Source organism: Candidatus Accumulibacter similis, from assembly GCA_013347225.1.
Taxonomy (GTDB): domain Bacteria; phylum Pseudomonadota; class Gammaproteobacteria; order Burkholderiales; family Rhodocyclaceae; genus Accumulibacter; species Accumulibacter similis.
Genome location: CP054595.1, coordinates 691,315 through 1,152,687, shown reverse-complemented (window position 1 = coordinate 1,152,687; position 461,373 = coordinate 691,315). Strand labels below are relative to the sequence as shown.

The 461,373-nt window shown below is 64.2% G+C and carries 427 protein-coding genes, 3 tRNA genes, 1 other RNA gene and 18 pseudogenes (2 of these 449 cut by a window edge); 252 read left to right on the top strand and 197 right to left on the bottom strand.

Going from position 1 to position 461,373, the window contains the following annotated elements; genetic code table 11:
- The 3 genes from HT579_05285 to HT579_05275 form a co-directional block, all read left to right on the top strand.
- Nucleotides 1-1,438, top strand: partial view of a cation-transporting P-type ATPase gene (locus HT579_05285; GenBank protein ID QKS28395.1) — the 3' portion only. 1,241 nt of this gene lie to the left of the window's left edge; 1,438 of the gene's 2,679 nt are visible here — the last part of the coding sequence; its start codon lies off the left edge, out of view; it ends in the stop codon at nt 1,436-1,438.
- 3 nt (nt 1,439-1,441) lie between these two features.
- Nucleotides 1,442-2,998, top strand: a complete 1,557-nt coding sequence (locus tag HT579_05280; GenBank protein QKS28394.1) for an AAA family ATPase — start codon at nt 1,442-1,444, stop codon at nt 2,996-2,998.
- 449 nt (nt 2,999-3,447) lie between these two features.
- Entirely contained in the window at nt 3,448-3,879 is a 432-nt protein-coding gene (locus HT579_05275) for a hypothetical protein (protein QKS28393.1), read from the top strand.
- 238 nt (nt 3,880-4,117) lie between these two features.
- Here HT579_05275 and ssrA read toward each other — a convergent pair.
- The 4 genes from ssrA to HT579_05255 form a co-directional block, all read right to left on the bottom strand.
- Nucleotides 4,118-4,423: a transfer-messenger RNA gene (gene ssrA, locus HT579_05270) on the bottom strand.
- Nucleotides 4,424-4,564: 141 nt separating this feature from the next.
- Nucleotides 4,565-4,894: a flagellar hook-basal body complex protein FliE gene (gene fliE / locus HT579_05265; protein QKS31512.1), complete on the bottom strand. Its 330-nt coding sequence runs from the start codon at nt 4,892-4,894 to the stop codon at nt 4,565-4,567.
- Nucleotides 4,895-4,982: 88 nt separating this feature from the next.
- The gene (locus tag HT579_05260; GenBank protein ID QKS31511.1) at nt 4,983-6,329 is read right to left on the bottom strand and encodes a sigma-54-dependent Fis family transcriptional regulator; all 1,347 of its coding nucleotides are present in this window, start codon (nt 6,327-6,329) and stop codon (nt 4,983-4,985) included.
- Nucleotides 6,330-6,343: 14 nt separating this feature from the next.
- The gene (locus HT579_05255; GenBank protein QKS28392.1) at nt 6,344-7,522 is read right to left on the bottom strand and encodes a PAS domain-containing protein; all 1,179 of its coding nucleotides are present in this window, start codon (nt 7,520-7,522) and stop codon (nt 6,344-6,346) included.
- 105 nt (nt 7,523-7,627) lie between these two features.
- Here HT579_05255 and fliF point away from each other — a divergent pair, with 105 nt between their 5' ends.
- The 13 genes from fliF (at nt 7,628) to fliR (ending at nt 18,603) form a co-directional block, all read left to right on the top strand.
- Nucleotides 7,628-9,358, top strand: a complete 1,731-nt coding sequence (gene fliF, locus HT579_05250) for a flagellar M-ring protein FliF (GenBank protein QKS28391.1) — start codon at nt 7,628-7,630, stop codon at nt 9,356-9,358.
- Nucleotides 9,348-10,346: a flagellar motor switch protein FliG gene (fliG, locus tag HT579_05245; GenBank protein QKS28390.1), complete on the top strand. Its 999-nt coding sequence runs from the start codon at nt 9,348-9,350 to the stop codon at nt 10,344-10,346. The genes fliF and fliG overlap by 11 nt, the downstream gene beginning before the upstream one ends.
- 13 nt (nt 10,347-10,359) lie before the next feature.
- Entirely contained in the window at nt 10,360-11,085 is a 726-nt protein-coding gene (locus HT579_05240; protein QKS28389.1) for a flagellar assembly protein FliH, read from the top strand.
- A gap of 15 nt (nt 11,086-11,100) precedes the next feature.
- Nucleotides 11,101-12,534, top strand: coding sequence for a flagellar protein export ATPase FliI (fliI, locus tag HT579_05235; protein ID QKS28388.1), 1,434 nt, complete (start codon nt 11,101-11,103; stop codon nt 12,532-12,534).
- Between the two features lie 49 nt (nt 12,535-12,583).
- Entirely contained in the window at nt 12,584-13,030 is a 447-nt protein-coding gene (gene fliJ, locus HT579_05230; GenBank protein ID QKS28387.1) for a flagellar export protein FliJ, read from the top strand.
- 59 nt (nt 13,031-13,089) lie between these two features.
- Nucleotides 13,090-14,148 (top strand): flagellar hook-length control protein FliK, encoded by a 1,059-nt coding sequence (locus tag HT579_05225; GenBank protein ID QKS28386.1) that lies wholly within the window; start codon nt 13,090-13,092, stop codon nt 14,146-14,148.
- 66 nt (nt 14,149-14,214) lie between these two features.
- The gene (locus HT579_05220) at nt 14,215-14,766 is read left to right on the top strand and encodes a flagellar basal body-associated FliL family protein (GenBank protein ID QKS28385.1); all 552 of its coding nucleotides are present in this window, start codon (nt 14,215-14,217) and stop codon (nt 14,764-14,766) included.
- A gap of 6 nt (nt 14,767-14,772) precedes the next feature.
- Entirely contained in the window at nt 14,773-15,777 is a 1,005-nt protein-coding gene (fliM, locus tag HT579_05215) for a flagellar motor switch protein FliM (GenBank protein ID QKS28384.1), read from the top strand.
- Nucleotides 15,770-16,207: a flagellar motor switch protein FliN gene (gene fliN / locus HT579_05210; protein QKS28383.1), complete on the top strand. Its 438-nt coding sequence runs from the start codon at nt 15,770-15,772 to the stop codon at nt 16,205-16,207. Before fliM ends, fliN begins: the two co-directional genes overlap by 8 nt.
- A 208-nt stretch (nt 16,208-16,415) precedes the next feature.
- Nucleotides 16,416-16,802 (top strand): flagellar biosynthetic protein FliO, encoded by a 387-nt coding sequence (gene fliO / locus HT579_05205; GenBank protein QKS28382.1) that lies wholly within the window; start codon nt 16,416-16,418, stop codon nt 16,800-16,802.
- Nucleotides 16,789-17,544 carry a flagellar type III secretion system pore protein FliP gene (gene fliP, locus HT579_05200; GenBank protein QKS28381.1) on the top strand — a complete coding sequence of 252 codons (756 nt, stop codon included), beginning with the start codon at nt 16,789-16,791 and terminating at the stop codon, nt 17,542-17,544. The genes fliO and fliP overlap by 14 nt, the downstream gene beginning before the upstream one ends.
- A complete protein-coding gene (fliQ, locus tag HT579_05195) occupies nt 17,541-17,810 on the top strand; it encodes a flagellar biosynthesis protein FliQ (GenBank protein QKS28380.1) in 270 nt (89 codons plus the stop codon). The genes fliP and fliQ overlap by 4 nt, the downstream gene beginning before the upstream one ends.
- Before the next feature lie 7 nt (nt 17,811-17,817).
- The gene (gene fliR, locus HT579_05190; GenBank protein QKS28379.1) at nt 17,818-18,603 is read left to right on the top strand and encodes a flagellar biosynthetic protein FliR; all 786 of its coding nucleotides are present in this window, start codon (nt 17,818-17,820) and stop codon (nt 18,601-18,603) included.
- Between the two features lie 30 nt (nt 18,604-18,633).
- Here the strand turns inward: fliR and HT579_05185 are convergent, their stop codons facing one another.
- The 8 genes from HT579_05185 to HT579_05150 form a co-directional block, all read right to left on the bottom strand.
- Nucleotides 18,634-18,786 (bottom strand): hypothetical protein, encoded by a 153-nt coding sequence (locus tag HT579_05185; GenBank protein ID QKS28378.1) that lies wholly within the window; start codon nt 18,784-18,786, stop codon nt 18,634-18,636.
- Between the two features lie 63 nt (nt 18,787-18,849).
- Nucleotides 18,850-19,758: a DMT family transporter gene (locus tag HT579_05180; GenBank protein QKS28377.1), complete on the bottom strand. Its 909-nt coding sequence runs from the start codon at nt 19,756-19,758 to the stop codon at nt 18,850-18,852.
- A 38-nt stretch (nt 19,759-19,796) separates the two neighbouring features.
- Nucleotides 19,797-20,621, bottom strand: coding sequence for a transporter substrate-binding domain-containing protein (locus tag HT579_05175; GenBank protein QKS28376.1), 825 nt, complete (start codon nt 20,619-20,621; stop codon nt 19,797-19,799).
- A gap of 11 nt (nt 20,622-20,632) precedes the next feature.
- On the bottom strand, nt 20,633-22,033 hold the full coding sequence (locus HT579_05170) for a GntP family permease (protein QKS28375.1): 1,401 nt from the start codon (nt 22,031-22,033) through the stop codon (nt 20,633-20,635).
- Nucleotides 22,034-22,174: 141 nt separating this feature from the next.
- Entirely contained in the window at nt 22,175-23,077 is a 903-nt protein-coding gene (locus tag HT579_05165; protein ID QKS28374.1) for a M23 family metallopeptidase, read from the bottom strand.
- A gap of 89 nt (nt 23,078-23,166) precedes the next feature.
- The gene (locus tag HT579_05160) at nt 23,167-23,556 is read right to left on the bottom strand and encodes a hypothetical protein (protein ID QKS28373.1); all 390 of its coding nucleotides are present in this window, start codon (nt 23,554-23,556) and stop codon (nt 23,167-23,169) included.
- A 127-nt stretch (nt 23,557-23,683) separates the two neighbouring features.
- Nucleotides 23,684-24,139 (bottom strand): Dyp-type peroxidase, encoded by a 456-nt coding sequence (locus HT579_05155; GenBank protein ID QKS28372.1) that lies wholly within the window; start codon nt 24,137-24,139, stop codon nt 23,684-23,686.
- A 111-nt stretch (nt 24,140-24,250) separates the two neighbouring features.
- On the bottom strand, nt 24,251-24,544 hold the full coding sequence (locus HT579_05150; GenBank protein ID QKS28371.1) for an acylphosphatase: 294 nt from the start codon (nt 24,542-24,544) through the stop codon (nt 24,251-24,253).
- Between the two features lie 233 nt (nt 24,545-24,777).
- On the opposite strand from HT579_05150, the gene HT579_05145 reads away from it, so the two are divergent.
- The 10 genes from HT579_05145 (at nt 24,778) to HT579_05100 (ending at nt 38,259) form a co-directional block, all read left to right on the top strand.
- Entirely contained in the window at nt 24,778-26,250 is a 1,473-nt protein-coding gene (locus HT579_05145) for an NADH-quinone oxidoreductase subunit M (protein ID QKS28370.1), read from the top strand.
- Between the two features lie 87 nt (nt 26,251-26,337).
- Nucleotides 26,338-29,433 carry a DUF2309 domain-containing protein gene (locus HT579_05140; GenBank protein ID QKS31510.1) on the top strand — a complete coding sequence of 1,032 codons (3,096 nt, stop codon included), beginning with the start codon at nt 26,338-26,340 and terminating at the stop codon, nt 29,431-29,433.
- Nucleotides 29,430-30,980: a hypothetical protein gene (locus tag HT579_05135; protein QKS28369.1), complete on the top strand. Its 1,551-nt coding sequence runs from the start codon at nt 29,430-29,432 to the stop codon at nt 30,978-30,980. The genes HT579_05140 and HT579_05135 overlap by 4 nt, the downstream gene beginning before the upstream one ends.
- Nucleotides 30,977-32,479 carry an NADH-quinone oxidoreductase subunit M gene (locus tag HT579_05130; GenBank protein QKS28368.1) on the top strand — a complete coding sequence of 501 codons (1,503 nt, stop codon included), beginning with the start codon at nt 30,977-30,979 and terminating at the stop codon, nt 32,477-32,479. Before HT579_05135 ends, HT579_05130 begins: the two co-directional genes overlap by 4 nt.
- Nucleotides 32,472-33,968, top strand: a complete 1,497-nt coding sequence (locus HT579_05125; protein QKS28367.1) for an NADH-quinone oxidoreductase subunit M — start codon at nt 32,472-32,474, stop codon at nt 33,966-33,968. Before HT579_05130 ends, HT579_05125 begins: the two co-directional genes overlap by 8 nt.
- A 54-nt stretch (nt 33,969-34,022) precedes the next feature.
- Nucleotides 34,023-34,724 carry an aldehyde dehydrogenase family protein gene (locus HT579_05120; GenBank protein ID QKS28366.1) on the top strand — a complete coding sequence of 234 codons (702 nt, stop codon included), beginning with the start codon at nt 34,023-34,025 and terminating at the stop codon, nt 34,722-34,724.
- Nucleotides 34,725-34,727: 3 nt separating this feature from the next.
- Nucleotides 34,728-35,684, top strand: coding sequence for a D-2-hydroxyacid dehydrogenase (locus HT579_05115; GenBank protein QKS28365.1), 957 nt, complete (start codon nt 34,728-34,730; stop codon nt 35,682-35,684).
- An 8-nt stretch (nt 35,685-35,692) separates the two neighbouring features.
- Entirely contained in the window at nt 35,693-36,457 is a 765-nt protein-coding gene (modA, locus tag HT579_05110; protein QKS31509.1) for a molybdate ABC transporter substrate-binding protein, read from the top strand.
- A 6-nt stretch (nt 36,458-36,463) separates the two neighbouring features.
- The gene (gene modB, locus HT579_05105) at nt 36,464-37,126 is read left to right on the top strand and encodes a molybdate ABC transporter permease subunit (protein ID QKS28364.1); all 663 of its coding nucleotides are present in this window, start codon (nt 36,464-36,466) and stop codon (nt 37,124-37,126) included.
- Nucleotides 37,123-38,259 (top strand): ABC transporter ATP-binding protein, encoded by a 1,137-nt coding sequence (locus tag HT579_05100; GenBank protein QKS28363.1) that lies wholly within the window; start codon nt 37,123-37,125, stop codon nt 38,257-38,259. The genes modB and HT579_05100 overlap by 4 nt, the downstream gene beginning before the upstream one ends.
- A 184-nt stretch (nt 38,260-38,443) precedes the next feature.
- Here the strand turns inward: HT579_05100 and HT579_05095 are convergent, their stop codons facing one another.
- From HT579_05095 to HT579_05085, 3 genes and pseudogenes are all read right to left on the bottom strand, one after another.
- Nucleotides 38,444-39,721: a glycerate kinase gene (locus HT579_05095; GenBank protein ID QKS28362.1), complete on the bottom strand. Its 1,278-nt coding sequence runs from the start codon at nt 39,719-39,721 to the stop codon at nt 38,444-38,446.
- Between the two features lie 14 nt (nt 39,722-39,735).
- A pseudogene (locus HT579_05090) lies at nt 39,736-40,431 on the bottom strand (cation:dicarboxylase symporter family transporter).
- Nucleotides 40,432-40,461: 30 nt separating this feature from the next.
- Nucleotides 40,462-40,863, bottom strand: a pseudogene (locus HT579_05085) (tartrate dehydrogenase).
- A 73-nt stretch (nt 40,864-40,936) separates the two neighbouring features.
- Here HT579_05085 and HT579_05080 point away from each other — a divergent pair.
- Nucleotides 40,937-41,819 (top strand): annotated as a pseudogene (locus HT579_05080) (LysR family transcriptional regulator).
- A gap of 255 nt (nt 41,820-42,074) precedes the next feature.
- Here HT579_05080 and HT579_05075 read toward each other — a convergent pair.
- The 4 genes and pseudogenes from HT579_05075 to HT579_05060 form a co-directional block, all read right to left on the bottom strand.
- Nucleotides 42,075-42,782, bottom strand: a complete 708-nt coding sequence (locus tag HT579_05075) for an SDR family oxidoreductase (GenBank protein QKS28361.1) — start codon at nt 42,780-42,782, stop codon at nt 42,075-42,077.
- Between the two features lie 34 nt (nt 42,783-42,816).
- A complete protein-coding gene (locus HT579_05070) occupies nt 42,817-43,254 on the bottom strand; it encodes an acyl-CoA thioesterase (GenBank protein ID QKS28360.1) in 438 nt (145 codons plus the stop codon).
- 241 nt (nt 43,255-43,495) lie between these two features.
- A pseudogene (locus HT579_05065) lies at nt 43,496-43,926 on the bottom strand (VapC toxin family PIN domain ribonuclease).
- Nucleotides 43,923-44,156, bottom strand: a complete 234-nt coding sequence (locus HT579_05060) for a type II toxin-antitoxin system prevent-host-death family antitoxin (protein ID QKS28359.1) — start codon at nt 44,154-44,156, stop codon at nt 43,923-43,925. The pseudogene HT579_05065 and the gene HT579_05060 overlap by 4 nt, the downstream one beginning before the upstream one ends.
- A 677-nt stretch (nt 44,157-44,833) precedes the next feature.
- Here HT579_05060 and HT579_05055 point away from each other — a divergent pair.
- From HT579_05055 to HT579_05025, 7 genes are all read left to right on the top strand, one after another.
- Nucleotides 44,834-45,232 carry a hypothetical protein gene (locus HT579_05055; protein ID QKS28358.1) on the top strand — a complete coding sequence of 133 codons (399 nt, stop codon included), beginning with the start codon at nt 44,834-44,836 and terminating at the stop codon, nt 45,230-45,232.
- The gene (locus tag HT579_05050) at nt 45,183-46,319 is read left to right on the top strand and encodes a hybrid sensor histidine kinase/response regulator (protein QKS28357.1); all 1,137 of its coding nucleotides are present in this window, start codon (nt 45,183-45,185) and stop codon (nt 46,317-46,319) included. Before HT579_05055 ends, HT579_05050 begins: the two co-directional genes overlap by 50 nt.
- Nucleotides 46,320-47,317: 998 nt before the next feature.
- Nucleotides 47,318-47,626: a hypothetical protein gene (locus tag HT579_05045; GenBank protein QKS28356.1), complete on the top strand. Its 309-nt coding sequence runs from the start codon at nt 47,318-47,320 to the stop codon at nt 47,624-47,626.
- Between the two features lie 267 nt (nt 47,627-47,893).
- On the top strand, nt 47,894-48,379 hold the full coding sequence (gene bfr, locus HT579_05040) for a bacterioferritin (GenBank protein ID QKS28355.1): 486 nt from the start codon (nt 47,894-47,896) through the stop codon (nt 48,377-48,379).
- 12 nt (nt 48,380-48,391) lie between these two features.
- A complete protein-coding gene (bfr, locus tag HT579_05035; protein ID QKS28354.1) occupies nt 48,392-48,874 on the top strand; it encodes a bacterioferritin in 483 nt (160 codons plus the stop codon).
- 70 nt (nt 48,875-48,944) lie between these two features.
- The gene (locus tag HT579_05030; GenBank protein ID QKS28353.1) at nt 48,945-49,148 is read left to right on the top strand and encodes a (2Fe-2S)-binding protein; all 204 of its coding nucleotides are present in this window, start codon (nt 48,945-48,947) and stop codon (nt 49,146-49,148) included.
- Nucleotides 49,149-49,449: 301 nt separating this feature from the next.
- The gene (locus HT579_05025) at nt 49,450-50,739 is read left to right on the top strand and encodes a DUF3391 domain-containing protein (protein ID QKS28352.1); all 1,290 of its coding nucleotides are present in this window, start codon (nt 49,450-49,452) and stop codon (nt 50,737-50,739) included.
- 306 nt (nt 50,740-51,045) lie between these two features.
- On the opposite strand, the gene HT579_05020 is transcribed toward HT579_05025, so the two are convergent.
- From HT579_05020 to HT579_05010, 3 genes are all read right to left on the bottom strand, one after another.
- Nucleotides 51,046-51,249, bottom strand: coding sequence for an HDOD domain-containing protein (locus HT579_05020; protein QKS28351.1), 204 nt, complete (start codon nt 51,247-51,249; stop codon nt 51,046-51,048).
- Between the two features lie 224 nt (nt 51,250-51,473).
- Nucleotides 51,474-54,359 (bottom strand): adenosylcobalamin-dependent ribonucleoside-diphosphate reductase, encoded by a 2,886-nt coding sequence (locus tag HT579_05015; GenBank protein QKS28350.1) that lies wholly within the window; start codon nt 54,357-54,359, stop codon nt 51,474-51,476.
- A gap of 338 nt (nt 54,360-54,697) precedes the next feature.
- Nucleotides 54,698-56,116, bottom strand: coding sequence for a bifunctional enoyl-CoA hydratase/phosphate acetyltransferase (locus HT579_05010; protein QKS28349.1), 1,419 nt, complete (start codon nt 56,114-56,116; stop codon nt 54,698-54,700).
- 289 nt (nt 56,117-56,405) lie between these two features.
- On the opposite strand from HT579_05010, the gene HT579_05005 reads away from it, so the two are divergent.
- Nucleotides 56,406-58,502 carry a molybdopterin oxidoreductase family protein gene (locus HT579_05005; GenBank protein ID QKS28348.1) on the top strand — a complete coding sequence of 699 codons (2,097 nt, stop codon included), beginning with the start codon at nt 56,406-56,408 and terminating at the stop codon, nt 58,500-58,502.
- On the opposite strand, the gene rsmI is transcribed toward HT579_05005, so the two are convergent.
- Nucleotides 58,451-59,314 (bottom strand): 16S rRNA (cytidine(1402)-2'-O)-methyltransferase, encoded by an 864-nt coding sequence (gene rsmI, locus HT579_05000; protein ID QKS28347.1) that lies wholly within the window; start codon nt 59,312-59,314, stop codon nt 58,451-58,453. The genes HT579_05005 and rsmI overlap by 52 nt on opposite strands.
- Here rsmI and HT579_04995 point away from each other — a divergent pair.
- From HT579_04995 to gstA, 5 genes are all read left to right on the top strand, one after another.
- Nucleotides 59,253-59,720: a YraN family protein gene (locus tag HT579_04995; protein QKS28346.1), complete on the top strand. Its 468-nt coding sequence runs from the start codon at nt 59,253-59,255 to the stop codon at nt 59,718-59,720. The two genes, rsmI and HT579_04995, sit on opposite strands and share 62 nt — an antisense overlap.
- A complete protein-coding gene (locus HT579_04990; GenBank protein QKS28345.1) occupies nt 59,701-60,090 on the top strand; it encodes an HIRAN protein in 390 nt (129 codons plus the stop codon). Before HT579_04995 ends, HT579_04990 begins: the two co-directional genes overlap by 20 nt.
- A 40-nt stretch (nt 60,091-60,130) precedes the next feature.
- Nucleotides 60,131-60,724 carry a phosphoheptose isomerase gene (locus HT579_04985; protein ID QKS28344.1) on the top strand — a complete coding sequence of 198 codons (594 nt, stop codon included), beginning with the start codon at nt 60,131-60,133 and terminating at the stop codon, nt 60,722-60,724.
- Nucleotides 60,721-61,371, top strand: coding sequence for a BON domain-containing protein (locus tag HT579_04980; GenBank protein ID QKS28343.1), 651 nt, complete (start codon nt 60,721-60,723; stop codon nt 61,369-61,371). Before HT579_04985 ends, HT579_04980 begins: the two co-directional genes overlap by 4 nt.
- Nucleotides 61,372-61,464: 93 nt before the next feature.
- The gene (gene gstA / locus HT579_04975) at nt 61,465-63,702 is read left to right on the top strand and encodes a glutathione transferase GstA (GenBank protein ID QKS28342.1); all 2,238 of its coding nucleotides are present in this window, start codon (nt 61,465-61,467) and stop codon (nt 63,700-63,702) included.
- Between the two features lie 146 nt (nt 63,703-63,848).
- Here the strand turns inward: gstA and HT579_04970 are convergent, their stop codons facing one another.
- From HT579_04970 to HT579_04955, 4 genes are all read right to left on the bottom strand, one after another.
- Nucleotides 63,849-64,199: a hypothetical protein gene (locus tag HT579_04970; GenBank protein ID QKS28341.1), complete on the bottom strand. Its 351-nt coding sequence runs from the start codon at nt 64,197-64,199 to the stop codon at nt 63,849-63,851.
- Nucleotides 64,200-64,338: 139 nt separating this feature from the next.
- Complete coding sequence (locus HT579_04965; GenBank protein QKS28340.1) at nt 64,339-66,144, bottom strand: cation acetate symporter; 1,806 nt, start codon at nt 66,142-66,144, stop codon at nt 64,339-64,341.
- A 10-nt stretch (nt 66,145-66,154) separates the two neighbouring features.
- Nucleotides 66,155-66,409 (bottom strand): DUF4212 domain-containing protein, encoded by a 255-nt coding sequence (locus HT579_04960; GenBank protein ID QKS28339.1) that lies wholly within the window; start codon nt 66,407-66,409, stop codon nt 66,155-66,157.
- A 206-nt stretch (nt 66,410-66,615) separates the two neighbouring features.
- Nucleotides 66,616-66,972 carry a dihydroneopterin aldolase gene (locus HT579_04955; protein ID QKS28338.1) on the bottom strand — a complete coding sequence of 119 codons (357 nt, stop codon included), beginning with the start codon at nt 66,970-66,972 and terminating at the stop codon, nt 66,616-66,618.
- 135 nt (nt 66,973-67,107) lie between these two features.
- Here HT579_04955 and plsY point away from each other — a divergent pair, with 135 nt between their 5' ends.
- Nucleotides 67,108-67,725 carry a glycerol-3-phosphate 1-O-acyltransferase PlsY gene (plsY, locus tag HT579_04950; protein QKS28337.1) on the top strand — a complete coding sequence of 206 codons (618 nt, stop codon included), beginning with the start codon at nt 67,108-67,110 and terminating at the stop codon, nt 67,723-67,725.
- A gap of 128 nt (nt 67,726-67,853) precedes the next feature.
- On the opposite strand, the gene tsaD is transcribed toward plsY, so the two are convergent.
- The 7 genes from tsaD to HT579_04915 all read right to left on the bottom strand — a co-directional run bounded on the left by tsaD (nt 67,854) and on the right by HT579_04915 (nt 74,473).
- Nucleotides 67,854-68,876, bottom strand: a complete 1,023-nt coding sequence (gene tsaD / locus HT579_04945; GenBank protein ID QKS31508.1) for a tRNA (adenosine(37)-N6)-threonylcarbamoyltransferase complex transferase subunit TsaD — start codon at nt 68,874-68,876, stop codon at nt 67,854-67,856.
- 138 nt (nt 68,877-69,014) lie between these two features.
- Complete coding sequence (locus HT579_04940; GenBank protein QKS28336.1) at nt 69,015-70,034, bottom strand: NAD(P)-dependent alcohol dehydrogenase; 1,020 nt, start codon at nt 70,032-70,034, stop codon at nt 69,015-69,017.
- A gap of 168 nt (nt 70,035-70,202) precedes the next feature.
- Nucleotides 70,203-71,150 carry a DMT family transporter gene (locus tag HT579_04935; protein QKS28335.1) on the bottom strand — a complete coding sequence of 316 codons (948 nt, stop codon included), beginning with the start codon at nt 71,148-71,150 and terminating at the stop codon, nt 70,203-70,205.
- Nucleotides 71,151-71,195: 45 nt separating this feature from the next.
- Nucleotides 71,196-71,648 carry an SCP2 sterol-binding domain-containing protein gene (locus HT579_04930; protein ID QKS28334.1) on the bottom strand — a complete coding sequence of 151 codons (453 nt, stop codon included), beginning with the start codon at nt 71,646-71,648 and terminating at the stop codon, nt 71,196-71,198.
- The gene (locus HT579_04925; GenBank protein QKS28333.1) at nt 71,645-72,568 is read right to left on the bottom strand and encodes a U32 family peptidase; all 924 of its coding nucleotides are present in this window, start codon (nt 72,566-72,568) and stop codon (nt 71,645-71,647) included. The genes HT579_04930 and HT579_04925 overlap by 4 nt, the downstream gene beginning before the upstream one ends.
- Before the next feature lie 14 nt (nt 72,569-72,582).
- Nucleotides 72,583-73,596: a U32 family peptidase gene (locus HT579_04920; protein QKS28332.1), complete on the bottom strand. Its 1,014-nt coding sequence runs from the start codon at nt 73,594-73,596 to the stop codon at nt 72,583-72,585.
- A 67-nt stretch (nt 73,597-73,663) separates the two neighbouring features.
- Complete coding sequence (locus HT579_04915; GenBank protein ID QKS31507.1) at nt 73,664-74,473, bottom strand: ABC transporter substrate-binding protein; 810 nt, start codon at nt 74,471-74,473, stop codon at nt 73,664-73,666.
- 32 nt (nt 74,474-74,505) lie between these two features.
- Between HT579_04915 and HT579_04910 the strand changes: the two genes are divergently transcribed.
- Nucleotides 74,506-75,234, top strand: a complete 729-nt coding sequence (locus HT579_04910) for an SDR family NAD(P)-dependent oxidoreductase (protein ID QKS28331.1) — start codon at nt 74,506-74,508, stop codon at nt 75,232-75,234.
- Between the two features lie 34 nt (nt 75,235-75,268).
- Here HT579_04910 and HT579_04905 read toward each other — a convergent pair whose 3' ends face one another.
- The 4 genes from HT579_04905 to HT579_04890 form a co-directional block, all read right to left on the bottom strand.
- Complete coding sequence (locus tag HT579_04905) at nt 75,269-76,021, bottom strand: SDR family oxidoreductase (GenBank protein QKS31506.1); 753 nt, start codon at nt 76,019-76,021, stop codon at nt 75,269-75,271.
- Nucleotides 76,022-76,119: 98 nt separating this feature from the next.
- On the bottom strand, nt 76,120-76,770 hold the full coding sequence (locus HT579_04900; protein QKS28330.1) for a thiol:disulfide interchange protein DsbA/DsbL: 651 nt from the start codon (nt 76,768-76,770) through the stop codon (nt 76,120-76,122).
- A 133-nt stretch (nt 76,771-76,903) separates the two neighbouring features.
- On the bottom strand, nt 76,904-77,701 hold the full coding sequence (locus HT579_04895; protein QKS28329.1) for an SPOR domain-containing protein: 798 nt from the start codon (nt 77,699-77,701) through the stop codon (nt 76,904-76,906).
- A gap of 20 nt (nt 77,702-77,721) precedes the next feature.
- Complete coding sequence (locus HT579_04890; protein QKS28328.1) at nt 77,722-79,494, bottom strand: arginine--tRNA ligase; 1,773 nt, start codon at nt 79,492-79,494, stop codon at nt 77,722-77,724.
- Between the two features lie 273 nt (nt 79,495-79,767).
- On the opposite strand from HT579_04890, the gene ubiB reads away from it, so the two are divergent.
- The 3 genes and pseudogenes from ubiB to HT579_04875 all read left to right on the top strand — a co-directional run bounded on the left by ubiB (nt 79,768) and on the right by HT579_04875 (nt 82,951).
- Nucleotides 79,768-81,300: a ubiquinone biosynthesis regulatory protein kinase UbiB gene (gene ubiB, locus HT579_04885; GenBank protein QKS28327.1), complete on the top strand. Its 1,533-nt coding sequence runs from the start codon at nt 79,768-79,770 to the stop codon at nt 81,298-81,300.
- A 37-nt stretch (nt 81,301-81,337) separates the two neighbouring features.
- Nucleotides 81,338-82,462, top strand: coding sequence for a beta-ketoacyl-ACP synthase III (locus tag HT579_04880; protein ID QKS28326.1), 1,125 nt, complete (start codon nt 81,338-81,340; stop codon nt 82,460-82,462).
- Nucleotides 82,463-82,744: 282 nt separating this feature from the next.
- Nucleotides 82,745-82,951, top strand: a pseudogene (locus HT579_04875) (hypothetical protein).
- Between the two features lie 69 nt (nt 82,952-83,020).
- Here HT579_04875 and HT579_04870 read toward each other — a convergent pair.
- From HT579_04870 to HT579_04845, 6 genes are all read right to left on the bottom strand, one after another.
- Nucleotides 83,021-84,220 carry a tyrosine--tRNA ligase gene (locus HT579_04870; protein QKS28325.1) on the bottom strand — a complete coding sequence of 400 codons (1,200 nt, stop codon included), beginning with the start codon at nt 84,218-84,220 and terminating at the stop codon, nt 83,021-83,023.
- 409 nt (nt 84,221-84,629) lie between these two features.
- Nucleotides 84,630-84,890: a YfhL family 4Fe-4S dicluster ferredoxin gene (locus tag HT579_04865; GenBank protein ID QKS28324.1), complete on the bottom strand. Its 261-nt coding sequence runs from the start codon at nt 84,888-84,890 to the stop codon at nt 84,630-84,632.
- Nucleotides 84,891-84,903: 13 nt separating this feature from the next.
- A complete protein-coding gene (coaD, locus tag HT579_04860) occupies nt 84,904-85,401 on the bottom strand; it encodes a pantetheine-phosphate adenylyltransferase (GenBank protein ID QKS31505.1) in 498 nt (165 codons plus the stop codon).
- Entirely contained in the window at nt 85,394-85,948 is a 555-nt protein-coding gene (gene rsmD / locus HT579_04855; GenBank protein QKS31504.1) for a 16S rRNA (guanine(966)-N(2))-methyltransferase RsmD, read from the bottom strand. Before rsmD ends, coaD begins: the two co-directional genes overlap by 8 nt.
- A 4-nt stretch (nt 85,949-85,952) precedes the next feature.
- Entirely contained in the window at nt 85,953-87,248 is a 1,296-nt protein-coding gene (locus tag HT579_04850; protein QKS28323.1) for an insulinase family protein, read from the bottom strand.
- 14 nt (nt 87,249-87,262) lie between these two features.
- Entirely contained in the window at nt 87,263-88,630 is a 1,368-nt protein-coding gene (locus tag HT579_04845) for an insulinase family protein (GenBank protein QKS28322.1), read from the bottom strand.
- A gap of 94 nt (nt 88,631-88,724) precedes the next feature.
- On the opposite strand from HT579_04845, the gene ftsY reads away from it, so the two are divergent.
- From ftsY to HT579_04830, 3 genes are read left to right on the top strand one after another with little or no spacing between them, the layout of a single operon-like run.
- The gene (gene ftsY / locus HT579_04840; GenBank protein ID QKS28321.1) at nt 88,725-89,717 is read left to right on the top strand and encodes a signal recognition particle-docking protein FtsY; all 993 of its coding nucleotides are present in this window, start codon (nt 88,725-88,727) and stop codon (nt 89,715-89,717) included.
- Nucleotides 89,714-90,409, top strand: coding sequence for an ATP-binding cassette domain-containing protein (locus HT579_04835; protein ID QKS28320.1), 696 nt, complete (start codon nt 89,714-89,716; stop codon nt 90,407-90,409). Before ftsY ends, HT579_04835 begins: the two co-directional genes overlap by 4 nt.
- Nucleotides 90,406-91,305 (top strand): ABC transporter permease, encoded by a 900-nt coding sequence (locus HT579_04830; GenBank protein ID QKS28319.1) that lies wholly within the window; start codon nt 90,406-90,408, stop codon nt 91,303-91,305. The genes HT579_04835 and HT579_04830 overlap by 4 nt, the downstream gene beginning before the upstream one ends.
- Nucleotides 91,306-91,442: 137 nt before the next feature.
- Here the strand turns inward: HT579_04830 and HT579_04825 are convergent, their stop codons facing one another.
- The gene (locus HT579_04825) at nt 91,443-91,817 is read right to left on the bottom strand and encodes a diacylglycerol kinase (GenBank protein QKS28318.1); all 375 of its coding nucleotides are present in this window, start codon (nt 91,815-91,817) and stop codon (nt 91,443-91,445) included.
- 178 nt (nt 91,818-91,995) lie between these two features.
- Between HT579_04825 and rpiA the strand changes: the two genes are divergently transcribed.
- Nucleotides 91,996-92,658 (top strand): ribose-5-phosphate isomerase RpiA, encoded by a 663-nt coding sequence (rpiA, locus tag HT579_04820; GenBank protein ID QKS28317.1) that lies wholly within the window; start codon nt 91,996-91,998, stop codon nt 92,656-92,658.
- Between the two features lie 51 nt (nt 92,659-92,709).
- Here the strand turns inward: rpiA and HT579_04815 are convergent, their stop codons facing one another.
- The 4 genes from HT579_04815 to HT579_04800 form a co-directional block, all read right to left on the bottom strand.
- Nucleotides 92,710-92,982, bottom strand: a complete 273-nt coding sequence (locus HT579_04815) for an oxidative damage protection protein (GenBank protein ID QKS28316.1) — start codon at nt 92,980-92,982, stop codon at nt 92,710-92,712.
- 84 nt (nt 92,983-93,066) lie between these two features.
- Nucleotides 93,067-94,386 (bottom strand): amino-acid N-acetyltransferase, encoded by a 1,320-nt coding sequence (gene argA, locus HT579_04810; GenBank protein ID QKS28315.1) that lies wholly within the window; start codon nt 94,384-94,386, stop codon nt 93,067-93,069.
- A gap of 1 nt (nt 94,387) precedes the next feature.
- Complete coding sequence (gene pap / locus HT579_04805) at nt 94,388-96,175, bottom strand: polyphosphate:AMP phosphotransferase (GenBank protein ID QKS28314.1); 1,788 nt, start codon at nt 96,173-96,175, stop codon at nt 94,388-94,390.
- The gene (locus HT579_04800) at nt 96,168-96,980 is read right to left on the bottom strand and encodes a 16S rRNA (uracil(1498)-N(3))-methyltransferase (protein QKS28313.1); all 813 of its coding nucleotides are present in this window, start codon (nt 96,978-96,980) and stop codon (nt 96,168-96,170) included. Before HT579_04800 ends, pap begins: the two co-directional genes overlap by 8 nt.
- Between HT579_04800 and HT579_04795 the strand changes: the two genes are divergently transcribed.
- Both HT579_04795 and HT579_04790 read left to right on the top strand, forming a co-directional pair.
- On the top strand, nt 96,979-97,530 hold the full coding sequence (locus tag HT579_04795) for a thioredoxin family protein (GenBank protein ID QKS28312.1): 552 nt from the start codon (nt 96,979-96,981) through the stop codon (nt 97,528-97,530). The genes HT579_04800 and HT579_04795 overlap by 2 nt on opposite strands.
- Nucleotides 97,531-97,590: 60 nt before the next feature.
- Nucleotides 97,591-98,421, top strand: a complete 831-nt coding sequence (locus HT579_04790) for an inositol monophosphatase family protein (GenBank protein QKS31503.1) — start codon at nt 97,591-97,593, stop codon at nt 98,419-98,421.
- A gap of 26 nt (nt 98,422-98,447) precedes the next feature.
- Here the strand turns inward: HT579_04790 and HT579_04785 are convergent, their stop codons facing one another.
- Nucleotides 98,448-99,587: a PLP-dependent cysteine synthase family protein gene (locus HT579_04785; protein ID QKS28311.1), complete on the bottom strand. Its 1,140-nt coding sequence runs from the start codon at nt 99,585-99,587 to the stop codon at nt 98,448-98,450.
- 127 nt (nt 99,588-99,714) lie between these two features.
- Between HT579_04785 and apbC the strand changes: the two genes are divergently transcribed.
- The 3 genes from apbC (at nt 99,715) to HT579_04770 (ending at nt 103,832) form a co-directional block, all read left to right on the top strand.
- Nucleotides 99,715-100,806 carry an iron-sulfur cluster carrier protein ApbC gene (gene apbC / locus HT579_04780; protein ID QKS28310.1) on the top strand — a complete coding sequence of 364 codons (1,092 nt, stop codon included), beginning with the start codon at nt 99,715-99,717 and terminating at the stop codon, nt 100,804-100,806.
- 111 nt (nt 100,807-100,917) lie between these two features.
- On the top strand, nt 100,918-101,484 hold the full coding sequence (locus HT579_04775) for a dCTP deaminase (GenBank protein ID QKS28309.1): 567 nt from the start codon (nt 100,918-100,920) through the stop codon (nt 101,482-101,484).
- A gap of 110 nt (nt 101,485-101,594) precedes the next feature.
- Nucleotides 101,595-103,832, top strand: coding sequence for an arginine/lysine/ornithine decarboxylase (locus HT579_04770; GenBank protein QKS28308.1), 2,238 nt, complete (start codon nt 101,595-101,597; stop codon nt 103,830-103,832).
- Nucleotides 103,833-103,896: 64 nt separating this feature from the next.
- Here HT579_04770 and HT579_04765 read toward each other — a convergent pair whose 3' ends face one another.
- Nucleotides 103,897-105,408, bottom strand: a complete 1,512-nt coding sequence (locus HT579_04765) for an HlyC/CorC family transporter (protein QKS28307.1) — start codon at nt 105,406-105,408, stop codon at nt 103,897-103,899.
- A 531-nt stretch (nt 105,409-105,939) separates the two neighbouring features.
- Between HT579_04765 and HT579_04760 the strand changes: the two genes are divergently transcribed.
- Together HT579_04760 and hisD are read left to right on the top strand one after the other, a co-directional pair.
- On the top strand, nt 105,940-106,614 hold the full coding sequence (locus HT579_04760; protein QKS28306.1) for an ATP phosphoribosyltransferase: 675 nt from the start codon (nt 105,940-105,942) through the stop codon (nt 106,612-106,614).
- The gene (hisD, locus tag HT579_04755; GenBank protein QKS28305.1) at nt 106,611-107,927 is read left to right on the top strand and encodes a histidinol dehydrogenase; all 1,317 of its coding nucleotides are present in this window, start codon (nt 106,611-106,613) and stop codon (nt 107,925-107,927) included. The genes HT579_04760 and hisD overlap by 4 nt, the downstream gene beginning before the upstream one ends.
- A gap of 94 nt (nt 107,928-108,021) precedes the next feature.
- Here the strand turns inward: hisD and HT579_04750 are convergent, their stop codons facing one another.
- On the bottom strand, nt 108,022-108,384 hold the full coding sequence (locus HT579_04750; protein QKS28304.1) for a response regulator: 363 nt from the start codon (nt 108,382-108,384) through the stop codon (nt 108,022-108,024).
- Nucleotides 108,385-108,468: 84 nt separating this feature from the next.
- On the opposite strand from HT579_04750, the gene HT579_04745 reads away from it, so the two are divergent.
- The 16 genes from HT579_04745 to HT579_04670 all read left to right on the top strand — a co-directional run bounded on the left by HT579_04745 (nt 108,469) and on the right by HT579_04670 (nt 121,824).
- Complete coding sequence (locus tag HT579_04745) at nt 108,469-109,335, top strand: hypothetical protein (GenBank protein ID QKS28303.1); 867 nt, start codon at nt 108,469-108,471, stop codon at nt 109,333-109,335.
- Between the two features lie 350 nt (nt 109,336-109,685).
- On the top strand, nt 109,686-110,819 hold the full coding sequence (ribB, locus tag HT579_04740; protein ID QKS28302.1) for a 3,4-dihydroxy-2-butanone-4-phosphate synthase: 1,134 nt from the start codon (nt 109,686-109,688) through the stop codon (nt 110,817-110,819).
- Complete coding sequence (locus HT579_04735; protein ID QKS28301.1) at nt 110,819-111,337, top strand: 6,7-dimethyl-8-ribityllumazine synthase; 519 nt, start codon at nt 110,819-110,821, stop codon at nt 111,335-111,337. Before ribB ends, HT579_04735 begins: the two co-directional genes overlap by 1 nt.
- Nucleotides 111,334-111,825: a transcription antitermination factor NusB gene (gene nusB / locus HT579_04730; GenBank protein QKS28300.1), complete on the top strand. Its 492-nt coding sequence runs from the start codon at nt 111,334-111,336 to the stop codon at nt 111,823-111,825. Before HT579_04735 ends, nusB begins: the two co-directional genes overlap by 4 nt.
- Before the next feature lie 43 nt (nt 111,826-111,868).
- Nucleotides 111,869-112,822, top strand: coding sequence for a thiamine-phosphate kinase (gene thiL, locus HT579_04725; protein QKS28299.1), 954 nt, complete (start codon nt 111,869-111,871; stop codon nt 112,820-112,822).
- Nucleotides 112,767-113,300 (top strand): phosphatidylglycerophosphatase A, encoded by a 534-nt coding sequence (locus tag HT579_04720; protein ID QKS28298.1) that lies wholly within the window; start codon nt 112,767-112,769, stop codon nt 113,298-113,300. The genes thiL and HT579_04720 overlap by 56 nt, the downstream gene beginning before the upstream one ends.
- Nucleotides 113,297-113,806, top strand: coding sequence for a nicotinamide-nucleotide amidohydrolase family protein (locus tag HT579_04715; protein ID QKS28297.1), 510 nt, complete (start codon nt 113,297-113,299; stop codon nt 113,804-113,806). The genes HT579_04720 and HT579_04715 overlap by 4 nt, the downstream gene beginning before the upstream one ends.
- Nucleotides 113,807-113,947: 141 nt before the next feature.
- The gene (locus HT579_04710) at nt 113,948-115,753 is read left to right on the top strand and encodes a hypothetical protein (GenBank protein QKS28296.1); all 1,806 of its coding nucleotides are present in this window, start codon (nt 113,948-113,950) and stop codon (nt 115,751-115,753) included.
- A gap of 153 nt (nt 115,754-115,906) precedes the next feature.
- Nucleotides 115,907-116,926: a recombinase RecA gene (gene recA / locus HT579_04705; protein QKS28295.1), complete on the top strand. Its 1,020-nt coding sequence runs from the start codon at nt 115,907-115,909 to the stop codon at nt 116,924-116,926.
- A 10-nt stretch (nt 116,927-116,936) separates the two neighbouring features.
- A complete protein-coding gene (recX, locus tag HT579_04700; GenBank protein ID QKS28294.1) occupies nt 116,937-117,386 on the top strand; it encodes a recombination regulator RecX in 450 nt (149 codons plus the stop codon).
- Nucleotides 117,387-117,388: 2 nt separating this feature from the next.
- A complete protein-coding gene (gene lptB, locus HT579_04695; protein QKS28293.1) occupies nt 117,389-118,123 on the top strand; it encodes an LPS export ABC transporter ATP-binding protein in 735 nt (244 codons plus the stop codon).
- Nucleotides 118,124-118,204: 81 nt separating this feature from the next.
- Nucleotides 118,205-119,632, top strand: coding sequence for an RNA polymerase factor sigma-54 (locus HT579_04690; GenBank protein ID QKS28292.1), 1,428 nt, complete (start codon nt 118,205-118,207; stop codon nt 119,630-119,632).
- Between the two features lie 16 nt (nt 119,633-119,648).
- Nucleotides 119,649-119,975: a ribosome-associated translation inhibitor RaiA gene (raiA, locus tag HT579_04685; GenBank protein QKS28291.1), complete on the top strand. Its 327-nt coding sequence runs from the start codon at nt 119,649-119,651 to the stop codon at nt 119,973-119,975.
- A 93-nt stretch (nt 119,976-120,068) separates the two neighbouring features.
- Nucleotides 120,069-120,521, top strand: a complete 453-nt coding sequence (gene ptsN, locus HT579_04680; protein ID QKS28290.1) for a PTS IIA-like nitrogen regulatory protein PtsN — start codon at nt 120,069-120,071, stop codon at nt 120,519-120,521.
- Entirely contained in the window at nt 120,518-121,462 is a 945-nt protein-coding gene (locus HT579_04675) for an HPr kinase/phosphorylase (protein QKS28289.1), read from the top strand. The genes ptsN and HT579_04675 overlap by 4 nt, the downstream gene beginning before the upstream one ends.
- 44 nt (nt 121,463-121,506) lie before the next feature.
- Nucleotides 121,507-121,824 (top strand): phosphate-starvation-inducible protein PsiF, encoded by a 318-nt coding sequence (locus HT579_04670; protein QKS28288.1) that lies wholly within the window; start codon nt 121,507-121,509, stop codon nt 121,822-121,824.
- Between the two features lie 119 nt (nt 121,825-121,943).
- Here the strand turns inward: HT579_04670 and HT579_04665 are convergent, their stop codons facing one another.
- A complete protein-coding gene (locus tag HT579_04665) occupies nt 121,944-122,324 on the bottom strand; it encodes a hypothetical protein (protein ID QKS28287.1) in 381 nt (126 codons plus the stop codon).
- 83 nt (nt 122,325-122,407) lie between these two features.
- Between HT579_04665 and HT579_04660 the strand changes: the two genes are divergently transcribed.
- Both HT579_04660 and HT579_04655 read left to right on the top strand, forming a co-directional pair.
- Nucleotides 122,408-123,577, top strand: coding sequence for a UbiH/UbiF family hydroxylase (locus tag HT579_04660; protein ID QKS28286.1), 1,170 nt, complete (start codon nt 122,408-122,410; stop codon nt 123,575-123,577).
- A 31-nt stretch (nt 123,578-123,608) separates the two neighbouring features.
- Entirely contained in the window at nt 123,609-124,316 is a 708-nt protein-coding gene (locus HT579_04655; protein ID QKS31502.1) for a DsbC family protein, read from the top strand.
- A 138-nt stretch (nt 124,317-124,454) separates the two neighbouring features.
- On the opposite strand, the gene HT579_04650 is transcribed toward HT579_04655, so the two are convergent.
- The 13 genes from HT579_04650 to HT579_04590 form a co-directional block, all read right to left on the bottom strand.
- Nucleotides 124,455-125,369, bottom strand: coding sequence for an MBL fold metallo-hydrolase (locus HT579_04650; GenBank protein ID QKS28285.1), 915 nt, complete (start codon nt 125,367-125,369; stop codon nt 124,455-124,457).
- Complete coding sequence (locus tag HT579_04645) at nt 125,369-125,572, bottom strand: DUF1289 domain-containing protein (protein QKS28284.1); 204 nt, start codon at nt 125,570-125,572, stop codon at nt 125,369-125,371. Before HT579_04645 ends, HT579_04650 begins: the two co-directional genes overlap by 1 nt.
- Nucleotides 125,566-125,787: a DUF1289 domain-containing protein gene (locus HT579_04640; GenBank protein ID QKS28283.1), complete on the bottom strand. Its 222-nt coding sequence runs from the start codon at nt 125,785-125,787 to the stop codon at nt 125,566-125,568. The genes HT579_04645 and HT579_04640 overlap by 7 nt, the downstream gene beginning before the upstream one ends.
- A 32-nt stretch (nt 125,788-125,819) precedes the next feature.
- Nucleotides 125,820-126,746, bottom strand: coding sequence for a hydroxymethylglutaryl-CoA lyase (locus tag HT579_04635; protein ID QKS28282.1), 927 nt, complete (start codon nt 126,744-126,746; stop codon nt 125,820-125,822).
- Between the two features lies 1 nt (nt 126,747).
- On the bottom strand, nt 126,748-128,784 hold the full coding sequence (locus tag HT579_04630; GenBank protein QKS28281.1) for an acetyl/propionyl/methylcrotonyl-CoA carboxylase subunit alpha: 2,037 nt from the start codon (nt 128,782-128,784) through the stop codon (nt 126,748-126,750).
- 82 nt (nt 128,785-128,866) lie between these two features.
- Nucleotides 128,867-129,661: an enoyl-CoA hydratase/isomerase family protein gene (locus tag HT579_04625; protein QKS28280.1), complete on the bottom strand. Its 795-nt coding sequence runs from the start codon at nt 129,659-129,661 to the stop codon at nt 128,867-128,869.
- A gap of 8 nt (nt 129,662-129,669) precedes the next feature.
- Complete coding sequence (locus HT579_04620) at nt 129,670-131,289, bottom strand: methylcrotonoyl-CoA carboxylase (protein QKS28279.1); 1,620 nt, start codon at nt 131,287-131,289, stop codon at nt 129,670-129,672.
- Nucleotides 131,289-131,891, bottom strand: coding sequence for a 2-hydroxychromene-2-carboxylate isomerase (locus HT579_04615; GenBank protein ID QKS28278.1), 603 nt, complete (start codon nt 131,889-131,891; stop codon nt 131,289-131,291). Before HT579_04615 ends, HT579_04620 begins: the two co-directional genes overlap by 1 nt.
- A 231-nt stretch (nt 131,892-132,122) precedes the next feature.
- Nucleotides 132,123-133,259 (bottom strand): acyl-CoA dehydrogenase, encoded by a 1,137-nt coding sequence (locus tag HT579_04610; GenBank protein QKS28277.1) that lies wholly within the window; start codon nt 133,257-133,259, stop codon nt 132,123-132,125.
- Nucleotides 133,256-134,200, bottom strand: a complete 945-nt coding sequence (locus HT579_04605) for an EamA family transporter (GenBank protein QKS28276.1) — start codon at nt 134,198-134,200, stop codon at nt 133,256-133,258. Before HT579_04605 ends, HT579_04610 begins: the two co-directional genes overlap by 4 nt.
- A gap of 10 nt (nt 134,201-134,210) precedes the next feature.
- Nucleotides 134,211-135,353 carry a carbonate dehydratase gene (gene can, locus HT579_04600; protein QKS28275.1) on the bottom strand — a complete coding sequence of 381 codons (1,143 nt, stop codon included), beginning with the start codon at nt 135,351-135,353 and terminating at the stop codon, nt 134,211-134,213.
- 114 nt (nt 135,354-135,467) lie between these two features.
- Nucleotides 135,468-136,631 (bottom strand): isovaleryl-CoA dehydrogenase, encoded by a 1,164-nt coding sequence (locus HT579_04595; protein QKS28274.1) that lies wholly within the window; start codon nt 136,629-136,631, stop codon nt 135,468-135,470.
- Between the two features lie 135 nt (nt 136,632-136,766).
- Nucleotides 136,767-137,240 carry a PaaI family thioesterase gene (locus HT579_04590; protein QKS28273.1) on the bottom strand — a complete coding sequence of 158 codons (474 nt, stop codon included), beginning with the start codon at nt 137,238-137,240 and terminating at the stop codon, nt 136,767-136,769.
- A 196-nt stretch (nt 137,241-137,436) separates the two neighbouring features.
- Here HT579_04590 and HT579_04585 point away from each other — a divergent pair, with 196 nt between their 5' ends.
- The 4 genes from HT579_04585 (at nt 137,437) to HT579_04570 (ending at nt 141,236) form a co-directional block, all read left to right on the top strand.
- Nucleotides 137,437-138,510 carry an MBL fold metallo-hydrolase gene (locus HT579_04585; protein ID QKS28272.1) on the top strand — a complete coding sequence of 358 codons (1,074 nt, stop codon included), beginning with the start codon at nt 137,437-137,439 and terminating at the stop codon, nt 138,508-138,510.
- A 113-nt stretch (nt 138,511-138,623) separates the two neighbouring features.
- Nucleotides 138,624-139,790, top strand: a complete 1,167-nt coding sequence (locus tag HT579_04580; GenBank protein ID QKS28271.1) for an alkaline phosphatase family protein — start codon at nt 138,624-138,626, stop codon at nt 139,788-139,790.
- Nucleotides 139,791-139,851: 61 nt separating this feature from the next.
- Complete coding sequence (locus tag HT579_04575) at nt 139,852-140,229, top strand: HNH nuclease family protein (GenBank protein ID QKS28270.1); 378 nt, start codon at nt 139,852-139,854, stop codon at nt 140,227-140,229.
- Between the two features lie 158 nt (nt 140,230-140,387).
- The gene (locus HT579_04570) at nt 140,388-141,236 is read left to right on the top strand and encodes an HDOD domain-containing protein (protein QKS28269.1); all 849 of its coding nucleotides are present in this window, start codon (nt 140,388-140,390) and stop codon (nt 141,234-141,236) included.
- Between the two features lie 159 nt (nt 141,237-141,395).
- Here HT579_04570 and HT579_04565 read toward each other — a convergent pair whose 3' ends face one another.
- On the bottom strand, nt 141,396-141,905 hold the full coding sequence (locus HT579_04565) for a bifunctional heptose 7-phosphate kinase/heptose 1-phosphate adenyltransferase (GenBank protein QKS28268.1): 510 nt from the start codon (nt 141,903-141,905) through the stop codon (nt 141,396-141,398).
- Between the two features lie 168 nt (nt 141,906-142,073).
- On the opposite strand from HT579_04565, the gene HT579_04560 reads away from it, so the two are divergent.
- Nucleotides 142,074-145,010 carry an HD domain-containing protein gene (locus tag HT579_04560; protein QKS31501.1) on the top strand — a complete coding sequence of 979 codons (2,937 nt, stop codon included), beginning with the start codon at nt 142,074-142,076 and terminating at the stop codon, nt 145,008-145,010.
- A 645-nt stretch (nt 145,011-145,655) separates the two neighbouring features.
- Entirely contained in the window at nt 145,656-145,910 is a 255-nt protein-coding gene (locus HT579_04555) for a hypothetical protein (protein QKS28267.1), read from the top strand.
- Nucleotides 145,911-145,987: 77 nt separating this feature from the next.
- On the opposite strand, the gene HT579_04550 is transcribed toward HT579_04555, so the two are convergent.
- Nucleotides 145,988-146,887: a LysR family transcriptional regulator gene (locus HT579_04550; protein ID QKS28266.1), complete on the bottom strand. Its 900-nt coding sequence runs from the start codon at nt 146,885-146,887 to the stop codon at nt 145,988-145,990.
- Nucleotides 146,888-147,003: 116 nt separating this feature from the next.
- Between HT579_04550 and HT579_04545 the strand changes: the two genes are divergently transcribed.
- Nucleotides 147,004-148,602, top strand: coding sequence for a malate synthase A (locus HT579_04545; GenBank protein QKS28265.1), 1,599 nt, complete (start codon nt 147,004-147,006; stop codon nt 148,600-148,602).
- A gap of 154 nt (nt 148,603-148,756) precedes the next feature.
- Here HT579_04545 and HT579_04540 read toward each other — a convergent pair whose 3' ends face one another.
- On the bottom strand, nt 148,757-149,860 hold the full coding sequence (locus HT579_04540; protein QKS28264.1) for a ferrochelatase: 1,104 nt from the start codon (nt 149,858-149,860) through the stop codon (nt 148,757-148,759).
- Nucleotides 149,860-150,888, bottom strand: a complete 1,029-nt coding sequence (gene hrcA / locus HT579_04535) for a heat-inducible transcriptional repressor HrcA (GenBank protein QKS31500.1) — start codon at nt 150,886-150,888, stop codon at nt 149,860-149,862. Before hrcA ends, HT579_04540 begins: the two co-directional genes overlap by 1 nt.
- A 77-nt stretch (nt 150,889-150,965) precedes the next feature.
- Here hrcA and HT579_04530 point away from each other — a divergent pair, with 77 nt between their 5' ends.
- Both HT579_04530 and recN read left to right on the top strand, forming a co-directional pair.
- The gene (locus tag HT579_04530; GenBank protein QKS28263.1) at nt 150,966-151,892 is read left to right on the top strand and encodes an NAD kinase; all 927 of its coding nucleotides are present in this window, start codon (nt 150,966-150,968) and stop codon (nt 151,890-151,892) included.
- Nucleotides 151,893-151,915: 23 nt separating this feature from the next.
- Nucleotides 151,916-153,583 (top strand): DNA repair protein RecN, encoded by a 1,668-nt coding sequence (gene recN / locus HT579_04525; protein ID QKS28262.1) that lies wholly within the window; start codon nt 151,916-151,918, stop codon nt 153,581-153,583.
- Between the two features lie 4 nt (nt 153,584-153,587).
- On the opposite strand, the gene HT579_04520 is transcribed toward recN, so the two are convergent.
- Nucleotides 153,588-153,926, bottom strand: a complete 339-nt coding sequence (locus HT579_04520; GenBank protein QKS28261.1) for a helix-turn-helix transcriptional regulator — start codon at nt 153,924-153,926, stop codon at nt 153,588-153,590.
- 245 nt (nt 153,927-154,171) lie between these two features.
- Between HT579_04520 and HT579_04515 the strand changes: the two genes are divergently transcribed.
- From HT579_04515 to HT579_04480, 8 genes and pseudogenes are all read left to right on the top strand, one after another.
- Entirely contained in the window at nt 154,172-155,452 is a 1,281-nt protein-coding gene (locus tag HT579_04515) for an aspartate kinase (protein QKS28260.1), read from the top strand.
- Nucleotides 155,452-155,545, top strand: a tRNA-Ser gene (locus HT579_04510). Before HT579_04515 ends, HT579_04510 begins: the two co-directional genes overlap by 1 nt.
- A 333-nt stretch (nt 155,546-155,878) precedes the next feature.
- Nucleotides 155,879-157,378 carry an SAM-dependent DNA methyltransferase gene (locus tag HT579_04505; GenBank protein QKS28259.1) on the top strand — a complete coding sequence of 500 codons (1,500 nt, stop codon included), beginning with the start codon at nt 155,879-155,881 and terminating at the stop codon, nt 157,376-157,378.
- Complete coding sequence (locus HT579_04500) at nt 157,366-158,901, top strand: SAM-dependent DNA methyltransferase (protein ID QKS28258.1); 1,536 nt, start codon at nt 157,366-157,368, stop codon at nt 158,899-158,901. Before HT579_04505 ends, HT579_04500 begins: the two co-directional genes overlap by 13 nt.
- Nucleotides 158,902-158,947: 46 nt before the next feature.
- Nucleotides 158,948-159,436, top strand: a pseudogene (locus tag HT579_04495) (restriction endonuclease subunit S).
- Nucleotides 159,437-160,074: 638 nt separating this feature from the next.
- Nucleotides 160,075-163,068 carry an HsdR family type I site-specific deoxyribonuclease gene (locus HT579_04490; protein ID QKS28257.1) on the top strand — a complete coding sequence of 998 codons (2,994 nt, stop codon included), beginning with the start codon at nt 160,075-160,077 and terminating at the stop codon, nt 163,066-163,068.
- A gap of 70 nt (nt 163,069-163,138) precedes the next feature.
- The gene (locus tag HT579_04485; protein QKS28256.1) at nt 163,139-164,125 is read left to right on the top strand and encodes a UPF0149 family protein; all 987 of its coding nucleotides are present in this window, start codon (nt 163,139-163,141) and stop codon (nt 164,123-164,125) included.
- Nucleotides 164,126-164,277: 152 nt separating this feature from the next.
- Nucleotides 164,278-166,464 carry an ATP-dependent RecD-like DNA helicase gene (locus HT579_04480; protein ID QKS28255.1) on the top strand — a complete coding sequence of 729 codons (2,187 nt, stop codon included), beginning with the start codon at nt 164,278-164,280 and terminating at the stop codon, nt 166,462-166,464.
- A gap of 76 nt (nt 166,465-166,540) precedes the next feature.
- Here HT579_04480 and HT579_04475 read toward each other — a convergent pair whose 3' ends face one another.
- The 6 genes from HT579_04475 to HT579_04450 form a co-directional block, all read right to left on the bottom strand.
- The gene (locus HT579_04475; GenBank protein QKS28254.1) at nt 166,541-166,810 is read right to left on the bottom strand and encodes a hypothetical protein; all 270 of its coding nucleotides are present in this window, start codon (nt 166,808-166,810) and stop codon (nt 166,541-166,543) included.
- Nucleotides 166,807-167,112: an integration host factor subunit beta gene (locus HT579_04470; protein QKS28253.1), complete on the bottom strand. Its 306-nt coding sequence runs from the start codon at nt 167,110-167,112 to the stop codon at nt 166,807-166,809. Before HT579_04470 ends, HT579_04475 begins: the two co-directional genes overlap by 4 nt.
- 68 nt (nt 167,113-167,180) lie before the next feature.
- The gene (locus HT579_04465) at nt 167,181-168,092 is read right to left on the bottom strand and encodes a nucleotide-binding protein (protein QKS28252.1); all 912 of its coding nucleotides are present in this window, start codon (nt 168,090-168,092) and stop codon (nt 167,181-167,183) included.
- A gap of 174 nt (nt 168,093-168,266) precedes the next feature.
- Nucleotides 168,267-168,662 (bottom strand): hypothetical protein, encoded by a 396-nt coding sequence (locus HT579_04460; GenBank protein QKS28251.1) that lies wholly within the window; start codon nt 168,660-168,662, stop codon nt 168,267-168,269.
- Complete coding sequence (locus HT579_04455) at nt 168,662-169,999, bottom strand: recombinase family protein (protein QKS28250.1); 1,338 nt, start codon at nt 169,997-169,999, stop codon at nt 168,662-168,664. Before HT579_04455 ends, HT579_04460 begins: the two co-directional genes overlap by 1 nt.
- Nucleotides 169,996-170,436, bottom strand: a complete 441-nt coding sequence (locus HT579_04450) for a DUF2924 domain-containing protein (protein QKS28249.1) — start codon at nt 170,434-170,436, stop codon at nt 169,996-169,998. Before HT579_04450 ends, HT579_04455 begins: the two co-directional genes overlap by 4 nt.
- A 32-nt stretch (nt 170,437-170,468) precedes the next feature.
- Between HT579_04450 and HT579_04445 the strand changes: the two genes are divergently transcribed.
- The 23 genes and pseudogenes from HT579_04445 to HT579_04335 all read left to right on the top strand — a co-directional run bounded on the left by HT579_04445 (nt 170,469) and on the right by HT579_04335 (nt 192,718).
- Entirely contained in the window at nt 170,469-170,705 is a 237-nt protein-coding gene (locus HT579_04445) for a hypothetical protein (GenBank protein ID QKS28248.1), read from the top strand.
- A gap of 304 nt (nt 170,706-171,009) precedes the next feature.
- Nucleotides 171,010-171,450, top strand: a complete 441-nt coding sequence (locus HT579_04440) for a hypothetical protein (protein ID QKS28247.1) — start codon at nt 171,010-171,012, stop codon at nt 171,448-171,450.
- 238 nt (nt 171,451-171,688) lie between these two features.
- Nucleotides 171,689-172,426 carry a hypothetical protein gene (locus HT579_04435; GenBank protein QKS28246.1) on the top strand — a complete coding sequence of 246 codons (738 nt, stop codon included), beginning with the start codon at nt 171,689-171,691 and terminating at the stop codon, nt 172,424-172,426.
- Nucleotides 172,427-172,930: 504 nt separating this feature from the next.
- Nucleotides 172,931-173,368, top strand: a complete 438-nt coding sequence (locus HT579_04430) for a hypothetical protein (protein ID QKS28245.1) — start codon at nt 172,931-172,933, stop codon at nt 173,366-173,368.
- Nucleotides 173,369-173,442: 74 nt separating this feature from the next.
- The gene (locus tag HT579_04425) at nt 173,443-174,441 is read left to right on the top strand and encodes a ParB N-terminal domain-containing protein (GenBank protein ID QKS28244.1); all 999 of its coding nucleotides are present in this window, start codon (nt 173,443-173,445) and stop codon (nt 174,439-174,441) included.
- A gap of 16 nt (nt 174,442-174,457) precedes the next feature.
- Nucleotides 174,458-175,738, top strand: coding sequence for a DDE-type integrase/transposase/recombinase (locus tag HT579_04420; protein ID QKS31499.1), 1,281 nt, complete (start codon nt 174,458-174,460; stop codon nt 175,736-175,738).
- On the top strand, nt 175,731-176,546 hold the full coding sequence (locus tag HT579_04415; protein QKS28243.1) for an ATP-binding protein: 816 nt from the start codon (nt 175,731-175,733) through the stop codon (nt 176,544-176,546). Before HT579_04420 ends, HT579_04415 begins: the two co-directional genes overlap by 8 nt.
- 553 nt (nt 176,547-177,099) lie before the next feature.
- Nucleotides 177,100-177,756 (top strand): sigma-70 family RNA polymerase sigma factor, encoded by a 657-nt coding sequence (locus HT579_04410; protein ID QKS28242.1) that lies wholly within the window; start codon nt 177,100-177,102, stop codon nt 177,754-177,756.
- A gap of 97 nt (nt 177,757-177,853) precedes the next feature.
- Nucleotides 177,854-178,246, top strand: a complete 393-nt coding sequence (locus HT579_04405; protein QKS28241.1) for a hypothetical protein — start codon at nt 177,854-177,856, stop codon at nt 178,244-178,246.
- 32 nt (nt 178,247-178,278) lie between these two features.
- The gene (locus HT579_04400) at nt 178,279-178,758 is read left to right on the top strand and encodes a hypothetical protein (protein QKS28240.1); all 480 of its coding nucleotides are present in this window, start codon (nt 178,279-178,281) and stop codon (nt 178,756-178,758) included.
- Nucleotides 178,755-179,786: a ParB N-terminal domain-containing protein gene (locus HT579_04395; protein ID QKS28239.1), complete on the top strand. Its 1,032-nt coding sequence runs from the start codon at nt 178,755-178,757 to the stop codon at nt 179,784-179,786. Before HT579_04400 ends, HT579_04395 begins: the two co-directional genes overlap by 4 nt.
- The gene (locus HT579_04390; protein QKS28238.1) at nt 179,749-180,309 is read left to right on the top strand and encodes a hypothetical protein; all 561 of its coding nucleotides are present in this window, start codon (nt 179,749-179,751) and stop codon (nt 180,307-180,309) included. Before HT579_04395 ends, HT579_04390 begins: the two co-directional genes overlap by 38 nt.
- Nucleotides 180,310-181,173 (top strand): ATP-binding protein, encoded by an 864-nt coding sequence (locus HT579_04385; GenBank protein QKS28237.1) that lies wholly within the window; start codon nt 180,310-180,312, stop codon nt 181,171-181,173.
- A 2-nt stretch (nt 181,174-181,175) separates the two neighbouring features.
- Nucleotides 181,176-181,802, top strand: coding sequence for a hypothetical protein (locus HT579_04380; protein QKS28236.1), 627 nt, complete (start codon nt 181,176-181,178; stop codon nt 181,800-181,802).
- Between the two features lie 6 nt (nt 181,803-181,808).
- Nucleotides 181,809-184,514, top strand: coding sequence for a DEAD/DEAH box helicase family protein (locus HT579_04375; GenBank protein ID QKS28235.1), 2,706 nt, complete (start codon nt 181,809-181,811; stop codon nt 184,512-184,514).
- A complete protein-coding gene (locus tag HT579_04370; GenBank protein ID QKS28234.1) occupies nt 184,511-184,939 on the top strand; it encodes a hypothetical protein in 429 nt (142 codons plus the stop codon). Before HT579_04375 ends, HT579_04370 begins: the two co-directional genes overlap by 4 nt.
- On the top strand, nt 184,939-185,703 hold the full coding sequence (locus HT579_04365) for a hypothetical protein (protein ID QKS28233.1): 765 nt from the start codon (nt 184,939-184,941) through the stop codon (nt 185,701-185,703). Before HT579_04370 ends, HT579_04365 begins: the two co-directional genes overlap by 1 nt.
- Nucleotides 185,704-185,742: 39 nt before the next feature.
- Nucleotides 185,743-187,899 carry an AAA family ATPase gene (locus HT579_04360; protein ID QKS28232.1) on the top strand — a complete coding sequence of 719 codons (2,157 nt, stop codon included), beginning with the start codon at nt 185,743-185,745 and terminating at the stop codon, nt 187,897-187,899.
- A 448-nt stretch (nt 187,900-188,347) separates the two neighbouring features.
- Entirely contained in the window at nt 188,348-188,827 is a 480-nt protein-coding gene (locus HT579_04355) for a hypothetical protein (GenBank protein ID QKS31498.1), read from the top strand.
- Nucleotides 188,824-189,051 (top strand): hypothetical protein, encoded by a 228-nt coding sequence (locus tag HT579_04350; GenBank protein ID QKS28231.1) that lies wholly within the window; start codon nt 188,824-188,826, stop codon nt 189,049-189,051. Before HT579_04355 ends, HT579_04350 begins: the two co-directional genes overlap by 4 nt.
- Entirely contained in the window at nt 189,041-189,586 is a 546-nt protein-coding gene (locus HT579_04345; GenBank protein ID QKS28230.1) for a hypothetical protein, read from the top strand. Before HT579_04350 ends, HT579_04345 begins: the two co-directional genes overlap by 11 nt.
- A gap of 554 nt (nt 189,587-190,140) precedes the next feature.
- Nucleotides 190,141-191,483, top strand: a pseudogene (locus tag HT579_04340) (DNA modification methylase).
- Nucleotides 191,480-192,718 carry a site-specific DNA-methyltransferase gene (locus tag HT579_04335; GenBank protein QKS28229.1) on the top strand — a complete coding sequence of 413 codons (1,239 nt, stop codon included), beginning with the start codon at nt 191,480-191,482 and terminating at the stop codon, nt 192,716-192,718. The pseudogene HT579_04340 and the gene HT579_04335 overlap by 4 nt, the downstream one beginning before the upstream one ends.
- 345 nt (nt 192,719-193,063) lie before the next feature.
- Here HT579_04335 and HT579_04330 read toward each other — a convergent pair whose 3' ends face one another.
- The 8 genes from HT579_04330 to HT579_04295 all read right to left on the bottom strand — a co-directional run bounded on the left by HT579_04330 (nt 193,064) and on the right by HT579_04295 (nt 197,514).
- On the bottom strand, nt 193,064-193,804 hold the full coding sequence (locus HT579_04330) for a hypothetical protein (GenBank protein ID QKS28228.1): 741 nt from the start codon (nt 193,802-193,804) through the stop codon (nt 193,064-193,066).
- A 226-nt stretch (nt 193,805-194,030) separates the two neighbouring features.
- Complete coding sequence (locus tag HT579_04325; GenBank protein QKS28227.1) at nt 194,031-194,393, bottom strand: hypothetical protein; 363 nt, start codon at nt 194,391-194,393, stop codon at nt 194,031-194,033.
- Between the two features lie 94 nt (nt 194,394-194,487).
- A complete protein-coding gene (locus HT579_04320; protein QKS28226.1) occupies nt 194,488-194,751 on the bottom strand; it encodes a hypothetical protein in 264 nt (87 codons plus the stop codon).
- 185 nt (nt 194,752-194,936) lie between these two features.
- Nucleotides 194,937-195,209, bottom strand: coding sequence for a hypothetical protein (locus HT579_04315; GenBank protein QKS28225.1), 273 nt, complete (start codon nt 195,207-195,209; stop codon nt 194,937-194,939).
- A 49-nt stretch (nt 195,210-195,258) separates the two neighbouring features.
- A complete protein-coding gene (locus HT579_04310; protein ID QKS28224.1) occupies nt 195,259-195,471 on the bottom strand; it encodes a hypothetical protein in 213 nt (70 codons plus the stop codon).
- 96 nt (nt 195,472-195,567) lie between these two features.
- Nucleotides 195,568-195,870, bottom strand: a complete 303-nt coding sequence (locus HT579_04305) for a hypothetical protein (GenBank protein QKS28223.1) — start codon at nt 195,868-195,870, stop codon at nt 195,568-195,570.
- Complete coding sequence (locus tag HT579_04300; GenBank protein ID QKS28222.1) at nt 195,867-196,427, bottom strand: DUF3489 domain-containing protein; 561 nt, start codon at nt 196,425-196,427, stop codon at nt 195,867-195,869. The genes HT579_04305 and HT579_04300 overlap by 4 nt, the downstream gene beginning before the upstream one ends.
- 97 nt (nt 196,428-196,524) lie before the next feature.
- Nucleotides 196,525-197,514: a DUF932 domain-containing protein gene (locus HT579_04295; GenBank protein QKS28221.1), complete on the bottom strand. Its 990-nt coding sequence runs from the start codon at nt 197,512-197,514 to the stop codon at nt 196,525-196,527.
- A gap of 494 nt (nt 197,515-198,008) precedes the next feature.
- On the opposite strand from HT579_04295, the gene HT579_04290 reads away from it, so the two are divergent.
- Genes HT579_04290 through HT579_04260 form a run of 7 tightly spaced genes read left to right on the top strand, consistent with a single transcriptional unit; the run spans nt 198,009 to nt 205,235 of the window.
- Nucleotides 198,009-200,582 carry a phage terminase large subunit family protein gene (locus tag HT579_04290; protein QKS31497.1) on the top strand — a complete coding sequence of 858 codons (2,574 nt, stop codon included), beginning with the start codon at nt 198,009-198,011 and terminating at the stop codon, nt 200,580-200,582.
- An 11-nt stretch (nt 200,583-200,593) separates the two neighbouring features.
- Nucleotides 200,594-200,800 (top strand): hypothetical protein, encoded by a 207-nt coding sequence (locus tag HT579_04285; protein QKS28220.1) that lies wholly within the window; start codon nt 200,594-200,596, stop codon nt 200,798-200,800.
- Entirely contained in the window at nt 200,800-202,278 is a 1,479-nt protein-coding gene (locus HT579_04280) for a phage portal protein (GenBank protein ID QKS28219.1), read from the top strand. Before HT579_04285 ends, HT579_04280 begins: the two co-directional genes overlap by 1 nt.
- Before the next feature lies 1 nt (nt 202,279).
- Nucleotides 202,280-203,539, top strand: a complete 1,260-nt coding sequence (locus HT579_04275; protein QKS28218.1) for a S49 family peptidase — start codon at nt 202,280-202,282, stop codon at nt 203,537-203,539.
- 3 nt (nt 203,540-203,542) lie between these two features.
- On the top strand, nt 203,543-203,920 hold the full coding sequence (locus HT579_04270) for a head decoration protein (GenBank protein ID QKS28217.1): 378 nt from the start codon (nt 203,543-203,545) through the stop codon (nt 203,918-203,920).
- A 17-nt stretch (nt 203,921-203,937) separates the two neighbouring features.
- Entirely contained in the window at nt 203,938-204,942 is a 1,005-nt protein-coding gene (locus tag HT579_04265; protein QKS31496.1) for a major capsid protein, read from the top strand.
- An 8-nt stretch (nt 204,943-204,950) separates the two neighbouring features.
- Nucleotides 204,951-205,235 carry a hypothetical protein gene (locus HT579_04260; GenBank protein QKS28216.1) on the top strand — a complete coding sequence of 95 codons (285 nt, stop codon included), beginning with the start codon at nt 204,951-204,953 and terminating at the stop codon, nt 205,233-205,235.
- On the opposite strand, the gene HT579_04255 is transcribed toward HT579_04260, so the two are convergent.
- Nucleotides 205,228-205,833, bottom strand: coding sequence for a plasmid pRiA4b ORF-3 family protein (locus HT579_04255; protein ID QKS28215.1), 606 nt, complete (start codon nt 205,831-205,833; stop codon nt 205,228-205,230). The genes HT579_04260 and HT579_04255 overlap by 8 nt on opposite strands.
- Nucleotides 205,834-205,880: 47 nt before the next feature.
- On the opposite strand from HT579_04255, the gene HT579_04250 reads away from it, so the two are divergent.
- The 16 genes from HT579_04250 (at nt 205,881) to HT579_04175 (ending at nt 219,684) form a co-directional block, all read left to right on the top strand.
- Nucleotides 205,881-206,324 carry a hypothetical protein gene (locus HT579_04250; protein ID QKS28214.1) on the top strand — a complete coding sequence of 148 codons (444 nt, stop codon included), beginning with the start codon at nt 205,881-205,883 and terminating at the stop codon, nt 206,322-206,324.
- A gap of 3 nt (nt 206,325-206,327) precedes the next feature.
- Nucleotides 206,328-206,501 carry a hypothetical protein gene (locus tag HT579_04245; GenBank protein QKS28213.1) on the top strand — a complete coding sequence of 58 codons (174 nt, stop codon included), beginning with the start codon at nt 206,328-206,330 and terminating at the stop codon, nt 206,499-206,501.
- The gene (locus HT579_04240) at nt 206,498-207,244 is read left to right on the top strand and encodes a hypothetical protein (protein QKS28212.1); all 747 of its coding nucleotides are present in this window, start codon (nt 206,498-206,500) and stop codon (nt 207,242-207,244) included. The genes HT579_04245 and HT579_04240 overlap by 4 nt, the downstream gene beginning before the upstream one ends.
- Before the next feature lie 44 nt (nt 207,245-207,288).
- Complete coding sequence (locus tag HT579_04235) at nt 207,289-207,696, top strand: hypothetical protein (GenBank protein ID QKS31495.1); 408 nt, start codon at nt 207,289-207,291, stop codon at nt 207,694-207,696.
- 144 nt (nt 207,697-207,840) lie between these two features.
- A complete protein-coding gene (locus HT579_04230) occupies nt 207,841-208,488 on the top strand; it encodes a hypothetical protein (protein ID QKS28211.1) in 648 nt (215 codons plus the stop codon).
- Between the two features lie 34 nt (nt 208,489-208,522).
- Nucleotides 208,523-211,036, top strand: coding sequence for a phage tail tape measure protein (locus HT579_04225; protein ID QKS28210.1), 2,514 nt, complete (start codon nt 208,523-208,525; stop codon nt 211,034-211,036).
- Nucleotides 211,036-211,842, top strand: coding sequence for a hypothetical protein (locus HT579_04220; GenBank protein QKS28209.1), 807 nt, complete (start codon nt 211,036-211,038; stop codon nt 211,840-211,842). Before HT579_04225 ends, HT579_04220 begins: the two co-directional genes overlap by 1 nt.
- A gap of 31 nt (nt 211,843-211,873) precedes the next feature.
- Nucleotides 211,874-212,674 (top strand): hypothetical protein, encoded by an 801-nt coding sequence (locus HT579_04215; GenBank protein QKS28208.1) that lies wholly within the window; start codon nt 211,874-211,876, stop codon nt 212,672-212,674.
- A 3-nt stretch (nt 212,675-212,677) separates the two neighbouring features.
- Nucleotides 212,678-214,363 (top strand): hypothetical protein, encoded by a 1,686-nt coding sequence (locus tag HT579_04210; protein ID QKS28207.1) that lies wholly within the window; start codon nt 212,678-212,680, stop codon nt 214,361-214,363.
- A gap of 4 nt (nt 214,364-214,367) precedes the next feature.
- Nucleotides 214,368-215,165 (top strand): phage BR0599 family protein, encoded by a 798-nt coding sequence (locus HT579_04205; GenBank protein QKS28206.1) that lies wholly within the window; start codon nt 214,368-214,370, stop codon nt 215,163-215,165.
- 14 nt (nt 215,166-215,179) lie between these two features.
- Nucleotides 215,180-215,422, top strand: coding sequence for a hypothetical protein (locus HT579_04200; protein QKS28205.1), 243 nt, complete (start codon nt 215,180-215,182; stop codon nt 215,420-215,422).
- On the top strand, nt 215,419-215,628 hold the full coding sequence (locus tag HT579_04195) for a hypothetical protein (protein ID QKS28204.1): 210 nt from the start codon (nt 215,419-215,421) through the stop codon (nt 215,626-215,628). The genes HT579_04200 and HT579_04195 overlap by 4 nt, the downstream gene beginning before the upstream one ends.
- The gene (locus tag HT579_04190) at nt 215,625-217,829 is read left to right on the top strand and encodes a hypothetical protein (protein QKS28203.1); all 2,205 of its coding nucleotides are present in this window, start codon (nt 215,625-215,627) and stop codon (nt 217,827-217,829) included. Before HT579_04195 ends, HT579_04190 begins: the two co-directional genes overlap by 4 nt.
- A complete protein-coding gene (locus HT579_04185; GenBank protein ID QKS28202.1) occupies nt 217,829-218,179 on the top strand; it encodes a DUF2793 domain-containing protein in 351 nt (116 codons plus the stop codon). Before HT579_04190 ends, HT579_04185 begins: the two co-directional genes overlap by 1 nt.
- A 67-nt stretch (nt 218,180-218,246) precedes the next feature.
- Entirely contained in the window at nt 218,247-218,504 is a 258-nt protein-coding gene (locus HT579_04180) for a hypothetical protein (GenBank protein QKS27480.1), read from the top strand.
- A 361-nt stretch (nt 218,505-218,865) separates the two neighbouring features.
- Complete coding sequence (locus HT579_04175) at nt 218,866-219,684, top strand: hypothetical protein (protein ID QKS28201.1); 819 nt, start codon at nt 218,866-218,868, stop codon at nt 219,682-219,684.
- A gap of 139 nt (nt 219,685-219,823) precedes the next feature.
- Here HT579_04175 and HT579_04170 read toward each other — a convergent pair.
- Nucleotides 219,824-220,977: pseudogene (locus tag HT579_04170) on the bottom strand (IS3 family transposase).
- 13 nt (nt 220,978-220,990) lie between these two features.
- Here HT579_04170 and HT579_04165 point away from each other — a divergent pair.
- The 6 genes from HT579_04165 to HT579_04140 all read left to right on the top strand — a co-directional run bounded on the left by HT579_04165 (nt 220,991) and on the right by HT579_04140 (nt 227,969).
- Nucleotides 220,991-221,608 carry a hypothetical protein gene (locus HT579_04165; protein ID QKS28200.1) on the top strand — a complete coding sequence of 206 codons (618 nt, stop codon included), beginning with the start codon at nt 220,991-220,993 and terminating at the stop codon, nt 221,606-221,608.
- Between the two features lie 262 nt (nt 221,609-221,870).
- Nucleotides 221,871-223,517, top strand: coding sequence for a transposase (locus HT579_04160; protein ID QKS28199.1), 1,647 nt, complete (start codon nt 221,871-221,873; stop codon nt 223,515-223,517).
- 558 nt (nt 223,518-224,075) lie between these two features.
- Nucleotides 224,076-224,543 (top strand): hypothetical protein, encoded by a 468-nt coding sequence (locus HT579_04155; GenBank protein ID QKS28198.1) that lies wholly within the window; start codon nt 224,076-224,078, stop codon nt 224,541-224,543.
- Nucleotides 224,497-225,045 (top strand): hypothetical protein, encoded by a 549-nt coding sequence (locus HT579_04150; GenBank protein QKS28197.1) that lies wholly within the window; start codon nt 224,497-224,499, stop codon nt 225,043-225,045. The genes HT579_04155 and HT579_04150 overlap by 47 nt, the downstream gene beginning before the upstream one ends.
- A 681-nt stretch (nt 225,046-225,726) precedes the next feature.
- The gene (locus tag HT579_04145; protein QKS28196.1) at nt 225,727-226,713 is read left to right on the top strand and encodes an IS5 family transposase; all 987 of its coding nucleotides are present in this window, start codon (nt 225,727-225,729) and stop codon (nt 226,711-226,713) included.
- A gap of 179 nt (nt 226,714-226,892) precedes the next feature.
- Nucleotides 226,893-227,969: a hypothetical protein gene (locus HT579_04140; protein ID QKS28195.1), complete on the top strand. Its 1,077-nt coding sequence runs from the start codon at nt 226,893-226,895 to the stop codon at nt 227,967-227,969.
- Nucleotides 227,970-228,095: 126 nt separating this feature from the next.
- Here HT579_04140 and HT579_04135 read toward each other — a convergent pair whose 3' ends face one another.
- Complete coding sequence (locus tag HT579_04135) at nt 228,096-229,193, bottom strand: ISAs1 family transposase (GenBank protein QKS31494.1); 1,098 nt, start codon at nt 229,191-229,193, stop codon at nt 228,096-228,098.
- 457 nt (nt 229,194-229,650) lie between these two features.
- Nucleotides 229,651-230,673, bottom strand: a complete 1,023-nt coding sequence (locus HT579_04130) for an IS630 family transposase (protein QKS31493.1) — start codon at nt 230,671-230,673, stop codon at nt 229,651-229,653.
- 266 nt (nt 230,674-230,939) lie between these two features.
- Here HT579_04130 and HT579_04125 point away from each other — a divergent pair, with 266 nt between their 5' ends.
- On the top strand, nt 230,940-231,596 hold the full coding sequence (locus tag HT579_04125) for a hypothetical protein (GenBank protein ID QKS28194.1): 657 nt from the start codon (nt 230,940-230,942) through the stop codon (nt 231,594-231,596).
- A 162-nt stretch (nt 231,597-231,758) separates the two neighbouring features.
- The gene (locus HT579_04120) at nt 231,759-232,193 is read left to right on the top strand and encodes a hypothetical protein (GenBank protein ID QKS28193.1); all 435 of its coding nucleotides are present in this window, start codon (nt 231,759-231,761) and stop codon (nt 232,191-232,193) included.
- A gap of 5 nt (nt 232,194-232,198) precedes the next feature.
- Here the strand turns inward: HT579_04120 and HT579_04115 are convergent, their stop codons facing one another.
- Complete coding sequence (locus HT579_04115) at nt 232,199-233,227, bottom strand: IS1595 family transposase (GenBank protein QKS28192.1); 1,029 nt, start codon at nt 233,225-233,227, stop codon at nt 232,199-232,201.
- Nucleotides 233,228-233,699: 472 nt separating this feature from the next.
- Here HT579_04115 and HT579_04110 point away from each other — a divergent pair, with 472 nt between their 5' ends.
- From HT579_04110 to HT579_04090, 5 genes are all read left to right on the top strand, one after another.
- Complete coding sequence (locus HT579_04110; protein ID QKS31492.1) at nt 233,700-234,236, top strand: thermonuclease family protein; 537 nt, start codon at nt 233,700-233,702, stop codon at nt 234,234-234,236.
- Nucleotides 234,233-234,526, top strand: a complete 294-nt coding sequence (locus HT579_04105) for a hypothetical protein (GenBank protein ID QKS28191.1) — start codon at nt 234,233-234,235, stop codon at nt 234,524-234,526. Before HT579_04110 ends, HT579_04105 begins: the two co-directional genes overlap by 4 nt.
- Before the next feature lie 626 nt (nt 234,527-235,152).
- Entirely contained in the window at nt 235,153-235,932 is a 780-nt protein-coding gene (locus tag HT579_04100) for an SGNH/GDSL hydrolase family protein (protein ID QKS28190.1), read from the top strand.
- Nucleotides 235,933-236,795: 863 nt separating this feature from the next.
- Entirely contained in the window at nt 236,796-238,238 is a 1,443-nt protein-coding gene (locus tag HT579_04095) for a metallophosphoesterase (protein ID QKS28189.1), read from the top strand.
- The gene (locus HT579_04090; GenBank protein QKS28188.1) at nt 238,228-242,526 is read left to right on the top strand and encodes a trypsin-like peptidase domain-containing protein; all 4,299 of its coding nucleotides are present in this window, start codon (nt 238,228-238,230) and stop codon (nt 242,524-242,526) included. The genes HT579_04095 and HT579_04090 overlap by 11 nt, the downstream gene beginning before the upstream one ends.
- Before the next feature lie 103 nt (nt 242,527-242,629).
- On the opposite strand, the gene HT579_04085 is transcribed toward HT579_04090, so the two are convergent.
- Entirely contained in the window at nt 242,630-243,625 is a 996-nt protein-coding gene (locus HT579_04085) for an IS1595 family transposase (protein ID QKS28187.1), read from the bottom strand.
- A gap of 98 nt (nt 243,626-243,723) precedes the next feature.
- Between HT579_04085 and HT579_04080 the strand changes: the two genes are divergently transcribed.
- The 4 genes and pseudogenes from HT579_04080 (at nt 243,724) to HT579_04065 (ending at nt 246,868) form a co-directional block, all read left to right on the top strand.
- Entirely contained in the window at nt 243,724-244,071 is a 348-nt protein-coding gene (locus tag HT579_04080) for a transposase (protein ID QKS28186.1), read from the top strand.
- A 520-nt stretch (nt 244,072-244,591) separates the two neighbouring features.
- Nucleotides 244,592-244,774: pseudogene (locus tag HT579_04075) on the top strand (ATP-binding domain-containing protein).
- 324 nt (nt 244,775-245,098) lie between these two features.
- A complete protein-coding gene (locus HT579_04070; protein ID QKS28185.1) occupies nt 245,099-245,425 on the top strand; it encodes a DUF1311 domain-containing protein in 327 nt (108 codons plus the stop codon).
- Nucleotides 245,426-246,676: 1,251 nt separating this feature from the next.
- Nucleotides 246,677-246,868 carry a transposase gene (locus HT579_04065; GenBank protein ID QKS31491.1) on the top strand — a complete coding sequence of 64 codons (192 nt, stop codon included), beginning with the start codon at nt 246,677-246,679 and terminating at the stop codon, nt 246,866-246,868.
- 103 nt (nt 246,869-246,971) lie between these two features.
- Here HT579_04065 and HT579_04060 read toward each other — a convergent pair whose 3' ends face one another.
- Nucleotides 246,972-248,564 (bottom strand): diguanylate cyclase, encoded by a 1,593-nt coding sequence (locus HT579_04060; protein ID QKS28184.1) that lies wholly within the window; start codon nt 248,562-248,564, stop codon nt 246,972-246,974.
- Nucleotides 248,565-248,839: 275 nt separating this feature from the next.
- Here HT579_04060 and HT579_04055 point away from each other — a divergent pair, with 275 nt between their 5' ends.
- From HT579_04055 to HT579_04045, 3 genes are all read left to right on the top strand, one after another.
- Entirely contained in the window at nt 248,840-249,253 is a 414-nt protein-coding gene (locus tag HT579_04055; GenBank protein ID QKS28183.1) for a hypothetical protein, read from the top strand.
- A complete protein-coding gene (gene tnpB / locus HT579_04050) occupies nt 249,250-249,609 on the top strand; it encodes an IS66 family insertion sequence element accessory protein TnpB (protein QKS28182.1) in 360 nt (119 codons plus the stop codon). Before HT579_04055 ends, tnpB (HT579_04050) begins: the two co-directional genes overlap by 4 nt.
- A 983-nt stretch (nt 249,610-250,592) precedes the next feature.
- A tRNA-Phe gene (locus HT579_04045) sits at nt 250,593-250,668 on the top strand.
- Between the two features lie 267 nt (nt 250,669-250,935).
- On the opposite strand, the gene HT579_04040 is transcribed toward HT579_04045, so the two are convergent.
- The gene (locus tag HT579_04040) at nt 250,936-251,271 is read right to left on the bottom strand and encodes a YnfA family protein (GenBank protein QKS28181.1); all 336 of its coding nucleotides are present in this window, start codon (nt 251,269-251,271) and stop codon (nt 250,936-250,938) included.
- Complete coding sequence (cadR, locus tag HT579_04035; protein QKS28180.1) at nt 251,271-251,714, bottom strand: Cd(II)/Pb(II)-responsive transcriptional regulator; 444 nt, start codon at nt 251,712-251,714, stop codon at nt 251,271-251,273. The genes HT579_04040 and cadR overlap by 1 nt, the downstream gene beginning before the upstream one ends.
- A 95-nt stretch (nt 251,715-251,809) precedes the next feature.
- On the opposite strand from cadR, the gene HT579_04030 reads away from it, so the two are divergent.
- Nucleotides 251,810-252,448, top strand: coding sequence for a cation transporter (locus tag HT579_04030; protein ID QKS28179.1), 639 nt, complete (start codon nt 251,810-251,812; stop codon nt 252,446-252,448).
- An 89-nt stretch (nt 252,449-252,537) separates the two neighbouring features.
- Here the strand turns inward: HT579_04030 and HT579_04025 are convergent, their stop codons facing one another.
- Genes HT579_04025 through HT579_04005 form a run of 5 tightly spaced genes read right to left on the bottom strand, consistent with a single transcriptional unit; the run spans nt 252,538 to nt 255,393 of the window.
- Nucleotides 252,538-253,008: a hypothetical protein gene (locus HT579_04025; protein QKS28178.1), complete on the bottom strand. Its 471-nt coding sequence runs from the start codon at nt 253,006-253,008 to the stop codon at nt 252,538-252,540.
- Nucleotides 253,009-253,017: 9 nt separating this feature from the next.
- Nucleotides 253,018-253,380 (bottom strand): site-specific recombinase resolvase, encoded by a 363-nt coding sequence (locus HT579_04020; protein QKS28177.1) that lies wholly within the window; start codon nt 253,378-253,380, stop codon nt 253,018-253,020.
- Nucleotides 253,380-254,759, bottom strand: a complete 1,380-nt coding sequence (locus HT579_04015; protein QKS28176.1) for a recombinase family protein — start codon at nt 254,757-254,759, stop codon at nt 253,380-253,382. Before HT579_04015 ends, HT579_04020 begins: the two co-directional genes overlap by 1 nt.
- Nucleotides 254,756-255,205 carry a DUF2924 domain-containing protein gene (locus HT579_04010; protein QKS28175.1) on the bottom strand — a complete coding sequence of 150 codons (450 nt, stop codon included), beginning with the start codon at nt 255,203-255,205 and terminating at the stop codon, nt 254,756-254,758. Before HT579_04010 ends, HT579_04015 begins: the two co-directional genes overlap by 4 nt.
- Nucleotides 255,205-255,393 carry a hypothetical protein gene (locus tag HT579_04005; GenBank protein QKS28174.1) on the bottom strand — a complete coding sequence of 63 codons (189 nt, stop codon included), beginning with the start codon at nt 255,391-255,393 and terminating at the stop codon, nt 255,205-255,207. The genes HT579_04010 and HT579_04005 overlap by 1 nt, the downstream gene beginning before the upstream one ends.
- Before the next feature lie 82 nt (nt 255,394-255,475).
- On the opposite strand from HT579_04005, the gene HT579_04000 reads away from it, so the two are divergent.
- From HT579_04000 to HT579_03970, 7 genes are all read left to right on the top strand, one after another.
- Nucleotides 255,476-255,772: a hypothetical protein gene (locus HT579_04000; GenBank protein QKS28173.1), complete on the top strand. Its 297-nt coding sequence runs from the start codon at nt 255,476-255,478 to the stop codon at nt 255,770-255,772.
- Between the two features lie 702 nt (nt 255,773-256,474).
- Nucleotides 256,475-257,344, top strand: a complete 870-nt coding sequence (locus HT579_03995) for a lipase family protein (GenBank protein QKS28172.1) — start codon at nt 256,475-256,477, stop codon at nt 257,342-257,344.
- A gap of 206 nt (nt 257,345-257,550) precedes the next feature.
- Entirely contained in the window at nt 257,551-258,519 is a 969-nt protein-coding gene (locus HT579_03990) for an IS5 family transposase (protein ID QKS28171.1), read from the top strand.
- Between the two features lie 254 nt (nt 258,520-258,773).
- A complete protein-coding gene (locus HT579_03985; GenBank protein QKS28170.1) occupies nt 258,774-259,979 on the top strand; it encodes a hypothetical protein in 1,206 nt (401 codons plus the stop codon).
- Nucleotides 259,980-260,854: 875 nt separating this feature from the next.
- Nucleotides 260,855-261,421: a cell wall hydrolase gene (locus tag HT579_03980; GenBank protein QKS31490.1), complete on the top strand. Its 567-nt coding sequence runs from the start codon at nt 260,855-260,857 to the stop codon at nt 261,419-261,421.
- Nucleotides 261,422-261,438: 17 nt separating this feature from the next.
- Complete coding sequence (locus tag HT579_03975) at nt 261,439-264,225, top strand: hypothetical protein (protein QKS28169.1); 2,787 nt, start codon at nt 261,439-261,441, stop codon at nt 264,223-264,225.
- A gap of 810 nt (nt 264,226-265,035) precedes the next feature.
- Nucleotides 265,036-265,533 carry a hypothetical protein gene (locus HT579_03970; protein QKS28168.1) on the top strand — a complete coding sequence of 166 codons (498 nt, stop codon included), beginning with the start codon at nt 265,036-265,038 and terminating at the stop codon, nt 265,531-265,533.
- Nucleotides 265,534-266,106: 573 nt separating this feature from the next.
- Here HT579_03970 and HT579_03965 read toward each other — a convergent pair.
- Entirely contained in the window at nt 266,107-266,295 is a 189-nt protein-coding gene (locus tag HT579_03965; protein QKS28167.1) for a hypothetical protein, read from the bottom strand.
- Between the two features lie 511 nt (nt 266,296-266,806).
- On the opposite strand from HT579_03965, the gene HT579_03960 reads away from it, so the two are divergent.
- From HT579_03960 to HT579_03900, 13 genes are all read left to right on the top strand, one after another.
- A complete protein-coding gene (locus tag HT579_03960) occupies nt 266,807-267,646 on the top strand; it encodes a hypothetical protein (protein QKS28166.1) in 840 nt (279 codons plus the stop codon).
- Nucleotides 267,647-267,754: 108 nt separating this feature from the next.
- A complete protein-coding gene (locus HT579_03955) occupies nt 267,755-268,126 on the top strand; it encodes a hypothetical protein (protein ID QKS28165.1) in 372 nt (123 codons plus the stop codon).
- The gene (locus HT579_03950; protein QKS28164.1) at nt 268,123-269,112 is read left to right on the top strand and encodes a hypothetical protein; all 990 of its coding nucleotides are present in this window, start codon (nt 268,123-268,125) and stop codon (nt 269,110-269,112) included. Before HT579_03955 ends, HT579_03950 begins: the two co-directional genes overlap by 4 nt.
- 39 nt (nt 269,113-269,151) lie before the next feature.
- Nucleotides 269,152-269,919, top strand: coding sequence for an ATP-binding protein (locus tag HT579_03945; protein ID QKS28163.1), 768 nt, complete (start codon nt 269,152-269,154; stop codon nt 269,917-269,919).
- Nucleotides 269,920-269,951: 32 nt separating this feature from the next.
- A complete protein-coding gene (locus HT579_03940; GenBank protein ID QKS28162.1) occupies nt 269,952-270,440 on the top strand; it encodes a DUF669 domain-containing protein in 489 nt (162 codons plus the stop codon).
- 4 nt (nt 270,441-270,444) lie between these two features.
- On the top strand, nt 270,445-270,810 hold the full coding sequence (locus tag HT579_03935; GenBank protein ID QKS28161.1) for a hypothetical protein: 366 nt from the start codon (nt 270,445-270,447) through the stop codon (nt 270,808-270,810).
- Complete coding sequence (locus tag HT579_03930; GenBank protein QKS28160.1) at nt 270,803-271,750, top strand: oxidoreductase; 948 nt, start codon at nt 270,803-270,805, stop codon at nt 271,748-271,750. The genes HT579_03935 and HT579_03930 overlap by 8 nt, the downstream gene beginning before the upstream one ends.
- A complete protein-coding gene (locus HT579_03925) occupies nt 271,747-273,321 on the top strand; it encodes a DEAD/DEAH box helicase (protein ID QKS28159.1) in 1,575 nt (524 codons plus the stop codon). Before HT579_03930 ends, HT579_03925 begins: the two co-directional genes overlap by 4 nt.
- Nucleotides 273,322-273,449: 128 nt before the next feature.
- Entirely contained in the window at nt 273,450-273,644 is a 195-nt protein-coding gene (locus tag HT579_03920; GenBank protein ID QKS28158.1) for a hypothetical protein, read from the top strand.
- 9 nt (nt 273,645-273,653) lie between these two features.
- A complete protein-coding gene (locus tag HT579_03915; GenBank protein ID QKS28157.1) occupies nt 273,654-275,963 on the top strand; it encodes a DUF3987 domain-containing protein in 2,310 nt (769 codons plus the stop codon).
- 399 nt (nt 275,964-276,362) lie between these two features.
- Complete coding sequence (locus HT579_03910) at nt 276,363-276,815, top strand: hypothetical protein (protein ID QKS28156.1); 453 nt, start codon at nt 276,363-276,365, stop codon at nt 276,813-276,815.
- Complete coding sequence (locus HT579_03905; GenBank protein QKS28155.1) at nt 276,812-277,039, top strand: hypothetical protein; 228 nt, start codon at nt 276,812-276,814, stop codon at nt 277,037-277,039. The genes HT579_03910 and HT579_03905 overlap by 4 nt, the downstream gene beginning before the upstream one ends.
- Complete coding sequence (locus tag HT579_03900) at nt 277,029-277,574, top strand: hypothetical protein (protein ID QKS28154.1); 546 nt, start codon at nt 277,029-277,031, stop codon at nt 277,572-277,574. The genes HT579_03905 and HT579_03900 overlap by 11 nt, the downstream gene beginning before the upstream one ends.
- Nucleotides 277,575-277,864: 290 nt before the next feature.
- On the opposite strand, the pseudogene HT579_03895 reads toward HT579_03900, so the two are convergent.
- Nucleotides 277,865-278,045: pseudogene (locus HT579_03895) on the bottom strand (hypothetical protein).
- Between the two features lie 429 nt (nt 278,046-278,474).
- Between HT579_03895 and ltrA the strand changes: the two are divergent.
- Nucleotides 278,475-279,713 (top strand): group II intron reverse transcriptase/maturase, encoded by a 1,239-nt coding sequence (gene ltrA, locus HT579_03890; protein QKS28153.1) that lies wholly within the window; start codon nt 278,475-278,477, stop codon nt 279,711-279,713.
- Nucleotides 279,714-279,906: 193 nt separating this feature from the next.
- Here ltrA and HT579_03885 read toward each other — a convergent pair whose 3' ends face one another.
- Nucleotides 279,907-280,305, bottom strand: a complete 399-nt coding sequence (locus tag HT579_03885; protein ID QKS31489.1) for an HNH endonuclease — start codon at nt 280,303-280,305, stop codon at nt 279,907-279,909.
- A 404-nt stretch (nt 280,306-280,709) separates the two neighbouring features.
- Here HT579_03885 and HT579_03880 point away from each other — a divergent pair, with 404 nt between their 5' ends.
- Nucleotides 280,710-282,116: a DNA modification methylase gene (locus HT579_03880; GenBank protein ID QKS31488.1), complete on the top strand. Its 1,407-nt coding sequence runs from the start codon at nt 280,710-280,712 to the stop codon at nt 282,114-282,116.
- Nucleotides 282,113-283,351, top strand: coding sequence for a site-specific DNA-methyltransferase (locus HT579_03875; protein ID QKS28152.1), 1,239 nt, complete (start codon nt 282,113-282,115; stop codon nt 283,349-283,351). The genes HT579_03880 and HT579_03875 overlap by 4 nt, the downstream gene beginning before the upstream one ends.
- 288 nt (nt 283,352-283,639) lie before the next feature.
- On the opposite strand, the gene HT579_03870 is transcribed toward HT579_03875, so the two are convergent.
- The 10 genes from HT579_03870 to HT579_03825 form a co-directional block, all read right to left on the bottom strand.
- The gene (locus HT579_03870; protein ID QKS28151.1) at nt 283,640-284,884 is read right to left on the bottom strand and encodes a hypothetical protein; all 1,245 of its coding nucleotides are present in this window, start codon (nt 284,882-284,884) and stop codon (nt 283,640-283,642) included.
- Nucleotides 284,885-284,933: 49 nt separating this feature from the next.
- On the bottom strand, nt 284,934-285,749 hold the full coding sequence (locus tag HT579_03865) for an abortive infection family protein (GenBank protein QKS28150.1): 816 nt from the start codon (nt 285,747-285,749) through the stop codon (nt 284,934-284,936).
- A gap of 20 nt (nt 285,750-285,769) precedes the next feature.
- A complete protein-coding gene (locus HT579_03860) occupies nt 285,770-286,471 on the bottom strand; it encodes a hypothetical protein (GenBank protein ID QKS28149.1) in 702 nt (233 codons plus the stop codon).
- 959 nt (nt 286,472-287,430) lie between these two features.
- A complete protein-coding gene (locus HT579_03855) occupies nt 287,431-287,793 on the bottom strand; it encodes a hypothetical protein (GenBank protein QKS31487.1) in 363 nt (120 codons plus the stop codon).
- Nucleotides 287,794-287,888: 95 nt separating this feature from the next.
- The gene (locus tag HT579_03850; protein ID QKS28148.1) at nt 287,889-288,152 is read right to left on the bottom strand and encodes a hypothetical protein; all 264 of its coding nucleotides are present in this window, start codon (nt 288,150-288,152) and stop codon (nt 287,889-287,891) included.
- A gap of 202 nt (nt 288,153-288,354) precedes the next feature.
- The gene (locus tag HT579_03845; protein QKS28147.1) at nt 288,355-288,732 is read right to left on the bottom strand and encodes a hypothetical protein; all 378 of its coding nucleotides are present in this window, start codon (nt 288,730-288,732) and stop codon (nt 288,355-288,357) included.
- A 22-nt stretch (nt 288,733-288,754) separates the two neighbouring features.
- The gene (locus HT579_03840; protein ID QKS28146.1) at nt 288,755-289,027 is read right to left on the bottom strand and encodes a hypothetical protein; all 273 of its coding nucleotides are present in this window, start codon (nt 289,025-289,027) and stop codon (nt 288,755-288,757) included.
- A gap of 49 nt (nt 289,028-289,076) precedes the next feature.
- On the bottom strand, nt 289,077-289,289 hold the full coding sequence (locus HT579_03835; GenBank protein QKS28145.1) for a hypothetical protein: 213 nt from the start codon (nt 289,287-289,289) through the stop codon (nt 289,077-289,079).
- A gap of 117 nt (nt 289,290-289,406) precedes the next feature.
- Nucleotides 289,407-289,955 carry a DUF3489 domain-containing protein gene (locus HT579_03830; protein QKS31486.1) on the bottom strand — a complete coding sequence of 183 codons (549 nt, stop codon included), beginning with the start codon at nt 289,953-289,955 and terminating at the stop codon, nt 289,407-289,409.
- Between the two features lie 94 nt (nt 289,956-290,049).
- Nucleotides 290,050-291,039 (bottom strand): DUF932 domain-containing protein, encoded by a 990-nt coding sequence (locus tag HT579_03825; GenBank protein ID QKS28144.1) that lies wholly within the window; start codon nt 291,037-291,039, stop codon nt 290,050-290,052.
- Nucleotides 291,040-291,144: 105 nt separating this feature from the next.
- Here HT579_03825 and HT579_03820 point away from each other — a divergent pair, with 105 nt between their 5' ends.
- Genes HT579_03820 through HT579_03785 form a run of 8 tightly spaced genes read left to right on the top strand, consistent with a single transcriptional unit; the run spans nt 291,145 to nt 298,292 of the window.
- Nucleotides 291,145-291,675 (top strand): elements of external origin, encoded by a 531-nt coding sequence (locus HT579_03820; protein ID QKS28143.1) that lies wholly within the window; start codon nt 291,145-291,147, stop codon nt 291,673-291,675.
- Complete coding sequence (locus tag HT579_03815) at nt 291,675-293,639, top strand: phage terminase large subunit family protein (GenBank protein ID QKS28142.1); 1,965 nt, start codon at nt 291,675-291,677, stop codon at nt 293,637-293,639. Before HT579_03820 ends, HT579_03815 begins: the two co-directional genes overlap by 1 nt.
- 11 nt (nt 293,640-293,650) lie before the next feature.
- Nucleotides 293,651-293,857 carry a hypothetical protein gene (locus HT579_03810; protein QKS28141.1) on the top strand — a complete coding sequence of 69 codons (207 nt, stop codon included), beginning with the start codon at nt 293,651-293,653 and terminating at the stop codon, nt 293,855-293,857.
- A complete protein-coding gene (locus HT579_03805; protein QKS28140.1) occupies nt 293,857-295,335 on the top strand; it encodes a phage portal protein in 1,479 nt (492 codons plus the stop codon). The genes HT579_03810 and HT579_03805 overlap by 1 nt, the downstream gene beginning before the upstream one ends.
- Before the next feature lies 1 nt (nt 295,336).
- The gene (locus HT579_03800) at nt 295,337-296,596 is read left to right on the top strand and encodes a S49 family peptidase (GenBank protein QKS28139.1); all 1,260 of its coding nucleotides are present in this window, start codon (nt 295,337-295,339) and stop codon (nt 296,594-296,596) included.
- Nucleotides 296,597-296,599: 3 nt separating this feature from the next.
- Complete coding sequence (locus HT579_03795; GenBank protein ID QKS28138.1) at nt 296,600-296,977, top strand: head decoration protein; 378 nt, start codon at nt 296,600-296,602, stop codon at nt 296,975-296,977.
- A 17-nt stretch (nt 296,978-296,994) separates the two neighbouring features.
- Nucleotides 296,995-297,999, top strand: a complete 1,005-nt coding sequence (locus HT579_03790) for a major capsid protein (GenBank protein QKS31485.1) — start codon at nt 296,995-296,997, stop codon at nt 297,997-297,999.
- Between the two features lie 8 nt (nt 298,000-298,007).
- Nucleotides 298,008-298,292: a hypothetical protein gene (locus HT579_03785; protein ID QKS28137.1), complete on the top strand. Its 285-nt coding sequence runs from the start codon at nt 298,008-298,010 to the stop codon at nt 298,290-298,292.
- Here the strand turns inward: HT579_03785 and HT579_03780 are convergent.
- Entirely contained in the window at nt 298,285-298,890 is a 606-nt protein-coding gene (locus HT579_03780) for a plasmid pRiA4b ORF-3 family protein (GenBank protein QKS28136.1), read from the bottom strand. The two genes, HT579_03785 and HT579_03780, sit on opposite strands and share 8 nt — an antisense overlap.
- 47 nt (nt 298,891-298,937) lie before the next feature.
- Here HT579_03780 and HT579_03775 point away from each other — a divergent pair, with 47 nt between their 5' ends.
- From HT579_03775 to HT579_03685, 19 genes and pseudogenes are all read left to right on the top strand, one after another.
- Nucleotides 298,938-299,381 (top strand): hypothetical protein, encoded by a 444-nt coding sequence (locus tag HT579_03775; GenBank protein ID QKS28135.1) that lies wholly within the window; start codon nt 298,938-298,940, stop codon nt 299,379-299,381.
- A gap of 3 nt (nt 299,382-299,384) precedes the next feature.
- The gene (locus HT579_03770) at nt 299,385-299,558 is read left to right on the top strand and encodes a hypothetical protein (protein QKS28134.1); all 174 of its coding nucleotides are present in this window, start codon (nt 299,385-299,387) and stop codon (nt 299,556-299,558) included.
- On the top strand, nt 299,555-300,301 hold the full coding sequence (locus HT579_03765) for a hypothetical protein (protein ID QKS28133.1): 747 nt from the start codon (nt 299,555-299,557) through the stop codon (nt 300,299-300,301). Before HT579_03770 ends, HT579_03765 begins: the two co-directional genes overlap by 4 nt.
- Nucleotides 300,302-300,345: 44 nt before the next feature.
- On the top strand, nt 300,346-300,753 hold the full coding sequence (locus tag HT579_03760; GenBank protein ID QKS31484.1) for a hypothetical protein: 408 nt from the start codon (nt 300,346-300,348) through the stop codon (nt 300,751-300,753).
- Nucleotides 300,754-300,897: 144 nt separating this feature from the next.
- On the top strand, nt 300,898-301,545 hold the full coding sequence (locus HT579_03755) for a hypothetical protein (protein QKS28132.1): 648 nt from the start codon (nt 300,898-300,900) through the stop codon (nt 301,543-301,545).
- Between the two features lie 35 nt (nt 301,546-301,580).
- A complete protein-coding gene (locus HT579_03750) occupies nt 301,581-304,094 on the top strand; it encodes a phage tail protein (GenBank protein ID QKS28131.1) in 2,514 nt (837 codons plus the stop codon).
- A complete protein-coding gene (locus tag HT579_03745; protein QKS28130.1) occupies nt 304,094-304,900 on the top strand; it encodes a hypothetical protein in 807 nt (268 codons plus the stop codon). The genes HT579_03750 and HT579_03745 overlap by 1 nt, the downstream gene beginning before the upstream one ends.
- A 31-nt stretch (nt 304,901-304,931) precedes the next feature.
- Nucleotides 304,932-305,732, top strand: coding sequence for a hypothetical protein (locus HT579_03740; protein ID QKS28129.1), 801 nt, complete (start codon nt 304,932-304,934; stop codon nt 305,730-305,732).
- A gap of 3 nt (nt 305,733-305,735) precedes the next feature.
- Complete coding sequence (locus HT579_03735; protein ID QKS28128.1) at nt 305,736-307,418, top strand: hypothetical protein; 1,683 nt, start codon at nt 305,736-305,738, stop codon at nt 307,416-307,418.
- 4 nt (nt 307,419-307,422) lie between these two features.
- Nucleotides 307,423-308,220 carry a phage BR0599 family protein gene (locus HT579_03730; protein QKS28127.1) on the top strand — a complete coding sequence of 266 codons (798 nt, stop codon included), beginning with the start codon at nt 307,423-307,425 and terminating at the stop codon, nt 308,218-308,220.
- 12 nt (nt 308,221-308,232) lie between these two features.
- Nucleotides 308,233-308,475 (top strand): hypothetical protein, encoded by a 243-nt coding sequence (locus HT579_03725; protein QKS28126.1) that lies wholly within the window; start codon nt 308,233-308,235, stop codon nt 308,473-308,475.
- Entirely contained in the window at nt 308,472-308,681 is a 210-nt protein-coding gene (locus HT579_03720; GenBank protein ID QKS28125.1) for a hypothetical protein, read from the top strand. The genes HT579_03725 and HT579_03720 overlap by 4 nt, the downstream gene beginning before the upstream one ends.
- Complete coding sequence (locus HT579_03715; protein ID QKS28124.1) at nt 308,678-310,882, top strand: hypothetical protein; 2,205 nt, start codon at nt 308,678-308,680, stop codon at nt 310,880-310,882. Before HT579_03720 ends, HT579_03715 begins: the two co-directional genes overlap by 4 nt.
- Entirely contained in the window at nt 310,882-311,232 is a 351-nt protein-coding gene (locus tag HT579_03710) for a DUF2793 domain-containing protein (GenBank protein ID QKS28123.1), read from the top strand. The genes HT579_03715 and HT579_03710 overlap by 1 nt, the downstream gene beginning before the upstream one ends.
- Nucleotides 311,233-311,299: 67 nt before the next feature.
- Nucleotides 311,300-311,590 carry a hypothetical protein gene (locus tag HT579_03705; GenBank protein QKS28122.1) on the top strand — a complete coding sequence of 97 codons (291 nt, stop codon included), beginning with the start codon at nt 311,300-311,302 and terminating at the stop codon, nt 311,588-311,590.
- Between the two features lie 248 nt (nt 311,591-311,838).
- Nucleotides 311,839-312,798 (top strand): NYN domain-containing protein, encoded by a 960-nt coding sequence (locus tag HT579_03700; protein QKS28121.1) that lies wholly within the window; start codon nt 311,839-311,841, stop codon nt 312,796-312,798.
- 217 nt (nt 312,799-313,015) lie between these two features.
- Nucleotides 313,016-313,278, top strand: a pseudogene (locus tag HT579_03695) (hypothetical protein).
- A gap of 117 nt (nt 313,279-313,395) precedes the next feature.
- Nucleotides 313,396-314,079 (top strand): hypothetical protein, encoded by a 684-nt coding sequence (locus HT579_03690; GenBank protein QKS28120.1) that lies wholly within the window; start codon nt 313,396-313,398, stop codon nt 314,077-314,079.
- Between the two features lie 206 nt (nt 314,080-314,285).
- Nucleotides 314,286-314,525: pseudogene (locus HT579_03685) on the top strand (lysozyme).
- On the opposite strand, the gene HT579_03680 reads toward HT579_03685, so the two are convergent.
- The 8 genes and pseudogenes from HT579_03680 to HT579_03645 all read right to left on the bottom strand — a co-directional run bounded on the left by HT579_03680 (nt 314,520) and on the right by HT579_03645 (nt 323,502).
- Nucleotides 314,520-314,774: a hypothetical protein gene (locus HT579_03680; GenBank protein ID QKS28119.1), complete on the bottom strand. Its 255-nt coding sequence runs from the start codon at nt 314,772-314,774 to the stop codon at nt 314,520-314,522. The pseudogene HT579_03685 and the gene HT579_03680 sit on opposite strands and share 6 nt — an antisense overlap.
- A gap of 27 nt (nt 314,775-314,801) precedes the next feature.
- Nucleotides 314,802-315,998: an IS4 family transposase gene (locus HT579_03675; protein QKS31483.1), complete on the bottom strand. Its 1,197-nt coding sequence runs from the start codon at nt 315,996-315,998 to the stop codon at nt 314,802-314,804.
- A gap of 136 nt (nt 315,999-316,134) precedes the next feature.
- Nucleotides 316,135-317,247 (bottom strand): nucleotidyltransferase, encoded by a 1,113-nt coding sequence (locus HT579_03670; GenBank protein QKS28118.1) that lies wholly within the window; start codon nt 317,245-317,247, stop codon nt 316,135-316,137.
- Complete coding sequence (locus HT579_03665) at nt 317,244-318,152, bottom strand: patatin-like phospholipase family protein (GenBank protein QKS31482.1); 909 nt, start codon at nt 318,150-318,152, stop codon at nt 317,244-317,246. The genes HT579_03670 and HT579_03665 overlap by 4 nt, the downstream gene beginning before the upstream one ends.
- Before the next feature lie 14 nt (nt 318,153-318,166).
- Nucleotides 318,167-321,310: a type I restriction endonuclease subunit R gene (locus tag HT579_03660; GenBank protein QKS28117.1), complete on the bottom strand. Its 3,144-nt coding sequence runs from the start codon at nt 321,308-321,310 to the stop codon at nt 318,167-318,169.
- Nucleotides 321,310-322,056 carry an abortive infection family protein gene (locus HT579_03655; GenBank protein QKS28116.1) on the bottom strand — a complete coding sequence of 249 codons (747 nt, stop codon included), beginning with the start codon at nt 322,054-322,056 and terminating at the stop codon, nt 321,310-321,312. Before HT579_03655 ends, HT579_03660 begins: the two co-directional genes overlap by 1 nt.
- The gene (locus tag HT579_03650) at nt 322,053-323,285 is read right to left on the bottom strand and encodes a restriction endonuclease subunit S (protein ID QKS28115.1); all 1,233 of its coding nucleotides are present in this window, start codon (nt 323,283-323,285) and stop codon (nt 322,053-322,055) included. Before HT579_03650 ends, HT579_03655 begins: the two co-directional genes overlap by 4 nt.
- Nucleotides 323,275-323,502, bottom strand: a pseudogene (locus tag HT579_03645) (SAM-dependent DNA methyltransferase). The gene HT579_03650 and the pseudogene HT579_03645 overlap by 11 nt, the downstream one beginning before the upstream one ends.
- Nucleotides 323,503-323,586: 84 nt before the next feature.
- Between HT579_03645 and HT579_03640 the strand changes: the two are divergent.
- Entirely contained in the window at nt 323,587-324,021 is a 435-nt protein-coding gene (locus HT579_03640; protein ID QKS28114.1) for a hypothetical protein, read from the top strand.
- 5 nt (nt 324,022-324,026) lie between these two features.
- Here HT579_03640 and HT579_03635 read toward each other — a convergent pair whose 3' ends face one another.
- The 3 genes and pseudogenes from HT579_03635 to HT579_03625 form a co-directional block, all read right to left on the bottom strand.
- Complete coding sequence (locus tag HT579_03635; protein ID QKS28113.1) at nt 324,027-325,055, bottom strand: IS1595 family transposase; 1,029 nt, start codon at nt 325,053-325,055, stop codon at nt 324,027-324,029.
- A 127-nt stretch (nt 325,056-325,182) separates the two neighbouring features.
- A pseudogene (locus HT579_03630) lies at nt 325,183-326,523 on the bottom strand (SAM-dependent DNA methyltransferase).
- Between the two features lie 11 nt (nt 326,524-326,534).
- Nucleotides 326,535-327,413: a WYL domain-containing protein gene (locus tag HT579_03625; protein ID QKS31481.1), complete on the bottom strand. Its 879-nt coding sequence runs from the start codon at nt 327,411-327,413 to the stop codon at nt 326,535-326,537.
- Between the two features lie 161 nt (nt 327,414-327,574).
- Between HT579_03625 and HT579_03620 the strand changes: the two genes are divergently transcribed.
- The 3 genes and pseudogenes from HT579_03620 (at nt 327,575) to HT579_03610 (ending at nt 331,498) form a co-directional block, all read left to right on the top strand.
- Entirely contained in the window at nt 327,575-328,741 is a 1,167-nt protein-coding gene (locus HT579_03620; GenBank protein QKS28112.1) for a hypothetical protein, read from the top strand.
- 2 nt (nt 328,742-328,743) lie between these two features.
- Nucleotides 328,744-329,211: a hypothetical protein gene (locus tag HT579_03615; protein ID QKS28111.1), complete on the top strand. Its 468-nt coding sequence runs from the start codon at nt 328,744-328,746 to the stop codon at nt 329,209-329,211.
- Between the two features lie 1,133 nt (nt 329,212-330,344).
- Nucleotides 330,345-331,498, top strand: a pseudogene (locus tag HT579_03610) (IS3 family transposase).
- 245 nt (nt 331,499-331,743) lie between these two features.
- Here the strand turns inward: HT579_03610 and HT579_03605 are convergent.
- The 4 genes from HT579_03605 to HT579_03590 all read right to left on the bottom strand — a co-directional run bounded on the left by HT579_03605 (nt 331,744) and on the right by HT579_03590 (nt 334,729).
- Nucleotides 331,744-332,241: a hypothetical protein gene (locus HT579_03605; protein QKS28110.1), complete on the bottom strand. Its 498-nt coding sequence runs from the start codon at nt 332,239-332,241 to the stop codon at nt 331,744-331,746.
- A 285-nt stretch (nt 332,242-332,526) separates the two neighbouring features.
- Nucleotides 332,527-332,952: a hypothetical protein gene (locus tag HT579_03600; protein QKS28109.1), complete on the bottom strand. Its 426-nt coding sequence runs from the start codon at nt 332,950-332,952 to the stop codon at nt 332,527-332,529.
- Nucleotides 332,949-334,295 (bottom strand): recombinase family protein, encoded by a 1,347-nt coding sequence (locus tag HT579_03595; GenBank protein QKS28108.1) that lies wholly within the window; start codon nt 334,293-334,295, stop codon nt 332,949-332,951. The genes HT579_03600 and HT579_03595 overlap by 4 nt, the downstream gene beginning before the upstream one ends.
- Nucleotides 334,292-334,729: a DUF2924 domain-containing protein gene (locus HT579_03590; GenBank protein ID QKS28107.1), complete on the bottom strand. Its 438-nt coding sequence runs from the start codon at nt 334,727-334,729 to the stop codon at nt 334,292-334,294. Before HT579_03590 ends, HT579_03595 begins: the two co-directional genes overlap by 4 nt.
- Nucleotides 334,730-335,051: 322 nt before the next feature.
- On the opposite strand from HT579_03590, the gene HT579_03585 reads away from it, so the two are divergent.
- Nucleotides 335,052-335,732 carry an SOS response-associated peptidase gene (locus tag HT579_03585; GenBank protein QKS31480.1) on the top strand — a complete coding sequence of 227 codons (681 nt, stop codon included), beginning with the start codon at nt 335,052-335,054 and terminating at the stop codon, nt 335,730-335,732.
- A 664-nt stretch (nt 335,733-336,396) separates the two neighbouring features.
- On the opposite strand, the pseudogene HT579_03580 reads toward HT579_03585, so the two are convergent.
- A pseudogene (locus HT579_03580) lies at nt 336,397-337,490 on the bottom strand (IS4 family transposase).
- A gap of 167 nt (nt 337,491-337,657) precedes the next feature.
- On the opposite strand from HT579_03580, the pseudogene tnpB (HT579_03575) reads away from it, so the two are divergent.
- The 3 genes and pseudogenes from tnpB (HT579_03575) (at nt 337,658) to HT579_03565 (ending at nt 340,033) form a co-directional block, all read left to right on the top strand.
- Nucleotides 337,658-338,005 (top strand): annotated as a pseudogene (tnpB, locus tag HT579_03575) (IS66 family insertion sequence element accessory protein TnpB).
- Between the two features lie 86 nt (nt 338,006-338,091).
- A complete protein-coding gene (locus tag HT579_03570; protein QKS28106.1) occupies nt 338,092-339,660 on the top strand; it encodes an IS66 family transposase in 1,569 nt (522 codons plus the stop codon).
- 22 nt (nt 339,661-339,682) lie between these two features.
- Nucleotides 339,683-340,033, top strand: coding sequence for a hypothetical protein (locus tag HT579_03565; protein QKS31479.1), 351 nt, complete (start codon nt 339,683-339,685; stop codon nt 340,031-340,033).
- A gap of 756 nt (nt 340,034-340,789) precedes the next feature.
- Here HT579_03565 and HT579_03560 read toward each other — a convergent pair.
- Nucleotides 340,790-341,425: a lipid-binding SYLF domain-containing protein gene (locus HT579_03560; protein ID QKS28105.1), complete on the bottom strand. Its 636-nt coding sequence runs from the start codon at nt 341,423-341,425 to the stop codon at nt 340,790-340,792.
- 201 nt (nt 341,426-341,626) lie between these two features.
- Here HT579_03560 and HT579_03555 point away from each other — a divergent pair, with 201 nt between their 5' ends.
- On the top strand, nt 341,627-343,072 hold the full coding sequence (locus HT579_03555; protein ID QKS31478.1) for a DUF1254 domain-containing protein: 1,446 nt from the start codon (nt 341,627-341,629) through the stop codon (nt 343,070-343,072).
- A 353-nt stretch (nt 343,073-343,425) separates the two neighbouring features.
- Nucleotides 343,426-343,986: a hypothetical protein gene (locus HT579_03550; protein QKS28104.1), complete on the top strand. Its 561-nt coding sequence runs from the start codon at nt 343,426-343,428 to the stop codon at nt 343,984-343,986.
- 210 nt (nt 343,987-344,196) lie between these two features.
- Here the strand turns inward: HT579_03550 and HT579_03545 are convergent, their stop codons facing one another.
- Nucleotides 344,197-344,493 carry an antibiotic biosynthesis monooxygenase gene (locus tag HT579_03545; protein ID QKS28103.1) on the bottom strand — a complete coding sequence of 99 codons (297 nt, stop codon included), beginning with the start codon at nt 344,491-344,493 and terminating at the stop codon, nt 344,197-344,199.
- A gap of 185 nt (nt 344,494-344,678) precedes the next feature.
- Nucleotides 344,679-346,250, bottom strand: coding sequence for an IS66 family transposase (locus HT579_03540; GenBank protein ID QKS28102.1), 1,572 nt, complete (start codon nt 346,248-346,250; stop codon nt 344,679-344,681).
- 276 nt (nt 346,251-346,526) lie between these two features.
- On the opposite strand from HT579_03540, the gene HT579_03535 reads away from it, so the two are divergent.
- From HT579_03535 to HT579_03525, 3 genes are all read left to right on the top strand, one after another.
- Nucleotides 346,527-346,835 (top strand): NAD(P)H-dependent oxidoreductase subunit E, encoded by a 309-nt coding sequence (locus tag HT579_03535; GenBank protein ID QKS28101.1) that lies wholly within the window; start codon nt 346,527-346,529, stop codon nt 346,833-346,835.
- Nucleotides 346,836-347,030: 195 nt separating this feature from the next.
- The gene (locus HT579_03530; GenBank protein ID QKS28100.1) at nt 347,031-348,218 is read left to right on the top strand and encodes a dienelactone hydrolase; all 1,188 of its coding nucleotides are present in this window, start codon (nt 347,031-347,033) and stop codon (nt 348,216-348,218) included.
- 105 nt (nt 348,219-348,323) lie between these two features.
- On the top strand, nt 348,324-348,962 hold the full coding sequence (locus HT579_03525) for an alpha/beta hydrolase (protein QKS28099.1): 639 nt from the start codon (nt 348,324-348,326) through the stop codon (nt 348,960-348,962).
- An 831-nt stretch (nt 348,963-349,793) separates the two neighbouring features.
- Here HT579_03525 and HT579_03520 read toward each other — a convergent pair.
- Nucleotides 349,794-350,168, bottom strand: a complete 375-nt coding sequence (locus tag HT579_03520) for a transposase (GenBank protein ID QKS31477.1) — start codon at nt 350,166-350,168, stop codon at nt 349,794-349,796.
- A 266-nt stretch (nt 350,169-350,434) separates the two neighbouring features.
- Between HT579_03520 and dusB the strand changes: the two genes are divergently transcribed.
- The 5 genes from dusB (at nt 350,435) to hemF (ending at nt 355,702) form a co-directional block, all read left to right on the top strand.
- Complete coding sequence (dusB, locus tag HT579_03515) at nt 350,435-351,481, top strand: tRNA dihydrouridine synthase DusB (protein ID QKS28098.1); 1,047 nt, start codon at nt 350,435-350,437, stop codon at nt 351,479-351,481.
- Entirely contained in the window at nt 351,478-351,729 is a 252-nt protein-coding gene (locus tag HT579_03510; protein ID QKS28097.1) for a Fis family transcriptional regulator, read from the top strand. Before dusB ends, HT579_03510 begins: the two co-directional genes overlap by 4 nt.
- Before the next feature lie 62 nt (nt 351,730-351,791).
- Nucleotides 351,792-353,360, top strand: coding sequence for a bifunctional phosphoribosylaminoimidazolecarboxamide formyltransferase/IMP cyclohydrolase (purH, locus tag HT579_03505; protein QKS28096.1), 1,569 nt, complete (start codon nt 351,792-351,794; stop codon nt 353,358-353,360).
- Between the two features lie 91 nt (nt 353,361-353,451).
- A complete protein-coding gene (purD, locus tag HT579_03500) occupies nt 353,452-354,735 on the top strand; it encodes a phosphoribosylamine--glycine ligase (GenBank protein QKS28095.1) in 1,284 nt (427 codons plus the stop codon).
- 49 nt (nt 354,736-354,784) lie between these two features.
- Nucleotides 354,785-355,702 carry an oxygen-dependent coproporphyrinogen oxidase gene (gene hemF / locus HT579_03495; GenBank protein ID QKS28094.1) on the top strand — a complete coding sequence of 306 codons (918 nt, stop codon included), beginning with the start codon at nt 354,785-354,787 and terminating at the stop codon, nt 355,700-355,702.
- A 93-nt stretch (nt 355,703-355,795) separates the two neighbouring features.
- On the opposite strand, the gene HT579_03490 is transcribed toward hemF, so the two are convergent.
- Together HT579_03490 and hemC are read right to left on the bottom strand one after the other, a co-directional pair.
- Nucleotides 355,796-356,572 (bottom strand): uroporphyrinogen-III synthase, encoded by a 777-nt coding sequence (locus HT579_03490; protein QKS28093.1) that lies wholly within the window; start codon nt 356,570-356,572, stop codon nt 355,796-355,798.
- The gene (gene hemC, locus HT579_03485; protein ID QKS28092.1) at nt 356,572-357,513 is read right to left on the bottom strand and encodes a hydroxymethylbilane synthase; all 942 of its coding nucleotides are present in this window, start codon (nt 357,511-357,513) and stop codon (nt 356,572-356,574) included. Before hemC ends, HT579_03490 begins: the two co-directional genes overlap by 1 nt.
- A 110-nt stretch (nt 357,514-357,623) precedes the next feature.
- On the opposite strand from hemC, the gene HT579_03480 reads away from it, so the two are divergent.
- Nucleotides 357,624-358,262, top strand: a complete 639-nt coding sequence (locus HT579_03480) for a methyltransferase domain-containing protein (protein QKS28091.1) — start codon at nt 357,624-357,626, stop codon at nt 358,260-358,262.
- 3 nt (nt 358,263-358,265) lie between these two features.
- On the opposite strand, the gene HT579_03475 is transcribed toward HT579_03480, so the two are convergent.
- The 3 genes from HT579_03475 to HT579_03465 form a co-directional block, all read right to left on the bottom strand.
- Nucleotides 358,266-358,940 carry a c-type cytochrome gene (locus HT579_03475; GenBank protein QKS28090.1) on the bottom strand — a complete coding sequence of 225 codons (675 nt, stop codon included), beginning with the start codon at nt 358,938-358,940 and terminating at the stop codon, nt 358,266-358,268.
- A gap of 91 nt (nt 358,941-359,031) precedes the next feature.
- Nucleotides 359,032-359,820, bottom strand: coding sequence for a response regulator transcription factor (locus HT579_03470; GenBank protein QKS28089.1), 789 nt, complete (start codon nt 359,818-359,820; stop codon nt 359,032-359,034).
- Nucleotides 359,817-360,848: a histidine kinase gene (locus HT579_03465; protein QKS31476.1), complete on the bottom strand. Its 1,032-nt coding sequence runs from the start codon at nt 360,846-360,848 to the stop codon at nt 359,817-359,819. Before HT579_03465 ends, HT579_03470 begins: the two co-directional genes overlap by 4 nt.
- A gap of 61 nt (nt 360,849-360,909) precedes the next feature.
- Here HT579_03465 and argH point away from each other — a divergent pair, with 61 nt between their 5' ends.
- Nucleotides 360,910-362,298: an argininosuccinate lyase gene (argH, locus tag HT579_03460; GenBank protein QKS28088.1), complete on the top strand. Its 1,389-nt coding sequence runs from the start codon at nt 360,910-360,912 to the stop codon at nt 362,296-362,298.
- Nucleotides 362,299-362,313: 15 nt separating this feature from the next.
- Nucleotides 362,314-363,600, top strand: coding sequence for a protein kinase (locus HT579_03455; protein QKS28087.1), 1,287 nt, complete (start codon nt 362,314-362,316; stop codon nt 363,598-363,600).
- A gap of 55 nt (nt 363,601-363,655) precedes the next feature.
- Here the strand turns inward: HT579_03455 and HT579_03450 are convergent, their stop codons facing one another.
- From HT579_03450 to HT579_03430, 5 genes are all read right to left on the bottom strand, one after another.
- Nucleotides 363,656-364,189 (bottom strand): hypothetical protein, encoded by a 534-nt coding sequence (locus HT579_03450; protein ID QKS28086.1) that lies wholly within the window; start codon nt 364,187-364,189, stop codon nt 363,656-363,658.
- 182 nt (nt 364,190-364,371) lie between these two features.
- Entirely contained in the window at nt 364,372-364,689 is a 318-nt protein-coding gene (grxD, locus tag HT579_03445; protein ID QKS28085.1) for a Grx4 family monothiol glutaredoxin, read from the bottom strand.
- Nucleotides 364,690-364,744: 55 nt separating this feature from the next.
- On the bottom strand, nt 364,745-365,758 hold the full coding sequence (gene prmC / locus HT579_03440) for a peptide chain release factor N(5)-glutamine methyltransferase (protein ID QKS28084.1): 1,014 nt from the start codon (nt 365,756-365,758) through the stop codon (nt 364,745-364,747).
- Nucleotides 365,676-366,758: a peptide chain release factor 1 gene (gene prfA, locus HT579_03435; protein ID QKS28083.1), complete on the bottom strand. Its 1,083-nt coding sequence runs from the start codon at nt 366,756-366,758 to the stop codon at nt 365,676-365,678. Before prfA ends, prmC begins: the two co-directional genes overlap by 83 nt.
- A gap of 72 nt (nt 366,759-366,830) precedes the next feature.
- The gene (locus HT579_03430; protein QKS28082.1) at nt 366,831-368,093 is read right to left on the bottom strand and encodes a glutamyl-tRNA reductase; all 1,263 of its coding nucleotides are present in this window, start codon (nt 368,091-368,093) and stop codon (nt 366,831-366,833) included.
- Between the two features lie 218 nt (nt 368,094-368,311).
- Between HT579_03430 and HT579_03425 the strand changes: the two genes are divergently transcribed.
- Nucleotides 368,312-369,439 (top strand): ISAs1 family transposase, encoded by a 1,128-nt coding sequence (locus tag HT579_03425; GenBank protein QKS31475.1) that lies wholly within the window; start codon nt 368,312-368,314, stop codon nt 369,437-369,439.
- Nucleotides 369,440-369,477: 38 nt separating this feature from the next.
- On the opposite strand, the gene HT579_03420 is transcribed toward HT579_03425, so the two are convergent.
- The 9 genes from HT579_03420 to HT579_03380 form a co-directional block, all read right to left on the bottom strand.
- Complete coding sequence (locus HT579_03420; GenBank protein QKS28081.1) at nt 369,478-372,339, bottom strand: EAL domain-containing protein; 2,862 nt, start codon at nt 372,337-372,339, stop codon at nt 369,478-369,480.
- Nucleotides 372,340-372,348: 9 nt separating this feature from the next.
- Nucleotides 372,349-373,518: a hypothetical protein gene (locus HT579_03415; GenBank protein ID QKS28080.1), complete on the bottom strand. Its 1,170-nt coding sequence runs from the start codon at nt 373,516-373,518 to the stop codon at nt 372,349-372,351.
- A 16-nt stretch (nt 373,519-373,534) separates the two neighbouring features.
- Complete coding sequence (locus tag HT579_03410; GenBank protein QKS31474.1) at nt 373,535-373,888, bottom strand: hypothetical protein; 354 nt, start codon at nt 373,886-373,888, stop codon at nt 373,535-373,537.
- A gap of 218 nt (nt 373,889-374,106) precedes the next feature.
- Complete coding sequence (locus HT579_03405; GenBank protein ID QKS28079.1) at nt 374,107-375,177, bottom strand: sulfate ABC transporter ATP-binding protein; 1,071 nt, start codon at nt 375,175-375,177, stop codon at nt 374,107-374,109.
- 94 nt (nt 375,178-375,271) lie between these two features.
- Complete coding sequence (gene cysW, locus HT579_03400; protein ID QKS28078.1) at nt 375,272-376,144, bottom strand: sulfate ABC transporter permease subunit CysW; 873 nt, start codon at nt 376,142-376,144, stop codon at nt 375,272-375,274.
- Nucleotides 376,141-376,998, bottom strand: a complete 858-nt coding sequence (gene cysT / locus HT579_03395) for a sulfate ABC transporter permease subunit CysT (GenBank protein QKS28077.1) — start codon at nt 376,996-376,998, stop codon at nt 376,141-376,143. The genes cysW and cysT overlap by 4 nt, the downstream gene beginning before the upstream one ends.
- A 49-nt stretch (nt 376,999-377,047) precedes the next feature.
- Nucleotides 377,048-378,049 carry a sulfate ABC transporter substrate-binding protein gene (locus HT579_03390; GenBank protein ID QKS28076.1) on the bottom strand — a complete coding sequence of 334 codons (1,002 nt, stop codon included), beginning with the start codon at nt 378,047-378,049 and terminating at the stop codon, nt 377,048-377,050.
- 234 nt (nt 378,050-378,283) lie between these two features.
- Nucleotides 378,284-379,615 (bottom strand): D-alanyl-D-alanine endopeptidase, encoded by a 1,332-nt coding sequence (pbpG, locus tag HT579_03385; protein QKS28075.1) that lies wholly within the window; start codon nt 379,613-379,615, stop codon nt 378,284-378,286.
- A gap of 203 nt (nt 379,616-379,818) precedes the next feature.
- Nucleotides 379,819-382,119 (bottom strand): NADP-dependent malic enzyme, encoded by a 2,301-nt coding sequence (locus tag HT579_03380; GenBank protein ID QKS28074.1) that lies wholly within the window; start codon nt 382,117-382,119, stop codon nt 379,819-379,821.
- A gap of 360 nt (nt 382,120-382,479) precedes the next feature.
- Here HT579_03380 and HT579_03375 point away from each other — a divergent pair, with 360 nt between their 5' ends.
- On the top strand, nt 382,480-384,318 hold the full coding sequence (locus HT579_03375; GenBank protein QKS28073.1) for a phosphoenolpyruvate carboxykinase (GTP): 1,839 nt from the start codon (nt 382,480-382,482) through the stop codon (nt 384,316-384,318).
- A 115-nt stretch (nt 384,319-384,433) separates the two neighbouring features.
- Nucleotides 384,434-385,600: a pyridoxal phosphate-dependent aminotransferase gene (locus tag HT579_03370; protein ID QKS28072.1), complete on the top strand. Its 1,167-nt coding sequence runs from the start codon at nt 384,434-384,436 to the stop codon at nt 385,598-385,600.
- A 16-nt stretch (nt 385,601-385,616) separates the two neighbouring features.
- Here the strand turns inward: HT579_03370 and ampD are convergent, their stop codons facing one another.
- From ampD to HT579_03345, 5 genes are all read right to left on the bottom strand, one after another.
- Nucleotides 385,617-386,198: a 1,6-anhydro-N-acetylmuramyl-L-alanine amidase AmpD gene (gene ampD, locus HT579_03365; GenBank protein ID QKS28071.1), complete on the bottom strand. Its 582-nt coding sequence runs from the start codon at nt 386,196-386,198 to the stop codon at nt 385,617-385,619.
- Entirely contained in the window at nt 386,195-387,562 is a 1,368-nt protein-coding gene (locus HT579_03360) for a sigma-54-dependent Fis family transcriptional regulator (GenBank protein QKS28070.1), read from the bottom strand. Before HT579_03360 ends, ampD begins: the two co-directional genes overlap by 4 nt.
- Nucleotides 387,556-389,133 (bottom strand): histidine kinase, encoded by a 1,578-nt coding sequence (locus HT579_03355; GenBank protein ID QKS31473.1) that lies wholly within the window; start codon nt 389,131-389,133, stop codon nt 387,556-387,558. Before HT579_03355 ends, HT579_03360 begins: the two co-directional genes overlap by 7 nt.
- A 416-nt stretch (nt 389,134-389,549) precedes the next feature.
- Nucleotides 389,550-389,626: transfer RNA gene (locus HT579_03350), tRNA-Pro, on the bottom strand.
- An 18-nt stretch (nt 389,627-389,644) separates the two neighbouring features.
- Nucleotides 389,645-390,613, bottom strand: coding sequence for a polyprenyl synthetase family protein (locus HT579_03345; protein ID QKS28069.1), 969 nt, complete (start codon nt 390,611-390,613; stop codon nt 389,645-389,647).
- 166 nt (nt 390,614-390,779) lie between these two features.
- On the opposite strand from HT579_03345, the gene rplU reads away from it, so the two are divergent.
- From rplU to HT579_03315, 6 genes are all read left to right on the top strand, one after another.
- Nucleotides 390,780-391,115, top strand: coding sequence for a 50S ribosomal protein L21 (rplU, locus tag HT579_03340; protein QKS28068.1), 336 nt, complete (start codon nt 390,780-390,782; stop codon nt 391,113-391,115).
- A 19-nt stretch (nt 391,116-391,134) separates the two neighbouring features.
- Complete coding sequence (gene rpmA, locus HT579_03335; protein QKS28067.1) at nt 391,135-391,401, top strand: 50S ribosomal protein L27; 267 nt, start codon at nt 391,135-391,137, stop codon at nt 391,399-391,401.
- Between the two features lie 105 nt (nt 391,402-391,506).
- Nucleotides 391,507-392,613, top strand: a complete 1,107-nt coding sequence (obgE, locus tag HT579_03330) for a GTPase ObgE (protein QKS28066.1) — start codon at nt 391,507-391,509, stop codon at nt 392,611-392,613.
- On the top strand, nt 392,610-393,746 hold the full coding sequence (locus tag HT579_03325; protein QKS28065.1) for a glutamate 5-kinase: 1,137 nt from the start codon (nt 392,610-392,612) through the stop codon (nt 393,744-393,746). Before obgE ends, HT579_03325 begins: the two co-directional genes overlap by 4 nt.
- A gap of 169 nt (nt 393,747-393,915) precedes the next feature.
- Nucleotides 393,916-394,599: a class I SAM-dependent methyltransferase gene (locus HT579_03320; protein QKS31472.1), complete on the top strand. Its 684-nt coding sequence runs from the start codon at nt 393,916-393,918 to the stop codon at nt 394,597-394,599.
- A 37-nt stretch (nt 394,600-394,636) separates the two neighbouring features.
- Complete coding sequence (locus HT579_03315) at nt 394,637-395,368, top strand: inaA protein (protein ID QKS28064.1); 732 nt, start codon at nt 394,637-394,639, stop codon at nt 395,366-395,368.
- Here HT579_03315 and HT579_03310 read toward each other — a convergent pair.
- Nucleotides 395,365-395,718 carry a DUF190 domain-containing protein gene (locus HT579_03310; protein ID QKS28063.1) on the bottom strand — a complete coding sequence of 118 codons (354 nt, stop codon included), beginning with the start codon at nt 395,716-395,718 and terminating at the stop codon, nt 395,365-395,367. The genes HT579_03315 and HT579_03310 overlap by 4 nt on opposite strands.
- A gap of 13 nt (nt 395,719-395,731) precedes the next feature.
- Complete coding sequence (crcB, locus tag HT579_03305; GenBank protein QKS28062.1) at nt 395,732-396,118, bottom strand: fluoride efflux transporter CrcB; 387 nt, start codon at nt 396,116-396,118, stop codon at nt 395,732-395,734.
- Nucleotides 396,119-396,479: 361 nt separating this feature from the next.
- Between crcB and HT579_03300 the strand changes: the two genes are divergently transcribed.
- Nucleotides 396,480-396,680: a hypothetical protein gene (locus HT579_03300; GenBank protein ID QKS28061.1), complete on the top strand. Its 201-nt coding sequence runs from the start codon at nt 396,480-396,482 to the stop codon at nt 396,678-396,680.
- Between the two features lie 232 nt (nt 396,681-396,912).
- The gene (gene msbA / locus HT579_03295) at nt 396,913-398,733 is read left to right on the top strand and encodes a lipid A export permease/ATP-binding protein MsbA (protein ID QKS31471.1); all 1,821 of its coding nucleotides are present in this window, start codon (nt 396,913-396,915) and stop codon (nt 398,731-398,733) included.
- Between the two features lie 74 nt (nt 398,734-398,807).
- On the opposite strand, the gene HT579_03290 is transcribed toward msbA, so the two are convergent.
- The 5 genes from HT579_03290 to HT579_03270 are packed head-to-tail and all read right to left on the bottom strand — an operon-like array spanning nt 398,808 to nt 403,925.
- Nucleotides 398,808-400,244 (bottom strand): hypothetical protein, encoded by a 1,437-nt coding sequence (locus tag HT579_03290; GenBank protein ID QKS31470.1) that lies wholly within the window; start codon nt 400,242-400,244, stop codon nt 398,808-398,810.
- A 22-nt stretch (nt 400,245-400,266) separates the two neighbouring features.
- Complete coding sequence (locus HT579_03285) at nt 400,267-401,040, bottom strand: heptose kinase (protein ID QKS28060.1); 774 nt, start codon at nt 401,038-401,040, stop codon at nt 400,267-400,269.
- Nucleotides 401,037-401,861, bottom strand: coding sequence for a lipopolysaccharide core heptose(I) kinase RfaP (rfaP, locus tag HT579_03280; GenBank protein QKS28059.1), 825 nt, complete (start codon nt 401,859-401,861; stop codon nt 401,037-401,039). The genes HT579_03285 and rfaP overlap by 4 nt, the downstream gene beginning before the upstream one ends.
- Entirely contained in the window at nt 401,858-402,970 is a 1,113-nt protein-coding gene (locus tag HT579_03275; GenBank protein QKS28058.1) for a glycosyltransferase family 4 protein, read from the bottom strand. The genes rfaP and HT579_03275 overlap by 4 nt, the downstream gene beginning before the upstream one ends.
- Before the next feature lie 52 nt (nt 402,971-403,022).
- A complete protein-coding gene (locus tag HT579_03270; GenBank protein ID QKS28057.1) occupies nt 403,023-403,925 on the bottom strand; it encodes a lysophospholipid acyltransferase family protein in 903 nt (300 codons plus the stop codon).
- Nucleotides 403,926-404,130: 205 nt separating this feature from the next.
- Between HT579_03270 and HT579_03265 the strand changes: the two genes are divergently transcribed.
- Together HT579_03265 and HT579_03260 are read left to right on the top strand one after the other, a co-directional pair.
- Complete coding sequence (locus HT579_03265; protein ID QKS28056.1) at nt 404,131-405,300, top strand: methionine adenosyltransferase; 1,170 nt, start codon at nt 404,131-404,133, stop codon at nt 405,298-405,300.
- Nucleotides 405,301-405,419: 119 nt separating this feature from the next.
- Entirely contained in the window at nt 405,420-406,649 is a 1,230-nt protein-coding gene (locus tag HT579_03260; GenBank protein QKS28055.1) for an HD-GYP domain-containing protein, read from the top strand.
- Nucleotides 406,650-406,675: 26 nt separating this feature from the next.
- Here HT579_03260 and HT579_03255 read toward each other — a convergent pair whose 3' ends face one another.
- The 10 genes from HT579_03255 to glnA all read right to left on the bottom strand — a co-directional run bounded on the left by HT579_03255 (nt 406,676) and on the right by glnA (nt 416,616).
- On the bottom strand, nt 406,676-406,816 hold the full coding sequence (locus HT579_03255) for a hypothetical protein (GenBank protein ID QKS28054.1): 141 nt from the start codon (nt 406,814-406,816) through the stop codon (nt 406,676-406,678).
- A gap of 1 nt (nt 406,817) precedes the next feature.
- Nucleotides 406,818-408,740, bottom strand: coding sequence for a DUF4178 domain-containing protein (locus tag HT579_03250; protein ID QKS28053.1), 1,923 nt, complete (start codon nt 408,738-408,740; stop codon nt 406,818-406,820).
- A 41-nt stretch (nt 408,741-408,781) separates the two neighbouring features.
- Nucleotides 408,782-409,798: an SPFH domain-containing protein gene (locus HT579_03245; GenBank protein QKS28052.1), complete on the bottom strand. Its 1,017-nt coding sequence runs from the start codon at nt 409,796-409,798 to the stop codon at nt 408,782-408,784.
- A 54-nt stretch (nt 409,799-409,852) separates the two neighbouring features.
- On the bottom strand, nt 409,853-410,257 hold the full coding sequence (locus tag HT579_03240; protein QKS28051.1) for a DUF350 domain-containing protein: 405 nt from the start codon (nt 410,255-410,257) through the stop codon (nt 409,853-409,855).
- 45 nt (nt 410,258-410,302) lie between these two features.
- Nucleotides 410,303-411,025 carry a type III pantothenate kinase gene (locus tag HT579_03235; protein ID QKS28050.1) on the bottom strand — a complete coding sequence of 241 codons (723 nt, stop codon included), beginning with the start codon at nt 411,023-411,025 and terminating at the stop codon, nt 410,303-410,305.
- Nucleotides 411,022-411,828, bottom strand: a complete 807-nt coding sequence (locus HT579_03230; GenBank protein QKS28049.1) for a biotin--[acetyl-CoA-carboxylase] ligase — start codon at nt 411,826-411,828, stop codon at nt 411,022-411,024. Before HT579_03230 ends, HT579_03235 begins: the two co-directional genes overlap by 4 nt.
- Nucleotides 411,829-411,877: 49 nt before the next feature.
- Entirely contained in the window at nt 411,878-413,296 is a 1,419-nt protein-coding gene (gene ntrC / locus HT579_03225) for a nitrogen regulation protein NR(I) (protein QKS31469.1), read from the bottom strand.
- A gap of 71 nt (nt 413,297-413,367) precedes the next feature.
- Nucleotides 413,368-414,444 (bottom strand): PAS domain-containing sensor histidine kinase, encoded by a 1,077-nt coding sequence (locus HT579_03220; protein ID QKS28048.1) that lies wholly within the window; start codon nt 414,442-414,444, stop codon nt 413,368-413,370.
- Nucleotides 414,445-414,524: 80 nt separating this feature from the next.
- Complete coding sequence (locus tag HT579_03215; protein QKS28047.1) at nt 414,525-415,013, bottom strand: DUF4124 domain-containing protein; 489 nt, start codon at nt 415,011-415,013, stop codon at nt 414,525-414,527.
- A 187-nt stretch (nt 415,014-415,200) separates the two neighbouring features.
- Nucleotides 415,201-416,616, bottom strand: coding sequence for a type I glutamate--ammonia ligase (glnA, locus tag HT579_03210; protein ID QKS28046.1), 1,416 nt, complete (start codon nt 416,614-416,616; stop codon nt 415,201-415,203).
- A gap of 292 nt (nt 416,617-416,908) precedes the next feature.
- On the opposite strand from glnA, the gene HT579_03205 reads away from it, so the two are divergent.
- The 3 genes from HT579_03205 to HT579_03195 all read left to right on the top strand — a co-directional run bounded on the left by HT579_03205 (nt 416,909) and on the right by HT579_03195 (nt 419,639).
- Nucleotides 416,909-417,358 (top strand): rhodanese-like domain-containing protein, encoded by a 450-nt coding sequence (locus HT579_03205; GenBank protein ID QKS28045.1) that lies wholly within the window; start codon nt 416,909-416,911, stop codon nt 417,356-417,358.
- A 156-nt stretch (nt 417,359-417,514) separates the two neighbouring features.
- Nucleotides 417,515-418,612 carry a quinolinate synthase NadA gene (gene nadA, locus HT579_03200; GenBank protein QKS28044.1) on the top strand — a complete coding sequence of 366 codons (1,098 nt, stop codon included), beginning with the start codon at nt 417,515-417,517 and terminating at the stop codon, nt 418,610-418,612.
- 157 nt (nt 418,613-418,769) lie between these two features.
- On the top strand, nt 418,770-419,639 hold the full coding sequence (locus HT579_03195) for an Hsp33 family molecular chaperone HslO (protein QKS28043.1): 870 nt from the start codon (nt 418,770-418,772) through the stop codon (nt 419,637-419,639).
- A gap of 21 nt (nt 419,640-419,660) precedes the next feature.
- Here HT579_03195 and HT579_03190 read toward each other — a convergent pair whose 3' ends face one another.
- A complete protein-coding gene (locus tag HT579_03190) occupies nt 419,661-421,172 on the bottom strand; it encodes an FAD-binding oxidoreductase (GenBank protein ID QKS31468.1) in 1,512 nt (503 codons plus the stop codon).
- A gap of 231 nt (nt 421,173-421,403) precedes the next feature.
- Here HT579_03190 and glk point away from each other — a divergent pair, with 231 nt between their 5' ends.
- From glk to glgX, 4 genes are read left to right on the top strand one after another with little or no spacing between them, the layout of a single operon-like run.
- On the top strand, nt 421,404-422,369 hold the full coding sequence (gene glk, locus HT579_03185; protein ID QKS28042.1) for a glucokinase: 966 nt from the start codon (nt 421,404-421,406) through the stop codon (nt 422,367-422,369).
- A 22-nt stretch (nt 422,370-422,391) separates the two neighbouring features.
- Entirely contained in the window at nt 422,392-424,839 is a 2,448-nt protein-coding gene (locus HT579_03180) for a glycogen/starch/alpha-glucan phosphorylase (GenBank protein ID QKS28041.1), read from the top strand.
- Between the two features lie 15 nt (nt 424,840-424,854).
- Nucleotides 424,855-427,038 (top strand): 1,4-alpha-glucan branching protein GlgB, encoded by a 2,184-nt coding sequence (glgB, locus tag HT579_03175; GenBank protein ID QKS28040.1) that lies wholly within the window; start codon nt 424,855-424,857, stop codon nt 427,036-427,038.
- Nucleotides 427,026-429,047 carry a glycogen debranching protein GlgX gene (gene glgX / locus HT579_03170; GenBank protein ID QKS28039.1) on the top strand — a complete coding sequence of 674 codons (2,022 nt, stop codon included), beginning with the start codon at nt 427,026-427,028 and terminating at the stop codon, nt 429,045-429,047. Before glgB ends, glgX begins: the two co-directional genes overlap by 13 nt.
- Nucleotides 429,048-429,395: 348 nt before the next feature.
- On the opposite strand, the pseudogene HT579_03165 reads toward glgX, so the two are convergent.
- Nucleotides 429,396-429,665 (bottom strand): annotated as a pseudogene (locus tag HT579_03165) (IS1634 family transposase).
- Between the two features lie 153 nt (nt 429,666-429,818).
- On the opposite strand from HT579_03165, the gene HT579_03160 reads away from it, so the two are divergent.
- Nucleotides 429,819-431,015: an IS4 family transposase gene (locus HT579_03160; protein QKS31467.1), complete on the top strand. Its 1,197-nt coding sequence runs from the start codon at nt 429,819-429,821 to the stop codon at nt 431,013-431,015.
- Nucleotides 431,016-431,028: 13 nt separating this feature from the next.
- Here HT579_03160 and HT579_03155 read toward each other — a convergent pair whose 3' ends face one another.
- Genes HT579_03155 through HT579_03145 form a run of 3 tightly spaced genes read right to left on the bottom strand, consistent with a single transcriptional unit; the run spans nt 431,029 to nt 433,588 of the window.
- Nucleotides 431,029-431,811, bottom strand: a complete 783-nt coding sequence (locus tag HT579_03155) for an IS1634 family transposase (GenBank protein QKS28038.1) — start codon at nt 431,809-431,811, stop codon at nt 431,029-431,031.
- 34 nt (nt 431,812-431,845) lie between these two features.
- Entirely contained in the window at nt 431,846-433,042 is a 1,197-nt protein-coding gene (locus HT579_03150; protein QKS31466.1) for an IS4 family transposase, read from the bottom strand.
- 57 nt (nt 433,043-433,099) lie between these two features.
- Complete coding sequence (locus HT579_03145; GenBank protein QKS28037.1) at nt 433,100-433,588, bottom strand: hypothetical protein; 489 nt, start codon at nt 433,586-433,588, stop codon at nt 433,100-433,102.
- 628 nt (nt 433,589-434,216) lie between these two features.
- Here HT579_03145 and tnpB (HT579_03140) point away from each other — a divergent pair.
- Nucleotides 434,217-434,735, top strand: a complete 519-nt coding sequence (gene tnpB / locus HT579_03140) for an IS66 family insertion sequence element accessory protein TnpB (protein QKS28036.1) — start codon at nt 434,217-434,219, stop codon at nt 434,733-434,735.
- A complete protein-coding gene (locus HT579_03135; GenBank protein QKS28035.1) occupies nt 434,650-436,218 on the top strand; it encodes an IS66 family transposase in 1,569 nt (522 codons plus the stop codon). Before tnpB (HT579_03140) ends, HT579_03135 begins: the two co-directional genes overlap by 86 nt.
- A gap of 191 nt (nt 436,219-436,409) precedes the next feature.
- On the opposite strand, the gene HT579_03130 is transcribed toward HT579_03135, so the two are convergent.
- The 18 genes from HT579_03130 to HT579_03045 all read right to left on the bottom strand — a co-directional run.
- Nucleotides 436,410-437,384 carry an aldo/keto reductase gene (locus tag HT579_03130; protein ID QKS28034.1) on the bottom strand — a complete coding sequence of 325 codons (975 nt, stop codon included), beginning with the start codon at nt 437,382-437,384 and terminating at the stop codon, nt 436,410-436,412.
- 111 nt (nt 437,385-437,495) lie between these two features.
- The gene (locus tag HT579_03125; protein ID QKS28033.1) at nt 437,496-438,761 is read right to left on the bottom strand and encodes a glycosyltransferase family 4 protein; all 1,266 of its coding nucleotides are present in this window, start codon (nt 438,759-438,761) and stop codon (nt 437,496-437,498) included.
- A complete protein-coding gene (locus tag HT579_03120) occupies nt 438,758-439,957 on the bottom strand; it encodes a glycosyltransferase family 4 protein (GenBank protein ID QKS28032.1) in 1,200 nt (399 codons plus the stop codon). The genes HT579_03125 and HT579_03120 overlap by 4 nt, the downstream gene beginning before the upstream one ends.
- Before the next feature lie 52 nt (nt 439,958-440,009).
- Nucleotides 440,010-441,305, bottom strand: a complete 1,296-nt coding sequence (locus tag HT579_03115; protein QKS28031.1) for a hypothetical protein — start codon at nt 441,303-441,305, stop codon at nt 440,010-440,012.
- 6 nt (nt 441,306-441,311) lie between these two features.
- Complete coding sequence (gene asnB, locus HT579_03110; protein QKS28030.1) at nt 441,312-443,204, bottom strand: asparagine synthase (glutamine-hydrolyzing); 1,893 nt, start codon at nt 443,202-443,204, stop codon at nt 441,312-441,314.
- 22 nt (nt 443,205-443,226) lie between these two features.
- Complete coding sequence (gene asnB, locus HT579_03105; GenBank protein ID QKS28029.1) at nt 443,227-445,131, bottom strand: asparagine synthase (glutamine-hydrolyzing); 1,905 nt, start codon at nt 445,129-445,131, stop codon at nt 443,227-443,229.
- Between the two features lies 1 nt (nt 445,132).
- Entirely contained in the window at nt 445,133-447,838 is a 2,706-nt protein-coding gene (locus HT579_03100; GenBank protein ID QKS28028.1) for a glycosyltransferase, read from the bottom strand.
- 109 nt (nt 447,839-447,947) lie between these two features.
- A complete protein-coding gene (locus HT579_03095) occupies nt 447,948-450,614 on the bottom strand; it encodes a glycosyltransferase (protein QKS28027.1) in 2,667 nt (888 codons plus the stop codon).
- 2 nt (nt 450,615-450,616) lie between these two features.
- A complete protein-coding gene (locus tag HT579_03090) occupies nt 450,617-451,351 on the bottom strand; it encodes an ABC transporter permease (protein ID QKS31465.1) in 735 nt (244 codons plus the stop codon).
- A gap of 69 nt (nt 451,352-451,420) precedes the next feature.
- Complete coding sequence (locus HT579_03085) at nt 451,421-452,623, bottom strand: ABC transporter ATP-binding protein (protein ID QKS28026.1); 1,203 nt, start codon at nt 452,621-452,623, stop codon at nt 451,421-451,423.
- Between the two features lie 8 nt (nt 452,624-452,631).
- The gene (locus HT579_03080) at nt 452,632-453,807 is read right to left on the bottom strand and encodes an ABC transporter ATP-binding protein (protein QKS28025.1); all 1,176 of its coding nucleotides are present in this window, start codon (nt 453,805-453,807) and stop codon (nt 452,632-452,634) included.
- A 7-nt stretch (nt 453,808-453,814) separates the two neighbouring features.
- Nucleotides 453,815-455,488, bottom strand: a complete 1,674-nt coding sequence (locus HT579_03075) for a hypothetical protein (protein QKS28024.1) — start codon at nt 455,486-455,488, stop codon at nt 453,815-453,817.
- 24 nt (nt 455,489-455,512) lie between these two features.
- Nucleotides 455,513-456,217 carry a WbqC family protein gene (locus HT579_03070; protein QKS28023.1) on the bottom strand — a complete coding sequence of 235 codons (705 nt, stop codon included), beginning with the start codon at nt 456,215-456,217 and terminating at the stop codon, nt 455,513-455,515.
- Entirely contained in the window at nt 456,210-456,728 is a 519-nt protein-coding gene (locus tag HT579_03065; GenBank protein QKS28022.1) for a GNAT family N-acetyltransferase, read from the bottom strand. Before HT579_03065 ends, HT579_03070 begins: the two co-directional genes overlap by 8 nt.
- A gap of 491 nt (nt 456,729-457,219) precedes the next feature.
- Entirely contained in the window at nt 457,220-458,683 is a 1,464-nt protein-coding gene (locus HT579_03060; GenBank protein ID QKS28021.1) for a hypothetical protein, read from the bottom strand.
- Nucleotides 458,684-458,861: 178 nt separating this feature from the next.
- Entirely contained in the window at nt 458,862-459,971 is a 1,110-nt protein-coding gene (locus HT579_03055; GenBank protein QKS28020.1) for a class I SAM-dependent methyltransferase, read from the bottom strand.
- Between the two features lie 55 nt (nt 459,972-460,026).
- Complete coding sequence (locus HT579_03050; GenBank protein ID QKS28019.1) at nt 460,027-461,079, bottom strand: ATP-grasp domain-containing protein; 1,053 nt, start codon at nt 461,077-461,079, stop codon at nt 460,027-460,029.
- Nucleotides 461,076-461,373, bottom strand: partial view of a metallophosphoesterase family protein gene (locus HT579_03045; GenBank protein ID QKS28018.1) — the final stretch only. Its footprint extends 443 nt past the window's final position; 298 of the gene's 741 nt are visible here — the last part of the coding sequence; the start codon falls outside the window, past its right edge — the gene reads right to left on this strand; its stop codon occupies nt 461,076-461,078. The genes HT579_03050 and HT579_03045 overlap by 4 nt, the downstream gene beginning before the upstream one ends.

The window sequence follows — 461,373 nt, the reverse complement described above, 5'->3', positions numbered from 1 at the left end:
CAGTCGCATCGCCGAGATCGCCTTCGATACCGATCGCAAGCGCATGTCGGTAATCTGCGACACGCCGCAGGGCCGCATGCTCTACTGCAAGGGAGCGCTCGAGACGGTGCTCGCCGGCTGCAGTTGCGTGCGACTCGATGCCGGCATCGTGCCACTCGATCCCACCGCGCGCACCCGCCTGCTGGCGGCGCAGGACGAGATGGCGAGCCAGGGGCTGCGCGTGCTCGCCTTTGCCCATCGTGCCGTAGACCAGCCGGGTCTGCCCGAAGAAGAGCAGGGGATGGTTCTCGCCGGCCTGATCGGCCTCGAGGATCCACCGCGGCGCGAGGTGCCGGAAGCGATCGCCCGCTGCAAGGAAGCCGGCATCCGGACGATCATGGTGACCGGCGACCACCCGCGTACCGGGCTGGCGATTGCCCGCCAGATCGGCCTCATCAGCGGCGAAGCACCGCTGGTGATCAGCGGCGAGCAACTGCGGCTGATGTCGCCGACGCAACTGCAACTGGCGCTGGATGCGCCGGAGGTCCTGTTCGCCCGCGTCGCCGCCGAGCAGAAGATGCGCATCGTCGAAGCGCTGAAGAACAAGGGCGAGATAGTCGCCGTCACCGGCGATGGCGTCAACGACGCGCCGGCGCTGAAGTCGGCAGACATCGGCATCGCCATGGGCATCAGCGGCACCGACGTCGCCAAGGAGGCTGCCGACCTGATCCTGCTCGATGACAACTTCGCCAGCATCGTCGCGGCGATCGAGGAAGGGCGCGCGGTGTTCGAGAACATCCGCAAGTTCCTGACCTACATCCTCAGCTCGAACATCCCCGAGCTGGTACCCTACCTGGCCTTCGTCCTCTTCCGCATTCCGCTGCCATTGACCATCATCCAGATCCTGGCCGTCGACCTCGGTACCGACATGCTGCCGGCGCTGGCGCTCGGCGCCGAAAAGCCCGACCCCGCGGTGATGCAACGCCCCCCGCGCCAGCACGGCGAACGGCTGTTGTCGTGGAGCCTGCTCGCCCGTGCCTACCTCTTTCTCGGTGTCCTCGAGGCGACGGCTGCGATGCTGACCTTCTTCTTCGTCCTCGATGCCGCCGGTTGGCAGCACGGACAGACGCTCGACCGCCTCGACCCGCTCTACCTGCAGGCAACCTCCGCCTGCCTGGCGACGATCGTCGTCATGCAGATGATGAACCTGTACCTCTGCCGCCACCCGCGGCAGTCGATCCTGAGCTACGGCCTGGGCGGCAATCGCTACCTGCTGCTGGGCATCGCCGCCGAGCTGGCGGTGATCCTGTTCATCCTCTACACGCCGGCTGGCAACTGGCTCTTCGGTACGGCGGCGATCGGCAGGGACAGCTGGCTCCTCGCTGCCGGCTGTGCCATCCTGATGGGCGCGCTCGAGGAGCTGCGCAAGGCCTGGCTGCGCCGCGGCCGGCGGAGCTGAGGCATGTCGTCGTCGCCACTGCCGCCGCTGATCAAGGCTCTGCTCGACCCGGCGCGCTATCCACACCCGGCGGCGAATGTCGAGCTGATCGAAACGCATGCGTCGTGGCTGCTTCTGGCAGGCGACTTCGCCTACAAGATCAAGAAGCCGGTCGTCCTGCCCTTCCTCGACTACGGTACGCTCGAGCGGCGCCGTGCGTGCTGCGAGGCCGAACTGCGACTGAACCGCCGCTTTGCGCCGCAGCTCTACCTGGCGGTCCTGCCGATCGTTGGCGAGCCGGCCGATCCGCGGATCGGCGGTGCCGGCGAGGCCATCGAGTACGCGGTGAGGATGCGCCGCTTCGCCGAGGACGGCCGCCTCGACCGACTGTGCGCCCGCGGTCAGCTCGGACGACAGCGGGTCACCGATCTCGCAGAAACGCTCGCCGCCTTCCACGCCAGCGCGGCAACCGCCCCGCCCGACACGCCTTTCGGCGAACCCGAACAAGTACTTGCGCCGGCATTGGCCAACTTCGACGAACTGCGGGAGCTTCTGCCCGGCAACGCGGCAGGGGCGCGCCTGGCGCGTCTGCGTGACTGGACGCAAGCCGGGTTCGCCCGCCTGCAGGCACACTTCGCTGCGCGCAAGGCAGACGGCCGGATTCGTGAGTGCCACGGAGACCTGCACCTCGGCAATCTGGTCGTCATCGATGATCGGGTGACCCTCTTCGACTGCATCGAGTTCAGCGAGGAACTGCGCTGCATCGACGTGGCCAGTGAGCTCGCCTTCACCTACGTCGACCTCCTCGATCACGGCCAGCCCGGTCTCGCCTGCTGGTTGCTCAACGAGTGGCTGACATGCAACGGCGACTACGACGCGGCTCAGGTGCTGCGTTTCTACGCCGTCTATCGCGCGCTCGTGCGGGCCAAGGTCGCCGCCATCCGCAGCCGCCAGGATGGCGGCGATGACGGTCAGACAGCCGGCTACCTTGAGCTCGCGGAGCGCCTCATGGAACCGCCACCGCTCCGCCTGACCATCACCCATGGCGTCGCTGGCTGCGGCAAGACGAGCGCCTCGCGCGACCTGCTGCTGGCAGATGGCGCGGCGGCCACCCTGCGCTTGCGCTCGGACGTCGAGCGCAAGCGGCTGTTCGGGCTCGCCGCCAGTGCCAGCAGCGGCTCGCCGGTGGACGGCGGCATCTATTCCAGCGACGCCAGCGAGCGCACCTATGAGCGGCTGCGCGAGCTGGCGTCGGGTCTGCTCGCCGCCGGCTGGTCGGTCATCGTAGACGCCGCCTTCCTCGAACGTCGCCGGCGCGACAGCTTCCACCGCCTGGCAAACGAGGCCGGCGCCGCCTTCTTCATCGTCGCGCCATCGGCAACGCCAGGCCAGCTTGCCACACGCATCCGCGGCCGCCTCGCCAAGGGGCAAGAAGCCTCCGAAGCAGCCTCCGAAGCCGACCTGAGCGTCCTCGCACGCCAGCTTGGCCGGATCGAAGCACTCGGCGACGACGAATGCGCGCACCTGCTGCCCGGTCGGCGCCCACGTCCGAGCCGGCCGCATGGCCGTCGGCGTGGTTGACAGGGGCCGCCGCGCGGATGGCAGTCAGACGGCTGGCAGAACCGAGGGCCATGCGCCGCCTGTCGATAAACTTTACACCCGATTCCTGTCAGTTGCCATCCACTGCGGCCAGGTCGCTGCTTTAATGGGCCATTCGGCATCAGCATCACGGCTAGCACAGTTCTTGCTGTCTGTTGGTACAGTACGGCGCGCGGCAGCGAGCCCTGCTCGCTGCCATTGCTCTTGGCGCCGCACTGGGGTCCGCGGAGCGCGGCCCGGGCAGGTGGCACGCGTGCGGAAGCTCCGCTTGGCGCTCGCTGACGGCCTGCGCAAGCCGGCTGCAACCACTCCACATATCAAAAATTTGCAGTGTCCTGCGAGAAGATGATGGCCGTTTTTTCATATGCCCGTCGGCGCCGAGAATGCACCTCTGGGGTTCCGGACCGCGAAACGGTCCACGGAAACCAGAGATGGCGTACAATCGCACCTGCCTTCGGCTCTTCTCGTCTCGCCTGGATTGGGGCAACGCCATGAATATCCTGAACAATTGGAAGATGCTCGATCTCGTCACCCGCGGTGGCGAAGAACTGGTGTGCATCGAGGGACGCGTCTACGGGAGCAACCCGCGCTTTCCATCGTCCTCACACATCCGGACCTCGCCGATCACCGCTTACAGCCTCGACAGCAATTCGATGGTCGTGACCACCCGGCGCGGGTCCGAGTATGTGCTCGGCAAGCCGGACCCGACCGAAACCTTTGCCCAGCAGCGCCTGCTGCGACGGTTGTCGCGCCTGAAACCGGCCACCGCCAGCAGTTTCGACGGAATCGAGTCGCAGCTCACTGGCTTCGACGACAACGCTCAGCCGCGTCGGCAACAGGCGGCCACCGCCAAAGAGGCTTGAACGGCCAGCTGACCAGCACCATCCGGCCGGAGGCGAGCGCGGGCGCCGCTTCGCCGACGCGGCAACGGCCGCGTGCACGCGGGCGCTGCCGCAGCGGCTCCGCCAGGACACCGTAGCCACACCGCCACACTCGGCCAGCCACGCGCTGCGCCTTCCCGACTGCCTGCCTGCGGCAATTCCGGCCCTGCCGTCGTCTGCCGGTGCCTCGTCTGCCGGTGCCTCCAACCGTCCCGACCAATGACGGCGGGGGCCGAAGCCCCCGCCGATAGCCATTCTGTTTATTGGACGGCTACGCCCTCAGCAGGCCTCAAGCGGCCAGTGCGAAACGCTCATCGTTGGCGTTTATGGATTTGCTCGGATTACGTCCGTCGCCTTTCGGGTCGCCTGCTCGCCATCACTCGCCCTGTCGAAACCAGTACACCCCCGCAGTGGTGGAGGTGGCGGGAATCGAACCCGCGTCCAGAACGCATCCGGTTTGCCGGAATTACGACCATGCGGGACATTATGGGTGCCAGCATGCGAAAACTCAAGCCCTCTGGCATCGAGGAGCGCACGTGCGCCGCCTGGGTATCCGCCGCCCGGCCCAGCACGTGCGCTTGTGCCCACGCGCATCGGCTAGCGACTTCGGTCCGCGGGCTCGCCGCCCGGTCCCGTCGGCTGCTGCCGACGATCCCTTGCCCGGCTCTCAGACCTGCATGTTCATCACATCCTGATACGCAGAGACGAGTTTGTTGCGCACCTGGACCATTTCCTGAAACGATATGCTGGCTTTCTGCAGTTCGATCATCACGTCGTGCAGATCGGCGCCCCCATTGCCAGCGGCAAAACTTGCCGCCATCGCGTCGGCGCGCTGCTGCGTCTGGCTTACCTGCGCCAGCGATGCCTGCAGAACCTGCGCAAAGTCCGTCGGCGCCCCGGCGGCAGCCGTGGCGGGCGCCGGGGCGCCGCGCCCGGAAGCCGCAACCGAGCCTGCTCGCAACGCGCTCAGTACCTGATCGATACCCTTGTGATCCATTGTTTCCTCCAACGACTGCCTGATCCATAAAAGCAAGAACTGCGCCACTGGTGACGCCACTTGTCGCCCAAGGGGCGGTGAAGGATCCTCAGGGCTTGAGGAAGCCTTCGTCGCGGTACTGCTTCAGCTTGTGGCGCAGCGTCCTTTCGGGCATCCCGAGGCGCTGCCCGGCCAGCTTTCTCGACCCACCGGCAGCCGCCAGGGTATCGAGGATGTGCTGCCGCTCGACGTCGCGCAGCTCGGCGGTCTGCCGGCTGGCGGCCGCCGGCGCCGGCATCACCGCTGCCGCTGCCGGGTCGGCTGGGCGCGGCGTGCCCAGCAGCAACGCATCGACCTCGACGACTTCTGCCGCGGCCAGAATCACCGCGCGCTGCATGACATTCTCCAGCTCGCGCACGTTCCCAGGCCAGGAGTGGTGCAGCAGGACTCTCTCGGCCGCCGCCGCGAGACGCAGCCCGGACCGACCGGCGCGGCTGCCGTGCGCCGCCAGGAAGTGCCGCGCCAGCGGCACGATGTCGCCGGCGCGCTGACGCAGTGCGGGAATGAGCAGCGGAAAGACGTTCAGCCGGTAGAACAGATCCTCGCGAAAGAGGCCACCGGCTACGGCAGCGGCAATGTCGCGATTGGAGGTGGCGATGATGCGGATGTCGAGGGCGATCGCCTTCTTGCCGCCGACCCGCTCGACCTCGCGCTCCTGCAGAACCCGCAGCAGCTTGGCCTGCAGCCCCAGCGGCATCTCCGTGATCTCGTCGAGCAGGAGCGTACCATTCTGCGCCTGCTCGAACTTCCCGGCCTGGGCACTCTGTGCGCCGCTGAAGGCGCCCTTTTCATGTCCGAAGAGCGTCGCTTCGAGCAGGCTGTCGGGAATCGCCGCACAGTTGATGGCGACGAAAGGACCCGCACAGCGTGCCGAGCACTGATGGATATGGCGCGCCACCACTTCCTTGCCAACGCCACTCTCGCCGCTCAGCAGCACCGTCGTGTCGGTCTGCGCCACACGCCTGGCGAGCGCGAAAAGGTTCTTCGTCACCGCGTCGACAGCAATCACCCCCTGCTCATCGAGCCTCTCCGGCAGACGGTAACGCAGTACGTGGGCGAGCAGTGCCTGCGGTTCGAAGGGCTTGAGGAGGAAATCACAGGCGCCGGCCCGCATCGCTTCGACCGCCCGGTCGACGTCGGCGAACGCCGTCATCAGGACGACCGGCAACGGTGGCAAGCGACTGCGGATCTCCTTCAGCAGGGTGATGCCATCCATCGGCAGCATGCGCACGTCGCTGACGACGAGAGACACCTCGCTGCCGACGAGGATCTGCAGCGCCTCCTCGCCGCCGCCGGCGGCGAGCACGGGCTGCCCGGCGAGTTCGAGGGTGTCGCACACCGCCTCGCGCAGCGCCGCGTCATCCTCGACGACGAGGATCGGCAACCCCCTGCGCATCACGTCCATCCGCCTCAACCCTCCTGCCGCATTGTCGTTTCGATCGGCAGCACGAGCACGAACTCCGACCCCTGATCAAGGGCCGAGCTGAGCCTGATGCTGCCGCCGTGGGCGCGCGCAACGCCGAGCGCGATCGCCAGTCCGAGCCCGGTTCCCTGCGCGCGAGTGGTGAAGAAGGGTTCGAACACCCGTGCCTGTACCTCGGGAGCGATCCCCTGCCCGGTATCGCGCACACCGATGCGCAACTGCCCATCGGCAGCGCACGCCGTGAGCGTCACCTCGCCACCCGCAGAGCAGGCCTGCAGGGCATTTTCCAGCAGATTCACCAGCGCCCCCGCGAGCGCCTTGCGGCTGCCGCAGAGCTGCTCCTGCGCGGCTTGGCAGTCTACCCGATAGGCGACGTTCTTCTCGCGGAACAGTGGCTGCACCGTTTGCGCGACGTCCGCCAGCAGTTGACCGACCAGCAGCCGGTCACTGCCCGCTCGCTCGCCACGGGCGAAGAGCAGGACCTCCCGGATCAGACGCTCGAGACGCCTGAGCTGCGCGGTCGTCTTCTCCGCGAAACGGATGCGGGCCGCATCCGCCAGTTCGGGCTGACACAGGTTCGCACTGTACAGCAGCGCAGTCGCCAGCGGCGTGCGCAGCTGATGCGCCAGCGACGCAGCCATCTCGCCCATCGCCACCAGGCGCTGGTTACGTTCCAGTTCGGCCTTCAGGCTGTGCGCGGCGGTGACATCGTGCACCAGGATGATCCGTCCGCCCATCGAATCGATCGGGCTCTCGACGATCGCCACCCGGCAGCCGCCGGACTGCCACTCCGCCGGGGTTTCGGTCGGCACCAGCAAACCGCCCAGCAGCGTCGGCCAGAGTTCGCCGACGAGATCGTCCCCGAGGATGCGGCGCGCCGCCGGATTGGCTTCAGTGACGCGCGCGTCGCCGTCGAGAACAATGACTCCGGCCGGCAAGGCGTTGAGCAGCAACCGCAGACGTTCTGCCAGAGCCTCCTTGGCGTCGTGCTGCCGGCGCAGCTCGCCATTGGCCGTCGCGAGTTCGATCGTCAACGACTCGACGCGGCCCTGCAGTCCCTGATAGGCCATCGTCAGCGCCTGCGACACCTGGTTGAAGGCGTCGAATGCGCGCTGCAGTTCCTGCGCTCTGCCCTCCTGAGCTGACGGTTGCCCGGCTTCGATCATCGAATTGAAGGTCCAAATCCAGAAACGGCTACAATAGCAGAGTAATTATCAGCCCTTTTTCGCTTTTTGCCTGCCTTCGGGCAGGTTCTTGACTCGAACGCTGGCATGGCGGCAGCCGGAACCGAAACCACCGAAGCAACAGTCGCGAGCGCTCCGCTGGAACGTGCACGCGCCGCCTTGGCACGCCTGGACAACCGGCAGAAGGTCGTGCTGATGGTTGCCATCGCCGCGCTCATCGCCCTGCTCGTGGCGGCGGCGACGCTGTTCCGGCAAAGCGAGTTCCGCATCCTCTTCTCCAACGTCGGCGAACGCGACGGCGGCGCGATCATTGCCGCGCTCGAGCAGATGAACGTGCCGTTCCGCTTCAACGACGCGGGCAGCGCGATCCTTGTCCCCGCCGCCCGCGTCCACGACGTCCGCCTGCGACTCGCGTCGCAGGGACTGCCGCGCGGCGGAGCAGTCGGCTTCGAGCTGATGGAAAGCCAGAAGTTCGGCATCAGCCAGTTTGCCGAACAGCTCAACTATCAGCGCGGACTCGAGGGCGAACTGTCGCGCACCGTGCAATCGATTGCCGCGGTCGAAGCGGCGCGCGTGCATCTGGCCATCCCGAAGCCGAGCGTATTCATGCGCGAGGAACTCAAGCCGTCGGCCTCGGTGATGCTCAGGCTCTACCCCGGCCGCTCGCTCGACGCAGCGCAGATCGCCGGCATCCAGAACCTGGTTGCGGCCAGCGTGCCGCAACTGTCACCCGCGAGCGTGACGCTGCTCGACCAGAGCGGCACGCTGCTGTCACAGATGAAGAGCAAGCTGCTCGAAGCCGGTCTCGACCCAACGCAGGTGAAGTATGTCAACGAGATCGAAGCCAGCATCATCAGGCGCGTCGAGGACATCCTGACGCCGATCGTCGGCGCTGGAAACGCACGCGTGCAGGTCGCCGCCGACATCGACTTCTCGCAGAGCGAGCACACAGCCGAGACGCATCGCCCGAACACGACGCCGCCGGAGATCAGCATCCGCAGCCAACAGACGAACGAAAGCGCCAGCACCAGCCCGACGGCGCAGGGAGTTCCCGGCGCGCTCAGCAACCAGCCGCCGGTACCGGCAACCGCACCATTGACGCAACCGGCGGTACCGCCAGCCGCCGGGGCCGCACCGACGCCGCTGCCGGGACAGATCAATGCCGCCGGCGTGCAGGCGCCGATCGCCAGCGTCGGCCAGCCGCTGACCACGAGCAAGAGTTCGACGACCAACTACGAGGTCGACAAGACGATCCGCCACGTCAGACAGTCGATCGGCAGCATCAAGCGCCTGTCGGCAGCGGTGGTGGTCAATCAGCGCAAGGAAACCGCCAAGGACGGCAAGTCCGTCAGCAAACCGCTGCCCGACGCCGAGCTAAAGCAGATCAGCGATCTCGTCAAGGAGGCGATGGGTTTCAACAAGGACCGGGGCGACACGATCTCGGTGGCCAATGCGCCGTTCACCGCCATCGAGAAGGACGATGGCGTTCCGCTCTGGCGCGACCCGGAAACCCTGTCGCTGGCAAAGGAACTCGTCAAGTACGGGGTCATCGCCGCCATCATCGCCTACCTCCTGCTGGGTGTCGTGCGACCGCTGATGCGGACGATGGTCGGACCGCCAGCCACGGAGAAGACCATCGGCAGCCAGATCGACATCCGTGCCGAAGAAGAAGGCGAAGAGGAAGGCAGCGGCGAACATGTCCCGACGGCAAGCGAGTTGCTCGAAAGACAACTCGCTGCGGTGCGCGCGATCGCGCAGCAGGACCCGCAGGCGGTAGCCAACATCATCAAGCAATGGACGGGCGCCAATGCCGGCTGAAGACGGCGTCGAGAAGAGCGCCATCCTGCTGATCGCCCTTGGCGAGGACTACGCCGCCGAAGTGCTCAGGCACCTGGGTCCGAAGGAGGTGCACAAACTTGGCCAAGCCATGTCGACGCTGAAGTCGGTTCCGCGCGCGCGCGTCGAAGAGGTACTGAGCGAGTTCCAGAAATCGGCCGAGGAATCGGCTGCGGTAAACGTAGACACTGACGCCTACGTGCGCTCGGTGCTGACCAAGGCGCTCGGTGACGACAAGGCGTCGAACCTGATCGCGCGCATCCTGCAACCCGGCGACACCAATGGCATCGAAGGACTGAAATGGATGGATGCGCCGACCGTCGCCGACCTGATCCGCAACGAGCACCCGCAGATCATCGCGACGATTCTGGTGCATCTCGCGCATGACCACGCCAGCGACATCCTCAACCAGTTCTCCGAACGCCTGCGCAACGACGTGGTGCTACGTGTCGCGACACTCGAGGGAATCCAGCCGGAGGCCCTGCGGGAACTCAACGACGTCATGCTGCGCCTGCTCTCCGGTTCCGCCAGCATGACGAAGGCCGCCAAGGGCGGCGTGCGGACGGTTGCCGAGATGCTCAATTTCATGGGCACCGCCAACGAAACTGCCGTGCTCGACTCGATCCGCGAGTACGATCCGGACCTGGCGCAGCAAATCCTCGACGAAATGTTCGTTTTCGAGAACCTGCTGGATCTGGATGATCGGGCCATCCAACTGCTGCTGCGCGAGATTCAGTCCGAGTCGCTGATCTTGGCGATGAAAGGTGCGAACGAAGCGCTGCGCGAGAAGATCTTCCGCAACATGTCGCAGCGCGCCTCGGAAATGTTGCGCGAAGATCTGGAGTCGCGCGGCCCAGTGCGGCTTTCCGAGGTCGAAGCCGAACAGAAGGAGATTCTCAAGGTCGTCCGCCGGCTGGCCGACGAAGGCCAGATCGTCCTCGGCGCCTCGGGCGGCGGCGAAATGATCTGAGAATGGGCTGCCAGTGAGCGACGTGATGCCAGACGGGAAGGTCTCCGCCTATCGGCGCTGGCAGGTCACGGCCTTCGATCGCCCGGCCACCGCCGAATCCGCTGCCGGGCCAGCGGTCGAAGCGGCAGCGCACGCTGGCGAACAGCCAGCGACCGACAGGACGACAACGGCCGCCGAGGTACCGCCGGCCGCCCTGCCTGCCGAGCCTGCAGCAGTCCAGCCGACGGCCGAGGAAATCGAGCGCGTCCTCGCCGCGGCACAGGCGGCCGGCTACGCCGCCGGCCATGCCGAAGGGCACGGCGTGGCGCAGGCAACCGCGGCGAGGCTGGCAACCGTGCTGGACAATCTGACACAGGCCATCGCCGGCATCGAGCAGCATATCGCCGACCAGTTGCTGACACTGGCGATCGAGATTGCCAATCAGGTGATGCGGCAGAGCCTGCGCCTGCAACCGCAGCTCATCCTGCCGCTGGTCCGGGAGGCCGTGACGGCGTTGCATCCGCATCATGGTCAGCCGCAACTCTTCCTGCACCCCGACGATGCCGTGCTGGTACGCGAACGGCTGGGCGAACAACTCGCGCACGGCAACTGGCGGATCATCGACGACGCGACGCTGACTGCCGGCGGCTGTCGCGTCGAACTCGGTGCCAGCGAAGTCGATGCGACCGTCGAGACGCGCTGGCGACGAATCATCGAAGCCATCGGCGTCAGCCCCGAGTGGCTCAAGGCGCAACCGTGACGCCGACCGCAGGCGATGACTGAAGCCACCGGCAATCCGCACCTCGACGCCTGGCGGGCCTTCATCGCCGGCTGCCGCCAGGCAGCGACGCAGGTCAGCCCGCTGCTGCCCAGCGGCCACCTGACACGCATCAACGGCCTCGTCATGGAGGCCTCGGGACTGAAGCTGCCGCTGGGAAGCTCATGCCGGGTCATGCCGTCCGGCGGCTCGCCGATCGAAGCGGAAGTGGTCGGCTTTCATGGTGAGCGCCTGTTCCTGATGCCGACCGAAGACGTCTACGGGCTTTCGCCGGGCGCCCGGGTGGTGGCTCTCGAAACCCCCAACGGACCACCACGAGTCGGCCAGCCACCGCCGGCACGACGACGTTCGATCGACCGTGCGAAGCTCGTCCCGGTCGGCGAATCGCTGCTCGGGCGCGTCCTGGACGGGGCTGGGCGCCCGCTCGACCAACTCGGGCCGCTCAATGCCCGATCGTTGCGCCCGCTGCAGAGCCGGCCGGTAAACCCGATGTCGCGGGCACCGATCGAACAGGCACTCGACGTCGGCGTCCGCGCCATCAACGCGCTCCTCAGCGTCGGTCGCGGCCAGCGCATGGGGCTCTTCGCCGGCTCCGGCGTCGGCAAGAGCGTCCTCCTCGGGATGATGGCCCGCTATACGGCCGCCGAAGTGATCGTCGTCGGCCTCATCGGCGAGCGGGGCCGCGAAGTCAAGGAGTTCATCGAACAGATTCTCGGCGAAGAAGGGCTGCAGCGCGCCGTCGTCGTCGCCGCCCCAGCCGACGTCAGCCCGCTGATGCGCCTGCAGGGAGCCGCCTACGCCACCAGCATCGCCGAGTATTTCCGCGACCGCGGCCGACACGTGCTGCTGATCATGGACTCCCTCACCCGCTACGCGATGGCACAGCGCGAGATTGCGCTTGCCATCGGCGAGCCGCCGGTGACCCGCGGCTACCCGCCGTCGGTCTTTGCCCGCCTGCCGCAACTGGTCGAACGAGCGGGCAACGGCCGCGATGGTGGTGGCTCGATCACCGGTTTCTACACCGTACTGGCCGAGGGCGACGACCAGCAGGATCCGATCGCCGATGCCGCCCGCGCCATCCTCGATGGCCACATCGTCCTCTCGCGCACGCTCGCCGACGCCGGACATTATCCGGCGATCGACATCGAGCAGTCGATCTCGCGCGCCATGACCAACCTCGTCAGCCCCTCGCACCTCGACCAGATCAGGCGCTTCAAGAGCCTTTTCTCGCGCTATCAGCGCTCGCGCGACCTGCTCAGTGTCGGCGCCTATGCCGCCGGCTCGGACCCGCAGCTCGACCAGGCGATCGCCATCTACCCGCGCTTCGAAGGGCTCCTGCAGCAGAGCCTGGGGCAGCGTGCCGACCTGGCCAGCAGTATCGCCCAGTTGCACGACCTGTTCGGCCCGGCACAGGCCGCGCCAACGGGCTAGAATGCCCTTGCCTCCTCTTTGGTTGTGAGGACCGGTCAACGGAGCCAGCGTGTCCAGACCCTTTCCCCTGCAATCCGTCCTCGACCTCATGCGCAACCGCAACGATGCGGCGACGCAGCGCCTGGCCGCGCTGATCGCTGCCGAAAGGGACGCCCGCAAGACACTGGCGATGTTGCTTCAGTATCGCGACGAATACACCGCTCGCTTCCGCCAGGCGGTACAGGACGGCCTGGGCCAGCCGGAATGGCGCAACTACCAGGAATTCCTTGACCGCCTCGACGAGGCTGTGCGACAGCAGGAGCAGGCAGCAGCCCTGAAGGCGGCGCATACCGCCGCCGGGCAGGCCGAGTGGCAGAACCAGCGAAGCCGCCTCAACGCCTTCGACACGCTCTCCGACCGTCACCGTGCCGGCGAGGCCCGGCGGGAACTGCGAAACGAGCAGAAGCTGCAGGACGAGTTTGCCGCGCGCGGCAGCGACGGCCGGCACGAGCAGTAACCAGAGCTTGGCACGGCACTTGCTTCAAGTACGGCGAAAGCTCGCGAAAGGGAAACGTCATGGCCATCAGCATCGTCAGCGCGGCACTCGTCGCACAGCCGGGCCGCCCCGCTGCCGCCGACGAGGCCGAAGTGCGCAGCACGCGCGCCGATGAAGCGGCTCTCGGCAACGACTTCTTCAGCATACTCCTCGCCGTGCCGGCGATGACCGCCAGCGCAGCAGCGCCGGCAACAGACATCGCCGACGCTCCGCAGCCTGCAGCCGAAACCGTCGCGCCGACCGCTGCCGTCGACATCCTCGTGTTGAGCCAGCAGCTGCCACAGACGTCATACCGCCCGCCCGCCGCCGGCAACGGCGGCGGCGATGGCCAAAGGATCGCCGGCCAGGGTGCCGCCGCTGGCGAAACCCTGGCCGCCTTGCTGCCTGCCCAGAGCGGAACAGGCGCAACGGAACCGCTGCGGCCGACCGCCGACAGCAGGCAGCTACCGGCAGCGGCAACCGACGCCCGCCTCAAGGCGGCAACTTTTGCCGTCCCCGACCTCGCCGCCATGCCGCGCGCGCCGGCTGCGGCAGCAGAGAGCGAGCCGCTGGAGCCAGCGCTGCCCGTACAGTCCACAGCACCGCCGACCACCGCCGGCAATGCGGCGGCCGGCGCTGCCGCCACACCCGCAGCCGCACACAGCCTGCAGACGCCGCTGCGTGACCCGTCCTGGGCAAGCGAGTTCGGTCAGAAACTGCTCTGGTTTGCCAACAACGCGCAACAGGGCGCACAGATCACTGTCCACCCAGCGCAACTGGGCGTCATCGAGATCAGCCTGCACCTCGACCGCGACGGCGCCACGGCGCACTTCGTGTCGCCGAATGCCGAGGTGCGCAACGCCATCGAGGCGGCCATGCCGCGCCTGCGCGAGATGTTCGCCAGCGCCGGCATCGACATCGGACAGCTCAGCGTCGGCAGCCAGTCCCTCGGGCAGCAGTCGCAGGGACAGGGGGATTCGTCGCCCGCCACCCACCGGCTGCCCGATGCGGCTATACTTGGCGCCGGTCCGCCTGCCGGCGTGCCCGTGGCGCCGGTTGCCACAAGCCGCGGCCGGGCGATGATCGACGTCTTCGCCTGAGCCTGCAGCACGATGGCGGGGCGTCTGCCCAAGGATGGCTGAAGTAATCAGGGAGAGAAACGCCGCATGGCCAAGGACGCCAAACCTGCGACTGAAATCGGTGATGCTGCGCCGGCGAAGAGCAGCAAGAAGCTTCTGATCATCATTCTGCTCGTGGTTCTGGTCGTCGGCCTCGGCGGGCTGAGCGCCTTCCTCCTTTTGCGGGGCAGCGCCGCGCACGAGGACGATGGCGAAGAGGCGGTGGTCGAGAAGGCCAAACCGGCGAAGAAGAAGAAGGTGGACCTGAACGCGCCACCGGTCTACGTCGCCCTCGACGCATTCACCGTCAACCTCGTTCCGGAGAACGGTGACCAGTTCCTGCAGCTGATCGTCTCGGTCGAGGTCGACGACTCGCAGGTCGGCGATCACATCAAGCTCTACACACCGAAGCTGCGCAACGACATCACCCTGCTCCTGTCGAGCAAGAAGGCCTCGCAATTGATCACCAAGGAAGGCAAGGAGACCCTGGCGCAGGAAATCAGGGAACAGATGAACGGCGTCCTCGACCCGGCCGGCAAGGGCAAGAAACGGGACTGGCCGATCAAGGAAGTACTCTTCACCTCGTTCATCATCCAGTAGGCCCGCATGAGCGCCGACTTCCTCTCCCAGGATGAGGTTGACGCCCTGCTGAAAGGCGTCACCGGCGAAGCCGACACCAACGAGGAGGTTGACGAGGGAACTGCGGGGCCTCGCCCCTACAATCTGGGAACCCAGGAGCGCATCGTCCGCGGACGCATGCCGACGCTCGAGTTGGTCAACGAGCGCTTTGCCCGTTACCTGCGAATCGGCCTCTTCAACTACCTTCATCGCAGTGCGGAAATTTCGGTCGGTTCGATCCGCGTCCAGAAGTACAGCGAGTTCACCCGCAACCTGGTGGTGCCGACCAACCTCAATCTCGTCACCGCAAGACCGCTGCGCGGCACGGCGTTGTTCGTCCTCGATCCCAGCCTGGTCTTCCTCGTCGTGGACAACATGTTCGGCGGCGACGGCCGTTTCCACACTCGTGTCGAAGGCCGCGACTTCACCGCCACCGAACAACGCATCATCCAGGGGCTGCTGCGCGTCATCTTCACCGAGTACACGCGCTCGTGGAAACCGGTCTACGACCTCGGCTTCGAATACATCCGTTCCGAGATGAACTCGCAGTTCGCCAACATTGCGACACCCTCCGAGATTGTCGTGTCCACGACCTTTTCGCTGGAGTTCGGTGGTTCAAGCGCCGACATGCACATCTGCTTCCCGTACTCGATGCTCGAACCGATCAGGGACCTGCTCTACAGCGCCATGCAGAGCGATCAACTGACAACCGACCGGCGCTGGATCAATACCTTGCGCAAGCAGTTGAAGAATGCCGAGGTCGAGCTGACGGTGACGCTGGCAACCGCGAGCGTCAGTCTACGCCGGATCCTGGAGATGAAGGCCGGCGACATCATCCCGCTGGAGATTCCGGAGACCGTCGTCGCCCTGGTCGACGGGGTACCCCTGATGGAATGCCGCTATGGGCAGCAGGGCGGACAGTACGCGCTCAAGGTCGAGCGCTTCCTGGCGGCAGAACGCGCGGAAAGCTCCGCGGGAGAAAACAATGGCTAGCGAAATGGACGAACCCGGAACGCCCGCAACCGACGACGCCGGGCTTGACGACGACTGGGCAGCGGCAATGGCCGAGCAGGCGATGGCCGCAGCCGCGCCGGCGGGCAAGGCGCAGACTGCCAGCATCTTCCCCAGTTTTGACGAAGCGGGAAGCAAGGGATCGTTGATGAACGAGCTCGACATGATCCTGGACATCCCGGTCCAGATCGCCGTCGAGCTCGGCCGCACCAAGATGACGATCCGCAACCTGCTGCTGCTGGCTCATGGCTCGGTCGTCGAGCTCGATGCGATGGCGGGCGAACCGCTGAATGTCTTCGTCAACGGCACGCTGATCGCCCAGGGCGAAGTCGTCGTCGTCAATGACAAGTTCGGCATTCGCCTGACCGATATCGTCACCCCGTCGGAACGCGCACGCCGACTCGGCCACTGAGGGGTCTGCAGCAGCCGTCCCGTCGGGCGCGGGATGCGAGGCGCGCGATGCAGCGAACGAACCGCTGCCGATCGCAGTCGTGCAGAATGTTCACCCGGACTGCACTTGCATTATGATGTGTACCAGCATCCTCACCGGGCCAACCCTCTTGCCTCGACGCTCGTCCGTCTACCCTGGTCGCCGTGGCCGTGCCGCGACCCTGCTGACAATGCTGCCGCCGACCGTGCTGGCGCAGCCAGCCGGCAGCGAAGTGCCGACATTCGGCACCGGCATGCTGCTGCAGGGTACGCTCGCCCTGGCGCTGGTGGTGGCGCTCCTGTTCCTTGGCGCCTGGCTGTTGCGCCGGCTGAATGGTGGCCGCGGATTCGGCGGCAGCGGACCGCTGCGCCTCGTCGGCGGGCTGATGATCGGCCCGCGCGAGCGCATCGTCCTGGTCGAGGTCGATGAAACCTGGATCGTCGTCGGCATCGTACCGGGACAGATTCGCGCCCTGCATACCCTGCCAAAGGGTGACCCGCACGCCGGGGGCGAAGGTGAGAGGCACTTTGCCCAGTGGCTGAAACGCATCTCCGAGCGCAAGAATGAAGACGGCTGACCTTAGCCGCCGCCTCGGCTTCCTCCTGCTCCTCGTTGCGCCGCTTGCCACCTGGGCACAGGCCGGCGGGCTGCCGATGGTCACCAGCACGCCCGGTGCCGACGGCAGCCAGACTTACACGCTGTCGGTACAGACGCTGCTGACGTTGACCGCGCTCACCTTCATTCCGGCAGCGCTGCTGATGATGACCAGCTTCACGCGCATCATCATCGTCCTCTCGCTGCTGCGGCACGCGCTCGGCACCCAGACCTCGCCGCCGAACCAGGTGCTGATCGGCCTGGCGCTGTTCCTGAGCTTCTTCATCATGTCGCCGGTTCTCGACCGCATCCACAGCGAGGCCTACGTGCCACTGTCGGAGGACAGGATCAGCTTCAGTGCGGCCGTCGAGCGCAGTGCCGTGCCGCTGCGGGAGTTCATGCTCAAGCAGACACGCGAATCCGATATCGCGCTCTTCGTCCGCATGAGCCGAAGCCCGGGCTTCGCGTCCACTGCCGAGATCCCGATGCGCCTGCTGATTCCAGCTTTTGTCACCAGTGAACTGAAAACCGCGTTCCAGATCGGCTTCGTCATCTTCATTCCCTTCCTGATCGTCGACATGGTGGTCGCCAGCGTGCTGATGTCGATGGGCATGATGATGATGTCGCCGGTGATGGTGGCGCTGCCGTTCAAGCTGATGCTGTTCGTGCTGGTCGATGGCTGGCATCTTCTCCTCGGGTCGCTGGTCGCCAGCTTCGCCGCATGACCCCCTCGACGGTGATGGAAATCGGACGGCAGGCGGTCGAGATGACCTTGCTCCTGTCCGCGCCACTGCTTCTCGCAGCCCTGCTCATCGGCCTCGTCGTCAGCATCTTTCAGGCGGCGACGCAGATCAACGAGCAGACCCTGTCGTTCATCCCGAAGCTCGTTGGCGTCTTCCTGGTTCTTCTCGCCGCCGGACCCTGGATGCTGCAGCTCATGGTCGACTACGTGCGACGACTGTTCGAGAGCATTCCCCAAATGATCGGCTGAACCCCGGATGATCAGCCTCAGCAGCGCCGAGATCAACGCCTGGGTGGTCGCCTTCTTCTTCCCGCTGGCACGCGTCCTGGCGCTGATGGCGACGGCACCACCGTTCAACAATCCGGCCCTGCCGGTACGCGTGCGGCTGGCCGCCGGCCTCGCCGTGACCCTGGGCGTCGCGCCGCTGCTGCCGCCGATGCCGGTACTCGACCCGGGGTCGGGAATCGGACTGCTGCTGCTCGCGCAGCAGTTGCTGATCGGCTTCGCGATGGGCTTTGCGATGCGCCTGGTCTTCAGCGCCGTCGACATGGCCGGCAGCCTGATCAGCCTGCAGATGGGGATCGGCTTTGCCAGCTCCTATGACCCGCAGACGGCCGGTCAGACCGTGGTCGTCTCCGAGTTTCTCGGTCTCCTCGCCTTGCTGGTGTTCATGGCGATCAACGGCCACCTGATGGTCATCGCCACCCTGACGCACAGCTTCAGCGTCATGCCGATCGGCGCCACCCGCCTCTGGCCGGACACCTGGTGGCAGCTCGCCGCCAGCGGCGGCATCATGTTTTCATACGGACTGTTGCTGGCGCTGCCGATCGTCGTCGCGCTGCTGATCACCAACCTGGCGCTGGCCATTCTCGGCCGCGCCGCGCCGCAACTCAACCTGATGGCGATCGGCTTTCCGCTGACCATCGCCCTCGGCTTCGCCGCCCTGATGTTCGGCCTGGCGCATCTGGCACAGCCGCTGCAGGAACTGTTCGAGCATGGCCTGCAGTCGATGCTCGGCCCCTTTGCCCTGCAGCGCCCGTAGCCGATGGCGTGACGATCCCGGCACCGGGCCTCAGGCTGCGGCCACCTGCCCCTGCGCATCCGCCAGGCCGGCAAGAGCCGGCGAACAGACCATTTGCAGGTCGCCCGAGCGCAACCACTCGGGCAGCGGCCGGCGGGACCAGTGTCTGAACTGGTCGATGTCGAACACGATCATGCCGGCCAAGAGGCTGGTATCGGCTCGTCGATCCGGCCGCTGCAGCAACCGGCGACAGGCACCTGCTGGCCATCAACCGACCCTGTCGCGCTGCCGTTGGCCCGGCAGGTTGACCAGCACGATGCCCGTGCTGACGCAGACCGCGGCGGCGACGAAGCCGGGCGTCAGGCTGTCTCCCAGCAGGAGAACGCCGAAAGCGACACCGAACAGCGGTGTCAGGAAGGAGAACACCGACAGACGCGCGGTCAGGTAACGGGTGAGCAACCAGAACCACGCCAAGTAGCTGGCAAAAGCGACGATCACGCCCTGATAGGCCAGCGCCAGCAGCACCGGGACGCTCAGGTTGCCGAATCCGCTCTCGCCGAGCAGTGGCGAGAGCGGCAGCATGAGCAGTGCGGATACCGCAAGCTGGTAGAAGAGGACCTTGGTCGCGCTGATCGTCGCCAGTTGCGTCGCACGGATCAGGACGGTCGTCGCCGCCCAGCCGAGCGCCGCCAGCAGTCCCAGGAGGTCGCCGATCCAGGCATCCGGCCGACTGCCGCTCCTGCCGGCGAAGGCGAGGACGATGCCGGCGAACGCCAGCGCGACGCCAAGGAAATGTCGCCAGCGCATCCGTTCGCCGGCGACGAAGAGGTGCAGCCCGAGAACCGTGAAGCACGGCGCGGTGTAGAGAACGACGATCATCCGCGACGCCGTCGTGTACGACAGGCCGAGATAGATGAAGACGAACTCGAGTGCGAACAACAGTCCGGCCAGCAGGCCGCAGCGCAGCGTGCCGTCCGCTTCGTGCAGCGGCAGGCGACGCCAGAGTGCCCAGCCGAGCAGCAGCACGAGGGCGATCGCCGAGCGCAGCCCCGCCTGCAGGACCGGGCTGATGCCCTCGCTGGCGATCTTGATCGTGACCTGCTGGAAGCCCCAGGTCGCGCAGAGCAGCACCATCAACGCGAAAGCGGCGACGCCCGGGGCGGTCCGCTGCGCCATCGCCACCGCCAGCCGCCGCGACTCGCTGCCGCCGGAGCCTACCGGCCCTCCCAGACGGGCTGCGCGAAGCGGCGCCGGAGTTCATCGGGGATCGGCGCGATCTGCAGGCGACTGTACTCGTCGACGATCCGCTGGTAGCTGCCATCGGCTTTCATCGTCGCCAGGGCCCTCTCCCATTTCAGCGCCTCGGCGTCCGGCAAATCCCTTGATGCCGCGAGATAGATCTCGCTCGGGCGAACGATCTCGCCGAAGTTGAGCGCCGCCAGGTTGCCGCCGACCTCGCGCATGGCATGGATGACCATCAGCCGTGGTGCCAGCCAGGCATCGATCCGCCGCTGCTGCATCAGGCGTGCGTTCATCCACTCCTCCGGCTGCGCCTTGATGCGGTGGAAGCCGCGCTCCCTGAGCAGCGCCTCGGCGCCCGAACGGCTGAGAACGCCGACCGGGCGTTCGCGCACCCTGTCGAGACTGGAAACGTCGATTCCCTGGCCACCGACCAGGATGAGGTCATCGGTCAAGATGCGTGCCAGCCAGCGGTAGCGTTCCTCGCGTTCGGGAGTTCGCGTCAGCGCCAGGATGCCGATGTTCGGCTGCGTCTGCGCCAGACGCTGCGCTTCGCCCCAGGGCATGAACTCGATCAGGCCACTGTGGCCGGCGCGCCTCGCCATCTCGCTGACGACCTCGAGGACCAGACCATGAGCGGCACCGGGTGTCTCGCTGACACTGGCTGGCGGAATCTGGAAAGTGTAGGGCGGCAGTTCGGCTGCCAGCAGGCGCAGTTCCTTCGCCCGCGCCTGCCCCTGTGCGAGAGCATGCGGCGCACAGACGACGAGCGCGGCCAGGACGAGCGTGAGAAGGCGCACGGTTCCCTCCCTCAGAAGGTGCCGAAGAGGCCGTTGAGAATGATCACCAGAACCATCGCCAGCAGCGGAAAGGCGACGGCCACCATGAAGATGTCGAAGTACGACTGCCTGTGATTCAGCCCACAAATGGCCAGCAGGGTGATCACGGCGCCGTTGTGCGGCAACGCATCGAGACCCCCCGACGCCAGCGCCGCAACCCGGTGCAGGATTTGCGGACTGAGGCCAGCAGCCTGCGCCAGATCAAGGTACTGCTGCCCGACCGCCTGCAGGGCAATGCTCATGCCACCCGACGCCGATCCGGTGATGCCGGCGAGGACGTTGACGATGATCGCCAGCCCGACGACCGGATTGTCCGTGAGGCCCATCAGCCAGTCCTTGATTATCGCAAAGGCGGCGAGACTGGCGATGACGCCACCGTAGGCGACCTCAGAACCGACATTGAGGATCGGCAGCATCGAACCCAGAGTACCATCGGTCAGCGACTGGCGGACGCTCTGGAACCGTTTCCACGTGAGGGCTATCAGCACGACGCAGGCGGTCAGCATGGCGACGATGATTGCCCAGGTGCCGCCGACGGCGGCAACGGTCGTCTTGCCGTACTTCGGCGTCGCCAGATACGCGGTGTCGAGCTCGGGGATGACATACTTGCTGAAGACGAAGTTGATCGCCAGCACGAGGATCACCGGTGTGATGGCCACGGCAAAGGACGGCATCTCGCCCAGCGGCGTCGCCGCGGGCGCGCCAGCGGCAGCCGGCGACGCGTCGTCGCCGAAGCCTTCGCCCGCAGCGCGGGCGCGGCGGGCCCGCAGCATCAACCAGAGGCTGCCGCAGACGAACATGACGATGCCGGCGACGAGGCCGAGGCCCGGAGCGGCGAAGGCGTCGGTATGGAAGTAGGGCATCGGGATGGCGTTCTGGATCGCCGGCGAGCCCGGCAGCGCCGACATCGTGAAGGTGAAGGAGCCGAGGGCGATGGTGGCGGGAATCAGCCGCTTCGGCAGGCCGCCCTCGCGAAACATCTGGATGGCGACCGGGAAAACGGCAAAGGCGACGACGAACAGCGACACGCCGCCATAGGTGAGCACGCCGCAGGCCAGGATGATGGCGATGATCGCTCGCTCCTTGCCCGTCCATTCGACGATCTGGTGGGCGATCGTCCGCGCGCAGCCGGAATCGTCCATCAGTTTGCCGAACACCGCGCCGAGCAGGAACAGCGGGAAGAACTTGATCAGGTAATTGCCCAGCGCGGGCATGAACACCTGCGTGTAGGTGGCGAGAATCGGCGCATCGAAATCGCCCAGCAGCAGACCGACGAGCGCACAGATCGGCGCAACGAGGATGACGTTCCAGCCGCGATAGGCGAGAACGATCAACAGCAGAAGCGACACCAGGATCCCGAGAATGCCAAGCATGGCTACCTCCTCCCATGAAGCGTGCAGAACACGAGCTACCTCAACCCCCCGCCGAGTATGGGACCTGCGTGCACCGGCCGTCAACCCGCCATCCGTCGCCCGTCGGCAACCATCACGGCATGCCGGTACGCCCGTTTCCCCTCAACGATCCCGATCCGCTGCTCTGCCGGCAATGGTCGTCGGCAGCTCGCCGGCCCGCAACCGCTGGCGATACGCCACACTGCCGGGGCGTGGCGGATTCCCGAGCAGAAAGCGGACGGGCAGCGAGACGGTGGCGAAGCCGGTGGCGTTGCCGACCACTTTCTGCACCACGAAGTGCAGGTGCGGACCGCCACTGTAGCCGGTCGCCCCGACGCCGCCGATGACCGTCCCGGCCTTCACCTTCTGGCCGACGGCAACTGGCGCAACGGCGTGTGCCAGGTGGGCGTAGCTGGCGATGCTGCCGTCGGCATGCAGGATGCGAACGACGTTGGCCCTGGCGAGCAGCCGGCGATCCCTGCCGCCGACGCGATTGGCAAACACGGCCTCGATGACGACACCGTCGCGCGCAGCGACGACCGGGGTTCCCGCCGCCGTGGCAAAATCGATCGCGTACTCGCTGTCGGCCGCGTCGTGCGTCAGCCGCGGGCCATCGTGGCTCTGGCTGACGACGGCGCTCTGGCCTCGGGCGAAGGGCAGTCGATAGGCGAAGTTCTCGTCGGGCTGCGCCCGGTAGCTGCCGATGACATGGACCGCCTCACTGCTGAAGCGAAGCGGGCGTCCGGCCACGGCGGCACGCACCTGCAACAGGACCGCCAGGCTGCCAGGCGCGACTACCGCATACACCGGCAGCAACGCGTCAGCGCGGACATTGTCGACGTCGGCCAGCAACAAACGCACCGATACCGGCGCCGCCCCACGATTGAGCCCGACCAGACGGTGACCGCCGCCCGCCGCCTCGACCACGACGCTGAAGGGATAGGCCGCCGGGCCCGCGACAACCGGGCGCGCCAAGGCGCCCGTCAACACCAGGCAGCAGAGCAGCCGGAAAACGACTGAAGCCATCGCGCCGTCCTCAGCGGACGGGCGACCGCTGCGCTGCCCGCTGCAACGGAATCAGCTCAGCCAGCAGCCGCCACCGGCGGTGACTCGGCTCAGTAGCCCCAGTAGCGGGCCGGCGGCGGGGGATAGGGCAATGGCGCAGGGACGACGTAGACCGGGCGCGGCGGCGGTACGTAAACCGGCGGTGGTGTGACAATGACCGGCGGTGGCGCATAGTAGGTCGAGGCAGCCACGCCGACCGCGACACCGGCAATCGCCAGCGCCGCTGCCGGCCCAACCCAGGACTGCCTGTACGGCCGGTCATGGCGGTACGCGGGATAAGTCCGCGGGCCGTAGTGGCCACCCCGGTAATCAGCCCGGTAGTCACCGCGGTAGTCACCGCGGTAGTCACCGCGATGGTGGCGATGATCGGCGAAGGCAGTGGAAGAGAAGCCGAGCGTCAGGCCCAGCGCCAGTGAGATGCAGGTAATGGTCGTTTTCATGAAGCGAATAACGCTGCACTGCGGACACGGATGACCGGTGACGGGGAGTCATTCGTGCACCCTTTTGTAACCGCCCGCAAGCGCAGCGCGCGCCGAACCGCTGCTGGGCACCGACCGACGACGGCCGCTAGAGGCGCAGCGGCGACAGGTCGAGCCGGCCGGCGCGCATTGCCGGACACCAGAAATAGGCCCCGGACTGCGGTCGGGTGAAGCGGAACAGGGCGTCGGCGATCTCCTCGTTGTCGCGCCGGCGGCGGCCGATGCACAGGTCGCGATCGTCGGGCGGCATCTGCTCGAAAAGGGCGAGATCGTGCAGCCAGCGCTGCAAGGCAACGAAGCTCGACCCCGTCAGCAGTGGCCGATCGGCGCCGATGATCGCGGCGGTCGTCGCCGCATCGCCGGCCGGGTTTTCGGTGCCATCCTCGTAGCCGCTCAGATCCCGGCCACCGTCGTGCACGAAGGCATCGAGCGTTTCCGCAAGACGGAACGTCGGTGCAAGGAACTGTTCGATGCGCCGCGCACGCTGCAGGAGTTCGCCTCGGTCGTCACCGCGCAGCCAGATCCAGATTGCCGCGGGCGTCACCGGCCGTTTTCATCGCGGCAGCAGTTCCATTTGGCAAGCGCTCCCAGCAGAGCAGTGCGGACGTCTCCCGGGTGGTTTCGCCGAGTTCGTGCGCTTGCTCGTCACGCCGGCTCAGCGGGTGGCAATCTGCGCGAAACCCGTCCGCGTGCCGATCTCTGCAGCATTGCCCTCGCTGCAGACGACGCTGTCGACGCGCGCCATCGACGGCCCGCGGTGCGCCCACAGCAGCAGCGCTTCGACCGCTTCGACCGGACCGCTGACGAGTGCTTCGACGCTGCCGTCGCGGCGATTGCGAACCCACCCGGAAAGACCGAGGCGATCCGCTTCGGCACAAAGCGACCAGCGGTAGCCGACGCCCTGGACACGGCCCCGGATGGACAACTGGCGGCAGATCGTTCGACTCATCTGAAACCCTCGGTGACACGGCGGGTCCCTGACGGCAGCCCGTGCCGGCACAATCGTCGTCGAAGGAAGCGAGAAAATCAAGCGCCAGGCGGTGCAGCAGCCACACGGGCGCCTGCGCTGGGGCCACGGGATGCGGCCACAGGCTGCAGCGGCGACCAATGCTGGCATAATCACCGCATGCGGAGAAGACTATCGAGGGGGGCGGACGCGCTGCGTCCAGCCGTGGCCCGGCCATGCTGAAGGCACTGTTGCTGCTGCCGCTGCTCGGTGCCGCCCTGGTGGCCCTGCTGCCGAATCGCAGCTTCGACCTGATGCGACACCTGGCGAGCGCCGTCGCAGCTGCGACGATGCTGTGCGCCGGTCTGCTGCTGGCGAGCTTCGACGCGACGACGGCCGACATCCAGTTCTTCGAGACGCGGCCATGGAATCCGCGCGTCGGCTCGCATCTGGCGCTCGGGGTCGACGGCATCTCGCTGCCGATGATCCTGCTGGCGACGCTGCTCTGCTTCGTCGCCATCTTTTCCTCGACCAGCATCCGCAGTGGCGCCAAGCTGTATTTCTCGCTCCTCCTGATCCTCGAGACGGCGCTGCTGATCGTCTTCAGCGCCCGTGACTGGTCACTGTTCTACGTCTGCTGGGAACTGACGCTGATCCCCCTCTTCTTCCTCATCGACCGCCTCGGTGGCGCGAATCGTCATCGAGCAGCGCTCAACTTCGTCCTCTACACGCTGGGCGGATCGGTGTTCATGCTGATCGCCCTGCTCCTGCTCTATGACGTCGCACCCGGCCACAGCTTCGCCATGGCCGACATGGCGGCCGGCGGCGCACAGTTGCCGGTGCGCACGCAGGTGCTGGTGTTTCTCGGCCTGCTTCTCGGCTTCGGCGTCAAGATGCCGATCGTTCCACTGCACGGCTGGCTGCCGCTGGCGCACGTCGAGGCGCCCAGTCCGATTTCCATCCTGCTCTCGGGAATCCTGCTCAAGATGGGCGCCTATGGACTGATCCGCGCCGTCGCCACGCTGCCGGCGGCGGCGCTCGCGCTGCAGGACTGGCTGGCTTTCCTGGCACTCCTGAGCCTGGTCTATGGCGCCGTCCTCGCCTGGCGGCAGACCGACCTGAAGGCGATGATCGCCTACTCGTCGATCTCGCACATGGGCGTCGTGCTGCTCGGCATTGCTGCCCTCAACCCGGCCGGCCTCAGCGGCGCGCTGACGCAGATGGTCGCCCATGGCCTGACCGCCGGCCTGCTGTTCCTGCTCATCGGTCTGCTCTACGAGCGGACGCACAGCCGTGACCTGGCGACCTACGGCTCGCTGAACCGGATCGCGCCCCGCTTCGCCACCTTCATCGTCTTCGCCCTGCTGGCTGCGGTCGGCTTGCCGGGGAGCGCGGGCTTCGTCGCCGAGTTGCAGGTCCTGATCGGCGCCTACGGCCGCTGGGGCGGCTGGCTGCTGCTGCTTTCGGCAGCGATGGTGGTCGCCGCCGCCTGTGCGCTGCGGGCGGTCCGCTGCCTGTCCACCGGCCCCGAGCGGGCGATGGCCGCCACACTAGCCGGCGTGGCCTGGTTCGCCGACCTCGGTCGGGTCGAGTGCGCGGCTGCGTGGCTGCTGACGGCGGGCGTCGTCGGCATCGGTGTCCATCCGCAACCGCTGCTGCAGCTGATGGCGTCTTCGCTCGCCAGGCTGGCAGCGGGCTTTGGCGCCTGAGTGACAATGAGCGAAGCGGCTCATGACGCCATCGCCGAAGCCGCGTCGACCGACCCGGCGCAGCGGGTCCTGGCATGCCTGCAGCACATTGCCCACCGCTTGCCGGCGCAGGCGCCGTTGCGTGATTTCGTCCATCACAACACCCTGCACGCCTTCCAGCACCTGCCGTTCATCGACGCGCTGGCGGCGGCGGCGCGCCTCACCGGCGCCCGCCCGTGGCTCCCCGAGGAGCGTTGTCGCGAACTCTTCCGGCAGGGGCGGATCGACGCCGGCGATCTGGCCGCCGCGCTGCGGCAACTGCCGACGGCGCGCGCCGACGAGACGCTGTTCGTTGCCGGCGGCCGTGCGTGGCGGCGCGGCGAGGTGCTGCAGGTGGCGTTGCGCCACCCGGCAACGACGCTCCCGCCTGCCGCGCTGCGCTGGCAGTTCGACGAGCGATCGGCCGGCGAACGGCTGCAGCCGGACCTCGAGCCGCAGGCGCGGCAGCACCTCCTCGCCGCCGCGGCTGACGGTGGCGAAGGGGCGCTGGTCGCCGATCTCTGGGCCGCCGCCTGCGCACTGAGCAGCGACGCGCCGGCCACGGCGCCAGCAAAGCCGGCGCCGGTCCTCTGGCACGAGTTGCAGGACCGGCTCGGCAATGGCTGGACGCTGGGCAACCTCCTGGCCCACCTCAGCGGCGAGGATGGCGCCGAGATCCTGCAGCCGACGCTGATCCGCCATCTCGCCGCGCACCTCGACCACGGTCTCGCCGCCTGGAAGAATCCGCTGCACATGCGCGGCTTCTACGCTGCGTGGCGAGCCAGCGCCGGCAGCGACTGGGCCTGGGAACTGGAAGAGTTCGCCGGCGCCCGGCTGCAGATCCTGCAGTTGCCCGCCGACCCGCTGCAGGCGATCATCGACGAACTGCAGAGCCTTGGCGTCGCGACCGGGCGCTGGTGCGGCTATCTGCAGCGACTGGCCATGGAATTGCCAGGCTGGGCGGGCATGTTCCACTGGCGCGAAAGCCGGCCGCAAGCGGGCGAGCCACCGGTCAGCCTGATCGACCTGCTGGCCGTGCGGCTCGTCCTCGATCGCCTCTACGGCGCGCAGCTGCTGCGCCGGGTCTGGGGATTGCCGATGCAGATCGAGGCCCTCGGCAAGCATCTTCTCGCGCACCCGCAGGAACTGCAGCTGCGGCACGCCTACGGCAGCCGCAGCCTGCCCGAAGAGGTGCTGGCAAGCATCCGACCGCTCCTGCTGGCGCCGATGGCGAGCAGCAACCGCGGCTGGATGCAGCTCGCCGCCGCCATGCCCGCGTCGACCGCCGCCGTCGCCGCGGGTGAACAGGCCGCCAGCGCGGCCTGGCCGCTGTTCGTCCTCGCGCAGCGGCTCGGCATCAGCGGCCGCGAACTGCGCGAACTGACGGCTGACGGCGCGCACGCCCTGCTCGCCTGTGCCACCTCGCTGAGCGACGCAGAACGCGGCCAGGTCTGGCTGCTGGCCTACGAACGCCACTATCGGGAACAGATCCTCGCTGCCCTGGCGGCCAACCGCGGTCGCTCGCCGGCACGGCTGCCGCAGGCGGCAGCGCAGTTCGTCTTCTGCATGGACGATCGCGAGGAGGGCACCCGCCGCCACCTCGAAGAGGTCAATCCGGCATACGAAACCTTCGGCGCGGCCGGCTTCTTCGGCGTGCCGATGCTCTGGCAGGGACTCGACGACGAGAAGCCGACCGCTCTCTGCCCGGTCGTCGTCCGGCCGAACAACGCCGTGCGCGAGACGGTGCCGGCAGGAGCCGAAGTCGCGCACCGGCAACACCTGCGGCGCCGCCGGCTGCGCCTGCGCTGGCAGGAGCGACTGCACCAGAAGAGCCGTCGCGGCAGCGTCCTGGCGGCACTGCTGACTGCCGTCGCAGCGCCGGCGGCACTGCTGGCACTGCTCGCGCGCAGCCTTGCTCCCGGCCGTCTCGGCGAGCTTCTCGCGCGGTGTCGCGAGGCCTTCGACAAGCCCCTGCCGGGGAACCTGCAACTGACCGCCGACGGCGACGAAGCCCGCCGCGCCGCCAGCGCCGAAAGCCCGCGGCAGGGTTTCAGCGAGGACGAACAGGTAATGCGTGTCGCCGGCTTCCTGCGCAGCATCGGCCTCACCGAGGGCTTTGCGCCGCTGCTGGTGATCGTCGGCCACGGCTCTGACAGCCGCAACAACCCGCATCTCGCCGCCTACGACTGTGGCGCCTGCTCCGGCCGGCACGGCGGCCCGAATGCGCGCGTTCTCGCCGCCCTCGCCAACCGGCCGCAGGTGCGGCGCCGGCTGGCGGAGCAGGGAATCGTCATTGCCGACAGCTGCCGGTTCATCGCCGCCGAACACAACACCTGCGACGAGAGTTTCCTGTGGTACGAAGACGAGCCGCTCCCGGCCGGGCAGCAGGTCGCCTTCGCCCACCTGCGCCGCGACTGCGAGGAAGCCGCCCGGCTGCACGCGGTCGAACGCTGCCGCCGCTTCGCCTCGTCCCCGGACAACCCGACGCCGCGGCAAGCGAGACAACATCTGGCGGACCGCCGCCAGGATCTGGCGCAGGCCCGCCCGGAGCTGGGTCACGCGACGGTCGCGACGGCCTTCGTCGGCCGCCGCAGCATGAGCCGCGGAGCGTTCTTCGATCGCCGCGTCTTCCTGATTTCCTATGATCCACTGGCCGACGGCGATGGCCGCATACTCGAGGCGACCCTGCTCGCCGCCGCGCCGGTCGGCGCCGGCATCAACCTCGAGTACTACTTCTCGACGGTCAACAACGAGGGCTACGGCTGCGGCAGCAAGGTGATGCACAATCTCGCCGGGCTGTTCGGTGTCATGCAGGGCAGCAGTTCGGATCTGCGTACCGGCCTGCCGCTGCAGATGGTCGAGATCCACGAAGCGATGCGCCTGCTGGTGATCGTCGAGCAGAAGCGCGAAATCGTCGGCGCCATCTATCAGCGGCAACCGCCGCTGCAGGAACTGATCGGCAACGGCTGGGTCATCCTCGCCGCGCTCGACCCGCTGAGCGGTGCCATCGACCTCTTCGACCCGGCGACTGGCTGGCAGCCGTGGAGCACCGACGACGCCCGTCTGCAGCCGCTGCCCGAACGCGAGCGCTCGGGCGACTGGTTTGGCGGCCACCGCGAGCCGCTGCCGCCGGCACTCCTGCGACGCCCGCTGACCCGGCAATGAGTCCATTCGACACCCTTTTCGCGCCCCTCGCCGCGGTCAGTACCGTCCTCTGGCTGGTGCCGCTGCTGCCCCTGCTGGCGGCGCTGCTGCTCAGCCTGCGGCTGTTGCTGCGCCGCGGCGGTGGCGATGCCGGCGAGCCGTTCACCGCCGGCATCGCCGGCGGCGCCACACTGGCCGCGCTGCTGCTGCTCGTGCTGCTCGATCTCGCCGCCCTTGGCGGCGAGTTGCCGACGCATCTCGCCTTCGGCGACTGGCTGCGCATCGGCGCGGTGCCGGTTCGCCTGTCCTTCGTCCTCGACGCCTACAGCCTGCCGGCGGCGACGCTGGTGACGCTGATCAGCTGGATCACGATCCGCTTCTCGGCCACCTACCTGCACCGGGAAAGCGGCTTCCAGCGCTTCTTCCTCGGCCTCTGCCTGTTCCTCGCCGGCATGCTGCTGATCGTCCTCGCCGGCAATGCGGTCCTCTGCTTCGTCGGCTGGGAACTCGCCGGTTTCAGCTCGTGGCTGCTCATCGGCTACGCCTGGGAACGCCCGCCGGCGACCCGCAACGCCCTCTATGCCTTCATCACCAACCGCATCGGCGACGCCGGGTTCATGCTCGGCATCGGTCTCGCGGTGTGGTCGGTGGGCACCCTCGAGTGGACCTGGCTGGCCGGTGACGGCAGCATGGGAAAGGTGACGATACGCCTGTTGGCAGCCGGTTTCGTCGTCGCGGCGCTGGTCAAGTCGGCGCAGTTGCCGTTCACGCCGTGGATCGGCCGCGCCCTCGAAGGCCCGACACCGTCATCGGCGCTGTTCTACGGCTCGCTGCTGGTACATGCCGGGGTCTACCTCCTGTGCCGACTGCAGGGCCTGTTGCTGCAGGTGCCCGACCTGATGGCGCTGCTGGCTGTGATCGGACTGCTGACCGCAGCCTACGGCAGCCTCTGCGGGCTGGTGCAGAGCGACGTCAAGTCGGCGCTGGTATTCGCAACCGTGACCCAGGTCGGTCTGATGGTCCTCTGCTGTGGTCTCGGACTGTTCTCGCTCGCAGCCTGCCACGCCGGGCTGCATGCCAGCTGGCGCGCCTACCAGTTCCTGCTCGCTCCGGCCTACATGCACCTCGTGCGGCAACCGGCACGACCGCTGCCGCGCTGGCTGGCGAACTGGCGCTGGGCTTACACGGCGGCCCTGCAGCGCTTCTGGATCGAGCCGCTGGCCAACAGCCTGCTGACGCGCCCGACCCTCGCGCTCGGCAGGGACGTGCGCGCACTCGACGAGCGGTTCATCGATCCACTGCTCGGCGCGCCGCGCGACGACGAGCGTGCGGGAAGTGGCATCGCCGGCGACGACCTGATTCGCGGCCACGGTCTGGCCGGCCGTGCACTGTTCGCATTCGCCAATCGCCTGCAGGCGCTCGAGGACCGTCTGCTGCTCGGTGACGGCGGCACGCTGGGCAGGCATCTGCGGCAGATCGGGCATTACGCCGATGCCATCGAAGCACTGCTCGAACAGCCGCGCTACCTGATGCTGATGGTCATGGCGACCTTCGTGGTGATCCTGTGAGCGAGATCTTCTGGGCAACGCAGGCCGGCTACCCGCCGCTGGCGACGCTGCAATGGCTGCCACTGGCCAGCGGCCTGCTGCTGCTGGTGATGCGCGAGCAGGATCTGGCGCTGATCCTCGGTCGCCTGTTCGCAATCGGCGAACTGGTCGTCGCCATCGACCTGCATGCCCGCATCGATGTTTCAAGCAACGCCATGCAGTTCGCCGAACGCTTCGACCTGCTGGCCTATCACGCCGCCGCCGACGGCATCAGCGTGCTGTTCATCCTGCTCACCGCCCTGCTCGGCGTCCTGCTCTCGTTCTACGGCATGGCGCGGCAGCAGATCTCGCCGGTGCACCTGCTCAGCGTACTGCTGCTCATCGAAAGCGCGCAGATGACGATGCTGACGACGATGAACCTGTTGTGGTTTGCCGCCGCCTCGGCGGTCCAACTGGCGCTGGTCGCCTACCTGCTCTGGCGCTGGGCCTCGGCCAGCGAGGAGAACCTCGCCCTGTCGCGCTTCCTGCAGTATCAGTTCTTCGGCTGCGGCCTGTTCGTCGCCGGTGCGGTCGTTCTCGTCTGGAGCCACGTCGACGTGCTTGGCGGACACTGGAGTTTCGACCTCTTCGACCTGCTGCAGACACCGCAGATCGGCAAGTACCAGTCGGTGGCCTTCTACCTGCTGTTCTACGGCCTCGCCATCCGCACGCCACTGTTCCCGCTGCACGGCTGGCTCCCCAACTCGGCGGGCTACGGCCTGATCGCCGTCGGCCCGGTGCTGCTCCTCGGCGTCAAGGTCGGCATTTACGGCATGGCCCGCTTCCTGCTGCCGCTGACCGCCGAGGCGGTGATGATCTGGCAGACCTACGTCGTCGCCTTCGCCATGGTCGGCGTCTTCTTCGCCGCCATCCTCGCCTTTCGCCAGATCAATCTGCGCCGGCTGATGGCCTTTGCCGTCGTCAGCCACACCAGCCTGATCATCATCGGCCTGTTCACGCTGCACCCCGCGGGATTGCAGGGCGCACTGCTGCTGGCGGTCAACTTCGGCCTGGCGGTGACGCTGATGCTGCTGATGATCGGCTACGTGTACCGCCGCACCGGCACGACCGAGTTGGCCCGGCTCGGCGGCCTCTTCGACCGCATCCCCTTCATCACCATCGCTTTCCTGATCGGTGGCCTGGCGATCCTCGGCATGCCGGGAACACCGGGCTTCGATGCCGTGCATCTGGTACTCGAGGCTTCGATCGAGACCTTCGGCGCCCTGCCGACGATCGCCACAGCGCTCGGCAACGTCGCCGCCGCCGGCTTCCTGCTCTGGGCTTTCCAGCGCGCCTTCCTCGCGCCGCGGCCGCGCGACCTGCCGGCGTCGCGCATCGCCCGCACCAGCCGCATGGAGTACTTCGTTGGCGGCGCCACGCTGCTCGTGCTGCTCGCCGCCGGCTTCTACCCGCAACCCTGGCTCGAACTGACCGACAGTGCGACCGCGGCACTGGCAGAGTACTTCGTCCGGCATGAATGAGATCGTCCACTGGCCGCTGTTGAGCGCCCTGCTGGCGCTGCCGCTGCTCGGCGCGCTGGGCTGCGCGCTGCTGCGGCGGGCGCCGCTGGCGCAGCACATCGCTCTCGGCAGCGGCCTGCTGACGCTGTTCTGCTCGCTGCTGATCGTCGGCGTCTTCGATGGCGCCGATCCCGGCTTCCAGTTGTGCGAATCTGTCGACTGGATCGTCGACCTCGGCATCGCCTACCGGGTCGGCGTCGACGGGCTGTCGCTGCTCTTCCTGCCGGCAACGGCGTTGCTCTTCTGTGGCGCCATCGTCGCCGGGTGGCGCGTGACGGCCGCCGCGTCACCTCTCTCGCCGGGCTTCCACTTCGCCCTGCTGCTGCTCCTCGAAGCGGCAACACTTGGCGTCTTCTGTGCCCTCGACACGATCCTGTTCTTCTTCTGCTGGGAATTCACCCTGCCGCCGCTCTACTTCCTCGTCAGCCAGTGGGGCATCGGGACGGGCCGTCAGGGCGCTGCCGTCCGCTATTTCCTCGTCATGCTGGCGGGTGGGGTGCCGCTGCTCTTCGGCTTCCTGGCACTCGCCTTGCCGCCCGCCGGCGGCGCTGCCCCGGTGTTCGACCTGCCGACGCTGCTCGCCAGGCCACTGCCGGAGCAACGACAGTACCTCGTCTTCCTGCTCCTGCTGCTCGGCCTTGGCGCCAAGGTGCCACTGGTGCCGCTGCACACCTGGCTGCCGCCGCTGGCGATCAGCGCGCCGGTGGCGGTGACCGGCGTCCTCGTCGGACTGAAACTCGGCGCCTACGGCCTGATCCGCCTGGCGATCCCGCTGGCGCCGATCGCCGCCCGCGAGCTGCACTGGCTGCTCGCCGGATTCGGCACCGTGGCGATCCTCTATGGCGGTGTCGCCGCGCTGGTGCACAGCAATCTGCGCGGCATGCTCGCCTACTCGAGTCTGGCGCACGTCGGTCTGGTGCTGCTCGGCCTGGCGTCGTTCTCGGTGTACGGACTGCAGGGAGTCCTCCTGCAGTTGCTCAACTTCAGCCTCGCCGGTGGCGGCGCCTTCCTGGTCCTGTCGTTCCTGCAGCGGCGCACCGGATCGACCGACGTCGCGCAACTCGGCGGCGCCCTGCGCAGCATGCCCCGACTCGGCGCCTTCTTCCTGCTCTTCGGCCTCGCCGGCATCGGCCTGCCTGGCACCAGCGGCTTTCCGGGCGAGCTGCTGATCATCGTCGCTGCGCTGCATGACCATACCGGCGCCGGCCTCGCAGCGCTGTTCGGCATGGTGCTCGCCGCCGCCGCTTTCCTGTCGCCGTTCCGGCAGGCTTTCTTCGGGCCAGCGAAAGGAGCGGAAGTGGCTGCCGCCGACGATCTGCTGCCGCGAGAAATGGCGCTGCTGCTCGTGCCGGCGGCGCTGGTGCTCGGCATCGGTGTGTACCCGATGCCGCTCCTCGAGCTGTTGCGACCAGCCGCGGAGGCCTGGGTGACGGCACTTGCCGGTCTCTGAGCCGCAGTTTCCCGACGCGCGACAGCCACCCCACCGATCTTTGCGAGGAACCTGATGAAAGACACCGACGACATCCTGGCCGTACCCTTGTGGATCAACGGCCATGCCTTCCTGACCATGGCGCCCGCGTTCTTCGACGTCCGCGACCCGCGCAGCGGCCTGATCCGGCGGCGGACGCCGCTGTGCGGCGCCGGCCAGGCGGCGACGGCCGTCGACGCCGCCACCGCGGCGCTGCCGGCATGGCGGTCGCTGGCCGTCGGTGAGCGCGCGCGCCTGCTGGCGACACTCGCCGATGCGCTGGCCGGATACGGCAGCCATTTTGCCGGCCTGATCGCCGAAGAAAGCGGCCAGGAAGAAGCTGCCGCTGCGGCCGAGGTGGAGGCGGCGCTGCGCCTGCTGCGCGCCGCCGACGCAGCGACGCTGGCCAGCGACGGGGGTGTCGTCGCCATCGTCTGCGACGACCGGGCGCCGCTGGCGGGCCTGCTGCAGCGCGCCGTCCCGACACTGCTGGCCGGCTCGACCGTGGTCGCCAAACCAAGTCCGAAAGCCCCGTCGGCCGCCGTCGCGCTGGCCGAACTGATGGCGCAGAGCGGCTTTCCGGCTGGCGCCTTCAACGTCCTGCATGGCGACCTGGAGGCGATCGAAGGTCTTTGTGCGGCGCCTGCGCTCGGCCGGCTGCTGTTTGCCGGCGAACCGGAGCTGGCAAAGCGAGTCGCCGAGATCGCCGGCCGCCACGGCCGGCAGCTCGCGGACTGAGCCATGCACCGCATCGTCTATCTCGAGCGCGAGTCGATCGTCGCCGATGTCCGCCGGCCGGCGTTCCCGCATCACTGGCTGGAGCATCCCTGCACGCGGCAGGCGGAGGTCGCCGAACGACTGGCGGACGCCACCATCGCCATCATCAACAAGCTGCAGCTCGACGCCGGACTGATCGCCACGCTGCCGGCGCTGCAGATGGTCGCCGTCGCCGCCACCGGCACCAACAACGTGGACCTCGACGCCTGCCGGGCGCGCGGCATCGTCGTCACGAACATCCGCGGCTATGCCGTGCATACGGTTCCCGAGCACGTCTTCGCACTGCTGCTGGCGCTGTCGCGCAACCTCGTCGCGTACCGGCAGTCCGTCGCCGCCGGCAGATGGCAGCAGGCCGAGCAGTTCTGCTTCTTCGACCATCCGATTCGCGACCTCTTCGGCGCGACGCTGGCGATCATCGGCAGCGGCAGCCTGGGCAGCGGCGTTGCCCGCCTCGCCGAGGCTTTCGGCATGCGCGTACTGCGCAGCGAGCGCAAGGGCGCGGCGACGCTGCGGCCGGGCTACACGCCGTTCGCGCAGATCCTGCGCGAGGCGGACGTGATCTCGCTGCACTGCCCGCTGACCACCGCGACGCGCAACCTGATCGGCGCCGACGAACTGCAGGCGATGAAGCACTCGGCGCTGCTGCTCAACACTGCCCGCGGCGGCCTCGTCGACGAGGCCGCGCTGCTCGCCGCCCTGCGGCAGGGCCGCATCGCCGGCGCCGGCTTCGATGTTCTCAGCGTCGAGCCGCCCACCGCCGGCAACCCCCTGCTGACGACGGAACTGCTGGCGCTGCCGAACTTCCTGCTGACGCCGCATGTCGCCTGGGCCAGCCAGCCGGCGATGCAGGCGCTCGCCGACCAGCTTACCGCCAACCTCGAGGCGTTCGCCCGCGGCGAGCCGCAGAACCGGGTGGCCTGAAGCCGATGATGGTTGGCAATTGGCAGCGCCTGCTGCTGCTCTGTCTGCTGCTGCTTTCCGGCAGCGCGACGGCGGCCAGCGTCGCCGCCGCCGCCGACCTCAAGTTCGCCCTGAGCGAGATTGCCGGCAACTTCGAGCGCGAGCGCGGCGGCCGCGTCGTCCTCGCCTTCGGTTCGTCGGGCCACTTCGCGCGGCAGATTCCGCAGGGCGCGCCCTATGAACTCTTCCTCTCGGCCGACGAGGAATACATCCTGCAGCTCGCCCGGCAGGGGCTGCTGCGCGACGAGGGCAGGCTGTACGCGATCGGCCGCCTGGCGCTGCTGGTACCGCTGGGATCGCCGGTGGTGGCCGATGGCGAGCTGCGCGGGCTTGCCAGCGCGCTCGCAGCCGGCAAACTGCAGCGGCTGGCGATCGCCAACCCGGAACATGCCCCCTACGGCCGCGCCGCCCGCGCCGCGCTCGAACGGGCGGCTCTCTGGGAACGGTTGCAGGGCAGGTTGGTGTTCGGCGAGAACGTCGCCCAGGCGGCGCAGTTCGCACTCAGCGGCTCGGCACAGGGCGGCATCGTCGCCTGGTCGCTGGCGCGGTCGCCCGAGCTGGCCCGGCGCAGCGTGGCGGCACTCATCCCGGCCGCCTGGCATCCGCCGCTGCGGCAGCGGATGGCGCTGACGGCGCGCGCCGGTGCCGAGGCGCAGCGTTTCTACGACTACCTGCAGCAACCGCCGGCGCGCGCCGTCTTCGAGCGCCACGGTTTCGCGCTGCCAGACGACTGACCGGCAGTGGACTGGCTGGCGCTCTCGCTGTCCTTGCAGCTCGCCGCGTCCACCGCGCTGCTGCTGCTGCCGCCGGCCGTCTGGCTGGCGCGCCTGCTGGCGTGGTCGGCCTGGCGCGGCCGCGCGGTGCTCGAAGCGGCGATCCTCCTGCCGCTGGTGCTGCCACCGACGGTCCTCGGCTACTACCTGCTGCTCGGCCTCGGCGGCGCCTCGCCGCTCGGCCAGGCCTACCACGCGCTGACTGGCCGCATGCTGGTCTTCAGCTTCGACGGCCTGCTCATCGCCTCGTTGATCGTCAACCTGCCGTTCGCGGTGCAGCCGATGCAGCGCAGCTTCGCCGCGATTCCGCGCGACCTGCGCGAGGCGGCGTGGGTTTCCGGCCTGTCGCGCTGGCAGACCTTCCTGCGCATCGAACTGCCGCTCGCCTGGCCAGGAATGGCCGCCGCGCTGGCGCTGAGCTTCGCGCACACCCTCGGCGAGTTCGGCGTCGTGCTGATGGTCGGCGGCAGCCTGCCGGGCGAAACGAGGACGATCGCCATCGCCATCTACGATCAGGCGCAGGCGTTCAACGATGCGGCGGCGGCGGGCATGTCGGCACTGCTGCTGGCACTTTCCTTCGTCGCCGTGATCGTCGTCAGCCGGCTGGGCCGCCCGGTGCTGCGGCGATGACGCTCAGCGCCCGCCTCGAGCAGACGGCGCCGATCCCGCTCGCCGCCGACATCAGCTGCGCGAGCAGTGAACTGCTGGCGCTCGTCGGTCCCTCCGGCAGCGGCAAATCGACGATCCTGCGCTGCCTCGCCGGCCTGCACAGGCCGACAGCCGGCCATGTCCGCTGCGGCGACGAGAGCTGGTTCGACGCCGCCCGCTGCATCGACGTCCCACCACAGCAGCGCCGCGTCGGTTTCGTCTTCCAGCATTACGCTCTCTTCCCGCACCTGAGCGCGCTCGCCAATGTCGTGCAGGCGCTCGGCCATCTGCCGGCGGCAGAGCGTCCGGCACGCGCACGCTACTGGCTGGCGCGCTGCAATCTCGACGGCTTCGACGACCGCCGCCCGGCCGAACTCTCCGGCGGCCAGCAGCAGCGCGTCGCCCTCGCCCGGGCGCTGGCGCGCGAGCCGCAGGTGTTGCTGCTCGACGAACCCTTCTCGGCGGTCGACCAGGTGACGCGGCGCAAGCTGCTGCGCCAGCTCATCGACCTGCGACGCTCGCTGGCGATCCCGATCGTCCTCGTGACGCACGACCTCGAGGAGGCCAGCCTGCTCGCCGATCGCATGACCGTCCTGCATCGTGGCCGCACGCTGCAGACCGCCACCCCGGAGGCGATGCTGGCGCAACCGGCAAGCGCCCTCGTCGCCCGCCTCACCGACCAGCCGAACCTGTTCGAGGGCAAGGTGCTGCAGCATCTTCCGGCGGCCGACACGACGCTCATCGAGTGGCTGGGGAGACCGCTGCTGGCCTCGCACCAGCCGGCTTTCGCAGTCGGCAAGACGGTCTGCTGGCTGGTCCCCGAGGCGGCAGTGGTCCTCGTCCGCGAGCACCAGAGCGAACGCGAGAACACCGTCACCGCGGTCGTCAGCGAACGCCTCGCCTGGCGCGGACACGCCACCGTCCGCGCCCGCGTCGACGGCCGCCGCGAAGCGACGCTGAACTTCGCCATCGGCGCCGCGGTCGCGGAACGACGGGGAATCATCCCCGGCGCCAGCGTGCCGCTGCAACTGCAGAAGTCGGCGATCCGGCTGCTGGCCGCCGATGCGGCGGTCGCCGGGCAGGAGGGGACATCCGCCACGGGACAATCCTCATGAGGGGTGCCATACGCGGGCAAAGCACTCCGTTGCCGCGTCGAGCTGTCCGGGATCCGTGACGGCGCGCCCGATGAGCAGTTGCTGACGTCCTCCGACGCAGTTGCGTGGCACGAGACGCCCGTGCCCCCGTGTATGCCCCGGTGACCTGCCAACCGGCGAGTTGCTGAGCATTCGGCGCACTGTATCAGGATGGCTCGTTGGTAACCAGGATCGCCCGGAAGTCGTTGACGTTGGTCAACGTCGGCCCGGTGATCACGGAATCGCCCAAGGCGTCAAAGAAGCCGTGGCCGTCGTTGTTGTCCAGGCTGGCGACCGGTCTCATACCCTTCGCCCAAGCGCGGGCCAGACTGTCTGGCGCGAGCGAGGCACCAGCTATCTCCTCAACTCCGTCCACTCCGTCGGTGTCGCCGGCGATCGCGTAGATGCCGCGGTGCCCATTCAAGGCCACGCCGAGGGCGAGCAGAAACTCGACGTTGCGCCCGCCGCGCCCGCTGCCCCGCACCGTCACCGTCGTCTCGCCGCCGGAGAGCAGGACGCAGGGCGCCGTGAAGGGCTGGCCACGGCCAGCAACCTGCAAGGCGATGCCGGCCATGACCTTGCCCACGTCGCGCGCCTCGCCTTCGATGGCGTCGCCCAGGATGTGCGCTGCCACTCCGGCCTGGCGCGCCAGCGCGGCGGCAGCGTCGAGCGCCATCTGTGGTGTCGCGATCAGGCGCGTCTCCACTCTCCCCAGGCGCGGGTCGCCCCGTTTGATCGACTCACCGCGGCCGCTCACGAGAACCTGGATCACGGCCGGCGCGACGTCGATACCGTAGCGGCGGATGATCGCCAGGGCGTCGGCGCAAGTGGTGGGGTCGGCAACTGTCGGACCGGAGGCAATGTCGATCGGGTTGTCGCCGGGTACGTCGGAAATCATGAGGTTCAGCACGCGCGCAGGATGGCACGCCGCGGCCAGGCGCCCGCCCTTGATCGCCGAGAGGTGGCGACGGACGCAGTTCATCTCCGAGATCGAGGCACCGGACTTGAGCAGGGCCTTGTTCAAGTCCTGCTTGTCGACCAGTCTCAGCCCTTCGAGCGGCAGAGTGAGAAGCGAGGAGCCGCCGCCCGATAGCAGACACAGCACGGTATCATCGGCACTGAGACCCTGCACCAGAGCGTGGATGCGCTCCGCGGCGGCAATTCCGGCGGCGTCCGGCACCGGGTGAGCCGCTTCGACGATCTCGATACGCTGGCAGGGGACGGCGTAGCCGTAGCGGGTCACTACCAGTCCGGAGAGGTCGCCCGACCAGCTCTCCTCCAGCGCTCTGGCCATCGCCGCCGACGCCTTGCCGGCACCAATCACGATCAGTCGGCCGCGAGGTGGCTCCGGCAGGTGCAGCGGGACGCAGTGTGCCGGCTGGGCGGCGGTGATTGCCGCCTCGAACATGCTGCGCAGCAGGCTGCGGGCGTCATTGGGCTTCATCGGTCTTCTCCTCTTCAGGCTGCCAGCTGTGGGCGCTGCGTGAGCAAATCGGTTTCTTCCAGGTTGCTGGCCGCGTCGGCACCCTCGTACAAGCCGTGCAGGTCGTCGGGATCGCTGTTGCCGTCGAGCACCATGTTGAGGCGCTCCCGGTCGACCGAGCCGACCCAGCGGGCGATCGCCACCGTGCCGACCGCGTTGCCGATGGTATCGGTGATCGCACGCGCTTCGGACATGAAGCGCTCGACGCCGGGCAGCAGCACGCCCAGCACCAGCAACTGGTCGGTCAGCGTCAGTGGCGTGTCGGTTGCCTGGGCGATGAAGATCGCCGCCATAGTGTAATGGATGCACTGTCCATCCGGGTTGAAGGTCAATCCCGAGGATACGACCAGGCGGACCACGGGCTTCGAGACGCCAGCAAATTCCAGCTTGCGCATGAGCTGCGGCACGACCGATTCGGACGAACTGGTGCCGAGGAAGCTGAAGATCTCGTCCTTGATGCACCTCAGAAACGTCCAGAGGCTGCAGCCGGAGATTCGGGAAATGCCTCCCAGCACGAGCACAACGAACAGAAGGCAGGTCAGATAGATCGTGGCCATGAGCTTGCCCAGAAAGACGATCGACCCGAGGCCGTACTTGCCCACGGTGAAGGCCATCGCCTCGAAAGCGGCGACCGGCGCGAGGCGCATGATCATTCCGACGACGGAGAAGACGGTTGACCATGCGCGCGGTGGCCGCATCGACGAGTTCTCGCGCACGATCACCCAGTCGAGATCCTCTGCCTTGCAGCGCTTGAGCGGGGTGTCGATGCCGGGCAGGATGCGGGTCGGGCGCACGTTGGCGTACTGGCCTAAGCCCTGGCAGATCTTCAGACACAGTCCCCAGAGCGTGATGTGATCAGAAATGTCGGGGTCGCCGGCCGAGCCGAAGAGAATGTCATCCTTGTTGCGCAGCGCGTCCAGCCCATTCTCCGGCATCATCACGCCATGCTCGCGAAAGTGGTCGCCGCCCCAGTCGAAGTTCTCGAACTCGAAGCGGAACGTGCAGTTCGCGGCGACCAGCGCTCCGAGAACCTGCTGAGCCGCGGGAACAACTTCCTTGCCGATGCCGTCGCCGGGAACTGTGGCAATACGATAGGTCTTCATCATTTGTCTCCTGTCCGTGAGGTGGTGGGGGGGTGACACGGTCCGTACCATAGGAAGTCCACGGGCTTCTCGAATGGGCGTAAGCTCAATCCATCATCAACTGCAACTCAACAATCATCGCGCCTTGACCGCCGGCATCCAGCGTGCAGAACTGGGCTTCTTCGTTGCTCTGGCTTCCTGTGGCGGTCCGAGCGCGGCGGCGCGCGACGTCGGTATCACCACGGCAGCCGTGAGCAAGCATCTGGCCCAGTTGGAGGCGCGTATCGGTCTGACACTGATCAACCGCACGACCCCGCCGAATGAGCCTGACGCCTGAAGGAGAGGTATTCCTGGAACATGCGAGGCGCATCCTGAGCGACATCGATGACCTCAACCAACTGCTGACGAAGTCCAACGGGACGCCCAAAGGTCTGCTGCGCGTGAACGCCACGCTGGGGTTCGGTCGCGCGCACGTCGCGCCGGTGATTTCGCGCTATGTGTTGCAGTATCCGGAAGTCGAGGTGCAGTTGCAGTTGTCGGTCAATCCACCGGCGTGGAGCGACGACCTGTGCGACGTTTGCATCCGCTTTGGCGAACCTCCCGAGGCGCGCGTCATCGCGAGGCGACTGGCGCCGAATCGTCGCCTCCTGTGCGCTTCACCCAAGTACCTGGCGGCGCATGGTGAGCCCAGGGTGCCCAACGACCTGAAGCACCACAATTGCATCGGCATTCGGCAGGGCGACGAGGCGTACGGTGTCTGGCGGCTGTCGTCCGGCAAGGGCACCCTGTGCGAGACAGTCAAGACCCGAGGCAACCTGGCGACCAACGACGGTGAGATCGCCGTTGGCTGGGCTCTCGACGGCCACGGCATTCTGATCCGCGCAGAGTGGGACATCGAGTGCCACTTGGAGAGCGGCCGGCTGGTTCAGGTGCTGCCCCAATACCAGACGCCTGATGCGGACATCGACGCCGTCTAGTCACAGCGGCGCCAGTTGTCGACGCGTATCCGGAAGTTCGTCGACTTTCTGTCGGAAGCGTTTGCAAAGCTCAGGAATCGCTCGGAATGAAATCTGAAATGGCCCTGCAGGCGAATCGACCGGGATCGCTCAGGTTTCCCGATAAGGGCTGCATCGTTGCGCCCAATGCCAGCTGCTGTCGACAACCCAGCACTTGCCCTCCCTGGCCTGCAGCGCGACGGCCTGTCTCCTATGGCCATCCACCGGTGAAGTTGACTACTTGACTACTTGGCCGGTGGTGAACGCAGAGCGCCCGGACACCAGGAATTCGATCAGTTCGCCCACCTCCCGCGGCTCGCCGAGACGCCCCATCGGCACCTTGCTGGCGATTTCGCGGCGTCCTGCAGGGTCATCGATGAAGCGGGCACGGGGGTAATAGGCTTCGCTGTACAGGTAGTTCGGCGCCACGACATTCACCTGGATGCCGAAAGGCGCCGCCTCCTTCGCCAGCGCCAGGGCGAAGGCCTTCGTCCCGGCGCGCACCGCGGTGGCTACGGAAAACCCCGGTTCGGGCTGCATTTGGCGCGCCGAGGTGATGAAGACGAAAGTGCCGCGGCGCGCCAGTTTCATCGGTGGCAACAGCAATTGCGTCAAGCGGTATGGAAAGATCAGCAGGGCCTCGAGGCTGCGGCGCAGTGTTTCGAGCGCGACCTCCTCGATCGGCAACGGCGCATTGGGAAAGACATCGTTGGCAATCACGGCGCCGATCGCGATTCCGCGTTCCTGCAACTCGGCGGCAATGGCATCGGGCGTTTGGCCGCGCAGCGCCACGGCGCCGGCATGCGCGATCTCGAAATCCCGGGCGACAGCCGCGTCGACAAAGCCGGTATCGTGACAGACCAGCCGGTGCTTTTCCCGGAGCAACACCGGCACCGCCCCGGGGCCAACGTACTGGCATGCATGGGTCAGCAGCAAGGCATCCATTTTCGGCTTCCTTCCTTCTTCCGTGAAAGCATCGTCAAAGCAGCGATGCGAACGCCTGCCGGGCGATCACCGAAAAGGGCTGCGAGCGACGCGTCGTGTCGTTGACATGGACGATCACGGTGCTGGCCGTTGCCGCACGCTGGACGTTCTGGAACAACCCCTGTTCGAGGGTGATCGAAGTGCGACCGATCCGGGCGGCACGCGTGCCGATATCGACACGACCGGGCCAGGTGATTTCGGCGTGCAGATCAAGGGTCAGGCGGGCTATCACGAACGAGCACTGCTCATCGGCCAGTGGTCGGTCGGGATTGTAGAGCAGTTCCACGCGTCCGGTCTCGAGCATGCTGGCAAAGACGGCATTGTTGACATGGCCCTGACGGTCGGTGTCGGCGTAGCGCAGTTTCTCGTAGGTGCGCAGCGGGAAGTCATCGATGCGCGCCTCTGCGAGCGGTATCGTTTCAACATCCTGCATGATCGGCTTCCCCCGGATCGGTGGGCGGTTCAGTGCCGGGCACCGCCAGGCGCTCGACCGCCTGCCGGCAAACGGCGAGGATTCGTTCGGAAAGGTCCGGGTCGTCGACCGCACGGGCCGGCGCGATGCCGGCCGCCAGGAGTTTCGCGTGGAGTTCGGGCGAGGTCGCCAGGAAAGACAGAGATTCTCACACGTCATCGCCCGTGTCGTCCTCGGTTTTCTCACCGTCGATGACGGGCTTTCAGTGGAAGCCATGTACGGTCAAGCCGAGAGCCTCGGCCGCGACGGCCGGGACGTGGTCGGCGTTGGCCAGCGCGGTAGCGCCGCTTGCGCGTGCGGCGGCGAGGTACAGGGCATCGACCGCACGCAGGGAAAGTGCCGGAATGATGTCGATCAGGTGGCGCGCCGCGGCATGCTCCTTCAGGGCAACCGACTGAATCTGCCAGGCGCCACCGCGCACATGCCCGTCGAATTCGGCCAGTGCGCACCGTTCGAGCGCGGCGTCGATCGGTCCGGCACGCCAGCGCCGTGCCAGCAGGCGGCGGAACTCGACCAGCGTCAGGGCCGCCGTCGCCGGTGCCCGCTGACGATCGGCCCAGTCGAGAACGTGAAGCGACCAGTACGGCGCACATGGCATTTCGCCAGGGCACCGGTATCGATATGGGCGGTCAAGAGCGATCTTCTTGGTCTTCGGCGAGCAGAACTTCACTGGGTATCGTCTGCAACGGCTGCTTGGCCAGAAGGTCGCGCAGCGAACGCAGACCCGGTCTGGTCGGGTCTATTGGCAAAATGCGCGCCACCGGTTCACCGCGCCGCGTGACGATCACGTCGTCGCCGTCGGCGAACAGTTGCTCGAGGTGGGAAAGCCCTTCGCGAGCCTCACGGATGGTGACGGTGCGCATTGCGAACCTCCTTGTGGCACAAGAGCATTTCTGGTGTCACAACAGCTGCCATCCTGCCAGCCTGGAAGAAGGGTGCGCCGCCGCGATTCTTCCGGCTCCTGCTCCACCCGTCGAGGCCCGGGTGGTTCCCCATCGGCCTGTCCAACACCGTCGCGGAGGCCAACGGCTTCCCTCGCCTGGATGGCTCCAACGCGCTTCACTACCCCCTGATCGCAGCGCCTGCACCCATGCAGCCGGGCGTTCCAATGGTCAAACCGGGCCGTGCTATCCCGTTTCGCCCGCTGAGCCGTGGCTGGCAGACGACACGGTGACCGACAGGGACCCTTGCGAACGGCCCACATCATCAGTTTCGTCTGCAATCCGGCAGGCCTGACGGGCTGCCGGAGCCAGCACGATGGCACGACGAGGCTGGCGAGCAGGAGAGGGAGCGACTCGGGACAAGTCGCCGCGGCACCTTTCCGCCGGCCCCAGCCAAGCACTCGGCCCGGAGGACTGCGGTGGGTTCCCGAGGCCCGGTCCGCCATTGACGCCGCTGCTCGGGAGTTCATATACTCGAGAGCGATTTCGATGGTACCGCTGCATCTGATCCTTCCAGGTGGCGGCCGCGTGCTTCACGTTTCGGGGAGACATGGTGTTGACGATGCTGCCACGGATCCCGCCAACCGCTGCAGCCGAAGTTGGCCGGACTGCGCTGGCCAGGCCGTGCCGCCAATCCGCGCTGCGCGCGGGATGCCGCGCGCCGGAGCGCGGATCGCGCAGGGGAGCGGGCGGGCTTGTCTGCGACCCCTTCCACTGGCACACGCCAACGTGCGTTTGTCCGTCTCGGCTGGCAGTCCTCGGCCGGCGGCAAGCCGCACGGCAGCGATGGTCGAGGGAGTGCCGCTGCCGCATTGCAGCCGGCCGACCAAAGCGGCGGCGCGATCACGCGGCTGCTCGCAGCCGCCAGCCATGATCTGCGTCAGCCACTGCAGGCAATAGGCCTGTGGGTCGCACTCCTGCGCGAGCAGGCGCAAGACCCAAAGGTGCGTGACATTCTGGGCAAGGTTCAGACCACGGCGCAGGGCGCTGAACGCTGAACGCGTACTGGACACGCTGCTGGACGTCACCCGGCTCGAACTGGGAGTGGTGCGTGTGCATCTCGCCGATTTCGCCATCGCAAGTCTTCTGGAGCACGTGGCAAGTACTCTTGCTCCTCTGGCGCGTGACCGGCAGATCGAGTTGCCCGTACACCACTCCTCGGCTGTCGGGCGCTCTGACCCGGATCTCCTCGAGCGCATCCTGTTCAATTTTGTCGCCAATGCCATTCGATACTCGACGCGCGGCGCGGTGCTGGTCGGCTGCCGACGTCAGCGCGGTTTCCTTGCCATCGAAGTCTGGGGCACCGGACCCGGAATCCAGCAGGAGCGGCTGGAGGCCCTCTTCCAGGAATTCGTCCAACTGGGCACAGCGGCAAGCGACCACAATCACGGCAGCGTCGGCCTTGGCCTGTCGATCGCACAACGTACCGCCGCCCTGCTCGGGCATACGATCCAGGTAATGTCCTGCAGCGGAAAGGGCACTTGCTTTCGCGTCGAGATCCCGCTCGCAGAATCTCGGCCAGATCGATTGACAAGGTACGCGCCAACCACGACTGGCGCCGATGACTGCGCGACCGCTCTGTTCGTGTCCTTCGTCGTCGTCGAAGACGAAAGGGACCAGCGCGAGGCCATCGGGCTGCTGCTGCGCGACTGGGGTTGCCATGTCGTCTCTGCGGCATCGGCGGCAGAAGCCCTCGAGCTGCTCCAGGATCATCTGCGCCTGCCGAACCTGCTGCTTGCCGACTACCGGCTCACTGGTGACGAAAACGGTTTGGCGGCGATTCGAGCGATTCGCTCTGCATTGGGCGAGAACATACCAGCGGCGATCATTTCCGGCGACTGCCCGAGCGTCGTCGATGGCTCGAACGACACAGCGGACCTGGCTCTGTTGCGCAAACCCGTGTCACCAGAGAGGCTTCACCACTGTCTCGTCAGTTTGCTGTTCAGCGCGAGTTCGCATCCTGTTGGGTCGGCGCAGCGGCAGCAGGTGCATCGAAGAGGAGGCCCAACCGGTGCGCGGCCACAATGGCCTGCGTACGCGTCGTCACGTCGAGGGCGCGCAGCACGGCTGATACATGTCCCTTGATCGTTCCTTCGCCAGGATTCAACTCGCGGCAGATGAGCTTGATTGGCTTTCCTTGGAGAACCAGATACAGGACATCCGCCTGACGGGGGGTGAGCCCGAGTTCGACTGGCGTGATCGGGCCGACGCCAGTCTGCCCTGCGTTCGCTGTCACCGGCCGGTGCAGCGGCGTAAGCGGCCCCGGGGCGGCTGGTACCCCCCTTGACGAGTACCAGCCGCAGCGCATTGAGCATGATCTCCGATGAGGAATTCTTGGGAATGAAACCCATGGCGCCGGCGTCGATGGCCCGGCGAATGGTCGGTGCGTCATCGACGCCCGGCAACACCACGACGGGCATGCCCGAATGGCGCTCCCGCAGCAGCGCGAGACCATCAAGGCCGCGCATGCCGGCAAGGTTGAAATCCAGCAGGATCAGATGGATGTCCGGATTCGCTTCGCACCAGGCGAAGGCTTCGTCGCAAGTGGCCGCCTGCAGCAGTTCCAGTGTCCCGTTCAGCCGCTGCAGCAGCAACTCGACACCTTCGCGAAACAACTGGTGATCATCCACGAGAAGAATCTTCATGTCGCTGGCTCCGCCGAACGCGGTGCACTTGCTGCTTCATTTTCTGCTGTCGGTCCAGCCCACTGGCTGCGTCCGACCGTTGCGGACATTATCGCAGCCTCGCGACCGTGATGCCGCTCCTTCGGCTGCGGTCTGCGCGGGCATTTGCCGCCGTGGGACGTCGACAGTCTGCGCGAAGCAGCCGCGCCGGACATCCACCAAAGGGCCGTCCCCCATGGCTGCCCCGGATGGATCACGCGAACGGCCCGGCCGTCTGGTGGCAGACCGCCGGCCGCCAATCCGATACCTTCGTGCTTGGCGAAGCGTTCACGGGGCAGATCTGGCGACCGGCAGCCTGCGGTTGGAGGGCTCACCCGGCCAGCATGGCAATCTGCCGCCGCTTCGCCAGGAGGACAGCGCAGCCATCCGGCGGTCGTGTATCAGGACACGTCGAGGACAGTGTCGATCACGGCCGTCGCACGGCACGACCAGACGGCCATTCCTGATGCTGTTGATCGGCATGCACCTTTCCCGGAGTCCTCACATGACAACGAAACGAATGCTGTGACTCTCATCGGCGCCGCGGGCCTCTTGCTGCCGAATGTGAACGACCTCGATTTCCAGATGTTCAACGGTCTCGGACCCACTGGCTTGCGCGTCGTATTCACCGAGGTTACCGCGCAGCGCCTGGTCGCCGAGCCGTTGTCGCTGGCCTTGGTCGGCATGGCGCTCACCGGTCTCGGTACGTTCCGGCGTCGGCAGGTCTGAGACCGCGCAGCCACAGGACGGCGGCTTTGCCGTCGTCCGTGCGGCTCCCGGAGAGCCCGCCAAAGCCTTGCTGCCTGGCCCTGCGTCGACCGCCTGCGGGCACTCACTTGCGCGGCAGCTCGCCGAAGATACTGAACCGGCAGGGAAGAACGCTGTCCACTACGGCCGGAGCAGGAGACGAAGCGACATGACGCCGGTCGCCGCAACACCTTTCCGCTTGCCCCAGCCAAACACTTGAACCGGCACCGCCGGCTCCCGGAGGGTTTCATGAAAGGCGACGCAAAGATCATCAAGCTGCTGAACGACCTCCTCGCCGGCGAACTGTCCGCCGTCGACCAGTACCTCATCCACGGTGAAATGTATTCCGACATGGGCTTCCAGCGGTTGGCCGAAAGGGCGTTGCACGAGTCCGAGCACGAGCGCCAGCACGCACAGGCGATCATGCAGCGGATCCTGTTTCTCGAAGGAACTCCCGACATGAGCAGGCGCAGTGCGCTGACCATCGGCAAGACGGTCCCGGAAATGCTGCAGGCGGATCTGGACTACGAATTCCACGTCGTCGCCGAGTTGAAGAAAGCCATCGCCATCTGCGAGAAGGCGCAGGACTACGTAACGCGCGACATGCTCGCCGTGCAGCTCGACGACACCGAGATGGACCACGCCTACTACCTCGAAAAACAACTGCGGCTGATCGAACTGGTCAGCCTGCAGAACTATCAACAGAGCCAGATCGACTCTGGCAGGACGGCCTGACGAGGGGCTGCGATGAAAATGGACAGGAGAATCGTCGCTGCCCTGAACAAGGTGCTGAAGAACGAACTGACGGCGATCAACCAGTACTTCCTGCACGCCCGCGTTTTCCGCCACTGGGGCCTCGAGAAGCTCAACGACTACCGCTACCGGCAGTCGCTGCGCGTCATGAAGGAAGCGGACCGGGTGATCGACCGCATCCTGTTCCTCGAGGGGTTGCCCAACCTGCAGAACCTGGGCAAGCTGCTGATCGGTGAAAACGTCGTCGAGTGCCTGCAGGGCGACCTGCGGCACGAACGCGAAATCCACCGTCCGCTCCTGGTCGAGAGCATCGCCCTGTGCGAAGAACTGCAGGACTTCGTCAGCCGCGACCTGCTCGAAGAACTGCTGCAACATTGCGAGGAAGCCATCGACTGGCTCGAGACGCAGCACGCGCTGATTGACCGGGTCACCCTGCAGAACTACCTGCAGGTTTTCATGGACCCCGGCGACGACTGAGCGGTCGGCAGGCGAACGCAGCCGCGGCGGCCGGCCTTGCCGCCCGCTCGGTCATTCCTGGAGAGAGATCGTGTACGTCTGCGTCTGCATGGCGGTCACCGAGGAGCAGATTCACGAGGCCGCCCGGCGTGGAGCACGGACGTTGAACGACCTGCGACGTGATCTCGGAGTCGCCAGCGAATGTGGCAGCTGCGCAACGGTTGCGCGCCACTGCCTGAAGGATGCCCAGGAGATGCGCCAGAAAGCCGCCAAGGCGAAGCGACCAACGGCCTGAGTCGCCTCAGTGGCCCGAGCGGCACGGCGACCGGCAAGACCAGCATCGCCGGAACGATGCGCCATCTCGATCGCAACCTCCGCCAGGTCATCGACCATCTGCGCAGTGCAAGCACGCCGTGGGCCCTTGCCCAGGCTCGACTCACGGTGCGTGATGGGGTTTGCCCGGGCGCCGGCAGGGCGATTGCCTTGCGGCATGCTATTACCGGTGCTACGCTCGCCTTACCCCTTCTGGCGACAGCAAGATGTCGAACAATTCCGAAAGACCCGTTGCCATCCACCCATCCCAGGTCGTCGTCGGCTTGTATGTCTGGCTCGATCTGCCCTGGAGCGAACATCCATTTCTCTGCAACCGATTCAAGGTCAGCAACGTCCAGCAGATTGCCGCCATTCATGCCAGTCCCGTTCAAGGAAAGCTGTATTACCTCCCGGAGAAAAGCACCGCCGTTCCCTTGCCGCTGACGGCTTGCGATGTGCCGACCGGCATGTCAGGGGAACCGGACGTTGCAGCAGAAGGACTCCGTTCAGAAGCTGCTCCAGGCGCAGGCAAGGTGTCCGACGATCCGTCCGACGACCTTTCCGGCAAGGACTGGTGTGCGGAAATCGCCCGCGAGAAACAGCGGAAGGAGGATCGCAGGCGCACGCAGCAGGAGGTCGCCGCCCGTGCCGAGCGGGCCTGGGAAAGCGCAGCCCGTGTGACGCGTGAAGCGATGATTCAGATGACGCACTCCCCGAAGCAGGCCGGTGCGAAGCTGCTTGATCTGTCGGAAGACATCGCCAAACGGATTGCCCACGGTCAGGAAGTTGTGCTTCGTCTGATTGGTGACAAGGGAGACGAAGGACCACAGTTCCACGCGCTCAACGTCATGACCCTGTCGGTGTTGCTGGGAAGGGTTGCGGGGCTCGATGAGGGCCAACTCGCCGAATTGGCGCTGGGAACACTGGCCCACGACATTGGCAAGGCAAGAATCCCGACGCACATCCTCAGAGCCAAGAACCGCACCAAGTACGAGGAGGAGTTCTGTCGACGACATGGCGCCTATGGTGTCGAAGTCGCGGAAGTGTCCGGTGCGTTTGGCCAGTCTGCCCTGTCAATCATCGCCGACCATCATGAATACCTGGATGGCAGTGGCTGGCCGACGGGGAAGCGCAACCCCGGCTTGGCCGCACGCATCGGGGCACTCGTCAATCGCTATGACCGCCTGTGTGCGCCGGAGTCACCCGAACGGGATGCGTTGATGCCAACAGCGGCTTTGGCCCGCCTGTTCCGGGTCGAGTCGGCCAAGTTCGATCAACGCCTGCTGAGCATGCTCATCAAGTTGCTCGGTGTGTACCCCCCGGGCACCATTGTCCGTCTCAGCGACGAATCGCACGGGTTGGTCGTCGCCCCGGGGAAGGAAAGCCTGCGCCCAACCATCCTCATCTACAACCCGGAATTCGAGAAGCAGGACGCGCCAACTGTCAACCTCGCCGAAGTTCCCGAACTCAGGGTCGAAGCGGCGCTGCCACCGGCAAGCGTTCCGGCAGACATATTGCACTGGTTGAAACCCAGGGAGCGTCTCTCGTACTTCTTCTCCAGTGACACGAACTGAAGATGTGGCGTTGCGTGTCAGGGCCTACCGACAGGCCGTCAAGGAACCGTTGCTGACAGACAGCGCATCACGCTGATGGGGAATGCCGGCGGCCGGCTTGCTGTGGCCGGCAGACGGACTCGGTGCTGTAACCGCGACATCCGGCAACCGGTGCCTTCAACCCGGGCAGCGTCTGCCGACAATCCGGGAACTTCTCCATCAGGATCGCAATACCGACATCGTGAAACAGCCCGCAACGGTAGGCGTCGCCCCGTGGGTCCGTGGCGGATCGCCGAGGCGATGTGCCGGGACATGCGGGCCGCCTTTTCAACTGTCGCAGAAGCGCTCCAGCGAAGCCGCCCTGTCACCGAAAACGGCCTTCAGCGCCAGACTGGTAACGATCTGCACCGTGGCCGCCAGTCCCAGCTGGTTGACCGCCTGTGCGGTGGAGCCGATCCTTCCGCTCAGACCGAAGAAGGGCGAATTCACCTTCTTCAGGACCGTGGCACAGAGACCCAGGTCGCCAGCCATCAAGCGCGACCACCTGCGCATCAGGGTCGTTGTTCTTCAGTTCGCTGTGGATCTGTACCAGAACCGGCGGCCCGGTGGGGATCGTGATTCCCTTCAGCGTTCTCGCGACGACTTCCAGGGTGATCGACCTGCCCATTCGCCTTCTCCTGCTCACACCGCACTCCGCTCGACCTCTTGGTTCAAGAGGGTGGAGGGATTCTTCCGGGACCGGGTGCATCACGCCATTAGCCGCAACTGCCGACCGCGCCGCAGGCGGTGCAGAAGTCGCAGCCATCCTTGCGGATCATCGTCATGTTGCCGCACTCGCTGCAGAGCTTGCCGGCAGTGGGCTGTGCGTTGCTGCTGCCAGCCGGGTTCTGCAGGATGCCCATCTGCTGCAGCGGCAAACCGTTCTCGTCGAGGATGCCGAGCATCGCATAGCGGTGGATGATCAACTGCGCGAGGTAGGCCACCGTCGACGGGTAGTTCGTCTGGCGACGGGTCCCGGGGATGAAGGCCATGAAGTCGCCGAGCGGCTCGGGATAGTCGAGCAGCTTGCGCAGCTTCATGCCGATCCATGCCGGGTCGATGACGCGCATGTCGAAGGACAGGAGTTTCGTCAGCCCGTCGAGGGCGCGCGGATAGTTGCCCGACAGCCACACCGAGTAGGGCCGCGTGACGCCGTCCGGCAGGGTGATTTCCTTCAGGCCGAGGACGAAATCCTCGCCAGTCGCCGGGTTGAAGACATCGACGGTCCATGACAGCGTGCCGTCGGTGCCGGTCTTCGGTTCCTTGCGGCTGAACATGGCGTCGAGCACCGGCGTCGGCCCTTCGTGCCTGAACGAGTCGAGCCGGTCGACGCGGAACTGGATCAACTGGGCCATCGCGGCGACCACCGAGGGCATGCGCTTCCTTTCGCCATGCGGCGGAAACGGCATCTCGAAGCCCTCGTCGCCGGCGGTCCTGGCCAGCGATTCGAGCTTCAGCGCCAGCCAGCCATGATCATTGGCGCGCATGTCCATCGACAGGGTCTTGGCGACGGCGCCAAGACCGCGCGGCTGCTCGGGCCCGTTGACCCAGGCTTCGAATGGCCAATGGCGGCCATCCTGCTCGATCTGGCCGACAAAGAGGGCGAACTTGCCGTGCGTGTGCTCGATCATGTAGGTCCAGGCCATGTTGCCCTCCAGCATGTTCGGGCGGTTCGGCCAGCGCAGGCTGGCGAGCACCGGTGCCGGCAATGTCTTGATCGTCAGCCGGCGGTTGGCATCGCCAATCTCGAAGTCCTGCGGCTGCTTGCGGTCTTCGACCTGCTTCTGCGACTCGACCGAGAGCACCGAGCCAAGGACGGCGTTCGGGCGATAGGTGGCGAGCCCCTTGAGGCCCGATTTCCAGGCGGCGAAATAGAGATCCTGGAACTCTTCGTAGGGATAGTCGGCCGGCACGTTGACGGTCTTCGAGATCGAGGTGTCGATGTACGGTGCCACCGCCGCAACCATGTCCTTGTGTGCCTTGGCCGAGATTTCGAGCGCGGTGACGAAGTAATCGGGCAGCTTCTCGACATCGCCACCGAGATGCCTGTAGAGCCGCCAGGCGTAGTCCTCGACGGCGTATTCCTTGAGGGTGCCATCGGCCATACGCTTCTTGCGGCTGTAGGTCCAGGAGAACGGTGGTTCGATGCCGTTCGAGGCATTGTCGGCAAAAGCCAGCGAGATGGTGCCGGTCGGCGCGATCGACAGCAGGTGCGAGTTGCGCAGTCCGTGCCTGCGGATTTCGCTCTTGATGTCGGCCGGCAGGTGCGAGGCAAAGTTGCCACCAGAGAGGTAGAGTTCGGCATTGAAGAGCGGGAAGGCGCCGCGCTCCTTGGCCAGTTCGACCGAAGCCAGGTAGGCGGTATCGCGCATGAACTCCGAAATGCGGGCGCCCATGGCCATTGCTTCCGGACGATCGTAGCGCAGGCGCAGCATGCACAGCGTGTCGCCGAGGCCGGTGAAGCCGAGGCCGACGCGACGCTTGTTGGCCGCTTCCTCACGCTGCCGCTCGAGCGGCCAGGCGGTGACGTCGAGCACATTGTCGAGCATGCGCGTGGACAGCTTGACGACCTCGCCGAAGGCTTCGAAGTCGAACTCGGCGTCGATCGTGAAAGGCGACCTGACGAACAGCGTCAGGTTGATCGAGCCGAGGCAGCAGCAGCCGTAGGGCGGCAGCGGCTGCTCGGCGCAGGGGTTGGTGGCCTCGATGACTTCGCAGTAGTAGAGGTTGTTGTCCTTGTTCATGCGGTCGAGAAAGAGGATTCCCGGCTCGGCATGATCGTAGGTGGATTTCATCACCTGGTCCCACAGGTCGCGTGCGCGCACGCGCCGGTAAACCCAGATGCCGTCTTCGCGCTGGAAGGCGCCGGCGCGCTTCATGTCCGGACTCGGTTCGGCGCGATGCGTCAGCTCGACCTCCGTGTCGGCTTCGACGGCCTGCATGAAAGCGTCGGTGACGGCGATCGAGACGTTGAAGTTGCTCAGGTCACCATGATCCTTGGCGTGGATGAAGACCTCGATGTCCGGGTGGTCGCAGCGCAGCACGCCCATCTGCGCACCGCGCCGGGCGCCGGCCGATTCGACGGTCTCGCACGAGCGGTCGAAGACGCGCATGTACGACACCGGCCCCGAGGCGCGCGACTGCGTTCCCTTGACCAGGGCACCGATCGGCCGGATCGACGAGAAGTCGTAGCCGACACCGCCGCCGCGGCGCATGGTCTCGGCGGCTTCGGCAAGGGCGCTGTAGATGCCCGGCCTGCCGTCGACGATCTCGACCACCGAGTCACCGATCGGCTGCACGAAGCAGTTGATCAGCGTCGCCGCGAGCGTCGTGCCGGCGGCCGAGTTGATCCGCCCGGCGGGGACGAAACCGTTCTCCTGCGCCCACAGGAAGCGCGCCTCCCAGTGCGCGCGCTGTTTCTCCTCCTCGTTGGCTGCGAGCGCGCAGGCGACCCGCCGGCGCACGTCGTGCACGCTGGTCTCGCTGCCCTTGGCGTACTTTTCGACCAGCACCTCGCCCGAAATCTCCTGCTCGGCGAGCGGCACGATCGCCGGCGCCTCGGCGATCGCCGACAGGGGTAACTGGTAGGTAAGCTGGCTCATGGTTTCTGTCCCTTGGTTGTGTGGTTGGCGATGGATCCTGCAGATGCTGCTGTTCCCATTGACTCTTGCGATACGGTGTCGTTGCATCGAACGCCGCCCCCGGCTCATCATCAGGGGGCACGGCCGTGCTTCCCAGACCGCGGCGTCACGGATGCAAAGCTACTACATCTAGTGTCATTCAGCAAGAAAATTACTAAATGTAGTTATCCACAACCGCACAGGCCGCGCGCAGGAAAGTTCGTGGAATCACCGTCTTGGAACCACGGGCAGGCACCAGGAATCCTTTCTGCCGCCGGCCCCGCGCCGGATGGGGTGCGCGAAGCCGACGGCAGGCGTGCTCAGGCCGGCTTCTGGCGCTCGCGATTGGCATGCGCGATCAGCGAGGCAATGACGCAGGAGGCAATGCGGGTCTCGGCTGTATCGGCACGACTGGTGAGGACGATTGGCACGCGCGCACCGAGGACGATGCCGGAGCTGAGCGCGTTGGCCAGATACTCGAGCTGTTTGGCGATCATGTTGCCCGATTCGAGGTCGGGCACGACGAGGATGTCGGCGCGGCCGGCGACCGCCGAGGTGATTCCCTTGGTCTTGGCAGCGACCAGCGAGATGGCGTTGTCGAAGGCCAGTGGCCCATCCAGCACGCCGCCCCTGATCTGCCCGCGGTCGGCCATCTTGCACAGCGCGGCAGCATCGAGCGTCGACTGGATCTTCGGGCTGACGGTTTCCACTGCCGACAGGATCGCCACCTTGGGCTCGGGCGTGCCGATGATGTGCGCCAACTCGATCGCGTTCTGGATGATGTCGACCTTGTCCTGCAGCGTCGGCGCGATGTTGATTGCCGCATCGGTGATCATGATCGGCCGCGGATAGGTCGGCACGTCCATCAGGAAGACATGGCTGATGCGGCGCTCGGTGCGCAGGCCGGCGCTGCGCGAGATCACCTCGGCCATCAGCTCGTCGGTGTGCAGGCTGCCCTTCATCAGTGCCTCGGCGTCGCCGCTGCGGATCAGCGTCACCGCCATCGCCGCTGCTTCGTGGCTGTGCTTGACGTTGACGATCCGGTGCTGCGCCAGATCGAAGCCGTTCTCCTCGGCCACCGCCCGAATCTTCTGCTCCGGTCCGACCAGGATCGGCTCGATCAGTCGCGCCTCGGCGGCCAGCAGGGCGCCCTTGAGCGACTCGCGGTCGCAGGGATGCACCACCGCCATGTCGATCGCCGCCAGGCCCTCGGCACGCTGGACCAGTGCCTGCAGGCGTGCGTACTTGTCGGAGATGGTGATTTCCGGCATCGCCACGCGCTTCGTCCGGATCTTCTCGGCCGGCGCCAGCACCTCGGCGCTGCCCGAGACGACGAGCATGTTGTCCTGGTTGAAACAGGCGCAATCGAGAATGATGTGATGGTTGTGATCGAATTTCTGTCGCACCGTCACCGTCACCGTCAGCGTGTCGCCGATCGTCACCGGGCGGGCGAAACGCAGCGTCGATTCGATGAGGATCGTTCCGGGCCCCGGGAACTGCGTGCCGATCGTCGTCGACAGCAGCGAGGCGCTCCACATGCCGTGCGCGATGAAATCGCGGAACAGGCCGCTGTGACGGAACTCGGCCGTCGCCAGCGCCGGGTTCATGTCACCAGACATCAGGCTGAACAGCTTGACGTCCTCGGGGCGCAAGGTGCGGATCAGCGAGGAAGTGTCACCGATGTTGATCTCGTCGTAGGTTCGACTTTCGAGGTACTCCAGAGGTGTTTCGAAATGCATGATCGTCCTCCGCATGATGCGCGCAATGATGTTCGGCGGCGGTGCCGGACGATGCCGCGCAATCCGCACAGCCGCCCGCCAGGGACTCGCCCACAGGCCATATTATGCTGCAATGCAGCACGCAATGGTATGCCCGTCCTGCCCGCTGCCGGCATCCTCGGTCGGCCACTGAGCGGCGCACCGAACAACTGCACTGCAAGCGGCCGCTGCCTTGCGAACGGTGCCCACGCGGCCGGCAAACTGCTATCGTGTCGGCGTTGCCGTTCTCTCCTTTGCCGGAAACCTGACCATGGCCCAACCCGCTGCCGAAGACGCCGTCAGCCACACCATTCGTGGCGCCTGCCCGCATGATTGCCCGGACACCTGCGCACTCGAAGTCACCGTCGGCGAGGGCCGGGTGCTGAAGGTCGCCGGTGCGACCGATCACCCGCCGACCGCCGGCGTGCTGTGTACCAAGGTGGCGTACTACCCCGAGCGCATCCACCACCCGCAACGTCTGCTCTACCCGCTGCGCCGCGTGGGTGCGAAGGGGCCTGGGGCACGCTTCGAACGGATCGGTTGGGACGAGGCACTGAAGACCATCGCCGACCGTTTCCGCAGCATCGTTGCCAGCCATGGCCCGGAGGCGATCGTCCCCTACAGTTATGCCGGCAACTCGGGGCTGCTCGGCTATGGTTCGCTCGACCGCCGTTTCTTCCACCGTCTCGGCGCCGCACAGCTCGACCGGACGATCTGCGCCAGTGCCGGTGCCATGGGCTACCGCGCGACGATCGGTGCGAGCATCGGCTTCGACGCCGAGAACGTCGTCGATTCGCGGCTGATCCTTCTCTGGGGAAGCAACAGCGTCGTCTCCAACCTGCATTTCTGGCGCCTGGCACAGGAAGCCAGGCGGCGCGGTGCCTGCCTGATCGCCATCGACCCCTGCCGGACGATCACTGCCGACCGCTGCGACCAGCACATCGCGCTGCTGCCTGGCACCGACAGCGCGCTGGCGCTCGGCCTGATGCACGTGCTGATCCGCGACGATCTTCTCGACCACGAATACATCGCCCGCCACACGCTCGGTTTCGCGGCGCTCGCCGAGCGTGTGCGCGCCTATCCGCCGGCGCACGTGGCGGCGATCTGCGGCATCGACGAGCGCATCGTCGAGGAACTCGCGCACGCCTACGGCAGCACGCGGCCGACGGCAATCCGCACCAACTACGGCATCAACCGTACCGCCGGCGGCGGCATGGCGCTGCGCACGATCGCCTGCCTGCCGGCGCTCACCGGTGCCTGGCGCGACCCCGCCGGCGGTGTGCTGCTGTCCACCTCGGGCAATTACCCGGTGAACACGGCGGCGCTCGAACGACCCGACCTGATGCCACAACCGACACCACGCGTCATCAACATGAGCACCATCGGCCACGACCTGCTGCACGCACGGCCGCCAATCCAGGCGATCTTCGTCTACAACAGCAACCCGCTGGCAGTCGCCCCGCAGTCGGGCGAGGTGGTGCGCGGGTTTTCCCGCAGCGACCTGTTCACCGTCGTGCACGACCTCTTTCAGACCGACACCGCCGACTACGCCGACATCCTGCTGCCGGCCACCAGCCACATGGAACAGCTCGACATCCACAAGTCCTACGGCCACCTGTACATCCAGGTCAACCAACCGGCGATCGCCCCGCTCGGCGAGGCGCTGCCGAACACCGAACTCTTCCGTCGCCTGGCATCGCGGATGGGGTTCACCGAGCCGTGCTTCGCCGACAGCGACGAGGAACTCTGCCGCCAGGCTTTCGACTGGAACGATCCACGCCTCGCCGGCCTGTCGTGGGAGAAGCTCGCACACGACGGGCACGCTCGCCTCAACCTGCCGCAGCGCTACGCGCCGTTCGCCGACGGCGGTTTCCCGACGCCGTCGGGCAAGTGCGAGTTTTACAGCCAGATGCTCGCAGACCAGGGACTCGACCCCCTGCCCGCCTTCATCGCACCCCGCGAATGGCGGCACAGCCCTCTCGCAGAGGAATTCCCGCTGGCCCTGCTGACGCCGCCGGCACGCAACTTCCTCAACACCAGCTTTGCCAACTCGCAGCGCTTCCTCGAGCAGGAGAAGTCGCCGGCCATCCTCATCAATCCCGGCGACGCCGCGCAGAGGGCGATTGCCCACGGCGACCCGGTACGCATCTTCAACCATCGCGGCGAGTTCGCCGCCCGAGCCGTCGTCAGCGACCGCGCGCGAGCGGGCGTCGTCGTCGCCACCTCGATCTGGTGGCGGAAGCTGTCACCCGACGGGCGCAACTGCAACGAGGTGACCAGCCAGGCGCTGACCGACATGGGAGGAGGCGCGACCTTCTATGACTGCCTGGTGGAAGTGGCCGCCTCGTGCCAGCGCAAAGCTTCCTGATAGAGGGCTTTCCTGCCGGCGCCCGTGATCGCGTGCGCCAGCCGTGCCGCCTGGCTCGGCGGCAGCCCGTCGTCGAGCAGCAGTCGCAGCACCCGCCCGCCTTCGGCGCTCGCGACCACCGCCGGCGCACCCGAAACGATCAGCACGAACTCGCCGCGCTGGCGATTGGCGTCCGCCAGCAGCCACTCCTGCGCCTCGCCCAGACTGCAGGCATGGATGCTCTCGAACAGCTTCGTCAGCTCGCGCGCGAGCAACAGCGTGCGCTGCGGGCCGAAGGCCTCGAGCAGCGCGGCGACCGCTTCGACAATGCGGTGCGGCGCTTCGTAGAAGACCAGTGCGTACGGCAGCCCGGCGAGTTCGCGCAGCGCTTCGGCTCGCTGCCCGGATTTGCTCGGCAGGAAGCCGTAGAAGAGGAAATGCGCTTCGCTCAGACCAGCGGCCGAGAGCGCGACGATCGCGGCGCAGGGTCCCGGCAGCGGTACGATTCGCTGGCCGGCGGCGCGCACGCGCGCCACCAGCCGGGCTCCCGGGTCGGAGATGCCGGGTGTCCCGGCATCGACCACGAGCGCCACCGATTCGCCGGCAGCGAGCAGCGCGACGACCCGTTGTGCCGCAGCCTCCTCGTTGTGCTGATGCGCCGCGAGCAGGCGCGCGCTGCAGCCGTAGTGGCGCAGCAGTGGCGCCGTGTGCCGCGTGTCCTCGGCGGCCACCCACGGTACCTGGCGCAGGACGTCGAGCGCGCGCTGCGTCATGTCGCCGAGATGGCCCAGTGGCGTCGGTACCAAATATAATGCGGCTGATTCGTTCGTCATCGGGGTCGGCTGGCAGGTGAACGGCAAAGATAACACGCCCGGGCCCGCCGGGAACCCGGCCAAGGCCGGCCAAGTGGCCGAAGAACTGGCGGCACGCTTCCTCGCGGCACGCGGACTGAGCGTTCTGCAGCGCAACTTCCGCTGCCGTGGTGGCGAGGTCGACCTGATCTGCGGCGATGGGCAGGCACTGGTCTTCGTCGAAGTGCGGCTGCGCCGCAACGCCAGCTACGGCGGAGCCGGTGCCAGCATCACCCGCGCCAAGCAGCGGCGAATCGTCCTCGCTGCCGAGCAGTATCTGGCCACGCGCAGCGGCGGCGAATGCGACTGCCGCTTCGACTGCATCCTGCTCGACGGGCTGTCGACCACCGCCATCGAGTGGATCCGCGATGCCTTTTCGGCGCCTTGAGCGGGTCCTTCGGCTCACCCTCGCCCTGCTTCTGCTCGCACCGCCGGCGCACGGCCGTGAAGCAGTCCGCGTCCTGGTGCAGAGTTCGCCGCTGGCCGGCAGCCAGTACTACGCTGCCAGCGCGCTGTGGTCGCAGATCCGGATCGGTGACCGGCTGACGCTGGTGCGCGAAGCCGACAACCGGCACGACCGCAACGCGGTGCGCGTGGGCTGGAACGGTCACCAGCTCGGTTACGTTCCACGCGCCGAGAACCGCGCCGTCGCCCGCGCCCTCGACGCCGGCGAGCGGCTCGACGCGCGCGTGTCAAGATTGCGGCAGGACCCCAATCCCTGGCGCCGGGTCGAGTTCGAGGTCTTCCTGCTGCTCTGATGTTAGAATCGGCCCCTTTACGCGATGCGAAACGCCGCCGATGGATCTGAACCACCGTATCCGCCAGCAGTTCAGCGACAGCGCCCAGACCAAGCTCGACGCCAGCGAAGCGCTGGCGGAACCGGTCGCACGGGCGATCGAGACGATGGTCGGCTGCCTGCTGAACAACGGCAAGATCCTCGCCTGCGGCAACGGCGGCTCGGCTGCCGACGCTCAGCATCTGGCCGCCGAACTGGTGGGGCGCTTCGAAGTCGAGCGCCACGAACTGGCAGCGATCGCCCTGACGACCGACACCTCGATCCTCTCGGCGATCGCCAACGACTACGGTTTCCAGGCCGTCTTCGCGAAGCAGGTGCGCGCACTGGGCCAGCCCGGTGACGTTCTCGTCGCCATCTCGACCTCGGGCAACTCGGCCAACGTCATCGCGGCGATCGATGTCGCGCACGAGAACGAGTTGCGGGTCGTCGCGCTGACCGGCAAGGGCGGCGGTGCGATCGGCGAGATGCTGCACGAGGACGATGTGCACATCTGCGTTCCTGCCGAGCGCACGGCGCGGATCCAGGAAACGCACCTGCTGGTCATCCATTGTCTCTGCGACGGCATCGATTGCCTGCTGATGGGAGTTGAAGAATGAAACGACTGCTTGCCGCGGGGGCGCTCCTCGGCACTGCCCTGCTGCCCATCCTGCTGCAGGGGTGCGTGCCGATGGTCGCTGCCGGCGCCAGCGGTGGCGCGCTGGCAGCCTTTGATCGCCGCTCGCTCGGCACGCAGACCGACGACGAATCGATCGAGTGGAAGGCGAGTGCCCGCGTCGGCGAAAAGCCCTGGGAGAACGTCCACGCCAATTTCACCAGCTACAACCGGAAGGTGCTGATCACCGGCGAGGTTCCCTCGGAACAGGTGCGGATCGAGGTCGAGAGCATCGTCAGTGCCGTGCCGCAGGTGCAGGGGCTGTACAACGAGCTGACGGTCGGCCCGGTGACGTCGTTCTCCGCACGCAGCAACGACGCCTACATCACCACCCGCGTCAAGAGCCGCTTCGTCGACGCCGGCAAGTTCAACCCTGTCCATGTCAAGGTCGTCACCGAAGCCGCGGTGGTCTACCTGATGGGAATGGTGACACAGCGTGAAGCCGACGCCGCCATCCAGGTGGCGCGCACGACGAGCGAGGTGAAGAAGGTGGTGACGCTGTTCGAAATCATCTCCGACAGCAAGGCGAAGGAACTCGATCTGTCGCTGCCCAGGTCGAACCCGCCGGCGACCCCGCCGACCGGCGGCTGATTTCCGTCGCACGCGGCTGACGGCCGACGGCTGCCTGGCGTCGAGTCGGTCGCCGGCAGGCCGTGGGCAACACGCACACAAGGAGGACAGGCGATGAGCAAGCAGATAGTCGTTTGCCTGGACGGAAGCTGGAACGACCCCGTCGAGCGAACCAACGCATACCGGTTGTTCCAGATGCTGCCCGGCGAGGAGCGCCAGGTCGAGGAGAGTGGACCGATCCGGTCGCATCTCGTCAGGACCGGCGAGCAACTCGCCGCCTTCCATCTCGAGAGCGTCGGCAGCGGCGGGCGCTCCCAGGGCATCCTGCGTGGTACGCAGGGAATCGGCCTGCACGACAGCATGATCGACGCCTACCTGCTGATCTCGCAGGTGTATGAGCGCGGCGACAAGATCTGGCTCTTCGGCTTCTCGCGCGGTGCCTGGGCGGCCCGCAGTCTCGGCGAGTTCATCGCCTACACGGGTCTGCTCGCCGCCGGCGAGGCCGACGATGACGATGCCGCCGACGAGGCGGAGCGGATCTGGCTGATCTACAAGGACGACCGCGGCAAGAAGCGTGGCGCCCGCTTCTGGAAGCACAACGACGAAACACCGATCCGCATGATCGGCGTCTGGGACACCGTTGGCGAACTCGGCGTGCCGCTCTTCAACGGGCTGCGGCTGATTGACCGCGATGAGCTCCGCTTCCTGAAATTCCGCAACCGAGAGCTGAGTCCGCGCGTCGAATACGGTCGCCAGGCACTGGCCATCGATGAACAGCGCGCCGACTTCGTCCCGACGCTATGGGCCGAGCGCGAGGGGATCAGGCAGGTCTGGTTTGCCGGCTCGCATGCCGATGTCGGCGGTGGCTACGACAGCCATGGGCTGGCCGACATCGCCCTCGAATGGATGGTGCAGGAGGTCAACGAGCTCGACGCCGGCCTGCGGCTCCTGCCCGGCCAACTGCTGCCGGCGCTGGCGCCCGACTGCCTGCAGGATCGGCACGACGAGACCCGCGGCCCGGTCTGGCGGACACGGCCGACGAGGGAGCGCAGGATTCCGGACGACGCCGAGATCCATCCGAGCGTGCTGCAGCGGCTGCAGGGACGACTTGACTATCGACCGAAGGCCCTCGAGGACATCCCGATCTGCGCCCCCTTCTATCGTGGTGAAGAGCCTGTGCCGGAGGAGCAACTGCAGGCCGAACGTGAAGCCCCACCGTTCCGCAAGCTGCCGATAGATGGATCGACACGCTTCCCGGTCTATGCCCACAAATGGTGGAACGCTTCCGGCGTCGAGGTCGACGTCGGCGAGCGCTACCGCATCGAGGCCAGCGGCGCCTGGCTGGACAAGGATGTGTCGGCGGACGCCGACGGCTATGAGTCGAAAGCGTGGTTCCGGCAACTCGCTGAAGGCAGCCGCCGAATGGAACGGCGGCCGTGGTTCTCACTCGTTGCCGCCATCCATCCGCGGCCCGACCTCGAAGCCAGCAATGCCGATACGGAGAACATGCTGACCGGGTTGATCGAGAGCGCCGTCGGTGGCGTCGCCCGCGTCGACGACGAAAGCAGCCTGATCGCCACGCCGAATGGCTGCGAGATCGAGATCAGCGAGCCCGGTTTCCTCTACTTCTTCGCCAACGACTCGGCCTTTGCCTATGGCAACAACAGCGGCTTCCTCAGCGTCGAACTCAGCCGCCTTCCCGGCATCGAGGAGACGGAAGAATCGACGCCGCGCGTGCCGGGCAGCCTCGAGATGAAGCTCTACTTCGCTCCCGGCACCTCATCGCTGGCGCCGCACATCGCGCTGCGCGAGGCTGGACTCGATTTCGATCTCGTCCGCGTCGATCTCCGCCGGCACCAGCTTGCCGACGGCAGCGACTTCACGGCGATCAACGCCAAAGGCTGCGTTCCGGTGCTCGAACTCGACGATGGCGAGCGGCTGACCGAGACCGCCGCGATCCTGCAGTACATCGCCGACCGCGTCCCGGAGAGCGGCATCGCCCCACGCGCCCACACGCTCGCACACTACCGCCTGCAGGAATGGCTGGCGTTCATCGCATCCGAACTGCACAAGAGCTTTGTGCCGCTGTTCAGATCCGACACGCCCGAGGACTACCGGCGCCACCTGCAGGAAGGCATCGCCAGCCGGCTGGGCTACGTCGCCGCCCGCCTCGAAGGCAGGAAATACCTGCTCGGCGAGCACTTCACGGTCGCCGACACCTACCTGTTTGCCGTACTCGCCTGGAGCAGCGAGGTCGCCATCGACATCGGCCGCTGGCCGCCGCTGGCGGCCTTCCAGCAGCGCGTCGGTCGCCGGGCGAGCGTTCTCGAGGCGATCGCGGCGGAAGACTGACACGCGGCGGCTCACTGCCGGCGGTGGCTGGCTGGCCGATCGCCGCGCCAGCGCACCCACTGCGGCCTGCCACGGACTCGCTCCGTCGCGCTGGCGAGCGAAGCCCGGCAGCGACCCCGTTGGACGGCCTACCCCCCTCGGACGGCCTACCCCTTGTCCGCGTTGCCCCAGTTGGCGCGCGCCTGCCGGCTGACGATGAAGTCGCCGAAGAACTTCAGCCAGATCGTCGAGCCGGCGATCGCCGTCCACGTCTCATAGGGAATGCCGCTGATCACCACCAGCAGGATGACGCTCACCGCTACGCCGCCGGCGACGAGGTTGATCGCTGCGGTGTAGGGTGCGTAGCGCTCCGCGTTCGGTGGCGGTTCGCCACGCTTCAGCGCCACTTCCGAGTAGTCACGCCGAAAGAGGATTCGCCATGCCCGCCGCAGCCAGAAGAACGCCAGCGGAAAGAGGCCGAGAAACATGATCCAGGTCAGGGCGAGGCTGAGATCCATCGCTCACTCCGGTCGTTCGGCTGCTGCTGCCCAATCGACAATACCAAACAATGAAAAACCCCGCCGGTTGTGCCGGCGGGGACGGCCTGCCGCTGTCGCCGGCGTGCCGGCGGCAGCGGTGACGACGACTCAGCGAGGCTCAGTGCGCGCCATCGACTGCCTTGGCACCACGCGGCACACGGACACTCTCGACCAGATGCTGGATGTGCTCCGGCGGCTCCTTCGTCACCTTGTCGACCAGGAAGGCGACGATGAAGTTGACCAGCGCGCCGACCGCACCGAAGGCCTCCGGGGTGATGCCGAAGAAGCTGTTGGCCCCACCGATCAGGTCGAGGTACTCGGTCCCCTTGATGAAGAAGATTCCCTTGTGCGCGAAGACGTAGAACAAGGTGATGAACAGGCCCGCAAGCATGCCGCACATCGCGCCTTCCTTGTTCATCTTCTTCGAGAAGATGCCCATCATGATCGCCGGGAAGAGCGAACTCGCGGCGATACCGAAGGCCAGCGCCACCGTTCCGGCAGCAAAGCCGGGCGGATTGAGTCCAAGCCAGCCGGCGATGACGATCGCCACCGCCATCGAGATCTTGCCGGCGAGCAGTTCGCCTTTCTCGCTGATGTTCGGCGCGAAGACGCCTTTCACGAGATCATGCGAGATCGCCGCCGAAATCGCCATCAGCAGGCCGGCAGCCGTCGACAGCGCCGCGGCCAGACCGCCGGCCGCGACCAGCGCGATCACCCAGTTCGGCAGCAGCGCGATTTCCGGGTTGGCCAGGACGATGATGTCGGCGTTGACCGTCAGCTCGTTGCCCTTCCAGCCGGCAGCCTCGGCCTTGGCCTTGGCCTCTGGGTTCTTGGTCTTGTCGTCGTAATACTGGATGCGACCGTCGCCATTCTTGTCCTGCCACTTCAGCAGGCCAGTCTTCTCCCAGCGCTTCATCCAGTCCGGACGATCCTCGGCCTTGAGGTTCGATTCCGGCAGGTAGAGGTCGGCGTTGGTCTTGATCCCCGGCGTCACCGTCGCGTTGAGGTTGTAGCGTGCCATCGCCGCCACGGCAGGCGCCGTGGTGTACAGCAGCGCGATGAAGACCAGCGCCCAACCGGCGGAAAGGCGCGCAGCATGGACCGTCGGCACGGTGAAGAAGCGCATGATGACGTGCGGCAGGCCGGCGGTACCGATCATCAGCGACACCGTATACACGAACATGTTCAGCGTGCTGCCGGCGGTCGTCGTCGTGTACTTGCCGAAGCCGAGTTCGGTGACCACCTGGTCGAGACGCACGAGCAGCGAGACGTCGGTGCCGCTCATCGTCGAACCGAGACCGAGTTGTGGAATCGGCATGCCGGTGAGCTGCACCGAGATGAACACCGCCGGGATGATGTAGGCGAAGATCAGCACGATGTACTGCGCGACCTGCGTGTAGGTGATCCCCTTCATGCCACCGAATACGGCGTAGACGAAGACGATCGCCTGTCCGACGTAGATGCCGGTGTCGCTCGAGACGCCGAGGAAACGCGAAAAGGCGACGCCGACACCGGTCATCTGGCCGATGATGTAGGTCAGCGACGCGGTCAGCAGGCAGACAACCGCCACCGTCGCCGCCGATTTCGAATAGAAGCGGTCGCCGATGAACTGCGGCACGGTGAACTTGCCGAACTTGCGCAGGTAGGGCGCCAGCAGGACAGCCAGCAGGACGTAGCCACCGGTCCAGCCCATCAGGAAGAGGCCGCCGCCATAACCCATGTTCGAGATGAGGCCGGCCATCGAGATGAACGAAGCCGCCGACATCCAGTCGGCGGCCGTCGCCATGCCGTTCATCACCGGCGGCACGCCGCCGCCGGCGACGTAGAACTCACTGGTGCTGCCGGCGCGTGCCCACAGGGCGATGCCGATGTAGAGCGCGAAGGTCACGCCGACAACGAGCCAGATGGTGGTTTGCAGATCCATGACTCGCCTCCTATTGTTCGTGAACGTCGAAACGACGGTCGATGCTGTCCATCAGCTTCGCGTAGATGAAGATCAACGCGATGAAGATGTACATCGAACCCTGCTGGGCGAACCAGAAGCCCATCGGATAGCCGCCCAGCTTGATACTGTCCAGTTGCGGCGCGAGCAGGATTCCTGCGACGAACGATACCAGGAACCAGACGATAAGGATGCCCCAGATCAGCTTGAGCGTCGCCGACCAGTAGGCCTTGCCTCGGTCTTCCATGAGTTGTCTCCTCCAATATTGTGGGATTGCAAGAAGCACTGCCGTAAGCAGGGCCTTCCGGGGACATTTCTACGCGACAAGGCTTACGCCAAGCTGACAGACAGGAAAACAATCAATAATGTCGAGCGCATTGCTCAGGCAATGTACGAGCCAGCGGCAGACAGCAATGAAATAGGGCCGCCGGCCGGCCCGCAGCGGGCTCCAAGTCAGGCGGCAGCGCCGCGCTCGATGACCACGCCGACCCGCGCAACGCCGCGCATCATGCCCAGTTTGGCGATCGAGACGCGCACCCAGGTGGCGCCGAAGTCCTCGAGCAGCAGCGTCGCCACATACTCGGCGAGCCGCTCGAGCAGGTTGAAATGGCGGGCTGCGAGTTCGCCGCGCAGGCGGTCGACGACGCGCGCATAGTCGATCGTGTCGCCGATGTCGTCGCTGGCGCCGGCGCTGGCCGTGGAGGTGCCGATCTGCAGCGAGATCTCGACCGTCTGTGGCATGGCTCGCTCGCGCGGGTAGATGCCGATCAGCGTCGTCGCGCGCAGTTCGTTGATGAAGATGATGTCCATGCGGCCAAGGCTCGGGTGGGTGTGCCGGCGGCGTGGTGTATGATGACGCCGCGCTGCCGGAAAGGTGGCGACAGAGCGCGCATTCTATAGCCTTCCGCGCAGGCCGTACGCCGGAACCCCGGGATCACCCAGCCGATGTCATCGATACTGCTCACCCTGCTCGCCGTCCTCGCCGCCTATCTGCTCGGGTCGGTGCCTTTCGCGCTCATCGCCAGCCACGTCTTCGGCCTCGCCGACCCGCGCAGCTACGGATCGAAGAACCCCGGCGCGACCAACGTCCTGCGCAGTGGCCACAAGGGCGCCGCCCTGCTGACGCTGATCGGTGACGCGACGAAGGGCTGGCTGGCGGTCTTTCTCGCCGCCCACTACGCACCGCCGTACGGTCTGGGACCGCTGACGGTCGGCCTCGTTGCGCTGGCCGTCTTCTTCGGCCACCTCTACCCGGTCTTCCTCGCCTTCAAGGGCGGCAAGGGTGTCGCCACCGCCGCCGGCGTCCTGCTGGCGATCAACCCATGGCTCGGCCTGGCAACGCTCGCCACCTGGCTGTTCGTCGCCCTCACCATGCGCTATTCGTCGCTGGCGGCACTCGTCGCAGCCGCCGCGGCGCCGCTCTACGCCATCCTGCTCTGGGGTAACGACGGCATGGTGCTGGTGATCGGCATCATCGCCATGGCGTTGATCGGCAAGCACTGGCAGAACCTGCAACGACTGCTGGCCGGCAGCGAACCGCGGATTGGCAGCAAGCGCAAGTAGTCCGTTGCGTCGGGCCGGAGACGCACAATCGCCCCTTGCCGGGGGGAACCACGAGAGCGAATGGGGCCAGATCCTGGCTTTCGCCGAGTCGGCAGCCCTTCGATCCACGGCAGCGGTCCACAGCCGCACTAGCCCGCGCCGGTCAGCGGCCAGCGCGGGCGCACCGCGAACGCGCCGGGTGCCTTGCCGACAAGCCCCGCCTGCAGCCGCAGCGCGCCAGCCAGCGCAATCATCGCGCCGTTGTCGGTACAGAACTCAAACTCCGGATAGAAGACGTCGATGCGCGACCGCGCCGCGCGCACATCGAGCTGCCGGCGCAATTCGCGGTTGGCTCCGACACCGCCGGCAACGACCAGTTGCCGCAGGCCGCTTGCGCGGACTGCGCGCAGTGCCTTGCTCACCAGCACCTCGACGATCGCTTCCTGAAATCCGCAGGCGATGTCCGCCCGCTGCTCGTCGTCGAGCGGGCCCAACTCGCGCACGCGGGTCAAGACGGCGGTTTTCAGGCCGCTGAAGCTGAAATCGAGATCACCGGAGCGCAGCATCGGCCGCGGCAGCTTCACCCGTCCTGGCCGGCCGCTGTCGGCGAGTGCCGCCAGCGCCGGGCCGCCCGGGTAGTCAAGGCCCAGCAGTTTGGCTGTCTTGTCGAAGGCTTCGCCGGCCGCGTCATCGAGCGTCTCGCCCAGCAACTCGTACTCGCCGACGCCGCTGACGCGCATCAGCTGGCTGTGCCCGCCCGATACGAGGAGTGCGACGAAGGGAAAACGCGGCGGCCGCGCCGACAGAAGCGGCGACAGCAGGTGGCCCTCGAGGTGGTGTACCGGCAGCGTTGGCACGGCCAGGGCCGTCGCCAGGGCCTCGGCAAAGGCGGCGCCGACGAGCAGGGCACCGGCGAGGCCGGGCCCCTGCGTGTAGGCAATGGCATCGACCCGCGCCAACGAACAGCCGCTGGCGGCAAGAACCTGCCGCAGCAGCGGTACGAGGCGGCCGATGTGATCACGTGACGCGAGCTCGGGAACCACTCCACCGTATTCGGCATGCATGCGGACCTGGGAATGCAGGGCGTGCGCCAGCAAGCCGCCGTCGCCAACGCTGCCATACAGCGCCACGCCCGTTTCGTCGCAGGAGGATTCGATTCCGAGAACCAGCATCGACGGCATTCTAGCACCCTGCCCGACGCCCGCCGCCGGCCTCGCCAACCGCAGGCGGGGAAGGAAGGGCAACGCACTGGGAGTGGCGCGGCGGCGCTGGCTGGTCAACGGGGTCCCGAGACCGCCGCATGCCGGCCGCTAGTCGGGGTGGCGAATGCAGATCTTGCCGAACTGCGCGCCACTCCTGAGATAGGCCAATGCCTCCCCGAGCGCCGTGAACTCGAAGACCCGGTCCACCGTGATCGCCGGCCGGTGTTGCTCGAGCGCCCGCAGCATGGCCTCGAAGCCGTCGCGATGGCCGACCGTGATCCCCTGCAGCCGCACCTGCCGCGTGACGATCAGGCCCAGGGGTATCGCCGGCGACGAACCCGACAGGACGCCGATGATCGACAGCGTTCCCCCGGCACGAATGCAGCGCAACGACTGCGGCAGCGTCTTCTCGCCGCCCAACTCGACGATGTGATCGAAACCACGCCCGCCGGTGATCTCGCGTGCGGCCTTCGACCACTCGGGTGTCCGCGTGTAGTTGATCGTCGCGTCGGCGCCGAGCGCCCGCAGGCGCTCGATCCTTTCGTCACTCGAGGAAATGACGGTGACGTGGGCACCAGCGATCCTGGCAAAGGCAAGGGCAAACAGTGCCACGCCACCCGAGCCCTGGATCAGCACCCGCTCGCCGGGGCCGACCCGGCCATGCGTGACGAGCGCGCTCCAGGCAGTCAACGCCGCGCATGGCAGCGTCGCCGCCTCGAGGTCACCGAGACAGCCCGGGACCTTCACCACGCCCTGCTCGGAGAGGCACATGAACTCGGCCATCACGCCATCGAGCGGACCGCCGAGCGACCCCGTCATGCGACGCAGGTCCGGGTCACCGCTGATCCAGCCCTGGAAGAAGCACGGGCAGACCCGGTCACCCGGTGCAACACGGCTGACGCCGGGACCGACCTCGACCACCTCGCCGACGCCGTCCGACACGGGAATCAGCGGCAACGTCCCGGTGAAGCTGCCATAGCCGCGCTCCGGAACGACCAGGTCACGATGGTTGAGCGAAGCGGCGCGCATGCGCAGCAGCACCTGCCCCGGCCCGGGTTGCGGTCGCCCTCTCTCGGCCAGGCGCAGATTGCCCAGCCCCCAGTCGTCCTGAATCTGAAAGACTCGCATCGCTCACCCCCGCTGATCGGCGCCCTTGGCGCCCCCGTGACGCTTGTGCGCCACTGGCGGGCGCGACCAGGCAATGATCGCACAAGCGCGACCACGCGCGACGCCACAGTACGATCGATCGCGCCGGCGGACGATACGGACGGCCGCCGTCGGCGACCGACGGACCGCTCAGCCGGCGCGGAAGGCGCGCACGCCGAGAACGACGCCGGCCAGCAGCAGGCCGATGCCGAGCAGCGCCGAGCCGCCGGGCAGCGCGCCGCGCCAGATGAAGGCGTAGGCAAAGGCGGCGAGGGTCTCGAAGACGATCAACTGGCCGCTGAGAGCCGTCGGCAGCAACTGGCTGGCACGATTCCAGAGCAGGGTGCCGAGCCATGAGGCACAGAAACCGAGCGTCAGCATCAGCCCTACGTAGCGCACTGGCTGCGGTCCCAGCGGGTAGTCGAAGCTGCCGTCCGACCAGAACCCGGCAGCGGCCATGCCGATCGCTGCCAGTGGCAGCGTCGCCAGCCCCTGCGCCAGCGCCCAGGTTCCGGAACCGATCTGCGGCCGCTGCCGCAGCCAGCGTGAGTTGCGCACCGGATACCAGGTCCAGGTGGCGACCGCCGCCAGCGCCAGCAGCGCTCCGCGCAGGTAGTCGTCGGCGCTGCGCTGCCCGCCGAGCAAAGCCATCTCATGGCGGTTCACGAGGGCGATGCCGATCGCGATCACCGTCAGGGACGGCAGCAGACGACGCCATGGCAACGCTTCGCTGCCGAAATTGGCGACGATGGCGATGACGATCGGCAGGGTCCCGATGAGCATCGTCGGCAACGGCGCGTCGGCGAGCTGGATTGCCGCCGCCAGGAAAAGGTAGTAGAGGATGTTGCCGACCAGCGCCAGCTCGAAAGCCACGCGCCAATCCTGGCGCTGCAGCCGCAGCAGACGCCTGCGGCCGCTCCAGGCGAGCAGCAGCGCGATCAGCCCGAAACCGAGGTAGCGGCCGAAGGACAGTATCGCCGGCGGATACTCGGGCAGCAGCAGCGGAACGACGAAAACCAGTCCCCAAAGCATGCCGGCACCGAGAGCGCAGGCGACACCGGCGATCAGTGGCGCGCTAGCCGGTGACGCTGACGACATGCTTCGCCGCGACGCCGGCGCCAGTCGTCCGGGCGACCCGCGGGCTCAACGCTGGAAGAGCGACAGTCGCGGCAAGGGCGGCCACTCGATGGCGTCGAGCATGTTCTTGACCAGCAGCCCCAGCTCGGTGTCGCCGACGATCGACAGTTCGCGCTTGAAGAAGAGGGTATCCGGGTCTTCCTGCCGTGCCAGCAGCTGCAGGAAAGCCGACAGGTTGGCCTGGAAACACAGATCAGGCGCCTGCGGGGCGGTCAGCAGTGGGCGGAAGAGCCCGTCGCGATAGATGAACGAAGCGACGCCGCCGGTATCGAGCACGTCGACGACGAAACTGCGGTCCGCGAGCTGCGCCAGGCTGTCGGCCGGCAGCAGGCCGACCCTGGCGGCGACGTTGAGCGCCGTCGCCAAAGCCAGCGAGTGCGGCCACTGCGGCAGATGGGCACCGATCGTCGAGAGGACGCCCGGCAACTTGAAGCTCGGAATCGTGAAACCCTGACTCATGAATGAATTCCTTCCCGATTGACAGGCGCGGCAGCCTGGTGGCTGGCAATCCCGGCAGCGCCGAACCAGTAGCCGTCCACCAACCCGTCGCTGGCCCAGCCCGCGGTATCCGGAGCCAGCGCTTCGCCACGCCGAGCAGCGTCGAAGGCGGCGACGACCGCCGCCATCGCCTGCCGCTGCGGACTGATGCGGATCACCTCGACGCCCATCGCCAGCAGATCGGGAACCTGCGGCAGCAGGCTATAGGTCTGCGCCGACATCGTCTGGATGCCGTTGATGGTCAGGAACGGCTGCCCCTCGCGGGTGCGCAGGGTCATCCCCTGCGGGTGGTCGAGACAGCGGAACTGGCAGTCGTCCTTGCCGAGATTGTAATGGCGGGCGGTGAAGCAACGGGCGGAGAAGGCCAGTGGCAGCTTGCCGAAAACGAAGACCTCGGTCTCGACGCCGGCTGGACGCGCGCCGTGCAGCGTCCCGATCAGCCGCCGGTCGGCCTCGAGTGGCGGCAGCCAGCGCCGCATGCCGCGGCGGGCGAACGACGAGAGCGTGACCTCGTTGTAGATGTTGAGATGGGGCCCGGCAACGAACGGCCGACCGGCGGCAATGCCGACCGCGCCGAGATCGTTGGCCTCGAGCAGGCAGCCGGGGATCTCGCACAGCGCATCGGCCAGGCGTCGCAGCGCCTTCAGGTCACTCTCCGATTCGAGCAGCGCCTGCGCGGCAATGACGACCTCCTTGCCGGCCGCGGCGAGATCGCGCGCCAGGCCCAGCCAGTCGGCGGTGCGAATCTGCTGCCGGCGCGAGCAGACGACTTCGCCGAGGCAGACGATGTCGATCGCCGGGTTCTGCGCCATTTCGGCGTAGAACTCGTAGACCTCGTGCTTCGGCCAGAAGTAGAGCAACGGTCCAAGCGAGAGCTTCATCGTTCGTCGCCCAGCTAGCGCCACGGCCGGCTGTAGGCACCGAGCGTCACCTGGCTGCCTTCGGCCAGTCGGGCGAGTTCGGCCTGCCACGCCGGGCGGACGCTGAAGCCCTGCTCGGCGCTCGCGAGCCCGTCGAGCGCCGCACGCAGCGTGCGCGTCACCTGCGCGACGTAGGTCGGGCTGCGCTGGCGGCCTTCGACCTTGATCGCGGCGACACCGATGCGGGCGATCTCGGGCAGGATTTCGAGCACGTTGAGACTCGTCGGTTCTTCGAGCGCGTAATAGGTTTCCCCCTGCACTTCGAAACGCCCCTTGCACAGCGTCGGGTAGCCGGCCGGTTCGGCATCGGCGAAGCAGTCGATCAGAATGCCGTTCAGCCGCGTTGCCATGCCGTCCGGCGATCTCTGCCACTGCACGAACTTCGCCGGCGAGCAGGCGCCGACGGTGTTCGGCGACTCACCGGTGGCGTACGAGGAGAGCCAGCAACGCCCCTCGTTCATCACGCACAGACTGCCGAAGCCGAAGACCTCGATCTCGACCGTAGTGTTGCGGATCACCGTCTCGACCTGTGCCAGGGTCAGGACGCGCGGCAGGACGGCGCGCTTCACGCCGAACTCGCGCTGCGCGAAGTTGATCGCCTCGTAGTTCGTTGCCGAGCCCTGCACCGAAAGGTGGAGACGCAGCTCCGGATGGCGGCGACTGCTGTCGTCGAGGAGGCCGACATCGGCAAGGATGACGGCGTCGACGCCAAGATCTGCCGCCCCGTCGACCGCTCGCTGCCAGTCGGCGAAGCGCCCCGGCTGGGCAAAGGTGTTGATCGCCATCAGGACCTGACAGTGGCGTGCCTGGGCGTAGCGGATCCCTTCGACCATTGCCTTGTGGTCGAAATTGAGTCCGGCGAAATTGCGCGCGTTGGTATCGTTGCGATAACCGAGATAGACGGCGTCTGCCCCGTGGTCTACCGCGGCCTTGAGCGCCGGCAGGCTGCCCGCCGGGCAAATGAGCTGGGGTATCTTGCGAGCTGCCATGGCGAAAGACCCTGTTGCACGAAGCACGCCAGTATAGTGACCCCGCCTGACCGGAGCTTGATGCTCGTCAAGTTCCAGCCGATTGACAGAGGCGAAGCCGCAGCCGGCGCAGATAGGCGAGGCCCATGACCGCCCTGCTGCCGTACCAGGAGACCATCTCGCCGTCGATCAGCTGCCAGCAGCGGTTGGCCATCTCGCCTTGCAGTCGCCGCCGGTCACGCTCGCGAAACGGGTAGGGTTCGCTGGCGAGGAAGACGATCTCGGCGTCGCGGATCGCCTCCGCCAGCTCGATCTGCGGGTAGCGCTGCGCACTGACGGACGGCAGCGTGTCCCAACCGGCTGCCGCCAGCATGCGCGAGATGTAGGTGTCGCGGGCAACGCTGAACCACGGCTCGCGCCAGATCAGGTACAGCACCTGCTGCCGCGGCAGCGCGGCGGCGACTTCGGCAAGCGCCCCCCATTCGCGCTCGAAGGCGGCGGACAGCTCTGCTGCCTCCGCCTCGCGATTGAAGATGCCCCCGAGCAGGCGGTAGAGATCGAGGTTGTCGCGCGCCGCCAGCGGATGGGTGACGATCAGGTGCGGTACGAAGTCAGCCAGCGCAGCGACTTCGTCGCGCCGGTTCTCGTCGATATTGACCAGCACGTGTGTCGGCTGCAGCGCACGCAGTCGCTCGCGGTCGAAGCCCTTGGTCCCACCGAGCTTCGGAATGCGGCGAACGGCCTCGCGCGGGTGGACGCAGAAACCCGTGCGACCTACCAGGTGCTCGGCGAGCCCGAGGGCGATCAGCAGCTCGGTCAGACTCGGCACCAGCGAGACGATCCGAGGCAACCCCGGATGGCGAGCGTGGAGCTTGCCGAGCGCGTCAGACCACTGCATCATGCACCATCTTCGGACAGGAGGAGAGACACATGCTAGCTCACAAACTTGCCGTGGTGACCGGAGCGGCACGTGGCATCGGACTGGCGGTGGCGCGGGATCTGGCGACTGCCGGCTGCAAGGTCCTGATGGTCGGGCGCAACGCCGAGGCGATCGAGGCCGCCGCCGCGCGCCTGCAAGACGAGGGCCTCGACGTCCTGCCGCACCTCGCCGACGTCACCGACGGCAGCGCCATCGCCGCCCTCGCCGCCCGTCTGCGACGCGAGTTCGGCCGCGTCGACATCCTGGTCAACAACGCCGGCATCTTTCCGGAAGCACGCGACTTTGCCCGTCCCCCGCCGGCGGCGAGCGTCTTCGCCGTCGATCCGGAAACCGTCGCGGCGACGATCGACTGCAACGCGCTGGCGGCGTTGCGCCTGTTGCAGGCCTGCGTGCCGCTGATGCGCGAAAATGGCTACGGGCGCATTGTCAATGTCTCTTCGGGAATGGGGCAACTGAGCGAAATGGGCGGTTTCTGGCCGGGCTACCGGATGTCGAAGGCGGCGCTGAACGCGCTGACCCGTCTGGCGGCGAGCGAACTCGCAGGCAGCCCGATCAAGATCAACTCGGTCTGCCCCGGCTGGTGCCGCACCGGAATGGGCGGCGACAACGCAACCCGCAGTGCCGAAGAGGGCGCCAGCGGCATCGTCTGGGCCGCCCTGCTGCCGGACGATGGCCCCAGCGGGGGCTTCTTCCGCGACCGCAGGGCGATCGACTGGTGACGCGCCGACGCTCCCCCGGCACGACCACGACGCGCTAGCTCGGTGGTTGCCGGCGGGGCTTGCGGGGGGCGGCAGCGAACAGGCGGTCATAGACGGCGTTCGGCAGCAGCCGCAACAGCTTGCCGACGACCGCCATCTGCCACGGCACGACGCTGTAACTGCTGCCCCGTTCGATCACGCGGGCGAAGCGCGCCGCCGCCTCGTCGGCGGCAAGCAGAAAGGGCATCGGGAACCGATTCACCTCGGTCATCGGTGTCCTGACGTAGCCCGGGCAGATGGTGACCACGCGGATACCCGAATCGCGCAGTTCGAGGCGCAGGCTTTCGAGATAGCTGATCGCTGCCGCCTTCGACGCGCAATAGGCTGCCGCACCCGCGAGACCACGGACACCTGCGAGCGAGGCGATGCCGACCAGGCGGCCGCGAGCGGCCTGGCGCATGCCGGCAATGAAGGGTGAGAAGGTCGCCACCATGCCGAAATGGTTGACGTCGATCACCCGCCGGATCGCCTCGAGATCCTCGGCGTGCTCGGTCAGCGTGCCGACCGAGACACCGGCGTTGGCGATCACGACATCGGGGACGCCGACAGCGGCGATGAAGTCCGTGGCCGCCGCGCGCAGGGCGGCGGCGTCGGTGACGTCGAGCGGGTAGGCCCTGACCTGTCCTGGCCAGCGCGTCGACAGCTCATGCAGCAACTGGGGCCGCCGGGCGACAAGCCCGAGTTGCGCCCCGCGCGCGGCATAGTGCTCCGCCAGCGCGCGGCCGATGCCGGAGGAAGCGCCGGTGATGAAGACGCGATGCACGGCCGACGACTCAGCGGCGCGCCGGCGATGTCCGCTGCCCGGCGCGACGCACGTCAGTTGCCGAGGTCAGGTGCGCGCTGGTCCTACTTCTTGCCGCGCTCGCGCCGGACCTTGTCGATCACCTGGTCGGTCAGCGCCAGCAAGGCGTTGAAGTCCTTGAGGTCCTTGCCGGTGACCAGGTACTTGCCATCGACGGCGAGCGCCGGGACGCCTTGAATCGCGTACGCCTTTGCCATCTGGTCGGCCTGCTTGACCTTGCTGACGACACCGAAGGAATTGTAGGCATCGGTGAACTTCTGGCGGTCGATGCCGCGTGCCGTTGCCCACTCGATGACGCTCTTGTCGTCGAAGAGCTTGCCGCCCTGGCGGTGCAGGGTCTCGAAAACGGCGTTGTCGAGCCGCGCGAGGTCGCCCGTGGCCTCGAGCGCGTAGAACAGGCGGGCCAGCGGCGCCCACTGCTGGCGGCCGAAGGTGATCGGCACACGCTTCAGGACGACGTCGGCCGGCAGCGCCGACGACCACTTGCTCAGGGTCGGGTGCAGTTCGCTGCAATGCGGACAGGCGTACGAGAAGAACTCGACGACCTCGATCTTTGCCGGGTTGTCGGTCGTTTGCTGGGGAACGATTACGACGTAATCGCGTCCGGCAACGAGCTCGGCCCGGACCGGCAGCGCTGCCGCCAGCAGGGCGATGACGACGGCCAGCAGCCATCCGGGGGAACGTGAATGCCTCAATGTCTTCTCCTTCAAGGTTGCCAATGAATCTGCTGCGCGACCGATCGGCGCCGTTGCCTGCCCACTCCTCAGCGATCGGTCTGAGCTGCTTCCTTCCCGCGCGGTCGCCTCGCGACGATCACCGCACCGGCTTTCACTCCCGGCGAACGACGTTGGCGTCAATCCCCTGCTTGGCGAGGTCGGCGCGCATGTGGTTCACCTCGTCCATCTTGTGGTACGGCCCGAGGCGAACACGGTACCAGACCTTGTCCTGCAGCATCACCTGCTGGATGCGGGCCTCTGCTCCAAGCAACGCCAGTCGGGCCTTCTGGTTGTCGGCATCGCTGGCGCTCAGGAACGAACCCGCCTGCAGATAGATCGGCTCCTTGAGGGTGTTCTCACCCTTCGCCTCGGCCGGCTTGCCGGCGGGTGCCTTGCCCTCTGCAGTCTTGCCGTCTGCAGTCTTGCTCTCTGCCGGCTTCGCTTCCGTCGGCTTCGCTTCCACCACCCGGGTCTCGGCTGGCTTGGTCTCGATCGGCTTCGTTTCGGTGGGCTTGCCGATCGTCGGCACCGGCTGCGCCGGTCTGGCTTCATCGGGCTTGGGGTCGGGAACCGCTTCCGCATTGCCCGGCAGGATCTTGTAGAAATCGAAACGCGGCTTCTCGGGAATCGGGTCGCCTGGTTTGCCCGGCAGCGCCACCGGCGCCGCCGGCGCCGCCGCGACCGGCGGCACTTCGCTCGCCGGCTGGCCGGCCGGCTTGCTGCCAACCGGCGGCGGCGGCTTGGGCTGCTGGCCGGTAGTCGTAAAGGGCAGCGGCGCCTTGCTGACATACCAGACGACAGCGGCAACCGCGATGACACCAATGACGAGGCCGATGAACAGGCCGAACAGCGTGCCGCCAGCCGACTTCCTGCCGGGCGGCGCCTTGCGGGGTCTCATGTCACGACTCATGGAAATCCTCTGTACTCTGACTACATCGATTCCGGACAACTGACGCCGAGAATCGACATGCCGTTGCGGATCACCTGCCGCACGGCTGTGGCCAGCGCCACGCGCGCCTCGCGTACCGCCGGCGCAGCGACCAGGATGCGTTCGGCATTGTAGTAGCTGTGGAACTCGGCTGCCAGTTCCTTGAGGTAGAAGGCGACGAGATGCGGTGCGAGCTCGGCAGCGGCCTGCTCGACGACCTCGGGAAACTCGCCCAGCCTGGCGGCCAGGGCCAACTCGCGCGGACCATCGAGGCTGTCGAGGTCGGTCGCAGCGAGACACTCGACATCGCCGCCCCAGAGCCCGAGCAGCGAACAGACCCGCGCGTGCGCATACTGGATGTAGTAGACCGGATTGTCGTTCGACTGGCTCTTGGCGAGATCGAGGTCAAAATCGAGGTGCTGATCGGACTTGCGCAGCACGTAGAAGAAGCGACAGGCGTCGCGACCGACGTCTTCGCGCAGCGTCCGCAGGGTGACGAAATCGCCCGCGCGCGTCGACATCTGCGCCTTCCAGCCGGACCGATAGAGGACGGCAAACTGCACCAGCGCGACCTCGAGGATCGATGCGTCGATGCCGAGGGCGGCGAGCGCTCCGCGGACGCGCGGAATGTAACCGTGATGATCGGCACCCCAGACGTTGATCAGCCGCTCGAATCCCCTTTCGCACTTGTTCAGGTGGTAGGCGATGTCGGACGCGAAATAGGTGTAGAGGCCGTTCTCGCGCTGCAGGACACGGTCCTTCTCGTCGCCGAAGCTGGTTGAACGGAACCAGCGGGCACCGTCCTGCAGGTAGACATGGCCGGCCTTCTGCAGTCGCTCGACGCAGCGCGCGACGAGCCCGGTGGCAAACAGCGACTGTTCCGAAAACCAGACGTCGAAGTGCACCCCGGTTTCCTCGAGATCGCTGCGGCAGTCGGCGAGCTGCTCGGCCAGGACGAAGTCGTGCACGTACTTCCAGTCCTCGGCGAGCAGCCGGCGCGCGTTGGCGATCAGGGCATCGAGGTGGGTCTCCCGCTGCCGGGCAGCTTCGGCGTCGGTGCGCAGCGCGTCCGGCAAGCCAGGGGTGCCGGCGGCGAGCTGTTCCAGAGGTCGCTGATAGCGCTCGCCATGCGCTGCCCGCATCTGCCGCGCCATGTCGCGCACGTAGTCGCCCTGATAGGCATTCGGCGGGAAGGCCACGTGCTCTGCCGCCAGCCCGCCGAGTTCGAGATAGCGCAACCAGGTCGACAGCGCCAGGATGTCCATCTGCCGACCCGCGTCGTTGACGTAATACTCGCTGGTGACCCTCCAGCCGGCGAAGGCAAGCAGCTTGGCGAGACTGTCGCCGTAGGCGGCTCCGCGACCATGACCGACATGCAGCGGACCGGTCGGATTCGCGGAGACGAACTCGACGAGAACCGTCCTGCCACCGCCGATAGTCGCCCGGCCGAAGCTCGCTCCCTGCTGCAGGATGCCGCGCAGCACCTGGCGACGCGCAGCCGGCGCCAGATGGAAGTTGATGAAACCGGCGCCGGCGACTTCGGTCCTGTCGACCAACGCCGAGTACGGCAGCTCCGAAACCAGGAGCTGCGCCAGCTGGCGCGGGTTGCGCTTCAGGGAACGCGCCAGCTGCAGCGCCAGATTGCTGGAAAAATCGCCATGCGATGCCTGCTTCGGGCGCTCGATGTGGATCTCGCTGCCGCCCTCGCCGGGCGCCACACTCAGCAACGCGGAGCGCATCAGCTCGGCAAGCTGCAATTTCAGGTCGGAACTCATCGCGGTGTATCGTTTCGGGAATCGGATCAAGCGACTGATTATACGACGCCGACCTTGCCAGCGGGCCACCGCAGCACGGTGATGAGGCCTGACGCTGCCGCTTGCCGGTCAACAGCGGCGCGGATCCCCGTTCGCAGGTCCGACGCCAGCGACCGCCACCGGCCAGGAGCGCAGCGCGATGCGCCGCGTCCAGGGGGAAGTGTTGGCGAATCCACAGCCGCGACCGTTTGTGTGTAAACTCCCCGTTTGCCGACCGACCAGTTCCCGCCCGCCGTGCGACTCCTTCGCCTCGCCAAAATCCTCAGCATTGCGAGCCGCTACGGCCTCGACGAGATGATCCTCGAGCACGAGCCGAGCGGGCGGCTGGCCGCGCTGTCGCGGACCCTGCACTTCTGGCGCCGCTTCGATGCGCCGTCGGCTGTCCGCCTGCGGCTGGCACTCGAATCGCTCGGCCCGATCTTCGTCAAGTTCGGCCAGGTGCTGTCGACCCGGCGCGATCTGCTGCGGACGGACATCGCCGACGAACTGGCGAAGCTGCAGGACAGGGTGCCGCCGTTCTCTTCCGAGCTCGCCCTGGCCGAGATCGAGAAAGCCTATGGCCGACCAGCCAGCGAGGTCTTTGCCGAGTTCGACGCGACACCCGTCGCCAGTGCGTCGATCGCGCAGGTGCACTTCGCCCGCCTGCGACCGGAGGACGGTGGACACGAGGTCGCCGTCAAGGTGCTGCGACCGGGAATGCACGCGGTCATCGCCAATGATCTGGCGCTGCTCGAAACGCTCGCCGCCGCACTCGAGAAGGCATGGCCCGACGGCAAGCGGCTGAAGCCGCGCGAAGTGGTCGGCGAATTCGCCAAGTATCTGTACGACGAACTCGACCTGATGCGTGAGGCCGCCAACTGCTCGCAATTGCGGCGAAACTTCAGCGGCTCGCGGTTGCTGCAGGTGCCCGAGGTCTACTGGGACCAATGCACGACAACGGTGATGGTCATGGAGCGGATGCGCGGCATCCCGATCAGTCAGACCGAGGCACTGGTCGCCGCCGGCGTCGATCTCGCCGCGCTGTCACGCGCCGGCGTCGAGATCTTCTTCACGCAGGTTTTCCGCGACGGCTTCTTCCACGCCGACATGCACCCGGGCAACATCTTCATCGCCACCGACGCGGCCCATCACGGCAGCTACATCGCTCTCGACTTCGGCATCGTCGGCACCCTGACCGACAACGACAAGAACTATCTGGCGCAGAACTTCCTCGCCTTCTTCCAGCGCGACTACAAGCGCGTCGCGACGGCGCACATCGAGGCCGGCTGGGCACCGCCCGAGACACGGGCGGACGAGTTCGAGGCGGCGATCCGCGCCGTCTGCGAACCAATCTTCGACCGGCCGCTGCACGAGATCTCGTTCGGCCGCGTCCTCTTGCGCCTGTTCCAGACCTCGCGCCGCTTCAACGTCGAGATCCAGCCGCAACTGGTGATGCTGCAGAAGACCCTGCTCAACATCGAGGGTCTCGGCCGCCAGCTCGATCCCAACCTCGACCTGTGGAAGACTGCCAAACCCTTCCTCGAACGCTGGATGAGCGAGCAGCTCGGGCGACGCGCCTTTCACCGCGGCGTGCAGCAGGAGGCTCCGTACTGGGCGCGGACCCTGCCGCAACTGCCACGCCTGATCCATCAGGCACTGGCCGTGCGCCGCGAGCCCGACCTGACGCCGCTGCTGGCCGAACTAGCGCGGGCACAGCGCCAGCAGCGGCGCCTGCTGGCGCTGATCACCGTCCTCCTGACGGCGCTGCTGATCGGCCAGCACCTTTGAGTTCAACGCCTACCGTGACAACCGCGGGAGAATCTTCATGCAGCGCGTCGCCATCAGTGGCAGCGGCCTTCATACCGCACCACACACCATCAGCAACGAGGAACTGGTCAGCTCCTACAACGCCCATGCCAGGCGCTTCAACGAAACCAACGCGCAGCGCATAGCGGCCGGCGAGATCGCCGCGCGCGAGGAGTCGAGCGTCGACTTCATCGAGAAGGCGTCCGGCATCAGCCATCGCTATGTCATGGACAAGGAGGGGGTGCTCGATCCGCAGCGCCTGCGCCCACGCTTCGCTCCGCGGCGCAACGACGAGCTTTCGCTGCAAGCGGAGATTGCCGTCGGCGCCGGCCGGCAGGCCCTGGCGGCGGCCGGCCGCGATCCGACCGACATCGATGCCGTGATCTGCGCCGCCTCCAACATGCAGCGCCCATACCCGGCGATGGCGGTCGAGATCCAGCACGCGCTCGGCATCCGCCAGGGCTACGCGTTCGACATGAACGTCGCCTGCTCGTCGGCGACCTTCGCCCTCGACATCGCGCTCAACGCCGTGCGCGGCGGCAGCGCGCACCGCGTGCTGATCGTCGATCCGGAGATCTGCTCGGCGCATCTCGCCTGGCAGGATCGCGACTGCCACTTCATCTTCGGCGACGTCTGCACGGCGATCGTCGTCGAGGGGTTGCCGCCCGAGCCAGCGGCGAATGCGTGGGAAATCCTCGGCAGCAGGCTGGCGACCAGCTTTTCCAACAACATCCGCAACAACGCCGGCTTTATGTCGCGCTGCGAGGACCGGGACCCGGGCGACCGCGATCAACTCTTCGTCCAGGAAGGCCGCAAGGTGTTCAAGGAGGTCTGCCCGATGGCCGCCGAACACATCACGCGCCATCTCGCGACGCTCGACCTGAAGCCGGCGCAGGTGCGCCGCTTCTGGCTGCACCAGGCAAATCTGGCGATGAACCAGTTGATCGGCCGCCGCCTGCTCGGCCGTGAGGCGACTGCCGACGAAGCGCCGGTGATCCTCGACGAGTTCGCCAACACTGCCTCAGCCGGCTCGATCATCAGCTTTCACCGCCACAGCGCCGACCTTGCCCACGGTGATCTCGGCGTCATCTGCTCTTTTGGCGCCGGCTACTCGATCGGCAGCCTGATCGTCCGCAAGTGCTGACCGCGCAGCGAATTCGTCGCCAGCGACTCTATTGATCTGAGTCAACAAGGCCATCCTGCGGGCGAATATATTCGCGCCGAGCTGACTCGTGCCAGTCCTCCTCGCGATGACGCGGGACAGCGACGTCACCTTTCCGCCATCCTCACTCAAGCGGGAGCCCGCGTCATGAAAGTACGCGTAGTGGTCGCCTGTCGGGCGATGCTCGGCAGCACCGGCAGCTGGAGTGCAGCCAACGAACCGATCCAGCCGATCCCGCCGATCAAGGTCAGCAACCCCGCGCTCGTCGAGCTCGGCAAGAAGTTCAGCCCCGAGGAAAACGCCAAGATCGTCGCCTTCCTGAAGACGCTGACCGACAACCAGCCGAGCTTCAAGTTGCCACAGCTGCCGCCATCCGCCGACAACACGCCACGGCCGACGCCCTTCGAGAAGCAAAGTCGAGCCTCGCGCGCGCAGCACCCCGGCCTACGCCCGGGCGCTGCGCCCCCTTGATCTGATCTGTCTCTTCGCTCGCTCTCGCCTTGCGCCTCGGGCCGCTCGCGCCGCTTTCTCCACCGCCGCTCAGCCGACCCGCACCCGCGCGTAGCGGCGTTTGCCGACCTGCAGGACGAAGGTGCCGGCGACGGGGAAGACGAAATGCTTGTCGTCGACGCGGTTGCCGTCCATCCGTACCCCGCCCTGGTCGACCATCCGCATCGCTTCCGAGGTGCTGGCGGTGAGCCCTGCCTGCTTGAGAACCTGGACGATGGTCAGCGGCTCGGCGCCGTGCCGCAGACTCACTTCCGCAATGTCGTCGGGAATGGCGCCGTGCCGGAAACGAGCATCGAAGTCGGCCAGCGCGCGGGCAGCAGCGGCCGCGCCGTGGAAGCGCTCGACGATCTCGCCCGCCAGCAGGACCTTGGCATCACGCGGGTTGCGCCCGCCTGCGACTTCCTGCTGCAGGGCGGCGATGGCCTCGCTGCTGCGGAACGACAGCAGCTCGAAGTAGCGCCACATGAGCTCGTCCGAGATCGACATCAGTTTGCCGAACATCTCGCCGGGCGCCTCGTTGATGCCAACGTAGTTGCCCAGCGACTTCGACATCTTGTTGACGCCATCGAGTCCTTCCAACAGCGGCATGGTCAGGATGCACTGCGGGGCCTGCCCGTAGTGCTTCTGCAGTTCGCGCCCGACGAGGAGGTTGAACCTCTGGTCGGTACCACCGAGTTCGACATCGGCGTTCATCGCCACCGAGTCATAACCCTGGCAGAGCGGGTAGAGCAGTTCGTGAATCGCGATCGGCTGGCCGCTGCGATAACGCTTGGCGAAGTCGTCGCGCTCGAGCATGCGGGCGACGGTGTGCAGTGCCGCCAGGCGAATCATCCCCGATGCACCGAACGGTTCGAACCAGACCGAGTTGAAACAGATTTCGGTCTTCTGCGGGTCGAGGATCCGGAATACCTGTTCCTGGTAGGTCTTCGCGTTGTCCACGATCTGCTCTCGCGACAGTGGGGGCCGGGTAACGTTCTTGCCGGTCGGGTCGCCGATCATGCCGGTGAAGTCGCCGATCAGGAACATGACGTGATGGCCAAGATCCTGAAAATGCCGCAGTTTGTTGATCAGTACGGTGTGCCCGAGGTGCAGGTCGGGTGCCGTCGGGTCAAAGCCGGCCTTGATGCGCAACGGGCGTCCGCTAGTGAGCTTCGCCAGCAGTTCCGCTTCGATCAGCAGTTCTTCTGAGCCGCGCCTGATCTGCCTGAGTTGCTCTTGCACTGCGCGCATGCGGTCCTCGCGTGTCTGGATTGCTTCTGGTGAGAGGGAATTTCAGCTGGACCGCCCGGCCCCTCTTTCCGAGAGCCCGTGGATCAGGAGCAGCGGCGGATTCTAACGCATTCCCATCCAGCCATCGACCGACCGCGACGCCACCGGTTGACGGCGCGCGCCCTCGGGCCCGCCTGCTCAAGCGGCTCGGCGTCCGCTTCCCGCTGACCCCTGGAATACCGACCCCGCGTGGCCGGGCGATGGCCAGCGGCGGCAGCCTGGCAGCCAGCGTGACGATGCGGCAGAAGAGCCGGCAGGCGGGCCCGTTCAGCCTGGCGAAGAGCGAGTGGCGCGGCGCGGTTCGCGCAGCAAGAGGAAGCCGCCTCGCAGGGCGGCTTCCGTGCGCATCCTGGTGCAGTTCTTGCGGCGCTCAGCCGCGCGCCGGATTGCCGGTGAGCTTCTCGTACTTGACCCACAACTGCTCCTCGCTTTCCTGATGTGCCGGATCCTTCGGGATGCAATCGACCGGACAAACCTCGACACATTGCGGGGTATCGTAATGACCGACACACTCGGTGCACTTGTTGGGGTCGATCTCGTAGATTTCGGCACCCTGGTAGATCGCTTCGTTCGGGCACTCCGGCTCGCACACGTCGCAGTTGATGCATTCGTCGGTAATGATCAGGGCCATGCTTGCTGTTCCTTCAGGTCATTGAAATTTCTCGGACACGCTTGGCCAGTCGTTCACGGACCACCGGCTGGACAAACTTGCTGACATCGCCGCCGAGAACGGCGATCTCGCGCACCATCGTCGCCGAGATGAACAGGTACTGCTCGCTCGGCGTCAGGAATACGGTTTCGACTTCCGGATACAGGTTGCGGTTCATTCCCGCCAGTTGGAACTCGTAGTCGAAGTCGGATACCGCCCGCAGGCCGCGGATGATCACTTTGGCGCCCTTGGCGTGCAGAAAGTCCATCAGCAGCCCGTCGAAACCGCACACCTCCGCATTCGGATAGGGCGCCAGTACATCCAGCGCCATATCAACCCGCTCGGCGAGCGAGAAGAAGGGCCTCTTTGGCTGGTTCGCGGCGATGGCGACGATCACGCGATCGAAAAGGCAGGACGCCCGTCGCACCAGATCCTCATGACCGCGCGTCATTGGATCGAAGGTCCCGGCATAGATTGCCACGCGATTATTCAGCGCCATCTGTTTCGCCTCGCTGCATCAGGTGATAGAAGACCCGTCCTGCGCGCCCATGGCGCAACGTTCGCCATTCGCCGCAGCCGGCCAGGAACCGCTCCGCCTCGACATAGATTGCCGCATCATCGTTGAGGACGCGAGCGAGCATCGGCGCCAGCCGTTCGATCCACCCCTGGTGGAAGGGCGCGTCGAGGAACAGGAGGTCAAAGCGCCCGCCAGCGCCCGCGAGGAAGCGCTGCGCGTCGGCGCGAACGATCTGCAGGCGCTCGCCGATTCCCAGGAGCCGTGCATTGCTCTCGAGCGCCTGCAGGGCATGCAGCGACTGCTCGACCATCACCACCCGGCTGGCGCCACGCGAAGCAGCCTCGAAGCCGAGGGCGCCGCTGCCGGCGAAGAGGTCGAGGCACACCGCCCCAGAAAGATCCTGCCCGAGCCAGTTGAAGAGCGTTTCCCGGACACGATCCGGCGTCGGACGCAAACCCGCTGCCGCAGGAAAGCGCAGGATGCGCCGCCGCCACTCGCCGCCAATGATGCGTACCGAGTTCAGTGGGCTAGTCTCCGGCAACGACGACGGTAACCAGATGTGCCGCTTGCAGCCGGCGTGCAAAAGCAGCCTGGATCTCGGCTGCCGTCACGCGCTCGACGTTCTCCGGATAGCGGTCGAGGTAATCGAGCGGCAGGTCGTAGAAGGCGATCATCGCCACATTCTCCAGAATCTTGCGATTGCTGTCGAGGCGCAGGGGAAAGCTGCCGACGAGATTCTGCTTCGCCGCCAGCAGTTCGGCTTCGCTCGGCCCACGGTCAAGGAATTCGGCAAGGACGGCACGCGTCACTTGCAGGGCCTCGGCGACCTGTCCCTTGCGCGTCTGCAGACCGATCTGAAAGGGTCCGAGTTGCTGCAGCGGCAGAAAGTAGCTGTGCACGCTGTAGGCAAGCCCGCGCTTGTCACGTACTTCCTTCACCAGTCGCGAAACGAAACCGCCACCACCGAGCGAGTAGTTGCCGACCGCCAGCGGAAAGAAATCCGGATCGCCCCGTCGGAGTGCCGGCATGCCGATCAGCAGGTGCGACTGCGCCGCCGGATGGGCGATCCGCTCCTCGCCACCGGCCGGCAGTTGCGGCGGCGGCAACCCGGCGACGGCGGCGGCCGCCGGCAGACCGCTGCTCAAGCGTTCTGTGAGCGCCTCCGCCTCGGCACGCGAAAGGTCGCCGACGATGGCGATGGTGGCCGAGCGCGCGCCGTAGTGGGCGGCATGAAAGGCGAGAACGTCGTCGCGCAGCAGTGCCGTCAGCGATTCCGGCGTCGCCTGTCGCCCGTACGGATGCGCCGGGTACATCGCTGCCCAGAAAGCCTTGCTGGCGATCACGTCGGGACGCGTCAGCGCCTCCCTGAGGGCGGCGAGCGAGCGCGCCTTCTCGCGCTCGAAGGCGGCGGCGGGAAAGGTCGGCGCAGCGACGATGGCGCGCAACAGCTCGAAGGCGGGCGCCCGCTTGTCCGCCATCGAGAGGGTGCGCAGCGTCAGCGAGGTGCGGTCGAGATCGACGCCTCCGGACAGTCGCGCGCCGATGTCGGCCAGCCGGCTGGCGATCTCGGTCTCGTCCATGCCGTCGGCGCCGAGGTCGATCAACGCGCGCGTCAGTCCGGCCACGCCTTCCCTGCCCACCGGTTCGCGCGCCGTGCCGGCAGCGAAATCGAGCTGCAGGTCAATGATCGGCAAGCTGTGGTCCGCGACGAACAGGACCCGTGTTCCGGCGGTGGTCTGCCAGCGTTCGATCTTCGGTCCCGCGTACACGAACTGCACGCAGAGAAGCAGACAACAGGCGAGCAGCAACTGGCGTGGGGTCATGGACGGGCGCTCACTCAGTGGCGGGAAACGAACGGCGACCGCGGCCGCGGGTTCGCTGGCAATGGCTGCGGATCGAGTTCGGCGACCGTCAGTGCGTCGTCGCCGAAGTACTTCCTGGCAACCGCCTGCACCTGTTCGCGGCTGACTTCCTGCAGCTTGTCGATCAGTCGCCGATTCAGGGTATGCGGGATGCCCGCGGATTCCAGTTGCCCGATCTCCATCGCCTGCGCGAAGATCGAATCGAGCTTGTAGATCTGGCCGGCGATCAGTTGCGCCTTGGCTCGCGCCAGTTCCGCGGCGCTCACGCCCTCTTCCTGCACGCGTGCCAGTTCGGCGCGCAGGCCGGCTTCGAGTTCGCCGCGGCTGCGGCCAGCGCTCGGTGCACCGTGCAGATGAAAGATCCCCGGGCCGCGTGCGGTCGCATCGTAGCTGGCACCGGCACTCACCGCCAGCTGCTGCTCGCGCACCAGATGTCGATTCAGGCGGGCGGCATCGTGGCCGGCGAGCACCGCCGCCAGCATCTCGAGCGCATAGGGATCGACGTCCTGCTCGACATGACGTATCACCGGCACCTTGTACGCCATCATCAGCACCGGCAGGTCGGCGGGCGCCTTCACCGTCAGGCGACGGATGCCGACCTGCGGCGGTTCGTCCTGCGGTTTCCTGACCGGCAGCGCGCGCGCCGGCAGGACGCCGTAATGCTGTTCGGCGAGGCGGAAGACTTCCTGATGATCCACGTCGCCGACGACGACGATGTAGGCGTTGTTGGGCGCGTACCAGTCGTCGTACCAGGCGCGGGCATCGCTCACCGTCATGCTCTGCAGATCGGTCATCCAGCCGATGATCGGCACGCGATACGGATGCACCTGAAAGGCTACGGCATTGAGCTTCTCGTACAGCAGCGCCTGCGGCTGGTCCTCGGTTCGCAGCCGGCGCTCTTCCATGACGACCCTGATCTCCTGCGCGAACTCCTTCTCGTCGAGACTCAGGTGGCGCATGCGGTCCGCCTCGAGCTGCATCATTTCCGGCAGCTTCGGTTTCGGCACCTGCTGGAAGTATGCCGTGTAGTCGCGACTCGTGAACGCGTTGTCGCGCCCACCGGCGGCGGCGACGCGGCGATTGAACTCGCCCGGACCGGCAGTCGGCGTTCCCTTGAACATCATGTGTTCGAGGACATGCGCGACGCCGGTTCGGCCGCTGATCTCGTCCATGCTGCCGGCGCGATACCAGACCATGTGCGCCACCGTCGGCGCCCGGCGATCCTCCTTGACGATGACCCGCAGGCCATTGGCCAACTGCCGCTCGTGCGGGTTTGCCTGTGCCGCGACGGCCGTCGTCAGGGCAAGCAGCAGGGCAATCAGGGGTGTGCAGCGCATGGGCATGGTTCGCTTCTGTTAGAATTTCGGCGTGTCGGTGAATCGGCCGGCATCTTACCACCGCCTGTGCTTCCGGGCGCCCCTGAGACAGCCACGCTCCATGTTTGGTTTCCGCAAGAAATCCCCTGGTCAGGCCAGCGGCACGACGCCGGACGTCGCCGGCGAGAACACCGACGCTGCCAGCCCGGCACCGTGGCGAGTGCGGCTCAAGGCCGGACTGGCGCGGACGCGGGCGCAATTCGGCGGCAAGCTGAAGCAGCTCTTCGCGCGCGGCAGGGTCGACGACGAACTGCTCGAAGAGCTCGAGACCCTCCTCTTGGGCAGCGATGTCGGCCTCGATGCCACACAGCATCTGCTCTACCACCTGCGGCAGCGCGCGCGACGCGACCGCCTCGACAACCCGGAAGCGATCCAGCGCGCACTGTCGGAGATCCTCTGCGAGTTGCTGCAGCCGCTCGAGGAAGCGCTCGATGCGCGCCGTCAGCGGCCGTTCATCATCATGCTGGCGGGGGTCAACGGGGCCGGCAAGACGACCTCGATCGGCAAGCTGGCGAAGCATTTCCAGGCGCAGGGGCTGTCGGTCCTGCTTGCTGCCGGTGATACCTTTCGCGCCGCCGCCCGCGAGCAACTGCAGACGTGGGGCGAACGCAACAATGTGACGGTCATTGCACAGCACTCCGGCGATCCGGCGGCGGTCATCTTCGACGCCATCGCCGCCGCCAGGGCACGCGGCATCGACATCGTCCTCGCCGACACCGCGGGTCGCCTGCCGACACAACTGCACCTGATGGACGAGATCGCCAAGGTCCGGCGGGTCATCCAGAAGGCGGACCCGACCGGGCCGCACGAAACGCTGCTGGTGCTCGACGCCACGTTCGGCCAGAACGCCGTGCAACAGGTGATGGCTTTCGACAAGGCGATCCGGGTCACCGGACTGATCCTGACCAAACTCGACGGTTCGGCCAAGGGCGGCGTGGTCGCAGCAATCGCCCGCCAGTGTCCGAAGCCCGTCCGCTTCATCGGCGTTGGCGAGGGGATCGATGATCTGCGGCCCTTCGTGGCGCGCGAGTTCGTGGACGCGCTGTTCGAGTGATCACCGCCAGCGGTGTGACGAAACGCTACGCCGAAGGCCGTGAGGCGCTGCGCGACGTCAGCTTCGAGATCACTGCCGGCGAGATGGTCTTCCTGACGGGCCACTCCGGGGCCGGGAAATCGACGCTGTTCAAGCTGTTGGCAGCGATCGAACGACCGACCGCGGGCAGCATCGTCATCAACGGCCAGAACCTCGCGGTCCTGGGACGCAGCACCATTCCCTACCTGCGGCGCAAGCTCGGCCTGCTGTTTCAGGATCGCAAGCTGCTTTTCGATCGCACGGTCCTGGACAACGTCCTGCTGCCGCTGGCGATCGTCGGCCATCCGCCACGTGATGCGCGGCGGCGAGCGCAGGCAGCGTTGGCCAAGGTGGGCCTGCCGGATCGCGAGAACACGATGCCGATCGCCCTGTCCGGTGGCGAGCAGCAGCGCCTGGCGATTGCGCGCGCGGTGGTCAACCGGCCGGCGGTCATTCTCGCCGACGAGCCGACGGCCAACCTCGACGCCGCCGCCGCTCGCGAGATCCTGGAGATCTTCCGCGCTTTCCAGCAGGTTGGCGTGACGGTGCTGATCGCCACCCATGATCCGGCCAGTCTCCCTGCCGTGCGGCCGCGTGTCCTGCTCCTCGACCATGGCCGGATGTCCGAGCTGCCCGCCGTGCCCGACGCCGCGATCGCCGGCGCTGCGGCATGAGCATCTGGCTGGCGCAACACCTGGCGGCGCTTCGTGACGCCTGCCGTCGGCTGGCGGCGGCGCCACTCAATTCGCTCCTGTCGCTGCTCGTCATCGGCATTGCCCTGACCCTGCCGACAGCGGGCTGGCTGATGCTCGACAACCTGCGCGCGCTGAGCGGCGACCTGCCTGGAGTACAACAGATCAGCATCTTCCTAAGCCTCGATGCCGGCAAGCGGGAGATTGGCGAGATCGAGAGCCGACTGCAGGCAGGGCAGGTCGGCAGGTGGCGCTTCGTTGCGCGCGAGGAGGCGCTGAGGCGGCTGCAGGCCGCCGAGGGAATGGCCGACATCATCGCCAGCCTGCCGCGGAACCCGTTACCGGATGCCTTCGTCGTCACTCCGGCCGATTCGCGGCCAGCAGAACTCGAGCGGCTGGCGAAAGCGTTCTCTGGCTGGCCCAAAGTGGCGCACGTGCAGCTCGACTCGGCCTGGGTCAAGCGCTTCGATGCACTGCTTCGTCTCGGCCGCCTGATCGTCGTGCTGCTGGGCGTCCTGTTTGCCGGCGCGTTGGTCACCATCACCTTCAACACCATCCGTCTGCAAATCCTCGCCCAAGCGGCGGAAATCGAGGTGGCGCGGTTGATCGGCGCCACCGACAGCTACATCCAGCGGCCACTGCACTACTTCGGCATCCTGCAGGGCGCCCTCGGCGGGCTCTGCGCGGCCGTGCTGGTGGCAGTCGGTTTCCATCTGCTGACCCCCCTGGTCACCGAACTGGCGCAGCTCTACGGTGCCAACTTCGCGTTGCAGGGTCTCGGGGCACTGCACCTTGCCAGTCTCGCGGCGATCGGTGCCGTCCTCGGCTGGCTGGGCGCGAAGATCTCGGCGCTGATGCATTTGCGGCGCTTCGCATGAGCGCCGTTGCCGCGGGCGGACGGCGTGTCCGGGCGCAACCCGACCCCGCCCGTCCCCTTGCCGGGCGACATGATCGGTCTCGTGCCTGGCTTCCTCCCTCCTTCCTGGCCGGCTCGCGGGGGCTCGTTCCCCACCCCTCAGCTCAACAGGACGCTGACCCAGACAACGAGCACGTTGAGCAGGGCAATGAGAACCGCCGCGCTGCCGACGTCCTTGGCACGCCCAGCCAGGGGGTGGTGCTCGAGCGAGACGCGGTCGACGGCCGCTTCGATGGCGGAGTTGATCAGCTCGACGACCAATACCAGCAGCACGCTGCCGATGAGCAGCGCACGCTCGATCCCGCCCGTTGCCAGAACACAGGCGAGCGGGATCAGCACCAGCGCCAGCCAAACCTCCTGGCGAAACGCATCCTCTGCCTCGTAGGCGGCGCGCAGGCCGGCACGCGAGTAGCCAAGCGCGTTCCACAACCGCCGTAGCCCCGTCTGTCCCTTGAACGGACTCTCTTCAGCCATTTGCCTCCCCTTGCGGTAGCCGCCGCGGGCGAGTATACCGGGTTGCAGTGCGCCGTCGCAGACAGTCTGCAGCGGCGGCGGGCGATGACGGGAACCGGGGCCGGGCTGTCATCGCAGCGGCCCCGTCGCTACAATGGCGACCCCCACACTCTCAGCCGACAGGAGCCGGAAGCAGGCCATGACCCAGGACGAATTGAAGCAGGCGGTGGCGCGGGCCGCCCTCGCACACGTTGTCGAAGGAGAGATCGTCGGTGTCGGTACCGGTTCGACGGCCAACTTCTTCATCGCCGAACTGGCCGCGCTCGGACAGCGGATTCGCGGCGCCGTGGCGAGTTCCGAAGCGACGAGACAGCGCCTCGAAGAACACGGGATCAGCGTGGTCGATCTCAACCACGTCGACCGCCTGCCGGTCTATGTCGACGGCGCCGACGAGATCGATCACGCGCTGCAGATGATCAAGGGCGGTGGCGGCGCCCTCACCCGGGAAAAGATCGTCGCCGCGGTGGCCGCAAAGTTCGTCTGCATCGCCGACCAGTCGAAGCTGGTGCCGGTGCTCGGTCGCTTTCCGCTGCCGGTCGAAGTGATCCCGATGGCCTTGAACCATGTTAGCCGACAGCTGGCCAGACTCGGCGGCGAGCCGCGGCTGCGCGAGGGCTGCATCACCGACAACGGCAATCTGATCGTCGATCTCCACGGACTCGAGATTGCCGACGCCGTTGACCTCGAACGCCGGATCAACCAGATCGTCGGCGTCGTCACCAATGGCCTCTTTGCCTGCCGCCCGGCGGACATCTGTCTGCTGGCAACCCCCGGCGGCGTGAAGACACTGGTCGCGGCATGAAGCACGCCACGGCTGCCTCCGTCGACCAGCGCGCCGCTGGTCGACGGCCGCTCAGCGTGCCGGCGGGACGTAGCCCTGTACCCGGTCGGCCCCGCCGCCGAAGAAATGGCGCTCCATCTGCTCGGCGAGGTATTTCCGGTGGGCCGCATCGGCAAGATTGAGGCGATTTTCGTTGATGATCATCGTCTGCATGCGAATCCACTGCTGCCATGCCTCCTTCGACACGGCCTCATAGATCCGCTTTCCCAGCTCGCCGGGATAGGGTGGAAAATCGAGACCCTCGGCCTCGCGGCCGAGTTTGACACACTGGACCATTCTCGTCATCTGATCAGCTCCTTGCCTGTTCTCGTGGGCCCTGCGCTGGCGAGCGCTGGCGGGCTGCGATCGAGCCGCTGCGCGGCGTGCCGCTCACAGCTCCTTCATCAGCACGCTCGAACGACGCTGCAGGTTGTAAACCAGCCTCTTCTCGGCCGGCAAATCATCGATCTGGCGGGCCGTGAAGCCACGCTCCTTGAACCAATGGGCGGTGACCGTCGTCAGCACGAACAGACGAGCGACGCCGCTGGCCCGCGCCCGGGCTTCGATCCGCTTCATCAGCAGGGCGCCATATCCCCAGCGCCGATAGTGCGGATGCACTGCCAGGCAGGCCAGTTCCGCCTGCCCATCACCATAGGGATAGAGTGCCGCGCAGCCGACGATGACGCCGTCGTGCTCAACGATGGAGAAGCGAGTGATCTCGCGTTCGAGCATTTCACGCGCGCGCCGCACGAGCGTGCCATCCTCCTCGAGCGGTTCGATCAGCGCCACCAGGCCACCAATGTCGTCAGCGCGCGCATCGCGCAGCTGCTCGAGCGATTCGCGCGTGATCACCGTGCCGACGCCATCATGGGTAAACAGCTCGCGCAGGAGGGTGCCGTCCTCGTCGTAACCGATCAGATGCACGCGACCGACGCCAGCCCGACTGCTGCGCACCGCGCACGGCAAGTAACGCCGCATGTCGGCCGACAGCCAGTCACCGAGACTGATCAGTCGCTCGGCCGCTTCGACCGTCAGCTCGTCGAGCAGGGCGCCATCGATGTCGGTCGCGCCGGGGCTGTCGGTGAGAAAGATCAGCTTGTCTGCCAGCAGCGCTATGGCGACCGCCTCCGCCACTTCTTCCATGGCCAGGTTGAAGATTTCGCCGGTCGGACTGGATCCGATGCAGGACAGGAGGACGATGTTCCCCAGACCGAGTTGGGCGCGGATGCCCTCGGCGTCGATCTTGCGTACCTGCCCCGAGTACTGCAGGTCGACGCCGTCGACGACGCCGACCGGGCGGGCCGTGATGAAGTTGCCGCCAACGACGCGAATCGTGCTGTTCGCCATCGGCGTATCGGCAAGTCCCTGCGAGAGCAGCGCCTCGATCTCGACGTAGATGCGACCAACCGCATCGATGACGCAGCCGATCGCCTGCGCGTCAGTGACGCGATAGTTGCCGTGATAGACCGAAGGGAGCCCACGCTGACGCAGCAGCTTCTCGATCTGCGGCCGCGCCCCGTGGACCAGAACCAGCCGTACGCCGAGGGCAGCCAGCAGGTTCACATCGTAAGCCAGGGTCCGTGCGAGCTGCCCGGCGATCGCCTTGCCACCAAAGGCAACGAGAAAGGTCTTGCCGCGAAAAAGGTTGACGTAGGGCGCGACCGATCTGAACCAGGTAACGAAGGGCGCAGAACTCAAGTCGTCGGACATCTCACGCCGTGGGACTCGCCTTCGCACTGGCCGCTGCGGTCTTGCGCTCCTTCGCTTCTCTCGACTTCTCCGCGCGCACTTCCTTGGCATGCTGGGCTCTGGAGCGCTTCGCCGTATCGGCCTGGGGCTGCTTGGCTTCCTTGGCGGTCGCTTTCTGCGCCTCCTTGGCGGTCGACTGCTCAGCTTCCTTGGCGGTCGCTTTCTGCGCCTCCCTGACGGTCGACCGCTCCGCTTCCTTGGCAGTAGGCTGGGTGGCGGCCTCAGCCGTGGACTCTCGCGCGATCACCACCCTCGGCTGCTTCGCCAGATCGATCTTGAGTTCCTTCTCCAAGCGTTCGCAAATCGTTCGCAGGACCTTCACCCGGGCAAAATACTTGTCATTGGACTCGACGATCGTCCATGGTGCGGTGCCGGTACTGGTACGGTCAACCATGTCGCAGACGGCTTCATGATAAGCGGCGGCCTTTTCGCGGTTGCGCCAGTCTTCCTCGGTGATCTTGTAACGCTTGTGCTCGACTTGAGCCCGATTCTCGAAGCGCTTGAGTTGCTCCTCGTCGCTGATCTGCAGCCAGAACTTGACTACGATGCCGCCAGCCCGCCACAGGTCGTGCTCGAAGTCGTTGATCTCGGAGTATGCACGCAACCAGTCGGCTTGGCTGCAGAATCCCTCGATCCGCTCGACGAGCACGCGACCGTACCAAGTCCGGTCGAAAATGACTACTCGGCCAAGGCGCGGCATGTGCCGCCAGAATCGCCACAGATAGGGTCGCGCGCGCTCCTCCTCGTTCGGCGCGGCGACGGGAATGATCTGATATTGCCGCGCATCCATCGCCGTCATTACCCGTCGGATGGCGCCGCCCTTGCCTGCCGCGTCCGAACCTTCGAAAGCCAGGATCAACGCCCGCTTCTTGAAGTCGGGGTGGCGCATCAGTTCCGCTAGCCGTCCCTGCCACGTCGCCAGCTCGATCTCGTAGTCCTTCTTCGCCAGACTTTGCGTCATGTCCAGCGCACTCAGAACATCGAGACTGTCGAACCGCGGCGCGAAGGGCGGCGCTACCGGCGCACTCTGTTCTCGCTTGTCGGCCAACCGCTTCTGGAGTGACTCAAGAATCGTCTTGCCAACGGTCAGCGAACGGTAGCGGTCATCGGTTCCCTCGACGATGATCCACGGCGCCCACGGCGTATTGGTTGTGCGCAACAGGTGGCCCGCAACCTCCTGCAGCTTGTCGTAGGTCTTCAGTCGTTCCCAGCTGGCCTTGGTCACTCGCCAGCGAGTCAGGGGGTTGGCCTCGATCGACTTGAGGCGCTCGCGTTGCGCATCCTTGGAAAGGTGAATCCAGAACTTGAGTATCAGTGCGCCCTCGTTGACCAGCATCGCCTCGAACCGGTTGAGTTCGTCCATGCGCTGGTCGAAATCGGCCCGCGAAAGGTCACCGGCAATCCGCTCTGCGATCGGCCACGAATACCACGAACCGGCGGCAATCCCTATTCGCCCCTTTTTCGGAAGCGCCCGCCAGAAACGCCACATCGAGGGTCGCTCCCGCTCTTCCGGAGTCGGTGCCGAAAAGGTGCGCGTCGACATGTAGCGGGGGTCCATCCACTCGTAGAGGGTGTTGATGGTGTCACCCTTGCCCGAGCCGTCGACGCCGCTGATCAGAATGATCACCGGGAAGCTGCCATTCTCACGCAACTGGTCTTGGGCGTCGAGAAGTGCAGCCCGCAACTTCGGCTCCTCGACCTTGAAGGTTTCCTTGTCGATCTTGTGTCCCAGCTCTGCCGATTCAAACATCAGTCGTCTCCTCCTTGAAATCACCCCATAAGACCTGCATGGCCGCCAGGGCTGCGAGGCCAGCCGTCTCGGTACGCAAGACGCGCGGCCCAAGACGTACTGACAGAAAACCAGACAACGCCGCCAGCTGCACTTCCTCCGCAGCCAGCCCCCCTTCGGCACCGACCAGCAGCTCGACAGGCTGGCCCGCGAGCGGTGGCGGAACGCGCGCCAGCGAGCATGCGGCGCCTGCTGCCAGCATCAGACGCCGTGCCCCAGCCGGCTGCGGGCGCGCCAGCCAGCTCGCGAGTGGCTCGACGGGCAACAGCTCCGGCAACCGGTTACGGCCGCATTGCTCACAGGCCGCCGAAATCACCGCCCGCCAGTGCTCCAGCCGGCGCCCTGCCCGCTCGCCGGCCAGACGCGGAACGCTGCGCCGTGACAGTACGGGTACGATTCGCGCGACACCGAGTTCGACGGCCTTCTGCACCGTCAGGTCCATCTTCTCGCCAGCCTGCAGCGCCTGGACCAGCGTGACCGGCAGCAGCGACTCACGTTCCACCGCCGACCAGTGGGTCAACTCGACGCTCACGCGCCGGCGATCGCTGGCGACGATCTGTGCACGATACTCCCCGCCGGTGCCGTCGAACAGCGTCATTTCATCGGCAGGGCGCAGTCGCAACACCGTGCTCGCATGGTGCGCCACGCGGTCCGGCAGGTCTAAACGGGCACCTGCCACGAGCGGCGGCGGGCAATGAAAGCGGGGATGGTTCACCGTGCTATTATAAGTTTTTCCGCAATCGATGTTCGCTGTTTGGAGGCGCATGGCGCTCAATACCCCGGTGTGCGAGTTCGGCTGGCGAGCCGCAGACTTCGAGCTGACCGATACCAGCGGTTCGCGCCAGACCCTGTCCACCCTGCGCGGCGCGAACGGTCTGCTGTTGATGTTCATCTGCAACCATTGCCCCTATGTCAAGGCGATCATCGACCGCATCTGTCGCGACGCGCGCGAACTGCAGGCGCTGGGCATCGGCGTGGCGGCGATCATGAGCAACGATCCGGCCGAGTACCCGGAGGATTCGTTCGACAACATGGTGCGCGTGGCGAGAGAGCTCGCTTTCCCCTTTCCCTATCTGTACGACCCGACGCAGGAAGTGGCTCGTGGCTATGGCGCCGTCTGTACGCCGGACTTCTTCGGTTTCAATCGCGAGCTTGAACTGCAGTACCGCGGACGCCTCGATGCCAGTGGCCGCATGCCGGCGCCGCCGGATGCCCGCCGCGAACTGGTCGAGGCAATGCGGCTCGTCGCCGCGACCGGCCAGGGTCCGCTGCAGCAGACGCCCAGCATCGGTTGCTCGATCAAGTGGCGTCACTGAGCGGGCATGCAGGAAGAGAACAACGCGGTCGCGCCGCTCGCTGACGGCGAACTCAAGCGGATGCTCGATGCCAGCATTGCGCTGGTACGTGAAGTGGCACAACGGGAAATCATTCCCCGCTTCCTGCGCGTCAGTCACGGTCAGCGCAAGGATGACGGGTCGCTGTGCTCGGAAGCCGATGTCGCCGCGCAGCGTTTCCTTGTCGACCGCCTGAGCGCGATTCGCGGCTGCCCGATCATTGGCGAAGAGATGTCGCCGGCAGCGCAGCGCGCCATCTGGGAGGCCAGCGGTGACGACCCGCATGGCCTCTGGTCCATCGACCCGATCGACGGCACCACCAATTTCATCAACGGATTGCCCTGCTTCGCCGTTTCGATTGCCTGGCTGACTGCTCGCCGCACTCGCCTGGCGGTCACTTACAACCCGATCACCGACGAGATGTTCTACGCCCGGCAAGGCAATGGCGCCTACCTCAACGGCCGCCGCCTGCCACTGCGTCAGGTGACGGCCGACATCGCGCGCGCCGTCGGCGGCGTCGACTTCAAGAGGATCCCCAAGCCGCTGGCCGATCGCATCGCCGTCCGCCCGCCGTTCTACTCGCAGCGCAATTTCGGCAGTTCGACGCTCGACTGGTGCAACCTGGCTGCCGGCCGGCTCGATCTCTATCTGCACGGCGGCCAGATGCTTTGGGATTACGCGGCCGGCAGCCTGATCCTGCGCGAGGCTGGCGGCCGGATGTGTTCATTGGCGCATGACGATTATGACGCCGAAGACGTCTGGCGCCGACCGGTGATCGCCGCCCTGCATCCTGCAGTCTTCGCCGCCTGGCGGGACTGGGTTCGCCAGGACACGCCACCCATGGCCCGCGCAGACGCCGACAGCACCGGCTGAAGAGCGGGCTGTGCGGTGACTGCCCGCTACTCGGGCGCCAGCTCGCCGGCCCGCCGCCAAGCGGCTGACAGTTCGTCGGCAACCTGCCCGGTGTCGAGCGTGACGGCGAGAGCGGCACGCTCGCGTTGGCAACCAAGACCGGCTTGTTGCAACCAGCTCTCGCTGTAGTAGGTGTTCCGGTAGCGATCGCCCGAATCGCAGAGCAGGGTGACGACCGAACCCCGCACGCCGCGTTCCCGCATCCACGCCATGCACGCCAGCGTGGCGATCAGGTTGGTGCCGGTCGACGCGCCGACACTGCGTCCGAGGCGGGCCGTGAGTTCGTGCATGGCCGCCAGGGACCAGACGTCCGGGACCGCGACCATGGCATCGATGACCTGCGGCAAGAAGGAAGACTCGACGCGTGGGCGGCCAATGCCTTCGATGCGCGAGCCAACGTGCAGGCAGAGGTCGGGCTGGCGGGTGAGGTAGTGATCGAAGAATACCGAGTTTTCCGGATCCGCCGCACAGACGCGGGTCGTGCGCGCGCAGTAGCGGACGTAACGACCAATGGTGGCGACGGTGCCACCGGTACCTGCCCCGGAAACGATCCACTCCGGCACTGGGTAGCGCTCGAGACGCATCTGCTGAAAGATTGACTCGGCAATGTTGTTGTTCGCCCGCCAGTCGGTAGCGCGCTCGGCATAGGTGAACTGGTCGAGGAAATGGCCACCGCGTTCGGCTGCCAGTCGCCTCGATTCGCTGCCGATGGTCGACGGATCGTCGACCAGATGGCAGCGCCCGCCCTGAAACTCGATCGCCGCGATCTTCTCGGTGGAGGTCACCGCCGGCATCACGGCGACAAACGGCAACGAGAGGAGGCGGGCAAAGTAGGCTTCGGAAATCGCCGTCGAACCGCTCGACGCTTCTACCACGGTCGTTCCCTGGCGCAGCCAGCCGTTGCAGAGCGCGTAGAGGAACAGCGAGCGTGCCAGACGATGCTTGAGGCTGCCCGTCGGATGGCTCGATTCGTCCTTGAGATACAGGTCCACCTCGGGAAAGCCGGGCAACGACAGCGGAATCAGGTGCGTGTCGCTGGAGCGCTGGAAATCGGCCTCGATGCGCCGCACGGCGGCGAGTTCCCAGGCCCTGTCGCTGCCTGCGGCAGCCGCATTGCTCGTCTCCATGGGCAAAGCTTAACAGCCCGTGCGAATGGCGGCAAAACCCCGTGCGCAGACAGCAGCGCGCGTCGTGCGCGAATCTGGGTTAAACTGTAGCAAATTGCTCAAGTATCAATCACGGGAACGCGAACAGATGTCCATCACGACGGAAGCGGTGCACGCAGCACTGAGGCAAATCATCGACCCCAATACGCGCAAGGATTACCTGTCCACGAGGTCGGCAAGAAACATCCGTATAGACGGCGCGGATGTCTCGCTCGACATCGAGCTCGGCTATCCCGCGAGAAGCCAGATCGACGAGATCCGGCGATCCGTGATCGACGGACTGCGGACGATCCCGGGCATCGGCAACGTCAGTGCCAACGTCAGCTCGGGCATCGTTGCGCATACGGTGCAGCGTGGACTGAAGCCGCTGCCCGGCGTGAAGAACATCATTGCCATCGCCTCCGGCAAGGGTGGCGTCGGCAAGAGCACGACCGCCGTCAATCTGGCGCTGGCGCTGGCGCAGGAAGGAGCGACCGTGGGTCTGCTCGATGCCGACATCTATGGCCCGTCACAGCCGCAGATGCTTGGCCTCGCGGGCAGGAGACCAGAGTCGAGCGACGGCGTCTCGATGGATCCCCTGCGCGCACACGGGCTGCAGGCGATGTCGATCGGTTTCATGATCGACATCGATTCGCCGATGGTCTGGCGTGGTCCGATGGTGACGCAGGCCCTCGAGCAGCTGCTGAAGCAGACCAACTGGCAGGATGTCGATTACCTGCTGGTCGACATGCCTCCGGGGACGGGTGACACGCAGCTCACCCTGTCGCAGAAGGTTCCGGTCACCGGCGCCGTGATCGTCACGACCCCGCAGGACATCGCCCTCATCGATGCGCGCAAGGGGTTGAAGATGTTCGAGAAGGTCGGCATCCCGATTCTCGGCCTGGTCGAGAACATGAGCATCCACATCTGTTCGCGGTGCGGGCACGAGGAGCACATCTTCGGTCACGGTGGCGGCGAGCAGATGTGCCGCGACTACGATACCGAGTATCTCGGCGCGCTGCCGCTCGAGCTGGCGATCCGTGAACTGACCGATGCCGGTACGCCGACGGTCGTCGGCGCAGCGGATTCGCGGGCAGCCGGCATCTACCGCGCGATCGCCCGCCGCCTGGCGGTGAAGGTCGCCGAGCGGGCACGCGACATCAGCTCGCGCTTTCCGAACATCGTCGTCCAGAACACCTGAAGTGCCGCTGGCGCCTTGGCGCGCGATCGCTCGCCAAGGCGGTTTCATCCGCTGCCCGGACACCGTAGAATGAGCAGAATTTCTCTCTCCGTGGTGTGCGGGTGACGGCCAATGTCAATCAAATCGGATAGGTGGATCCGCCGCATGGCGGAGCAGCACGGCATGATCGACCCCTTCGAACCGACGCAGGTACGCGAGGTCGACGGGCGCCGCATCGTCTCCTACGGCACATCCAGCTACGGCTACGACATCCGCTGTTCGGATGAGTTCAAGCTGTTCACCAATCTCAACTCGACGATCGTGGACCCGAAGAACTTCGACCCGAACTCCTTCGTCGAGGTGAAGAGCGACTTCTGCATCATCCCACCCAACTCGTTTGCCCTTGCCCGGACCGTCGAGTACTTCCGCATTCCGCGCAGTGTCCTCACCGTCTGCCTGGGCAAGAGTACCTACGCCCGCTGTGGCATCATCGTCAACGTGACGCCCTTCGAACCCGAATGGGAAGGACACGTCACCCTCGAGTTCTCCAACACGACACCACTGCCGGCGAAGATCTACGCCAACGAGGGGATCGCGCAGGTATTGTTCTTCGAATCCGACGAGGAATGCGAAATATCCTACAAGGATCGCGGTGGCAAGTATCAGGGTCAGGTGGGTGTGACCCTGCCCAAGATCTGAGCTGCCAGCGAGCCCACGAACACGGCGACGGGCAGCACGGTGTCTCTGCCGCCGTCGACTGACGCCGGTGCTGCCGAAACCTCACCCCGACCAGAGACTGGATTCCGCACATGCATTTCAATTTCCCGGTAATCGTCATCGACAAGGACTACCGCTCGGAAAACACCGGCGGAATCGGCATTCGCGCGCTCGCCAAGGCAATCGAGAAGAAGGGCTTCGAGGTCTTCGGCGTCACCAGCTACGGCGACCTGACCTCCTTTGCGCAGCAGCAGAGCCGTGCTTCGGCGTTCATCCTGTCGATCGACGACGAGGAGTTCAAGCATGGCCGATCGGACCAGACGATCGCCAGCCTGCGCGCCTTCGTCAAGGAAATCCGCTGCCGCAACGAGGACATCCCGATCTTCCTCTATGGCGAGACCCGCACTTCACGCCACATACCGAACGACGTCCTGCGCGAACTGCACGGATTCATCCACATGTTCGAGGACACCGCCGAGTTCATCAGCCGCTACGTCGTCCGCGAGGCCAGGGCCTACCTCGAGAGCCTGGCGCCGCCGTTCTTCCGTGCGCTGACGCACTACGCCGAGGACGGCTCCTACTCCTGGCACTGCCCCGGTCATTCGGGTGGTGTCGCCTTCCTGAAGAGCCCGGTCGGGCGCATGTTCCACCAGTTCTTCGGGGAGAACATGCTGCGTGCCGATGTCTGCAATGCGGTCGAGGAACTCGGCCAGTTGCTCGACCACACCGGCCCGGTGGCGGCCTCGGAGCGCAACGCGGCGCGCATCTTCAACGCCGATCACCTGTTCTTCGTCACCAACGGGACCTCGACCTCGAACAAGATCGTCTGGCATTCGACCGTCGCCCCGGGCGACATCGTCATCGTCGACCGCAACTGCCACAAGTCGATTCTTCACTCGATCATCATGACCGGCGCCATCCCGGTCTTCCTGATGCCGACCCGCAACCATTACGGAATCATCGGACCGATTCCGAAGGAGGAGTTTCTCTGGCAGAACATCCGCGCCAAGATCGAGGCACACCCCTTTGCGCGCGATGTCCGGAGCAAGCCGCGCGTGCTGACGATCACCCAGAGCACCTACGACGGCATCCTGTACAACGTCGAGGAGATCAAGCAGATGCTCGATGGCGTCATCGATACCCTGCATTTCGACGAGGCGTGGTTGCCGCACGCGGCCTTCCATGACTTCTACGGCGACTACCATGCCATCGGCGCCGACCGGCCGCGCTGCCAGGATTCGATGATCTTCTCGACACAGTCGACGCACAAGCTGCTCGCCGGCCTGTCGCAGGCATCGCAGATCCTGGTGCAGGAGTCGGCAGGTCGCAGGCTCGACCGTGATGTCTTCAACGAAGCCTATCTGATGCACACCTCGACCTCGCCGCAATACGCGATCATCGCCTCCTGCGACGTCGCCGCGGCGATGATGGAGGCGCCGGAGGGAACCGCACTGGTCGAGGAGTCGATTGCCGAGGCGCTGAATTTTCGCAGCACGATGCGCAAGGTGGAAAGCGAGTGGGGCGCGGACTGGTGGTTCAAGGTGTGGGGGCCGGAGGATCTGAGCGGCGAGGGCCTGGCCGAACGGGCGGCCTGGATCCTCAGGCCGGGCGAGCGCTGGCACGGTTTCGGCCAGCTCGCCGAGGGCTTCAACATGCTCGACCCGATCAAGGCCACGATCATCACGCCAGGGCTCGACGTGGACGGGGCATTCGCCGAGTGGGGCATCCCGGCGGCGATCGTCACCAAGTACCTTGCCGAACACGGAATCATCGTCGAGAAGTGCGGCCTCTACTCCTTCTTCATCATGTTCACCATCGGCATCACCAAGGGACGCTGGAACACGATGTTGACCGAGCTGCAGCAGTTCAAGGATGGCTACGACCAGAACCTGCCGCTATGGAAGGTCATGCCGGAGTTCCTGATAAAGAACGCCCGCTACGACAGCTACGGGCTGAAGGATCTCTGCCGGCAGATCCACGGCGTCTATGCGGCGAACGACGTCGCCCACCTGACCACCCGCATGTACCTCTCGGACATGGAGCCGGCGATGAAACCGACCGACGCCTTCGCCAAGATGGCGCATCGGGAAATTGACCGCGTGCCGATCGACGAACTCGAGGGGCGCATCACCAGCACCCTGCTGACGCCCTACCCGCCCGGAATTCCGTTGCTGATCCCCGGCGAACGTTTCAATGCGACGATCGTTCGCTACCTGCAGTTCGCACGCGATTTCAACGAACGCTTCCCGGGTTTCGAAACCGACGTGCATGGCCTGGTCAAGGCGCTGGTCGGTGGCAAGCCGGTGTATTCGGTGGACTGCGTCCGCTGAGCCTCTGGCTCGGCGACAGACCGGCCGAGGGCAAGTCATGACCTGCCCTCGGCCGCCTCCGGCCTCAGCGCTCGGCCGTTGGCGCGGACGGCGCGTCGGCCGCATCGCTGGCCGGCTCGCTCTGCGCATCGCTGGTGCGGACCGTTTCTTCCTCGTCTTCCGGGACCACCGGGTCGCCGGCTGAAGTATCCTCGACCAAGCGCTGCACGCCATCCTCGCCCACCGCCGTGTCCTCGAAGCGAAGCAGCGTGATGCGGTGGTTGTCCATCTCGAGCACGGTCAACCGGGCCCCCTCCAGCTGGACGGTATCGCCAACCATCGGTACGCTGCCGAGTCGTTTGTAGAACAGGCCGGCCAGTGTCACGTAGTCGTCGTCCCTCGGGAACGGGAAGTCGACCAGGCCCTCGAGGTCCGAGACGCGCATCGAGGCATCGATCTCGTACTGGCTGCCGACCAGCTTCTTCACCCGTCTCGCCTGGCGGGTGAACTCGTCCTCATACTCGCCGACGATTTCCTCGAGAATGTCCTCGAGCGTGATGATCCCCTCCGTACCACCATACTCGTCGATCACCACCGCCATTTGCTGCCGCGTCCGCTTGAAGTCCTTGAGCAGATCGCTCAGCAGCTTGCTGTTCGGCACGATGTACGGCGCCTGCGCGAACTCGCCGACCGGTCTCCGGCTGACGTCGTCGAGCTTGTCGCCACTGCTCTCGGCCATGACGCTGAGCAGTTCCTTGATCGCCACGACGCCGGTGATGCGGTCGAGGCTCTTGTCGTAAACCGGGAAACGCGCGTGCGGCATGTCGCGAAACAGCCGCAGCGCCTCGGCCAGGGTCTCTTCGCGGGCGAGCGCGCGAATCTGGGTACGCGGGATCATCGCCTCACGAACGGTGTGCTCGTCGAGCTTGAAGACGCCGCGGATCATCTCCGTCTCCTCGCGCGCGAGGGTCCCATCCTTCTCGCTCGCTGAGAGGATCATGCGGATCTCCTCGACCGACATCGTGAAGTGGCTTTCGCCGTGGCCTTCGAGGTTGCGCTGGCCGAACACCCGCAGCAGCGCATTCGAAGACATCTTCATGACGTAGATCAGCGGCCTGAAGGTGAGATACATCAGGTTGATCGCCCCGCCAACGGCCATGCTGAGCTGCTCCGCCTTGTGGAAGGCGAGCACCTTCGGAGCCAGTTCGCCGGCAACCACGTGCAGGAACGAGATGACGATGAACGCAAAGACGTAGGAGACGGTGTGCGCGGCCTTTACCAGCGCCTCGCTGTCACCGAAGAGTGTCAGGGCGGCAACGAACCAAGGATCGGTGAGGATGCTGATCGTCTCCATGCCGACGGCGCCGAGACCGAGCGAGACGAGGGTGATGCCGACCTGGGTCACCGAGTAGAACCGTTCCGGTTCGTTGTGCAGCATCTCGACGCGCGCGGCGCGCTTGTCGCCGTCCTCCGCCAGTTGCCGGATGCGGCTGCGCCGTGCCGAAGAGATGGCGATCTCCGAGCCGACGAAGAACGCGTTGCCGGCCACGAACACCAGGATCAACAGCAGATTCATGTAAAGCGTCATCTGTTCCATACAGCACCCCTCCTTTGTTGTCTCTGCCGCCGTCAGAACACCGGCAGCGGCACGGCGGGCGCCTGCCCACCATTCATGATTGTTCGGCTAACGGGGGATTTCTCAGGTATCCGCCTCGCGCAGGCCGAATAATACTCCATTGATGCCCCAATCCTGCCCGTTCGCCGCCCGCCACTGCCGCCACCGCCGGTCACCGTGAGGCAGGGCGATCGCATGAATGCCATTGTCGTGAACCCTCGAAAATAATCGTTTACGCGCAATGACTTACGAAGGGGCTGTTCACAGCTCTTGGATTTGTGTAGTTTTCTGTCTTTTTGGAGTTTTCCATGGAGGCCGGAAGCAGGGTTCGGTTGATGGACGTGTGGGTTGGTGTGCGTGATCCCCGGCAAGCGAAGAAGGTCGATGCATGCGCCGGAACGATGGCAACTTCCGACAGCTTCCGGGCTCAACTCCTGGGTCTTGTATAAGATTCATGCGATCGCCCTGCACCGTGAGGTGCGCCAGCGGGCGGCAGCGCGGCAATGCGCTAGAATGCGCCATTTCTCCCGCGCAAGGAAAGCAGTGGACGGCATCACCATCGCCCTCTCGAAGGGCCGCATCTTTGACGAGACGCTGCCGCTCCTGGCCGCAGCCGGAATTGAACCGCTCGACAACCCGGAAACCTCCCGCCGCCTGATTCTTCCGACCAACCGGGACAATGTCCGCGTGCTGATCGTTCGCGCCACCGACACGCCGACCTACGTCCAGTACGGCGCGGCCGATCTCGGCGTGGCAGGCAAGGATGTCCTGCTGGAACACGGCAGCGACGGTCTGTATCAGCCGATCGACCTTGGCATTGCCCGCTGCCGGATGATGGTCGCGGTGCCAGCCGGTTTCGACTACCAGCGAGCGGTACGCCAGGGTGCCCGCCTGAAGGTGGCGAGCAAGTACCTCAACATCGCCCGCGAACATTTTGCCGCCAAGGGCGTGCACGTCGACCTGATCAAGCTCTACGGATCAATGGAGCTTGCCCCACTGGCCGGCCTTGCCGACGCCATCGTCGACCTGGTCTCGACCGGCAGCACGCTGCAAGCGAACAATCTCGTCGCCTGTGAGCACATCATGGACATCTCGTCGCGACTGATCGTCAACCAGGCGGCGCTGAAGCTCAAACGGGCAGCCCTGGCGCCGATTCTCGATGCGATCAGCCGGGTGGTGCAGCGATGATCGCCATCAAGCGCCTGACCAGCAGCGACAGCGATTTCCGCGCGCGTCTCGACGCCCTGCTCGCCTTCGAGGCGGCGCAGGACCAGTCGATCGACCAGCGCGTCGCGGCCATTCTTGCCGACGTCCGGGCGCGCGGTGACGCGGCAGTGGTCGAGTACACGCGTCGCTTCGATGGCCTGAGCGTCAACTCGATGAGCGAACTCGAGTTGTCGCAGGACGAGCTGCGACGGGCGCTGGCCGGTTTGCCGGCCGAACAGCGCGGCGCGCTGGCGGCGGCGGCCGAGCGCGTGCGCCGCTATCACGAGCGGCAGCCACTGCAGGGCTGGCAATACGACGACCCGGAAGAAACAATGCGCGGCACCATGCTCGGGCAGAAAGTGACGCCAATCGATCGCGTCGGACTGTACGTTCCCGGCGGCAAGGCGTCGTACCCTTCGTCAGTCCTGATGAACGCGATCCCAGCCCACGTTGCCGGCGTCGGCGAACTGATCATGGTCGTGCCGACGCCGGCGGGCGAGCACAACCCGCTCGTCCTTGCCGCGGCTGCACTCGCCGGCGTGGACCGTGTCTTCACCATTGGCGGTGCACAGGCGGTGGCGGCTCTCGCGTACGGTACGGAAACGGTGCCGCCGGTCGACAAGATCGTCGGCCCGGGCAATGCCTACGTCGCGGCGGCGAAGCGGCGGGTGTTTGGTGTCGTCGGCATCGACATGGTGGCGGGGCCATCCGAAATCCTCGTCATCTGCGATGGTCACACCGACCCCGACTGGGTGGCGATGGACCTTTTCTCGCAGGCCGAGCACGATGAGCTGGCGCAGTCGATCCTCGTCTGCCCAGACGCCGCGTTCATCGACCGGGTTGCCGCGGCCATCGAGCGGCTGTTGCCGACGATGCCGCGCCAGCGGGTGATCCGCGCCGCGCTCGAGAATCGGGGCGCCCTGATCCTCGTGCGCGATCTCGACGAGGCCTGTGAAATAGCCAACCGCATCGCGCCGGAGCACCTCGAACTGTCGCTGGCCGATGCCGACGCGTGGGTGGACCGGATCCGCCACGCCGGCGCGATCTTCATCGGCCGCCACGCCTCGGAGTCGCTCGGCGACTACTGCGCCGGCCCGAACCATGTCCTGCCGACTTCCGGCAGTGCCCGCTTCTCTTCGCCACTCGGCGTCTATGATTTCCAGAAACGCAGCAGCCTGATCCGGATTTCTCCTGCTGGGGCCAGGGCGCTGGGGCGAATCGCCGCAACGCTGGCTTACGGCGAAGGCCTGCCGGCACACGCGCGCTCCGCCGAATATCGCCTCGAGGAGAGCTGAAGGGGAGCGAACGAAGTGGCGGGCGTGCTGGCGACGTCCGCTGGCCGGCCTCGCTGACCCGCGGCGGCAGCGCCCCTCCTCGCTGCAGCGGTGCTCACACGCCGGCCTTGACGCGGGCAAGCTGCTGCACGTGTTCGATCAACAGGGCCTCCGGGTAAGGCTTGCCGAGAACCACATTGACACCGGCGGCCGCCGCTTCGTCCTGCAGTTGATCGCTGTCCGAGGTGACGATGATGATCGGCAAGGCGGCCGTGCGTGGATCGCCCCGCACCTGCCGGGCCAGTTGCAGACCGGTCATCCCGGGCATGTCGACATCGGTGACCAGCACATCGGGCAGCGCGGTCTTGATCTGCCGTGCTGCGTCCTCGCCGTCCTCGGCCAGAACCACCTGGAAGCGGTGTGCGGCAAGCAGCCGGCCGGTCTTGATCCGCACCACCTTCGAATCGTCAGCGACCATGACGACCGTCTGCTCGGCCGTCCTCGGCGCAGGCGCCGGCGGCGGAACGGCAGCCAGCTCACGGCGCCTCGCCTCCTCGACCGCTTGCCGCGCTGCCTCTCGTTCGATGGCGGCTTCGACCGCCAGGCGCTCCTCCTCCTCCAGTCGAAGCGCTTCCTCCACTGCCAGGCGATCTGCCTCGAGGCGAGCGGCTTCCTCGGCAGCCAGGCGCTCGGCTTCACGGCGCGCGGCTTCCTCGGCAGCCAGGCGCTCGGCTTCACGACGTGCGGCTTCCTCGGCAGCCAGGCGCTCGGCTTCACGACGTGCGGCTTCCTCGGCAGCCAGGCGCTCGGCTTCACGACGCGCGGCTTCCTCGGCAACCAGGCGCTCGGCTTCACGACGCGCGGCTTCCTCGGCAGCCAGGCGCTCGGCTTCACGGCGCGCGGCTTCCTCGGCAGCCAGGCGCTCGGCTTCACGACGCGCGGCTTCCTCGGCAACCAGGCGCTCGGCTTCACGACGCGCGGCTTCCTCGGCAGCCAGGCGCTCGGCTTCACGACGTGCGGCTTCCTCGGCAGCCAGGCGCTCGGTTTCACGGCGCGCGGCTTCCTCGGCAGCCAGGCGCTCGGCTTCACGACGCGCGGCTTCCTCGGCAGCCAGGCGCTCGGCTTCACGACGCGCGGCTTCCTCGGCAGCCAGGCGCTCGGCTTCACGACGCGCGGCTTCCTCGGCAGCCAGGCGCTCGGCTTCACGGCGCGCGGCTTCCTCGGCAGCAAGGCGCTCGGCTTCACGGCGGGCGGCTTCCTTGGCGGCAACGCGCTCGGCCGCATGGCGCGCGACCTCCCCGGCAGTGTCCTCGGCATCGGCCCCTGCAGCAGACGACTTCGTCCCGGCGCGTCCGGCAACCACCATTCGCCAGGCGACGAACGCAACGACCACTCCGCCCAGGATCAACAGCCACAGCTCATTCATTGACATTGCATGCCCTCCGCATCGACCATCAGCGTCAGATACCGGAACCCTTCGGCGCTCGCCCGTGCCGGCGCTGGCAGATCGGCCCCCCCACAGTATCCGCATGATAAAACGAATGACCGCCGCCTTGCGCAGTGCGCGCGAAGAAGGTCATCCGCTGCCGCCGGCACACCAGGACGGTCGGCCGGCTGACGGCAGCATGGCGGTAGCCTGCGGAAACTGAGAGAATCGCGTCCTCGAAGGTGATCGGCAAGGCGTCATGCGCGGCGCGTGCAGGGTCCCGTCCCGAGAAGCCTGCTGCTGGAGCGTCGTCATGGCGCAGGTGTTGCCGATTCGACGTCAAGGAGTTACTGATGGCACCACAAAGCCCTTCGGCAGATGTATCGCCGATCGAGGAGGTTATCGTCGAGATGCGCAGCGGGCGCATGGTTGTTCTGGTCGACGAGGAGGATCGCGAGAACGAGGGAGATCTGATTCTGGCTGCCGAACACGTCACGCCGGAGGCGATCAACTTCATGGCGCGCTTTGGCCGCGGACTGATCTGCCTGACGCTCACCGAGGCACGCTGCCGCCAACTCGGGCTGACGCAGATGACGCGCGAAAACAAGAGCCCGTACAGTACGGCGTTCACGGTGTCGATCGAAGCGGCGGCCGGAGTGACCACCGGCATCTCGGCGCAGGACCGCGCGCTGACCATCAAGGCGGCGGTGGCGAGAAACGCTTGTCCGGACGACATCGTCCAGCCCGGCCATGTCTTCCCCATCATGGCCAGGACTGGTGGCGTGCTGGTGCGAGCCGGCCATACCGAGGCCGGATGCGACCTCGCCCTGCTGGCGGGCCTCGAGCCGGCAGCAGTGATCTGCGAGATCCTCAAGGAAGACGGCAGCATGGCGAGGTTCGGTGACCTCGTCGGCTTTGCCCGTGAGCACAGCCTCAGGATCGGCACCATCGCCGACCTCATCCACTACCGCAGCCGGCATGAGACACTGGTCGAGCGGGCGCTGTCGAAGACGGTGCAATCGGCACATGGCGAATTCACCCTGCATGCCTACACCGACTGCACGTCAGACGAGGTACACCTCGTGTTGAGCAAGGGCGAGATCCGTCCGGACAGGGAGACCCTGGTGCGGGTGCACGAGCCGCTTTCGGTGGTCGACTTCCTCGACCCCGGTGGCGGTCGCCACAGCTTCCCCCTGAGCGTCGCGCAGGCGGCGCTGGCGCGCGTCGAGGCGGGAGTCATCGTCCTCCTGCATCGCCCCGAGAGCGGCCAGGATCTGTTGTCGATCCTGCGCGAACCGGCCGCCACCCGCCGACCCGCCACCCGCTGGGATCCGCGCATCTACGGCATTGGCGCACAGATCCTGCGCGACCTGGGAGTGGGCAAGATGAAGCTCCTCTCGAGCCCGCGCCGCATGCCGAGCATGACCGGTTTCGGTCTCGAAGTCACTGGACACGTGGCCACGCAGCACGACCTCGAAAGGCTCTGATGGGAACCCCGAACCGACCAAGCAGCATTCGCCCGCTGACCAACGGCAGCCGCATTCGCGAGTACCAGCCGACGCTCGACGGCACCGGGCTGACCGTCGCCGTCGTCATGAGCCGCTTCAACCAGGACATTGGCGAGGGTCTGCTCAGTGCCTGTACCAGCGAACTTGTGCGTCTCGGTGTTGCCGAGGCGGCGATCACCGTTGCCACCGTTCCCGGGGCCCTCGAGCTCCCCCTCGCCCTGCAGACGATGGCGCGCAGCGCGCGTTACGAAGCCCTGATCGCGCTCGGCGCTGTCATCCGCGGCGAGACGTACCACTTCGAGATCGTCGCCAACGATTCCTGCCGGGCGTTGATGGAGGTTCAGCTGGCCAGTGGCGTGCCGGTCGCGAATGGCATCCTGACCTGTGAGGATGACGATCAGGCGGTAGCCCGAATGCATCTGAAGGGCATCGACTGCGCCCGGGCAGCGGTCGAGATGGCCAATCTGCTGCGGCTGGTCCGGGAGCACACGCAATGACTGCAGCACCATCGCCAAGGGCAGGCGGCAAGGCAAGACCCGTCACGCCAAGGAGGCGCGCACGCGAGTTCGTCCTGCAGGGCCTCTACCAGTGGCAGGTCAGCGGCAGCGACGAAGCGGCGATCGAAGCGAACCTGCGTGACAGCGAGGGCTTCGAGAAGGCCGACCACGACTTCTTGGTCGGCCTGCTGCGTGGCGTCCTCGCTCAGCACCAGGCCCTGCAGGAACAACTGCAGCCCTGCCTCGACCGTCCCTTTGGCGATCTGTCGCCAGTGGAGGGCTGTGTGCTTCTTGCCGGTGCATTCGAGTTGAGGAACCATCCGCAGACACCCTATCGGGTGGTGATCAACGAATCCATCGAACTGGCGAAAAGCTTTGGTGGAACCGACGGCCACAAATACGTCAACGGCGTGCTGGACAAGCTGGCCGTCCGCCTGCGTCCGACCGAGGTCGCGGCCGGCCGTCCAGCCGCGCGCACGAGCCGATGAACCGCCACTCCGGTTGCCCTGCAAGGCGCGATGCGGGAGCAGGATGCCCAGCGAGTTCGAGCTGATCCGGCGTCATTTCACCCGGCCGACGCCGCAGGCATTGCTTGGACCCGGTGACGATTGCGCGCTGCTCGTCCCGAGCGAGGGTATGCTGCTGGCGGTTACTACGGACATGCTGGTCGAGGGCACGCATTTCCTGCCCGACACCGACCCCGGCGCGCTCGGCTGGAAGACACTGGCGGTCAGTCTGTCGGACCTTGCGGCGATGGGGGCGCGCCCACGCTGGGCTCTCCTCGCCGGCAGCCTGCCGACGGACGACGAGTCATGGGTCGCGCGCTTCGCTGCCGGCCTGTTCGCCTGCGCCGGCCGCCATGCGGTCGACGTGGTCGGCGGCGATACGACACGGGGGCCACGCAACCTCTGTCTGACGGCGATTGGCGAACTCCCGCCGACCAAGGCGCTGCGGCGTGACCGCGCCTTGCCGGGTGACGATCTCTGGCTCTCGGGCCAGACCGGACTGGCTGCGCTCGGCCTCGCTCACCTGCAAGGGCGGGCACACCTCGGCGAGGCGCTGCGCGAAACCTGCGTCACCGCGTTGCAGCAGCCTTTGCCACGCGTGGAACTTGGCATTCGCCTGCGCGACCTGGCGCACGCCGCGATCGACGTCTCGGATGGCCTGCTCGCCGACCTGTGCCATGTCGTCAAGCAGTCGCAGGTCGGCGCCGAGATCTCGCTCGCTCGCTTGCCACCGTTACCGAGAGGGATTGAGCCGCTACTGGCTCGCCACTGCCAACTGGCGGGCGGTGACGACTACGAAATTCTCTTCACGGCCGCAGTCGACAGACGCGACGAGCTGGCGGCCCTCGCTGGCGAGCTGGAGTTGCCGCTCTGGCGATGTGGCAGCATCCTTGCCGCTCCGGTCGGCGAAGTGAGAGTGGTGGATGCAGGCGGACAACCGGTTGATTTTGCGGCCAGGGGATTCGATCACTTTGCCTAGCCCGCCGTCGATCCGTTTCCTGTTCGCGCATCCGGCACATCTGGTTGCGTGTGGCTTCGGCAGCGGGCTGTCGCCGCGTGCCCCCGGAACCGTCGGCACCCTGTTCGCGTGGCTTTCGTACCCGCTCCTCGGCCAGTCGATGAACGAACTGCAGATTCTGCTCTTCCTGTCGTTCGCTTTCGTCGGCGGCGCGTTGGCCGTACATCGGACCGGCGTCGATCTTGGCGTCGTCGACCATGGCAGCATTGTCTGGGACGAGATCGTTCCCTTCTGGCTCGTGCTGCTGTTCTGCCCGGGACACTGGCTGTGGCAGACCACCGCCTTCTGCCTGTTCCGCTTCTTCGACATCGTCAAGCCGCAGCCAGCGCGTTATTTCGACCAGCAGGTCAAGAACGGCTTCGGCGTGATGTGCGACGACCTGGTGGCGGCGGGCTACACGCTGCTGGTCCTGGCCATCCTGCGCTTCGCGCTGCCGTGAGGGACCCCGAGCAGGTGGCACTGGAGGCAGTGGCGGCAGAGGTCGGCCGCCTGCTGCTGCAGGCTGGCGAGCGCCTGACGACCGCTGAATCGTGCACCGGTGGCTGGCTGGGTCAGTGCATCACGGCGGTCGCTGGCAGCTCGCGCTGGTTCGACCGGGGCTTCATCAGCTACTCGAACGAGGCGAAGACCGAGTTGCTCGGCGTCGGCGGCGACACGCTCGCCAGCCACGGCGCGGTCAGCGAGGCGACCGCCGCGGCCATGGCTCTCGGTGCCCTGGCGCGCAGCCCGGCGGACTGGGCAATCGCGGTCACCGGCATTGCCGGCCCCGACGGCGGTACGGCGGAGAAGCCGGTCGGCACCGTCTGTTTCGCCTGGGCCCGCGCCGATGCGCAGCTGTTCACCGCAACGCGCCATTTTGCGGGCGATCGCCGCGCCGTGCGTGCGCAATCGGTCGAACATGCGCTGTGCGGGCTCCTGCCACGGATCGGCGCGCGCAGCGTCTGAGCGCCGGCGACGAAATCGTCACCAGCAGGCGACGAATCCGGCCGCTGGTTGCACGCGTTGCCCGGCGCGTCGGCAGCAGTCCGCCTCGCCGCCGTGCGTGGGCCGACAGATTCTCGGCACAGCTCTCCGCCGTGTAATAGAATGAGCCACTTAAAAGCGCCCGACCTGTCACCGATGCTGCCCAGAATCGCCAATCTTCGTGCTGCTGTGGTGGCTGTGGTACTCCTGCCGCTGCCCGTCTGGTCCGCTGGCGCCGCACAGGCCGCCACTTTGGGCAAGATGACGGTGCTGTCGACGCTCGGTTCGCGCTTCGAGGCGGTCGTCCAGATTGCGGGCGGAGCCAGCGACGGGAGAAGGATGCTGGCGGAGTGTTTCCGCCTCGCTCCAACTGGCGAAGGCGACCTGCCGACCCTGCGCAACGCTCGCCTGACGGTCGAGGAAAACGAAGGCCGCTTGCAGCTGCGAATCTCCTCCGAGCAGACGATCAATGATCCGCTTCTGCAGGTCCATGTGCGGATCGGTTGTGGCGCCGAAGGCGGCCGCAACTACGTACTGCTCATCGACCCACCGAATCGCCGGGCACAGCCGCCGACCCTCGTCCGGCCACCGACCGGTGATCGGCAACTGCCTGCATCGCCCCTGGCAACAACACCGCCGCCGACACGTGCCGCTGCCGAGGGGTCGCCCGGCCGCCCGGCAACAGCAGCCGCCGCGGCAGTTGCGCCGCCGTCAGCGCTGCCACGCGAGCCGTCTCGCCGGACGACCGCCACCGGCAGGACCGCAGACCGCCTCCTGCTGTCGGGCGAGGACGAAGTTGCGAAAGCCCTTCCGGGCGACGAGCATCCCTTGCGTCTGAGCACCCGGCTGTCGACCGAACTGCTCGGCAAGAGCAGCGAGAGCCAGCGCGCCATGTTGCGCATCGAATATCAGCTGCTGTCGGCCCTGCATACGCAGGCGGCGCAGCAGTTGGCGATCGCACTGCAGATACGGCAGCTCGAAAGCACCCTCGAGGCATTGCACAGAAAAAGTGCAGAGGCACCGCTGCCGTTGCCGGCCGCCGCGCCGCCTGCGGCAGCGGCGGCCGACAGCGACAGTCCGGCGCGAGCGGTTGCGGCTCCGGCAGCGGTAAGTCCACCGGCATCGCACGCAGCGGCAGCGAGCGAGCCCGACTGGTGGTTCGAGGCGAGCGTGCTCCTGGGGTCGATAGCCGCTCTCGCCTGGTTCCTGCGACGGCGCTCGGTGATGCCATCGTCGACCGCGGCGCTTGCAACCGCCGCCGCGCTGCCTGAGGTGCCCGCCGACGAGTCCCGCTGGGAATTGCAGGTCGCCGATGATGGCAGCCGAACGAAGCCCGGCGGTGCGACCGCCACCCCCGCCGACAGCCTGCTGTCCCGCGACGACGGCAGTAGCCACGCGGCCGCGTTACCGCTTCGCGAAGCCGGCGATGAGGTGACGGCAGTCGTCGAACTCGCCGAGATCATGCTCTCCTTCGGCCGCACCAAGGGAGCTCAGCGCGCCCTCGAGGAGTTCATCGCACAGCAACCGGAGGCGGCAGTCACACCCTGGCTCAAACTGCTCGAGGTCTATCGGCAGGGCAACGAACAGACGGCCTTCGAGTCACTGGCCCTGAAGCTCACGGGCCTTTTCAACGTCGCCGCGCCCAGCTGGCAGGCAGCCGAAGGATTGGCAGTGCCCATACCGGCGAGCAGTGAGTTGGCACGGATGCCGATCGAACACATCCTGTCGCGTCTGCCGACCATTGGCGGGATGACGCACATCAGGCGCGAGCTGCTTCGTCTCTGGGACTCGCCGGAGTGCCTGTCCTACCTGGACAAGCTTCTGCGCGACAATCGCAAGGGCGAACGCAGGGGCTTCGACATCACCGCCGTGCGCGAGTTGCTGGTTCTGACCGACATGCAGCAGGACCGCCGGCGGCCGGCGCACTGACCGGCACAATGCCGGCGCCACCCCCGGCGACGATCCGTCCAGATACTTTCATACTGTATGTAAATGCAGTATATTGAACGGGTCGGCGGCGGCATCTGCAGCGCCGCCGAACGTGGGATAATTCCCGTCAATCAAGATCAAGGACAGGCGACAATGGACGACAACAAGTCGAAGGCTCTGGCTGTGGCGCTGGCGCAGATCGAAAAGCAGTTTGGCAAGGGTTCGATCATGCGCATGGGTGAGGGGAGCGTGGTCACCGACATCCCGGTGGTGTCGACCGGTTCTCTCGGGCTGGACATCGCGCTGGGCATTGGCGGCCTGCCGCGTGGCCGTGTGGTAGAAATCTATGGACCGGAATCATCGGGCAAGACGACGCTGACGCTGCAGGTGATCGCCGAGATGCAGAAGATGGGTGGCACGGCGGCCTTCGTCGATGCCGAGCATGCGCTCGATCCCGGTTACGCGCAGAAACTCGGCGTCAAGCTCGACGAGTTGCTGATCTCGCAGCCTGACACCGGGGAACAGGCACTCGAAATCGCCGACATGCTGGTGCGGTCGGCCAGCGTGGACGTGGTGGTGATCGATTCAGTCGCGGCGCTGGTTCCCAAGGCCGAAATCGAAGGCGACATGGGCGACTCGCTGCCCGGGCTGCAGGCGAGGCTGATGAGCCAGGCGCTGCGCAAGCTGACGGCCAACATCAACCGCACCAATACCCTGGTGATCTTCATCAACCAGATCCGGATGAAGATCGGCGTCATGTTCGGCAGCCCGGAAACGACTACCGGTGGCAACGCCCTCAAGTTCTACGCTTCGGTGCGACTCGACATCCGGCGCATTGGCAGCATCAAGAAGGGCGATGAGGTGATCGGCAACGAGACCCGGGTCAAGGTGGTGAAGAACAAGGTCGCGCCACCATTCCGGGAAGCCATCTTCGACATCCTCTATGGCGAGGGGACTTCGCGCGAAGGTGAAATCGTCGAGCTCGGAGTGCTGCACAAGCTGGTCGAGAAGTCCGGCTCGTGGTATTCCTACAATGGCGAGAAGATCGGCCAGGGCAAGGACAACGCCCGCGAATACCTCAAGAGCAAGCCCGACGTGGCGCAGGAGATCGAGAGCCGCATTCGCGCCGCGGTGAAGGTACCGTCGCCGGGAACCAGTGTCGCCACCGCCTGAGCGCCGGTTGATGGCAGACGCGCTGCGCGACCGGGCGCTGCGCCTGCTGGCGCGTCGTGAGCACACGCGCCGGGAGTTGATCGACAAGCTCGCCCCGCAGGCGGAGGGTCCGCAGGAGCTCGCGGCAGTGCTCGACGATCTGGGCAGCAGCGGCCTGCAATCCGATTGCCGTTACGCCAGCAGCCGACTCAGGGCGCGTGCCCAGCGCTTCGGCGACGATCGACTGGCGCATGAACTCCGGGCGAAGGGAATTGCCGAAGAACTCGTCCGTGCCGCACTGACGGGCACCGAGGATGAGCTGACACGAGCACGGCGCGTCTGGGCGCGACGCTTCGGACAGCAGCCAGCCGCTCCCGGCGATGCGGCAGAGCGGGCGCGGCAGATGCGCTTTCTCGCGGGCCGGGGATTCTCCGCCGAGACCATTCGGCGCGTACTGCGTGCCGCCCCTGACGACGAGTGAACATGTCAGCAAAACAGAGCACCCTGTCCACGATCATGCTCAACAAGCGCTACAAGGCGCGCACCGTTGTGCATGACGTTTCGTTCGAGGTGACGAGCGGCGAGGTCGTCGGCCTCCTCGGCCCGAATGGCGCAGGCAAGACCACCTGCTTCTACATGGTGGTCGGTCTCGTCGCCTGCGATGGCGGCGAGGTGCGTCTCGATGACGTCGAGCTGACGCACCTGCCGATCCACAAGCGTGCCCGACTCGGTGTCTCGTATCTGCCGCAGGAAGCCTCGGTCTTCCGCAAACTGACGGTCAGCGAGAACATCCGTGCCGTCCTCGAACTGCAGCGGCTGCCCGCCATCCAGATTGAGGAACGCAGCGAACTCCTGCTCGAGGAACTGCACATCGGCCACCTGCGCGCGAACCCGGCGACGTCGCTCTCCGGTGGCGAGCGGCGACGGGTTGAAATCGCTCGCGCGCTGGCCACCGAACCACGTTTCATCCTCCTCGACGAACCCTTCGCCGGGGTCGATCCGATCGCGGTACTGGACATCCAGCGCATCATCCGCTTCCTGAAGGAGCGCGGCATCGGCGTCCTCATCACCGACCACAACGTTCGCGAGACGCTGGGCATTTGCGACCACGCCTACATCATCAACGAGGGAAGCGTCCTCGCCGCCGGTCGTCCGGACGAAATCATTTATAATGAAAACGTCCGCAAGGTGTACCTGGGCGAGAACTTCCGCCTCTAATCGCGACAGCCCTTCGGTGATGATCAGAGAACCAGACGGGCAGTCTACCGTGCCGGTACGGTGGCTCACCCGGTTCCGCACATGAAACCATCCCTAACGCTCAAGCTAACCCAGCATCTTGCGTTGACCCCACAACTGCAGCAGTCGATTCGGCTCCTGCAGTTGTCGACGGTCGAACTCGAGCATGAGCTGGAGAAGTTTCTGCAGGAGAACCCGCTGCTCGAGCGGGCAGAGGAGTACGTGCAGCCGCCGGCGCTGCCGGATGACCGCGCCGACGGTGATTTCCAGGAGAGCGAGCCGAGCGCCGAGCCGTCGTCGGGACCGGTCGCCGGCGACGACGACGGCTGGCCCGACGAGCACTTCGGCAGCGGCGGCTCTGCCGGCTCGTTCGACGGTGACGATGACGGAGACAACGACTATCAGGACGTGCAGGCAGCGACCGTCTCGCTGCGCGACCATCTCCTGTGGCAGCTTGCCCTCACCTCGATCTCCGAGCGAGACCGCGCTCTGGTGGGCTATCTGATCGACGCCCTTGACGACGACGGCTACCTGTCGCAACCGCTCGAGGAGATTGCGCAGGCCATGCCCGACGAACTCGATGTCGGCCTCGAGGACCTGCAGATCGCGCTCCGGTACCTGCAGAACCTCGACCCGACAGGCGTCGGTGCACGCAGTGCCCAGGAGTGTCTGGCTCTGCAGCTGATGGCCATGCCGCCGACCGGGACCAGCAGTCTGGCACAGGAAATCGTCCTGCAGCACCTCGACCTGCTGGCCAGCCATGACTTCGCACGCCTGAAGAAGCAGACCGGCGCCGACGACGAAGCCCTGCGCGCGGCCCACCTGCTGATCTGCAGTCTCAACCCGCGCCCCGGCGCCGCCTATGCCAGCACGGAGACGCGCTACATCGTGCCGGATGTCGTCGTGCGCAAGGTGCGGGGACAATGGTCGGCCAGCGTCAATGCCGACGCCTTTCCACGCCTGCGGATCAACAGCCTGTACGCCCAGATTCTTTCCCGCCAGCGCGGTTCGGGCCTGTCCGTTCAGTTGCAGGAAGCGCGCTGGCTGATCCGAAATGTACAGCAACGGTTTGACACCATCCTGCGAGTGGCGCAGGCTATTGTCGAACGGCAGCGCCAATTCCTCGAACATGGCGAAGTCGCCATGCGGCCTCTCGTGCTGCGCGAGATCGCCGAAACGCTGGGGTTGCATGAGTCGACCATTTCGCGAGTCACGACACAGAAGTACATGGCAACGCCGCGCGGGATCTTCGAGTTGAAGTATTTCTTTGGCAGTCACGTCGGTACCGAAACCGGCGGAGCCTGCTCGGCAACGGCGATCCGGGCCCTCATCAAGCAGATGATTGCCACGGAAGAGCCGACGAAGCCTCTCTCGGATGGCCAGATATCCGAGGTTCTTGGTCAGCAGGGCATTGTTGTCGCACGGCGAACAATTGCAAAATACCGTGAGTCGCTCAATATCCCGCCGGTCAGTTTACGCAAGTCCATTTAGAAGAAGGAGCCACACCATGAACCTGCAAGTCAGTGGACACCACCTCGAGGTCACCCCGGCGCTGCACGACTACGTCACCGGCAAGCTCGAACGAATCACCCGCCACTTCGACAACGTGATCGACGTCAACGTGATTCTTTCGGTGGACAAGCTGAAGCAGAAGGCAGAAGTGACCGTACACCTGGCCGGCAAGGATGTCTATGTCGAATCGGTGGACGAAGACCTCTACGCCGCGGTCGATGGCCTGGTGGACAAGCTCGAACGTCAGGTGCAGAGGTACAAGCAGAAACTCCAGGACCATCATCGCGGCAACAAGATCACCGACCACATCGTTGCCGAGTGACCTTCAGCGCGTCGACAGCCGGACGATCGCTAGCCGGATCGTCCGGGTGTACCCTTTTCCGCTAGCACACGTTCGTCATTCAGGTCTTGTCGCATGAGCCATATCACCCAACTACTTCCCCTCGAGAACATCATTCTCGACCTCGACGTCAGCAGCAAGAAACGCGCTTTCGAACACGTCGGGCTGCTGTTCGAGAACTATATCGGCATTGCGCGCAGCACGGTGTTCGACAGCCTCTTTGCACGCGAAAAGCTCGGTTCGACCGGGCTTGGGCAGGGCGTTGCAATCCCGCACGGGCGAATCAAGGGCCTGAAGGACGCCACGGGAGCCTTCCTCCGGCTGGCCGCTCCGGTCCCCTTCGACTCTCCCGATGGGAAGCCGGTGGCGCTGCTGTTCATCCTGCTCGTTCCCGAGGTGGCCACCGAGCAGCACCTGCAGATACTCTCCGAACTGGCACAGCACTTCTCGGACCGCAGCTGTCGCGAAGCGCTGAGCAAGGCTCCCGACGCGCAAACCATCCGCCAGATCTTCGCTGCCGGGCCATGAACGCCCAGCGTCAGTTCAGTGTCGTCCAGCTCTACGAGGACCATCGGGAGAAACTGAAACTGACCTGGGTGGTGGCCGTCGGCGTGGACCGACAGATCGAGCTCAGGGATCAGGGCTATTTTGGTGCCGAGGTCGTTGGCCACCTCAACCTCATCCATCCGGAGCGCCTGCAGGTCATCGGCCGTGCCGAGAACGACTGGGGCAATCGCGTCAGCACAGAACGTCTGCGCAATCAGGTACGGGAATTGATGGCTGCGCGACCGCCGGCGCTGATCGTCGCCGACGATGTCGAGGTGCTGCCGGCGATCAGCGAGGCCTGCCAGTCGACTTCGACACCGTTGTTCGTCAGTCCGAAACCCTGTTCGGCAGTGATCGACCTGTTGCGCATCTATCTTTCGCGTCGGCTCGCCGGCTCGACGTCGGTGCATGGCGTACTGATGGACGTCTTCGGCATGGGTGTTCTGATCACCGGCGACTCGGGCGTCGGCAAGAGCGAACTCGCGCTCGAGCTGATCACCCGCGGTCACGGGCTGGTAGCCGACGATGTCGTCGAACTCGCATGCATCGCACCGACGACCATTGAGGGGCGATGTCCGAGCATGTTGCGTGACTACCTAGAAGTGCGTGGGCTCGGGCTGCTCAACATTCGCACCATTTTCGGCGAGACCGCCTCACGTCGCCGCATGAAACTGAAGCTGATCGTGCATCTGCAGCGCCCGCTCAGTCGGGCCGACGGGCCTCGCCTGCCGCTGGACGCGCAAACGCAGGACATTCTGGGGGTTGCCATACGCAAGGTGGTGATTCCGGTCGCCGCCGGGCGGAACATCGCCGTCCTCCTCGAGGCTGCGGTACGCAACAGCATCCTGCAACTACGCGGCATCGACAGCATGAGTGATTTCATCAACCGCCAGCAGCAGGCCCTGCTTGACGGCGAACTCTAGCAATGGCCTAATCAGCACTCCCCATCAATACGAGGAGAAGTGCCGTGAAAGCAGCCGTCGCCCTTGTTGCACTCGCCATTGCCGCCAGCAGCGCGGTCGCTGTCGAAGAGAAGAAGGAAGCCTCGCCCGCGCAGAAGGCGCAGCAGGAGAAAATGAAGGCGTGCAACGCCGAGGCTGGGGAAAAGGGCCTCAAGGGTGACGAGCGGAAGGGCTTCATGAGCACCTGCCTTGGCGCCAAGCCGGCGCCGGCAACGCAACAGGACAAGATGAAGAGCTGCAACGCCGAAGCCGGCAGCAAGCAACTGAAAGGCGACGAGCGCAAGAAATTCATGAGCGAGTGCCTGAAGGGAAGCCCGGGCTAGGTCCGGTCGACCGGCGGCCGCGGCCGTCGCCGGCGACGGCCGCGGGATCGAACGTCGAGCGTGCCAGAGTTGCCGCGCCTCGGCAGCGCCGGCGCGGATCGTTGGCGCCGCGGCGCCGGTCAGTCGGTGGCGCGAGTCGTCTCGCGGGCGAGCGTGACCACAGCCGCCGGCAGGCAGGCGACACAGCCGCGCTGCTGGCGTCGCAGCAATCGGCGCAAGCGACGTTCGGCATCCGCGTGGCTGCTGCAGGAATGGTGGAGAAAGGCGTTGCACGCGGCCCAGCGTCCGTCCGCGGTGCGCAGCACGACGACCGGGCGGCCACCGTCGATGGTGGTCAGCAGACATCCCGGCTCCGCTGTCAGCCAGGACGCGACCAGCAGATCCATGGCTTCGCCTCGCGGTATCGTCAGCGCCAGCAGGGCGTCGAGCGCCGAGTCGAACTCGGCACGAACGATTGCCGGAAGGTAGGCTGGATCAGTGAGCTTGGCAGCGGGAGTCATCCGCCATATTGTCCATCATACTGGCCGGCTGCTGCGTTCGGCGATGGCGCAGTTGCGGCCCGTCCCTTTTCCGGATCAACCCGATGCCAGTCAGTGACTTCGACGTCCTCATCGTAGGTGGTGGCCTGGCAGGCCTTTCCCTCGCGTGTGCGCTGCGCGACAGTCGCCTGCGGCTGGCACTCGTCGAGCAACAGCCGCCGCGGGCAGTTCAGGGCTGGGACGCTCGCGTCTATGCGATTTCCCCGGCAAACCGCCGCTTCCTGCAGGAGATCGGCGTCTGGAAACACCTGCCCGGCGAACGGCTGCGCGCGATTTCGGCCATGAAGATCCGTGGCGACCGCGGCGCCGAGCTGGATTTCTCTGCTTACGAAACAGGGCTTGACGAGCTCGGCTGGATTCTCGAGTCGTCATTGATGACCTGCGAGCTATGGGAGACGGTCAAGCGGCAGGGCAACCTGAGCCTGTTCTGCCCGGCGCTTCCGGCTGCCATCGAGATCGGCGATAGCGCCGCCTCCCTCACCCTTGGTGACGATCGCCGCATCAGCGCACGACTGCTGGTCGCTGCCGACGGACGTGACTCGTGGGTGCGCGGCAAGGTGGGTCTGCGGGCCAGCGACACCCATTATGGCGAGCTCGGGCTGGTCGCCAATTTCGACTGCCAGACCCCACACCGCGGCGTGGCACGGCAGTGGTTTCGGCACGACGGGGTCCTCGCCTGGCTGCCACTGGCCGGCGATCGCATCTCGATCGTCTGGTCTGCGCCGGAAGCACATGCGCGCCAGCTGCTCGACCTGCCGGCCGACGCGCTGGCCGCGCGCGTTGCCGCCGCCGGCGACTGCGAACTGGGTGAATTGCGGCCACTGACGCCGGCGGCAGCCTTTCCCTTGCGCCTGCTGCACGTACCGCAGATCATCGCGCCACGGGTCGCCCTCGTTGGCGACGCAGCGCACGGAATTCATCCGCTGTCGGGTCACGGCATCAACCTCGGCTTCCAGGATGCACGCGCCCTGGCCAGCGTGCTGGCTGCGGTGCCGGAATGGCAGGATGTCGGCAACCCGCGTCTCCTGCGGCGCTACCAGCGGCAACGGCGCGAGGAGACGCTGCTGATGCAGACGACGACACATGCCCTGCACGAGCTCTTCCGGACCGCACTGCCGGGGCTCGGGATGCTCCGCAACGCCGGAATGAACCTGACCAATGCTTTGCCGGTCGTAAAGAACCTGCTCGTACGCTACGCCATCGGCGCATTCTGAACCACTGACCATCACCGGAGAAAGACCATTGATCACCAAGAGACTCGTGCCGCTCGTGCTCGCCGCGACCCTCAGCCTGCCCGCACTGGCCGACGAGGCTGCGGTCAGGAAGTCGCTCGAAAGCAAGCTCGGGCGCCCCCTGACCAGCCTCACGAGGACGCCCTATCTCGGGCTCTATGAAGCCTATGCCGACGGCCAGATCTTCTACACCGACGACAAGGTCTCGGTGATCATTGCCGGCGCGCTGATCGACGGCAAGAGCATGAAGAACATCACCGACGAGCGACTGCAAAAGCTCACCGCCATCAAGTTCTCCGAACTGCCACTGACACTCGCCGTGAAGCAGGTCCGCGGCGACGGCAAGCGCGTCTTTGCCACCTTCGAAGACCCCAACTGCGGCTACTGCAAGAAGCTGGCGAAGGATCTCGCGAAGCTCGACAACGTCACCATCTACACCTTCCTCTACCCGATCCTCTCGCCGGACTCACTCGACAAGTCGAACCGGATATGGTGCGCAGCGGACAAGGCAAAAGCATGGAACGACTGGATGGTCGACGGCAAGGCGCCCGGCGGCAAGGGCGACTGCGATACGACGGCGGTCAAGAAGACCATCGAGATCGGCCGCAAGCTGGCGATCAATGGTACGCCGACGATCTTCTTCACCGATGGCGAGCGCATCCCGGGCGCGGTTCCGGTGGCCAGGATCGAGGAGAAGCTGGCGCAGACCGCTAGCCGCTGAGACGCTCCCGGGAAGTCTTCACGACCCGGCGACGGGGTGACGCGAGCAAGCACCGGCGCGGCTTGGCTGCGCAGGGGATGTTTCACGACCGTGGGGCGCGCTCTGGTGCCGCGCGCGCGCCCACTACGACCCAGAAGTTCAGATGGCCAGCAGCATTCCCTCGACCTCCCGCACTGCCCCGGCGCGCACGAGATCCCTGACCAGCCAGTGCGCCAGCGCTTCATCGCTGTGCTGCAGGTAACGTGCGTTCACACTCTGGCAGAAGCTCAGCCGGGCAAGAAAGGCGGGTAGTTCGGCACGCTCCAGACGCCGCCTTTCCAGCAGGGCGAAGGCAAGGATCACCTTGAGCGCGTGTCTCGCCAAGAGCTCGACGTCCGCTTCGAAGGCCGCCAGCCGCTGATAGGCGCGCTCGAAGGCGTCGCCGACCTCGACGAACGGGGCGCCGTGACCCGGAATCACGACATCGATCGGCAGGCGTGCCAGTTCGTCGAGAGTCTCGCGCGCTGCCCGCAGGCCGCCGGCGCCCTCGGGATGCCGCAGCAGCTCCGAAAAGATGACGCCGAAGCCATTGCGCCACAGCGCATCACCAGAGATCAGCAGGCGCTGCTCCGGGTTGTGGAAGGCGAGCGCGTCCATGTCGTGGCCAGGAACGGCGATCGCCCGCCAGCACAGCCCGCCCAGTTCGACCTCATCGCCGGCGGCGATCGTCGCATCATGGCGAAACCTCGCCGCCGACTGGCCCAGCGGCGACAGCAGGAGCGCTTCCTCGTCCCATTCGGCGATCGTCGCATCGATCCCCTGCGGGACGATCACCCGACAACCGAAAGCGGCAGTCAGCGCTGCATTGCCACCGATGTGATCGGAGTGCGAGTGCGTGTTGAGCAATCGGCAGAGACGACGACCGGCGAGGGCGTTGTCGACCAGGGCAACGGTCTGTGCCGCGTGCGTGACGTAGCCGCTGTCGATCACGGCCGCCCGGTCGCCCTCGAGGAAGAGAATGCTGTTCGACGAGAGCCAGCCACGCTCGATGACCAGCAGGCTGGCGGGAAGCATCAGCGCCGGCGCACGCTGTCGCTGTCGGGCAGTTCGTCGGGGATGCGCGCACTGCGCCGTTCCTCGATCACGACGATGCCCTGGGTGACCGGCGAGACCGGTAGCGGCGGCCTGCCGCAACCCAGGCAATAGCCGGAATCCGGATCCGGCATGCAGATGCCGACGCAAAGATAGTCATCTGCCGGCTCGCTCACGATCAGCACTCGCAATCGCCACGGAACTCGCCACCGGCGGCACAGCCCTGCGGGTCGTGCTCGGCACGGCGCCTCTCGACGGCGACCAGGACCTGCAGGCGCTCAGCCGTCGAAGCGCGACTCCACAAGCTGATCTCCGCGATCGTGCGAAAGCAACCGAGGCAGAAGCCGCTGTCGCTGTCGATGCGGCAGACGTTGATGCACGGGGAGGCAACGCTTTGCATCAGCGGCCACCGTGCCTCGCCAGGCCGGTTGCTCATTCGTCACCGCCGCGTCTGCTGAGAAGCGCGCGCGCCGCCTTGGCTGCCGGCTGACGGCCGAGGTGCTGCGCGATGTACTCACTGGCGATCAGCAGAGCATCCATGTCCATCCCCGAGTCGATCCCCAGTCCCTGCAGCAGGAAAAGCACATCCTCGGTCGCCACGTTGCCGCTGGCACCGGGCGCGTACGGGCAGCCGCCAAGGCCGCCGATCGAGCTGTCGAACACCGCCATGCCGACTTCGAGCGAGGCATAGACGTTGGCGATCGCCATCCCGTAGGTATCGTGGTAGTGCCCCGCCAGCCTGTCCAGCGGTACCACCGCCGCGCAAGCCTCGATCATCTGCTGCACCCGCACCGGCGTACCGGCACCAATCGTATCGCCAAGCGAGATCTCGTGGCAACCCATCTCGAACAGTCGCTGTGCCACCGCGGCCACCTTCTGCGGCGCGATGCGGCCTTCGTAGGGGCAGGCGATGACGCAGGAAACGTAGCCGCGGACCGGGATATCGAGCGCGCTGGCGGAATCGACGACGGCAGCGAAGCGCTTCAGGCTCTCGCTGACGCTGCAGTTGATGTTCTTCTGCGAGAAGGATTCCGAGACCGCAGCGAAGATGGCGACCTGCCGCGCGCCGGCTTCGACCGCCGCATCGAAACCTCTGAGATTCGGTGTCAGGACCGGAAACGACACGCCGCGCCGCCGCCGCGGGCTTGCCAGCACCGCCCGCAGGACCTCGCCACTGTCCGCCATCTGCGGCACCCACTGCGGCGAGACGAAGGAACCGGCTTCGATGACCGGCAGGCCGGCGTCGCAGAGGCGCTCGATCATTCCGACCTTGACCGCCGTCGGGACGATCTGCCTCTCGTTCTGCAGCCCATCACGCGGGCCGACCTCGACCAGTTTCACCGATTCCGGCAACCGCATCTCAGGCCTCCGCTGCAAAGTCCACGAGCGTCGCGCCATCGGCCACCTGGTCGCCGGCGACGTAGCAGAAAGCGCGGACCCTGCCGTTCATCGGCGCGGTGATCGTGTGCTCCATCTTCATCGCTTCGAGGATCAGCAGCGGCACTCCCTTCTCGACCCGCTGTCCCGGCGCAGCCAGCAAGGCGACGATCCTGCCCGGCATCGGCGCGGTCAGACCACCGCCGTGGGCACCACCGGCGGCGACGAGATGCAGCGGATCGTCGCGCAGGATGACGTAGTTCGTGCCGTCGAGGAAGACGTGACGTCTCTGCTCCTGCTTCTCGTTGACGGCGATGACGCTCGCGATCAGTCGGCGATCATCGAGTTCGACTGCCAACTGACCAGCGAACTGCCCGCTGTCGAGAAAGCGGCCGCGTGCGAGGACCGACTCGCCACCCAGTGTCAGCCGCCAGCCATCGGTTTCATAGGCGACCAGCACCTCGTAGCGGACCCCGGCAAAACGGTAGCTCAAGGTGCGTCGCGGGTGCAGATTGAGTCGCCAGCCATCGTGCAGACTCCATGGCGACCACGGGTCGCCGGAGTGGCCCGACCTGGCAAGCGCAGCAGCGTGCTCGCGCAGCAGACCGGCAACGGCAGCGACGAAAAAGACGCTGCTGGGCGGTTCGCCGCGAGCGGGGAAGAGGAAACTGCGGCTGCGTTCGATGAGGCCGGTATCGAGATCGGCATTGGCGAACGCCGGGCAGGCGACAAGGCGCGAGAGGAAATCGACGTTGGTGCTGACGCCAACGATGCGGTAATCGGCCAGGGCCTGCCGCATGCGTGCCAGTGCCGCGTGCCGGTCGACGTCCCAGACGATCAGCTTGGCGATCATCGGGTCGTAGAACGGGCTGATCTCGTCGCCCTGCTCGATTCCCGTGTCCACCCGCACGTTGAGGCTTTCGGCCGGGCGTGCGAGGTGCAGCAGGCGACCGGTCGACGGCAGGAACTCCTGCTCGGGATTCTCGGCGTAGATCCGCGCCTCGAGTGCATGGCCGCGAATGTCGAGCTGATCCTGGCGCAGTGGCAGGCGCTCGCCGCTGGCGACTCGCAACTGCCACTCCACGAGGTCCTGTCCGGTGATCATCTCGGTCACCGGATGCTCGACCTGCAGGCGCGTGTTCATCTCCATGAAGTAGAAGCTGCCGGCTTGCGGAAAGGCATCGCTGGCAATGAACTCGACGGTTCCGGCTCCGACGTAACCGACGGCCAGTGCCGCATCGACTGCCGCCCGCCCCATTGCCGCCCGCCGCTCGGCCGTCATGCCCGGCGCAGGCGCCTCTTCGACGACCTTCTGGTGCCGGCGCTGCACCGAACAGTCGCGCTCGAAGAGATGGACGCAGTTGCCGTGCGAGTCGGCGAAGACCTGGATCTCGATGTGTCGCGAATGACGCAGGTACTTCTCGATCAGCACCTGCCCATTGCCGAAGGCGGCGCTCGCCTCACGCTGGCACGAGGCGAGGGCGGCAGTGAAATCCGCACGCTGTTCGACCAGCCGCATTCCCTTGCCGCCACCACCCGCGGTGGCCTTGATCAGTACCGGATAGCCGATCGCATCCGCCTGTTGCCGCAGGATGTCCGCATCCTGCTCGTCGCCGTGGTAGCCGGGGGTCAGCGGCACGCCGGCTGCCGCCAGCAGGTTCTTCGCCGCCGATTTCGACCCCATGGCGCGGATCGCTGCCGCTGGCGGACCGATGAAGCTGATGCCGGCGGTCACGCAGGCCTCGGCGAAGGCGTCGTTCTCCGACAGGAAGCCATAGCCGGGGTGGATCGCCTGCGCGGCGCTGCGTGCCGCCGCTTCGAGCATCCGCTCGCCGAGGAGATAGGACTCGCGTGCCGCCGCCGGGCCGATGCACACCGCCTCGTCGGCGAGACGGACATGGCGTGCGTTGGCGTCGGCTTCGGAATAGACGGCAACTGTACGCACCCCCATGCGACGGGCCGTTCGGATCACGCGGCAGGCGATCTCTCCGCGGTTGGCGATCAGAATCTTGCTGAACATTCAGCCACCTCGTTCGCCTGTCCGGCAAGCAGCGCCGGACAGGCTGTTGACACGGCACGCTGCCGCGCGGATCCTCGTCATCTCAGTCGGCCAGCCAGTCGGGCGGCCGCTTCTCAAGGAAGGCGGCCAGGCCTTCCCTTCCCTCGTCGCTGGCACGAACGCGTGTGATCCGCTGTGTCGTCTCGGCGATCGTCTCGGCATCGATCGGCTGCCCGGCGACGACACGGATCAGCGACTTGCATTCCGCCTGCGCATTCGGTCCGTTGGCCAGCAGGGCTTCGACGATCTCGGCGATCGCGTCATCGAGTTCCTCCTCGCCCGGGACGAGTTCATGCAACAACCCGATGCGGTAGGCTTCGGCGGCGGAAAAGCGCTCCGCGGTCAGCATGTAGCGCCGGCTGTAGCGCTCGCCGATCGCCGCCAGCACGTACGGGCTGATCACCGCCGGCACGATGCCCAGCTTGACCTCACTGAGGGCGAAGATCGCGTCGTAGGTACCGACTGCCAGATCGCAGGCGGCGATCAGCCCGACACCGCCGCCGTACGCCGCGCCCTGGACGCGGGCGATCGTCGGCTTCGGCAGTTCGTTCAGCGTCGCCAGCAGATCGGCGAGCCGGTTGGCATCGAGCAGGTTCTCCTCCGGCGTGTAGCCGGCGGCCCGCTTCATCCAGTTGAGGTCGGCACCGGCGCAGAAGCTCCTGCCGGTCGACGAGAGGACGACGACGCGCACCCGCGAATCCGCCGCGAGTTGCCGCAGGCCCGCGGTGAGCTCGGTGATCAGTTCGTCGTCGAAGGCGTTGTGGCGCTGTGCACGGTTCAGCGTCAGGATGCCGACGGCGCCATCGACCTCGGTGATGATCGATCGATACTCGCTCATGCCTGGCCCTACATGCGGAAAATGCCGAACCGGGTCGGCTCGGGGTGGGCGTTCAACGCCGCCGACAGGCCGAGACCGAGCACCCGCCGGGTATCGGCAGGGTCGATCACGCCGTCGTCCCAAAGGCGGGCGCTGGCATAGTAGGGGTGGCCCTGCCGCTCGTACTGCTCGCGGATCGGCGCCTTGAAGGCCTCCTCATCGTCTGCGCTCCACGTCTTGCCGGCAGCCTCGAGGCCATCGCGACGAACCGTTGCCAGGACGTTCGCCGCCTGCTCGCCGCCCATCACCGAGATGCGGGCGTTCGGCCACATCCACAGCAGGCGTGGCGAGTAGGCACGTCCACACATGCCATAATTGCCGGCGCCGAAGGAGCCACCGATGACCACCGTGAACTTCGGCACATTGGCGCAGGCGACGGCGGTGACCATCTTCGCCCCGTCGCGCGCGATGCCGCCGTTCTCGTACTTGCGGCCGACCATGAAGCCGGTGATGTTCTGCAGGAAGAGCAGCGGCACCCCGCGTTGCGCGCACAGTTCGACGAAGTGCGCGGCTTTCAGTGACGACTCGGAGAACAGGATGCCGTTGTTGGCGACGATTCCCAGGGGATAGCCCCACAGGCGCGCAAGGCCGCAAACGATGGTCATCCCGTAACGCGCCTTGAACTCGTCGAAGTCGGAGCCGTCGACGATGCGGGCAATGATCTCGCGCACGTCGAAGGGCTTCCGGGCATCGGTCGGAATCACCCCGTACAGCTCGTCGGCGGGATGCAGCGGTGGCCGTGGTTCGCCGAGGCTGACTGCCGGCCGCTTCTGCCAGTTGAGATTGCCAACGATGCGACGGGCAATGGCCAGCGCGTGTGCGTCGTTCTCGGCATAGTGGTCGGCGACTCCCGAGACGCGGGTATGGACGTCTGCGCCACCGAGATCCTCGGCGCTGACCACCTCCCCGGTCGCCGCCTTGACCAGCGGCGGGCCGCCGAGGAAGATCGTCCCCTGCTCCTTGACGATGATCGATTCATCGCACATCGCCGGCACGTAGGCGCCGCCCGCCGTGCACGAGCCCAGGACCGCCGCGATCTGCGGAATGCCGGCCGCCGAGAGGCGGGCCTGGTTGTAGAAGATGCGGCCGAAATGCTCCCGGTCGGGAAAGACTTCATCCTGCATCGGCAGGAAGGCGCCACCCGAATCGACCAGGTAGATGCACGGCAGGCGGTTCTCGCCGGCGATCTCCTGCGCCCGCAGGTGCTTCTTGACCGTCAGCGGGTAGTAGGTGCCCCCCTTCACCGTCGCATCGTTGGCAATGATCATGCACTCGACACCATTGACGCGCCCGATGCCGGTGATCAGCGACGCCGCTGGCACCTCGAAGGAGTGCGCGTCACCGTACATGCCGTAGGCGGCGAGCTGCGACAATTCGAGGAATGCGGAACCGGGGTCGATCAGTGCATCGACCCGCTCGCGTGGCAGCAGCTTGCCGCGCGCCAGATGCTTCTGCCTGGCAGCCTCGGGACCTCCCAGCGCGATCCGCTCGACCGTCGCCCGCAGATCGGCGACGATCCTGGCCATCGCCGCCACACTGGCCTTGAAGTCGGCGCTGCGGACATCGAGCCGGCTGTCGAGAACGGGCATCAGAAGCCTCCGCTGGCCAGCCAGCGCTCGATTTGCGGCAGGCGATCGGCGCCAAAGAACGGTTCGCCATCGACAACGATGTATGGCGAACCAAAGACGCCGCGGGCGATCGCCGCCTCACACTCGGCCTTCAGGCGATCCTTCAGCGCCTGGCCCGCGAGCGCGGCGGCCAGTGCGGTGCGATCGACCTTCTGTTCGGCGGCGATGGCGAGAACCACGTCGATCTCCGAGACGTCGCGCCCCTCGGTGTACAGGCTGCGGAAGACGGCGTGCGCAAAGGCGCGTGCCGCCTCGCAATCCTGGTCGTGCAGCCAGTAGTAGGCGCGCGCGGCCTGCTGCGTGCTCAGCGGGAAGTTCTCCGGATGGGCGTAGGGGATGCCAAGGAAGCGCGCGGAGCGCGCGAAGTCGTGCAGCGAGTACTCGCCCTTCAGCGGAATGCGGGTCAGCGGCGCACCACCGGTCTGCCGGAAGACGACGCCGAGCAGGATCGGTCGCCACCGCACCTTGCGCCCGAAGCGGGCGGCAAGCCCATCGATCTTCTCCGAGGCGAGGTAGCCATAAGGCGAGGAGAAGTCGAAGTAGAAGTCGATCGGTTGTGACATGGTGAATCCTCGAGAGCTGTCAGGCTGTGGTGCGGTACTGGTACTGCCGCCGTCGCGGCATGCAGGAATCCGTTCTGCGGAACCATCTTGGGGCGGATCGGCAGGGGCGCCGACAGGCTGCCGGGTTCGCCACGAATGGCCTCGATGCCAAACCCGCCGGACAGGTACCCAGTGGCCAGTTCGTCCATTGCGGCGCCATTGGTGCCAGGACGCAGGCGGCAGCCGCTCGTCTCATTCGCCGGCGACGGCGCGGCCGATCACCAGACGCTGGATGTCGTTCGCGCCCTCGTAAATCTGGCAGACACGCACGTCCCGATAGATCCGCTCGACCGGAAAATCGCTGACGTAGCCATAACCGCCAAGAATCTGGATCGCGTCCGAGCAGACCCGTTCCGCCATCTCCGAAGCGAACATCTTGGCCATCGACGCCTCCTTCAGGCACGGCCTGCCGGCGTCCTTGTAGGTCGCGGCGCGCCAGACGAGCAGCCGGGCGGCATCGATCTGCGTCGCCATGTCGGCGAGGCGGAAGCTGACTGCCTGGTGCTCGATGATCGGCTTGCCGAAGGTCTCGCGCTCGCGCGCGTACTGCACCGCCGCCTCGAACGCGGCGCGCGCCATGCCGACCGACTGGGCAGCGATGCCGATGCGGCCCGCCTCGAGGTTGGACAGCGCGATGCGGTAGCCGTCGCCCTCCCGGCCGAGCAGGCAGGAGGCCGGGATGCGGCAGTTCTCGAAGAGGATCTGCGCCGTGTCCGAAGCGCGCTGGCCCATCTTCTCCTCGATGCGGGCGACGATGTATCCCGGCGTTTCGGTCGGCACCAGGAAGCACGAGATGCCCTTCTTGCCTGCGGACCGGTCGGTGACCGCAAAGACGATGGCGACCTGCGCGTACTTGCCGGTGGTGATGAACTGCTTGACGCCGTTGAGGACGAAGTCGTCGCCGTCGCGGTCGGCGCGGGTGGTGATGGCGGCCGCATCCGAGCCGGTATGCGGCTCGGTGAGACAGAAGCACCCGAGCATCTCGCCACGCGCCAGCGGCTTCAGCCAGTTTTCCTTCTGTTCGTCGCTGCCGTACTTCATCGTGATGCCGCAGGCGAGCGAGTTCTGCACACTGACGATCGTCGACGTGGCGCCGTCGCCGGCAGCGATCTCCTCGAGGACGAGGACCAGCGACATGTAGTCCATGCCGGCGCCGCCCCATTCCTCGGGGACGACCATGCCGAGCGCTCCGAGTTCGCCCAGTTCGCGCAGCGCTTCGGCAGGGAAGGTGTGGTGGCGGTCCCACTCGGCAGCAAAGGGCGCCAGCCGCTCCTGCGCGAAGTCGCGCAGCGAGTCGCGGATCATTTCCTGTTCCTGGGTCAAGATCATGCGGTCTTCTCCTTGCTGTGGGCGCCAGTCGCGAGGTGCGCACCGGCGTGATTGGTCATCAGGACGCCGACGATCACCAACGAACCGCCAGCGAGAACGGCGATCCCGAGCCGCTCGTGCAGCAGCAGCGCACCGAGCAGGACGGCGCTGACCGGGACCAGGTTGATGAACGCCGCCGAGCGCGTGGCACCGAGCTCCCGCACCGCCGCGGCGTACCAGGTAAAGGCCAGCGCCACACCGAAAATGCCGAGAAAGGCGATCGAGGTCCAGGCGCGCCAGGTCGTGCCGGCCAGGCTGAACAGCGAGCCCTGCAGGAGGGCGGCGCTGGTCAGCATCGCACAGCCGGTGAGGCTGGCACCGAAGGTCATCGCCAGTGGCGACAACGAGCGCGTGGCGCGGCGGCCGATGAAAGTATAGACCGCCCACAGCACGCTGCAGCCGATGATCAGCCATTCGCCGGCGCCGATCTGTCCGCTTACGAGAAGCTGCAGATGGCCGTTGCTGACTACCAGCAGGCAGCCGAACATCGCGACGATGATTCCCGCGGCCTTGAGCGGGGACATCGGCGCGCCGAAGAACAGCCAGTCGCTGGCGGCGACCAGGGCCGGCGTCAGAGCGACGACCAGCGCGCCCCGGCCAGCCTCGATCACTTGCAGCCCGTAGAGGAAGCACAGGTTGTAGAGGAAGATGCCGCTGGCGCCGAGCGCCGTCAGGGTCAGCCAGTCGCTGCGCGACCAGCGCGGCCAGCCTTCTCTCTGGACGACCAGAGCGCCGAGCAACAGCGCGGCGAGGAGGAAGCGCCAGCTGGCCACAGCCAGCGGTGCCGCCTCGCTGACGGCAACCCGACCGGCGATCCAGGTGGCACCCCAGAGCACGGCGGTGGCGACGAGCTTGAGGTAGGTCGCCGACGGTGCCGCCGCGCGCTCTGCCAGACTGCTCACGACGCGCTCCTCACTTGGGCAGTGCCTCGAGCGCCAGGGTGTAGTTGGTCAGCACGTCTTCGCGGCGATGTATGGTCACCCCGAGATCGCGCAGCAGACCATCGTGCAGGCCATAGATCCAGCCGTGCACGGTCACCGGCTGACCGCGTTGCCAGGCATCCTGGACAACGAAGGTGTGGCAGACGTTGGCAACCTGTTCCAGCACGTTGAGTTCGCACAGGCGGTCGTGCTGCCGTTCCGCTGGCAGTTCGTCCACCAGCGCCAAGTGCTTGTCGTGCACGTCACGCACATGTCGCAGCCAGATGTCGACCAGGCCGGCACGATCACGTCGCAGTGCCGCCTTGACGCCACCGCAGCCATAGTGGCCGACGACCATGATGTGCCGTACCTTGAGCACATCGACCGCGAACTGGACGACCGACAGGCAGTTTAGGTCGGTGTGCACGACTACGTTGGCGACGTTGCGATGAACGAACAGCTCGCCCGGCAGCAGGCCGCAGATCTCGTTCGCCGGAACCCGCGAATCGGAGCAGCCAATCCAGAGGTACTGTGGCGTCTGCAGGCGCGACAGCTTGAGAAAGTACTCCGGGTCGATCTGCTGCATGCGATCTGCCCAGGCACGATTGAAGTCGAAGAGGTGAAAGAGGTTCTCGGTCGCAACCTCCTCTGCCGACCAGTTTTCCAGGTCAAGGGCGAGAAACATCGTCCCTTCGAGAGGCGTCTGGTAGTAGGCCGGCGTCTCCTTGAAGCCGAGTTCGCGGTAGAGCTTGACGGCGACGCGCATCGCCGGCAGCGTATCGAGCAACAGCTTGCGGTAACCGATCTCCTTCGCTGCCTTGATGGCAGCCAGCGTCAGATCGCGACCGACACCGTAGCTGCGGTGGCGTGGTTCGACGTAGAGCCGCTTCAGCTCGCACAGTCCTGCCGAGAATGGGCGGATCGCCACGCAGCCGGCCGGCTCGCCGTCGCGTTCGGCGTAGAACAGCCGCCCTGCCGGTGGCGCGTACGCCCCCGGCAGCGCAGACATCTCCTGGTCGAAGTCCTGGAACGAAAGGTCGACGCCCAGCCAGGCAGCGTAGGTGCGGATGAACTGGCGTACGTGCTCGAGTTGCACGCCGTCGGCGGCGGTCAGGATGCTCAGCTTGGTGCTCATCGCTTTCCGGATTCCTTCGGATCATGTGTCATGCGGACAGAGGTACGTGGCGGGCGGCCCGGGCGTCGCGGCAGGCGATCGCCACGGCGCCGGCCCGTCAGGCAGGATGATGCCCTACAGCGTCTCGGCGAACAACTCCCGGCCGATCAGCATGCGGCGAATCTCCGAGGTGCCGGCGCCGATCTCGTACAGTTTGGCATCACGCCACAGGCGGCCCGCCGGGTAGTCATTGATGTAGCCGTTGCCCCCCAGCACCTGGATCGCCTCGCCGGCCATCCAGGTCGCCTTCTCGGCCGCGTAGAGGATGGCGCCGGCGGCGTCCTTGCGCGTCGTCTCGCCACGGTCGCAGGCCTCGCCCACCGCGTAGACGTAGGCGCGGCAGACGTTGAAGGTGGTGTACATGTCGGCGATCTTGCCCTGCATCAGCTGGAACTCGCCGATCGGCTGGCCAAACTGCCTGCGATCGTGCACGTAGGGCAGGACGAGGTCCATTGCAGCCGCCATGATTCCCAGCGGACCACCGGCGAGCACCGCGCGTTCGTAGTCGAGACCGCTCATCAGCACGCGGACGCCGCCATCCGGCTGGCCGAGGACGTTTTCCTCGGGCACTTCGCAGTCGTCGAAGAACAGCGGGTAGGTATTCGACCCGCGCATGCCGAGCTTGTCCAGCTTGGCACCGCAGGAGAAGCCCTTCATTCCCTTCTCGACCAGGAAAGCGGTAATGCCGCGCGCACCGGCATTGACGTCGGTCTTGGCGTAGACCACCAGCGTGTCGGCATCGCCGCCGTTGGTGATCCACATCTTGCCGCCGTTGAGAACGAAGCGGTCCCCGCGGCGATCGGCACGCAGCTGCATGCTGACGACGTCGGAGCCGGCGTTCGCCTCGGACATCGCCAGGGCGCCGACGTGTTCGCCCGAGATCAGCTTCGGCAGGAAGCGGGCCTTCTGTGCCGGCGTGCCGTTGCGGCAGATCTGGTTTACGCAGAGATTGGAATGTGCCCCATAGGACAGCGCGACGCTCGCCGATGCGCGCGAAAGCTCCTCCATGGCGATGATGTGCGCCAGGTAACCGAGGCCGCTACCGCCATACTCCTCGTCGGCGGTGATGCCCAGCAGGCCCATGTCGCCCAGCTGTCGCCAGAGGGCGGCTGGGAAGAGGTTGTCGCGGTCGATGGCCTCGGCACGTGGCGCGATCTCGCCAGCGGCAAAGCTGCGCACGCTGCGGCGCAGCAGGTCGATCGTTTCACCGTGGGCAAAACTGAGGCTCGGGTATTCCATTTCTCTGGCTCCTTGATCGGGGTTCGCGCGAACGCCGCTGCCGCAGCGCCCACGCTCCGCCGCCGTCCGGCCGGCGCGGAACGGCGGCGGGGGTGATGGACGAACTCGTCGCGGCTGTGCTCCGGCCTTCGCGCATCAGCTTGCCGGACGCTGCCCAGGCTGTTCCTTGCGGCCATGGACGGCGATGATCGTCTGCTGCATCAGCGCGCAAAGGTTCTTCCGGCCATGATTGACGGCCAGGACCTCGGCGCGGGTGACGATCAGGGTCCGCCCGTAGCGGACCACCGATCCTTCGGCGATCAGCAACTGCCCGTCGGCGGGTGCCAGCAGATTGAGCTTGTACTCGACGGTCAACACCTCGGTGTCGGCCCCGGTCAGCGTACTGGCCGCGTAGCCGGCAGCCGAATCGGCGATCATCCCAACCACGCCGCCATGAATGTAACCATGCTGCTGCGTGATGTCCGGGCTCTGCGGCAGATGGATCTCGGTGTAACCGGGCTCGATCACCGGCATGCTGGCACCGATCAGGGCCATCGCCTGCTGGCGCGCGAAACTGGCCCGCACGCGCTCGGCGAAATGCGGATCCAGCGGCTTGTGGATGCGCGTCATTCAGCCGGCTGGCAGCGGCTTGTCGGAGGCCGGAGCCAACTCGGCGGTGTTGCCTGTTGCGCGCTGTTCCAACGCTGGTCCGCTCCCGGGGGGATCAAGTGTACAATTCGGCGCAAACGAAGTCGCGCAGCCTCTGGCATCACGCCCAGACCTGGGCAGTTTATAGATTTCAGAGCTTTTTACAATCCGCCTGCCGATGCTGCCCGACTACCCCTTTCCTGCTCCGCCCGCCGCCTGCGAGATCTTCCCCGTCGCAACGGGAGTTCACTGGCTGCGGATGCCACTGCCCTTCGCGCTCAACCACATCAATCTCTGGCTGCTCGAGGATGGCGCCGGCTGGACGATCGTCGATACCGGCTTCGCGCTCGATACGGTCAAGGAGTGCTGGCTGGCCATCCTTGAACAGCTCGCCCGCAGCACCCGTGGTGGCCGCGTTTCGCGCATCATCGTCACCCACTTCCATCCCGATCACCTCGGGCTTGCCGCCTGGTTGCAGGAGCGAACCGCTGCACCGGTGTGCATGACGGTCGGCGAGTACCTGACGGCACACGCGGTCTGGCATGAGGTGGGCGGACACGGCAACCCGCCGATGCTGCGCCAGTTTCGTGCGCATGGGCTCGACGAGGAACGCTGCGCGGCGCTCGAGCGCCGCAGCGGTGGCTACAACCGCGGTGTGCCAACCCTGCCGAACAGCTGCCGGCGCGTGTTCGATGGTGACGAACTGATCATCGGCGGGCAGCGCTGGCAAGTGCGGGTCGGCTACGGCCACTCGCCCGAGCACGCCGCGCTGTACAGTCCGGATCTCGGTGTCCTCATTTCCGGAGACATGCTGCTGCCGACGATCTCCACCAACATCAGCGTCTTCGCCGTCACGCCTGAGGCCGATTCGCTGACCGACTACCTGCAATCGATCGACCGCTACCGTGAACTGCCCGCAGCGACCCTGGTGCTTCCCTCGCACGGCATGCCATTCCACGGTATCGCCGGCCGGGTCGATGCCCTGCACGCACATCACGAGGACCGCCTGCAGCTGCTCGAGGAGCACTGCCATGTCCCGCGCAGCGCTGCCGACCTGTTGCCGACGCTGTTCGCACGCGAGCTCGACACGCACCAGACGATGTTTGCCATGGGCGAGGCGATCGCCCACCTCAACCGACTCGAGCACGCGGGACGGGTGATTCGCAGCGAGACAGGCGATGGCCGCATCCGTTTCGTCGCCAGTGGCAGGGCGGCGGCAACAAACGGGAGCGCGGAGGACGGAAACGGCTAGCCGATCAGCGAGCCGCCACCCGGTCGCCGTTGGCTGGCGAACCCGGCCGCGCCGCGGGCCTGACCGGGTGGATTGCGGTCGGCGAGCGACCGCTTGGCGTAGAATGACGCCTCATGGGGTCGACGCTACTTCCCGACTACGCAGGCGGCGGCCTGGTCAATCTGATGCAGAGCATCGCGACCGCCTGTGGCAGCAACGACCGGCGCTATCCACCGCTGGCGGCACTCGGTGCTGGCACCCTTGGCGGGGCCCGCAACATCCTGCTGCTGCTGGTCGATGGGCTGGGACTGAGAACGCTGACCCGCCAGCGTGCCAGCCAGCACCTGCAGCGCCACCTGCTCGGCAGCCTGACGTCGGTCTTTCCCTCGACGACCGCCAGCGCAATCACGACAGTAATGAGCGGCCTCGCTCCCGCACAGCACGGTCTCACCGGCTGGCACATGCACCTCGAGGAGGTGGACCAGACGCTGGCCATCCTGCCGTTGACCCCACGCCAGGGAGCATCACGCGTGCCGCCGGAGCAGCTGCCGCCGCAGCTCTTCTCGCACGCCTCGCTGTTCGCGAAGCTGACACGCGAGTGCTGGGTCGTCGCGCCGCGCAGCATCGCCGGCAGCCCGTTCAACGCCTGGCACTCGCGCGGAGCACAGGTGGCTGCCTACGCCACCTTGCCCGAGATGTATTCCTGCCTTGCCGAGTTGCTGCTCGAGACCGCTTCGCCGCGCTACATTTACGCCTATTACCCCGAGCTCGACGGCCTGTCGCATCACTACGGCAGCGACAGCCGGCAGGCGCAGCGTGCGCTGGCAGAACTCGATACCGGTTTCGCCGAACTCCTGCACAACGTGCGCGGCAGCAACAGCTGGCTGGTGGTGACCGCTGACCACGGCTTCATCGATTCGCCCCCCAGGAGGGTCATCACGCTCGACGATCATCCGCAGCTCGCCGCTCTCCTGCAACGCCCCCTGTGCGGCGAGCGCCGGGTTGCCTACTGCTATGTCGCCGGCAGGGACCGACCGGCGTTTGAGGCCTACGTTCGCCGCCACCTGGCGCGAGCCGTTCACCTCCATGTCAGCGAACAGCTGGTCGCTGCCGGCTGGTTCGGGCCGCCGCCCTGGCATCCGCGCCTGCGCTCGCGAATCGGCGACTACACCTTGTTGATGAAGGACAACTGGACGATCAAGGACTGGCTTCCGGGTGAGCGGCACTTTGCCATGCTCGGCGTGCATGGGGGCATCAGCGCCAGCGAGATGCGCATCCCGCTGATCGCGGCGCATGCCTGAGCACCGGCAACACGCTGTGCCGGCAACCCGGAGCGACGAGCAACGACAAGGAGAATGCAGCATGAGCAATGACAAGACGGCAAGGACCGATCGCCTGATCGCCGATGCGCTGCGTGCCCGCCTGGCACGTGAAGCGGGCTATCGCGAGCAGGCACTGAAGATCTATCCCTGGATATGTGGACGATGTGCCCGCGAGTTCACGCACCGGAACCTGCGCGAGCTGACCGTTCACCACCGCAACCACAACCACGACGACAATCCGGCCGATGGCAGCAACTGGGAGCTGCTCTGCCTCTACTGCCACGACAACGAGCACGCGCGACAGCTCGATGCCGATGCCGCGCGACAGGCTGGCGTCAGCGCAGCGGGTGGGCCGACGAAGGCACCGGCAACCGGGCAGCCATTCGCCAACCTGAGGGAACTGCTGCAAAAGGGCTGAGGCGCCTCGTCGGCCGCTGCGGCCGGCGATGCGCACTGTGTTGTGCGACAGCTCCGCCGAGGATGGTTTTCAGGCAGCATGGCCGCAGCCCATCGCCAGCGATCGCCCGGCACCTGCCGAGGCTGCGCCGCCCACACGATACCGAGGATCACGCACCGATGAGCAACCAATTGAGCTACAGGATTCTGGAGGACATCGCTCGAGACCTGTCCGGCGAGGTCGTTTCCTTCCCGACCTTTCTCGACATCACCTTCCAGGTCCGCACTGCCCTGAAGAATCCCCGGCTGACCGTAGACGAGCTGGGCCAACTGGTTGCCGCCGAGCCGCTGATGAGCACCAAGGTGATCCGGCTCGCCAACTCGGCGGCGATCAATCGCAGCGGGCGCGCGATAGTCGATATCAGGAGCGCGATTGGCCGCGTCGGCATGGAGGCGGTGCGCACGGTATCGTTCGCCGTTGCCATGGAACAGTTGCTGAATTCCAAGAAGATGGCGGCGTTCCAGACCCTGTCCCGCCAGCTGTGGGAACACACGATGCATGTCGCCGCCCTTTCGCGCGTCCTGGCGCGCCGGTTGACCCGGGTCAATGTCGATGAAGCCTTGTTCGCCGGTCTGGTGCACGACATTGGCGTCTTCTACCTGCTGTCGCGGGCGGTGAATTTTCCGGAACTGGTTGCCAACCCGCGCGACCTGCAGCAGTTGCTGGTGCAGTGGCACGACCACATCGGGCATGCCCTTCTCGCCGCGATGGGAATGCCCGAGGAGCTGGTGCTGGTGGTACAGGAGCACGAGCTCGACCGCCCGGTGAGCAGCATCTCGACGCTGGCAGACGTGGTCTTTGTCGCCAACAGGCTGGCCAACGTCGAGCACGGCTGGCGCGATGCCGCCTTCTGCGAGGTGCCGGACGGCAGCATCGCGCACCAGTTCTTCGAGCCTGACGCGCTGGCGACCCTGCTCGCCGAATCGGCCGAGGATGTCGCCTCGCTCAAGGCTGCCCTGGGTAGCTGAAGCCTCTCCCGGGAAAGCGCCCTAACGGGGTGACGGCCAACCTTCCGCGGGCCGGAACCATCGCCAGAGCATCCCAAGCCCGCCGATCGCGCGCATGATGCTCCAAAAGAAGCGGATACCTGCGATTCTGTTTCTTGAGAGCAGCCTGCTGCGAGCGCATCAGAGGCGTCGGATCTTCTCCAGCAGGCCGGTCGTCGATGTCTGGTGGATGAAGGGCAAGGAGTAGACACGCCCGCCCCAGCCGGTCACCTCGCGATTGCCGACGATTCGATCGATCGGCCAGTCGCCGCCCTTGATCAGGATGTCCGGCCGACAGTCGAGGATCCGTTGCAGCGGCGTATCCTCGTCGAACCAGGTCACCAGAGTCACCGCCTCCAGCGCGGCGATGATCGCCAGGCGGTCCGCCAGCGGGTTGACCGGTCGCCCGTCGCCCTTGCCGAGACGCCGCACCGACGCATCGGAGTTGAGCGCGACGACGAGCGCCGCGCCAAGCGAACGCGCTTCGGCGAGGAGGCTGACATGGCCGCGGTGAAGGACGTCGAAACAGCCGTTGGTGAATGCCAGCGGCCGCGCCAAGCGGGCGACGCGCTCGCTGAACTGTTGCGGTGCGACGATCTTGCGCTCGAAATCCGCTTGCCTGTTGCCGCCTTCGATTGGTTTCCCGGACATGCTTTACTCCTGAAAGGCGGGTATCGTACAGGCTTTGGACAAGCCGGCGAAGCCTCGTCGGGCGCGTCGGCCAACACCGGGACGCGCTGCCGGGGCACGGCAGAGAAGGCAGCCCCTGCCGCGCAGCGCGCTGCGGCTGTCACCCGGATTCGGAACTCTTGCGAGCCCATCGACATGCGTCGCCCCTATCCGTTGCACATTCACATCTCGACCCTGTTCCTGACCCTGATCGTCGCCGTCTGCGCCGTTCTGGCGGGAATTGGCTACCGCTTGAGCAGTTCACTGCTGGAGAGCTCGGCGGCCGGCCTGACCTCACGCATCAGCCGCGAGGCCCTGCTCGAGATGCGCCTGATCATCGACCCGGCGCAGATGGCGACCCGCCTGCTGAGCCAGCAGGGCGTCAGCACGGCCAGATCGCTCGTGCAGCGGCTGGAGAGTCTGCAGTTTCTGCGCCTGGCTCTCGACAGCTCGCCGGCGTTGTCCTCGCTCTACGTCGGCTACGACAACGGCGACTTCTTCCTGCTCGGCCGCATCGGCCACGGCAGCGCCGGCGAAAGCGCGCGCGCACCGGGCGGCGCGCGCTACGTCGTGCAGAGCATCGAGCGGACCACTCCCGTACCACGCGGCGTCTTCATGTACTTCGACGACAGGCTGCGGCTGCTGCGGCAGGACGACCGCCCCGATTACGTCACCGCCTATGACCCGCGCCTGCGGCCATGGTTCACGCAGGCACGGAACGTGGCCAGCCTCGTCGAGACGCCCCCTTACCTGTTCTTCTCCAGCCAGCGGGTGGGCACGACGCTGGCCCACGCGGCCGACGACGGGCGCGCCGTCGTCGCTGCCGACATCCTGCTGCATACTCTGGGTGAGGCGCTGGCGAGGCAGAAGGTGACGCCGGCCACTGCCGTCGCGATGGTCAACGGCGAGGGCCGGGTTCTGGCCTACGAGCAACCTGAGCGAATGGTGCTCGGGCCCGCTGCCGACGATGAGCGCGCGTCGTTGGCGCAGCTCAACGAACTCGGCGTGCCGGCGCTGGTTCCCGTGCTCGATGCGGTCCGCAACATGGAGGGCCGGCAGACGGCAACGCTGGCCGTCACCGCCGCCGGCAAGGAGTGGCGAGCATCGGTCGACCGCCTGTTGCTCGAGGGTGCGGTGCCGCTGTACATCGTCACCGCCATTCCCGAGGACGAACTGCTGGCTGGTGCGCTGCGCCTGGCGCGCCACTCGGCCTTTGCCACGGTGCTCGTCCTCTTGCTGACGGTGCCATTGACCTGGTGGCTGGCGCACGCGGTGTCCCGTTCGCTCGCCAGCCTGGCAGATGAAGCCGAGGCGATCCGGCACTTCGAGTTTGTGCGGCCGATCGTCCTCGATTCATCGATCAAGGAAGTGAGCGAACTGGCGCAGACGATGGACGGCATGAAGCGAACGATCCGTCGGTTCGTCGACATCAGCCAGGCGGTTGCCGCCGAGCAGAACTTCGATCGCCTTTTGCCGCGCCTCCTGTCAGACACCCTGACGACGTCCGGAGCCCATGCCGGCATCCTCTACCTGGCCGAAGGGAACGAGTTGCAGCCGGCTGCTGCGCTGCAGCAATCGGAACAAGCCGGCGGTGCTGGCCTGGCAAACGTCGCCATCGAACGTGGCGGCCCGCTGCTCGGCACCGCACTCGCCGCACGCGAGGCGCGCAGCGGCAGGTTGCGGCCAGAGGACTGTGCAGCCCTTGGCCTGACCGGCCCGGAGTGGATGCAGTCCCGATACGCCATCGCCGTGCCGTTGCTCAACCGCAACTCCGAGCTGGTCGGTGCGATGATGCTTTTCGGCGACAGCGCAACCGATGCCGGCCGCCTGAGCTTCGTCAAGGCCCTTTCGGCGTCGGCCGCGGTATCGCTCGAGAGCAAGGCGCTGATCAAGGCGCAGAAGGACCTCTTCGAAGCCTTCATCCAGCTCATCGCGGCGGCGATCGATGCCAAGAGCCCCTATACCGGAGGCCATTGCGCGCGCGTCCCGGAACTGACGAGAATGCTGGCGGATGCAGCCTGTGCCGCCGATAGCGGGCCGTACAGGGACTTCCGCCTCAGCGAGGATGACCGCGAAGCATTGCACGTTGCCGCCTGGCTGCATGATTGCGGCAAGGTGACCACGCCCGAGTACGTGGTCGACAAGGCAACCAAGCTGGAAACCATTCACGACCGCATCCATGAGGTACGGATGCGTTTCGAAGTCCTCAAGCGTGACGCCGAGATCGACTGCCTGCGGGCCGTCGCTGGCGGTGACGACCCCGCGGCGGCACATCGCCGCCTGCTTGCAGCGTGGCAGCAACTGGACGATGATTTCGCCTTCGTCGCCCGCTGCAACGAAGGCGGCGAGTCCATGGCGCAGCACGACATCGATCGCCTGCGGACGATCGGCGCCCGGACCTGGCTGCGAACGCTCGACGACCGCATCGGCATCGCCCGTGAAGAACGTGTCCGCAAGGTGCCCCAGACCGTGGCGCTGCCGGTTGTCGAGGCGCTGCTGGCGGACAAGCCGGAGCACATCGTACCGCGGCAGGAGCAGGATCAGATGCCCGAGAACAACCGCTGGGGGTTCCGGATGCGCGTACCGCAAGCCCTCTACAACCGCGGCGAACTCTACAACCTGTGCGTTGGCCGTGGCACGTTGACGGACGAGGAACGATACAAGATCAACGAGCACATCGTCCAGACGCTGATCATGCTCTCGCAACTCCCGTTCCCGAAGCATCTGCGGCAGGTGCCGGAGATCGCCGGCGGCCATCACGAGAAGATGGACGGCAGCGGCTACCCGCGGCGGTTGCGGCGCGACGACATGAGTCCGCTGGCCCGGATGATGGCCATCGCCGACATCTTCGAGGCATTGACAGCGGTCGACCGGCCGTACAAGGCAGGCAAGACTTTGTCGGCGGCGCTGGGCATCATGAGTCGGATGCAACAGGAGGAGCATGTCGACGGCGAGTTGTTTGCCCTCTTCCTGCGCGCTGGCGTTCATCTCGAGTACGCCCGCAAGTTCATGCAGCCGGAACAGATCGACGACGTCGACGTCGAAGGGCTGCTGGCGCGCCTGGAGTCACCGCCCGCCGTCGCCTGAGGAGCCGACTTCCAGCGCGCTGCCACACGCTGACTCTGGCCATGCGTGGCAGCGACCGCCACGGCCGCAAGGCGCCACCAGCAGACCGGCACCGGCCAGCGGCTGGCGGCCGATCTACCGCCAGGCGCCGCCGCCTTCACTTCGTGCCGGACTGACAGGTGCCCGACGGCTGTCCGCCGTCGCCTGCCAGCGAGCCGGTCTCCAGCCTGGCGGCCACCTGCCCCTGCCCTTGCCCCGGCATCGCCAGCGACTGTCAGGATTCTTTACAGCGGCCCCTCGGCGGTCACCCCACGGCAGGAGCCCTTCGACCCAAGGCCCTGAAGAATAAGTCAATTCGATTCTATGGCATAAGAATTGCTTATAAATCACCGCCCGAACGCCTGCGCACCGTCGTCAGACGGTGGTCCGCAGCGGCGGGTGGAAGTGAGCGATCGAGCGCCAGGCTCGGGCATCCGACATCAGCGGGCGCGGCCCCGCGAAACCCGCGCCCGACAGTCAAATGCCGATCGCTGGCCGCTGCTGGCGCCTGCCGACGGGAGTCGGCAGCGGCAACGGAGAGAGGTTGTTCAACGTGGTCCCCGCAGCGCGCCTGAAACGGCTTCGTGCAGAAAAAGGCCGAAGGTGGGTGCAGCGCGAAGCTCATTAGTGATCCTGATTATGGAACGCCTTTCTGATCTCGTGATGGAACCCTCGACCGGTCCGATGAAAACCAAGATCTGCGTCAAGTGCAAGCAGGAAAAGTCCGTGGCCGACTTCCACAGGAATGCGCGCAGCTCGGATGGATTGCACTCCTACTGCAAGGAGTGCAACAAGGCGCAAGCGCTGGCGCACATTCGTGCCGAAAAAGCCCGGAAGGCGCTCCTGAGGGCGGCCAAGAAGGCGGCGGAGAGCAGCCGGTGATCGCCACGACGGCGGGCCCGCAGGAACGTGGGCGCCAGCACCCGGGCGGCGCGCGCGTCCTGCCGGCGCTGACCTCTTCACCGCGCCCAGTACTGCGGGTCGCCGAACGTCCTCTTGACATGGTCGATGAACAGGCGGACACGCAAGGGAAGATGTCGCCACTGCGGAAAGACGGCGTAGATGCCCACCGCCGGCGCCGCATAGTCGTCCAGAACGGAAACCAAGTCCCCCCGCCGCAGATCGTCGCCCACCTCCCACATCGAGCGCCATGCCAAGCCCTTGCCGGCCCGCGCCCATTCGTGCAGGACGGCGCCATCGTTGCACTCGAAGCTGCCGGCAACCTTGTGGTTCGTCACCTCGCCAGCGGGCGTCTGCCGCAACGCCCAGCCACGCTGCTGACCCAGTGAAAGACAGTTGTGTCGCGCAAGATCGGCGGGGGTGACCGGAATCCCGTGCCTTGCGAGATATGACGGGCTGGCGACGACCAGCCGCCTCATCTCGCCAAGCTTGCTCACCGCCAGGCTCGAATCGGCCATCTCGCCGATGCGCACGGCACAGTCAACGCCCTCGTTCAGCAGGTCGACGAGCCGATCGGTGAGATCGAGGCGAACGCTGACCTCCGGATTTGCCCGCATGAACGCCGCCACCTGCGGCGCGACGTGGCGCCTCCCGAAGCCGGCTGGCGCCGACACCCGCAGATGGCCGCTGGCCTGAACGCCGCCGAGTGACACCGCCGCCTCGGCGTTCGCCAGATCGTTGAGAATCCGCTGGCAATCTTCGAGAAAGGCCTGCCCTTCGAAGGTCAGCGACAGCCTGCGTGTAGTGCGCAGCAGCAGCTTGACGCCAAGACGGGCTTCAAGGGCATCGAGGCGCCGCCCGATCACCGCCGGCGTCACCGCCTCTATCCGCGCGGCGGCCGACAGGCTGCCGCGCGTCGTCGCATTGACGAAAGCTTCGATTTGCTTGAGATGGTCCATCGGTCAATTCAATACCAGAAGTAAAAAATACTTTGATTTCGTTCGATCTTATCTTTCTTCAGCGCGTCGAATAGAATTCGTGCATTGCATCATAACCCATCGACAGGAGCCGCCAAATGAGCCTCGATCTGCCCGCCGGAATGCAAGTCAACGCCCCGATCAGACCCGGATACGAAACCATCCTCACCCGCGATGCGCTGGCACTGGTGGCCAAGTTGCACCGGACCTTCGAAGGCCGCCGGCAGGAGTTGCTGCAGGCACGGCGTGACCGCCAGGCGCGGATCGATGCGGGCGAGATGCCGGACTTTCTCCCGGAAACGAGGCACATCCGCGAGGGCGACTGGAAGATCGCGCCGCTGCCGGCGGCCCTCGCATGTCGCCGGACCGAGATTACCGGCCCGGTGGAAGCGAAGATGATCATCAACGCCTACAATTCGGGCGCCGATTCGTACATGACCGACTTCGAGGACTCCAACAGTCCGAACTGGGACAATCAGGTGCAGGGACAGCTCAACCTCTTCAAGGCGATCCGCCGCCAACTGTCCTTCACCAACGAGGCCGGCAAGGAGTACGCGCTCAGCGAGAAGATCGCCACCCTGCAGATCCGCCCACGTGGCTGGCACCTCGACGAGAAGCACGTAACCGTCGATGGACAGCGGGTCTCCGGCGGCATCTTCGACTTTGGCCTGGTCTTCTTCCACAACGCCCGCGAGCAGATCGCGCGTGGTGCCGGCCCCTTCTACTACCTGCCGAAGATGGAGTCGCACCTCGAGGCACGTCTGTGGAACGACATCTTCATCCTCGCCCAGGAGCACATCGGTCTGGCGAGGGGAACCATCAAGGCAACGGTTCTCGTCGAGACGATCCTTGCCACCTTCGAAATGGAAGAAATCCTCTACGAACTCCGCGAGCACTCGGCGGGACTCAACGCCGGCCGCTGGGACTACATCTTCTCCTGCATCAAGAAGTTCAAGAAGAACCCGGACTTCTGTCTCGCCAATCGCAGCGCGATCACGATGGAAGTCCCCTTCATGCGCAGCTACGCGCTGCAACTGGTGAAGATCTGCCACAAGCGCGGGGCGCCCGCGATGGGCGGAATGAGTGCGTTGATTCCGATCAAGAATGATCCGGTGGCCAACGAGAAAGCCCTCGCCGGCATCCGCCACGACAAGACGCGCGACGCCAACGACGGCTTCGACGGTGGCTGGGTTGCACACCCCGGACTGGTCTCCATCGCCGCCGAGGAGTTTCGCAAGGTGCTCGGAGACCGACCGAACCAATGGGAAAAGCAGCGCGACGAGAACTTCACGGCCGCCGACTTCCTCGATTTCCAACCCTCGCAACCGATCACCGAAGCCGGTTTGCGCAACAACATCAACGTCGGCATCCATTACCTCGGCAGCTGGCTGGCTGGCAATGGCTGTGTGCCGATCCACAACCTGATGGAAGACGCAGCGACGGCGGAGATCTCACGTTCGCAGGTGTGGCAGTGGGTCGTTTCCCCCAAAGGAGTCCTCGACGACGGGCGCAAGGTAACCGCCGAGATGGTGCGCGGAATGATCGCCGAGGAACTGGTCAAGGTGAAAGCCACCGTCAGCGCCCAGGGAGAGGACACCGCCACCTACGATCAGGCGGCCGTCATCTTCGACCGGATGTCGCTGACCCCCGACTACCCGGAGTTCCTGACACTGCCGCTCTACGAAGCAATGGACTAGTCAGCTGCATGGCCGGGCCGGCGAGCCTGCACCTGCCGGGCCCTAGCCGTTCGCCGCAACTCCGGCCGCGAAGGGTGGGGCCGCATCGCGGCCCCACCCTCCTCCTTCCTGGGTCGGCGCCAAGCGGCGCCTCCAGGCTCGACGCTGGAAGCTCTCAGGATTTGGCGCCCAGGGCACGGGCGCGCAAGGCGCTCAGCTCGAGGGCAGCGGCATCGGTGGCTTCGCGCGTCGGCCAGCCCTGCAGATGGCTGGCTGCCAAGTCGGCCAGCGCGCGGATCCAGTCATCCCGTTCGTTGAGGCATGGAATGTAGTGGTACTCCTTGCCGCCGGCGCGCAGGAACTCGCTCCTGCCTTCGATGGCCATTTCTTCGAGCGTCTCGAGGCAGTCCGCCGTGAACCCGGGACAGATCACATCGACCCGCTGCACGCCCTCCTTGCCCAACGCGCGCAGGCTCGCCGAAGTGTAGGGCTGCAGCCATTCGGTGCGACCGAAGCGCGACTGAAAGCAGACCAGATGCCCGTCCTTGCCGAGACCAAGCGCTTCGGCAAGCAGGCGAGCGGTCTTGTGGCATTCGCAGTGATAGGGATCGCCCCTGTCGAGGCTGTAGCGAGGCAGCCCGTGAAAGCTCATCAGCAGACGATACGAGGCGACCGGATGGCCGTTGGCGGCCCAGTGCTCGCGGACGCTGGCGGCGAGCGCAGCGATGTAGCCCGGGTGGTCAGCGAAACTTCGGATGCTGCGTATTTCCGGCTGGTTGCGCAGCGCGCGCAGCCAGCCGGCAACGGCGTCGACCGCGCTCGCCGTCGTACTGGCCGCGTACTGCGGATACAGCGGCAGCAGGAGTATGCGGCTGCAGCCCTCGGCCTTGAGGCGCGACAGCGTTGCCGGGATCGACGGCTGTCCGTAGCGCATGGCGTAGTCGACCACGACGCGGTGCCCGGCCTGACCGAGAAACCCGCGCAGCAGGGTTGCCTGGCGCGCAACATGGACCTTCAGCGGCGACCCTTCGCCCGTCCACACGGCCGCGTACTTCTCGGCCGAGCGCCCCGGGCGAGTGTTGAGAACGATTCCGTTCAGGATCAGCCACCACAACGGCCGCGGAATCTCCACCACGCGCGGGTCGGCGAGGAATTCCCCGAGATAGCGCCGCACCGCCGCCTTCGTCGGCGCTTCCGGCGTCCCCAGGTTGATCAGCAGGATGGCGGTCAGTGGCGGCGAACCGTGGCGGTACCCAGGTTCGGCGAGATAGCGTGGCATCAGCAGTTGGCCTGGTAGGTGAGCGCCGACGAGAGCAGCTTGGCGGTGATGTCCACGATCGGTATCACACGTTCGTAGGCCATCCGCGTTGGGCCGATGACGCCTACCGAGCCGACCACCTCGCCATCGACCTCATAGGGCGCGGTGACGACGCTGCATTCGTCCAGCGGGGCCAGACCGGACTCGCCGCCTATGAAAATCTGCACACCGTCCGCGCGCTGCGAGAGGTCGAGCAGCTGCATCAGCGCGGTCCGCTGTTCGAAGAGGTCAAACAACTCGCGCAACCGCTTCATGTTCGATGAGAACTCTTCGACTTCGAGCAGGTTGCGCTCGCCGGAGATCACATAACGCTCACCCGGGCCCCGTATCACCTCGTCGCCGGCCGTCAGCGCGGCGGCCATCAGCGCCTGCAGGTCGCCGCGCAATTCCTTCAGTTCATCACGCACGCGTGAATGGATGTGCTCGAAGTCGTGCCCGACGAAATGCTGATTCAGGTAGTTGGTCGCGGTGACCAGCTCCGATGGGGCGTACGCACGGTTGGTGAAAAGCAGGCGATTCTGTACGTCGCCGTCGGCCGTCACCAGAATCAGCAGGACGCGCCGCTCGGACAGGCTGACGAACTCCATCTGGCGAATCCGCAACGTCAGACGACGCGGTGTCATGACGATGCCTGCGAAGTGGGTCAACCCGGAGAGCAGGTGTGAGGCATTGCTGATCAGTTGTCGCGGTTGCATCGGCGCCAACTGCCCCTCGATGGCCTGCAGCTTGTCCCGGTCCAGCGGCTTCACGGTCAACAGGCTATCGACAAAGAAGCGGTAGCCGCGTGCCGTCGGCACCCGGCCCGCTGAAGTGTGCGGGCTGGCGATGAGACCGATGTCTTCGAGATCGGCCATCACGTTACGAACGGTCGCGGCCGACAGCTCAAGGCCGGAATAGCGCGACAGCGCTCGCGACCCGACCGGCTGACCTTCGGCAATGTAACGTTCGATCAGTGTCTTGAGCAGTGTTCGTGCGCGATCATCGAGCATGGTCTGGATTCTACAAAAAAATGCTGCGGACGCGGTGCGCCGCGGAAACAAGTCGAATTGTGGTTTAATTCGGGCCCATGACCAATGCCTTTCCGCAAGCTTCGGCCGACGACGCAGCGCCACCGCGAACGATCGCGCTGGTGGGAAAGTACCACAGTCCGGAGATCGCCGAGTCAATCCGCTTGCTGGCACGCTACCTGCACGAGCGCGGCATCACCGTCCTGATCGAAGAGGAAACCGCCGGCAACGTCGTTTCCCATCTGGCGCTGGGAAGCTGGGCGAGCGGCAACTTTCCCTGGCTCGGAGCGCATTCCGATCTGGCGATTGTCGTTGGTGGGGACGGAACCATGCTCAATGCTGCCAGGCAACTGGCGCGTTATCGCGTGCCGCTGGTCGGCGTCAACCAGGGGCGCCTGGGCTTCATGACCGATATCGCCCGCACCGAGATGCTGTCGTGCATGGACGACCTGCTGGACGGCAGGTTCATCCCCGAGACGCGCATGCTGCTAGATGCCGAAGTCAGTCGCCAAGGGCGCAGCATTGTCTGCAACCTGGCACTGAACGATGTCGTCGTCGACAAGGGCGCGATCGGGCGGATGATCGAGTTCGAGCTCTTCATCGATGGCGAGTTCATCTATCACCTGCGCTCGGACGGACTGATCGTCGCCACTTCGACCGGCTCAACGGCCTATGCCCTGTCGGCCAACGGGCCCATCCTGCATCCGGGAGTGGCGGCGATCGCACTCGTGCCGCTCTGCCCGCACGCACTGACCAACCGGCCAATACTCGTCGGTGACCGCAACGAGATCGAAATCCGCATCGTCTACGCAACCGACTCACGCGCCCACTTCGACGGGCAGGTGACAGCCGACCTGAAGAACGGTGATGCCGTTCGTATTCGACGATCGGAGTACTCGATCACCTTGCTGCACCCACCGGCCTACAGTTATTTCGCGATGCTCCGCCAGAAGCTGCACTGGAGCGAGCGGCCGAAGGAACACTAGGGCGGCAACGGAACGGGAATGCCATGCTCTGTCGTCTGACGATCCGCGACTTCGTACTCGTTGACCGCCTGGAACTCGACCTGCAGCCGGGCTTCGGAACACTGACCGGCGAAACGGGTGCCGGCAAGTCGATTCTGGTCGACGCGCTCGCCTTCGCCCTCGGCGAGCGCGCCGACGCCGGTTTGATTCGTGCCGGCTGCGACCGCGCCGAAGTCACCGCCGAATTCGACCTCGCGGCCGCACCCGAGGCCTCAGCCTGGCTACTGGCACACGATCTCGACACCAAGGGAGGCCTGCTGCTGCGGCGTGTGGTCGACAACAACGGTCGTTCGCGTGCCTACCTGAATGGGTCGCCGGTGACGGTGCAACAACTGCGCGAGGTGGCTGAATCGCTGGTAGACATCCATGGCCAGCACGCGCATCAGTCGCTCCTGCGCAGCGATGCGCAGCGTGCCTTGCTCGACGGGCATTCCCGGCTCGAGTCTCTGCAGGCGGAAGTGTCCGCCGCCTGGCGCAACTGGCGAACGGCACGGGCGACCCTGGCAGCCGCGAGCGAGGATCTCGAGGCGCTGGCGCACGAAAGGGAACAGCTTGAGTGGCAAGTTCGTGAATTGCAGACGCTGGCCTTCTGCAACGACGAATGGACGCTTCTGAACCAGGAACACAAGCGCCTCGCACATGCCGCAAGCCTCGTCGAGGGCGCCCAGTTCGCCTTGCAGGCGCTGGCCGAAGGTGATGCCGCCTGCGACGCACGACTGGCGGCGGTGAGCCATCGACTCGACGACCTTTCAGAGTTTGACGAGGCGATCGCCGAAGTGGCATCTCTGGTGCGGTCCGCCCAGGCCGAACTTGGCGAAGCGATCTCGGCGCTGCGCCGCTACGGCGGCCGCGTGGATCTGGATCCACGACGCCTGGGCGAGGTCGAGCGGCGGCTCGATGCCGTTCTCGGGTGCGCGCGGAAGTTCCGCTGTGCCCCCGAGGACCTGCCCGATCTCCTGAAACGCTGGCTCGACAGGCTGGCAGTGCTGGGCGAGGCCGCCGACATCGATGGCCTGGCGACGCGCGCCGCTGCCGCACGCGCCACTTATGAAGAGCTTGCCGGGCAGCTTTCCGCCGGCCGCCAGGCCGCAGCACGCCAACTCGGCAGCGAAGTCAGCCTGGTGATGCGGCAGCTAGCCCTCGGCGGCGGACGATTCGAAGTGGCTTTGCTGCCGGTCGAGGGAGGCAACGCCAATGGCCTCGAGCAAGTCGAATTTCGCATCGCCGGCCTGGCCGGCAGCGAAGCGCGCGCACTCGCCAAGGTCGCCTCCGGCGGCGAGATTTCGCGCATCAGCCTGGCGATTCAGGTCGTCACCAGCCAAGCGGCAAGCGTACCGACCCTGATCTTCGACGAGGTTGACGTCGGCATCGGTGGTGGCGTCGCCGAAGTGGTCGGCCGCCTGCTGCGCGAACTGGGAAATCAACGGCAGGTGCTGTGCGTGACCCACCTGCCCCAAGTGGCGGCGCGCGCCCACTGGCAGTGGCAAGTCAGCAAGGAAGTGGAGCGGCAACAGTTGCGCAGCCGGGTCGTCGTGCTCGATGGCGAGGCAAGGGTCGAGGAAATCGCCCGCATGCTCGGTGGCATCGAGATCACGCCAGTCACCCGCCAGCATGCCCGCGAGATGCTGGTCATCGGCTCGCCAGATGGCTAGCCGCCTAGGTCGCAGCCTGGTCGTCCGCAGACGACTTGGCAGCCGCTTTCTTGAGTTTGTTTTTTGCCGCCTTCCTGAGGGCCTTGAACTGGTCCGGATCCTCGGCCTTAAGGTACTCGACGACCTCGAAGTCCTCGCGCTTGATGCGCTGGATGTCGATCTGCTCGACATGCACCAGGCGCAAGAGCTCGCGTACCGGCTTGGGCATGTTGCGACCGCTCTCGTAGCGCGACCCGCCGCTCTGTGTAACGCCGATCTTCGACCAGAACTGCTGCTGATTCATCCCCAGCCTGCGACGAATCTCGCGCGGATCGACCCGCTCAACGACCTTGACGGTGCTCATGACAGTCCTTTCTTGCTATTGGTTGACGCCTGGCAACAGGCTCCCCGACCCCCTGCCGTAACTGCATACCATATGGATGGGATGACGCACGCCACACTATAAGGATTTCGTCCGCAATTGCAAGCAGCATTCAGGCAGCAGATCCAGCAGTTGCCCATTGTCGGCATTGACGCCGGCCCTTTTGCTGCCAGGGCTGGCCTTGCCCTAGAATGGAGGCCTTTTGGCACTGTTCAACAGGATTTCGAATGGCATTGATCGTACAGAAATTCGGCGGCACGTCGGTCGGTTCGACGGAACGCATCAAGAATGTCGCCAAGCGTGTGGCACGCTGGCGCGCGCAGGGACACGACATCATTCTGGTTCCATCGGCGATGGCCGGGGAGACCAATCGGCTGCTGGCTCTGGCAAAGGAGGTCTCCCCGTCGCCAGACCCGCGCGAACTCGACGTCATCGCTTCCACCGGAGAACAGGTGACGATCGCCCTGCTGGCCATGGCGATGCACGGGGAAGGAATCAAGGCGAAAAGTTTCACCGGTTCGCAGGTCGGCGTCCTGACCGACAGCACCTTCACCAAGGCGCGCATCCTGAAGATCGACCAGGGCCGGATCCGCAAGGCCTTGGCCGATGGCAACGTCGTCGTCGTCGCCGGTTTTCAGGGTGCCGATGAGGATGGCAACATCACGACGCTGGGTCGCGGCGGATCCGACACCTCGGCGGTCGCTCTGGCGGCGGCGATGAAGGCCGACGAGTGCCAGATCTATACCGACGTGGATGGCGTGTATACGACCGACCCGCGCGTCGTCCCGGAAGCCCGGAAGCTGGACACGATCACCTTCGAGGAAATGCTCGAAATGGCCAGTCTCGGATCGAAGGTGCTGCAAATCCGCTCGGTGGAGTTCGCCGGCAAGTACAAAGTCAAACTTCGTGTCCTTTCCAGCTTTGAAGACGAGGGCGAAGGAACGCTGATCACTGTTGAGGAAAAGGGCCATATGGAACAACCGATCATCTCCGGCATTGCTTTCAACCGCGACGAAGCCAAACTGACCGTCCTCGGCGTTCCGGACCGCCCGGGAATCGCCTACCAGATCCTCGGACCGATCGCCGACGCCAACATTGACGTCGACATGATCATCCAGAACATCGGTCGTGACGGGACCACCGACTTCTCCTTCACCGTCAATCGCAACGACTTCAGCAAGTCACTAAAGATTCTTGAGGGCGTCAAGGAGAAGATTGGGGCACGCGATGTCAACGGCGACGCGACGACATGCAAGGTTTCAGCTGTCGGGGTGGGCATGCGCTCGCACCCCGGAGTCGCCAGCAGGATGTTCGCTGCGCTGGCGAAGGAGAACATCAACCTGCAGATGATTTCGACCTCGGAGATCAAGATTTCGGTGGTGATCGAGGAGAAGTACCTGGAACTTGCCGTGCGCGTACTGCACAAGGCCTTCGGTCTCGAGAAGCCCCCGAAGTCGAAGTTGGGTTTGACCGGTCGCGGTGAAACCGATATCATCACGCCGTCCTAGGAGACGTGGCCGAGAGGTCGAAGGCACTCCCCTGCTAAGGGAGCATGCGGGCATAAACCTGCATCAAGGGTTCGAATCCCTTCGTCTCCGCCAGGACACCGGCCGCAACCTCTCTGCAGCAACCACGAAGACCCCGCTCAACGCCATGTTTTGCGGGGTTTTTCGTTTGAACCTCCTGACTTCGCCTACCCGACAAATGTCATATTCTGGCTCTTAGGGGCCATTTCTCTTGAAAGCTCCTGACTTCGTAAATTTGGTACGGATTTTTCAAGTGATTGTTTTCGCTTGACAATTCATTGGCGGTCGGCGGATTTCGCGATGGCGTGTGCTCTGGTTTTCGTCAGGGATGCCAACGCGAAAGAAGCTCATCCAGTGGGCCCCCGTAATGGGATAATGGCTGCCGCACAAGAACAACAATGGCGAAAAATGGCGCAGAAGCAGACAGTTACCGTCGAGCAACTGGAATCCCACCTCTGGGAGTCCGCCAACATCCTGCGCGGCCCAGTGGATGCGGCGGACTTCAAGACCTACATCTTCCCGCTGCTGTTCTTCAAGCGCATCTGCGATGTCTGGGATGAGGAATACCAAGAGATCGTCGATGAGACGGGCGACGAGCAACTGGCCTGGTTCCCCGAGTCGCACCGGTTTCAGATCCCGCAGGAGTGCCACTGGGTGGATGTCCGCGACAAGCCGACCAACGTCGGCGCAGCCCTGCAGCACGCGATGCGCGAGATCGAGAAGGCCAACCCGGACACACTCTACGGCGTGTTCGGTGACGCGCAGTGGACGAACAAGGAACGGCTGTCCGACGCGCTGCTCAAGGACCTGATCGAGCATTTTTCCGCGCTCCCGCTCGGCAACCACAACGTTGCGTCCGACTTGGTTGGCGACGCCTACGAATACCTGATCAAGAAGTTCGCCGACGCCACCAACAAGAAGGCCGGCGAGTTCTACACCCCGCGCAGCGTCGTGCGGCTGATGATCGACATGCTCGATCCCAAGGAAGCCGAGACCATCTACGACCCCGCCTGTGGCACCGGGGGCATGCTGCTGGCCGCCGTGCAGCACGTGAAGGACAAGCACGGCGACGTCAAGCGGCTGTGGGGCAAGCTGTACGGGCAGGAGAAGAACCTCACCACTTCGTCCATCGCACGGATGAACCTGTTCCTCCACGGCATCGAGGACTTCCAGGTGGTGCGCGGCGACACACTGCGCAACCCGGCCTTCTTCGAGGGCGACCGGCTGGCCACCTTCGACTGCGTGATCGCCAATCCGCCGTTCTCGCTGGAAAAGTGGGGCGAGGATCTGTGGACGAGCGACCCGTTCGGCCGCAACTTTGCCGGTCTGCCGCCCTCGTTCAGCGGTGACTTCGCCTGGGTGCAGCACATGGTCAAGTCCATGGCCGACGTGAGCGGCCGGATGGCCGTGGTGCTGCCCCAGGGCGCCCTGTTCCGCAAAGGCGTGGAAGGCAGCATCCGGCAGAAGCTGCTGGAGATGGACCTGATCGAGGCAGTGATCGGGCTGGCACCCAACCTCTTCTACGGCACCGGCCTGGCCGCGAGCATCCTGGTCCTGCGCAAGCGCAAGCCGGTCAAGCACAAGAAGAATGTGCTGATCGCCGATGCGTCGCGCCTGTTCCGCCGCGGACGCGCGCAGAACTATCTTGAGCCCGAGCACGCCGGCGAGATCCTCGGCTGGTATCGCTGCTTTGCCGATGTGCAGGACGCGGCCCGGGTGGTCAGCCTCGACGAGATCAAGGCCGAGGACTGGACGCTGAACATCTCGCGCTACGTCCTGCCGCCGCTACAGGACGACATCCCGCCTCTGCCGGACGCCATCGCGGCGTTCAAGGAGGCGCTGACCCGCTGCCGCGAAGCCGAAGAGCGCCTCGCGCAGGTCATGACCGAAGGGGGATGGCTGCAGTGAGTCACCCAAGCAAACGCATCACCCAGCAGGAGCTGGAGAGCTATCTGTGGGGCGCCGCCGTGCTGCTGCGCGGCTTGATCGACGCGGGCGACTACAAGCAGTTCATCTTTCCGCTGCTGTTCTACAAGCGCGTCTCAGATGTCTGGGACGAGGAATATCAAGCGGCACTGGCCAACTCAGGCGGCGACTTCTCCTACGCGCAGTTCGCGGAGAACCACCGGTTCCAGATCCCGGAGGGTGCGCACTGGAATGATGTGCGCCAGACCCCGAAGAACGTCGGTGCGGCCATCCAGAAGGCCATGCGCGCCATTGAGACCGCCAACCCGGATCTGCTCGACGGCATCTTCGGCGACGCCCCCTGGACCAACCGCGAACGCCTGCCCGACGAAACGCTGAAGAACCTGATCGAGCACTTCTCGACGCAGACGCTGTCGGTGGCCAACGTGCCCGAGGACGAGCTCGGCAACGCCTACGAGTACCTGATCAAGAAGTTTGCGGACGACTCCGGCCACACGGCGGCCGAGTTCTACACCAACCGCACCGTCGTCCACCTGATGACGCAGCTTCTGGCGCCGCAGGCCGGCGAGTCGATCTACGACCCCACCTGCGGCACCGGCGGCATGTTGATCTCGGCGCTGGACGAAGTGAAGCGCTCGGGCGGTGAGTACCGCACGCTCAAGCTCTACGGGCAGGAGCGCAACCTCATCACCTCGTCGATCGCGCGGATGAACCTGTTCCTGCACGGCGTGGAGGACTTCGAGATCATCCGCGGCGACACCCTGGCCGACCCCAAGCACATCAAGGGCGACCGTCTGCGCCAGTTCGATGTGATCCTGGCCAACCCGCCGTACTCCATCAAGCAATGGAACCGCGAGGCGTGGAGCAGTGACAAGTGGGGGCGCAACTCGCTGGGCACGCCGCCGCAGGGCCGCGCCGACTATGCGTTCCAGCAGCACATCCTGACCAGCCTCACCGCCAAGGGGCGCTGCGCCGTGCTCTGGCCGCATGGCGTGCTGTTCCGCAACGAGGAACTGGCCATGCGCACCAAGATGGTCGAGCAAGACTGGGTGGAGGCCATCATCGGCCTGGGGCCCAACCTGTTCTACAACTCCCCGATGGAGTCGTGCATCGTCATCTGCAACCGCAAGAAGACGGCTGCACGCAAGGGCAAGGTGATCTTCATCGACGCGGTGAACGAGGTCACCCGTGAGCGGGCGCAGAGCTTCCTCACACCCGCGCACCAGCAGCGCATCCTGGCTGCCTACAACGCGTTTGCAGATGTGCCCGGTTTCACCAAGGTCGCCACGCTGGTCGAGATTGGCGCCAACTCGGCCAATCTGTCGATCCCGCTGTACGTGAAGCGTATCGCTGCAGCCGTCGCCACCGACAGCAATGGCGATGCGGTATCGCTGCGCTCGGGCTGGGCGCAGTGGCAGCACGACGGCCGTGCCTTCTGGCAGCAGATGGACGCGTTGGTGGAAACGCTGGACGGTCTGATTGCGGAGGACGTCGAGCGTGTCTGACAACAAGACCTTGAAGCCGGGCTGGAAGATCTGGCGCTTCGATCAGATGACGACCAACGTCAATGTGCGGATCGACAACCCATCCGAGTCCGGGATGGAACACTACGTAGGCCTGGAACATCTCGAATCAGACTCGCTGAAGATTCGCCGCTGGGGCACGCCGGACGATGTGGAAGCCACAAAGCTGGTGTTCAAGAAGGGCGACATCATCTTTGGCCGCCGCCGGGCGTACCAGCGGAAGCTCGGTGTTGCTGAATTCGACGGGATCTGTTCAGCACACGCGATGGTGCTCCGCGCTAAGCCCGACGTCGTGCTGCCCGAGTTTCTTCCGTTCTTCATGCAGAGTGATCTGTTTATGAATCGGGCGGTGGAGATTTCGGTGGGGTCACTTTCGCCGACGATCAACTGGAAAACGATGGCGGTCCAAGAGTTCGCGCTGCCCCACTCAAACGTGCAACGCGAAATCGTTCAGGTCCTGTCAGCCGCGCGCGAGTGCGGCGAGGCATATAGGGCAGCCGAGGATGCGCTGAAAGCGTTCCTGCTCTCCAGGACTGACGAGTTGTTTTCTGGTCCAATAGACGACGCAGCGAAGTTACAGACCATCGGCGACATCGCCGAAGTCCAATATGGGCTAACGATAAACGCCAAGCGTCGAACAATTGAGAAGCAGTTGCCGTACTTGCGTGTGGCAAATGTCCAGCGCTTCCACATCGATCAGTCTGATGTGAAAGAAGTGGGCGTGGATAGCAGGGACGACGGGTGCGCACTTCGGAAGTACGACATCCTTGTAGTCGAGGGGCATGCGGATATTGATGACCTGGGTAGAGCAGCAATCTGGGAAGAGCAGCTCCCAGTCTGCTTACACCAGAATCATCTGATCCGAATTCGCTGTCACCCTGATGTTGATCCGTTTTACGTATTGGAATACGTCAACTCTCCGGCAGGGCGGGCCTACTTTCGGGGAAGGGGCAAGAGCACGAGTGGTCTCAACACACTGAACTCGACAGTTGTGCGTGAGATGCCGATTCGAGTCCCACCGCCCGCTATTCAAATGTCGATCGCGAACGAGCTTAGAGAAACTCGGCGATGCCTGACGGCGATTGCCGAAAGGAGGGCGCAGCACGCCAATGTCTCGGGGCGGCTAAGAGATCAGGTCTTTGAAGGGTCACAAGGATGAGTGCCTTTACGGAGTCGAACACGGTCGAAGCCTACGTGCGCGACCTGCTTGCCGGCCCGATCAATGCGATACCGGCGAACACAGTCCAGGAACCCTTGTCCAGCTACGGTCCTAGCCCCAAGGGCATGGGGTGGCGCTACGCAGCTCCCGCTGACGTACCGCGCCAGATTCAGGAAGTCCTCGTCGTACCCTGGCTGCGCGACGCGCTGATTCGTCTGAACCCGGAGATCGCCGCCGAACCCGATCGGGCCGATGAGGTGCTCTACAAGCTGCGCGCCATCGCGCTGTCGGTGCGCTCGGACGGCCTGATCCGCGCCAACGAGGAGATGACCGCCTGGATGCGGGGCGAGCGCTCCATGCCCTTCGGCGCGAACAACGAGCATGTGCCAGTGCGGCTGATCGACCTGGACGACCCGAAGCAGAACCAGTACGTCGTCACCCAGCAGTTCGTCCACCGCGTAGGGCCCACCGAGCGCCGGGCCGATCTGGTGCTGCTGGTCAACGGTCTGCCGCTGGTTCTGATCGAGGCCAAGACGCCGGTCAAGAAGTGCATCAGTTGGGTCGATGGCGCGGTGCAGGTGCACGACGACTACGAGAAGTTCGTTCCCGAGCTCTTCGTCTGCAACGTGTTCTCGGTGGCCACCGAAGGCAAGGCCTACCACTACGGGTCGATCGGCCTGCCGGTCAAGGACTGGGGGCCGTGGCACCTGGACGGCAATGGCGAAGACGGCCAGCACCACCCGCTGAAGGCCCTCAAGCTCTCAGCCGAGAGCATGTTGCGCCCGCATGTGGTGCTGGACATCCTCGGCAGCTTCACCCTGTTCGCCACGGACAAGAAGAAGCGCCGCATCAAGATCATCTGCCGCTACCAGCAGTACGAGGCGGCCAACAAGATCGTCGAGCGGGTGCTGGCGGGCCAACCGAGGAAGGGCCTGATCTGGCACTTTCAGGGCTCGGGCAAGTCGCTGCTGATGGTGTTTGCCGCGCAGAAGCTGCGCATGCATGCCGGCCTGAAGAACCCCACCGTGCTGATCGTGGTGGACCGGATCGATCTCGACGGCCAGATCACCGGCACCTTCACAGGGGCGGACATACCCAACCTGGAGAAGGCCGACAGCCGCGAGAAGCTGCAGCAGTTGCTGGCGCAGGACGTGCGCAAGATCATCATCACGACGATCTTCAAATTTGGCGAGGCCAGCGGGGCGCTGAACACGCGCAGCAACATCATCGCGCTGGTGGACGAGGCCCACCGAACGCAGGAAGGCGATCTGGGCCGCAAGATGCGCGAGGCTCTGCCCAACGCGTTCTTGTTCGGCCTGACGGGCACGCCGATCAACCGGGCCGACCGCAACACCTTCTACGCCTTCGGCGCCGACGAAGACGAGAAGGGCTACATGAGCCGCTACGGCTTCGAGGAGTCGATCCGCGACGGTGCGACGCTGAAGCTGCACTTCGAGCCCCGGCTGATCGACCTGCACATCGACAAGGCTGCGTTGGACGCCGCCTACAAGGACCTGACCGGCGGCCTGTCGGATCTGGACAAGGACAACCTGGCCAAGACCGCCGCCAAGATGGCCGTGCTGGTCAAGACGCCCGAGCGCATCCGCAAGGTGTGCGAGGACATCGTCGAGCATTTCCAGACCAAGGTGGAGCCCAACGGCTTCAAGGGCCAGATCGTCACCTTCGACCGCGAGTCCTGCCTGCTGTTCAAGGCCGAGCTGGACAAGCTGCTGCCGCCCGAGGCCACGGCCATCGTGATGTCGGTGCAGCCGTCCGACAAGAAGGACCATCCGGAGTACGCGAAGTACGACCGCACCCGTGACGAAGAGGAACGGCTGCTGGACCGCTTCCGCGACCCGGCCGACCCGCTGAAGCTGATCATCGTCACGGCCAAGCTGCTGACGGGCTTCGACGCGCCCATCCTGCAGGCGATGTACCTGGACAAGCCCTTGCGGGACCACACGTTGCTGCAGGCGATCTGCCGTGTGAACCGCACCTACTCCGAGCAGAAGACCCACGGCCTGATCGTGGATTACCTGGGCATCTTCGACGACGTAGCGGCGGCACTGGAGTTCGACGACCAGAGCGTGAAGCAGGTGGTCAGCAACATCCAGGAACTGAAGGACAGGCTGCCCGAAGCGATGCAGAAATGCCTGGCGTTCTTCCAGGGCTGCGACCGCGCGCTGCAGGGCTACGAGGGCCTGATCGCAGCGCAGCAGTGCCTGCCGGACAACGAGGTGCGAGACAACTTCGCCGCCGAGTTCAGCGTGCTCAACAAGATCTGGGAAGCGCTGTCTCCGGACACGGTACTGGGGCCCTTCGAGACAGACTACAAGTGGCTGTCGCAGGTCTACCAGTCGGTGCAGCCTTCCAGCGGGCTCGGCAAGCTTATCTGGCATTCACTGGGCGCCAAGACCATCGAGCTGATCCATCAGAACGTGCATGTCGATGCCGTGCGTGACGATCTGGATACGCTGGTGCTCGACGCTGATCTGCTGGAGGCCGTGCTCTCGAACCCCGACCCGAAGAAGGTCACGGAAATCGAGATCAAGCTGAACCGGCGGCTGCGGAAGCACGCGGGCAACCCGAAGTTCAAGCAGTTGTCGGAACGGCTGGATGCGCTGAAGGATCGCTTCGAGGCCGGCCAGATCAACAGCGTGCAGTTCCTGAAGGAGCTGCTGCAGATCGCCAAGGAAACGTTGCAGGCCGAGAAGGAAACGCCGCCCGAGGAGGACGAGGATCGCGGCAAAGCCGCTCTGACCGAACTCTTCGATGCAGTGAAGACCGCCGAGACTCCGATCATCGTCGAACGCGTGGTCGCCGACATCGACGAAATCGTGCGGCTGGTCCGCTTCCCCGGCTGGCAGGGCACGCTCTCCGGTGAACGGGAAATCAAGAAGGCCCTCCGAAAGGCGCTGTTCAAGTATAAGCTGCACGCCGACGAGGAACTGTTCGACAAGGCATTTGGCTACATCCGGCAGTACTATTGAGGCATCGCGATGCCCTCAAGCATGTTCCCACTCCTTTTATCCCATCGAGACGAGAGCCCCCAGGCAAGAAATGACTGAAACAGAGCAAGCGCCACACCTGTCCCCACTCGCCCAGTCGGTCACGCGAGATGACAAGACGGTTCGAATCGAGATTTACGAAGACGGCGAAGGTGGCTGGATTCTGGAAGTGGTCGATCACCATGGGAACTCCACCGTTTGGGATGACTCGTTTCCAAACGACCGCGAGGCGCTGGACGAAGCGCTGAACACCATCGAGGAGGATGGGATTGATTCGGTGATTGGTCCACCAGCGGGCGCTCAGGAAGCGAAGGATCTTGAACAGCCCCTATCCCGCGCCGAACTCAACGAACTCGACGAGTTTCTGGCCGACGAGTCCATCGCGGACACGGCAATGGACGTCTCGACGCTGGAAGGTTTCCTGACCGCGATTGTGATCGGCCCACGCACCGTACACGCATCGGAGTGGCTACCGTGGTTGTGGGACATGCACGAAGGCCAGGCAGAGGTCCGGTTCGCGAACAGGGAACAAGCCGATCGAATCATATCGCTGGTTGTGCGGCAGTACAACACGGTGGTCCAGACGTTCCTCGATGACCCGGCGTCCTTCGAACCTCTTTTCACTCTCCGCAATCAATGGGGTGCGGCCGAGTGGTGCGAGGGCTTCATTATTGGTTTTCAGTTCAGCGACGAGGCGTGGAGCTTGCTCGCTGTTGGCGAACCGACCTGGTTCACCCCTTTCCTGCGTTTGGGCACCGACGACGGCCTCGATATGACCAGGAAACGCGGTGACGCCGAGAGGTGGATGAACGAAGTCACAGCATCGCTCGTAAACATCCACGCCTACTGGAAAGCCAGGCGTGTCGGCCGGCCTGACGGAGTCGTGCCGCACGAATATCGCCTGGGTGGGCAGAAAGATATTGCGCCGGTAGTCCGCGGCGGGCCAAAGGTCGGCCGCAACGATCCCTGTCCTTGTGGCAGTGGAAAGAAGTTCAAGAAGTGCTGCGGAGCGGTTGACGCTACGGGCACTTTGCATTGAGGTGAAGACGCTACTCCGGTTGGATGTTGTGACGGCCACCCAGCATTCTGGTCACGTCCGCGCTGAAATTTCCGAACAGGTCTGAGAAATGGGAAGGGCAAGCAGAAGGAAAGCGGCCAATCGCTCGCGGGGCGTCGTGACCGCGGTTCGCCATGCCTGACGCGACCCCCGCCGAACTCGACCGCCTCGCTGGCCTCGTTGAACGTGTCACCTTCCACAACGAGCAGAACGGCTTCTGTGTGCTTCGCCTGAAGGTGAAGGGTGAGCGAGAACTGATCACTCTGATCGGCCACACTCCCATCGTTTCCCCCGGTGAATACGCTTCCGCTTCCGGGACCTGGGTCACTGATCGCGAGCATGGCCGCCAGTTTCGCGCCGTGTTCGTCCGGATCTCACCGCCGACCACCCTGGCCGGGATCGAACGCTACCTTGGATCGGGTATGGTCAAGGGAATCGGGCCGATTTACGCCGGCAAACTGGTGAAGTCCTTCGGCGCCGCCGTTTTCGATGTGATCGAGCAATCCCCCGAACGTCTTCGTGAAATTCCGGGTATCGGCGAAGTCCGTGCCAGAAAGATCACGTCCGGCTGGGCCGACCAGAAGATCATTCGCAGCATCATGGTCTTTCTGCACGCGCATGGCGTCTCGACCTCTCGTGCGGTGCGCATCTTCAAGACCTACGGGCAGGGTGCCATTGAGATCGTTCGCGAGAATCCCTACCGCTTGGCCCAGGACATTCGCGGCATCGGCTTCCTGTCGGCCGACACGATTGCCCAGAAGATCGGCATCGCCAAGGATTCTCCGCTACGCGCCCAGGCCGGCATTTCCTATGCCCTCACCGAAGCCTCCGCACAGGGCCACTGCGGTCTACCGTATGCCGAACTGGTCCCCTTGGCGGTGAAACTGCTCGACATTCCGGAATCCATCATCGAAACCGCCATTGCTCAGGAAATCACCGACGAGGTATTGTTCCCCGATACCGTCGAAGGTCAGCCCTGCGTGTTCCTGGCGCCTCTGTACTACGCCGAACAGTCGATTGCCGCCCAAATCCGGCGCCTCAAGACCGGGGCATCGACATTGCCTGGTTTCGATGCCGACAAGGCGATTCCGTGGGTCGAACAGAAACTCTCCATTCAGTTGGCCGACAGCCAGAAGGAAGCCATTCGGCTCGCGCTGTCTTCGAAAATCCTGGTGATCACTGGCGGACCCGGCGTCGGCAAGACCACCCTGGTCAATTCGATTCTGACCATCATGACCGTCAAGGGCGTCAAGCCGCTGCTGTGTGCGCCCACCGGACGGGCGGCCAAGCGCCTAGCCGAATCGACAGGTCTCGAAGCCAAGACCATCCATCGCTTGCTGGAAGTCAATCCGCTCAATGGCCAGTTCAAGCGCAATGCGGACAATCCCCTCGAATGTGATCTCCTGGTTGCCGACGAATGTTCAATGATCGACGTGCCGCTGGCGAACCAGCTTCTCAAGGCGGTCGCTACCTCCACGGCGATGATCCTCGTAGGCGACGTGGATCAACTGCCCTCGGTCGGTCCCGGTCAATTCCTGACCGATCTCATCGACTCGGGCGCCGTGCCCGTCATCCGGCTCACAGAAGTGTTCCGTCAGGCAGCGACCTCCCGCATCGTGCGTAGCGCCCATCAGATCAACCAGGGTGTTTTCCCCAGCCTGCCGAATAGAGGAGAAGCCTCGGATTTCTACCTCGTCGCCGCCGAGGAACCGGACGTGATCGCGCAGACCGTGGTCGATCTGGTAGGAACGCGCCTGCCACGCAAGTTCCACGTCGATCCGGTTCGCGACATTCAGGTGCTTTGCCCGATGAACCGGGGAATCACCGGCGCCCGAGGCATCAATCAGGCACTGCAGCAGGCTCTGAATCCGCCTGGCGAGCAAAGTGTCGATAAGTTCGGCAACCGCTTCAGCGTTGGCGACAAGGTGATGCAGATCGAGAACAACTACGACCGGGATGTCTTCAATGGCGACATCGGCTTCGTGACTGGCATCGATCGCGATGAAGAGGAACTCACCGTAACGTTCGACGGCCGGGTGGTCACCTATCCGTTTGGCGAACTCGACGAGTTGGTTCTCTGCTACGCAACGACGATCCACAAGTCGCAGGGCTCGGAGTACCCGGTAGTGGTCATTCCAATCTCGACCCAGCATTACATGATGCTCAAGCGTAACTTGATCTATACGGGCATCACGCGTGGCAAGCGGCTGGTGGTGCTCGTCGGCCAGAAGAAGGCGTTGGCCATGGCGGTCAAGGGAAAGCAGGTGGAAGGGCGCTGGTCGAAACTGAAAGAACGTCTCTTCCCCGCAGGCAGGCCGTGACGCCGTCCGGGATTTCGCGGGTATCCTGCAGTCCGCCACCGGAAGCCGCCACACCAGGTCGCTTGCGGTCGGCTGGTCAGGACCGTTTCTCCTGGAGAATCGCCACATTTTCCTTCGCAAGCGGGCTGCAGGTCTTCGCGACAATGCTCAGATCAAGCGCGTCATTGACAACCCTGGCGACGAACTCGTCCGCTCTCACGGATCGCCCTCGTAGCGTCAGCCCGAAGAGGATGTCGGCTGCCTCGACTCGCAATCCGTCAGGATCGGCCACACCTTGTGCCGCAGCAGCCAGCGGATTCCACTTGGCCAAAACGCTTGCGACGGCATCTACCCGCTCTTCGTTCATGGCGTCCACTCCTGCCGATCGCGCCCGGCTTCTACCCTCTCTCGTAGTTCCTTCCCCGGCGTGAAGTGCGGCAGCCATTTCGCCGGTACCGACACGGTCTCGCCGGTGCTCGGATTGCGTCCAGTTCGCGCCGGCCTGTGGTTCAGGGCGAAGGTGCCGAACCCGCGAATTTCGATCCGACCTCCCCGCGCCAGCGCCTCGCTCATCCCCTCCAGGATGGCTTTGGCCGAGAGTTCAGCATCTTTGGCGGTGAGTTGCGGAAACTGTGCAGCCAGCCGGGTGATGAGTTCGGAACGGGTCATGCCGCAATTCTACTCAGCGCGTAACCAAGCGGGCCGGTCAGCGCCCCCGGGCTCGTCCGACTGCTGGGTCAAGGAGAGGATTTATGGGGTGGGGCGACTGCCTTTGAGAAGGCTACAAAGTCCGCTAGGCGTGATGCGATGGTTTCAACGGGGTCACCCTTGCGAAGTTGCACGTATATTGCGCCGCCCAAGTCTGCTGGCATCTTTGCAGGTCCCTCGCGAACGATCAAACAGCGCTCGGCCCCCTTTGAACTCACGAAGTACCCGGCCTCAAATACAACGTTGTCTCGAGGGGCTGCACCACCTTCCGATCCCTCAAGTGGATCGTCCTCCGTGAAGAGGAACACGCCGCTGGAACAACGGGAACGCGCCGCTTCAATCTCATTGAGTATCGAAGTTCCTAGCCTGAAGTCGAGCGCCCAGTTGAGCACGGTCGCGCCTGACTTCTCAAGGTGCAATTGAATTTGTGCTGCTGTTGCCTGGCTCTTGCTGCAATATCCAAGAAAGACATCGTAATGGTCTTCCACATCCTGCGTCCATCGGTCAAACGGCTTCAGAAAGTCCGGCGTGTTCAACCAGCCAGGATCTAGGCTCGAAGGTAACTTGACAATTCGCGCACCCAAGGCCGGCCGCAGCGCTCCACGGTCAGACACAGCCTTCTCTTTCAGGACAAGCAGCGGTCGGTCGGTTGCGATGGCGGTTGCGATGTGTAGCTGCGCAAACTCAGTCGGCAGAATTGCCTCATCCCCCTTTTCCTCAGTACGCCTTGCCTTCCACTGCGCAAAGGCGACAACCAACACTCCGTGGAGCTGACGCACGGCGGCCGTGTGCTCGTCCAATCGTCCCAGCTTGTCGATGTCAAAAAGCCGAAGCTGCCTCTGTTGAATGACGCCCTCCAGCCGTCGCAGGAAGTCCGTCTGAGCGCGTGACAGGTGTCGCGGATACGGTGAACTCAACAGGATGGTGTGGATTGAGTGCATGATCCCTCCGTTGAGGGCTGTTCAGAAGTCGCTAACGAATGGCGTTTTCCTGCAGCGCCGAAAGCGCCGAGTCTAACCGCTGGCGCGTCTGCGAGAGCTCAACCTCGATGGACGGGAGGCCGCGGGGTGCTCTCCACCATTGTAAGCGACAACTGCCAGGCGGCAAATCTCCACTCACCGCCTCACATCAACGCCAAACCGCTCCCTCTGCCCCGCCCACTCCACCGGGAACGGCGCCATCAGATCCTGCAAGGTCAGATGCGCCGCCTGCTTCCCCGCCAGGATCGCTTCCACGATATCCGGCGCCAGCAGCGCGAGCCGCACCACTCGACTCACAAACGACGCCCCGATCTTCTCAGCCCTCGCGATCTCGTCCAGACACCCGTACGTTCCGTTCTCGAGCAGCTTCTGCCAGCGAAACGCCCTGGCGATGGCCTTGACCATCGCGTTGTCGATGGTGGCCGCCGGTGCCGGGTTGCCCTGAGTCCCATCCGGCAATACGATCACCTTGCGACCACCCCGCTTCTTGAAGGTCATGGGCAGATCAACCGAAATGACCTCAGCACTCATCACGCCGCCTGCCGCTCGGGCATCACCGACCGGATCAGGTCCCGCATGCCCGCCGTCTTCATGTCAATGCGCAGGCCCGTCGGGCTGACCGTCACCCGCTCCACGAGCAACTGGATGATTCGCGCCTGCTCGGCGGGGAAGAGTTCATCCCACACCGGTTCGATCGACTGCAGCGTCGTGATCACCTGCTGCGCGTCCGCTGTCGGATCGAGCGTCGTCACCTCGCGGATCGTCTGCGACGTCAGCTCGGGCGCCTGCAAGACTTTCCGCACCTGCGCGATCACCGCCGCCTCGATCTCGCCGGCTGGCACGCGCGGCACCGAGCACGCCTCCTTTCCGATCTTCATCGACGCCGTATTCACATAGTAGCGATACACCTTGTCGCCCTTGTAGGTGGCACCCGGCGTCATCGCCCACCCATCGTCGGAGAAGATCAGCCCCTTCAATAGGGCGGGGGCTCGCGATGGCCGATTCTGCCGAGCCCGTTGTTCCGGCTCCCCACGTCCTAGCATCGCCTGCACCTGCTCCCACAGCGCCCGATCCAGAATCGCCTCGTGCTCGCCCACGAAGTGCTGGCCCTTGTATGCGGCAACCCCGATGAAGACCGGATTCTTGAAGAGCTTGTACAGGTAGCCCTTGTCGATCAGTTTGCCCGTACGGGTCTTGTCCTTCAGCGTGGTCCAAGACTTCGTCGTCACGCCTTCGGCGCGCAGTTCCCGGCACAGGGCGGTCATCGATCCGAGCGCGATGTAGCGCGCGAACAACCGCCTGACCAGCGCCGCCTCAGTGGGGTTCGGCACCAGCTTGCGCTCGACGACATCGTAGCCCAGCGGCGGCATCCCGCCCATCCAGATCCCCTTCGCCCGACTGGCAGCGATCTTGTCTCGCACACGCTCCCCGCCGAGTTCCCGTTCAAACTGCGCAAACGACAAAAGGATGTTCAGCGTCAGCCGCCCCATCGAGGTGGTGGTGTTGAAACTCTGGGTTACGCTGACAAAGGTCACCTTCTGCGCGTCGAACAACTCCACCAGTTTCGCGAAATCCGCCAGCGATCGCGACAGGCGGTCGATCTTGTACACCACGATCACGTCGACCAGGCCCTCCCGGACATCCTCCAGCAGGCGCTGCACACCGGGGCGGTTGAGCGTGCCGCCCGAGAAGCCGCCATCGTTGTACGCGTGGTCCAGCGCCACCCAGCCTTCCGATCTTTGCGAGGCGATGAACGCCTCACAGGCATCGCGCTGCGCGTCGAGCGAGTTGTAGTTCTGCTCCAGCCCTTCCTCGGTGGACTTGCGCGTGTAGATCGCGCAGCTCAGTTTGCGGGTCATCACATTCATGCAGACCTCCTTGACCGCAGGCCAAAGAACGCCCAGCCGTTCCAAACCGTGCCGGTGATCGCCTTGGCGATTGCCGACAGCGACTGATAGCGCTGGCCCTGGTATTCGAAATGCCCGGCCTGAACGGTGACCTCGTAAGCCGTGCCCTGCCACTCGCGGATCAGCCGCGTGCCCACCACAGGCCGGTCGTCAACCCGGCGACTGCGAACCCGCGCCCTGCCGCCATCGAGTTGCTCGCCGAGCTGTTCGAGACGTTTCACGGTGCTGGTCTTCAGTCCGCCATAGGCCAGCTCTTGCAGCCGGTAGGCCAAGCGGTTCTCCAGGAAGCGCCGGTTGTAGGCCGGCGGTTCCGTGTTGAACAGGTCGCGCCACAATTGCTTCAATTCGCCAATCGGGGTGGTCTTGAGGGCCACCACCCGGGCCAGTACGTCGGTCATGCCGTGTCTCTCCTGGGGTTCGGAACAGGCAAATGAACGCGCTGTTCGCTCCCGAATTCAAGGGCTTTCTGACGCTGCCGCAGGCGCAGGACGCCGTGCGCCAGGATCATGGCGATGGCGCGCACCGGACTGATGGGCGGGTGGTTGCAGGGATCGTGTTTGGCGGGCATGAAGGTTTATACCGACTGAGCCCGCGCTTCGTCTCAGCTACCCTCGGCGCAAGACGAGACTCTGGTGCTCGACACCGATGGCCGTCGGGCTCTTGGTGACGGAGGCCGACCGAGGCCCGTTCAAGTATCCATCCGCCAGCACCCAGGCTGCGTCCCGAGTGCCGGCACCTCCGGTGTCCATACCCGCGCCGTGAAGATTTGTTCACGGCCGTGAGCAAACGTTCACGCGCCGGAAGAAACACCGCCGGGGTGTGACCAAAGGCACCCCACGGCGGCATTGAATCTTCCGCGGCATCTCCGGCACGATGGGCTCCGTGGGAAAGGGAGGCACCGATCGGCTCTGCGGCTCTCGGCGACGGGAGCGGAGAGCCGCAACGGGCCGAACACGCTCGGGGAGGGAACCATGGCGTCAGATCGGATGGGGAGCAGCGGCGACAGGGCGCGCGCTGAGGTGGAGAGGCCGGCGTGGATCATGGGCATCCGCTCGTTGCTCGAAGGTCAGCTGGAACTGCTGTTCGAGCACGCCAGCGATCTCGGCAATCTCTCGCTGCAGATGGACCACGCCGGCCATCAGGGCGAGTGGCAGGGCGCGAACGGACAGGAGCAGCGGCTACCGCGAGTCTTCCGCCGGCAGGGCAAGGACGAGGACCGGTTCGACGCCGTCCAACGCGAGGCCGACGAGTGCCGTGGGCAAGCCGCATGCTTGGCCGAGATGCTGGTGACGCTCGGTCATCTCGAACGCGCCGTGCAGGCCCATCCGTTGCACCCGCGAGGGCAAGGGGAAACCCGCCCCATCTGGAATCACCGTCTTGTCTGGCCCAACGGTCCAGCGGACGGACTGTGAAACGTAGACCACGAGGAGGAGGTCCATCATGCGTACGTGCCGGAGATTTGCGCATTTCGATCCCCTGACGGGCGAAGTGCCTTACTGGCCCTATCCCGAACTGAGCGATATCGTCGGGCGAGCGCGCCGGCTGCTCAGCGGACGCAGCCGCGAGGAGATCCATCATCTCGCCAGCGTAGCGAACGACGTCATCGCCGAGTATTTTGCTCTGGCCCAGCATCGAGAGGTGTCCCGGCTCTTGGCGCAAGGCCAGGCGGACTTCCTGGAAGTCGACCCGCAAGGCTGGATTCTGGGGATCAAGCCCGAGCGGATTGATGAACTTGATTTCCGGCGACCGGAGAACACGCGCGAAGCGGACGCACTGGAGGCCGGCTCAGTGGCTTGGCCCGATGCCTTCGGAGAACCGGCCTCTCCTCCGGTGCTCAGCCGATGCCTGGCGTCGCTGGCCTTGGCGCACGTAGGCGACGCGGTCCATCGGCTGCACTACCAGTACGACTTCGAGAAGCGTCAGTACGTCCACCAGAAAGCCAAGAGGCTACAGCCCTACGATTACATCTTGGCGGGACAGGCGACCATCGCGGCGACAGCGGCCGTGGATCGCTCCGAGCACTTGATCGAAGCCCGGGGCGTCCTTGAACATGCCGGCGAACATCCCCAACCCGCATCACTGGCGGCCAGCGCTGAGGTGGGGATCGCCGGGGAGCAGACGTCATTGGTGCGGCCCGCGGACGAGGCCGGCCGGAGAGTCGAGCACGCCCGGCATATGGCCGCACGCAGCCTGCGGAACCGCAATGCGTCGCGTGCGGCAGCGCTGGCCGAGTGGGACCGAGACCGCGTCCTGCAGCAACTGAGTCGCGCAAAAGCCGGACAGCGGCTCTCCCAGTGGCTGGCGCGCCAGGACCTCGAGTTATTCGAGCCGCGGACGGTCGCCGCGTGGATCGCCGCGCACGAGAAGAGCCGGGAACAGAGCCGATGAGCGTCTGTTCAACCACGCATGAGCTACAGCTGAGCGTACAGAGCGCTGCAGCGGACCGTACAGAGCGCTGCAGCGGACCGTACAGTGCGCTGCAGCGGACCGTACAGAGCGCTGCATAGCTGAGCGTACAGAGTGCCCTTGGCGCTCACCAGAATTGACCCGTTTCTGCTCACCAAAGCTGACCCACAGCGCGGGCTTGGCGAGAGGTCTGCTCGGGCATGTTGGAGCGTGCGCCGCAAGGGGAGATGTTCTGGCTGCTGAGAATCCGGGAGACGTCTCGCCAGGTTGAGCGGCATCGGTTCCGATGGCGGCTGGTGGCCCGGAGTGATGGAGCGCTGGTCCGAAGACGCTTCTTCGTGAGGGCGCGACCCGGTCCCCCGTCACGGCGCCCGTTACCGGGAACGGCCCCTCCCCGGATTTCCTGGACCGACTGACGGCCAACACACACTCCGGCAGCCCTATCTTGCCGCCCGACATCACCATCTCGTGCGGGGAGCAGCCACCATGGAATTCCGGAGATGCCAGGCGTGCCAAGAGCTCTTTCGGCCACGCCCGCAAGTGGCCGAGCAACGCTTCTGTTCCGCTGCCGCCTGCCAACGCGAACGGCGACGGCGCTGGCAGGCGGCCAAGCGGCAGAACGATCCGGACTATCGCGAGAACCAGAAGCGGGTACAGAAGGCCTGGGCAGAACGCCATCCGGATTATTGGCGGGACTATCGACGCCAGCACCCGGAGTACGCCGAGCGCAACCGTGCCCGGCAGCGGCAAAGGGCGCAGGACAGGGCGACCGGGCAGGTTGCAAAGATGGACGCGTCAAAGGCTGAAATGCCCATTCCTTCAGGCACCTACCGTTTGTCCCGTGTGGTGGACGCCGCGCTTGCAAAGAGTGACGCGTGGATGGTCGAAATCACCGTCATTACAGCGGCTTGCGCCTCACCCTGAGGAATTGCAAAAGACGACGTGCTCGCCCTGGCGGCAGGTGGCCGCTACGCTGGGTCCGACAGGAGGTTTCTCGCATGGATCAGTCGTCGGCTGTGGGGGTTCTGACCCTCGACCTGCACCGTCTCGAATTGCGCTACGCATCGCTTCGCCTGCCGGACCCGCCGGCGATCACGCGTCTGGCCCGATCGATCGCCGCGGATGGGCAGTTGGTTCCCTGCATCGCGGTCGCCGGGGAGGGCCAGGCGTTCATCCTGGTCGACGGTTATCGCCGGATCGCCGCGCTGCGTTCCCTCGGGCGCGACCGGGCAGAGGTCGAGTGCTGGCCGGTGGACCTCGTGCAGGCGCTGTTGGGCGTGTTGGCGCGTACGCACAGCCGATCGTTCGCGCCGATCGAAGAAGCCTTCCTGTTGCGCGAGTTGATTTCCGGCGCGTCGTTGAGCCAACACGAAGTCGCCCGGCGTTGCGGGCGCGATGCGAGTTGGGTCAATCGCCGCCTGCAACTGCTCGGGGGTCTGTCGGATGCCTTGCTCGAGGCCGTACGCCAGGGGCAGGTGTCGACTTGGGCGGCGGTGCGCATCCTCGGACCGTTGGCGCGCGCCAACAGCGCGCACGCCGAACGACTGCTCGCGACCCTGCGCCAAACGCCCCTGTCAACGCGGCAGTTGGCCAACTGGTTCGCGCAGTACCAACGCGCTGCGCGACCCGTGCGTGAGCGCATGGTCGAGTCCCCGAAACTGTTGCTCGAGGCCGTCGCAGCCCGGCAAGAGGAGCAGGTTGCCGAACGTCTGCGTGCTGGGCCGGAAGGCGAGGTGCTCGCCGATGTGCGCATCCTGGAAGCCGTCGGCACCCGCCTGAAGCGGCGTTTGTCCGCATTGAGTTCGTCCGCGACCCCTCTGCCGCCGGTCGTCAGGACGGCCGTGGCTGCTCTGCAACCGGCGCTCGAATCGTTGCAGCGCCATCTGACCCGGATCTGCCCACATGATATCCAAAGAGATTCGTCAATCCGTCCAGACGCTGCATCAGCAAGGCCTGGCGATACGCGAGATCAGTCGGCTCTTGAGTCTCTCGCGTAATACCATTCGCCGCATTCTGCGATCGCCGGTTCTTGCCGAGGCGCGCGAGCCCGCGTGCCCGGCGCCGGTACGCCTCTGGCTCCCTGCCGCTTTCGCGCGCGTGCGCGGCAACGGGGTCCGCCTACAGGAGATGCTGCAGGCGGAACTGGGCGTCGATCCCGGCTACAGCACGCTCACCCGCTGGATCCGGGAAGCCGGCCTGCGCACCCCGCCCAAGCGCTCGGGCGAGTATGTCTTTGCGCCCGGCCAGGAGATGCAGCACGATACCTCGCCGCACCGCGTGACCCTCGCCGGCAAGACGCTGACGGCACAATGCGCGTCCTTGATCCTGGCGTACTCGCGCTGTCTGTTCATCCGGTACTACCCGCGCTTCACGCGCTTTGAGGCCAAGCAGTTCCTGCTCGAGGCGGTGCGCTTCCTGGCCGGCTGCTGCCCGACCTGCGTCATCGACAACACGAGCGTGATCGTCGTCGACGGCGCCGGCGACGACGCGGTGTTCGCGCCCGAGATGGTGGCGTTCGCGCGCACGCTGGGATTCGCCTTCCGTGCCCACCCGGTCAATCAACCCGATCGCAAGGGGCGCGTCGAAAGACCCTTTGCCTGGGTCGAAGGCCATTTCCTGGCCGGCCGGACGTTCGCCGATTTCGCCGACCTGAACGAGCAGGCGCGGGCCTGGTGCGAGACGGTGGCGAATGCCAAGCCGAAGCGTGTCCTCGGGATGGCGCCGAGCGCGGCCTACGCGGTCGAGAGGCCCTGCCTGCAACGGCTGCCGGCTGTCCTGCCACCGGTCTATCAGGTGGCCGAGCGGGTGGTCGATCTGTACGGCTTCGTGTCGGTCGAGACCAATCGCTACTCGGTTCCCGAACGCTGGGTGGGGAAGACGCTGACGGTGTATCTGTATTCCGACGAACTGCGGATCTGTGCGCGCGACGAGGTCGTCGCGGTGCACCCGCGCCTGATCGGTATCCGCGGTGCGAAGCAGAAGCTGCCCGGACACCACCCGACACCGCAGGGCCGACTCCGCACGCCAGCGCCCGAGGCGACGTTGCTGCAGGGGCACCACCCGGTGCTCGACGCGTACGTCGCGGCTCTGGTCAAACAGGCGCATGGCCGCGGGGTGCGGCCGCTGCGCCGCTTGCTGGCATTCCGGCGGACTTATCCGCAAGCACCCTTCCTGGCCGCAGTGGCGCAGGCGCTGCAGTTCGGTCTCTTCGATCTCGGCCGCCTGGAGGCGATGATCCTGCAGCAGGTCGCCGGGGCGTTCTTCCATCTCGACGAGGGGGATGAGGATGCGTGAGCGCCTGCGTGCCCTGATCGAGCAGATGCGTTGCTCCGGCATCGCTCGCGTCCTCGACGAGGAACTCGATGCCGCCGAGCGGCAAGGTTCGCCCGTTGCGGAGGTCGTCTTTCGTCTGCTCAGCGCCGAAGACGCGGCGCGGCGCGAGAAGAGCCTCGCTTATCGTCTGGCGCAGGCGCGTCTGCCCTGGCCGTGGACCTTGCAGTCGTTTCCCTTTGCCCACCAGCCGAGCGTGAACAAGGCGCAGGTCCTGAGCCTTGCGGGACTGGACTTTCTGCGGCGCGGCGAGAACCTGCTGCTGATCGGCCCTCCCGGAACGGGCAAGTCGGGAATCGCCGTCGGGCTCCTGCGCGAAGCCTGTCTGAATGGCTACCGTGCCCGGTTCTATAACGCGCAGGTTCTGCTCGACGAGTTGTATGCCTCGCTCGCCGACCGCTCGACGGTCGGGCTGCTCAATCAGTTGTGCCGCCTGCCGCTGATCGCCATCGACGAACTCGGCTACCTCAACCTGAAACCCGAGCAGGTGAATGCGTTCTTCCGCCTGATGGACCAGCGCTACAGCTTGCGTCTGTCGACGATCGTCACGACGAATCTCGACCTGCCCGACTGGTACGAGCTGTTTCAGAAGAAGGCGCTGGTCGATGCGCTCCTCGACCGCCTGCAGCATCGCTGCACGATCCTGCGCCTGAGTGGTTCGAGTCTGCGCAGCGAACCGGCCGTTTCCCAGGAACGCCAGACGACGGCCCCGCCGGCTGCCCCCACGCGCGCCACGTCGCGCAAGAGGACTTCGCCAGACGCGTCCGCGTAGCGCTTGCCAGTGCCAGCGAACGGCGGCAGTGGGTTCGCCCCGCGTCACGGTCGCTTCTCGCCGACCGCGACGCCGGCCCAACGTCCGAAAACGCCGGTCTGCATGGCAGTCAGCGCGATACTGCCGCTCTGACTGCCACGCCCCAGCGTATCGCCCCTGCGCTGCGTCAAGGGACGCTGCGCCAGGCTGCGAAAAGCCGCAGCCTGCCCTTGACCCAGTTCCGGGGCGCCTCTCCCGCAACGCCACGGCTGCCCTCCCATACGCCAGAAGTCCCCGCGCACCGCTTGCCGAACCCCGCTGCCGCAACCCCTTCACCCTCGCCTGAAGCCGCGCACAGACCACCACCTGTGCCTCCGATGGATCCATTCTCGTGAGCGAAAAAGGGTCAGGTTTCGTGAGCGTCAAGGAGTGCTGCGGAGTGCGCAAATTGAGCTGCATAGCAGACCGTACAGAGAGCTTGTAGCGGAGCGTACAGAGAGCGCAGCTCTCGTATTTCTTTTCTTTTTCGCGATCCCGATGATGACCCTGCCCCAACACCACAGGAGTCATCATCATGGAAGCCCACCCACGAGCCCGGCGATGGCCTGAGCCACCGCACGACGTTGAGCCCGGCGCCGGTCATTCACCGCCGTGCGGTGTCGCTGGCCCGTGCGCCAACCAGGTGTACTTCGAGTCGGCTTGGCAGGCTGCCAAGACCCGTAGCTACCGGGCGGCGGTCCGCTTCGGCCTGTCCCGGGCCGACCGGGAGGATCTCCATCAGTCGCTGCTCCTTGACCTGCTGGAGCGTGCCGGCGAGTTTGATCCGAGCAGAGGCAGTGCCGGGACCTTCACCGGAATCGTCTCCGCGCATCGCGCCTCCGGCTTCCTCGAAGACCTGAAGAAGGATCGTTGGCGTCTGAGCTTTGGCTTCAGCGACGAGACCGACGATCGCGAACTGGATCAGCTCGACGCACTGGCCGCGCCAGACTCCATGGTGCCGCTGTGGGGCGAGGTTTCCAACCCGTATGACGAGATACATGTCCTGCGGGATCTCGAACAGGCCATTCGGCTCATGGACGACGAGCAGCGCTCGCTGCTCCACCTGCTGACGGACGAGGACGATCTTCCCTCTGCCAGCCGGAGCGCCGGTGTGTCGCGGGCCACTTTCTATCGCCGGGTCGCCGACCTGCGGATGCATCTACGCATGTTCGGCCTCCAGGCAGCTGCCTGATCCCCACTCATACCCCCCTGAGACAAATCTCCTGGGCGCTCGGTAAAAACCTTCATCGCCCACGCTCTTGTGCCGCGGCCCACTGACGGAGAACCCCATGAACGCTTTCGACCCTCTCTCTGCGCTGTCCCCAGGCGAGGCCAGCCTCCCGGCGGCAGAGTTCGCAGCGCCGCTGTACGTGCCGGCGATACCGCTCACCGACTCGACCCTCTGCGACTGGATCGCCACCGCCCTCCCCGGCGAGCGCCTCCAGTATCACCAGGGGCTGCTGTTGCTCGATCGCTCTGCCACCACCAGCCCGTACCCGCCGAAAGAGCGCCAACGCATCCACGCCGTCGCCAAACGCGCCTGGCTCGCCTGCGAACTCGGCCTGGTGCATCTGGTGAGCCAGCGCGTCGATCCCTTCGTCTTTCGCTACCTCGCCGTTCGCTCCCGGATGACCCCCAAAGCCTCGGACGTCCGGCTGCAACTGCGCACCCCGGCGCACTGAGCGCCCAACCCCTGACCTGACCGGAGAACGTCATGACCCCTCTCGCTTCAAGCCCCTTCGAACCGCTCGCCATTCCCGATCTGAGACTCCAGTCTTTGCTCCAACTGGTCGCCATCGCCAGTGGGCTATCCCGTTCCAAGCAAGCCATTCAGCACTGCGAGGAGGCGCTGCAGGCGGAGTATCAGCGCCGCTTCGCCGAGTTGGCACAGCAAATGCGCCGGCAGCAGGGCAAGGACACCGGCGTCGTGAGCTTCGACGATGGCGACGTCCGGATCACCGCCGACCTGCCCAAGAAGGTCGACTGGGACCAGAACCAGCTCGCCGACATCGCGCGGCGCATCGCCGCCAGCGGCGACGACCCGACCCAGTACCTCGAGATCAGCTACCGCGTCTCCGAAACCAAGTTCAACGCGTGGCCCGAGTCGCTCAAGAGCGCCTTCGTACCGGCACGCACCGTCAAGACGGGCAAGGCGAAGTTCACGCTCGGTCGCGTTGGAGAGGGCCAGCCATGAGCCACTATCCCCTGCATCCCGCCGCCGAGATCTTCCCGGAGATGGATGCGTCGGCCCTCGCCGGGCTGACGGCGGATATCGCGGCCAACGGCCAGCGCGAACCCATCCTGATCCTAAACGGGCAGGTCATCGACGGCCGCTGCCGCCTCCGGGCCTGCGAGCAACTGGGCATCGAACCACTGGTACGCGATGTCAGTGCCGAAGCGATCGATCCGTTTGTCCTCGTCGTGTCCCTCAACCTGCATCGCCGGCATCTGACCGAGAGCCAGCGAGCCACCGTTGCGGCACGGAAGGCAAATATGGCCAGAGGTGGGGATCGGCCCAGCAGGACCGATTCAACTTTCGATTCTGCAAGGTTGCAGAATCGAACTGAGGTTTCCCAGGCTCAAGCCGCGGGCCTGCTGCAGGTCTCGCCCCGCTCGGTCGCCAGCGCCGCCAAGGTGCTCCAGAACGGAACTCCCGAACTCGTGGCCGCCGTCGATCAAGGCCAGGTCGCCGTGTCCACGGCCGCCGAGCTCGCTCTTCTACCGGCCGAAACCCAGCGCGAAGCCCTCGCCCGCACCCCGGACGAAATCCGCGCCATCGCCCGCGAAGTCAAGGAGCGCATTACCGCGGCCGGCGTCTGCGGCCCGTCCGCCGTGCGCATCTTCGACCGGGTCGCTCAAGAGCAAGACCTCTCGGGCAGCGAACAGTGCTCGGTCGTCGAAGCGATCAAGGCCGACGCGCCAGCGCTGCCCACTCCCTCGGAGGCCAAGCGCATCGCGGCCCAGGGGAAACCCGGTCTCGCGGTCCTCGCCACCGACGGACGCTACCACACCGCACCGGTAGACCCGCAGGAAGCCGCGCGGCTGGAGCGCTGGATGCGCTTGCGCGAGTGCCTCGAATCGCTCGCCACCGTTCCCTTCCCGCCCAGCGAAGCCCTGACCTCGATCCCGCCCTACCAGTACCGCAACGTCACCGAGTGGCTGTCGCGGGCGGTTCCGTTCCTTCATGAACTCCACCAACTTTGGAGCCAACACCATGCGTAATCCCACCATGAGCCATCTGCGCGACGCGGTTCGCGAAGAGATCATCCACGCTTTTGAAGTCACCGGCCATGCCAGACCGCGCGAGATCGCTCGCCTGGTCTGCGCCACCCGCACGGCGGACATCCTCACGCTCGGTACCCGCCTCGCCGAGGACGCACTGACCGAAATCGCGCGCCGCGAACTCAAGAAGAGCACGCAAGACCGCAACCCAGTCAGCCAGATGGAACTGCCGGGCGTGCCCGTCGCCCTGATCAGCCAACTGCCGCAGGCCCTCAGCATTCCGGTGGAGCACGCCGACGGCGACACCGACGAGGGCGTGATCTACAAGCCACTGACGCAGGTCACGCTGGCCGACGTGGACGCCCACCTGGACTTGCTGTCGGCTCAGATCGTCGCCGACACCCGCCGTCACCGCGCCGTAAAGGAACTGCGCGACCTGGCGTGGGCTGCCGGCGCCACCAGCGACAGCCTGATCCTGGCCAGTCTGAGCGGCGCGCCACTCCGGATGAAGGAGGCCGCGTAAATGGCACTCCCCATCATCTCAGCCGATCAGCGCTTGGCCGAACGGCGCGGTGTCAAGGGCGTCCTCGTCGGCAAGAGCGGCATCGGCAAGACGTCCCAACTCTGGGCACTGCAGCCGACAGCCACACTGTTTTTCGATCTCGAGGCCGGCGACCTGGCGGTCGAGGGCTGGCCGGGAGACACGCTGCGCCCGCGGACCTGGCAGGAATGCCGCGACTTCGCGGTGTTCATCGGCGGACCGAATCCGGCATTGCGCGAGGACCAGTCATTCAGTTCAGCGCACTTCGATGCGGTGTGCGCCCGCTTCGGATCGCCATCGGTGCTCGACCGGTACGAGACCATCTTCGTCGACTCGATCACCGTCGCTGGCCGCCTTTGTCTGCAATGGTGCAAGGGCCAGCCGCAGGCCTACTCCGAGAAGACCGGCAAGCCCGACAGTCGGGGCGCCTACGGCCTGATGGGCCAGGAAATGATCGCCTGGCTGACCCACCTGCAGCACACGCGCGGCAAGAACGTCTGGTTCGTCGGCATCCTCGATGAGCGACTCGACGATTTCAATCGCCGGGTCTTCTCGTTGCAGATCGACGGTTCGAAGACGGGCCTCGAACTGCCCGGCATCGTCGATGAGGTGATCACCCTCGCCGAACTCAAGGCTGACGACGGTTCGAGTTACCGCGCCTTCGTCTGCCACACGCTGAACGCGTGGGGCTACCCCGCCAAGGACCGGTCCGGCCGACTCGATGCCGTCGAGGAGCCTCACCTCGGCCGCCTGATGGCCAAGATCGCCGGCCCGACCCGACCCGCACCCGAGCGGCTCGACTTCGCTCGTCGCCTTACCCCCTCCATTCCTACTCAGGAGTCCTGACCATGACCTACTTCGATTTCAACTCGGCGGCCGACCAATCCGCCTTCGACCTCATTCCGAAAGGGACCGTTGTCCGCGTCCGGATGACCGTCCGCCCGGGTGGCTTCAACGACCCCACGCAGGGTTGGACCGGCGGCTACGCGACGCGCAACGCACAGACCGGGTCGGTGTATCTCAACTGCGAGTTCGTCGTGCTCGAAGGCGAATTCGCTCGGCGCAAGATGTGGTCGCTGATCGGCCTCTTCAGTCCCAAAGGCCCGGAGTGGGCGAACATGGGACGCAGCTTCATCAAGGCGATTCTCAACTCGGCGCGCGGCATCCACCCGGACGACAGCAGTTCCGCGGCACAGAACGCCCGGCGGATCAGCGGATTTGCCGACATCGACGGCCTCGAGTTCCTGGCGAAAGTCGATTGGGAGAAGGACCAGCACGGCCAGGACAAGAGCGTCGTCAAGTCAGCCGTGACACCGGACCACAAGGACTACGTGGCGTTGATGGGCGCGAGCACCGGCACAACGCAGCCCCCAAGGGGCTTCGGCGATGCGGCACCGGTAGCGACCGGGGGACCCGTCAAGTCTACGGCGGCTGGTGCTTCCCGCATCCCGGCTCCTCCTCCTTGGGCGCAATAGGGAGGCTTGGCCATGATGCTCCGACCGCGCCAACGCCAATTCGTCACCCGTTCGATTGAGGCCCTGCGCACGCACGGGAACACCCTCGGAGTGGCTCCGACCGGCTGCCACGCACCGGGAACACCCATTCTCATGTATGACGGATCAATTAAGCCCGTTGAACACATCGAAGTTGACGAGCTTCTGATGGGGCCAGATGGGACACCACGCCGCGTCCTGAGCCTACATCGAGGAATCGACGAAATGTTTGAGATTCGCCCGCTGAAGGGCCAGTCTTTCGTGATCAACAGCGGCCATATTTTAACCCTGGCTCGCACCAATGAAGGTGATCTCAAGCGGGGCAGGAATCGGGCAGGCGAGGTGGTGGATATCGCGTTGTCCGACTACCTGAACGCATCGGCGAATTACCGCCACCTTCACAAACTGATGCGTGTGGCAATCGATTTTTCAGAAAAACTGTTGCCACCGATCGATCCCTATTTTCTGGGTGTATTGCTCGGCGATGGTGGCATGCAACATGCCCTCAGCATTACGACGCCCGATGCCGAGATTGCCGAAACAATCTTCGCGCAGGCGCCAAAGTTGGGCGTTCGTGTCCGGGTCGAGCAGATCCCCGGCAATCAGGCAAACTCGTACCACCTGGTGCATTCCCTTGGCGCACCCAATCCGCTGATCACTGCTCTGCGCGAACTCGGCCTGTATGGTAAGGGCGCGCAAGAGAAGTTCATACCCCCATCGTGTCTGCTGGGCAGTCGACAAACACGGTTTGCGATTCTGGCCGGGTTACTTGACACGGATGGCCACTTGGCACGACGGACGGTGTTTGAGTACTCCAGCGCTTCACGGCTGATGGCTTCCCAGGTCGAATTCATGGCTCGCAGCCTTGGCTACCTGGCCACGCTGACGCAAAAACATGTCCTGGGGAAAATCTACTGGCGCGTGCATATCAGCGGCGCAACCGAGTTGATTCCGACACGCGTGCTCCACAAGCAGGCGGTGGCACGCAAACAGAAGAAGGATGTCCTGCGTAGCGGCTTCACCGTTCATGCTCTGGGTCGTGGCAGCTACTTCGGTTTCACGATCGATTCCGACCACCGCTACTTGCTGGGTGACTTTACCGTCACCCACAACTCGGGCAAGACGATATGCCTTTCCGGAACTGCCGGCGAGTTTCTTGCGGATCCCGGCGCCAAGGCCTGCGTTCTGGCCCACCGCGACGAACTCACCAGGCAGAACCAAAGCAAGTTCTCGCGGGTGAATCCGGGTGTCTCGACGTCAGTCTTCGACTCCCGCCAGAAGTCCTGGACGGGCCAGGCGACCTTTGCCATGGTCCAGACACTGGTGCGCAACCTGGATCGGTTGCCGACCCTGGACTTGCTGGTGATCGACGAGGCGCATCACTGTGCCGCGCCGACCTACCGCCAGGTGATCGACACGACACTCGCCCGCAACCCGAGGGCGCTGATCTACGGTGTCACGGCGACTCCGAACCGGGGAGACGGCAAAGGCCTGCGCGAGGTGTTCTCGAACGTCGCCGACCAGATTCGGATCGGGGAACTGATTCGCTCCGGCCACTTGGTACCACCGCGCACCTTCGTCATCGACGTCGGAACGCGCGATGCCCTCGACGGAGTGAAGAAGCTCGCCGAGGACTACGACATGAACGCCGTCGCCTCGATCATGAACAACGCGCCGGTGAACGACGCCGTCGTCCGGCACTGGAAGGAGAAAGCCGCCGGCCGGAAGACGATCGCCTTTGCCGCCACCGTTGGACACGCCGTGGCCGTCCGCGATGCCTTCATCGTCGGTGGCGTTGCCTCGGCGGTGGTGCACGGCGAGATGTCGGATGGTGAGCGCAAGGCCACCCTGGACGCCTTCGAAACCGGCGAAGTCACCGTCCTCGTCAATGTCGCGGTGTTGACCGAGGGTTACGACTACACGCCGACGTCGTGCATCGTCCTGCTGCGTCCGAGTTCGTACAAGTCGACACTGATCCAGATGATCGGACGTGGGCTGCGCGTCGTCGATCCGACCGAATACCCCGGCCTGATCAAGACCGACTGCATCGTCCTCGACTTTGGCACCGCCTCGCTCAAACACGGCAGCCTCGAGCAGGACGTGGACCTGGACGGCTTTGAGACCGATGAGGACAAGGCGCAGACCAAGAGCTGCCCGGAGTGCGACGCGGAGATTCCCCAAGCCTCGCGGGAGTGTCCCTTGTGCGGACACGTCTTCCGACCGCAGGCGCTCGAAGAAACCGGGATCCTCGAGGACTTCGTGATGAGCGAGATCGATCTCCTCGCCCGCTCCAATTTTTCCTGGTGCGATCTGTTTGGCGATGACTGCGCGTTGCTGGCCACGGGATTCTCGGCTTGGGGCGGCGTCTTCTTCCTGGATGGTCGGTGGTACGCAGTCGGCGGACGGGGCGGCATTCCAGCAACGCTGCTCGGTGTCGGCGAGCGGACGGTGTGCCTGGCCCAAGCGGACGACTGGCTCAACGAGCACGAAACGCAGGACGCGGCACACAAGAGCCGGCGGTGGCTGACGGAAGCACCGACCGAGGCCCAGTTGCGCCATCTGCCGCCGGCGCTCCGCGCGGACTACGGATTGACCCGCTATCAGGCTTCGGCGCTGATCACTTTCCAGTTCAACAAGCGTGCGATCCAGCAGCTCGTCTATGCGGAGAACGAGCGCTATCTGGAGGCCGCGTGAGATGCGCCGTCTGCTCTCGCCAAGCGCGCGGCTTCGGCCATTTCCACTCCGCGCTGCCGCGCACGGATCCACGGCGAACTGCGAAGCGCTGGCAGTTCTGCTCGATGCGCTGTCTCGACGCCTTCTCCAGATTGATGACGCGCCTCATCGGACTGCAGGAGGACGCCATGGTTGACCCGACCGAGATGGAAATCGCCGCCATGCATGCCGCCTTGGCACCGCTCGGAGACTTGGTCGTCGCCGCCGGTCTGGAGCGCCCGCTGGCCGAATACCGCAAGGAGGAAGTGCTGCGCTTGATCGAGGTCGTCGTCGACGCCTATCAGGCGCACATGATCGAAGAGCACGAACGCCTGGCGGCCAAGGAGCGCGCGTACTTCGAGGCAAGGCTGAGCCGTGCGCCCAGCTCGTCGGGAGGGTCGCGGTAATGCTCGACTTCAATCATCAACCCAGGCTCCACGAGCGCTTCACGCAGGTGATCGACCAAGCGCTCGACGCCGAGCGTGCCCACCAAATGCCGCGCCAGTACCTCGGGGCCTCACGCCTCGGGGTGAGCTGCGAGCGTGCGCTGCAGTTCGAATACGCCGGCGCTCCGGTCGACCCTGGGAAGGGTTTCTCGGGGCGAACGCTGCGGATCTTCGAAGTCGGACATGCCCTCGAGGATCTGGCGATCCGTTGGCTGCGCCTGTCCGGCTTTGACCTCCACACGCGTCGGCGGGACGGCAGCCAGTTCGGCTTCTCGGTCGCTGGCGCGCGGATTCAGGGCCACGTCGACGGCGTCATCGCGGATGGACCGGCCGATCTCGGTCTCGTGTTCCCCTCCCTCTGGGAGTGCAAGACGATGAACGACAAGAGCTGGCGGGAGACGGTGAAGAAAGGCGTCGCGGTCGCCAAGCCCGTCTATGCGGCGCAGATCGCCGTCTACCAGGCGTACATGGAAGCGGCCATTCCGGGGATCTCCACCCACCCGGCGCTGTTCACCGCGATCAACAAGGATACGCAGGAACTGTGGTTCGAACTCGTCCCGTTCGACGGCGGACTGGCGCAGCGGATGTCCGATCGCGCGGTCCGCGTGATCCAGGCCACCGAAGCGGGAGAACTGCTGCCGCGTGGCTTCGTCGATCCCAACCACTTCGAGTGCAACTGGTGCGACTGGCAGGAGCGCTGCCAGCGAGTGGGAGGCGGTCGATGAGGACGCGCTTCCCGGGAATCATCGCGCAGGAGGTCGCCGATGCTTGACTTCAACGACGCGCCGACCGGCCCCCGGGTCGATCTGGCGGGGCAACGTGACGACTTGCGTGCCGAACTGTTGGCCCGCCTGCCGTCGGTGATGATGGCGCTCTTTCCGGCTGGAAAGGTCCGTGGCAAGACCTTCGTGATCGGTGACATCGACGGCACCCCGGGCGACAGCCTGGAGATCGTGCTCACCGGCGAGAAGACCGGGCTGTGGACCGATCGCGCGACCGGCGAAGGCGGCGACGTGTTCGAGCTCATCGCCCAGCACGACGGACTGGATACCCAGACCGCGTTCCCCGCGGTGATGGAGGCCGCCGCCGGCCTGCTCGGTCGGGCTCTGATCGATCCCGCGCCGGCGAGACATGAGGCGCCGCTCGACGAACTCGGACCACACACCGCCAGGTGGGATTATCTCAGCGCCACCGGCGAGTTGATCGCCTGCGTCTATCGCTACGACCCGGCGCCGGGACGCAAGGAGTTTCGTCCCTGGGACGTGCGCGCGCGGATGTGCCGGGCACCCGACCCGCGGCCGCTCTACAACCTGCCGGCCGTCGCTCGGGCCGACGCGGTCGTGCTGGTCGAGGGCGAGAAGTGTGCCGATGCGCTGATTCGCCAAGGCATCGTCGCCACCACGGCGATGAATGGCGCCAAGGCGCCGGTGGACAAGACCGACTGGACGCCGCTCGCCGGGAAAGACATCGTGATCTGGCCCGATCGCGATGCGCCAGGGTGGGATTACGCCGAAGCCGCCGCGCGGGCTTGCGTCGTTGGCGGCAGCCGATCGGTGGCTATCCTCGTGCCGCCGACCGACAAGCCCGAGAAATGGGACGCAGCTGACGCGGCCGACGAAGGTTTCGATCTCGCTGCTTTCCTCGCAGGAGGTGAACGGCGGACGATCAAGACCGCCGCAGCCTTGCTGCCGACCTATACGCTGGGCGCACTGCTGGACGACGATTCGCCGGCACCTCTCGACCTCATCGCGCCCCGGGTGCTGACGCCGGCGGGCCTGTTGGTCTTCGGTGGCGCACCCAAGGTCGGCAAGAGCGACTTTCTGCTCGCTTGGCTCACCCACATGGCGGCCGGTATCCCGTTCCTGGGGATGGATCCGCCCCGGCCGCTGCGCGTCTTCTACCTGCAGGCCGAAGTGCAGTATCACTACCTGCGCGAACGGGTGAAGGCGATCAAACTGCCGGTCGATCGCCTGCCCGCAGCGCGAGTGAATTTCGTCGCCACCCCGCAGTTGCGTCTGCTTCTCAACGAGGCCGGCCTGGCGCAGGTGATTCCGGCGATTGCTCGGGCCTTCGGGCGGGAAACGGCCGACATCATCGCCGTCGATCCGATCCGAAACGTCTTCGACGGCGGCGAGGGCAGTGCCGGCGAGAACGACAACGCGGCCATGCTGTTCTTCCTGTCGCAACGGGTTGAACGCCTCCGGGATGCGGTCAATCCCGACGCCGGGATCGTACTCGTGCATCACACCAAGAAGCTCGGCAAGCGGCAGTTTGAGGACGAACCATTCCAGGCGCTCTCCGGCGCGAGCAGCCTGCGCGGCTACTACACGACGGGAATGCTGCTGTTTCGTTCCGACGAAACCCAGACCCCACGGCACTTGCTCTTCGAGTTGCGCAACGGACCGGCGATCCCCACCAAGCACGTCGACAAGGTCCAAGGGACCTGGCGCGAAGTGACCGCCGGCGAGCGGCTGGTTCGGCGGGAGTACGGCGCCAAGCTGGATGCCGAGCGCCGCCGCAAGCGGGACGTCATCCTGCAAATCATCTACGACGAAGCGGCCAAGGGGCGCTGCTACGTGGCCACCCAGTTCTCGATGACCTTCGAGAATCAAGGTGGGCTCGGCGCCGACCGGACGATACGCGAACGGATCGCGGTGCTGGCCACGAAGGGCTACATCAAGTTCTTCCGCAATCCCGCGTCGTATGGCCTTCCCCGATGCCAGGGCAGTCGGAAAGGCTATCTCTGCGTCGAGGATATGCGTCTGAGACGGATCACCGGGGAGCCGGATCAGGAAACCGGAGAACTTCCGGAGGAGGAGATTCCCGTCCTGCCGACGCACTACCTGTGTCCGCAGACGGGCATCTATTTACCGGTCGAGAATCCCCAGGAGTGGGTCTACCAGGAGGAGGAAGAGGTATGACGAATGCGAAGAAGAGCCCGACTCGTCTGACCGATACCGCGCGAAAATCGCATGACAAATGGGACAACGGGTCTGCCAACTTCGGAAGTTGGCTGCCAACTTGCCAAGTTCTGCCAACTTCTGAGGCCAGAAATTGCATACCAATCAATCACTTGCCTGAAAAGGAGAAGTTCGCATGTATATGTCATGCCAACCTCCTGCCAACCTCAAAAACGATTTGTAATCATGGGGTTACATCACAGAGAAGTTGGCGCGCGTTCACCTATCTCTACGAGATAGCTTGGCAATGCCCGCTGACGCGGCATTGCCAACCTCGTGCCACACTCACTTGTCATGCCAGGGTCGAGGAGGGCCTGCGATGAAGAAGCAACCGATTTGTTGTAGCGATGCCCTCCCTTGGAGCGGTGCTGACGATCGAGAAGGGAGAGGCGGTATGAACCGAACCGTGATGCTGCAGGCGGAATCGCCCCGCTGTCTTCTAGCCCTGGACCTGGGCACCCACACCGGCTGGGCGCTGCGCCACCGGGATGGCACGACCACCAGCGGCAGCGAGTCCTTCGCGCCCCGGCGTTTCGAGGGCGGCGGCATGCGCTACCTGCGTTTCAAGCGCTGGCTCACGGAAGTCAAACACGCGGCCGACGGCATCGAGGCCGTGCATTTCGAGGAAGTGCGTCGGCACGCCGGTGTCGATGCGGCACACGCCTACGGCGGCTTCCTGGCCCATCTGACTGCGTGGTGCGAGCACCACCAGATCCCGTACCAGGGGGTACCCGTGGGCACGATCAAGAAACACGCCGCCGGCAAGGGCAACGCTGGCAAAGCCGAGGTGATCGCCGCGATGCGCGCCCAGGGATTCGACCCTGCGGACGACAACGAAGCGGACGCCCTCGCGCTGCTGCAGTGGGCGCTGAAAGGCGGTGCGCGATGAGCCGGCTGACCTGTGCCCTCGCGCGGCTGTTGCCGGTCGCGCCCGCGACCGCTGATGAACTGCGGGCGATGCGCGCCGCCGCCTGGCACAAGCAGGGCGTGCTCGCCGTGCCGCTCGATACGGTCACCGACCGTTCGGAGCGGATGCTCCTCGAAGGTATCGGCAACCGGCTCTACGGACGCCGGCAGCGGGCAGCCGTGGGAGGGTCTCGCGATGAGCGCTAAGCGGATTACCCCATCGCTGAAGACCGGCGTCACGGTGCCCGTCACCGGCGGGCGGACCGTCGAGTGGGTGCGCGAGGAGTCCGGCGAGCACGCGGGCAACGCGCACTTCCGGACCGTCGATTCGCTGGGCCTCCTGCTGCGGAACGGCACGATCACCCCGCCGATGCACGACGCCGGCCAGCAGTTCGCCGCCACCTTCGTGTGGGCACAGCTGCACGGACCGCGTGCGCTGGCGCTCGACCGCGTTCGCGGCGGGCAGTGGTCTGACGGCATCAGTGAGCGCGCCGCCTACGCCCGCAAGCGGGTCGGGCAAGCGCTCGACGCGGTCGGCGGCATCGGCAGTCCGGGCGGCACGGCGGTCTGGCACGTCGCCGGCCTCGGGCAGAGCGTGAAGGAGTGGTCGGCGCAGCAGGGCTGGAACGGCCGAGCGCTGTCGCAGCCCGAGGCGCGGGGCATTCTGGTCGCCGCGCTGGGCATGCTGGCTATGCATTATGGATATTTGCGAGCGGTTCCAGCGAAACCCCTTGATCGGTGAACATCGAAGGCGTAGCATTTGGGCATCTTCAAAGTAAAGCGCCTGCCGGGGCTCTCCAGCAGGCGCTTTTGCTTGGGAACGGCGAGGCTCGCCGGGACGGGACGTCCGGTAGGTCTGCCTCCTTAAGGCGCTATGCTCTTGTGCTGATCCCAGAAGCATCTACACATTCAAATGGAATATGCCAATATGATGTAGCGAAAAATTCTGCAGCACGTAACTTATTGATTTTAAATGGGTCCTTCCGGCAAAATATGCCATGTGGGAGGCGTGCTCGCAGAGTAATTTTAGCGTCAAGGCGCAAATCAAGGTTTGCATAGTTTGCAGGTTGCACCCGGAACCCGCCCCAGGTAGTCTGTACCATCCCCCTATCCACCCGCCCCTCTGGCGGGTTTTTTGTTTCAGCGCCCCTCGCGGCCCGCGACCTCCGTCCGGGCCGCTTTCTTTTGCCGAGGTGAGCCTTGGCCGCACCCGAACTGACGCTCCAGCACTGGCCGATCGAGCGATTGATCGACTACGCCCGCAATCCCCGCCAGAACGACCACGCCGTGGAGCAGATGGCCTCGGTGATCACCGAGTTCGGCTTTCGGATTCCGGTGGTGGCCAGGAGCACCGGCGAACTGGTCGATGGGCACCTGCGACTCAAGGCGGCGCGCCGACTTGGGCTGACGACGGTACCGGTCGTCCTGGCCGATGAACTGACCGATGCGCAGATCAAGGCCTTTCGCCTGCTGGCCAACCGATCCGCTTCCTGGGCGCAGTGGGATGAGGCGCTGCTGGCGCTCGAACTCGAGGACCTGAAGCTCGCGGAGTTCGATCTGGCGCTGACGGGGTTCGACGAGGAGGAGATCTCGCGCTTGCTGGGTGACGCCGAACCCTCCGATGACGATGGCCAGAAGCCGACCGAAGACGAGCCCGATGCGGCCGACGATGTTCCCGATGCGCCCGTCCACCCGGTCAGCCGAACCGGCGACGTTTGGGCCTTGGGCTCACACCGTCTGGCCTGCGGCGATGCAGCGGACCCCGCCGTCATCGGCGCGCTGATGGGTGAGGACCGCGCGAACCTCCTGGTCACCAGCCCGCCGTACGCCAACCAGCGCGCTTACACGACCGGCGCGCTTACACGACCGGCGGGATCGCCGACTGGGACCGGCTGATGCAGGGCGTCTTCGCCGTGGCGATGACCGTGATGGCAGCGGCGGCGCAGATGCTGGTGAACCTCGGCCTGGTGCATCGTGAGGGTAGCGTGGTGCGCTACTGGGATGACTGGCTCTCCTGGATGCCGCGCCAGAGCTGGCGCTTCTTCGGCTGGTACGTGTGGGATCAGGGCGTGACCGTTCCCGGTGACTGGGCCGGTCGCCTCGCGCCGCGGCACGAGTTTCTGTTCCACTTCAACCGCGAGGCCAGGAAGCCCAACAAGACGGTGCCGTGCAAGTTCGCCGGTCAGGACAAGCATTTGCAGGCCGACGGCAGCAGTAGCGGTGGACTGCGTACAAGGGAAGGCGAGCGCACCGGCTGGAACCATGCCGGCAAGGTGACGCAAGACTTCCGCATCCCGGACTCGGTCGTGACCTGTACCCGCCAGCGCGGATCGATCGGCGAGGGCATCGACCACCCGGCTGTGTTCCCGGTGGCGCTGCCGGAGTTCGTCATCGAGGCCTACACGAATCCCGGGGAGATCGTCCTTGACCCCTTCGGCGGTTCGGGCACGACGATGCTGGCGGCGCAGCGCACCGGCCGCATCGGCCGAGCGGTCGAGATCGCGCCCGAGTACGTCGATGTGGCGATCGAACGCTTCCGGCAGAACTTTCCCGGAGTGCCGTCGACCTTGCTGGCGACCGGCCAGACCTTCGACGAGGTCGCCGCCGAGCGGCGCTCCCGCGAACAGGAGGCGGCATGAACGTTTCGTGGCTGGCCGACAAGATCGAGCAGTGGCCGACGGCCAAACTGCTGCCCTACGCGCGAAATGCCCGGACGCACAGTGATCAGCAGGTGGCACAGATCGCCGCCTCGATCGCCGAGTTTGGTTTCACCAACCCGATTCTCTCGGGCAGCGATGGCGTGATCGTCGCCGGACATGGGCGCCTCGCTGCTGCTCAGAAGCTGGGTCTGGACATGGTCCCGGTGGTCGTGCTCGACCATCTGACGCCGACCCAGCGTCGCGCCTTGGTGATCGCCGACAACCGCATCGCCGAGAACGCCGGCTGGGACGACGCGATGTTGCGCGTCGAGTTGGCGGATCTCCAGAGCAACGATTTCGACCTGGAGCTGACCGGATTCGATGCCGATGAGTTGCTCGAGATCCTGGCCGGGGAGGAGACCAGAACCGATGGCAACACCGACGATGACGCCTTGCCCGAGGTTCCGGAGACACCGGTCTCGCGACTCGGCGATGTCTGGATCTGCGGCAAGCACCGCGTGCTCTGCGGGGACGCCACGCAGGAGGCGAGCTACGTTGCGCTGCTCGGCACCGAGCATGTGGCGATGCTTTGGCAAGACCCGCCGTACAACGTCGACTACGCCAACAGCGCGAAGGACAAGCTGCGCGGCAAAGACCGCCCGATCCTGAACGACAACCTGGGTGACGGGTTCTACGACTTCCTGGTCGCAGCCCTCACCCCGGGGCTCGCGCGCTGCGACGGTGCGGTCTATATCGCGATGTCCTCGAGCGAACTCGACGTGCTGCAGTCGGCGTTTCGCGCCGCTGGCGGCCACTGGTCCACGTTCATCATCTGGGCCAAGAACACCTTCACGATGGGGCGTGCCGATTATCAGCGCCAGTACGAACCGATGCTCTACGGTTGGCGTGAAGGCAGCAAGCGGCACTGGTGTGGCGACCGCGACCAAGGCGACGTGTGGCAGATCAAGAAGCCGGTCAAGAACGACGTCCATCCGACGATGAAGCCCGTGGAACTCGTTGAGCGCGCGATTCGCAATTCCAGCCAGCCCGGCGATACGGTGCTCGACTGCTTCGCCGGGTCGGGAACAACGCTGATCGCCGCCGAGAAGTCGGGGCGCGTGGCGCGGCTCATGGAACTCGATCCGAGATACGTCGGCACCATCGTTCGCCGCTGGCAGGAGCACAGCGGAAAGAAAGCCATCCGAGAGTCGGATGGCGTGACGTTCGGCGAGTAAAGAGCGAAGGTGATAAACCGCGACCAGGCGAACACTGCCAGACTCCTAGCGAGATGGTGCGCGAACGCTGAAGTTCAACGGGGCACTAGCCCGTGTGACCTCTTGGCACCGGCCTTCATTACCTCGTTGAGTCATCGAGTTCGTGTTTCACGCACCGACCGGTGCTCGAGGCTACGACGTAGCGAGACAGCCGAAGAAAAACAACCTTCGGCGATCCGGCGAACGATACTCTAATCGCACGCCACCCAGAGCCTGTTGTAGGCTGGGCACCGCAAGCGCAGGCAGCCGCAACGGCTCCATCGGCTTAGCGGCATCTGGGGTCAGCAGCGGTAACCTTTCGTACTACTACGGCTTTACGCCGCCATCGTCGGCCGTACCAGTGTCCTTTGACCGGCGCGCGCCTTTGTCACAAAGAAGCGACAATCCCCGCTTGACGAGGATCGTGCTCGCGACTACCGCAATCGGTATCCAGAATGCTCCTGGCGCGAGGATAAGAAGCATAGACTGCGCGACCGCCGCAATCACTTGGCTCTCGCCCATCTTGCCGTCCCTGAGTAGGTCAGCGACACCGCCGGGGGCACAAAAGGCTTTCACTGTTGCCGGACTACTTCGCAGCCGCTCAAGGAATTCCTTGAAGAGGCGAATCCCAGGCTTGATGGTCCATTCGTGCACGAGATCCGGATCGCCAAGGCCGCGTAGGCTTGGCTTCCCCGAGACTGCCTCCACCGCAAGCGATACCAGCGCGGGAGGTAACATCTCGTGTGGAAGTCCTTGGTATTCAGGGAAAGCTGCCCGGCCGTATGTAGGCAGGTCCTTTCGGCAGACCAGCTCAACTAGCTCGTCTAGGTTCGATGCGCCGTCGCAGGGATTCAGCTTCAGACATTCGCTTATTCCCTTGGCAAGAATGGCCAAGGCCGCGTAGTGCTGACAGTAGAGCGCGTCCTCAGCGGTGACGACGAGCCCATTTTCTTCAAAGAAGCCATCCTGTTGAATCCGGCGTAGCAGCATGCCGCCGTGTGGTCGTGTCATGGGGAAGGTGCCGGATTCCTCTACGAGTTCCGCCACGAGCGCTTGAACGTTGTCCACCGGTTGATCTCCCTCGCGAAGCGCTGCTCGTCCCTTCTTGGGACAGAGTCCAGATTGGTGCAAGAACAACGAAATACTAGCAGATGCTCAGAGGGGCGTCCCTTGCACCTCTGGGAGACCTTTCCTGAAGAAGCGATTTCAGTTCGATTGCACCACTTGACATGCTGTCACCGAACGACCGCTGCAAGATGCGCATAGCCTTCGCAGCCTGGCACGTTCGAGCGGGTCAGGCGGCCAGCTCTTCGGCGATCTCGCAGTGCACCACAAACCCGGTCAAGTAGGGCAGGCCGCAGGGGATGCCATAGTCGCGGGAGGTCTGGCGGCCGATGGTCCAGACCATCCACCGCGCGACGGCGGCGTAGATCGCTTGCTCGAGGTCCTTGCCCTTGGCCCGCTCGTTAAGGACGTCGTCGGCAAACTGGCGGCCATGACGGCTGTCGAGGAAGGCCCGCACCGCTTCGAGCGGCTGGCCGGTCGCTGCGGCGATGGTGGTCATGGCGATGGGCCAAGCGGCCTCGGCCTGGTCTTCGAGGGTACCGTTCAGGCCCCAAGTATCGTTGTGGCTGGCGGGGATGCTTTGGGTCGTCATGGTGGTCTCCTTGCGGTGTGTGGTGGCGACGCCCGTATGAACGCGCTGTCCGAGCAGGAAGCCAAGTTTAATCTGGCCTCCTGCCCGTTGGCTTTCATCGTCTGGCGTCGGCCCGTATCAGTTCGGCTTGTGCTCCGGCGATCAGGTCGAGGCGCACGTTGTTCGGGATGTAGGTCGCCAGGTGGTTGAGGGTCCAGTTGAGCACGTCGGCCTTGTGCTTCAGGCCATCGACTTCCTCGTAGCGCGTGATGAAATGGTCGAGTTCGGCCAGCGCGCGCTCGATCGTCGCGCGGGCGTTGGTCAAGGCCTCGCGGCCCTGAGTCTCGGCAAGGTTGGCGATGTAGTCTGCTGGGTTCATGGGGCGTCTCCTGGTGGATGCTGCGTTGATGACGACTGTATGAACGCGCTGTTCGAGCGGTCAGCCAAGAGAATTCTCAATCTTCTTCGGGGCCACCTGGAGCCTGTTTGGTGCCGCCGCGTCAGGGTTGGCCCTGCGGCTTGCACTGTCGCGCTGTGTGGCGTTTTGATGCCGCCGGTCGAGCATCAGTTGCCGCGCAGGATCTTGATGCCGGCGTTGACCAGGGTCATGACCGCGCTGGCGAAGATCGTCTCGGCCATCCAGGGGCAGGCCTGGCCGTCTTCGAGCAACTCGTCGATGGCCTGTCCCGACTTCGCCCGCATCGCGGCGAGGGCGGCCTCGCGTTGCGCGTCACTGGCGGTCCGGATCTCGGACCACAGCCGGATCAGGGTCGTCAGGGCGGCGGTGGCGAGTTGGTTGCCGAGGGTGTCGAGGTTCTTGGCTTGGGTCGGGGTCATGGCGCTGCTCCGGATGGCGTAGTGGATGACGAACACATGAACGCGCTGCTCACTCCGGAAGCCAAGCAGAAGATTGATCTTCTGGATCCTTGCCGGTCAGGATCTCGAGCCAGTCGCGCACGAAGTGCTCGCCGGTGACCCCGTGGTTGCGGACGTAGCGTACGCGCTTCATGGTGAGGTTCCACTCCTGAGCGATGCCCCGAATCGTCTTGCGATTTTGCCGCATCAGGCGGCGGATGGTTTCGGCGCTGAGGGTGTTCATGTCGGGCTCCTGGTGGCGTTGATGACGATCGTATGAACGCGCTGTCTGGTGCCGAAGCCAAGCGGATTCTCAAGCTTTCTTCGGCACCCTGAGATTTCACACTTTCGCCTCAGTCATGCGCAGTCCTTTGAGCTGCACCGGTGGGCGGCACTCGTAGGCGTCGGGGCGCTCTTCGAAGTCGGCGATGACCGCCTTGAGCACGGCCTGGAGGTAGCGTTCCGGCTTGCTGTAGCGCCTGAGGCAGTCGAGTTGCCGGGCGGTCGCCGTGACGTGGAACCACTGGTCTGGCGTCACCGTGTCGCACAGCTCGCACCAGACCGTCACGCCGTGCTGTTCGACAAAGGCTTTCGCGCCGGAGAACACGGTCGGCGTCGCTTGCGGGTAGCGCATGCGGGTCATTGCGCCACCTCTCCGATGCGGTAGACGCGATCGCGGCCAGTTGCCTTCTCGGACGTGATGGTCAGCCCGAGCTTCTTCTTGAGCGCGCCTGCCAGGCAACCTCGGACGGTGTGGCCCAACCATCCGGTGGATGCGCAAATTTGCGCAACCGTCGCGCCCTCGGGGCGGTGCAGCATCGCGATGACCAGCGCTTGCTTGCTGTTCTCCCGGGTTCGCGGCCGGCGCTCGACGACGTCCGGCTGCGGATCCGGCGGCGCCTGGTCTCGTCCCCACTCGGCCTCGATGGCCGCCACCGCCGCATCGATCTCGGCGTCCGGGGTGATGGGCTCCGGCAGCGCGCACTCACGCCCCACGGCGGCGCAGCCGTCGGCGGTCAGCCGATACACGATCTCGTCGCCGACCGCCGTCTCGAAGATCAGGTGACGGCTCAGGAGACTGGCGAGGACCTTCTTCCGGGCGCCGCTGGGCAGCCTTGCCGGCAGGGGTTCGATGCGGCCATCGGGTCGGTCGGCGGCAGCGGTGAGGACTTCGATCTGGGTCGGGGTCAGGGTGCTCATGTCGGGCTCCTCGATGTGGTTGATGACATGCGTATGAACACGCTGTGCGCGGGGAAAGCCAAGCTCTTTCTGCCTGGCCTCCGATCGGTGTCCCTGCCTACGCCACCAGCTTCTCGGCCAGCGCAAAGGCGTGATCCTTGAAGCGGGCGCCCGGGCCAAACCAGGCGGCGTTCAGGCGGTTGTCCTGCATGCGGCCCTTCTCGTGGTCGATGTACTCGGTCGTGGCGTTGAGCAGTCCCCAGAGCGTCTTGTCGGTCGCGTCCTGGGCGCCGCCGATCATCTCGCCGGCGAAGAGGTCGAGGATGCGGCGGTAGCCCTTGGACTTGCGGACCTGCTCCGGCGAGTAGGTCTGGCCATAGGGCATGAAGGGTTGGAAGAGGTCCAGCAGCCAGGCGTCGGTTTCGAGGGTGCTCAGTTTCCGCTGGGCCATCAGCCCGGCCTTGTGCTGGAACTCCTCCCAGGCGTTGAGGGCGATCCCCAGGTCGGCGCGGACTTCCTTGGGATCGAAGATCGCCTGGTGCGAGATGGTCACCTGCCTCTGCGACGAGGCGTTGCGCAGGCAGGCTTGCAGCGTGTTGTTGCAGACCACCCGGACCGTCGTGAAGCGGGCGACGGTGGCCATCGTACCGTCGTAGGAGGTGGCGAGCAGCAGGTAGGGCGCGACCTCGTCGTCGAGGATGCGGGCGTTGTCGCCGACGCGGCCCAGCGCCCAGATGCGCCGGCCCGCCATCAGCGCGCCGACCGTCTCGATGCTGAACTGCCTGGCTGCCGCCAGCTCGCCGAAGAAGTGGAGGATGTCCGCAGGCTGGACCACTCGGTAGTCGGACGAGACCACCGACAAGGGGGCGCCGCAGTCGCTGCGGTACAGCACATGCTTGTCGGTGTAGGTCTCGCGGGCACCGGAGACGCTGCTGTCGAACTGGACTTCGGCGCGCAGCGCCTGCCATTCGAGCTGGGCGGCCTTCTGCCAGACCTCGACCGGGGCATGCGGGTCCACGGTCTGTCCCAGGCCATGCCAGGGGGTTTCGGATCCGGTGGCATAGGCGATGGCGGCCTGGCCGGTGGTGAAGTCGATTTGGTGTGCCATGGTGTTCTCCTCGGCGGTGGTTGATGACGAACACATGAACGCGCTGTTCGAAACAGAAGCCAAGCGTTTTCTGATGGAGCACCGCGGCACGGCTTGAGGACGATCATGGGGCTGTCGATTCGCGCCTACGCCCGGCACCGTGGGGTTTCGGACACGGCCGTCCACAAGGCCATCCGCGCCGGGCGGATCACGCCGGAGGCCGACGGCACCATCGATCCCGACCGCGCCGACCGGGATTGGGCGAGGAATTCGGAGACGCCCCGCGCGGGCACGACGCGCCGGGCCGAGACAGTCGCCGTGCGGGAACCCGCAAGCGAAGCAGCGACGCCGACCTTCGCCGCGGGCGGCACGTCGCTGCTCCAGGCACGAACGGTCAACGAGGTCGTCAAGGCGCAGACCAACAAGGTGCGGCTGGCGCAACTCAAGGGCGACCTGATCGACCGCGCGCAGGCCCTCGCGCAGGTCTTCAAGCTGGCACGGGCCGAGCGCGATGCCTGGCTCAACTGGCCGGCGCGCGTCTCGGCGCAGATGGCCTCGCAGCTCGGGGTCGATCCCCACAGCCTGCACATCGCGCTCGACGGCGCGGTGCGCCAGCACTTGCAGGAGCTGGGCGAGCTTCGCCCGCGGGTGGACTGATGGCTGACTTCGACTACGACGGCGCACTCGACATCGAGCGGGCCTGGCACGAAGGCTTGATGCCCGACCCGCTGCTCACCGTGTCCGAGTGGGCCGACCGCCACCGGATGCTCTCCAGCAAGGCCTCGGCGGAACCGGGCCGCTGGCGGACGAGCCGCACGCCGTATCTGAAGGCGATCATGGACTGCCTGTCGCCGACCTCGCCGGTCGAGCGGATCGTCTTCATGAAGGGCGCACAGCTGGGCGCCCCGCTCGCGCTGACGACACCCGTCCCGACGCCGAGCGGCTGGACGACGATGGGCGACCTGGTTTCCGGTGACGTGGTGTTCGCCGACGACGGCCGGCCGTGTCGCGTCACCGGCATCTCGCCGGTGCTGCTGGACCGGGCGTGCTTCGCGATCGAGTTCGCAGGCGGTGAGGTCATCGTCTGTGATGCGGGCCACCGCTGGCCGATCCTCGAGGAAGGATGTGACGCGCTCGGACCGCGCACCGTCACCACGGCCGAGATGGTCGGTCGTGAGCGACTGGCCGGGCATGCGGTCTGGCGATTCTCGGTGGTCGCCCGTCCGCCGGGTGCGAATGGCCACCCCGGCGAAGGCGAGAAGCGCGCGATCACCGCCATCCGCCCGGTCGATTCGGTTCCGGTCCGCTGTATTGCGGTCGACTCCCCGAGCCACCTGTACCTGTGCGGTCGCGGCGGGATCCCGACCCACAACACGGAGATGGGCAACAACTGGATCGGCTACGTGATCCACCACGCGCCCGGTCCGATGATGGCCGTGTCGCCGACAGTGGACATGGCCAAGCGCAACTCGAAGCAGCGCATCGACCCGCTGATCGAGGAATCGCCGGTCTTGGCCGAGCGGATCGCGCCAGCCCGTAGCCGCGATGCCGGCAACACGATCTTGGCGAAGGAGTTCCGCGGTGGCGTGCTGGTGATGACCGGCGCCAACAGCGCGGTCGGCCTGCGCTCGATGCCGGTCCGCTACCTGTTTCTCGACGAGGTCGATGGCTATCCGACCGACGTCGACGGCGAGGGCGATGCCATCACGTTGGCCGAAGCCCGCACCCGCACCTTTGCGCGCCGAAAGATCTTCATCGTCTCGACGCCGACGATCGCCGGCGCGAGCGCGATCGAACGCGAGTATGAAGCCAGCGACCAGCGGCGCTACTTCCTGCCGTGCCCGCACTGCGCTCATCGCCAATGGTTGCGCTTCGAGCAACTGCGCTGGGAGAAGGGCCGGCCGGAGACCGCGGCCTACGTCTGCGAGTCCTGCGAACAACCCATCGCCGAGCATCACAAGACGCGCATGCTCGAGCAAGGCGAGTGGCGGGCGCTGGCACCCGCGAGCGGCAAGACCGCCGGTTTTCACCTCTCCAGTCTGTACAGCCCGATCGGCTGGCGCAGCTGGCGGGAGATCGCCGCCGCCTGGGAGAGCGCCGTGCGCCAGGAATCCGGTTCCTCGGCCGCGATCAAGACCTTCAAGAACACCGAACTCGGCGAGACCTGGGTCGAGGAAGGCGAAGCGCCCGACTGGCAGCGGTTGCTGGAGCGTCGCGAGGACTACCCGATCGGCCGCATCCCCGCCGGCGGTCTGCTGCTGGTCGGTGGCGCCGACGTCCAGAAGGATCGCATCGAAGCCTCGATCTGGGCCTTCGGCCGCGGCAAGGAGTCGTGGCTCGTCGAGCACCGCGTGCTGATGGGCGACACCGCCCGCGACACCGTCTGGAAGCAACTGGGCGCGCTGCTCAGCGAAACGTGGACGCACGACTCGGGCGCGCAGGTGCCGCTCGCGCGCTTCGCGCTGGACACCGGCTTCGCGACGCAGGAAGCGTATGCCTTCGTCCGCGCCTGCCACGATCCGCGACTGATGGCGGTCAAGGGCATTGCCCGCGGCGCCGCCCTGATCGGCACACCGACGGCGGTCGAAGTGTCGCTGGGTGGCAAACGGCTGCGCCGCGGCATCAAGCTGTTCTCGGTCGTTGGCGGCATCGCCAAGCTGGAGCTGTACAACAACCTGAAGAAGACGCCGGAGGTCGCCGACGACGGGAGCACCCTGCGCTACCCCGCGGGCTACGTCCATCTGCCGAAGGTCGACGCCGAGTACTTGCAGCAGCTCTGTGCCGAGCAGCTGGTCACCCGTCGCGACCGCCGAGGCTTCGCGGTGCGCGAGTGGCAGAAGATGCGCGAGCGGAACGAGGGCGTCGACTGCTACCAATACGCCCGCGCCGCCGCTGCCGCCGCCGGTCTTGACCGCTTCGAGGAACGGCACTGGCGCGAACTCGAACGACAGCTGGGCCTCGCGCTGCCCGACGAACCGCGCAGAACTCTGCCGACCCCGGACCCCGAGGCCACCCCCAGCGCTGGCCTCGTCGCTTCCGGGACCCGACGGACCACCCGACGCGTCATCCGCAGCCGCTGGCTCAATTGAGATCCCACAGCATGTCCTACAGCAACGAACAACTGCTCGCGCTGCAGAAGGCGCTGGCGACTGGCGAGAAACGCGTGAGCTTTGGCGACAAGACCGTCGAGTACCGCACTGTCGACGAGATCCAGGCGGCGATCCGCGAGGTCGAGGCGTCTCTCGCCCGCGCGGCCGGCGCACGGCGCACGCGCCAGATCCGCGTGACCACCGACAAGGGTTTCTGATGAGCTTCTGGACGCGGATCAAGGCCAGCTTCGCGAGCCTGCCGATCTACGACGGCACCGGCAGCGGGCGGCGCACGCTCGCCTGGATGCCCGGCAATCCGGGCGCGATTGCCGCCCTGCTCTCGACGCAGACGGAACTGCGCGCCAAGAGTCGCGACCTCGTGCGTCGCAACCCCTGGGCCGCGGCGGCGCTGGATGCCTTCGTCGCCAACGCCATCGGCACCGGCATCAAGCCGCAGTCGATGGTGGCCGACGTCGCGCTTCGCGAGCGGCTGCAGGCACTCTTCCGGGACTGGACCGAAGAGGCCGACGCCGCCGGACTCACCGATTTCTACGGCTTGCAGGCGCTCGCCTGCCGGGCGATGCTCGAAGGCGGTGAAGCGCTGGTCCGTCTGCGCTACCGCCGCATCGAGGATGGGCTGGTCGTTCCGCTGCAGTTGCAGGTGCTGGAACCCGAGCATCTGCCGGTCACGCTCAACACCGTCGCCGAGAGCGGCAACGTCGTGCGCGCCGGCATCGAGTTCAACCGCCTTGGGCAACGGGTGGCGTACCACCTGTACCGTTCGCACCCCGAAGACGGAGCGCTCTCACCGATGTCGGGTGCCGGTGGACTCGACACCGTGCGCGTGCCGGCGACCGAGATCATCCACCTCTACCGCCCGCTGCGACCCGGCCAGATCCGCGGCGAGCCGTGGCTCGCGCGGGCGCTGGTCAAGCTGCACGAGCTCGACCAGTACGACGACGCCGAACTGGTGCGCAAGAAGACCGCCGCGATGTTCGCTGGTTTCATCACGCGCCAGAGTCCCGAAGACAACCTGATGGGCGAAGGCCTGGCCGACGCTGCCGGCGTGGCGCTCGCCGGGCTCGAACCCGGTACGCTGCAGATCCTCGAGCCCGGCGAAGACATCAAGTTCTCCGACCCGGCCGACCTCGGCGGCAGCTACAGTGAGTTCCTGCGCAATCAGTTCCGCGCGGTGGCCGCCGCGATCGGCATCACTTACGAGCAACTGACCGGCGATCTCACCGGGGTGAACTACTCCAGCATCCGCGCCGGCCTCCTCGAATTCCGCCGGCGCTGCGAGATGCTGCAGCACGGCGTGATCGTGCATCAGCTCTGCCGGCCGGTGTGGCGGGCGTGGCTGGAGCAGGCGGTGTTGGCCGGGCAAATCGATGTGCCCGGCTTCGCGCGCGATCCCCGTGCGACCCTCACGGCGAAATGGATCCCGCAGGGCTGGCAGTGGGTCGATCCGCAGAAAGAGTTCAACGCCCTGAAGCTCGCCATCCGGGCGGGGCTCACCAGCCGCTCGGAAGCGATCTCGTCGTTTGGCTACGACGCCGAGGACATCGACCGCGAGATTGCCGCCGACAACGCCCGAGCGGATGCGCTGGGACTGCGGTTCGACAGCGATCCGCGGTACGACAACCAGAACGAGCCGGCGGCGGCTCCGGCGCCGCCACCCGATCCACAGGAATCCTGACATGCCGCTCGTACACCTGGCGTCCCGTCTCTGTGGGACGCCGCTCCTGCTCGCTCAGGCCAAGCTCGACATCCTGCTCGCCGTGCTTGGAGCGCGCATCGGTTGGCCCGAACCACACGCGGCCGTCGCACGCCCTTCGCCGCGAGTAGCGCCCGATGCACCGCCCGGCATTGCCGTGATTCCGGTCTACGGCACGCTGGTGCGCCGAACACTGGGACTCGAAGCGGCCTCGGGCCTGACGTCCTACGGTGAGATTGGGGCGCTCCTGGACGCCGCGGTGGCCAACCCCGAGGTCACCGGCATCCTGCTCGATGTCGACTCTCCCGGCGGCGAGGCGGGTGGGGTCTTCGAACTCGGGCAACGAATCCGCTCGGCGAATGCCGTCAAGCCCGTTTGGGCGATCGCGGCCGACTCGGCCTTCTCGGGGGCCTACGTCCTCGCCTCGGCTGCCTCGCGGGTGTACGTCACCCATACGGGTGGCGTCGGCTCGATCGGCGTCATCGCGCTGCACGTCGACCAGTCGGCGCGCGATGCGCAGCAGGGCTACCGCTACACGGCGATCACCGCCGGCGAACAGAAGAACGACTTCTCGCCGCACGAACCGCTTCACCCGGCCGCACAGGCCCGCCTGCAGACCGAACTCGACCGGCTGTACGGGATCTTCATCGACCACGTCGCGACCATGCGCGACCTCGATCCGGCCCTCGTGCGCGGCACCCAAGCGGGACTGTACTTCGGTCCCGAAGCGCTGAACGCCGGTCTCGCCGATGCCCAGGGCAGCTTCGACGACGCCGTCATCGACTTCGGTGTGTTTCTGGCTGCGCGGCGTTCGCCGGGGCGCCCGCTCACGGCAGGCCGATCGCTCCTTGCCTCTTCCCTTTGCTCTCAGGAGGTTTCCACCATGACCGAACGCATCACCCCAGACGTCCCGCAGCACACCGCGGCTCCAGCCGAACCCGCCACGTCCCATGGCGCCCTGCCATCGCCCGGCGACGACGCCGTCCAGTCGGCCATCGACGCTACGCGCGCCGAGGCCCTGGCGATCGCCGAACTGTGCCAATTGGCAGGTGATCCGCAGCGCATCGTGACCTTCCTGGCGCAAGGAGCCAGCGCCGCGGAGGTGCGCCGCGCGCTGCTGGCGGCACGCGCCGAGGGTCTCGAAATCGACTCGCGCCTTGGCCCCGATTCCCCGGCGCGCGAAGCGCCGCCCGACCACAACCCGCTGATCCAGGCGGTCAAGAAACTTACCGGAAAGGACTGATCCATGCCCGCCCTCACCGAAGCCAACAACCTCGGCGACCTCCTGAAGTACGAGGCGCCCAATCTCTACTCGCGTGATCGCGTGACCGTCGCCGCGGGCCAGAACCTGGCGCTGGGTGCTGTCGTCGGCTCCGTGACCGCGACCGGCCAGGTCAAGGCACTCGATCCGTCCGCCAGCGACGGGACCGAGATCCCGAGCGGCGTCCTGCTGGGGGCGATCGACGCGCGTCTCCAGGATCGTCCCGATGGCCTGATCGTCGGCCGGCACGCGGTCGTGGCCGATACCGCCCTGGTCTGGCCGGCTGGCATCACGCCTGCGGAGAAGAACGCCGCCCTCGCCACCCTGAAGAGCCTGGGGATCCTGGCTCGTCCCTCCGTCTGAAGGAAACTGCCATGCCGATGAACAATCCCTTTCACACGCCGGCCTTCTCGATGGCCGCGTTGACGGTGGCGATCAACCTGCTGCCGAACCGCTACGGGCGCCTGGAAGCGCTCAAACTGTTCCCGATCAAGCCGGTGCGCCAGCGCCAACTGATCGTCGAGGAACGCAATGGCGTGCTGAACCTGCTGCCGACGCTGCCGCCGGGGTCGCCCGGGACCGTCGGGCGCCGCGGCAAACGCACGCTGCGCCCGTTCGTCGTGCCGCACATCCCGCACGATGATGTGGTGCTGCCGGAGGAAGTCCAGGGCGTGCGGGCCTTCGGCAGCGAGTCCGAGGTCGAGACGATCGCCGGCGTGATGGCCCGGCATCTGGAGACGATGCGCAACAAGCACGCGATCACGCTCGAGCACCTGCGCATGGGGGCGCTCAAGGGCGTGATCCTGGATGCCGATGGGTCGACGCTGGTCGATCTCTTCGATGAGTTCGACATCACGCCGAAGACCGTGAACTTCGCGCTGAACGTCGACACGACGAACGTCAAGGCGAAGTGTGCCGAGGTGCTGCGTCACGTCGAGGACCACCTGCTGGGCGAGTTCATGAGCAGCATCCACTGTCTCGTCTCGCCGGAGTTCTTCGAGAAGCTGACCGGCCATCCGAAGGTCGAGAAGGCGTACGAGAACTGGCAGCAGGGCGCGGTGCTGATCAACGACATGCGCGCGGGATTCACCTTTGGCGGGCTGACCTTCGAGGAGTACCGTGGTCAGGCGACCGACGCCAGCGGCGTGTCCCGTCGCTTCATCGAGGCCGGCGAAGGCCATTGCTTCCCGCAGGGGACGGTGGATACCTTCGGCACCTACGTCGCGCCAGCCGACTTCAACGAGACGGTGAACACGCTGGGCCAGCCGCTGTACGCCAAGCAGGAACCGCGGAAGTTCGACCGCGGCACCGATCTCCACACGCAGTCGAACCCGTTGCCGATGTGTCACCGGCCGGGCGTGCTGGTGAAGCTCGTCATGCAGTGATCCTCGCCATGGCGACCCTCGAGGAACTCTACGACGCCGCGGCCCATGCCGGTCTGCTCACCGCGGCGGAGTGTGCCGGCGTGGTCGTCTGGGTCGACTTCCGGGCGCCCGACGAGGACGTGCTGGACGGGCTCGGCGTCAGCCGCGGCTACACCATCCGCTATCCGGCGCAGCGCTTGGCGCTGGCCACCGGCGACGAACTGACGATCCAGGGCCAGCGCTACCGGGTTCGCGAGGTGCGGCAAGTCGGCGATGGCTCGGAGTGCCGCGCCACACTCACCCGGATCACTTGACCCAGCGGTTCCAGAACATGCGGTCGATGGCCGCATTCGCCGCCAGACGGTCGAAGCGCGCGGGATCGAAGTCGAGCCCGGCCCAAGTGCGCAGGCCTTCGGTCTCTTCGCCGTAGGGGTCGTGCTCCCAGCGTGCCAGAAAGTCCTGGTACGCTTCGATGCCGCCAGCATCTTCCGGTGGGCACGCGCGCTCTCCGCTCTCGACCCGGGCGATCCATCCATCGCCATGACGATCGCCGGCATCCTTCACCTGCTCGACGTTCAGGCGATGCTCCCAGCTATCACCAAAGTCGTAGAGATAGGTGAAGGTACTGCCGGTGCCGAGCAGGCGATTGAGGCGGATGTTCTTCTCGATCGCGGTGGGCCGGTCGGGGTTGTCGTACTCCGGGTCCGGGACGCCGATGCGCTGTTCGCCGACCCGAAACTCGTGCAAGTGCGCGTCGTGCCAGCCCATCGCGGCCTGAATGACGTGGTGGAGCACGGCGAAGCTCGCATGACCACTGATCACGATCCGGCGCCAGATGAGCGGCTGGCTGTCGACGAGTTCGATCTTCAGGGTGAAGACGGTTCGTGCGGGTTTCTTCGATGCGGTGGCCACGGCGGATCCTTGATCAGTGTTTATCTCATTTTACGGAACCCTGGCGCATGCCCCAATCGATCCGCGAACAGATCCTGCAAGCGCTGATGGCCACTCTGGCGCCGGTCGCCACCGCGCAGGGTGCGACCCTGCTGCGTTCGCCGGTGCACGGCGTGCCGCGCGAGGCCTCTCCGGCGCTGCTGCTCTTCCCCGAGTCCGACACCATCGTCGCGCGACCGAACGACCGGGTCGAGCGACAACTCATCGTGCGGCTCGTCGCGCTCGCCCGGGAGGCCCGATCTGTTCCTCCGGAAACACGGGCCGACCAGATCCTCGTCGCCGCACATGCGGCGCTGTTTCACAACGCGAACCTCGGTGGCCTCGCGCTCGGGTTGCGCGAACTGGACTGCGAGTGGGACGTGGACGACGCCGATGCCGGCGCCGCGGCCCTGCCGGCCCGCTACCAGATCACTTACCGCACACAGTTCCACGACCTCACGCGCCAAGGATGACCCATGCACGTTGAACTCCTGAAACCCCACACCCACGCCGGCGTCGCCCACGCACCCGGCACGGTGATCGAACTCGACGACGATCTCGCGCGCTGGCTGATCGCTCTGGAAACCGCTCGCCCGGCGCGTGCCACGCCCACCCCAGCCCTCCATTTCCCTGCGGAGAAATCCCAATGAGCTACTACGCCTCTTTCCAGGGCCGCGTCTATCTCGGCAAGCGCGACGCCAGCGGCAACCCCATCGAACTGCGCACGCCGGGCAACGTTGCCGAGTTGAAGCTCGCCCTCAAGACCGAGGTGATCGAGCACTACGAGTCCCAATCCGGCAGTCGCTCGCTCGACCACCGGATGATCAAGCAGAAGTCCGCGACGGTGACGCTGACCATCGAGGAGTTCACCAAGGAGAACCTAGCGCTCGCCCTGTACGGCCACTTTGTCCAGAGCCCGACCGGGACCGTCACCGACGAGCCCTTACCGACCGGAGTGGTCGTCGGCGACCGCTATGCGCTGGCGCACCCCAAGGTGTCGGCGCTGGTCGTCAAGGACAGCCCGGGCGCGTCGCTCACGCTCGGCACCCACTACACGGCCGATGGCGACTTCGGTGCGATCCAGTTCCTCAATCTGGCGAGCTTCGTGCAACCGTTCAAGGCGAGCTACAGCTACGGCGCGGTGACCGAGATCGGCATCTTCACGCAGCCGGCACCCGAGCGCTTCCTGCGCCTGGAAGGGATCAACACCGCGCAGGGCAACGCCAAGACGCTGGTCGAGCTCTACCGCATCGCCTTCGATCCGCTGAAGGAGATCGCCTTCATCTCGAACGAGTACAACCAGTTCGAACTCGAGGGCTCGCTGCTGGCGGATCCGGGCAAGCCGGTCGATGCGGCGCTCGGTCAGTTTGGCAAGATTGTGCAGCTCCTCTGATGGGAACGGCGCCTGTGTCCCCCGCCCAGAGCGACTTTGCCGCCCTGCCGCCGCTGCCCGTCTCGATCGAGATCCGCGGTGAGACTCTGGATCTGACGCCGCTGCGCGTCGGCGAGCTGCCGGCCTTCGTGCGGGCGATCCGACCGTTCGCCGAGCAACTGACGACGGCGATCGACTGGCTCGGCATCTGCGCCGACCACGGCGAGTCGCTGCTCGAAGCCGTGGCGCTGGCGAGTCGCCGTCCACGCCTGTGGGTCGACGGTCTGGCCCTGGATGAGGCGATCCGCCTGGCCGAAGCCCTGCTGGAGGTCAATGCCGATTTTTTTGTCCGGCGCGTGAGTCCGGAGATCGATCGGGTCGCCCGCAGGCTCGCCGCCCGGACGCACGCGATCGTTGGAGCGATGCCGTCCAGCGCCTCCTCGCCGCCGGCCACCGCTACCCCGAGATCCTGAACTACACGCTGGCGCAGGTCGAGGCCTTCCTGCGCGCCGCCGACCGCGCGGAACGGCAGCGTCTCGCCGATCTCTTGCTCGTCGTCGCCATCGGTGGCCAGGGCGAGTCCGAGGCCATCACCCGCTTGCAGAGAACCCTCAGCCGTGAAGATTAGCCTCACCACCTCGGGTCTCTGCGAGCCGCGGGAGTTCCGCGCGTGGACCGCCCAGCGGCAGCGGGAGATCCAGGCCGCCGTCGCCCGAGGGTTTCGGGAGTCGGGGCGTGAGGTGGCGGCGCAGGCCCGGGCGCAGATGCAGTCGGCGTTACAGATCCGGCGAGCCGGCTTCCTGAAGTCCTTGCGGGCGACGGTGTTCGATCGGCGTCCCGACCGACTGCCGGCGTTGCGGATCGGTAGTCGGGTACCGTGGCTCGGCATCCACGAGAGCGGCGGGACGATCAGCGGCCGGATGCTGATCCCCCTGCTGCCCGAACACCAGCGCATCGGCCGGAAGCGCTTCCGGGCCATCATCGACGGACTGATGCGCTCGGGCAACGCCTTCTTCATCCAGAGAGGCGGCCAGGCGATCCTGATGGCCGAGAACATCCGGGAGAACGATCGCGAGCTCGCCCGCTTCAAGCGTGCCGAGCGGGACCGAACGGGCGTGAAGCGTCTGCAGCGCGGCCAGGAGATTCCGGTCGCCGTGCTCGTGAGGAGCGTGTCGCTGAAGAAGCGCCTCGACCTCGAAGGCACCGTGCGCCGGAACCTGCCCCGCATCGCCCAAGCGATCCGGCGGGAACTCAACCAAGTGTGAAGCCACCTCGAATCTCATCTACACCGAAGCCTCCATGACCAACCGCGCCCAGATCCTCGTCACCGCCATCGACCAGACGCGTTCGGCCTTCGCGTCGATCCAGGGCAACCTGCGGGCACTCACCGACCACGCCCGCTCGGTGAACGGGCTCCTCGGCACCCTCGGCGTCGCCCTGAGCGGCGCCGGCTTCGTTGCGTTCATCAAGGGCAGCATCGACGCCGCCGACGAACTCGATGAACTGTCGCAGAAGGCCGGCATCAGCGTAGAAGCCCTATCGACCCTGAAGCTCGCCGCGCAGCACGAGAACGTCGGCGCCGAGGCCTTCGCCACCTCGCTCAAGAGACTCTCGACGGCGATGTTCGAAGCGGCCGCCGGGTCGAGCGAGAACCAACGCCTCTTTGCCGCGCTCGGCATCACCTTCCGCGAGAGCACCGGGGAACTGCGTGCGACCGACCAGGTGCTGCTCGATCTGGCGACCCGTTTCCAGGCGATGCCGGATGGCCCCGAGAAGTCCGCGCTGGCGGTGAAGCTCTTCGGCAAGGCCGGGACGGACCTGATCCCGTTGCTCAATCGCGGTGCCGACGGCATTCGGGAACTGACGGCGCAGTTTCGCGCACTCGGCGGCGAGATTTCCGGCGAGACGGCGACCCGGGCGGCCGAGTTCAACGACGACCTGAACCTCCTGCGCGCCGCCTTGCAGGGTGTCGCCCACCGCGTCGCCGCGAGTGTCCTGCCCGCGCTGAGCGATCTCGCCCGCGGACTCGTCGAGTCGGCGAAGAACGGTGGCAGCTTGCAGGCGATCCTGGACGGCGTCGTTCTGGCGTTGAAGACCCTGGCGCTGGGTGCGGCGGTGACCGCCAACGGCTTTCTCGCCCTGGGCGAAGCGATCGGGGCGGGTGTGGCTGCCGGCGTCGCGCGACTGAAAGGAAACGTCAGCCAGGCACAGACGATCCTCGGCGAACTGGAGACGAGCCTCGCCGCGCGGCGCGACCGGGTGATCCAGTTCCACGACAGGCTCTTCAATCCGAAGCCGGCCGAAGCGAAGAAGCCGGAAGTCAGACCAACCGGGGAATCGATCGCCGGGCGGCTCGCCCGGTCGGCGGGCAGCCCGGACACCAGCGGCGCGCGTCTGGCTCTGATCAAGGCGAACGCCGAAGCCGAACTGCGCCTCCTGCAGGACCGTCTCAAGCGGGCTCGGGAAGCCTACGACCGGGCCTTCGAAGACCACCTGATCTTGATCCGTGCGTTTCATGCGGCCAAGGCGCAGATCGCCCAAGCGGCGATCGACGCCGAGATCGCCGCCAAACAGCAGGAACTCGCCGAGCAGACGAAGGGGACGACCACCGGCAAGGACGAGAGTGCCCGTCTGCGCGCGAAGGCCGAAGTGAAGAAGCTCGAAGCCGAGCTGATCGTGCTGAACCGCGAGCGTGCCGACGTCGAGATCGAGAACGCCCGCAAGGCGGCCCAGGCCGAAGCCGATCTGGCGAACGAACTCGCCCAGGTCCGGCAACGCCTGGCCGAGATCCGCGGTGGCGCCGGCGGCGAGATCACGCGCGAGAAGCTGACGCGGGAGTACCAGCCGCTGCTGGATCGGTTGAAGGCAGCCGGGGATGAGGCAGGCGAAGCCGAGGTCACTCGCCTGATCGACGTCGAGGCGGATCTCGCCGAACTCGGCCGGCTGGAGTCGCAGTTCCAGTCGGTGATGGAGCGGATGCGCATCGCCGAAGGCGAACTCCAGGTGCAGCGCGAGGCCGGCCTGCTCACCGAATCGCAGATGCGGCAGGGCCTCCTGACCCTGCACCAGCAGACCGCGCAGGAGGTCGAGGGTCTGATTCCCCGGATGGAGGCCCTGGCCCGCGCAACCGGATCCGAGGAGGCGATCAACCGCGTCGCGCGCCTGCGAGTCGAAGTACGGGGACTCGCAACCGAGTCCGACGACGTCGCCCGGCGCATCGACGGCGCAATCGAGGACGGCTTCGTGCAACTGTTCGAGTCCATCGGCTCGGGCGCGAAGTCGGCCAAGGAGGCGTTCGCCGATTTTGCGCGCTCGGTCCTCCTGGCCATTCAGAAGATCGCCGCCCAGAAACTGGTCGAGAGCCTCTTCGGCAGTCTCGGCAAAGGCTCGGGCGGTGCGAGTCTCGGGGGGTTCATCGCATCCCTCTTCGGCGGCCGTGGTCTTGCGGCCGGTGGCTATGTCACCGGTCCGGGTACCTCCACCTCCGACTCGATCCCGGCGCGCCTGTCGGCCGGCGAGTACGTGCTCCAGGCCGCCGCCGTGCGCACGGTCGGCGTGTCGTTCCTCGACGCGCTGAACGGCATCGCTCGTGGGCCCCGGGTGACCGCAGGCCGCCTGGCCTTCGCCGAAGGCGGTCTCGTCGAGAGCCTCAAGCCGTCTCTCCCGGCCGGCGCCGCCCAGCCGAGTGTGCGCATCGTGAACGTCGTCGATCCGTCGCTGGCGCACGATTACCTCAATTCGTCCGCCGGCGAGCGGACGATTCTCAACGTTCTCGCCCGCAATGCCGGGGCGGTGAAACAGGTGCTGGCGTAATGGCGTACGAATCGGGAATCGCGGCCGACCATCGGGATCTGCTGGGCCGCTTCCGGGCTTTCGTCACCGGCCACCCGAGTCTCGTCGCCGCCGGCCAGGCGTGGCAGGAACTGCGTTGGGTGCAGCAGGCGTCGACGCAGGAACTGATCCTGAAGGCGCCGGGTCTCGGCGGCACGGACGCGATCTATGCCGGGCTGTTCTCGCAGGAAACGGCCGCCTCGGATCTCTATCAGTGGCAGGTACTCGGGTACACCGGCTATCTCTCCGGCGCGAACTTCGCGGGCCAGCCGGGTGTGAGCCCGGCGCATTACCTGTCGCTGTGGAACAGCCCGATGAGCTACTGGCTGGTCGCCAACGGCCGGCGGGCGATCCTCGCGGTCAAGGTGAGCAGCCGCTACATGCTGATGCACCTGGGTTTCCTGACGCCCTATGCGACGCCCGGGCAGTTTCCTTACCCGTTCTTCGTCTCCGGCACCGACAACTACTACTTCGGCGGGCGCCGCTGGTCGGAAGTCTCGACCATCTGGAATTGCCAGATGCGCAACCTCGCCGGGGTCTGGGCAACGCCGTCGCGCTACCCCGCGGGGCAGACCTACAAACACTCGCCGGGCAATGTCTATCCGCTGACCGGTCTGGTGCTCTACGACGCGACGGCGATCTATGGCGAGATCGACGGGTTGTATCACGTCTCGGGTTTCAGCAGTGCCTCGGAGAACCTCGTCATCGTGGACGGGGTGAACCACCTGGTGCTGCAGGACGTCGCGTCGACCGGCATCGGCAACTACGTCGCGTTGCGCCTGCAGTAAACAATCACCTCCCCGCTTCCTGGACGACCGCATGACTTACGCCACCGGCGTCGCCTCGACCGCCAATCAATTGCTCGACGCGTTTTACCGCTTCGCCGGGGCGAACGGCTGGACCGTCAACGCCTACGCCGCCGACGGGGCTGACTACCGTCTGCACCTGAACCGGGGTGCCGTCTGGGCGGACTTCTCGACCCACCACGCTCCAGCCAGCTACGCCCTCGCGCTCAAAGGCTCGACCGGATACAGCAGCGCACGCGCCTGGGACAACCAACCCGACGCGATTTCCTCCGCGTTGACCTGCCCCAACCGTGTCGGCACGCAGAGCGCCTCACTCTTTCCGTGTACCTGGCATCTCTTTGCGCAGACGAATCCCGATCTCCTGGCCGGGGTGTTCGTCTCTCCAGCGCAGGCCAATACGCACTTCGCGGTGGGCCAGTTGATCCAGACCGGGATCTACGACAGTGGCGCGTTCTACGGTGGCCACCAGTTCTGGGCGCCAGCGGTCTCCAACTACTACGCGCACCAGCTCGCGCTGCGCGCCGAGGTGGACGGCTACCGATGGCTCGGCGCCGGCGGCTCGGTCCCGCTCTGGCGCGACGGCCCACCCGAGACGACCAACCAGTTCAACGGACTCGCGCCGCTGATGCCGATCCGGGTGATGGTGCAGTCGGGGGGCTACGGCGTGCTGCTCGGATTCCTGCCGCACCTGCGTTGTGTTCACATGCAGCACTTCAACAATGGCGACACGGTGACGATCGGCGCCGACGAGTGGATGGTCTTCTTCCGCAGCGACCGGGCGGCGGGAGGCGTCGGGCTGGCGCTTCGGAAGTGAGCGATGGCGACTCTCATGGGCGTGGCGGGCCTTGCCGTCCTCCATTTGGCCAGGGGTCACTTCACGGTCTCGGCCAACCTGCAGACGCTCAGCCTGGCGGGCGTCCCGTCGATCGTCGGGCTGGATCGTGCCGGGATCCCGAGCTTCATCTTGCCGGGCGTGCTGCCGCGGGCGGGTTTGACGGGAGCGGCTGACCGGAGCTTCCGCGACGACTGGTATCACCGCATCCACGTGCTGCCGGCAGCGATCGACTTCGGCAACCTCGTGAGCCCGATGAGCCATGCCGTCGAGGTCTGGAACGCGTTTCTGTCGCCGGTCAGCCTGACCGCGATCGAGGAGACCGGCGCCGATGGCGTGTCGCTGACCGGACAGCCGCCACCGCCGCTGGTCTATGGCGCGCTGACGTCGCGCGTCCATACCGTCGCGGCGTCGACGCAAGGCAGCCCGGTCCTGTCGGCGCGCTACGTCTTGCGCTTCGGCAACGGGGCGAGCTCGACCCTCACCGTGACCGGCCGCCGCGTGGTGGTCTTCGGCTTCGCCCCGAACTGGGCGGGCGGCATTACCGAGCGGCTGGCGTGGCTGACCGATGTGCTGGAGTCCTACGACGGCAGCGAGCAGCGCATCCGGCTGCGCAGCGTTCCCCGTCGCAGCTTCGAGTTCCAGCTCGATCTCGCGGGGCACGACGTGCGGGTGCTGGAGACGCTGCTGCACGCCTGGGCGGCGCGGGTCTTTGCCGTGCCGGTGTGGACCGATCAAACGGTGCTCACCGCCCCGCTGTCGGCTGGCGCGACGGCGGTGCGCGTAGCCGATGCGGCGAATGCCGACTACCATGCCGGCGGCCTGGTGGCCTTCTGGTCGGACAACCAGCACCACGAGGTCGGCGAGATCCTGTCGCTGGCCGGCAACGCGCTGACCCTGAAGCAGCCGCTGTCGCGCGGTTGGCCAGCGGGAACCCGCGTCTTCCCGGCGCGCTTCGCGCGGATCGATGGCGACGTCCTGGTCGCGCATCCGACCGATGCGCTGGCGAGCGCGCGGGTGCGCTTTGCGGTCGAGGATCCGAGCCCCGTGTCGGCGATCGATGGCCCGAGCACCTACCAGGGTTATCGCGTGCTGGCATGGCGTCCGAACCGGATCGAGGATCTCACCGACACCTGGCGTCGCAAGCTCGCCCTCCTCGACTATGGCACCGGGCCGGTGACCCTCGACGACCTCAGCGGCCACCCGGTGATGGGGAAGCGGCTGCGGTTCACCTTCGGCAATCGCGCGACGATCCAGGCCTTCCGCGCCTGGTTGCACGCGCGTCAGGGGCGCGCCGTGCCGTTCTGGCTGTCGTCGGGGCAGTCGGATGTCGAGGTGACCCGACCGATCCACGCCGCCGACCAGCACCTGGCGGTGAAGAACATCGGCTACGCGCGGTACCTCGCGACTCCGACGATCCGGCGCAACCTGGTGATCCACGCGACCGGCGGCCGGACCGATTACCGGCGCATCACCGGCGGCAGCGAGATCTCGGCGGATGAGGAACTGCTGACGCTCGATTCAACCCTGGGCGTGACGCTAGCCGTGCAGGACGTGCTCAGGATCTCGTTTCTCGACCTCGTGCGGCTGGAAGCCGACGCGCAGGAACTGTTCTGGGAGACGGACGGGATCGTTCAGGCGGTGCTGGAAGTACGGACGGTGAAGGAGTGAGGCGATGAGCTATACAACGGTGGAGCGTTCGGTCGCCGAGGGCAGCCCGATCGAGCTCTACCGCTTCGCCCAGGGAACCCGCCGCTGGTGCTACACCTCGAGCCAGCGGCCGGTGGACCATCTGTCCGAGACCTATGTGCCGCGGACGCTGACCCGCGGGGCAATCGAGCAGGCGAACGAGATCCATCGCACCGGCCTCGAGATCACGCTGCCGCGTGACGACCCGCTGGGGACGCTGTTTCTTGCCGCGCCACCCGAGGGGATCGTCAGCGTCACGATCTACCGCCGGCACCGGGCCGACCCCGAGTTCATCACCTACTGGAAAGGCCGGGTCAGTGCGGCGCGCTTCTCGGGCGCGACGGTGCAACTGAAATGCGAGCCGATCGCCACGTCGTTGAAGCGCGTCGGTCTGCGCGCCCGCTATCAGCTGCTCTGCCGGCACGTGCTCTACTCGGCGAGCTGCGGGGCGCTGCGCGAGCGTTTCCGGGTCGATGGGCTCGTCGCCAGTGTCAGCGGCACGCAGGTGACGGTCGCGGCGGCCGCTACCGTGGCTGACGGGTATTTCACGGCGGGGATGCTCTCGGCGGACGCGGGGCTGCGGCTAATCACGGTGCACAGCGGGTCGAGCCTGACGCTCGCCGCGCCCTTGATCAGCCTCGCAGTCGGCGACGCGGTGTCGCTCTTCGCCGGCTGCGATCACTCGCTGGGGCAGTGCGCGAGTCGTTTCGACAACCTCGACCAGTTCGGCGGTTTCCCGTTCATCCCGGTGAAGAACCCCTTCACCGGCGACGCCATCGTCTGATCGGAGTCCATCTCATGTGGCAACAGATCCTCGTCTGGGTCATCACGACCGTCCTCTCGGCGCTCCTGGCGCCGCGGCCGAAGGCACCGGAGAACGCGCAACCGGGCCAGATTGGTGACAAAGATGTGCCGATCGCCTCGCAGGACGCGCCAATCCCGGTGCTCTTCGGCACGCGCTTGCTGTCCGGGCCGAACGTGGTCTGGTATGGCGACGTACAGGTGCGGACGATTCGCAAGTCGTCGGGAGGGAAGAAATGAGCACGCGGGTGACGATCGCGCACGCGCGTGAGTTGGGTTACTGCGTCAAGGGCGTTCGCCGCTGGTTCGATGGCCGGGAGCGGACTTGGGAGGCGTTCGTCGAGCACGGCGTCGACAGCGACTGGCTGCGTGCGACCGGTGATGCGATGGCGATCCGCCTCGCGGATCGGGCCGAGGGTGGGATTCGGGCGGAGGACGATCGATGAGCCGGGGTGGCGGCAAGGGCAAGCAGAGCTATACGGTCGGCTACTGGTATGGGCTCGGGGCGCATCTCGCGCTCTGTCACGGTCCCGTCGATGCGCTGACCGAGATCCGCGTCGGCGAACGCGTGGCGTGGTCGGGGAACGTCATGGCCAGCACGACGATTCAGATCGACAACCCCACGCTCTTCGGTGGCGAGGAGCGCGAGGGCGGCGTGGTGGGCCCGGTCGACGTGCTGATGGGTGAGGCCACCCAGGCGAAGAACGCTTATCTGCAGGGCGTTCTCGGCAGCACGATTCCGGCCTTCCGCGGCGTCTTCTCGCTGGTCCTGAAACGGGTGTGGGTGGCGGCGATGAACCCGTACATCAAGCCGTGGTCGGTGCGCGCGAAACGCATCCCCTGGGCGTGGTACGGATCCACCGCCGAGATCGACGGCGACGCCAATCCGGCGCACATCATTCGCGAGTGCCTGACGAACGGCGATTGGGGAATGGGGTATCCGGAGAGTGACCTCGACGACGCGAGCTTTACGAGAGCCGCCGCGACGCTCTACGGCGAGGGCTTCGGGCTGTCGCTGCTGTGGAGCCGCGAGGAGACGATCGAATCCTTCGTGCTGGCGATCCTGAAGCACATCGACGGGGTGCTGTACGTCCATCCGCGCAGCGGGCTGTTCACCCTGCGCCTCGCCCGGGCCGATTACACGCTGACCCATCAGCCGCTCTTCGATCCGTCGAACATCCTGCGGCTGGAGGAGTTCTCCCGGCCGTCCTGGGGCGAAGTCACCAACCAGGTGACGGTGATCTACCGCGATCGCGAAACCGACAAGGATACGTCGGTGACGGTGCAGGACCTCTCCGGGGTGCAGATGACCGGCAGCGTGGTCGCCACCAGCGTGAACTTTCCCGGCATCTCGAAGGCAGAGCTCGCCAATCGGGTCGCGATGCGCGAGTTGAAGCAGTTGTCGTCGGGACTCGCGAAAGGCGTCTTCGTCGCCAATCGCCAGGCGTCTCTATTGAACATCGGTGATGTGATCCCCTTTGCGTGGCCGCCCTACGGGATCAGCGAGATCGCGATGCGGGTAGCTCGGCTGTCGTATGGAGAGTTGGCCGACGGGGCGGTGCGAGTGGAGTGCGTGCAGGACGTCTTCGGCTTGCCGCAGTCGGTCTATGCCGTGCCGCCGCCGACCGGCTGGGTCGAGCCGGTCAGCATGCCCAGGGCGTGCCCGGTGCAGATGCTCTACGAGGTGCCGTACTGGTCGGTGATCGCGGATTTCACCGGTGAGTCGCGGAGTTTGATCGCCGACATCGGCGAACTCGACGGGCTGGTGGCGGCCTGTGGTGCGCGGTCGAACTCGGATGCCTACGGATTCGAGGCCCGGGCGTATCAAGCCGCGGCGTTTCAGTCGAAGGGCTTCGGCACCTTCACGCCGACGGCGGTGCTGACCGAGTCCTTGCCGCCGTCGGCGACCAACGGGACGGTGGGTATCGCCGGTGGGATCGACCTCGACGAGGTGGAGGCGGGCACGCCGGCGGTGGTCGACGGCGAGTGGGTGCAGGTGACGGCCATCAACCTCATCGCGCAGGCGGTGACGCTGGAGCGCGGCCTGCTCGACACCGTGCCGGTGGTGCATTCGGTGGGAGCTCGCCTGTGGTTCGTCGACGGCTGGCGGTTCTATCTGACGCCGGAGTATGTACAGAACGAGGTCGCGCGGGTGAAACTCTTGCCGCGGACACCGAAAGGGACCTTGTCGGAAGCGGCTGCGACCGAGTTGAACCTGACGCTGGCCAAGCGCTTCATTCGCCCGTACTGCCCGGGCAACGTGCGGGTCAACGGGCTGCACTATCCGCGCGTGATCAGCGGCGAGCTCTCGATCTCGTGGGCCACCCGCAATCGCCAGAGCCAGACCGCCTACCTGGTGCTTCAGACCGAGGGCTCGATCACGCCCGAGGCGGGGCAGACGACGACCGTGCGCCTGTTCAACGAAAAGGGCGTGCTCGTCAGGACGCTCGTCGGGCTGACCGGCACCGGCGTCATCTGGACGCTCGCGGAGGAAGCTGCGGACTCGGGGCTGTCGCGCATCAACGGTCGCGTTCGCATCGAGATCGAGGCCGAACGGGGTGGGCACGTCTCGTGGCAGAAGCAGATCGTCGAGTTCGACCGGGCGGGCTACGGACTCCACTACGGCAAATACTACGGAGGCATCTGATGGCGAGTGTGGATCCGAATCTGGGGCTCACCTATGGCTGGACGCTCGGCGAGTCGGTCTGGAAGGACGGCATGGACGCCAATCTCCGGCGACTTGGTGCGGTCGTCGGGCTCTCGGTGAAAGATCGGGATCTCGGTACGCCGCCGGCGAGCCCGGGCGATGGTGACCGCTACCTGATCCCGGCAGGAGCGACCGGCGTCTGGTCGGGGCGGTCCAGCCAAATTGCCGTGCGCATCGGCGGGGCCTGGGAGTTCCACGTACCCAAGGTGGGCTGGCTGTGCTTCATCGAGGACGAGGCAGTGCTCTCAGTGTACAAGGCGGCCGGTTGGAGTGCCGGCATCGCGGTCTGAGCGCTCGCGACTTGTAAACCGTGGAAGCCGCCCATGCGGCCGGCTTCTTCTCTCTGGAGGACAAGACATGAACACGCCCAGCGTGACTGACGGCATGGTGTCCATGCCGCGCGATGACTTCGAGGAACTGCTCGAGCGCGCCGCCGAGCGCGGAGCCCGACACGCCCTGCACGGCGTCGGACTCGACGGGCCCGATGCGGCGCACGACATCCGTGAGCTGCGCAGTCTGCTCGATGCCTTCAACCTATTTTCCTGTGCGCCGTGCCAAGGCGCTGTTTTCCAGCGGGTGCGAATCCCGCCCGGCAACTTTCGCTCCGGCCGGTAGCAACTGGAGCAGTCGTGGAGGTAACGAAGCGGCTGAAGCCTCCGGTATAGAGGGTTCTTTAAGGAACCTGGCGAACATGCAGGCCGTAATGTGAATGAACACCGAGCAGGCCTCGAAAAGGTTGATGCGGAAGCCGACCCGCCAGGAATACGGGGAAGGCCGCTGTCACAGACGAATGCGAGCGAAACGCAGTCTGTGGTTCCGCCGGGGTAGTGGTGACGGCATGTGTGGAAGAGGAAGACAGACGAAACACGGGAAGCCCCATCACGTGGTCAAGCGCAAGACCAACCGGACGCCCGCGAGGGACAGGCCGGGCGAGATGGGGTGGCGGAGAGGCCCGTAGTACCGTTGAAGTCGGGTAATGCCGATGGAGGAAAGGGGCCTCAGTTCAAGACCAACGCAAGAAGCGGAAAGGGACAGGAGATTGGGCAACCTGCAAACTCCAATAAGCGTTCAGAAACTGCAGATGGCGTTACATGCCAAAGCGAAGGAAGAACCCGGGTACCGGTTCTACCTCCTATACGACAAGGTTCATCGACCGGACGTACTCAATCATGCCTACCGAAGCTGCAAAGCCAACAAGGGAGCAGCCGGGGTAGACGGAGTGCGTTTTGAAGACATCGAAGCGTATGGAGAAGAACGCTGGCTTGGGGAACTGGCGGAACGGCTGAAGAAGAAAGACTACCGACCGGAAGCGGTCAAGCGGGTCTGGATTCCAAAGCCGAACGGCAAACTGCGCCCCTTGGGGATACCGACGATCACCGACCGAGTCGTACAAACGGCGGCGATGCTTGTGCTGGAACCCATCTTTGAAGCCGACCTGCAACCGGAGCAATACGCGTACCGGGCAGAGCGGGGAGCGCAGGACGCGGTACAAGCGGTTCATCGTTTATTGAACACTGGACACCAGCAAGTGATAGACGCGGATCTATCCGGCTATTTCGATAGTATTCCACACCTTGAGCTTATGACGAGCGTCGCCCGTCGGATCGTTGATCGGCACGTTCTACACCTCATCAAGCAATGGCTGGAAGCACCGGTGGAAGAGGACGACGGACACGGTCACCGGCAACGGACGACGTCCAGCCGGGACACCGGGCGCGGCACTCCGCAAGGGGCTCCAATTTCACCGCTGCTGTCGAATCTGTATGGAGTTGCCCCTATCGGGTGGACAGGTTAGCGCTTGGTTTTCAAGCGGGTTGAGCCTCCTCGGGCGTAGGGTTATCCACGGCGCCGCCGCTGGCCCCTCTCAGGCCAGAGGCGAGCGGCGCGGTGGATAACCCGGGTTCGGGGCTGGCTGACTGCACAGAGTGGTGGTGTTTCTTTTCGTAGTTCATGGGTGACAGATAGCCGAGCGCGGAATGGCGCCGGCGCGGGTTGTACCAGCCTTCGATCCAGGTGAACACGGCCAGGCGAGCCTCGGTTTTGGTGCGGAAGGTGTTGCGGTCCAGCAGTTCGCATTCCAGACTGGCAAAGAAACTCTCCGCCATGGCGTTGTCGTAGGCATCGCCTACGGTGCCCATGGACGGCTGGATGCCCATTTCCCGGGAGCGCTTGCCGAAGGCCAGGGCGGAATACTGGCTGCCTTGGTCGCTGTGGTGGATCACCCCGTGGGGTTTGCGCGTGGCCACGGCCATGTTGAGCGCCGAAAGCACGAGTTCCGTGCGCATATGCTCGCCGATGGACCAACCGACGACCCGCCGGCTGAACACGTCCAGCACCATGGCCAAATAGATGAAGCCCTGCCAGGTCGGCACGTAGGTCATGTCGGCCACCCAAAGGCGATTGGGTGCGTCCGCCACGAACTGGCGCTTTACCAGATCGGGCGCCGGATCACGGTCCGGATCACGCCGGGTGGTGACCACGTAGCCACGGCGGCGGCTCACGCCCTGCAAGCCCGCCAGGCGCATCAGGCGGGCGACGCGCTTCTGGCTGACGGTCTCGCCTTGCTCCAGCAGTTCGGCCCGAACCCGGGGGCGGCCGTAGCTCCCGCCGGATTCCTTGTGGATCAGCCGGATACGCTCGGTCAGCACGGCATTCGCCACGGCGCGCGGGCTGGGCGCCCGCTGTCGCCAAGCATAGAAGCCGCTGACCGAGACACGCAGCACGCGGCACAGGGTACGCACGGGGAAGTCGGCCTGGCGCGCCATCACGAGTTCGAAGAGTTCGAGGTGGAACCTTCGCTCCTTCTGGCGAACCAGGCCGTAGCCTTTGCCAAGATGTCGCGCTCCATCTTCAGCTGCCGGTTCTCCCGGCGCAGCTTGGCCAGTTCAGCCCGCTCGGTACTGCTCAAGCCCTCCTTGCCAGGCAAGGGCTTGCCGGCGTCGCGGGCTGCTTGCGCCAGCCAATTGACAATGGTCTGGCTGGTCGGCCCGAACTCCCGAGACAACTCTTGCGGGCTTCGGCCAGCCTGCGCCAGTTCGATGATCTGTTGGCGAAACTCCGCCGGGTACGGTGGTCTGCTTTGCGGCATCTTGGACTCCTTGTTGCGTAAGCATCAGGTGTCCACCGAAAAGGGTCAACTCCAGTACATGCGGCGCTTCATCCTCGGATGGAAGACGTTGGGGTACGCGCGTCGCTGGTCGGCGCAAATCGTCAATTACGCGGACGACTTCGTGATCTGTTGCAAAGGCCGGGCAGAGGATGCCATGGCCGCGATGCGAGGGATGATGGAGAAACTGAAGCTGACGGTGAACGACGACAAGACACATTTGTGTCAAATACCGCAAGAGCGGTTTGACTTCCTGGGATACACCTTCGGGCGGTGCTACAACCAGCAGACCGGGCGCGCCTACATTGGCACCCGGCCCTCGCAGAAGAGCATCAAACGCATGGTGGAAAGCGTCACCCAGGAAACTGACCGTTGCCGAACCCTCATGGATGCCGAGGTTGTTGTGGGACGTCTGAACCGCAAACTGACTGGCTGGGCGAATTACTTCTGCCTGGGTCCAGTGAGTCCGGCTTATCGGGCGATCAACACCCATGCCAAGCAGCGGCTCCGCCGGTGGTTGTGCAAGAAGCATAAGGTTCGCGGCAATGGGGCGACGCGCTACCCCGATCGGTACCTCTACCAACAGGTGGGGCTGATCCGTTTGCCAGCCTGAACCCATGACCTTTCCGTGGGCGAAAGCGTGACGTCTTGTCCGAGAGCCGGATGCGGGAGAACTGCACGTCCGGTTCGATGAGCGGGATGTGGAAACGAAGCTATGGCCAGGCTACTTGGGCACCGTCAGACGAAAGGGACGGAAACAGACAAGTCGAACCTACGGCTATCGCGCCACATCTCGACTCTACCAGTTGACGCTCGCCAAACCTGCCGAGACCGTGGTGTGATGCGGGTTTCAGCCGAAACGGGGGGATCACCCAATGGGTGAGGAGCGCTTCGATCAAAGAGCGGTGGTGGTGGCGGTTCAGAACGCGCTGAGTGCGACGGAGGCGATCGTAGCAGAGGCCTTGCGGGTGGCGACACCAGGGGGCCGCTTTCAGGTTCGCTGGGACGAGGGTGGCAGCGCCACGGCGCTGGGGCAGCTCGCGTTCTTCGCGGAGTTCCTGGAGTTCTCCGGGTTGTTCGAGCGTTGGCTGGAAGGCTGCCCGATGGCGTACACGAGCCCGAATGCGCCGTCTGTGCGCAATGTACTGGGCACTTGGCTGCTGTCGATTCTGGATGGACAACGCCGGTATGCGCATGTGACGGGACTGCGCAGCGATGGCGTGGCGCCGGAGATCCTCGGCATGAGCGCGATCATCAGCGATGAGAGTCTGCGGCGCGCGCTCGCGCACTTGGCACCCGCACCGAAGCGCTGTTCCGAGGCGGAGCGTCTGAAGCGAGAAGCTCGTTTGGCGCAGACCGGCGCCTGGATGGAAACGGCGTTGAGCGAGAGCATTCGAGAAGCCTTGACGACGCAGTGGATTCTCGACATCGACACGACGGTCAAGGTGCTCTATGGTCATCAGGCCGGGGCGGAGATCGGTTACAACCCCGTAAAGCCCGGTCGGCCAAGCCATGTCGTTCACACGTACTGGATCTCCGGGATGCGTCTGGTACTCGATGCCGAAGTCCAGAATGGCAAGGCCATCGCAGGGTGCCACGGCTTGCCGCGACTGCTCGAAATTCTCGGCCGCCTACCGCCCGAGGCGCGTCCACGCCTGGTACGCGGCGACATCGGCTTCGGGGTCGAGCGGATCATGAAGGAACTGGAAGCGATCGATCAACCCTACCTCTTCAAGCTACGGCAAAGCGCGGGAGTGGTTCGGTTGATCGAGCGTCTTTGGAAGAACGGCGACTGGCGGGATGTCGGAGCTGGCGAGCAAGCCGTGGAGACCAACCTCCAGCTGATGGGTTGGACCTGCGCCCGACGGGTGGTGGTGGTCCGGCGCGCCCGCCAGAAGCCTGAGACGACCGTCAAAGCGCGCGCGCGAAAAGCCGGCAAGGGCCAGCACAGACTCCCGTTCGGCAACAGCGAGGAACTCGCGAAGAACTGGGAGTACGCCGTTCTGGTGACCCACAGCGATTACGATCTCGCGGCGCTCGGACAGTTGTATCGTGATCGGGCCGACTGCGAGAACGGTTTTGACGAGCTGACCAACCAGTGGGGATGGGGTGGCTATACGACGCAGGATCTCGAGCGCTGCAACCTGTCGGCCCGAGCCGTCGCTCTGATCTACAACTGGTGGAGCTGGTACGTTCGCCTCGCCCATCCGAAGACTCGTCGGGAAGCCATCACCTCCCGTCCGCTACTCCTCGCCGGCGTCGCGCGCCTCACTCAGCATGCCGGGCAATCCCGCCTCCTGATCACGCTGACCCATGCCGCCGGCGACCAGATCAAAGCCATGATCGCCAGTGGCCGCAAGGCTTTCGAGACGATCAAGGCAAATGCGCCACAGTTGACCAAACCGGACCGCTGGACCGCTTTGGTACGTTACATCATCGAAAGAATCCTGGCCGCCAGGCCGCGCAAAGGGGCGCTTCTTGCGTTGCCAACCCTGCTCTTACCACTTCCCGACAGCGGCTAACAGAGGAAAATAGGTTCAATGAAGCGAAGAAGACCGCATGGCTGACGATCGTCCGGATGCTGGTGACCGGACTGGTCATGGCAACGCTCGCTGGGGCGTTCGTGAAGTTGAAGGTGTTTGGCGGGGGGCAGTGACGCGTCAGCGGGAGAGCGATTGTCCAACGTTGGCACTGCCGTTGAGAAGCGATCGAGTTGCCCAGGGACTGAAGGATGCGTTGTCATGAAGGCGCATGACTTCATCGTGCTTGAAATTCGGGTTTAGTCCGTTTTGTGTGGAACGGGACTCAGCACGCCAAGCTGAGCGCTGCGGACGCCCCTACGTCCTACCCTGAAGCCGAGAGCGGGAAAGTTTTCGTCGCTGGACAGGTTCGGGATCTGGCGGCGACAAGCCGCAACCACCCCAAGCCCATCAGCGTATTGGCGTCAAGGGCGCTGTTAAGGGTTCGCTTCGCTGGGCTTCTGCCGCCTTGACAGCACACTCAACGCGCGCCACGATGCGGCTCTGGGTAAGCCTGCATCGGTCGCGGCATAGGGCTGCTTAAGGCAGGTTCCAGACAAATTGGCACAGAGCTTTGCGCAGCGGCAGGCAGAGCTCTGTTATCGGACCATCGTCGTGATGCTGATGAAGCCCCCGCGCTCCACGCGAGATTGGGCGGTCGGGGTGATCGGTACCGTCGTTACCGGGATCAGTTGTGATCTGCCGGGTTGGGCAATATTGCGCTGGATCGTAAACTTCATCGACGAACGCCGGGACGCCGGCGTCAATGAGGTCGCGAAGGACGTGAAGGGGTGCTGTGATGAAGATACGATGTCTCAGACATTTCAGCAAGAATGTCGTACGCATTTCCAAAGTGTTGTTCACCACACCGTCGCCCCATCGAAAGAGCCCTCAAGGGGCATGCAGATTGCGGCCGAAGTGTGGGCCATTTCCTTGGCGCGAAAACTGGTTCCAAGAAACGAAGCTTCAAGGGCGCGACCTGATGTCTGTGGTCTTGTTGGCAACCTCTGGGGTGCTTGTTTCGAATAGCGGAGTGGCAGGTGAGCATTCGTCACAAGCCGCCGACAACGCAAGAAGCCTCCAGCTCCTGGAACGACCTGCGCCAACAGAGGTAGTCACGATCGAGGGCGAATCTGGCAGCCGCGGCTACGTTATGGTGCGCTCGGCGGCTTCGGGGACACGCACGCTGCGACTGGCCGCGGGGCAAAGCATGAATCGGGATTTCAGAGTTTCCGGTGGGGGACGATTCGTTTTGACTATTCGCTACTCGAATGACAACTTTGGGCCCAGCGAGGTTCTCAAGGTCAAGCTTGACGGCAGGCCTATTGGCTCCTTTACGGCTACCGATACGGGTGACTATGGACACGGTTGGAATCAGTTCGCCACGAGTCCGCAACTCGGCCCGATTGATATCAATGATGGATCTCATACGCTAACGATCGACGTCGTGGGGGGCAGCAACGGTATCGAAATTGACTTTATACAGATGAAAAGGACGACCGGTTCCAGTCCGACGCATCAATCGAATTAGACGCGTTTTCTGGGCAGATACACGGGATTTTCTTGTTGGTGTCCAAGGAGGGAAGGATGACTCGTGTCGTAATCTGGTACATCGTGGTCTCGGGGCTTGCAGGATGCCTCTTGCTCGTTCTCATAGGATATATTCTCTCCTCGATCTTACCTCCTTGCCCCGACCATCTTCTTAACCGTAGGCGCGATGTCAGAAAAAGGACCGAGGAAGGCGCAGATGGAGATTCCGATATTTATAGTCTTGACTCCGCAGTTGCTGATGCCGAAATGTCGCGACCTGGGTCCACTCTCTGGCTCTATTTGCTCAATAATGCTGGACAGCTCAGACTCTCTTTTCGCACGGGCTGTGTCCTATTTTCGTTTGGCGTTACAGCCAAAGTAATGCAGATGTTCTTCGTTTTTCCGGCCGAAGAGCTGGGAATGCACGAGATGCTCAACTTGGATTGGCTATATTTGGTCGGTGGCGCAATCCTGCTGTTACAGCCCGTTCTTGCGTGGATTGTTTCCAGACCCTTTCGTATACGGTAGAGGGTGTTTTTGTCTTAATCTTTTCTAATTCTCCGCAACTTGCTGCGCACGTGTTTACAGTTGACCTTTGGTGTTAGGGACGCACTGATTTAATCGTCCCGGCGGACGATGCCTCTGGTATAATGTGCACGTTGCCGATGATGGAATTGTGCCAGTGAAGCAGATCAGCTTTTCGGAAGCCGAGTTTGCCGGGAAGAGGCGGCTGACCAGACGCGAGCGCTTTCTTGCCGACATGGAACAGGTGATCCCTTGGCAAGACGTGCTGGCGATCATGGAACCGTACTACCCGAAAGGGAAGCGCGGCCGGCCGCCAATCGGGCTGGAACGTATGCTGCGGGTGTACCTGGTCCAGCAATGGTACGGCCTGTCGGACGAGGGGGTAGAGGATGCGATAACCGACAGCCAAGCGTTGCGGGGATTCGTGCGGATCGATCTGTCGCGAGAGGCGGCGCCGGATGCGACGACGCTGCTGCAGTTTCGCCACTTGCTGGAAGAGAAGGACCTGTCGAAGGCCATCTTCGCGGCGATCAACGCGCAACTGACGGCCAAGGGGCTGATGATGCGTGAGGGAACGATTGCCGACGCGACGATCCTTGCCGCACCGCCGTCGGTGAAGAACGAAGCGAAGGCCCGCGATCCGGAGATGCACCAGACGAAGAAGGGCAACCAGTGGCACTTCGGGATGAAGGCGCACATCGGGGTCGATGCTGAGAGCGGTCTGGTGCATACGGTGGTGGGAACGGCGGCGAACGTCGCCGACGTGACGCAGACCGCCGAAGTGCTGCACGGCGAAGAGAAGACCGTGTATCTGGATGCCGGTTACACCGGCGTCGAGAAGCGCGAAGAGCTGAAAGACCGGGACATCGACTGGCAAGTGGCGACCAAGCGGAGCAAGCTGAAGGCGATCCCGAAGGAGAGCAAGCTTGGCCCACTGCTGCGTCGCCTGGAATCGGTCAAGGCGAGCATCCGCGCGAAGGTCGAGCACCCCTTCCACATCGTGAAGAATCTCTTCAGCCATCGCAAGGTCCGCTACAGGGGGCTGAAGAAGAACACCGCCCAGTTGCACATCCTCTTTGCGCTGGCCAATCTGGTTATCGCAAAGCGACAGCTTCTGGCTCTTCACAGCCAAGGTGCGTCCTGAGCACGGCGAAGGGCCCCGAAAAGGAGCAGCAAAGGCCAAGACGCGGCTTTGAACCCGGGAGAAATCGGCCGAAATGACGCGACGCCTGACCGCGCGCGCTCTGCTTCCCGGCCGAGAGCGGTTTTGGCGCGTGTTCAGGTCCATTGATCAGTGGTTCCCTAACTTGGGAGTTAATTAGCATGTTTACTGGTCGTAGCCGCGATTTTTTTGCACTTAGTGATTGTACCTTTGCTAGCGTCAGATATCGTATTGCGGGTCGTATCCCCGATGGCTGGATCATAAGAGATATTCCCTCCAGTTCGAAGCTAGGCGGCGTACTCACAATAGGTTGTTTTGGACCTCGCGATCTTTCTGACGATCCTCTTGTCATAATTCGGCGCTACATAGGGGCTACCGATTTAGACTCCATAGCAACACTGACGAAAAAAGGTAGGTCGGAAACTCGCCAAACCCGTGATCAGAGCGTAAATGGCGTCCCCATGAAAGAATTGTGTCTTTCCGACGGGCCGATGGATGGGTGGGTGTACCTATGCAAGCAGACCGACTCCGTATATACGGTTGAATTATGGTCAAGAGAAGTAGAAACATACGACAGTCTATTTTCAGGTTTTGTTCGATCCCTTATCTGGGTTCCAGAGTCCCTTTCCGAATATATTTCTAATCAAGGAGCGCGAGATAGAGGAATAGACCGAGATCAGCCGACAGGCAGCGAGGCGGATTGGGAAACAAGAATCTTAAATGGAGCAAGGGCCAATTCTGATTTCTATAACAAGCTCGCTGAAATCGAGGATTTTTCTCGAAAGGCTTTTGTCGAACCTGAATATGCGAGACGGCATTCCCAGCGATGTGATGAAGTTGCAATGCTGATTTGCAAGACAGGGGAGAGTGTGAACGAAATAGCCGCTTGGTTAAGTTATGCCGCGGCTCATATTTTGCGAAAGCTCGAAGATGGCGGTAGGCTTCCTGACACATCTGTCATCCAAAAAAGGGAGTGCTTCATCGCAACCGCGTGTTACGGCTCGGATGCGGCGAGAGAAGTTGTTTTTCTAAGACGCTTTCGGGACGAGCACCTCATTAAGAATGTAATTGGGCGGAAACTGGTTTCTGTATATTACCGGTTTTCGCCCAGACTGGCGCGATTAATCGAAAGGCATCCCAACTTAAGGAAGGCGGTACGGGTGCTTATCGGCCCTATTTCGAGCATGGCACGTAAGGCGGTAGAGAGGGGCCGCCACAGGGCCTCTCCACTCGGATAGCATGGAGTCAAGCCAAGTCAACTATATGATTTGTTAAGACTTATCTTGAACCGGTTCACCTTCCCACAGGTCGCATCGACTTCCGAACCATCAGTGCATGCTATGCAGGGCCTCGGCACTCGGCTGTCATAGTCTGACGAGGCCCATGATCTTCACCCGGAAGTCGTCATCCCAGGCGGCTGCCTTGCGCTTCAGACGCAAGCTGGTTTTCTTTTGCTCGGTCGTATCCAGCCGAATCAGATTGAGAACGATCTTCTTCAGGAGGGAAAGATTCTGTGGGGCATTGTCCTTACGTACGGTGCTGGCATCCTCGCCGAAGCTGACGTCGAGCACCCAGTGAAGCCGATTTTCCACGGCCCAATGGCCGCGCACGGCGACGGCAAGTTGTTCGGCGGTCAACTCGCGAGAGCTGATGTAATAGCGCCGCTCGAAGTTCGACTCTTCGTCGCCGACCTTGCGCAAGGAGTCGACCAGACCGATCGTTTTGCACTCGGGCCAATCGGCCAGGTCAACGGTTCCTTTTGCGGGCAGGACCGAGGCGATTTGGCCGACGACCCGACCACGGGACTTATGAACCTGGCGGTGGCGGTCGACGGCTTCCGATTGGCATTGATCAATGAAATCAGTCTGGATGGCTTCGAGCAGCGCCGGTTGATTGCCTTTGACCGCGAGCAGGTAGTCGCCGCCCTGGTCGGTGATCTGACGGGCGATGTTCCTCTGGCACCCCATGGCGCCAATGGTGACCAGCAAGCCCTTGATCTGCAGTGCCTGGAGCAGTTCCGGGATGGCGGTGATCTCATTACTCTTGGCGGCGACCTTTTCCTGGCCGAGAACGACGCCCAGTTCCGTGGCGAAGGCACTGACCATGTGAATGGCGCTCTCACCGCCGCTGCCCGACCCGCGCACGGTCTTGCCATCGACCGCGATGCCGCCAGCGAGGCCCCCGACCACCTCAGCAACCCAGCGGCGGAAAGCCACCTCGAATTGCTTCGGGTCCAGCGCCCGGAAGATCCTCAGGAACGTCTTCTCGGAAGCGACGCCGTTCTTGAGCGGCAGGAACTGACGCAGCCAATCCTCCTTCTTGTACGCCCAATAGGCGATGTCTTCGACGGTGTCACAATCGGAGAGTACCGCGGCCATGGCAATCACCAGAATCTCAACGAAGTCGTGCAGCGTCCCATTGCTGGGTTTGCGCGGGTCGTCTACTTTCCTCAAGCAGCACATCAGGCTGGCTCCATTCGTCGCACTCATTTCGGTCGCCCAAAAGACGAGAGTAGACCTGATTCGAGAGGGGTTTACAAGCTCTTGTCATAAGTCTATGAATGTTAGAGATTTTTCACTTGCCGAGTATGACGAAGGCAACTATGCTATTCGAGTGCCGAGGCCCTGAGGGGTCCCGGTAGGACTCGACGAGCTTGACGTACTGCCTCGGGCCGGACGTGGTGATCTTCACGAACATGTCGCTACTGTATCCCGATATCGTCATGATCACAATGGCTTCCTAGGCCAAACGTGTCACTACAGGAGATTTTTCGCCGCGCGCTAACCCGTTGCTTTTATTGTGCCCGCAACTCCATTTATGCATTTGGCACGCGAAAGGTGTCGAACTCGGGTTGCCCGTGACTTGACCGGCGGCACGCGACGCTTACAATCCCCATACTAAGCAATAAACATCTACAGTTCATATTGTACGAGCGCAATCCGGATGCCTAAAAAACCCACGCACGATCTCAGGCAGAGTTTGAAGGCGCTCCAACGCACCCTGAATCAGACGCCGCAGGCTGATTTTGTCGAGCGGCTTCTGTTTCGCCACCCGCTCCTTGACGCTCTTCCACACTTGCTCGTCCGGGTTGAGCTGCGGCGAGTAAGGCGGCAGGAAGTGCAGCTCCAGCATGCCGTCGGTAGATGCGACGTATTCGCTCACCAGCTTGGCTTTATGAATCGAATGACCATCGACAACCAGGAAAACGGGCTGCGTCGCACCAAGCATGAGTTGTTCAAGCAAGGTGCGGAATACCGCGGCGTTGACCAGACCCTCGTGCAGCATGAACTGGAGTTGCCCGCCCGTGCCAACCGCCGACAGCATTTGGACGGAGACGCGCTGGCCAGTGGCGCGTACCACCGGCGTCCGGCCGCGAGGCGCCCAAGTCGTGCCCGCGTGGTAGTCCGAGCGCATCCCGGCCTCGTCGGCGAACATGATCAATGCCCCACGAGCCTTCGCGCGTGCCTGCAGCGCCGGGTACTCTTCCGTGTGCCAGCGCTGCACCAGCGCCGCATCCTGTTGATAGGCGCGGTACAGCGGGCGTTGGGCAGTGAATCCGAGTTGCCGCATGACCTTGCCCAGCGTCGGCAGGCTCAGCGTCATCTGAAACTGCCGTTCGATCAGGCTGCCGATCAGGCGCAAGGTCCACAGCCCGAACTCGAACTTCAACTGATCGGGCGTGCGGTCGCGAACCGTATCGGCAATCCAACGCAACTGATCCGGAGTAACCTTCGGCGGCCGACCGGCTCCTTCTCGGGCGAGCAACGCATTCTGACCACCGTCGTAGAATGCTGCGATCCATTTGAAAACCGCGCGCACCGAAACATCGAAATGGTGCGCCACATGACTCGCCGGCATACCAGCCCGCATCATCTTGACGCCTTGCATGCGGACCCATTGCTGTTCCATGCGCTTGGAAGTGAAAACCGGCCTCTGCGGCATCAGTGGAGAGTTCATGCCCCTTATTATACCTTGGAAAACATGGAAGCAAACGCCAAATGCACGGAAATACTTTATCTGTTAGTAAGTACCGCCGTCGAGGCGCTTCAGTCCAACGAGGTTTATCTGCCGCGGATGCACCAGCGGCGAGGCCGGACGCTTTCGGCGCGGCCGATAAACGCTATTAGGCGAACAGCGCACCAAGGGGCTGTGGCATGATCCATCGATCAGCGGTTCCTTAGGCCATGGCACTGCGACGTACATCTACTATGAAACTGAAACTTGTCTTAAAGCTACTCTGCTGGCTTGTTTGTCATTACAGAAAGGCGTTTTCTACTATTTTTGTACTGCTTCTTCCGATCCCGGTTTTTTTGGTTACTTGCTCGGCAACAGCCCCCCTTTTTCGGACTTCCCCCGAGGGGACGCTTGCCCACTTGGTGCTACCTTGGCTTGCCGCCGTTGGCGTCGTGTTCGGGATTGCCTACTTAACAGATTTGGAAGTCGACTGCAGGAATATCTTCGTCGAACTGCCCGCTTACAAACTCGCGAACAAACATATACGCGAACTAGTTCTCCAGAATTTTCCGCTCATACTAGAAAGTTTTCGGGTCAAGATCGTTGTACGCACCACCGTCGTCGATGAGTCTATGGCATATGGAGACCACCCTAGCGGCTCAAGCGGCAAGAGGCGTGCCGAGCTCGTGATGCCATTGGACGTTTTTGCTAAACGAGAAAGCACGGGCGATTTTAAAGACACTTTCCATAGCTGGGATTGCGATTACGGGAGTGGTTCATGTTCTGTCTCGTATTCATTTAAAGATGCAACAGACTGGGATGCGCTAGACACATTTATAGAAGACTTGAAAACCTGTGATACTGCGCAGGCAAGGGAAGTCATCCAGGGCCTCCGCACTCGGTTGTCATAGCGGCGTGAGACCGAGAATCCTGAGCCGAACGTCGTCGTCCCAAGCGGCGCGTTTGCGCTTCAGGCGCAGGCTGATCTTCGGCATTATGGAGCAACCACCCCCGGCACCCGACCGCCTGCTCGACGAGAATCCTCTCGTTTTCACTGAACGGGAGCATTTCTCATGGCAGAGAGCCACGTCGTTGCGGCCCTGATCACCAAGCGCGCGGAACTGGCGGGGCTGATCGAGCATCACCGGAAGGAAATGGGACGTCTGGCGGACGATCTGGCCCACCTCGACGCGACCCTCAAGCTGTTTTCCCCGAAAATCGACCTGCGGACGATCCGGGCCAAGGCCCATCGGGTGCGAAACCGCTTCTTCCGGCCGGGTGAATGCCAGCGCATGGTTCTCGACATCTTCCACGAGGCTCAAGGTGGGGCGCTGAGCAGCCGCCAGATCGGCGAAGCGCTGACGGCCCGCCGGGGACTGGAAGCGACCACCGTCATGATCGAGCAGATGCGGAAGAACGCCATTGGCGTGGTGCGTCGCCTGGAGCGTACCGGAACCCTGGTCCTTGCCGGCCGTGACGGGCACGGTGCCACCTGGGCCGTCGCCTGACCGCTTCACACCGCCAGGCTTTCCCCCTGCCGGTGGTTGCCCTGCCAGTATCCGCACCAGTCCCGGCTCACCAAGGCCCGGGCGCACTTGCCGACGATATCGCGGAAGATGTCGGCGTTGCTCCAGCGCCGGGTGTCTTCGCGGTAGGCCATCTCGTTGGCGTAGTTGTCGAGATACTTCGGCGCCGCCTTGTGGATCTGGCCGATGTGGAAACGGCGGAAGCGCGAGACGTACGATTCTGCCAGGTTGTTGGTCGTACCATCGTCGGCTCGGAATTCCTGACTGTGGTTCACCCGGCGGACCGCGTATCGGGCATGCAGCAGGTCATAGGCGTCCGATTCGTCGGCACAGATCACGGAACCCTTGGCGATGTAGGCCGGCGCCAGTTTTCCGATGTCGGTCTGGTTTTCCTTCTTGACGATGAAGGTCAGCGTCTTCTTGGCGCCGACATGGCCGGCCGCCACTTCCGCCTCGCTGTGCGCCTGACGCATCACCAGGATGCAGCGCTTGTCCGGGTCTTGATTCTCCGCCAGGCGGCGGTCTACCCGGTCTTCCTTCTTGTTCTTCGGCCGGACCTGCCCGCCCACGTACGCCCCGTCCACATGAACCGCACCCGACAGGGCGCATTCGTCCCGGCCCACCAGCAGGCTCTCGCGAATCTTGTGCAGGAGAACGTAGGCCGTCTTGTGCGATACGCCCAGGTCGCGTCCGAGCTGCAGGGCAGAAATGCCCTTAGCGGCGTTGGTGAACAGGATCGCCGCCGCGAGGTACAGCCGCAGGGGCAGCTTGTGGAAGGCGAAGATCGTTCCGGACGTGACCGAGAAATCATCCTGGCAGCCCGCACAGCGCCAGATCTTGCGGGTCGGGCGGAAGTAGTGCCGGTGCGCCATGCCGCAGTGCGGGCAGACCACTTGCTCCCCTTCGCCCCAGCGCAACTGGCGGAACAGGGCCAGGGCTTCATCGTCACTCATGGCCAGCACCTGGACCACGGACAGGCTACGGGCTTCGGCTTTCAGCAGGAAATGTAAACTCATCGCACTGGCTCATGGGGGTGGGTCATGAGGATGAGTGTAGGGCTCGCCGGGCTCACAGAGTGCGCCCGACAAAAAAATCATCGTCGGCGCCGCGTCCGGCTGAGGCTTGGGGTGGTTGCTCCATAATGCCGGAAATACCGGCTCCGGCTATAGCCTCGTCAGCAAACAGGCTAATGAGAGTTGGAAGCTGATCACCAGGGGCACGGGCATCCTCACCGTCCTGACCACCAAGGGGGCTGGCGGCTGGCCAGACATTGAGATCGGCGGACCAGGCTTCTGCTTTCCGATTCAGCGCTGGAACGGCCACGAATATGTCTTGCAACGGCATCAATATGAGGGCAAGCCCTGTCGCCCCAAATAAGCAACTGGTGCAAAGTCCTATGGCCAGGATTTGTCGAACCTGCGGTGCGTCTAACCTCGCTACGCAGAGCCCGACAGCGACAAGAATGGTAACTACCTCTCCATGAGTAGAATGAGAGGACGAATTCACGTCCGACATCTGCGGTTCTTCCTGATGCTGGTCGTCAGCCTCTCGGCACATCCCGAAACCCTCTCCGGTACCGTCGTGGGCGTCGCCGACGGCGATACGATCACGGTGCTCGATGCCAACCGCGCGCAGCACAAGATCCCCCTGGGTGCCATCGATGCCCCCGAGAAAGCGCAACCCTTCGGGCAGCGATCGAAGGAATTTATGTCGGCGATGGTCTTCGGGAAAGATGTCGACGTGCAGTGGCAGAAACACGATCGCTACCAACGCATCGTTGGCAAGGTCATGGTCGCGGACCCGAACTGTCGGACGAGCTACTGCCCGAAGACGCTGGATGCTGGCCTGGCGCAGATCACGGTCGGCCTTGCATGGTGGTACCGGAAGTACGCTAAGGAGCAGTCGCCCGAGGATGCGGGGCGGTACGAGTTCGCCGAACAGGAAGCGCGGGCGAAGCGTGCCGGCCTGTGGGCCGATGGTCAGCCGATACCCCCTTGGGATTGGCGGAAGGAAGCACGCCGATGAAGCAGAAGCAGTGGCCGGCGGCGATTGACGAGGCCGTCGGCGTGGTGATCGCCACCCTGTCGGATAACGACAAGGCGACGATCGCCGCCATGGCCAAAGCGGAACTCATCGGTTTGCAGATGGGCCCCGGCGCCTGGATTCGGAACAACCTGGGGCTGTGGAAGGGCAACGACGCGCTGATGCGGGCCATTCGAGAGCATGACCAGTCGATGCACCCGGACGACGTTTCGATGGTGATCGTTGAGGCGGTGTGGATGCGGTTGCGGGAGTTGGTGCCGAAGGTGCATTGAAGGGGGGTATGGTGGCCATTCGAATACTCTCGCTCGTCGACCAACTAAATAGGGAAGATAGATTATCAACAGTTTCTATTTGCATTCACATGGCGAATGGCCTAGCGTGATGATTTCCCGATCGCGGCAAGGTATATGGGGGTCACTGCAGATTTCTCGGTCGAGAAGGAGAGTCTCGGTTGAGATTTTCATTAGGGAAAAGTTGCGGCACGCGTTTAGAACTGACCTGCGGTGTGCCTTGATTATTGCTCGGAGGCGATGGCGTGGTCGTTCGTTGGCGGTGCTGCCTGTGCGGTGCATTTTGACCGTCAAGGTCTTGGGCATGTTTATTGGATCAATTGTGGTCAGTTTAAGTTTGACAGAGCGGGGCACGGCTATTCATTGACCGACGCGCTCACTGACACGGGCTACTCGGGTTACCAGGTCGCAGGGAATGTCAGGCCCGTTCTACAGCATTTGGTGAGCGCAAAATTGCGACTGACCAAGTGCCAAGCAGACCAGAGTCGGGCGTTCAGACTGAAGCTCGATTGAGAGGGGCGAGAGTTCTACCCTTGGCCGCAGTTCCGTGTGACTTGTACCGATTGGCTTACGGTCAGAGCAAGTCGACTTAGCATGGAGGATTTCAGATGTCTAATGGACCCGTTTGGAATGAAGCTCTGTTACAGGCAGACGGTGTTTTTCCGACCGTTCTGGCGATCGGCGATTCATGGTTCTGGTACCCAAAGAACAATCTAGCTATTCCTCTGCATAAGATTCTCAACCGTCGAAGAACGCACGTGATGCTGGTGCGTGGCCACAACGGCGCTGAGGCAGTCGAGTACCAAACTGGACCAGTTCGTGCCCAGATCGAGTCGGACCTCGATGTGGCGGGTGGCTATGGAAGGACACTGAAAGCAGTATTTATATCCGGGGGTGGCAATGATTTCGCCGGAAAGGACGATCTACAAAGCCTGTTATTGCCGGACTGCTCGGCTAAGAGCTCGGCTGCGAGCTGTCTAAGCCCCGGACAACCCGACCGACTCTTCAAAACGGTCAGGGATGCGTTACAGAGCGTGTACGATCTGGTTCAAGAGAAGATCCCAGGTACGCCCGTATTCGTTCACGGCTACGACTACCCCTGTCCGAATGGCAAGGGGTTCATGGGACTTGGGCAGTGGCTTCAATACCCCATGGACCAATGCAAGGTGCCGCGCGAGCTTCACCAGCAAGTGGTCAATCAGCTCATCGACCGTTTCGGCGAGACGCTTCGCTCAGCGCAGGGAGCAGCCCCTCACCTGAACGTGGTGGACGAGGTAACGACCCTGACTCCCGCCGATTGGGCTAACGAGTTGCATCCGACGCCAGCAGGGTTCAATCGCCTTGCGAAGTGCTGGCGACCCGTCCTAGAAGCTGCGGGAATAGCCTGACCTACGGGCTCGGTGCCTCAGAGGACCGAGGTTGAGCGTCGGGTGAACGACGCTGAATACCCTGGAGAAGTCGGCAGAGGGCATAGTAGGGTAGGGGACGGCGAGGAGCCAAAGAGCCAACCGAAGGCCCGAACGGTGTTCCGAAACGAACGTGAAAGAGAGGAGTAATCGTTGTCCAATGAAGACTATGACTGCATCCGACCGGATGAGCATGGGTTTGGAGCGGACAGAGACGAGGCTTCGGTTAGCGGGTCGCGAACCTTGGGGCTGCTTCAGCACAGGGCCAGTCGACTTGCCGACTTAATATGCCGAACCGCCGGATACGTGACCCGTACGTCCGGTGGTGTGGGAGGGAGGGGCGGCGAGGCCTCGTCCTATCCCGATTGGCTGCCATATGACGACGGCCTCCACTTTGCTCAATAGGGTGCGCAGTTGCACCCTATGCGCTGAGCATCTGCTACTCGGCGCGCGTCCGATCCTTCAGTTGCACCCGCAAGCACGCATCTTGGTTGCGGGCCAAGCACCAAGAAGAAAAGTCCACGATTCCGGGGTTCTGTTCGCCGACGCAAGCGGCGATCGTCTACGCGAGTGGCTGGGCCTATCTGCTGATATGTTCTACGACCCAAAATACGTGGCAATCCTTCCTATAAGGTTCTGCTAACTCCTGTCGCAACTCCGGGAACTAACTCGCTTCGGCTTCATCCCCGCAGCGGCCTGATTCACGACAACCGATCTCCATGACCGCTCGCGGTCAGGTACTCGCGCGCTTGTAGAGGTTCTTTCACATTAAAGTTAACCCTGGTTATCGGTCAATATGCGCTGGCCTGTAGCAATAGTATCTATCCTTTGTAGGAGCCTGTTCGATGCCCACCAAGATGCGCGTTTTCGTCATCTCAGACCTCCACATTGGCGGCGAGTTCTCGGATGATCCTGCCCAACGAGGATTTCGCATCATGTCGAGGCCAGAACGACTCGCAGGATTCATTGAGGAACTCGCCGACAGAGCGCACGAATGCCCGATTGAGCTTGTGATCAACGGGGACTTTATAGACTTTCTTGCCGAGTGCCACGAGGGAAAGCAGCCGTGGGTGCCGTTCGTGGAAGACGCCAATGAAGCCACTGCGACCTTTCGAAGAGTTGCATATCGAGATCGTGACAGTGCCGTCTTCGATGCTCTCGGAAACTTCCTCGCCAAGGGCCATGCGCTCGTAGTCCTCTTGGGAAATCACGATGTCGAGCTCGCTCTGCCAGGGGTCAGAGTCGCCTTCGAGGAGCGACTCGCTCAGCAAACCTCGTCGCGGATCCGCTTCATTTATGATGGAGAGGCCTACCGGGTTGGCGATGCTCTGATCGAACACGGAAACCGTTACGACCCTTTCAATGTCGTTGACCACGATCGGCTCCGGCGCTTGCGATCTTTACAATCGCGAGGTCAGTGTTCTGCCAACAGTGAGCTGCAGTTTGTTGCTCCTGCTGGAAGTCGACTGGTAGCAAAGGTGATCAACCCGATCAAATCTCTGTACAGCTTCATTGACCTGCTAAAGCCCGAATCCGAACCATTGATAGCTCTGCTGCTCGCACTCGAACCCTCCACGAGGCTTCAGATCCGCGAACTATTCAAAATACTTCCTTCCGCGTTCTTCCACGGGCAGCGAGTTTCCGGGTTCCCGCGCCGAGCTGGCGACATCGCATCGATCATGACGGCGGATCCCGTGCGTCGTTATGCCGACGGCAGATTGGACTCAGAAGACCTCTCGCTGCACGAGGTCATGGTACGAACGGTTGGTCATGACGCGGCCCGCGAACTGCTCGACAGCGGTCCACGACCGGGTGACATCGGCAGTCGGTCGGACGCTGCATTCGGCCTCGCTAGGCTCATGGTTATGGATGATCGTTCATCCGTGGAAGCACGCCTTCGTCTTGTCCGGAAGACTCTGGGCGTTCTTGATTGGCGTGAGCGGTTCGCATCCGGCGTGGAGGCCGACCGCTACACATCTGCGGCTCGAGTGCTCGCCAGAAACTATCGGTATGTGATCTTCGGACACACGCACGATGCGAAGCGCGTGTCGCTGGGGAATGGCGCCGAGTATCTGAACAGCGGCACATGGTCAGACAAGATGTACTTTCCTGCTGAACTGAGCAGCGATCACGAAGAAATTGCATTGGCTGCCCTTCGCTACTTCCTCGAAGACCTTCGCGCCAATCGTCTTCAGTCGTATATCCGGTTCGAGCCGACATATGTCCGGTTAGACATAAGCGACGACGATCGTGTCGTCCGCGCAGACGTCGTGAAACATGAACAATAGGTGGATCGATGCAATAGCAAGGGTCACTGTGACGGGCGACGCGACGACGTTCGCTGGAACTGCTTTCCATGTTTCGGGAGGCTATGCACTAACAGCGTTCCATGTCATAGGCGATCGAACCACCGGGAGACTCAACGGGGACTCGATCGTTCTCACATTTCCGTCGCACATGACCAAAGCAAGCGTCCTTAGCTTCAATCAAAACGCAGACTGGGCTCTATTGCATTGCAAAACTGCGCCACCTAAGAAAGGACTGCCACTCGCTGAACACTGCGATAGAGGTACAGGCTGGCGGGCCTATGGGTTCCCGGACGTTCATAGCGCAGGGATGGTCATCGATGGACACGTGGTAGAAGCACAAGGCAGCTATGAAGGTGTCTTGGCGATTCAACTTCATTGCAATCAGGCCGCTGGCGCGGCGATCAGCGGCCTCTCTGGCTCTCCGTGTGTTGTTGAGGGATCGGTCGTTGGACTTCTTCGTTCAGCGATTATGATGGATGGAAAGAACGTAACAGGCACGATATGGGCTTGTCCAGTCGCTGAGATTGCTAGGGCGTGCGAGCGGTGGTTGCCTAACCCGGATCCCTACTATGGCCTCCCTGGAATACGCCCTCGGCCCCTCCCGAAATCGCCCTTTCGCTATCTGGAGCGGTACACTAGCGAGCACGCTGAGATCTTCTTCGGTCGTGGAGACGACATCCGCCGGCTTTACGAACTTCTCACCGACCCCGCAATGCCACCGGTTGTTCTCCTGTACGGTGAGTCGGGAGTGGGAAAGAGTTCGCTTCTGGAAGCAGGTTTGATTCCCCGCCTCGAGTTGGACTTCAACATCTCGGTACGCCGCCGAACCCCAGAGCATTCACTTACCTCCGACCTTCGCGAGCACCTCGCCGCTATCAGCGGCAGGGAGAGCATCCTTATGCTCGACCAAGTAGAAGAGACGTTCCTTTCAGACGCCCGTGCAGGTCATCAAGAAGTATTGGAACTCTTAACCGCAGTAGGCGATGAACTTGGCAGAAGTGGAAGCTCGACGTTAGTCAAGTTGGTCCTGGGATTCCGTAAGGAATGGCTCGCAGAGATCGAACAATGCGCGACGGATGTCGGCACAATATTCAGCAAGATGCATGTCCAGCCACTCGGCAGGCAGAACGTCATTGAGGCCGTGCGAGGCTTAACCTTGTCGGGACGTTTGCGGAACTTCTACGAGCTATCTGTTGAGGACGGGGTACCCGAAGCCATTGCGGACTATGTTTGCTCTGATCCGAAATCGGCTGTCGCACCGACGCTAGCAATCCTCCTAACGGAACTCTGGAATGCAGGTAGCGACACAAAGCGAGATTTCTCACTTGAGACGTTGCAAACGTTGATTAGGAACGGACAACACCTCCAAGATTTCCTCTCGCGCCAGATGGCGTCCGTTGCAAAGGCTCACGAGGATGCTGCCGACTCCGGCTTGTTGTTAGATGTTCTAATCTATCACACGACGGACGTCGGAACCGCTGCGGATCGCGGTCGCACCGAGACGGAAGCTCGTTATCCGAATCGAGAGATCAGCATCCTCCTCACGTCGCTAAGAAGCCACTTTTTGCTCTCAGACGGGGGGCCGGGTACTACCCGCCTAGCCCATGACACACTGGCCCGATTCGTCCGCGCCCAATACGACAAGTCTGCAAAGCCCGGCCAGCGGGCGCGACGCATCCTCGATAGTCGGGCTGATGCGAACCGCGCGCTTGCCGCTGATGATCTCAAGATCGTCGAACGGGGGCTTGAAGGAATGCGAACGCTCAACGATGACGAACGCCAGCTCCTCCTCCGGAGTCGCAAAAAGCGCAGCATCTTGCGGCTCATTGTTTGCGTCGTGGTGCTTTGCCTTGTCGGTCTATCTGTGATGATCGTGGATCAGCATGCGATGATCGTGGCTCAGAACGCCGACCTCGAGAAGAAGAACGAGTCCATCACGGCGCAACTGTTAATTGCGGAAGCGGACAACGGACGATCCATCGACCCGCAGCGATCGCTGCTGCTCGCGGTCGAAGCAATCAAACGGGGCGCTGGGGCACCCGGAGAGGAGGTTCTGCGACGCATCCTTGAACAGAGGATGGGCAACGCGATGGTCCCCTATCCAAGACCCGAGACACTTCCATGGCAGTTGGCTTCTATCGTCCTAGGCGGCACTTATTGGCCATTCGCCGTGGTCAACAACGATGGGAGCACATCGATCTACGACTTGTATTCGCAGCACAAAACACCGCGCGATCTTGCACTCACCGAAAAACCATCGGCCATCCTGATCAGTCCCAACCGGCAAACACTCGCAATCGGTGACCAGCGGCAAGGAGTGACCTTCGTCGATCTCGGTGCCATGAACGGCCAATTGAAGGTAGAAAGGGATGAAACGGGAAACCTGCTACCAGGTGCTATCAACCACCTTTCCTTCGATCGCAATGCAAGGTGGCTCGGAGCCACGAGCGGCAGCATGTTGGGGACTGTTGTCATATGGCACAGAACGAACTCAGTATGGGAAAAGTTTTGCGACCCTGCTCTTGCGTCCTCTCAGGAAACGGTTGTCAACATCTCCGGTAATGGCGATTGGGCGGCCGTATCCTCGTCCGACTCTCCCAAGTTCTTGCTCCTGGGTCTGACCGGCAATCGCTGCAGCCTGAACGTCTCTCCTCGTGAACCCGCCGTGACTGCGTTGGCTACGGACAGTGAGGGTAAGACAGTCTTCACCGGTGGAGCGAGTGGATCGATCCGCGAATGGAAGATCAAAGACGCGACAACTATGGAGCGTGGTCGCCTTCTTGTTGGCGCTACGGGCGAAGTCGATTTACTGATAGTCAGTCCTGACTCTCGCTGGCTCATGGCGAGCGCGAGTCCAAACCTCTCAGAAAAGGGCGGGGGAGCATGGCTGTGGGATCTGACGAGCCGCTCAGGGCCAAGTGCCCAACCAATCGCCATCGGGGTCGATCGATTTGTAGGCGCAGCCTTCAGTGGCAGTTCCCGTTGGCTCGCGACGCAGGGGGATGGCGACCGCCGAGTCCAACTCTGGGATCTCAAGAGCTCCCCGAAGGAACCGTCAATCACTTTCGCGGGGCATGACGATGTCGTGATCGCGTTCGCCTTTACCCCTGACGATAGCGCTCTCGTCGCCGCAGCCCGAGATGGAAGCATCAGACGGCTAAATCTTGAAGAAGGACCGGGGGAGACCTGGAGCAAGCCCCTCGATCCGCCGACTAGGCCCGATGGTTTGGCCCTTAGCTGCGATGGACGCCGCTGGGCTGTCGCCGGCCCAGGCAAGCTCGTAAGAGTTTGGGAACTTAAGCCAGGAAGTGACGCCGTACAACCGCAAGAGATCAAGACCAGGAACGCCGTCGATCGGGTCGCACTCGGTTGTGGTGGCTTGGCTATGGCGGCCTGGTCGTCAAATTCCATGTCCATCGAGTTTTGGGATGAAGGCTTGCATCATGTGCAAGAGATTGCAGCGAAGGGTACAATCAGTTCCATTGCGATTGGTTCTGGGCGGTTGGCCATCTCGACAGATCAATCCTTAGAGTTGATCGAGAACACAACTCAAAGTCAGCGAAGCGTACTTGCGGACGGAGCAAGCCTGTCTGTGATGGCATTCGATCGCGGAGGTGCATGGTTGGTCGGCGCACGCGAAGGTTACAGACCTTCAATAGGCATTGATTACAGCTCAGAAGAGGGCGCCAAACCGCCAGCAAGGGATCCGCCAGTGGTGAGGCTGTGGCAAGTCGCTACCGGGAAAGGGCCTTTTAGCTACTCGGTTGAAAAGCGTGTTCGCTCAGTGGCACTATGGGGTGGAAACATTATCTTCGGTGCAGGTGGCGACAGATTTGGCGGCAACCTCTTCGAACTCGACGCCACGTTGGGTGAAGCTCCGTTGAACCCTGTTTCCCACAAGACCTTGCGATACAAGGAGGAAGCGACTGCCGTCGCCGTAAGCCAGGATGGATCGCTCCATGCAGCCGCTATCGCTGATGGACGCACTTACATCCGTGTGGGGCACGGCAAGTTCGTGGCTCTGCCAAGCGCTCCTGATAGAATTGCGCGACTGGCGTTTACGGACGATGGGAGGTGGCTTGTCGCCGTCACCGAAGATGGTCGATTGAGATTTTGGGTTGTGCGGACTGAGGACCTGCTCGAGCAAGCGAAAGCAAGGGTTGGGCGGAATCTGAGCTGCCAAGAATGGGAGAGGACACTCGGTGAACGTGACTACGAGATGACGTTTTCAGATCTGCCGTCTGGCTGCTCAGGGAGCAAACCGTAATGAATTTCTCTAGGAACACGCTGATTTAATCGTCACATATCTGTATGGTATGATCTGAACCGTGCTTATCCGGTTAGCTCCCAAGCCTACTAAATGTAGTGGGTCATGTGTTCTTGGCATAGAGTTGGGCATACGTCGGCGCGGTGACCTCTCCAGCAATGCCAAGCAAGGAGCGGAAGGCGTTGAAGGGATAGAAGCGACGGTTGAAGCGGAAGGTGAATTCGTTGAGATAGGCTGGCAGGTGCTGCGGGCTGACGCCGTGATGGATGCCGCGCAGCCAGGTTTTGAGATTGGAGAACACGAGGTGAACGATCGGCAGGAAGGTCTCGGCAATTTGCCTGTCGCCCCGCTCTGCGACGGCGGTATGGTAATAGCCGCATTCGCCCAGCTTCGCGTAGCCGCTCCAGTCGTCGGTAATGACGGTGGCGCCGGGCGTAACGGCGCGCTCGATGAATCCACCCAGCGACTTGGCGCTGCGATCTGGTGCCACGGCAAGGCGAACGCGTCCTGCGTAGCGCCCGGTTCTGCGTTTGTTGCGGCTCCCTTGCTGCTTGCGCTGGCGGACTTCGACCGCGCCGGCCACGAGAACCATGTCGTGCACGCCTCGGCCCTTGCCGCGGGTACGTCCGCCGACGTAGGTTTCATCGGCCTCGACGTGTTCGTCGGGCTTGCCGCCGATCCGGTCCTGGTCAGGGCGCACCATGCCGGCGCGCAGCTTGTGGAGAATCTGAAAGGCCGTTTCGTAGCGAGACAGCCCAAGTTGGCGCTGAAACTGCACGGCCGACATACCGGGTGTCTGGCTGGCAACCAGGTACGCCGCCGAGAACCAAACCGAGAGCGGAGTATGCGTACGTTGCATGATGGTGCCAGCGGTAAGACTGATGTCGCGGTTGCAATGACGACACCGCAAGACGCCGGGACGATTGGCAAAGCGGTACGGCTCGCTGGGCGAGCCGCAGTGTTCGCAGATGAACCCATCGCCCCACCGGGCACGCTCAAGGTAAGCCGCGCATGCCGCTTCGTCCGGGAACAGTCGCTGGAACTCTGGCAACGAGCGCGGAAACGACAGATCGCCTCGCTCAAGCACGTCGATAACCATGGTCGCTCTAGGTTGGCGTAGGTGCTCAACACACTACAGCTAGTGGTCCTGGGAGACAACCGGATAAGCACGATCTGAACATCCCCTCAAGTAGCGCGATGAAGCAGATAAGTTTTTTCCAAGGGGAGTTCGCGGGCAAGAATCGGACGGCGCGCCGGGAAGTATTCCTTGCTGAAATGGAGCAGGTGATGCCGTGGGGCGAGGTGCTGGGGGTAATTGCGCCGCACTACCCGAAGGGGAAGCGGGATCGTCTGCCGGTGGGGCTGGAGCGGATGCTGAGGGCGTATCTGGTGCAGCAATGGTACAGCCTGTCGGATGAAGGTGCGGTAGATGAGATCACCGTAAAGCAAGGCGCTGCGCGGGATTGTCGGGATCGCCCTGTCTCAGGAATCGGTACCGGATGCGACGACCTTGCTTTCGTTTCGCCATCTACTGGAGAAGCATGAACTGACGAAGAAGATGTTCGAGGAAATCCAACGAGAGGTGGCAGCATGTGTTCGTCGCCACATCATCCACGACCGAATAAATATCTTCCTAGCATCAACCCAAAACTGCAGAGCGTTTGTGTTGGCATACGTTCTGGCCCGCCAGGATACCGGCTGCAAACGCTCTGCCGCCAACACGACAACCCCGCCCGACGCCATGTCCCGCGGGGTTTTTCGTGTAAGCCTCCTGACCCCCATGCCCAACATATGTCATATCTGGGCTCTTGAAGGCCATTTCCCTCGAAAAATCCTGACTTCGGAAATTTAGTGCGTGATTTTCAAGCGGTTGTTTTTAAGTGACTTTTCGAGTGGCTTGGACGGGTTTTGCGATGGCGTAGGCTTTGGTTGCGTGGGGTACGCCAGATGCCTGATTGGTGTGGGGCACACGGCCACGGAAGCTGGATGATTTCGTCCTGACGCGGTCACATCTGTGCGGCATGCCCTAGGCGTGGAGGTAGGGGACAAGCGTGCGTTTTCCACATATGCGACGACGATCCACAAGTCGCAGAACTCGGAGTACCCCTTGGTGGTGATTCGGATCTCGACCCAGCACTACATGAGGCTCAAGCGCAATCTGATCTATGCGGGGATCACGCGCGGCAAGAGGTTGGTGGTGCTCGTCGGCCAGAAGAGAGCCTTGGCCACGGCCGTCAAGGGCACATAGGTCGACAGGCGCTGGTCGAAGCTGAATGAGCGTCTCTCCGCGACGGGCAAGTATTGATCGCTCCCGGCATTTGGGAAAGGTTCTGCTAATCCCGCGCCGGTCATCTCGTCCTAGCGTGCAGGACCGGACATCCATACAATGGCGCCGAAAGCAAGCGGGAGGATGCCTGAAAGACGATGATGACCGAAACAAAAAGCCACCCGAGATCCCTGATGTCACGCCCGGCTTTCGTAGTGCTGGCCGGGCTCATGATCAGCCTGCTGCCGATTGCAGCCGGCTGCGGACCGCGACGGGCCGGAGCAGGAAGCGATCGAGAAGGAAGCAGTGCGAAACTGCGAGGCCAATCAGAGTAACCTGAACCTGTGCAGCTATAGGCGCTACAAGCAACTCGATGAACGGCTCAATGCGCTCTACCAGATCCAGCTCAAACGGCTTCGCGGCAGCGAACAGGAGAAGCGCTTCATCGAGGCGGAACGGGCGTGGCTCAAGTACATCAACGCGGATTGCCTGTATCAGAACGGCCCGCGCGAGGAATCGGGAACGATCTGGCCGTTGCTGCAGAACAACTGCCTGTCAAACCATCTGCAGCAACGGATCGACCTGCTGCAATCCTTCGTCAATTGCACGCAGGATGGATGTCTCGGCCAGTGAGGTCAGCGTAGGCTGCAACCCGCACCCGCACCGATTTCGGCCATAGCTAGTGTGCTGTCTCTAAAATTGCTGTACATCTAAACTGGGGCGACTGGTTCATCTGGAGATTCTTCACGACGGGAAAGGGGTGCTCGACCAGGGAAGACCTGCCCTGCTTCGTCTACGGCGTGCTTCATCAGCCAGTTGCCCGTCATACCAAACGCATCACGCGGGCGGCCGATCAGATCAGCCGTTCCTGGATCGGCGGCGCCCGCTCGTCAAGCCGCTTGTGATGGAAACCCCAAAGGCCTCCTGCGGTCCCTTCCGCTGCGGTGTTCGGCATTGGTCGGACCAGAACCGAGGCCGCGCTGCACAGCGTGTAGACTGCGGCGGTCATCTGCCCGACGGTCGTCGAAGCGCGAATAGCGGCATTGACATACCACAGCACCACAGTTTGGCAGCGGCAAGTGTGGTGCCTCCCGGGTCAGGAACCGCTGACCCTGAAGACTCTTCGCGCTGGCACAGGAATCCTTCGTGGGTCTTATCGAAACGCTGCGATAGGGCAAGTCAGCCTGGTTACTGGCCCGTTCACTCTGCGATGTGGCGCGTCTGCGAGGCCACGAGAGCCAGACAACAATGCCAACGGCACACAAGAAAACCGCAATAAGCCAACCCGTCATCTCTTCTCCTTCAATGCGATTCGCTCAGTTCTCTGTATAAACACGAACGCCCGACGTCCAGCCTCGGAGGGTGTGGCGTGCACTGCGAGCGAAAATCATCTTGGCTGTGAGCACCAGATAGGTCATCCGTGTTCTTGTTAGCTTCTCGCTAGGATGCTCGCGTGTCGAATCGAATTTCTCTATTTGCGCCGGAAATCAACCGTCCCCGAGCCGCTGTAGCGCTGATCCCAATCATCGAGGCTGGCTTGTTGGCGTCCACGCTCCCTTTGAGCCGGTAGCTGTCGCAGCGGGCCGTGATCACAGGGCGGTGGTGCAACTGGGTCGAAGATTGACATCAGCGGCCACAAACCGCGGAAATTTGCCGCCGCCAAAAGGTCGGGCACGAAGATTGCCGACCGCGAGCCAAGTCAAAGGAGGGGGCCAGCCCGGCGCAGCAAACCCTTGACGCGGCGGAAGAACCGGTACGCTCCGGCATGGCTGGCAGGAAATCCTGTCGGTGATCCAGCCGCATTACCCGAACGGTTAACGGGGTCGGACATCGGTGGGCGTCGCACGGATTCTGCGAATGTACCTGATGCAGCACTGATATCACCTGTCGGACGAGGGGGTCAAGGGTGCGCTGACCGACAGCCCGTCGTTGCGGGACTTCGTCGGCATCGACCTGTCGAGGGAATCTGTCCCGGATGCGACGACCCTGCTGGGGTCCAACAGTGGCAACGCACCTTTGCCGCTTGAAGGGGAGTTGCTCATGTGGTGCGCCGAGCTCATTCGGCCGGTCGGCTAGTGTGGTGTTGCACGCAGTATGGAACTTACGAATTCCAGTCACCGCAAGGGTTTGAGGCCACTTGCACACCTGAGGAAAGTCTCGTCACGAATGCAGCACTACACTAGCTGGAGCGGACCGCGTTGCGGCCATCTTCCTTGGCCTGATAGAGGGCCGCATCTGCACGGCGTACTGCGCTCTCCTCATCCTGGTCCTCGCCATGGGCCATTGCAACACCAATGCTGACGGTGACTTGCCCAACTACGGGGAAGGGCTGGTCGGCAACGGTGCGACGAACGACCTCAGCGATGCGCAATGCGCCTTCGCGAGTCGTCTCCGAGAGGAGAGCCAAGAACTCTTCCCCGCCGCAACGCGCAACGAAGTCTGTCGCTCGCAAGGAACTCGTGAGGACCGTCGCCATGTGCCGCAGCACTTGGTCACCAGCTTCGTGGCCATGGGTGTCGTTGACCCCCTTGAACCAATCGACATCCATGAACAGAACGGCATAAGGATGGCCCGACCGCTTCAAGCGGAGGAACTCCATGCGCAGCCGCTCGTTGGCAGACTTCCGGTTTTGCAGGCCGGTGAGCGTATCTCGCCGGGCGAGTTGCTCCAGTTCCCGATTGGCGGCTACCAAGGCGGCAGAACGTTCCGCCAACAACTCACCGGCCTGACGAAGAGCAGTGGCGACCTCGGCTGCTTCCTGGATGCATACTTCTGGAATGGGCACCAACTGCCCGTTGCCCAAGGCGATGGCCGGCCCGGTCAGCGCACGCACGGAAGCGGCGATGATGCGCCCCGCCATCCACGCCAAACCGAGGCCGACGACGAGCAAAGCGGCCAGACCCAAGGCCAGCCAAGTCATGGTGTGCATCAGATCCCGTTCCAGCAATTGTCGTGGAATGCCAATGCCGACGCTCCAGCCAGTGACCGGCGAGCGGCTCCAGGCCGACAGCGTCGGAATCCCCTCGAGCGTGACCGTCTCCATCACACCCTCCGGAGACTGGCTGATGCGCTGGATGTACTCGGCCGTTCCCTTCTGGCCGATGAACTCTTCAGGCGCGTGGGTCCGCGCGGCAATGGTGCCCGTGTGATCGAAGATTGCTGAAACCCATCCCGCTGGAAAGTTCTGCGCGACGAGAATGGAGTTGAACTCATACGGCGACAAACCGATGCTCAGAACGTAGGTCACCTTCGTGTCGACGATCACCGGCAGGTCGATACTGACCACGGGCTTGCGCAGTACGCCACCGATGTAGACTTCCGAGACCACGGGCTTTGCGGTCTCAAAGACACGGCGAAGCATCGCCGGATGGCCGTGCCGCGGCAAAGGCTCGCCATAGTCCCGCAGCGTATTGATGATCTGTTGGCCGCTCTCGTCGCTGAGGACCACGTTCATGCCGACTTTCGTCGTTGCGATGACCGCTCGGGCTCGTCGGTGGAAGCCCTCCAGATCTTGCCGGTTCCCTACGCCCGAGGCGGCCAATACCTCTCCGATGGTCTGCGCCCTGAGCAACTGGCTATCAACGGCTTGGGCCATGGCACGTGCCGTGGCCATCAAGTCCCGTTCGAGTTGGGCACGTCCGTTCCGGTATTCCCGCGCGAACAGGATCGCGACGCCCAGGATCCCCGGCAAGAGGCAGACCAGAACCAGCCACAGGAGCAGCGCGCCGATGCGCCAGCGGCTAGCAAAGCCGAATGACCGAACGCTGTTCACGTGTCTCGAGCCATTATCTCGGTAAGGTCCAAGGGAACCTGTCCCAGCCACCTTCGAAAGGGGTCTTGGCATTCTGCCGTGGTTTCTGTCCCGAACCTTTGATCCCAATTATAGCCAGCCGCCCGTGCCGATGCGGAAGAGTCTGCTGCTGCACCACGAACCGGGCATCGTCTCGCGTCTTCGCTGCGGCGTGTCCTTTCGGCAACCCTGCGTGAAATCCCTGGCGGCGTCTGGTCGCGTGGGGGCCTCGTCCATTCCGATCCGGAGCCCTGCCGATGGCCTCATCCCTTCCCCTTGCCGACCCGCAACTGGCCGACACCGCGGCCGCCCTCGCCGCGTGGCGGAGCATCCGCGCGCCTGGCGCCCGCATTCCGGGCGACCTGTGGTTGCGAGCAACCGAGCTTGCCGGGCGGTACGGCGTTGCCCAAGTGGCGGTCGCGCTGAAGCTGGATTGCACCAGCCTGAAGCGCCGCCTGGCCGCCACCGCCAGCAGTCGGGCCGAGCGCGCGCAGAGTACGCCGCAGCCCGCGGACTTCGTCGAACTCAACTTCGGCCTGCCGCTCGCCCCACCGGCTTGCGTCCTGATCCTCTCGGACCGACACGGGCACGCGCTGCGCATCGAGTTGGCGCAAGCGGCAAGCAGTGATATCGCCGGGATCGCCCGGAGTCCCTGGCAGACGCGACCGTGATCGCGCTGAGCACGCGCCTGCGCGTCTGGGTGGCCAGCGAACCGGCCGACTTTCGCTGCAGCATCGACGGCCTCGCCCGACGCGTGCGGCAGACGCTCGCCGAAGACCCGTTCAGCGGCGCCCTGTTCGTCTTCCGCAACCGCCGGCGTACCGCTGTCAAACTCCTGGTCTATGATGGCCAGGGCTTCTGGCTGTGCCAAAAGCGCCTGTCGCAGGGTCGCTTCAGTTTCTGGCCCGAGGCATCGCCCGGGCAGGTTCTCGCCCCGCATGCCCTGGCAGTTCTGCTCTCGGGCGGCGACCACGCGGCGGCTGGCGGCCGACGCCAGTGGCCGAGCGGCTCGACGCGCTCGGCGTGATCGAACTGCAACCGGTTCGCCGCACGTCGCGGGAAGGACTGTTCGACCGTGTCCTTTCGGCAGAACTGCAAACCCGCGGCGGCGCTTGAGTCCGGCACCGGACCGGGGACCGGGAACCGGGGCACCCCTTTGGGATGCTCGTCCGACGAAGGCAAGCGGTGAGGGCCGCCTGCCGGGCGCCGGCGTGCTCAGCGAAGGGCTGCGAGCTTGGCCTGCCGCCGGCAGGCGGCCCTCGCCGCTGAAGACGGAGCGCACAAAGCTTGCCTGATCATTGACCGAGGATAACTCTTCTTATCGCAATCTTGCGATAAGATGAAGAGCTGGCTGTTCGCGGGTTCCGGGCCCGCCGGCCAACGTGCTGCCCCGATCCAGTCGCTGGTCGAGACGGCTCGGCCGAACCGGATCGCACCGATGGCCTGACCCACCAAAACGCTCGACAAGATCTCGAGTTGGCCGAACGCCCGCGTCGACGAACTGCTGCCGCTGAAGACGACACGGTGAGCGCGCCGCGCCCGGGGGCCGGCTGCGGCGGACGCTTACCTTCACGCCATAGCTCCGCGAGCGGTACAGCCAGCTTGGCGTGCGCGGTGCCATCGCCTATGTCCGAAATTCCTGCGCCGCCCACTGGCTGGATCCTGCGCAGATGCGCGGCTTTCTCGCCAAACCCTTTCTGCTGCAACTCGAGTGTCCTGCGCTGGACGGCCCAAGAAGCCACCGCAGGCAGCTTTCCCTGTGCCGGGGAAGCCTCGCCCAGCGATCGGATCGCAGCCCTGACACCTATAGAGGCCCTCGTGACGGAGCCCGCACCACCCGCCCATCCAGCGCTCACTTCCCGCCAGTCCCCCCGATCTGACCACCACAGCGGCGAGAGCGGGCGTTTCCGGCGAACGATTCCGATTCGACAGGGTCATGCGTCAGGCATGCGCCGCGCGTTCCTTTTTTTTGACGCCGCGGGAACGATTGGCTATACTGCCGTCCTCGCTGGCCAAGTAGCTCAGTTGGTAGAGCAGCGGACTGAAAATCCGCGTGTCCGTGGTTCGATTCCGCGCTTGGCCACCACATTCAAAAGCCCGAACCCGTTTCGGGCTTTTTCACGTCTGCCCGCCGCGCCAGTGTTGGCGGGCCTTCGCGGACTTGCCTCGCGAGCGTCAGGCCTCGCATCCCCACGTTTTTGGCCCTTCCCGGCCTCTCTGTTCTCCGTTTCTATCTGGTAGTCTCGCGAGCGCGCGCGAGGCCACTTCCTGTATTGGCGGGGGTTTGTAGGCGGTCGGTTGTGGTTGGCAAGTCCTGTAGCGGAGGCGACCGAGCGCGGAGAGTTACGCGGTGTCACGCGCTCGTCGCCGGTTGCAGTGCAATGACCGCCATGCCGGCCAGCGCGATTGTTGCGCCTACCGAATCCCATCGGGTCAGCGGGATGCCATCGACGAAGTGGAGCCACAGCAGCGCCACGGCGATGTACATCCCTCCATAGGCGGCGTAGGTACGCCCCGCCGCCATCGGGTGTAGCGTGAGCAGCCAGGCGAACAGCGCCAGAGAGAGGGCTGCCGGGATGAGCAGCCAAGTGGCGCGCCCCCGTTTAATGACCAGCCACGGAAGGTAACATCCGACGATCTCGGCGACAGCGGTAATCGCGAACAGGCTGGCGACTTTGAGCAGCTCCATCAATGATCTCCCCCTGGTTGTCCAGCGTGACACGCGCAGACTTCGCCCTGAGCGGCAGATACCAGCTCATGCAGAATGCCGCATTCGGCTGCGTGATGGCCGCTTTCACAGCGTGCGCGTAAGGCTGCGAGTTGTTGCTCCAATACCCGCATCGATTTCAGTCGCGCTCGCACGCGAACCAGTTGTTCGTCGATCAGCCGATCGATATCGCCACAGTCCGCTTCCGGCTGGGCAATGAAATCGAGCAGGCGCTTGATCTCCGCAAGGGACATGTCGAGCGCCCGGCAGTGGCGGATGAAGGCAAGCCGCTCTATGTGTGGCGGGCCGTAAATACGGTAGCTGTTGGCTTCCCGGGCGGGCGGCGGCACGAGTCCCGCTTTCTCATAGTAGCGGATGGTTTCGACGTCCACGCCCGTCATCTGTGCGAGATCCCCGATACGCATGTGCGCCTCCTGTGTAAGCCGGAGCATTTTAGCACTTGACCCTGTAGCTACTTCAAGGTTTCCAATAGGCGTATCGAATCATTGAGGGACAAATCATGTCTGCTTGCTGCTCTGGCGGATGCTCTTCGGCAAAGGCCACCGTCGATCCGCGCTTCCGCAAGGCGCTGTGGGTGGCGCTCGTCATCAATGCCTTGATGTTTCTGGTCGAAATCGTTGGCGGACTGCGCTCGGGCTCGGTATCGCTGCTGGCGGACGCAGTCGATTTCGCTGGCGACGCGGCCAACTACGCCCTGTCGCTGGCCGTGCTGTCCATGGGCATGATGTGGCGCGCGCGCGCGGCTGTGGTCAAGGGTTTGAGCATGGGCGCCTATGGGGTGTTCGTGTTTGGGAGGGCTGGCTGGGCAGCAGTTTCAGGCGTGCCTCCGGAACCGATCACGATGGGCGCCGTCGCCCTGCTGGCGCTGGTTGCCAATGTGAGCGTCGCCGTGATGCTTTACGCGTTTCGTGATGGCGACGCCAATATGCGCTCGGTCTGGCTGTGCAGCCGAAACGATGCCATCGTGAATGTGGCGGTGGGGCTGGCGGCGCTGGGCGTCATGGGTAGCGGCACCGCTTGGCCTGATGTGTTGGTGGCAGTGGCAATCGCTGCATTGGCCCTGTCGGCGGCATGGAGCGTGGTGCGGCAGGCGCGCGGAGAAATAGAAGCCCACGCCGCAGTAGCAACGCCCGTGTGAGGCCGTAGCGCACAAACAGCGTGGTAACGGATTTGAGCCTCCCTGACACCAATACAGGAGCGGGCCACCGAGGCTGTTGCAGCAGCTGATCACTCTGGTACAAGCACCCGCATCTGGTCGCCCCAGCCGTTTGGCCACGAGCGGCGCATCACTTGCTCCAACACAATGTCGGGAGCACTCACCATCCGTTCGATGACCTCTGGCGCCAACAGGGTCAGTCGCATGACCCGGCGCACCTGCGTCACATCCATGCCCTCTGCGTTGGCGATGTCGGCCATGGAAGCCGCCCGCTCCTCGTCCAGTATCCGCCGCCAATGGTGCGCCAATCCGAGCGCCCGCATCAGCGCGCTATCCTGCCCAGCCGCCCGCGCTTCCCGCTCCCGAGCGGCCTCAGACAGGAATTCCTGCGACGAGTCCAATGGCGTGATGATCTGTTTCCTGGACCCCCGCTGCACCAGCCGCCAGGGTATAAAGGTTTCCAGTCGCACGCCGCCGGCGGGTGTCGGGATCTCGTGGGTGACAGGGCGGCCTGTCTGCTGGCCGTAGTGTCTCTTGGACATCTCGCCTCCTTACTTGAACTGTTCCAGAATTTGACGCTGCTCCGGCCAGAGTGCGGGGATGTCGCTTCGCATCAACCAACGAAGCGTCAGCCTTCGTGGCTGGCAACCCATGATGAACTGCTCCACGATGTCGGGGGCCAGCCGCGCCAATCGCAGCAGTCTGCCAACCGTCGTCGGCATCAGTCCCTCGGCCCGAGCGATTTCGACCACCCCCTTGAAGGCCCCGGAGTCGAGCAGGGAGTGCCAGTACTGTGCCCGAGCAACGGCTTCGATGATGTGAACGTCGTGGGCAGACGTCCCCGAGTCGGCCAGCCACTGCCCTTTCTTCCGCTTGAACTGCAGGGGCACAAACGTTTCCAGCGAGTTGTCCATCAGGCCTCGACCTCCAGCAGTTCCGCACCAATGCCCCTCGGCGCGAACTCACCGATCAGCTTGTCCCAACCCAACTCCCGCCACTTCACCTTGATGCCCTGCGACTCAGCGACGTCGACGAGGTCGATCCGTTCGATCATCAGGTTGGCGATTCGGTGTCGCTCGACCGGGAACAACTGATCCCACACGTCGTTGAGCCGCGCCATCGCCAGCACCGTACTGGCTTCGTCGATCTGAGCGCCGTTGTGACGGAGGTGACGCACCACCGAGGTGATGGACTCAGGGCTGGTCAGCACGGTCCGGATCTGGGCGACCACCGCCGCTTCGATCTCCGGCGCGGGCAGGCGCTCGTAGCTCTTGCCCGGCGCGCCGAACCGGCTTTCCGACCGCGACACGTAGTAGAGGTACTGGCACCCATTCTTGCGCGTGTAGGTCGGGTACATCCGCTCGCCCGAGGGCGAGTACAGCAGACCGCGCAACAAGGCGTCAGTGCGCGACCGCATCTTGGCCTCGACCGACCTGGCGCGGCCGCCCTGGGCCAGCACCGCGTGAACCTTGTCCCAAAGCTCGCGGGCGATGATCGGCGGGTGCGCGCCGGGATACCAGTTCCCGTTGTGCGACAACTCGCCCAGGTAGATACGGTTGCGTAGCAGCTTGTGCAGGTACTTCTTGTCCATGCGCGCACCGCTACGGGCCTGGCCCTCCTGCGTGGTCCACGCCTTGGTCGTGACGCCCTCCAAGTTGAGGATGGCGGCAATCTGCGTCGGCGAGCCGATGGTCAGCATCTCCGCGAAGATGCGCCGCACCACTGCCGCCTCGGCTTCGTTGATGACCAGCAGGCGGTTTTCGATGTCATACCCCAGCGGCGGCACGCCACCCATCCATATCCCCTTGCGCTTGGCAGCCGCGATCTTGTCGCGGATGCGCTCGCCGGTGACCTCACGTTCGAATTGCGCGAAGGACAGCAGGACGTTCAGCATCAGCCGGCCCATCGAGGTTGTGGTGTTGAACTGCTGGGTGACGGCGACGAAAGACACCTTGTTGCGCTCGAAGACTTCGATCAGCCGGGAGAAGTCGGTCAGGCTCCGCGTCAGGCGGTCAATCTTGTAGACCACGACGATGTCGATCTTGCCGGCCTGGATGTCCGCGAGCAGGCGCTTCAATCCGGGCCGCTCCAGGTTGCCGCCGGAGAAGCCAGGATCGATGTAGTCGTCAGGGACGGCAATCCACCCTTCCGCCCGTTGACTGGCGATCGACGCCAGACCGGCTTCCTTCTGCGCGTCGATGGAGTTGAACTCCTGGTCGAGGCGTTCGTCCGTGGAGACGCGGCAGTAGACCGCGCAGCGCTTGCGGGCCTTGCTGGCTGCGATCTCGCTCATTGCGTCCCTCCCTTCCGCAGACCGAAGAACAGGGGACCACTCCAATGCGTGCCGGTGATATGCCGAGCCACAGCAGTCAGACTCTTGAACGTACGCCCTTCGTACTCGAATAGCCCCTCGGCGGTGACCGTCGCCCTGTGCTCGCGCTCGCCCCATTCGCGCAGCAAGATCGTGCCCGGCGCGAAATGGATATCACGCGGCTTGGCGCGCAGCTTGATCTTGGAGTGCTTCGCGCCGATGGCCTCCAGTCTCTGCTTGGTCTCGGGGGTGAGACCACCGAAGGCTTCCTCCTGCAGTTTGTAGGCGATGCGCGACTCGACGTGCGTCCGGTTGGGGTAGTCCGGACGGCGGGGGAAATATCGATCCCACACCGCCCAGAGTTCGCACATGGGCATGCAGGCCAGTTCGGCAACCCGCGCAGCGACCGATGCTTGTTTTTCGTTCATCACAACCTCTCCTCTTGATAGGGGGTTGTATGAACGCGCTGGTCGTCCAGGAAGCCAAGGTCAGATTCTCGCGGTTTGGCAGCCTGTGCAAGCTGGGTGCGGACGATGGCGGCAGCAAGGATTGTCGTGATCTCCGCCGCGCGCTCGCGTGGCGACATCGATTCGGGTAGAGTGAGTTGAGCGGTCATCTTCGTTCTCCATTCGGGTGGTCCAGACCGTCAAGAATGATATGACCACAGATTTTTCGGCGCTGGGTGTTTTGGAGTAGGCGTGAGTAAGAGAGCGGACATTCACGTCACGAACCTCGCGTTGACGGTCTTGCTAATGGTCAGCATGGGCGCGTCCGCGGAGACCCTGACCGGCACGGTGGTGGGCGTGGCGGACGGCGATACGATCACGGTGCTCGATCCCAACCGCGAGCAGCACAAGATCCGCGTTGCCGGCTTCGATGCGCCCGAGAAGGCGCAATCGTTCGGACAGCGGTCGAAGGAATCCCTGTGGGCGATGGTCTTCGGGAGAGAGGTGGATGTGAGTGGAAGCGCGTCGAGGAAGGCGGCCGGCCCTTGAAGCAACAACCGTACTTCCAGCGGTCGTAAGGCGAAGGCGGTCGGGTCCGATCTGCCTGAGGTTTCACGATAGAAGTTGCGAATGGCAGCACAGATTCCTGTTTTCTGCCCTGCCCTATCAGCCATAAGCATAAGATTTATGTATTGCAGACCTCCCCTCAAATCATTATGCTTTGAGGCATTCACCGTAGAAACGAACTCATGGTTCGTGCGAACATTTGTACGATGCCGATTTCCCGTGGCCAAGATCAAGGTACCCGAACGTACCCCTGGTACCCCCTGGTACCCACACCAAGCTGTTTCTCGAATCGAAAATACACGCCATGTTATTTCTAACGAATCGAGTGCCGGACGGGGGGTTGCGCTGAGCGGTTGGCAGACCCATCACCTTTTCTGATGGAAACTTAGATGCTTCGAATAGCCTGTTCTATTGCGAAAGCGTTCCCAACGATGGCTCGGTCGAGAACGGCTTGGCCGAGATAATGAGCGATCCCTTTCTAGACGGGCTTGCGAATACTGGCAGCGGCAAAGTCAACGCCAACCCCGATCGCACTTTCGCTCTATGAAATAGTTCATCAACAGTCCGTTGCCCAGACAACGGACTGTTGAGAGGCGTAACCCCCAACGCGCTCGCGAAAGCGTCCTAGTCAGAGGGGCCCGTGGGCACCAAAGATTGAGACATCTCCCCGAATAACCACATCAGATGATATTCCGGATAAGGTACGACGCGACGCGCGAGGCGCTTTTTCACCCCGGCAACGCGGACGATTTCTTTCAGATCGGCGCGCCGCGAGACGATACTGCGCTGTGCGCGGAAATGTCACGCTTGGCCTACGTCAAGGAAGAAGGGCGCCTAACGGAGTACCTCGGCCGCGCCGGATTTTGCAAGGGACAGATTTTTGGCTATGGCCGCAGCGGCACGCAAGCATTTATCGCGACCGCGCTCGATAGGGGGGTTACGATCGTGGCGTTTCGCGGGACAGAACCCGATGACCCGTCGGATTTGTTTAACGATGCCGAATTCCTACTGACCGAGTGGTGCGACGCGAAGGGCTGCGGTGCGCTCGGTAAGGTGCACGAGGGCTTCGCGCGAGCAGCACACCAAGAAGGGGTCTTCGGCTGCGTCATGGCGTATCTGGATGCCTTACCGCGCGATCACCGTGTGCTGATCACCGGGCATAGCCTCGGCGCCGCGCTTGCAACGCTGCTGGCAAGCTGGGTGCCGTCGGCGCACTTGTTCACGTTCGGCTCGCCCCGCGTGGGGAACACTGACTTTGCCGAAAGGATGGACAGACGTTTCGTAACGCGCTACGTGAATTGCTGTGATCTGGTGACGCAGATGCCGCCCGAGGGACTGCTGGGCTACTCACATGTGGGCAAGCTCGCCTACATCGATCGCAACGGCACAGTGCTCCTGAACGCACCGAGCGAAGCGGATATGCTGGAAGACGGGGCAAAGGCGCAGGTTGAATTCCTTCGTTACGCACTAGTGCGCGGAACGGTCTACTCCCGCGCACTTGCAGACCACGCGCCGATTAATTATCTGTATGGGGTAATGGGGCTACGCGAGTGATGCCCATTCCCCTGCATGGCAGGCGAACGGCCGACAGTTGTGTCGGGCGGAGGGTGCCCTCCGACAACGCCGTCTTAGCCGAGGATGTCGGGTATGCGATGACTGCTGATCGTGAGGTTGCCAAGGTTTAGGAAGCGTTTGGCTTTGGTGTAGTATATTGGCATCACCCCGGAGGGTCCGGGCTGGGCCGTCGGAGGAGATCGATCATGGCGATGCGCGTGAAACCGGACACTGTCGAGGGAGGGCTGAAGCAACGTTACCGGGTGACGAACTGGTCGGAATATGACCGGGCCTTGGTCAACCGGGGGAACCTGACGATCTGGTTTGACGAGGCGAGTATTCGGGACCAGTGGACTCCTGCACCACCGATTGGCCGTGGCAAGCCTGGGCTGTACTCGGAAACCGCCATCCAGACGTGCCTGACGATCAAGGGGCTGTTCCAGTTGCCGTATCGCGCCACGGAGGGACTGATCAAGTCGCTCATGCGCCTGTGCCAACTTGACTTGCCGGTGCCGGATCACACCCATATGTCGCGAAGGGCCGCACAGCTTTCGGTGAAGATTCCCCGGCGGCCGCGTAGGGGTCCAACGCATGTGGTGGTCGATTCGACGGGACTGAAGATCTTCGGCGAAGGCGAATGGAAAGTGCGTCAGCACGGGGTGGGTAAGCGTCGCACGTGGCGGAAGATCCATCTGGCGGTTGACGAGACCAGCAAGGACATCATCGGCATCGAAGTGACCACCACCGCCTGGGGCGACAGCGAAATCCTGCCCGGCCTGCTCGATCAGGTCGAGGGGGAGGTCTCGCAGGTCTCGGCCGATGGCGCCTACGACAGCCACGGGTGCCACGCGGCGATTACCGAACGGGGCGCGCGGGCCACCATCCCGCCCCGCGATGGAGCGGTTGCGTGGGGAGACGACCACCCCCGCGACGCCATCCTCCAGGAAATCGAAGCCAAGGGACTCGCCGGCTGGAAGAACGACGGCGGCTACCACCGGCGCAGCATCGCCGAGAACATGATGTTCCGGCTGAAGCAACTGGGCGACACCCTGTACTCGCGGACCTTTGAGCGGCAAGTGACAGAAGCTCACGTTCGCGCCGCCATCCTCAACACGTTTACCTACCTGGGCATACCGCGTTCTGACCGGGTAGGGGAAATTGCGTCCGCTGCATGAAGCAGCGCGGGAAACAGGGGGAGTCATGCCGATATTTCGCAACCAAGCCAAATGGTATATTAGTAATTGCTAATAGTGCACCAACGCCGAAGCGTTTTGACTTCGTGATGAGGGGGGCCGTAATGGAATCCGTTGCCTTGCTTTTTCGCCGGAGCGCCGCTCCCCTCGTTTGCGCTTTGCTGGCAGGGTGTACCGTCTTGCAACCGGTCCCCTCTCTACGCAAAGATCTGTATTTTCCGTCAAGAGCGAGCGACTTGGCTCCCGACAGCTGTTCTCAGGCCGGCGCTGACGCCACTGGGTGCCTTGTGCCGGCCGTGCCATTGGCAGGCTATTTTGGCGGCCTTGGTCAAGAGATCTGGAGCGTCGACCTGGACCGACGTAAATACGCCGCCATGGCTGCCGAAAAGACCAATCTCGCCAGCCTATATAATGCAATGCTTTGGCCAACGGGAGCTTATCTCGTCGGGCGCAGCGCGATCACAAGTCTACCGACCAGCGTGCTGATTGGCGTGAGCTCTTTCCTGACAGCTGCCTACGGCGTGCTTGGCTCGGGCATACCCGATCGCGACAAGCTGTATATCGAAGCTTCCATTGCCCTGAACTGCGCTATTGCGCTGGCCACCGTTGACCTATATGCCCTGCCGGACATACTCGACGGATACGAGCAGTATGACAAACTCCGCACATTCCTGCCAGGTACGCCAAGTTTGCAGCATGTTCGCCAAGAACTGACTGAGGCCCATAAGGCATTCGCAGCGCCTTTCACCAGCTTGCTCGCCGAGTTGCAGTCGCGCAAAGCGCCAGCCCCAGCGTATCGGCCAATTGATGTCGAGGTGCGTTTCAACAAACTCATAGGCAACACTGGCGTCGCGGGCAATACAGGTACGAGCGGCACCAACACAATCGAGCGATTCAAGGAGAATGGCCTCAAGCAGCAACAGAGGGCACAAGACCTGTCGCGGGAGCTTGGTCTTCTTTTCAGCAAGCTGAACGGCGAGGTGCGAAATGAGTTGCGCAAACGCGCAATCGGCGTGCAGGAACGGCTGAACCAGGCACTGATTGCCAGGGCACCAGCGCTTTCGGCGCCTGGCATGACGCCCAATCAGATATCGGCGTTGATCTTTAAAGGGATCCAGGAGGCCAGCGTGCCAGCCAAGGGCGACACCGGAACGTCGAAAGGGAAAGCGAAGGCACAGGCCGGTGCTGACACCTGGGTGCTGACCGCACCGATGCTCGCTGGCTTGACCAAGGAATCGGCACGGAATCTGAAAGCATTCAATGATTCTAAGCAAATCAGGCTGAGCCAAGCGATCGAGGAGGCCGAGCAATGGCTCACGCAGCAAAAGGAAATGGTGAGGGATAGAAGAGCGCGGATAGCAGCGGCACCGCACCCCGGCTGTGACGAGTCGATGTTCGAATACAAGGACGCAAAGACTGCTCAATACGGAGACGGGCGATGAGCCGGGGAGTACTCGACACGATTTTCAACTGGTCTAGCGGGGTCATTCAAGCGCGCGCCGCCGGCCACCACCGGGTCGCACCGGACTGGCTCGACCGCGACGCACTTTGCTGGCTGGCTCTGGCACCAGACTTCTGGGAGCTTCGCGTCGGCCTGAGGCACGGCGTGCCGCCGCGAGCGCTCCCCGCTCGTGTGAATCTTGGCGTAGGTCATCCGCCCCTGCCGGTAAAGGCACTGCCGGGCTGCGCGGCGCTAGCGCAATCCGTGCCAGGACTCGCGCGTACTACGTCGCCGTTCGAACATGGCACGGCAACCTGCCTGGTGCGGGATCGCCTGAGTCCCGATCGTCATTATCTGCTGACCTGCGGCCACGTCCTTGCGTCAAGCCGTAAAGCGCGTTGGAACGACCCGGTGGAGATCAACCTGGCAGCCCCGGGTGGCGGCTCATTGCGCCTGGAAGGCCGACTGCGCGAATGGCTGCCCGCTCCCGGCAACGAAATCCAACCGACCAACATCGACGCTGGACTGGTCGAAATCGATTACGCGGCTGTACAGCGCTTGCGCGAGGGGGCTGCAGACTGGATACCTGAGGCGATCGATGACCGCATGTCGATGGACTGTGGCCGCAGCGTCGTACTCAAGCGTTGCACCGGCGACCTTGAGGGAACAATCACGCTGCTGTGGTCCGGTGAAGTCGAACTGCCAGACGACACCGAAGGTGCTACCTATTTCCTGAGCAGCGCAGTCGGCTACACCACGACAGACGAGACAGTGGGCGGCGACAGCGGGGCCCCGGTATGGACCACCAGCGACGCGTTGCTCGGGATGCACATCGGCGCACTCGATCCTGAAGTCAGCTCTGGTGCCAATGCGGTGATGGGGCTTGTCGCGCCAGTACTCGACTGGTACAGCGTCAAGCCCTTCACTCGTGATGATCCGGCGACACTCGACGCCCGCCCGCGCGCTGGCAATTCCCCTCGACTCCCACAGCCGCCCGCCGGCAGCTTACTCCGGACACCGCCTGCTGCACTGTCCGACGAAGAGATCCAGATCGTTGCCAAGACGCTGTGGGGCGAAGCGCGCGGTGAAGGGAAGTTTGGGATGGAAGCCGTGGCCAGCGTGATCGTCAATCGCTTACGCCGCAAGTATCGGCGCTGCGACACGGCAGCTGAAGTATGCCTCGACCCACAGCAGTTCAGTTGCTGGAACTCTGGAGATCCGAACCGAGCAAAGATGAAAGCCCTGAACAACAACAGCATCGACGCCGAATACCGGCTTGCGCTGCAGGTCGCAGCGCAGGCGCTCGGTGGCGGCTTGCCTGACCCGACGCACGGTGCGCTGCATTACGTCGCGCGCACGCTGCGCTCTCGCCCGAATTGGCTGCTTGGAAAAACGCCTTGTCTTGTCATGGGCAATCATGAGTTTTACAACGACGTCGCCTAGCGATTGGGGGCAGCTCTATGGAAAACGTCATCGTCGACATACTAATTGGTCTGGTTCTGATCTACGCTGCGTTCTCTCTGCTTGTGACGTCGGTGCAGGAACTCGTTTCCGGCCAGTGGTTGCGCGGCCGTGTTTCGGTGCTGCATCGGCTCTTAAACGAAGCCACGGGGCAGGACCCGAAGCTGAAGGAAAGGCTGCTCAAGAACCCTCTGGTCTACGCCCTTTCCGAAGGTGAAGTGGCTAGGGAAGGCACCTTGCTGTTGAGGCCTCCACGTGGCCCCTCCGAAGTGCCTGCAGACGTTTTCGCTCGCGCTTTGCTGATGGAGGTAGATGCTGCTGCTGGCGGGAAGCACCCCAGCGAGCGTTTCGCAACACCTCAGCAGTTCATCGATGCACTGACCGCAAAAGGGGGGGATAAGCCTGAAGGATCGGATAAGGGCATCGTCGGCGCACTGCGCGGCCTGATGGTTGGGAACGAGACCAATTGGAGGGGCTTTGAAGCAGCGATCGCAGCCTGGTTTACCTACATCGGCGACCGCTCAAACGGTTGGTTCAAGCGCCGCAGCACCATATTTACGTTCTTCATCGCGCTGATTCTGGCAGTGGCCCTGAACATTGACACGATGTATATTGCGCGGTCGCTCGGCAGCGACGGAGAGCTTCGCGGCAGTCTGGTCAGCATCGCTGAACGTGTCGTGGCGGAGCGTGACGCGGGTACCAGCAACGAGCCTCCAGTCGCAGCGAAGGCGCCCGATAAACCGGCAGTGCTGGTTACGTCTCGCCTGGTGGACGCCTATTCCCGCCTGCGACCGGTTTACGAACGCGACGATGCAATCGCTCGCTTCGAGCATCGGCTGACGAAGGTGGGCGACGCGTGCCCAACTTTCCCTGAGGAAACCAAGACGACAACAAATACCAAGAAGATGTCTGCGGGTGATGAGAGGATGTCTAAGGTTAGCAGCAAGTTCGTCTCCGACCCGCATGCCTGGGTAGAGATCATCCCGCTAGTTAAAAAGGACATTGAATTGGCGGTTGCCGGCGTTCAGGACAACAAGAACAAGACCAACACAAACGAGCGTGTTCCGGAGGACCAGAATCGTTACGAGGAGAAGCTCTACGAGGCTTACCAGTGCCTCGTTTATGTCTCGACGTGGGTTAGTGCTGCGACTACCGTCAGCAAGGACCCAGCAACCCAGCGCGAAATGCAAGAAGCATCGCGGGCACTGGAAGACAGCAAGTCTGCCCTGTTGGAACTGGCGCGGCAACATACGCCTCCACGCGGCTTGCTGCGCCTGTTTCAGATGGCTCCAGACGACTTCAAGAACTGCACGCAGACAGCACGCAGCCTGAGCGAATTGCGGATTTGTACGGAGGAGCAGCAGGGAACCGTGGCGCGCCTGCCTATTGGTTTCTCGCTTAGCAACTTTCGCCAGCAACTGTGCTCCGCCAAATCTGGTCCTCGCCTTGATAAACTGAAGATGGAGATACATCAGGACACCGGTCTAGGAAATCTCTGCGCCGGAGAGGTTAAAGAGAGGCCGGAAATTGGCCTCAGTGCGATGCTACTTACCAGTGCGGGAGTCTATGCATGGCTCGCGTTGCTTGCCGGCGTGCTGGTGACCACCCTGTTCGCGCTCCTCGGCGCGCCGTTCTGGTTCGACCTCCTGGGCAAGTTCGTCCACCTCCGCGCAGCGGGTCGTGCATCCGATCTCGAGGATAACGCGAAAAGGGCGACCGGCACGCTGCCGCTGCTTCCGCCACCGGCTTCACCAAGCGGCGAGGCAAATTCCCCAACCTTGCTGGCCAAACCCGGACCGTCGAACCCCAGTCTCAACCGTTTTGAGGATCAACTCACAACACGCGAGATCATCGCACTGCAGCAGCGGCTGGGCGTTATGCCAGCGAGCGGCACCTTTGATTCCCCGACCCGCGCGGCACTGAAGAACGCCCAGGGTGGCGACGCTACGCTCACCCCAACCTCGTACCTCCAGATCGTTGGCCGCCCGGCGATCGCCAGCGAAACCCTGGTGGTGAGCGCGCTGGGGCGCCCGACGCTGCACCTTCCCCACCCCAACGTTCAGGCCTTGGCGACCAACCTGATGGAGATGCTGGAATTCCCAGGGCGCATCGCGACTACTGAAGGAACCTTCAGTGACGACCTTCGGGCGCTATGTGTGTTGTACCGTTACAAGAATGATCCAGAGCCCATAAAGACCAAGCGCGCCGTTTTCGAGCTCGCGCTCAACAAGCCGGCGGTGCTGGACGAAATCGACAACGCCATGTTGACCGAGATCCTGTCGTCGCGAGCGCGCAAGCCAGAATGGGATCGCGATGCCTTGGCACCGTGGCTTGACTGGGCACTCGGCGAACTGGGGCAGGTTGAGAAGAACGCCAACAACCGAAAAGCCAGCAACCCGCGCATCTGCGAGTACCTGGACGCGGTCGCAGCACATTTCGGTGACCAGGGGGATAAAACGGCGTGGTGTGGCGCCTTCGTGACCTGGGTGGTCACGCAGCACAACAACAGTTTGCCCGCTGGGCATACGGCACTACCCCCGCCACCCAAAGATCCGGGACTGGCGGCTAGCTGGAGCAACTGGGGTAGCGATTTCAAGTCCTCGCCACAGGCAGGCGACGTGATCGTTGTTAACACGTCGGCCAGCAGCAGTGGTCACCACGTCGGCTGGTGTTTCGCCATTGATGCAACACATGTCGTTCTGCTCGGCGGCAATCAGACCAACGGCGGGCGTGTCTGCCTGTCGACGTTCCTCCTCACGAGCTTGCACGCAGCCCGCCGAGGGTGAGGCGGTAGATTTGCAGTGAACAGACACTAATCGCAGTCTGAAAGCTGCTGGTGAGAGCGGTCAGCCATCGTATTCGCTGCCTGACTGATCAAGCCGCGTGATGTTGAGGTGGTGCCCCCTCAGGGAGCTTGAACAAACATGCCTTTCGGGCGGCGGGTCTATCTGGCGCTGATGGTGGGGCTGGCTGGGTTCTGGCCAGCATGCCGGCCAGAACCCAACGCCTGGAAGCCTTTTCACGGCCTTGATCGTCATTCAGGCCACCCCACGGTCGCGGCACTCCTCCGGCGATGTGACGAGAGCATGTGCGGCCATCGGTTCTAACGATCCTCATCCCAGTGCGGCGCTGCGTCACCGACTACCTCAGCATTGCGGGCCCTCGAAGACTACATCGGACAGGGATGCGCTGCTTCCGGGCAAGTGGCCGGAATGATGATCAAGGCCCTTTTCACGACGCTGGTGGTTCCGCTACCCCACCAAAAGCTGACGGCTGGGCGGGGAAATGCACCTACCCAAAGAGGTGTGCGAGGAAGTCGCTGAGGGTATCATCGGCATGTTCCGGAATGCGGCGGTGGAGCGGATCGAGGGGGATGAGTACAAACCATAGTAGACGACGGGACGGCGTGCGCTTATGCTGTCCATCAGCGCTGGCACGCGCAGATTCTCGCAATGTCTGCCTAGGTAGTGCGTAAGGATGGGTGGGGAGCAGTTGCCCGGGATGATGGCGCCGTGCGGGATCGGGCGCTGCGTGAGAAGGCAGACCGTTTCCCCGTAATAGGTTCGGCAACAGGCAAACGTGAACGGAGAAACGTAATGATTAAGGGTTTCCTTCTGACGATCGTATCTGCGCTCGTGATTGGATGTTCCTCCTTTCAAAACGGTGTGACGACGGGGGCAGTATCGCCTCTGCCGTCATTCGACCAGCCCGCACCGCCGTGGGAAAGTGCTGCGAAGTGGGAGCAACTAACCCCGGAACTGCGGATTCGGGGTCGTGAGATCGAGTTGCAAGGTCGTGTTCAGTCATACTTGGCGACGCGTGGTTATCGTTTAGGACCGGGTGCTCAGTTGGACTTCGATAAGGCGATAACACGCGGCGCGCGTGAGATTCAGGATCACCCCGTATCGCGGCAACGCGAAGAGACTGAGAAGGCGATCCGGCACCTGCAGACGGTTGTCGATGCGATGATCGCGGAGTCAAAACGGATCCCCGGCTACGAGGTGCGAAGCTATCGTGCGATCGGGGAGGAGACTCTCATGGCCGCTCTGCGGAAGCTTTGCCCTTTGTGGCCGATATGCGATGGTCCGAGGTAGGGTATATGGACAACGCTGCCTTCACACTAGCTGCCGACTCAGCGAAGGAGATCGTCAAGTATTCGACTGCGATTCTCACGGTGACTATAACGTTCGCCAAAGACACGCTTCTTGCCGATAGAAAGACGGTGCCTTGGTGTCTCGGAACAGCTTGGATGTTCTACCTCTTGTCGATACTCGGGGGACTTTGGACCCTCCTCGCGCTTACCGGCCAGTTGGCTTCGGCGTCGTCGACACCTGGCACGCTGTTTGCCCCGAACATACAAATCCCAGGCTTGCTGATGGTCCTCTCATTCGTCCTTGGGCTCGTGCTAACTGTAGTCGCAGGGTGGCAATCGGTGCGCAGAATTGGTGTCCTTGTCGATGCAGCAGCCGACGCGGCGCCAGTCCCACACCAAACGGAAGGGGCGCCAATTCCCGACGGTCTGCCCACACAGGAGCAAGCACCTCCCGACCGAGGCGTGCAAACCGACGCATGAAAGTCCCGCGCGGCTGATGCCTGAGTCGTTGCGTATCAGCTATCCTCCTCATTCTACGACCGCGATGGGTCGCGCGCTGTCCATTCCCCACCACCTACCGGCAGCCCCCGATGAACCGGTCGTAGGTGTCATCCTCACCCTCTTCTCCATCGCTCGCCCAGCGCGGATAGAACTTGGGAACGATCAGCAGCGACAGCACGCGCTCGAACGTGTCCGAGTTGTGCCTCATTTCCCGCAGCATCTCGCCGTCAGGCGCATTCTTGAGCCACAGATTCGCCGGCACGAGTTGCTCCTCCGGGCGCTAACGCACCGGGATCGGCCACACGAGTGCCGGTGAGCCTTCGCGTGAGCACTATTGTGCTCGCACGCAGGGGTCTGTTAGTGGCTGCGAAGAACCGCGGATATCTGGCGCGCCACTTGGCGGCGAAATAGCGAATCGCTCCGCGCCGATGTGGCCCACGGCGTAGCGCGTCCATCCGACCCGCTGCTCCAGCCCGTGTCCGCGATCGCCAGCCCCTCTCGCGTGAACATTCGTTCACACCCGTGAGCAAACGTTCACAGATCGGAAGAAACGCTCCCGCTCTGTGAACAAACTGCCCCGGCGTCGCCATTGAATCTTCCGGGGCACCTCGACGACCATGGACTCCAACTGAACTGGTGGATCGAAGCAAACCTTGGGGGGACCGATCATGCGTACGTGCCGGAAGTTCAAACATTTTGATCCGCTCACGGGTCAAGTTCCCTACTGGCCCTTTCCCGACCTGGGCAGTGTGGTCTGGCGTGCTCGCCGGATCTTGAGCGGGCGCAGCAGCGACCAGATCCATGATCTTGCCAACCATACCCACGACCTCATCGCGGAGTACTTTGCTGAGGCCCGGCAAATCGAGGTGTGCCGGCTCGCCTCGAAGGGCTTGGAGGAGTTCCTGGAAGTCGGCGCGTTCGGTGGCGGCGTGGGAATCAACCTCGACCGAATCGACGAACTCGATTTCCCGAAACCTGAGAACACCAGCGAGCTCGACGCTCTGGAGGCGTCCATCGGTCGATGGCGGCAGGTCTTCGGAGAAGGCGTCGCTGCTCCGGATCTCTGCGAGTGCCTGGCCACTCTCGCCTTGTGCCAAGTGGGCGATGCGGTCCATCGACTGTATTACCAGTACGACTTCCAGACGCTTGAGTACGTCCGCCGGAAGGCCAAGACGGTGCAGCCCAACGATTTCATCTTGGCGGCACAAGCGGCCCTCTCGGCGTTGGAGGCTGTGGGCCGCGCCGAGCGTCTGCTCGAAGCCAGGGGCGCCATCACTTCAGCGGGTGAGCAGGAGCAAGCTGTCACGCCACCGGTCAGCTCTGGGCTTGGCGTCGCCACAGAGCAGACGTTGGCAGAGCGCGGGGACGACGCGCGGCAGAGGTCTGAGCGAGCCCGACAGCTGGCCACGCTGCGCTTGGCCAACCGCAATGCAACTCGTGCGGCCGTGCTGGCCGAGTGGGATCGCGATCCCCAACTGCAGAAGATGAGCCACGCCAGAGCCGGCGTCCGTCTAGCCGATTGGCTGGCCAGCCAGGATCTGGAGCGTTTCGAGCCGCGAACGATCGCGCAGTGGATTTCGTGTTGTAAAAAAACGACCCTTCAGCGCCGCTGACCGTACAGAGTGCGGGCGCAGACCGTACGGAGTGCGCCGCACTCGTATTTCTTTTCTTTTTCGCGATCCCGATGATGACCCTGCCCCAACACCACAGGAGTCATCATCATGGAAGCCCACCCACGAGCCCGGCGATGGCCTGAGCCACCGCGCCATCCAGGGCCCGCACCGGCACAACCACCGGCCGTCGCGTCGGCTCGCTCGGCGCCGAGAATCGAATCGTCCCAGGCCGCACTCGAACCCGCGCCGCTGACGGCTGCCGAGCCGCACTACCTCAACGAGGGTGAACTCGCCCGTCGCTGGGGCCTCTCGCCGAAGACGCTTCAACGCTGGCGCGGCATCGGTGTCGGACCGGTCTTCGTCAAGTTCTCGCGCCGCGTCGCCTATCCGCTTGAAGGCTCCGGCGGCATTCTGGACCTCGAGCAGCGCAGCCGGTACCGGAGTACCAACGAGCGCGTGATGGAAGGAGACCGGCAATGACCGCCTCCACCCTCCACGAGATCCAGGCGACTCCCGTTGCCGAACTGGCGCAACAGCCGGCCGAGGCCCTGCATCGCCTCCAACTCGATGCCGGCGATCTGCTGGCTGCAGCCAAGGCCGTCGTCGAGCACATCGACCGTGCGGTGGATCTCAGGTATGCCGACCGCGCCCGTCAGTTGCGGCTGACCAAGAGCGAGCGAGCCACCGTGGCCACCAGACTAGAAACGCTGGACCGCGGCCGTCCCAACAATCATGCAAATTTGCATGATTTCCCGGTCACGCGGGATGACGCCTTCGGGCTGGGCTACGACAGAGACCAGCATGCGCAAATTTGCGCACCCTCACTCGCGGCAAGCCCGGAAACGGGAGACCACGGCCATCCCAACAAAGATGCCAATTGGCATGATTTGCCGGTTAGGAAGGCAAATATGGCCAGAGGTGGGGATCGGCCCAGGAGAGCGGATTCAACCTTCGATTCCGCAAGGTTGCAGAATCGAACTGAGGCTTCCCAAGCCCAGGCCGCGGGCCTGCTGCAGGTCTCGCCCTGCTCGGTCGCCAGCGCCCCCAAGGCGCTCCCGCACGGCATTCCCGAACTCGTGGCCGCCGTCGATCCCACCTCGGCACGCTCCGTCGAGCCGTGCCTCCCGGCGGCAGAGCTCGAAGCGCCGCTGTACGTGCCGGCCATACCACTCACCGACTCGACCCTCTGCGACTGGATCGCCACCGCCCTCCCCGGCGAGCGCCTCCAGTATCACCAGGGGCTGTTGCTGCTCGATCGCTCCGCCACCACCAGCCCGTACCCGCCGAAAGAGCGCCAACGCATCCACGCCGTCGCCAAACGCGCCTGGCTCGCCTGCGAACTCGACCTGGTGCATCTGGTGAGCCAGCGCGTCGATCCCTTCGTCTTTCGCTACCTCGCCGTTCGCACCCGGATGACCCCCAAAGCCTCGGACGTCCGCCTGCAACTGCGCACCCCGGCGCACTGAGCGCCAAACCCTCTGACCCACACCGCAAGGAGAACATCGATGGCCATCTCGCTTTCCCAACTCAACCGCACCAGCGCGCCGAAGCCCCCGCGCATCCTGATTCACGGCGTCGCCGGTGTCGGCAAGACCACCTTCGCCGCCGGCGCCAAGCAGCCGGTCTTCATCCAGACCGAAGACGGTCTCGGCACGATCGACGCCCACCACTTCCCGATCGCGCGCTCCTTCGAAGAAGTCATCGAATGCCTGGTGACCCTCTACAGCGAGCCGCACGACTTCCAGACCGCCATCGTCGACAGCGTCGACTGGCTCGAACCGCTGATTTGGGCCAAGACCTGCAAGGAATACGGCTGGAAGGACCTCGAGTCGCCGGGCTACGGCAAAGGCTACCTCGCCACCATGGAGTTCTGGCGGCAGTACCTCGACGGATTGAATGCCCTGCGCGACGAGCGGGGTATGACCATCGTGCAGATCGCCCACACCGACATCAAGCGCTTCGACAGCCCGGAGCACGAGCCCTACGACCGCTACGGCATCAAGCTGCACGCCCGCGCGGCGGCGCTGCTGCAGGAACACGCCGACATCGTGCTCTTCGCCAACTACCTCATCAGCACCGTCAAGGCCGACGTCGGCTTCAACAAGAAGGTCAATCGGGCCCTCGGGTCCGGCGAACGCGTCATCCACACCGCCGAACGCCCGGCCTTCCTCGCCAAGAACCGCTACGGCCTGCCCGACACCTTGCCGCTCGACTGGTCCGCCTTCGCGCAGGCCATGCCGAACAGCCTGAACGCCGCGCTCGTCCATCCCTGAATCACCCATTCCCAACACAAAGGAGAAACACCATGGCTTCCCTCGGTCACACCTTCGACGCTTCGACCGTCGATCCCACCACCCCCTTCGAAGTCCTGCCGCCGGGGTCGTACCGCGTGCAGATCGTGAGCAGCGAAATGCGCGTCACCAAGGACGGTCTGGGCCAGTACCTGTTCCTCGAACTCGACGTGCTGGAAGGTCCGCATGCCGGCCGCAAGCTCTACGACCGGCTGAACCTGGTCAACGCCAACCCCGACGCCGTCGAGATCGCGCAGCGCACCCTGTCGGCGCTGTGCCGTGCCGCCGGGAAGATGCAGGTCAGCAACAGCGAACAACTGCACCTGATCCCGATTCGGGTCGACGTCAAGGTTCGCCCCCCGAAGGGCCAATACGGCGAGAGCAACACGATCCGCTATCTCGTCGAAGCCCCGCCTCCGGCAGCGACCCCGCCGGCTGCTGCTCCGGTTCGTTCGGCTCCGGTCGCGACCCAGAGCACGCTCCCCTGGAAGCGCCAGGTCTGACGCCATGCGCGCTCCCGACCTCATTGTGCTGCCCGACACGGTGTCCGCGTGTCGCGAGCGCCTGGTGGCCCTGCAGGGCGAGATCGCCTCGATCAAGACGCAGATCGCCACCGCCGACATCGCCCGCCAGGCGCGGCGCGGCACGCTCGATGCGCAGGCCTTCCATCGGGCCCGGACGGCGCTCGCGTTCAAGCAGCAGGAGGCCGCCCGGGTGTCGGCGCAACTCGCCACGCTGACGGGCGGCCTCGCTCGCGATCACTTCAAGGACACGCTGCTCGACGTCCTGCGCGAGCAACTGCCCGACGACGCTTGGCAGTCCGCACTGACGGTCGCCCGCTCGCGGCAGGGTCAGGAGGTGCGCCATGGCTGAGCTGCCGACCGTCGTCAGCCCGACTCGCGAGGCGATCTTCGCCGCCTACGAAGCCGACGCCCGCACGGGCTTCCGTGCGCACCTCGGCGCCTCACTGGTCGGCAAGTCCTGTGCGCGCGCGCTGTGGTACGACTTTCGCTGGACGACCGCCACGTTCCATCCGGGTCGCGTCCTGCGCCTCTTCGAGACCGGGCAACTGGAGGAAGCCCGCCTCGTGCGCAACCTGCGGCGCATCGGCGTGACGGTGCTCGACCTCGATCCCGAGACCGGGCGTCAGTGGCGGGTGGAGGCGCACGGTGGCCACTTCGGCGGCTCGCTCGACGCGGTGGCGCTGAACCTGCCTGAGGCGCCCAAGACCTGGCACGTGGTCGAGTTCAAGACGCATGCGAGCAAGAGCTTCGTCGAACTTGTCGCCAAGGGCGTCCGCCCAGCCAAGCCGCAGCACTGCGCGCAGATGCAGACCTACATGCGGCTGACGGGCCTGACGCGCGCCCTGTACCTGGCGGTGAACAAGGACACGGACGACCTCTACGTCGAACGCGTGGAACTCGATGTGGACGATGCCGACCGACTGCTCGCCAAGGCGGGGCGCATCGTCTTCGCGGCGCGGCCGCTCGATCGCGTCAGCGAGGATCCGGCGTGGTACGAGTGCCGGCTGTGCGCCCATGCCGAGATCTGTCGGGGTCAGGCCGCGGCGGCGGTGAACTGCCGCACCTGCCTGTCCTCGACGCCGGTCGAGGGCGGGTGGTGGTGCGAGCGCCAGCAGCGCGCCTTGTCCGACGCCGACCAGCGCGCCGCCTGCGACCAGCATCTCTATCTCCCGGACCTCGTCCCCGGCGAGCAGATCGACGCCGATACCGACTGGGTCCGCTATCAACTTCCCGGTGGCGGCTTCTGGTGCGACCGCGGCCGCGACAAATTCCAGGAGGGTTCACGATGACCCTGACCCTGCGGCCGTACCAACAGGCGGCCATCGACGGCATTTACGAGTACTTCGAGCGCGCGACGGGCAACCCGAACGTCATCATCCCGACCGGTGGCGGCAAGTCCCTGGTGATAGCCCGCTTCATCGAAGGCGTGCTGAAACCCTTTCCCGATCAGCGCATCCTGATCGTCACCCACGTGCGCGAGCTGATCGAGCAGAACCACGCCGAGCTGATGCGGCTCTGGCCCGAGGCGCCGGCCGGCATCTATTCGGCGGGACTGAAGCAGCGCGACCTCACGGCGCGCATCCTGTTCGCCGGCATCCAGTCGATCCATCGGCGCGCGCCCGATGTGGCGCAGTGCGATCTGGTGCTGATCGACGAGGCGCATCTGATTCCGCGCTCGTCGAACACCATGTACCGGCGCTTCCTCGACGGATTGAAGCGCCTGAACCCGCTGCTCAAGGTGATCGGCTTCACCGCCACGCCGTACCGTCTGGACTCCGGGCTGCTGCACGAGGGCGACGGCGCGATCTTCACCGACATCGCCTTTGAGGTCTCGGTGCGCGATCTGATCGATCAGGGCTACCTGTCCCGGCTGGTGTCCAAGCACACGCGCACGCAACTCGAGGTCGCCGGCGTCGGCACGCGCGGCGGTGAATTCATCGCCCGCGAGTTGCATGCCGCCGTCGATCGGCACGACCTCACCGAGCGCGCCGTCGCCGAGATCGTCGACTATGGGCAGACACGCCGCTCCTGGCTGGTCTTCTGCTCCGGCGTCGCGCATGCCGGACATGTTCGCGACGCGATCCGCGCGCACGGCCTCTCCTGCGAGACGATCGTCGGCGAGACGCCGAGCGCCGAGCGAGACGCATTGATCGGTGCCTTCAAGCGCGGCGAGATCCGCTGTCTGAGCAACGCGAACGTGCTCACCACCGGCTTCAACGCCCCCGGCGTCGATCTGATCGCGATGCTGCGACCGACCCAATCGGCCGGACTGTACGTGCAGATCGTCGGTCGCGGCTGTCGGCTGGCGCCGGGCAAGAGCGACTGCCTGGTGCTCGACTTCGCCGGCAACATCGCCCGGCATGGGCCGATCGACGCCATCCGGCCGAAGCGTCCCGGTGGCGGCGGCGGTGCGGCACCGATCAAAGTCTGCCCGGACTGCGCCAGCATCCTGCACGCAGCCGTGCGCGTCTGTCCCGATTGCGGCCACGTCTTTCCGCCACCGGCGCCGAAGATCGCACCCCGGGCCAGTACGCTGGCCGTGCTCTCGGCCGTCGGCAAGCCCGAATGGGTGGCGGTGAGCCGGGTGCACTACGCGCGCCATGAGAAACCGGGCAAGCCCCCCTCGCTGCGCGTCGAGTACTGGTGCGGCCTGTCCGCGCATCACGAGTGGGTCTGCGTCGAGCATGCCGGCTACCCGCGACAGAAGGCCGCGACCTGGTGGGCGGCGCGCGCGCCCGGCACGCCCTTGCCCCGGAGCGTCGACGAAGCGCTGCAGCACGCACCCGCGTTGCGGCGACCGGCCGAGATCGCGGTCCGCGCGAGCGGACGCTACACCGAAGTCGTCGCGGCGAGGTTCTGATGCGCTGCGACATTTGCCGCCGCGAAGCCCGCGGCTTGGGTTACTCCCCCCGTCTGACCCGCCAGAGCGGTCCCGATCTGTGGGCCTGCTCGATGCGGTGTCTCGACATCATCACGAGGTACCAAGGAATGATCGACCCCAACCAACATGAGAAAGCCGCTCTGCATCAGGCCAGTGTCGTCGGCGGCGAATACATCGAATCGCTCGGCCGCACTGATCTGGCGCAGTGGTCGGCGCACGAATGGGCGACGTTGATCGACGTCGTCGTCACGGCTTTCCAGGATCACCTGCGGGAAGCCTACACGCAAGACCCACCGTTCTGAGGAGGAACCATGACTGCCAGCAGTTTCATGGCGCAACTGGGCGCCAAACTCGTCGATGCCGGATTTCCGATCCTGCCGATCCAGCCGGGGAGCAAGAAGCCGGGTGTGTTTCGCCGCGGGGCGTGGCGCGATTACCCGGACTGGAGTCGCCATGGTCGGCGCGAGACCACCGATCATGAGGTCGATGTCTGGGGCAACTGGCCGGAGGCCGGCATCGGCATCGCCACCGGACGGGTAATCGGCATCGACATCGACGTGCTGAGCGACCCGCAGCTCGCCAAGCGCATCGAGGATCTCGCCCGCGAGATGCTGGGTGACACACCAGCGCTGCGCATCGGCCGTGCGCCCAAGCGTCTCCTGGTCTATCGCGCCGATCGGCCGTTCAAGGGGTTCAAGAGGCCACCGATCGATGTGCTCGGTTTGGGCCAGCAGTTCGTCGCCTACGGACTCCACCCGGAGACCGGACAGCCCTACGACTGGCCGCTGGAGAGCCTGGCTGAGATCACCCTCGACGACCTGCCGCGGATCACCGAGGCGCAGGCGCGGGCCTTCGCGGACGCTGCGATCGCGCGGGTGCCGGCAGAGCTGCGGCCAGCGCGGCTGTCCCATGCCCAAGGCGCTGAGGCAGCCGCTGGCGCACTCGGCGAACCGCGCGGCACGCTCGAGGCGATAACCGCGGCGCTCGAGCTCATCCCGAACCCGGATCTCGACTACGACAGCTGGGTGCGCATCGGTCTCGCGATCAAGGGCGCGCTCGGCGACGGCGGCTGGCCGCTGTTCGAGGCCTGGTCGGGACGGGCCGCGAAGAATGTGCCTGCAACGACCGAGCAGGTCTGGCGTGGCCTGAAGCCGGCGCGCATCGGCGCCGGCACGCTGTACAAACTGGCGCTGGAAGCGGGCTGGGAGCCCGCGCCATCGCTGCAACTCAACGGGGCGCTGGCGACGAACGGCGCCCATCCGGCGAAGGAGTTTCTCGACATGCTTGACAGCAGCAGACCGATCATCGGTTCGGTGACCGTACCCCACAAAGTAGCTACGGCGAAGATACCCCAGCCGACCTTGATGCCATCTGGTTGGAATCAGGTCGGCGGAGTCATTGCCGACATGATGCAGCTGATGGAGCGCAGCGCGAAGCGATCGCAGCCCGTCCTGGCGCTCGGAGCGTCCCTGGCCGCCGTCGGCGCGCTGATGGGGCGGAAGTACCGCACGGCGAGCAATATCCGTTCGAATCTTTACGTCGTGGGCGTTGCCGAGAGTGGCGCGGGCAAGAACAACAGTCGGCTGGTGATCAACGAGCTGCTGCACCGAGCCGGGCTGCTGCAGTACCTCGGCGGCAACAAGATCGCCTCCGGTTCGGGACTGCTGACCGCGTTGTCTCGGCATCCCTCGCCGCTGTTTCAGCTCGATGAGTTCGGCATGTTCCTGTCGGCGGCGGTCGACCGCAAGCGCTCGCCACGCTATGTCTGCGAGATCCTGGATCTGCTGACCGAGCTGTATACGGCGTCGGGCACCACCTATTTCGGCATCGAATATGCTCAGAGCCAGGCAGATATCGCGCGTCGCCCGATCCATCAGCCCTGCGTATGCGTCTACGGCACGACGACGCCACTGCACTTCTGGCAGGCGCTGCAGGCGACCAACGTCGCGGATGGCTCGCTGGCGCGCTTCCTGATCCTGCAGACCGAGGAGGACTTTCCGGAGAGCAACAAGGACTTCGGCGCCATCGATCCGCCGCAGGAGTTGATCGATCGCCTGCTGCTGATCCACCACGGCGGCGGCCGGCTCACTGGCAACCTGGCCAACGTGTCGGGCGTCGACGAGGTGGTGCCGATGCCCCGAACGGTCCCCATGAAGGATCAGGCCCGGGCCGTGTTCCGAGCGCTCGACAGCGACCTGCTGAACGACCTGCGCGCTGCGCACGGCAGCGGTTTCGCGTCGATCCTGGCGCGCATCGAGGAGAACGCCTCCAAGCTCGCGCTGATCCGCGCTGTGTCGCGTGATGCGGTGGATCCAGAGATCGAGCAGGACGACGCCGAGTGGGGCATTCTGATCGCACGGCACTGCGCCAATCAGACGATCCGTGAAGCATCGCTGCGCGTTTCGGAGAACTTGATCGAGTCGCACCACAAGCGTGCGCTGCAAATACTTCAAGAGTCAGGGCCCGGCGGGATGCCCAAGCATGAGTTTACGCGCCGGACGCAGTTCATGGATGCCCGTCAGCGCGACAGCGTGCTGAGAACGCTACAGGAAGGGAGACTGATAGATGTGACGATCCATCAGGGCCTCGGGCGTCCCAAGCAGGTGATCAATTTGCTTTGAAACAATGGCTTAGACGACCAGAAGGAGTAACTTCAGCTTTGACTAATTTCAAGCCTTACATACCCTGTGTACACAGGTACACATCGCCGCTCGCGCGAAGCCCGGCGAGAGGGAGAGAGAGAAACAGGGTATATATGAAATATATATATATATTGATATCTCTCTCTCTTCAGGGCAGCCCTTGAAAGATTGACGCTTTGAAGTTATTGCCGTAGTGCCGTTTTTGTTCTGACCCTTACCCGACCCGATCGGGCATGAGGGAGCGCCGAAGACCCTGACCCGGTCGCGTGCAGCTCCTCCAGGCCGCCAATAGCCTCTTGGAGGATGCTCACCATGTCTCACCATTCACCCACGCCGCCAGCGGCCTCTGCGCTCGCCGTAGGAGCCTTCCCAGGTGCCATGCTCGCACTGGATCTCGGCCAGCACACCGGCTGGGCATTGGCCTATCCGCGCGGACCCATCACCTCGGGTACCGAGCTGTTCAAAGCCGGTCGCTTCGAGGGCGGTGGCATGCCACTCCTGCGCTTTGTGAGCTGGCTTGGCGAACTGCACGACCGCGCCGGACCGCTGACCGCCGTCGTGTTCGAGGAAGTGCGCGCGCACCGCGGCACGGCCGCAGCACACACCTACGGCGCCTTCCTCGGGCAGCTCACGGCGTGGTGCGAGCTGCACCACATCCCCTACCACGGCGTACCGGTGGGCACGATCAAGAAGCACGCGACCGGCCGCGGCAACGCCGGCAAGGCCGAAGTGATCGCCGCAATGCGCGCCCAGGGATTCGATCCTGCGGACGACAACGAAGCGGATGCCCTCGCGCTGCTGCAGTGGGCGCTGAAAGGCGGTGCGCGATGAGCCGGCTGACCTGTGCACTCGCGCGGCTGTTGCCGGTCGCGCCCGCGACCGCTGATGAACTGCGGGCGATGCGCGCCGCCGCCTGGCACAAGCAGGGCGTGCTCGCCGTGCCGCTCGATACGGTCACCGACCGTTCGGAGCGGATGCTCCTCGAAGGTATCGGCAACCGGCTCTACGGGCGCCGGCAGCGGGCAGCCGTGGGAGGGTCTCGCGATGAGCGCTAAGCGGATCCCCCCATCGCTGAAGACCGGCGTCACGATGCCCGTCACCGGCGGGCGCCCCGTCGAGTGGGTGCGCGAGGAGTCCGGCGAGCACGCGGGCAACGCGCACTTCCGGACCGTCGATTCGCTGGGCCTCCTGCTCCGGAACGGCACGATCACCCCGCCGATGCACGACGCCGGCCAGCAGTTCGCCGCCACCTTCGTGTGGGCACAGCTGCACGGACCGCGGGCGCTGGCCCTCGACCGCGTTCGCGGCGGGCAGTGGTCTGACGGCATCAGCGAGCGCGCCGCCTACGCCCGCAAGCGGATCGGGGAAGCGCTCGACGCGGTCGGCGGCATCGGCAGTCCGGGCGGCACGGCCGTCTGGCACGTCGCCGGCCTCGGGCAGAGCCTGAAGGAGTGGTCCGCGCAGCAGGGCTGGAACGGACGAGCGCTGTCGCAGCCCGAGGCGCGGGGCATTCTGATCGCGGCGCTGGGCATGCTGGCTATGCATTATGGATATTTGCGAGCGGTTCCAGCGAAACCCCTTGATCGGTGAACATCGAAGGCGTAGCATTTGGGCATCTTCAAAGTAAAGCGCCTGCCGGAGCTCTCCAGCAGGCGCTTTTGCTTGGGGACGGCGAGGCTCGCCGGGACGGGACGTCCGGTGGGTCTGCCTCCTGAAAGCGCTATGCTCTTGTACTGATCCCAGAAGCATCTAGACATTCAAATGGAATATGCCAATATGATGTAGCGAAAAATTCTGCAGCACGTAACTTGTTGATTTGAAATGGGTCCTTCCGGCAAAATATGCCATGTGGGAGGCGTGCGCGCAGAGTAGTTCTAGCGTCAAGGCACAAAACGAGGTTTGCAGGGTTTGGTGTGCCACGAATGCATCCAGTGGCGAGGTTTGTTGGTGGATGCAATGCTGTACGAGAGATGAGGGCCGGCCCCTCGGAAGCGGCGTCCAGACGCGGCTTTCAAACCACCTTGAGCTGCTGCCGTCAAGAGCGGTGGTGGTGAACGTCAAGGAAAAGGCGGTGGTGCAAACCAAGGGTGCAAACCCGGCAGGTTGCACCGCAAACCGTCAGGTGTGTGTGACGAAGATGAACGCAAGTGAACTGCCATTGAAGTGTCGAAAGCAATCAGGCGATGTCGAAACCGTGACCGCAAACCCTCACGCGACAAGTCCAGCGGGTGTCTGGCGACTGGCTGGGCGGCATCCGGCATGTAGGCAGCATGATCGTCACGCAGGCTCTGGTATGGAACGTGGGAACCTGTCGTCCCGATGCCAAGGGAGCGGCGCGAAGCAGCCACACTGCGAGTGCCTGAGTACCGATGCGGGGCACAGGGGCAGATGGCCCCGTAGTAGTGATGAAGCGCCTGTAATGGGCGTGGAGCGAAGGGGGCCAGTCGTTGGGGCGGGTTTGTCGGCCAACCGATTCGTCGGGATGAGCCCATGAGTCAGCCAAAGCCGTTCGCGATTTCCAAACGAGCCGTTTGGGAAGCGTACAAGCGGGTCAAAGCCAACCGGGGTGCGGCAGGCGTCGATGGTCAGTCGATCGAGGAGTTCGAGCAGAACCTTTCGGGGAATCTGTACAAGCTCTGGAACCGGTTGGCCTCGGGCAGCTACATGCCGCCCGCGGTGCGGCGCGTTGAGATACCAAAAGCGTCAGGCGGAACGCGACCGTTGGGCATTCCCACGGTAGCCGACCGCATAGCGCAGATGGTCGTCAAAGACGCGCTGGAGCCAATTCTGGAGCCGTGCTTTCACGCCGACTCCTATGGCTACAGGCCGAACAAATCTGCGCATGACGCCTTGGCGGTGGCCCGGCAGCGATGCTGGCGTGCCGACTGGGTGCTAGACGTGGACATCAAAGGGTTCTTCGATAATATCGACCATACCCTGTTGATGAAGGCGGTGCGCAAGCACACCGATTGCAAGTGGATCATGCTCTACATTGAGCGGTGGCTGACCGCGCCGGTGCTGTTGCCGGACGGGACGCTGCAAGCGCGGGACAAGGGAACGCCGCAAGGTGGGGTCATCAGTCCTCTACTGGCCAACCTGTTCCTGCACTACACGTTCGATACGTGGATGACGAGGCACTTCTCCGTCATCGGCTTTGAGCGCTACGCCGACGATGTGGTGATCCACTGCAAGAGCCTCCAGCAAGCAACCCTGCTGCGCGAGAGGCTCAAGGAACGCCTGGCGGCCTGCAAACTGGAGATGAGTCCAAGCAAGACGAAGATCGTCTACTGCAAGGACGGGGGGCGCACAGGAGATTACCCGGAGTTCAGCTTTGACTTCCTGGGTTACACCTTCCGGCCACGGAAGGCGCAAAACAAGGAAGGGGTGACGTTTCTGAGCTTCCTGCCCGCGATCAGCGGTAGAGCGGCCAAGGCCATCCGGCAGAAGGTGCAAGACTGGAAGTTGCATCTGCGTCCGCAGACCTCCATGCAGGAGATCGCGGGCTGGATCAACCCGGTTTTGCGGGGCTGGTTGACCTACTACGGACGTTTTTATCGCTCGGCGCTCTATCCGGTGTTGGCGTACATTGATCTGAACTTGTTGAAGTGGGCAAAACACAAGCTCAATAGGCTGCGCCGGAGTTTGCGACGCGCCACGAATTGGCTGGAGCGCGTGCGCCACCGCCAACCGGGCCTGTTCGCGCACTGGCGCTTTGCTCACGTGCGATAGACGACTCAACGACAAGAGCCGTATGACGGGAGACTGTCACGTACGGTTCCGTGGGAGCGCAGGGGGGAGGTTCCCCTGCGCCACCCGATCAGGTTGCACCCGGTACCCGCCCTAGGTAGTCTGTACCATCACCACCATCCGCCCGCCCCCCGAATCGGCCGAGCTCGGCGCGCTGGACTGGGATCCATCCGCGTCAGGAAGCAGCCTGAGCTTGGTGATTGTGGCCAGCCAGTAGCGCCTTGAACACCGCCAGCAAGGCGGGAGGATGCCAGCGGCCAGCGCGCAGCCGTTTGTGCACCAGATGCCGATAGACAGTAGGTTCAGGAGCTTCCTTCCTTCTGTGCCGCCCTTGGTTGCATCGGTAACAAGCGGCCACGATGTTGTCTGCCTCATCGCGACCACCGTCCTGCCTTGCAAGCAGGTGCTCAGCGGTGCAGCGAAGGTGCATTGCCTGAGACGGGCTGATATTGTTGTCTCGGCAGAAGGATTCGAGATCGTCTTCCCACATTGGCAGGCCGCAGTAGTAGCAGCGGCCGATCTGGGCGAGGTATGCGTGGTGACGAAGTTGGGCTAGCAGTCCTGGTTTGGCCATGCGGGTTCCTCTGAAAGCAAAAATCAAAGAGAACCGCGCTAGCGAATCGGGAAGCTGGTCCTCTTGGAAGTGAAAATCCTCGAGCATCCCGCCGGCAGTTATGGCTAAACTCACCGAGACGGGCACCAGCTGCGAAACGTCGCCTGCATGGCACTACACGCCCTCCGATCGGAGAATGGCGCACGAGGATTATAGCCCATGCGCTCCAAAGCAGCGAATACGCGTGACTCCCGCCGAGCAGCCGAGGGGATGCCCGAAGCATCCCGATCACCACACTGATCTGGAGCTGAGAAGGAGGGGTTGTCCGCCGCCTTTTCGTTGCTCCTGCGATACGAACCCTCGCGGCCCGCGACCTCCGTCCGGGCCGCTTTCTTTTGCCGAGGTGAGCCTTGGCCGCACCCGAACTGACGCTCCAGCACTGGCCGATCGAGCGATTGATCGACTACGCCCGCAATCCCCGCCAGAACGACCACGCCGTGGAGCAGATGGCCTCGGTGATCACCGAGTTCGGGTTTCGGATTCCGGTGGTGGCCAGGAGCACCGGCGAACTGGTCGATGGGCACCTGCGACTCAAGGCGGCGCGCCGACTTGGGCTGACGACGGTACCGGTCGTCCTGGCCGATGAACTGACCGATGCGCAGATCAAGGCCTTTCGCCTGCTGGCCAACCGATCCGCTTCCTGGGCGCAGTGGGACGAGGCGCTGCTGGCGCTCGAACTCGAGGACCTCAAACTCGCGGACTTCGATCTGTCGCTGACCGGGTTCGAGGAGGGTGAGATCGCTCGCCTGCTGGCCGACGAAGCGGTTTCAAGCGACGGCAACCAAGAGCCGGCCGCGGATGAGCCCGACGCCGCGGATGACGTTCCCGATGCGCCCGTCCACCCGGTCAGCCGAACTGGTGATATCTGGGCGCTGGGCCAGCACCGTCTGATCTGCGGGGACGCCAGTGATGCTGCGGTGGTCGGCGCGCTGATGGGTGAGGACCGCGCGAACCTCTTGGTCACCAGCCCGCCGTACGCCAACCAGCGCGCCTACACGACGGGTGGCATCGCCGACTGGGACCGGTTGATGCAAGGCGTCTTCGCTGTGGCGATGACGGTGATGGCGGCGGCGGCGCAGATGCTGGTGAACCTCGGCCTGGTGCATCGCGAGGGTAGCGTGGTGCGCTACTGGGACGACTGGCTGACCTGGATGCCGCGCCAGGGCTGGCGCTTCTTCGGCTGGTACGTGTGGGATCAGGGCGTGACCGTTCCCGGTGACTGGGCCGGTCGCCTCGCGCCGCGGCACGAGTTTCTGTTCCACTTCAACCGCGAGGCCAGGAAGCCCAACAAGACGGTGCCGTGCAAGTTCGCCGGCGAGAAGTTGCACCTGCGCAGCGATGGCACCGCCGACAACGGGCTGCGCAACCAGGACGGTGGCTTTGGCAAGTGGACGCACTTCAATCAGCCCACGCAGGCATTCCGGATTCCCGATTCGGTCGTGGCCTGCACCCGCCAGCGCGGGTCCATCGGCGAGGGTATCGACCACCCAGCGGTGTTCCCGGTGGCATTGCCGGAGTTCGTGATCGAAGCCTACACGAATCCCGGGGAGATCGTCCTCGACCCCTTCGGCGGTTCGGGCACGACGGTGCTCGCGGCGCAGCGCACCGGCCGCATCGCCCGAGCGGTCGAGATCGCGCCCGAGTACGTCGATGTGGCGATCGAACGCTTCCGGCAGAACTTTCCCGGTGTGAAGGCGACCTTGCTGGCGAGCGGTCAGAGCTTCGACGAGGTCGCCGCCGAGCGGCTCTCCCTCCAACAGGAGGCGGCATGAACGTTTCGTGGCTGGCCGACAAGATCGAGCAGTGGCCGACGGCCAAACTGCTGCCCTACGCGCGAAATGCCCGGACGCACAGCGATCAGCAGGTGGCGCAGATCGCCGCATCGATCGCCGAGTTTGGTTTCACCAACCCGATTCTCTCCGGCAGCGATGGCGTGATCGTCGCCGGACATGGGCGCCTCGCTGCGGCTCAGAAGCTGGGTCTGGACGTGGTCCCGGTGGTCGTGCTCGACCATCTGACGCCGACCCAGCGTCGAGCTTTGGTGATCGCCGACAACCGCATCGCCGAGAACGCCGGCTGGGACGACGCGATGTTGCGCGTCGAGTTGGCGGATCTCCAGAGCAACGACTTCGACCTGGCGCTGACCGGATTCGCTGCCGACGAGTTGCTCGAGATCCTGGCCGGGGAGGAGACCAGCACCGAAGGCAACACGGACGACGACGCCGTGCCCGAGGTTCCGGAGACACCGGTCTCGCGGCTCGGCGATGTCTGGATCTGCGGCAAGCACCGCGTGCTCTGCGGGGACGCCACGCAGGAGGCGAGCTACCAGGCGCTGCTCGGCACCGATCACGTGGCGATGGTGTGGCAAGACCCACCATACAATGTCGACTACGCCAACAGCGCCAAGGACAGACTGCGCGGGAAGAACCGTCCGATTCTCAACGACAACTTGGGCGACGCGTTTGAACCCTTCCTGGTCGCCGCCCTGACGCCGATGCTGGCGCGCTGCGACGGAGCGGTCTACATCGCGATGTCCTCGAGCGAACTCGACACGCTGCAGTCGGCGTTTCGAGCCGCCGGTGGCCACTGGTCGACGTTCATCATCTGGGCCAAGAACACCTTCACGATGGGTCGCGCCGACTACCAGCGGCAGTACGAGCCGATCCTCTACGGCTGGCGCGAAGGCAGCAAACGCCACTGGTGCGGCGATCGAGATCAGGGCGACGTCTGGCAGATCAAGAAGCCGGTCAAGAACGATCTGCACCCGACGACGAAGCCCGTCGAACTCGTCGAACGCGCGATTCGCAATTCCAGCCGGCCGGGCGATACGGTGCTCGACTGCTTCGCCGGGTCAGGCACGACGTTGATCGCGGCCGAGAAGTCGGGGCGCGTGGCGCGGCTGATGGAGCTCGATCCGAAGTACGTCGACACGATCGTGCGCCGGTGGGAGGAGCACAGTGGAAAGAAAGCCACCCGAGAGTCGGATGGCGTGACGTTCGGCGAGTAAGCAGTCATCCAGAGGGAAGTGCGAGCCGGCAGCAAACGACCCTTTGCTGCCTGATGCTATTTTCCTGGGCAATGTCGGCTTCCTGATCGGCAAGTTGACGGACACTGTGACCTGGGCGCCGGCTGCACCTCGGCCAAAGCCGACTTTCGTCCAGCCGCGCGCACGCGTCAGCTCTGTTGCGGACTGCTGCCGTTAGCGATTTCGTGAGCTGAACGGTAGTTTTCCCGCTCGGCGAACTCACTGTCGCAACTGTTGCTGTGGTCAGTGATTCCAGCGCCGTCTTCTCCGCTACTTCGGGACATGGAACACCAGAACGGTCAGGGTCAGCTCCCGGTTCTTGTCGCCGTTGCTGTGGAAGATGTACCTGAAGCCGCTCTCATGCGGCCAGTTCACGGTGCGCTTGAAGTTGCCGTGGCCTTTGGCCACACCGTCGATTCCTGACAGCACGGTTGACGTGTCGACGCCCCGGTTGAACACGAGAATCGCGGTCTTGCTGTCCCGCCAAGTGGCGTAGGCTAGGAGCTGGTCGATGCCTTCGCCGAAGGCTTTCGGCCCCTTCCAGAACTTACATTCCGCGATGAAGACATTGCGGTCGCCCTCGCGTAGCAGAATGTCAGTCTTGCCTCCCATGTTGAAGGTCTCACCAGTGGCCTTACCTTCGAACTGCGCGTTGAGCTGCACGAGGAAGTGCTGACGGAGCGCCTCCTCGTTCATCGACTTGAAGGCTTCGGGACTACGTTCCATAACGAGCGCCATGTCCTGCACAATCTTGAGCGCCTGCTCGTACAGCTCCATCGCCAGCGCCGGTTCCGGTTTGAACTGCGCTGTTGTAGCAGGCGGCAGGGTTGGCATCGCCTTGCGTCGCACTGTTGGCATGGCATAAGTCCTCGGCGCGTCGGCGCGCCGCCGGATCGGGATTCCAAGCGCCTCAGCCCGCTGCGATTGCGCCAGGAGGCGGCTACGCCGCTGGTGAATCGCCTGCTCCGCAGCGCCCGGTAGAGCGAGGTTATGCGCCGCGATCATCGGGCGCTGCCAGCCGAGGTGTTCCTCGATGTCGGCGAGCATCCGATCCACAAGAGGCCGCACGTCGAACGGCTGGTCCGCAGGCGACTCAAACCGCAGCAGCAACTCGTTCTTCTCGATGACGGCGCGCGGCGGGTTCATCGTGAAGGTATTGGCCTTCGCGTAGAACAGCTCAGCCTCGCCCTCGAACGGGACTCGCACGTCAACACGCTCACCCGGAACCGTGGCTGGACGGCTCCGGGCGCTGATCCAACGCATCTGGTCGTGACGGACGGCTACCGGCACATCCTGATAGTCCGCGTACCACTGATCGCGCAGCAGCGTGATCGGCGTAACACTGTACTTCTCGACGAGGTACTTCTTGAGGTCGTCTGGGACTGTATTGAGCAGCCGGTTCTCGTCCAGTAACTCAACCTCGTGCCGCATCTCCTGCATAGTAGAGCGAAGCGAATGATCAAGGTCGTGGGTGACGAACAGGAGCCCTGTGCTCTTGTCGATGCTGCCAAACATGTGCTTCCTCCGGGTCTTCCACTCGATCGGCTCGCGCCTTCGTGATACTTCAGAACGGAATGCCATCCTCACTGGCGGCAGTTGCTTCCTCGCGGTGCTGTTGCCTTTTTAACCTGTCTTCGACCGTGCGGATGAACCGAACTGAGCTAGCGACGTGGCTGAAAATCAGCAAGCTCTCGTCGTAGTTTAGGATTGGGTTGTCGTGCGCGAGGCTTTGGTTGTTCCTCACGTCGTTGAAGGCTTCCAGCACCGAGATCGCTGACTTCAGGATGCGGGCGGTCATCTCGGACTCGAGGTGACCGTCGTCGCGCAGCCGCTTTACGTACTCGCCGAAGAGGGAATGCAGTGGCTTCTCGCGAGTGATGGTGATGCCGCTTCCTTCGCAGAGTGTACGCACGAACTTGATGACGTAGGTATGCAGACGATCTAGGCCCGCTTCTGGCTGGTTCTTTTCGATGACTTCGCGCACGTGTGCGGCTACCGCCTCGAAGTCACGGCCATCCGCCGTCGCATTGAGCGCATCGAGGTCCGCCACGGCGCAAGTCTGCTTGAGGCGGGCAACGATCTTGAGGCACTCTTCCGGAAGTGCGCCGTAATTCTGAAAGGCGTCGATTTCCTTGCCGTACTCGATCAGATCGCCGATGAGCTTGCCGACCAAGTTGTTGCCTTCGACGCCCCAGAAGCCGCGCAGTCGGTTAGCTTTCGATCCGCTGCCATAGTCGTAGCGCCCGTTGTTGATGTCGCGCCTTACGCTCTCCTCGACGAACTCCGCGAAGGTCCGATTGGTGAAGTCGAGGACATAGCCGCTCCCCATACCGAAGAGGCGTTCGAGTTTTCGCTTCTCACTGGAAGTCAGGTTCGACATCTTTTCACGTACTCTCGTGCTCAAGTTTCGGTCAGGTCCGTTGCTCGCACCTCGATCGCGCGCTGGAACAATGCCGTGTACGTATTCTGCTGAATCATCCCCTTGGCGTTCAGCGCCCTGATCACCTGATAGGGGTTGTAGAGCAGGATGTATTGGTACGGCCCCGCAGGCCCGTCCTTGCAGTCGATGAAGCCGAGATCGCGCAGAACAGCCAGGTGTTGCCGCCATGTCGCGACATTGCGCCCCCGGGCGTACCCTGCTTCCATCGCGGCAACCGCCTCGATGTCGATCTTGACGAAGCCTTCATCAAAGACCCGGCACCATAGCACCAGATAGGTTCTGCCCGCAGGGACCGCCTTGCCGTTGGTCACCTGTTTTGAAATGTCGTCAATCAGGTTGATGATCAACGCCATCGTGCGAGGCATGGTGGTGAAGCCCTTGCGTGTCTTGTCAGTGCGTAACCACAAGCGCTTCTCGTCGAGATCGGGCCACAGATGCGCTCGCATCTTCAGATTGCTCTCAATCGCGCCGTTGCGCCGCGCCCGCGCCTGCTTGTCGTTCAGCATCCCAATCCCGACGGGCACATCGGGCCTTCCCGTCGCCGCAGTTGGGGAGGACTTGCCAACTGAATTCAGGGCAGACTTTGCTCGCGTCGCGGCGGCTGCCGCCGTCTTAACCGGAGCCGCTTCTCTTGCGGGTACGGCATTCATCTTGGTGACCATGTCCAACTCCCTTTCTGTCGCAAAGTGCCCTGCGACCGGAGCTAGCCGACTCCGGTCGCAGTACGCACATCCCAGGCTTGGAGGCTGGCTGGCGAGCGTTTTGGAGGCTCTCGGTCAGCGGTGCGTTCGGGCCTAGCCACTGTGCCTTAAAAATGCCAATAATCAAAGCATTACGTTTCAACAACCTGTTTCTGGGTTCGTAGGGGCGCCGCCAATCATATTCTTCACTGCTAAGTTTTGGCGCAACTCGGATACTGAGTCCGCACTATCGCCAACGACGGTAGAACGGAAGTCAAGCGTTCATGCGGGTTGCCGGGCGAGGGCACTGTGATCAATGTGCTCCTAGTACTCCGAGTGCTCCATGTGCTCGCTGTGCTCAGGGGGTTGAGGGGGCGCGCCCACTCGCCTTCACTCGCCAGCAGGCCGGGCTGACCACGCCTATCCCGGCCAATCCGGGTGACGACTCCTCACACTCAGACGGGCACTCGGCAGCGGCGCGCCCTCGGCGGACATCGAGTTTCGACTCTATTGCCCAAGCCCATTCGGCCTTTGACGGACGGTTTGCGGACGCATCGGTGACTGAAATGGACCGCTATCCCCGATGGCAGCAATAGCCGAACAACTGTCAGAGTCCGCAAACAACGGGACGTCCGGTTCAAGATCAGTTACCCTCCGTTCGCGCGGGATCACGTTTCGCCGCCGGCACGTCAGCTTCTGGCCGAATGCAGACGACGCCATCCTACACCCACTGGCCGCTTCTCGCAGTAGCGGTCGATCAGGCGAGAAAATTGTCATCGCCAACCGAATGGCTGCTTACGCCTGGTCGCCCCCGGGTCAACGTCGGCTTTGGAGAGACCTCGCCGCCGCGTGCTCATGGCCGACAGTGATACCTCGCAGGCCCTCACCGAACGACCGCGTAATATGCGCATAGCCTTCGCAGCCTGGCACGTTCGAGCAGGTCAGGCGACCAACTCTTCGGCGATCTCGCAGTGCACCACGAACCCGGTCAAGTACGGCAGGCCGCAGGGGATGCCATAGTCGCGGGAGGTCTGGCGACCGATGGTCCAGACCATCCAGCGCGCTACGGCGGCGTAGATCGCTTGCTCGAGGTCCTTGCCCTTGGCCCGCTCGTTGAGGACGTCGTCGGCAAAATGGCGGCCATGGCGGCTGTCGAGAAACGCGCGGACCGATTCGAGTGACTGGCCGGTCGCTGCGGCGATGGTGGTCATGGCGATGGGCCAGGCGGCTTCGCCCTGGTCTTCCAGGGTGCCGGTGAAGCCCCAAGTATCGTTGTGGCTGGCAGGGATGCTTTGGGTCGTCATGGGGGTCTCCTTGCGGTGGGTGGTGGCGACACCCGTATGAACGCGCTCTTCGAGCAGGAAGCCAAGCTCCATCTTGGCATCCTGCCCGCTGAATGTCATCGCCTGGCGTCGACCCGCATGAGCTCGGCTTGTGCTCCGGCGATCAGGTCGAGGCGCACGTTGCCGGCGACGTAGGTCGCCAGGTGGTTCAGGGTCCAGTTGAGCACGTTGGCTTTGTCCTTCAGGTCCTCGACTTCCTCGTAGCGCGCGATGTAGTGGTCGAGTTCGGCGAGGGCGCGCTCCATCGTGGCGCGGGCGTTGGCCAAGGACTCACGGCCCTGAGTCTTGGCAAGGTTGGCGATGTAGTCTGCTGGGTTCATGGGGCGTCTCCTGGTGGGTACTGCGTTGATGACAACTGTATGAACGCGCTGTTCGAGCGGTAAGCCAAGCGAATTCTCAATCTTCTTCGGGGCCACCTGGAGCCTGTTTGGTGCCGCCGCGTCAGGGTTGGCCCTGCGGCTTGCACCGTCGCGCGGTGTAGCGTTCTCGGCTCGCGGGCGACCGGTGCTTGGCGACGCGTATTCAGCACCACGTGACACCAGAGCGCAACTCGTGTGCAACGGCCAGCAGGTGAAAGACCTCGCGCAGGCGTCGGATGACGCCTTCTTGGTCGATGCCGGGATCGATGACTCGCACGCCCGGCCGGATGGTCGGCCGGCCGTCGATCTCGACGATACGGGTGGGGCCGCGCTCGTCGGTCGGCGCGACCGTCCGGAATGCACCGGCCTGATGCAGGGCCCGCAGCATCCGTTGGCGCAGCCGCGGCAAATCGACGAAGGCGATCTCGCCATAGCCCTCGGAGGTGTCGATGCCCAGCGTACCCAGCACGATTGCTGCATTGCGGTTCGAGTAGTTGAGGCAGGTGTCGGGTTGCGCGTTGATGACGATGCTGATGCTCATGCTGGGCTCCGGGTCGATCGTGTCAGTTGCCGCGCAGGATCTTGATGCCGGCGTTGACCAGGGTCATGACCGCACTGGCGAAGATCGTCTCGGCCATCCAGGGGCAGGCCTGGCCGTCTTCGAGCAACTCGTCGATGGCTGGTTTGGACTTCGCGCGCATCGCCGCGCAGACGGCTTCGCGGATCTCGTCACCGGCGGTCCGGATCTCCGGGCACAGCCGGATCAGGGTCGTCAGGGCAGCGGTGGCGAGCTGGTTGCCGAGGGTGTCGAGGTTCTTGGCTTGGGTCGGGGTCATGGCGCTGCTCCGGATGGCGTGGTGGATGACGAGCACATGAACGCGCTGTTCACTCCGGAAGCCAAGCAGAAGATTGATCTTCTGGACCCTCGCCGGTCAGGATGTCGAGCCAGTCGCGCACGAAGTGCTCGCCGGTGACTCCGTGGTTGCGGACGTCGCGTACGCGCTTCATGGTGAGGTTCCACTCCTGAGCGATACCCCGAATCGTCTTGCGATTTTGCCGCATCAGGCGGCGGATGGTTTCGGCGCTGAGGGTGTTCATGTCGGGCTCCTGGTGGCGTTGATGACGATCTTATGAACGCGCTGTCTGCTGCCGAAGCCAAGCGGATTCTCCATGTTTCTTGGGGTGGCGGGATCCCTCCAACCACCCAGGCGGGCACTACCCGATTCGATAGGTACGGTCGCCACCAGGGACCTTCTCGGACGTGATGGTCAGCCCGAGTTTCTTCTTCAGTGCGCCTGCCAGGCAACCCCGAACGGTGTGACCCAGCCATCCGGTGGATGCGCAAATTTGCGCAACCGTCGCCCCCTCGGGCCGCTGGAGCATGGCGATCACGGCGGCTTGCTTGCTGTTCTCCCGGGTTCGCGGCCGGCGCTCGACGACGTCCGGCTGCGGATCCGGCGGCGCCTGGTCTGGTCCCCACTCGGCCTCGATGGCCGCCACCGCCGCATCGATCTCGGCGTCCGGGGTGATGGACTCCGGCAGCGCGCACTCACGCCCCACGGCGGCGCAGCCGTCGGCGGTCAGCCGATACACGATCTCGTCGCCGACCGCCGTCTCGAAGATCAGGTGACGGCTCAAGAGACTGGCGAGGACCTTCTTTTGGGCGCCGCTGGGCAGCCGCGCCGGCAGGGGATGAACGCGGCCATCGGCTCGGTCGGCGGCAGCGGTGAGGACTTCGATCTGGGTCGGGGTCAGGGTGCTCATGTCGGGCTCCTCGATGTGGTTGATGACATGCGTATGAACACGCTGTGCGCGGGGGAAGCCAAGCGGTTTCTGCTTGGCTTCCATCGGCTGTCGTCTACGCCACCAGCTTCTCGGCCAGGGCAAAGGCATGATCCTTGAACCGGGCGCCCGGGCCAAACCAGGCAGCGTTCAGGCGGTTGTCCTGCATGCGGCCCTTCTCGTGGTCGATGTACTCGGTCGTGGCGTTGAGCAGTCCCCAAAGGGTCCGGTCCGTGGCGTCCTGGGCGCCGCCGATCATCTCGCCGGCGAAGAGGTCGAGGATGCGGCGGTAGCCCTTCGACTTCCGGACCTGTTCGGGCGAGTAGGTCTGGCCGTAGGGCATGAAGGGTTGGAAGAGATCCAGCAACCAGGCGTCGGTCTCGAGGGTGCTCAGTTTCCGCTGGGCCATCAGCCCGGCCTTGTGCTGGAACTCCTCCCAGGCGTTGAGGGCGATCCCCAGGTCGGCGCGGACTTCCTTGGGATCGAAGATCGCCTGGTGCGAGATGGTTACCTGCCTCTGCGACGAGGCGTTGCGCAGGCAGGCCTGCAGCGTGTTGTTGCAGACCACCCGGACCGTCGTGAAGCGGGCGACGGTGGCCATCGTACCGTCGTAGGAGGTGGCGAGCAGCAGGTAGGGCGCGACCTCGTCGTCGAGGATGCGGGCGTTGTCGCCGACGCGGCCCAGCGCCCAGATGCGCCGCCCCGCCATCAGCGCGCCGACCGTCTCGATGCTGAACTGCCTGGCTGCCGCCAGTTCGCCGAAGAAGTGGAGGATGTCCGCGGGCTGGACCACCCGGTAGTCCGACGAGACCACCGACAAGGGTGCGCCGCAGTCGCTGCGGTACAGCACGTGCTTGTCGGTGTAGGTCTCGCGGCCACCGGAGACGCTGCTGTCGAACTGGACTTCGGCGCGCAGCGCCTGCCATTCGAGCTGGGCGGCCTTCTGCCAGACCTCGACCGGGGCATGCGGGTCCACGGTCTGTCCCAGGCCATGCCAGGGGGTTTCGGATCCGGTCGCGTAGGCGATGGCGGCCTGGCCGGTGGTGAAGTCGATTTGGTGTGCCATGGTGTTCTCCTCGGCGGTGGTTGATGACGAACACATGAACGCGCTGTTCGAAACAGAAGCCAAGCGTTTTCTGATGGAGCACCGCGGCACGGCTTGAGGACGATCATGGGGCTGTCGATTCGCGCCTACGCCCGGCACCGTGGGGTTTCGGACACGGCCGTCCACAAGGCCATCCGCGCCGGGCGGATCACGCCGGAGGCCGACGGCACCGTCGATCCCGACCGCGCCGACCGGGATTGGGCGAGGAATTCGGAGACGCCCCGCGCGGGCACGACGCGACGGGCCGAGACGGTCGCCGTGCGGGAACCCGCAAGCGAAGCAGCGACGCCGACGTTCGCCGCGGGCGGCACGTCGCTGCTCCAGGCACGAACCGTCAACGAGGTCGTCAAGGCGCAGACCAACAAGGTGCGGCTGGCGCAACTCAAGGGCGACCTGATCGACCGCGCGCAGGCCCTCGCCCAAGTCTTCAAGCTGGCACGGGCCGAGCGCGATGCCTGGCTCAACTGGCCGGCGCGCGTCTCGGCGCAGATGGCCTCGCAGCTCGGGGTCGATCCCCACGACCTGCACATCGCGCTCGACGGCGCGGTGCGCCAGCACTTGCAGGAGCTGGGCGAACTTCGTCCGCGGGTGGACTGATGGTTGAATGGGACTACGACGGCGCACTCGACATCGAGCGAGTCTGGCGCGAAGGCTTGATGCCCGACCCGCTGCTCACCGTGTCCGAGTGGGCCGACCGCCACCGGATGCTCTCCAGCAAGGCCTCGGCGGAACCAGGCCGCTGGCGCACGAGCCGCACGCCGTATCTGAAGGCGATCATGGACTGCCTGTCGCCGACCTCGCCGGTCGAGCGGATCGTCTTCATGAAGGGCGCACAGCTGGGCGCGACGGAGATGGGCAACAACTGGATCGGCTACGTGATCCACCACGCGCCCGGTCCGATGATGGCCGTCTCGCCGACCGTCGATATGGCGAAGCGCAACTCGAAGCAGCGTATCGACCCGCTGATCGAGGAATCGCCGGTCCTGGCCGAGCGGATCGCGCCAGCCCGCAGCCGCGATGCCGGCAACACGATCCTGGCGAAGGAATTCCGCGGTGGCGTGCTGGTGATGACCGGCGCCAACAGTGCGGTCGGGCTGCGCTCGATGCCGGTCCGCTACCTCTTTCTCGACGAGGTCGATGGCTATCCGACCGACGTCGACGGCGAGGGCGATGCCATCTCGTTGGCCGAAGCCCGTACCCGCACCTTTGCGCGCCGCAAGATCTTCATCGTCTCGACGCCGACGATCGCCGGGGCGAGCGCGATCGAACGCGAGTATGAAGCCAGCGACCAGCGGCGCTACTTCCTGCCGTGCCCGCACTGCGGTCATCGCCAATGGTTGCGCTTCGAGCAACTGCGCTGGGAGAAGGGCCGGCCGGAGACCGCGGCCTACGTCTGCGAGTCCTGCGAACAACCCATCGCCGAGCATCACAAGGCGCGCATGCTGGAGCAAGGCGAGTGGCGGGCGCTGGCACCCGCGAGCGGCAAGACCGCCGGTTTTCACCTCTCCAGTCTGTACAGCCCGATCGGCTGGCGCAGCTGGCGGGAGATCGCCGCCGCCTGGGAGAGTGCGGTGCGCCAGGAGTCCGGTTCCTCGGCAGCGATCAAGACGTTCAAGAACACCGAACTCGGCGAGACCTGGGTCGAGGAAGGCGAAGCGCCGGACTGGCAGCGGTTGCTGGAGCGTCGGGAGGACTACCCGATCGGCCGCATCCCCGCCGGCGGCCTGCTGCTGGTGGGTGGCGCCGACGTGCAGAAGGATCGCATCGAAGCGTCGATCTGGTCCTTCGGCCGCGGCAAGGAGTCGTGGCTCGTCGAGCACCGCGTGCTGATGGGCGACACCGCCCGCGACACCGTCTGGAAACAGCTCGGCGCACTGATCAACGAAACCTGGACGCACGCCTCGGGCGCGCAGGTGCCGCTCGCCCGATTCGCGCTGGACACCGGCTTCGCGACGCAGGAAGCGTATGCCTTCGTCCGCGCCTGCCACGATCCGCGACTGATGGCGGTCAAGGGTATCGCCCGTGGCGCGGCCCTGATCGGCACACCGACGGCGGTGGAAGTGTCGCTGGGTGGCAAGCGGCTGCGTCGCGGCATCAAGCTGTTCTCGGTCGTTGGCGGCATCGCGAAGCTGGAGCTGTACAACAACCTGAAGAAGACGCCGGAGGTCTCCGAAGACGGGAGCACCGTGCGCTACCCCGCGGGCTACGTCCATCTGCCGAAGGTCGACGCCGAGTACTTGCAGCAGCTCTGTGCCGAGCAGCTGGTCACCCGTCGCGACCGCAGAGGCTTTGCGGTGCGCGAGTGGCAGAAGATGCGCGAGCGGAACGATGGTTTGGATGCCCTGGTTTACGCGCGCGCCGCCGCTGCCGCCGCCGGTCTCGACCGCTTCGAAGAACGGCACTGGCGCGAACTCGAACGACAGCTGGGTCTCGCGCCGCCCGACGAACCGCGCAGTACTCTGCCGACCCCGGACCCCGAGGCCACCCCCAGCGGTGGCCTCGCCGCTTCTGGGACCCGACGGACCACCCGGCGCGTCATCCGCAGCCGCTGGCTCAATTGAGATCCCCAAGCATGCCCTACAGCAACGAACAACTGCTCGCGCTGCAGAAGGCGCTGGCGACCGGCGAGAAGCGCGTGAGCTTTGGCGACAAGACCGTCGAGTACCGCAGTGTCGACGAGATCCAGGCGGCGATCCGCGAGGTCGAGGCGTCTCTCGCCCGCGCGGCCGGCGCACGGCGCACGCGCCAGATCCGCGTGACCACCGACAAGGGTTTCTGATGAGCTTCTGGACGCGGATCAAGGCCAGCTTCGCGAGCCTGCCGATCTACGACGGCACCGGCAGCGGGCGGCGCACGCTCGCCTGGATGCCCGGCAACCCGGGGGCGATTGCCGCCCTGCTGTCGACGCAGACGGAACTGCGCGCCAAGAGTCGCGATCTCGTGCGCCGCAATCCCTGGGCCGCGGCGGCGCTGGATGCCTTCGTCGCCAACGCCATCGGCACCGGCATCAAGCCGCAGTCGATGGTCACCGACGTTGTTCTGCGCGAGCGCTTGCAGGCACTCTTCCGGGACTGGACCGAAGAGGCCGACGCCGCCGGACTCACCGATTTCTACGGCCTGCAGGCGCTCGCCTGCCGGGCGATGCTCGAAGGCGGTGAAGCGCTGCTCCGTCTGCGCTACCGCCGCATCGAGGACGGCCTGGTGGTCCCGCTCCAGCTGCAGGTGCTCGAACCGGAGCATCTGCCAGTCACGCTCAACACCGTCGCCGAGAGCGGTAACGTCGTGCGCGCCGGCATCGAGTTCAATCGGCTTGGGCAGCGGGTGGCGTACCACCTGTACCGTTCGCACCCCGAAGACGGAGCGCTGTCGCCGATGTCGGGTGCCGGTGGACTCGACACCGTGCGCGTGCCGGCCGGCGAGATCATCCATCTCTACCGGCCGCTGCGACCCGGCCAGATCCGCGGCGAGCCCTGGCTCGCACGGGCGCTGGTCAAGCTCCACGAACTCGACCAGTACGACGACGCCGAACTGGTGCGCAAGAAGACGGCCGCGATGTTCGCCGGCTTCATCACGCGCCAGAGTCCCGAAGACAACCTGATGGGCGAAGGCCTGGCCGACGCCGCCGGTGTGGCGCTCGCCGGGCTCGAACCCGGCACGCTGCAGATCCTCGAGCCCGGCGAAGACATCAAGTTCTCCGACCCGGCCGACCTCGGCGGCAGCTACAGTGAGTTCCTGCGCAATCAGTTCCGCGCGGTGGCCGCCGCGATCGGCATCACCTACGAGCAACTGACCGGCGATCTCACCGGGGTGAACTACTCCAGCATCCGCGCCGGCCTCCTCGAATTCCGCCGGCGATGCGAGATGCTGCAGCACGGCGTGATCGTGCACCAGCTCTGCCGGCCGGTGTGGCGCGCGTGGCTGGAGCAGGCGGTGTTGGCCGGGCGAATCGACGCGCCGGGGTTTGCCCGGGAGCCGCGCCCCTACCTCACGGCGAAGTGGATCCCGCAAGGCTGGCAGTGGGTCGATCCGCAGAAAGAGTTCAACGCCCTGAAGCTCGCCATCCGGGCGGGGCTCACGAGCCGCTCGGAAGCAATCTCGTCGTTTGGTTACGACGCCGAGGACATCGACCGCGAGATTGCCGCCGACAACGCCCGGGCGGATGCGCTGGGACTGCGGTTCGACAGCGACCCGCGCTACGACAACCAGAACGAGCCGGCGGTGGCTCCGGCGCCGCCACCCGATCCACAGGAATCCTGACATGCCGCTCGTACACCTGGCGTCCCGTCTCTATGGGACGCCGCTCTTGCTCGCTCAGGCCAAGCTCGACGTCCTGCTCGCCGTGCTCGGAGCGCGCATCGGTTGGCCCGAACCGCACGCAGCCGTCGCACTCCCTTCGCCGCGAGTAGCGCCCGACGCGCCGCCCGGCATTGCCGTGATTCCGGTCTATGGCACGCTGGTGCGCCGGACGCTGGGGCTCGAAGCCGCCTCGGGCCTGACGTCCTACGGTGAGATTGGGTCGCTCCTGGACGCCGCGGTGGCCAACCCCGAGGTGACCGGCATCCTGCTCGACGTCGACTCTCCCGGCGGCGAGGCGGGTGGGGTCTTCGAGCTCGGGCAACGAATCTGCTCGGCGAACGCCGTCAAGCCGGTCTGGGCGATCGCCGCCGACTCGGCCTTCTCGGGGGCCTACGTCCTCGCCTCGGCCGCCTCCCGGGTGTACGTCACCCAGACCGGCGGCGTCGGCTCGATCGGCGTCATCGCGCTGCACGTCGACCAATCGGCGCGCGATGCCCAGCAGGGCTACCGCTACACGGCGATCACCGCCGGCGAGCAGAAGAACGACTTCTCGCCGCACGAACCGCTTCACCCGGCCGCGCATGGCCGACTGCAGACCGAAGTCGACCGGCTGTACGGGATCTTCATCGATCACGTCGCGACGATGCGTGACCTCGATGCGGCCGTCGTGCGCGCCACCCAGGCCGGACTGTACTTCGGTCCCGAAGCGCTGAACGCCGGTCTGGCCGACGGCCAGGGCAGCTTCGACGAGGCGGTCACCGACTTCGGCGTGTTTCTGGCTGCTCGTCGTTCGCCGGGGCGCTCGCTCACGGCCGGCCGATCGCTCCTTGCTTCTTCCCTTCTCTCCCAGGAGGTTTCCACCATGACCGACCGCATCACCCCAGACGTCCCGCAGCAGCCCGCGGCACCAGCCGCACCCACCACGTCCCCCGACACGCGAGAGACGCCCGACGCCGCCGCCGTCCAGTCGGCCATCGACGCTACGCGCGCCGAGGCCCTGGCGATCGCCGAACTGTGCCAATTGGCAGGTTATCCGCAGCGCATCGTGACCTTCCTGGCGCAAGGAGCCAGTGCCGCGGAGGTGCGCCGCGCGCTCCTGGCGGCACGCGCCGAGGGTCTCGAAATCGACTCGCGCCTCGCTCCGGATGCCCCGGCTCGCGAAGCCCATCCCGACCACAACCCGCTGATCCAGGCGGTCAAGAAACTCACCGGAAAGGACTGATCCATGCCCGCCCTCACCGAAGCCAACAACCTCGGCGACCTCCTGAAGTACGAGGCGCCCAATCTCTACTCGCGTGATCGCGTGACCGTCTCCGCGGGCCAGAACCTGGCTCTGGGTGCTGTCGTCGGGTCGGTGACCGCGACCGGCCAGGTCAAGGCACTCGATCCGTCCGCCAGCGACGGGACCGAGCTGCCGACCGGCGTCCTGCTGGGGGCGGTCGACGCGCGTCTCGCCGATCGTCCCGACGGCCTGATCGTCGCCCGGCACGCGGTCGTGGCCGACACCGCGCTGGTCTGGCCGTTCGGCATCACACCTGCGGAGAAGAACGCCGCGCTCGCCACCCTGAAGAGCCTGGGGATCCTGGCTCGTCCCTCCGTCTGAAGGAAACTGCCATGCCGATGAACAATCCCTTTCACACGCCGGCCTTCTCGATGGCCGCGTTGACGGTGGCGATCAACCTGCTGCCGAACCGCTACGGGCGCCTGGAAGCGCTCAACCTGTTCCCGATCAAGCCGGTGCGCCAGCGCCAACTCATCGTCGAGGAGCGCAATGGCGTGCTGAACCTGCTGCCGACGCTGCCGCCGGGGTCGCCCGGGACCGTCGGGCGCCGCGGGAAGCGCACGCTGCGCCCGTTCGTCGTGCCGCACATCCCGCACGACGATGTGGTGCTGCCGGAGGAAGTCCAGGGCGTGCGGGCCTTCGGCAGTGAGTCCGAGGTCGAGACGATCGCCGGCGTGATGGCCCGGCATCTGGAGACGATGCGCAACAAGCACGCGATCACGCTGGAGCACCTGCGCATGGGAGCGCTCAAAGGCGTGATCCTGGACGCCGATGGGTCGACGCTGGTCGATCTCTTCGATGAGTTCGCCATCACGCCGAAGACCGTGAACTTCGCGCTGAACGTCGACACGACGAACGTCAAGGCGAAGTGTGCCGAGGTGCTGCGTCACGTCGAGGACCACCTGCTGGGCGAGTTCATGAGCAGCATCCACTGTCTCGTCTCGCCGGAGTTCTTCGAGAAGCTGACCGGCCATCCGAAGGTCGAGAAGGCGTACGAGAACTGGCAGCAGGGCGCGGTGCTGATCAACGACATGCGCGCGGGATTCACCTTTGGTGGGCTGACCTTCGAGGAGTACCGTGGTCAGGCGACCGACGCCAGCGGTGTTTCCCGTCGCTTCATCGAGGCCGGCGAAGGTCATTGCTTCCCGCAGGGCACGGTGGACACCTTCGGCACCTACGTCGCGCCAGCCGACTTCAACGAGACGGTGAACACCCTGGGGCAGCCGCTGTACGCCAAGCAGGAACCGCGGAAGTTCGACCGTGGCACCGACCTGCACACGCAGTCGAACCCGCTGCCAATGTGTCACCGGCCCGGGGTGCTCGTGAAACTCGTCATGCAGTGACCCTCGCCATGGCGACCATCGCGGATCTCTACGACGCCGCGGCGCAAGCTGGTCTCCTCACCGCGGCGGAGTGTGCGGGTATGGTCGTCTGGGTCGACTTCCGCGCGCCCGACGAGGACGTGCTCGACGGTCTCGGCGTCAGCCGCGGCTACACCATCCGCTATCCGGCGCAGCGTTTGGCGCCCGCGAACGGCGATCAACTGACGATCCAGGGCCAGCGTTACCGGGTTCGCGAGGTGCGGCAAGTCGGCGATGGCTCGGAGTGCCGCGCCACACTCACCCGGATCACTTGACCCAGCGGTTCCAGAACATGCGGTCGATGGCCGCATTCGCCGCCAGACGGTCGAAGCGCGCGGGATCGAAGTCGAGCCCGGCCCAAGTGCGCAGGCCTTCGGTCTCTTCGCCGTAGGGGTCGTGCTCCCAGCGTGCCAGAAAGTCCTGGTACGCTTCGATGCCGCCGGCATCTTCCGGTGGGCACGCGCGCTCTCCGCTCTCGACCCGGGCGATCCATCCATCGCCATGACGATCGCCGGCATCCTTCACCTGCTCGACGTTCAGGCGATGCTCCCAGCTATCACCAAAGTCGTAGAGATAGGTGAAGGTACTGCCGGTGCCGAGCAGGCGATTGAGGCGGACGTTCTTCTCGATCGCGGTGGGCCGGTCGGGGTTGTCGTACTCCGGGTCCGGGACGCCGATGCGCTGTTCGCCGACCCGAAACTCGTGCAAGTGCGCGTCGTGCCAGCCCATCGCGGCCTGAATGACGTGGTGGAGCACGGCGAAGCTCGCATGACCACTGATCACGATCCGGCGCCAGATGAGCGGCTGGCTGTCGACGAGTTCGATCTTCAGGGTGAAGACGGTTCGTGCGGGTTTCTTCGATGCGGTGGCCACGTCAGATCCTTGATCAGTGTTTCTCTCATTTTACGGAACCCTGGCGCATGCCCCAATCGATCCGCGAACAGATCCTGCAAGCGCTGATGGCCACTCTGGCGCCGGTCGCCACCGCGCAGGGTGCGACCCTGCTGCGTTCGCCGGTTCATGGCGTGCCGCGCGAGGCCTCTCCGGCGCTGCTGCTCTTCCCCGAGTCCGACACCATCGTCGCGCGACCGAACGACCGGGTCGAGCGACAACTCGTCGTGCGACTCGTCGCGCTCGCCCGGGAGGCCCGATCTGTTCCTCCGGAAACACGGGCTGACGAGATCCTCGTCGCCGCACATGCGGCGCTGTTTCACAACGCGAACCTCGGTGGCCTCGCGCTCGGGTTGCGCGAACTCGACTGCGAGTGGGACGTGGAAGACGCCGATGCCGGCGCCGCGGCCCTGCCGGCCCGCTACCAGATCACTTACCGCACACAGTTCCATGACCTCACGCGCCAAGGATGACCCATGCACGTTGAACTCCTGAAACCCCACACCCACGCCGGCGTCGGCCTGGCTCCCGGTGCGATCCTCGAGCTCGATGACGATCTCGCGCGCTGGCTGATCGCTCTGGAAACCGCTCGCCCGGCGCGTACCACGCCCACCCCAGCCCTCCTTTCCCCTGCGGAGAAATCCCAATGAGCACCTACGCCTCTTTCCAGGGCCGCGTCTATCTCGGCAAGCGCGACGCCAGCGGCAACCCCATTGAACTGCGCACGCCGGGCAACGTCGCCGAGTTGAAGCTCGCCCTCAAGACCGAGGTGATCGAGCACTACGAGTCCCAATCCGGCAGTCGCTCGCTCGACCACCGGATGATCAAGCAGACGTCCGCCACGGTGACGCTGACCATCGAGGAGTTCACCAAGGAGAACCTCGCGCTCGCGCTGTACGGCCACTTTGTCCAGAGCCCGACCGGGACCGTTACCGACGAGCCGTTGCCGGCCGGAGTGGTCATCGGCGATCGTTACGCGCTGGCCCATCCCAAAGTGTCGGCGCTGGTCGTCAAGGACGGGTCTGGCGCGTTGCTCACGCTCGGCACCCACTACACGGCCGATGGCGACTTCGGTGCGATCCAGTTCCTCAATCTGGCGAGCTTCGTGCAGCCGTTCAAGGCGAGCTACAGCTACGGCGCGGTGACCGAGATCGGCATCTTCACGCAGCCGGCGCCGGAGCGCTTCCTGCGCCTGGAAGGAATCAACACCGCGCAGGGCAACGCCAAGACGCTGGTCGAACTCTACCGCATCGCCTTCGACCCGCTGAAGGAGATCGCCTTCATCTCGAACGAGTACAACCAGTTCGAACTCGAGGGCTCGCTGCTGGCGGATCCGGGCAAGCCGGTCGATGCGGCGCTCGGTCAGTTCGGTCGCCTCGTCCAGCTCCTCTGATGGGAACGGCGCCTGTGTCCCCCGCCCAGAGCGACTTTGCCGCCCTGCCGCCGCTGCCCGTCTCGATCGAGATCCGCGGTGAGACTCTGGATCTGACGCCGCTGCGCGTCGGCGAGCTGCCGGCCTTCGTGCGGGCGATCCGACCGTTCGCCGAGCAACTGACGACGGCGATCGACTGGCTCGGCATCTGCGCCGACCACGGCGAGTCGCTGCTCGAAGCCGTGGCGCTGGCGAGTCGCCGTCCACGCCTGTGGGTCGACGGTCTGGCCCTGGATGAGGCGATCCGCCTGGCCGAAGCCCTGCTGGAGGTCAATGCCGATTTTTTTGTCCGGCGCGTGAGTCCGGAGATCGATCGGGTCGCCCGTCGTCTCGCCGCCCGGACGCACGCGACCGTTGGGGGGATGCCGTCCAGCGCCTCCTCGCCGCCGGCCACCGCTACCCCGAGATCCTGAACTACACGCTGGCGCAGGTCGAGGCCTTCCTGCGCGCCGCCCACCGCGCGGAACGGCGGCGTCTCGCCGATCTCTTGCTCGTCGTCGCGATCGGTGGCCAGGGCGAGTCCGAGGCCATCACCCGCTTGCAAAGAACCCTCAACCGTGAAGATTAGCCTGACCACCTCGGGTCTCTTCGACCCGCCGGAGTTCCGCGCCTGGACCGCCCAGCGGCAGCGGGAGATCCATGCCGCCGTCGCCCGAGGGTTTCGGGAGTCGGGGCGTGAGGTGGCGGCGCAGGCCCGGGTGCAGATGCAGTCGGCGTTGCAGATCCGGCGAGCCGGCTTCCTGAAATCCCTGCGGGCGACGGTCTTCGACCGGCGTCCCGACCGACTGCCGGCGTTGCGCATCGGTAGCCGGGTGCCGTGGCTCGGCATCCACGAGAGCGGCGGGACGATCAGCGGCCGGATGCTGATTCCCCTGCTGCCCGAACACCAGCGCATCGGCCGGAAGCGCTTCCGGGCCATCATCGACGGACTGATGCGCTCGGGCAACGCCTTCTTCATCCAGAGAGGCGGCCAGGCGATCCTGATGGCCGAGAACATCCGGGAGAACGATCGCGAGCTCGCTCGCTTCAAGCGCGCCGAGCGGGCCCGCACGGGCGTGAAGCGTCTGCAGCGCGGCCAGGAGATTCCGGTCGCCGTGCTCGTGAGGAGCGTGTCGCTGAAGAAGCGCCTCGACCTCGAGGGCACCGTGCGGCGGAACCTGCCGCGCATCGCCGAAGCGATCCGGCGAGAACTCAAGGACGTGTGAGGCAACCTCGAATCTCCCCTACACCGAAAGCCCCCATGACCAACCGCGCCCAGATCCTCGTCACCGCCATCGACCAGACGCGTTCGGCCTTCGCGTCGATCCAGGGCAACCTGCGTGCACTCACCGACCACGCTCGCTCGGTGAACGGGCTGCTCGGCACCCTCGGCGTCGCCCTGAGCGGCGCCGGCTTCGTTGCGTTCATCAAGGGCAGCATCGACGCCGCCGACGAACTCGATGAACTGTCGCAGAAGGCCGGCATCAGCGTCGAAGCCCTGTCGACCCTGAAGCTCGCCGCGCAGCACGAGAACGTCGGCGCCGAGGCCTTCGCCACCTCGCTCAAGAGACTCTCGACGGCGATGTTCGAAGCGGCCGCCGGATCGGGCGAGAACCAGCGCCTCTTTGCCGCGCTCGGCATCACCTTCCGCGAGAGCACCGGGGAACTGCGTGCGACCGACCAGGTGCTGCTCGATCTGGCGACCCGTTTCCAGGCGATGCCGGATGGTCCCGAGAAGTCCGCGCTGGCGGTGAAGCTCTTCGGCAAGGCCGGGACCGATATGATCCCGTTCCTCAATCGCGGTGCCGACGGCATTCGGGACCTGACGGCGCAGTTTCGCGAACTCGGCGGCGAGATTTCCGGCGAGACGGCGACCCGGGCGGCCGAGTTCAACGATGACCTGAACCTCCTGCGCGCCGCATTGCAGGGTGTGGCCCACGGCATCGCCGCGAGTGTCCTGCCCGCGCTGGGCGATCTCGCCCGCGGACTCGTCGAGTCGGCGAAGAACGGCGGCAGCTTGCAGGCAATCCTCGACGGCGTCGTTCTGGCCTTGAAGACCCTGGCGCTGGGTGCGGCGGTGACCGCCAACGGCTTTCTCGCCCTGGGCGAAGCGATGGGGGCGGGTGTGGCCGCCGGCGTCGCGCGACTGAAGGGGAACGTCAGCCAAGCGCAGACGATCCTCGGCGAACTGGAGACCAGCCTCGCCGCGCGGCGCGACCGGGTGATCCAGTTCCACGACAGGCTCTTCAATCCGAAGCCGGTCGACGCGAAGAAGCCGGAAGTCAGACCAACCGGGGAATCGATCGCCGGGCGGCTCGCCCGGTCGGCCGGCAGCCCGGATACGAGCGGCGCGCGTCTCGCGCTGATCAAGGCGAACGCCGAAGCCGAACTCCGCCTCCTGCAGGACAGCCTCAAGCGGGCGCAGGAAGCCTACGACCGCGCCTTCGAGGACCACCTGGTCTCGATCCGTGCGTTTCATGCAGCCAAGGCGCAGATCGCCCAAGCGGCGATCGATGCCGAGATCGCCGCCAAACAGCAGGAACTCGCCGAGCAGACGAAGGGGACGACCACCGGCAAGGACGAGAGTGCTCGTCTGCGCGCGAAGGCCGAAGTGAAGAAGCTCGAGGCCGAGCTGATCGTCCTGAACCGCGAGCGTGCCGACGTCGAGATCGAGAGCGCCCGCAAGGCGGCCAAGGCCGAAGCCGATCTGGCGAAAGAACTCGCCCAGGTCCGGCAACGCCTGGCCGAGATCCACGGCGGCGCCGGTGGCGAGATCACGCGCGAGAAGCTGACGCAGGAGTACCAGCCGCTGCTGGACAGGCTTCGTGCGGCGGGAGACCAGGCAGGCGAAGCCGAGGTCAACCGCCTGATCGACGTCGAGGCGCATCTCGCCGAACTCGGGCGGCTGGAGTCGCAGTTCCAGTCGGTGATGGAGCGGATGCGCATCGCCGAAGCCGAACTCCAGGTGCAACGCGAGGCCGGCCTGCTCACCGAATCGCAGATGCGGCAGGGCCTCCTGACCCTGCACCAGCAGACCGCGCAGGAGGTCGAGGGTCTGATTCCCCGGATGGAGGCCCTGGCCCGCGCAACCGGATCCGAGGAGGCGATCAACCGCGTCGCGCGCCTGCGAGTCGAAGTACGGGGACTCGCAACCGAGTCCGACGACGTCGCCCGGCGCATCGACGGCGCAATCGAGGACGGCTTCGTGCAACTGTTCGAGTCCATCGGCTCGGGCGCGAAGTCGGCCAAGGAGGCGTTCGCCGATTTTGCGCGCTCGGTCCTCCTGGCCATTCAGAAGATCGCCGCCCAGAAACTGGTCGAGAGCCTCTTCGGCAGTCTCGGCAAAGGCTCGGGCGGTGCGAGTCTCGGGGGGTTCATCGCATCCCTCTTCGGCGGCCGTGGTCTTGCGGCCGGTGGCTATGTCACCGGTCCGGGTACCTCCACCTCCGACTCGATCCCGGCGCGCCTGTCGGCCGGCGAGTATGTGCTCCAGGCCGCCGCTGTGCGAACGATCGGCGTGTCGTTCCTCGACGCGCTGAACGGGATCGCTCGTGGGCCTCGGGTGACCGCAGGCCGCCTGGCCTTCGCCGAAGGCGGTCTCGTCGAGCAGCTCAAGCCGTCTGCGCCGGCCGGCGCCGCCCAGCCGAGCGTGCGCATCGTGAACGTCGTCGATCCGTCGCTCGCCCACGATTACCTCAACTCGTCCGCCGGCGAACGGACGCTCCTCAATATTCTCGCCCGCAATGCCGGAGCGGTGAAACAGGTGCTGGCGTAATGGCGTACGAATCGGGAATCGCGGCCGACCATCGGGATCTGCTGGGCCGCTTCCGGGCTTTCGTCACCGGCCACCCGAGCCTCATCGCCGCCGGCCAGGCGTGGCAGGAACTGCGCTGGGTGCAGCAGGCGTCGACGCAGGAGCTGATCCTGAAGGCGCCGGGTCTCGCCGGCACGGACGCGATCTACGCCGGGCTGTTCTCGCAGGAAACGGCCGCCTCGGATCTCTATCAGTGGCAGGTGCTCGGCTACACCGGCTATCTCTCCGGCGCGAACTTCACCGGCCAGCCGGGGCTGAGCCCGGCGCATTACCTGTCGCTGTGGAACAGCCCGATGAGCTACTGGCTGGTCGCCAACGGCCGGCGGGCGATCCTCGCGGTGAAGGTGAGCAGCCGCTACATGCTGATGCACCTGGGCTTCCTGACGCCCTATGCGACGCCGGGGCAGTTTCCTTACCCGTTCTTCGTCTCCGGCACCGACAACTACTACTTCGGCGGGCGCCGCTGGTCGGAAGTCTCGACCATCTGGAATGGCCAGATGCGCAACCTCGCCGGGGTGTGGGCGACGCCGTCGCGCTACCCGGCGGGGCAGACGTACAAACACTCGCCGGGCGCCATCTATCCGCTGACCAGTCTGGTGCTCTACGACGCCACGGCGATCTATGGCGAGATCGACGGGCTGTTTCACGTCTCGGGTTTCGGCAATGCCTCGGAGAACCTCGTCACCGTCGACGGGGTGAACCATCTGGTGCTGCAGGACGTCGCGTCGACCGGCATCGGCAACTACGTCGCGTTGCGCCTGCAGTAAACAAACACCTCCCCGCTTCCTGGACGACCACATGACTTACGCCACCGGCGTCGCCTCGACCGCCAATCAATTGCTGGATGCGATCCACGGCTTCGCCGGGGCGAACGGCTGGACCGTCAACGCCTACGCCGCCGAAGGGGCCGGCTACCGTCTGCACGTGAACCGGGGTGCCGTCTGGGCGGACTTCTCGACCGCTTACGCGCCAGCCAGCTACGCCCTCGCGCTCAAAGGCTCGACCGGATACAGCAGCGCACGCGCCTGGGACAGCCAAACCGACGCGATTCCCTACCCGCTGACCTGCCCGGTGAACGTCGGCACGCAGAGTGCCTCGCTCTTTCCGTGTACCTGGCATCTCGTTGCGCAGACGAATCCGGACCTCCTGGCCGGGGTGTTCGTCTCTCCGGCGCAGGCCAATACGCACTTCGCGGTGGGCCAGCTGATCCAGACCGGCCTCTACGACAGCGGCGCGTTCTACGGTGGCCACCAGTTCTGGGCGCCAGCGGTTTCCAACTACTACGCGCACCAACTCGCGCTGCGCGCCGAGGTGGATGGCTACCGATGGCTCGGCGCCGGCGGCTCGGTCCCGCTCTGGCGCGATGGCCCACCCGAGACGACGAACCAGTTCAACGGCCTCGCTCCGCTGATGCCGATCCGGGTGATGGTGCAGTCGGGGGGCTATGGCGTGCTGCTCGGATTCCTGCCGCACCTGCGTTGTGTCCACATGCAGCACTTCAACAATGGCGATACGGTGACGATCGGCGCCGACGAGTGGATGGTGTTCTTCCGCAGCGACCGGGCGGCGGGAGGCGTCGGGCTGGCCCTTCGGAAGTGAGCGATGGCGACTCTCATCGGCGTGACGGGCCTTGCCGTCCTCCACTTGGCGGGTCACCACACGGTCTCGGCCAACCTACAGACAGTCGGCTTGGCGGGCGTCCCGTCGATCGTCGGGCTGGATCGTGCCGGGATCCGGAGCTTCACCTGGCCGGGCGTGCTGCCGCGCGCGGGTTTGACGGGAGCGGCTGACCGGAGCTTCCGCGACGACTGGTATCACCGCATCCACGTGCTGCCGGCGGCGATCGACTTCGGCAACCTCGTGAGCCCGGTGAGCCAGGCCGTCGAGGTCTGGAATGCGTTTCTGTCACCGGTCAGCCTGACCGCGATCGAGGAGACCGGCGCCGATGGCGTTTCGCTGAGCGGACAGTCGCCACCGCCGCTGGTCTATGGCGGGCTGGCGTCGCGCGTCCATACCGTGGCGGCGTCGACGCTGGGAAGCCCGGTCCTGTCGGCACACTACGTCTTGCGCTTCAGCAACGGGGCGAGCTCGGCACTCACCGTGACCGGCCGCCGCGTCGTGGTCTTGGGCTTCGCCCCGAACTGGGCGGGCGGCATTACCGAGCGGCTGGCGTGGCTGACCGACGTGCTGGAGTCCTACGACGGCAGCGAGCAGCGCATCCGGTTGCGCAGCGTTCCCCGTCGCAGCTTCGAGTTCCAGCTCGATCTCGCCGGGCAGGGCGTGCGGGTGCTGGAGACGCTCCTGCACGCCTGGGGAGCCCGGGTCTTTGCCGTGCCGGTGTGGACCGACCGCACGGTGCTCACCGCCCCGCTGTCGGCGGGCGCGGCGGCGGTCCGTGTGTCCGATGCGGCGCATGCCGACTACCATGCCGGCGGCCTGGTCGCGTTCTGGTCGGACAACCTGCACCACGAGGTCGCCGAGATTCTGTCGCTGGCTGGCAACGCGCTGACCCTGAAGCAGCCGCTTTCGCGCGGTTGGCCGGCGGGAACCCGCGTCTTCCCGGCGCGCTTCGCCCGCATCGATGGCGACGCCGTCGTCGCGCACCCGACCGATGCGCTAGCCAGCGCGCGGGTGCGCTTGGAGATCGAGGACCCGAGCCCCGTGCCGGCGATCGATGGCCCGAGCGCTTACCGGGGGTATCGCGTGCTGGAGTGGCGTCCGAACCGGATCGAGGACCGCACCGACACCTGGCGTCGCAAGCTCGCCGTCCTCGACTACGGCACCGGGCCGGTGAACATTGACGATCTCAGCGGCCACCCGGTGGTGGGCAAGCGGCTGCGGTTCACATTCGGCAATCGCGCGACGATCCAGGCCTTCCGCGCCTGGTTGCACGCGCGCCAGGGACGGGCGGTGCCGTTCTGGCTGTCTTCGGGGCAGTCGGATGTCGAGGTGACCCGGCCGATCCACGCGGCCGACCAGCACCTGGCGGTGAAGAACATCGGTTACGCGCGCTACCTCGCGAGTCCGACGATCCGGCGCGACGTGGCGATTCGGGTCGCCGGCGGCGCGGTCCATCACCGGCGGATCACCGGCGCAACCGAGATCTCCGAAGACGAGGAACTGCTGATGCTCGATTCGACGCTGGGGGTCACCATTCCGCTGGCCCGGGTGCTGCAGGTATCGTTTCTCGACCTCGTGCGGCTCGAGGCCGACGCGCAGGAATTCTTCTGGGAGACGGACGGGATCGTCCAGGCCGTGCTGGAAGTCCGGACGGTCCAGGAGTGAGGCCATGAGCTATACGACCGTGGAGCAGTCGGTGGCGGATGGGAGCCCGATCGAGCTGTACCGCTTCGCGCAGGGAACCCGCCACTGGTGCTACACCTCGAGCCAGCTGCCGGTGGACCATCTGTCGGAAACCTATGCGCCGCGGACGCTGACCCGCGGGGCGATCGAGCAGGCGAACGAGATCCACCGAAACGGCCTCGAGATCACGCTGCCCCGCGACGATCCGTTGGGAACGCTGTTCCTTGCCGCGCCGCCCGAGGGGATCGTCAGCGTCACGATCTATCGCCGGCATCGGGCCGACCCGGAGTTCATCACCTACTGGAAAGGCCGGGTCAGTGCGGCGCGCTTCTCGGGCGCGACGGTACAGCTGAAATGCGAGCCGATCGCCACGTCGTTGAAGCGGGTCGGTCTGCGCGCGCGCTATCAGCTGCTCTGTCGGCACGTGCTGTACTCGCCGAGCTGCGGGGCGCTGCGCGAGCGGTTTCGGGTCGATGGGATCGTCTCCAGCCTCGGCGGCACGCAGCTGACGGTTGCGGCGGCGGCCACCGCGGCTGACGGGTATTTCACGGCCGGGATGCTTTCGGCAGGCGTGGGGTTGCGCATGATCACGGCGCACAGCGGGTCGAGCTTGACGCTCGCCGCGCCCTTGATCGGCCTCGCGGTCGGTGATGCGGTCTCGCTGTTGGCCGGCTGCGATCACTCGCTGGGGCAGTGCGCGAGTCGCTTCGACAACCTCGACCAGTTCGGCGGTTTCCCGTTCATCCCGGTGAAGAACCCCTTCACCGGCGACGCGATCGTCTGATCGGAGTCGACCATGTGGCAACAGATCCTCGTCTGGGTCGTCACGACCGTCCTCTCGGCGCTCCTGGCGCCGCGGCCGAAAGCGCCGGAGAACGCGCAACCCGGCCAGATTGGTGACAAAGATGTGCCGATCGCTTCGCAGGACGCGCCGATCCCGGTGCTCTTCGGCACCCGTCTGCTGTCCGGGCCGAACGTCGTCTGGTATGGCGACGTCCAGGTGCGGGCGATTCGCAAGTCGTCGGGAGGAAAGAAGTGAGCACTCGGGTGACGGTCGCGCACGCGCGGGAGTTGGGTTACTGCGTCAAGGGCGTTCGCCGCTGGTTCGACGGCCGGGAGCGGAGCTGGGAGGCGTTCGTCGAGCACGGCGTTGACAGCGACTGGCTGCGCGCGACCGGTGATGCGATGGCGATCCGCCTCGCGGATCTGGCCGAGGGTGGGATTGGGGCGGAGGACGATCGATGAGCCGGGGGGGTGGCAAGGGCAAGCAGAGCTATACGGTCGGCTACTGGTATGGGCTCGGGGCGCATCTCGCGCTCTGTCACGGTCCCGTCGACGCGCTGACCGAGATCCGCGTCGGCGAACGGGTGGCGTGGTCGGGGAACGTCACGGCGAGCACGACGATTCAGATCGACAACCCCACGCTCTTCGGTGGCGAGGAGCGCGAGGGCGGCGTGCTGGGCCCCGTCGACGTCCTGATGGGTGAGGCCAGCCAGGAGCGGAACGCTTATCTGAAGGGCGTTCTCGGCAGCACGATTCCGGCCTTCCGCGGCGTCTTCTCGCTGGTTCTGAAACGGGTGTGGGTGGCGGCGATGAACCCGTACATCAAGCCGTGGTCGGTGCGCGCGAAACGGATCCCGCGGGCGTGGAACAGCGGGACTGCCGAGATCGACGGCGACGCCAATCCGGCGCACATCATTCGCGAGTGCCTGACGAATGGCGATTGGGGCATGGGGTATCCCGAGAGCGACCTCGACGACGCGAGTTTTACGCGAGCGGCCGCGACGCTCTACGGCGAGGGCTTCGGTCTGTCGCTGCTGTGGAGCCGCGAGGAGACGATCGAATCCTTCGTGCTGGCGATCCTGAAGCACATCGACGGGGTGCTGTACGTCCATCCGCGCAGCGGGCTGTTCACCCTGCGGCTTGCCCGAGCGGACTACACGCTCGCCAATCAGGCGGGCTTCGATCCGTCCAACATCCTGCGCCTCGAAGAATTCTCGCGGCCGTCGTGGGGCGAAGTGACCAACCAGGTGACGGTGATCTACCGCGATCGCGAAACGGACAAGGACACCTCGGTGACGGTGCAGGATCTCGCCGGGGTGCAGATGACCGGCAGCGTGGTGGCGACCAGCGTGAACTTCCCCGGCATCTCGAAGGCCGAGCTGGCGAACCGGGTCGCGATGCGCGAACTGAAGCAGTTGTCGTCGGGACTCGCGAAGGGCGTCTTCGTCGCCAATCGCCAGGCCTCTCTATTGAACATCGGTGATGTGATCCGCTTTGCGTGGCCGCCCTACGGGATCACCGAGATCGCGATGCGGGTAGCTCGGCTGTCGTATGGAGAGTTGGCCGACGGGGCGGTGCGAGTGGAGTGCGTGCAGGACGTCTTCGGCTTGCCGCAGTCGGTCTATGCCGTGCCGCCGCCGACCGGCTGGGTCGAGCCGGTCAGCATGCCCAGGGCGTGCCCGGTGCAGATGCTCTACGAGGTGCCGTACTGGTCGGTGATCGCGGATTTCACCGGTGAGTCGCAGAGCCTGATCGCCGACATCGGGGAACTCGACGGGCTGGTGGCGGCCTGCGGGGCGCGGTCGAACTCGGACGCCTACGGCTTCGAGGCCCAGGCGTATCAAGCCGGGGCGTTTCAGTCGAAGGGCTTCGGGACCTTCACGCCGACGGCGGTGCTGACCGAGTCCTTGCCGCTATCGGCCACCAACACCACGGTGGGGATCGCCGGCGGGATCGACCTCGATGAGGTGGAGCCGAACACGCTGGCGGTGGTCGACGGCGAGTGGGTGCAGGTGACGGCCGTCAACCTCGTCGCGCAGACGGTGACGCTGGAGCGCGGCCTGCTCGACACCGTGCCGGTGGCGCATGCGGTGGGGGCTCGCCTGTGGTTCGTTGACGGCTGGCGCTTCTATCTGACGCCGGAGTATGTGCAGAACGAGGTCGCGCGGGTGAAACTCCTGCCGCGAACGCCGAAAGGGACCTTGGCGGAGGCCGCAGCGACCGAGTTGAACGTGACGCTGGCCAAGCGCTTCATTCGCCCGTACTGCCCGGGCAACGTGCGGGTGAACGGGCTGCGCTATCCGGGCGTGATCAGCGGCGAACTCTCGATCTCGTGGGCGACACGCAATCGGCAGATTCAGACCGCCTACCTGGTGCTGCAGACCGAGGGGTCGATCACGCCGGAGGCCGGGCAGACGACGACCGTCCGGCTGTTCAACGAAAAGGGCGTGCTCGTCAGGACACGCGCCGGGCTGACCGGCACCGGTGTCGCCTGGACGCTCGCGGAGGAAGCTGCGGAATCGGGGCTGTCGCGCATCAACGGTCGCCTACGAATCGAGATCGAGGCCGAGCGGGGTGGGCACCTGTCGTGGCAGAAGCAGGTGATCGCGTTCGACCGCGCGGGCTATGGACTCCATTACGGCAAATACTACGGAGGCATCTGATGGCGAGTGTGGATCCGAATCTGGGGCTCAGTTATGGCTGGACGGTCGGCGAGTCGGGCTGGAAGGACGGCATGGACGCCAACTTGAAGCGACTCGGTGCAGTGGTGGGGCTCTCGGTGAAAGACCGGGATCTCGGCACGCCGCCGGCGAGCCCGGTCGATGGGGACCGTTACCTGATCCCGGCAGGAGCGACCGGCGTCTGGTCGGGGCGCGCCGGTCTGATTGCGGTGCGCATCGGCGGAGCCTGGGAGTTTTACGCGCCGAGGGTCGGCTGGCTGTGCTTCATCGAGGACGAGGGCGCTCTGTCGGTCTTCAAGGCGGCCGGCTGGAGCGTCGGAATCGCGATCTAAGCGTTCGCGATTGGTGAGCCGTAGAAGCCGCCTATGCGGCGTGCTTCTTCTCTCTGGAGGACAAGACATGAACACGCCCAGCGTGACTGACGGCATGGTCTCCATGCCGCGCGATGACTTCGAGGAACTGCTCGAGCGCGCCGCCGAGCGCGGAGCCCGACACGCCCTGCACGGCGTCGGACTCGACGGGCCCGATGCGGCGCACGACATCCGTGAGCTGCGCAGTCTGCTCGATGCCTTCAATGAAGCGAAGAAGACCGCATGGCTGACGATCGTCCGGATGCTGGTCACCGGGCTGGTGATGGCCACGCTCGCGGGGGCGTTCGTGAAGTGGAAGGTGTTCGGGGGTGGGCAGTGAAGGCGTGCATAGCCTGGGTGCAGGGATTCAGGGGGAGGTCACGGCCCCCTTCGACAATGCAGTCAGGAAAGTGTAGCGTGATGGTTCAGGTTCCGTTGCGCGGCTGGGCGGAGCGTCTGACCGCAGCGATCAGTGGAACTGACCGTCTGCGTGAGCCTGGAAATGACCGCGGACGTCCAGTCGCCAAACGGAAGATGGCACCCCCGTGTTGGACTGGGCAAATGACACATGATATACATTGGTAACTCGTGACATCAGGACTGCCGAGAGTGGAAAACACTGCGGAAACAGTAGCGATCTATTGGGACTTCGAAAATCTCCATGCCAGCCTGGTCGATCAGGAGCACGGTGCCGGTACCTATGAGAGCAACCGATTCCGACCACAAGAGGAGATCCTTCAGATCTCGACCATCATCGAATTTGCGCTATCGGTGGGGCCAATCGCCATCAACAGAGCTTTTGCCAATTGGGTATCGTTCAACCGGTATAAGACACAGCTTCTCGAATCGGCAATAGAGCTGATACAGGTTTTTCCGCCTGGGGCGAACGCCAAGAACGGCGCAGACATCAAGCTGTGCCTTGATGTCATGGATGACATGGTCCGCTTCCCTCACATCTGCACGATCATTGTTGTGGGCGGCGACAGCGATTACATGCCCTTATCATACAAAGTGAAGGCGGCTGGACGGACGCTGATCGGAATTGGTAGCGAGCGGTCGACCAATCGCCACTGGGCGCGCAGTTGCCATGAATTCAAGTTCTATGAATCCCTGCTGAGCTCGACGCCGACGCCGACTACAGCTCGCCCGGCACGGGAATCAGTGACTGCGGCCGAGCCAACGGCCCCTGCCAAGAGTCTGATGGAGTCCTCAACCGGAACAAGTGGGTTGCTCACGCAGGAGGACGAGGAAGAACTCTGCGAACTACTGGTCATGGCCGTAAGCCCAGCGGCGCGGCAACAGGCGGCGCGTGATCTGGTGATCAAGGCAATCACACGGCTGTCCCAAACGCGCGGTGAGACGTGGATCCAAAAGGCACGCTTGCGCCCGTTCATTCAACGCATGGATCCCACGTTCAATGAATCGACTTTCGGGTTCCGCAGCTTCATCGAAATGATGGCGTCGATGAGCGACATCGTTGAGTCCCGCAAGGGCAGGTTTGACCACGAACTTCGCTTGCGTGGCGGCACACCGTGTCCTGAACAGTGAACAGCGGTCCGAAGTCACGGTGAACGTCAAGATAGTTGTCGCCAGAACGGATGCTGCCATTGACATACTTTGGGTGCGGGAAGAATCGCGTTTGGCTGAATTCCCGTCGGGACTGAGAGTGGCAGATCCAACTAGTAGAGGAGTCGCCGGATCTGCCGCACTTGATGCAGCCGGAGCTGCTGCGGCCGGCGAGGCGCTGCTTTCGGCCCTCGTGGTGATGCTGATGACGCCGCCACGAACGCATCGGGAGTGGGCGGTCGGGTGATCAGTACCGAGGTCACCGGGATCTGCGGCGAGGCCATCGCCGTCCAGCACTTCCGGCCGCAGGAGTCGGTGACCGGCCTTGTGGCGCTGGGCGGGTTGATCTTCGGATGCGGCCTGCCGGGTTGGGCGATCGTGCGCTGGGTCTTCAACTTCATCGAGAAAAACCGGGATGCCGGAATCGATGAGGTCGCGAAGGAAGTGAAGGAGGGGGTGTGATAAAACCTCGCTTACAATCCCGACAGTCGTCCCCTTACCGTCCTTCGGTCCAATGACGTTTATCCTCGCCGTCGGGCAGCGGATAAGCGCTTTTCTTTAGCCAGCCTCTATCTCATCATGTCCATGCAACTCGACTGGTCCATCAAGGTAAGCGATCTTCTTACCACTGCGACGATTGTCATTTCCGTCATCGCCCTTCTCCTCTCGCTATCGAAAGACCGCGACGCCAAGGTAACGGAACAGGCCAGCCGCGTTCGCTCTGCTGCGGCCACCGCCATCGCGAAACTGGACCGCTGGCAGGCCTTGCAGATTTCCATGTATCAGGAGTTGCAACCGACTTATGTTGGGCTGAGCGAAAAGCTCGGGGAGAGTTTCAACGTTCAACGCGTGCGCGACGAATTCTGGAAGCAGGTGAACATTGAGCGAACACGAGTCGCACAGAAGGTTCTGGATGAGCAACTGGGCACCGCGTACTCTGACTTGCTGTCCCATTTCCCGGCCGCGCGAGGCAAATTCACGGATGCGTTTGCGAAGCTGTCCTCTATCGAAGCGGCTGTGACTGACAGCTACCTCGGAGAAAGTGAAAGTGCCATCCTCTCCCTTGAGGGCATGCAGAAAAACTACACAACTCCCACTCTTGGGAACGCCCTTCGCAAGGCGGCAGCAAGTCATAGCGCCGAGCTAAAGTCGAGTTCAGAGGCTGTGATCGCCCCTGTTCGCGAGTATCTGTTCAGCGTGATCTCGCTGCCTGACGAGGAACTTGTTGGCTCCATTCGTGCAAGGAAAGGAGAAGGGTCTTGAACGTGGCGTCAGGCATCTAGGCACTGGGCGGCTTGATCTTCGGCTGCGGTCTGCCGGGCTGGGCGATCGCGCGCTGGGTCTTCAACTTCATCGAGAGGAATCGGGATGCCGGGATCGATGAGGTGGCGAGGGAGGTGAAGGAGGTGCTGTGATGGAGGCGGGAGAGTTCATTGCGCTGATCGGGGCAGCGGCACGGGACATTCGGGACGCTGCGCTACTGCCCGGTGCTGGGCACCGAGCCTGAGGGGCGGCTTACGGCTATCGTCGACTTTGCATTCAACCTCGGCGCCGGGCGGCTGCAGACGTCGACTCTGCGGCGGCGGGTTAACCAGCGTGAGTGGGTGGCCACCGTAATGGAACTGCGCCGGTGGGTCTACGGCGGCGGAAAGGTACTGCCGGGTCTGACCATCAGGCGGCACGCAGAAATTGACTTGATATCACTATGAAATATTGACGTAGAAACGCCCGCTACGGCCCAGGCTTACCCCATGTTTCAGGTCAACGGCAAAACATTCAACCCAATGCTTTCCCTTGTACAAGGTGTGCTCCCAAATCTCAGTGCCGCTGTGTTCGAATCCCCCTCGAAGGCATTTGGCAATACGCGCGGCCCACCCTGTGTTGACGACTTGCCACCTGATAGCCACACTGTTTGTGAAAGAGTGTGTGGCCTTGAAATTCAGCCAGGTATGGGCCAATCCTCGAAAGTTAGCCTATTGTCATTGTTACTTGTAAGCGTGGGAGAGGTGCGGTTTCGGCTGCGGTTTTCGAGGTTGGGAGCGATTGGGGACGAACTTCTGGAGGTTCAACGCGATCTCCTGGAGGATGGGCTTGAGGCGGCGAGTGGTGGCGGTTGCAGCCAGGAGCCAACGGCCGATCTGTCGTTTGATCTTGTCGAGTTCCAAGGTGCGGTTGATCTTGTAGGACGAACCGGGATCGAGGAGGGCATCGGTGGCGACATAGGCGGCCAGTGCATTGAGGTTGTCGAAGACCGCCTTGGCGCCGAAATCCTGGCGCGCCGCATGCCAAGACAAGCCGGAAGTATGCTCCAGTTGCAGCCGGTGCTTGATCCGTTTGAACGCCTCTTCGATTCGCCAACGGCCGTGGTACAGCTCGGCAAACGCGGCGGCCGGAAAGGTCACGGGATCGAGGAGCGATGTCATCACCACATGCACCCGTCCGTTCGGTGTCGCTACCCGCACCAAGCGAACCGTGGTCGGCGTGGCCGGGCATTCATAGTCCTTGGCATCACGGGCATTGGGCGCGCGCAAGACGACGACCTGCTCGCTTCGACCGGACTGCAGGAACTCGCGTACCACCTTGAATCCTCGCGACAAATCGCAGCGGATGCAGAAGGGGATGTGACGTGCCGTCAGCGCCGACACCAGCCAACGACAGGGAAAGCCGCGGTCCATCACGAGCACATCGTCGGAGCGCAGACAATCGATCGCCTCGAAGAACATCTGACGCTCATCGGACAAAGGCTCATGCAGGCGGAAGTTCAGAAACAGCTCGATGCCCGGCAGGTAGAGGCCGAAAGCCACGCCCGTGACGATCGACCGGACGTTGTCCTTCATCATCGTCAGGCGAACCGCGCTGCCATCCGCCGCGACCACCCGTAAACCTCTCCAGCGCGGGAGCGGCAAGTGTTCCTCCACCAGTTCCATGAGGTGCTGATTGACCTCGCCGAACACCAGCGCGTTGATCTTGTAACGTGCCTGGTAGAAGGCTTGAGCGGTGACCTCGCGAACCGAGTCGGCGCGATTGCGCAGGTTGGCGAAGAACTGATCGAGTTCCGACTGGACGGCGGCGTGAACGCTGGAGAGCAGAAAACTGAGGACCGTTGGCAGGGTGAGGGTTCGGCAGCGGGTGAAGTGTTTGGCGTCGAGGCGAGCCACTTGCAGTAACTCTTGTGAAAACAGATACTTGGAGAGTCTGCCAAGTATATTGGCATATTCAGGCCGTCATGCGATTCTCCTTTATAAACAATTGGTTACAGAGCTATTTTGCCGCAGGACTACGGCCGACACAAGGCTTCGCGCGAAATATGCGGATATGCTAACTTGTGAGGATTGAGGTATGGGCTGGCAGTGCGGGCCCATCGGACCGATATGTTCCGAGAAAATTGCCTGCTTTCGATGAATGCAGTGTAGCTGTAACCGTGATCCTTCCTGTCTGAAGTACAGGCCAAGGCGGCGGGGCCACATGTGACACGTCTTCAGCCTGTGACTCACTGAAGCTCACTGCCTTGGCAAGAGTAACTGATTTGGCAAAATCGTCACCAAACACCCTGCGCCACTTGACGATGCTTTCATCGCGATCCTTCTCAAGATAGGCATCTTCAATCCACTCGGCATAGCGATTGATGCACGAGCGAAAGTTGGTGTACTTATCCTGGTCCCAGTGCCGGGTGAACGATTCGGACGACAGGCTCGGATTTGCGATTTCCGGCATATCCGGTCGCTCTTGGAGATAAGCATTCAGGCGCTTGATGACTGTGCGAAGTGAACTGGGCACGTCTGAGAACTCGTCTCCAAACTCATCCAACCAGGAAATTCGCTCACCGACCAATGTTGTGATCAAGATGGACTTTGCCGAGAAGGTTAATTTCACATCACGAAGGTACTTCAATATCCGGACGATCTTGATCAACTGATTGCTGCCGACGTAGGTGTTTCGCTGAAGAAACCACTCCGTAAAACCGTCTGGATTGGTTTGCTCTTCAGCATCGTCGGAGCGATTCAGAATCCACTCAGTTGTCTCCAAGAACCCCGAGCGCCGGATGCACGGCACCACGTCAATAGAAAACTCCCCCGCGTATTGAATGGTGACGCAGCGGGTTTTCCGCGAAACCTTATCTGCGTAGGTTCCGTGAGACTTGAACTGGTCGTACAAATGATCGATGTAGTCCGCTGGAGTCCACTCGTCGTGTGGCTCCACAAACGCGACTACGTCAGCATCAAAGGCCCCCGAACTTCCGGTGGGTTTGATAATCGTTCTGTGTGCCCACGACCCTTGCGGAATAGTGTCAATCAGAATGTCGGAATAGACATCGAACCCCTCAAGGGTCGATACGATGGCATCCACCCGGGACTTCAGGGTGTCGATCCGTGTCTGGTTGAGATTGACAACGTCGGCCAGAAACGTGTTGAAATGTTCGGTCAGTTTCATTGCGTTTCTCCAAGCAACTGCCGGATGGCCTTCGAGTTGTGAGTGAAGTCTTTATCAGCCTTGGTGATGAGATCGTCGAGCGTGCTTACGTCGTCCAATGACAAGGGCAAATCGGATTCAAAATTGATTCGCACAGTCTGATGCTTGTCGAGTAGCATCTGAGTAACGTTACTGGCGGTCGCTGCCTGCAAGTTCAAGAGCATAGAGATGAACTTAGGAATTCCCCATCCGGTCAAGAACCCCCACCGTTTTTGAGCACCCCCTATCGGGTAATAGTTCTTGCCAATTCCCGTACCGACAGAAAGTAATCTGATCTCAGAGCGCTGTGCGCCAAGCCGAGTAAGCGCTTCAGTCACAGCAACAAGAGAAGGGTTGTTGGCCCACAAGCCCCCATCGCTCAATTGGTAGGGCCCGACGCGTGCTGGCGCGAAGTAAGAGGGGGCGCTACAGGACGCCACCACCGCATCAACGACCCTCACGTCACGATCACGAACGAAACTCTCGTCATATGCGGATTTGAAGACGTGAACGCCACCGTTACCAATATCCGTGGCCGGAATAATTAGTCTTGCCTTTGCATCCGACAAAGTCGCATCCTGAAAAACATCGCTCAGTGCTGCACGTAGTGGATCGCTTGTGTACCGCGGCAAGAACGCGCCCCCGAAAGACCAACGTCTGGGACAAAAGATCAACGGCCCCTGCTCACGATAGAGCTTTGTCACATCCGAGATTGGAATCTCGAATGCAAGAGCCGCCGCGATGATTGAACCCGTGCTAGTTCCTGCGATGAGATCGAAGTCTCGATGGAACTGGGTGCCAAAGGAATTCTGAATCCGTTCCAGAACGTGACTAGCATAGATACCCCGAATTCCTCCACCGTCGATTGCTAGGACTCTCATCACCAGATGCCTCTCTCAGCTTAATGAGCAGCGCCGCGCGGAAAGGCCCAGCCCGACGACAACGCCTCGGCCTGTTGCAACACCGTTTGTACGGCGGTGTCTTGGAGGTCTGGCGGGTAGCCGTACTTCCGCAGAATGCGCTTCACCAGCACGCGCATCCTGGCGCGGGCCGAATCACGGTGTGCCCAATCCACCGATACATTTTCACGTAGGCTCACGAGCAGCTCGTGTGCAATCAGCCGGAGCTTGTCGTCCCCCATCATCTGCACCGCGCTTTCGTTCTCGGCCAGGGCGTCGTAGAAGGCGATCTCTTCGTCTGAGAGCCCGGACTCTTCGCCACGCTGGCGCGCCGCACGGATGTCCTTGGCCAGCTGGATCAGCTCCTGCAGCACCTCGGCGGTGGTGATGGCGTTGGCGTGGTAGCGCGCTACCGCGTCCTCCAATCGCTCCGAGAACGCTTTGGTTTGCACCACATTGGCCTTGCTGCGCGAGCGAATGCCGTCGTTGATCAGCTTGCGCAAGGCTTCCAGCGCAAGGTTCTTCTTCTCCATCTGCTGAACTTCGGCGAGGAACTCGTCGGAGAGGATGGAAATGTCCGGACTCTTGATGCCCGCAGCGGCCAGGATGTCCACGATCTCGGTCGAGACCACCGCACGGCTGACGATTTGCTGAATCGCCAATTCGCGCTCCTGCTGAGTCACTCCCGAGCCGGTGCTGCTCTTGACCAGGGCTGCACGGATCGCCTGAAAGAAGCCGACTTCCTCCCGAATCTCGCGGGCCTCGTCGGAGGCGGATGCCAGGGCGAACGCCTTGGACAACGCCAGCACGGCGTCCTGGTATCGGCGGTGAGCGTTCTTCTTGCCTTCCTTCGTCTTCTCCTTCGCTGCCAGCTTCTGTTGCAAGTCGAGAATCCACTCGATAGCCCCCGCCATCATCGCTAGGCGTTCCTCTGGCGTGCCGCCCATTGCGGAGGCGTAGTCGTAGCCGTGGTACATGTCCCGCACGACCTCGTACTTCTCCATCATCACCGCGATGGCCTGCGCTTCGTCGACTCCGGTGTTTTCCTGGTCGTTCTTGGAGTACTGCTGCAGAGCAGACTTCAGGCTTTGCGCGATGCCGATGTAGTCCACGATCAGCCCTGCGGGCTTGTCGCGGAACACGCGGTTCACGCGCGCAATCGCCTGCATCAACCCGTGGCCTTGCATCGGCTTGTCCACGTACATCGTGTGCATGCACGGCGCGTCAAAACCGGTGAGCCACATATCGCGAACGATGACCAGCTTGAGCGGGTCTTTGGGATCGCGGGCACGCTTGGCCAGCAGATCGCGTCGGGCCTTGTTGCCGATGTGCTGTTGCCATTCCTGCGGGTCGCTCGCTGCCCCTGTCATCACGATCTTGACCGCGCCTGCGTTGTCATCGGCACTGTGCCAGTCGGGTCGCAGCTTGGTAATCTCGTCGTAGAGCTTCACGCAAATGCGGCGGCTCATACACACCACCATCGCCTTGCCGTCGAGGGCTGCCACGCGATCCTCGAAGTGGGTGACCATGTCCTTGGCCACCAGAGCAAGGCGCTTGTCGCTGCCAACTAGGGCTTCGACCGTTGCCCACTTCTTCTTGAAGCGCTCCTGGTCAGCCTCTGAATCTTCCTTAGTTAGATCGTCGACCTCGGCGTCGATCTTTGGCTTCTCGTCCTCGTCGAGTCCGATGCGTGCCAGCCGGGACTCGTAGTAGATCGGCACTGTCGCGCCATCTTCGACTGCCCGGCTGATGTCGTAGACGTCGATGTAGTTGCCGAACACCGCCGGGGTATTGACGTCATCCGCCTCGATGGGGGTGCCGGTAAAACCGATGAAGGACGCGTTTGGCAGAGCGTCGCGCATGTACTTGGCGAAGCCATAGGAGATTTCGCCGGTCTTCGCGTCCACCTTGGCCTTAAAGCCGTATTGACTGCGGTGCGCTTCATCCGCGATGACGACCACGTTGCGGCGCGTGGTGAGCGGCTCCACGATCTCGCCGAACTTCTGCAAGGTCGTGAAAATCACGCCGCCCGATGCACGACTCAAGACCTTCTGCAGATCTTCGCGGCTCTCGGCTTGCACCGGCGTCTGCCGGATCAGGTCACGACACATCGAGAACGTCGAGAAGAGCTGATCGTCGAGATCGTTGCGGTCAGTCAGCACCACCAGCGTCGGGTTGGCCATTGCTGGGTGTTTGACCAGTAGCCCGGCGTAGAACGCCATCAGCAGGCTTTTGCCGGAGCCCTGGGTGTGCCAGATGACGCCCACCCGCTGATTGCCCTCCGGCGAGGACGCAGTCACCGTGCTGTTGACCGCGTGTCGCACCGCGTGGAACTGGTGGTAGCCCGCGATGATCTTGGCCAACCCTGAACCAGTTTCGCCGAAGACCGTGAAGTGACAGAGCAGATCGAGCAGCCGGCGATGCTCGAACACGCCTTCAATTAGCGTCGAGAGTTCCGGCGCACCTTTCGGGGCAACGTCCGTGCCGTCCGTGGTGCGCCACGGCATAAAGCGCTCAAGGTCTGCCGACAGAGACCCCACCCGGGCGGCAATACCGTCCGATGTCACCAGCAGCGCGTTGGTGTTGAACAATCCAGGAATCTGCTTCTTGTAGGTCTGCAGTTGGTTGAACGCGCCCAGAAGATGCGCACCCGCGCTGCCCGGCGCTTTCAGCTCGATCACGCCCAGCGGCAAGCCGTTCAGGAATACCACCACATCAGGCCGCCGGTTGTTCTGCCCGTTGATCACAACGAACTGGCTTACCGCCAACCAATCGTTCAGGTCTGGATGTTCGAAGTCGATGACCACGACCTTGCCCGCCCTCAGCGTACCGTCGTCCGCGTAGTACTCGACATCCACACCTTCCGTCATCAGCCTATGGAGACGGCGGTTTTCTTCGAGCAGCGATGGCAGTTCGGCCTGCATCACGCGCCGCACAGCATCCAGGCGTGCCTCCAATGGCAAACCAGGGTTCAGGCGCGCAACGGCGTCCTCGAACCGCTTCTTGAGCACGACCTCATCGTGACTCTCACGCTCCGGTCGGTGTCCATCGGGGCCGATGTCCTCCTCATGTTCGATGCTGTAATCGAGCGCGCGCAGCTGATCCAGCAAAGCTTGCTCCACGGCGGCCTCTGACAGAAACGCCATTACTGTTCTCCTTGTTGTTCGATGGGCTCCATGTCCGGAGCCGGTGCCCCGCGCGCAGCGTTCAACGCTTCGACGTAGGCCTCCCGATCTAGTTGATACAGAAGCCGACTCGCTTCCACACGCAACGGCAACACGTCACCGGACGGCAGCGTCACATTTACATTGAGGCTCCCCTCGTCGTCGACGTCAGATCGCAATGAGACCCGTGTGTCAATGAGCCGATGCAAATGGTCAAAGCGCTCGTAGGGTTCCCGCGTCCGCACCAGATCCAGTTCGGCCTCCAGATAGGCCTGATGCAAGAACGTCACGATGGCATCGGCTGACAACACCGCCGCGCGGTGATGGTGAACCGACAGGCGTTGAAGGAAGCCCTCCCGCCCGTGACTCGCGATCCCAGCATCATTGCGCAGCTCGCCCAAGGCATCGGTGAGCTTCTTGTGTTGCGACACGAGCTTCTGAAATCCGGTATGCCTGACGTCCCCCAGCTTCAGCGCTCGAACTGCAGCGCTCATCCAAGCACCGAAGGTCGGCAATGCCTCCGCAGGGCGCACTGGATTCGACGGTAAGTCCAACTCTTGAAGAATGATCTGGCACACCACTTCGACAATGGCCTTTGCGGAGTCGATGCAGGCATCGTTGTTCTCGGCCAGCGCCCGTTCTAACTCCTCAAAGGTCTGCTGCAGCATTGGTGCGTCACGCCAATGCAAGCAAGCATCACGAATGCCGGGGCACCAGTCGATAGTCACGGGCGCACCCCAAGCAGTTCCTTCGTACCATGGATCTTCAGATCACCTGAGATCAATTGGGGAAGCAAGAAATCGCGGAGGCTGATCAGGGCGCGGGACTCCCTCTCATTTCTCTCGACCAATTTCCAAAGTGGGTGAACTGATGCCGTGAATTTATCGACCAAGTCCCTCGGTGGAAGCGAAAACGTCGAGTCTTGCAAACCGCTCAAGGCAAGCATGTTCACGGTTGATCCATTTGTCGCGCCGATAACTTGTTCTCGAACAGCACTTGCCATCAGAAGGTAATAGATGAACTCCCGACTGAGGAATGTTGAGTCAACCGGATTAACCTGATAGATGTGCTGCGAGTAAATTCCAGAATCACCGAAAATTGCTGGAACTCTGGCCGGGAAACCAATCAAGCGGTGTTCGTGCCCTTGCTCTGTGTTGGCTACGATGATGTCTCCGGGTTTCAAGACGTGGCGTTCTTTGAACTCGCCCTTGTAGAACTTGATTCCGGGATATTTGTACCCGCCACCTTCGTAGACCGAATTCAAGTTGTGCATGGGCACACCGTCGTCGGGGCCACAAAGTCCGGAGCCCTTGTAACTAAGCCCTCGCTGCACACTTATGTGCTCGCTGAGTTGTGCCGTTGGCCAGTCGTGGTTAAGTCCATCACCAAACCGTTCCTTGAACAATGTTCGGGCGAATTCGTCGAGTTGCTCGCCGATGCGGCGCAGAATATTTAATCGTTTGTCTATGGAATATAAAAAGGCAGAGGCGCTTTGCTGTGCGTCACGGGGGATAACATTAATCTCGAGGCTGCCAAGCTTCGCTCGTGAGAGTTCAGTCTGTCCTGTACTGCCTTCCCCAAGTTTCTCGATCTCCGGCTCATATGCCTTGAGAACATATCCAAGAAACAGTGGATCGATTTTTTCAGAATCGGGTCGCACAATGGTCAGATGACTATCGGCGGTTGCAGTCTCATCCACTTCGAATAATTGACCCACACGCCCAAGAGTGCCAACGCCAGTTGAGTTAACCAGGATATCGAACTGCCGCAGCTCCTTTTCTATTTGGGTAGCACGCTGGCTGGCCTGAGTTCTACGTGACGGCCCTTCCGATATTCGTTGATCTCGCACGCACTTCTGGTTGTAGACACGAATGCCACCAGCCTCAACGTATTTAGGCGCGATCCCGCGATTGAGGTAAGTGACGAGATCACTCAACAATGCTGTGTCAGCACTCATTGTCGATCTCCGTCAGAACATTCTTGATCGCTCCTTCAAGCTGAGCGTTCTCATAAAATAGTGCGCGGAGCTGTGCTGACAAGCGCGCCAACTTTTCCGCAGGGGGCTCGTCGTCTTCAGCGCCGTCAGCGGCACCGACGTAGCGCCCCGGTGCTAGAACGTGTCCTTGCTTGCGAATGTCGTCTAGCGATGCCGACTTGCAGAAGCCGGAAATGTCCGGCATTATGGAGCAACCACCCCCGGCACCCGACCGCCTGCTCGACGAGAATCCTCTCGTTTTCACTGAACGGGAGCATTTCTCATGGCAGAGAGCCACGTCGTTGCGGCCCTGATCACCAAGCGCGCGGAACTGGCGGGGCTGATCGAGCATCACCGGAAGGAAATGGGACGTCTGGCGGACGATCTGGCCCACCTCGACGCGACCCTCAAGCTGTTTTCCCCGAAAATCGACCTGCGGACGATCCGGGCCAAGGCCCATCGGGTGCGAAACCGCTTCTTCCGGCCGGGTGAATGCCAGCGCATGGTTCTCGACATCTTCCACGAGGCTCAAGGTGGGGCGCTGAGCAGCCGCCAGATCGGCGAAGCGCTGACGGCCCGCCGGGGACTGGAAGCGACCACCGTCATGATCGAGCAGATGCGGAAGAACGCCATTGGCGTGGTGCGTCGCCTGGAGCGTACCGGAACCCTGGTCCTTGCCGGCCGTGACGGGCACGGTGCCACCTGGGCCGTCGCCTGACCGCTTCACACCGCCAGGCTTTCCCCCTGCCGGTGGTTGCCCTGCCAGTATCCGCACCAGTCCCGGCTCACCAAGGCCCGGGCGCACTTGCCGACGATATCGCGGAAGATGTCGGCGTTGCTCCAGCGCCGGGTGTCTTCGCGGTAGGCCATCTCGTTGGCGTAGTTGTCGAGATACTTCGGCGCCGCCTTGTGGATCTGGCCGATGTGGAAACGGCGGAAGCGCGAGACGTACGATTCTGCCAGGTTGTTGGTCGTACCATCGTCGGCTCGGAATTCCTGACTGTGGTTCACCCGGCGGACCGCGTATCGGGCATGCAGCAGGTCATAGGCGTCCGATTCGTCGGCACAGATCACGGAACCCTTGGCGATGTAGGCCGGCGCCAGTTTTCCGATGTCGGTCTGGTTTTCCTTCTTGACGATGAAGGTCAGCGTCTTCTTGGCGCCGACATGGCCGGCCGCCACTTCCGCCTCGCTGTGCGCCTGACGCATCACCAGGATGCAGCGCTTGTCCGGGTCTTGATTCTCCGCCAGGCGGCGGTCTACCCGGTCTTCCTTCTTGTTCTTCGGCCGGACCTGCCCGCCCACGTACGCCCCGTCCACATGAACCGCACCCGACAGGGCGCATTCGTCCCGGCCCACCAGCAGGCTCTCGCGAATCTTGTGCAGGAGAACGTAGGCCGTCTTGTGCGATACGCCCAGGTCGCGTCCGAGCTGCAGGGCAGAAATGCCCTTAGCGGCGTTGGTGAACAGGATCGCCGCCGCGAGGTACAGCCGCAGGGGCAGCTTGTGGAAGGCGAAGATCGTTCCGGACGTGACCGAGAAATCATCCTGGCAGCCCGCACAGCGCCAGATCTTGCGGGTCGGGCGGAAGTAGTGCCGGTGCGCCATGCCGCAGTGCGGGCAGACCACTTGCTCCCCTTCGCCCCAGCGCAACTGGCGGAACAGGGCCAGGGCTTCATCGTCACTCATGGCCAGCACCTGGACCACGGACAGGCTACGGGCTTCGGCTTTCAGCAGGAAATGTAAACTCATCGCACTGGCTCATGGGGGTGGGTCATGAGGATGAGTGTAGGGCTCGCCGGGCTCACAGAGTGCGCCCGACAAAAAAATCATCGTCGGCGCCGCGTCCGGCTGAGGCTTGGGGTGGTTGCTCCATAATGCCGGAAATGTCTTCATAGCTGCCTGCTGCAGGCCCACCGCGCCACGCGTGATACGTATTGGCGATGCGCAGAATGTCTTCTTCGGATAACTCGCGCCGCGTCCGGTCGACCAAGCCACCGAGCTTGCGTGCATCAATAAACAGCACTTCACCTCGACGGTCACGCCATCCGGTCCCAGGGTTCTTGTTTCGAGCCAAGAACCACAAGCACGCTGGAATTTGGGTCGAATAGAAGAGCTGTCCTGGCAGGGCGACCATGCAATCCACCACATCCTTTTCGACCATCTCTCGGCGAATGTCACCCTCGCCAGACTGTGAGGCAGACATCGAGCCGTTGGCCAGCACTACGCCCGCCGTGCCGTTGGGCGCGAGGTGGTGATAGATGTGCTGGAGCCACGCGTAGTTGGCGTTACCCACGGGCGGCGCGCCGAACTTCCAGCGCACGTCTTCACGCAGGCGGTCGCCACCCCAGTCGGAAATATTGAATGGAGGATTGGCGAGGATGTAGTCAGCCTTGAGGTCGCGCAGTTCGTCCTTGTGGAAGCTGCCCTCGTTGTTCCAGCGGATGTCGGAGTCGATGCCCCTCACGGCCAGATTCATCTTGGCCAGCCGCCATGTGGTGTAGTTCGACTCCTGCCCGTAGATCGCGATGTCGCCAATGCGGCCTCCGTGCTCCTGCACGAACCTTTCCGACTGCACGAACATCCCGCCGGAGCCACAGCACGGGTCATAGACGCGGCCGGAGTACGGTTCGAGCATTTCGACCAGCACACGCACCACCGAGCGCGGGGTGTAGAATTCACCGCCGCGCCTGCCTTCAGCGCCAGCGAACTGGCCCAAGAAATATTCGTACACGCGCCCGAGGATGTCCTTGGAGCGGTCGCCTTCCTCGTTCAGCGCAATGCCGGAGATCAGGTCGATCAGCTCGCCCAGCATCACCTTGTTGAGCGCGGGCCGGGCGTAGTCCTTGGGCAGTACGCCCTTGAGCGACTCGTTGTGCTTTTCGATGGCGCGCATCGCGTCATCGATCAAGGTGCCGATGGTGGGCAGCTTGGCGTTGGCCCGCAGGTGCGACCAGCGCGCCTCCTTCGGCACCCAGAACACGTTGTCCGCGAGGTATTCGTCCTTGTCTTCGGCGGCCTGCGCATCTTCGGCCAGCAGTGCCTTGTGCTTGGCCTCGAAGGCGTCGGAGATGTACTTCAGGAAGATGAGCCCGAGCGCGACGTGCTTGTAGTCGCTTGGTTCCATGTTGCCGCGCAGCTTGTCGGCGGCCTTGAAAAGATCAGCCTCGAAGCCGAGGTTGCCTCCGTTGCCGTTCTTGCTGGTGTCGTTCTGTGCCATCGTGCTCCTTCTTATTTGCGTGATGCCTTCGCTGCCGGAGATTGATACCCAGGCGCGAGCTTGGCGTTCTCGACGCCGTACAGCGCCAGAGGATCGTTGAGCCATAGGCGGTACTGTTCGTCTTTGAGGCGGTGATCGGGCGAGCAGTCCACGCTCCAGCGCAGCAGCATGTAGCCCGCGACCGCCGCGCGCACGCGCATCCGGATCGCACCATCCTGCATCCCGTAGTCCATCTTGATGATCTCGGGGCGCTCAAGGCGCGGATGCGGCACGAAGTCGAGCTCGACGATGCGCGTCCACTGGATGTCGTTGTCCGGCCGTTCGTTGGCCTGTGGCTCCTCGTCGAGCAGGGTCGGGGCCTCGATGCGCGTGACGACGAAATCGCGGAACTCGCCGCTCTTGCGATCAAAGGCCCGGACATGCCAGCGCAGGCCGGTATCCACCAGCGCGAAGGGTACGATGACCCGTTCGGATTCACCGCTGCTCATCGAGTGGTAGCGGATGGCGACGGGCCGCTTGGCGTGGATGGCCCGGCAGATCGGAGCCAACACATCCATGCTGGGATTGCTCAGGGCGGTAGGCGACTCGCACGGAAGCAGTGGCTGCATTGCGCCGTTCTCTCCATTACCGAAGCCCAGAGCCAGCGCCGACAGCACGCGCTGCGATGCGTGGTCGAATAGGGGGGAGAACGCCTGCCCGATGCGGTAGATCTTGTTGCTGCCATCAAAGATGATGTTCTGCGGCGCGATTTCCCGGTACAGAGCCAAGTCGCGCGTCGCCCCTGCCGGTGCCACGCCGAATCGGTCGATCAGGTCTGGTCGACCGATCTCACCGAAGAAGTAGAGCCGGAAGTCGATGTAGGCCAGCCGCTCGCGCTGGGCGTGGCTCAGGCTCTCGACACGTTGGGGTTGAGTCACCGAAGGCTCCTCATCCAAGACGGGCGACTAAAAGGCTGTGATTGGTTCAATGTGTGTCCATTGCTAGGCTGTTTATGTCATCAAACTGATGATATCATGCGTCACGAGCTGAAAATTGGCAAGGGGGCAACAACATGAGCGAAGAGGATCGAGCCGCCGACAGCGGCGAGGGGAAGCCGAAGACGTTAAATCTAGACGCGTTACTACCGGCAAAGGCACCAATTGCGACTTCGGTTGGGACGCTCTTCGTACGCCACCCCCACAGTAGCGACTGGAAATATCTGGATCAGGATGACCCCATTGAATCTGCGCGCGTTTCCGTCCAACGACTCTGTAGCAGAGTAGAAGACAAGCGAGACAGCAGCCCCCTTCTTGATGACGATCTGAATGGGCTGACGGACTCTGACTATCAAGCACTCGTGCCAGCAATCGCGAAGCAAGGCGGGTGGCGGAATTTGCCAGATGGGTCTGGGCTCGAAGAGCTCGGGGCTGTCATTAAGGAAGAGAAAAAGATAATGACTGAGCGTCACGAGAAGATGCTCGGAGAAATGAGGAAGTCAATCGAATCCAGCTATTCCTTTTTAGGGAAGGGGGCGCTCGAAAAGCTTCAAGAGCAGATGGCAGGTATTGCGGATATTCGTAAGACGTTAGCAGGCACGGACTCAATTCAAGCCGCGCTGCGAGCGGCAACGTTGCCGGAAGAGTCGTGGCGAAAGTCTCTGGCCGACATTGACACGGTAGGCAAAGTAATGCGCGGCCTAAATGCCGCAAATGTAGCGGCGCCGGTCGAGTTTCGCAGAACCTATGACGCGCCGAAAATCATGATGGCTCCTCGGTTCGAAGAAACCCCAATGGGTCGAGCCACGCTTGAGAGCGTGGAAAACTCTCGCCAGGTGGCGGAAAAGATGGACGCCCTTGTCGTCGTAGTTGCCGGGCTTAACCAAACAATGGTTCAAGATGTATTACCAGCGTGGTTCAAGAAAATTGGTGAAGACCAGCAATCGGCAAAGGAGTCTGCAGGTCAAGCTGCTCGTAGTCTGCAGTGGACAAAATGGGCAGTGATCGCATCGGTATTCGTTACCATCGCTGCCACCTGGTGGGAAGTGGACGTTGCAAGGAGCATTGACCGGGAAAACTCGGAGCAGCAAAAACGCGTTGAAACCCTTTTAAGGGAACAGCTCGAAGCCCAACAAAATCTTATTACACAACAGGCCAAGGATGCTGCGGCAATGCAAGAAGTTGTAATGACGTCAAGACAAACGACACGCGTTGTTAAGGTCAATAATCGCCAAGGAGAGTAGCTATGCACAGGTTTTACAGGGCTCAAATCACCCCATTCGGTCCATCTGCAGTCGTGATCACAACTGCATTTCAGAACGCCGGTGGATACTATAAGGGAGAGTCTTTTTGCATTTTTCCTGAGCCGCACCCTGGACGAGCTTTCACCGAAATCAAGTTTGACCAGAAAACGTTTGCAGAATCACCGATTGCCCTCACAGACGAATTTATGCTGGAAGAGGCATTAGGTCAGGCGAAAATCGATCTCGCACTGCACATCCAGGAGCAGTATTCTGGGAAGGAATTCCTGCTGCCTCCAGGGGAGCTTCGTCTCGAACAGGTTAATGTCCAGTTTTTGGTACATCTGCGGGTTCAAGGGGCTGGCGACTTCCTGTGGGATATCCAAAACAAAACGAAGTGTTATGATTTACAGAAAGTGCTTGAACCCCTTTTCAAGCTACCGACATTGACCCGCAACAGAATGAGTGACTGATTTGGTTGAATCGTAACGGAGTTCGATTCCGCGTTTGGGATTGAACTGGCGTCCGCAAGCCTCGCATTGCACGAGGTGGGATTTGCAGCTTCTGGCGGGATCAGCCTACAATCCTCACTGATTGGTGGGTAAGAAAATTCATTGCTGGCGTGGTCGGCCGCGTGGCGTCGCCTCAGCACCTGTGATTTCCGCGTCTGGAACATTGCTTCGCCCAGCGTCAGACAGGTGGTTCGTCGCCCCGCCGGCCCTCATCACCACACGTCAGCCTCACACGCCCGCAGACGCCCTCACCAGTACTCTCCAGCACCGATAGCGAGTTGTAGCCCAGGGTGCGAATGCACCACCAGACACGAAGCCCCCTCCGTTCTCGGTCGGGGCTTTTTGTCGCCATAACCGCATGTTTTCGCGAGATTTTTCCCGGGATGCTTTGGCTCCTTACCGCGCCGCTGGCCCGTTTTCGCGCCCAAAGCGGCTCCGATTCCTCTCTTTTCTCCATTTATGCTTCGGGTAGCCCAAGGATGGTGTCGTTGTTTTTATTGTGTTTTTTGACCACCAGTTGCGAAATTGCATCGCCACCCCAGCGAAAAAGCGAACTCAATCGGTGCTTTCGAGCTAAGTCGGTATTCCGGAGGGCTTGGGCGGGCTCAGGAGGACGCCAGCGGGGTAGTACCCTGGCTCTTGGCGGTGAGGGCGAATGTCCAACGACAACGTTCGCGCCGACGCCCTCTTTCGCAGCGCCAAGCATCCCCCTGAATTCCGGCTTCGACAGCCTAGCGTAGGCTAGCCTCTAAGCCAGCGACATCGTCGCTGGTCCAACAAAGAGCACCACCATAGCGGCATACTTCACGTGATGGCGGGCAAGGCGCACCAACCCGGGCCCCCGCAACGCGAACCCCGTCGGCTGGAGCGGCCGCACCCGCCACTGGATCCCTGCGAGCGGCGTTACCTCAAGGCATACCGGAAATCAGCCAACCCAAATTCCCCCGGCGCGACTCAAAGTGTGCCAAGGGCAGCATGGCTGCAGACGACAACTGTCTTGACTTTCACAGCCGGCACCAATCGAGAACGGGGAAGCGGGGTGGAGTTGACCCTTTTCGGTGGACACCTGATGCTTACGCAACAAGGAGTCCAAGATGCCGAAAAGCAGACCACCGTACCCGGCGGAATTTCGCCAACAGATCGTCGAACTGGCCGAGGCTGGCCGAAGCCCGCAAGAGTTGTCTCGGGAGTTCGGGCCGACCAGCCAGACCATTGTCAATTGGCTGGCGCAAGCAGCCCGCGACGCCGGCAAGCCCTTGCCTGGCAAGGAGGGCTTGAGCAGTACCGAGCGGGCTGAACTGGCCAAGCTGCGCCGGGAGAACCGGCAGCTGAAGATGGAGCGCGACATCTTGGCAAAGGCTACGGCCTGGTTCGCCAGAAGGAGCGAAGGTTCCACCTCGAACTCTTCGAACTCGTGATGGCGCGCCAGGCCGACTTCCCCGTGCGTACCCTGTGCCGCGTGCTGCGTGTCTCGGTCAGCGGCTTCTATGCTTGGCGACAGCGGGCGCCCAGCCCGCGCGCCGTGGCGAATGCCGTGCTGACCGAGCGTATCCGGCTGATCCACAAGGAATCCGGCGGGAGCTACGGCCGCCCCCGGGTTCGGGCCGAACTGCTGGAGCAAGGCGAGACCGTCAGCCAGAAGCGCGTCGCCCGCCTGATGCGCCTGGCGGGCTTGCAGGGCGTGAGCCGCCGCCGTGGCTACGTGGTCACCACCCGGCGTGATCCGGACCGTGATCCGGCGCCCGATCTGGTAAAGCGCCAGTTCGTGGCGGACGCACCCAATCGCCTTTGGGTGGCCGACATGACCTACGTGCCGACCTGGCAGGGCTTCATCTATTTGGCCATGGTGCTGGACGTGTTCAGCCGGCGGGTCGTCGGTTGGTCCATCGGCGAGCATATGCGCACGGAACTCGTGCTTTCGGCGCTCAACATGGCCGTGGCCACGCGCAAACCCCACGGGGTGATCCACCACAGCGACCAAGGCAGCCAGTATTCCGCCCTGGCCTTCGGCAAGCGCTCCCGGGAAATGGGCATCCAGCCGTCCATGGGCACCGTAGGCGATGCCTACGACAACGCCATGGCGGAGAGTTTCTTTGCCAGTCTGGAATGCGAACTGCTGGACCACAACACCTTCCGCACCAAAACCGAGGCTCGCCTGGCCGTGTTCACCTGGATCGAAGGCTGGTACAACCCGCGCCGGCGCCATTCCGCGCTCGGCTATCTGTCACCCATGAACTACGAAAAGAAACACCACCACTCTGTGCAGTCAGCCAGCCCAGAACCCGGGTTATCCACCGCGCCGCTCGCCTCTGGCCTGAGAGGGGCCAGCGGCGGCGCCGTGGATAACCCTACGCCCGAGGAGGCTCAACCCGCTTGAAAACCAAGCGCTAACCTGTCCACCCGATAGGGGCAACTCCAGGGCGCGAGTTGTGGCCCGGCTGTGCCCATCGGCGGCGAGCAGCATACTGTCCTCGGACCAATCTCTCAGGCGCTTTAAGAACGGCCGTGGCGCCGAAGTATCATCAGTACGGGGATGGCCAACAGAGCTAGTGGCAACGGCTCTGGCACTTCACGGGTCACCTCCTGTAAAGCGAACAAGTTGCCGAAGTTTGGGCCCACCTGTCGGCTGTCGAGTGTCCACCACGCTTCTGGAACGGGCACGACAGGTATCCGGTCGCTGGTGAACTCGAATGCGAAGTCATAGGGGCCGCCGCTGGTCACCAGAGGCCCGGACCAGTCGACGGTGAAACTCGCGCCACTGTGCGTGACGACGCCATCACTTCCCCACGGGCCGTTGCTGAAATCGATCGGGTCGCCAACGGCCGCTGGCTCAGGGATTGCGATCCGGACGTGAAAATCGTTGGCCGAGACAGTCAGCGGTATCGATCCGCTAGCCCGGTAATTGACGGTCGCAGACCACGCGGGAGTGGTAAAGCTCTGGGCCAAGAGCAAGGCGGTTATCACACGGCCCCGCAATCCTTGTCTTCTCATCGTCTCCTCCTCGAACCAAGTGTTGTTGTATAAACTGTAGTCGGGGTGCCCGCACTCGGTCCGCCATACGAGGCGATCAGCCTCGGGTCAGCGGTTGAAAACCAAAAGTGGTGGAATGAAACAGTCCGCCGCCTTGCTCGCGACCATCGCGAAACTCGGTGCCGATCCTCGGGAGGCTCGGCGAGCCTCTAGACTCCAAGCGAGAAACATGCTACTCCCCAGCTTTGCCCGATGCAAGGATGGGCGCTGATCGTCCGATCAGCCTTGTGCAGGAGAAACCAAGGGCTAATGATCAAAGGCCCCAAACACCTCCCGCTGCCCCTCCCAATCCGCCGGCAGCTCGTGGTTTTTCAGCCAGCGCAGCGCCAGGGTCTTGGGTGGCCGGCCGGCGAGGAGCGCCCGGACAATCGCTGGCGACAGCAGCGTCAGGCGAAGCAGTTCGTTGACGGAACTCTGGTTCAGACCATCTTGGCGCGCGATCTCCACTTCGCTGCTCATCCGGCCCTCGTCGAGCAATCGCTGCCAGTGGTAGGCGCGGGCCAGCGCATTGAGGATCGGCTCGTGGTGCTCGGGCGTTTGCGCTTCCGGGGTCCCCCGCGCCGGGATCACCACCTTCCGGCCACCGTGGCGCTTGTTGCGAACCGGGATGACCGTGGTGAGCTTCGGTTTCCGGCGCTGGATGGCGTCGCCAATCTGAGTGATCCGTGTCATGCCAGGGCTTCCTCCGACTCCACGAGTTCGCGCAACTCCGCGCCGATCGTTCCCGGCAGAAGTTCGCCGACGAACTGCGACCAGCCGGACTCGCGCCAGCTGATCTCGATACCATTGTCGAGCAGCGTGACACGTTCGATCAGCAACTGGGCGATGCGCTGGCGCTCGGCCGCGAAGAGTTGCTCCCAGACGGCGCCGAGCTGGCGAAGCGCCAGAACCACCCCCGGCTCGGTCACTTTGAGCTTTTCCGCGGCGACTCGGTTGCACACCGCCTGGACCATCTCCGGTGTCTTCAGCGCCGCATGAACCTGCGCGAGTACCAGTTGCTCGATGGGCTCCGCTGGTAGCCGGCCGGCGCGCGTGGCCCTGGCGCCGAAGCGCACCTTGCGGATCGGCACGTAGTAGCGATACATGGTGCCGTTGGCCTTGCGCATAAAGGCAGGCTGGAAGCCTTCCCCGTCCTGGGTGAAGAAGATGCCCAGGAGCAACGACGGTGGCTGTCGGCGCTGGCGCGTCGCCAAGGCCCGCTGGCGGTTGTTCTCCGCGAGGATCGCGTGGACCGCGTCCCAGAGATCCTGGTCGATGATGGCCTGGTGCTGGCCGGGGTAGTACTGGCCCTTGTGCGGGATCTCGCCCCGATAGACGCGGTTGTGCATCATCTTGTAGAGCGTCTGCTTGGTCAGAGGCCGCCCCGACTTGGTCGTCTGGCCCTCGGCCGCGAGATAGCGAACCATCTCGGTGGTCGATCGACAACGCGTGAAATCCTTGAAGATGCGCCGGACCAGTCTGGCCTCGACTTCATTGACCACGAGCAGCCGGTTCTCCACGTCATACCCCAAGGGCAACGACCCACCCATCCACATCCCCTTGGCCTTGCTGGCGGCGATCTTGTCACGAATGCGCTCGCTCGTGACTTCGCGCTCGAATTGCGCGAAGGACAGCAGGACGTTCAGCATCAGCCGGCCCATCGAGGTCGTGGTGTTGAATTGCTGGGTCACAGCGACGAACGACACCTTGTTGCGCTCGAAGACTTCGATCAGCCGGGAGAAGTCGGTCAGGCTCCGCGTCAGGCGGTCGATCTTGTAGACCACGACGATGTCGATCTTGCCGGTCCCGATGTCCGCGAGCAGGCGCTTCAACCCGGGCCGATCCAGGTTGCCGCCGGAGAAGCCAGGATCGATGTAATCGTCGGGGACGGCAATCCACCCCTCTGCGCGCTGGCTAGCCACGTAGGCGAGGCCAGACTCCCTTTGGGCGTCGATGGAGTTGAACGATTGGTCGAGCCGTTCGTCGGTCGACACGCGACAATAGACCGCGCAGCGTTTCGGGGCCACGGTGTTCATCGCCGCCCCTGCTTCAATCCGAAGAACGCTGGCCCCGACCAGTGGGTGCCGGTGATCGCCTTGGCAGCGGCCGACAGGCTCTTGTAGTGTTGGCCCTCGAGTTCGTACAGGCCGTCGGTGGTGACGGTGACGCGGTACTCGCGCTCGTCCCATTCACGGATCAGGACGGTGCCCGGCATCAGGCGGACCGCGGCGCCGCGCCTGACCTTGATCTTCGACAGGCGCTCGCCGCAGTCGGCGAGTTGCTCCTTGATCACTTTCGGCAGGCAGCCGTAGGCGACGTCCTGGAGGCGATAGGCAAGGCGGCTTTCCAGGTAACGCCGATTGACGCGCTGCGGTCGGCACGCGAAGTGTTGATCCCACAGCGACCACAGCCGGTCGAGCGGCATGTCGGGAAGCGCCGCGAGCTGGGCGGCAACGGAAGGCGATGTCATCGTGGTACTCCCGGCAGTGAGGGAGTCCTATGAACGCGCTTGGGCGCCGAAAAGCCAAGAGAAACTTCGCTCGGCACGGGCCGCTTGGCGTGTAGCCGCGCGACCGCGGTGGCAAGAAGGTGAGCGATCTCGGCGGCGCGCTCGCGTGGCGACATCGATTCGGGTAGAGTGGGTTGGGCGGTCATCTTTGTCCTCCCTTCGGGTGGTCCAGACCGTCAACGATGATATGACCACGGAGTTTTCGGCGCTGGGTGTTTTGGAGTAGGCGTGAGCAAGAGAGCGGAAATTCACAGGAGAAATCTCGTGCGTGCGGGGTGTTGAGATGTGCGGTCGCTATGCCCTCTACGGCCCGGCTTCCCGCATTCGGGAGCAGTTCGATCTCGATGACGGGTTCGATTTCGAGCCGCGCTACAACATCGCGCCGACAATGAAGGTGTTGGTTGTTCACCCCGGACAGCACGGGGAGCGAGTGGCGAGCGCTTATCGCTGGGGTCTGGTCCCGTCATGGGCCAAGGACGTCACGATCGGTGCCAGGCTCATCAACGCGCGTAGTGAAACCGTCGCTGAGAAGCCAGCGTTTCGTGCTGCGTTTCGGCGCTGGCGATGCATCGTTCCGGCAAACGGCTTCTACGAGTGGAAGGCGGTACCCGATGCCGGTCGCACGGTCAAGCAGCCGTACTTCATCCGTCCGAAAGATGCGAGCGATTTGTTCGGGTTTGCCGGACTCACCGAGCGTTGGGTGTCGCCTGCCGGCGACGAGGTTCACACGTGCTGCATCATCACGACCGACGCCAACCCTGTGCTGATGCCGATTCACGACCGAATGCCCGTGATTCTGCGGGCCAGCGATTACGGGGCGTGGCTGGACCCGGACAATGCAGATGTACGCGGCTTGCGCGCGTTGTTGCGACCGGCCGTGGATGACGGCATGATCGCCTACAAGGTGTGCCGGGCGGTCAACTCATCTCGTGGCGATTCGTCGACGTTTGTCGAGGCGGTGTGAGCCTGCGCTTGTGGCAATCAGCCAAGGGCGGCGAGCTTGCCCCGGAGCTCACGTTGACGCGGAGCCATCAGCTGTCAGCGTCAGCGGTCATTTTCGACTCGGAATGTCAATTTTTCCGGCTGGACCGGTCCCTGTGCCGCGGGAAGCAGCCAGTGAGTGTAGGATGGCGTCAGCCTGCGGCAGGCCAGCACCGGCAGCTTGGTGTCTCCCACGGGGACGTTGATTCAAGCCTGGACGGTCGCTGTTCCGGCTATTGAGGCGATTTCATGGTAAGCGTCCAGCTGGCCCACCTACCAATCCCGTGCCAGTTGCCGCACTGTCTCGAGGTTTCCACAGGAGAGTGCGATGGGCAAGGCTGGCGAAGTGGCAGCGTACTGGCGAGGGCAGGCAGCAGGTTGGCGCGGGAGTGGGGAGAGCCAGAAGGCCTATTGTGCGCGGAACGGGCTGAAGGCTGGATCGCTGAGTTACTGGCACCGACGTTTGGCGAAGGAAAGCGGAACGGTCGTTGCCGCCCCGCCGGTGACTCTCGTTCCCGCGACGATAGCGCCCGTTGCAACCCACTCCGGACCAAGCCTGTCGCTGTGCATGCCTGGCGGCCGGCGACTCGAATTCGCGGCGCTGCCGGCAGCCGACTCAATCCTCGAAAGTTAGCCTATTGTCATTACTACTTGTAAGCGTGCGAGAGGTGAGGTTTCGGCTGCGGTTTTCGAGGTTGGGAGCGATTGGGGACGAACTTCTGGAGGTTCAGCGCGATTTCCTCGAGGATGGGCTTGAGGCGGCCGGTGCATTGAGGTTGCAGAAGACCGCCTTGGCGCCGAAATCCTGGCGCGCCGCATGCCAAGACAAGCCGGAGGTATGCTCCAGTTGCAGCCGGTGCTTGATCCGTTTGTACGCCTCTTCGATTCGCCAGCGGCCGTGGTACAGCCCGGCAAACGCAGCGGCCGGAAAGGTCACTGGATCGAGGAGCGATGTCATCACCACATGTACCCGTCCGTTCGGTGTCGCTACCCGTACCAATCGAACCGTGGTCGGCGTGGCCGGGCATTCATAGTCCTTGGCATCACGGGCATTGGGCGCGCGCAAGACGACGACCTGCTCGCTTCGACCGGACTGCAGGAACTCGCGTACCACCTTGAATCCTCGCGACAAATCGCAGCGGATGCAGAAGGGGATGTGACGTGCCGTCAGCGCCGACACCAGCCAACGACAGGGAAAGCCGCGGTCCATCACGAGCACATCGTCGGAGCGCAGACAATCGATCGCCTCGAAGAACATCTGACGCTCATCGGACAAAGGCCCATGCAGGCGGAAGTTCAGAAACAGCTCGATGCCCGGCAGGTAGAGGCCGAAAGCCACGCCCGTGACGATCGACCGGACGTTGTCCTTCATCATCGTCAGGCGAACCGCGCTGCCATCCGCCGCGACCACTCGCAAGCCTCTCCAGCGCGGGATCGACAAGTGTTCCTCCACCAGTTCCATGAGGTGCTGATTGACCTCGCCGAACACCAGCGCACTGATCTTGTAACGCGCCTGGTAGAAGGCTTGGGCGGTCACCTCACGAACCGAGTCGGCGCGATTGCGCAGGTTGGCGAAGAACTGATCGAGTTCCGACTGGACGGCGGCGTGGACGCTGGAGAGCAGAAAACTGAGGACCGTTGGCAGGGTGAGGGTTCGGCAGCGGGTGAAGTGTTTGGCGTCGAGGCGAGCCACTTGCAGTAACTCTTGTGAAAACAGATACTTGGAGAGCCTACCCAGTATATTCGCATATTCAGTCCGTCATGCGCTTCTCCTTTATAAACAATTGGTTACAGAGCTATTTTGGCGCAGGAGCACGGTCGACGCAAGGCCCAACGCGCAATATGCTGATATGCTAACTTGTGAGGATTGGCAGCCGACTGGCTGCGTGCGCTGTGCGGAGAGCGCCGATGACCGTTCCGCCCGGGCCCACGCCGGAGCGCATCTGGCTGGCAGTCGAAGCGGTCGATATGCGCTCGGGTAGCGATGGCCTGTCGGCCCGCATCCAGGCCAGCCTCGGGCGCACGCCCTGTGACGGTACTGCCTATGCCTTCACCAACCGGCGCCGGAACCGGCTCAAGCTCCTGGTCTGGGACGGCACTGGCGTCTGGCTGTCGCAACGCCGGTTGCACCGCGGCGCCTTCATTTGGCCCAGCGCCAGTGACCCCGTTTTTGCCCTTTCGGCAGCGCAATGGCTCTGGCTCGTCGCCGGCGTCGACTGGCAGCGCCGCGACGCCCCGGCGCCCGCCCACTGGCAAGTCCAGAGCACTGAAGTCCCTCAAGAACTTACGCCAAATCAGTGGTTTCGAGATCCCTGGCGCACATCTTCATGGTGTCATCCAGCATGGATTTGGCCAGCGAACTTGCCCCTTTCTCGCCCTCTTCGGAACTGCTCTCCTGGGTCGAGAAGCGGGTCAGTGGCCTGCTTGAGCAGCTCGATACCCGCGCCACGGAGATTCATTGGCGTGACGCCAGGATCGAGAAGCTGACCCTCGAACTGGCCCATCTGCGGCGGATGAAATTCGGCGTCAAGAGCGAATCCCTGACCGCCAGCGAACGCGACCTCTTCGACGAAACCCTGGCTGCCGACGTCGCCGCCTGCGAAGCGCGCCTCGCCGAACAGCGCCAGGCGGCCGCGATGGGGCCGCATCTGCCGCTCCCCGAGAAAGCCAAACGCGAACGCGCCGGCCGTCAGCCCTTGCCCGAGCAACTGCCGCGCGTCGAGCACCTGCACGAGCCCGAAACCTGCACCTGCGGACAATGTGGTCAGGCGCTGGTGCGGATCGGCGAGGACGTGACCGAGAAGCTCAGCATCGTCCCCGCCGAGTTCTTCGTCGAGCGCCACATCTATCCCAAGTACGCCTGCCGGCCCTGCGAGACCGTCATCGCCGCACCGGCCATCGCTTCGGTCATCGATGGCGGTTTGGCGGCACCGGCCTTGCTGGCCGGGGTGATGGTCAGCAAGTACGCCGATCACCTGCCACTGTATCGTCTCGAACGGCAGGCCGCCCGGTCGGGGGTGACCCTCTCGCGTTCGACGCTGGCCGACTGGGTCGGCCGTACCGGTGTCGCCCTGGAACCGCTCTGGCTGCGCCTCGCCGAACTGCTCCGCCAGGGCGCGGTGTTGCATGCCGATGAAACCCCGGTGCAGCAACTCGATCCGGGCAATGGAAAGACCAGGCGGGCCCATCTCTGGGCGTATCGCAGCAATGCCTTGGCAAGCGATCCGCCGATCAGCGTCTTCGACTACCAGCCCGGCCGGGGCGGGAAGTATGTGGTGGAGTTCCTGCGCGACTGGCAAGGCGCGCTGATGGTCGATGAATTCGCGGGCTACCAGGCCCTGTTTCGCGGCGAGGTGATCGAACTCGCCTGCATGGCGCATGCCCGGCGGAAGTTCTTCGACCTCCACCAGGCCAATCAGCATCCGATCGCCGCCGAAGCACTGCGCCGAATCGGCGAACTGTATGCCGTCGAGGCGGCGAACAAGGAAGCGACGGTTGAGGAACGGGCTCGACGGCGACGAGAAACGAGTCAGCCGCTCCTCGAGGCCCTGCATTTGTGGCTGCTGAGTAGCCGTCGGTCGGTCGCCGACGGAGGTGCTCTGGCAAAGGCCATCGACTACAGTCTGCGGCGCTGGCCGGCGCTGGCTCGTTATGCGGGCAACGGGTTCTACCCGATCGACAATAACCCCGTGGAGAATGCGATTCGTCCGATCGCACTCGGGAAGAAGAACTGGCTGTTCGCGGGTTCCGAGACTGCCGGCCAACGCGCTGCCGCGATCCAGTCGCTGCTCGAGACGGCTCGCCTGAACGGGATCGAACCGATGGCCTGGCTCACCGAGACCCTCGAAAAGCTCCCAAACTGGCCGAACAGCCGCATCGACGAACTGTTGCCACTGAAGACGACAGGCTGAGCAAGTCGCCCCGGAGGGGTGGCTGTGTCGGACGCTTACTGCCTACACGGCGAATCCGCAGAGGAATCGCTGGCCACTCAGTAGCGCTGGCAGCAGGGAGTGCTTCTACCAAGCTCGGGGCCATACTCGCAGCAACAACATCATGCTGACATTGGCCATGGTGCGGCATGCCGTGGGTATCGGGCGTGTGATGGACCTGCTGGCCCTTCAACTGATCCGACGGGGCGACTTGGTCCCCATATTGCAGGATCAGATCGACAGTCAACAAGTGCCCCTGCACGCGCTCATGCTGCAGGAACGGCACCGCTTGCCCAAGATGCGCGCCTGCATCGACTATTGGGCTGAGTGGTTCTCGACAGCGCGAGCCGCGTAGGAGACTGGGCGTCCTTGTTGCGTTGTCGTGCACATTGAAATGGCAATGCGCCACTCCCGCGTGTGGTCTACCCCCGGTCCGAATCGAGACGATCGCTTCAGAGACCCTCGCGTTGCGCGAAGATCGAGTCATGCGCAGTGGTCGGCGCGATGTACTTGCCGACGCATTCCGAACATGGGAGGCCATATGATTCGCATTTGCCTGAAGTTCATGCATTTTGACCCCTCAGCGGGTGAAGTTTCCTACTGGCCCTTCCCCGACCTGGTCAGCGTCGCATGGTGGGCCCACCGGGTCCTGACCGGAGGGACCGTCGAGGAGATCCGCGATCTCGCCAAGCACGTCCACGACCGCATCGCCGAGTACTTCGCCTGGGCCCGGCACGATGCTCTTAGCTCCGCAGTGGCTCACCTTGCAGAAAATTGCACGGCGTGTGGTGCGCGGCGTGGATACAGACATGAAGGACTCGAATTCGGTCAAGCGCATGACCTGTGGCCCAATGGGGACTCTCCGGGCAACACGGCGGTCACGACGACGGGTACTCGCGGTCCCTCGTGCGTCGACGCCAGCAGCGGAGCGACCACCGCTGCGACGGAGACGACGAAGATCAGATGCTGGCCAAGCATCGGAGCAGGGCTCGGCGAGTCGTGGCAAAGAGGCCCGGCTCGCCACCTGCCACACCCGCGTTCGACGACTCACCACACTGTGGCCGCTACCGTGTTCGGCATTTCGACGTCAGCGCGCTTCGGCTGTTGCTGATTACTGGCCAAGCTTGGTGATCTTGGTGCCCTCCAGACCGACACCCGCCATCAGTCCTTGCTGACCGAAGACGAAGGCATACGCGTCGCTGGTCAGCATCTCCGATGTAAGTGACTTGGCCTTGCCCTGATCCAGAACGACGACACTCGGGCCGACGCCGACCTGCAAACCGCCCGCGTCATCCAAAGACTGCAAGGCCCGCTCGTTCATGAAGAACAACGCGTAGCCGAAGGTCTGCGCGCCCGCCTGCAGTCCGTACGATACGCCGGCGGTGTTGTAGTGCCCGGCGAAGCGTTCGCCCCGGAACATGATGCCGTTGCCGTATTCACCGCCGATCAGGAACCCCGCCTTCGTTACCTCCGGAAACACCAAGACGGCGACCGCGCGCCTTGCGAGCGCGGCAGCGAGGGGATCTTGCGCCTCGAGGCTGCTCAGGGCCGCGCGCGCGTTGGCTTCCAGTTCGGGATGGCCCTGCGCCGCGGCCGGTGTGGAGGCAAGAACGATCCCCAGCGCTCCGGCGAGTGCACAAATCCACCCCCGAACGACCTCGAGCGACGTTCGCTCACGGGCTGGTGTCAGAAAGCTCGCCACGATCGCGAGGACGGAGAAACATCGATAACTCGGAATCGCTTGCATTGGCGCCTCCCCATTGTCTGGTTGTCACAACTTGCGTGTTGCCATGCATAGCTTAAAATATGATCCAACCGTCGCGCAATGGGCGACCTACTTCTTCGACTCTTGGTGGAGAACACGACAAATGGCCACAGTCCCCGAATTTTCGACATCGCGTCCGCGGAGGCAAGCGCAATGTTGAAACGCGCACTGCTCAGTGGCGCCATGGGCGTCGCCATCGCCACCGGGCTGCTGGCCGGCTGCAACAAACCCGCCGACCCCGTCACGCAAGCGGCGAAGAAGGACGCGGCCGCCGGCGTACCTGCGCCTGGCATCGCGGAGGTCAAGGCCATCGCTGAGGAAGCTTTCATCTACGGCCTGCCGATCGTGATGAACTACGCGGTCATGTATGAGTATGTGATCGACAAGAACTCGGGCCAGTGGAAAGCGCCGTTCAACCAGATCCACAACGAGGCCCGCGTCTTCACCTACCAGGACACGGCAATCGTGACGCCCAACAGTGACACGCCCTACTCCTTGCTGTGGATGGACCTGCGCGCCGAGCCGCTGGTGCTCTCGGTACCGGCGGTGGACAAGAACCGCTACTACTCGGTGATGCTGAACGACGGCAACACCTTCAACTACGGCTACATCGGCAGCCGCGCCACCGGCAATGACGCCGGCGACTACCTGGTCGTCGGGCCGAATTGGAAGGGTGAAACACCGGCGGGCATCAAGAAGGTGTTCCGCTCGACCACCGATTTCTCCCTCGCCGCGTACCGCACGCAACTCATCGACCCCAAAGACATGCCCAACGTCGAGAAGGTGCAGGCAGGCTACACGGTTCAGCCGCTGTCGGCGTATCTCAAGCAACCCGCTCCTCCAGCGGCGCCGGCGATAGATTTCCCGAAGATCGACAAGGAGATGGTCAAGACCAACTTCTTCGATTACCTGGACTTTGCGTTGCAATTCGCGCCGGCCGGGCCCGAGGAAGAAGCGATCCGCGCCAAGCTCGCCAGCATCGGCATCGGCCCCGGCAAGAAGTTCAACTTCAAAGACCTTTCGCTTGAGCACAAGGCCGCCATCCTGCTGGCGATGAAGGAAGGCGACAGCAAGATCGAGAAGTATCTGGAGGCCGGGCAGAAGGACATCAACGGCTGGAAGGTCGGCTCGCTGTTCGGCGACCGCGCGTTCTACAACGGCGACTGGCTGAAGCGCGCCGCGGCCGCCAAGGGCGGCATCTATGGCAACGATGCCGTCGAAGCCATGTATCCTCTCACCAAGACGCTGGCGAACGGCGAAGTGCTCGACGGCAGCAAGCACAAGTACACGCTGACGTTTGCCAAGGACCAGTTCCCGCCCGTCGACGCCTTCTGGTCAGTGACGATGTACGACGGGAAGACCCAGTTCCTGATCAAGAACCCGATCGACCGCTACCTGATCAACTCGCCGATGCTGCCAGCGATGAAGAAGAACGCGGACGGCTCGCTCACTCTCTATGTCCAGAAGGAGTCGCCCGGAAAGGACAGGGAGTCGAACTGGCTGCCCGCGCCGGACGGCCCCATCTACCTGGTGATGCGCCTTTATTGGCCGAAGACCGAGCCGCCATCGATCCTGCCACCTGGCGCGGGCACGTGGAACCCGCCCGAGTTGAAGCGGGTGGGAACATAGGAGCGGCAGCGACCCACCGTCGTTCTGGAAGTTCATGCTGGCGGAACTGTCGGGTGGCGCGCGCCAACGCCAGCCTCAGAGTTGCTACTAGAGGTGGGCCCGCGGTATTCGCCTCGGGCCGCCCGTCCTGGCAAGCCCGCGCAGATGCACCTCCTGTCATCGGAGCAGCAAGGGCAAGGTTGTTGGCGGAACAGATTTCGCGTTTGTCGCCTAACGCCCGCATCCTCGTGGATCAAGCCTTGGAACGGAACGGGTCGGCTCGACCTGCCAAGATGCTGCGCGTATCAGCCGAAAACCGGCCATCACTGTGTAAGTGAAAACAGCACCGCCGGTAAGACATAGGAGTGACTGCAGTGAACAAGGCTGTCGAAAAGCTGAAGGAAGAACTTCTGGCTGTATTGCCACCAACCATCTTCTTCTTGGTCGCTCTGCACATCGTCGGTTTGGTCAGAGTCCTGATGGCAAAGGGCACGGGGCTACCGGTCACCTCGTCGGCCCAAATCGCGCTCGCCGCGCTGATCATTGGCAAGTCGGTCTTGCTCGCCGACCATTGGCCGCCAATCAATCGATTTCCGGAGAAGCCGTTGATCTACAACATCGCCTGGAAGGCGATCATTTACTATGTTGTCGCAAGCTTCATCCATTATCTGGAGCGGCTTTATGACTTCACCAAGGAGGCTGGAGGAATCCTCGCGGGCAACGAAAAGCTACTGTACGAAATCGTGTGGCCGCACTTCTGGGCACTCCAGATCATCCTGCTTGTCGTCATCCTCAACTACTGCGTGATCCGGGAACTGGGCCGAGTGCTGGGCGAAAGACGCATGATTCGAATGTTCTTTCAGCAACCCGCCGCAGCGAGCATGGAAGAGCGTGACGCCTTGCGTGCATCGATCTCCGCGACTCCCAAGAGGTGAGCGATCCGGTGGGAACAGACGGAGAACGCGTTGCCGCCGATGGAGGGAGCGTGCCAGCGTCCGGTTGCTCCGCGTGTGAAAGGCTGCAACGCGTCGTCAGCGGCTACACAACTTCCACTTGCCTCACTTCGGCAACGAGGTCGATTCTCGCCTTTTGTGTGAGGGAGACGGTTCGTTACTAGAGTCGTGCTTGGCACCGATCACGACGTACTATTTCAAGTCCAGCACCACCGGCCCCGAGACCGCATCGGTAACGCCCAGACCGCCGCCCAGATCTTGAAGCGTGTCGCGGAACGAATCTAGGGTGGCGATCATTCTTGGCCGCGCTTTGGCAAGGCTGTCCATGTCGTCCCACTCGGCAATCAGGCAGTAGCTGCTGTCACCCGTCTGCAGCATGTTGACCCGCCTCAGGCCGGGCCAATCGCGCGAGACCATCATATGCGCATCCAGAAATTCTTGCTCGCGCCCCGGCTTCACCCGGAAGCGCACGACATTGAAGGCGGTCATGATGCTTTCTCCTTGTTGTCGATCGGCGGAATGGAGTGACACGCGCAGTCGATCGAAGGGCGAACCGCAGAGAATCCAGAGTTGCCGCTCTGCGTTACGTACGGCGGCCACATTGCATAGACTTCGGTACGGCTGATCAGTTCGGCGATGGGTCCTCGCCAACCGCACCCATTTTCGCCCGCTGCTCATCGCACCGGCGGACTGATCGCCAGCTCATGCACGATGAGGTGGTGCGGCAAGCGGCCATCCAGGATGCCGGGCACTATGTCGGGCGCCAGCGTGGTCAACTGCGGCATTATGGAGCAACCACCCCCGGCACCCGACCGCCTGCTCCACGAGAATGCTTTCGTTTTCACTGAACGGGAGCATTTCTCATGGCAGAGAACCACGTCGTTGTGGCCCTGATCACCAAACGCGCGGAGCTGGCGGAGCTGATCGAGCATCACCGGAAGGAGATGGGACGTGTGGCGGACGATCTGGCCCACCTCGACGCGACCCTCTAGCTGTTTTCCCCGGAATTCGACCTGCGGACGATCCGGGCGAAGGGCCATAGGGTGCGAAACCGCTTCTGCCGGCCGCGTGAATGCCAGCGCATGGTTCTCGACATCTTCCGTGAGGCCCAAGGCGGGGCGCTGACGGCCCGCCGGGGACTGGAAGCGACCACCGTCATGATCGAGCAGATGCGGAAGAACGCCATTGACGTGCTGCGTCGCCTGCCGCGTAGCGGCACCCTGGCCGTAACCCTGCGGCATTCGCCCCGCCCATGGAGCCTGCCGGTGCAAGGGAGAGCGCAGCGGGTTGGCGGCGAAGAGATCTTTCCAGCAGCGGGGCGTGAGCTCGTGGACCCGGTCGGCCGGGTGCTGTCCGACGCGCTGCAGGACATCGACCAGGTAGTCATACGGGTTGATGTCGTGCAGCCGGCAGGTGACGATCAGGCTCTGCAGGATGCCGACGTGGCGGGCACCGAGTTCGGTCCAGCAGAACATCCAGTTGCGGCGACCCATCGGAATCACGCGCAGGGCCCGCTCGAGATGATTCGTATCGATCGGCACGTCCGGGTCGGTGAGAAACACTTCCAGTCCAAAGCGGCGGTCGCGGGCATAGGCCAGCGCCTTGGTCAGCGGATTGCTCGGCAGCAGACCCTGCGCCGCGAACCGTTCATCGATCCAGGCGAAGAAGCGCTCGACGACCGGCCTGGCATGCGCCAGCCGATGATCCTTCTTGCGCTCGCCACTCAGCCCGGCCTGGCGGATGTCTTCCTCGACCTGATACAACTCGCCGATCAGCGCCAGCGCCTCGGCTCCGGCTTCCGGTTCGGCGGCCTGCGCCTCGAAGAAGCCACGACGGGTGTGCGTCCAGCACTGGGCATGCGTGATCCCGGTCTTCGCCGCATAGTGGGCATAGGCGTGGTAGCCATCCGACAGCAGCACCGCTCGCTCGGCAGGCGTCAGCCCCAGCGCTGCCTCGACGTGCTTGATCTCGCGGCTCTCGAAGAAGGGGAAACAGATCTCGTCGCGTTCTCCATGGACGGGCCAGAAATAGCCTCGCTTCAGCTTCCCGGGCCCGCCGTGTCCGGCCTTGATCGGCGTTTCATCCATCGCCTTGACCCTGGACTCGCGAATCGACGCCAACTGCGCCTCGTGGATCGCCTCGAGCAGGGCCGACCCTTGCTGGGCGATCTGCGTCAGCCACGGCCGGCTGACGGTGAAACCCGCATCGCTGAGGCGTTGGTGAACAGGATCGCCGCCGCGAGGCACAGCCGTGGGGGCAGTTCATGGAAGGCGCAGATCGTTCCGGAGGTGACCGAGAAATCATCCTGCCAGCCCGCACAGAGCCGGATCCTGCGGGTCGGGCGGAGATGGTGCCGGTGCGCCATGTCCAGTTCTGGCAGTCCACCTGCTCCCCTTCGCCCCAGCGCAACAGGCGGAACAGGGCCATCCGCCTTTCCTGCGAGATCAGGAAGTCTGAATTTCGGTGCGACTGGGTTAAGATCCAGCAAACTTGCCAGCAATCCAACCGGAGGAACCGCCTTCATGAGCTATTTCAGGCATCACGTCTTTTTTTGCTGCAATCAGCGAGGCGAGGGGGAGACCTGCTGCAACAATTCCGGGGCGGCAGCGGCACAGACCTACGCCAAGGACCGAATCGGCGAACTGCGTCTCAAGGGCGCGGGCAAGGTGCGCATCAACAAGGCTGGCTGCCTCGACCGCTGCGACCACGGCCCGGTCCTGGTGGTCTACCCGGAGGGGGTGTGGTACAGCTATGTTGACAACGAAGACATCGAGGAAATCATTCAGGAGCACCTGCTGCACGGACGGGTGGTCGACCGCTTGCGCATCTGAATGTCCGGGGTCCGTTGGCCCGCCGCTGACCGACATCGGCAGCGTCATCCGCCAACAGGGTCGGATGTGGGTTAGCAAGCGCGCTGCCAACGCCGCGCAGGACGATCGGCGATTGACTACTGTGGCCCTGAGCTCCAACAGCGAGGGCGGTTCGCGCCCAGCCGAGACCACCCCAACCATCCTCCCGGAGAGACGATGAGAAGTCCGCTGCCTCGCCTGCTCCTCGCCGTGCTGACGCACCTGTTTTCTACCGGCGTTCCGGCGGCCGCCGAGGAGATGCCCCAGCTGCCGGCGCGGCTCAACGAAGAGGTACGCATGCTGGCCATAGGCACTGGCTCGTCAAGCGTCGAACTCGAAACAACCTTGTTCGTACCCCCAGGCCCGGGTCCTTTTCCACTGGTGGTCATCAACCATGGCCGGCTGTCCGGCGACCCGCGCTTTGACCCGCGCGCCCGTTATCTCGTCGCCAGTCGCGAATTCCTGCAGCGTGGCTATCTCGTGGCGATACCGATGCGGCCGGGCTTCTCCAAGTCTGGCGGCAGCTACGTCGTCCCCCGCTGCAAGATCGAAAGCAACGCACGGTTGCAGGCTGAAACGATCATCGCCTTTCTGCGCGAGATGCGCCGACGACCAGACGTCGATCCCGACCGCATATTGCTCGTCGGCGAGTCGGAAGGCGGAATGACGGCAATGGCCGCGGCTGCAACCGGCTTTCCGGGCCTGCGTGGCGTCCTGAATCTTGCTGGAGGAGCGCCCCAGAACGGTGCCGGGTGTGCTTGGGAAGAGTCTCTGGTCGAAGCTTTCGCCGCCTTTGGCACGCGCAGCACGGTGCCGTCACTGTGGTTCTACGCAGACGACGACAGCTACTGGGGACGCGAGTTGCCACAGCGCATGTTGCGCGCCTACCGTGACGCGGGTGGTCAGGCCGCGTTGGTCACCCATGTGTCCCTCGCCGCTGGCGACGCACAAGTGATATTCACCAGCCCGCAAGGCATACCGATCTGGTGGCCGGAAAGCGAACGCTTCCTGCGCGAAATCGGACTGCCAACCGAGCTTCGCTTCAGCCCCGGGTCGACACCGAGGCCGCAGCGAAGCAGCTACACCAAGCTCGACGACAGCGAGGCATTGCCGTATGTGGACGACCACCGCAGTGAACTCTACCGACGGTTTCTCGGATTGCCATTCCCGCGTGCCTTCGCCATCGCAACCACCGGCAACGTCGGGTGGGCACAGGGTGGCCCGGACGCGCTGGCAGCGGCGCTCGACAACTGCGAGCGTGCTGCGCGCCGCTCGTGCGCCCTCTACGCTGTCGACGACGAGGTCGTCTGGCAGTTCGCCGGGACGTCGCGATCGGCAGCCACAGATCCGTTTCGCGAACCATGACACAGGTCGACGGGCGGCCGAGCGATGGCGGCGGGACGCCGCGCGCCCGCTGTACCGCCGATACCGCGTGTGGAAGCGACACCTACAGAGAAAGGTAGCTGAGGAATGAGAATAGCCGCTGAACATCTGCTGATCGATGGCCCCCTCGGCAAGATCGACATCACGGTCGAAAACCCCGGCGCACCGCGCGGCATTGCGCTCATTGCCCACCCGCATCCGCTTTTCGGCGGTGGCAACACCAACAAGGTGGTGCAGACACTGGCACGCACCTTCAACCATCTCGACTACGTTGCTCTGCGGCCGAACTTCCGTGGTGTCGGCCTTAGCGAAGGCAAGCATGACGAGGGTCGCGGCGAGACTGAAGATCTGCTCGCCGTACTGGCGGAAGCCAAGTGCCGCTATGGCAACCTGCCGGTCGCGCTGGCAGGCTTTTCCTTCGGCGCCTACGTGCAGACGCGCGTCGCCGAGGCCTTGCTCGAGGCGGGCCATCCCGCCCAGCGACTGGTGCTCGTCGGCACTGCTTCCGGCTTCGTCGAAGGGGCCCGTCGCTACCACACCAAGGCCGTGCCGGCAGACACCATCGTCATCCATGGCTCCGAGGATGCGACCGTCCCGCTGGCCAACGTCATCGAATGGGCCAAGCCGCTTGAACTGCCGGTGGTCGTCGTTCCCGGTGCGGACCACTTCTTCCACCGCCGTCTGCACGTCATTCGCGAGATCGTCAGTCACGCCTGGCGTCACTGAGAGATTGTGCAGCGATGGACCCTAGCACTCGCGGGCAAGCGAACCGGTGGGAGCACCCGCTACGCCGCGGCAGCCAGTGCGCGAAGCCCAACGGTGGTGGTGCCGATCCATTGCTGACCGCCGAGTGGCGGCGCCCCACCACCGGTGGCGACCCTCTGCGAGGGCTGAGGCACTGCGTTCACGACCCTTCGCCACCGTTGCCGGAAGCGCAATCGCGCGCGGCACCCTGGTGCCGCCAGCGCTGCATTCGTTGCCGCGCCCCCGGCGCCGACGTCCCTTCTGGCCCCATGTAGTCTGCCACCAAGTCCACGTTGTCGCCAGTTCGTGGCGATCCCTCATCCTGTTTCCGACAGCGTGTTGCGTCGATAGAGCCTTCCCGATGCGCGTCCCTCTCAACCAGAGTGTGTGCTCCCTGATGTGGTCGATATCATCGTGGCCATCTGCTTCCTCGCCGCCTGCGCGCCGCCGGACCCGATCCGGATCACGTCCGGCGGCGGGACTTCGGGCCGCGTCGCCGATCTGTGAATCGCGGGACACGATGCCGTGCGGTTGGCCGTCAAACTCCGCAACCAGGCCGGTGGCAGAGCCGAGCGGAAGGTTGAACTGCTGGTCCGGGATGAGCAGCAGGAGCCGGAATCCGCCACATGGGCATTGCGCGCCCTGATCACTCTCTCCAGAAACAAGCCAGGCGACGGTAGTGTTCATGCGCTAACCGTCAGCGGGCTGATTTCGAAGCCAAGAGCGGCAGCACGCCGCTTGAGGGCAGAGATAGTGCGTTGGCGCTCCTTTGCTTCGCTAAGCGTTCAGCGCACCCACCCATGGCGCGCACGATCACATTGGCTTTTTGAGCGGCAGCAGGGCGTCGACGCGGCGGTTCGGCCAGGAGGGCAGTTTCTCCAGGGTGTCGGTCAACCAGGCCATGGACTCGAGGCCGTTAAGGCGGGCGGTTTCGAGCAGCGATTGAATCGCCACGGCGCGTTGGCCGGCAGTCTCGGAGCCGGCGAACAGCCAGTTCTTCTTGCCGATGGCGATCGGGCGAATGGCATTCCCAACGGGGTTGTCGTCGATCGGGAAGAAGCCGTTGCTGCCATAATGGGCAAAGGCCGGCCAGCGCCGCAAACTGTCGTCGATCGCCTTGGCGAGAACACCGGCGTCGGCGACCGATCGGCGGGTCTTCTGGAGCCATAGGTGCAGGGCTTCGAGCAGCGGCTGGAAGGTTCCATTTGCGTCGAGAGCTCCCCCTGTGAGGGCACGACTCTCACCCTCAACCTGTCGCTGATCGCTCTCGTCCGGCTGGGCGCGACTTGAAGCAGCGACGGTCGGCCCGCCAACGGGGCGCTTCCGGGGTCATCAGACCGGCGGGCCGGCAACCTGCAGCGGGCTGTGATGCGGCGCGGACGAACAGCCTGTCCGAGGGGCAGAATCGGGGTAGAATTCCGCTCTCCCGACGCACGCTCCCAACGCCAGCCACCATGCAGTTCCTCGGTTTTCCGTTACGCAACCAGCTCTTTGTCGCGCCGATGGCTGGCGTGACGGACCGCCCTTTCCGCCAGTTGTGCAAGCGGCTAGGGGCCGGTCTCGCGGTGTCCGAGATGGTGACGTCGAATTCGCTGCTCTATGGCAGTGCGAAGACGCGCCGCCGCGCCAACCACGAAGGCGAAGTGGCGCCGGTCTCGGTACAGATAGCCGGCGCCAGCCCGTTGATGATGGCCGATGCTGCCCGCTACAACGTCGACCGCGGGGCACAGATCATCGACATCAACATGGGCTGCCCGGCGAAGAAGATCTGCAACGTGATGGCAGGTTCGGCCCTGCTCCGGGACGAGCCGCTGGTCTCACGGATTCTCGAAGCGGTGGTCAACGCCGTGCCGGCGACGCCGGTGACCCTGAAGATCCGTACCGGCTGGGACCGCGAGAACCGCAACGCGCTGCGCATCCTGAAGATCGCCGAGGAGTCGGGAGTCCGCGCGCTGGCGATGCACGGCCGGACGCGTGCCTGCGGCTACAGCGGCGAGGCAGAATACGAGACGATCAGGCAGGTCAAGGAGGCGGCTCACATCCCGGTGATCGCCAACGGTGACATCGACTCGCCGGAAAAGGCAAGATGGGTGCTCGCCAACACCGGCGCCGATGCGGTGATGATCGGTCGTGCAGCGCAGGGGCGACCCTGGCTGTTTCGCGAGGTCGAACACTTCCTGAGCACCGGCAGCCACATGTTGCCGCCGCGGGTCAGCGAGATTCACGAGGTCCTGCTCCGTCATCTGGACGATGTCCATCTGTTCTACGGTCGGCAAACGGGGGTCGGCATCGCCCGCAAGCACATCTCCTGGTACACCCGTGGGCTTCCCGGTTCGGCCCTCTTTCGCCACCAGATGAACCAGTTGCCGACCGTCGAGCAGCAGCGACAGGCGGTTGACGAATTCTTCCTGGCACTCGCTGACGCCAACGAACGGCTGCCTGCCACGTCGCAGCCAGAGCTGGCAACCGGCGACACCCCTTGCGAGGGACTTGCCGCATGAAGCATGTACATGATGACGATGACGCCATCGCGACCTGCGTCCGCAAGGCACTGGAAAACTACTTCCATACACTCGGCGGCGAGCAGCCGGTGCCGGTCTACGAGATGGTGATCCGCAGTGTCGAGCGACCGATGCTCGAAGTGGTTCTGCTCCAGACCGGCGGCAACCAGACCCTGGCTGCCGAGATTCTCGGCATCAATCGCAACACCCTGCGCAAGAAGCTGCTTCACCACCGACTGATCACCTGAGTTCCTGCGCACGCCAGGCGTCGTGTCGGCCTCCCTCCACCCTGTTTGCCCTACCTGCCACCATGAAAATCCGTCAAGCCCTGCTCAGTCTTTCGAACAAGAACGGCGCCCTCGACTTCGCCAGAGGACTGGTCGCCCACGGCGTCAGGCTGCTGTCAACCGGTGGCACCGCCACCATGCTGCGGGACGCTGGACTGGCGGTCACCGAGGTGGGCGACTACACGGGTTTCCCGGAGATGCTTGACGGCCGTGTCAAGACGCTGCACCCGAAGGTGCATGCCGGCATCCTCGCGCGCCGCGATCTCCCCGAGCACATGGCGACACTTGACCAGCATGCGATCCCGATGATCGATCTGGTCTGCGTCAATCTCTACCCTTTCCGCGAAACCGTCGCCAGGGCGGGAGTGACTCTCGCCGAAGCCATCGAGAACATCGACATCGGCGGCCCGGCGATGCTCCGCTCCGCAGCCAAGAACTACACCGGCGTGGCGGTAGTCAGTGACCCCGACGACTACCCGACGCTGCTCGCCGAAATGGCGGCCAACGATGGCGCGCTCAGCCTCGAGACCCGCTTCGCTCTCGCCAGCAAGGCTTTCGTGCATACCGCCCGCTACGACGCGGCGATCGCCAACTGGCTGACTTCGCTCGACCCCGACCAGCAGCCACAGGCTTTCCCGACACACCTGCAGCTCGCCTTCGACCGTGTCGAGACGCTTCGCTATGGCGAGAATCCGCATCAGCAGGCGGCGTTCTACCGCGATCCGACACCGGTCGCGGGAGCGATCGCCAATTATCGCCAATTGCAGGGCAAGGACCTCTCCTACAACAACATCGCCGACGCCGACGCCGCGTGGGAGTGCGTAAAGACTTTCGACGCGCCGGCATGCGTCATCATCAAGCACGCCAATCCGTGTGGCGTTGCCATCGACCCGACCTTGGTCGGGGCATACGAAAAGGCCTTCCAGACCGACTCGACGTCCGCGTTCGGGGGCATCATTGCTTTCAACGCTGCGGTTGACGCCGACGTCGTGGAAGCGATGAACGCGCACAAGCATTTCGTCGAGGTCCTCCTCGCGCCGGCGTTCACCGATGCCGCGCGGGCGCTGCTGGCCGGCAAGCAGAACCTGCGGGTGCTCGAACTGCCTCTGGCGCGCGGCGTCTATCACGCCCACGAGATGAAGCGCGTAGGCGGCGGCTTGCTGCTGCAGACGGCCGACCGCTTCAACGTCCAGGAAGCGGATCTGAAAGTGGTGACGAGAATCGCGCCGACATCGGCACAGATCGAGGACCTCCTCTTCGCCTACCGCGTCGCCAAGTTCGTCAAGTCCAACGCCATCGTCTTCTGCGGTCGCGGCATGACCCTCGGCGTTGGTGCCGGCCAGATGAGCCGCGTCGACTCGACGCGCATCGCCGCCAGCAAGGCAAGCAGTGCCGGCCTCGACCTCGCCGGCTCATGCGTTGCTTCGGACGCCTTCTTCCCCTTCCGCGATGGCCTCGACGTGCTCGCGGCTGCGGGCGCGAAAGCGGTCATCCAGCCCGGGGGCTCAATGCGGGACGAGGAGGTGATTGCAGCGGCCGACGAGCATGGACTGGCAATGGTGTTCACCGGCGCTCGCCATTTCCGGCACTGAAGGCCCGGCGGGCCGGCGTCGGGCACGGTGTGCGGGAAGGGCCGCCACCCAAGCGCCCGGCTGTCGGCAGTGGGAGAGGGAGAGGATGCAGATGAAACTGCTCGTAATCGGTTCCGGCGGTCGCGAACACGCGCTGGCTTGGCGACTGGCGAAAACGCCCGGATTGGTGAAGGTGTTCGTTGCCCCGGGCAACGCCGGCACGGCGCGCGAGAATGGATTGCAGAACGTGCCGCTGAGCAGCCCTCAGGAACTCGCCGATTTCGCTCAACGGGAGAATGTCCGGCTGACCGTCGTCGGTCCGGAAGCGCCCCTCGCCGCCGGCATCGTCAACCTCTTTCGCGCCCGCGGCCTGACCATTTTTGGTCCGACACGCGAAGCCGCTCAACTCGAGAGCTCGAAGGATTTCGCCAAGCGCTTCATGCTCAGGCACAACATCCCGACCGCCCGCTTCGCCAGCTTCAGCGAACGCGCAGCGGCACACGCATACGTAGACGAGCAGGGCGCACCGATCGTCGTCAAGGCTGACGGCCTCGCCGCCGGCAAAGGCGTGGTCGTCGCCAGCAATCTCGCCGAGGCACACGCCGCGATCGACCAGATGCTGCCGCCTGCCGAACGGGAAGCGACGCGGGACGGAAGCGTGGCCAGAGTGGTCATCGAGGAGTTCCTCGATGGCGAGGAAGCCAGTTTCATCGTCATGGTGGATGGCCGCAACGTCCTGCCACTGGCGTCAAGCCAGGACCACAAGCGGATCGGTGACGGCGATACCGGCCCCAACACCGGCGGCATGGGCGCCTACTCGCCGGCACCGGTCGTGACCCCCGAGGTGCACGCACGGGCGATGCGCGAGATCATCCTGCCGACGGTTCGCGGCATGGCTGCCGACGGCATCCCCTACACCGGTTTTCTCTACGCCGGCCTGATGGTCGGCAGGGATGGTTCGGTGAAGACGGTCGAGTTCAACTGCCGCCTCGGAGACCCGGAGACGCAGCCGATCATGATGCGTCTGCAGAGTGATCTGCTCAACCTGCTCGAGCACGCTGTCGCCGGCCGGCTCAACCTCGTCGAGGCCAGTTGGGATCGACGAGTCGCCCTCGGAGTCGTTCTTGCGGCCGCCAACTATCCCGCTGCCCCGCGTACCGGAGACCCCATCAGCGGCCTGCCGGGCAACAGCAACGACAGTCACGTCTTCCATGCCGGCACGAGCGAGAAGACAGACGGCCGGATCATGACCGCCGGTGGCCGCGTGCTCTGTGTGACAACGCTGGCGGAGAACGTCAGACAGGCGCAGAAACGAGCCTACGACCTGATCACCCGCATTCACTTCGATGGCATGCAGTACCGCCGCGACATCGGCCACCGGGCTGCCAGCCGATGAACGGCGGCCCGTCCCGGAGGCGGGTGACAGTCAGGACAACGGACCGCCGATGATCGAAACCCACCGCCTCCGGGACTATTTCTGCGGCCTGCAGACACGCCTCGTGACGGCAGCCGAAGCGATCGAGGGCAGCGGCGGCAGGCGCTTTCGCGTCGATCGCTGGCAGAAGGAGGCGGGCGCGCCGCTCAGCGGCAGCGGCTGTACCTGCATCATCGAAGGCGGGCGCGTCTTCGAACGCGGCGGCATCGCCTTCTCGGAAGTCAGCGGCGCCGCGCTGCCGGCCTCGGCAACAGCCAAACGACCCGAACTCGCCGGACGCGCGTTCGCGGCGATGGGGGTTTCGCTGGTTCTGCATCCGGAGAATCCCTTCTGCCCGACCGCGCACATGAACGTGCGGGCGCTGCTCGCCACGCGCAACGACGCGGCGCCGGTCTGGTGGTTTGGCGGTGGCATGGATCTGACGCCCTACTACCCGTTCGTCGAAGACGTGCGCCACTTCCACACCGCCTGCCGCGACGCCCTGCAGCCCTTTGGCGAAGACTGTCACGCACGCTACAAGAAGTGGTGTGACGAGTACTTCTTCCTCAAGCACCGCAACGAGCCGCGCGGCGTTGGCGGCATCTTCTTCGACGACCTATGCGAAGGTGGCTTCGAGCGCTGTTTCGCTCTCACCCGATCGGTTGGCGATGCGTTTCCCGACGCCTACCTGCCGCTCGTCACCAAGCGACACGAGACGCCCTACGGCGAACGCGAGCGGGATTTCCAGGCCTACCGGCGCGGACGCTACGTCGAGTTCAATCTGGTCTGGGATCGCGGCACCCTCTTTGGCCTGCAATCGGGCGGCCGTACCGAGTCGATCCTGATGTCGCTGCCGCCGATCGTCAAGTGGCGCTACGACTGGCAACCCGAACCCGGAAGCGCTGAGGCAGTCCTCTACGACATGCTGCCGGCACGCGACTGGCTCTAATCGCCCGCGGAGCGAACGGGCCGGCGCGTCATGGCGACTGCACCGCAGCTGCGCGAGGGTGCGGCGGCGACGCCGCAGATGCAGGGGTTTCGATCACTCTCGCCGCCAGTCGTGGGCAACTACCGCCGCCATGATTCCGGCATCGGCGGGACCGCTCTGGATTACCTGCTGCAGACCGAACGCACGCGCGGACTCGGCTATTCGCTGATGCGGCACGAATACCGGAGTGTTGCGCAGGCAGGCAAGACAATGCTCGTCGAGCAGACCGACCAGATGCCGCAAGCCTTCGCTCGAGGAAATGATGATCGCGTCGAGTCGGCCAGCGTGCCAGAGCGCCTGCAGAGGTGCCGCGTCCGCTGGCGCGTGGCGCCGGTAGCAGGCAACCGCGTCGACCTGTGCGCCACGCTCGCGCAAGGTGTCGGCCAGCAGTTCACGCCCTCCGTCCCCACGTAGGATCAGCACCCGACGCTGTCTTACCACTGCGGCCTGCAGGCCGGCAAGGGCGAGCAGGGCTTCGGAATCGAAACGATCCGAGGGCAGCAGCACCTCGCCGATGCCGTATGCGGCCAGCGCCGTCACCGTCCCCGGGCCAATGGCCGCCGGCCGCAGCGCCGGCGGCCATTGGCGGCGGGCCAGTACCGCCGGCAGGCTGTGGTCGACGGCATTCGGGCTGATGAAGATCGCCAGCGAGTAGGTGTCCAGACGATCGATCGCCGCCTGCAACGGGGCCAGGTCGGCCGCGGCAGAGATCTCGAGCAGCGGAAAGACCAGCGCCTCGCCACCCTGCTCGCCGATCCAGGCAGCCAGCTGCGACGCCTGCGGCCGCGGACGCGTGACAACGATCGTCCGGCCATCCAGCGAATGCGCCATCAGGCGGCGGCAAGCTGCTGCAGGATCGCGTCGGCCCCCTGCTGGCGCAGCATCTGTGCCAGCGAGCAACCGATCGCCTCATCGTCGGTCCGGCTGCCGCGCAGCTCTCCGCGAACCATCTGCCCACCGTCCGGCGTCGCCACCCAACCCCGCAACCAGAGGTGGTCGCCCTCGGGCACGGCATGGGCGGCCAGTGGAACCTGGCAACTGCCGCCGAGTGCGCGCGAAAAGGCGCGTTCGGCACGCACGCAGTGCGCCGTCACAGGATCGCTGAGCGGCGCAACGAGCGCTGCGATGTCCGCTCGCGCGCTGCAGACTTCGATGCCAAGGACTCCCTGGCCGGGAGCCGGCAGCGACTGCTCGGGCGTCAGCAGCGACCTGATCCGCTCCGCCAATCCGAGACGGATCAGGCCGGCCGCCGCCAGGATGATCGCGTCGTAGTCTCCGCTATCGAGCTTGCGCAGGCGCGTATCAAGGTTGCCGCGCAGACTCCGGATCAGCAGTCGCGGATGGCAGGCGCGCAGGATGGCCGCCCGCCGCAGGCTCGAAGTGCCGACAACGGCACCCGCCGGCAGCTCGTCGACACCGGCAAAGCGACTGGAGACGAAGGCGTCGCAGGGATTCTCGCGCGCCGAGATCGCCGCCAGCACGAAGCCCTCGGGCATCTCCATCGGCACATCCTTGAGCGAATGAACCGCGAGATCGGCGTGGCCATCCTGCATGGCGACCTCGAGCTCCTTGATGAACAGGCCCTTGCCACCAATCGCCGCCAGCGGCCGATCGATGATCTGGTCGCCACGAGTGCTCATGCCGAGGATATCGACCACCGTCCCTGGATATAATCCGCTCAGGCGGGCGCGAATGTGTTCCGCCTGCCACATGGCGAGGCGCGATTCGCGCGAGGCGATGACGATACGAGACTGGACTGGGAAAGCACTCATCACGGCAGGATTCCGGCAGGGAGCATTGGCCGGACACCCGGCACGCGAAGCCCGCATCGACCCCTTGGCGCGATGCGGGCGGCACTGATTTTAGCAAGGAGAGTACGGAGTTGTCCGAAAAGCCAGCCTGCCAGCGGCCGGAACTTGCCGCCTTCTGGGATCATCGCTTCCGCAGCGGCATCACGCCGTGGGAAGCCGGTGCCGCACCGCTGGAATTGCGCCAGTTTGTCCGCACTTGCGCGCCGACCGCCGGCGCTGCAGCACCGACGCAGCCGCGACGCCGACCACGGGTCCTCGTTCCTGGCTGCGGCAGCGGCTTTGACGCCGCGTACCTCGACCAGCAGGGCTGGCAGGTAACCGCGCTCGACTTCTCGGCCGCCGCCATCGAACTGGCCCGCAGGAGCGTTGGCGACTCGTGGTGCGGAACTCTGCTCGCGGCCGACTTCTTTTCCTTCGTCGCGACAGGGCCTTTCGACCTCATCTACGAGCGTGCCTTCCTCTGTGCGCTGCCGCGCCACCTGTGGCCGCAGTACGGGCGTCGGGTCGCCGAGCTGCTGCCCACCGGCGGCCAACTCGCCGGCTACTTCTTTTTCAGCGAGGAGTTGCGGGGCCCACCGTTCGGCATCCTGCCCGAGCAATTGGCGGCGCTGCTGACGCCAGGCTTCGTCTGCCGTGAGGACCGCGCAGTCAGCGACTCGCTGCCGGTCTTTGCCGGTCGCGAACGCTGGCAGGTCTGGCAACGGCTCTGAGCCTCAGGGTTGCACCTCCTGGATCGCTGTCAGGTAAGCCAGGACATCCTGAATGTCCCGCGCCTGCAAGCTGTACAGCACCCCCTCGCTGGCACTGTCTTCGTCATGCGGGCGGTCCGCCTTCAGGTAGGCATCGATCTGTTTCCTGAGATAGCTGGTGTACTGGCCGACGAGCATCGGAAACATGCCGCGACCCTTGCCGCTCTTGCCATGGCATGCAGCGCAGTTCTCTTCATAGGCGAGCTTGCCATTGTCGATGTTTCCCTCGGCGCGTGGAACGATCATCACTTTTTCCATCGCCAGCAGACGCGTCAGCGCGTCATCGCTCTCCCTGAACAGCGGCGGCCTGGTTGGCAGTTCGATCTGTGCCAGGTAGGCGGAGACGAGCTTCATGTCCTCGTCCGGCAACTCCCGTTCCTTGGTGTAGGGATACATCGGCAGATTGACTCGGCGCTGGCTCTGAAAGGCCTTCAGTTGCTGCTCGAGGTATTTCGGCAATTGCCCCGCGACACGCGGATATTCGCCCTTCTTGCCGCCTGCCCCAAACTCGCCGTGACAGGCCGCGCAGGGACCGTAAATGTCCCTGGCCCGCTCCAGATCAAGCGCTGCCGCTGGCAGAACCGCACCGCCCGCCAACAGCGCGGCAAGAAGTCGAGCCCACAAGCCGAAGTGCATCATTGGATTCTCGTCGCAGGGGAAGGAAAATTATAAGGAGCATGCTTCGCGTCACCTTGATGAGTGTCAAGAAGCGCCTCCCGCGGTCTGCCCCTCAGCCGCCGCTGCGGCGCACGAGCGATTTCACCAGCGGCCACTGCCGGCGGCTCACCGGCAGCCGCTCGGCAACGTCGCGCAGCAGTGCCTGCCACTGCGCCTCGGCATCATCGGCGGCGCTGCGCGAAAAACCGATGATCGCGTCGCGCGCGACCAGTACGCTGCGGTGCAGGCGAATGAACTGATCGCCGAATTCCTGTTCGAGATGGGTCAGCGACTCGTCCACCAGAAACTCGCGCTCGCGTGTACGTACCGTCACGTACTTCAGGTCCGCCTTGAGGTAGATGATGGCGGTGACGGGAATCAGCAACAGGCGACCGCGTTCATGACAGGAAAGATGACTGCGTGCCACCTGCGGCAGCCGTGCCAACTGAGCGGCGCTCAGCGGTCGCTGTCGTGCCAGCTTGCGCAATGCCGCCAGCAGACGTGCCGGGCGCACCGGCTTGAGCAGATAGTCGACGGCGCTGAGCTCGAAGGCCTGTACCGCATAGGCATCGTAGGCGGTGACGAAGATCACTGCTGGCGGCTGCGCGACCTGCGACAGATGACGAGCGAATTCGATTCCGTCCATCCTCGGCATGCGAATGTCTACCAGCGCAACGTCCACCTTGAGTGCGGCGAGCACCCCGAGTGCGACGATTCCGTTCTCCGCCTCGGCGACCACCTGGTTCGGCATTTCGGCAGCAAGATCGGCGAGCAGATCGCGCAGGCGCGCACGCGCCGGCGCCTCATCGTCGACGATCAGCACCGCAACCGGGGGGGCTGGCGGGGCGCAGACGACGCTCACCGCGAGGCAGCTCCAGGCAGGACGATGTGTACACGGTACTCGCGGCTGCCGTCGGCGAGTCGCACTTCGCTGGTGTCGAGCCGGGCTTCGAGATCGTAATACAGCGCCAGCCGCTCGCGAACGTTGTCGAGTCCCATGTGATTGCCGCGCGCATGCCCGGCATGGGGCACGCTCGGGTTGGCCAGATCGATGTGCAGTTCGTCACCACGCAGCAGCAGGCCGACGCGGATCGTGCCGCCATTGGCAGCGGGCTCGATGCCGTGGTAGACCGCGTTCTCCAGCAGCGGCTGCAGCAGCATGGGCGGAACCAGGAGATCGGCGGGCGGGTCGCCGATGCTCCACTCGACCTGCAGGCGCTCGCCCAGTCGCAGCTTCTCCAGATCCAGGTACTGCCGGCACAAAGCAAGCTCATCGCCGATCGGCAACAGCTGACGCGGGTCGCGCAGAAGCGCGCGGAACAGTTCGGCAAGTTCTTCCAGTGCAGTTTCGGCACGCCGTGGATCGAGGCGGATCAACGAGATCACCGCTGTCAGGCTGTTGAACAGGAAATGCGGCCGGATACGGGCGGTCAGCGCTTGCAGGCGGGCTTCGATCAGTGCCGGCGACAGGGCGCTGACCCGCAACGCCAGGTAGGACAGCATGCAGGCCGCCGCCGTGCCGGCAAGCAGGCCGGCCCGCAGCAGCCCCTGCCAGCCCCATTCATCGAAAGTGAGAAGAGACCACAGGAGCGAGAGCAGGGCCGCCGACGTCGCGGCCAGCACGACAACCAGTGCGCGGGCGCTCCACCCCGCGAGGCCCTGCAGCCGATTGCCGAGCAGTGCCAGCACGGCGAGGTTGAACAGCAGCAGTGGCTGCAACCAGGCGGCCATGGCGACGTAGTCCTGCAGGCAGGCAACCAGCCCCTCCTGGCGCACCAGCGCGGCAAGCAAGGCCAGCAAATTGACGCCCAGCAGGATACGAAGCATGACTCCGGCATTGCGAAAGTCGGGCAGCGGCTGGCTCTCGGCGTTTTGCTTTATACTTGCCATCAGTTGCAATGACGCCTGTACAAGGTTCTACGAATGATTTTATCCCAGGAACCTGTTCCCCATGAGCCAATCGGACCTTCACCAATACACGTGGGCCGGCCGCTTCTCCGAACCCACCTCTGAACTCGTCAAGCGCTACACCGCTTCGGTCCGCTTCGACCAGAGGATGTGGCGTCAGGACATCCGGGCCTCGCTGGCACACGCGACGATGCTGGCGCGGCAGGGAATCATCAGTGCCGCCGACCTCGCCGACATCGAACGTGGCATGGCACAGGTGGCGAGCGAGATTGAAAGCGGGGCGTTCCTCTGGTCGGTCGACCTGGAAGATGTACACCTTAACATCGAGAAGCGGCTGACCACATTGATCGGTGATGCCGGCAAGCGGCTGCACACGGGTCGCTCGCGCAACGATCAAGTGGCGACCGACATTCGTCTCTACCTGCGCGATGCGATCGACGACATCGACGTCCTGCTCGGCGAATTCCAGAGCAGGCTCCTGGACCTCGCAGAGCGGGAGGCGGCGACCCCACTGCCCGGCTTCACGCACTTGCAGGTCGCTCAGCCAGTGACGTTCGGACACCACCTGCTCGCTTATGTCGAGATGACGCGACGGGACGCCGAGCGTTTCGCCGATTGCCGGCGGCGCACCAACCGGTTGCCGCTCGGCGCGGCAGCGCTCGCCGGCACCACCTATCCGATCGACCGGCATTGCGTCGCCGCGCTGCTGGGCTTCGACGGGGTCTGCGAGAATTCGCTCGATGCCGTCTCCGACCGCGATTTCGCGATCGAATTCTGCGCTGCCGCCGCCCTGCTGATGATGCACCTGTCGCGTCTGTCTGAGGAACTGGTGTTGTGGATGAATCCGCGTTTCGGCTTCATCACCCTGGCCGACCGCTTCTGTACCGGCAGTTCGATCATGCCGCAGAAAAGGAACCCCGACGTACCGGAATTGGCACGCGGCAAGACCGGCCGCGTCTTCGGCCACCTTGTCGGCCTGTTGACCCTGATGAAGGGCCAGCCACTGGCCTACAACAAGGATAACCAGGAAGACAAGGAGCCGCTTTTCGACGCCATCGACACCGTCACCGACACGCTGCGCATCTTCATCGAAATGATCCCCGGGATCACCGCCAATGCCGAGAACATGCGCAGCGCCCTGCGCCAGGGTTTCGCGACTGCCACCGACCTCGCCGATTACCTGACCCGCAAGGGCCTGCCCTTTCGCGACGCCCATGAAGTGGTGGGCTTGGCGGTTCGCCGCGCGGAAGAGCTGGGCGTCGACTTGGCGCAGCTGTCGCTCGCCGACCTGCGGCACTTCTCGCCGCTGATCGACGACGATGTCTTCGGCGTGCTGACGGTCGAGGGCTCACTTGCAGCACGCAATCACCACGGTGCCACTTCGCCACAGCAGGTCAGGGCAGCGATCGCCCGCGCCCGTTCCCCGACCTAGACGCCTGAAGCGGACATGGACAAGGTGGGCAAGTACGAGCTGGTACGCGAGATCGGTCGCGGAGCGACGTCCACCGTCTATCTCGGAAGCGACCATTTCACCCGGCGAGAGGTGGCGATCAAGATCGCCTTCCCCGGCATCCTCAAGGACCCCAGGCGGGGAAAGTTGTATACCCACCTGTTCCTCAATGAAGCCGCGCTGATCGGCAAGATGTCCCACCCGCACATCGTCCAGACCTACGATGCGGTGGTCGATGACCAGCTTTGCTACATCGTCATGGAGTATGTACCGGGTGGCACACTCGAGAGCGTCTGCTCCCGCGACCACCTGCTGCCCATCGAGCGGGTCGTCGAGATCATCTTCAAGTGCACACGAGCGCTCGATTTCGCTTTCCGGACGGGCATCACCCATCGCGACATCAAGCCGGCGAACATCCTCTTTGCCAGCACCGACCCGAATCAGGGCGACATCAAAGTCTCCGATTTCGGTGCCGCGATCATCGGCTCGCCCGAGCGCACGTTGGTGCTCGGGATCGGCTCGCCAGCCTACATGTCGCCGGAGCAGGTCAAGGACCGGGCGCTCGATCATCAGACCGATATCTACTCGCTCGGCGTCGTCATGTACCAGTTACTGACCGGGCAGCTGCCTTTTCAGGCACGCAACAGTTATGATCTCGTTTACCAGATCATCAACGCCGAGCCACGCCGCCCGTCGTCACTGCGCAGCGAGATTCCCGCAGCCCTCGATGCGATTGTCGCGCGCGCGATGAGCAAGCAGCTTGATGCCCGGTACACCAGTTGGAGCGAGTTCGGACACGACCTGACACTTGCCTTTCGCGGCAGGAGGCCGAGCGCGCCGGCAGAGCGCATGGCCGACTTCGAGAAGTTCGAAAGGCTCCGCTCGTTCAGCTTCTTCGCCGAGTTCTCCGAGGGCGAGATCTGGGAGGTCGTCCGCTTTTCGAAATGGAGCCGGGTTGCTCCCGACGCTGTCATCATTGCCGACGGCGAGGTCGGGGATTGTTTCTACTTCCTCGCCGAAGGCGAACTGAAGGTGCTCAAGAACGGCATGCTTCTCGATCTGCTCACCAGTGGCGAGTGCTTTGGCGAGATGGCGGTGATCGGCAAGGCGACATCCCGACGCGGCGCCGACGTCGTCGCGCTGACGGACGCCAAGCTGGTGATGATCGCCGCGACAGCCCTGCAGGAATCGTCGGCAACTTGCCGGATGCACTTCTACCAGGCATTCCTCGCCGTCCTCAGCGACCGCTTGGCCTCGGCCAACATCCGGCTCGTATCATTCTGAAACCGGCTGCGGATGCCAAGGCTGGTCCCGGGCACCGCGGCACCGGATCTGCTGCTCAGCGGCCGCAGAAGGGCGCAACGCCATCAAAGCCCATCAGGACCTGCCGCTGGTAACTCGTGCGGACAATGCCGCTGCTGGGGTCGAAGAGGACGTCAAAGCGCGCGAGTTGGTTCCATGAATCGCAGAACTGCCACTCCCAGACGAGTTCGTCGCGCGCCTTGAAATAGGCGGTCCATTGCGGTACCGGTGGACCGAGGAGACGCAGCACGGACTCGCGGTCACTCTTGCCAGGCTGGATGCGCGCGAAATGCTCCATGTCCAGTACCTGCTCGATCCGCTGCAATCGTCCGTCCGGCGCCATGAAGACCATGAACGTCTGCGGACCCGACGGCCCCCGGGGAAAGGCCAGTTGTTCGCTACCATCGGCGTCGAGCCAACGCATCGCCGGAACGCCCATCGTCGCGACGACGTCGGACACCGTGGCCACACCGGGCTTCAGGCCGTAGCCACTGTAGCCGGCGCAAGCCGAAAGCAGGAGGACGCAGACGAGCGCCGGAGCAACCCGCCCGATGAAGGATCTCACGCTCATGTGGCCCTCCTTTGCATCGCTTGCCAACCTCGATTGTCGCGCAAACCAGCGCATGAAAGAGGGAACGAACTCCGAAAGCGCCCGCCGGTGCCAAGCGCTGCCGGAAGTGTCTCGGCCAGCACTCGCCTACAGCCGACAACAGGCCTCGGCGACGTCTCTGCCAGCGGGCCGCCCCCTCAACCTCAGCCGGACTGGTGCTGCAGAAGCTTCTGGAGTTCACCCTCCTCGTACATCTCGCGCATGATGTCGCAGCCGCCAATGAACTCGCCGCCGACGTAGAGCTGCGGAATGGTCGGCCAATTGGCAAACTCCTTGATGCCGCTCCGAATCTCCGGATCTTCGAGGACATTGACGCTGAAGAAGCTGGCCACACCACAAGCCTTGAGAATCTGCACCGAAACGGCGGAGAAGCCGCACTGTGGAAACTGTGGGGTTCCCTTCATGTAGAGAACCACCGGGTTGCTTGTTACCTGCTTCTTGATCAGTTGCTGTACATCCATGTTGAAACCTCGTACGTCATGTGGTTGAAGAAAGCAGGACGGTCTGCTGCCACTCTCAGTCGCGGCCGCCAACCAGGCAGGCACCGCTGACACGCTCGCTGCCCGACAGATCGGGCCATGTAGCAACCTCGCTCAGACCGGCCCGGTGCAACAGGTGGCGCACGGCCACCCCGTGCTCGTGCCCATGCTCGATCAGCAGCCAGCCTCCCGGCAGCAGGTGCCTCACGGCACCGCCAACGATCACCCGCGTGCAGCCCAGGCCATCGCCACCGAGCACACCGTCGGTCAAGGCCAAACGTGGTTCGAACGGCAGGCCACCGCGCTCCAGATGCGGGTCAGCCGCTGCCACGTAGGGCGGATTGGCGACAATCAGGTCGAAATGTTCGTCGGTGAGTGGTCCATACCAGTCACCTTCGACAAAGCGCACCGTCGCCCTGTGCAGGCTGGCGTTCAGCCGCGCAACAGCCAGTGCCGCCGGTGACAGATCGACCGCCACGACTCTCGCTTGCGGGCAAAGGCACTTCAGTGTCACCGCCAACGCCCCCGAACCGGTGCCGAGATCCGCGACGACGGGCTCCGCCACGTGCCGCAGACGTTCGAGTGCCAGTTCGACCAGCAGTTCCGTCTCCGGACGCGGAACAAGCACGTCGCCGGTGACCTTGAACTCACGACCGTAGAAGCCAGCGCTTCCCAGCAGGTACGCCAAAGGCTCGCCACTCGCGCGTCGCCGCACGAGCGTGTCGAGCCTCCGGACCTGCAGCTCCGACAGCCGTCTGGTCGGGTGAGCGATGAGATCCGCGTGGCTGCAACCGCTGACGTACTCGATCAGCAGGCGCGCATCGAGCCGATCGATCCGCTGCCGTGCCAGCCGCCACGCATCGCCGATGCTCGTCACCAGACCGCCCCGCCGACCAGGGAGTTCTCTCGCACGCCATGCAGCGAGCCCTTGCCATGGGGCCGACCGCCGCCATCTGCTGCCATGTCGTTCACTCGGCGTCGGCGAGCAACGCCAGCTGGTCAGCCTGATGCTCGGCAGTGAGCGCGGTGATGAGTTCGTCAAGCTCACCATCCATGATGGCGTCGATCTTGTACAGGGTCAGGTTGATGCGGTGGTCGGTCACTCGCCCCTGCGGAAAGTTGTAGGTGCGAATCCGCTCGGAACGGTCTCCGCTGCCGATGAGGTTCCGGCGCGTCGAAGCAATGTTGGCATGCTGCTGTCGTTCCTGCGCATCCTTGATCCGCGCCACGAGTACAGACATGGCCTGCGCCTTGTTCTTGTGCTGCGATCGGTCATCCTGGCACTCGACGACGATCCCCGTTGGCAGGTGCGTGATGCGTACCGCCGAGTCGGTCTTGTTGATGTGCTGCCCGCCCGCACCGGAAGCGCGATAGGTATCGACGCGGATCTCCGCCGGGTTGATCAGCACCTCCTCGAGCGCTTGTGCTTCCGGCATGACGGCTACGGTACAAGCGGACGTATGGATGCGGCCCTGCGCCTCGGTTTCCGGAACGCGCTGCACCCGATGGCCTCCCGACTCGAACTTCAGCCGCGAGTAGGCGCCGCTGCCAATGATGCGGGCGATGATCTCCCGATAGCCGCCGAGGTCGGAAACGCTGGCCGAAATCACCTCGACCTGCCAACGCCGACGTTCCGCATAGCGCGCGTACATGCGAAACAGGCTGCCGGCAAAGAGGGCCGATTCGTCGCCTCCCGTCCCGGCCCGGATCTCGAGAAAGACATTGCGCTCGTCATTGGCGTCGCGGGGCAACAGCAGCTTCTGCAGTTCGGCCTCGATTGCCGGCAGTCGCCCGCGGATGGCCGAGATCTCGGCCTCTGCCAGTTCCCGCATTTCTGGATCGGTGAGCATCTCGAGACCGGCGGCGAGATCCCCGTGGGCCCGCCGCCAGTCGTGGTACAACTGGACCAGCGGACCAAGCTCGGCGTGCTCGCGCGACAACTTGCGGTACTCGTCGATGTCCCGGGTCACTTCGCCGTGCGCCAGCATGCGGTCGAGTTCGTCGAGCCGCCCGGCCAGATGTTCCAGTTTGTCACGAATACTCTCGTTCATCAGATCCTTGCTTTCAGCAGGTGAGGATACGGGAAACAACGGCAGCAGGAGCTGGGCCGTGAGCGCGTCCGCCTAGTCGCCCGGGCGGGGATCCGCGTGCAGGCGGAAGAGCAAGGCGACAACCGAGTGCAGGTCATGGTTTTCACCGGCGGCCTGTGTCAGCGCCTGTGTCGGAGCATGCAGGAACTTGTTGGTCAACCTGTGCGACAGGTGCTCGAGGACCTGCGCCGGATCCTCGCCCCTGGCGAGCAGCTTCAGCGCGTGCTCGACCTCGTGCCGGCGGGCACGGTCGGCAGCGTCCCGGAGCGAGCGGATGACCGGGACGGTCGCCCGCGTCGCGAGCCAGCGCAGGAATCCTTCGACCCGCTCGCTGATGATCGCTTCGGCGTCCACCACCGCTGCTTGGCGCGATTCCATACCGGATTCGACGACCTGCGCCAAGTCATCGACCGTGTAGAGGAAGACGTCGTCCATATCGCCGACCTCGGCTTCGATGTCGCGTGGAACCGCGAGGTCGACCATGAACATGGGGCGATGACGACGCACCCTGATCGCCCGCTCCACCATGCCAAGGCCGATGATCGGCAGTGGACTAGCCGTACACGAAATGACGATATCGAACTGCGGCAGACGGTCGCCAAGCTCCTCCAGGCGGATGGCCGAGCCACCGAAGCGATCGGCAAGAGCAAGCCCGCGCTCGATCGTGCGGTTGGCGATCACCACCTGTCTCGGCTGCTGTGCTGCGAAATGACGGGCGCACAGCTCGACCATCTCGCCGGCACCGATGAACAGGATTCTCTGCTCGGCAATTCGTTCGAAAATTCTGCACGCCAGTCGCACTGCGGCAGCCGCCATCGACACGATGTTGGCACCGATGGCAGTCGTCGAGCGAACTTCCTTGGCGACCGCGAAGGACTGCTGGAACAGCTTGTGCAGGATCGTGCCCAGCGTTCCCGCCTCCTCGGCAGCGCGCGCCGCCTCCTTCATCTGTCCCAGGATCTGCGGCTCGCCAAGGACCATCGAATCGAGTCCGCTGGCCACCCGAAATACATGCCTGACAGCCGCCCGCTCAGGGTAGGCATACAGGTAGGGCTCGATCTGCCACTGCTCCAGCCGGTGGTACTCGGCCAGCCACTGGCGAGCCACCTCCGGTGCCTCCGTCGTCAGATAGACCTCGGTCCGATTGCAGGTCGACAGGATCGCCGCTTCCTGAATCGACTTCCGGCGAGTCAGATCGGCAAGTGCCAGCTGCACCCTTTCCGCGTGAAAAGCCACCTGCTCACGGATCGAAAGTGGCGCCGAATGGTGATTGATGCCAAGGGTATGCAACGGCATGCTGGGGGATGGTGGTCGCGGATCGGATGGGCACAGATTGGCCGGCGATTATATCACCGCCACCCCGGCCATCCCGCCGAGCCGAAGGACTGTCCAGGGCGATCGCATGAATGCCATTGTCGTTGCCCTTCGAAAATAGTCGTTTACGTTCAGGAAGTTACGAAGGGGCTGTTCACAGCTCATTGATTTGTGTAGTTTTCCGTCTTTTTGGAGTTTCCATGGAGACAGGAGGCGGGATTCGGTTGATGGATGTATGGGTGGGTGTGCGGGATCGCCGGCAGGCGAAGAAGGTCGAGCATGACCTCGTGGAGATGCTGGTGGTGGCGGTGTGCGCGGTGCTCTCGGGTACGGATGGCTTCGTCGAAATCGAGGTCTGGGGGAAGGAGAAGCTCGACTGGCTGCGCCAGTATCTCAAACTGGAGCACGGCATTCCCTGCCATGACACGTTCGGGCGGGTGTTCGCGGCGATCGATCCCGAGGAGTTCGGTGCGGCTTTCCTGCGCTGGGTGGGCCAGGTCGTGCCGACGTTGCGCCGCGAGGAAGTCGTCGCGATCGATGGCAAGACGAGTCGTCGTTCGGGTCAAGCGGGTGCGACGCCGCTGCACTTGGTGAGCGCTGTCGCCGCCGAGGCCGGCGTGGTGCTTGGACAGCGTGCGACGGCTGCGAAGTCGAACGAGAAGACGGCCATTCCGGAACTGCTGACCACCCTGGCACTGGAAGGCTGCATCGTCACGCTTGACGCGATGGGTACGCAGCCCAACATCGCGCAGACCATTCGCGATCGCGGAGCCGACTATGTGCTGGCGGTCAAGGACAATCAGCCCACCCTGGCCGAGTCCATCGAAGATTTCGTCAGCGCCTTTGACGCCGCGCCGGAGCGGACCCCGCACCGGTTTCACGAAGTCGTCGAGAAAGACCATGGACGTTTGGAGGTGCGGCGCTGCCACGTCTTCGACCAGCTCGACTGCCTGCATGCGCCGGAACGATGGCCAGACCTGAAGTCCTTCGCGATGATTACCAGCGAACGGACGATCGCTGGCAAGACCTCCGTCGAACGTCGCGTTTATCTCAGCAGCCTCGCTCCGGACGCCGAACGAATGAACTACGCCGTTCGCCAGCATTGGCGTGTCGAGAACAGTCTGCACTGGTGCATCGATGTCGTCCTCCGAGATGACCAGGCGCGCACGCGTACCGATCATGCTGCCCACAACCTTGCCGTCCTGCGCCAGTTCGTCCTCGACCTCCTACGCACCGCCCCGGTCAAACGCAAGGGCGGCCTCAAGGTGCAGCGCCTCATCGCCGCAACTTCCGACAGCTTCCGGGCTCAACTCCTGGGTCTCGTATAAGATTCATGCGATCGCCCTGAAGGACTGTCCCCGGCGGGTCAGGGAATCTCCTCGGCCGGCTTGCCGATGAAGTATCCCTGCGCGTAGTCGACGCCGAAGCTGGCAAGCAGGTTCAGGGCGCGCTCATCCTCGACGAATTCGGCGACGGTCTTCTTGCCAAAACCATGCGCCACTTTCGACAGCGCCTCGACGAAGACCTGGTCATCCTGACTATCGACAAGTGAGCGGACAAACGAGCCGTCGATCTTGACGTAATCCACGGGCAGCTGCTTGACGTAGTTGAACGACGAGAAGCCGACACCGAAGTCATCAAGCGAGAACGCGCAACCGAGTTCGCGGACCTCGCTCATGAACCTGCGAGCGGCAGCGAAATCAGCCACCGCGGCCGTCTCGGTGATCTCGAATACGATGTCGCTGGCCAGGTCGCGACTCCGCGCCAGCTTCTCGCGCAGGAAGGACAACAGGCTGGAGTCATTGATGCTGACACCGGACAGATTGATCGAGAACTTGTAACTCCTCCCTGACCGGCGCGAGACCTTCATCCTGGCGAGAACCATACCGATGACTTGGCGGTCGATCTCGCGGATCAGCCCACTGCTCTCGGCCACTTCCATGAACATGCCCGGCGGCACCACGCCACCATCGGTGCCCCGCATGCGCACCAATGCCTCGAAGTGACTGACCTTGCGCGCGGCAATGTCGAGGATCGGCTGGTAGTGGACGACGAAACCGTCACCCGCCAGAGAGCGGTTGATCATCTCTTCCCAGTGCAGGCGACTCTGCATCCTTTCCTGCACTCCCTCTCCCTCCGAATAGAGGTGCCAGCTCCCACCTCCCTTTGATTTGGCCTGATACATCGCAATGTCGGCGTTGGTCAGGAGGAGTTCGGCGTCCATCTTCGCCGCCGAGAAGACGACGATGCCGATGCTTGCGGAAACACGGTGATTCGCCCCGAGACCGGGAAACTTGATCTCGGCCAGGCAGCGGTTGATCTTTTCCGCCACCTGCACCGCGCCGGCACTGTCGCACTCATGCAGCAGCACACCGAGTTCGTCGCCGCCCAGGCGCCCGATCCGGTCGCTCGTACGGGCCACGTGCGCGACCTCCTCGGCGACGATCTTGAGAAGCGCGTCGCCTGCCTGATGGCCACTGACGTCGCTGACGTACTTGAAGGCATCGAGGTCAAGATAGAGCAGGGCACCATCGTGCCCCGAGCGACGGGCATCAACCAGAGCCTTGCGCAGGATGTCCTGGAAATGGCGCCGATTGACCAAGCCCGTGAGCAGATCACGCTCCGCCAGATACTTGCGTTCCGTATGGTCGACCCCGACCGACAGTACCATCACGGAATCACCAGGCTGCCCGGCCAACCGCGAATGGTTCCAGGTGATCTCGTAGGACTCGCCGCCCTTGCCCTGGAGAATCGATTCCAGCTGTACATGCTGGCGATCGCCGGCAGCGATCTCGTGCACGGCCTGCCTTGCCGCGGCCATCTGCAGCGAGTCCCCACCGATCAGTTCGAAGAAGGAACTGGCCGCCAGATCCTCCTCTCCCCGGCCTGCAAGCTGGCGTCCGTAGCGGTTGAGCGTCAGGATGCGACCGCTTGCCGACTGAGTCAGGATGATGACCTGTGCCGTATCGAGGAGGCTGCGGCTGAAATCGCGTTCGACCGAGATCCGTTGCAGCATCCCCTCGGTCACTGCAGCGTGCGCTGCGACGTCGCGCTCGAGCGTCTCAAGGCGGTACGACAGGTCGATCGCCGCTTCGTCCAGACTGTCGATCTCGTCCTCCACCAAGCGACGGGGCCGTGGAGCGATGCGTCGACGTGCCTCGGCAAAGGCACTGCGCCCGAGCAGTGGAATTGCATTCGCCGTCCGCGTCATTCGCTGCAGCGGTGCGTTGACCAGCAGCGACAAGAGCAGGAGCGATACCAGTGAGACCAGCAGTTCGCCCTGCAAACGGTTCACGACCGACGTGTGGATATCGGCCAGCGGCAGCGTCAAATCGTCGATGACCACCATCGTCGCCGGCACGGCGCCACCACTGGGAAAATCGAGGGCAAGAAACGACAACTCGAAGTGCCTGCCTGCGTAGGGCAACGACAGGTAGGAGTGGGCGGGACCGGGCGGGGTCCGTGGCAGGGCCTCGAGTTGACGCAGCAGCGGCCGGTGACTGCCCATGCTGCTCAAGGGAATGGCCCGCAGGCCAAGCCGCGGCAGAAAGGCTTCGTCGACCGGCTCCGCAGGCAGATGCCTGGGGAGCGGGACGAGGACACCAAGGTCGGCACCGGTGACGCGCTGGAACGAGTTCACCACGTCAGCCAGCGAGCTTCCGAGAACCACGGCCCCGGCCACTTTTCCCGCCGAGAGGATCGGCGCGGCGGCATATTCGGTACACACGTCGCTGCAGTCGGTCCAGCTCGTTGCCCGTTCGCTGTTGATGACCTCGGTCACTTGCACCGTCGATTGCACATCCGGACCACCGCCGCTGTTCCATGCAGCCAGTTGCTCGCTGCTGGTCAGGTAGACCTGCAGCGAGTCGATGCCGTAGCCATACTGCAGGGCGGGCCAGTAGCTGTCGAAGTGTTGGCGCAGCAGGGCATTGCCGGCCGGTGTCCGGAACAGGGTGACGCCCACCGAGTCCAGGGCTGCGAGAACCCCGGCAAGCGCCTGCAACCGCAAACCAACCTCGTTGCGCAGAGCAAAAGCCTGCGCAACGAGGCGCGCACGGGTCTCGGCACGCTGCTCTTCGAAGCGCGTCATCAGATGCTGGTAGTGCAGCCACGAGAGCACGCCGTTCACCGACAGCATGACGGCACCCAGCGTCAGCAACACCTTCCACTTGAGGCTCAGGAAGTGTGCGCGGCGAGGATCTGCGGGCGGCGGCTTTGTTTCCGACATTCGTCGCAACTAGAAGCGGAAAGAGGCTTGCAGCATGAAGTTGTCCCAGTGGCGACGCAGGGCCTGCGGATTCGGGTTATCCTGCGCCGCCAGGAAGCCTGTGCCGTCAACGTGATGTGCCTCGAAGCGCAGCATGAACTGTGGTGTCACATCGAAACGCATGCCGACGGTCCAGTCCTTGGCAAAGCGGGTGAATCCAGGCAGCTTGGTGGCAGCGGCGAAGTCCTTGCCGGCACGGTCGTTCTGATCGGCGTAATAGGCATCGTAGCGCAGCAGTGCTTCCCACTGCGGCGTCAACCGATAGGTTCCCTGCACGTAGTAACTCTGCCCGTTGAAGGTGCCGTTGTAGAAGTAGGGGCCGAAATCGTCGACGGAGGTGCGGCGCAGCGCGTATTCGCTGGTCAGGCTCCAGTTCTCGGCGTTGTACTGGGCAGAAAAGATCAGTGGTGTGAGCCTGAAGCGGCCGGCCCGCAGAATGTCGCCGTAGCCCGGCTGGTACTTCAGGTCGAGACGCAGCGCCGTAAACGCCAGCCGATACCTGTTGCCGGCCCCTTCGTAGAGAAGTTGCAGATCGGGCGCCAGCTTCGAATCGAGGCTGCCGGGGCGATTGAGGCCAACCAGCGGCACCTTCGCCGCCTCTGTATCGGTTTGCGGCTGTCCGTAAGCGAAGCTCGCGGAGAAAGTGCCGCTTTCGCCGTAGCGCTCGATGTAAACCTCGGCACCGTCTGCCGAGACGGTCAGGTTGCGCGTCCGCTCGAAGTAGATCGACTGTGGCAGAATGATGCTTGGCCGTGTAAAGGGAACGTCGCGTGTCGTGTTGTACAGACCATAGGCGGTCTTGATCCGCCCCATGCGGATCCCCGATCGGCCTTCTTCGCTCGACATGGGAGTCCAGTCGAGCAGGCCATAGTCGAGCCGCACGCCCCCGTCGTCGGTGCCGCCAGCGCGTCGCGACAGCAGCCCGGCCGAGAGCTGGAGAGCCGGCGTCAGGCGCCAGGAAGCATTGACGCCGAGTTCGGAAAAGTCCTTGCTGATCTGGTCGTCACTTTGCCCGAAGAAATTGTTGTCGGTCGTGTTCACCAGGGTCAGCGAAGCAAAGCCATGCAACTGGATATCGCCGTTGAGCAGATCCACGGCGTGCACAACCGTTCCCCAGGACAGCGACGAGGCGACCAGCAACAGGCTCGATGCGGTCTTAGCGAATCTTGAGCACACGCACATTCGGAGTCACCTCGCTCGCCTTGACGTAACCAATCGCGCCAGGGGTGGATGCCACTCTGGCCAACATCTCCTGCGGTGAAGCAACCACCTCCGGATACTGTCCCTGGCCCGAAAAAACCTGCCGGTCCCAGGCCATGCGCAGCTGCTGCGGGAACACCTGCAGGACGGACTTGCTGAAAGTGGCGTGCTCGGGCACCTCGTCTGCAAGAACGAAGACCTTGACCGGCGTTTCGCCGGGCCATCGCTGCAGACGCATCCCCAGAATGGCGCGCAGCGAGGCGCGCGGGATACTGTCTTCGGGGGTGGCCGGATGGGCGATCACGGCCATCACCGGTTCCGGTGACTGGGCCCAGGTGATGCCAACGCAGAGACCGCTCGCCAAGATCCAGAACAGGGTCAGCTGGAGCAGGGAAGTCGCGAATTTAATTGCAGGAGTTTTCTCCATCACGGCGCATCGTACCAGACTATTCGCCGGCTTTTCAGCCGCCGCCAGCCGTTTTGGCGACCATTCATGCGGCTGCCTGCCGATGCGCACCCGACCTCCGCCTAGATCCCCGAGCCCCCCTCTTCCAGCGTCGTCGGCGGTGCCGCAAAAACCCTGAGATGGCGCGGTTTCAGCCAAACCTGCTGTCCCTCGGCGAGCAACAGGACATTGGCGCGCTCGCGGGTGAGCTCGACCTCGATCAATTCCGAAGCGTGTGCGAGCTCGACGCGCACCAGAGGCCCAATCGCGTGTACCTCCTGTACCGTCGCCTGCAAGCTGCCGACAACGGGACGGTGCTCGATGTCGATGTCGTGTGGCCGTACATAGGCGGTCGCCTCGGCGGCCGGCACGGCTGCGGTCTGCTCCCTGCCGACATCGGCCCAGGCTCCGTGCATCCGGCTGTGGAACACGTTGACGTTGCCGAGGAACTGATAGACGAAAGGTGACGCGGGGTTCGTATAGACCTCGTCGGGTGAGCCGATCTGCTCGATACGGCCCTGGTTCATGACCACGACGCGGTCGGCGACCTCCAGCGCTTCCTCCTGATCGTGCGTCACGAAAACACTCGTTATGTGCATTTCGTCGTGAAGACGCCGCAACCAGCGCCGCAGTTCCTTGCGCACCTTGGTATCGAGCGCGCCGAAGGGTTCATCGAGCAGCAGCACCCGCGGTTCGACAGCCAGCGCACGCGCCAGGGCTATCCGCTGGCGCTGTCCGCCCGAGAGCTGCGACGGGTAGCGATCGGCCAGCCACTCAAGCTGCACGAGCTGGAGCAGATCGCGCACCCGGCGGCGGATTTCCGCCTCGGCAGGACGCAGCCGACGTGGCTTGACGCGCAGGCCGAAGGCAACGTTCTCGAAGACGGACATGTGACGGAAGAGCGCATAATGCTGGAAGACGAAACCGACATTACGGTCGCGCGCGTGCACATGGGTGGCCTCCTCGCCGCCGAAGAGGACTTGGCCGCCATCGGCGGTTTCCATGCCGGCTATGATCCGCAGCAGGGTGGTCTTGCCACAGCCGGAGGGCCCGAGAAGCGCGACCAGCTCGCCGGTCGGGATCTGCAGGCTGACGTCCTGCAGCGCGACGAAGGCGCCAAAACGCTTGTCGAGTGCACGGATTTCGATACTCATCGGTGTTCGTCCAGTAAGGTCATCGCACTCCCAGTGGCTCGCCGGCGATCCTGATGGGACAAGGCCGCCCCACCGCGTCGGTCGCTGACCATGGTCAGTTGTTCTCCAGCGCCGAAGTGGTCCACAGCATGCGCACTTCACGACGCAGCCGCCACTCGACGACCGTCTTGGCGGCCAGCGTCACCAGGGCCAACAGGGCCAGCACCGACGCCGACGCGAATGCGCCAACCGCGTTGTACTCGTTGTAGAGGATCTCGACGTGCAGGGGCAGGGTATTGGTCTCACCGCGAATGTGCCCGGAGACCACCGATACCGCACCGAACTCGCCCATCGCGCGGGCGTTGGCGAGAATCACCCCGTAGAGCAGCCCCCACCTGATGTTGGGCAGCGTCACCCGGCGGAACATCTGCCAGCCGGTGGCTCCGAGAGATACCGCCGCCTCCTCCTCCTCCCGGCCCTGCGCCTGCATCAGGGGGATCAACTCGCGGGCGACGAACGGCAGGGTGATGAACATCGTCACCAGGACGATAGCCGGCAGCGCGAACACCACCTTGATGTCGTTGGCCGCCAGCCACGGGCCGAAAAGGCCCTGCGCGCCGAAGATCAGCAGAAAGACGAGGCCAACCACGACCGGCGAGACGGCGAACGGGAGGTCGATCAGGGTGATCAGCAGGCTCTTGCCGCGGAAGTCGAATTTGGCGATCGCCCAGGCGGCAGTCACGCCAAAACAGATGTTGAGCGGCAGAACCAGTAAGGCGACGAGCAGCGTCAGCGCGATCGCCGACCGTGCGTCATGATCCTTGAGTGCTTCCAGGTAGGCACGCCCGCCGGCGGCAAGGGCCTCGGCAAACACCGCCAGCAACGGCAGCAGCAGGAAGATGAACAGGAATCCGAGGCCGACGGCAAGCAGCAGGCGACTCAACCAGGATGGCTCGTCGGTCGCCCGCCTCCGGGCGGCAGTGCTCACCGCGGCGCTCCGTCGGCCGCCCGAACGCCGTGACGGGTGGCTGCCCACCACTGCAGGCCGTTCACCACAAAGAGCATGACAAAGGAGATGAGCAGCATGACCACGGCCAGCGCCGTCGCGCCGACAACGTCGTACTGCTCAAGCTTCGAGATGATCAGCAGCGGAGTGATCTCCGAGATGAGCGGCATATTGCCGGCGATGAAGATGACCGACCCGTACTCGCCGATCGACCTCGAGAAGGCCAGGGTGAAGCCGGTCAACAGCGCCGGCAGGAGCGCCGGCCAGAGGACGCGGACGAAGGTCTGCAGACGAGAAGCGCCGAGCGACGCGGCTGCTTCCTCGACCTCCGGCTCGATGTCCTCGATCACCGGCTGCAGCGTCCGGACGACGAAGGGCAGTCCGATGAAAGTCAGAGCCACGACGATTCCTGGCGGGGCAAAGGCGATCTTGAAACCGAGCGGTTCGAGGTGCCGACCGATCCAGCCGTTGCCGGCATAGAGGGTCGCCAGAGTGATCCCGGCAACGGCCGTCGGCAGGGCAAAGGGCAGATCAACGAGGGCATCGATCAACCGCTTGCCGGGAAACGAGTAGCGGACGAGAACCCACGCCACGATCAACCCGAATACGGTGTTGATCGACGCTGCCAGCAGCGAAGCGCCAAAGGTCACGCGATACGAAGCCAGCGCGCGCTCACCGCTGGCAATGTCCCAGAACGCAGCGAGGCTGAGCTGGCTCGCCTTGAAGACCAGCCCCGACAGCGGCAACAGGACGAGCAGCGACAGGTACAGGACTGCACAACCCAGTGACAGCCGAAAGCCGGGCAACAGCGTCCTCGGGCCGAACCGCGAGCGCATCAGAAGGCCCGCCCAGACCGCGGCGGCCACATCACATTGCTTCCCGGTCTCACTTCTTCAGGTAGATCTGGTCGAAGCTGCCGCCGTCCTTGAAGTGCGCTGGGAACGCCTTGCTCCAGCCGCCGAAGACATCATCGACCGTGAAGGTCCTTACGGGCGGAAACTGCTCGGCATACTTCCTCAGTATTTCGGGGCTGCGGGGCCGCAGGTAGTTCTGCGCGGCGTTCTCCTGGCCAGCCGGCGACCACAGGTACTCAAGATAGGCCTGCGCCAGCTTGCGCGTTCCCTTCTTGTCCACCACCGGCGTCACGATGGCTACCGGGAACTCGGTGAGGATGGACAGCGAGGGGTACACCACGGTGAACTCGCCCTTGCCGAACTCTCTCGCAATCAGTTCGGCCTCGCTTTCAAAAGAGACCAGCACGTCGCCGATCCTGCGCTGCATGAAAGTGGTCGTCGCGTCGCGACCGCCAGCGGCGAACAGGGGTGCGTTCTGCAGCAGCCTGGCGACGAACTCCTGTGCCGTGCGCTCGTTGCCGCCGGGCTGGCCGAGCGCGAAGCCCCAGGCGGCGAGGTACGTGTAGCGGCCGTTACCGGTGTTCTTGGGATGCGGCAGGATCACCTGGACACCCGGTTTGACGAGATCAGGCCAATCCCTGATCGCCTTCGGATTGCCCTTGCGGACGATGAACACCATGGTCGAGGTGTATGGCGACGCATTGTTGGGAAAACGCTTGGCGTAGTCCTTGGCAACCAGACCCTTCTCGGCCAGAAAGTCGACATCGGACGCCTGATTCATCGTCACCACGTCAGCTTCCAGCCCGTCGGCAACGGCCCGCACCTGCTTGCTGGACCCCGCATGCGACTGCTTCAGCTCGACCAACTCGCCGCTCAGCGTTTTCCAGTGTTTCTGGAACAGCGGGTTGTAATCCTTGTAGAAATCCCTGGCGACGTCATAGGAGACGTTGAGCAGACTGGCATCAGCCAAGACCGGTAGGGCACAGAGGCAGAGGGCCAGGGCCGCAAACCACCGGCGGATGAATCGGGACATGCGCTCCTCCATGGCAACTCTTGGCACAGGCCGTCATGATAGCTAAGACGGTTAGAACGACAAAGCATCAATCCTAATTAATTTATCGCCGCAAGTTATGTTCAACCTGCGGCCACTCGTGCTCACGGAGGTTCGACGTCGTCTGCAGGAGCCACTACCTCGAGGGGGCCGCCAACCCCGCAGGCCAAAAAAGAGCCACGGCATGCCGTGGCTCCTCTTGCTGCACCCAGCGTATCAGACTGACGTCGGCAGTCTGCCGGCAGCCGACGCGCTCTCCATCCAGCGCTTGATACGATTGGCATCGCCGATGCGAGTCTGCTTGCCGGCCGAATCGAGGAGCACGATGACCACCGGCTTGTCGGCAACACGCGCCTGCATCACCAGGCACTTTCCGGCCTCCTGAATGTAGCCGGTCTTCGACAGGCCGATCTCCCACGTCGGGCTGCTGACCAGCTGGTTCGTATTGTGGAACTCGAGTTCGCGGCCTTTCACCTCGGCGCGCACACCAGGCGTCGTCGAGAATTCGCGGATCAGCGGGTAGCGATGGGCAGCGGCAACCATCCGTGCCAGATCATGTGCGGTAGACACATTGTTGCTGCTCAGTCCGGTGGGATCCTCGAAGCGCGTATGCGCCATCCCCAGTGACGCGGCCTTGCGGTTCATCGCTGCGATGAAGGCCGGCAAACCACCCGGATAGTGACGGGCCAGGGCGTGCGAGGCACGGTTCTCGGATGACATCAGCGCCAGCAGCAGGGCCGTCTCGCGCGAGATCACCGTCCCCACACCGAGGCGAGAACGACTGCCTCGCAAGTAATCGACGTCCTCGTCACCGATGCTGATCGGCGCCTGCAGATTCGGCATGCTGTCGAGCACCACCATCGCGGTCATGACCTTCGTGATCGACGCGATGGGTACGACGGCGTTGGCGTTCTTCTCATAGAGCAGTTCTCCTGCGTCCTGACCGATGACCAGCGCTGAGCCCGAATGCACCGCAAGCTGCCCTGGCTCGTGCCAGAGGTCGGCATTGCTGGCAACCGCGCGCGTCAGGTTCCTTTTCTGGTAAGCCTGAGCGGAAACGGCAGCTTCACGCTGTGAAGCGAAACCCCTCTTCGCCGCCAAGGCGGACGGCTTGGCCACGTTCTGGCGCAGATTGGACTTGTTCCGGCTCGCGAACCGCTCCCCCTGCAGGTCCTTGGCCTTGCGGTCCGCCGCCGTGCTACCGCCCCGCTTTTCTGCCACCGCTGCCACTTTGCCCGGTGCCGCGGCGGACTGGGCTGATGTTCCGCGTGTCGCCGCGGCGGCCCGGTCTTTCGGCGCGCCTGCCCGGGTCTCGGCGGCTGCCGAGGGAGTCTTCTGCACCACCACCCGGTCCTGTCGTTTCGCCTGTATGGGCTTCTGCGCTGCTGATCCGAGCGTGCCGGAACGCGCCGCCACGCTTGCCGTTCCCTTGCCTGTCGCAGCCTTTCCCTTGGCCGGTTCGGCCGCATGAAGCGCCCCAGTCGGCGCCACGAGTGTGGTCAGCATGGCCAAAAAAAACCCCGCCAAAGCTCTCAGAGTCATCCGCATTGCATCTCTCCCGCACGATTCACCTTTTTGCCGCGCTCCGGCACGACCGGACTGCCAACGCCATAGACCATCAAAAATAAGCAGATACGCGAGCTATGTAATGTAGCACATTATGCAACAGAGCGGGCGGGAAACAAGCCCGGGCTGAAGCCTGACAGAGGCCGCAACGCTGCCGCGCCGACCGGCGGCCGACAGCGCAGCGCTCAGCGTTCGTTCATCAGCTTATCGACCACGGTCAGGGCCGTCATGTTGACGATGCGTCGGACGGTCGCGGTGGACGTCAGGATATGCACCGGCTGCGCGGCACCAAGGAGAATCGGACCGATCGTCAGATTGTCACCGGAAGCGATCTTGAGCAGATTGAAGGAGATGTTCGCGGCATCGAGGGTGGGCATGATCAGCAGGTTGGCCTGTCCTTTCAGTCGCGCGTCACTCGGAAAGACGCGCTGACGAATGTGCTCGTCGAGAGCGGCGTCACCATGCATTTCGCCCTCGACCTCCAGGCGCGGCGCCCGCTCCTTGAGCAGCTTCAGCGTCCTGCGCATCTTGACGGCCGTCGGGGTGTTCTCCGAGCCAAATGACGAGTGCGACAGCAGGGCAACTCGGGGCTGGATGCCAAACCGGCGCACCTCATCGGCAGCGAGCAGCGTCATGTCCGCCAGTTGCTCGGGCGATGGCTCGTAGTTGATGTAGGTGTCGGCAATGAACAGCGTCCGGTCAGGCAGCACGAGCAGGCTCATGGCGTACAGGTCGCTGACGCCGGGAGCCAGACCGATGACGTTCTCGACGTACTCGCGATGCACGTCGTGCCGACCGAAGGTGCCGCAGATCAGCCCATCGGCATCGCCCATGCGGACCATCATCGCCCCGAACAGCGACGCCCGCCGGCGAACTTCGCGGCGGGCGAAATCGGCCGACACCCCCTTGCGCTCCATCAGGCGCCGATACTCACGCCAGTAGGACTCGAAGTGCTCGTCGAAGAAGGCATTGTTGTCGGCGTAGACGATGTCGAAGTCATCGTCCGGCGTGACGCGCAGATTCAGCGCTTCGAGCTTGCGCTCGATCTCGGCGGGATGGCCGATCAGGATCGGTCGCGCGATCCCCTCATCGACGATCACCTGGATGGCACGAAGGACGCGGTCGTCCTCGCCTTCGGCGAAAACGACGCGCCTGGGTGCCTGTTTGGCCTGCGAGAACACAGGCTTCATGATCAGGCCGAAGTGATAGACGAACTCGTGCAGGCTCTCGCGATAGGCTTCCAGGTCCTTGAGCGGCCGGCTCGCGACACCCGACGCCATGGCCGCCTCGGCGACGGCCGGCGCGATCCTGCCGATCAGCCGCGGATCGAAGGGATTCGGGATCAGGTACTCGGGGCCGAAATTGGCATGCTTCTCGCCGTACGCCTGGAGCGCGACCTCCGACTGCTCGACGCGTGCCAGCTCGGCAATTGCCCGCACCGCTGCCAGCTTCATGGCGTCGTTGATGGTGGTCGCACCAACGTCCAGCGCGCCGCGGAAGATGAATGGAAAGCAGAGCACGTTGTTGACCTGGTTCGGATAGTCCGAACGACCAGTGGCGATGATCGCGTCATTGCGCACCGCCCTGACATCTTCCGGCCGGATCTCCGGATTGGGATTGGCGAGGGCCATGATCAGCGGCGACGCAGCCATCTGCGCGACCATCTCCGGCTTCAGGACTCCGCCTGCCGACAGCCCGAGGAAGACATCGGCCCCGACGATCACCTCGCTCAGCGTCCGCGCATCGGTGCGCTTGGCATAACGTGCCTTGATCTCGTCCATCTCCTCGACGCGCCCTTCGTACACCAGCCCCTTGATGTCGGTCACCCAGATGTTGCCAACCGGCAGCCCGAGCATCACCAGCAGGTCGAGGCACGCGAGGGCTGCTGCACCGGCGCCGGAACTCACCAGCTTGACCTGATCGAGTTCCTTGCCCTGCAGGAAGAGTCCGTTGAGAATGGCCGCGCCGACGACGATCGCGGTGCCGTGCTGATCGTCGTGAAAAACCGGAATCTTCATTCGCTGGCGCAGCTTCTGCTCGACCTGGAAGCACTCGGGAGCCTTGATGTCCTCCAGATTGATGCCGCCGAAGGTCGGCTCCAGCGAGGCGACGATCTCCACCAGGCGGTCCGGGTCTTCTTCGTCGATTTCCAGGTCGAACGCGTCGATGTTGGCAAACTTCTTGAACAGTACCGCCTTGCCTTCCATGACCGGTTTTGCCGCCAGCGGACCGATCGCGCCCAGTCCGAGCACCGCCGTGCCGTTGGTGATCACTCCAACGAGATTGGCGCGCGAAGTGAGCGCACTGACCTCAGCCGGAGACGCGGCGATCTCTTCGCACGCCGCCGCAACGCCCGGTGAGTAGGCCATCGACAGGTCGTACTGGTTGGCCAGTTGCTTCGTCGGCTGTATCGCCACCTTGCCCGGCTTCGGGTTGCGGTGGTAGAACAGGGCGGCGGTACGAAGTTGCTCTCCTTGTTTCTTCATCTTTCCTTCTCCTCAGTTTCGCCACGCCCCCGCTGCCGCCTATCGGCCGCGGGACGGGCAGCAAACGGGCGCCTGCGAGGTGCAAGCGGTGCCTGTCGCCGGGGCTCTTCTTGTTGTCGACCGTTGGTGTGAACCGGACCTGTGGCATAATTACACAAACCCTCCAATCCTTGTAGCACCAACGCCTAGCATGCTGACCGCACCCCCTGCACTGGGCTTGTTTCTCGCCAACCGCGACCGACGCGTCGCATCCGACCGGGCTGAACAGACCACTCCGGCCCCCGGCCCTTGCGGTTTGGCTCCGCGCGCGCCGCTCCACGGTAAATCCCGCTTCTCTACCTTCATTCGAGAGTGATTACCATGAACCAGACTGTTTCCATCAACGCCCCCGATTACGTCAAGCATGAACGCCTGAAGCAATGGGTTGCCGAGATTGCAGCACTCACCGAACCAGCCAGCGTCGTCTGGGCCGACGGTTCGCAGGAGGAATATGATCGTCTCTGTGCCGAACTGGTCGAGGCCGGCACCTTCACCAAACTCAAGAAACGCAAGAACTCGTTCCTGGCTTTCTCGGACCCGTCGGACGTCGCGCGCGTCGAAGACCGTACCTACATCTGCTCCGCGAAGAAGGAGGACGCCGGTCCGACGAACAACTGGGAAGACCCGGCCAAGATGCGCGGCATCCTCGGCGACCTGTTCAAGGGCTGCATGAAGGGCCGCACGATGTACGTCATCCCGTTCTCGATGGGTCCCATCGGCTCGCCGATCGCGCAGATCGGCATCGAGATCTCCGACAGCGCCTATGTCGTCGTCAACATGCGCATCATGACCCGCATGGGCAAGGACGTTTTCCCGGTCCTCGGTACCGACGGCACTTTCGTTCCCTGCGTGCACTCGATCGGCGCACCGAAGGAGCCGGGCCAGAAGGATCCACGCTGGCCGTGCAACCCGACCACCAAGTACATCGTTCACTATCCCGAAACCCGCGAGATCTGGTCCTATGGTTCGGGCTACGGCGGTAATGCCCTGCTCGGCAAGAAGTGCCTGGCCCTGCGCATCGCCTCCAACATGGCGCGTGACGACGGCTGGATGGCCGAGCACATGCTGATCCTCGGCGTCGAGTCTCCGGCCGGCAACAAGCATTACGTCGCTGCCGCCTTCCCATCCGCCTGCGGCAAGACCAACTTCGCCATGCTGGTGCCACCGCAGAGCCTGAGTGGCTGGAAGATCACCACCATCGGTGACGACATCGCCTGGATCAAGCCACGCAAGGACAAGGACGGCGTCACCCGCCTCTATGCGATCAACCCTGAAGCCGGCTTCTTCGGTGTCGCCCCGGGTACCAACGAAAAGACCAACTTCAACGCCATGGCCTCGCTCGCCGAGAACACCATCTTCACCAATGTCGCGCTGACCGATGATGGCGACGTCTGGTGGGAAGGCATGGGCCCGGCACCGGCGCACGCGATCGACTGGCAGGGCAACGACTGGACACCGGAGATTGCCAAGGAGAAGGGAACCAAGGCGGCACACCCGAACTCCCGCTTTACCGCACCCGCTTCGCAGTGCCCGTGCATCGACGAAAAATGGCAGGATCCGGAAGGGGTACCGATCTCGGCCTTCCTCTTCGGTGGTCGTCGCGCATCGACCGTTCCGCTGGTGTGCCAGACGCGTGATTGGGAGCATGGTGTCTACGCCGCCGCCACCCTTGGCTCGGAAACCACGGCTGCCGCCTTTGGGCAGCAGGGTGTCGTGCGTCGCGACCCCTTCGCGATGTTGCCGTTCTGCGGCTACAACATGGCCGACTACTACAGTCACTGGCTGAAGATGGGCAAGGCGGCCGACAAGCAGGTGCCGATCTTCATCGTCAACTGGTTCCGCATGAACGAGAAGGGCGAGTTCGCCTGGCCAGGCTTCGGCGACAATGCCCGTGTCCTGAAGTGGATCATCGAGCGCTGCGAAGGCAAGGCCTCGGCCCGCGAAACGACCCTTGGCTGGATGCCCAACTACGAGGATCTCGACTGGAGCGGCAGCGACTTCTCCAAGGCCGAGTTCGCCGGCGTCACCAGCCTCGACAAGCAGGCCTGGCTGAACGAACTCGAGGGCGTCAAGGACTGGTTCGGCAAGATGGGCGACAAGCTGCCCGCCAAACTCGCCGACGTTCGCGACGAGTTCGAGAAGGAGTTCCAGGCCGCCTGATCGGTAGATCGGCGCAGTCGTTGAAAGGAAGCCGCCCGCGGGCGGCTTCCTTGTGTCGGCCTGCCGGCTTGCGGCTAAACTGACGGCTTCATCAGCCCGCGAGCAACACACCACCATGCCAAGTCTTCCCGCGCACCGCCTGGCCGACATCGAACCCTTCCACGTCATGGAGTTGATGGCGCGTGCAAAGGAGCTGGAAGGCAGCGGCCGCAACATCATCCACATGGAAGTCGGCGAGCCCGACTTCGCCACTCCGGAGCCGATCGTCGCAGCAGCGCAGGCGCACATCGCCAGCGGCCACGTTCGCTATACGGCCGCGCTCGGCCTGCCTGAACTGCGCGCCGCGATCGCCGGCTTTTACGCTACACGCTACGGCGTCAGTGTTCCGGCATCGCGCATCGCCGTCACCGCAGGCGCTTCCGGCGGCCTGCTGCTGGCCATGGCCTGTCTCGCCAACCCGGGCAGCGAATGGCTGCTGACCGATCCGGGCTACCCCTGCAACCGGCACTTCGTGCGCTGTTTCGAGGGCCGGCCGATCGGCATTCCGGTGCGCGGCGAGAGCAATTTTCAGCCGACGCTGGACGATCTGGACGGATTCTGGAACGAACGCACAGCCGGCGCCCTGTTTGCATCGCCAGCCAACCCGACGGGAACCCTGCTCGCTGACGAGACGCTGAGCGACATCGCCCGCTTTGTCCGCGAAAGGGGCGGACAGCTGATCATCGACGAGATCTACCACGGGCTGACCTACGGGCGCGATGCCAGGACCGCGCTCGAGTTCGGCGACGACATCTTCGTCGTCCAGAGCTTCTCGAAGTACTTCAACATGACCGGCTGGCGTCTCGGCTGGCTCGTCGTGCCGCCACGCTTCGTCCGCGGCATAGAGAAGCTGGCGCAGAATCTCTTCATTTCGCCGTCGGCAGCGGCACAGCACGCCGCCTTGGCGGCGTTCGCGCCAGCCACCATCAGTATCCTCGAGGAGCGCCGCCGGGAATTCCAGAAGCGGCGGGACTTCCTGGCGCCAGCGCTCGAGAACCTGGGTTTCCACTTCCCGGCGAGGCCACAGGGAGCCTTCTATCTCTATGCTGACTGCTCGCAGCTGGCCAACGACAGTGCTCGTTTCGCCGGCGAACTCCTCGAGTCGGCCGGCGTTGCCGCGACGCCCGGACTCGACTTCGGCAGCAACCGGCCCGAGAAACACCTGCGCTTTGCCTACACCAGCGGAACGGAGCGACTGGCTGAGGCGGTCGACCGGATTCGCCGCTTTCTTGGGCAAGCCTGACGATTCGACGTCGGTGTCAGCACAGCGACCCAGGCAGGCTACCGATCGACGCCAGACGGCACCAGTCGAAAAATGGCCCGGGATCGGTCTTGCGGCCGGGAGCAATGTCACTGTGACCGACCACTGCGGTAACCGGAAACCTTGCGCACAAGAGCCGGAGCAGCGGCAACAGGCATGCGTACTGCGCCTCGGCAAACGGGAGTTGGTCGCAACCCTCGAGTTCGATACCGAGCGAGAAGTCGTTGCAGCGCGGTCGGCCCTGCCAGCATGAGAGCCCCGCATGCCAGGCGCGCTGACGACACGAGACGAACTGGACCAGTTCACCATCGCGTCTGATCAGGAAGTGTGCCGAAACCCGCAGACCAGCGATCTGGGCGAAGTAGGGATGAGCCGCGGCGTCGAGTCGGTTGCTGAACAGCCGCACGATGGCGTCGCCTCCAAAGCAGGCGGGTGGCAGACTGATCGCGTGAACAACGATCAGCGAAACCGTCTCTCCCTCGGGCCGTTCGTCACAGTTGGGTGACTCGATGCGCAGGACACCATCCAGCCAGCCCGCATCACTGATTGCCGCCGCGACTGCCGGACGCGGAAAGCTCATTCTTCGATGCCCAACCGCTCGATCCGGTAGCGCAGCGAGCGAAAGCTGACGCCCAGCAGACGTGCCGCCGCCGTGCGGTTGAAGTCGGTCTTGGTCAGCGCCTCGAGAATGGCCTGTTTCTCGACGCGATTGATATAGTCATCGAGAGTCTCACCTTCCCTGCCGAGACTGTCGCGAACCGCGGTCGCTGGCGCCAGTTGCAGATCGTCGACCGCCACCGTCTCGCCGCTGCACAGCGCGATGGCACGTTCCAGGATGTTCTCCAGCTCGCGGACATTGCCGGGAAAGCTGTAGGCGTCCAGCACCCGGGCGGCCTCGGCATCAAGGCGCGGTGGCTGCGGCCCACAAAGTCTGCAGAGCATCGCCTCGGCCAGGGGTGCAATATCCTCACGGCGCTCGCGCAATGGCGGCATCTTCAGTTCGATGACGTTGACGCGGTAGTACAGATCCTGACGGAAGGTACCGGCATCGACGCAATCCCTGAGCTGGTGGTGAGTCGCGGAAATGATCCGCACGTCTACCGCTTCCTCGACCGTGCTGCCGACCCGGCGCACCTTCTTCTCCTGAATCGCACGCAGGAGCTTGACCTGCATCCCCAGCGGCAGGTCCGCCACCTCGTCGAGAAACAGCGTCCCCCCCTGCGCCGCCTGGAAGAACCCGGGGCGATCGCTGTCGGCCCCCGTGAACGCCCCCTTGCGATAGCCGAAGAACTCGCTCTCCATCAGGTTCTCGGGGATCGCCCCGCAGTTCACCGGCACGAAGGGTGCGCTGCGGCGCGCGCTCTGATCATGAATCAGGCGCGCAGCCAGTTCCTTGCCGGTACCCGACTCGCCCGAGATGTATACAGGTGCCTGGCTGCGCGCAAGCTTGTCGATCATCTCGCGCACATGCGTGATCGCCGGTGACCTGCCGATAAGCCGTGTCGCAGCTTCGCTGGCTTCCCCCTCATCCGCGCCGCTGCGCCGTGGCAGGTTGAGAGCCGACTTGATCAGGCTGCGCAACTGCTCGAGCGCAACCGGTTTGGCGAGATAGTCGAAAGCTCCAGCTTTCAGCGCGGCGACTGCATTCTGCGTCGTGCCGAAGGCGGTGATCACCGCCACCGGCGTCTCGCCGTAGCTCTCGGCGATCAGCCTGACGATCGCCAGCCCATCCCCATCGGGCAGCCGCATGTCCGTCAGGCACAGCTGATAGCGCTGTTGCTCGAGGAACTTCCGGGCCTCCGCAACCGTCGCCGCACAGTCAGCCAACAGCCCCATCCGTGCCACAGTGAGATCGAGAAGCTCGCGGATATCCGCCTCATCATCGACCACCAGTACACGGGCCAAGTCGCCGCGCGGGCGACGTTGCACCTTGCCAGTCAACAATCGAGAGCCCTCCCCAAGAGACGAAAATCGGCACCCTTGCCGCGCCCCATCAGTTCGAGACGGGCTTCGTTCGCCTCGCACAGTTCGCGCGCTATATACAGGCCAAGACCGGTGCCGCGATGGTGAGTGGTAAAGAAGGGCTCGAAGATCTGTTCGCGCAGATCGTCCGCCACACCCTCACCATCGTCAACGACATGCACTTCCACCTGCCCGGCCACCTTGCCATCGGCAACCAGCAAGCGCACGCTGCCGGCCAATCGACGGGAATGCCGCAGGGCGTTGCTGAGCAGGTTCCACAACACTTGGTGCAGGTGCGAACGATCGAAACAGATGCTCGCCCTGCCGCCGACCTCCAGCCAAATCACATCGGCGGTGAGTTGCTCCCTCGTCGACCACTCTTCGACGACTGCCGGCAGCAACTGGCGCAGGTCGACCAGCTCACTATACACGCGATCGCGACGTCCCAGTTCCAGTACATCGCTGACGATACGTTCCACACGCTGGGTGTTGTCCAGCAGGATGCGCAACAGCCGTTCGTACAGTTCGCCGCGCCGCTCCTCACGCATCAGTTCTCCGGCATGGCGAATCGCTGACAGCGGATTGCGGATCTCATGCGCGATACTCGCGGTCAGACGGCCAAGTGCCGCCAGCTTGATCTGCTGCGCCTGTTCGCGCAGGCGGCTCATGTCCTCGAGAAACACCAGCACATCGCTGTCGCCACTCGTGGTGGCGACAAACCTGGCGCGCAGCTGCGTTCCGTTCGTGGGCACCTGCACCAGTACCGCGACGTCCCGACGCTCCTGCCGCCAGTCAGTGAAGGCCTGCAGCAGTTCGGGCGAGCACTCGCGCAGAGCCGGCTCGCCGCTCTCGCTGGCAGCAAGCAACTTCCGGGCGCGCGGGTTGCTTTGTGCAACCCGCGCGTCACTGCCGAGCACCAGAACCCCTTCCTGCATCTCCTCGATGACTCTCTGGCTGACCAGCGTCTGTTTCTTCAGATCGATGCCACGACGACGGGCTAGTTCCTCGTTGGCAAGGACCCGCCGGGCGAGCAACCGTGCCGAAATGGCAACGGCAAAAAAGGCGATGCTGAAGACGCCGGCATGGAAGAAGGCAGTCGCTTCAAGATCGGTCTGCAATCCACGATAGGACTGCTCGGTGAGCACGGCGAGGGTCGCCAGCGCAGCATAGAAGATCACCAGGCGCCCCTGGCCGACGAGACCAGCACCAGCCAGCGTCACCAGAAGCATCGATCCGAAACCGCTGCCAAGGCCGCCTCCGACGTGAATCAGCAGCGTCATAACCAGCACATCGCAGAGCACGCTGACCGTGAGTTGGGTGCTTGCATGCTGCCGCCAGGCGTAAGCGGCGATGGCCGAGAGGATCGTGCTCAGGAGGTATCCGCCGGCAAGCACAAGGTGCTGCGAACCATGGTGCCAAGTGGCAACGGGAAAGGCGGCAGGATACAGCAGCGCCGAAAAGAAAAGCAGCGCGGCAACCACGAGGCGGTAGAGGTTGAAGTACCGCAGCGACTTCCAGCGCGTTTCGGAGAAGCTCTCGTCGCCACGTCCCAGCGTCTTCGACGCCGCCGGTTCAGCCGCCTTCGCCTCGGGATTCACGCAGGTGAGCGGCACAGCAATAGTAACGGCCGTTGGCGAGCAGGCTCTCGCTGACCGGCTGGTTGATACCACATTGAGCACACGGGACCATTCGCTCGGCCGCGCGATCGCGCGGCGCGTCCGTCCTCCCCGGCTTGCGGTAACTGCGCCACGCCCACCATGCGAAGAGCGCGAGAACGAGCATGAGGAGGTACTTGGTCATCGCCAGAAGAGGTCTGCAGAGCGCCTAAGCATAGCAGATGGCCGGCGCCGGCGGCCAGTCCATGGTCAGAGCAGATCGTACGGGAAACGCCGCCGGTGAACGCGAAACCCCAGTGCTCCGGCGACGGACCACCTGCGCGCACCAGAGTGCAAGACTGAAACATGGCGGATGGTCGGGGCGAGAGGATTCGAACCTCCGACTCCTGCGTCCCGAACGCAGTACTCTACCAGGCTGAGCTACGCCCCGACCGAAGCGACACCAGAGCTAGTACGTCCTGGCGACCGCGAAGAGGCATAATTCTAGCAGGGAATCGCGGTACTGAGAAGCGGGAACAGCTGCCAGAGCACGCGCCGCAAGCTCGGTTTCGGCTGCTGCTCTGCGCCGCGCATATTCGAGCGCGCCGGTTTCACGCACCGCCGCCAGGACCTCCGGCAGGCTATCCCGGCCACCGTCCTCGATGGCCCGGCGAACGCTCGCGGCCTGCTGGGGATTGCCGTTCTGCAGAACGAAGATCAGCGGCAGGGTCGGCTTTCCCTCGGCGAGGTCATCGCCCAGCTGCTTGCCCGTCTCGAGTTCGGCACCCGAATAGTCCAGCACGTCGTCAATCAGCTGGAAAGCGGTTCCCAGGTGCATGCCGTAGACCGCCATTGCCTTCTCGATGTCCCCGCCGGCACCGCCAATGATGGCACCAACCTGTGCCGCCGCTTCGAACAGTTTCGCCGTCTTGTAGCGGATGACCTGCAGATAGCCTTCCTCATCGACGTCCGCATCGTGGCAGTTCATCAACTGCAGAACCTCGCCCTCGGCGATGATGTTGGTCGCGTCGGACAGCACCTGCATGATGCGCATGTCGTGCACCGCAACCATCATCTGGAAGGCGCGCGAATAGAGGAAGTCGCCAACAAGCACGCTGGCCGAATTGCCGAAGAGCGCGTTGGCAGTCTGGCGACCACGCCGCAAGTTCGACGCGTCCACCACATCATCGTGCAGGAGCGTCGCCGTGTGTATGAACTCGATCACTGCCGCCAGCTGATGATGGTGCGTGCCGCGATAGTCGAGAGCACCGGCCGCAAGCAGCACCAGCGCCGGGCGCAGCCTCTTGCCCCCGCTGTGCACGATATACTCGGCCACCTGCCGCACCAGGGCCACGTCGGAATGCAGGCGTTGACGGATCACCGCGTCGACAGCGGTCATGTCCGACCCGATCAGCCTGTACAGCTGCTCCATTCTCACGACGCGGCACCCTGGCACGAAACCTGCGGATCTTAGGCGTGACCCTCCCCTGCGTCAAGCAAGCCGTTCCGCGAGCCGGAAAAAGCTTTGACGAAGGGAGAAAACCCGGTAGAATGCGCGGTTCTTTGCTGCACATCGTTCAGTTTTCGTTTACCTGGAGTCCAACATGTACGCGGTGATAAAAACCGGTGGCAAGCAGTATCGCGTTGTCAACGGCGAAAAATTGAAAATAGAACAGATACCGGCAGAAGTTGGCGCAGAAGTTACCCTCGATCAGGTTCTCATGCTTGGTGAAGGCGAGGCGGTGCAGATCGGCACGCCGCTGGTCACCGGCGCCGCAGTCAGGGCAACTGTGCTGTCCCACGGCCGTCACGAAAAGATCCGCATCTTCAAGATGCGCCGGCGCAAGCACTCGCAGAAGCATCAGGGGCATCGCCAGAACTACACCGAGATTCGCGTTGATGCAATTGCTGCCGGCGCCGCGACTGCGCCTGCAGCCTGACACGAGAGGAGTCTGATCCATGGCACACAAGAAAGCCGGCGGCAGCGTACGCAATGGCCGCGACTCGGAAGCGAAACGCCTGGGCGTCAAGCGCTACGGAGGACAGCTCGTTCGCGCCGGCAACATCATCGTTCGCCAGCGCGGCACCGCCTACCACCCGGGCGAGAACATGGGCATCGGCAAGGACCACACGCTGTTCGCCCTGGTGGACGGCCATGTGCAGTTTGCCATCAAGGGCGCGCTTGCCCGGCGCACGGTCAGCATCGTTCCCCTTGCCGCCGACTGAGCCACCGCACGTTGGCGGTTGCATGCCAACCAGAGCAGGCCCAAGCCCTATCCTCTCCGGTAGGGCTTTTTGTTTGCAGTCGCGAGCCAGTGACGGGAGGGGTCCATGAAGTTCATTGACGAGGCAAGGATCTCGATTGCTGCCGGCGACGGCGGCAACGGCATCGCCTCGTTCCGGCGCGAGAAGTATGAGCCGGAGGGCGGTCCTGACGGCGGTGACGGCGGCCACGGCGGCAACGTCCATTTCGTTGCCGACCGCAACGTGAACACGCTGATCGAGTACCGCTATCGGCGCAGGTTCAACGCCAAGCGCGGCGAGAACGGTCGCTCGAGTGACTGCTACGGCAAACGCGGGCCGGATCTCACCCTGCGCGTGCCGGTGGGTACGGTCATCGCCGACGTCAATAGCAACCGAATCCTCGCCGACCTCGACTGCGACGGCAAGAAGGTTCTGCTGGCCAAGGGTGGCCGGGGCGGTTTGGGCAACGTCCATTTCAAGTCCAGCGTCAATCGGACTCCTCGGCAGTGTACCCGCGGCGAGCCCGGCGAGCAGAGAGATCTGCGCCTCGAGCTGCGCCTGCTCGCCGATGTCGGCCTTCTGGGCCTGCCCAATGCCGGCAAGAGCACCCTCCTGCGCGCCGTTTCGGCCGCGCGACCGAAGGTGGCCGACTATCCGTTCACCACTCTCGAACCACACCTCGGCGTCGTCCGGGTCGACGACGAGCGGAGCTTCGTCATCGCCGACATTCCCGGCCTGATCGATGGCGCGGCCGACGGCGCAGGCTTGGGCATCCGCTTCCTCAAACACCTCAAACGTACCCGGCTGCTGCTGCACATCGCCGACCTGGCACCGACCGATCCAGCCGCCGACCCGGTCCGCGATGCACGGGCCATCGTCCATGAGCTCGAGCGCTACGATCCCGAACTGGCGCGGAAGCCGCGCTGGCTGGTGCTCAACAAGCTCGACCTGATACCGCCGGACGAGCTCGAGGCCCGGATCGCCGGCTTTCTGCAAGCCTGCCAGGCGGATGATGTTCCGTGCTTCCGGATCACTGCCATCAGCGGCGGCGGCTGCCGCGAGTTGATGCAGCGATTGCAGGAAACGCTCGACCGTCTGCCGCGACCTGCCATGGCCGACGCGGCGACGGCCGGCGACGGTGAGAGTTCGTGGCCGGCGCTGCCGCCTGACGAAACGCAGCCCAGCCAAGCATGACGACCACCCGCATTGCAGCAGCTCGTCGGCTGGTCATCAAGGTCGGCTCGGCTCTGGTGACCAACAATGGGGAAGGCCTGCACCTCACCGCAATCAGCGACTGGGCGAGGCAGATTGCCGAAGTGCACCGACTGGGCAAACAGGTAATCCTGGTTTCTTCGGGCGCGATCGCCTGCGGCCTGCAGCGTCTCGGCTGGCGAAAGCGACCGCGTGCCGTACACGAGTTGCAGGCTGCCGCAGCGGTCGGCCAGATGGGGCTGGCGCAGGTCTACGAAAGCGCCTTCGGCCGGCACGGACTGCACACGGCGCAAGTCCTGCTCACACACGACGATCTCGCCGACCGCAAACGCTACCTCAACGCCCGTTCAACCCTGAGCACCTTGCTGGAGCTGGGCGTGGTACCGATCATCAACGAGAACGACACGGTCGTCACAGACGAGATCAAGTTTGGCGACAATGACACGCTCGGCGCGTTGGTCGCCAACCTCGTTGAAGCCGACTGCCTGATCATCCTCACCGATCAGCAGGGTCTGTTCACCGCTGACCCGCGCAAGGATTCGACAGCAACGATGGTCGCCGAGGCGCGCGCCGGGCTACCCTCCCTGGAAGCGATGGCCGGCGGTGCCGGCACGCAGTTCGGCAAGGGCGGCATGATCACCAAAGTCATCGCCGCCAAGCGCGCGGCACGCAGCGGTGCCCACACCGTGATCGCCAGCGGCCGCAGCACCGACGCCATTCTGCGCCTGGCACGAGGAGAGCCCCTGGGGACGCTGCTCGTCTCAGAGACACCGCCGCTCACCGCACGCAAACAATGGCTCGCCGACCACCTGCAGCTGAACGGCAGACTGCTGCTCGACGGCGGCGCCATCGGCGCGCTGCGGGAGGGCAGGAGCCTGTTGCCCATTGGCGTTCTGGCGGTGCACGGGGAGTTCGAACGTGGCGCCGCAGTTGCCTGCGTCGCCGAGGATGGCGGCGAGATCGCTCGCGGCCTGGTCAACTACGGCAGCAGCGACGCGCGCCGCATAGCGCGCCGCGCCAGCCAGGACATCGAAGACATTCTCGGCTACATTGACGAGCCCGAGATCATCCATCGCGACAACCTGATTCTGACCTGCGAGTCGACGGCAACATGACCCGGCAGCCGTGCCATTCTCCGATCATGCCTGCCAGCGGTCAGCCAGCGATGCGCCATCGATGTTGCCTGCTGGTCGAACACGCGGCGATGCCAACAGCCGGTGACCGGCTGTGCTATCCTTGCCGCCCGGCTGCATCATCCCCGGCAATCAGGGTACCCGCGACGACATGAACGACGAACACAAGCAGTCCATCCATTTGCCCTTCTCCGAAAAGTACACCGACTCACACTCGCAGGAGTACTTCCAGAAGCACGATCGGAAAAAGCTGTCGGATCGGCTCGAGCATCGGATGGCGGCACGCGCGCTGGCGCTGGCCGGCAACCCCTCGTCGGTGCTCGACCTGCCGTGTGGCACCGGGCGCTTCTGGTCACTGCTGGCCGAAGACGCGCAGCGGGAACTGCTGGCAGCCGATTACAGCCAGGCGATGCTCGACGTCGCCGCCAAGGTACGGTCTCCAGAAATCGTCAAACGATTCCGGCTGCTGCAGTGCTCCGCCTTTGAGATCAGCCTGCCCGATGCCCACGTCGACTGCATCTTTTCGATACGCCTGGTGCATCACATCGGCGACTCAGCCCATCGGCTCGCGCTCCTCAGGGAGTTCCGTCGCGTCACCCGGGACACCGTCGTGCTGTCTCTCTGGGTCGACCGCAACTACAAGGCCTGGCGTCGGCGGCGGCTCGAGGTGAGGCGCCTGCGCGCCGGCGAGACGAGCGACAACCGGTTCATCGTTCCGCGCCAGCAGTTTGAGCGCGAGTGCCGCGAGGCCGGTTTCGCCATCGTCGGGCACGTGGACTTCCTGCCCTACCTCTTCATGTGGCGCGCCTACGTGCTGCGCAAAATGCCGGCCTGAAATCGTTTTGGCAAGGCCGGCGGCCGTCCACCAATCCATGAACGTGCGCGATCTCTTTCCGTCCGAGGCCGCCCGGAGCGAGCTGCAGCACCACCAGCTCGCAGGTTTCGGCCCGTTGTGGTCGCTCGCAACCGACTGGCATGAAGCCCCCAACGCGAGACGCGGCGGCTGGAGCGGGGTCAGCCGTCATCTTCTCGCCGATGGCAGCGCGATCTTCGTCAAACGTCAGGAAGACCACCTCTGTCGGACGCTGCGCCACCCCCTGCGCGGCATCCCCACCTTCTACCGCGAATACCGGAACATCCTGCGCCTGCACCGACACGCCATTGGCACCCTGGAAGCACTGTACTACGGCGACCGCCGAGACGCCGGACAATGGCAAGCGATCCTCGTGACCCGCGCCCTCGACGACTTCAGCAGTCTCGACGAATGGAACCTGGCGAACCCGCAGCCGGCACCACACCACCGCGAGTCACTGATCGCTGCCATCGCCAGCGCCTGCGCCCGTCTCCACCGCCAACGGCTGCAACACAGCTGCCTCTACGGCAAGCACGTCTTCGTCCGTCGCAGCCCGAACACGCCCGGAGCCTACGAGGAAAGCGACGTTCGCTTCATTGATCTTGAGAAGCTGCGTCGGGCAATCAGCCGCGGGCGCGCCAGCGCCCATGATCTCGACCAGTTGCGGCGACACACGAGCGGCTGGGACGACGCCGACTGGCAGTGCTTCAACGCGGCCTACCGGCAGCAGCTGGCCCGCCCCCAGCCCTAGCCAACAGCGCTCGGCTGGGGAGGGTCCTGCGCGTCGGGATTGATGATGTCGAAGCTGGCCGCCACCCGCGAGCAGAAGACCCTGACCTTCTCGTGCCGAAGCAAGTCGACGATTCGCCGTTCCTCTTCCTCGGTAACGACGAACTCGACCTCAATGCAACCACTGCCGGAGAGCTCGAAGAAACGATCCTCGTGTATTGCATGGCGGCGCCCGAAGCCGCCCACCGCACGGAACGCCGAGCCGCCACGGATGCCGAGCCGGTTGCCCTCGGCGAGCAGCCATTCCCAGAGCAGGGCGCCATGCAGGCGCTCGCCTTCGCCGACATAGAAGCGAAGCAGCGAACCCTTCATCTGCGCCACCCCATCAGCTCGCACCCTTCAGCCAGACGACGGTGGCCATGCCGGCAATGGTCATCAGCAGCGAGCCGACGACATGTACCAGAATCAGCACGGCCGCCCATAGAAGTCGACCCTGTTGCAGCAACACCGCCAGCTCGGCGGAAAAGGTCGAGAAGGTCGTCAACCCGCCGCAGAAACCGGTGATCACGAGCAGACGCCACTCCGGCGAGACGGCCGCGGCGAAGGCGAAAAAGGCGATCGCCACTCCGATGACGTAGGCGCCGAACAGGTTGGCGACGAGCGTTCCCGGCGGCACGCTCGGCAACAACGCGTTCAGCCTGACGCCGAGTTGCCAGCGCAGCAGTGCGCCAAGCGCAGCGCCAACCGAGATGGCAAGGATCGATTTCCACATGCAGGCGCCTCAAGAAACACTTCGTGGGCGGACGATCTGTGCGACAACCGGGATGGCCGGCTGCGTAACACGAGTATCTCGTCCCCTGCCCGCTGTCCAGCAACGTCGGCCAGTCCGCCGGGTGACTATAGCACTCGTGCGGACCGCCTGCACGGTCTGCCGCGAGGATCGCGCCAGCTGTGCACTAGTTCCTTTCCGACCGTGCCCCGGCACGCAGATACTTTGCTCAGAGGTGACGATTGCATCAACGCCTCTGACCCTCAGCCCTGACGTGAGCAGCGGGCGCCAGGGCGACTGCAAAGCCGCTGGTTGATCTGGCCCGTCCGTCCGGCAGCATGACCGGGGGACCATGGAGGTTGAAATGAAAGTGATGATGGTAGTGGAAGGCGGCGATTGCGCACTCCGGATCGAACCCGAGGACGAGGAGGGACTGGCCTTGCTGGCGGCCTTCGGACTGAACGGAGCATACCAGGCGAAGCTCGGCGGCACGGCTGGATCGACGACGCTGGCGGCGGAGCGGATCTGTTCGAGCTATGAAGGAGCGCCGGCCGAACTCGACTGAACGGGCCAGGCCGGGCGCGGGCACGCAACAGGCCATCTTTCTCCCGATGCGTGCCCTCCGGGGACAGCCGGCCGACTCGGCAGAGGGATGGTGCCACGGCGTGCCGGAGCGTGGTCACTCGCGCCGGCATCGACCACCGCCGCAGCAGCTTCGAGAGCGCCGCAGCGGAGCGATGACGTGAGCCACGTGTTACACTCGTCCGCCATCCGATCCAGCTGCCACCCGCGTGTCCATTCCCAGAGAAAGCGCCGCACCGGTTTCCTCCCTGCGCATCTATCTTCGCCTGCTGGGCTATCTGCGGCCGCTGCTCGGCCTGTTTGTGGTCAGCCTGCTCGGCTACCTGATGTTCGCCTCGTCGCAGCCCATGCTCGCCGCCATCCTCAAGTACTTCGTCGATGGACTCAACGCTGCCAAGGGAAGCACCGCGTACTCGATTCCCCTGCTCGGCCAGCTCGAACTGATCTACGCCGTACCCCTGCTTCTTCTTCTCGCCGTCACTTGGCAGGGCCTCGGTTCCTTTGTCGGCAACTATTACTTGGCACGGGTGTCGCTGGGTCTCGTCGACGACCTGCGGCGAGCGCTGTTCAACAGCCTGCTGCGGCTGCCGAACTCGTACTTCGATCAGCACAACTCCGGACACTTGGTTTCCCGCATCACCTACGATGTGACCATGGTCACCGGCGCCGCGACCGACGCAATCAAGGTCGTCATCCGCGAGGGAATGACGATCGTCTTCCTGTTCGGCTACCTGCTGTGGATGAACTGGCGACTCACCCTGCTGATGGTCGCGATCCTGCCGATCATCGGCCTCATGGTGCGCAGCGCGAGCCGCAAGTTCCGCAAGCAGAGCAGGAAGATCCAGGTCGCGATGGGCGACCTGACCCACGTCGTGGCAGAAACGATCCAGGGCTACCGTGTCGTTCGCAGTTTTGGTGGCGAGGACTACGAATCGGCCCGCTTCGCGGACGCGAGTGCAAACAATACGGCACGGCAACTGCGCATGGTGCGAACGGCGGCCAGCTATGGCCCGGCGCTGCAGTTCGTCACCTTCAGCACCATGGCGGCGTTGCTCGTTCTCGTCCTCCTGCTGCGCGGCGATGCCACCGCCGGCGACCTGGTCGCCTACATCACCGCTGCCGGCATGCTGCCGAAACCGATTCGCCAACTGTCTGAAGTCAGCTCGACCATCCAGAAGGGCCTTGCGGGTGCGGAGAGCATCTTCTCGCAACTCGATGAATCGCCGGAGCCCGATCACGGAATCATCGAGCGCGAACGCGTCAGCGGTCATCTCGAGGTCCGCGAGCTCTCGTTCACCTACCCGGGCAGCAGCCAGTGCGTTCTCGACAGAGTCAGCTTCGTCGTCGCGCCCGGGCAGATGGTGGCCTTGGTCGGGCGCTCGGGGAGCGGCAAGTCGACGCTGGCGAACCTGATTCCCCGCTTCTACCACCACGACTCTGGCCAGATATTGATCGACGGCACAGCGATCGAAGCCTATACCCTGCGCAACCTGCGCCGACACATAGCCTTGGTGACGCAACAGGTCGTCCTCTTCAACGATACCGTCAGCAGCAACATCGCCTACGGCGATCTCGCCGGCGCGCCGCGCAGCCAGGTCGAGGCCGCCGCGGCAGCAGCGCACGCGCGCGAGTTCATCGATCGCCTGCCGGCCGGCTTCGAGACGCTGGTTGGCGAGAACGGAGTCATGTTGTCGGGCGGCCAGCGGCAACGCCTGGCAATCGCCCGCGCCCTGCTCAAGGACGCACCGATCCTGATCCTCGACGAAGCGACCTCGGCGCTCGACACCGAGTCGGAGCGCCATATACAGAACGCCCTCGACCGTGTCATGGCCGGGCGCACGACACTGGTCATCGCCCATCGGCTGTCGACCATCGAGAGAGCGGACCTGATCCTCGTCATGGACCAGGGCAGCATAGTCGAGCGCGGCACGCACGCCGAACTGCTGGCCGCGAACGGCCACTACGCGCGCCTGCACGCGATGCAGTTCGAGGATGCAGAGGAAGCGCAGCAAACAAAGCCAGCGGCAGCAGCCTGAGGGATCGTCAAGAAGTCGTCATGTTGACAACCTCAGCGGCCTGACGACACCCGCTGCCCACCGGCTGACGTTCTTCAGGCCGCCGGCAAGTGATCGTCGAGCCAGCGGTACAGGGCGGATCCGACTGGCCAATTGCGCAGCAGGCGCGCCCGGTCACGACTCCAGGCGCGGGAATGCGCCGCTGCCGAGCGGTGCTGGACGACATCATCGAGATCGATGAGCCAGACCTGGCCAGCGTGCCAGAGCAGATTCATCGCCTTGAGGTCGCCATGAGTGATCCGCTGCCGGTGCATCGCCGCAAACAGTTGGAGAATCGCCCGCGCTTCGGCAGCCGGCGGCTCACGGTCAGCAGCAAGATGCAACAGCAGGTTCTCCCCCGGGCAGTATTCGCTGACCAGCCAGGCGCGTCGACGCAGCGGCCCCAGGCGCTCCTCGATCAGCGCCAAGGGCGTCGGCGTCGCGATGCCGAAAAACTGCAGCCGGTGCGCTGCACGCCAGGAATGCCACGCGCGGCTGGGACGCAGCGCGCGTCCCAGCGCGTGGCCGAGCCCCTTGAGGTTGTAGCGCTTGAGCAGCAACATCTGGTGATCGACGAGGACCCGCGCAACCGTACTCGTGCCGCCGTCCTTGAGGATCCGTCCCGCCCTGATGGCTTCATCCGGAGACGCGATGACGGCTGCCAGCGCGCCAGCTTGCGCGCGCGCGACTGCGGTGAAACGCGCTGCGGTCTGCGTGACGGCGAACAGGCTACAGTCGCGTACCGTCTTCGCCAGGAGGTCGCGCAAGCGCCACCGCCTGACCCTGGCGATCTGCTCGCGCAGCGCTGCCATCGATGGCACATCCACACCAGCCCCGGCAGCATGGGCGGGCAGCAGCAGCGACAGCTCGTCGTCCCATGCGGCGGGCAATTGTGCCAGCAGAACGGCCAGGTTGGCAGTGGCCTCGTGCAGTGGCACAGGCTGCCCCGGCGGGCCAAGCCGCAGCGCATCGCCATCGATGACGAAGATTCGCCCAGCGTGGCACAGGAAATTGCCGAGATGCAGGTCTTCATGCACCAACCCGGCAGCGTGCAGGCGACCCAGGGTGTGCAACAGCGGCAACAGGCGGGCAACAGCCCGCGGGTCGCCAGCCGGTCGGCCGCGCAACGACTCCCACGCCTGCGCAAAGCTCTCGGCAGGATCGAGGAAATCCGTCAACAGGGCATGGCCACCACCGGCAATTGGCACCGCCGCGCGCACAGCCGGCGTCGGGATGCCGGCGCGACGAAGCGCTGCCAGGCCCGCCTGTTCGCGGTGCAAATGGCGCTCGCCACGTTGTCCGATGAAGAGTTTGGCCAAGACCCGACGACCATCCACCTCGGCGTCGCCGACCAGACGCTTGCCGGGCAACACGCGCAGCAGACGAAGGACGAGCAGCGAGCGACCGTCCGCCAGGAGGACGCGAAAAGGCATCGGCACCGCACGCCCCGCATCACGCAGCGTGCTGGCATTTGTCAGGGCGACGGCGGTCATCATCCGCCGCTCACCCGGAAGGCTAATCCCGGCCAGCGAAGAAGGCGACAATCCGCCGGATCCGCTGCCGGTCCGCTGCGGTCAGTCGCTGCTGCTGCGCGTAGTCGAGATAGAACCGCAGCCGCTGGCTGCGCGACAGCTGCGTCTTCGCCAGTTTGTCGAGACACGCGAGATCCTTGGTAATGCGGTAGCCCAGCACCGCTCCGCGGTAGAAACTGCCGCTCGGGCAGTCGATCAGGTACACCGTCGGCACGGCCGCACCGTCGACCAGAAGATTGCGCCACTTGAGATCATTGTGCGCAAAGCCGGCATCGTGCAGCGTTCGCGCGATCGTCGCCACCTGGTGCAGGACCTGCGCCAGCCATTGCCGGTCGCGCAGTCGTGGATCGCCGGCGTGGGCCATCTCCGCCAGGTTCAGCGTGTCGTGGATTTCCTCGGTGATCAGCGCTCCGCGCGTGAACCGCCCCAGGCGACGTTCCAGTCCATAGGCGACGAGGGTTGCCGTAGGAATTCCCCAGGACCGGAACGTCTCCAGGTTCTGCCACTCGGCACGCACCCGCTGCAAGCCGAACCAGCGACGCAGCCCGAACCAGCGGCGGACGGCACTCTTGCCCTTGCCGCTGCCGGTGTAGCGCTTGACATAGTAGCGCCGGCCATCGACGCTGACGCGCAGAACACGACTGATAAGATCGTGGGTGATGGGTTCGCCCTCGAGCGAAAACACCTGCTCGAGGTTGGCGAACAGGGTAGCTGCAGGACCGTGCGCGAAATCGGGATTGAGATACCAGTGGTTCATGTCATCTCGCCACGGGCAAGCTTGCGCTCGTAACGTGCCTGCAGTCGTTGCGCCGTGCGCTGCAGGTCGTCGAGCAGGGAGGCTTCCTGGCGCAGGACCTGGCGCAGCGGCCGGGCGAAATAGACCCTGACGAAACGCAGCAGGTCATTCCGCGTCAGGCCGATGCCGAGTGCGGAGAAATGGAGGGCGGCCAGGTCCTTGTCACGCCAGCGCCGTGGCGTCACCGCACGTACCTGTGCCCGGTGCAGATCGATCAGAGACAGCCGCAACCGCTCTGGCGTCGGCTGCGGCTCCAGGTGGACGAGGAAGTGGCAGATGTAGAAGTCGCGATGGTTGACACCGGCGCCGTGCATTCCTCGGGCCAGTTCGGCGACACGCCGGATCAACGCCCGTTTCAGCCGAAGCTCGGGCGGCTGCGTCGACCAATCGGCACTGTAGTCCTCCAGGCTCACAGTCGGCGCCAGTTCTTCGGTGACGATGAACGACGACTGCCGCGCCGGATTCCTGCCGCTGCAGCCAAAGGCGACCGCGCGCATGGTATCGACGCCGCAGGTGTTCAGACGCTGCACTGCCTGCCACTCGTTCTGCGCGCCAAGCACCGGCAGGCGGCAGCGAAGGAGGTTCTTGGCGATCTCGGCCCAGCCGACGCCGCGATGAATCTTCACGAAATAGCCACGGCCGGCGACCTCCGTGCGCAAGGTGCGGCGAGCCTCAAGCTGCCGGAACACCTTGCCCTGCAACGCCTCGACGGCGACAAACGGGTCCTGCCCGGACCACAGGGAACGGAAGGGTTCGTCGAGATAGAGGAGACGCGCGCTCATTTCAGGATGACGTCGGCGGCGCGCTCTGCATTGGCATAGATGTCGGCGACCTCGGCGAAAGCGAGGCCATTGGCCTGCCAGCGGCGGCGCGCGGACTCGTCTGTGAGCATCCCGAGCAGTGCCTGGTCGAGAGAGGATTGCACGAAGGGCTCATCAATGATCACGCCGGCATCGGCCTCGACGATGTAATGCGCGTAGCCACAGACAGCCGTGGCAAGTACTGGCAATCCGGCAACCAGCGCCTCCAGCAGCACGGTACCTGTGTTCTCGTTGTAAGCGGGATGCAGCAGGACGTCGGCGCCAAGCAGAACGCGGGGAATGTCGCTGCGTCCCGGCAGGATGCGAACACGTTCGGCGACGCCGAGCAGACGCGCCTGACCCTGGAAGAAGCGCGGGTCATCATCGCCGATGACCAGCAGCAGGCAGCGCCTGCGAAGCTCCGGCGGCAACGCAGCCAGTGCCTTGAGACTGCGGTCGAGACCCTTCGTCCGAAACCCAGAGCCCAGTTGCAGGAGCAGGAACTGGTCGCCACGCAACCCGAACTCGCTGCGCAGCTCGAAGCGCACTTCCTCTGCGTTCGGCGGCGCTCGCCGGTCCGGCGAGATGCCGGGCGGCAACAGGTGGAACCGCTCGGCAGCGGTTCCATAACAGGCCTGGAAGAGACGCTGCTGCACCGGCGACAGAATCAGGATTTCCACCCCCGCATGCGGATCGAAGACCGCCCGCTCATGAGCAGCGAAATGCCGGTAACGTCCCGACAGGCGATATAAGGGTCCACGCTGCGTGCGTGCCTTGGCCTCGAAACACGAGTCGGCAGCGAAATAGACGTCCAGTCCCGGCATCTTGTTGAAGCCGACGACACGTTCGGCGGGGTGCGCCGCCAGATGCCCGTCCACCCAGTCGCTGAAGCGCTGGTAGCGTCGCCGGTTGGTCAACCCGCGAGCCGGCACCAGGACCAGCTCGAAGCCGGGTGGAAGATCCCCGCGCCATTCCAGGGTGTAGACGCGGATCGCATGACCGCGCTCCTGGCAAGCCAGCGCCACGCGGAGAAAATCGCGCTGCAGGCCACCGAACGGAAAGTACTTGTAGAGACAGAAGGCGATCTGCATCAGGAATTGTCGCCACCGAAACGGGCAGGCGCGAAGCGCGGCTGCCAGTTCGTCACGGCGCCAGCCCGCCTGCGGGAAGTGGCGACGATTCGCTACGACGGCGCCCCTTGTAACGATTGTAGCCCCAGAGGTACTGTCCCGGGCACTGGCGAATGAGGTGCTCGATCTCGCGGTTGATCTGTTGCGCCCGTTCTTCGATGGTGCCCTGGATCGTCTGCGTCGGCTGCTGCAGATGGAAATGGTAGCCGGCACCGCCGGGAAGCCGTTCGGCCCAGACCATGATCACGGTCGCACCGCTGTCGACCAGTCGCGCCGCCAGCGTCATCGTGTAGGCGGGTTTGCCGAAGAAGTCGAGCCAGCGCCCCTCGCCAGCTTTCGGCACGTGGTCGGGCAGGATGCCAACCGCTTCGCCACGCCTGAGCGCCTTCAGCAGGCTGCGCACGCCCGACAGATCGGCTGCTGCCAGGTGCAGTTGCGCTCGTGCCCGACCGTCTTCGATCAGCTTCTGCAGCCACGCCCGCTTTGGTGGCCGGTAGAGGACCGTAATGGGGGCGTACGTAGACAGGTACTGTGCGGTGATCTCGAAGCAGCCCAGATGTGGCGTCAGGTAGAGGATTCCGCTGCCTCGCTGCGCGGCCGCCTCGGCCAGTTCCCAGCCGGAGACCCTGATCACCCGCGCTGCCGTCTCGGCCAACGGCCGCACCCAGATGTGCGCCAGTTCCAGACCCGTCTTCCCCGCCTCGCCAATGGCAACAGGCAGCACGCGCCTTGCTTCGTCCTCGCCGAGCGCGAGCCGCATGTTCTCTGCCATGTGTCGGCGATAGGTCGGCGAGCATAGCCAGACGAGCCAGCCAAGCGCGGCTCCGAGTGCATGCAGCCAGGAGAGCGGCAGGTGGCCGAGGAGGCGAAAAAGGATGGGCACGCGGTCTTCCGAAGAGGGCAGTGGATGGCTCATGCGGCACAGGCCAGCGAAAGACGCCTTTGACCGAGCGCAGCCAGAAAAAGTATAATTATCCATCCGCCGAGTTAATCAGGACAACTTGCAGGGCGGAACGAGCCGCAGGAGCGGCCAGCAAATACTGCTAAAGCGTCGTCTGCTCGAGCCCCGGAGCCGGCCACGCGGTCGTTTCGGGGTATCTCAATTTTGGAGCAGGCGCAGCGTGAGCAAAGACTACCTCTTCACTTCGGAATCGGTGTCCGAAGGCCATCCGGACAAGGTCGCCGACCAGATCTCCGATTCCATCCTCGACGCCATTCTGGCCGAAGACCCGCCGGCAAGGGTTGCCTGCGAGACCTTGGTGTCGACCGGACTGGTGGTGATCTCGGGCGAGATCACCACCAAGGCACACATCAACTACCGCGAGATCGCTCAGGAGGCGGTTCGTCGCATCGGTTACGACAACTCGGAGATCGGCTTCGACTACAAGAGCTGTGCCATCCTGACCGCGATCAACCGCCAGTCGCCCGACATCGCCCAGGGCGTCAACGAGGGCCAGGGCCTTGATCTCGACCAGGGCGCCGGCGACCAGGGTCTGATGTTTGGTTACGCCTGCGACGAGACCGCTTCACTGATGCCGCTGCCGATCCACTACGCACACCGGATCATGCAGCGCCAGGCTGAAGTGCGCCGCGACGGCCGGCTGCCATGGCTGCGCCCGGACGCCAAGAGCCAGCTCAGCGTCCGCTACGTCGATGGCAGGCCTGTCTCGATCGACACCATCGTCGTGTCGACACAGCACGACCCCGGGGTGTCGCACGCGCAGATTTCGGAAGCGGTGATCGAGGAAGTGATCAAGCCAGTCGTTCCCAAGGACCTGCTGACCGGCAACACCCGCTATCTGGTCAACCCGACGGGGCGCTTCGTCGTCGGCGGCCCGCATGGTGACTGCGGCCTGACCGGTCGCAAGATCATCGTCGACACGTACGGTGGTGCTGCCCGGCACGGGGGCGGTGCCTTCTCCGGCAAGGATCCGTCGAAGGTGGACCGGTCGGCCGCCTACGCCGCACGCCACGTCGCCAAGAACGTCGTCGCCGCCGGGCTGGCCTCGCGCTGCGAGGTGCAGGTCGCCTATGCCATCGGCGTGGCCCGACCCGTATCGCTGATGGTGAATACCTTTGGCACCGGCAAGGTGAGTGACGAGCTCATCGTCGATCTGATCGGCAGGCATTTCGATCTGCGTCCGAAGGGCATCATCCAGTCGCTCGACCTGCTGCGCCCCATCTATCGCAAGACGGCGGCCTACGGGCACTTCGGCCGTGATGAGCCCGAGTTCACCTGGGAAGCGACGGACAAGGCGGCGGCGCTGCGTGCCGCCGCGGGTCTCGCCTAGACACCAGCAACCTGCCAAGGCGAAAGGGGCCGTATGGCCCCTTTTTTGCCGCTCGGCGTAGCGCGCGGTGTAGACTGGTGTCTGTACGGAAGGTGGTGCGGCCGGATGGGGGAATCGCGATGCTCAAGAAGATCGGCGTTCAGCAACTCAGGGTCGGCATGTACCTCAAGGAGTTCTGCGGCTCCTGGATGGAGCACCCGTTCTGGCGCTCGTCCTTCGTCATCAGCGACCCGAAGGATATCGACATCATCCGCGCCAGCAGCATCCGCGAGGTCTGGATCGACTCGGCGAAGGGCCTTGATGTCACGGCGGACGAACCGGTCTGCTCGGTGGCAGAAGAGGAGGCACAGGTCGACGCCGAACTGGAAAGTGCTGCACAGCAGGAACGTCAACTCGAGAGGGTCTCCACGGCCAGCGAGTTCGCCCGTGCAGCAAGGATCGTCGCCCGGTCCCGGCAGGCCGTCACCTCGATGTTCGAAGAGGCACGCATGGGCAGGGCGGTCGATGCGGCCAGTGCGCAACGGCTGGTCGAGGAGATCTCGGACTCGGTGAGCCGCAACCCGGGCGCGCTGATCAGCCTGGCCCGCCTGAAGACGGCTGACGACTACACCTACATGCATTCGGTCGCCGTCTGCGCCCTGATGGTTGCCTTGGCCCGGGAACTGGGCATGGATGAGGCACAGACACGTGCCGCAGCCACTGCCGGGCTGCTGCATGACCTCGGCAAGGCGGTCATGCCGCTGGACGTGCTCAACAAGCCCGGCAAGCTGACCGATGCCGAGTTTGCCATCATCAGGTCGCACCCCGAGGAAGGGTACCGTTTGCTGCTGCAAGCAGAGAGTGCCGACCCGGTGGCGCTTGACGTCGTCCTGCACCATCACGAAAAGGTCGACGGATCAGGCTACCCGAGACGATTGCGGGGCGAGCAAATTAGCATCTTCGCCAAGATGGGTGCCGTCTGCGACGTATACGACGCGATCACGTCGAACCGGCCTTACAAGGCGGGCTGGGATCCAGCTGAGTCGGTGCGCAAGATGGCTGAGTGGTGTAAGGGGCACTTCGACCCGCGCGTCTTTCAGGCCTTCGTCAAGAGCATCGGCATCTACCCGATTGGTTCGCTGGTACTCCTCAGCTCCGGTCACCTGGGCGTCGTCACGGAGCAGGGCCAGAAGTCGCTCCTGACACCACAGGTCAAGGTCTTCTTCTCGACGCGCAGCAACGCACGCATCCGTCCCGAGATGATCGACCTCGGCAACGCCGGTTGTCCGCACCGGATCGTCGGTCGTGAGGACCCGGAGAAATGGAAGTTCCCCGATCTCAACGAGATATGGTGCGCGACCCAGTCATGAAGCCCGGGCGGCAGCGCCCCGTTCGGCTACTTGTGGTAGCCGCGACCGGCCGCCATGCGGGCAGTCTGCGCAGAACTCTCGTGTCCGAACAGGCTCCAACCCTGATACTGGGCGTTGCTGAACAGGGCAAGCGCGAGCAAGCCGGCGAGCCAGTTCGCCTTGATCATTTCAGTCCTCGTCTCCGTCGCCGCGCGCGTCGTCGCCAAGATCGCTCTCGCGCCAGCGTCGTGCCTCGAATGAATTGCGCCGCCAACGGGACAGCAGCGGGAAGACGGCAAGGAAGATCAACAGCAGTACATAGTTGGACCAGCCGGTCGGGTTGCGTATGACCTCGATGGTATCGACAACGGAATCACTGTTGTCGCTGCCGAGTTCGTATTCGACCAGCAGCTGATAGGTTCCCGCCGGCACCGACCGGAACACCAGTTCGTCCGCCGGCGATCCTTCGCTCCAGCTCTCCCCGTCTTCGACCCCTTTGTAGTGGCTGATCTCCTGCTGGCCAAGATGCGCCTCACCGGTGTTTTTCTCGACCAACGTCGTGTTTACCGACAACCAGTTGTTGGCGACGCTGGTCTGGTGCCGAACGAGCAGCGCACGTGCACGGCTCTCGAGAACAAACTCCTGGCTGGTCAGCGTCGCCTCCTCGTTCTGTGCCGAGAGAACTACGCGCTGCCTGAGCACCAGTTCGGAAGCCAGGAGAAAGGTGAAAGCCAGTTGCACCAGGGTCGCGGCCAGCAGCAGTTTCCAGAACAGGCGACAGGTCTGCCGGTGCGTCTCGACCAGGGGATTCGGCTGGTTGGCATAGACCTCCCGGCGCGGCGGCGGCGGTGTCTTGATACCGAAGGCGGCGCACAGTTCGCCGGGCTCCAGGTACTCGGCCTGTGACCAGGTGGCTTCGCGCTCATTGACCTCGCGTGACAGCAGCAGCGGCGGGCAGATGTAGTCGTCGACAAAACAGCGCTCGCCGACGTTCACCCGCCAGTAGAACTCGCCGACGACGTAGATCACCTCGGCCTCGCCATGATTGAAGAGGCGAAATTCCCGTCCGGCGTGGGTGAACTTCGCCTCGCCGCGGCTGACGACGGGTGGATTTGGCAGGCTGCGCGCAAGATTCCAGTGGCCCTGATACTCGATCAGCCAGGCAAAGCCCTCCTGCACGTTGTACAGCAGGTACTCCGACCACGAGCCATCAGACCCGCCGGAACTGGAGCTGCGCCGCATGAAGCCGATCACCCGCCAGTCGTTGCCACGCAGCTGGCCCTCACTGCCGAGCGGCAGCCAGGGCACTTCACGCAGCGCCTGCGCGGCCCGTGACAGTAGGCTGAGATGCTCGTTCTCGACACCGATGATCGAACCGCAGCTCTCGCAGCCAATGCTTTCGGTCGACGGCGAATGAATCGTCAGCGCTGCCGCACAGTGCGGACACGTCAATGCACGCGCCGCAACCTGCCGCACCGCCGCGGCCGACTGCTGCTGCACGTCCCTGAGCTTGTCGAGCTGCAGGTCAGAGAAAGCAACCGACTGGCCGACAAAGACCAGCGGCGGCGTCTCGCTGTAATCGATCGTCAAGAAGCGATCGTTGCCCCGCAGGTCGGCGGTATTGACGTCGTAGCCCGCGGCGACGCGGAAGGGCAGTTCGCCCTCGCCAGCAATGCAGCGCGCAGTCGCCAGATCGGTGACAATGAATCGCCGGCCGTCGAGAGTGACCGGCATCTCGGGCGCCAGCGTCGCGAACGCCGGCAATGGATCTCTGACTGCGACCTGCGCGCTGACGATCAGCTCGCCCGACGCCTCGGCAAGCCAGGCGCTGCGCCCGTCATCGAAGAGGATGTGCCACTCGTTCCAGACGCCCGATTCGTACTGCAGCTGGATGCGGCCGATGACCGCGAAATGGCGCTGACGAAAACGGCCCTCGCTGCCAATCCGGATCGGAGAACTGTCCTCGAGCAGTTCTGCCATGCGCCCGATGTTCTGCAGGTCCTCGCCGCTGCGCAGCAGCGTGCTGCGGCAGAAATCGCAGACGACATACAGCGAGGTGGCAGCGCGAAAGACGACCGGCGCGCCACAGGACGGGCAACTGGCTCTCTTCACGAGTGGCGGGCCGGCGCCGTCGGTCGGTCAGGCGGCTCGAATCAACCCAGGCGGCTCAGCAACTCCACCTTCTTGGCGTCGAACTCGGCCTGCGACAGGATGCCCTTGGCCACCAGTCCATGCAGCTTCTCGAGCGTTGCCACGACTTCGTCGGCATTGCTCGCGGCCACCGGCGCTGCCGCCGGTGCGGTGGCAACGGTGGCCTGTGCCATGGCCGCAGTCATCGTCTGCCCAATGCCCAGCCCGGCGCCCAGCCCGGCGCCGATACCGGCGATACCTCCTTCGTTCTGCGCCGCCAGGGGAATGCTGGTCGCCACCTGGTATTGCGTGTAACGTCCGAGATCGCCAATCATGTTCATGCCGATCCGCGTATCGAGGATCTTCTGCAGTTCTTCGGGCAGTGAGACGTTCTGCACGACAAAGCTGTCGAGCACCAGCCCGTAACGTTCGAACACGCCCTCGAGCTTGCTCTTCAGCTGCCTGCCCAGTTCATCCTGGTTCGCCGCCATGTCGATGAAGGGAACCCCGGACTCCCCGAAGAGGTCGGTCATCGAGCTGATGACCAGGTTGCGCAGTTGGCCATCGAGGTCGGCAACGGTGTACTGCTCACGCGTACCCGAGATCTCGCTGTGGAACTTGCGCGCATCGGCGAGGCTGTACGAGTAGATGCCGAAGGCGCGCATGCGCACCATCCCGAAGTCTTTGTCGCGGATGGTGATCGGATTGGGCGTTCCCCACTTGCAGTCGAGTTGCAGACGGGTCGAAAAGAAATAGACGTCTGACTTGAAGGGGGACTCGAACAGCTTGTCCCAGTTCTTGAGATAGGTCAGCACCGGCAGGGTCCGCGTCGTCAGCGTGTAGAGACCGGGGCCGAAGACGTCGGCGATCTGGCCTTCGTTGACGAAGACGGCCATCTGCGACTCGCGAACCGTCAATTGCGCGCCATACTGGATCTCGAGATCCTGCATCGGGTAACGTATGGCAAGCACCCCGTCGCCCTCTTCGGTCCACTGAATGACATCGACGAACTGCTTCCTGATGAAATCCATGAGCGCCATGGCGATCTCCTGCAAACAAGTTGTGGCGACCTGCCGCCGCCAGTGAGGAATCCGTCAGTAGGTCATGCAGGCTGCGTTGATCAGACCGACGGTGAGCGAAACGACCGCGAGAAGGATCGCCGGTGCCATCCTGCCGGCGGGAATGTCCTGCGTCAGTTGCGGCATGGCAAAACGGATGACCAGGTAAGCAAGAATCTGGATCACCCCGGCCACCGCACCCCAGACGGCGAGCCCGATGAGCGTATCGCTGTGCGCGATGACGTTGGCGACGGGCATGGCAAAACCGAGCAACGCTCCCGAGAGACTCGTCGCAGCGGCGATGTTGCCGGCACGGATCAGAGCCAGCTCAGCGTATGGGGTCACGTTCAGGTAGACCAACAGGAACAGCGCCAGCAAGACGATCGCCACCGCGAAGTAGGCGAGAAAGGCGGGCAGCATCTGCAGCAGATGGGTCGGCATCAGGCTTCTCCTGTCTTCACGCACCAACAACGCCTGGCCGGCGGCTCACAGCGATTCTGCATAGCGCACCAGACCACGCAGGATCAGATTATCCACCAGCAGAAAGGGAATCCGTAGATGGGCGGCGAGGCGCTCGGCCGCACCGCCGGTCAGCAGGCATTGCGCGCCCGCTTCGCTGGCGATGCCGGCAAACATGCGCTCGACCGCACCCAGCTGAGCCTGCAGGCAACCACTGACGATCGCGTCGCTGGTATTGCGGGGCGCAGCACGGAAGACGCCTTCCTCGGCCAGCGGCAGCAGCGCCGTGTTGCTCGCCAACGCAGCGCGCATCAGGTCAAAGCCGGGCAGAATCAGTCCGCCGCGAAAAACGCCGCCGGCATCGAGCAGGTCCACCGTCGTTGCCGTGCCGGCACAAACGACCAGACACGCGCAGCCGCACTGCGCGCGGGCACCGATCAGTGCCGCCCAGCGATCCGCCCCGAGTTGTGCCGGCAAGTCGTACGAATTGCGCACCCCACAGGCGGCGGCAGTCGGGCGGAGGAAGGAAATCCGCGCCTGGCGCGCAGCCAGCAGCGACGAAATGCCCGCCGCAACCGCCGCGCCGGCCACATTGCAGACGACGACATCACCGCCGGCCGGCCACTCGTCGGCGGCCTCGGCGAGCCAGGCGATGTCGGAGGTCGCCAGCACGCCGCTGTCGAGCCAGCGCCCGCCATCATGTGTGGCCCACTTGATGCGACTGTTGCCGGCATCGATGGCGATGATCATGCGACGCGCAGTGACAGGTCGCCGGAGAGGCAACGCTCGATGCCGGTTGCCGTCTGCAAGAGCAGCGCACCATGCTCGTCTGCGCCGAGGCAGATTCCCTGACGATCGACCCGCTCACCGTCGAGCAGGCGTACTGGCCGATCCTGCCACGCATGCTGCCTCTGCCAGTCAGCTCGCAGGACGGCAAATCCGCCGGCGTCAAAACGGTCGAGGACTGCCGCCAGTTCGATCATCAGCTCTGCCAGCAGTCGGTGTCGATCCGGCGGTGGCGACAGCGCCTGCGACAGGGCCGCCGGCGGATGGATGAACGCCTCGTCACCAGCGGGGGGCATCTGCAGATTGAGGCCGATGCCGATCACCGCCAGCATGCCCGCGGGCGCGGTTTCCAGTTCCACCAGGATGCCACCCACCTTGCCGCCGCCGAGCAGGATGTCGTTGGGCCACTTGAGTCCGACGCCCGTGGCGCCGAGCCGCTCGAGAGCGCGCGCCACCGCCAGACCAACCGCCAGCGACAGACCGGCGAGTCGCGCGACCGTGCCGGCAAAGCGCCAGAGCAGGGAGAAGGTCAGGCCGGCTGACGGCGACGAAAGCCAGCTGCGACCACGTCGGCCGCGCCCTGCCGTCTGGTCGTCGGCAATCAGCAAGGAACCCGATGGAGCGCCCTGGCGAGCACGTTCGAGAAGCACGGTGCTGGTCGAACTGCATTCGGCCAGTACCACGACCGTGAAACGGCCGCGCGCCGGACCCAGGAGAGGGCCAAGGCGTCCGGGATCGATCTGACAGGCGGGAAACAACTGTGCCATCGGCGGAACATCGAAATCAACGTCGGCAATTATCGCCGATTATCCGGCGTCAGGCTTCCCTGTCGTCGCTCGCGCCGCTGGCGCTGATCCCGAGTTCCTGGATCTTGCGGGTAATCGTGTTGCGACCGATGCCAAGTGCCTGCGCTGCTTCGATCCGCCGGCCACCGGTGTGCGCTAGCGCCCGGTTGATGAGGACCCGCTCGAAGACCTGTGACAACTTCGCATGAACCTGTCCCGGGTCGCCAACCAGAAAGCGGTCCACCGCCTGGCCGAGCGCCGTCTCCCAGTCGTCGCTGGCTGCCGCAGGCGACGACTCGCGGAGTTCCGGCGGCAGGTCCGCGACGTCGACCAGTTGCCCGGGTGCCATCACCGTCAGCCAATGGCAGAGGTTCTCAAGCTGCCGCACGTTGCCGGAAAAATCGAGCCCGCAGAGGTGCTTCAGGGCGGCGTCGGAAAAGCGCTTGCCTTCGACACCCAATTCGTGCGCGCTCTTCTGCAGGAAGTGGCGAGCGAGAATCGGGATGTCCTCACGGCGTTCACGCAGGCTCGGCAGCCGTACCCGGATCACGTTCAGGCGATGAAACAGGTCTTCGCGAAACAGTCCCTGCCTGACGCGCGCTTCAAGATCCTGATGCGTTGCCGCAATGATGCGCACCCGGGTCTTGAGGGGCGAATGGCCGCCGACGCGGTAGTAATGACCATCCGACAGCACGCGCAGCAACCTGGTCTGCAGCTCTGCCGGCATGTCGCCGATCTCGTCTAGAAACAGGGTTCCGCCCTCGGCCTGCTCGAAGCGCCCCTGACGCTGTACCGCGGCACCGGTGAATGCGCCGCGCTCATGACCGAAAAGCTCCGATTCCAGGAGGTCGCGCGGGATCGCGGCGGTGTTGATGGCGATGAACGGCTTGTCTGCACGCTGGCTGTGGCGGTGCACCGCACGCGCGACGAGTTCCTTGCCGGAACCCGATTCACCAGTGATCAGGACAGTGGCGCTCGATTGACTCAGGCGGCCGATGGCACGAAAGACCTCCTGCATCGCCGGCGCCTGACCCAGGATCTCTGGGGTCAGCCCCACCTCGTTCGGCGCACCAGTCTGGTGCAGGCTCTCGCTGATCGCCCGCCGGATCAGCTCAAGCGCCTGATCGACATCGAAGGGCTTCGGCAGATACTCGAAGGCGCCACCCTGAAATGCGGACACGGCGCTGTCGAGGTCGGAGTAGGCGGTCATGATGATGACCGGCAACGCCGGAAAGCGCTCCTTGAAAACCTGCAGCAGTTCCAGTCCCGACTGTCCCGGCATGCGGATGTCGGAGACCAGCACCTGCGGCTCCTGCGCGCCGGCGTCGAGTCGTGCCAGCGCCTCGGTCGCCGAAGCGAAGCTGCAGAACGGGATCTTCTCCCGCGCCAGGGTCTTCTCGAGAACCCAGCGAATCGACTTGTCATCATCAACGATCCACACCGCTTTCATCGCTTCCTCGGCACGCTTGTCCGTCGTCATCAGAATGTCCTGGAAATCAAGCAAGAAAGATGCCAGTGTGCTCAACCAAGGGGCAAGAGGATCGTGAAACAGGTGTAGCCCGGCCGACTCTCGCACTCGATCGTCCCTTGGTGTTGCTGGACGAAGCTCTGCGCGAGCGTCAGCCCGAGGCCACTCCCCCCGGTGCGGCCGGAAACCAGGGGGTAGAACATGCGTTCGCGAATCTCGTCGGCAATTCCCGGACCGTCATCGACCACGTGCACTTCGAGCGCCAAGCGATGGCGCCGCTTGAACAGGGTCACCTGGCGCGCTGCGCGCGTGCGCAGCGTGATCTGACCCGGGCCCGAGAGCCCGCGGCGACCGGTCTGCCGGGTGATCGCCTGGGCAGCGTTCCTGGCAATGTTCAGGAAAACTTGAATCAGCTGTTCGCGATCGCCGACGAGTTCCGGCAGGCTGGTATCGTAGTCTCTGCGCACGGCGAGAATGGTGGGAAACTCCGCCGTCAGCAAACTGCGCACACGCTCGAGGATTTCGTGAATGTTCACCGGGCCCGGCTGCATCGGCCGATGCGGCGAAAGCAGCCGACGCATCAGTTCCTGGAGACGATCCGCTTCCTTGATGATCACCTGCGTGTACTCATGCAAGCCGGGATTCCGGAGTTCCCGCTCGAGCAACTGCGCCGCACCGCGAATCCCGCCCAGTGGATTCTTGATCTCGTGTACCAGGTTCCGGATCAACTCACGACTGGCCTGCTGCTGCTCGACCAGGCGTTCTTCCCGGGTGGCGCGGAGTTGTTGGTCGATCGGCCAAAGCTCGACGAGCAGGCGGACAGGCGGGGCTTCGACGGGGTTGACCGTGCAATTCAACTGCAGCACGTTGCCACCGGCCAGTCGCAGTTCCACATTCTGCCCACTGTAACTCCAGCCGTGCTGGCGAACGCTGTCGAGCGCCGCGAGCAGCTTCGCCGGACATTCGATCACGCTGTCCAGCCGGCAGCCGGAGAAGACCGTGTGGCTGATCTCGAGCAGGTTCTCGGCCGCCGGATTGAGATGGCGGATTGCCAATCTTTCGTCGAGCAGGAGCACGGCCGACGACAGCAGGTCAAGGCCACCGAATGGATTCGCTGAATCTTCAGGCATTGGCTCGCACGGCGATGCTGTCAGGCCAGCGAACACCTGTCCGGGTCCGACAGGAGCCAGACCGTCTCAGCCGCGGGCGATCAGCGCAGATTGGCGATCTCTTTCTGGATGGCCTCGACGTTGCGCTGGTGCAGCGCAACCTTGTCCTTGTACGGCTGCAGCCGCTCCTGCACCTTGCCGCCGCTGATCGCGCCACCCTGCATGCGCTCGTTGGGCAGGACCACGCCTTCCTGTTGCGCGAGTTCCTTCCTCGCCTGCTCGAGGTTCTTCTGCTCGGCAGCCAGCTCGGTGTCAAGGATACGCCGACGATCACCGTCGCGCGATTTCTGAGTCTGTTCGTCCACCTTCGGGAAGTTGCCCGGGGTGGCCGTCTTCGCCGCCGGTTGCCGGGACGCCGGGGCGAGGTTCACGGGATCCAGCACCAGCTTGCGGCAGGTCCTGGTCGGCACGTTCGAGTACGTCGTATGGCCTTCGGCATCGACACACTTGTAGATGTCCTGTGCTGTCGCCGGCAGGCAGACAGACAGCGACAGGGCAATCGCGCATAACAGGCGTGGCAGTCGTCTCATCGTCGTCGCATTCCCCATGGCACGGGCAGAACCGCTCGCCGAACGGTGCCGCGCAGGGGGCGGGGCGATCGCGTGGCTGTCGGTGTGTTGGCCAATCGGCAGCAATACTAACGCGGAAGGACATCGATCGGTAGACGCACAAAGGACGGGCGTATGCCCGTCCTTGTCGTATGCCCCGCCCTGGCGCTCAGCAGCTGTAATACAGATCGAACTCGACGGGGTGGGTGGTCATGCGAACCTTGTTGACCTCATCCATCTTCAGTTCGACGTAGGCATCGATCCAGTCGTCCGAGAAGACGCCGCCGCGCGTCAGGAAGTCGCGATCCTTGTCGAGCGACGCCAGTGCCTCTTCGAGACTGGCGCAGACGGTCGGGATCTTCGCGTCCTCTTCCGGGGGCAGGTCGTAAAGGTTCTTGTCGGCCGGATCGCCCGGATGAATCCGGTTCTGGATGCCGTCGAGGCCGGCCATCAACAGTGCGGCAAAGCACAGATAGGGATTGGCGATCGGATCGGGGAAGCGCGTTTCGATGCGCCGCGCCTTGTCCGAAGCAACGTGCGGCACGCGAATCGACGCCGAACGGTTCTTTGCCGAATAGGCGAGCTTGACTGGCGCCTCATAATGCGGCACCAGCCGCTTGTACGAATTCGTCCCGGGATTGGTGATCGCGTTGAGCGCCTTGGCGTGCTTGATGATGCCGCCAATGTAGAAGAGGGCGAGTTCGGAGAGGCCGGCGTAACCGTTGCCGGCAAAGAGGTTCTTGCCGTCCTTCCAGATGGACTGGTGCACGTGCATCCCGGAGCCATTGTCGCCGACGATCGGCTTCGGCATGAAGGTCGCGGTCTTGCCGTACTGATGCGCAACGTTATGGACGACGTACTTCAGCATCTGCGTCCAGTCGGCGCGCTTCACGAGGGTGCTGAACAGGGTGCCGATCTCGCACTGGCCGGCAGTGGCGACCTCGTGGTGGTGCACCTCGACCGGCACGCCGATCGATTCCAGAGTCAGGACCATCGCCGAACGGATATCGTGCAGGCTGTCGACCGGCGGCACCGGGAAGTAGCCTCCCTTGATCCCCGGCCGGTGACCGGTACCGCCCTCGCCTTCGGACTTTTCGCCGCTGGTCCATGCTGCCTCCTGCGAGTAGATCTTCAGGGTGCAGCCGGACATGTCGACGCTCCACGCAACCGAGTCGAAGATGAAGAACTCGGGCTCAGGGCCGAAGTAGGCGGTATCGCCAACGCCGCAGGACTTCAGGTAGGCCTCGGCGCGCTTCGCGATCGAGCGCGGATCGCGGTCGTAGCCGCGACCGTCGGCTGGGTCAACGACATCACAGGTGATCACCACCGTCGTCTCGTCGAAGAAGGGGTCGACATACGCGGTGCCCGGATCGGGCATCAGTTGCATGTCCGACGCCTGAATCCCCTTCCAGCCGGCGATTGACGAGCCGTCGAACGCGTGGCCATTCTCGAACTTGTCTTCATCGAAAGCGCTGACCGGAACGGTCACGTGCTGCTCCTTGCCACGGGTGTCGGTGAAGCGGAAGTCCACAAACTTCGCTTCGTTGTCCTTCACCATCTTGATCACGTCTTGCGGGCTTGCCATCAAAGAGCCTCCTGAACAGGTGCCGGGGTCAGCGGCGACAATGGAAAATCGTTGCGCGAGGGTCAAAGCACGAAACGTGCCAACTTCTCCCTAGCTGACCGATCATTGTGCCACAACGGTCTGGGTCAGGACCGGGCTTTTTTTGCGCACGACATTGGTGCGATCGCAGACCATCCGCACCATGCTGGTGCGGCGCGCAACCCGGCTCTCCCGTGCGTCCGCCGGGAACGAAGCAAGTGATTTATACTCCGACTTTGGCGACATCTCATCCAAAGAGGCCTCGACAGACACCATGGGAAGACTGACCGACCTGCTGCAACTCGCCCGCGAGCGCGGGCAGGAGCTGGGCCTGCCTTACGCCGGTGCGCTGACGCCGCGTGAAGCTTTCGAGGTCTGGCAACTGGCGCCGGGAGCGCGATTGGTCGACGTGCGCACACGGGCAGAGTGGGATTGGGTGGGCAGGATCCCCGGCGCCATCGAGATCGAGTGGCTGGGTTACCCGGACAGCCGGCCGAACTCCCATTTTCTCGCCCAGCTCAGGCAGCAGGCCGATCGTGAGGCGCTGCTGCTGTTCATCTGCCGCAGCGGAGCGCGTTCGCACCATGCCGCCGCGCTCGCGACTCAGGCCATGGACCGCGAATGTTACAACGTGCTCGAGGGCTTCGAGGGCGATGTCGACGCCAGCGGCCAGCGCGGCAGGGTCGGTGGCTGGCGCCACGCCGGCCTGCCATGGCAGAGCTGAGAGGCTGTGAAACTGAGATCATCGCCAACGAGCCGCAATGCCGGGCGGCGACGAGCGACGCCGCAGGCCGGCGACGCAGTGGATTGATGCACCAGCACGGGGACTCGATTCCCCCCTCCGACCGGGCTTCCACCCATATCGATTCGACCACCACACATGCAGACCGCCACCATCAGTTTCGATAAGTTCAACCAGTTGCAGGACGACGCCTGCCACCAGCGCATCCGCACCGCCCGCGCACGCCTGGGCAGGGAAGTCGTGCTGCTCTGTCATCACTATCAGCGCGCCGACGTCTACCAATACGCTGACCTGACCGGCGATTCGCTCAAGCTGTCGCGCCTGGCGGCGAGTACCGATTCCCGCTTCATCGTATTCTGCGGCGTTCACTTCATGGCCGAAGTTGCCGACATCATGTCGAAGCCCGAACAGATCGCCATCCTGCCCGATCTGGCCGCCGGCTGCTCGATGGCCGACATGGCGAACCTCGCCAAGGTAGAACGCTGCTGGCGGGAACTCGGCGAGGTGATCGACGCCGATCAGGTGGTCACCCCGGTGACCTACATCAACTCGGCGGCCGACCTCAAGGCCTTTTGCGGCGAGCATGGCGGCATTGTCTGTACCTCCTCCAACGCCGGCACCATCGCCGCTTGGGCCTTCGCGCGGCGGGAGAAGATTCTCTTCTTTCCCGATCAGCATCTCGGACGCTGGACAGGATTCCAGATGGGCATCCCGCTTGAAGAGATGGTGGTCTGGGATCCCGATCTCGAGCTGGGCGGCCTGACTCCAGAGCAGATCCGCGCTGCCCGACTCCTGCTCTGGAAGGGCCACTGCTCGGTGCACCAGATGTTCCAGCCGGCGCACATCCTGCGTTTTCGCAACCAGCATCCGGACGGGCTGGTGATCTCCCACCCCGAGTGCAGTTTCGAGGTCTGCCGGCAATCGGACTTCGTCGGATCGACCGAACACATCGTCCGCACGATCAAGGAAGCCAGCGCCAACACACGCTGGCTGGTCGGCACCGAGCTGAACCTGGTGAACCGCCTCGCCGAAGAGGTCAGGCACGAGGGCAAGATCGTTCAGTTCATGGCACCGACGGTCTGCATGTGTTCCACGATGCAGCGCATCGACCCACAACATCTGGCATGGAGCCTGGAAAACCTGGCGGACGGGAAGGTGGTCAACCAGATCCGCGTGCCCGAGCATGAGAAGGAACTCGCCAAGCTGGCACTCGACCGCATGCTCGAGGTGTCGTGAAGACGGCATTGCATGCCTGGGAGACATCCGTGCAGCAGCGCGGCACAGCCATCGGCTGGCAACTCGCGGCAGCGATGAAGGCGGGATGCGACTTGCCGGTGCGCTGCCGGCGAGCGCCTGCTGCCGTGCAGCGGCCGCCCGCAGCCCACGCACGTCAATGACCACCGACTGCCTGTGCCGCTTCCTGCTCGACGATCTCGACATCGCCGGCGCGTTGGTCCGGCTCGGCCCGGTGTGGCAGCAACTGCTCCAGGACCGCGGCTACCCATTGCCGGTGACACAGCTGCTTGGCGAATTGTCGGCCAGCAGCCTGCTCGTCAACAGCAACCTGAAGCAGCCGGGGCGGGTGACGATCCAGTTGCGTGGCAACGGGCCGGTCTCCCTGCTGGTAATCGACTGCACCGAGCAACTGCAGATTCGCGGCATGGCGAAGTGCGTGCAAGAGATCGTCGAAGGATCCCTGGCCGAGCTTCTCGGCGATGGCCAACTGCTTCTCTCCCTCGACATGCCTTCAATGCGTGAACCCTACCAGAGCATCGTACCGATCGACGGCGACAGTATCGCCCAAGTGTTCGAGCACTATCTGGGGCAGTCGGTGCAACTGCCGGCGCGCCTCTTCCTGGCCGTATCGGACGAGACCGCCGCCGGCCTGCTGCTACAGAAGCTGCCGACGACCGAGGGACGCGATGCGGACGGTTGGGCCCGCGCGGAGGCGCTGGCAACGACCGTCAGTCGTCCGGAACTGCTCTCGCTGGCGGCTGAAGAACTCTTGCCCCGGCTCTTTCCCGAGGAATCGATCCGCCTTTTTGCCGCCCAACCCGTCGCCCTCAACTGCCCCGAGGATTGGCAGAAGGCCTGCGCGCTCCTGCGTACCCTGGGCGCCAGTGAAGTCTATGCCACTCTGCGCGAGCGCGGCGAAGTGCTGCTCAGGGATGAGATCTGCAACCGCGAGTACCGTTTCGACGCGTCAGCGATCGACGAGTTGTTCGCCGGACAGGCGACGACAGCACCGACGACACGACACTGATCCGCCAGTTTCGACCGGCCTTCACAACAGCTTGCCGGGATTCATCAATCCACACGGGTCAAGGGCCGCCTTGACGGCGCGCATCATGCCGATCTCCAGCGGCGCCGTGTAGCGCAACAGCTCCGCGCGCTTCAACTGGCCGATACCATGCTCGGCACTGATGCTGCCGCCGAGCTCCTGCACGAGGTCATGCACGACGCGGTCGACCTGCGGCTGCGCGGCCAAGAACGCGGCCTGGTCTCCAACTGCCGGTTGCGACTGGTTATAATGCAGATTGCCATCGCCTACATGGCCGAAGGTGACGATCCTGATTCCGGGGAAAGCCTCGACCAAGGCACGGTCTGCGCGCTCGACGAACTCGGGCAGGCGCGAGATCGGCAGTGAAACGTCGTGCTTGATGCTCGAGCCCTCGATCCGCTGCGCCTCGCCAATGCTCTCGCGCAGCGTCCATAGCCGCCGCGCCTGCTCGCCGCTCTGCGCCAGCACGACGTCAGCGACCGTCCCATCATCGATCATGCTCGCCAGGCAGGAGGCCAGCGCCTCATGCAGGACAAGTTCGTCACCGCCAGCGGACAACTCGACCAGCAGGTGCCACGGACTTTCTGTCAGCACCGGGTGGGGACCGGGGATGTGTCGGTGAACCAAGCCCAGGGCGACGTCGGAAACCAGTTCGCAGGCAGTGAGCGCCGGACCGAAGCGATCCTGCAGGGCGCCCAGCAGGCGCACCGCCGTGACCGGGGCAGCAATCGCCAGCCAGGCGGTCGCCTTCGCCCGCGGCCAGGGAAAGAGTCGCAACACGGCGGCCGTGATGATGCCGAGCGTTCCTTCCGCGCCGATGAAAAGGTGCTTGAGGTCGTAGCCGGTATTGTCCTTGCGCAGGCCGCGCAGCCCATCCCAGATCTCACCGCTGGGCAGGACCACCTCGAGACCCAGAGTCAGTTCGCGCGCGTTGCCGTAACGCAGAACCTGCACACCGCCGGCATTGGTCGACAGATTGCCACCGATCTGGCAGCTTCCCTCGGCGGCGAGTGACAGCGGAAACAGGCGTCCTGCTGCCGCGGCAGCCTCCTGGACCCGCTGCAGGAGGCAACCCGCTTCGACAGTGATCGTATTGTTCGCCGCATCGATCGCCCGCACGCGATTGAGCCGTGTGAGGCTGATCACCACCGAGCGGCCGTCGGCGGTCGGCGTCGCCGCGCCGCAGAGGCTGGTGTTGCCGCCCTGCGGCACCATCGCCACGCCAGCCTGCGCGCACAACCGGACCACCGCCGACACCTCGGCCGTGGTCGACGGCCTGACGACGCAGACGGCGGTGCCGCGATAGCGACCACGCCAGTCGACCAGATGCCCGGCCATCGCCTCGGCGCCGGCCAGCACGTTCGCCTCGCCCACCACTTCACCGAGTGTGCTGATCAGATGTTCGTTGTCCACCGATACCTCTGTCCCCGAGGACGCTTCCTGAAGCAATCCACCGCCGGCCGCTGCGGCCGGCCGGCTGGTACGGCGAGGCTTGCCACCGCACGCCCGGGTCATGTTAGCAGGGTCTTTGATTAATCTCGCGTTTGATGCGAAGATTCTATCCAGACCGGTTGCTGCCTGGCATCCCGGCCCCTGACCAGGGCCTGCAATACCATCACCAATCACGCCAGGCGGAGATAATGTCGCCCCGAACCCCATGACCATCGCTCATCTCGACGCAGGCCGACGGCAGCGTGTGCGCCAACGGCAGCAGACCCAGACAGGCAATCGCTGGTGCGGGCACCAATGAACCTGCCGACACGAATCGTTGCCGACATCGGCGGCACGCATGCCCGCTTCGCGCTGCTCGACGCAGCTAACACGCCACGGCAAGTGCAGTTGCTGGCAGTTGCCGACTTCGCGGGGCCCGTCGAGGCGATGCAGGCCTACCTGGCAGCAACTGCCAGCCCTGCCCCATCTGCCGCTGCGATCGCCATTGCGGCGCCGGTACACGAGGGTGTCGTCACGCTGACGAACGCCTCGTGGAGCTTCTCCCGCGAGAGCATCAGGTCGCGGCTGGGGCTGCGGCGGCTGCTGCTTCTCAACGACTTCAGCGCCCTCGCCCTGTCGCTGCCGCATCTGCCCGCTGCCGAACTGCGGCCGGTCGGCGGCGGCATCCCGGTGGCCGGCGCAGCCAAGGCCGTTCTCGGTCCGGGCACCGGGCTGGGTGTTTCCGGCCTCGTCCGCCATGCTGACCACTGGCTGCCTCTAAGCGGCGAAGGCGGTCATTGCTCGCTCGCCCCGGCAGACGAGCGCGAGGCGGCAATCCTGGCGCTGGCCTGGCGCGAGTTCCAGCACGTCTCTGCCGAGAGAATCGTGTCCGGCAGCGGCCTGCCACTGCTGCATCGCCTGGTCGCAACGGTGGACGGACGAACGCACGTGCCCCTGAGCACCGCCGAGATCGTTGCACGCGCCGTGGCCGGCGACGATCTGCAGTGCGCGGCGGTGATCGACACCTTCTGCGCGCTGCTCGGCTCGCTGGCCGGCAATCTCGCACTCACCCTCGGCGCACAGGGTGGCGTTTATGTTGGCGGTGGTATCATTCCCCGTCTCGGGGATATCTTCGATCGCTCGCGCTTCCGCGCGCGGTTCGAGGCCAAGGGGCGCTTCGCTTCCTATCTGGCCGCAATTCCGACCTATGTGATCCTTTCTCCTGCACCGGCTCTGCTGGGTGCTGCCCATGCCCTGGCCGAGTGCGAGGGTTGCCCATGAACCTTTTTGGAGTACGAGTCTGATGTCCGACGCCGCCAACCCCTCTTCCGAAAGCGAACAACTGCGCTGCGCCATCGAGCAAAAACTCGTCGGAACTGTTGCAGCTGAGCCGACCCGCGCCACCCGCGCCGATCTCTATCTGGCGCTTTCGCAAGTAGCACGGGAGCAGTTGGCAGCGCGCTGGGTGCGCACCCAGAATACGGACCGCGACAACAAGGCGCGCCGGATCTACTACCTGTCGATGGAATTCCTGATCGGCCGGGCAATGAACAACGCGCTCTCGGCCATCGGGCTGCGCGACCAGGCTGCGGCCGTGTTCACGCCGCCGGGCCCGTCGCTCGACGAGGTGATGGAGTGCGAGCCCGATGCAGCGCTGGGCAATGGCGGTCTGGGCCGACTGGCTGCCTGCTTCCTCGATTCGATGGCCACCCTCGGACTGCCGTCCTGGGGTTATGGAGTCCGTTACGAGTACGGCATGTTTGCCCAGTCGATCCTTCACGGGCAACAGGTCGAGAAGCCGGAAGCCTGGCTGCAGGATCGATCACCCTGGGAATTCCCGCGTGCCAACAAGCATCACACCGTTCGCTTCGGCGGCACCTGCGAGCACCACGGCGAATGGGCGGAATGGCATGCGGCGGACTCGGTCGAGGCGAAGGCGTTCGACTACGTCATTCCGGGCCACGGTACGGACCGCGTCAGTACCTTGCGTCTATGGAAGGCGGCAGCGCCATCGGAGATCGACCTCGGCGCCTTCAACACCGGTGACTACCACCGCGCAGCGGACTTCAAGAACCGTTTCGAGAACATCTCCTGGGTTCTCTACCCGAATGACAGTACCTCCGCCGGCCGCGAGCTTCGCCTTCGCCAGGAATACTTCTTCGTTTCGGCGTCCTTGCAGGACATCCTGCAACGCCACGACGCGGAGCATGGCACCTTCAGCAACCTCGCCGAGCACGTGGCGATCCACCTCAATGATACGCACCCGGCAATCAGTGTTGCCGAGCTGATGCGGCTGCTGGTGGACGATCATGGAATGCCGTGGGCTGCCGCCTGGGACCAATGCCGCAGGATCTTCTCGTACACCAACCACACCTTGATGCCGGAAGCGCTCGAAACCTGGAAGGTGACACTGATCCAGCGGGTGCTGCCGCGCCACATCCTGATCATCTACCGCATCAACCAGGAATTCCTCGACGAGGTCGTCCGTCTGTACCCGGGCGACATCGACCTCATGCGGCGGGTTTCGCTGATCGATGATGGCGGTGGGCACGACAAGGACAAGCGGGTGCGCATGGCGAACCTCTGCATCGTCGGCAGCCATCGGGTCAACGGCGTCTCGCAGCTGCACTCGGACCTCATGGTGCAGACCATCTTCGCCGACTTTGCCCGCCTTTACCCGGAGCGCTTCCACAACAAGACGAACGGCGTCACGCCAAGGCGCTGGGTGGCACAGGCCAACCCGGCGCTGTCGACGCTGCTTGACGAACGCCTGGGCGGCAAGACCTGGCGACTCGACCTGGAGCGTCTGCAGGAGCTGCGGGCGAGCGCCGACGACGCCGGTTTCCGCAATGCCTTCGCGGCAGCGAAGCGTGGCAACAAACTGCGCCTCGCGAATTATGTCGCGCGCGAACTGGCGGTCTGTCTCGACCCCGACAGCCTGTTCGACGTTCAGGTGAAGCGGATTCACGAGTACAAGCGGCAGCTGCTGAACGTGCTGCACGTCATCACCCGCTACAACGCCCTGCTTGATGGTTCGGCGCGCGACTACGCCCCGCGCAGCGTGATCTTCGCCGGCAAGGCAGCCTCTTCGTACCACATGGCGAAACAGGTGATCCGCCTGATTCACGACGTGGCTGCGGTGGTCAACAACGACCCGCGGACGCGCGATCTGCTGCGGGTCGTCTTCATCCCCAACTACGGCGTGTCGATCGCCGAGCTGATCATGCCGGCGGCCAACCTGTCCGAACAGATCTCGACGGCCGGCACCGAAGCCTCCGGTACCGGCAACATGAAGCTGTCGCTCAATGGTGCGCTCACGATCGGCACCGAGGATGGTGCCAACATCGAAATCCGCGACAACGTCGGCGCCGACAACATCTTCATCTTCGGCAACAACACGGCTCAGGTCAGCGCGATCAGGCAGGCTGGTCATCAACCGCTGGCGTTGTACCACAGCGATCCTGCCATGAAGGAGGCACTCGACCGCATCGACAGTGGCTTCTTCTCGCCCGGGGAGCGGTCGCGCTACCACGATATCTTCAACAGCCTCCTGCACTACGGCGATCACTACCTGTTGCTCGCCGACTACGCCGACTACGTGGCAACGCAAGGACGGGTCGACGCACTCTACCTGAACAGCGACGAATGGCAGCGCAAGGCGATCATCAACGTCGCCGGCATGGGCCCGTTCTCAGCCGACCGGACGATTCGCGACTATGCCAACGACACCTGGCACATCGGCACACTCTAAGTAAGGAAGTCTCGAATGCTTGACTCTGCGGACGTCATCGCCCTCTACCGGGCGCAACACAGCGACCCCTATGCAGTCCTTGGAATGCACACCGACGACGACGGGAAGCTCTGGGTGCGCAGCATGCAGCCCGGCGCGCTCGCGGTTGCAGTCATCGACGCCAAGACCGGCCGTCAGGTCGCCGAACTCGATCACCGCCGGATAGAGGGAGTGGAAGGCTTCTTCGAAGGGGTCATTCCCCGCCGCCGCAACTATTTCCCCTATCGCCTGCGAATCAGCTGGCTGGACGGCGTACAGGAAACCGATGATCCCTATCGCTTCTGGACCGTGCTCGGCGAGATGGACGTCTGGCTGCTCGCCGAAGGCTCACACCTGCGCCCCTTCGAGCGCCTCGGAGCCCACCTTTGTGAGATCGACGGGATTGCCGGAACTGCCTTTGCCGTCTGGGCACCCGATGCGCAACGCGTCAGTGTCGTTGGCGACTTCAACACCTGGGACGGTCGTCGACACCCGATGCGCCTGCGTCGCGAATGTGGCGTCTGGGAGATCTTCCTGCCCGGCGTCACAGCCGGCGCCCACTACAAGTTCGAAATCCGCTCGCGCGACGGTTACCTGCTGCCGCTGAAGGCGGACCCTTACGGCTTCCAGGCCGAGATGCGCCCGTCGACCGCGTCAGTCGTCTGCGCCCTGCCGCCGCCCGTCGAGGCGTCGTCGATTCCGGCCGGTGACCAGCTCGGCTCGCCGATGTCCATCTACGAGGTCCACCTGGCTTCCTGGAGACGGGCCGACGATGGCGGCTTTCCCGACTGGCAGCGGCTCAGCGAAACACTGATCCCCTACCTCGTCGACCTCGGTTTCACTCATCTCGAGCTGCTGCCGGTTTCCGAACACCCATTCGACGGGTCCTGGGGCTACCAGCCGCTCGGACTGTACTCGCCAACCGCCCGCCATGGCACGCCAACCGGCTTCCGCGACTTCGTTCGTGCCTGCCACGCCGCGGGTCTGCGAGTGATTGTCGACTGGGTACCAGCGCATTTCCCGACCGACGAGCACGGCCTTGGCCGCTTTGACGGTACGGCACTCTACGAGCATTCCGACCCGCGCGAGGGAATGCATCAGGACTGGGGTACCCTGATCTACAACTTCGGCCGCCGCGAAGTCAGCAACTATCTGATCGGCAATGCCCTTTTCTGGATCGAGCGCTACGGGGTGGATGCGCTGCGCGTCGACGCCGTCGCATCGATGCTGTATCGCGACTACAGCCGCGAAGACGGACAGTGGCTGCCGAATGTGCACGGTGGTCGCGAAAATCTCGAGGCCGTTGCTTTTCTGCGCCGCATGAATCAGGTTCTCGGCCAGGAACATCCTGCCGCGTCGACGCATGCCGAGGAATCCACGGCGTGGCCAATGGTCAGCCGGCCACCGGAGATGGGCGGCCTCGGCTTCCATTACAAGTGGAACATGGGCTGGATGCACGACGTCCTCGACTACATGGCGCGTGATCCGGTGCATCGCAAGTATCACCACAATCAGCTCAGTTTCGGCCTGATGTACGCCTTCACCGAGAACTTCGTGCTGCCGCTGTCGCACGACGAGGTCGTCCATGGCAAGGGTTCGCTGATCAGCAAGATGGCGGGTGATTACTGGCAGAAGTTCGCCAATCTACGCTCGCTGTACGCCTTCATGTGGGCCCATCCGGGCAAGAAGCTGCTGTTCATGGGTGGCGAGATTGGTCAGTGGAATGAATGGAATCACGACACCTCGCTCGACTGGGGGCTCCTGGATTTTCCGTTGCACGCCGGTGTGCGTGACCTCATCCGCGACCTCAACGGCATCTACCGCAGCAACCCGGCACTGCATGAGGTCGATTTCGAGCCGGCCGGTTTCGAATGGCTTGCTGCCGACGATGCGGAGTTCTCGGTGGTCGCGTTCGTCCGCTGGAACCGTGATCGTTCGCGCGCCGTCCTGTACGTCGGCAACTTCACGCCGGTCGTGCGCCATGGTTACCGGATCGGCGTGCCGATGGCGGGAATGTATCGCGAGCGGCTCAATACCGACTCACAGTACTATGGCGGCAGCAACGTCGGCAACGGCTTCGAGCCGCTCTTTGCCGAGCAGGTCGCCGCACACGGTCGTACCTGGTCGCTGAATCTGACCTTGCCGCCGCTGGGTGGACTGTACTTCGAATGGACGGGCTGAACGACTGCGGTACCCTGACTGCCGGGCGACCCTGGCCACTCGGCAGCCACTGGGACGGCCGCGGTGTCAATTTCGCACTCTTCTCGGCCCATGCCGAGCGGGTCGAACTGTGTCTCCTCGCAGGTGGACAGATCCGCGTGCTGGCGTTGCGCGAATGCACCGATCAGGTGTGGCACGGATACCTCGCCGGTGCAGCGCCGGGACTGCGCTATGGCTTTCGTGTGCATGGCAGGAACCACCCCGTGGAAGGGCATCGTTTCGACGGCAGGCGCCTGCTGCTCGACCCCTATGCACGCGAAGTCGTCGGCCGCTTCTCGTGGCCGGCACACGACGACCCGGTGCATCTGCTGACCGCCGCCGTGGTGGATGAGCGCTTCGACTGGGACGACGATTCGCCACCGGCAACGCCCTGGTCAGACACCGTGCTCTACGAAGCGCACGTCAAGGGGATGAGTCGACAGCATCCCGGCGTTCCCGAAGTCCTGCGCGGCAGCTACGCAGGACTCGCCACCCCGGCGATGATCGAGCATTTCCTGCGCCTTGGCGTCACTGCCATCAACCTGCTGCCGATACATTACTTTCTCGACGAGCAACGACTGGTCAATGAGGGCCGCGTCAACTACTGGGGCTACAATTCGCTCGCCTTCTTTGCTCCGGAATCTCGCTACGCCGCGCGCATCGGCGGGCAGTCGGTGATCGCCGAGTTCAAGAGCATGGTACGCGCACTCCATGCAGCCGGCCTCGAAGTCATTCTCGACGTGGTCTTCAACCATACGGCCGAGACTGACGAGTGGGGCCCGACCCTTTGCTTCCGCGGCATCGACAACCGCAGCTACTACCGACTGCCGCCGGACAACCTCGCCGCCTACGAGAACTTCAGTGGCTGCGGCAATACCGTCAATCTCGCCCACCCGCGCGTCCTGCAACTGGTGATGGATTCGCTGCGCTACTGGGTCGAGGTCATGCACGTGGACGGCTTCCGCTTTGATCTCGCCGCCGCGCTCACCCGTGACAGCGCCTTCCTCGCGGCGCTCAGGCAGGATCCCGTGCTGCAGCGGGCCAAGCTGATCGCCGAACCTTGGGACATCGGCCCCGATGGCTACCGGCTCGGTCGTTTCCTGCCCGGCTGGAGCGAGTGGAACGACCGCTTCCGCGATGACGTGCGTGCCTTCTGGCTGACTGGCGACGCCGGCGTCGGGCAACTGGCACAGCGCCTCGCCGGCTCGAGCGAGATCTTCCGCGCAAGCGGGCGTTCACCGCAGGCCGGGGTCAATTTCATCACCGCTCATGACGGTTTCACCCTGCGTGACCTCGTCAGCTACCAGCACAAGCACAACGAACTGAATGGCGAAGACAATCGCGACGGGCACAGCCACAACTGCTCGTGGAACTGCGGCGAGGAAGGCGAGAGCCGCGAACCGGCGGTACTCGAACGGCGCCGGCGACTGCAACGCGCGTTGCTGACAACGCTGCTCGTCGCGCAGGGAGTGCCGATGTTGCAGGGCGGCGACGAACTCGGGCGCAGCCAGGCGGGAAACAACAACGCCTACTGCCAGGACAACCCGATGACCTGGCTTGACTGGCGCGATGCCGACGAGAAGCTGATCGATTTCGTTGCCGGGCTGATCGCGCTGCGCCGGCGCTTCCCGCAGTTGCGGCAGACGCGCTGGCTGACCGGCGAACCGCAGCGTGCGAATGCCTGTCCCGACGTGCTCTGGTGGCACCCCGCCGGACGCGCGATGCGCGTCGGCGACTGGCAGTCAAGGAAACTGGGGGCCTTCGGACTGCACCTGACGGCGTCGACAGCGGCAGGAGACCGGGATGCCGCGCAGCCGGACCTGCTGTGTTTGATCAACCGCGATGACATCCCGGTTTCCTTCCTGCTGCCACCGGGCTCTTGGCAGCAGGTCTGTGACAGCAGCGCCGACGAGGCTTTCGCGAGTTGCCAGCGGGAAAGGGCGACGCCAGTCGCCGCGCGCAGCGTTCAGATCCTCTGTCGTCGTTCGTGAACTGCGAGCGCCTTGCCCCGGCAAGCGACGGACGGCAGCGGACGGCGCCGGTGTGGGCTTCTGCAGACCAGCGATCGGACTCGGCATCACCCGATCGACCATCCGTCCTTGAGCAGGGGCTGCTGCAAATGCCGGCCGCCATGGCTTCGCCCGGAGGCTGCGAAGGCGGCGTGCAGATAGATCGGTTCCGCGCAAAAGTGGGCAGGTGTTCTTGCCCGCGCAGCGGCTACGCAATACCCCGAGCGGGTGACGCCGAGGACGCGGCACAGCGGCGCCACGCCTGCCCGAGTTCGACAAAAATACGGCTAAGTGATTGTTTGTGCGCAATTCACGGGTTCGGAATTGGCACTACAGGCGTCTGGCGGAGGGCTCGGGCAGGCCGAGGGTCTCGAAAAACTCCTTCTGTTGAGGGGTGATGGCGGACAGGCCGGACGCGGACTGGCGTTGGTGCAGCGTGACCTGGTGGTACTGGATCCGGCGAGTGATTTCCAGGGCGCGCTCCGGGGAGATGAAGCTGGCCTTGGCTTTCAGGCGCAGGCGCAGCACGCGATGGAGGAGCAGAGCCAGGAAGCAGATCAGGGCATGCGCGCGGATACGATCCGGCAGGCGGTGGAAGACCAATCCTCACAAGTTAGCATATCCGCATATTTCGCGCGAAGCCTTGTGTCGGCCGTAGTCCTGCGGCAAAATAGCTCTGTAACCAATTGTTTATAAAGGAGAATCGCATGACGGCCTGAATATGCCAATATACTTGGCAGACTCTCCAAGTATCTGTTTTCACAAGAGTTACTGCAAGTGGCTCGCCTCGACGCCAAACACTTCACCCGCTGCCGAACCCTCACCCTGCCAACGGTCCTCAGTTTTCTGCTCTCCAGCGTTCACGCCGCCGTCCAGTCGGAACTCGATCAGTTCTTCGCCAACCTGCGCAATCGCGCCGACTCGGTTCGCGAGGTCACCGCTCAAGCCTTCTACCAGGCACGTTACAAGATCAACGCGCTGGTGTTCGGCGAGGTCAATCAGCACCTCATGGAACTGGTGGAGGAACACTTGCCGCTCCCGCGCTGGAGAGGTTTACGGGTGGTCGCGGCGGATGGCAGCGCGGTTCGCCTGACGATGATGAAGGACAACGTCCGGTCGATCGTCACGGGCGTGGCTTTCGGCCTCTACCTGCCGGGCATCGAGCTGTTTCTGAACTTCCGCCTGCATGAGCCTTTGTCCGATGAGCGTCAGATGTTCTTCGAGGCGATCGATTGTCTGCGCTCCGACGATGTGCTCGTGATGGACCGCGGCTTTCCCTGTCGTTGGCTGGTGTCGGCGCTGACGGCACGTCACATCCCCTTCTGCATCCGCTGCGATTTGTCGCGAGGATTCAAGGTGGTACGCGAGTTCCTGCAGTCCGGTCGAAGCGAGCAGGTCGTCGTCTTGCGCGCGCCCAATGCCCGTGATGCCAAGGACTATGAATGCCCGGCCACGCCGACCACGGTTCGCTTGGTGCGGGTAGCGACACCGAACGGACGGGTGCATGTGGTGATGACATCGCTCCTCGATCCCGTGACCTTTCCGGCCGCCGCGTTTGCCGAGCTGTACCACGGCCGTTGGCGAATCGAAGAGGCGTTCAAACGGATCAAGCACCGGCTGCAACTGGAGCATACTTCCGGCTTGTCTTGGCATGCGGCGCGCCAGGATTTCGGCGCCAAGGCGGTCTTCGACAACCTCAATGCACTGGCCGCCTATGTCGCCACCGATGCCCTCCTCGATCCCGGTTCGTCCTACAAGATCAACCGCACCTTGGAACTCGACAAGATCAAACGACAGATCGGCCGTTGGCTCCTGGCTGCAACCGCCACCACTCGCCGCCTCAAGCCCATCCTCCAGGAGATCGCGTTGAACCTCCAGAAGTTCGTCCCCAATCGCTCCCAACCTCGAAAACCGCAGCCGAAACCGCACCTCTCCCACGCTTACAAGTAACAATGACAATAGGCTAACTTTCGAGGATTGGGTGGAAGACCGGTGCGATCTCGATCTCGGACTTCAGGACACGAAATCCCCGTTCGATGTCGGCCAGCGCCTTGTAGCGGGCGACGATCTCAAGCGGAGAAGAGTCTGGAACGTTGGAGACGAGGACCAGTTTGCCATCCATCAGCCGGGCGCGTTGCAGCGCCCGTTCGTCGATCTCGTAGGTGAACAGCTCGGAGGAGAGATTCACCTTGATGATGTGCGCCAGATGTGCGTCGGCGACCGCCTTGTAGAAACGGTCGATCGTGCCGGAGTCGGACAGTTTCCTGCCCGGACGGGTCTCGCCGGCTTCCTGGGCATCGAGCTTCTCGGCCCACTGCGCGGCATCGGCCTCGAGCGCCGCGATACGCTCATCGCGCACGCGACCCTGTTCGCTGGCCCGATCCGGGCGGTGGGCGACGATCAGACGAAAGCCCTGCCACTGCTCCTCACCAAACACCTCTTCCGTCGCCAAGCGGCAGCTCTTCTCATGGAAGGACGCGAGCAGGCGGTCAAAATCCCCGTAGCGCCGGGCCGGGACGGCCAGAATGAACTCCAGCGGCTGATCGCCGACCCGCAGCGCCCGGATGGCTTCGAGATTGTCGAGACTCAGCAGGCCGCGATCGGCAACCAGGACCACGCGCCTGATCGGGTAGCGCGCCAGCACTTTCTCGATGGTCGGTACCAACGTCGTCGTCTCGCCGGTATTGCCGGCAAAGACCTCGTGATGGATCGGCAGGCCGTCCGCCGTCTGGACCACCCCCAACATCACCCAATCCTCGAAAGTTAGCCTATTGTCATTGTTACTTGTAAGCGTGGGAGAGGTGCGGTTTCGGCTGCGGTTTTCGAGGTTGGGAGCGATTGGGGACGAACTTCTGGAGGTTCAACGCGATCTCCTGGAGGATGGGCTTGAGGCGGCGAGTGGTGGCGGTTGCAGCCAGGAGCCAACGGCCGATCTGTCGTTTGATCTTGTCGAGTTCCAAGGTGCGGTTGATCTTGTAGGACGAACCGGGATCGAGGAGGGCATCGGTGGCGACATAGGCGGCCAGTGCATTGAGGTTGTCGAAGACCGCCTTGGCGCCGAAATCCTGGCGCGCCGCATGCCAAGACAAGCCGGAAGTATGCTCCAGTTGCAGCCGGTGCTTGATCCGTTTGAACGCCTCTTCGATTCGCCAACGGCCGTGGTACAGCTCGGCAAACGCGGCGGCCGGAAAGGTCACGGGATCGAGGAGCGATGTCATCACCACATGCACCCGTCCGTTCGGTGTCGCTACCCGCACCAAGCGAACCGTGGTCGGCGTGGCCGGGCATTCATAGTCCTTGGCATCACGGGCATTGGGCGCGCGCAAGACGACGACCTGCTCGCTTCGACCGGACTGCAGGAACTCGCGTACCACCTTGAATCCTCGCGACAAATCGCAGCGGATGCAGAAGGGGATGTGACGTGCCGTCAGCGCCGACACCAGCCAACGACAGGGAAAGCCGCGGTCCATCACGAGCACATCGTCGGAGCGCAGACAATCGATCGCCTCGAAGAACATCTGACGCTCATCGGACAAAGGCTCATGCAGGCGGAAGTTCAGAAACAGCTCGATGCCCGGCAGGTAGAGGCCGAAAGCCACGCCCGTGACGATCGACCGGACGTTGTCCTTCATCATCGTCAGGCGAACCGCGCTGCCATCCGCCGCGACCACCCGTAAACCTCTCCAGCGCGGGAGCGGCAAGTGTTCCTCCACCAGTTCCATGAGGTGCTGATTGACCTCGCCGAACACCAGCGCGTTGATCTTGTAACGTGCCTGGTAGAAGGCTTGAGCGGTGACCTCGCGAACCGAGTCGGCGCGATTGCGCAGGTTGGCGAAGAACTGATCGAGTTCCGACTGGACGGCGGCGTGAACGCTGGAGAGCAGAAAACTGAGGACCGTTGGCAGGGTGAGGGTTCGGCAGCGGGTGAAGTGTTTGGCGTCGAGGCGAGCCACTTGCAGTAACTCTTGTGAAAACAGATACTTGGAGAGTCTGCCAAGTATATTGGCATATTCAGGCCGTCATGCGATTCTCCTTTATAAACAATTGGTTACAGAGCTATTTTGCCGCAGGACTACGGCCGACACAAGGCTTCGCGCGAAATATGCGGATATGCTAACTTGTGAGGATTGCAACATCACCTGGCGCACCGTACCGCCCTCCTTGGCATGGCCGAAGTGCCGCAGGTCTTCGGACTCGTCGGTGCCGCCTTCGGTACGGATCGTCGTCAGGTCGTAGAAGACGATTGCCAACTCCTGATCGATCAGCGGCCGCAGCAGACCCGTCAAGGTGTCGTCTACCCGGTCGGCGCAGTCCGCCAGAGTATCCATCGTGCGCAGCAGGTGCTGGTGGATCACCGACTCGGCGCTCACCTCGGGAACCCGGGTGCCCTCCAGCCAGCGCAGGATCCCCAGCCTGGATTCCGGATCACACAGCCGGTTGAAGACCATCACCCGCAACAGGCGCTCGGCGTCGAACTGGTGCCGGTTGCGCAGCAATCGGCGACAGGCGTCGGCGAAGCCCAACTCCTTCCACAGGGCGGTCAGCAGCCAGGTATCGCCGACGCAAAGCGCCGGCGCGAAGGCGCCTCGCCGGTTCCTTCTTCCAGCGAGGGCTTCCCCGCCGCCCGCAGGAGCCCGTTGAGCAGCGAGTCGGCCCCGCCCGATCGGACCGCCTCGATGCGCCCGAGGGTGGCGATGACCCGTTGGCGAGGTACCCCGGAGGTGTCCCGGTAGGACTCGACGAGCTTGACGTACTGCCGTAAGCGTCCATCGGGCCCACCTACCAATCCCGTGCCAGTTGCCGCACCCTCTCGAGGTTTTCACGGGAGAGTGCGATGGGCAAGGCTGGCGAAGTGGCAGCGTACTGGCGAGGGCATGCAGCAGGTTGGCGCGCGAGTGGCGAGAGCCAGAAGGCCTATTGTGCGCGGAACGGGCTGAAAGCTGGATCGCTGAGTTACTGGCACCGGCGTTTGGCGAAGGAAAGCGGAACGGTCGTTGCCGCCGCGCCGGTGACTCTCGTTCCCGCGACGATAGCGCCCGTTGCACCCCACTCGGGGCCAAGCCTGTCGCTGTGCATGCCTGGCGGCTGGCGACCCGAATTCGCGGCGCTGCCGGCAGCCGACTGGCTGCGTGCGCTGTGCGGAGAGCGCCGATGACCGTTCCGCCCGGGCCCACGCCGGAGCGCATCTGGCTGGCAGTCGAAGCGGTCGATATGCGCTCGGGTAGCGATGGCCTGTCGGCCCGCATCCAGGCCAGCCTCGGGCGCACGCCCTGTGACGGTACTGCCTATGCCTTCACCAACCGGCGCCGGAACCGGCTCAAGCTCCTGGTCTGGGACGGCACCGGCGTCTGGCTGTCGCAACGCCGGCTGCACCGCGGCGCCTTCATTTGGCCCAGCGCCAGTGACCCCGTTTTTGCCCTTTCGGCAGCGCAATGGCGCTGGCTCGTCGCCGGCGTCGACTGGCAGCGCCGCGACGCCCCGGCGCCCGCCCACTGGCAAGTCCAGAGCACTGAAGTCCCTCAAGAACTTACGCCAAATCAGTGGTTTCGAGATCCCTGGCGCACATCTTCATGTGTCATCCAGCATGGATTTGGCCAGCGAACTTGCCCCTTTCTCGCCCTCTTCGGAACTGCTCTCCTGGGTCGAGAAGCGGGTCAGTGGCCTGCTTGAGCAGCTCGATACCCGCGCCACGGAGATTCATTGGCGTGACGCCAGGATCGAGAAGCTGACCCTCGAACTGGCCCATCTGCGGCGGATGAAATTCGGCGTCAAGAGCGAATCCCTGACCGCCAGCGAACGCGACCTCTTCGACGAAACCCTGGCTGCCGACGTCGCCGCCTGCGAAGCGCGCCTCGCCGAACAGCGCCAGGCGGCCGCGATGGGGCCGCATCTGCCGCTCCCCGAGAAAGCCAAACGCGAACGCGCCGGCCGTCAGCCCTTGCCCGAGCAACTGCCGCGCGTCGAGCACCTGCACGAGCCCGAAACCTGCACCTGCGGACAATGTGGTCAGGCGCTGGTGCGGATCGGCGAGGACGTGACCGAGAAGCTCAGCATCGTCCCCGCCGAGTTCTTCGTCGAGCGCCACATCTACCCCAAGTATGCCTGCCGGCCCTGCGAGACCCTCATCGCCGCACCGGCCGTCGCTTCGGTCATCGATGGCGGTTTGGCGGCACCGGCCCTGCTGGCCTGGGTGATGGTCAGCAAGTACGCCGATCACCTGCCACTGTATCGCCTCGAACGGCAGGCCGCTCGCTCGGGGGTGACCCTCTCGCGTTCGACGCTGGCCGACTGGGTCGGCCGTACCGGTGTCGCCCTGGAACCGCTCTGGCTGCGCCTCGCCGAACTGCTCCGCCAGGGCGCGGTGTTGCATGCCGATGAAACCCCGGTGCAGCAACTCGATCCGGGCAATGGCAAGACCAAGCGGGCCTATCTCTGGGCGTATCGCAGCAATGCCTTGGCAAGCGACCCGCCGATCACCGTCTTCGACTACCAGCCCGGCCGGGGCGGGAAGTATGTGGCGGAGTTCCTGCGCGACTGGCAAGGCGCGCTGATGGTCGATGAATTCGCGGGCTACCAGGCCCTGTTTCGCGGCGAGGTGATCGAACTCGCCTGCATGGCGCATGCCCGGCGGAAGTTCTTCGACCTCCACCAGGCCAATCAGCATCCGATCGCCGCCGAAGCACTGCGCCGAATCGGCGAACTGTATGCCATCGAGGCGGCGAACAAGGAAGCGACGGTTGAGGAACGGGCTCGACGGCGACGAGAAACGAGTCAGCCGCTCCTCGAGGCCCTGCATTTGTGGCTGCTGAGTAGCCGTCGGTCGGTCGCCGACGGAGGTGCTCTGGCAAAGGCCATCGACTACAGTCTGCGGCGCTGGCCGGCGCTGGCTCGTTATGCGGGCAACGGGTTCTACCCGATCGACAATAACCCCGTGGAGAATGCGATTCGTCCGATCGCACTCGGGAAGAAGAACTGGCTGTTCGCGGGTTCCGAGACTGCCGGCCAACGCGCTGCCGCGATCCAGTCGCTGCTCGAGACGGCTCGCCTGAACGGGATCGAACCGATGGCCTGGCTCACCGAGACCCTCGAAGAGCTCCCAAACTGGCCGAACAGCCGCATCGACGAACTGCTGCCACTGAAGACGACAGGCTGAGCGCGTCGCCCCGGAGGGGTGGCTGTGTCGGACGCTTACGATTGCGTCAAGGCTGCAGACGGCAGAGCGTTTCCGATGACGCATGTTCTGGCCCACCAAGATTGCAGGGGCTTATTGGGGCTTCTCCTGTAAGCCCTTTTGGCTGCCGGGTCAGCACCGCAGCAGCAACGAACACCGACGAGGTTTGCGCGTCAGGTGCCGTGGCGCCAAAGAAGCTCGTAACTGCGCCGTATGGCCCGCACGCTGTCGCTTTGCAGGGTCTTATCCACGGCGTCAGCGACTTCATGCAGATTGGCAACGCGCGTCGTGCCGAACACGCAGCTCGCTATCCCTGGATTGCCGAGGACGTAGGCGACTGCGGCCTGCGCCGGAGACATTTCGGCGATCGCCGCCAGGGTCTCGCGCATCTCGACGGAGATTCGCCGCAATTGACGGCCACTCGGCCTCAGCCATGCTCGCGCCAGATACCACAGGTCGGCTGGACTCCGGACGGTGCCGATCTTGCCCTTGACGAGGTGCCCCTGTCCAAGCACCGTTCCGGCAACGACGCCCGTGCCTGCTTCCGCCAGCCGGTCGATTACCGGTTCGCGGTCGAGCTGGACAACACTGTAGTCGATCAGAGCCATGTCGAAGACCTCGGGGTGGCAGGCGACGAAGGACATGTCGGGCTCGCTGTGCGTGTTGATGCCGAGGTAGCGATACATCCCCTTCCGCTTCATGTCGTGGAGACGTTCGAGCAGCGGTTCGCCGATTTCGCCCGGCGTGATTCCGTGCAACTGCAGGATGTCCAGATGGCCGCAGCGGAGGTTGGCAATCGACCTGGCACAGGACCATTCGATGTAGTCGGGCGAAAAGTCCTTGACGTTCATGCCGGGGCGCCGGAAGAGGGAGCCGGCGGGTACGACGGTTCCCGCTTTCGACGAGAGAACGAAGCGCCCTCTGTCGTGCGAGAGGACGCTGTCCAGCAGGCGGCCGAGGCGGGGCTCGGCATTGAAGCGCGAGTAGTTGTGCCCCGTATCGAAGAAGTTGATCCCGCGCTCGATCGCTTCCATGACCACTGCAGCCGCTTGCTCCTCGGGGAACTTCCTGTCGCCCCAAAAGCCGGAGCAGCCAAGGGCAACCTCGGAGACCTCGAGATCGGTCGTTCCAAGCCGTCGGTACTTCATGCGCTTCCCTTCGACGCCCACGCCCAGCCCCCGGCGATCGGTGACCACCCTCCTGCCGCCGTGATGATGCCGGTGCGCCGTTGCCCCCTGCGCAACCCGGTCCCGGACTGCTCAACGGAGCCCATCGGCAGCCGGGTTGGAGCCGCTGCCGGTCTCGGCAACCATGCGCAGGATACTCTCCATCCTTTGGCGCATCCGTTCCGCCGCGAAGTGGGATCGCACGAAGGCAAGGCCGTTGGCACCCAGGCGCTCACGGCACCGTTCGTCATCGAGCAACTCGCTGATCAACCGGCCCAACTGTCTGTCGTCATCGGGTTCAAACCCCAGCCCCGCCTGCGCCGTATCGAGAATCCGCCGTGCCTCGCCCCGGATGCCGCAAAGTACCGGCCGGGCACACGCCATGTAGTCGATGAGCTTGGTCGGGATCGCGCCGTCGAACAGCGGTATGTCCTTCAGCGTGACCAAGCAGACGTCTGCGGCGCTGAGATAGACACGGGCCTGATGCTTGGCTACAGGCGGAAGCACAACGACGTTGGCGAGGTCGTCCGCGGCGACCTCCTGTTCGATCGCCTGCCGTCTGAGGCCGTCGCCAACCAGCACGAACAGGACGTCGCCACGCTCGCGCAAGGAGCGCGCCGCCCTCAGGATCACCGGGATGTTGTTCGCTTCACCGAGGGCTCCGAAGTACATGACGACCCGCTTGCCTTCCCAGCCGCGAGCACTGCGCACCAGCGCAGCTCCTTGCGGATCCGGGTAGAGCCGGTCGAAATCGACGCCGCAGGTGACTACGTCGACCTTGTTCGCCGGCCAGCCGCGGCCGCAGATGTCGTCGCGAATGCCTTCGGTCAGTGTGACGATGCGTGCCGACTGGTCGTAGAGTCGCCGTTCCATCCATGCCATGATGCGGATCAGGGTCCGGTTTTTCAGGATTCCCATTTGCACCGCGGATTCGGGCCACAGGTCGCGCACCTCGATCACCAGCGGCGTTCGACGAATCCGGCAGACCAGGGCAGCCGCAAAAATCGGAAAGATCGGCGGTGAGGAAGCAAGCACCAGATCCACTTTGTCGATCGTGAGCAACCCGACGGCACCGGAAAGCGAGAACGACGCGAAGCTCAGGAGGCGCCCGAGGTAGCTGCGATGCAGCTCGGAATAGGTGAAGGTACGCAGCACCCTCACCTGGCCATCCCGTTCTTCCCGCCGGAGGCGACGGTACCACGGCAAGTTCGGTGTGTCGCGCTGCATGTACCCGGTTTCGCCACTGACGACGGTCACCTCGTGACCCCGCCCGGCAAGGAACTGCGCCAGCTCGTAAATCAGCGAATGGCCCGGTGCGCCCGTCCCTTGGTAGTACTGGTAGACGATCGCGATCCTCATTCCAGAGCCTCGTAGATGGCCAGGAGCTTGCCTTCCTCTGCCTCCCAGCAGACAGCCTTGCGCGTGTGCTGCAGATTCTCCCGCCAGACGGCGACGCGGTCGTCGTCGGCGAACAGTTGGTCGATCAGACCGGCTATCGCCCGGGCACTGCCCATGTCGCCAACGAGTCCGATCCCTCGCCCGGTGACCATTTTGCTGATCTCCGGCAGGTCGCTGCCGAGTATGGGGACGCCGGCGGCGATGAACTCGAACAGCTTGTTTGGCGTGCAGAAGTAGTTGTTGAGACAGGTCGCCTGGTACGGGATCACGCCAGCGTCGGCCGCGGCGGTATGCGTCAGCAACTCGTGCTGAGGAACTGCCGGATGAAAGAAGACTCGTTGCGCGCCCGGCTGCGAGCGGGCCTCGCGCATCAGATTCTGCTGCAAGGCGCCGTCACCAAGGATCACCAGAACCACGTCCGGGTTCGTCACATGGCGCATGGCTTCAACCAGCGCCTGCAGGTTTCTGTTTGCCGAGAGTCCGCCCTGGAAGAGCAGCAGCTTCCGCGTCGCGGGCAGTCCGAACAGCTCATGAAAACGGCGGGACCGCGGCGGTGGATCGGACGCGCGCTCGGCATTGCTGACGACATGCACCTGGCGAAGCGCATGGCGACGAGCGAGTTCACCGGCGATCGACTCGTTGATGGTCATCACCGCGTCGCAGTGTCCAATGTACCGCTCCTCGATCTCAGCCCAGCGCTTCTTCTCGCGGACGGGAAACTCCTGTTCGCTGTAGAGTTCGTGGCTGTCATAGACGAGGCGTGCGCCACGGGCACGCGCGACTTGGCAGGAGACCGGCAACATCGGCAGATCGTGAGCAACGACGACCTGCGGCGCGAAGCGCGAGGCCACACCGCTGTACAGCCTGGCGTGAAACGTCTCCTGATCGACAAGGAACCGCCACGCGAGTGCCTTCAGCAGCCGCATGACGGGGCCATTCATCGGCAGCCGTCTGGCAAGCTGCCGATACCCATCCGCCACCCGCTCTTCCAGCCCGCCGACCTCGGTGCCGCCACCAACGCGGACCACTCTCGAGTCGCCTCGCCTGTCAGCGTCTTCGTCCTTCATCGCCAGAATCGTCACCTGCCAGCCCGCCTTCTCGAGGCTGTCGGCCTGCAGGAGGATTCTCCTGTCGATCTGCCGATCTGCCGTCAGCATCAGTATCGATCTCGAATCGTGGTCCTGGCGTGCTGCCGCAGCGTCCATCACTTCACCCTCGCAGCCTTGACCAGACACTTCTGGCCAAGCGCGACACCGTCGGCGAACGATCGACGAAACGGCTCAGGTTGCGCCTGAACGACTGCCGGCGCCAATGCCTGGCGTACTGCTCCTGCATGGCTTCGTCGTAACGTCGAATGGTCCGTTGCACGGCTTCGCCATCCGTGGTCGACTCGCCGTTGGCCCGATGCGACTCGATGAGGCCGATCACTGTCGCGGCCTTGTACCCATAATGCAACTCCTTGCTGTCCAGGATCGTGTCCCGGCAGTTCCTGATCAGTCGCTCCACGAGTTGGCGGTCGCGCATCGCCTCCAGAACCTGCGGAAAATCGCTGGCATCGGCGCGGATGGGAATGTAGTGCTCCCATGGCCTGACAATACCGCTATAGTCGCCCTCTACCAGCACCTGGCAACTGCCGAGCAAGCCCGCTTCGAGCACGCGAGGCGAAATCGCGGTGAATGAGTGGCGCCCGTCGAGACCGGGGAAGCAGTTCGCCTCGACCTCCTCGAAAGACGCGGTCGGATGGGCCTTGAGATAGGCCCGGACCCTTCTCTGAATCTCCCCGCGCGGATCGAGAAGGCTGCTGCCGCTGTTGGCACCCAGGGTGAAGCGGCAGTCGCTCAGGAAGTCCAGCCACTGCGGGCCAAGCAGTGTTCCTTGATCCCCGAGAACGATGTCAATCGTCAGGCCCGCACGCCGCGCGGGTACCTTCACCAGTTCGCCAATCGCCCACTTCGTCTCGCCGATCCTGCCAAAGTACGGTGGCAGTCGGCGCGCCCTGTAGCCGATGTCGATCCGCCTGGCCGCGAAGGGCCTCGGCTTCCTGGCGAGGAGGGTCTGGTCGACGTACCCGGTGTAAGCCAGACGTATCGAGCCTTGGCGATGGTAGCGCGGATAGAGGACATCCCAATGCGAGGGGATCACCGAAAACACGTGGTCCACCCGCCAGTCGCACATCCAGTCGTCGAGCAGTTCGTTGCAGTCGTACTCGTCCTGCGGAAAGGCGAGCTTCAGCGCGCCACTGTGGCGGACGAAGCCGTAGATCTCCAGGATGTTCTGGAACATCGCCACAGGCAGCCAGCGAATGCACAGGAAGGTAACATCGAGGACGATGGCATCGAAGGCGACATCCCGGACGCAAGACGGTAGCGGCAGTTCCGTATCGTGGTAAAGGTAGTTGTGCTCAGGGAACGCGTCGCGCAACGCGAATACATGATGGCACAGAAAGCTGGGCGCCAAGCGCGGGTTTCCCAGCCGATGCAGCACCAAGATGTTCAGGCGGCTCATCGATCTTCAATCTATGAACTGCTGGTGCCACAACTCCAGGCTCAACAGGGCCCACAGATTCCGGCCATAGGTGCTTTGTGAATCCAGAACCGCATCGATCGAAACCGGACTGTTCAGATAGGGACGTGAACGCGCAGCTGCCGATCCGAACAGATCGCCAATCAGCTCGCGTGTCGGGCCAGGTCTCCTGAGCCAGAGATTGAGCGGAACCGGGAAGCCCATCTTGTCCTTGCGCTCACGGATCGCGACCGGCAGATGATCGGAGAAGACGGCCTTGAGCAAACGCTTCAGCTCGCCGTTGCGGAACTTGATGTCCGCAGGGATGGTGGCCGCAAATTCGACCAGCGGGTGATCAAGAAACGGCACACGTGCCTCGACCCCATGCGCCATGCTCATCCGATCCTCGACCTGCAGCAGTGCCGGCAGCAAGGTCTTGAAATCGAAGTGGGTCATGGAATCGAAATACGATTCCTTGCCGACGTTGCTGCCCCAGAAAATGCTCTTGAACTCCTCGAAGGCCGCCCGCTGCTCCAGGACCTCCGGTGCAATGATTTCCCCGTAGGTGTTCGCCCGGTTGATCAGGCGCCAGTAACGCTCATCGCGCTCGCCAAACACGCCGCTCGCCCAGAATTCGCGCAGCATCGGCTTGTACTGGCGCAGTGTCTGCAGATTCGGGATGATCGATTCGTAGGTCACCACGTAGTTGCCGTTGTGGAGAGTCCCTTCGATCGCCCCCTTGATGCACTGTTCGAAGTAAGCAACGAGGTAGCGTGCATAGCCTCCGAAGATCTCGTCTCCACCTTGCCCACCGAGGACTACCTTGATGTGCTCACCGACTCGTTTGGAAACCATGTATTGCGGGAAGGATCCGGGCCCTGCTGTTGGCTGGTCCAGGTGCCAGATCACCTTGGCAATGTGGTCGACAAAATCCTGCTCGCCAATATCGGTTACGTGCAGCTCCATGCGTCGCTCATCGGCCAAAGCCTTTGCATAGCGCGACTCGTCGAACTCCTCCCCATTCATGAAGCGGCCGTTGAAGGCCTTGAACGGCCCCTCGGGCCTCACCTCGCGAGCCAGCGCAGCGAGCAGGCTGGAATCAACCCCACCACTGACATAACTGCCGACTTCCACGTCAGCGCGCAGGTGCACGCGCACCGAATCCTCGAGCAGCTCGCGCAAACGCTGGGTAAACCAACGTTCCGTATGATCGTAATCGACGTCATAATGCACCTCCCAGTAGCGCCGGGGCTTTGGATTATGCCCGGCCAAGACGACGGCAAAATGGGCGGCGGGCAACTGCCATACCGATTCGACGAGAGTCTTCTCGCCAAGGCAAAACTGGAACGTGAAATAATCCGTCAGTGCGGCGCTGTTGACCGCGCGATCCCTCAGGAACGGCAGCAGCGCCTTGATCTCGGACGCGAAATAGAACCCGTCGTCAGTTGCGGTCCAATAAAAAGGCTTGATGCCGAACCGGTCTCGGCTGACGAACAACTGTTGCGTCGCGGTGTCCCAGATGGCTATGGCAAACATGCCACGCAGGCGCGATACGCAATCCGGCCCCCATTTCTGGAAAGCTCGCAAGACCACCTCGGTATCGGAATGGGTACGGAAGGACGCCTCCCCGAGTTCTGCCCGCAACTCAATGTAATTGTAGATTTCACCATTATAAATTATGCTGTAACGGCCGTCATCGCTGTGCATCGGCTGTGCACCAGTTTCCAGGTCGATGATGGAGAGCCGTACGTGCCCAAGGCCGACTTGACCATTTGCCGATACCCACTTTCCCATGCCGTCTGGCCCGCGATGACGAATTCTCGCCAAACCGGCATCAAGGTCGTCGAGCGATCGGGACAGCGCGCGCGGTTGGGTTGCCAAAAATCCGAAAATTCCACACACAGTGATTACCCTCTCGCCATTTTCATTGCTCGGTACTGGGTCGGGAAGCCGCGCCAGCTCGCCACCAACCGGCCCGGTATATGCCGAGCCATTCGGAAAGACTGATCCAGCGCCAGAGCTCCCACGAATGGTTGCAATGCCCGGCCTGATGTTCTTCCCAAAGCGTCGTTACCCTTTGTCTGTTGTAGCCTGGTACAATCTCCAGTGCGCCATCCATGACTCTCTCGTGCGCCCAGTCATGCAACTTGCTGCGTAGCCAGTGGTCCAGTGGCGCCGCGTACCCGACCTTGTCGGCACGCCAGCGAATCGATCGAGGAATGGTGTTTCCGGCAGCCACTCGCAATACCCATTTCTGCCAGCCGTTCCTCACGTAAAAATCGTCGGGGAGGGAAATGCAGAAGTCCACCATGTCGTAGTCGAGGAACGGCAACCTGCCCTCACGAGAAAAGGCCATCGAGTTCCTGTCAGCATACCGGAGAAGCATTGGCAGGCTGTTGTATAACAGCGCTTCCGAAATCGTCCGGCGCAATCGGCAACCGGGTTTCGCCGGAGCCGTGCCCAGCGAGTAAGGCTGGTGAAAGACAGATGACGAGGGCCGCCCCATCTGGCGAAGCTCCTCGGCAGAGTAGGCGACCGATGCATTGAATCGTCGCTGCGAGCCCACATACTGCTCGCTCGCGATGCGCAGACGGCGGTTGAACTTCGACGACTCCCGCATCGCCAGGGCAAGACGCCCTTGGTCAAGCAAATCAAGCTGCCGTTGCCTGAAATAGAACTGATAACCGGCGAGCAGTTCGTCAGCACCCTGCCCGTCGAGAAGAACCGTCGTATCGTGCTGGCGCGCGAGGCGCGCCACACACCATTGCAGATAGATGGACGCAGACAGGAACGGCTCCTCCTGGTGCCAGTGAAGCAGCGCCGACTCCTGTGCAAGACGCAAAGGATCGGGAGCGACCTGATACGAATTTACGCCAGTGTGCGCGACGACGGCGTCCACCTCCTTGCCTTCGGACATTGTGGGATCATCAGGGAAGACTGCGGAAAAGGTGTTCTGCGCAAAATTTGCTGCGCCGCGTTCGCGCGTCAAATAACCGACAATCACAGAGGAATCCAGACCACCTGACAGGCTCGACCCGATCGGAACATCGGCCCGCAGCCTCAGGCTGACGCTTCGCTGCAGCAGCTCGGAAAATCGCTCCACGGCCTCGCGCGGCGTCAGGCCCTCGTTCACGGACGTGTAATCAGGCGTCCAATAGCGCCAGCGCCGCTCTTCGGTTCCATCCTCACGGAACCATGCAGCGCTGGCAGGCGGAAAGCGTTCGATGCCTTCGAAAAACGTCAGCTCATCATCCTCATACCACGTTCCCGATCCGAAGCGATCCAGAGCGCCCTCGCTGACGGCGCAGCGGATCAGCGGATGGACCAGGATCGCCTTCATCTCGGAAGCCAAGAGCACCGTATTGAGTCGCCCCTGGGCGACAAACAGGGGCTTCTCGCCAAACCGGTCGCGCGCCACGAACATGCGGCGAGACCGTTCATCCCACACAGCAAAGGCGAACATGCCATTCAGCCGCAGCAGAGCCCCTTCGCCCCACTCTCTGAAGGCGGCAAGCAGGACCTCGGTGTCGCTGCGTGTCTGAAAGACATGGCCAAGTCCTGTGAGCTGACTTCTCAACTCAATGTAATTGTAGATTTCCCCGTTGAAAGCAATTCGCAGCGCGCCGTCGGCGGTCGCCATCGGTTGGTCTGCCGTGTGCGAAACATCGATGATCGACAGGCGCCGGTGCGCGAGGCCAACTCGCCCCCCGTTCCGAATCCAGTTCGATCCGTTGTCGGGGCCACGGTGAGCCAGTCGGTCCCGCATCGCAGACAGGAGGTCATCGCGGATCGGCACCGCCGGAGAAATGACACCCACAAAGCCACACATGTCAGCTCTTCCTGCCGCCTGCGGCCCTGGACCTCAGCGGCCGAAGCCTCTTGCGAAGACTCTCGGGCAGGCGCCGCCAGGCGGCTCGGGAAATCCGATGGATGAGATGTTGGAAGTCGCCGTTCGCGCGCCGATCAGTTGAAGTCTCCGGAGACGGCGACAACTCGCTGGTCTCCGCACGCCGCCCAGCGGCATCAGCTGTGGCGCCTTGGTCACGATAAACCGAAAACGGACCCACCGCCCAGCTCGACAGACCCATCGTCGGCTTGTTCGCGACGAGTTCCAACAACCTGCGATACATGACGTGGCTCACGGACTCCCAATTGAAGACGGCGAGGAAGTACCTTTCAGCAGACTCAGCCATGGCCGTACGCTCGGCATCATGGGACGCAAGGAACTGTATCGCTGCAAGCAAACGATCTGCTCTGCCAAAATCCACGACAACACCGCATTCGGCAGCCATCACGATCTGGCGAACGTAATTCGTATCGTTGGCCAGTAACGCCAGCCCCGCCGCCATGTACTGAGACATCTTGTTGGGACAGCAATTGGCATTGTTGGTGTTGGAAGGAGGATAAGGAATCAGTCCCACATCGAACCCCCTCGCTTCGCTCACCAGTTCGTCCTCGCCGACCGGCGGCAAGAACACAACAGCATCTCTCGAGAGACCGAGGTCAGAAGCCTTCCTGACCAGCGAGTTCTTGAAGTCTCCATCCGGTCCACGCAGGCAAAGCTGCGCATTATCCGGCACCGTCTTCCACACATGCAGGAGATCTTCGAGTCCACGCCCGGGGGTCAATAGCCCCTGAAAGAGGAACCTCACCTTTGATGTACGGGGCTGCGCTGGGGAAGCCTGCGGCGAATCCGAGCGCAGCGGGAACGCGCGTTTTGGGGTGCAATTCGGAACCGCGTCAAAGTGACAGCCGGTCTCGTCGCCCAAGAGTTCTGCCAAGCCTGGAGAAACAACCTGGCGCAGGTCGGCATGCGGCGCGAGTCGCCGCTCGACTCCCTGCCAGAATGCGATCTCGAAGGGCTCGGCTCGACCATCGTTCTCCGCCCAGTACTCGTGAGCATCATAGAGTACCTTCGTACCCAGGACTGCCTTGAGGATCAGGGCCGCTGGTAGCGCGGGCAAGTCGGCCGCCACGACGAATTGCAGCCCGCGCAATGACAGCACCGGCATCACGAGACTTCTCGTCACGTCCAGAAGGTACTTCAGATACCAGCGAAAGTCGTCCAAGCGCCCACTGGAAGTCGACGCCCCATAACGCTCGCAAAGTGCAACAGTGGGCAACGCAAGCGAACGCTCGAGTTCCAACAGTTCTCTCAGTGCCGCATTCCCCGCGGGATCTGATCCCACCATCGATGAGATCAAGGTCAGCCAAGAGGCGTCAGCCGCGACAAGCGGCTGGTCACCGAGGAATCCTTCCAAACCGGCGAGAGGGGACACCTCCGGCGCGCCACCTAGTTCCAGGCCCATGAGCGAGATCGTCATTTCGCCCGTTGCGCCTTCAAGAATCCATCGCAAGCGAGGGTCCAGGTGAGCACGGTGCGGCGCGAGCAGCAGACCATGATGGGCATCGTGTTTCACCAGAACGCGTTCCCTTCGTTTCCGGCCCTTCTCTTCCAGAGACAGCAGGATCCACTCATCAAGCCGGGCCACAAAGGATTCGATCCAGTAGTCCCGGTTCATCACGATCTCGTCAAGAGCGCACTCAACGATCGTTCTTCGAACCACAGGGTCCCGGGCCCGTTCCAGCACGTCATCCAAGTCCGCAAAATCCCGCGCCAAAGCAATATAATGACGACCGGCGAGGAAGATTCCAGAGTACTCACCCGGGTACATGATTTGCAGCGCGCCGCAGGCCGCCGCTTCGAAATGGCGTGGCGAGACTTGGTTGTAAGCCACATTGCCTTCGAGATCACGGAGTGAATCCAAGAAAGCCTCGCAGTAGGCGGAGTCGTCCCGGATTGGCCCGAGACGCTGGACAATCCCTTGAACTCTTCGGTCCAGATCGCCGTCCAGATCGAAGATGCTGGCACCCGACTCGACCCCAAGAATGCAGCTGCAGCGGGTGAGAAAGTCGAACCACGCCTCGCCACCGAATCGGTCCTCCCAACGGCTCGAAATATCCATGGCGAGGCCCCTGCCAGCCAGCCTTCTCTTTACCTCCTCTCCAATCTGCCTTTTCTCATAACACAGTCGCCCAAAGTCCAAGGGCTGAATGGAGCCACGATAGCCAATATCGATCGGCCGCACGGCCGTCCCGGCGAAGGCCGGGAATCGTGTCCGCAAGGATGGCGTCACATAGCCCGTCAGCATGCGGACGAACCGCACCCCATTGCCCACCACGCTGCGTGGATAGATCTTGGACAGTTCGCCATCAGGCAGGCAAGTCAGCACAACGTCGAAATTCATTCGACCAATCACTTCGGCGGTATGTCGGAAGCGATAGTTTTCATCCTGCTTGAAGAGCACTCGAGCTCCACCGAAATCAGCGAACTTCCTGGCGAGCAAGGAATCCAGCGAAGCAACATTGGCGGGATTATAGGAAGCCGAGTTGTGCACAACGACAGCATCGTAGGCATCGAGATCAACCTGAGGATTCAACCTGAGGTTGCCGGTATCAAAACGGTGGTGGAACAGGTTCAGGCAGGTTACCGTCAGCGAGGAAAGCCCCTGGATGGCGGCAAGCGTCTCCGGCACCGTTGAGATCCCCCGTGGGTCGAAGTAGCCTACCAACAGTACCCTTTCGGGCCTGCGGCTGATGAACCGCTGAAACTCGCAACCGTGCCTCGCCATCTCGCTCCGCATGCTAGCCACCCTTGACGGCCTTCTTGATCTTCGACCTGATGCTCGACGGCATCCTCGAATACACGAGTCGTGCCACGTGGTTAGCAATGGGCTGTTGTGCCAGTGCGGAGTGTAGTTTCTGGAGCGGCGGAACTCCGTATCGCAACACCAGTCTCTTCCCCAGTCTGACAACGTAGTCCTTGCTCCGCCGTCCCTGCGAGGCTCTCTCCCGATCGTCTTCCGCGTCGAGAGTCCCCGTTGCTACCGCCAATGCCACTTTCTCCTGAATCCCCTGAAAGGACGCCTCTCCCCCCAGCACGTCAGCAGCGCATGCCAGACCCAAGGGGACTGCCGGCAGACATGGGTGCAGTTCGCCGTCATCGTTGATCGCATGAACAGCCCCGTACATGAGCCTTCTTGGCATCCTGCGCAGACAACGCGCCCGCAGATCGTCATCGACCCCTTCGATAAAATGCTGATAGGAGTATTTCCCGGAAAGAATCACATCAGCGTAGGCCCGGTCTGTCATTTCCCGGACGAGACCGTCGTCCCGCAGCTTGCTGACGACCTCGTCAAAGTTGGCGAAGTCCTTCCGGAGAGGAATGTAGTGCAGGTCGGGCTTCACCACCCCCGAGTAGTCGCCCTCGAAAAGTATGAGTGCCGTGCGCAAGCGGATCGCCTCGAAGATCTTCGGCGAAATCTGGTTCATGCGAATCTTGCCGTCATGCTCCGCCAAAACCGCTTTCCAGATCTCACCGAACGGCATTGTCGGATCGCCGGCCTTGAGACGGTCGATCTGCGCACCAAGCGAGCCGTCAACGTCGAACACGTTGGAACCACTTTCCGTCCCAAGTGTTGCCCTTGCCGAACCAAGAAACCGGTACCATTCCTCGCCGTAGATACGCGCCTCAGCCTCGCACGAGATATCGACCGGCAGCCCGATAGCATCCGCAAGGCGCTTGATCTCAGTACCAATCAGATACTTCTCGTGCCCCAGCTGACCATAAATCTCCGGCAGCTTCCGGCCACGATAAGCGATCGCTGTGCGCCTGGCACCGAGAGGCGTCACGAAGCGATCCATGCCCCTTGCTTCCGGAACATAGCCGGTGAGGGTCGGACGAAAGTCCGTTCCGGGAAATCTGTAGGCGGGATACACATCTTCCCGCTGGTCCAAGGGAACACAGGTATAGACCAGGTCGAAGTTCAACCGATCCATCCACGACCTCGCGCACTCAATCGACTCATACTCGTCCTGAATGAAGAGCACCTTGAGGCCGCGGAAAGACTCCAGTGCTGCGGCAAGATTCTCGACCAGGTGATGCGGCCTGGAGACGCGAATCGAATAATGAACGATGACGACGTCGAATATGGAGAAGTCGATGGCGCCAACGGTTTCGATTGCGGAACTTACGCCCCAAAGGTTCGTCGCCGGAAGGAATGTCACATCATGCGAGGAAAAACGCTGAAATGCCCGGAGATGCTCTTCAATTGTCCCAACGTGACACGATGCGGGGTCAAACAGCAGCGCCACATTCAATGGCACAACCGAGTCGCGAGCCTGCCGAGAGACCGAGTTCAGCTCCTCTAGGACACGCTCGAAACGTCTATCGTAGGAATTCGCCCGTGCCAGTTCGCTGCGGTTACGGACCACGGCCGGGTCATGCCGGCTCACACTAGCGCTCCGTATGGCGTCGGCAAACTCCTCTGCGGTGCAGGCAAACTTGATGATACGTTCGTCGGCCGCATGCGGGGCAAGAGCTTCAATGGGAACAGAAACGACCGGCAAGCCACACGCTACGTACTCGAAGGTCTTGAGAGGAAGCGAATTTCGGATCCACGCATCCTGAATAAAGGGGATGATGCCAACGGAAGCCCGGTACATCTCCCTGCCAAAATCCTCTGGTGACATCGGGCCAATAATTCCTACATTCTCAAGCTCGCGGAGCCTGCGCGTTCCCGAAGATTCAACGCACCTTCCGACGAAACGAAACTGGTAGTCGGGCAAGAGCAAGGCAATTTCATGAAGGAGATCGTAGTCCAGGCGTGCATTCAGCGCCCCCTGGTAGATCACCACGCGCCCCCGCTCCAGGTCAGGGACGCTCCCCGAGTTGCCCAGCCGGGCAAAGAACTCAAAGTCGCAACCGTTCGGAGCCACTACGGCCGGACCGGTATAGCCGCAGCTCTTGCGGATTTCATCCAAGATGGGCTCGGTCACCGCAACAACAAGATCAAGCTTGCCAGCCAACCGTCGGATGGAGTCCGGGACAACTGCAGTGGTGCGCATTGCCGAAGACGACGTGAAGTAGTCTTCTGTCGCATGATAGACACGAAGAGACTTCGGCAGGGCGGAAATCAAGTTCTCGTAGTTTATGGAATCGTAAATCCACAGCAACGGGCTCTTGATTCCTCTATGTCTGAGGAGAGACAGAATCTCCTCTATCTGATTCGCCTGGACTGGCGCGCTGACACTGACCAGATCAACGTGATCAAGCTCCGAGGCAGCAACCCTGATCTTTTCCCCGACTTCGCGTTGATTCTGGACAAACAGTACGGGAACATGCCGCGCAAACCGCGACGCGTAATGATAGCGGTTGCTTCTAGGCTCGGTTTCCCAATCCGACCATGTCAGGAACAGTACGGCATCGAACTGAACTGTCGAAGTCGCGGCGTCACAATATGGCGTTTTCATCTCTATATCGCCGAATCAAAGGAACCCTTCGCACGCCGAAATGCCGCGAGCCCGAAATGCAATATCACCCAGGAGATGGTGGCCACGAACAGGAGGCCAGGCCAGCTTGGAAATGCGTTGCCAATCAAAATGGACCGGTATGCCTCGGAAATCTGATAGAAAGGATTCGCCAGCGAGATTTTCTGAATGATCGTCGGCATGCTCTCGAAGGGGTAGAAGATCGGCGTCATGAACATGATCGCAGTGAGCAAGGTGGGCAGAATCTGCAGGACGTCGCGCACGAATACAGCAATGGCCGACAGCCAGATGCCGACAGCAATTATCCAAAAAAACTGCAGCAACATCACGACGGGGAGAAGAATGACGTGCGCAGTAACCGGCGTTCCAGCCCAAGCCAACAGCAGGAGCAAGAACACAAAGCTGACTGCCAGATTGATGGCCCCCACCAGCGCGCCGGCAATCGGCAGGAGTTCTGTCTTGAACGCCATGTTCTTGACGAGGCCGGATGCGCCAACCACGGAATTGGCAGCCCCCATGATCGCCTCGGTGGTCGCAATCCAAGGGCCGTAACCGCTGATGAGCCAGATGACGTAAGCAAGAGTCGTCTCGGCGCCTGGGAGCTTCACCTTGAAGACGAACCCGAAGATGTATGTGTAGAGGGCGAGCATGAAGAGTGGATTGGATATGGCCCAAAAGCTGCCCAGCGAAGATCCGAGGTAGCGGTCGCGCACATTCATCTTGAAGAGGTTGATGAGCAGCCGGAGATCGTATCGATTGAATCCGAACAAGGGGAACTTCTCCTGGGGTCAGGTTTGCGCTGCGGCGGTGACAGGGTAGTAGAGCATCGGCCTTCCGCCCGCAGGCGGAGTCAGCGTGAAGACTTCGAAGACCGTCGAGTGTTCGCTGCACGGTTCGGAGTCGTCAGCTGCACATTCGAGGAACATTGCATCCAGGCGATAGATCGCAGCGCCCAGGGCAAGGGGATCGAAGTCGATCTCGATGCCGACCTCGCCATCGTGAAACGAATAATCCGCCAACCGGAAATCCTGTTGAAAGACCAGCAATTCGTCAAGCCGTACGATTCGTACACGGCAGACAGCGGTCCCAGAGGCGCTGCAGTGGCTGCCGAAAACCCGAATCCGCAGTCGAGCGTGCGCCTCGACCCGCTGCGAACCAATATCGTCGCTTCCCGAGAGCAAGCAGATTCGCCGAATCTGGCTTCCCGCCCGCCGCGAGCGGTTGCCGACGTGGGCGCGGAATCTTTGCAGGAGCGCTGCCTCGTCCTCACCACGAACCTCCTCGATATACGCCGTCGTCACGTCCTGCGGCCGACCGTCCATGACAATCTGCCCATCCTTCATGTAAAGGCAGCGATTGCAGATTTCCCTCACCGACTGCATGCCATGGGAGACGAGAATGACGATCTTTCCCCGGGCGCAAATTTCGAGGATGCGGGCCGTTGCCTTGACCGAGAATGACGCGTCACCCACCGAGAGCGCCTCGTCAATGATCAATATTTCTGGGTCGACGTGTGCAATCATGGCGAATGCGAGCCGGGCCTTCATCCCGGTCGAATAGGTGCGCACCGGATAGTCGATGAACTGGCCGAGGTCGGCAAACTCGATGACTTGATCGATTACCCGGTCCACGTCAGTACGCGACTTTCCCTGGATTTCCCCGTCGACGTATATGTTCTCCCGCCCACTCAAGTCGTCGCGCAAGCCAACTCCGAGGGTCATGATCGACGTGACCTTCCCGCCGATGCGAATGCTGCCGGTTGTTGGCTCCGAAATGCCTGCGATCATGTGCAGGAGAGTCGACTTGCCGGCCCCATTGCGTCCAACTATACCGATTCGCTCGCCCTCGGTGATGGAAAGGGTGACCCTGTCCACGGCGACCTTCCCGCCGCCACCGGGTTCCTGGTCACCATCGACTGCCATCGCGGCGACCAGCTCGCCAGTCGCCGAGCCACCGACAGGGAAAACCTTGGATACCTGATACAGTTCCACGTAAAGGCTCACGCAACCTCCGCCGGGATCGACCGCGAAGCAAACGGCAGCCTGACTGCCGCCGGAAAAGGGTTGCCCTCAACACGCAATGTCAACCCATTGCCATAGGTCCACGATCTGCAGTCCAGACCCACCCGCTGCCGCTCTCCATCCAGAGGTCGCCGGGTCAAGAAGATGTTCAGGGAATACTTGCCTGGCGCGAGAGGCAGTGCCGCAATCCGGAAATTGGCGCTATAGCTTCCAGCCGTGTCACCTATCGGGTGGTATTCGGAAAGAATCACGATTTCCCAGCCAATGCCGACGCGCAACATCTCGATTGAAATGGCACAATCGACCGCAGTATCTGCCAAAATCTCAACCGGGAGCCGGATGCACGAGTCTTTCCCGGATTGCAGGACGAACTCTGCCGGAGTCGATTCCGGGAATCGTGCCGTCCCGGCCTTCGGGATCGGCAACTTGAGGTAGTTGACGACCGCAGAATCACTCGAGCCGACGAAGGAGAAGCGACCCTCTTCGATGACGCATGCCTGCTCGCAGAGCTTGACAACGGCAGTCCAGTCGTGGGTGACCAGCACGCCCGATGCGCCCCGCAGCAAACGCTCCCGCATCCTGCGCCAGCACTTTGTCTGAAAGTGTTCGTCTCCCACCGAGAGCAACTCGTCGATCAGGTAGATTTCGTGCTGGTACGCGGTCGCTACAGCGAAGTACAGACGCGCCGCCATCCCCGAAGAATAGGTTCGAATGCGTTGATCGAAGGCGTCGCCCAGTTCGGAAAAATCGGCTATTTCTTCCAGAACCGGCGGGAGAGAGTCGCCGGCGACACCCATGAATCGCAAGTAACGGGTGGCATACTCGCGACCGGTGAGATTGGGATTGCCCATGCCTCCCAATTCGAAAAGGCCACCAATCTGCCCGTTGATCTCGATGTGGCCCGTCGTCGGCGTGTACACCTGGCCGAGCAGACGCAGCAGCGTGCTCTTTCCTGCTCCGTTCCGGCCAAGGATACCGACGATTTCCCCACGTGGAACAGTCAGCGAAATGTCCCGCAAAGCCTCGATCACCGGACCCTTTTCGCGACCATCCATGCCGAGGAGTATGCGCCAGACGCGTTGCTCACGTTGCACGGCAAACCTCTTGCCGAGGTTGACGCAGCGCAAAGCGAAGCTGTGGAGAGGTTGCTTCATGTCGCACTCAGTTCCGCTGTCGCAACAGGGGATCGCCTCTAAGCAGCGCGCTGTAGATCTCATCGAACCGCCGTCCACCAGCCGCGGCGGAGTGCCACTTCAGGGCAAACTCCCTACCGCGCCGGCCTATCTCCAAGCGCTTCTCGGGATGGGCAATCAGGTCGCGCAGGACAGTCTCCACCGTCTGCGGTGTCGCGCTGATGACGGGGAGTTCATCGGCATAAGCGGGGAGTTCCTCACGGACGCTCTCAAGCCATTCGGGACGGATGAAACAGATTACCGGCTTTGCCAGCATCATCGCCTCGCGGATGTTGGCGCCAAACCAGCCGTAGCTCAGCATGTCCAGAAAGATATCGGCCTGCGCCTGCAGGAAGCGGACTTCCTTGTTTGGAATTCCGGTCGGCTCAACCAATTCGAGAAGCATCCCCTCGGCACGCAGGCGCGCGATCAGGGGAAGATAGACGTGCGACGACTTGATGTTGACCCCGTCGCTGCGGGTTCGCTCGTCACGGTGTCCGACCGTGTGATACAGGCGAACCGCACCTTCAGGAAGGCGCGGCAGGCGATACTGCTCGGGAATCTCGATTTCAGGATGCCAGAGTTCCGGGTCGAGGCAATAGAACCCGGGAGCTTCATGGACTCGTGGATCGTCATTGAAATCAACACGGTTTCCACCCAACGTGCATTGATAATCGGCGACCGAGTTTCTGAACTGCCCCCAGGCGAGATTGCGAGCGTCACTGCAAACAGTGGGTTCATCCTGCCAGCGACAGATGGAGCAAACCGACTCCGGCCCCCATCGCGAGAAGGCTGTTTGGGAAACCCCGTCCAGGCAGCCGTTGTGCGAGTAAACCACCTTCTTTCCGAGATCCTTGAGGAGATGGATTTCGCCGTGAATTCCCAAGCACTGCGCCACAGCCGACTGGATACCCCAGCCGAAGGCGATGCCATGTGCGTTGGAGAAATGAAAAACGTCGTAACCGTAGAGCGAGGAGAGATAGAAACCCAACTCGCCCTCGAGACTCATGTCGACATCACCGCCGAGGCGGAAATCTTCACCATGGTAGTAGATCCGGGTTGTTGGATTGGTGTCCCAGTTATAGACATCGGCCTTCCACCCAAGCGGACGCAGGGCGCGCGACAGGTACCAAACGTTGTAGTAGGCCTGGCCGCAGAAGAGCACTCTCCGAGATTTCAAGGCATCGAACGCCGGCCTGAGGGCGTGCGAAGAGGCGTGTAGAAAAGCAATCTCCGCCAACAGGTCGTCCGCAGACGGCGGGTCGGAAGGATCCGCCGCGAGGCCAGCACTTGAGCGGACCATGCGGCGGAGTTCCCGCTCATGTCGGGCAATGCTTGGGAACTCGGCCAACCTTTCGGCTTCGACCCCCGAACAAAACGCATCGACCCGCCTCGGCAGATCATGGAGCCGCCTGACGAATTCCAGCAACTCGGCCTTGAGCTCCGGCGCGAGCTCGGCCTTGAGCTCGGCCTTGAGCTCGGCCTTGAGCTCGGCCTTGAGCTCGGCCTTGAGTTCCGACATGAGCTCCGGCTTGAGTTCCGCCTTGATCTCTGGCTTCAAGGATGTGCTGAGCCTGCTCTTAAGCACGTCCTTCAATTCATTTGGAATGGCATCAAAGCCCGCACGCGCGGCACGTTTGACAAGACGATAGTACGAAGGCACGGACTCTTCCCTGCGACGAATTGATCATCTTACCGCGAGCAGCGCCCTGACTCCAGCTCTCCCGACATTCATCAGCGCATCCACGACGGAAAGACCGGGCACGAAATCGGCAGCGCCCGCCTGTGGATACTTCGGATGCTGGAATCCTTGATAGACCAACGACACGCCAGCCTGCGCGAAGGCTTGATCATCCTGGTAGCCGGATGCTCCGCCGCCGCACATGTAATAACTTCCATCGACCTTGCGTATCAGGTTGACCAGCAGTCCGCTCGCCTGCCCTTCGCAGCCTAGCGACGAAGATGCCACACAGTGTTCATGCCGCAGGCCAATCTCCCCGGCCATGGCCTTGATCACAGCCATGTTGTAAAGCGCCAAGTTGCTCTCGGGCGTAAGAATCAGCGGCTCAAGCCAAGCCATGGTTTCCTTGAAGAATGGCGCTCGCGGGTAGTTTGCCGCCAGCGTCTTCAACAGTTTTCGGCGCCACGGCTGTTCGTCGGCCCACGCCACTTCGTTGATCGCCAGCACGCCGTGGAAGGCTCGTTTGATCGGTCCGGTAACCCAGCGTGCCTCGCCTCCACAGCGCATCTTCACCCGATTGCACCATACACCTCCCGTCTTCGGGAACTGCACGTGATCGAGAAAGATGAAGACGTCGCTTCGCGCAATCTTGTCGAAATAGCCCAGCCACGGGAAGAAATTCGGCTGGTGGATGGCAACCGTCTTACTCATCCTGCTCGATCAATCCCATCACCGCCACATCCAGCCACTTGCCGTCGATGAAGGCGGCTTCCTTCAACGAGCCCTCCCTGAGGAAGCCTGACTTCTCGTAGGCGCGGATGGCCCGCGAGTTGGTCTCGAAGACATGCAGGTAGATTCGGTGGAGGTTCAGGTCAGCAAGTCCGAAATGGCACAGGAGCTTGACGGCCTCGGTGCCGTAGCCCTTGCCCTGGAACGTCTCGTCGCCGATGCGGATCTGCAGTTCAGCGCTGCGGTGCCGCCAGTTGATGTTCAGCAACTGGCAAGTGCCTATCGCCTTGTTGCTTGCCAGTTCCTCGATCACGAAGATGACCATGTCGCTACGCTTGGTGAGCATCGACTCGACCCACGCCTCATGGTCGACCTCTGAAACCGGGTGGTAGGGCGCGTTCAGGATCACCAGTTGGCGATGCGTGATCCATTCGTATAGCACGGGTGCATCGGCACGCCGCAGCGGCCGCAGGCGTACGCTGTCAGCCTGCATTGTGCCGGCCTCGCACGGATTCAGGTTTCGGTGCCGAGGGTCCGGCCGGGATCAGGATGCGAGCCACAATCAAGTGTTGCCAATGGCCATCAAAGGCTGGCGGCAGCAGGGTGCGGAGATGGTTATGGATCGAAACCACAGGCTGTGCCCAACTGCGAAACCCGCTAACGGGCGTTGGGCGCCCGCAGTAGTTGGCCACTCGTTCGTCCGGGCTGTGGACAACCCAGCTGCTGGAGCGAATCTTCGGCAGATTCGCTGCGATAACGGCCTTGAGAAGTTCATGGCCGGCGGCACCCCTCTGCGGCTGGACAGGAGGGCGCACACTGATTGGCGCGCAACGCTCACGCAAGGCGTCGAGATACTGTCGTCTGATCGCTGCCGCAACGACCGCAGCCACGGCGCAGACCGCCACGTCGCCGAGCCACCGGGAAAGGCCCGGAACATCGCCGAAAGGCAGGGCTCGCGACACACTCATCCCTTGCTCACCAGCGTCAACGGGACGGGTCGGCCAGCACGAACGACTGCGACCGCCCGTCGCCCTGCACTGCATCCACCGCGGACCTCAAGCCCACAGCCATGGTTACCCTTGTTCTCTCGCCACCAGTCATGCCTTCCACGTGCTCCTTGAAGGCCTGCCACCGGTTTCGCGACGTTTCCTCGACCTCCCGGACACCGTCTGCCGTGAGGTCCTCCCCGAGGTGCTGTTCCCGCCTGTCGTCGGCTGGACGGTCGGCAGCCTCGCTATGCCCCAGCCCGTCAAGGCCGATCGCCTCGCGCCTGCCCCACGCAGCGAGGGACTCGATTCGGGCACAAAGATCGACGCAGCCGGCCTCCAGCACGTCGTCTGCCGCCGGCTGGCCTTGCGCCACACGGTCACGGACCTCCAGCGATTCCCGGTGGCTCTTGTCATGCGCCTCGCCCGTCATTAGCCAGCTTCCGCCGCAAACACCCTTGAACAGACTCAAGCCATCGAGCCGAAGGCCCACCTGGTCCAGAAAGCCGTCCACTTCCGCCGCAGGTATCTGCCATTCGCGGATCAGAATCGCCTTGCACACTCGCCTGATCTGTGTTTCGTGGAGGCGCGAGAGCTCCAGGAAGAGAGTCGCGAACCGCCTCGTGTTCCACAGATAATCAAGCGCAACATAAGTCCTGTCGTCGATCGATCGCAGGAACCTGACGGACGCCGCAGAACCGGCAAAGTTCTCGCGGTTCCAGTCCTCGAGCGCCTGATCGTAGAGTCGCATCGTCGCTCTGGCCCGACCGACAGCGCACCGGAAGACGCGTTGACGCGGCGGCATGATGCGTGACTGCCACCAGCCCGGGTGGGTCAGTACCTGCAGACACGGGTCGCTGGCATCGCTCAGCACGTCGGACAAGCGACGAAAGCGCCAATAACCATTGGAGTCTGAACAGTACGGCACCTGGGTCTTGAAGTGCTTGGAGTAGCAGTTGACCAGGCCACCGTAGCTGTCGTCTTCGCAGCTCAGATGAAAGGCACTTGGGTTGTGGAAACTGAAAGCAGTGGGGCGTTTGCCCAGAAACTGCTCGAGCAGCCCGGCCTCACGGTAAATCTGGTCATGCAATTCCTCCTGCGAACGAGTCGCGTGGAAAGCCCCATCAAAATGCAGGGCGACCTCGTGACCCAAGCGAAGCAGTTCGTTCACGATCTCAAGCTGGCCACGTTCGAGGAGATTGTAAAACTCGCTGTGTGGATTCACGAAGAAGGTCGATTTCAGCCCTTCTTCCTCCTCGGCACGGCCCAATGCGAGTGCCCGGTTCAAGGAATAGTCGCAGTCGTGTCGCCAGAGGACGAAGCGCTCCCCCCATGGGATGCGGCCGTAGCTGGCAGGCGTGTAGGACGAAAGGCAAAGCCGAAGCAGACGACGATATGCCCCGATCGTGAAGTCCTCGTTCCGCGGTACAGCGTTCGCAGGCTTGTTATCCACCGATATCATGGCGTTATCTCCTCCCTGACCTGACGTGGCAGCCACCAGGAACCACGTCGGCCCTCGAGTTCACTCGCCATCGGATTGGTAAGCCGGCAGCCGCATACCTGTGCCTCGCTCATATCGCACGATGTCCGACCACAACCTGCCGGCAAAGTCATCCGTCTGCCCAGACTGGAACCGGCCTTCAACAATCGCTCACAACCGCCTTGAAACCACCGCTGGATATCGCGTAGATGTCCGCTGCCACGCCTCGGGCCCGCAGCCTGCCAATCACTGCCGGGTGGTACTGCTGACTCAGCGTGAGTATTATTGACTTGCCGTTTTCGAAAGCCTGATCGTCCGGGCGACCGATTGTCAGCGGGGTATTCGGCATCAGGCGCCCCTGGATCACCGGGTTATCGTCAACAATCGCAATCCGGTCGTACCAGTTGACTTGGAAGTCTGAACAGTAGAGCAGCGCCGACGCGGACAACCCGGCACCATAGAGAACGACTCCACCGTCGCTGCGACCGATGAAAGCACAGACCTCAGAGACCACCTGCCTCAGGCCGCCAATTCTCGCACTGGGGTCGTAGGAACCGCCAGTTCGGCGGCCAAATGCACATATCAGGCTTGGCTCGGTAGCCCCATTCAGAAACCGTACTTCGAAGCCGCAGCGGAAGATCATCGCCGCCAGCGACTTGCGACAGAAATAGTGCGGGTGCTCGTGCGCAAACATGTTCAACACACCCAGGTGCAGAAAGTGCTCGGCGTTCGGCACCTGCACGATCGCGATGCCATCAGCCTTGAGGTTGCGGTGCAGTTGCTCAAAAAAACCATCGATGTCGACGATGTGCTCCAGATTGAAGCGCGAGATGATGCGATCGAAATCTCCTGAGACCGGAGTTGAACCATAGTAGCCATCGATGAAGCGAACATCGCCGCATTCCCGTGCTCCCGGATTGATGGCCGTGCAGCGATATCCCTGGTCGAGGAAGCAGCGCATCTGCTCCACCTCATCACAGCCTATCTCCAGCAGACTGAGGTTTCCAGGCGGACAGAAGACCGGCAACAGCCTGTTGAACGGCTCACGATAAAAGGCATTCAAGGTCTCGAGAGCCTTGAAAGGGTACAGATTGTAGTAAGTGGCGTACAGGTTCTCGGAAAACTCGGGGTCGAGATCCGTCAGGAACACGTGCTGGCACTCGCAACAGGCCGCGGCCCGGACCGCTCGCGCCGGGACATCGCCTGCACGATCGCTTTCCACCGGAAAAAGGATGGCGGGCAGCACACTGCCGCCTGGAATCTGGACCACCTCGGACGATCCGCAGGCAGGACAAGCGTTCCTGCTGATCGGGTTCGGCGCCGACCTAGCCATAATAATGCTCCGTCAGGTTTCTGAGGATGAGGCCCTTGCCATAGGGGAAGCCAACAGGTACCGTCTCATGGAGCAGATGCTTGCGCACCAGGACGTCCGGCTCGTTGTATCCAACCATCGCGCGCAGCGACGTTGTTCCGGAAAACCTGGGGTTGATCTCGAAGACCTGAACCACGCGGTTGACCACGCGACACTGAATGTTGACCGGGCCTTTGGCACCAATCGCCTTCGCGATGGCCTGGCACGTTTCGGCAACTTCCGGGAATCTGTCGATCTCGCCCTGGCTGATTCCGGAGCTGATGACCAAACGCGGTCCGAGCTCTCTCCTACCTGTCGTGTTGGCAACGCTGGTGCGAATGCTGAGCTGCCCGGACAACATTCGCTTCACCGCGATTGAATTTATGTACTGTCCATCCATGTCATGGAGTACGCCGACCGTGTATTCGGCATCGGGAGTGCCGACGTACTCCTGTAGGAAGAACTTGATGTCATTGGCACCGAGGTTGAGGTACTTGGCGAGACCTGCGAGCTCGCACGGGTTTTGCGCGATATAGACGTTGGCCGAACCGCCACCTCCCAGCGACGGCTTGACGACTACGGGAAACCAATCGATCGATGCCAAGTCCGCATCGCCTTCGACGACGGCGAAGCGGGGAGCCTCAAACCCGAGTTCCAGCAGGCGCCTGTTCGTCTTCTCCTTGTCCATGCAGAGGTCAATCACGGGCGTCGGATTGACCGGGAGAAATACGCCCAGCGCTTCGATCTCCTGCCGGTGCTTGGCAAAGAGCCTCAATTCGGGTTCACAGCCATGAAACAGCGCCTGGATCCGATACCGTGAAATCAGGGCGAAAAGCTCGTCCATGTAGGCAGGGGAATTGGCCAGCGGCAGCACCGCCCGCTGGTCCACCATGTCGAACTGTGGACACGCGGGATTGGCATCGGCCCCGGCGATCCAATAGCGTCCCTTTTCTGCAGTCCGCAGGGCTTTGAGGATCTGCTCACCGTGACCACCGCCGCCCATTGCCGTAACCAGAACCCTTATCATTGCTTGCTGTCCGTCCGGGTTTGCATGAGCGTGCCGACCAGTGAGGGCGCCCGCCGAGCAAACAGACGGACAACGGAGGAGTGTAACAGATTCCGCGAACTCTCTGGCAGGAAAGCAAGCGATCCGCCAATCTCGAAGCGGTACAGGCAGGCTTTTCGGATTGCCGGATCGAAGGTCGCAAACGACCCATAGCGCCCATCATCCCGCGGCAGACCACAGCTGCCCACGTTGACAAAAGTCGTGCCGCCGCTGTCGCGAATGAACGGGTAATGACTATGGCCCATGAAGACAAAG

Bases quoted from the DNA above. Each gene is read 5' to 3' on its own strand.
- HT579_04575 (QKS28270.1), top strand. From the start codon at position 139,852: ATGAGCAATGACAAGACGGCAAGGACCGATCGCCTGATCGCCGATGCG.
- HT579_04530 (QKS28263.1), top strand. From the start codon at position 150,966: ATGACCAATGCCTTTCCGCAAGCTTCGGCCGACGACGCAGCGCCACCG.
- HT579_04225 (QKS28210.1), top strand. From the start codon at position 208,523: ATGACCAACCGCGCCCAGATCCTCGTCACCGCCATCGACCAGACGCGT.
- HT579_03135 (QKS28035.1), top strand. From the start codon at position 434,650: ATGGATTTGGCCAGCGAACTTGCCCCTTTCTCGCCCTCTTCGGAACTG.
- HT579_03840 (QKS28146.1), bottom strand. From the start codon at position 289,027: ATGACCCCGACCCAAGCCAAGAACCTCGACACCCTCGGCAACCAGCTC.
- HT579_04410 (QKS28242.1), top strand. From the start codon at position 177,100: ATGGAAGCCCACCCACGAGCCCGGCGATGGCCTGAGCCACCGCACGAC.
- HT579_03255 (QKS28054.1), bottom strand. From the start codon at position 406,816: ATGATCAAGGCGAACTGGCTCGCCGGCTTGCTCGCGCTTGCCCTGTTC.
- HT579_03050 (QKS28019.1), bottom strand. From the start codon at position 461,079: ATGATAAGGGTTCTGGTTACGGCAATGGGCGGCGGTGGTCACGGTGAG.
- HT579_03660 (QKS28117.1), bottom strand. From the start codon at position 321,310: ATGGCGTTTCTGTCAGAGGCCGCCGTGGAGCAAGCTTTGCTGGATCAG.
- HT579_04830 (QKS28319.1), top strand. From the start codon at position 90,406: ATGAGCATCTGGCTGGCGCAACACCTGGCGGCGCTTCGTGACGCCTGC.
- HT579_04130 (QKS31493.1), bottom strand. From the start codon at position 230,673: ATGCCGCAGAGGCCGGTTTTCACTTCCAAGCGCATGGAACAGCAATGG.
- tnpB (QKS28036.1), top strand. From the start codon at position 434,217: ATGACCGTTCCGCCCGGGCCCACGCCGGAGCGCATCTGGCTGGCAGTC.
- HT579_04940 (QKS28336.1), bottom strand. From the start codon at position 70,034: ATGCGAGTCTTTCAGATTCAGGACGACTGGGGGCTGGGCAATCTGCGC.
- modA (QKS31509.1), top strand. From the start codon at position 35,693: ATGGTTGGCAATTGGCAGCGCCTGCTGCTGCTCTGTCTGCTGCTGCTT.
- HT579_03850 (QKS28148.1), bottom strand. From the start codon at position 288,152: ATGAACCCAGCAGACTACATCGCCAACCTTGCCAAGACTCAGGGCCGT.
- HT579_04245 (QKS28213.1), top strand. From the start codon at position 206,328: ATGCACGTTGAACTCCTGAAACCCCACACCCACGCCGGCGTCGCCCAC.
- HT579_03180 (QKS28041.1), top strand. From the start codon at position 422,392: ATGTCCGACGCCGCCAACCCCTCTTCCGAAAGCGAACAACTGCGCTGC.
- ftsY (QKS28321.1), top strand. From the start codon at position 88,725: ATGTTTGGTTTCCGCAAGAAATCCCCTGGTCAGGCCAGCGGCACGACG.
- HT579_05225 (QKS28386.1), top strand. From the start codon at position 13,090: ATGGCCATCAGCATCGTCAGCGCGGCACTCGTCGCACAGCCGGGCCGC.
- HT579_03290 (QKS31470.1), bottom strand. From the start codon at position 400,244: ATGACCGCCGTCGCCCTGACAAATGCCAGCACGCTGCGTGATGCGGGG.
- HT579_04570 (QKS28269.1), top strand. From the start codon at position 140,388: ATGAGCAACCAATTGAGCTACAGGATTCTGGAGGACATCGCTCGAGAC.
- HT579_04380 (QKS28236.1), top strand. From the start codon at position 181,176: ATGACCTACTTCGATTTCAACTCGGCGGCCGACCAATCCGCCTTCGAC.
- HT579_04310 (QKS28224.1), bottom strand. From the start codon at position 195,471: ATGAACACCCTCAGCGCCGAAACCATCCGCCGCCTGATGCGGCAAAAT.
- thiL (QKS28299.1), top strand. From the start codon at position 111,869: ATGCCCAGCGAGTTCGAGCTGATCCGGCGTCATTTCACCCGGCCGACG.
- ampD (QKS28071.1), bottom strand. From the start codon at position 386,198: ATGAGCTTTCCGCGTCCGGCAGTCGCGGCGGCAATCAGTGATGCGGGC.
- fliO (QKS28382.1), top strand. From the start codon at position 16,416: ATGCTGCCGCCGACCGTGCTGGCGCAGCCAGCCGGCAGCGAAGTGCCG.
- HT579_04030 (QKS28179.1), top strand. From the start codon at position 251,810: ATGTCTGCTTGCTGCTCTGGCGGATGCTCTTCGGCAAAGGCCACCGTC.
- HT579_04015 (QKS28176.1), bottom strand. From the start codon at position 254,759: ATGAGCGAGATCGCAGCCAGCAAGGCCCGCAAGCGCTGCGCGGTCTAC.
- HT579_04185 (QKS28202.1), top strand. From the start codon at position 217,829: ATGGCGAGTGTGGATCCGAATCTGGGGCTCACCTATGGCTGGACGCTC.
- HT579_04770 (QKS28308.1), top strand. From the start codon at position 101,595: ATGCATTTCAATTTCCCGGTAATCGTCATCGACAAGGACTACCGCTCG.
- HT579_04305 (QKS28223.1), bottom strand. From the start codon at position 195,870: ATGACCCGCATGCGCTACCCGCAAGCGACGCCGACCGTGTTCTCCGGC.
- HT579_03770 (QKS28134.1), top strand. From the start codon at position 299,385: ATGCACGTTGAACTCCTGAAACCCCACACCCACGCCGGCGTCGGCCTG.
- HT579_04910 (QKS28331.1), top strand. From the start codon at position 74,506: ATGCTAGCTCACAAACTTGCCGTGGTGACCGGAGCGGCACGTGGCATC.
- HT579_04470 (QKS28253.1), bottom strand. From the start codon at position 167,112: ATGACCCGTTCCGAACTCATCACCCGGCTGGCTGCACAGTTTCCGCAA.
- HT579_04485 (QKS28256.1), top strand. From the start codon at position 163,139: ATGACTGAAACAGAGCAAGCGCCACACCTGTCCCCACTCGCCCAGTCG.
- HT579_04295 (QKS28221.1), bottom strand. From the start codon at position 197,514: ATGGCACACCAAATCGACTTCACCACCGGCCAGGCCGCCATCGCCTAT.
- recX (QKS28294.1), top strand. From the start codon at position 116,937: ATGGCAGACGCGCTGCGCGACCGGGCGCTGCGCCTGCTGGCGCGTCGT.
- HT579_03310 (QKS28063.1), bottom strand. From the start codon at position 395,718: ATGAAGGGTTCGCTGCTTCGCTTCTATGTCGGCGAAGGCGAGCGCCTG.
- HT579_03800 (QKS28139.1), top strand. From the start codon at position 295,337: ATGCCGCTCGTACACCTGGCGTCCCGTCTCTATGGGACGCCGCTCTTG.
- HT579_03465 (QKS31476.1), bottom strand. From the start codon at position 360,848: ATGGCAAGTATAAAGCAAAACGCCGAGAGCCAGCCGCTGCCCGACTTT.
- HT579_04005 (QKS28174.1), bottom strand. From the start codon at position 255,393: ATGACCGCTCAACTCACTCTACCCGAATCGATGTCGCCACGCGAGCGC.
- glnA (QKS28046.1), bottom strand. From the start codon at position 416,616: ATGGCAAGCCCGCAAGACGTGATCAAGATGGTGAAGGACAACGAAGCG.
- HT579_03215 (QKS28047.1), bottom strand. From the start codon at position 415,013: ATGAGACGACTGCCACGCCTGTTATGCGCGATTGCCCTGTCGCTGTCT.
- HT579_03190 (QKS31468.1), bottom strand. From the start codon at position 421,172: ATGACCCGGGCGTGCGGTGGCAAGCCTCGCCGTACCAGCCGGCCGGCC.
- HT579_04125 (QKS28194.1), top strand. From the start codon at position 230,940: ATGAAACTGAAACTTGTCTTAAAGCTACTCTGCTGGCTTGTTTGTCAT.
- ltrA (QKS28153.1), top strand. From the start codon at position 278,475: ATGAGTCAGCCAAAGCCGTTCGCGATTTCCAAACGAGCCGTTTGGGAA.
- HT579_05165 (QKS28374.1), bottom strand. From the start codon at position 23,077: ATGGCTTCAGTCGTTTTCCGGCTGCTCTGCTGCCTGGTGTTGACGGGC.
- HT579_03845 (QKS28147.1), bottom strand. From the start codon at position 288,732: ATGAGCATCAGCATCGTCATCAACGCGCAACCCGACACCTGCCTCAAC.
- HT579_04890 (QKS28328.1), bottom strand. From the start codon at position 79,494: ATGAGTTCCGACCTGAAATTGCAGCTTGCCGAGCTGATGCGCTCCGCG.
- HT579_03300 (QKS28061.1), top strand. From the start codon at position 396,480: ATGAAAGTGATGATGGTAGTGGAAGGCGGCGATTGCGCACTCCGGATC.
- HT579_04430 (QKS28245.1), top strand. From the start codon at position 172,931: ATGGAATTCCGGAGATGCCAGGCGTGCCAAGAGCTCTTTCGGCCACGC.
- can (QKS28275.1), bottom strand. From the start codon at position 135,353: ATGAGCACCAAGCTGAGCATCCTGACCGCCGCCGACGGCGTGCAACTC.
- HT579_05005 (QKS28348.1), top strand. From the start codon at position 56,406: ATGGCCCAACCCGCTGCCGAAGACGCCGTCAGCCACACCATTCGTGGC.
- HT579_05070 (QKS28360.1), bottom strand. From the start codon at position 43,254: ATGCAGGATGTTGAAACGATACCGCTCGCAGAGGCGCGCATCGATGAC.
- HT579_03320 (QKS31472.1), top strand. From the start codon at position 393,916: ATGAACGACGAACACAAGCAGTCCATCCATTTGCCCTTCTCCGAAAAG.
- HT579_03270 (QKS28057.1), bottom strand. From the start codon at position 403,925: ATGAGCCATCCACTGCCCTCTTCGGAAGACCGCGTGCCCATCCTTTTT.
- HT579_03530 (QKS28100.1), top strand. From the start codon at position 347,031: ATGAGAAGTCCGCTGCCTCGCCTGCTCCTCGCCGTGCTGACGCACCTG.
- HT579_03060 (QKS28021.1), bottom strand. From the start codon at position 458,683: ATGATATCGGTGGATAACAAGCCTGCGAACGCTGTACCGCGGAACGAG.
- HT579_03835 (QKS28145.1), bottom strand. From the start codon at position 289,289: ATGAACACCCTCAGCGCCGAAACCATCCGCCGCCTGATGCGGCAAAAT.
- HT579_04920 (QKS28332.1), bottom strand. From the start codon at position 73,596: ATGGCAGCTCGCAAGATACCCCAGCTCATTTGCCCGGCGGGCAGCCTG.
- HT579_04180 (QKS27480.1), top strand. From the start codon at position 218,247: ATGAACACGCCCAGCGTGACTGACGGCATGGTGTCCATGCCGCGCGAT.
- prmC (QKS28084.1), bottom strand. From the start codon at position 365,758: ATGGTGAGCTTGACGAACTCATCACCGCGCTCACTGCCGAGCATCAGG.
- rsmI (QKS28347.1), bottom strand. From the start codon at position 59,314: ATGACGAACGAATCAGCCGCATTATATTTGGTACCGACGCCACTGGGC.
- HT579_04385 (QKS28237.1), top strand. From the start codon at position 180,310: ATGGCACTCCCCATCATCTCAGCCGATCAGCGCTTGGCCGAACGGCGC.
- HT579_03455 (QKS28087.1), top strand. From the start codon at position 362,314: ATGGACAAGGTGGGCAAGTACGAGCTGGTACGCGAGATCGGTCGCGGA.
- HT579_05280 (QKS28394.1), top strand. From the start codon at position 1,442: ATGTCGTCGTCGCCACTGCCGCCGCTGATCAAGGCTCTGCTCGACCCG.
- rpiA (QKS28317.1), top strand. From the start codon at position 91,996: ATGACCCAGGACGAATTGAAGCAGGCGGTGGCGCGGGCCGCCCTCGCA.
- HT579_05095 (QKS28362.1), bottom strand. From the start codon at position 39,721: ATGAAGCCCAATGACGCCCGCAGCCTGCTGCGCAGCATGTTCGAGGCG.
- HT579_04710 (QKS28296.1), top strand. From the start codon at position 113,948: ATGAGCCACTTAAAAGCGCCCGACCTGTCACCGATGCTGCCCAGAATC.
- HT579_05145 (QKS28370.1), top strand. From the start codon at position 24,778: ATGCTGAAGGCACTGTTGCTGCTGCCGCTGCTCGGTGCCGCCCTGGTG.
- HT579_03545 (QKS28103.1), bottom strand. From the start codon at position 344,493: ATGACCGCCTTCAATGTCGTGCGCTTCCGGGTGAAGCCGGGGCGCGAG.
- HT579_05255 (QKS28392.1), bottom strand. From the start codon at position 7,522: ATGATCGAAGCCGGGCAACCGTCAGCTCAGGAGGGCAGAGCGCAGGAA.
- HT579_05170 (QKS28375.1), bottom strand. From the start codon at position 22,033: ATGCTTGGCATTCTCGGGATCCTGGTGTCGCTTCTGCTGTTGATCGTT.
- HT579_03815 (QKS28142.1), top strand. From the start codon at position 291,675: ATGGTTGAATGGGACTACGACGGCGCACTCGACATCGAGCGAGTCTGG.
- HT579_03740 (QKS28129.1), top strand. From the start codon at position 304,932: ATGACTTACGCCACCGGCGTCGCCTCGACCGCCAATCAATTGCTGGAT.
- argH (QKS28088.1), top strand. From the start codon at position 360,910: ATGAGCCAATCGGACCTTCACCAATACACGTGGGCCGGCCGCTTCTCC.
- fliN (QKS28383.1), top strand. From the start codon at position 15,770: ATGGCTAGCGAAATGGACGAACCCGGAACGCCCGCAACCGACGACGCC.
- HT579_03900 (QKS28154.1), top strand. From the start codon at position 277,029: ATGAGCGCTAAGCGGATCCCCCCATCGCTGAAGACCGGCGTCACGATG.
- HT579_04040 (QKS28181.1), bottom strand. From the start codon at position 251,271: ATGGAGCTGCTCAAAGTCGCCAGCCTGTTCGCGATTACCGCTGTCGCC.
- bfr (QKS28355.1), top strand. From the start codon at position 47,894: ATGAAAGGCGACGCAAAGATCATCAAGCTGCTGAACGACCTCCTCGCC.
- HT579_04520 (QKS28261.1), bottom strand. From the start codon at position 153,926: ATGAGCACCGTCAAGGTCGTTGAGCGGGTCGATCCGCGCGAGATTCGT.
- HT579_03930 (QKS28160.1), top strand. From the start codon at position 270,803: ATGGCTGAGCTGCCGACCGTCGTCAGCCCGACTCGCGAGGCGATCTTC.
- hrcA (QKS31500.1), bottom strand. From the start codon at position 150,888: ATGCTCGATGATCGCGCACGAACACTGCTCAAGACACTGATCGAACGT.
- HT579_04140 (QKS28195.1), top strand. From the start codon at position 226,893: ATGTTTACTGGTCGTAGCCGCGATTTTTTTGCACTTAGTGATTGTACC.
- lptB (QKS28293.1), top strand. From the start codon at position 117,389: ATGTCAGCAAAACAGAGCACCCTGTCCACGATCATGCTCAACAAGCGC.
- HT579_04625 (QKS28280.1), bottom strand. From the start codon at position 129,661: ATGAGCGAGTATCGATCGATCATCACCGAGGTCGATGGCGCCGTCGGC.
- HT579_03865 (QKS28150.1), bottom strand. From the start codon at position 285,749: ATGTCGAACCTGACTTCCAGTGAGAAGCGAAAACTCGAACGCCTCTTC.
- HT579_05160 (QKS28373.1), bottom strand. From the start codon at position 23,556: ATGAAAACGACCATTACCTGCATCTCACTGGCGCTGGGCCTGACGCTC.
- HT579_03390 (QKS28076.1), bottom strand. From the start codon at position 378,049: ATGTCCCGATTCATCCGCCGGTGGTTTGCGGCCCTGGCCCTCTGCCTC.
- HT579_03870 (QKS28151.1), bottom strand. From the start codon at position 284,884: ATGTTTGGCAGCATCGACAAGAGCACAGGGCTCCTGTTCGTCACCCAC.
- HT579_04845 (QKS28322.1), bottom strand. From the start codon at position 88,630: ATGCCCATGCGCTGCACACCCCTGATTGCCCTGCTGCTTGCCCTGACG.
- HT579_03080 (QKS28025.1), bottom strand. From the start codon at position 453,807: ATGAAGCAACCTCTCCACAGCTTCGCTTTGCGCTGCGTCAACCTCGGC.
- HT579_04335 (QKS28229.1), top strand. From the start codon at position 191,480: ATGAACGTTTCGTGGCTGGCCGACAAGATCGAGCAGTGGCCGACGGCC.
- HT579_04720 (QKS28298.1), top strand. From the start codon at position 112,767: ATGCAGGCGGACAACCGGTTGATTTTGCGGCCAGGGGATTCGATCACT.
- HT579_03475 (QKS28090.1), bottom strand. From the start codon at position 358,940: ATGATGCACTTCGGCTTGTGGGCTCGACTTCTTGCCGCGCTGTTGGCG.
- HT579_04455 (QKS28250.1), bottom strand. From the start codon at position 169,999: ATGAATGTGATGACCCGCAAACTGAGCTGCGCGATCTACACGCGCAAG.
- HT579_03690 (QKS28120.1), top strand. From the start codon at position 313,396: ATGTCCATGCAACTCGACTGGTCCATCAAGGTAAGCGATCTTCTTACC.
- HT579_03065 (QKS28022.1), bottom strand. From the start codon at position 456,728: ATGCAGGCTGACAGCGTACGCCTGCGGCCGCTGCGGCGTGCCGATGCA.
- HT579_03315 (QKS28064.1), top strand. From the start codon at position 394,637: ATGAACGTGCGCGATCTCTTTCCGTCCGAGGCCGCCCGGAGCGAGCTG.
- HT579_04665 (QKS28287.1), bottom strand. From the start codon at position 122,324: ATGACTCCCGCTGCCAAGCTCACTGATCCAGCCTACCTTCCGGCAATC.
- HT579_04750 (QKS28304.1), bottom strand. From the start codon at position 108,384: ATGGTCGCTGACGATTCGAAGGTGGTGCGGATCAAGACCGGCCGGCTG.
- HT579_04500 (QKS28258.1), top strand. From the start codon at position 157,366: ATGGCTGCAGTGAGTCACCCAAGCAAACGCATCACCCAGCAGGAGCTG.
- HT579_03560 (QKS28105.1), bottom strand. From the start codon at position 341,425: ATGCAAGCGATTCCGAGTTATCGATGTTTCTCCGTCCTCGCGATCGTG.
- crcB (QKS28062.1), bottom strand. From the start codon at position 396,118: ATGTGGAAATCGATCCTTGCCATCTCGGTTGGCGCTGCGCTTGGCGCA.
- HT579_03995 (QKS28172.1), top strand. From the start codon at position 256,475: ATGATATTCCGGATAAGGTACGACGCGACGCGCGAGGCGCTTTTTCAC.
- HT579_04405 (QKS28241.1), top strand. From the start codon at position 177,854: ATGAACGCTTTCGACCCTCTCTCTGCGCTGTCCCCAGGCGAGGCCAGC.
- HT579_04215 (QKS28208.1), top strand. From the start codon at position 211,874: ATGACTTACGCCACCGGCGTCGCCTCGACCGCCAATCAATTGCTCGAC.
- HT579_03510 (QKS28097.1), top strand. From the start codon at position 351,478: ATGAAGCATGTACATGATGACGATGACGCCATCGCGACCTGCGTCCGC.
- HT579_03230 (QKS28049.1), bottom strand. From the start codon at position 411,828: ATGGCACAGTTGTTTCCCGCCTGTCAGATCGATCCCGGACGCCTTGGC.
- apbC (QKS28310.1), top strand. From the start codon at position 99,715: ATGTCCATCACGACGGAAGCGGTGCACGCAGCACTGAGGCAAATCATC.
- HT579_03115 (QKS28031.1), bottom strand. From the start codon at position 441,305: ATGAGCCGCCTGAACATCTTGGTGCTGCATCGGCTGGGAAACCCGCGC.
- HT579_04095 (QKS28189.1), top strand. From the start codon at position 236,796: ATGCCCACCAAGATGCGCGTTTTCGTCATCTCAGACCTCCACATTGGC.
- HT579_04965 (QKS28340.1), bottom strand. From the start codon at position 66,144: ATGGATCTGCAAACCACCATCTGGCTCGTTGTCGGCGTGACCTTCGCG.
- HT579_04025 (QKS28178.1), bottom strand. From the start codon at position 253,008: ATGTCCAAGAGACACTACGGCCAGCAGACAGGCCGCCCTGTCACCCAC.
- HT579_03730 (QKS28127.1), top strand. From the start codon at position 307,423: ATGAGCTATACGACCGTGGAGCAGTCGGTGGCGGATGGGAGCCCGATC.
- HT579_03615 (QKS28111.1), top strand. From the start codon at position 328,744: ATGCACAGGTTTTACAGGGCTCAAATCACCCCATTCGGTCCATCTGCA.
- HT579_04205 (QKS28206.1), top strand. From the start codon at position 214,368: ATGAGCTATACAACGGTGGAGCGTTCGGTCGCCGAGGGCAGCCCGATC.
- HT579_03120 (QKS28032.1), bottom strand. From the start codon at position 439,957: ATGCTGACGGCAGATCGGCAGATCGACAGGAGAATCCTCCTGCAGGCC.
- HT579_03790 (QKS31485.1), top strand. From the start codon at position 296,995: ATGAACAATCCCTTTCACACGCCGGCCTTCTCGATGGCCGCGTTGACG.
- HT579_03715 (QKS28124.1), top strand. From the start codon at position 308,678: ATGAGCCGGGGGGGTGGCAAGGGCAAGCAGAGCTATACGGTCGGCTAC.
- HT579_05060 (QKS28359.1), bottom strand. From the start codon at position 44,156: ATGCGCACCGTCACCATCCGTGAGGCTCGCGAAGGGCTTTCCCACCTC.
- HT579_04795 (QKS28312.1), top strand. From the start codon at position 96,979: ATGGCGCTCAATACCCCGGTGTGCGAGTTCGGCTGGCGAGCCGCAGAC.
- HT579_04195 (QKS28204.1), top strand. From the start codon at position 215,419: ATGAGCACGCGGGTGACGATCGCGCACGCGCGTGAGTTGGGTTACTGC.
- hisD (QKS28305.1), top strand. From the start codon at position 106,611: ATGATCGCCATCAAGCGCCTGACCAGCAGCGACAGCGATTTCCGCGCG.
- HT579_04365 (QKS28233.1), top strand. From the start codon at position 184,939: ATGCTCGACTTCAATCATCAACCCAGGCTCCACGAGCGCTTCACGCAG.
- HT579_04175 (QKS28201.1), top strand. From the start codon at position 218,866: ATGCCGATGGAGGAAAGGGGCCTCAGTTCAAGACCAACGCAAGAAGCG.
- bfr (QKS28354.1), top strand. From the start codon at position 48,392: ATGAAAATGGACAGGAGAATCGTCGCTGCCCTGAACAAGGTGCTGAAG.
- HT579_04590 (QKS28273.1), bottom strand. From the start codon at position 137,240: ATGACGCGCATCCACAAGCCGCTGGATCCGCATTTCGCCGAGCGCGTG.
- fliQ (QKS28380.1), top strand. From the start codon at position 17,541: ATGACCCCCTCGACGGTGATGGAAATCGGACGGCAGGCGGTCGAGATG.
- HT579_03220 (QKS28048.1), bottom strand. From the start codon at position 414,444: ATGCCTGAAGATTCAGCGAATCCATTCGGTGGCCTTGACCTGCTGTCG.
- HT579_03830 (QKS31486.1), bottom strand. From the start codon at position 289,955: ATGAGCACCCTGACCCCGACCCAGATCGAAGTCCTCACCGCTGCCGCC.
- HT579_04690 (QKS28292.1), top strand. From the start codon at position 118,205: ATGAAACCATCCCTAACGCTCAAGCTAACCCAGCATCTTGCGTTGACC.
- HT579_04980 (QKS28343.1), top strand. From the start codon at position 60,721: ATGAAACGACTGCTTGCCGCGGGGGCGCTCCTCGGCACTGCCCTGCTG.
- cadR (QKS28180.1), bottom strand. From the start codon at position 251,714: ATGCGTATCGGGGATCTCGCACAGATGACGGGCGTGGACGTCGAAACC.
- HT579_04110 (QKS31492.1), top strand. From the start codon at position 233,700: ATGAGAGGACGAATTCACGTCCGACATCTGCGGTTCTTCCTGATGCTG.
- HT579_03235 (QKS28050.1), bottom strand. From the start codon at position 411,025: ATGATCATCGCCATCGATGCCGGCAACAGTCGCATCAAGTGGGCCACA.
- grxD (QKS28085.1), bottom strand. From the start codon at position 364,689: ATGGATGTACAGCAACTGATCAAGAAGCAGGTAACAAGCAACCCGGTG.
- HT579_04055 (QKS28183.1), top strand. From the start codon at position 248,840: ATGGCCTCATCCCTTCCCCTTGCCGACCCGCAACTGGCCGACACCGCG.
- HT579_04395 (QKS28239.1), top strand. From the start codon at position 178,755: ATGAGCCACTATCCCCTGCATCCCGCCGCCGAGATCTTCCCGGAGATG.
- HT579_03595 (QKS28108.1), bottom strand. From the start codon at position 334,295: ATGAACACCGTGGCCCCGAAACGCTGCGCGGTCTATTGTCGCGTGTCG.
- HT579_04660 (QKS28286.1), top strand. From the start codon at position 122,408: ATGCCAGTCAGTGACTTCGACGTCCTCATCGTAGGTGGTGGCCTGGCA.
- fliE (QKS31512.1), bottom strand. From the start codon at position 4,894: ATGGATCACAAGGGTATCGATCAGGTACTGAGCGCGTTGCGAGCAGGC.
- HT579_03885 (QKS31489.1), bottom strand. From the start codon at position 280,305: ATGGCCAAACCAGGACTGCTAGCCCAACTTCGTCACCACGCATACCTC.
- HT579_03705 (QKS28122.1), top strand. From the start codon at position 311,300: ATGAACACGCCCAGCGTGACTGACGGCATGGTCTCCATGCCGCGCGAT.
- HT579_04320 (QKS28226.1), bottom strand. From the start codon at position 194,751: ATGAACCCAGCAGACTACATCGCCAACCTTGCCGAGACTCAGGGCCGC.
- HT579_04240 (QKS28212.1), top strand. From the start codon at position 206,498: ATGAGCTACTACGCCTCTTTCCAGGGCCGCGTCTATCTCGGCAAGCGC.
- HT579_03605 (QKS28110.1), bottom strand. From the start codon at position 332,241: ATGAGAAGACAAGGATTGCGGGGCCGTGTGATAACCGCCTTGCTCTTG.
- HT579_04085 (QKS28187.1), bottom strand. From the start codon at position 243,625: ATGGTTATCGACGTGCTTGAGCGAGGCGATCTGTCGTTTCCGCGCTCG.
- HT579_03325 (QKS28065.1), top strand. From the start codon at position 392,610: ATGACGACCACCCGCATTGCAGCAGCTCGTCGGCTGGTCATCAAGGTC.
- HT579_04090 (QKS28188.1), top strand. From the start codon at position 238,228: ATGAACAATAGGTGGATCGATGCAATAGCAAGGGTCACTGTGACGGGC.
- HT579_03620 (QKS28112.1), top strand. From the start codon at position 327,575: ATGAGCGAAGAGGATCGAGCCGCCGACAGCGGCGAGGGGAAGCCGAAG.
- HT579_03875 (QKS28152.1), top strand. From the start codon at position 282,113: ATGAACGTTTCGTGGCTGGCCGACAAGATCGAGCAGTGGCCGACGGCC.
- HT579_03820 (QKS28143.1), top strand. From the start codon at position 291,145: ATGGGGCTGTCGATTCGCGCCTACGCCCGGCACCGTGGGGTTTCGGAC.
- HT579_03775 (QKS28135.1), top strand. From the start codon at position 298,938: ATGCCCCAATCGATCCGCGAACAGATCCTGCAAGCGCTGATGGCCACT.
- HT579_03935 (QKS28161.1), top strand. From the start codon at position 270,445: ATGCGCGCTCCCGACCTCATTGTGCTGCCCGACACGGTGTCCGCGTGT.
- HT579_04565 (QKS28268.1), bottom strand. From the start codon at position 141,905: ATGTCCGGGAAACCAATCGAAGGCGGCAACAGGCAAGCGGATTTCGAG.
- hemC (QKS28092.1), bottom strand. From the start codon at position 357,513: ATGAGTGCTTTCCCAGTCCAGTCTCGTATCGTCATCGCCTCGCGCGAA.
- HT579_05150 (QKS28371.1), bottom strand. From the start codon at position 24,544: ATGAGTCGAACGATCTGCCGCCAGTTGTCCATCCGGGGCCGTGTCCAG.
- HT579_03650 (QKS28115.1), bottom strand. From the start codon at position 323,285: ATGAGTGCTGACACAGCATTGTTGAGTGATCTCGTCACTTACCTCAAT.
- HT579_03860 (QKS28149.1), bottom strand. From the start codon at position 286,471: ATGGTCACCAAGATGAATGCCGTACCCGCAAGAGAAGCGGCTCCGGTT.
- HT579_03795 (QKS28138.1), top strand. From the start codon at position 296,600: ATGCCCGCCCTCACCGAAGCCAACAACCTCGGCGACCTCCTGAAGTAC.
- HT579_05180 (QKS28377.1), bottom strand. From the start codon at position 19,758: ATGGCGCAGCGGACCGCCCCGGGCGTCGCCGCTTTCGCGTTGATGGTG.
- HT579_04250 (QKS28214.1), top strand. From the start codon at position 205,881: ATGCCCCAATCGATCCGCGAACAGATCCTGCAAGCGCTGATGGCCACT.
- HT579_03410 (QKS31474.1), bottom strand. From the start codon at position 373,888: ATGGCCGTGATCGCCCATCCGGCCACCCCCGAAGACAGTATCCCGCGC.
- HT579_04935 (QKS28335.1), bottom strand. From the start codon at position 71,150: ATGTCGTCAGCGTCACCGGCTAGCGCGCCACTGATCGCCGGTGTCGCC.
- HT579_04540 (QKS28264.1), bottom strand. From the start codon at position 149,860: ATGCCACGCTATCTCGCCGAACCTGGGTACCGCCACGGTTCGCCGCCA.
- HT579_03535 (QKS28101.1), top strand. From the start codon at position 346,527: ATGAGCTATTTCAGGCATCACGTCTTTTTTTGCTGCAATCAGCGAGGC.
- HT579_03425 (QKS31475.1), top strand. From the start codon at position 368,312: ATGGAGACAGGAGGCGGGATTCGGTTGATGGATGTATGGGTGGGTGTG.
- hemF (QKS28094.1), top strand. From the start codon at position 354,785: ATGATCGAAACCCACCGCCTCCGGGACTATTTCTGCGGCCTGCAGACA.
- HT579_04915 (QKS31507.1), bottom strand. From the start codon at position 74,473: ATGCAGTGGTCTGACGCGCTCGGCAAGCTCCACGCTCGCCATCCGGGG.
- ntrC (QKS31469.1), bottom strand. From the start codon at position 413,296: ATGAAAGCGGTGTGGATCGTTGATGATGACAAGTCGATTCGCTGGGTT.
- HT579_04620 (QKS28279.1), bottom strand. From the start codon at position 131,289: ATGCCCGTTCTCGACAGCCGGCTCGATGTCCGCAGCGCCGACTTCAAG.
- HT579_03285 (QKS28060.1), bottom strand. From the start codon at position 401,040: ATGAACCACTGGTATCTCAATCCCGATTTCGCGCACGGTCCTGCAGCT.
- HT579_04865 (QKS28324.1), bottom strand. From the start codon at position 84,890: ATGGCCCTGATCATTACCGACGAATGCATCAACTGCGACGTGTGCGAG.
- HT579_04970 (QKS28341.1), bottom strand. From the start codon at position 64,199: ATGGATCTCAGCCTCGCCCTGACCTGGATCATGTTTCTCGGCCTCTTT.
- HT579_04790 (QKS31503.1), top strand. From the start codon at position 97,591: ATGCTCGATGCCAGCATTGCGCTGGTACGTGAAGTGGCACAACGGGAA.
- purD (QKS28095.1), top strand. From the start codon at position 353,452: ATGAAACTGCTCGTAATCGGTTCCGGCGGTCGCGAACACGCGCTGGCT.
- HT579_04615 (QKS28278.1), bottom strand. From the start codon at position 131,891: ATGTCACAACCGATCGACTTCTACTTCGACTTCTCCTCGCCTTATGGC.
- HT579_04850 (QKS28323.1), bottom strand. From the start codon at position 87,248: ATGACCCCACGCCAGTTGCTGCTCGCCTGTTGTCTGCTTCTCTGCGTG.
- cysT (QKS28077.1), bottom strand. From the start codon at position 376,998: ATGCGCTCGCGGTTCGGCCCGAGGACGCTGTTGCCCGGCTTTCGGCTG.
- HT579_03955 (QKS28165.1), top strand. From the start codon at position 267,755: ATGGAAGCCCACCCACGAGCCCGGCGATGGCCTGAGCCACCGCGCCAT.
- HT579_04595 (QKS28274.1), bottom strand. From the start codon at position 136,631: ATGGAATACCCGAGCCTCAGTTTTGCCCACGGTGAAACGATCGACCTG.
- HT579_04490 (QKS28257.1), top strand. From the start codon at position 160,075: ATGAGTGCCTTTACGGAGTCGAACACGGTCGAAGCCTACGTGCGCGAC.
- HT579_03785 (QKS28137.1), top strand. From the start codon at position 298,008: ATGGCGACCATCGCGGATCTCTACGACGCCGCGGCGCAAGCTGGTCTC.
- HT579_03370 (QKS28072.1), top strand. From the start codon at position 384,434: ATGCCAAGTCTTCCCGCGCACCGCCTGGCCGACATCGAACCCTTCCAC.
- HT579_04285 (QKS28220.1), top strand. From the start codon at position 200,594: ATGTCCTACAGCAACGAACAACTGCTCGCGCTGCAGAAGGCGCTGGCG.
- HT579_03975 (QKS28169.1), top strand. From the start codon at position 261,439: ATGGAAAACGTCATCGTCGACATACTAATTGGTCTGGTTCTGATCTAC.
- HT579_03405 (QKS28079.1), bottom strand. From the start codon at position 375,177: ATGAGTATCGAAATCCGTGCACTCGACAAGCGTTTTGGCGCCTTCGTC.
- HT579_04480 (QKS28255.1), top strand. From the start codon at position 164,278: ATGCCTGACGCGACCCCCGCCGAACTCGACCGCCTCGCTGGCCTCGTT.
- HT579_03940 (QKS28162.1), top strand. From the start codon at position 269,952: ATGGCTTCCCTCGGTCACACCTTCGACGCTTCGACCGTCGATCCCACC.
- HT579_04270 (QKS28217.1), top strand. From the start codon at position 203,543: ATGCCCGCCCTCACCGAAGCCAACAACCTCGGCGACCTCCTGAAGTAC.
- HT579_04895 (QKS28329.1), bottom strand. From the start codon at position 77,701: ATGAGTCGTGACATGAGACCCCGCAAGGCGCCGCCCGGCAGGAAGTCG.
- HT579_04785 (QKS28311.1), bottom strand. From the start codon at position 99,587: ATGGAGACGAGCAATGCGGCTGCCGCAGGCAGCGACAGGGCCTGGGAA.
- HT579_03155 (QKS28038.1), bottom strand. From the start codon at position 431,811: ATGTTGGGGGTGGTCCAGACGGCGGACGGCCTGCCGATCCATCACGAG.
- HT579_03750 (QKS28131.1), top strand. From the start codon at position 301,581: ATGACCAACCGCGCCCAGATCCTCGTCACCGCCATCGACCAGACGCGT.
- HT579_04360 (QKS28232.1), top strand. From the start codon at position 185,743: ATGCTTGACTTCAACGACGCGCCGACCGGCCCCCGGGTCGATCTGGCG.
- glgB (QKS28040.1), top strand. From the start codon at position 424,855: ATGCTTGACTCTGCGGACGTCATCGCCCTCTACCGGGCGCAACACAGC.
- HT579_04355 (QKS31498.1), top strand. From the start codon at position 188,348: ATGCTGCAGGCGGAATCGCCCCGCTGTCTTCTAGCCCTGGACCTGGGC.
- pbpG (QKS28075.1), bottom strand. From the start codon at position 379,615: ATGCGGATGACTCTGAGAGCTTTGGCGGGGTTTTTTTTGGCCATGCTG.
- HT579_04815 (QKS28316.1), bottom strand. From the start codon at position 92,982: ATGACGAGAATGGTCCAGTGTGTCAAACTCGGCCGCGAGGCCGAGGGT.
- HT579_03450 (QKS28086.1), bottom strand. From the start codon at position 364,189: ATGAGCGTGAGATCCTTCATCGGGCGGGTTGCTCCGGCGCTCGTCTGC.
- HT579_04100 (QKS28190.1), top strand. From the start codon at position 235,153: ATGTCTAATGGACCCGTTTGGAATGAAGCTCTGTTACAGGCAGACGGT.
- HT579_04450 (QKS28249.1), bottom strand. From the start codon at position 170,436: ATGACCGACGTACTGGCCCGGGTGGTGGCCCTCAAGACCACCCCGATT.
- HT579_03205 (QKS28045.1), top strand. From the start codon at position 416,909: ATGGGAAGACTGACCGACCTGCTGCAACTCGCCCGCGAGCGCGGGCAG.
- HT579_04135 (QKS31494.1), bottom strand. From the start codon at position 229,193: ATGTGCTGCTTGAGGAAAGTAGACGACCCGCGCAAACCCAGCAATGGG.
- HT579_03855 (QKS31487.1), bottom strand. From the start codon at position 287,793: ATGACGACCCAAAGCATCCCTGCCAGCCACAACGATACTTGGGGCTTC.
- HT579_04635 (QKS28282.1), bottom strand. From the start codon at position 126,746: ATGCGGTTGCCGGAATCGGTGAAACTGGTCGAGGTCGGCCCGCGTGAT.
- HT579_03130 (QKS28034.1), bottom strand. From the start codon at position 437,384: ATGAAGTACCGACGGCTTGGAACGACCGATCTCGAGGTCTCCGAGGTT.
- HT579_04985 (QKS28344.1), top strand. From the start codon at position 60,131: ATGGATCTGAACCACCGTATCCGCCAGCAGTTCAGCGACAGCGCCCAG.
- HT579_03600 (QKS28109.1), bottom strand. From the start codon at position 332,952: ATGACACGGATCACTCAGATTGGCGACGCCATCCAGCGCCGGAAACCG.
- HT579_03490 (QKS28093.1), bottom strand. From the start codon at position 356,572: ATGGCGCATTCGCTGGATGGCCGGACGATCGTTGTCACGCGTCCGCGG.
- HT579_03635 (QKS28113.1), bottom strand. From the start codon at position 325,055: ATGAGTTTACATTTCCTGCTGAAAGCCGAAGCCCGTAGCCTGTCCGTG.
- nusB (QKS28300.1), top strand. From the start codon at position 111,334: ATGACTGCAGCACCATCGCCAAGGGCAGGCGGCAAGGCAAGACCCGTC.
- HT579_03125 (QKS28033.1), bottom strand. From the start codon at position 438,761: ATGAGGATCGCGATCGTCTACCAGTACTACCAAGGGACGGGCGCACCG.
- HT579_05275 (QKS28393.1), top strand. From the start codon at position 3,448: ATGGCGTACAATCGCACCTGCCTTCGGCTCTTCTCGTCTCGCCTGGAT.
- asnB (QKS28029.1), bottom strand. From the start codon at position 445,131: ATGTGTGGCTTTGTGGGTGTCATTTCTCCGGCGGTGCCGATCCGCGAT.
- HT579_03420 (QKS28081.1), bottom strand. From the start codon at position 372,339: ATGTCGGAAACAAAGCCGCCGCCCGCAGATCCTCGCCGCGCACACTTC.
- HT579_04220 (QKS28209.1), top strand. From the start codon at position 211,036: ATGGCGTACGAATCGGGAATCGCGGCCGACCATCGGGATCTGCTGGGC.
- HT579_04930 (QKS28334.1), bottom strand. From the start codon at position 71,648: ATGAGTCAGGGTTTCACGATTCCGAGCTTCAAGTTGCCGGGCGTCCTC.
- HT579_04325 (QKS28227.1), bottom strand. From the start codon at position 194,393: ATGACGACCCAAAGCATCCCCGCCAGCCACAACGATACTTGGGGCCTG.
- HT579_04630 (QKS28281.1), bottom strand. From the start codon at position 128,784: ATGTTCAGCAAGATTCTGATCGCCAACCGCGGAGAGATCGCCTGCCGC.
- HT579_03640 (QKS28114.1), top strand. From the start codon at position 323,587: ATGGCAGAGAGCCACGTCGTTGCGGCCCTGATCACCAAGCGCGCGGAA.
- HT579_04515 (QKS28260.1), top strand. From the start codon at position 154,172: ATGGCATTGATCGTACAGAAATTCGGCGGCACGTCGGTCGGTTCGACG.
- nadA (QKS28044.1), top strand. From the start codon at position 417,515: ATGCAGACCGCCACCATCAGTTTCGATAAGTTCAACCAGTTGCAGGAC.
- HT579_04825 (QKS28318.1), bottom strand. From the start codon at position 91,817: ATGGCTGAAGAGAGTCCGTTCAAGGGACAGACGGGGCTACGGCGGTTG.
- HT579_04400 (QKS28240.1), top strand. From the start codon at position 178,279: ATGACCCCTCTCGCTTCAAGCCCCTTCGAACCGCTCGCCATTCCCGAT.
- plsY (QKS28337.1), top strand. From the start codon at position 67,108: ATGTCATCGATACTGCTCACCCTGCTCGCCGTCCTCGCCGCCTATCTG.
- rpmA (QKS28067.1), top strand. From the start codon at position 391,135: ATGGCACACAAGAAAGCCGGCGGCAGCGTACGCAATGGCCGCGACTCG.
- HT579_03260 (QKS28055.1), top strand. From the start codon at position 405,420: ATGCTCAAGAAGATCGGCGTTCAGCAACTCAGGGTCGGCATGTACCTC.
- HT579_05120 (QKS28366.1), top strand. From the start codon at position 34,023: ATGAAAGACACCGACGACATCCTGGCCGTACCCTTGTGGATCAACGGC.
- HT579_03245 (QKS28052.1), bottom strand. From the start codon at position 409,798: ATGGCGCTCATGGATTTCATCAGGAAGCAGTTCGTCGATGTCATTCAG.
- fliI (QKS28388.1), top strand. From the start codon at position 11,101: ATGACTGAAGCCACCGGCAATCCGCACCTCGACGCCTGGCGGGCCTTC.
- HT579_03570 (QKS28106.1), top strand. From the start codon at position 338,092: ATGGATTTGGCCAGCGAACTTGCCCCTTTCTCGCCCTCTTCGGAACTG.
- HT579_04640 (QKS28283.1), bottom strand. From the start codon at position 125,787: ATGCAAAGCGTTGCCTCCCCGTGCATCAACGTCTGCCGCATCGACAGC.
- HT579_04445 (QKS28248.1), top strand. From the start codon at position 170,469: ATGAACGCGCTGTTCGCTCCCGAATTCAAGGGCTTTCTGACGCTGCCG.
- HT579_03950 (QKS28164.1), top strand. From the start codon at position 268,123: ATGACCGCCTCCACCCTCCACGAGATCCAGGCGACTCCCGTTGCCGAA.
- HT579_04995 (QKS28346.1), top strand. From the start codon at position 59,253: ATGTCGCCGAGATGGCCCAGTGGCGTCGGTACCAAATATAATGCGGCT.
- dusB (QKS28098.1), top strand. From the start codon at position 350,435: ATGCAGTTCCTCGGTTTTCCGTTACGCAACCAGCTCTTTGTCGCGCCG.
- HT579_05020 (QKS28351.1), bottom strand. From the start codon at position 51,249: ATGGCTGGCGACCTGGGTCTCTGTGCCACGGTCCTGAAGAAGGTGAAT.
- HT579_03980 (QKS31490.1), top strand. From the start codon at position 260,855: ATGGGGCTTGTCGCGCCAGTACTCGACTGGTACAGCGTCAAGCCCTTC.
- HT579_05125 (QKS28367.1), top strand. From the start codon at position 32,472: ATGAATGAGATCGTCCACTGGCCGCTGTTGAGCGCCCTGCTGGCGCTG.
- HT579_03925 (QKS28159.1), top strand. From the start codon at position 271,747: ATGACCCTGACCCTGCGGCCGTACCAACAGGCGGCCATCGACGGCATT.
- prfA (QKS28083.1), bottom strand. From the start codon at position 366,758: ATGAACGAGAGTATTCGTGACAAACTGGAACATCTGGCCGGGCGGCTC.
- tsaD (QKS31508.1), bottom strand. From the start codon at position 68,876: ATGCTGGTTCTCGGAATCGAATCCTCCTGCGACGAAACGGGCGTGGCG.
- HT579_03970 (QKS28168.1), top strand. From the start codon at position 265,036: ATGATTAAGGGTTTCCTTCTGACGATCGTATCTGCGCTCGTGATTGGA.
- HT579_04735 (QKS28301.1), top strand. From the start codon at position 110,819: ATGGGAACCCCGAACCGACCAAGCAGCATTCGCCCGCTGACCAACGGC.
- HT579_04275 (QKS28218.1), top strand. From the start codon at position 202,280: ATGCCGCTCGTACACCTGGCGTCCCGTCTCTGTGGGACGCCGCTCCTG.
- HT579_03380 (QKS28074.1), bottom strand. From the start codon at position 382,119: ATGAAGAAACAAGGAGAGCAACTTCGTACCGCCGCCCTGTTCTACCAC.
- HT579_04350 (QKS28231.1), top strand. From the start codon at position 188,824: ATGAGCCGGCTGACCTGTGCCCTCGCGCGGCTGTTGCCGGTCGCGCCC.
- HT579_03810 (QKS28141.1), top strand. From the start codon at position 293,651: ATGCCCTACAGCAACGAACAACTGCTCGCGCTGCAGAAGGCGCTGGCG.
- HT579_03990 (QKS28171.1), top strand. From the start codon at position 257,551: ATGGCGATGCGCGTGAAACCGGACACTGTCGAGGGAGGGCTGAAGCAA.
- HT579_03910 (QKS28156.1), top strand. From the start codon at position 276,363: ATGCTCGCACTGGATCTCGGCCAGCACACCGGCTGGGCATTGGCCTAT.
- HT579_04210 (QKS28207.1), top strand. From the start codon at position 212,678: ATGGCGACTCTCATGGGCGTGGCGGGCCTTGCCGTCCTCCATTTGGCC.
- fliF (QKS28391.1), top strand. From the start codon at position 7,628: ATGGCGGCAGCCGGAACCGAAACCACCGAAGCAACAGTCGCGAGCGCT.
- HT579_04300 (QKS28222.1), bottom strand. From the start codon at position 196,427: ATGAGCACCCTGACCCCGACCCAGATCGAAGTCCTCACCGCTGCCGCC.
- HT579_03825 (QKS28144.1), bottom strand. From the start codon at position 291,039: ATGGCACACCAAATCGACTTCACCACCGGCCAGGCCGCCATCGCCTAC.
- HT579_04150 (QKS28197.1), top strand. From the start codon at position 224,497: ATGTCTGTGGTCTTGTTGGCAACCTCTGGGGTGCTTGTTTCGAATAGC.
- recN (QKS28262.1), top strand. From the start codon at position 151,916: ATGCTCTGTCGTCTGACGATCCGCGACTTCGTACTCGTTGACCGCCTG.
- HT579_03275 (QKS28058.1), bottom strand. From the start codon at position 402,970: ATGCAGATCGCCTTCTGTCTCTACAAGTACTTTCCGTTCGGTGGCCTG.
- HT579_03240 (QKS28051.1), bottom strand. From the start codon at position 410,257: ATGCCGACCCATCTGCTGCAGATGCTGCCCGCCTTTCTCGCCTACTTC.
- HT579_03735 (QKS28128.1), top strand. From the start codon at position 305,736: ATGGCGACTCTCATCGGCGTGACGGGCCTTGCCGTCCTCCACTTGGCG.
- HT579_04465 (QKS28252.1), bottom strand. From the start codon at position 168,092: ATGCACTCAATCCACACCATCCTGTTGAGTTCACCGTATCCGCGACAC.
- rfaP (QKS28059.1), bottom strand. From the start codon at position 401,861: ATGAGCGCGCGTCTCCTCTATCTCGACGAACCCTTCCGTTCCCTGTGG.
- HT579_04800 (QKS28313.1), bottom strand. From the start codon at position 96,980: ATGCGCCTCCAAACAGCGAACATCGATTGCGGAAAAACTTATAATAGC.
- pap (QKS28314.1), bottom strand. From the start codon at position 96,175: ATGTTTGAATCGGCAGAGCTGGGACACAAGATCGACAAGGAAACCTTC.
- HT579_04505 (QKS28259.1), top strand. From the start codon at position 155,879: ATGGCGCAGAAGCAGACAGTTACCGTCGAGCAACTGGAATCCCACCTC.
- HT579_04190 (QKS28203.1), top strand. From the start codon at position 215,625: ATGAGCCGGGGTGGCGGCAAGGGCAAGCAGAGCTATACGGTCGGCTAC.
- fliR (QKS28379.1), top strand. From the start codon at position 17,818: ATGATCAGCCTCAGCAGCGCCGAGATCAACGCCTGGGTGGTCGCCTTC.
- HT579_04870 (QKS28325.1), bottom strand. From the start codon at position 84,220: ATGCGCGCAGTGCAAGAGCAACTCAGGCAGATCAGGCGCGGCTCAGAA.
- glk (QKS28042.1), top strand. From the start codon at position 421,404: ATGAACCTGCCGACACGAATCGTTGCCGACATCGGCGGCACGCATGCC.
- HT579_03070 (QKS28023.1), bottom strand. From the start codon at position 456,217: ATGAGTAAGACGGTTGCCATCCACCAGCCGAATTTCTTCCCGTGGCTG.
- HT579_04545 (QKS28265.1), top strand. From the start codon at position 147,004: ATGAGCCTCGATCTGCCCGCCGGAATGCAAGTCAACGCCCCGATCAGA.
- HT579_04880 (QKS28326.1), top strand. From the start codon at position 81,338: ATGCAGCGCGTCGCCATCAGTGGCAGCGGCCTTCATACCGCACCACAC.
- HT579_04955 (QKS28338.1), bottom strand. From the start codon at position 66,972: ATGGACATCATCTTCATCAACGAACTGCGCGCGACGACGCTGATCGGC.
- HT579_03430 (QKS28082.1), bottom strand. From the start codon at position 368,093: ATGCCGTTGCATACCCTTGGCATCAATCACCATTCGGCGCCACTTTCG.
- HT579_03745 (QKS28130.1), top strand. From the start codon at position 304,094: ATGGCGTACGAATCGGGAATCGCGGCCGACCATCGGGATCTGCTGGGC.
- HT579_04925 (QKS28333.1), bottom strand. From the start codon at position 72,568: ATGAAGCTCTCGCTTGGACCGTTGCTCTACTTCTGGCCGAAGCACGAG.
- HT579_03915 (QKS28157.1), top strand. From the start codon at position 273,654: ATGACTGCCAGCAGTTTCATGGCGCAACTGGGCGCCAAACTCGTCGAT.
- HT579_04280 (QKS28219.1), top strand. From the start codon at position 200,800: ATGAGCTTCTGGACGCGGATCAAGGCCAGCTTCGCGAGCCTGCCGATC.
- gstA (QKS28342.1), top strand. From the start codon at position 61,465: ATGAGCAAGCAGATAGTCGTTTGCCTGGACGGAAGCTGGAACGACCCC.
- raiA (QKS28291.1), top strand. From the start codon at position 119,649: ATGAACCTGCAAGTCAGTGGACACCACCTCGAGGTCACCCCGGCGCTG.
- fliG (QKS28390.1), top strand. From the start codon at position 9,348: ATGCCGGCTGAAGACGGCGTCGAGAAGAGCGCCATCCTGCTGATCGCC.
- HT579_04345 (QKS28230.1), top strand. From the start codon at position 189,041: ATGAGCGCTAAGCGGATTACCCCATCGCTGAAGACCGGCGTCACGGTG.
- HT579_03765 (QKS28133.1), top strand. From the start codon at position 299,555: ATGAGCACCTACGCCTCTTTCCAGGGCCGCGTCTATCTCGGCAAGCGC.
- HT579_04425 (QKS28244.1), top strand. From the start codon at position 173,443: ATGGATCAGTCGTCGGCTGTGGGGGTTCTGACCCTCGACCTGCACCGT.
- HT579_04115 (QKS28192.1), bottom strand. From the start codon at position 233,227: ATGAGTTTACATTTCCTGCTGAAAGCCGAAGCCCGTAGCCTGTCCGTG.
- HT579_03670 (QKS28118.1), bottom strand. From the start codon at position 317,247: ATGAAACTGACCGAACATTTCAACACGTTTCTGGCCGACGTTGTCAAT.
- HT579_04775 (QKS28309.1), top strand. From the start codon at position 100,918: ATGTCAATCAAATCGGATAGGTGGATCCGCCGCATGGCGGAGCAGCAC.
- HT579_04460 (QKS28251.1), bottom strand. From the start codon at position 168,662: ATGAGTGCTGAGGTCATTTCGGTTGATCTGCCCATGACCTTCAAGAAG.
- HT579_03710 (QKS28123.1), top strand. From the start codon at position 310,882: ATGGCGAGTGTGGATCCGAATCTGGGGCTCAGTTATGGCTGGACGGTC.
- argA (QKS28315.1), bottom strand. From the start codon at position 94,386: ATGTCCGACGACTTGAGTTCTGCGCCCTTCGTTACCTGGTTCAGATCG.
- HT579_04760 (QKS28306.1), top strand. From the start codon at position 105,940: ATGCGCCATTTCTCCCGCGCAAGGAAAGCAGTGGACGGCATCACCATC.
- HT579_03555 (QKS31478.1), top strand. From the start codon at position 341,627: ATGGGCGTCGCCATCGCCACCGGGCTGCTGGCCGGCTGCAACAAACCC.
- HT579_05135 (QKS28369.1), top strand. From the start codon at position 29,430: ATGAGTCCATTCGACACCCTTTTCGCGCCCCTCGCCGCGGTCAGTACC.
- rplU (QKS28068.1), top strand. From the start codon at position 390,780: ATGTACGCGGTGATAAAAACCGGTGGCAAGCAGTATCGCGTTGTCAAC.
- HT579_04080 (QKS28186.1), top strand. From the start codon at position 243,724: ATGAAGCAGATAAGTTTTTTCCAAGGGGAGTTCGCGGGCAAGAATCGG.
- HT579_04105 (QKS28191.1), top strand. From the start codon at position 234,233: ATGAAGCAGAAGCAGTGGCCGGCGGCGATTGACGAGGCCGTCGGCGTG.
- HT579_04675 (QKS28289.1), top strand. From the start codon at position 120,518: ATGAACGCCCAGCGTCAGTTCAGTGTCGTCCAGCTCTACGAGGACCAT.
- HT579_03590 (QKS28107.1), bottom strand. From the start codon at position 334,729: ATGACATCGCCTTCCGTTGCCGCCCAGCTCGCGGCGCTTCCCGACATG.
- HT579_03090 (QKS31465.1), bottom strand. From the start codon at position 451,351: ATGAATGTGCGCGACCGCTACCTCGGATCTTCGCTGGGCAGCTTTTGG.
- HT579_04610 (QKS28277.1), bottom strand. From the start codon at position 133,259: ATGATCTTGACCCAGGAACAGGAAATGATCCGCGACTCGCTGCGCGAC.
- HT579_05075 (QKS28361.1), bottom strand. From the start codon at position 42,782: ATGGATGCCTTGCTGCTGACCCATGCATGCCAGTACGTTGGCCCCGGG.
- ribB (QKS28302.1), top strand. From the start codon at position 109,686: ATGGCACCACAAAGCCCTTCGGCAGATGTATCGCCGATCGAGGAGGTT.
- HT579_04990 (QKS28345.1), top strand. From the start codon at position 59,701: ATGCCTTTTCGGCGCCTTGAGCGGGTCCTTCGGCTCACCCTCGCCCTG.
- HT579_04315 (QKS28225.1), bottom strand. From the start codon at position 195,209: ATGACCCCGACCCAAGCCAAGAACCTCGACACCCTCGGCAACCAACTC.
- HT579_04260 (QKS28216.1), top strand. From the start codon at position 204,951: ATGGCGACCCTCGAGGAACTCTACGACGCCGCGGCCCATGCCGGTCTG.
- HT579_04010 (QKS28175.1), bottom strand. From the start codon at position 255,205: ATGAACGAAAAACAAGCATCGGTCGCTGCGCGGGTTGCCGAACTGGCC.
- HT579_05015 (QKS28350.1), bottom strand. From the start codon at position 54,359: ATGAGCCAGCTTACCTACCAGTTACCCCTGTCGGCGATCGCCGAGGCG.
- ptsN (QKS28290.1), top strand. From the start codon at position 120,069: ATGAGCCATATCACCCAACTACTTCCCCTCGAGAACATCATTCTCGAC.
- HT579_03725 (QKS28126.1), top strand. From the start codon at position 308,233: ATGTGGCAACAGATCCTCGTCTGGGTCGTCACGACCGTCCTCTCGGCG.
- HT579_04580 (QKS28271.1), top strand. From the start codon at position 138,624: ATGGGGTCGACGCTACTTCCCGACTACGCAGGCGGCGGCCTGGTCAAT.
- HT579_05260 (QKS31511.1), bottom strand. From the start codon at position 6,329: ATGCGCAGGGGGTTGCCGATCCTCGTCGTCGAGGATGACGCGGCGCTG.
- HT579_03375 (QKS28073.1), top strand. From the start codon at position 382,480: ATGAACCAGACTGTTTCCATCAACGCCCCCGATTACGTCAAGCATGAA.
- HT579_04160 (QKS28199.1), top strand. From the start codon at position 221,871: ATGGGTGAGGAGCGCTTCGATCAAAGAGCGGTGGTGGTGGCGGTTCAG.
- recA (QKS28295.1), top strand. From the start codon at position 115,907: ATGGACGACAACAAGTCGAAGGCTCTGGCTGTGGCGCTGGCGCAGATC.
- HT579_03585 (QKS31480.1), top strand. From the start codon at position 335,052: ATGTGCGGTCGCTATGCCCTCTACGGCCCGGCTTCCCGCATTCGGGAG.
- HT579_05220 (QKS28385.1), top strand. From the start codon at position 14,215: ATGGCCAAGGACGCCAAACCTGCGACTGAAATCGGTGATGCTGCGCCG.
- HT579_05010 (QKS28349.1), bottom strand. From the start codon at position 56,116: ATGCATTTCGAAACACCTCTGGAGTACCTCGAAAGTCGAACCTACGAC.
- HT579_04550 (QKS28266.1), bottom strand. From the start codon at position 146,887: ATGGACCATCTCAAGCAAATCGAAGCTTTCGTCAATGCGACGACGCGC.
- HT579_04650 (QKS28285.1), bottom strand. From the start codon at position 125,369: ATGCTTCCCGCCAGCCTGCTGGTCATCGAGCGTGGCTGGCTCTCGTCG.
- HT579_05100 (QKS28363.1), top strand. From the start codon at position 37,123: ATGACGCTCAGCGCCCGCCTCGAGCAGACGGCGCCGATCCCGCTCGCC.
- fliP (QKS28381.1), top strand. From the start codon at position 16,789: ATGAAGACGGCTGACCTTAGCCGCCGCCTCGGCTTCCTCCTGCTCCTC.
- obgE (QKS28066.1), top strand. From the start codon at position 391,507: ATGAAGTTCATTGACGAGGCAAGGATCTCGATTGCTGCCGGCGACGGC.
- HT579_03905 (QKS28155.1), top strand. From the start codon at position 276,812: ATGAGCCGGCTGACCTGTGCACTCGCGCGGCTGTTGCCGGTCGCGCCC.
- HT579_04120 (QKS28193.1), top strand. From the start codon at position 231,759: ATGGCAGAGAGCCACGTCGTTGCGGCCCTGATCACCAAGCGCGCGGAA.
- HT579_04390 (QKS28238.1), top strand. From the start codon at position 179,749: ATGAACTCCACCAACTTTGGAGCCAACACCATGCGTAATCCCACCATG.
- purH (QKS28096.1), top strand. From the start codon at position 351,792: ATGAAAATCCGTCAAGCCCTGCTCAGTCTTTCGAACAAGAACGGCGCC.
- HT579_04415 (QKS28243.1), top strand. From the start codon at position 175,731: ATGCGTGAGCGCCTGCGTGCCCTGATCGAGCAGATGCGTTGCTCCGGC.
- HT579_03945 (QKS28163.1), top strand. From the start codon at position 269,152: ATGGCCATCTCGCTTTCCCAACTCAACCGCACCAGCGCGCCGAAGCCC.
- HT579_03095 (QKS28027.1), bottom strand. From the start codon at position 450,614: ATGAAAACGCCATATTGTGACGCCGCGACTTCGACAGTTCAGTTCGAT.
- HT579_03525 (QKS28099.1), top strand. From the start codon at position 348,324: ATGAGAATAGCCGCTGAACATCTGCTGATCGATGGCCCCCTCGGCAAG.
- glgX (QKS28039.1), top strand. From the start codon at position 427,026: ATGGACGGGCTGAACGACTGCGGTACCCTGACTGCCGGGCGACCCTGG.
- HT579_03805 (QKS28140.1), top strand. From the start codon at position 293,857: ATGAGCTTCTGGACGCGGATCAAGGCCAGCTTCGCGAGCCTGCCGATC.
- HT579_04020 (QKS28177.1), bottom strand. From the start codon at position 253,380: ATGGACAACTCGCTGGAAACGTTTGTGCCCCTGCAGTTCAAGCGGAAG.
- HT579_03195 (QKS28043.1), top strand. From the start codon at position 418,770: ATGACCACCGACTGCCTGTGCCGCTTCCTGCTCGACGATCTCGACATC.
- fliM (QKS28384.1), top strand. From the start codon at position 14,773: ATGAGCGCCGACTTCCTCTCCCAGGATGAGGTTGACGCCCTGCTGAAA.
- HT579_04475 (QKS28254.1), bottom strand. From the start codon at position 166,810: ATGAACGAAGAGCGGGTAGATGCCGTCGCAAGCGTTTTGGCCAAGTGG.
- HT579_04585 (QKS28272.1), top strand. From the start codon at position 137,437: ATGCTGCCCGACTACCCCTTTCCTGCTCCGCCCGCCGCCTGCGAGATC.
- HT579_05115 (QKS28365.1), top strand. From the start codon at position 34,728: ATGCACCGCATCGTCTATCTCGAGCGCGAGTCGATCGTCGCCGATGTC.
- HT579_03920 (QKS28158.1), top strand. From the start codon at position 273,450: ATGATCGACCCCAACCAACATGAGAAAGCCGCTCTGCATCAGGCCAGT.
- HT579_04765 (QKS28307.1), bottom strand. From the start codon at position 105,408: ATGGAACAGATGACGCTTTACATGAATCTGCTGTTGATCCTGGTGTTC.
- HT579_04440 (QKS28247.1), top strand. From the start codon at position 171,010: ATGGCGTCAGATCGGATGGGGAGCAGCGGCGACAGGGCGCGCGCTGAG.
- HT579_04960 (QKS28339.1), bottom strand. From the start codon at position 66,409: ATGGAAGACCGAGGCAAGGCCTACTGGTCGGCGACGCTCAAGCTGATC.
- HT579_04265 (QKS31496.1), top strand. From the start codon at position 203,938: ATGAACAATCCCTTTCACACGCCGGCCTTCTCGATGGCCGCGTTGACG.
- HT579_04200 (QKS28205.1), top strand. From the start codon at position 215,180: ATGTGGCAACAGATCCTCGTCTGGGTCATCACGACCGTCCTCTCGGCG.